The following is a 461,373-nucleotide window of genomic DNA, read 5'->3' as shown; positions in this document are numbered from 1 at the left end:
GCGGCACGGGCCGGGCGGGCACCCCGCCGGGAAGGACCACCCGCTCACCGGGCCGGTCGTAGAAGTACTTCTCGGTCCGTTCCCGGGGCGGCTGCTGCGCCGAGCGCCCGTCGAGCCGCCACGGGACCCGCACGTGCACCTCGTCGGCGATGGTGGGCAGCAGGTCCACGTGCTCCCAGTTGCGGTCGTCGACCCGGCCGGCGCGCTGGCCGGGCTGCTTGACGAACAGCGGCACCCAGGCCACCTCGCCGGGCGCGTGCGTGATCGCGTCCATCCCCCGGCCCTGCCAGTCCCGGGTGAAGCTCACCCCGTGGTCGGCGGTGAGCACGACCAGCGACCTGTCGTACAGGCCGGTGGCGCGCAGCGTACGCAGCGTCTCGCCGACCAGCCGGTCGGTGTACCGCAGTTGGGCCAGGTGCCGGGCCCGGGCCAGCTCCACCCAGCCGGCACCGTCGTTGGGCAGGTCGTCCGGCGCGTCGTAGCGCGCACCCGACGGCAGGTACGCCCACGGAGGGTGCGGCATCAGCAGGTGCAGGAAGTGCAGGGTCGGCCGGTCGGACGGGCGCAGCCCGGCCAGGAAACCGGTGAACCGCGCCGGCTGGTTGTCGTTGAGGCTGTCCCACCGGAACGTCGGGTCGGCCGGGACCGGCTCGGCGGCGTCCAGGCCCACCTCGGCGGCGGTCTGCTCCCGGTACGACTCCTGCGGGTCGATGCGGCTGTCCACCGGGGCGGCGATCCGGCCCAGCAGCGCGCCGCTCTCCCGTACCAGCACGCCGAGCCCCTGCTCGGGGGCGACCGGCTGGTCGCACCGGCTGGGCGGGCAGAGCCGGGTGATGCTCTCCTGGGCGCGGATGTCGTACAGGCCGCCGAGGGCGGTGAAGAGGTTGTCCGGGTACTGCGAGTAGTGCGGGGCGGACGGGTTCGACGGGTACCGTCCGGTCAGCATCGCCGGCAGCGCGTACGGCGTCCACCCGCTGACCCCGGTGGCGTTGCGGTACCAGGTCGATCCGCCGGCCAGCTCGGCGAAGTTCGGGTAGCGGGTCGCGTCGATCCGCCCGTCCGGGCCGAGCAGCGAGACCAGCGGCAACTCGTCCAGGACGATCATGACGACCGGCGGGTGGGAACCCGGCCCGGCCACCCCGGCGACGCCCTCGTGCGCACGGGGCAGCACCACCGCCGAGGCCGGCGAGGCGAACAGGAACAACCCGACGAAGACCAGCGGCCCGAGGGCCGCCACCCGCAACACCCGGCCGAGCACCGACCAGCGCCGGTACGCCGCCGCCCCACCCGCCCCGACCAGCGCCGCCACCACCAGCAGCGGTACGCCCCGCAGCGGCGTCGCCTGCCGGCCCACCTGCACCGCCAACGCGGCCAGCAGCAGCCCGAGGACCACCGTGTGGACACCCGCCCGGACCCGGACGCCGGCCAGCCGGGTCGCCGCCCCGAGCAGCACCACCGCCGCACCGGGTACCAACGCGACCACCGCCACCAGCGTGAGGACGTCCCCGCTGGTGGCCCGGTGGAACAGGAAGAAATCGGGGCTGCGCCCGAGCACGTCGAGCAGGGGCTGGGTGACCACCAGGCCGACCAGGGCCACCACCTCGTACGCCCGGCGCAGCTCCACCCGCCAGCCGGCCGGGCCGGGCGTGCGGTCCGGCACCGGCGGCGTGGTGGGCGTCGGCCGCCGCAGCGCGGTGCCCGTCGGGACAGGCTCAGCCACCCACCACCGCCTGGTAGAGCGTCCGGGTGCCGCAGGGCAGTTCCTGCTGGCGCTCCACGCGGCAGCGGGCGGCGAGCAGCCGGGCGAACTCGTCGCGGTGGTAGTCGGGGAAGAGCCCGGCCGGCTTGTTCGCCAACAGCCGCCGCGCCATCGGGTCCTGCGGGTGGACGAACTCCACCACCAGCCGTCCGCCGGGTCGGACGTAGCCGGCCAGTTGCCCGATCACCTCGGCCAGCGGCACGTTGCGGCCGATCGCCAGGTGGTGCACCACGGCGAGGGCGAGCACCACGTCGGCGTGGGCGCGGTCGGCGAACCCGGCCCGTTCCACCCCCCGCCAGCCGCCGCCGGGCGACGGGTCGGCGAGGTCCATCACCAGCGGCAGGATGCGCTGGTCGCCCTCGGCCCGCAGCGCCCGGTAGAGGGCGTCCACCACGGCCGGGTCCTGCTCGACGGCGACCACCTGGGCGGCGTGCCGGGCGGCTGTCCGCGCGTACCGGCCGTCGTTGGCGCCGAGGTCGAGCACCAGGCCGGCGGCGACGTCGGCCACCGCCGCCTCGACGAAGCTCTCCTTGACCGCCCGGTCCGCCGTGGTGTACCCGCAGGTGCGCTGGTAGTCGACCCAGTGGCCGCCGTCGACCCGACGGTCCAGCCGGCGCACCAACCGCGCCAACCGGCGTACGGTGGCCAGCGCCAGGTCCCGCGAGTAGCCGGCGTCGCGCAGCTGGGCGGCGACGGCGCTGCTGCTGGCCCCGGCGTGCCGGGCCTGCATCGCGCCGTGCAGGTGAACGTGCGTCGGCACCCCGGGCAGCAGCCGGCGGACGCCCCGGAACAGTGGGCGCAGCTGGTCTGCCTCGATGCCGTCGACCCGGGCCCGCAGCCAGGGCTGGAAGTTCACGCCGAGGTGGGCCTGGAGCAGCAGCGGGTAGAGCATCGTCTGGCAGAACTGCCGGTAGCCGGCCCACGGTTCGCCCCCGGTCAGCGGCGCGAACGAGCCGACGTCGATGAAGACCGGGGTGGCACCGCGCCACTGGAGGTTGTAGGCCGACCCGTCCTTGGTGGTGAACCCCGCCTCGAGGGCCCGGCCCAGGATCTCCAGGTGCAGCAGGGCGGCGTCGCGCAGCATGCCGAACGACCACTCGTAGGGGTGCGAGACGAACGGGATGCGCTCGTGCCGCAGCACCGTCGTCCATCCGGTGTCCGGCAGCGTCGCCGGGTCGACCGGGGCGGTGCCGCAGACCTTGCCCTCGGCGAGCAGCGCGGCGAAGAAATCGCTGCCGGCGAGGGCCCGCCAGTCGGCGGCACCCTGCGGGCCGAGGCCACGCAGCACCTGGTCGCCCAGGTGGAAGACCCGGTTGGCGGGGTCGCGGAAGGAGCCGGGTTCCGGCCGGATGCGCAGGTCGGCGGCGGTCATCGGTACGCCCCCGGTCAGTTGCCGGCCGGCTGGCGCGGCTGCCGGTCGGCCCGGGCCGCCTCGGCCGGTGTCGTGGCGGGCCGGTCGGTCACGGTGGCGGACTGGTCGGTCACGGTGGTGCCGGGCTGGCCGGACGCGGGGGCTGCGGCCTGGCCGCCGGGCTGGCCGGACGCGGGGGCTGCGGCCTGGCCGCCGGGCTGGCCGGACGCGGGGGCCTCGGTGGGCTCGGCGGACCCGCGCCGGAACCGGGCCGCCACCCGCCGCCAGTAAAGCTTCGCGGCGACCGCCGCGCCCGCTGTTCCGCCGACCACCGCCTGCACGATCAGGCTGCCGGACCCCGCGTCCAGGTAGGCCAGGTGCATCATCGGCCCGCTCCCTTCCTTCGCCGTCATGGACCGCCGCCAGGTACGCCGGATGAGGCATTTACACCTTAAAGACGGTTTGCTCCCCTGACACCGTACGTCGTCCGGTCCTGCCGCGAGGGGGACATGGTTTCCTCGGCCCGGTCCGTTCCGTTCAAGACCCCGCGGCGACGTCCGCCCTACCCTGGCCATATGACGCCCCGCTTCGACCTCATCGGCACCGCGGTCAACGACATGGCCCGCACCCTGGACTTCTACCGCCGGCTCGGGCTGGACATCCCCGCCGGGGCCGACCACGAGGACCACGTCGAGGTCACCCTGCCCGGTGGGCTGCGGCTGGCCTGGGACACCGTGACGATGCTGCGCGGCTTCCACCCCGACTGGACGCCACCCAGCGGCAGCCCACGCGCCAGCCTCGCCTTCCTGTGTGCCGACCCGGCCGAGGTGGACCGGTACTGGACCGCGCTCACCGAGGCGGGTTTCCACGGCGAGGTCGCCCCGTGGGACGCGGTCTGGGGCCAGCGGTACGCGATCCTGCACGACCCGGACGGCAACGGCGTGGACCTCTTCGCGCCCCTCGACACCGCACCCCTCGATGCTCCGCGCCCCGCCGGCACGCCCGACTCCGCATCCCCCGGACCGAGCTGACCCACCTGGCCGCCCCTTCCCGGTACGGACCCGGCCGACCCTTCCCGGTACGGACCCGGCCGACCCACCCGGGCGCGGCGTCAGCTCCCCGCCCCGCTGGAAGCGGCCCCGTCCGGTGGCGCCCGCCGCTACCCGCAGGCGCGGCGCGCCGCCCCGGGCGGGCCGCAGTGGACCCGCCAGGTGCGGACGGGTGACGGCTGATCGGGCCCGGGACAGGGGTGTCAGGATCAGGAGCCAGTGGTGGGTGCGGACCCTTTCGAGCTGATGACGCCAACGGTTCACGGCGACGTCGACGCGGACCGGTCCGGGCTCCCGTGGCACGGGACACCAAGGAGCGGAGGACGGCCGCCGCCGGACCGGACGCGAGGCGACCGACGTCAAGGTGGCCGGCATCGAAACAACCGGCACGAAGCAACCGGCACGAAACAACCAGCACGAAGCAACCGGCATCGGGACGGCCAGCATCGGAACAACAGGCAGAAGCAATCGGTGTCCAGACAGTCAGCGTCGAACGGCCAGCGTCGAAGTGACCTCGGAGGAGCCGCATCGATCCGGGTAGCGCACCCACCCTGCGGTGAGGACCGGCGGACTCCCGGCCGGCCACGTGCGGGCGCGATTCGTTGACGTCATCAGCTCGAAAGGGCCCACGGTGCACAACCGCACCCCCTCGCCACGCCCATCGTGACGGGCAACGGGTGGGGTGGACCGAGGTGGCCGGGGTCGGCCCGACGGTCACGTCGACACGCGGTCGGCGGCGGATCTCAGGACCACCGCCGTGAGCCCCAGGACCACCGCCGTGAGCCCCAGGACCACCGCCGTGAACCTCAGGACCACCGCCGCGACCCGGGACCAGCCGGGACGGTCCGGAAGAGCACCACGGGCGCCCCTCGGGGCCGTTACCGCGGCGCGGTCCGCACCCGCCACCGAACCGCCGGCACCACCGGGCCGCCGACCACGACCTGTCCGCCGTGCTCGGGTTGACCACCATCGCCCAACCCGCCGCCGAGCAGGGCCGGCACCACCGAGCCGCCGGCACCACCGCCCGCCGGCACCACCGGACCGCCGGACGCCGGACGCCGGCACCGCTGAAACGCCGGCCCCGCGCCCGGCGGGCCCGGTCGCGGAGGCTCGGGAACCCGGGCGCCCGGGGTGATGCAGGTGGTCAGCGGCCGAGCAGGGTGGTCGGTGGAACGCCGGCCAGGTCCCGGACGTCGCGGGTGAGGTGGGCCTGGTCGGCGTAACCGGCACGGGCGGCCACCTCGGCCAGTCCGACGCCGAGACGGGCCAGCGCCAGGGCGCGGTGCAGCCGCAGGATCCGGGCGAGGGTCTTGGGGCCGTACCCGAAGAGGGCCCGGCTGCGCCGGTGCAGGGCGCGCGGGCCGAGGCCGACCTCGGCGGCGGTCGCGGTGATCGTGGCGCCGGCGGCGAGCAGCGCGGCCACCCGGGGGCCGAGTGGGTCGACGCCGCCTCCCCGGGCGAGCCGGTCGACGGCGATCGCGGCCAGCGCGGCGGCGGTGGGCGACGCGCCGAGCTGCTCGGTGAGCCGGACGGCGTCGCGCCCCCAGAGGGCGTCGAGAGGCACCCGGCGGTCCCGCAGTTCGTCGGCGGGGACGCCGAAGACGGCCGGGCCCACCCCGGGTGGCAGCCGGACCCCGCGCCACCGTTCCCCGGGTGCCGACACGCTGAGCTGCGCGATGCGGTCCGGGCCGGCGACCAGCAGCCCCGAGCGGCTGGACCAGAGCAGATCGAGACAGCCGTCGGGCAGCACCCGGGTCGGCGGGGCGTCCGGGCGGCTCTCGCTGGCCCAGAGCACCGCTGCGTCGATCACCCCGGCGGGTCGTTCCCGGTACACGGTCCCAGCCTGCCACGCCGCCGGCCGCCCGCCGCGACGCGACACCGTGGCGACCCGGGAACCGGACGGCGACGGACACCGCAACAGGCCCGACATCCGTACGTCATCGGCCAGGCAACCAATCCATAACTTCCACGGGTTCGCGTTCTCGCAGCTCTTGTGCAGGGCGAACGTTTGTGCAACTGTCATCATCTCGATTGAGCAATCGTTTGCGCAAAGGGGGTGTGGCCGGTGCGGATCGCGGTTCTGGCAACCGGTGGGACGATCGCGTCGCGGTGGGACCCCGACGAGGGCCTGGCCGTGACCGACTCCGTCACGGACCTGCTGAAGAACGTCCCCGGCACGACCGACGCGGAGATCCACGGCTTCGACCTGTCCTGCCGGCCGAGCTTCACGCTCTCCCTGGACGACATGCTGACCACCGTCCGGGCGGTACGGGCCAAGCTCGACGACGGGTTCTCCGGCGTGGTCGTCACCCACGGCACCGACACGCTGGAGGAGGCCGCCTACCTGACCGGGCAGTTCACCGGCCCCGACGCCCGGGTCGTGCTGACCGGGGCCCAGCGCGGCGCCGACGAGCCCGACTCCGACGCCGGGCGCAACCTCGCCGACGCGATCCGGGTGGTCACCGCGCCCCGGCCGCTCGGCGCGGCGACGGTCATGGGCGGCGTCGCGTACGCCGCGGTGGAGAGCCGCAAGGTGCACACCTCGGCGGTGTCGGCGTTCTCCGGCGGCACCGCCGGCGTGCTGGCCCTGGTCGACCCGGACGGCGTGCTGCGGGTCTCCACCGCCGCCCGGGGCGGGCACTACGCGCACCTGCCGATCCCCGCCCGGCTGCCCCGGGTGGACCTGGTCAAACTCGTCGCGGGCGCGGACGGCACCCACCTGCGCGCGTCGCTGCACGCCGGTGCCGCCGGCATCGTGGTCGAGGCGTTCGGCGCGGGCAACGCCCCGCCCGCGGTCGCCGAGGCCATCGCGGAGGCCGGCCGACGCGGCGTACCCGTGGTCATCACCAGCCGGACCGGGGCGGGCCGGGTCCGCCCGGTCTACGCCGGCGGCGGGGCGACCCTCGCCCGCGCCGGCGCGCTCTTCGCCGGTGACCTCACCGGCACCCAGGCCCGGGTCGCGTTGGCCCTCGCCCTGGCCGTCGAAGAACCCGGCGCCGTGCCGGAAGCCCTGCGCACCATGGTGGAAGGACGTCGCGCGTGAAGACCGAAGCAGTGACCATGAACGGGTACGGCGGCCCCGAGACGCTCACCCTCACCGAGGTCGACCTGCCGGACCCCGGCCCCGACGAGGTCCTGCTGCGGGTGCTCGCGGTCGCCGTCAACCACCTCGACGCCGACCTGCGCAGCGGGGTGTCCCGGATGCCGCTGCGGCTGCCGCACGTGCTCGGCCGCGAGGTCGTCGGCGTGGTGGAACGGCTCGGCTCCCGGGTCACCGGCCGGGCCCCGGGCGACCGCGTGCTGGTGCTGCCCAACACCCCCTGCGGGAGCTGCCCCCGCTGCCTGACCGGGCGGGCCAACCTCTGCCCGAACGCCGACATGCCCGGCATCACCAGGTGGGGCGGGTACGCCCGGCACGCGGTGGCCCCGGCGCGCGGCCTGCTGGACATCGGCGACCTCGACCCGGTGGTCGCCGCCGCCACCCCGATCTCCTTCGGCACCGCCTGGCGCACCCTGTACTCCATCGGCCGGCTCGCCCCCGGCGAGTGGGTCCTCGCCCCGGGCGCCGCCGGTGGGCTCGGACACGCGGTGGTGCAGCTCGCCAAGCTCGGCGGCGCCCGGGTGGTCGGCCTCATCGGCGACCCGGCGAAGGCCGACTTCGTCTCCTCGCTCGGTGCGGACGCGGTGCTGAGCACCCGCGACCCGGACTGGGCCGCCGAGGCCCGGAAGATCACCGGGGGCGCGGGTTTCGACGTGATCGTCGAACACATCGGCGGCGACGTCTTCGAGGCCGCGCTGGGCACCCTCGCCCCCACCGGCCGGCTGATCGTCGGCGGCGGCCACGCCGGGGAGCATCCGCACCTCGACCTCATCGAGACCTTCCGCAACGAGTACGAGCTGCGCGGCTCACGCAGCCAGCGTCCCGACGAGATCGCCCGGGTGCTGGGCCTGGTCGCGGCGGGACAGCTCACCCCCCGGGTCGACGCGGTCCTGTCGTTGGCCGACGCCGGCCGGGCCCACCAGGCGCTCGCCGACCGGCGGGTGCTCGGCAAGCAGGTGATCACGCCGTGACCGGTCACCGGCGGTCCGACGCCCACGACGACGTGCTGGCCACGCTCGTCGCCGGTGCCGTAGAGGCCGCCGACACGCTGCTGGCCACCGGCGGCGGGCAGGTGCTGGTGCGGCAGGTGGCGGCCCGGCTGACCGCCAACGCCGTCGCGGCCCACGGGCACCTGCCCGCCGGGCTGGACACCGCCGGCGACCCGGACGGCCCGTGCAGCCTGCTGGCCGCGCCGGGCGGGACGGACCAGCCGGCGCGGGCCGCCGCGGTGACGGCGGCGGCGATCACCGTCAGCCAGTGCGACGAGGGGCTGCGCGAATCCCGGGGGCACCCGGGACTGCACGCGTACGCCGCCGCCCTGGCCGCCGCCGAGGCCGAGGACCGCAGCCTGCGGGTGTTCCTGCGGGCGCTGGCGGTCGGCTGGGAGGTGGGTGCCCGGCTCGGGCTGCTGCTGGGCGCGCCCCGCCCCGGGGTGCACCCGCACGGTGGGTGGGGCGTCGGCGCGGCGGCGGCCGCCGCCGGGACCGTCGCCGGGCAGGACGCCGCCGGACTGGCCGCGACGGTGAACCTGGCACTGACCGTGGCGCTGGCCGGGCCGGAGGCCGACACCCGGCGGGGGCACGCCGCCCACTACCTGCTGCCCGCCCTGGGCACCGCCAACGGGCTGACCGTCGCCCGGCTCGCCGACGCCGGGTTCCCGGCCACCGGCCCGGTGCTGCCCCACCTCGGCCGGACCGTCCACCAGGGCAGCACCGACCGGCCGGTGGACGCCGCGCTGCTGCCCCGACCGCTGCTGCCCGACATCTACTTCAAGCCGGTCGGGGTGTGCGCGCACACCCTGACCGCCTGGACGGTGGCCCGCGCGATGACCCAGGACCTCACCGCCGACGAGGTCGCGGCGGTGACCGTGCACACCTACGCGGGGGCGGCCCTGCTCGCCGAACGGCGTCCGGCCGGTCGGCTGGCCCGCCAGTTCAGCATCCCGTGGGTGGTGGCCTGCGGGCTGCTCGGCACCGACCCGGGCGCCCCGGACGGGCCGGACGACCGGCGGGCCCCCGCCGCCCGGCTCGCCGAGCGGGTGACCGTACGCCACGACCCCGGGCTGGACCAGGGGTATCCGGCGGGCCGGCCGGCGGTGGTGGAGGTGACGACCCACGGCGGCGCCCGGCTGACCGGGCGGGCCCGGTTCCACCACGGCGACCGGGAGGACCCGATGACGGCCGACGACCTGGCCGCCGTCGACGCCGCGCTGCTGCGCACCCCGGGGGTGCCGGCGGGGGCGGCCGAGCTGCTGTACGGGCTGGCCCGCGCGCCCGGGGCGACCCGACTGCGAGACCTCACCGCGCTGGTGCGCGGTGGGGCACCGAATCCGAACGGCGGTCCGCCGCCGGTTCCCGCTGGGGCCGGCCCATCCGGCAGAAAGGACACGACGACATGGTGATCAGAGTCGAACCCGGCACCGAGCGGGACTTCATCGGCTACGGCGGGGACCTGCCCCGCGTCGAGTGGCCAGGTGGCGCCCGGGTGGCGGTGAGCCTGTGCCTCAACTACGAGGAGGGTGCCGAACACAGCCTCCTCGACGGCGACAGCGTCAACGAGTGGGTCGGCGAGATCTCGTACACGCCGACCAGCGCCGAGCACCGGGACCTGTCCCAGGAGTCGGTCTACGAGTACGGCAGCCGGGCCGGGGCGTGGCGGCTGCTGCGGTTGTTCGACCGGACGCAGACCCCGGTGACCGTGTACGGCTGCGCCGAGGCGCTGGCCCGTAACCGGCCGCTGACCAGTGCGTTCGTCGACGCCGGGCACGAGATCTGCTCGCACGGCCTGCGCTGGCGGGAGCCGTCGGGGATGACCGAGGACGAGGAACGCGCCGAGATCCGGCAGGCGGTGGCGACGATCACCGAGCTGTGCGGGGAACGCCCGGTCGGCTGGTACTCCCGGTACGCCCCGTCGGACCGCACGCGGCGGCTGCTGGTCGAGGAGGGCGGCTTCCGGTACGACTCCAACGCCTACAACGACGACCTGCCGTACTGGGTGCAGGTGGCGGGACAGCGGCATCTGGTGGTGCCGTACACGCACACGTACAACGACGGCCGGTTCGCCTTCAGCCCCGGCTACGGCAACCCGACCGACTTCTTCGAGAACTGCCGGCGGGGCATCGAGTACCTGTGGGAGGAGGGCGAGACCTCCCCCAAGATGATCTCGATCGGGCTGCACGCCCGGCTGATCGGCCAGGCCGGGCGGGCCTCCGCGCTGCGCGACCTCATCGCCTGGGCGCAGGACCTGCCCGGCGTCTGGTTCGCCAGGCGGCGCGACATCGCCGACTGGTGGCACCACCACTACTCCGACCTGCCGGCCCACGGAGGGCAGTGACCATGCGCATCGAGATCGACAACGTGGCCAAGGGGTATCCCCGGGCCGACGGGAGCCGACTGTCGGTGGTCGGCAGCCTCAGCACCACGATCGAGGCGCAGGAGTTCATCTGCGTCATCGGGCCGAGCGGATGCGGCAAGTCGACGCTGCTCGGCCTGCTGGGCGGGCTGCGCCGGCCGGACGACGGGGAGATCCGGTTCGTCGGCGAACGCACCGCCGCCGGTCCGCTCACCTCGATCGTCTGGCAGGACTACGCGCTGATCCCGTGGCGCTCCATCGCCGAGAACGTCGCGTTCGGGCTGGAACTGCGCGGGGTGCCCGCCGCCCGGCGGCGGGAGGTGGCCCGGGAGCACCTGACGATGATGGGCATCGAGGCGTTCGCCGACAACAAGCCGCACGAGCTGTCCGGCGGGATGCGCCAGCGGGCCGGGATCGCCCGCGCGCTGGCCAGCGACCCCGAGGTCCTGCTGATGGACGAGCCGTTCGCGGCGGTGGACGCCCAGACCCGCACGCTGCTGCAGGACGAGCTGCTCCAGGTCTGGTCTAAGCACCGCAAGACGGTCCTGTTCATCACGCACAGCATCGAGGAGGCGCTGCTGCTGGCGGACCGGATCATCGTGCTCGGACCCCGGCCGACCCGGGTGGTCGAGGAGATCCGGGTGCCGTTCCCCCGGCCGCGTACCCGCGACGTCGAGTTGGACCCGCGGTTCACCGAGTTGAAGCGCCACCTGTGGGCGCAGTTGCGGGACGCCACCCTGGCGGCCGAGTGGGCGGAAGCGAAGGGGGACCGATGAGCGAGCAGAGCGTGCCGACCCGGGAGCGGGCGACCGACGAACCCGTGGTCCGCTACGCGGTGGACCCCCGCGCGGAACGCCCGCCGGGTCGCGGCTTCAAGCTGCTCAGCAGCGGGCTGGGCAGCATGGTGCCGGTGGTCGTGGTGCTGGCGCTGTGGCAGGTCGGCAGCATGGCCGGGCTGATCGACAAGACCTTCTTCCCGGCCCCGTCGGAGTGCGTGCAGGCGCTGGTCGACCTGTTCTCCTCCGGGGAGCTGCTGCCGAACATCGGGATCACCGCCCAGCGCATCCTGCTCGGTTTCCTGCTCGGCGTGATCCCGGCGACGCTGCTGGGCATCGCGATGGGGCGGTCGCGGTGGGTGCGGGTGCTGATCGATCCGCTGATCGCTATCACGTACCCGATCCCGGTGGTGGCGATCCTGCCGCTGCTGCTGGTCATCTTCGGCACCGGCGGACGGCCGATCGTGGTGCTCGCCGGCATCATCTCGTTCTTCCCGGCCGTGGTGAACGCGATGTCCGGGGTGCTCCAGGTCGACGAGCGGCTGATCCTGATGGCCCGCAACCTGGGCGCCGGCCGGCAGCAGATCCTGTGGAAGATCGTCCTGCCGGGTGCCCTGCCGTCCATCTTCGCCGGTATCCGGCTGGCCGCGGGGCTCGCCCTGCTGGGCACGATCGCCGGTGAGTTCCTCGCCGCCAGTGACGGCGTCGGGTCGATGACCTGGCGGTACTGGCAGATCTATCAGATCGACAACATGTACGCCACGCTCGCGGTGATCGCGGCGATGGGCTTTTTCCTCACCACGGTGACGCTGCGCGTGCAGCGGCGCTTCTTCAGCTGGACGGAGGGCCAATCATGACAATCAAGAACAAGGGTGTCATCGCCGCGCTGTTGGGGGCGAGCCTGCTGCTCGGCACCGCGGCCTGCGGGAACGACGCGGAGTCGACGGGGGCCGGCGGCACCGACAAGGTGACGGTCAACTCGCTGGAGATCCTCTCGCTGGCACCGATGATGGTGGCGGACGCGAAGGGTTTCTTCGGCAAGCACCAGGTCGAGGTGGAGTTCAGCAACGCCGACATCTACTCCCGGCTCGCGGTGCAGGGTCAGGGCAAGCTGGACGTGAACATCCCGGGCACCGGTGGCGCGCTGTTCAACGCGGTCAACCAGGGGCTGCGGGTGCGGGCGGTGGCCGACCGGCAGCAGTACCGGTGCGCCTCGGACAACCTCCTGCTGGCCCGGACCCAGGCCTTCGACGGCGGCCTGAAGAGCGTGGCCGACCTCAAGGGCAAGAAGGTCGCCATCCTGGCCAAGGGTTCGACCACCGAGTACTGGCTGGACCGGGCACTGGGTGAGGTCGGGCTCAAGCAGTCCGACCTGGGGCAGATCGTCACCCTGAGCTACCCGGACACGGCCAACGCGCTCAAGAGCGGTGCGGTGGACGCCGGCTTCGTGGTGCAGCCGCTGGCGTACCAGCTCATCACCGACGGGCAGGCCAAGCGGGTGCTGGCGATGAACGAGGTGGCCCCGAACCAGGAGCAGGGCCTGATCACCATGTCGCAGGACTTCATCAGCAAGCGGCCCGAGGTCGCGGCCCGGTGGATGGCCGGCTGGCTGGAGGGCGTGCGCTACTACCAGGACCCGGCCAACAAGGACGACGTCATCAAGATCGTGGCCGAGCGGACCAAGGTGCCGGCGGCGACGATCACCAAGCTGTACGGCACCGACCAGTGGCCGTACATGGACCCGAACGGTCGGGTGGACACCGCCACGGTGACCGCCGAGGACGGCAAGTGGCTGCTCGACAACAAGATCATCGAGAAGCTGCCCGAGGTCGGCGAGTGGCACGACGGCTCCGTCGTCGACGCCGCCCTGAAGATCGTCGGCGAGGTGCCGGCCAACCGCGACTGCGGCGGCGTGCAGAAGCTGGAGTCCTGATGTTTCCCCGTCCGAGCCGGCTGGCCGAGGTGCTGCGCGACGGCGGCGTCGCCCTCGGCAGCCTGACCCTGCTCCAGGAACCGGCGATCGGCGAGATCCTCGGCGCCCTCGGCTACGACTTCCTGGTCGTCGACACCGAGCACGCCGCCGCCGACGAGCAGAGCGTGCTGGCGATGGTCCGGGCGGCCGGCTCGGCGGGGACCACCCCGCTGGTCCGGCTGCGCCGGATCGAGGAGAAGGACCTGCTCTGGTCCCTGGACAGCGGCGCCGGCGGGGTGGTGCTGCCGCTGGTGGAGACCGGCGCGCAGGCCGTCGAGGCGGCCCGGCTGACCCACTACCCGCCGGTCGGTGACCGGACGCTGTGCTCGGCGGCGCGGGCCGCCGGGCACGGCACCGCCCGGGGCGACTTCGACCGCTACCTGACCTGGGCCGGGCAGAACACCACGGTCGTCGCCCTCGTCGAGACCCCGGCCGGGCTGGCCAACCTGGACGACATCCTCGCCGCCGACCTCGACGTGCTGATGCTCGGCCGGGCCGACCTGTCGGTCAAGCTGGGTCTGGGCTACCAGCCCACCCACCCGGAGGTGGAGAAGCACGCGGTCGACTTCGTCGAGCGGGTGGTCGCCGCCGGCCGGGTCGCCGGCATGCTGGCCTACTCCGCCGAGGAGGCCCGCCGCTGGATCGACCTGGGCGTCCGCTTCGTCGTCTACTCCCAGCCGGAGATGCTGCTCTCCGACGCCTACCGGCGGGCCCGCGACGAGATCCTCGGCGGTACGTCGTGAGCCTGCTGGTGACCGGCGGGGCCAGCGGCATCGGCGCGGCGGTGGTCGCCACCGCCCGCGCCCGGGGCGAGACGGTGCACGTGCTGGACGTCACCACCGGCGTGGACGCCGCCGACCCGGTCGCGGTGGGCGAGTTCGTCGACGCGATCGGCACCCCACGCCGGGTGGCCCACCTGGCCGGGGTGGTCAGCGCCGGTGGCATCGAGCAGACCAGCCTCACCGAGTGGGAACGCACCCTGCGGAACAACCTCACCGCCGCGTTCGTCGTCTCCCAGGCCGTGGTGCCCCGGATGGCGGCGGCCGGCGGGGGGTCGCTGGTGCTGATGAGCAGCCTCAACGCCCGCGACGGCGGCACCCGGCTGTCGGGCACGGCGTACGCGGCGGCGAAGGCGGGGGTGCTGGGCCTGATGCGGCACCTGGCCGTCGACTTCGGACCGCGGGCGGTACGGGTCAACGCCGTCGCGCCCGGCCCGGTGGCCACCCCGATGCACGACCGGCTCACCGCCGAACAGAAGGCGGGGCTGCGGGCCCGGATGCCCCTGGGCCGGGTCTCCTCGGCGCAGGAGATCGCCGACATCGTGCTGTTCCTACTCTCCGATTCCTGCGCCACGGTCACCGGCATGACCTTCGATGTGAACGGGGGCAGTCATCTCAGCTAGGTTGCCGGGTACGGGTACCGGTCCGGCACGGGAGGCACAGTGAACAAGCGGGTGACCCTGCGCGACGTCGCCGGCCACACCGGGGTGCACGTCTCCACGGTCTCCCGGGTGCTGCGCGGCGACGACGTCCGGGTCGCCCCGGCGACCGCGGCCCGGATCGTGGCCGCCGCCCGGGAGCTGGGTTTCCACCGGGACCGTTGGGCGGCGAGCCTGCGCAGCGGCAAGACCGGGGTGATCGGCGTGCTGGTCCCCCGGATCACCGACATCGTGCTGGCCACCGTCTTCGAGGGCATCGACGCCGCCGCTGCCGCCGCCGGCTACCAGGCGGTGGTCAGCAGCAGCTGGGACGACGACGAGGCACGGGCGCTGCGCATCCAGCGGTTGATCGGGGAACGGGTGGACGGGCTGATCATCGGTGACGCCCGCCGCAACGATCCGATGCTGGCCCGGCTGGCCGCCGACGGGGTGCCGTTCGTGCTGGTCAGTCGGGCCTCGCGGGGTTTCCCGTCGGTGACCGGCCGGGACCGCCTCGGTGGTCGGCTCGCCGCCGAGCACCTGATCGACGTGGGCTGCCGGCGGCTGGCGGTGATCGCCGGTCCCGGGCACGCCAGCACCGCCGCCGACCGGGTCGCGGGCTTCCTCGCCGCGGCGAAGGCCCGGGGCGTGCCGGTCGACCCCCGGTGGGTCGCACCGTCCACCTTCGACGTCGCCGGTGGGGCCTCGGCGATGGCCGGGCTGCTGGACACCGGCCGTCCCGACGGGGTCTTCGCGGTGAACGACTTCGCCGCGATCGGGGCGATGGGCACCCTGCGTGACCACGGCCTGCGGGTCGGTCGGGAGGTGGCGGTGGTCGGGTACAACGACATCGACGTGGACGCCCAGCTCCTGGTGCCGCTCACCTCGATCCGTACCCCGCTGCGGGACATGGGCTCGCAGGCGCTGCACGCCCTGCTCACCCTGCTCGGCTCGGGCAGCACCACGTCGGTACGGCTGGACCCGGAACTGATCGTCCGGGCGACCACCGCCGACTTCTCCCCCGGGGTCACGGAGGCGGTGGCGCGGACCGTCGCGCTGCCGGAGGTGCCCCACGGGGAACACCTACGAGGGCATTCCGCAGGCGCGGCGGTCACCCCGGTGAACTGACGCCCGCTCGGCCGACCCGGTCCTCCGGGCCCCACGCCGTACGGCCCACGCCGGCTGCCCGGCGGTGCGCGGGGCCCGGAGGTGGCCACGCGCCACCGCCCGGCCGGTCAGGCCCGGCGGTGGTGCATCGCCAGGCGCAGCAGCAGGAACCGCAGCGCCGTCGCGGCCAGGTTCGCGACCACCAGCACGGCCAGTTCGACCGGCCGGGCCGGGGTGCCGACCGCGTGCAGGGCGGCGAGCGCTCCGCTGGTCAACGCCAGACCGAGGGCGAAGGCGAGCAACCCCTGCAGGTGGTGCCGGCCGGCGGCCCGCCGGCCGGTGATGCCGAAGGTGAGCCGACGGTTCGCCGCCGTGTTGCCCACCGCCGTCACCAGCAGCGCCAGCAGGTTCGCCGGTTGCGCGCCGAGCATCCCCCGGGTTGCCACGAACAGCACCAGGTACGCCACCGTGCTGACCACGCCGACCAGGGCGAACCGGGCCAACTGACCGGGCAGCCCGGCCGGCACCCGCGCCGGTGCGGCGGCCAGCGGCGCCCGGCCCCACTGGGCGCGCAGCGCGGCCAGCGGCAACGCCCCGGTGACCAGGGCCCGCCCCAGCCGGCCGATGCCGCGCAGGTCGGCCAGGGCGGTGGCCACGATGTCGACCCGGCTGTCCGGATCGTCGACCCAGTCCACCGGCACCTCGTGGATACGCAGTCCGGCGCGCTGGGCGAGCACCAGCAGCTCGGTGTCGAAGAACCAACCGGTGTCCTGCACCAGCGGCAGCAGCTCCCGGGCCACGTCGGCGCGGATCGCCTTGAAGCCGCACTGCGCGTCGGAGAACCGGGCGGCGAGAGCGCCGCGTAGCAGCAGGTTGTAGGCCCGGGAGATCACCTCCCGTTTGGCGCCCCGCACCACCCGGGAGGTCCGGGCCAGCCGGGTGCCGATGGCGAGGTCCGAGTGGCCGGAGATGAGCGGGGCGACCAGCGGCAGCAACGCGGCCAGGTCGGTCGACAGGTCCACGTCCATGTACGCCAGCACCGGGGCGTCCGACGCCGACCAGGCGACCCGCAGCGCCCGGCCGCGTCCCTTGGCGCTCAGGTGCCGTACCTCGACGTGCGGGAGTTCGGCGGCGAGCGCCTCGGCCACGGCGAGGGTGCCGTCGACGCTGGCGTTGTCCGCCACGGTGATCCGGAACGGGTACGGGAAGTGCGCACTGAGGTGCTGGTGCAGCCGACGTACGCAGGGACCGAGGTCGGCCTCCTCGTTGTAGACCGGCACCACCACGTCGAGCACGGCGGTCGGGGTGCCGGTCCGGGTCTGTACGGCGGGCCGGGGGCTGCCGGTCGTGGTCATCCCTGTGCCTCCTGTCCGGCGCTGGTCAGGTCGTAGACGGTGACCCCGTCGACGGTCTGCGCGGTGAAGTTCTCGGTGACCCAGGTGGCGATCTCCTGGGAGGCGGAGCTGCCGCCGTTGGCCCGGAAACCGCCCCCGCCGACGAAGTAGTGGATCTTCCCGGCGGCCACGTACTCCTGGAACCGGGCCAGCGTGGGTGACGGATCGCTGCCGTTGAAGCCGCCGACCGCCATCACCGGCCGGCCGGTGGCGAGCTGGTAGCCGGAGGCGTTGTTGGAGCCGACGGTCGCCGCCACCCAGGTGTAGTCGTCGGCGTCGGCCGTCAGCAGCGCCTTCAGCGCGGCGCTCGGCTCCCGGGAGTCGAGCAGGCCGCCCATCCCGCCGGCCATGCGCCCCTGGCCACCCCCGGTGCGCCCACCGTCCTGACCGGTGCCACCGTCCTGACCGGTGCCACCGTCCTGACCGGTGCCACCGTCCTGACCGGTGCCACCGTTCTGACCGGTGCCGTCGGGGAAGCCGGGGAACTGGCCGGTGCCACCGTTGGCGGTACCGCCGGGGAAGCCGGGGAACTGGCCGTTCTGGCCGGTGCCGCCGTCCCGGTTGCCGCCCGGGAAGCCGCCACCACCGGGGAAACCGCCGCCACCGGGGAACTCCATGCCGCCGCCCATCCGGCCGCCGGGCCCGCCACGACCCGGCCCGAAGCCGCCCTGCACGGCCGGGCCGGCGCTCGGGATGGACCCGGTGTGCGGGGTGCCGGCGGTCTGCGCCGCGTACGCCGCCGGGCCGGCCAGCGCGGCCGACGCGCCGAGCGCCAGCACCACCGGCACCAGTCGCCGGGGCAGCCGCCGGGCGAGCAGGATCAGCACCGCCACGGCGAGCCCGGCGACCAGCACCACCGACCGTAGCCAGGGCTGGAAGTCGACGCTGCGGCCGAGCAGCCGCCAGGACCACCAGGCGGTCACCGCCAGGGTGACGGCCAGGGCGACGGTGGCGAACCACCCCCGCCACCGCAGGGACCGGCCGCCACCGGTCGCCGACGCGGGCGCGGGGTCGACACCGGAAGCCGGCCCGGTGGTGGCCGTGGGGTCGGCAGCGGGGCCCGTCCCGGCGTCGATACCCGGGGCGGCGATCGGCCCGGCGGGCACCGCGGAACCGGTGACCCGGGCGACGGGTGCCGCTGCGGCCCGGCGTTCCCGCCAGAGCAGGACGGTGCCGATGCCGACCAACGCGCCGACCGCCGGCGCCAGGGCCACCGTGTAGTAGGCGTGGAAGATGCCGGACATGAAGCTGAAGATCAGCCCGGTGACCAGCAGCCAGCCGCCCCACAGCAGCAGCCCGGCGCGACGGTGGTCGGTGCGCGCCGCCCGGCCGGCCAGCACCAGGCCGGCGACGAGCAGGATCAGCGCGGCCGGCAGCAGCCAGGAGATCTGGCCGCCGACCTCGGTGTCGAACATCCGCAGCCAGCCGGTCTGCCCGGAGAACGGCCCACCGCCGCCGCCCATCCGGGCACCACCGCCGACGCTGCCCTCCTCGTCACCGGTGATCCGGCCGAGGCCGTTGTAGCCGAGGGTCAGCTCCAGGATGCTGTTGGTCTGCGACCCGCCGACGTACGGCCGGGCGCTGGCCGGGACCAGTTCCACGGTGGCCACCCACCAGCCGGCGGCGACGACCAGCCCCAGGCCGGCCAGCAGCAACTGCCGGATCCGTCGCCAGAAGCCGGTCGGCGCGGCCAGCAGGTAGACCCCGGCGAAGACCGGGACCACCAGGAACGCCTGGAGCATCTTGGTGAGGAAGCCGAAGCCGACCAGCACCCCGACCAGCACGATCCACCGGGTGCCGGCCGTCTCCACCGCCCGCACGGTGGCGTAGGCCCCGAGCACCAGCAGCAGCACCAGCAGCGCGTCCGGGTTGTTGAACCGGAACATCAGGGTGGCGACCGGGGTGAGCGCCAGGACCGTCCCGGCGATCAGCCCGGCGGCCGGGCCGTACCAGCGGCGGACGGTGGCGTACAGGACGCCGACCGAGGCGACGCCGAGCAACGCCTGCGGCACCAGGATCGCCCAGCTGTTCAGCCCGAAGATGCGTACCGACAGGGCCATCAGCCACAGCGCGGCCGGCGTCTTGTCGACGGTGATCGAGTTGGCCGCGTCGGAGGAGCCGTAGAAGAACGCCTTCCAGCTCTCGGAGCCGGCCTGCACCGCCGCCGAGTAGAACGAGTTCGCCCAGCCGGACTCCCCCAGACCCCACAGGTAGAGCAGACCGGTGCCGAGCAGCAGCACGGCCAGCGCGGGCCTGACCCAGCGCGGGTCGCGGCGGGACGCGTCGCCGCCGTCCGGGTGGGCCGCCGCCGAGCGGTCCGGCGGTGCGGTCGCGGCGGCGGGCGGACCCGACGGGGGTGCGGTCGCGGTGTCGTCCGGTGGGGTGGCCGGCGTCCTCAGCAGGCTCTCGGTTCTGTCCATGCGGCAAGCCTCGAACAGCGGGTTGGGGCCGCCCCGTGACCGAGCTATGCGTGAGCTGTGGAATCCGGCGGCGGCGACGCGACCGGTTGCGGGGGCGCGGGCGCGGCGCTGTCCGGGGGCGTCGGGGTGGCCGGCAGCCGGACGGTGAAGACCGTGCGGCCCGGTCGGCTCTCCAGCTCGACGCCGCCGTGGTGGGCCTCCACCACGGCGGCCACGATGGCCAGGCCGAGGCCGGTGCTGCCGTGCTGCCGGGACCGGGAGCTGTCGCCCCGGGCGAACCGTTCGAAGACCTCGTCGCGCAGCTCCGGGGGCACCCCGGGGCCGTCGTCGGTGACGCTGAGTTCCACCGCACCGGGCACCTGGGTGATGCGGGTGGTGACGGTGGTTCCGGGCGGGGTGTGCACCCGCGCGTTGGCGAGCAGGTTCGCCACCACCTGGTGCAGCCGGACGGCGTCGCCGGGCACCTCCACCGCCTCGTCGGGCAGGTCGAGCTGCCAGCGGTGTCCGTCGCCGGCCACGTGCGCGTCGCTGACCGCGTCGACCACCAGGGCGGTCAGGTCGACCGGCCCGGTGGCCAGCGGCCGTCCGGAGTCCAGCCGGGCCAGCAGCAGCAGGTCGTCGACGAGGCTGGTCATCCGGGTGCTGGCGGATTCGACCCGGCGCAGCGCGTGGGCCACGTCCGGGGGCACCCGGTCGCGGCCCCGCCGGGCCACCTCGGCGTAGCCCCGGATCGCGGCCAGCGGGGTACGCAGCTCGTGCGAGGCGTCGGCGACGAACTGGCGTACCCGGGTCTCGCTGGCCTGCCGGGCGGCGAGCGCGGCGGCGACGTGGCCCAGCATCCGGTTCAGCGCCGCGCCCACCTGCCCCACCTCGGTGCGCGGGTCGGTGTCGACGGCGGGCACCCGCACCGACAGCGCCACCTCGCCCCGGTCCAGGGGCAGTTCGGCGACCCGCCCGGCGGTGGCCGCGACCCGGTGCAGCGGGCGCAGCGTGGCCCGGACGATCAGCGCGCCCAGGCTGCCCGCGACGAGCAGGCCGGCGGTGGCGACGCCGGCCTGGGCGACGACCATCCACCAGACGGTCTCCTGCACGGAACGCAGCGGGATGGCGAAGACCAGGGTGTCGCCGCCGGGAACCCGGCGGGCCACCGCCCGGTAGTCGCCGCGCTCGCCGAGGTCGACGGTGTGCGGCCTGCTGTCGGCGGGTAACGCGGCCAGCGGGGCGACGTCGGCGGCGGTGAGCGCCTCGGTCGCGCCGGAGGCGCTGCGGATGCGGGCCGACGACTGCTCCTGCGGGATGATCCGCATCCCGATCGAGCCGACCGGGTACGTCGGTGGCGGGTCGGGTTGCCCCTGCCGGCCGGCGGTCTGGTCGAGGGGGCGGGGCTGGCCCGGGGTCCGGTCCCAGGGCAGCCGGGTGTCGAAGCGGCGGTTGTCCCCGACGAGTTGGGTGTCGACCTGGGTGATCAGGAAGTGCCGCAGCGCGACGGTGGTCAGCCCGCCGATGCCGATGCTGACCACCGCCAGCAGCGCGACCACGGTGAGCACCAGCCGGCGACGCAGCGACCAGCCCGCCAACCGGTGACGCCGCTGGCCGCCGGCCAGCCGGCGGCGGAGGCGACCGACCGGGTCACGGCGCGGGCTTGAGGACATAGCCGGCGCCGCGCAGGGTGTGGATCATCGGCGCGCGTCCCACGTCGATCTTCTTGCGCAGGTACGAGATGTACAGCTCGACCACGTTGGCCTGCCCGCCGAAGTCGTAGTTCCACACCCGGTCGAGGATCTGCGCCTTGCTGAGCACCCGGCGCGGGTTGCGCATCAGGTAGCGCAGCAGTTCGAACTCGGTGGCGGTCAGGGTGATCAGGTCGTCGCCCCGGCGTACCTCGTGGCTGTCCTCGTCGAGGGTGAGGTCGCCGACGGTGAGCACGGCCTCCTCCCGGGCGGTCACCGCGAAGCCGGTACGCCGCAGCAGGGCGCGCAGCCGGGCGATGACCTCCTCCAGGCTGAACGGCTTGGTGACGTAGTCGTCGCCGCCGACGGTGAGCCCGGCGATCCGTTCCTCGACCGCGTCGCGGGCGGTCAGGAAGAGCACCGGCACGGTCGGGGTCTGCTCGCGCAGCCGGCGCAGCACCTGGAAGCCGTCCAGGTCGGGGAGCATCACGTCGAGCACCACGGCGTCGGGCTGGAACTGGCGGGCCGCGCTCAGCGCCGCCATTCCGTTGCCCGCGCTGCGCACCTGCCACCCCTCGTAGCGCAGCGCCATCGACAGCAGGTCGGTCAGGGTGGGTTCGTCGTCGACCACGAGTACCCGGACGGGTTCGCCGTCGGGGCGGCGCAACTCGATCCGGTGCGGTGCGGTCTGCCCCTCGGTCACCATGCCCCCATCGTGGGACCGGTTACTGGCGCTGCCCTGTGCCCATCCTGTGCGCCCGCTGTGCGCGCGGCCCCGCTCGACCGTACCGGGCCGGGCGGCGTCGGGGGGCGGTTCCCCGGATCGCGCCCGACCACCGACGGGCCGGTTCGGCGTGCGGCTACTGGCTCATGCCGGTCGGGTAGGTGTGCACGAAGGACATCGTCCAGTGGTCGTCGCCGGCCGGCTGGTCCCGCTGGTAGAGGTGGTCGGGGCCGCCCCCGCCGGGAGCCGGTGGGGCGTCCGGGTGGCGCAGCACCCAGCGGACGGGCGGCGCCCCCGCCGGGTCGGCCGGCAGGACACGGACCAGGTCGTGGGCCGGCCCACCGACGAAGCGTACGGTCACCTCGCCCATCGGGGCCTCCCTCCGGCGGCCGGCGGTCGCGGGCCACTGACGGCAAGCTACCGCACCCGGGGCCGGGTCGGGGTGGCTCGACCGGGTCCACCGGAGTGGGACCGGGCCCGCTGGGCGGGGCGGGCACGGTTTGCCCAGCGCAGCGGCCGGGTACCGGCTCGACAGCGCCATCGCCACCCCGGCGACGCGGTCGGCGTGGACAGGAGCGGGTCGATGAGGACGCTGGCCGGGCGTTACCAGCTCGAACAGCGCATCGGCATGGGTGGGATGTCGGAGGTCTGGCGGGCCCACGACATCGTCCTGGACCGGCCGGTCGCGGTGAAGCTGATGTCCCCCGCCCACCGGGGGGAGCAGACCTCGGTCGAGCGGATCAGGGCCGAGGCCCGCTCCGCCGCCCGGCTGGTGCACCCCAACGTCGCCGGCGTCCACGACTTCGGCACCTCGACGACCCTGCCCGGCCGGGAGATGCCGTACATCGTGATGGAGCTGGTGGAGGGCGAGACCCTCGCCGCGCACCTGCGGGCCGGGCCGTTGGACTGGCGGATCGCGGTCCGGGTCTGCGCCGAGGTGGCCGCCGCACTCGCCGCGGCGCACGCCCACGGGATCGTGCACCGCGACGTCAAACCGGCCAACGTGATGCTCACCCCGTCGGGGGCGAAGGTGCTCGACTTCGGTATCGCGACCCCGGCCGGCGCACCCGACCACAGCCCGGAGGGCATGCTGGTGGGGACTCCGGCGTACCTGGCCCCGGAGCAGTTCGACAGGCAGCCGGCCACCCCCGCCGCCGACATGTACGCCGTCGGTGTCCTGCTCTACTACTGCCTCACCGCACGGCTGCCGTACGCGGCGGGGACCACCGCCACCCAGCTGGTCGGGTCCCGCCGGAAGATCACGCCGGAGCCGTTGCCGCCGGTCGCGGGACTCCCGCCCGAGGTGGCCGACCTGTGCCGACGCTGTCTCGCCGACGACCCGCGCGAGCGGCCCAGCAGTCTGGTGGCGGCGCTGGAGCTGGCGGAGGTGGTCGACGCCCGGGTCTACGTGCCGATGCTGGCCTCGGTGCCCCGGCCCCGCACCGCACCGGTGTCGCCGTGGACCGAACGGGCGGCCGCCGAGGAGACCGAGGCGGTGGCGTTGCACGACTGGTCCCGGACCGGACCGGTCTGATCCCGGGCGTCGGCGCGCCGGGCCGGGCGTTTCACCCGTTCGTGGCCGGGAACCCGGCCGACGGATGAGGGGGGAACGCGATGCCGGATCCGAGTTCCTGGCTGCACGAGGCCAGCGCGACCGCCACGGGCGGGCACGTACGCACCGACGACGGTGGGCTCTCCACCGCGCTGGCGTCACCGCTCGCGCCGCACTGCACCGGGTTGACCCCGGAGCAACTGCTCGCCGCCGCCTTCGCCTCCTGCCTGCACCACGCGGCGGTCGAGGCGGCCGGGGAGATCACCGACGAGGCGCACACGGTGCAGGTGACCGCCGAGGCGAAGCTCGGGCGCGACGACGACGGCCGGTACCGGGCCGACGTGCACGCCAGCATCTCGTCGGCCGGGTTGAGCCGGGAGCAGTTGGCCGAACTGGTCGCGTACGCCGACCGGCTGTGGCCGTTCTCCAGTGACGACAGCAGCCGGCACCGGCTGACGGTGAGCGCGGCCGAGAACGGCCGACACTGAGCCGTCGACGGCCCGCCGCGTCCGGGGGAGGCGACCCGAGCCGTCCCGGCGGGGTCGCCTCCGCCGTTCGGTCGAGCCTCGACCGACGTCCCGCGACTCCCGCTGCCCGTCCTATTCATCATGGCAAGAGGGGTATAGCCGACAAAAGCGCCGTGTACGGTTCACGGCTTTGAGAGACCGATACGGGGAATATCCGGGCGGATTCGGGCCGATTGTGGCGTAGGCCACCCATACCGCCGCCAGTTTCCCGCCGAAACCTCTCTAACCTCGTCGGGTGCACCCCGACGAGACCGCCGCGCAGCAGCCGGCCCGGAACCGCCCGGCCACCCGTTCGACCCCGGTGGCCTCGGACGAACGGAGGATCGGCCGGCACCGCGCGCCGGAACCACCCAGGCGGGGCATCGGTGCCGCGCTCGCCTCGACCCCCGCCCGGATCGCCCTCGCCGGTGGCGTGACCTGCTGCCTGGGGCTCGTCGCGCTGGCCGGGACCCACCGGGTCGACAGGCAACCCCGGCCGGTGCAGGAGGTGCTGGCCGACCGGGCCGCCGACGAGCAGCGGGCCTCCCGGGCCCGGGAGCGGACCGTCCTGCCGGCCAGCCCCCTGCCGGCCAGCCCCCGCCCGTCGGCCACCCCCGGCGCCGCCGGGCCGAAGCCGACGACGAAACCGGTCCGGCCCCGCCCGGTCGCCGGGCTCACCCGGGTGCAGATGGACAACGCCCAGGTGATCGTCGCGGTCGGCGTCGACCTGGGAGTGCCGCGCCGGGGGCTGGTGGTCGCCGTCGCCACCGCCATGCAGGAGAGCGACCTGCACAACCTCGCCAGCGACGTGCTGCCCGAGTCGTACGACCACCCGCACCAGGGCAGCGGCTCGGACCACGACTCGGTGGGCCTGTTCCAGCAGCGCCCGAGCAGCGGTTGGGGCACGGTGGCCCAGCTGATGCGCCCCGCCTACGCGGCGCGGGCGTTCTACTCCGCGCTGGCCGAGGTCCCCGGCTGGCGGCAGCTCAGCATCACCGCCGCCGCGCAGGCCGTGCAGATCTCCGCCTACCCCGGCGCGTACGCGCGGCACGAGGACCGGGCCGCCGCCGTGGTCGACGCGCTGCTCTGAACCGGCCCTGCCGCCACCGCGCGACGGGCGGCGGCGGACCGGCAGGGTCCCCGGGTCAGGCGACCCGGGTGCCCGGCTCGGGCTGGTCGACGGTCACCTCGTCGGTGCCGGTGGCGACCCGGGTGGCCGGGACACCCCCGGCGGCGGCGGTCGGGGTGTCGACCGGCACGGTCTCGACGGTCAGCCCGGTCAGGAGCTGGTCGACCCGGGCCGCCCGGTGCCGCCGTTCGTGCAGTGACGCCTCGAACTCGCGGCGGGCCTGCACCGCCTCGGCGTACACCCGCTCGCGCAACTGCCGGGCCTCCTCCCGGGCGGCGTCCAGCTCGGCGCGGGCCCGGGCCAGCAGCTCGTCGGCCGTACGCGGGGCCGCCGGCCGGGCCGCGCCCCGGTCGGCGTCGGCCCGCCGCCGGTCGACCATCGCCAGGAGCAGGGTGGTCTCCTGGCGGATCTGGTCCCACTCCCGCCCCGCGCCGGCGATCACCTCCGCCCGCGCGGCGAGCCGGGTCAACCGGACTCCGAGCTCGTCCAGGCAGGAATCGACCTGTCGCCGGTCGTAGCCGGACTCAACGACGGAGAACCTCATACGTGTCGCCCCCCCAGGAAGCTGGTACGTCTGTCCCAGCTCGATCCTCGCGGCAGCCGACGGCCCCCGGGGCGGTTCGAGAAAAATGTTCAGCAATTGCGGGGTGGGTCCCGGAGCCGACGACCGGGGCGGACCCGACGCGTCGGGGCGCGCCGGGACGCCCCGGGCGGTCAGGAACGCTTGGGCAGCACCACGACCCGGCCGAAGAACTCGTCGATGCGGCGCACCACGTCGTTGAAGTCGTCCAGGTCGATCGGCTTGGTGACGTAGGCGTTGGCCTGGAGGCTGTAGCTGCCCACGATGTCGGTGTCCGCGTTGGACGTGGTCAGCACCACGATCGGGATGGTGCGCAGGTCGTCGTCCTGCTTGACCTCGCCGAGCACCTGCCGGCCGTCCATCCGCGGCATGTTCAGGTCGAGCAGGATCACGTCGGGTCGGCGGGCGTCGACGTGCCGGCCCTCCTGCCGCAGGAACTCCATCGCCTCCTGACCGTCACCGACCACGTCGATGACCTTGGCGATGCCGGAGTCCGCCAGGGCTTCCTCGATCATCAGCACGTCACCCGGGTCGTCGTCGACCACCAGGATGCGGACGGGGTTCGTGGCGCCTCGGTCCATGGGTCCAACCTGTCTGTGTCGGCGAGCGGGGACGACGGTCTCGGTACCCCGTTGGCGGTATGACCGAACACGGTCACCCGCGGAGCGGGAAACCGCGCGGTCACCCGCTGGCGGGGAAATTTAGCCCATCACCGGGCCGACGGCGACCGCGGGTCGGCGGTGTCGGGCTGATAGCGCAGCACGTCGGCCAGGCCGGTGATCTGCAGGACCCGGTCCACCCGGCCGGTCGCCCCGTACAGCCGCAGCCAGCCACCCTGCGCGGCGGCGAGGTTGTCCCCACGGACGAACGCCGCGATGCCGGTGGAGTCGCAGAAGGTCAGCCCGGTGAGGTCGAGCAGCAGGTGCCGCTCGCCACCCGCGGCGAGCCGGTCGATCTCGGTGTTGAGTGCCCCGGCCGAGCTGAGGTCCAACTCGCCCGTGAGTCGCAGACACACGCCGCCACCGTCCCGCCCGGCATGCGTCACGCTGAAGGTCAACGTCGTCCCTCTCGCTCCCACCACAGGCAGACCCTTGCAGTGCAGCAAGTATACGCAGCGCTCCCCCGGTGGCCCGCGCGGCGCGTCAGTGCCGCACCCCGCCGGACGCGACGGTCGCCGCCGCCCCGAGCGCCAGGAACCGCCCCGCCCGGGGGAAGTCCCGCAGGACGCGCCCGTAGTGGCCCAGGGTGGCGGCGACCGCCCCGGCCGGCACCCCCCGGCTGGTCAGGATCGCCACCAGCCACGTCACGAAATCGGTGAACAGCTCCGCGTCGTCGACGTAGACGGCGGCGGCCAGGAAGTCCACCGTGTACCCCAGGTCCGCGGTGGTGGCGTCCCACTGCGCCGAGGTGTAATCCGCCACCGACGGCACCCGGGCCCGCAGGTCCGCCACCGCCGAGTCGATCAGCTCGCCGCGTCGCTTCACCAGGCTGGCGTACTCGTCGTCGGCGAGGTGGGACAGGTCCGCCGGGGGCACCCGGCGCAGCGCCCGCTCGTCGGCGACCAGGTCGGCCGCGCCCGGGGCGTCCGGGGCCCAGGCGACCCCGAGCCGCCGCGCCCACCGGCCGTCCACGCCGAACCCACGCCCGCCGACGACCACTGGCACGTCCGAACGCCGGCACGCCTCGACCATCCGGTGCGCCTGCGGCAACCGCATCGGCAGCGCGCAGGCCAACGCGACCGCGTGCGCGTCGTGCCGGTGCAGGTACGACACGAGGTGGGCGGCCGGCACGCTGGCGCCCAGGAACGTCACCTGCCAGCCGCGCAGCCGCAGCACCTCGGCGACCAGTCGGGGTGGCAGGGCGTGCCACTCACCGTCCATGCAGGCCACCACGATCCGCCCCCGGGTCGGCCGGGGGTCGGCGTACCCGGCGACCGCCGCCACCGCCCGTTCGCTGATGTGCGTCGCGGCGTGCTCCTGCGCCACGCTCCACTCGTTGCGGGCCCACCGCTCGCCGACCTCGGACTGGGCCGGGGCGACCAGGTCGAGCAGCACCCGTTCCGCCGGGACGCCGGCGTCGAGCAGCCCGGTGACCACCTCGATCGCGCCGTACTCGTCGGCCTCCTCCAGGCAGGCGAGGAAGTCACCGAAGGCCCGGTACGTGTCGGCCGGGGCGGTCATGATCGGGACGTCCTCTCCTCGGCCGGGTCCGGCACGGCCGGCACTGAGTGCAGGTGCCGCCGGGGGCGGCCACCGGGTCCGGTGGCCCGCAGGGCGAGCACCGCGATGTCGTCGTGGTCGCCGTGCGCCAGCCAGTCGCAGGTGACCTGCTCGACCCGCTCGGCGAGCGCCGGGGCGGGCATCCGGTGGCAGCCGGTGACGGCGTGGACCAGCCGGTCCTGCCCGAACTGCTCGTCGCCGCGCCGGCCGCCCCGGGCCTCGGTCACCCCGTCGCTGTAGAGCAGGCAGGTCTCCCCGACGGCCAGCCGGACGGTGACCTCGCCGATGCGCGGGTCGGGCACCACACCGATCAGCATCCCGCTCAGCGGCACCGTCTCCACCTCGCCGCCGTCGCGCAGCACCAGCGGCGGCAGGTGCCCGCCACCGGCCAGGGCCAGCGACAGGCCACCGTCGCGGTGCGGGCGCACCACCCCGAGCACCATGGTGGCGAAACGGCCCTGCCCGTGCGCCTGGGTGGTCTCCAGCAGGGCGTCGTTGAGCAGCTTCAGCAGCCGGCCGGGCCGGGACTCGACCCGGTAGAGCGCCTGGAGGCACTGGCGGAGCTGGCCGGTGAAGACCGCCGCCTCCACCCCCTTGCCGGAGACGTCGCCGAGGAAGAACACCGCACCGCCGTCGGCCAGCCGGTGCGCGCCGTAGAAGTCGCCACCGATGCGCAGGCTCGCCTGGGAGGGCCGGTACGCCGTGCCCCACTGCACCCCCGCCACACCTGCCGGTTCCCCCGGCACCAGGCTGGCCTGGAGGGTGTCGGCCACCTCGACCTGGTTGCGGTAGAGGACCGCGGTGGTGAGCGCCGCGCCGGCCCGGGCGGCGAAGGCCCGGACGAGGTCCACGTCGGCGTCGTCGTACCAGCGGGTCCGCCGGGCGACCAGGAGCACACCCGCCGGGGCGTCCCGGCCGGGCAGCGGGACCACCCGGGCGGTCACCTCGCGGGCGTTCAACCCCGGCAGCCAGCCGGCCTCGACCGCCTGGTCGACCAGCCAGTCCACCGCGTGCGGCTCCACCCCGGACAGCCCCTCGACGATGGCCGGAGGCAGCGCGGCGGCGGGCAGCACGCCGCTGTCCACCGTGGGTGACTCGTCGTCGACCCGGGTCGCCCGCCACCACCGGGCCCGCCCGGAGCGGGGGGCGAGCACCAGCACCGCCACCTCGGCCAGGGTGGGCACGGTGAGCCGGACCACTGCGGCGGCGGCCCGGTCCGGGTGCAGCGGGTTGCCCAGCTTCTCGCCGACCACGGCGAGGAAGGCCGACCGGGCCCGCTCGGCGAGCAGGGCGTCGGCCCGGGAGACGCTGTCGGTGACGTCCTCGACGTACAGACAGCTGCGGGAGCCGGACAGCGGCACCCGGCGGATGCGCAGTCGCCGGCCGTGGTGACCGAACCCGTCGGGCTCGACGGCGGCCCCGGTCAGCACGGCGAGACCGGCGGCGGCCAGGGGACGGCCGGGCGACACCTCGGGCAGCAGTCGCTCGGCCACCGGGCTGACGTGCCGGACCACCCCGTCGGCGTCGCAGACGACCAGGCCCTCCCGGAAGTGTTCGAGGACCTCGGACCAGGCCGGGTCGACCCGGTCCGGGTCGGGTCGGGCGGGATCGGGGCCGGCCCGGTCGGGGGCCAACGGCGGCAGGCCGGGGGGCGCGCCGACGGACCGCGCCGCAGCCCGACCGGCACTCGGCGTGGAGATCCGTCCGTCGCCCGGGTCGAAGCCCCTGACGTCGGCAGCACCCACCAGCTGAGCCCCACTCCCTTGTCGCCATCCGGCACATCCCGGATGTAGGCCGTATGTTCCAATCTGTTCCGCTCAGCCTACGCCGGAACGCGGGCACCGCCACCGCACGGCGTCCTGCGTGCGGTTGCGCACCCCTGCGGGCCCACCGGCGGGTTGTTACGATCCGGCGTAGTCCGGCCCGACCGTCGGCCCTGCGGAAAGGCGTGCTGTGGTGCCCCCTGGAAGGAAGACCGAGACCGCCCCGTTGACCCTGTCGGTGGACCACTCCGACCCTTCGGCGCCGATCCTGTCGGTCGGCGGTGAGCTGGCCTACGCCACCTCCCGCCCGGTGCGGGTGGAGGTCGACCGGCTGCTGGCGGAGCGCCCTGCCGTGGTCGTCTTCGACTTCTCCGGGCTGACCTTCATCGACAGCACCGGCCTGTCGGTCATCGTGCACGCCTGGCGGGAGGGGCAACGGGTCGGGACGCTGGTCCGGCTGCGGGCCGTACCCCGCTTCCTGACCACCATCCTCGACATGACCGGGGTCACCGGCCTGCTGGCCCGTCAGTTGCCGCAGCGGTCCACCCCCGCGCCGCAGCGCCCAGCCAGGTCCGCCTGAACCCGGCCGCCTGAACCCGGTCACCGGGTCGGCCGAACCCCGACGTTTCCCGATCATCTGTTGCTGGGAACATGGGGGCATGCGCCCGCAGCTGTTGACCATCGAGGTGACCCGGCTCGACGCCGGCACCGCCCGGCTGCGGCTCACCGGCGACCTCGACTTCGACACCGCCCCGGAGCTGATCGAGGCGGCGGCCGGGGTCCGCGCGGACGGCCACCGCACGCTGATCGTCGACCTGGGCGGGGTCGGTCTGTGCGACTCGTCGGGGCTGAGCGCGTTCGTGGTGCTCAGCCAGGGCGGGGCCGGTCCGGTCCGGTTGACCGGGGTCAGCACCCGGCTCCAGCAGTTGCTCGACCGCACCGGCCTGGCCGAGTTGCTGGCGGTGGAGGAACAGCCGGCGGCCGGGGCCGACGACGACGTCCGCGAGGTGGGCTGAGGCATCCGATCGGGGTGACCCCCGACCCTGGGACCAGGGGCCGGGGGCCGGGAGGAGGGCCCGGGCGGGGGTTCGCGCCGTCAGACGCTGACGACGGTCCCCTGCGTCTCGACGGCGGGCTGCCGGCGTGGCCCGGTCGACCGGGGCGCGGCGGACGACGGGGGTTCGGCGTCCGCCGGAGGACCCGAATCCGGCAGTTGGAACAGGTACCGGACGAATCCCCCGCCCGACTCGTTGTCCTCCGCGCCGGGCCACTGCCCGGCGCAGTCCATGCCCACCACCTCACGGCCCGATCCGTCGGCCTCCTCCACCAGGGCCCAGAGGCTCACCGGGTAGCACCTGGTCACCTCGGGGCCGACCTGCCAGCGGGAGTACCAGCCGGGACGGGCCGGGACGATCTCCACGATCCTCTTCATGACGACCTACCCTTCCGCGTTCCTCGGAAGACCTCCGGTCGTCCCGATGGTCCGTCCCGCGCGGGTGAGCACCCCTCACCCCGCGGGAGTGAAGCCGGGGGCAGGTCCGGGTGAAGCCGGGACGCAGGTCGTCACCGGCGCCCGCCCGTGTCCCCTGCCACCGGTTCAGCGGGTGTGCACCGGCACCTCGGGTGACGAACTCTCCAACGGCACGGCGTGGGCCGGAACCAGACCGAGCTGCGTCGCCGGGCGGGGCAGCGCGGCGTCGAGCACCCAGTCGGCGCTCACCCGCGCCCGGTTGCCGGGCATCGCCAGCAGGTGGTAGCCCCGGGTGACCGCCTTGGCGGCCAGCCCCGACAGCGACAGCTTCAGCGGGTTCGCCGCCGCGTCCCTTCCCCCCAGGTCGACCACCCAGCCCAGGTCGTGGTGCCGGTACGGGCGACGCCTGCCGTGCCCGTAGGAGGCGGCGATGTTGTGCGCCGCGAGCTTGCCCTGCCGTTGCGCGTGCTGGGCGGTCATCGTGCAGAGCTGCCCGGGGCGGGTCAGGTCCGGCACGGCGGCGGCGTCGCCGCAGGCGTACACCTCGGGGAAGCCGGGGACGTTGAGGTACTCGTCTACCACCAGCCGGCCCTTCTCGGTACGCAGGCCCAACTCGGCCACGAACGGGTCGGGGCGTACCCCGACGCACCAGGCCAGCGTGCAGGTCGGGACGTACTCGCCGTCGGTGAGGTGCACCCCGTCGGCGGTGGCCTCGGCGACCGAGGTGCCCATCCGCACGTCGACCCCCCGGCGGCGCAGCACCCGGTCGGCGGTGGCCGACATCCGCTCGTCCAGCTCCGGCAGCACCCGGGCGGCGACGTCCAGGAGCATCCACCGGGGCCGGACGGTCAACCGGGGGCGTTGGGCGTGCAGCGCGTCGGTGAACAGTTGCCCGTGCGCGGCGACCTCGGTGCCGGTGTAGCCCGCGCCCACCACGACGAAGGTGGCCCGGGCCTGCTGCTCGGCCGGGTCCTGCGCCTGCTCGGCCAGCTCGATCTGGCGGACCACGTGGTCGTGCAGGTAGACCGCCTCGGGCAGGCCCCGGAAACCGTGGGCGTACTCGGTCACGCCGGGGATGGGCAGCAGTTTGTTGACGCTGCCGACGCAGAGCACCAGCCGGTCGTATGCGAGCTGGCCCCGCTCCCCCTCCGGGTTGGTGAAACCGACCCAGCGGTGGCGCAGGTCGACCCGGTCGGCCTCGCCGACGACCACCCGGACGCCGGGCAGCGTGCCGGTCAGCGGGACCGAGATGCGGGTGGGTTCGACCACCCCGGCGGCCACCTCGGGCAACAGCGGCAGGTAGAGGAAGTAGTCGGTCGAGTTCAGCAGCACGATCTCGGCCCGTCCGCCGGCCAGCCGACGCAACGTCTTCGCCGCGTGGTAACCGGCGAAACCGGCGCCCACGATCACCACACGAGGTTTCGTCATGTCCGCTCCCTTCCCGGCGGTCAGCACGACAAACGTGTCGGGTCGCCCCGGCACCGCCGGGCCGGAGCGGGGCGGCGGACGAGGGCGCAGCGGGCCGTTTGATACATCAGTGACGGGCTCCCGACTGTAGTCACACCGGGTAGACGACACCGTTGCTTTAGGCGCGCCCTCCGCTCACGCTGAGTTTCTGTTCGACCACCACCAATCGGAGGGACAGATGAGAGTTCGCCGTGTCGTCGCCGTCGCGCTGGCCGCCCTGCTGGCGGCCGTGGGGCTCGCGCCGACCGCACCCGCCGCGGCGGCCACCGCGGACCGTTGGGGCTTCGCCTACGTCGACAACCCCAGCGTCACCAGCTGGACCGTGCTGGACACCACCCGGCAGTGGGGGACCTGGAAGACCGCCTTCCCGGCCGCCTGGGCCACCGGCGTCAAAGTGGCCCCGGGCCGGTTCCAGGTGCGCTTCCCGCAGATCGGGGCCGGTGCGCGCGGGGTGCCGCACGTGACCCCGGTCGACCGGGCCGGGCACTACTGCACCGTGGTGCGCTGGTTCCAGTCGGGCACCGACGAGATCGTCGACGTGCAGTGCTTCGCCCCCGGCGGCACCCGCGACGACAGCCGGTTCACCGTGCTGTGGACCGCCAGCTCCGGGGTGCCGCCGGCCGGCACCGCACACGCCTACGTCCAGGGCGGGGTCAGCGGTCTGGTCCAGTCGTACGTGTCCACCGGGGCCCCCGCCGCGCTGGCCCCGCTGGGGGTCGGGCAGTGGTCGGTGAAGCTGCCCGGGGTCGGGCTGGCCGGGGTGCTGGCCGGCAACGTGCAGGCCACCGCGATCCAGCCGAACGCCGGTCAGCGCCGGTGCACCGTCGCCCGCTGGGGCGCCTCCGGCACCGACGTGCTGGTCTACGTGTTCTGCTTCGACCAGGCCGGTGCGCCGGTGAACACCGACTTCACCCTCTCCTACCACCGGGGACGCTCGGTGGTCGGGTCGCTGGCCCCGCCGAAGTTCTTCGGTCACCTGGCCAGCGCGGCGGGCGGTCCCACCAACGACAACTCCCAGCTCGGGGTGGGCGTCAACACCATCGCGCCGCTCGCGCCGGTCGGCCGCTACCTGGTCACCTTCAAGCAGCTCGGGCAGAAGGAGACGCACGCCCAGGTCACCGCGCAGGGCACCGGGCCGAACTACTGCAACCTGACCCAGCCGTGGTCGTACGCGGTGGACGCCCCGGTGGACGTGATCTGCTTCGACAACACCGGCACTCCCGCGCCGAACCAGGTGCTGGTCGCCTTCACCTCCCGGATCTGAGCCGGGCGGCACCGCCCGCCGGGCCGACCGGCGGGCGGTGCCTGGTGGGTGATCCGGACCGCCGTCCGGCGACCCGTCGGCACCGCCGGGCGACCATCCCGTGCGCGGGACCCTTCGTGATCTCCAGCGGTGGATACGGTCGGCTAGCGTTGTCGGACCGTCGTGCCCGACGGCCGAGACACGAGCGACACGAAGGTGAACCGATGGGTCCGAAGGCAAGCATCCGGGACGTCGCCGCCGCCGCGGGTGTCTCGGTGACCACCGTGTCCCACGTGTTGAACAACAAGTCCGGCACCCGGGTCAGCGCCCAGACCCGGGAACGGGTCGAGACGGTGGCCCGTCAGCTCGGCTACGCGGCGAACGGGCTGGCCCGCGGGCTGCGGCTGCAACGGTCGTACGCCCTGGGGTTGCTCGGTGACGTCGTCGCCGCCACCGGCCAGGCCGGGCGGCTCGTCCTGGGCGCGCAGGAGACCGCGTCGGCGCGCGGATGGGTGCTCCTGCTCACCACCGGCCGTGACCCCGAGGCGGAACGGCGGGAGATCCGGGCCCTGGCGCGGCACCGGGTCGACGGCGTGCTCTACGCGACCACCGACCACCGGGTGGTGCACGTCCCCGACGAGCTGCGCCCGATGCCGGTGGTGCTGCTCAACGCCCGCAGTGCCGACGCCACGCTCCCCTCCGTGGTGCCGGACGAGCGTGGCGGTGCCGCCACAGCGGTACGGGAGCTGCTCGCCCACGGGCACCGGCGGATCGGTTTCGTCACCACCGCCGACGACGTCCCCGCCGCCCGGGGTCGGCTGCTCGGCTACCGGGAGGCGCTGTGGGCGGCCGGGGTGCCGTACCGGCCGGAGCTGGTGCGTGCCGACGCCGGCGATCCCGCCGGTGGGCACCGCGCGGCGCGCGCCCTGCTCGGCTCGGCCGACCGGCCGACGGCGCTGTTCTGTTTCACCGACGCGATGGCGATGGGCGTCTACCGGGCGGCGACCGAACTCGGCCTGCGGGTCCCGCAGGACCTCTCGGTGGTCGGCTGCGCCAACCAGGAGGTCATCGCCGACGGGCTGTTCCCCGCCCTGACCAGCGTGGCGTTGCCGCACCACGGGATGGGCACGTGGGCGGTCGAGACCATGGTGGAGCTGCTCGACCGGCCCAAGGGCGCCCGCCGTCGGGTGGCCCGTCACGTCGCCCTGCCGTGCCCGCTGGTGCGCCGGGCGTCGGTCGCCGCCGCACCGCACTGATCAGATCAGCGCAGGGACGGCGGCCCGGCCGGCGGCATCGGCACCTGGAGGTAGGTGGCGCCGCGCAGGTCCAGCCACGCCCGGTCGGGGGCCCGGACCAGCCGGAGCATCACCTCGGCGCAGGCCGGGCAGCAACCCACCAGCCCGGGGGCGTGGGCGTAGACGCGCAGGCCGGCCATCGGGCCGACCATGCCGCAGGACGCGCACCGCCCGGTCGCCGCGCTCAGGTCCACGGCCAGCAGCTCGCGCAGCGGCCCGTCGAGCATGTTGCCGTCCAGGTAGGACATCTCGGTCATCGGTTCTCCTCGCCGGTCAGCCGGTGGGCCCGAACCGTTCGGTGCGGACCCGCCGGGTCGGGTGGCCCAGCCCCACCAGCAGGTCCGCGACGGTCTCCACGAAGCCGGTCGGGCCGCAGACGTAACAGAGCGGTTCGAGGTCGGCCGGCCAGCCGTGGGTGTTCACGTCGGCCAGGCCGATCCGGTGCGGCTCGCCCCGCCAGCCGTCGGGGGCCTCGCGGGTGTAGACGTGGGTGACGTCCAGGCCGAGGTCGTCGCGGGCGCGGGTGCGCAGCTCGTCGGCGTAGATCACGTCCGCCGGGGTGCGGACCGAGTAGATCAGCCGGAACGGCGCGCGGTTGCCGGCGGCCCGGCGGGCCCGCACCATCGCCATCAGCGGCACCACCCCGGAGCCGCCGGCGACCAGCAGCACCGGCGCGGTCTGCTCGGGTCGCCAGACGAACCAGCCGCCGACCGGGCCGCGCACCTCCACCGGGTCGCCCTCGGCCCAGGTGTCGGTGAGGTACGGCGACACCTCGCCGTCGGGCACCCGCTGTACGGTCAGCGCGATCCGGTCGCCGTCGGCCGGGGCGGCGAGCGAGTACGAGCGGGCCGCCTGGTAGCCGTCGGGGGCGGTGAGCCGGACGTCGACGTGCTGCCCCGGCAGGTGCCCCGGCCAGCCGGGCACCGACAGCACGAGGGTCTGTGCGGTGGGCGTCTCGACACGGCGCTGCGCCAGGCGGGCCACCCGCCAGTCCAGCGGCCGCGCCAGCCGACCACCGGCCGCGGTCACCTCAGTCGCCCTGGTAGCGCTGCTCGCGCCACGGGTCACCGTAGTCGTGGTAGCCGGCGGTCTCCCAGAAACCGGGTTCGTCCTCGACGGTCAGCCGCAGCCCGCGTACCCACTTGGCGGACTTCCAGAAATAGAGGTGCGGCACCAGCAGCCGGGCCGGGCCGCCGTGCTCGGCGGGCAGCGGTTCGCCGTCGTATCCGTGCACCACCCAGGCCTGCCCGTCGCGCAGGTCGTCCAGCGGCAGGTTGGTGGTGTAGCCGCCGTACGAGTGGGCCTGGGCGTAGTCGGCAGCGGTGTCCACGCCGTCGAGCAGCACGTCCAGCGAGACGCCCTGCCAGCTGGTGCCGAACTTCGACCACCGGGTGACGCAGTGGATGTCGACCGTAGGGGTTTCCTGGGGCAGGTCCATCAGCTCCGCCCAGGACCAGCGGACCTCGTCGCCGGTCTCGGTGCTGAGCACGAACTCCCACCGGTCCAGCGGGACCCGGGGGGTCGGCCCGGCGGACAGCACCGGGAAGTCCTCGGTCAGGTACTGCCCCGGCGGCAGGGCCGGGTCGGTCGTTCGACGGCGGCCCTGGAAGCCCGGTGACACGATTCCCACCCGTCAGTCCTACCACCGCGGCGGGCGTGGGCGGGAGGGTTCCGGCGGACCGGGCCGCGACCGGCGGCGGCCCCGTCGCGGGCCGCCGCCGGTCGCGCACGGTCAGTGCTTGTCGACGACCACCTCGGCGTCGCCGGGTTCCCGGTCGCGGGTCGCCCGCAGGCTGGTGAGGGTGACCACGACCAGGACGCCGATGATGACCCCGAGCGAGGCCAGCGTGGGGATCTCCGGCACGCCCGACCAGATGCCGTGCGCCCAGTGCAGGCCGAGCTTGACGCCGATGAAGGCCAGGATGATCGCCAGGCCGTAGCTGAGGTGCACCAGGCGGCTCAGCGCGGCGTGCAGCACGAAGTAGAGCGCCCGCAGCCCGAGCAGGGCGAAGGCGTTGGTGGCGAAGACGAGGTAGGGGTCCTCGGTGATGCCGTAGACGGCGGGCACCGAGTCGACCGCGAAGACGATGTCGGTGGCGAGCACCGCGACCACCACCAGGGCGAACGGGGTGAGTGCCCGTCGGCCGTGCTGCCGGATCGTCATCCGGGTGCCGTGGTACTCCTCGACCACCGGCATGAACCGGCGCAGCAGCCGCACCGACCGCATCTTGTTGATGTCCACCTCCTGCTCGTGCCCGGAGAGGGCGTCGCGCAGCAGCTTGACGGCGGTGGCGATGAGGATGACGGCGAAGATCAGGAAAGCGAAGTCGAGGGTCTGCAACGCCGCCGCGCCGAGGGCGATGAAGACCGCCCGCAGCACCAGCGCGCCGGCGATGCCGTAGAGCAGCACCCGCTGGGCGAGCACGGCGGGCACCGCGAAGGCGGCCAGCAGCAGCATGAACACGAAGAGGTTGTCGACCGACAGCGACTTCTCGACCAGGTAGCCGGTCAGGTACTCGACGCCCTGCTGGGAGCCGAAGCGGTACCAGACCCAGCCGCCGAAGGCCAACGGCAGCGCGATGTAGAACGCCGACCAGCCCAGCGCCTCCCGGATCGACACCTCGTGCGGGCGTCGGGTGACCAGGAAGTCGAGCACCAGCAGGGCGAGCACGCCGACGATGGTCACCGCCCACAGGGTGGGGGTGCCGACCGACGACAACCCACCGGCAGCAAAGTACGACAGATCGGTCATGGAGCCTCCTCGAACACCGTGCCATGTTCGAGGTCTCCTTCACCCACGTTCGTCGTGGGCAACCACCCGAGGCGAGCCCGGAGCCCGCCGTACTGACCGGAATGGTTCGTGGGAAGTACTCCCCTCGTGCGGACCAGGTTAGGCCAGGTCCGGACGACTCGCCAAGTCAGGGCGACTCTCGTTCCGGGCATGGTTGCCCTGGTCAACGGCTGGGTGCCCCGACCCGCCGTGCCCCGTGCCGGCCGGTGGGTCAGGCCCGGCGCCCGGCGGCCGTGCCGGGGGCGAGCGCGGGCTCCACCAGGTCGCGGTAGTCGCGCGGCAGCCGGGTCACCAGACCGTCGAACTCGCCACCGCTGACCGCCTCGTGGACGGTGCCGAAGACCACCCGCACCACGTCCCGGGCAGCCGGCTCGTCCAGCTCGGCCCGCCGCGCCACCCGGGCGACGAACTCGGCCGCGCCGAACTGCTCGGCCGCCTCCGTTCCGGGGCCGGGCCGCAGCGCCAGCCGCAACGGCGCGGGCAGCTGCGTCGCCAGGTCGAGCACCTCACCGCCGGTCAACCGTTCGGCGAGGGTCGCCAGCGTCGCGTGGACCAGCACCACCGCCCGCTCGGGGTCGGTACGGACCCGCCGGGCCACCTGGTCGACGAAGGTGTCGTAGTTCATGCGGGGCTCCCTTCGACATGAGGCGGCCCGGTTACCCGCCGGGCCGCGCCGGAAACGACGCCACCCGCCCCGCTTTCCCCCGCCGGCTGCGCGTGACCGGCCGCCGGACGGGTAACCGCCGCCGATCGTGACCGGATCGAGGCGGCGAGGAGGCCCACCGATGGCCAGTCGGACCGAAGTCCTGCGGTACCTGTCCAGCCTGGACTACCCGGCGGCGAAGGACGCCGTGGTGCGCCAGGCCGAACGGGAGGGCGCACCGCCGGACGTGCTGCGGGCGTTGCGGGCGCTGCCGCCGGTGGACTACGCCAACGACGCGGAGGTGGCCCGCTCGGCCCGGATCGACCCCGCCCCGGAGATCGACCCCGCCCGGCGGGCACAGCAGGCGAGGGAGAAGCAGCACCAGCGGGTCGCCCAGCACCTGCGGAGCATCTGACCCCGGACAGGCGGGCGCCCCGGGTCACGAACCGCGACCTGGGGCGCACGCGTGCCTGTTCACCGGCGAACCGCCGGGTGGCCACCCGAACCGGGTGGGCATCGCTGCCACGATCAGCATAGGTCACGCCATCACCCGTACGGCTGATTTTGGCGAGACTGTGGGCGAGCACACCACGAGCCGGGTCACCCGTGCAGGTCACCCCGGCGGTCGCGGGCCTTCAACCGGACGGTCGGCAGTTCCGGGGCGGGCAGCGGCGGGGCCGGGTCGTCGGTGACCCGCCCGAACCGGTCCCGGCCGGCCATCCAGTCCGCCCGGGCGGCGGCCACCTCCTCGTGCGAGCGGCCGACGAAGTTCCACCACATGACCAGGGGCTCGTCGAACGGCTCGCCGCCGAGCAGCATCAGCCGGCTGCCCGGCTCGGCGGTCAGCTCCAATCCGTCCCGCCCGGTGCCGAGGTAGAGCAGCGCGCCGGGCTCCAGCGACACACCGTCCACCCGGGCCCGACCGGACATCGCCAGTAGGGCGTACTCGAAGCGGGGTCGCAGTCGCGCCGTCGCCGGGGCGGGGCCGTGCGCCGCCAGTTGCACGCCGAGCAGGGGGGTGTGCACCACCGCCGGGGACGCCTCGCCCGCCAGCTCCCCGACGAGCAGGGTGTGCTCCCAGTCGCCGGAGCGCCAGCGGGGCAGGTCGGCGTGGTGGGCGAAGCCGGCGGCACCGGCGCGCGCCGGGTCGGGCAGCGCCACCCACAGCTGCACACCGTGCATCAGCGGTGGATGGTTGGCCGGGGACCGCTCGGAGTGGGCGATGCCGTGCCCGGAGGTCATCACGTTGAGCTGGCCGGGGCGGATCGGCTGGACGTTGCCGAGGCTGTCCCGGTGCACGATCTCGCCGTCGAGCAGCCAGGTCACCGTCTGCAGGCCGGTGTGCGGGTGAGGGGGCACCTCCATGCCGGGACGCCGCGCCACGTCGTCCGGGCCGAAGTGGTCGACGAAGCACCACGCCCCGACCATCCGGCGGGCCCGCTGCGGCAGCAGCCGGCGCACGGTGGTGTACCGGCCCAGTGGCACGTCGTGGCCGGGCAGCAGCACACTGCCCGGGTCCTCGGCGGCGACGCCGGGTGGTCGGGTCTGCGCCGGCAACGATTCGGTACGGTCCACCACCCGACTCTATGCCGGCCGGCCCGCCACCGGTCCGGCCCCGGACGGTTCAGTCCTCGACGACGGTGACGGTGTTCGCCCCGGCGACCAGGTCGAGGTAGAGCCGGTCGGGTGACCGGTCCCAGTTCGGCGAGCCGACCGTCGCCCCCCGGGCCAACCCGTCGCGCCGGTCGCCGTACCAGACGACGCTGCCCGCGCCGGAGGTGGCGCGGACCCGGACCGGGGGTCCGCCGGGCGCGTGGACGACGAACTGGTTGACCCCGCCGGTCATCCGGACCGTGCGGGTGCCGGTGGTCGGCGGCAGCCGCAGGTCGATCCGGGCCGCGCCGCCGATCAGCTCCACCCCGGACACCCGCGCGCCGGTGAGGTCGAGAACGTGGTCGCTGACCCCGCCGACCAGCCGCAGCCGCCAGGTCAGCCGCGCGTTGAGCGTCACGTCGACGACGCCCCGGCCGGGCCGGTCCCGGCGGGTCACCCGCAGCTGAACCCGGTCGCCTGCGACCTGGGGCCGGGGGGTGAGTCCGGCGTCGGCCGGGCTGCTGATCCGGTACAGGTCGGCGCCGAGGTCGGCGGTGCGCAGTCGGAACGAGGTCACCCCGTCCAGCAGCTCGAAGGTGGCCCGGCGCAGCCCGTCGACAGGCGCGGTCAGGGTCCGCTCGGCGGCCTCGGCGGCACCCGCGCCGCCGGGATCGGCGGTCGCCCGCGCCGGGGGCGCGGCGCGGTCGCCGGAGGAGACGATCCCCAGCCGCTCGGGGTTCGCCATGGTCACCACCACCGCGACCGCACCGAGCGCGACCACCAGCACCGCGGCGGCGGCCAGCAGCCGCGCGCCGCGGGGCCAGGGTGAGCGGTACGCCGGTTCCCCCGCCGCCTCGACCGGTTCCCCGGTCACCTCGATCACCGGCTCGAAGACCGGTCGCCGTTCCTCCGTCGTCGGACGGTGCTCCTGCCCCGGCTCCGCCATCGTGCCTCCCCTGTCCCGGTCCCCGCACAGCAGTACGGTCCGGCCGCCGCAACGGATCATTCCGGCCGGCCCGGGACCGCGCGCCGGCCCCGGGGCACCGTCGGGCGGGGACGGCCGGCCGGTCCCGGGTGTTCGGCGCAGGGCCGTTCGCCAGGTCGGTGTGCCCGGCCCGCCACCCGGCCGCCGCGACGGGTCAGTCGGTGTCGCGTCCCCAGAGTCCGCCCCGGTAGACGGTCCCCCGGTAGGGCGTGCCGTCGGCGACGTCCGGCTGCCGCGCGACGTCACCTGCGGGTGCGGCGTCGGCGGCCGGGCGGGCGTCGGCGGACCAGGCGTCGGTGGCCGGGGCGGCGGCGCGGGCGGCACGCGCCCGGCGGACCCGGCTCAGCACGAACCAGCCGGCGGCGGCGACGCAGACCACGATGACGACCTTCTGGAACGACCCGACGTACTCCTCGACGACGTGCCAGTTGTCGCCGAGCAGGAACCCCGCCATCACGAAGGTGGTGTTCCAGATCAGGCTGCCCAGCGTGGTGTAGAGCAGGAACGTCATGATCGGCATCCGCTCCACCCCCGCCGGGATGGAGATCAGGCTGCGGAAGATGGGGATCATCCGGCCGAAGAACACCGCCTTGACGCCGTGCTTGAGGAACCACGCCTCGGTACGGTCCACGTCGCTCAGCTTCACCAGCGGCAGACGGGCCGCGATCGCCCGCATCCGGTCCCGCCCCAGCGCCGCGCCGATGCCGTAGAGCACCCACGCGCCGACCACGGACCCGAGGGTCGTCCAGAGGATCGCCGAGACCAGGCTGATCCGCCCCTGGGCGGCGGCGAAGCCGGCCAGCGGCAGGATCACCTCGCTGGGGATCGGCGGGAAGAGGTTCTCCAGCGCCACCGCCAGCCCCGCGCCGGGCCCGCCGAGCCGCTCCACCAGACCGGTGACGAACCCCACCGGCCCGTCCGAGGGAGGCTCGGCGGAGACGACCGTACGGGGGCTGAACACCAGGGAGCGTGGGATCATCCGACAAAGTTACGAGCCGGACGACGAATCGACCACGCGCAGCGGCGACAGCCACCGGTACGCTGGGCCGGTGCCCGGACGACTGACCGAACTGTGGCGGTATCCGGTCAAGTCGATGCTGGGCGAGGCGCTGCAGCACGCCACGGTGGACGGTCGGGGCGTGGCCGGGGACCGCCGGCTCGCCGTGCTCGACCACGACACCGGTCGGGTGGGCAGCGCGAAGCGGCCCCGACGGTGGGCGGCCCTGCTCGGCGTCCGCGCCACCGGCGACGCCCCCGACCGGGTACGCCTCACCCTCCCCGACGGCACCGTCCTCGACCATCCCGACGCCGGCCTGGACGCCGCACTGTCCCGGCTGCTCGGCCGGGACGTCACGCTGACCGACGCGGTGCCCGCCGACGCCCTGCTGGACCGGGCCGACCCGGACGCGGTGCTGGCCGACGGGATCGACGCGGACGTGCCGGTGACCGGCAACCCGCTCGGTGGCGTCGCCCCGCCGGGCAGCCTGGTCGACTTCGCGCCGGTGCACCTGGTCACCACGGCCAGCCTGGACGCGCTCGACCTGCCCCGGGACGCGGTGCCGCGCTACCGGCCCAATCTGGTCGTCGCGACCGACGCCCGGGGTTTCGTGGAGAACGACTGGGTGGGTCGGGAACTGCGGATCGGCGCGGAGGTGCTGCTGCGGGTGCTCGCGCCGACCCCCCGCTGTGCGGTGCCCACCCTGGCCCACGGCCCGCTCCCCCGTGCCCCGCAGGCGTTGCGCCGGCCGGCGCGACGCAACCGGGTGGTCCCGCTGCCGGGCCTGGGGCCGCAGCCCTGCGTCGGGGCGTACGCGGTGGTGGTGCGGGGCGGCCGGGTGGCCGTCGGGGACCGGGTCGAGCCGGCCTGAGCGCACGCACGGGTGCCCGGCCGCGCACGGACGGCCGGGCTCCGCCTCAGGGCTTGCGGCCGACCGCGCCGTACACGCTGACCTCGTCGACCGTGGGCCGGGGCTGCGGTTCGGCCTCGGCCCGCCACTGCGCCACCGAGACGACGCCGGGGTCGACGAGGTCGAGGCCGTCGAAGAAGCGGGCGAACTCGTCCCGGCTGCGCAGGTTGATCATCCCCGGTGGGGTGCCGTTGCGGTTGCCCGCCCGGGCCTCCTCGGCCACGGCGGGCGGCAGGTAGTCGTAGGTGGCGTGTGACGCGGCCAGGTAGCTACCCGGCGGCAGCGCCGCGAGCAACCGGCCGACCACCCCGTACGGGTCCTCGGTCTCCGTCACGAAGTGCAGGATGGCCACCAGCATCAGGGCGACCGGCTGGTCCAGGTCGAGGGTGCGGCGCAGTTCCGGGTGGTACAGGATCTTCTCGGGTTCACGCAGGTCGGCGTCGATGTAGGCGGTGGCGCCCTGGGCCGAGCTGGTCAGCAGCGCCCGGGCGTGGGCCAGCACGATCGGGTCGTTGTCGACGTAGACCACCCGGGCCTGCGGGGTGATCGCCTGGGCCACGTCGTGGGTGTTGTCGGCCGTGGGGATGCCGGTGCCGATGTCCAGGAACTGCCGTACGCCGGCCTCGCCGGCCAGGTAGGCGACCGCGCGTCGCAGGAACCGGCGGTTCTCCAGGGCGGCGGTACGCACGGTCGGGAAGGCCGCCGCCATCGCGTCGCCGGAGTCCCGGTCGGCCTGGAAGTTGTCCTTGCCACCCAGCCAGTAGTTGTAGCGGCGGGCCGGGTGGGCGACCGAGGTGTCGATCCGGTCGCTGGGGTGCGGGGCGGCGCCCGTCGGGGCATCGGCGGTCACAGGGTCCTCCATGACTCCGCGCCATCCGGTCGTCGATGGCGTCCGTCCACTGTCTCCGGTCGATCATCGTAGTGGCCGCCCTGGTGGAGCCGACGACCCGGTGCGGCCGTCACTGCGGGTACAGCTCGTCACGCAGTCGGGTGAGCACCTCGGGGGTCTGCTCCGGCGGGGTGGCCTCGACGCAGAGCCGCTCCATCGCGGCGGCGTAGTAGTCCAGGTCCTCCCGCTTGTCGAGAGAGGGCGCTGGTCAACTGCTCGATGTAGACGATGTCGGGCAGGTCGTCGTCGCCGAAGCGCAGGATGGTGAAGGCCCCGCCGGCGGCGGCGTGGCCACCGGCGTCGAACGGGATGATCTGCAGTCGGACGTGCGACGAGCGGGTCGCCTCGATCAGCGCGGTCAACTGCCCGTGCATCACCTGCGGGCCGCCGATCGGCCGGCGCAGGGCGGCCTCGTCGATCACCGCCCACAACTGCGGCGGGTCGGCCCGGTCCAGCACCTGCTGGCGCTGGATGCGCAGCTCCACCCGCCGGTCGACCTCCTCGACGGCGGCGCCCCGGTGTCCGAGCAGGACCACCGACCGGGCGTACTCCGGGGTCTGGAGCAGGCCGGGCACGAACTGCACCTCGTAGCTGCGGATCAGCGCGGCGGCGGCCTCCAGGCCCAGGTAGGACTGGAACCAGCCGGGCAGCACGTCGCCGTAGCGGTGCCACCAGCCGGGGCTGTTGGCGTCGCGGGCCAGCTTGAGCAGCGCCTCGCGTTCCTGCACGTCGGTCACCCCGTAGAGGGTGAGCAGGTCGGCGACGTCGCGCTCCTTGAAGCCGACCCGGCCCAGCTCCATCCGGCTGATCTTCGACTCCGAGGAGCGGATCTCCCAGCCTGCGCCCTCCCGCGTGACACCCTTGGCCTCCCGCAGCCGACGCAACTGCGCGCCGAGCAGCATCCGCAACACCGTGGGGCCGGTGGCCGGTCCCCCCTCGGCGGCAACCATCGTCACGTGCCCCGCCCCTCCACGCATGCCCCTGTACCCGATCACGGTCCCTGGCCCCCGCCCGACCGACGAGTAAGCATGCCATGAACCGACGGTGAGGTGAACATCCTCCGGACGGATACGGTCCCGTGGGCGGGACCGTCGGGCGTCAGCCGATCAGATGGTCGAAGTCGCCGTCGCGGGCACCGAGGACGAAGGCCGTTATCTCGTCCACCGTGTAGATCAGGGCGGGCCCCTCGGGATGGCGCGAGTTGCGCACGGCGATGCCGGCCCCACCGGGCAGTTCGGCCAACTCGACGCAGTTGCCGCTGGGGTTGCTGCGGCGGCTCTTCTCCCACCTCAGCGGGGGCAACTGGGTGGTGGGGACGCCGTTCTCAGGCTGCTGCATGGATGTCTTTCTGTCGGGGTGCGGAACCACTGTCGCGAGAGGACGTTGCGGTGTCGAAGGAGCGGTGCGACATCGAATCCGGCCGTGCTGCACGTGCATCTGCTATTGCATCTGCTTCGGACAGCGAGCATGATAACGCACGTGGCCGGTACTTATCCGTTCACTTTGGGTTACCAGGCTCAGGGCTTCACCTGGGCAAACGACGACCCGGCGGGGCACGACGGCGCCGCCGCACGGGCCGTGCGCCGACACTGCGAGGGAGGACCCGTGCCGGATCCGTTGACCGTCGCGTCCGGCGTTTCCGCGGCCGGAGCCCTGGTCTCGGTGTGGCAGCTACGCCGCCGGGCCCTGCAGGCCGAGGCGGAACTGGAGCAGCTGCAGGCCGAACTGGCCGCGGAACGGCACGCCGCCAGCCACGACCCGCTCACCGGGCTGCCCAACCGACGGGCCTTCTACCGGCTGGCCGCCACGCTGCTCACCGACGCCGGCGGGCAGCCCCTCATCGCGGTGGTCCTCGACCTCAACGACTTCAAGCAGGTCAACGACCGCTACGGGCACGCGGCCGGCGACCAGGTGCTGATCAGCGTCGCCCAGCGGCTGGCCGCCTTCGCCGGCGACAACCTGGTCGCCCGGCTCGGCGGCGACGAGTTCGCCGGCCTGCTGGCCAGCCCCTCGGTCGACCGACGCTGGATCGACCACGCCACCCGGCGGCTCTGCGAGGCGATGGCCGCCCCCATCCCGCTGGGCGCGTGCAGCGTCCGGGTCACCGCCTCGGTCGGGCTCGCCCCGGTCACCGGCCCCACCCAGCTCGCCGATGCGCTCTGCCGGGCCGACGCCGCGATGTACCGGGCGAAGGGCGTCACCAGCCGGCAGTCACCCCGGCAACTGCTCGACGCCGCCCGCCTCGCCGAGTGCTGAGCCGCCGCCCCGGCCGGGGCGACCCCACGCGGCGACGACGGTGGCGGTGGGTCAGCGCCAGCCGTACCCGGAACGCAGCGCCTGCCCGACCCGGTCGAAGCGCCCCCGGTCCAGCACCGCGCCCTCCCGGCGGATGCCGTCCTCACGCATGGTGAGCACCCGGTCCAGCCGTACCCAGCTCGGGCGGGCCTCGCGGTCCCACTCACCCGGGCCCAGCGCCAGCCAGTGCCGCTGGCCGTCCCGCTCGCTCTGGCTGGACAGCATCAACCCGAACAGGGTGCGGCTGGCCCGGCCGACCACCAGCACCGGACGGTCCTTGCCCTGCTTCGGGTCGTCCTCGTAGGGCACCCAGGTCCAGACGATCTCGCCCGGGTCGGCCTGACCGTCCGGCTCCGGGGCGTACGACAGCTCCCGCCGTTGCAGGGCGCTGACCTGACGCCGCCGGGCCACCTGCGCCGGGATCGGACCGGGGGTGGCGCGCTGCGCGCCGGTCACCCGGCCGAGCCGGGACGCCACGTTCCTCAACAGACCTGCCACGGCGGGCAGCCTACCGCCAGCCGGGCCGGCTCACCCGTCGAGGTCGCCGGCCCGGCGCAGCAGCACCGCCCGTTCCCGCACGTTGCGGCACAGCCTGGCGGCGAACTCCAACTCGGCGCGCGCCTCGACGGTCCGGCCGAGCCGGGCGAGCAGCTCACCCCGGACGCTCGGCAGCAGGTGCGACCCGGCGAGGCGGCCGGTGGCGGCGACCTCGTCCACCACGGCCAGCGCCGGCTGCGGCCCGTCGGCCATCGCCACGGCCACGGCCCGGTTCAGCTCGACGACCGGCGACGGCGCCACCCGGCCGAGCGCCTCGTAGAGCAGCACCACCCGGGACCAGTCGGTCTGGGCCACCGACGGGGCACCGGCGTGGCAGGCGGCGATCGCCGCCTGCAACCCGTACGGCCCGAGGCCGCGCCCCGCCGCCACGGCCCGGCGCAGCGCCGCCATCCCCCGGCGGATCGCCGACCGGTCCCACCGCCGCCGGTCCTGGTCCGCCAGCAGTACCGCCTCGCCGTCGGCGTCGACCCGGGCCGGGAAGCGCGCGGCGGTCAGCTCACACAGGGCGAGCAGGCCGTGCACCTCCGGCTCGGCGGGCAGCAGCGCGGCCAGCGTCCGGGCCAACCGGATCGCCTCGTACGCCAGGTCGGGGCGGAGCAGGTCGGTGCCGGCCGTCGCCGTCGACCCCTCGGTGAAGATCACATAGAGCACGCCCAGCACCGCACCGAGACGTTCCCGCCGCTGCGGTGGCTCCGGCAGGGCGAACGGCACCCCCGCGGCGGCGATCGTCTTCTTGGCCCGGGTGATCCGTGCCTGCACGGCGGGCACCGGCACCAGCAGCGCCCGCGCGATCTCCTCGCTGGACAGGCCGCCGACCACCCGCAGCGTCAACGCCAGCCGGGCCGGCGGCGGGAGCACCGGATGACAGGCCACGAACATCAACGCCAGCACGTCGTCGTCGACCCGGTCCGGGTCCCAGGGCAGGTCCGCGTCTCCGGACCCGCCGGCCGGCTCGGCGAGCCGGCCGGCGAGCACCGCGTAGCGGTCGTCGAGCGCGGCCCGGCGGCGGAACGCGTCGACCGCCCGCCGCCGGGCGGTGGTGAGCAGCCAGCCCACCGGGTTCGCCGGCACCCCGTCGCGCGCCCAGCCGACCAGGGCCTGCGCCACCGCCTCCTGGGCGACGTCCTCGGCGAGCGCGAAGTCGCCGGTGTACCGGGCCAGCGCGCCGACGATCCGGGCCGACTCGATGCGCCAGAGCGCCTCGACGGCCCGCCGGGCCGACTCGGCGTCCGGCGGGTCGTCGGTGGGCACCGTGCTCAGAGCTGGCCGGTCCGCTCGCGCCACTCCCGCTCCCTGACGATGAACTCGTTGTCCTGCGGGAACTCGTCGATGCCGGGGACCCGGCGCACCTCGCACCTGCTGCCGGGCAGCGCCGGCATCCGCCGGGCCCACTCGACGGCCTCCTCCTTCGACGCCACGTCGAGCAGGTAGAAGCCGCCGAACAGCTCCTTCGTCTCGCCGTACGGGCCGTCGGTGACGACCGGGGTCTCCCCGCTGTAGTCGACCACCACGCCCTGCGCCGGGTCCTCCAGGCCCTCGGCGGCCACCAGCACGCCCGCGCGGATCAACTCGTCGTTGAACCGCCCCATCGTCTCCAGCATCTCCTCAAGCGGGATCTTCATCATCGTCGCCAGGGACTCGTCCGTGTTCCGCATGATCAGCATGTACTTGGCCATCGTCGCTCCTCGTCGTCGGGTCGCCGTTCGACCCGCTCACCCTCTGGTCGAACGGGGACCGGGCCGGATCGACACGACCGTCCGGTGAATTTTCGTCAGGCCGGCCGTCGGGCCAGCACCAGGGTGGTCCGCAGGTCGAGGGTGACGGTGCCGCCGAAGCCGTCGACGGCGGCCCCGATCGCCGCGAGGACCCGCTCCCGCTGCTGCGGTGGGCGGCGCAACTGCGGCGAGAAGGTGCCGACGAGTCGCTGGTACCGCGCCGTGGTCAGCGGCACCGGCCGGCGGAACGCCGACGACCGGACGTCGGTGAACAGCCCGCTGCCGGTGACGTCGGTGTGGAACCAGTCCTCCGGCTGGTCGTGGTGCGGCACCGGGTCGACCGACTCGAACGCCGCCCGGATCGCCGCCGACTGGGCCGGGTCGACGTAGTCGTACCGGTGGGCGAAGACGGCCAGGGTGCCGCCGGGGGTCAGCGCGTCGTGGGCCCGCCGGTTGCGGGTGGCCGGGTCGAGCCAGTGCCAGGCCAACGCGCAGGCCAGCAGGGGCACCCCGGCCGGCGGTGGCGACCACTGCTCGAACCGGGCGAGGACCACCTCGACGTCGGGGAACCGGGCGGCCAGCACCGCCGCCATCCGCGCGTCCGGCTCGACGCAGGTCACCCGCGCCGGGGCGGCCCCGACCGCCGCCGGGCGCGGGTGGGCCGGCCCGTCGGGGTGGGCGAGGTCACGCAGCAGCGCGGTGGCCAGGCCGGTGCCCGCGCCGACCTCGACCAGCCGGGCGGGGGGTCCACCGTGATAGGCGAGGATGGTGTCGGCGAGGGCGACCGGATAGCCCGGCCGGATCTCGTCGTAGTCGTCCGCCACCTCGCCGAAGAGCTCCACCATGATCGCCATCGTCGCACCGTCACCGCCCCGGCGGTGCCCCGTCGAGGGAGGCCCATGACCGAACTGCCCCGGGACCTGCCGGTGATCGAACGCACCGCCGTGCGGCTGGTGGTCCGCGACACCGACGGCCTGATCCTGCTGTTCCACACCCGCGACCCGGAACACCCCCGGCTGGGCACCTGGTGGGAGCTGCCCGGCGGGGGCGTCGACCCCGGTGAGACGTACCCGCAGACCGCCCTGCGGGAACTGCGCGAGGAGACCGGCTTCGTGGTCACCGCCGCGCAGCTCGGCCCGCCGACCTGGCGACGGCGGGCCAGTTTCATCCACCGCCGGTTGCGCCACGTCCAGGACGAGGTGGTGCTGACCGTACGCCTCGACGCCGCCGCGCCGGACGTCGACGGGGCGGACCGCCTCGACTACGAGGTGGAGGACTACTTCGGGTTCCGCTGGTGGCCGGTCGAGGAGATCGTGACCAGCACCGCCCGGTTCTACCCGGGTCGGCTGCCCGCGCTGCTCCCCGCGTTCCTGGCCGGCGAGCGGATCGACGAACCGTTCGAACTCTGGTCCTGACCGGGGTGCCGGCGGCCCGTGCGGTGGGCACAGTGGAGGGCATGACGACGATCCCGTACGACCCGCTGGCCCGGTACGCCGCCCGGCTGCACGCCGACCTCGGCGCCCGGCACCACGTCGCCTCCCCGCTCGGGGCCTGGCTGCTGCTGGCGCTCGCCGCACCGGCCGCCACCGGCGCGGTCCGGGACGAACTGGCCGACGTGCTCGGCGTCGACGGGGAGACCGCGGCGGCGGCGGCCACCGCGCTGCTGGACCGGCCGCACCCGCTCGTGCCGTCGGCCACCGCCGTCTGGCACCGGCCCGGCACCGCCCCCGACCGGCTGGCCGGCTGGTGGGACGGGCTGCCCCGGAGCACCGCCACCGGCCCGCTGCCCGACCGGGCGGGCCTGGATGCCTGGGCCCGTGAGCACACCCTCGGCCTGGTCGACCGGTTCCCGCTGACCGTCTCCCCCCGGGTGCTGCTGGCGCTGGCGAGTGCGCTGGCCACCCGGATCTCCTGGGCCACCCCGTTCGACCTGGTGCCCGGCGCGGCGCTCGGCCCCGACGACCCGCGCGACGCGACCCGGCCGGACGACGGACCCGCCCACCCGACGGGCGCGGGGCACGGACCGGACCGGGGGCACGGGCACGGACCCGACGGGGAGCACGGGCACGGACCCGACCGGGGGCACGGGACGGCCGGGCCGGGCGGCGGCTGGGCGGGGCGGCTGTCCCGGGTGTTGCGCAGCCCGGAACACGGGCACCGCGCCTGGATCGCGGCGACGGGCCCGGCCGGCGACGTCGCCGTGCACGCCGCCGCGGCGGTGGAGCGCGACGGGGCCGGGCTGGTGGTGCTCTCGGTGCTCGCCGACCCGGCGGTCCCCGCGGCCGACGTCCTCGCCGCCGGCTACGCGCTGGCCGGTGCGGCGGTGGACGGCGAACCGGCCCGCCGGTCGCTGTTCGACCTGCCGCTGGGCCCGGGTCCCCTCGGCACGCTGCGCGAGGAGCCGGTGCGCACCGCCGCCCGCGACGGCCGGGAGGAACGCCACCGGGCGGTGCTGCCCTGCTGGTCGGCCCACGACGAGCACGACCTGACCGCCCCCGGGCTGGGGTTCGCGGCGGTGGGGCGGGCGCTGGGTGGGCTGCTCGGCGTCGACGTGGGCGTCGAGGCCCGGCAGGCGACGGTGGCGCACTACGGCCGGTACGGCTTCGAGGCCGCCGCCGTGACCGGGGCGTTCGCCCTGACCAGCCTCCCGCCGGAGGGCGTACGCCGCAGCGCCGAGTTGCGGTTCGGGCACCCGTACGCGGTGCTGGCGGTGGCCACCGACCACCGGGACGGCGAACCCGGGCCGTGGCACGGGCTGCCGGTCTTCTCCGCCTGGGTGGCCGAGCCCCGGGAACCGGTGGACACCGACCTCGTCGACCCGGTCGAGTCCTGGTGACCGGGGTCCACCGGCGCTGACCGGCGTCGGCGCTGACCGGCGTCGGCGCTGCCGAGGTCCGGGCGGCGACGACCAGGCCCGACCGCGACGTTCGCCCCCGAGGCGGCACCGTCCCCGGGGGACCCGCCGCGGTCGGGGGTCCCGCGCCCGCGCGGGCACGACGGGTGTCGCCATGCCCGCGCGAGCGCTCAGCCGGCCACCGACGCCGGCTCCGGGCGGGCCTTCGCCCGCTCGGCGAGCCGCCGCTGCCGCTCCTGCGCCCCGATCAGGTCGTCGGGGAGCGAGTCGGGCACCTCGATGTCGAACCGGCGCAGCATCCGGATCGCGAACCCGCCGAGCGTGATCAGCACCAGGGCCAGCCCGAAGCAGACGTACGCGAAGCCGATGCCCCGACCCGGACCGGTGCCGATCACCGCGCCCACCGAACCGGCCAGTGCCCCGCCGTCGGCGAGCATCGGCTCGAACAGCGCGGTCGCGCCCGGGGCGAGCAGCGCGAAGCCGATCGGCAGGGTCGACCAGGAGATCGTCTGGTTCAGGCTGAACACCCGGCCGTGGAACCGCTGCGGGACCTTCACCTGGACGATCGTGGCGTAGATCGACTGGGCGGTGGTCATCGCCATGGCCAGCCAGAACGCCCCGAAGGCGATCATGACCACGGAGGCGTCCAGACCGATCAGCACACAGCCGACGGCGGTGCCCAGGTTGCCGATCAGCACCCCGATCATCCGCCGCTGCCGGGGCCCGCCCCACAGCGACATCAGCACCCCTCCGGCCACCGCGCCGATCGCCTCGGCCAGCGCCACCTGCGCCACCTGGGTGGCGGTGCCGAACGACAGCACCAGCGGGGTGGTGAGCACCAGCGCCGGGGCGAGGAAGACGTTGCCCAGCGCGAAGTAGCCGAGCATCAGCCGGAAGCCCTTGTGCCGCCACGAGTAGCGCAGACCGTTGGCGATCGCCACCAGCAGCCGTTCCCGGGGCCGCCAGCCGAGCAGGTCGGGGAAGCGGACCACGGCCAGCGTCAGCACCGCCACCAGGTAGCTCGCCACGTCGATCAACAGGATGCCCTTGAGGCCGATCGCGGCGAGCAGACCGGCCGCGAAGACCGGCATCAGGAGCATCGCGAAACCGCTGGAGAGCTGGGTGATACCCATCGCGTGCCCCAGGTAGCGCTTCGGCACCAGCTGCGGCACCGCCGACTGGAAGGCGATCCGCTGGAACGACCCGGCCACCTGACTCAGCGCCACCAGCCCGTAGATGTGCCACAGGGCGAGGTTGTCGGTCCAGAGCAGGGCGGCGAGGACGAGCTGGATGGAACCGGACACGCAGCTCGCGATCATCATGATCCGTCGCCGGCTGACCCGGTCGGTGAGCGCGCCGGCCACCGGGAGCATCAGCACCCCGCAGATCAGCGCCAACGCCCACAGCAGGCCCAGGTCGGCCACCGACCCGGTCCGGGTGAACAGCCAGATCGGCAGGGCGAACGCGGTCAACGCCGAGCCGGTGGTGGAGACGAGCTGCCCGGCGGTGACCGCGACGAAGCGGGCCATGCTCGGTTTCACCACCGCCGGGGCCGGCCGGTCGGCGTCGCCGACGCGCAGGTGGTCGGCGACCACCCAGCCGGCGTCCTCGCCCCGGGCCGCCGGGCCGAGCGCCGAGACGTCCCCGGCCCGCACGGCCGGGTGCACCTGGGTGACGATCTCGGCCAGCTCGTCGGCCCGGTACTTGAGGAAGAAGTGGCCGGCCTGGTCAAGCACCACCAGGCCGAGGGTGTCGCTGAGGAACTGCCACTCCGCGTACCGCTCGGTGTGGTAGTCGGTCACCGGGTCCTCGGAGCCGACCACCGAGACGATCGGCGCCCGCAGCTTCGCCGCGCCCCGGTCGAGCAGCCCGGTGAAGTACTCCTCCGACGCGCGGGAGTCGGCCCGCATGTTGCTGATGATCCGGTCGGCCTGCTCCGGCTCCAGCTCGTCGGTGTCCACCCCCATGCTCTTGAGCCAGCTCGCGTAGTGCCGGTTGCTGCTCAACTGCTCCAGCCGGTTACGCAACGCCGCGAAGGCGCCCTTCGGCCGGGCGAACGGGAACATCGCCCCGATGTAGACGACCTCCAGCTCCCGCCCGGCGGCCTCCACCTTGCGCGCGACCTCGGCGATGATCGCGCTGCCCACCCCGCAGTGACCGTAGAGGGCCAGCGGGCCCTCGATCCGCTCCACGATCTCGGCGGCCACCCGGCTGGTCAGCTCGTCGAACGGCAGGGCGTCCTCGGTCAGCCCGACGTCGTGGCCGGGGATGGCCAGCGACCACAGCGCGTGCCCGGCGGGCAGCGCGTCGGCCAGCGGCTGGTAGACGATGGCGCTGCCGCCGCCGTACGGGACGCAGACGTAGCTGAGCACCCGCCTGCCGGCCGGGATCGGCTTGGTCAGCTCGTAGAGCAGTCGACGCGGACCGGCCGCCTCGGCGTCGCCGGTCATGAACGCGGCCAGCTCGCGGATGGTGCGCTGCTGGAACAGGTCCATCACGCCGACCGCCCGGCCGCCGTGCTCGGCCCGGCGGATCTTCGCCACCACCTGGGTGGCGAGCATCGAGTGCCCGCCCAGGTCGAAGAAGTCGTCGTCGATGCCGAGCGTCGGCACGCCCAGCACCTCCGACCAGATCCCGGCGAGCAGCCGCTCGGTGTCGTCGCGCGGCTCCACCAGGGCCACCGACGCCTCGCGGGTGACCACCGGCGCGGGCAGCGCCCGACGGTCGAGCTTGCCGTTCGGGGTCAGCGGCAACGCGTCCAGGGTGACGAACGCGGCCGGCACCATGTACTCCGGCAGGGTCTCCTTCAGCGCCGTCTTCAGCGCGGCGTGCTCGGCCCCGCCCACCAGGTACGCGGTGAGCCGCTTGTCGCCGGGGCTGTCCTCGCGGACGATCACCGCCGCCTCGGCCACCCCGGGCTGCTCGCGCAGGGCGCTCTCGATCTCGCCCAGCTCGATGCGCAGGCCGCGCAGCTTGACCTGGTGGTCGATCCGGCCCAGGAACTCGATCACCCCGGCCGGGTCGGCCCCGGTCGTCGTCCCCGCCGGGTCGGGCACCCAACGGGCCAGGTCACCGGTGCGGTACAACCGGGCGCCCGGCTCGCCGGAGAACGGGTCCGGCACGAACCGTTCGGCGGTCAGCGCCGGCCGCAGATGGTAGCCACGGGCCAGGCCCACCCCACCGATGTGCAGCTCACCGGCCACCCCTACCGGGCACTCCCGACCGGCCGGGTCGAGCACGTGCAGCCGCAGGTTGGCGATCGGCCCACCGATCGGCACGCCGGTCAGCCCGGCCAGCAGCGCCGGGTCGCAGTGCCAGGCGCTGACGTCGATCGCCGCCTCGGTCGGGCCGTACAGGTTGTGCAGTGCGCAGTGCGGCAGCCGGGCGGTGAAGTCCACCGCCGAGGCCAGCGGCAGCTCCTCGCCGGAGCAGATCACCCGCCGCAGCGCGGTGGCCGCCTCCACCCCCTCCTCGGCCAGGAACACCGTCAGCATCGACGGCACGAAGTGGGCGGTGGTGACCCGCTCGGCCACCAGCACGTCGCGCAGGTAGCCGGCGTCCTTGTGGCCGCCGGGCCTGGCCAGCACCAACCGGGCACCGGTACGCAGCGGCCAGAAGAACTCCCACACCGACACGTCGAAGCTGGCCGGGGTCTTCTGCAACACCGCGTCGTCGGCGTCGAGCCGGTAGGTCTTCTGCATCCAGTCGAGCCGGTTGACGATGCCCCGGTGGGTGTTCGGCACCCCCTTCGGGCGACCCGTCGACCCCGACGTGTAGATCACGTACGCCAGGTGTTGCGGGCCGGCCAGCGGGGTCGGGTCGGTAGGCGGCTGGTCGGCCCAGACCGCCGGGTCGTCCAGGGCCAGCACCGTCGCGTCGACGGTGGGCAGCACGTCACGCAGCTGCTCCTGCACCAGCACCACCGGCGCGGCGGCGTCGGTCAGCATGAAGGCCAACCGGTCGGCCGGGTACTCCGGGTCCAGCGGCAGGTACGCCCCGCCGGCCTTGAGCACGCCGAGCAGGCCGGCGACCAGCTCCACGGAGCGTTCCGCGCAGACCCCGACCAGGGTCTCCGGGCCGACGCCGGCCGCCCGCAGCCGGTGCGCCACCCGGTTCGCCGCCGCGTTGAGCTGCGCGTACGTCGTCGACACGCCCTCGATGGTGACCGCCACCGCGTCCGGGGTGGCCGCCGCCGCCGCCTCGATCGGGCCGTGCAGCGTCTCGGCCGTCGGGAAGTCGGCGGTGGTGTCGTTCCAGGACGCCAGCAGCGCCCGTTCCCCGGCGGGGAGCAGGTCCAGCGCCGACACCGCCACGTCCGGGGTGGCCACGACCGCGCGCAGCAGGGCGCACCAGCGGTCGGCCATCCGGGTCACCGTGTCCCGGTCGAACAGGTCGGTGTTGAAGACCAGCTTGCCCCAGAGCCCGTCGACGGTCTCCACGGCGTGCAGCTCGAAGTCGAACCGGGTGGCCCGCAGCTCCATCGGGGTCCAGTCGAACGTCACGTCGGTGGCGTCGGAGACCTCGGTGAACCGGCCCATCTCGTAGTTCTGCAGCACGAACATCGCCTGGAACACCGGCGAGCGGCTGACGTCGCGGGGCAGGCCCAGTTCGTGGACCACCTTCGCGAACGGCACCTCGGCGTGCTCGAAGCCGTCCAGCACGCTGCGCCGGGTGCGTTCCAGCAGCTCGGTGAAGGTCGGGTCACCGGCCAGCTCGGCACGCAACGGCAGCATGTTGATGAACATGCCGACGATGTTCTCCAGCTCCGGGGCGGACCGGCCGGCCACCGACGCGCCGACCGCGAAGTCCTCCTGACCGGCGTGCCGGGCCAGGAAGACCTGGTAGGCGGCGAGCAGCGTCATGAACAGGGTGCCGCCGGACTCCCGGGTCAGCGCCGTCAGGCGTCCCGTCTCGGCCGGGTCGAGCCGGAACTCGACGAAGTCGCCCCGGTAGGTCTGGGTGGCCGGGCGGGGCCGGTCCAGCGGCAGCTCCAGCGGGGTGATCCCGGCCAGCCGGGACTTCCACCAGTCCAGGTGCGACCGGGCCGCCGGGCCGCCAAGCTCCCGGGCCTCCCAGACGGCGAAGTCGCCGTACTGCACCGGCAGGGTGGGCAGCTCGCCGCCCCGGTAGGCGGTGATCAGGTCACGCAGCAGCACGTCGACCGACCAGCCGTCACCGACGATGTGGTGCTTGCTGAGGAACAGCACGTGGTCGTCGGCGGCCAGCCGGATCAGCAACGCCCGCAGCAGCGGCCCGGCCGCCAAGTCGAACGGCGCGAGCGAGGCCGCCTCCACCAGCTCCTGCGCGGCCCGCTCGTCCGGGGCGTCGACCACGGTCAGCGGCACCTCGACCGCGTCGGCGATCACCACGGTCGGCTTGCCGTCGGCGTCGGCGGGGAACCGGCTGCGCAGCGACTCGTGCCGGGCGGTCAGCGCGGCGAGGGCGGCGCGCAGCGCCGTGACGTCGAGCGGGCCACGCACCCGCAGCGGCACCGCGATGTGGTACGCCGCCTCGCCCGGGGCGAGCTGGTCCATGAACCAGACCCGCTCCTGGGCGTACGACAGCGGCACCTCGACGTCGTCGGGCCGTGGCGTGATGCGGGCGGCGGGGGTGGCCTGCCGTCGGCGCAACCGTTGGGCGATCAACGCCGCCCGGGCGGCCTCCCGGGAATCCTTCAGGTCCGTCATGCGGGGGTGTCCTTCTCCGCCGCCAGCAACGCGGCGACCTCGGTCTCGGAAAGGTCGTCCAGCTCGGCGGCGATCTGCGCCTCGATCTGGGCGGCCAGGTCGGCCACCACGGGGCTGCCGAACAGCGCCCGCATCGGCAGGTCGACGTCCACCTCGGCCCGGATCCGGGCCATCGCCCGCATGCCGCGCAGCGAGTTGCCGCCGAGGGCGAAGAAGTCGTCGAGCGCGCCGACCTTCTCCACCTGCAGGATGTCGGCGTACACCTCGGCGACCAGGGTCTCGGCGTCGGTGCGGGGCGGGACGTAACCGTCGCCGGCCACCGACTCCGGCGGTGCGGGCAGCGCGGCCCGGTCCAGCTTGCCGTTCGGGGTCAACGGCAACGCGTCGAGCCGGACGAACGCGGCCGGCACCAGGTGCGCCGGCAGCTCCCGGGCCAGCTCGGCGGCGAGGTGCGCCTCCTCGGCGGTGCCGACGTGGTAACCGACCAGGGTCGGCTCCCCCGAGTCGGTGCGTACGGCCACCGCCGCCTGGTGCACCTCGGGGTGCTCCCGCATCGCCGCCTCGATCTCGCCCAGCTCGATCCGCATCCCCCGCACCTTCACCTGGTCGTCGCGGCGACCCAGGTAGTCGAGGGTGCCGTCGGTCCGCCACCGGGCCAGGTCACCGGTGCGGTACATCCGCTGCCCCGGCGGGCCGTACGGGCAGGGCAGGAACCGCTCGGCGGTCAGGCCGGGCCGACCCAGGTAGCCCCGGGCGAGCTGGTCACCGGCGACGTACAGCTCACCGACCACCCCCGGCGGGACCGGCTGGAACGCGGCGTCGAGCAGGTACACCCGGCTGGTGGCGGTGGGCCGGCCGATCGACACCGGGCCGGCGGGCACCTGCTGCCCGGGGGCGAGCCGGGCGGCGACACAGCCGACGGTGGCCTCGGTGGGGCCGTACTCGTTGACCACCGCCACGTCCGGGTGCGCGGACCGCCAGTCGGCGAGCTGCTCCCCGGTGAGCGCCTCGCCGCCGATCACCAGGTCGGTGGTGGGCGACAGCGCCTCCTCCAGCAGCGGCAGGTGGCTCGGGGTGACCTTGAGGAACGTCGGCCGTCCACCCACCCGGGCCGCCGGGGAGTCGATCCCGGCCAGCCGGACGGTGCCCCCGGCGGTGAGCGGGCCGAGCAGCCCGGTCACCGTCAGGTCGAACGAGACAGGCGAGTGCAGCAGGGCGGTGCCGGACAGCCCCGGGTAGGTGTCCCGGGCCCAGGCCAGGTACGCGACGATCGCCCGGTGCTCCACCACCACGCCCTTGGGGCGGCCGGTCGAGCCGGAGGTGTAGAGCACGTAGCCGGGGTGCTCCGGGCGCAACGGGGCGATCCGGTCGGCGTCGGTGAGGTCCGCACCGTCGGCGTCATCGGCGGGACCGGCGGCACCGTCGACCAGCAGCGCGTCGCCCGGCACCAGGATGGCGGTCTCCGCCACGGCCAGCACCAGCGCCGGCGCGGCGTCGGTGAGCAGGTAGCCGATCCGGCCCGCCGGATAGCCGGTGTCCACCGGCACGTACGCGGCCCCCGCCTTGAGTACGGCGAGGATCGCCACCAGCAGCTCCGGGCCGCGCGGCAGAGCCAGCGCCACCCGGGTCTCCGGGCCGACGCCCCGGCCCACCAGCACCCGGGCCAGCCGGTTCGCGGCGGCGTTGAGCTGCGCGTACGTCAGCGTGACGTCCTCGCAGACCAGGGCGGTGGCGTCCGGGGTGGCCGCCACCTGCCGCTGCACCTCGTCGACGACGGTGGCCGACGGTCCGGCCACGGCCACCCCGGCCCACCCGCCGAGGACCAGGTCCCGTTCGGCGTCGGCGAGCAGCGGCAGCGCGGAGACCGGCTGCCGCGGGTCGGCCACGGCCGCGTCGAGCAGCCGGACGTAGCGGGCCACGACCGCCTCGGCGGTGGACCTGTCGAACAGGTCGGTCCGGTAGACCAGCCGGCTCTCGCCGGTGGTGATGTCGAAGGCCAGGTCGTCCTTGGTGGTGCCCAGCTCCACCGGGTCCAGCCCCGAGTCGGGGATGAAGTTCAGCGCGGTCTGGAAGATCGGCTGCACCGACGGGTCCCGCTCCGGGGCGACCGCCTCGACGATCGCCTGGAACGGGGTCTGCCCGTGCTCCAGGGCGTCGACCAGCCCGTCGCGGACCCGGCCGAGCAGGTCGGTGAAGCGCGGGTCGCCGCCGACGTCGCAGCGCAGCGCCACCGGGTTGACGAACATGCCGATCAGCGGGGTCAGCTCGGCGGTCTCCCGGCCGGCGGTGGAGACCCCGACCACCACGTCGGTGTCGCCGGAGATCCGCGACAACAGCGCCGCGAAACCGGCCAGCAGCACCATGTACGGGGTGACCGCCGACCCGGCGGCCAGCCGGGTGACCCGGTCGAGCAGCCCGTCGGGCAGGTCGAAACGCACCTCGTCACCGGCGAAGCCGAGCTGCGCGGGGCGGGGCCGGTCCAGCGGCAGGCCGGTGGCCTTCGGGGCGCCGGCCAGGTGACCGGTCCAGAAGGCGAGCTGCCGGTCCCGTTCCGCGCCGGTGAGCTGGTCGCGTTGCCACACCGCGAAGTCGGCGTACTGGATGGGCAGCTCCGGCACGGCGGCCGGCACGCCGGTCGACGCGGTCCGCGCGAACGCGGCGATCTCGGCGCCGAACAGCACCGCCGAGTGGCTGTCGAAGACGGCGTGGTGCACCACCAGCAGCAGCGTCCACCCGTCGTCGAAGCGGATCAGCCGGGCCCGCCACAGCGGCGGCGCGTCCAACGGGATCGGGGTCCGGGCCAGCTCGACGCGCAGCGCGTCGGACCGCCGCAGGCGCTCCGGATCGGGCAGCCCACGCAGGTCGTCGACGGGCAGCCGGGGCGGCTCGTACTCCCGGACCACCTGCACCAGGGTGCCGTCGTCGACCCGCAGGTGGGTGCGCAGCGCCTCGTGCCGGGCGACGACCTGACCGAACACCTCGGTCGCCGTCTCGGCGTCCAGGTCGGCGGGCAGCCGGCACGGCACCGACACGTTGTAGACCGGGGAGGACGGGTCGAGCTGGTTGGCGATCCAGACCCTTTCCTGTGCGAACGAGGCGGGGAAGGTCCACTCGCGGGTCATGCCGTCTGCTCCCGTACCGAACGCGGGCGCATGTCGGTCCAGACCTCGTCGACGTGGGCCAGGCACTCCTCGCGGCTGCCGGTGAAGCCCGCGTCGTGCCAGCCGGCGGGCAGGTCGCGGTCGGCCGCCCAGATCGAGTACTGCTCCTCGTCGTTGCGCACGACCAGGAATCGGGTGTCGGCCATCAGTTCGCTCCAGCGGTGTCGGGGGTGTGCGGTTCGGCCATCGCGACGGCGATCTTGCGGGGTCCGGTGAACGGCTCCCGTCCGTGCGCGGCGGTCATGTTGTCGACCACCAGCACGTCGTCGCGCCGGTAGTCGAAGCGGACGCTGGCCGCCCGGTACGCGGCCCGCAGGTGGTCCATCACGTCGGCGGGGATCTCGCCGCCGTCGCCGTAGTAGGTGTTCGCCGGCAGCCCCTCGGGGCCGAACATCGCCAGCAGCCCCTCCTGGTAGTCCTTCGGCAGGGTGCTCAGGTGGAAGAAGGTGGCGTGGTTGAACCAGCGCGGGGTGTCCGAACCGGGCCGGTGGTGCACCACGTCGCGCACCGCCCGGGTGCGCAGCCCGTCCTTGCCCACCCACTCCAGTTCGATCCGGTTCGCCGCCGCGTACGCCTGCACCTGCGCCCGGTCGTCGGTACCGAAGACGTCCTGCCAGCGGGTGCCGAAGTCGGCGTGGAAGTTGCGCACCAGCAGCCAGCGCCGCCTGACGAACTCCTCGCGGACCGCCGGGTCGATCTCGGCGTACACCCGGCGCACGTCGGCCAGCGGGGTCGCGCCGAGGGTCTGCGGCGCGGTCAGGCAGTAGAAGAACAGCGTCAGCGGCCAGCGCGCCTGGTAGGAGTTCTCGTTGTGCAGGAAGATCTCCTCGTCCGGCGGGTAGTCGGTCGAGGTGTAGACCTTCCCCTTGATGGCGTGCCGGGGCGAGGACCGCTCGGTGTAGGTCAGCGGTTCGCCGGAGAACGCCCGCACCACCGCGTCGAAGCCGTCCACCCCGCCCACGTCGAAGCCGCGGAACAGCAGCCCGCCGTGCGCGACGAGGGTGGCGCGCAGCTCGGCCCGGCGTCGGTCGATCAGCTCGGTCAGGGCGGTGCCGTCGTTCTCGACGACGACCGGCAGCGTGGCGATCGTGTCGCTCATTGCGTGGTCTCCTGTTTTCTCGACGTCAGGCGCGGGGTAGCCGCGGGATGGCGGGGATGGTGGCCGGCGCGGCCGGTTCGTCGGCGGCGGCGGCCCGCAGCTGGGCGATGCGTTCGGCCAGGCCGGCCACGGTCGGGGTCTCGAAGAGGCTGCGCATCGGCAGCCGGACCCCGGTCGCCTTGCGCATCGCGGCGATCAGCTGCACCGCGACCAGCGAGTTGCCGCCGAGGGCGAAGAAGTCGTCGTCCACCCCGACCTCGGCCACCCCCAGCCCGTCCCGCCACACCCCGGCGATGGTGATCTCCAGCTCGGTACGCGGGGCCGCCGAGCCGCCGCCGGTCGCCGTCGCGGCGGCCGTCGACGGCTCCGGGTCCTGCGCCAGGGCGTCGGTGGTGACCCGGGAGGCCCGCCGCCTGATGTCCGCCACCGTCCGGGTGGCGATCACCACCTGCGGGCCGAGGCCGGCGGTGAGGCTGCGCCGGAACGCCTCCGCGCCGTCGACCGGGCGGATGTCCTCGGTGGCCGCCCCGACCGCCGGATCGGCCGGGGCCGCGTCGACGGCACCGGTCAACCCGCCGGTGACCGCGCCCTGGTCGACCCGGCGCAGCACGAAGTCGCCGATCGCGACGAGTTCCCGGCCCTCGGTGTCGGTCAGCGACAGGTCGGCGGCGACCACCTCGTCGGTGGCGCTGGCCCGGTGCCGCAGGTGGCTGTGGAACACCGCCGGCAGCGGCCCGCGCACCACGATCCGCCCGTACGACAGCGGCAGGTAGGTGCCGTCGCCCTGACCCCGACCGAACGCGGTGGCCACGTCCAGCAGCGCCGGGTGCAGCCCCCACGCCGGCAGGTCGGCCCGGACCGGCTCCGGGGCCTCGACCCGGGCGAGTTCCTCGCCGTCGCCGAGCCGGTGCTCGGCCAGCGACGCCCAGCGCGGGCCGAAGGTCAGCATGCTGGTACGGCCCCGACCGAACGAGGCGTCGTCGTCGACCCGCCGGCCGTCGACCACCGGCACCCGGGCCGGCGGGGCGGCCTCCACGGTCCAGCCGGCCGACCCGCGCACGTGGGTGCGGAGCTGGCCGGCGGCCAGGCTGCGGACGGCGAAGTCGACGCCGTCCTCGGCAGCGGTCAGCTCCACCCGGTACTGGGCGACGGTGCCCTGCGGCACCGCGAACGGCTCCAGGAACACCACGTCGCGCAGCTCCACCGCGGCCTGCGGCGCGGGGCACGGCACGGCGGCGACCACCGCGGCCCGCACCGACTCCAGGTGGGCGGTGCCGGGCACCACCGGCACCCCGCCGATGCGGTGCTCGTCGAGCAGCCAGTGGGTGTCGGCGGAGACCAGCCCGTGCAGCACCGTCGCATCCGGGCCGACCACCTTCGTGGTGAGCACCGGGTGGTCCACCGGGGTGGTGACGGTGTCCCGGCCGGCGGCCCGGAACGCGGCCGGCGCGGCGGTCTCCACCGCCATGCCGACCTCCGCCCAGCCACCCCAGTTCTGCGACAGCACCGGGGCCCGGAAACCCGCGCCGGAGCGGGCGAACGCGTCGAGGAAGGCGTTCGCCGCGCAGTAGTCGACCTGACCGAAGCCGCCGATCACCGACGTGATCGAGGAGCACAGCACCACGAAGTCCAACGGCAGGTCACCGAAGACCTCGGCCAGGGCGAGGGTGCCGGTGAGCTTCGGGGCGAGCACCCGTTCGGCCTCGGCCCGCTCCTTGACCTCGGCCATCCCGCCGCCGGGCAGGCCGGCGGCGTGCACGATGCCGTCCAGCCCGCCGAACTCGGCCTCCACGGTGGCCCGGACCCGGCGCAGGTCGGCCGGGTCGGTGACGTCGGCGGCGAGCACCAGCACCGTCGCGCCGGCCGCCTCCATCCGGCGGATCGCCGCGATGGCCCGGCCGGCCCGGTCCGCGCCACCGTGCACCGCCAGGTGGTCGTCCCACCGCTCGCGCGGCGGCAGACCGGAGCGGGCCAGCAGCGCCAGCTTCGCCCCCGCCCGCCTGGCGAAGTCCTCGGCGAGGGTGACGCCGATGCCGCCCAGGCCACCGGTGACCAGGTACCGGCCGCCGTCGCGCAGCGCCCCCGACCCGGTCTCGGCGGCGACGGTGACCTGCTCGTAGCCGGTCACCCAGCGGCGGGTGCCGCGCAGCGTCACCTCCGCCCGCTGCGGGTCGACCGGGCGCCGCAGTTCGGCGGCGAGCGCGTCGACCCCGTCGCCGGCCGGGTCGGCGTCGATCAGCCGGACGGTCAGGCCGGGCAGTTCGGCCGGCAGCACCCGGGCCAGGCCGGCGAGGGTGGCGTGCTCGGGGCGGACCAGGTCGGTGCCGGTGACGTCGCCGACGCCCGCGGTGACCAGGTCGAGGGTGAGCGGCCGCTCCTCGGCGGTCGCCCCCGCCCCGGCGAGCGCCTGCACCAGGTGCAGGGCGTCGAAGAAGCCGCGCTGCTGGGCGTCCCAGGTGGCGGTCGGGTCGAGGCCTGCCGGCGTGCCGTCCAGGGCGAAGGCGTGTACCAGCCGGGTCGGCACGCCACCTGCGGTCAACGCCGCGACCAGCGCGTCGTGGTCCTCCCGGTGGCCGGGGCGCAGCCGGTACCCGTCGTCGGTGGCGGCGAACGCCGTGCCGGGGCGTACCACGAGCGGGTCGTCGCCGGCGGCCCGCAGCGCGTCGACCAGCGCCTCGGCGCGCGGGCCGGCGGCGAGCACCAGGCAGCGGCCGTCGGGCACCGTCGCCGGGTCGGCGGCGGCCTGCCGCCACACCGGCACCGCGAACCACCGTTCCAGCGGCTGCGGGCCGGCGTCGGCCGGGGCGTCGGGCACCGCCGCCACCGGGTCCGGGTCAACCCAGTAGCGCAGCCGCTCGAACGGGTACGTGGGCAGCGGCACCCGTCGGGCGGCCGGGTCGGCGTCGAGCCGCACCCCGATCCCGACGCACCACAGGGCGGCGGCGCTGGTGAGCAGGGTGGCCAGGTCGCCGGTGGGCTCGCCGGGGCCGGGCAGGCTGCCCAGCGGGGTCAACGCCCGCTGCGCCGGGGAGCCCTTGGCGACCTGCATCCGGGCCAGGTTGGCCAGTTGCCGGCCCGGACCGCACTCCAGCAGCGCCCAGGTGCCCGCGCCGAGCAGGGTCGCCACGCAGTCACCGAACCGCACCGGCTGGCGCAGGTGCGCCGCCCAGTACGCCGGGTCGGTGGCCTGTTCGGCGGTGATCCAGGTGCCTGTCACGTTGGACAGGAACGGGACGGCCGGCGCGTGCAGCGGCACCGTCGCCATCAGCGCGGTGAACTCGGCCAGGATCGGGTCCATCATCGGCGAGTGGAACGCGTGCGAGGTGCGCAGCGGCTTGCTCCTGCTCTTACCGCCGAGGCTGTCGGCGAACGCGGCGACGGCGGCGCTCTCCCCGGCCACCACGCAGGTGCCGGGCCCGTTGACGGTGGCGATGGACAGCCCCTCGGGTAGCCGGGCGGCGACCTGCGACTCGTCGAGCGACACGGCCAGCATCGCCCCCGCCGGCAGCGACTGCATCAGCCGGCCCCGGGCGGCGACCACCCGCAGCGCGTCGGGCAGGGTCAGCACCCCGGCGACGGTGGCGGCGACGTACTCGCCGATCGAGTGGCCGATCATCGCCGCCGGGCGTACCCCGGCCCGCTGCCAGTGCAGCGCCAGGGCGTACTCGACGACGAACAGGGCCGGCTGGGTGTAGCGGGTCTCGGTGAGCTTCTCCGCCGCCTGCGGGTCCCGGCCGAGGATCAGGTCCCGCAGGTCCAGGCCCAGCTCGGGGCGGAGCAGCGCGGCGCACTCGTCGACGGTGGCGGCGAAGGCCGGCTCCTCGGCGTAGAGCTGCGCGCCCATCCCGGCGTACTGGGCGCCCTGACCGGAGAAGAGGAACGCGGTGCGCGGCGCGGCACCGTCGACCACCCCGGACTGGCGGCGGCGCGGGGTGCGCAGCGCGGTCACCGCCTCGGCCAGGTCGGTGGCGACCACGGCCACCCGGTGCGGGTACTCCTGCCGGCCCACCCGCAGCGTGTGCGCCACGTCGGCGAGCAGCTCCGGCCCGCCGTCGCTGGTCGCCGCCAGGTGGTCGGCGAGCCGGGTGACGGCGCTGTCCAGCGCCGACGCGGTCTTCGCCGACACCGTCAGCAGGTGCGCCGGGCGGACCCGTCGGTCCGCCCGGTGCGCGGCCGGGGCCTCCTCGAGCACCACGTGGGCGTTGGTGCCGCCGATACCGAACGAGCTGACCCCGGCCCGGCGCGGCCCGCCGTCGGTGTCCCACTTGGTCAGGGTGTTCGCCACGTAGAACGGGGTGTCGGCGAAGTCGATGGCCGGGTTCGGCGTCTCGTAGTTGATCGTCGGGGGGATCAGCCCGTGCTCCATCGCCAGCACCGTCTTGATCACGCTGACGATGCCGGACGGCTGGCTCAGGTGCCCGATGTTGGACTTCACCGAGCCGATGCCGCACCAGCCCCGCTCGTCGGTGTCCCGGGTGAACACCGCCGACAGGGCGGCCACCTCGATCGGGTCGCCCAGCGCGGTGCCGGTGCCATGCGCCTCGACGTAGCTGATGCTGCGCGGGTCGATCCCGGCCATCCCGACCGCCTGGGCGATCGCCTCGACCTGCCCGTCGACGCTGGGGGCGGTGAAGCCGACCTTCCCCGCGCCGTCGTTGTTGATCGCGTTGCCCAGCACCACCGCGCGGATCGAGTCGCCGTCGGCGATCGCGTCGGAGAGCCGCTTGAGCAGGGTCACCCCGACGCCGCTGCCCCAGACCGTGCCGTTGGCCCCGGCGTCGAACGGGCGGCACCGGCCGTCGGGCGAGGTGAAGCCGTCCATGCCCAGGTAGCCGACGTGCGGCAGCTCCACGTTGACCCCGCCGGCCAGCGCCATGTCGCACTCGTGGTTGCGCAGCGCCTCGCAGGCCAGGTGGAAGGCGACGAGCGAGGTCGAGCAGGCGGTGTGCACGGTCAGGCTCGGCCCGCGCAGGTCCAGCCGGTAGGACACGTTGGTCGCCACGTAGTTGGGCGAGTTGCCGGTGGCCAGCGAGACCGCGCCGTGCGGGTTGCCGCCGACCCGCTTGTTACGCAGCACGTACCGGTGCAGGTAGGTGTTGCCGCCGGTGCCGGCGTACACGCCGACCGCCCCGGGGTAGCGGGCCGGGTCGTAGCCGGCGTCCTGCAACGCGGTGTAGCAGCTCTCCAGGAACAGCCGGTGCTGCGGGTCGGTCATCTCCGCCTCGCGGCTGGTCATCCCGAACAGCCCGGCGTCGAAGGTGTCGTACCCGTCGATCAGCGGGGCCCGGCTCACCCAGCCCGGGTCGTCGACCTCGTCGGCGGTCGCACCCCGGGCGAGCTGCTCGTCGCGGCTCAGCTCGGTGACCGACTCGACGCCGTCGACCAGGTTGCGCCAGAACTCGCCGACGTCGGCGGCACCCGGCAGCCGGGCGGCGAGCCCGACGATGGCGATGGGTTCGATGCCGTCATCGGTGGGCGGCGCGGTGTCGATCTCGTTCTGCATCGGGGTCGTCCTTTGTCGCAAGGTGCCGCCCGCAGGCGGTGGGGAGGGAGGCGGCGTCACGGTTGGTGCGGTCGGCGGGGTGGCGGGGTACGACGGGTCCGGCCGCGCCGGGCGGCGGCGCGCAACGCGGCGCGGGCCAGCTCGGGTCGGTCGGCGGCCCCGTCGAGGCTGGCGGCGAGCGCCCGGACGGTGGGGTGCCGGAACAGGTCGAGCATGGTGATCGACCGGCCGGTCGCGGCGGTGAGCCGGGCGTGCACCGCCGCCAGGGCCAGCGAGTGCCCGCCGATGTCGAAGAAGTTGTCGACGACCCCGACCCGGTCACGTTCCAGCACCTGCCGCCAGATGCCGGCGATCAGCTCCTCGGTCTCGGTCAGCTCGTCCGGCCCCGTCGGCACCGGCGCGACCGGGGCCGGTGCGGTGGCGGCCACGGTCATCGCGCCCAGCGCCGCCACCCGGACGGTCGGCCGGGGCAGCGCCTCGGCGACCGCGTCGGTCGGGGTGTGCGGGTCGGCGGCGAGCGCGCCGACCAGGTCGGCGAGGTCGGCCAGGAGCGCGTCGATCCGGTCGGCGTCGAACAGGTCCGGGTTGTAGACCACGTCCACCCCGCACCGGCCGTCGCGCTGCACCACGTAGACGGTGATGTCGAACGGGGAGCCGGGCTTGGGCACCGGCAGCGCCTCGGCGGTCAGCCCGGTCAGCGTCAGCCGGGGTGCGGTGAAGTTGAGCACGTTGAACAGCACCTGCACCAGGGGCGCCCGGGAGGTGTCCCGGCCGACGCCCAGGGTCTCGACGAGTTTCTCCAGCGGCGCGCCCGGGTGGGCGGTCGCCTCGTGCAGCTCGGCGGCGCACCTGTCGACCAGTTCGGCGAACCCGACCCCGCCGGTGCCGCCGGCCGTGTCGTCGCCGCCGGTGCGCAGCCGCACCGGCACGGTGTCGATGAAGAAGCCGACCACGTCGTCGAAGGCGGCCAGCCGGCGGTCGGCGACGATCGCCCCGACCACGTGGTCGTCACCGCCGGTGAGCCGGCGCAGCAGCTCGGCGAACCCGGCCAGCAGCACCGCCGCGACGGTGCTGCCGCGCCGCTCGGCCAGGTCCCGCACCGCCCGGTCGGCGGTGGCGGTCAGGGTCACCGCCGCCTGTGCGCCCGCGTACGTCTGCACGGCCGGGCGGGGACGGTCGCGGGGCAGGTCCAGCACGGTCGGTACGCCCCGCAGGTGCTCCGCCCACCAGGTGAGGTCGGCGGGGCCCTGCCGGCGGTCCCGCTCGTCGCGCCACACCGCGTAGTCGGCGTACGAGGCGGTGAGCGGCGGCAGGGTCGGCGACGTGCCGGCGACGGCGTGCGCGTACCCGGTGGCCAGGTCGGCGTAGAGGACCGCCTCGGACCAGCCGTCGAAGACCGCGTGGTGCATGGTCATCGCCAGCACGTGCTCGTCGGGGCCGAGCCGGTAGACGGTCACCTGCCAGGGCGGGCCGGTGGCCAGGTCGAAGGCGTGCGCGGCACCGGCGGCGAGCATCCCGGCCAGTTCGGCCTCGGCGTCGGCGCGGCCGGTCAGGTCGACCACCGGCACCGCCACGTCGGTCGGCTCCTCGCACACCGCGTAGGGCACCCCGGCGGTCTGCGGGATGCGCCAGCGCAGCACGTCGTGCCGGGTGGCCACGGCCCGCAGCGCCGCGCCGAGCGCCCCGGTGTGAAGTGGGCCGCGCAGCCGGTGCGCGACCGCGATGTTGTAGGGGGCGCTGGAGGGGGCGAGCTGGTCGACGAACCACAGCCGGCGCTGCGGCGGGGACAGCGTCGGCGGGTTGCCGGTGGTCAGCCCGTCGGCGTCGGCGGGCGCGGCGGCCCGCAGCCGGGCGGCCAGCGCGGCCGGGGTACGCCCGGCCAGCACGTCCCGGGTGTCGACGTGCCGGCCCAGCTCGGCGCGCAGCGCCGCGACCAGCCGCATCGCGGCGATGGAGTTGCCACCGGCGGCGAGGAAGTCGGTGTCCGGGGCGGGTGCCGCGCCGAGCAGCCGGGTCCAGACCCGCCGCACGACCCGCTCGACCGGGTCGGTCGGCTCGTCGGTCGGCGCGTCGGCGGGGGCGGCGGTCAGGGCGGCGTCGGCCAGCGCGCGCAGCGCCGGGCGGTCCAGCTTGCCGGTGATGGCGCTGACCGGCAGGTCGTCGCGGCGCAGCAGCCGCGCCGGCAGCATCGCGGCGGTCAACCGCCCCCCGGCGTACGCCCGGACGGCGTCGTCGTCGGGCGCGGTGGCCGGGGTGAGGAAGGCGACCAGTTCGGTCCCGGCCGGGCCGGGCACCGCCTCCACGGCCACCCGGTCGACGCCGGGCACGTCGGCCAGCACGGCCTCCACCTCGCCCAGCTCGATCCGCTGGCCCCGGATCTTGACCTGCCGGTCGGCCCGGCCGAGGTAGACGATCCGCCCGTCCCCGGCCTGCCGGACGAGGTCGCCGGTGCGGTAGAGCCGCTCGCCGGGCAGCCCGGAGAACGGGTCGGGGACGAACCGGTCGGCGGTCAGGCCGGGCCGGTTGAGGTAGCCGTCGGCCAGTCCCGGCCCGCCGATCAGCAGCTCACCGGTCTGCCCCGGCGGCACCGCCCGCAGCGCGTCGTCCACCACGTACGCCCGGTGGTTGGGCAGGGGCAGCCCGATCGGCACCGGGTCGGTGTCGGTGGCGGTCAGGTCGCCGCTGACCGCCAGCACGGTGGTCTCGGTGGGGCCGTAGCCGTTGAGCAGCCGTCGTCCCGGCGCCCAGCGGGCGACCAGCTCGGCGGGGACGGCCTCGCCGCCGCAGAGCACCGTCCGCCAGCCGGGCACCCGGGCCGGGTCCAGCATGGACAGCACGGTCGGGGTGATGAAACCCCAGTTCACGTCGTGGGCGACGATGAACCGGGCCAGCCGGTCCGGGTCGGACCGGTCGTCGCCGCCGAGCAGTTGCACGCTGCCACCGAGCAGCAGCGGGACGAACAGGTCGATGCTGGCCGCGTCGAAGCCGAGCGAGGCGATGCCGAGGCTGCGGACCCCGGCGTCGGCGGCGCTGAGCGCGGCGCAGCCGGTGACGAACTCCACCACGTTGCGGTGGGTGGTCAGCACCCCCTTGGGCCGGCCGGTGGAACCCGAGGTGAACAGCACGTACGCCGGGTCGCCGGCCCGCGCCGGGCAGGGCGCCAGCGGGGCCGGGCCGGTGGCGGTGACCACCTCGACACCGGGGGTGTCGGCGAACTCGACCGCCGCCGCGTCCCCCACCACCAGCGTCACCCCGGCGTCGGCGGCGATCTCCCGCAGCCGCTGCCGGGGGCCACCGGGCTCCAGTGGCACGTAGCAGCCCCCGGCGAGCAGCACGCCGAGGACGTCGACGACGAGGTCGGGGCGGCGGTGGGCGCAGATCCCCACCCGGGTCTGCCGGCCGACGCCCCGGGTCCGCAGCGCCGCGGCCAGGCCCGCCGCCCGGCCGACCAGCTCCCGGTAGGTGAGCCGGTCGTCCCACTGGCGCACCGCCACCGCGTCCGGGCAGTGGGCCGCCCGCTCGACGATCAGGTCGGCCAGCGTGGCGTCCGGCCAGGGCAGCTCTTCCCCGGTGACGGCACTGATGGACAGGATGTCGGTCACGTCGCTCCCCGTACGGTTGCTGGTGCGGTACGCCCCACCGGGCGGACGGTGTGCCGGTTCACCGGTCGTCCCGGGCGGTGTCGTCGACCACGTGCAGGCGCAGTTCGCTGAGGTACCGGCGGCCGGCGGCGTCGGGCACCCAGGCGTCGTCCGGGCCGGGCAGCATCTCACTGACCGTCAGGGAGACCTCGGGGCCGTCGCCCATCCGGGCCGCCCGCACCATGGCGCAGAACATGTTCGCGAAGGCCGGGCTGCTCAGGTCGGCGTAGCAGGGTTTGGTCTCGCTGCCGAGCTTGACGTAGACCTGCTCGGGCAGGTCGAGGCGGCGTCGCCAGGCCCGCACCGCGAGGAACCGGTCACGTTCCCCGGCGGCGTCGGCCAGACCGCTCTCCCCCACCGTGGTGCGCCAGGTCCGTCGGGCCACCACCAGCCGGTCGATGGTGACCCGGGGGGTGTAGGGGGCGGCGGCGACCAGCTTGAACCCGTCCACCGCGTGGGCGCTGAGCAGTTCGCCGAAGACCTCGGTCAACGGCCAGCTCTCGCCGTCGGCGGCGGTGGCGACCAGCTGGCCGTCCCGCTCGGCCACGGTGAGCGCCACCGTGGGCAGCACCCGTGCCGGGTCGGCCCCGGGCGCCGCCGCGAAGGCCAACTGCCGGTCGCTGGGCCCGGCCAGGGCTTCGGCGGTCCGGCTGGTCCGCCGTGGCCAGTCGGTGGGGTACAGCAGCCGCAGCCGACGCCCGCCCAGGTCCGTGGTGAGGGCGTCCCGCAGCCGTTGCGGGTCGGGGTGGGCCGGGATGAACACCTCGCAGTCGAAGGACGCCCACGCGGCGTGCAGTTCGCCGAGCACGACGGTGTACTCCCCGCGCGCCAACGCCGCCGCGTCCCGCGCGCAGAGTTGCAGGTCGGGGCTGTGCAGGACGGCCTTGGACCAGCGCGCCGGGGCTGCCGGGAAGACCTCGTCGACGCGGTCGGCGAGATCGGCGGCGGCGAGGCGCACCTCCCGGGTGCCCGGTGGCAGCCCGGCGAAGCCGAACAGTCCCGCCCAGCGGGCGGCGAAGTCGGCGGCGACCGCGTCGACCGGCCGGTCGCCGGCACCCCAGAACAGTCCCTGGGCGAGGTACCACAGGTCGGCCAGGGCGACGGGGGCGTCCCCGGCCTCGCCGCGCAGTTCGTCGTACAGCTCACGGAAGACCCGGTCGTACGCCTGGGCCAGGGCGGCCACCATCCACCGGGCGGCCCGCAGCAGCACGTCGAGCGGTGCGGCCAGGTCGGCCAGGAACGGGGCGCCGAGGGTGACGTCGAGATCCCGGGCGGTGTCCTCGTGGCAGAGGGTGCGGCCGGCGTACATCCGACCCTCCCGACGCCGGGGCGACCGCCCGGTCAGCTCGGTGAAGGTGGCGTCGAGGGCGTCGAGGGCGTCGCCCAGGCGGTGCGGGTCACCGGCCGCCGCGGCGACGGCGTCCCGGGCGGCGGTCAGCCGGTCCAGCCCGGACCGGGCGGCCAGTCGGGCCGCCGGATCGCCGATGGCGTCGATCCGGGCGCGCAGCACCTCCTCCGCGGCCGGGCTGACCGGCAGGGCCGCATCCCAGGTGAGCAGTTCCCGTTCGACGAGCCGGTCGAGCAGCGTGTAGCCGTCCTCGGCGCGACGCAGCCCGATGGCCGGGTCGGCGACCAGGTCGTGGGCGGGCCGGCGGCCGTCGACGGCGGCCAGCAACGCGGCCTCCACCGGGGACAGCGTCACCGGCGGTTGCCCGGGACGCAGCACGCTGCGCCCGCGCACCGCGACCTGCGGGGCCAGCACCGGCGGCCACCAGCGCCGGACGGCGAGTTCGGCACCGATGCACCCGGCGTACTCGTCGAGCGCCCACGACTCGAACCGGACCCACCGTCGCCGGGTCAGTTCCGGGCCGACCCGCAGCCGGGCGGTCTCCGGCTGCGCCGGGTCGACGGTCACCCAGCAGCTGGGGCCGAAGAAGCCGACCGTCTCGTTCTTGCCGCAGTACCGCTGCCAGTACTTGAGCAGGGCCCGCTCCCGGTCGCGGCGGCGCACGTTGCGCGGCGCGTCGGGTCCGCCCCGGACCAGACCGTCGAAGGCGACCAGCGCACCCCGGTTCTGCCAGGTCACCGCCTCGCGCACCAGCGGGTCGGCGGCGAGTTCGGTGAACCGCTGCCCGGCGGCGCGGACGGCCTCGTCGAACTCCTTGTCGAAGCGTTCGACGCCGCTGCCGGTGGCCAGCAGCTCGTCGGCGAGCGCGGCGGCGGCCGGGGCGGCGAACAGGGCGAGCCCGTCGGCCGGGAAGCCGGTGCTGCGCAGGATCGCGTCGCGCCACACCGACCAGCCGGTGTCACCCAGCGGCACCCGGTGCTCGGGCGCACCGGCCGGGCCGGCCGCCGGCACCGGCGCGGCGGAGCCCGGGTCGCGGCCGACACCGGCCGCGACCGCGTCGGACCGCTCGGCGTGGGGCCCGGCGGCGGTGCCCGCTTCACCGCCGGAGACCGGGCCGCCGGCCGGTGCGGGAGCCGGGGGGTCGAGGGCGGCGGTCAGGTCGGCGCGGATCAGGCCCAGCAGCTCGGGCAGCCGGTCGTGCAGGAAGAAGTGCCCACCGTCGAGTTCGTGCAGGGTGAAGCCGGCGGCGGTGTGCTCGGCCCAGGCGGCGCTCTGTTCCCGGCTGACCGCCCGGTCGTGCCGCCCGGCGAACACCACCACCGGCACCGGCAGCGGCGCCCCGGGGGCGTACCGGTAGCTGTCGACCCGGCCGAAGTCGGCGCGCAGCAACGGCAGCAGCAGCTCCACCAGCTCCGGGTGGTCCAGCAGGCCGTCGGGCAGGCCGCCGCCGGCGGCGAGCCGGCGCAGCAGTTCGTCGTCGTCCACCCGGGACAGACCGTCGAAGAAGCTCGCGTCGGTGACGTGCGGGGCACGGGCGCCGCCGACGTACAGCCGCACCGGCAGTTCCCGGCCGTCCCGGCGCAGCTCCCGCACCACCTCGAAGCCGAGCCGCCCGCCCATCGAGTGTCCGTAGATCGCGTACGGGCGGTCGGCCCGGTCGGCGATGGCGGCGGCCAGCTCCGCGACGGTGAAGTCCGGGTCGTCGCCGATCCGGTTCTCCCGGCCGGGCAGCTGCACCGGCAGCACCTCCACGTCCGGGCCGGCCTCCGGCTGCCAGCGGCGGAACGCGCTGGCTCCGCCCCCGGCGTACGGCAGGCAGAACAGCTGCACCGGTGCCTGGGGTCGGCTTCCGGGCGAGACGAACCAGTTCACCGTGCGCCTCTCTGCGGTGGGTCGATCCAGTGCCGCCGGCGCTGGAAGGGGTAGCCGGGCAGCCCGGTGCGCCGGACGGTGCCCTCGGGGTGCAGCGCGGCCCAGTCGACGTCGCGGCCGGCCACCCAGCCGGCGGCCAGGTCACGCAACGCTCCCGGCGCGCCGGCCACGGTGGCGTCGGTGGCGAGCAGTTCGTCCAGTCCGGAGACCGCCTCGGCCAGGTCGGCGGCGACGACGGCGGCCCGCCGGGCGAAGGGCCGCCGGCCCAGCGCCAGGGTGGCGGCCACCTCGGGCAGCGCCGGTCCGACGCCGGCCAGGTGGTGCCGCAGCCGGGTCAGCGCCGCCCGCAACGCCTGCGGGGTACGCGCCGACACCGGCAGCAGCCAGGCCCGTGGGGGCGACGGCTCGGCCGGTACGGCAGGGGGCGGTTGCTCGACGACCACGTGCGCGTTGGTGCCGCCGAGCCCGAACGCGCTGACCCCGGCCACCCGGCGCGGCGCGTCCGGCCAGTCCCGCGCCTTGGTGGGCACGTAGAACGGGCCGCCGGCCAGGTCGATCTCCGGGTGCGGGCGGGTGAAGTGCAGGTTCGGCGGGATCACCCCGTGCTGGACGGCCAGCACCGTCTTGATCAGCCCGGCGATGCCGGCTCCGGCGTCGAGGTGACCGATGTTGGTCTTGACCGCGCCGAGCGCGCAGGACTCGGCGGGGGCGGCCCCGCCGTACACCTCGTGCAGGGCGGCGACCTCGATGGCGTCGCCCAGCGGCGTACCGCTGCCGTGGGCCTCGATGAAGCGGACCTCACCGGGGGCGACCTCGGCGGCGGCCAGGGCGTTCGCGACGGCGGCGGCCTGGCCGGCGGGGCCGGGCACCGCGAAGCCCGCCCGGTCGGGGCCGTCGTTGGTGACCGCCCAGCCGGGCAGGACGGCGTAGATCCGGTCCCCGTCGGCCTGGGCGTCGGCGAGCCGGCGCAGCGCGACCACGCCCACCCCGGAGCCGAAGCCGGAGCCCTCGGCGGCCTCGTCGAAGGCGCGGCAGCGGCCGTCCGGGGAGGCCAGCCCGCCGGGGGTGGCCCGGTAGCGGGGCCAGGTGACGTTGACCCCGCCGGCGAGGGCGATGTCGCACTGGTAGTCGGCGAGGCTCTGGGCGGCGGTACAGACCGCGACCAGGGAGCTGGAGCAGGCGGTCTGCACGGCCACCGCCGGCCCGGTCAACCCGAGCCGGTACGCCACCTGGCCGGGCAGGTGGTCGGTGGACTGCCGGCCGATCAGCCGGGCCTCCCAGTCGTCCGGGTCGACGTCGCCGACCACGGCCGGATTGTCCATCAGGTGGAACAGGAAGTAGCGGTTGGCGGAGGTGGCCGCGTAGACGCCGACCAGGCCGGGGAAGCGGGTCGGGTCGTGCCCGGCGTCCTCCAGGGCCTCCCACGCCGTCTCCAGGAAGAGCCGGTGCTGGGGGTCGGTCCGGGCGGCCTCCTCGTCGCCCATGGCGAAGAACTCGGCGTCGAAGTCGGTGACCCCGTCGAGCCGGCCGGTGGCCCGCACGTGCCGGGGGTCGGCGCGCAGCCGGGGCCCGATACCGAGGGCGGTCAACTCGACGTCGGAGTGGTCGTGCACCGAGTCGACGCCGGCGCAGACGTTCCACCAGAAGGTGGCGGCGTCGGGTGCGCCGGGGAACCGGCCGGCGAGGCCCACCACCACGATCTCGTCGCCGGTGTACTCGCGGGCGGCGACCGGTGGCGCGGTCGGGGTGGGCAGGATCGGCGCGGGGAGCGGGCGGGTGCGCGCCGCCGTGGCCGGCGCGGCGTCGACGCCCGGGTCGAGCAGCCGGGCCTGGGCGGCGATCGTCGGGTGGGCGAACAGCCGCACCATGGGCAGCGTCGTGCCGAACCGGTCGGCGATGCGCTGCTGCACCTGGCCGAGCAGCAGGGACTGTCCACCGGCGTCGAAGAAGCTCTCCTGCCGGCCGACGGCGTCGCGGCCGAGCACCGCGCACCAGATGTCGTGCACGGCCCGCTCGGTGTCGGTGGCCGGTTCCTGTCCGGCGGGGACCGTCCGGGGCGGGTCGGGCAGTGCCCGCTCGTCGATCTTGCCGGTGACGGTGAGCGGGAACGCGTCGAGGACCAGCACGGCGCGGGGCAGCGCGTAGTCGGGCAGCCGTCGGGCGAGGGCGGCGCGCAGCTCCGCCGGGTCGAGGTCGCCGCCGGCCGGCACGGCGTACGCGAGCAGCGCCCCGTCGCGGGCGATGGCGCGGACGCCGGCGACACCTGGCTGCGCGGCGAGGACGGCCTCGACCTCGGTCAGCTCGACCCGGAACCCACGGACCTTGACCTGGCGGTCGAGTCGGCCGAGACAGACCAGCTCCCCGCCGGGCAGCCACGCGCCCAGGTCGCCGGTGGCGTAGGTGGGCGTCCCGTCGGGGTCGACACCGAACCGGTCGCTGTGCTGGCCGAGGTAGCCGGGGGCGAGGTGCGGGCTGCGCACCACGATCTCGCCGGAGTCGGCCAACCGCAGCGTGTAGCCGGGCAGTGCCGTGCCGACCGGCAGCGGGCCGGTGCCGGTCGGGTCGGCGTCGGCCAGCGGCAGCGCGTACCGGGCGGCGAAGGTCATCTCGGTGGCGCCGTAGCCGTTGACCAGCACGCACCCCGGGGCGAACCGGTCCCGGCCCCGGGCGGCGTCGGCGTGGGTGGCCTGTTCGCCGCCGAGCAGCACCACCCGGATGCTGTCCAGCCGCCGCTCGCCGAGGGTGTCGAGCAGGAACCGGTAGACCGTCGGGGTGGAGTGGTAGACGGTGACCCGGTGCCGGGCGAGCTGTCCGACGGCGTACGCCAGGCCGTGTCGCCGCAGGTCGACCGGGACGACGGCGGCCCCGGTGAGCAGCGCCGGGTAGAGGTCGGGGATGGCCGCGTCGAAGCTGAACGAGGCGAGCAGGCTGAGCCGGTCGGCCGGGCCGATCGCCAGGGTGCGGATCTGGTTGTCGACGACGTGCCGCAGGTTGCGGTGGGTCTGCGCGACGGCCTTGGGGGTGCCGGTGGAGCCGGAGGTGAACAGCACGTACGCCGGGCTGTCGGGGTCGACCGGGAGGGGGTTCAGCGTGGCGGTGGCGGCCGGGTCGAGGACCAGCACGCGGGTGCCGGGTCGGGTGGCGCACAGGGCGTCGGCGAGGTCGCGGTGGTCGGGGGCGCAGGCGACGACGCGCACGTCGGCGGCGGCGAGCATGTGCCGGAGCCGGTCGACCGGGAACCCGGGGTCCAGCGGCACGTACACGCCACCGGCGGCGAGGGTGCCGAGGACGGCGGCGATGGTGCCGGTGCCGTGCCCGGTGAGCAGGGCGACCCGGTCGCCGGGGCGGACGCCGGCCGCGGCGAGCGCGACGGCGTGCCCGCCGACGGTGGCGGCCAGGGCGGCGTAGCTGACCTCGTGGGTCTCGCCGAGGATCGCCGGGTGGTCGGTACGGGTGGCCGAGACCTCGGCGAACTGTTGGATGATCGTCGGTTGCGCCATGTCAGCGGATCGGCTCGACTCCACTGTGGGCAGGCGTGCGGGAACAGCCAATTGTGATCATGATCCCCCCCAGGACTTCACAATGGAAGCAGAATAGGACGACATCCGGCCAAGGAAAGATCATCGATCGGAGTCGGACCGAAGGGCCCACCGCCCCCTGAAGATCGGACGGCGAAAATCGGCCGATCATCCCCCTAGCGCGAAAAGGAGTTTCAGCATAAGTGTCTACCGACAAGTAATTTTGCGGTGAAAGGGCTTGCAAACCGGCTATTTTCCACCATGGACGGCACCTTAACGCCTGGTCAGGTGGGGTGCCGCAGCTGCGGGCCCCCGCCATCCTAGGGTCGCCCGACCAGCCGGGACCTCCGGCCCGTCCCGATCCGGTCCTGCGACCCTGCCCCACGCCCCACCCGGCGTCTAACGTCGGAGGCGGGACCGAGGAGGACGCCGTGCGGACGTGGCAGGTACAGGACGTGATGACGGTCGACGTGCTCACGGTGGACGAGGACACCGGGTACCGGACGATGGTGGACCTGCTCACCGCACGGCACGTCACGGCGGTGCCGGTGGTCGACGACACCCGGCGGGTGCTCGGCGTGGTCTCCCAGGCCGACCTGCTGCACAAGGTGGAACGGCTCGGGCAGCCGCACCGGCGGCGGGTCCTCCCCGGTCGCCGCACCCGCACCGGGTGGGCCAAGGCCGCCGCGACCCTCGCCGGGGACCTGATGACCGCACCGGCGGTCACCGTCTCCCCCGGCGCACCCCTGGCACAGGCCGCCCGGACGATGGACCGGCGGGGCGTCAAGCGGCTGCCCGTCGTCGACGACCTGGGCCGCCTGATCGGCATCGTCACGCGGGGCGACCTGCTGCGGGTCCACCTCCGGCCGGACGCCGACATCCGCCGCGACGTCGTCACCGACGTGCTGCGCCGGGTGCTCGGGGTGCCCGACGGCACCGTCGACGTGACCGTGCACGGCGGGGTGGTCACCCTCACCGGCCAACTCGACCGGTGGTCCACCGTGCACCTGGCGCTGCGCCTCAGCGCGCAGGTCAGCGGCGTGGTCGAGGTGGTCGACGCGCTCGGCTACGCCGTCGACGACGCCCCGCTGGCCGCGCTGCGGGCCGGCGCCGTCACCCCGGCCGGCGTCGCCTGACTCCCGGCAACGGCGTCACCCGGGCCGGCGTCGCCCGACCCGCAGGGCCGCGCCGAACGGGCCACCCCGACCCGGCGGGCACCCAGGGTCGACACCCGCACCACCCTGTGTCACCAGGGCCGACCCGCCGCCCGTGGGGGCTGACGATGGCCGCCCGGGTCCGTAGCATCTGTCGGGTGTCCGCGTCGGCGCGGACACCCGACGGCCGGCGGCGTGTCCCCGCACGCGCGCCGGGTGGCGACGTTTCCGCGACGGGCAGAGAGGCCGGCGATGAGTCGAGCAGAGCAGGACACCGCGGCGGGCACCGAGGGCGAGGACTACACCCAGCGGTTGCAACGCCTCGGTGGCGCGCGCTGGAAGCAGGTGCTCGACGTGCAGGCGCCCTACCGGTGGAACCTCCAGCGGCTCGACCTGGGACGCACCCTCGACGTCGGTTGCGGCCTCGGCCGCAACCTGGCCAACCTGGGCGAGGGCGCGGTCGGGGTGGACCACAACCCCACCTCGGTGGCCCACGCGCGGGCCGCCGGGCTGGAGGCGTACACGATCGAGGAGTTCCACCAGTCCCCGCACGCCCGGCCCGGCGCCTTCGACGCGCTGCTCGCCGCCCACCTGCTGGAGCACCTGCCCGCCGACGCGGCCCTGGAGGTCATCTCCAGCTACCTGCCGTTCCTGCGATCCGGCGGCACTGCGGTCTTCATCACCCCGCAGGAGCGGGGATACGCCAGCGACGCGACCCATGTCCGGTTCGTCGGGTTCGACGAGGCCGCGCAGGCCGCCCGGGATCTCGGCATGACGGTGGTCAAGCAGTACTCCTTCCCGTTCCCCCGGTCGATGGGCAAGGTCTTCACCTACAACGAGTTCGTCACGGTGGCCCAGCTGCCCTGAGCCCCGCCGCCCACCGGGCCCGGGTCCCGCTCCGGGTCCCCGGGCCCGGTGGGCGCTGCCGTGGACGCCACGGCAGGCCGGGCCGGCCGGTTACCGTGGCGGCATGACCAACCCGACCCGGTGGGCGACCGAGACCGGCCCCGAACACTCCCAGTGGTACATCGACCGGTTCCGGCGGCTCGCCGCCGAGGGGGCCGACCTGGCCGGTGAGGCCCGCCTGGTCGACGCGGTCGTGGCCCCCGGCTCGCGCATCCTGGACGCCGGCTGCGGCACCGGTCGGGTCGGCGCCGCGCTCGCCGCGCGGGGGCACCGGGTGGTCGGGGTCGACGCCGACCCCGCCCTGGTCGAGGCGGCCCGCACCGACCACCCCGGGCCCCGCTGGCTGGTCGCCGACCTCGCCACGCTGGACCTCGCCACCGACGGCGAGGCGGAGCCGTTCGACGCCGCCGTGGTCGCCGGCAACGTGATGGCCTTCGTCGCCGCCGGCACCGAACCCGCCGTGCTGACCCGGATCGCCGCCCACCTGCGCCCGGACGGGGTGGTGCTCGTCGGTTTCGGCCTCGACCGGGGCTACCGGCTCGACCACTTCGACAGCGACCTGGCCGCCGCCGGCCTGCGGCTCGAACAGCGCTTCGCCACCTGGGACCTGCGTCCCTGGCGCGACGATGCGGACTTCGCCGTCAGCCTGCTGCGCCGCCCCACCGACTGACCGTGGTGCCCGCGTGGGCACCCGGACGGTGCTGCGGGCAAGGTTCGACCCCGGTGCACCGGCCCGGCAGCGGGCCGGTCAGGACGGGGCGGCGACCGCCCGGGCGGCGACCGGATCGAGGGTGCTGCCGGCCGGGACGAGGCTGACCAGGCCGGCGGGCAGCCGGACCGGGGTGACCTCCCGGTAGCCGAGCATGCCGAGCACCCCCTCGTCGGCGAGCACGTAGCGCCGGCCCAGGTCGGTGACCACCGACACGGCCCCACCGTCGGCGCCCGGCGCGGCCACCGACTCGACCACCGCACCGCGCCCCGGCTCGACCAGCACCTGGTCGGCGCGCACCCCACCCGCGGCGTCGGTGCTGCGGGCGGCGGTGAGATCCGGCACGACCGGGTCGACCCGAACCTCGCCGACCGTGCCGTCGTCGCCGATCCGGGCGCAGAGCGTGCCGCCGTCGACGCCGGCCAGGCGGGGCGGGACCGGTGGCGGCGCGGTCGGCCCGGTCGGCACCAGGTCGGGCAGCTTGGGCGACGCGGCGAACCGACCCAGGCTGATCGGGGTCGGCTCGTCCTGACCGGTGCGGGCCATCAGCAGGGCCGCCTGGAGTTCGGTGATGCCGGCCAGGCCGTCGCGCCCGGCGACCGCGTACTGCCTGCCACCGCCGGAGTTACGGACCAGGTAGACGTCCCCGACCGTGGCGTCGGTGACCCCGGACGACGGCTCGCCCAGCCCGGCCAGCGCCGGCGGGGCCAGGTCGACGCCCGCCGGCAGGGCGTTGAGCAGGGCCGGGGCGGCGGGGACCGCGCGTTCCCGGGTGGTCGCCAGCGCGGCGAGCACCCGGGCGGTGTCACGCAGCAGGTGCCGGCGCTGGTGCCAGATCAGGTGCAGCCCGCCGTCGGGATGCCGGACCAGCACCGCCTCCCCGGTGAGCCGCCGCCCGCCGGTCGCCTCCCGGCCGATCAGCAACGCCGAACGGGGTACGGCCCGGGTCGCGTCGGCCGGCTGCCGCGAACAGACCGTCCACGGCGCGGTGGACAGCCGCCCGGCGGCCGGCAACGAGTCCGGGGCGTCGGCGATGCCCAGCGGCAGCCCGCGCGGCACCCCCTCGATGGAGCGGCGGGACACCAGCACCGTGCGGGACCGGTCCGCGCCGACGATCAGCAACGCGGAGGCGTAGTTGAGCACCGGGTGCAGCCGACCGTCGCGGTAGACGAACCGGGCACCGGACTCCTTCTCGACGATCACCGCGCCGGTGTCGCGCCACGTCGACCCGCCCCCGACGAACAGGCCGTAGAGGGCGAATCCCCCCAGCCCGATCGCCGCCACCAGGACGCTGGCCAGCCCGGCGCCGGCCAGCCGGCGAAACGGCGACCGCGCCGGGTCGGTCTCCCGCATCACCAGGGCGGCGACGGCCCGCTGCACGGTGAACTGGTAGGAGTGGAGCTGGTCCTGCCGCGACGGCATGGCGTCCCTTCCGCGAGTCCTCGGCGGACAGGATATGCGCTGCGTCGATGTCCCGTGGACCCTGCGTGGTGGTGCGACGGGACCGCCACCGCCCGGCGACGCCCGCCCGCCGCGCGCCGCTACCATCGGCGAACCGGTCGTCCCGGTAGCATCCCGGCACGACGACGGTGGAGGGACGGCCCGGTGGGCGTGCGATTCGAGGAACTGGCCTGGCGGGAGACCCCGATCGGCGCGATCAGCCTGCGCCGGCGGCGGGAACCCACGCTCGACGTCGACGTCTACGAGGTGAAGCTCGACGACGAGTACCTGATGTCCAGTCTCTTCCCGGTCGCCGAGATCGAACTCGCCCGGCTGGGGCTGGCCCCGCTGGACGACGGGCCGCTCGACGTGGTGGTCGGTGGTCTCGGCCTCGGCTACACGGCCCGTACCGCGCTGGAGGACGCGCGGGTGCGCTCGGTGCTGGTGGTGGAGACGATCGAGGACGTCATCGACTGGCACCGCCGGCAACTGCTCCCCTTCGCCGCCGGTCTCGCCCCCGACCCCCGGACCCGGTTCGTCCGGGCGGACTTCTTCGCCACGGTCGCCGACGGCACCGGTTTCGACCCGGACCAGCCGGGCCGCCGGTTCCACGCGGTGCTGCTCGACGTCGACCACTCCCCGCGTAACGTGCTGCACCCCAGCCACGCCGCCTTCTACACCGCCGAGGGACTGCGCCGGCTGGCCGACCTGCTGCTGCCCGACGGGGTGTTCGCGCTCTGGTCGGACGATCCGCCGGACGACGCGTTCGGCCTGGTGCTGGCCGAGGTGTTCACCACCTGGCAGGCCCACGTCGTCCCGTTCGCCAACCCGCTGACCGGCGGGGAGTCCGCCAACACCGTCTACGTCGCCCACCGACGGCCCGATCCGCACTGACCCCGCTCCCGGTGACGTGTGGGGCATACGGCGGCCCGGAACGGGAAGGCTGCCCGGTCAGTGAGTCACGGGAGGTGGACATGCGGGCCATGCTCTGGGTCGTCGGTGTCGTCGGCGGCGCGCTCATCCTGCTCGGGCTGCTGTTGGAGGCGGTCCGTTGGCTGGCCATCATCGGCCTCGTCGCGCTGCTGGCGGTGATCGTGCTGGCGTTCGTGCGGGGACGGCAGGTGATGCACCGGCATTCCGCCGGCCGCCGCTAGCGGTCACGCCGCAGCCGGCCACCCCCACCGGGGCGGCCGGCTCAGTGTGCCCCGCCCAGGTTGAGCACGACCACTCCCCCGATGATCAGGCCCACCCCGACCACCTTCGTCAGGCTCAGCGGCTCGCCGAGGAAGACCGCGCCGACGGCGACGATCGCGGCGGTGCCGAGCCCGGACCACATGGCGTACGCCACCCCGACCGGGATGTCCCGGACCGCCAGCGCGAGCATCCCGAAGGCCAGCAGGTAGGCCACGGCCAGACCGAGCGTGGGCCAGAGCCGGGTGAACCCCTGCGTCGCCTTGAGCAGGCTGGTGCCGGCCACCTCGGCGCTGATCGCGATCAGCAGGAACAGGTAGGCCATCGCTCTCCCTCCACCGGTCCCCCGATGATCCCGCACGGGCGGGCCTCCCGCCGCCGTCCCACCCACGGAGCGCCAGGCGCGCCGCGCGACGACGGCGGGATGCCGCGTGGCGTACGGGAAGCCGCGTGGCGTACGGGAAGCCGTGGCGCGGGCCGCCCGGCGAGCGGGCGGTCGCGTTTCGGACAGCGCGTAACCCGGCACCCGGCTCGCCCGTCATACAGGCGTCACCGATACCCGGTCCGCCGGGTCGGCCGCACCGCACGACCCGCCCGCGCCCCGCCCCACCGGCGGGCCGGGGCGCGGCCCCCCACCACGTCCGATCGGAGCCACCATGATCCGTCACCGTTTGCTCGCCGGGGCCGTCGTCGGCCTGCTGACCGCCGTGCCGGGCCTGCCCGGCACCGCCGCCGCCGGACCACCGCGCGGCGACGGCCTGCGCCCGTGCGCGCTGCGTCCGCTGCCCCTGCCCGCCGGGGTGGCCCACGGCCGGGCCACGGCCGTCGATCCGACCGGGCGGTACGTCGCCGGCATCGGCACCCGGATCACCGACGGGGTGTGGGAGCCTGCGCTGCTGCTCTGGCAGGGCTCCCGGGTCACCGCCGTGGACACCGCGCTGGCCGAGGAGGTGGTGGGCGTCAACAGCGCCGGGGTGGTGATCGGCAACGCCTACGTCACCGCGACGCAGCGGCCGTGGCGCTACCAGGGCGGCCGGCTGACCGACCTGCCCGTGCCGGGGAGCGTCTCGGGCGCCTGGGTCACCGGGATCAACGGGCGCGGGGACATCGTGGGGTACGGCGCGGTGGAGGAGACCGAAAGCACGATCCCGCTGCGCTGGCCGGCGGACCGACCGGGCACGGTCGCGACGATCGGCACCCCGCCCGATGGGGCCGCCCTCGCGGTGCTGGACGACGGCACCGTCGTCGGCTCCGCCCGCGCGTCGGCGGGATCGTCGTCCTACGCCGGCTGGGTGCTCCACCCCGACGGGCGGCTCGACCGGCTCACCGTGCCCGGCAGGTCGAACGCCTGGGTGCTCGCGGCCCGGGGCGGATGGGCGGCCGGCGTCACCGCCGACGACCCCGACGGACAGCGGCACCCGGTGCGGTGGGAGCTGGCCACCGGGCGGGCCACCGTCGTCGACCCGGCGGTGCAGCCGGTGCAGGACGTCACCGCCGGTGGGGTGGTGCTCGGCCTGTGGGCGGTGTGGCACCCCGACGGGGTGACGCCGCTGCCGGGGGCGCTCGACGGGTTCCCCGGGGTGCAGGCGCAGGCGATCGCCGACACCGGCACGACTGTCGGCTGGACCACCACCGACCGGCTCACCCCGGTGCGCTGGACCGGCTGCTGACGGGCCACCGGCCCGCCCGGTCGGGTCCTGTGGCCCTGTCCGCGACCCGCGAGGCGGCGCAGGGTGGGGGCAGAGCGACCAGGAGGTGTCTGCGATGACCTCGCCGTCCACCCGGCCGGGCCCGGTGCCGACCGTACGCGAACTGACCGCCGCCGCCGAGCTGTCCCGGTACGCGCCGTCGGTGTTCAACACCCAACCGTGGCGCTGGCGGGTCGCCCGGGGACGGTTGACGTTGCACGCCGACCCGACGCGGCAACTGGCCAGCACCGACCCGGACGGGCGGTTGCTCACCCTGAGCTGCGGGGCGGTGTTGCACCACGCCCGGGTGGCGCTGGCCGCCGCGGGCTGGCGGGTCGAGGTCGACCGGCTGCCCGACCCGGCCGACCCGGGACTGCTGGCCCGGTTGCGGGCCACCGGGCCGGGTGGGCTGGACGTGGCCGCCGCCCGGTTGACCGAGGCGATCCCCCGACGCCGCACCGACCGGCGGGCCTTCGGTGACCGGCCGGTGCCCGACGAGGTGCTGACCGGGTTGCGGGCGGCGGTCGAGGCCGAGGGCGCGCACCTGCACGTGGTCCGGACCGACCAGATGCCGATGCTGGCCGTGTCGACGGGCCGGGCGGCCGACGCCGAGCTGGCCGATCCCGGCTACCGGGGGGAGTTGCACCGGTGGACCCACCGGTCGGTCGGCAGCGGTGACGGGGTACCGACGAGCACGGCGGTACGGCCGGCGCCGCGCCGGGTGCCGCTGCGCGACTACGCGCCGGGCGACGCCGCCGGGTTGGCCGCCGGCGCCGACTTCGACCGGGGCGCGGCGTACGTGATCCTGTTCGGTGACCGGGACGACCCGGCGGGGTGGTTGCGCGGCGGCGAGGCACTGTCTGCGCTGCTGCTCACCGCGACCGCGGCGGGGCTGTCCACCGCCCCGATCAGCGACACCATCGAGCTGGCCTGGCCGCGCCGGATGATGCGGGAACTGCTCGCCGACGTGGGCGAGCCGTACCTGGTGGTCCGGGTGGGGTGGGGGCCACCGGCGGCGGAGCTGCCGGTGGCGCCGCGCCGCCCGGCGGCCGAGGTGATCGAGGTCGACGGGGACGGGGACGGGGGCGGCTGACCGTCCGACGCTGGCCGGGCGGCGTACCGGCCGGCGTCGGGACCGGGTGGGTACCGGGGACCGGGTGGGCTCAGACGCCGGAGGTGGCGAGCACCCGGGCCGGGGGTTCGTCGGTGGCCGGCGGGGCGGTCTCCCGGTTGGGCAGCGAGAGCCGGATGACCTTCCACCAGGCGGAGGCGACCTGCTTGGGCAGCGGGCCCGTGGTGTAGGCCAGCCCGTACCTGTCGAACAGCGCCCGCACCTGCGGGGCGATCTCCTGGTAGCGCTTGCTGGGCAGATCGGGGAAGAGGTGGTGCTCGATCTGGAAGGACAGGTTGCCGGTCATGATGTGCAGCAGCCGGCTGCCGCTGATGTTGGCCGAGCCGAGCATCTGCCGCAGGTACCACTCACCCCGGGTCTCCCCCTCGATCGAGGTCTTGGAGAACGTCTCCACCCCGCTGGGGAAGTGGCCGCACATGATCACCGAGTGGCTCCACAGGTTGCGGAGCAGGTTCGCGGTGAAGGTGGCGGCCAGGGTGGTGAAGAAGGACGGGCCGGACAGCAGCGGGTGGATGACGTAGTCCTTGAGCACCTGACGGCGGATCTTGCGACCCACGGCGCGCAGCCGGGCCCTGAACTCGGGGGTCTTGTGCCGCCCCTTGCGCAGGTTACGGCCCAGCTCCAGGTCGTACGCGGCGATGCCGTACTCGAAGAAGCAGGCGTTGACGAAGTTCCACAGCGGCTGGCCGAGGTGCATCGGGTGCCACTTCTGGTCCTCGTCGACGCGCATGATGCCGTAGCCGAGGTCGTTGTCCTTGCCCAGCACGTTGGTGTACGTGTGGTGCAGCTGGTTGTGCGAGTGCTTCCACTGGTCGGCCGGGGAGACGTGGTCCCACTCCCAGGTGGTGGAGTGGATCTTCGGGTCGCGCATGAAGTCGTACTGGCCGTGCAGGATGTTGTGGCCGATCTCCATGTTCTCCAGGATCTTGGCCACCGTCAGGCCGGCGGTGCCGACCACCCAGGCCGGCGGGAAGAGCGAGAAGAGCAGCACCGCGCGGCTGCCCATCTCCAGGGTCCGCTGCGTCTTGATCACCTTGCGGATGTAGGCCGCGTCGCTCGCGCCGCGCTCGGCGAGCACCCGGTCCCGGATGGCGTCGAGTTCCTTGCCGAGCGTCTCGATGTCCTCGGCGCTCAGGTGGGCGATCGGGTTGACGGGCTTGTGCTGGATGACGGTCACGTCCGGCCTCCGGTCAGAGATCGATGTCGCAGGAGCCGGCCGCCGCCGACACGCAGGTCTGGATGAGCACGCCGTCACCGGGGACGGCGGTGGTGAGTTCCCCGGTGCGCAGGTCCCGCACCGCGCCCTGGCGCAGCGGCAGGACGCAGCCGTAGCAGATGCCCATCCGGCAGCCGGAGGGCATCAGCGCGCCGGCGGCCTCACCGGCGTCGAGGATCGGGGTGCCGCCGTCGGCGGCGAGGGTCAGGCCGGTCCGGGTGAAGGTGACGGTGCCGCCCTCGCCGGGTGCGATCACCGTCGGCCGGAACCGTTCGGTGTGCAGCCGGTCGGCCACGCCGGCCGCCGTCCAGTGCTGCTGGACGGCGTCGAGCAGGCCGACCGGGCCGCACGCCCAGGTCTCCCGGTCGAGGTGGTCGGGAACCAGGGTGGCCAGCTCGTCGACGCCGAGCAGGCCGTCGCGGTCGGTGTGCCGCTCGACCAGGCGGATGCCGCCCTGCGCGGCCAGTGCACGCAGGTGCGCGCCGAACACGACGTCGTCGGGGGTCGGCGCGGAGTGCACCACGACCACGTCGGCGCGGGTGTGCACGCCGGCGCGGAGCATGCCCATCACCGGGGTGATACCGCTGCCGGCGGTGAGGAACAGCACCCGGGCGGGGACCGGGTCGGGCAGGACGAAGTCACCGATGGCCTGGTCGAGCTGGACGACGGTGCCGACCCGGGTCCGCCGGACCAGGTGGTTGCTGACCCTGCCGTCGGGGATGGCCTTGACGGTGACGCTGATCAGGCGGTCGGGGCGGTCGGGCGCGGAGGTCAGCGAGTAGGCCCGCCACTGGCGTACCCCGTCGACGTCGACGCCGAGGCGGACGTACTGGCCGGGGGTGTGGCCGCGCCAGTCGCGGCCGGGCCGGATGGTGAGGGTCGCCGCGTCCCGGGTCTCGGGTTCGACGGCGACGATCCGCCCGCGTAGGGCGGCCCCGGCGCGCAGCGGCGCGACCAGGTCGAGGTAGTCCTCCGGCAGCAGCGGGGTGGTGACCGTCTCGGCCAGCCGCAGGAGCCGGTCCCGGACGGTGGTCTTCGCCGCAGGGTGCGGGACGGTGGTGGTCATAAACCCAGGGTCCTCGCACTTTCGCATAACATCTTGACCGAGGAAGGTGAATCGGACGCGATAACTTGTTCGAAGGGAACAACATGTCGGAATCGGAGGCGACCGCCCACCTGGGTGGCCGGCTGGAACTCGACGCAGCGGTGGCCGCCCGGTTACGCAGCCGGCTGCCGATGGTCGCCGCGCACACCGTCAGCACCATCACCGCCGAGGTCCCCGCCTACTCCGGCACGCTCACCGGCCAGATGCGCGAGAAGATCGAGAACGCGGTACGGATCGCGTTGGGCACCTTCCTGCAGCTCATCGAGCGGGCCGGCGCGGCGACCGACCCGAGCACCCCGCTGACCCGGGCGTTGGAGGCCGCGTACGCGCTGGGCGCCGGGGAGGCGCGGGTGGGGCGGAGCATGGACGCGCTGCTGGCCGCGTACCGGGTGGGGGCCCGGGTGGCCTGGCGGGAGGTCTCCACCACCACCGTACGCAGCGGGCTGTCCGCCGAGACGGTCGCCGAGTTCGCCGAACTGATGTTCGCCTACATCGACGAGCTCTCCGCCGCCAGCGTCGCCGGCCACTCCGACGAGTTGGCCAACGTCGGTCGGGCCCGGCGGCGCGACCTGGACCGGCTCACCCACCAACTGCTCGCCGGAGAACCGGAGGAGGTGCTGCGGCGCAGCGCCGAACGGGCCGAGTGGCCCCCGCCGCAGACCCTGACCGTGGTGGTGCTGCCCCGCAGCAGCCTGCGCGGGGTGCTCGCCGTGCTCCCGGCGCACACCCTGGAGAGCGGCGAGGAGCCGCCCGGGGCGCAGTGGGCCGAGGAGGGGGCGCTGCTGCTCGTACCGGACATGCACGGTGGGCGGCGGCGGCAGCTCGCCACGGCGCTGCACGGGCAGCACGCGGTGCTCGGCCCGGCCCGGCCCTGGGTCGCGGTGGCCCGGTCGTACGAGCGGGTGCTGAAGGCGCTCGCCCTCGGCGTGGCGTCACCGGCGGACGCCGCCGCGTGGGACACCGAGCAGCACCTGGCCCGGCTGGTGCTGCACACCGACCCGGAGGCGCTGGCCGACCTGCGCGCCCAGGTGCTCGCGCCGCTGGCCACGCTTCCGGCGGCGACCGCCGCGCGACTGGCCGAGACGATGCGTTCCTGGCTGCTGCACCAGGGCCGCCGCGACGACGTCGCCGCCGACCTGTTCGTGCACCCGCAGACGGTCCGGTACCGGATGGGCCGGCTGCGGGAGCTGTACGGCGACCGGCTGAACGAGCCCGGCACCGTGCTCGACCTGACCGTGGCGCTGGCGTTCCCGCCCGCCGGGGACACCGGGTCCGCCGATTCCTGAGCCGGCGCTCCGGCACCGCTGCCCCTCCCCCACATCGGACGGTCCACCGGCCGTGCAATTCCCACCGGACTCGGTCGGGGCGGTGGTCCGACATGGACGGTCGGCGGGACTGTGTCGACAGGACGACAGGAGAGCGTCCGGCGGCTGACACCGCGTGACGGCATGGGCCATGATGACGGCATGCGTCTGATCTTCTCGGTCTCGGACTCCGACGAGTCGCCGGTGCACGACCTTCGCGACGAGCTCGTGGCCGACCCGGAGCTGCGTGACGCCCGGGTCCGGCTGATCCACCGCGCACCCGAGCCGGGCACCCTCGGGGCCGCCGAGGTGCTGGAGTTCGTCGGCCAGGACGTGCTGCTGCCCGTGGTGATCCAGGCGGTGTACGACTGGTTCCAGGCCCGGCGCGGCGCCCGCCGGGGTGGCGACACCACCGTCACGGTCACCCTCACCGACAGCCCGGACGGCACCCGGGAGGTGAAGATCGAGGCCAGCGGCTCGGCCGAGGACGTCATCGCGGTGCTCCAACAGGGTCTGCGGTGACCGCTGCGCACCAACCACGGTTCGACCCGGCCCAGTCCCGTGCCGTCCTGTTGGGGGTCAGCTCCTACGCCCACCTGGGGCTGACCGTCCCCGCCGCCGAGGACAACCTCACCGCCCTGGCCGAGGCGTTCGCCGACCCCGACGTCTGGGGGCTGCCGAAGCGGCGGATCGCCGTGGTGTCCGACCCCACGGCCGACGACCTGGCCGGCTACGTCGAGGACGCGGCCCGACTCGTCGGCCGCGACGGCGTGCTGGTGGTCTACTTCGCCGGGCACGCCGTCCTGGTGGGTCGGTCGCTACGGCTCCTTCCCCACGAGGCTGCGGACACCTCCGGCAAGGAGTTCCCGGTGGAGAGGTTCGTGGAGGCGGCCAGGGGCACCGACGCCCAGCGGTGCCTGTTGATCCTCGACTGCTGCCACGCGGGGAACGCCAGCCTGGTCCTGCCGTCGGAGGCGCTGCACCTCGACGAGGACCGTGGCTGGCAGCTGATGGCGGCCGTCCGCAGCGGACCGGCGCTCGACGCCGGCCCGGACGATCTGCACACCCCGTTCACCTGGGCCCTGCTGGGGGCCCTCAAGCACGGCCGCAGGGACGCGCCCGAGTGGCTGAGCCCGGCGGAGGTGCTGCGGGAGGCCGGGGAACTCCTGGTCGGCGCGGGCTATCCCGCGCCGGCCCGCAGCCCGGTCGAGTTCGACCGGGGCTGGGTGCGTAACCCGGCGTGGAGTCCGCCGCAGCGGCGGGCGGTGCCGTTCCCCCGCCGACCGGGGGGCTCCCCCGGCGACCAGGGCGAACGGGCCGGCTTCGACAGCGCCTGGCCGGCCCGGCAGGTGCCGTTCGCCGGCCGGGTCCCGGAGCTGGCCCGGGGCGCGGCCAGCCTGCGCGTGCCGCAGGGGGCGGTGCTGCCGGTCGTCGGGCCCCGGCACGCCGGCAAGCGGTACTTCGTCGACGAGGTGCTGGCCCGCTTCGCCGAGGAGGCCGGGCGGCTCGACGAGGTGGCGCTGCTGCGGCTGGACATCCCCAACAGCAGCGCGCCCGAGCCGGTGCTCGGGGTGCTCGCCCGGGAACTCGACGTCACCATCGACGACGTCACCGACTACGGCATGGACTACGCCGAGGCGGTCCGGACGACCCTGGCCGAGGAGCTGCAACGGCAGCTGCACCGCCGCCGGCTGATCCTGTTCGTCGAGGGGTCCCGGTTGGGCACCCGCCCGGAGGCGGTCCGGGCACAGCTGGACCGGCTGCTGAAGCTGTCGGCGTTCGACCGGGCGCTGGTCATCGTCGCCACCCGGGCGGAGATCCAGCTCAGTGGCGACGGCCAGTTCCGGTACCTGCCGGTGATCCAGCTACGCGAACTCGACGAGGACGAGGCCACCGCGCTGGTCGACCAGGTGCTCTCCGACCCGCTGTACGGCGGCGGCCTGACCATCACCGGGCTCGCCGAGGGCCGGCTCTGGACGGAGCTGGACGACAAGCTGGTCCGGCTGCCCGGGGTGCTGCACAACGGGGTCGACGAACTCGCCAACGACGTGCTCAACAAGCGGATCGAGCAGCCGGGCGTCGAACACCTCGTCGACGCGCTGCTGCGCCGCTCCGCCGCCACGGTCGGCGCCGGGCTGCGGGACGTGGACTGCTTCGCGCTGTGGACCGGCGTCGACGGCAAGCGGGGCCGGCCCGGCGCGCTGGCCGTGCTGACCGCCTGGGCCATCACCGACGGGCTGTGGCTCTCCACCGAGCTGCTCGAATCGATGGGCTGCGGGCTCACCCCGCAGGCCACCCACCACCTGGTCGAGGCGCGCATCCTCACCCAGCAGGAGCACGACGGCACCCTCTGGCACGACCTGGGCCGGTCGACGCGGCACGCGCTGAGCAACGCGTTGACCGCCACCCTGCGCGGCAGCGGCGGCGACAACGTCTACGGGCGGGCGCTCGTCGACGGTGCCGAACTCACCCCCGACCAGCTCGACGAGCCGGTGGCCGAGGCGATGTTCGCCCTGATCATGGCGATGCTGCGGCAGCGGCAGCGACATCCGGCCAACTCCGACCGGCACGTCATGAAGGGCGTCGACCGGGCGATCGGCTGCCTCGACGAGGCGGTGGTGGCCGGCTACCCCCGGCTGCGGGAGACGTTGACCAAGCTCGCCGCCGCGCACTCCGGCGACGCGGCGTTCAGCCCGGTGCTGCTGGAAGCCCCGGCCGTCGTGGCCATCGACGAGCCGGTCACCGCCTCGACCGACGCCGTCGCGCCGCCGGTCGAGGCGGACGCTCCCGCCGACCGACCGGTCCGGGCCACCGGTTATCCGGTGGTCGCGGGCGCCGCCCGGCTCAACCAGGCGATGCGGGCCACCGGGCAGAGCCAGCGGGTGCGCGAGGCGTTCGTGGCCGCCGCCGACGCCGTGGCGGAGGCGATCGGGCTGGCCGAGCGCGACGCGCTGTCGCACCGGCTGCTGAAGTCGATCGACACCGCGCTGTTCATCGGTGGCCGCCGGCTGCGGGCGGGGACGAGCCTGCTGCCGGCCCGGGAGCGGGCCGCGCCGGTGCTGGCCGACTGCGCCCGGGTGGCCGGCGGCAGCCGCCCGGATCTGATCACCGTGGCGATCTCCTGGCTGCTGAACACCGTCGACCTCCAGCTCACCTCGGGCCGGGTTCCGGCCGCGCGGGACGCGCTCGGCACCGCGTTCGAGCTGTTCGAGCTGATGCCCGAGCCGGTCACCCTGCGGGACCGGTTCGCGGTGTTGCAGATGCGCCACCGGCTGCTGTGCGGCCGCGCCCGGGAGCAACGCACCCTGGCGGAGCGGGTGGCGACGCTGACCGAGGCGACGGCGGCGGTCAGCGAGGGGTTGGCCCTGTCCGGGTCGGACAGCGACCGGGGACTGTGGAGCATGCGGCTGTGCGGGGTGGCGACGCTGCTCGTCGCCGAGCAGCCCACCTTCGCCGACCAGACGGCGACGGGCCGGCGGGTGGTCGAGGAGCTGACGGCGGCCTGGGGTTCGCCGGCCCGCTGGCCGGGCGACACCCGGATGTACGTGTGGCGGCTGCTGCACGCGGTGCACCGGAACGACCCGGACGTGGTCAGCCAACTGGAGGCCGCCCGACGGACGATGGCCCTGGTGCTGACCGACGGCGAGTTCCCACTGTTCCCCGGGATCGAGGCGGAGGTGCACCTGTTCGTCGCGCACTGCCTGCGCCGCGACAACAGGTTCGCCGAGGCGACCACCGAGGCCGAGGTCGCGCTGGAGTGCGCTAAACGGGCCCACGAGGACCGACCGGGCGCCCGGTCGCTGCTGCGGGAGCTGCGCATCCAGCGGGAGCTGGGCGGCTGGCGGGCCGAGATCGACGCGTCCCCGCGGGCCGGCGACGGCCCCCGGACCCGGCCCCGGGACCAGCAACTGCTGCGCCGGATCAGGGAGGTGCAGAACTGGCTGGCCGAACAGGAGCACACCACCTGGCACCACGCGGTGCTCGACCTGTGGTGCCACCGGGCCCGGTGGAGCAGCGAGGGTAACCTGCTGGCCGCGGCCACCCCGGAGGGCGTGGAGCGCCTGGAGCGCAGAAAGCGGCTGCGGCCGGAGGATCTCGTCGACATCCGCCGGGTGTACCGGGTCCGCCGGGACAAGCTCGACGGGCACCTGCGCCGGTTCAGCCACTCGATCGAGCTGCTCCAGATGGAGGTGGGGCTGGAGCGGCAGTACCGGCGCTGGCTGGGGGTGGGTGAGAAGCAGCCGGACGAGCAGGGGGTGCACCGGCGTCACGACGTCGACAACAGCGCCGTCTGGGAGCTGATCCGGGCCGCCGAGCAGCGCTGGCCGGACCATCCGGGGGTGCTGGAGGTCCGGGCGGAGTTCCACCGCTACATCTGGGAGTACCGGCAGGCGATCGAGACGTACCGGCGGCTGATCGTGACCGCGTCGGACGGTCGGGGACGGTTGCGGTACGGGCTGGCCATGGTCGAGGCCATCGTCGGGTACGCCCACTTCGGCTGGCCGCGCAACGATCCCGACCCACGCCCGCTGCTGCTGGAGGCGGGCGAACTGCTCGCCGCCGAGGAGCGGGAGGGTCCGCTGCTGGAGCAGTTGGTGATCCTGCGGACCCGGGTGGACCTGGAGCTGAACCGGGAGATCGCCTGGAGCGACGTCGAGAACGTCGCCACCGAGATCATGAGCAACGGTGGCTACACCGAGGGTGTCGCGCGGATGCTCAACCGGCGGCGCAGCGGCGATGCCGTGGTCACCAGCCTGGCCGACCGGGGGGTGTGGCGGATCGCCGAGGGCAGCGAGTTCGCCGACCAGCTCAACCGGGTCTTCCACCCCACACCCCGGGTGCGTCCGCCGGCCGACCGGGAGGTCACCGACGAGTCCCACTCGACGATCGCCGACCTCCTCCGGGAGAACTTCACCGAGGTGCAGCTCCTGCGCGGCCTCGGCGCGGTCTACCTGCGGATGGCGGAGCTGCGCCGGGACCCCGAGAAGGCGGTGAAGGCGTTCCACTTCTTCGACGGGTGCCGGGTGTTCCAGCAGGTCCACCTGGCCGGCCGGGTCACTCCGGTCACCATGTTCCTGATGGCCCGGGCGATCCTGATGGCCGCCGAGCTGACCTCCTCGGCCGATCCGATCGCCGAGCCGTGCCCGCGGGAGGGCCACAGCTGGCTGGAGTACGCCGAACGGCTGCTCCAGTCGAGCAAGGACCAGTCGGTCGGCGAGTTCGGCAAGCAGTGCAGCCACTTCCACAAGGAGGCCGGCAAACTGCTGCGTACCATCCAGGCACGGCAGGGCATGGAGAAGATGGCGAACCTGCGCCGCCGCCCCCGGTGACCGCGCCGGAGGCCCGGCCGGGCGGTCAGTCGGCGGGGCGGGTCGCTGTCCGACCGACGCCGGCCGGGGAACGTCGGGCGCAGGTCAGCGCGGCGAGCGCCGCGCCGGCCGCGAGGCCGGCCAGGCCGGTCCACAGCGCCGGGTCGGCCCGAACCCCGCCGGGGAGTTGCTGGACCAGCACGAAAGCACCCATGACCAGGACGAACCAGCCGAACGACAGGCGCAGGGCCTCGGCCGGCACCCGGCTGGTGAGCCGCCCGCCGAGCAGGCTGCCGAGCACGGCGGCGGCGGTGACGGCGAGCGCCAGCGGCCAGTGGATGTCGACGGTCCAGAGATAGCCGGCGAGACCCGCGAACGACTTCATCGCGATCACCACCAGCGAGGTGCCGATGGCGACCGGCACCGGCAGGCCGCCCAGCAGCGCCAGCGCGGGCACCACCAGGAACCCGCCGCCGGCCCCGACGAGGCCGGTGACCAGCCCGACCACCGCCCCGTCGGCGAGCACCCGGGCCAGGGGCAGTTCGGGCGGCCCGCCGCCCCCGGCGACCCGTCGACCCCGGATCATGGCGGCGGCGGTGGCCAGCATCATCACCGCGAATCCGGTCAGCAGGAGCGTCGGCGGAAGGTGGCCGGCCAGCCGCCCGCCGACGTACGCCCCGGCCATGCCGGCGAGCCCGAAGACCAGCCCGGTACGCCAGCGGACCCGGTGCGCCCGGGCGTGCGGCAGTACCCCGACGAGGCTGGTGACGCCGACGACGAGCAGCGAGGTGGCGATGGCCTCCCGGGCCGGCAGGTCGGCGACGTAGACCAGCAGCGGCACGGCCAGGAGGGAACCGCCGCCGCCGAGCAGGCCGAGGCTGACGCCGATCAGCACGGCCAGCCCGACCGTCAACGGCAGGGTGGCGCTCACCCCTGCCGTCCGGTGCCACCGCGCAGTTGGGCGACGACACCGTCCAGGTCGCATCCGGCACCCCGGTTGTAGGGCAGCCGGCCCAGCAGCATGCCCATGGCACAGGTGTCGGTGAGGGCGGCGACGGTGAGCCCGCCCCCGATCAGCGCGGCGACCCACTTCAGCCCCGGTACCAGCACCGAGCCGAGGATGCTGGCCAGCACGATCGACCCGGCGACCAGGCGTACCTGGCGTTCCAGGTCCCAGCGGGGGGTGCCCCGCCGTACGGGTGCCGACGTCTTTTCCCAGGCGAGCATGCCGCCGTCGAGGACCCGCAGGTGGGGCAGGCCGGCGGCGGCGAGCGCCCGACCGGCCTGGCCGGCCCGCGCGCCGGAGCGGCAGATCAGCACCACCTCCTCGTCGAGGTGCCGCCGCAGTTCGTCGCGGTGTTCGCGGAGCAGGTCGAGCGGGACGTTGTAGGCGCCGGGGATGTGCGCGGTCGCGAACTCGGCCGGGGTGCGGACGTCCAGCAGGCGGGGTGCCCGGCCGGAGTCGACCAGGGCACGTAGGGTGCCGGCGTCGACGGTGGCCTCGCGGGTGGGGTCGGTACGGTCCATCTCTCCTCGTTTCGGGGTCCGCCGCAGCGGGGGTGTGGGGTCAGGCGGATGTGGTGAGGGTGAGGCCGGCGGGCGCGGCCCGGTCGAACCGGTCGTCGACGACGACCACCGTCCGGCCGGCGTTGGCCAGCAGGGACGCGGCGGCGCTGGCCCGGTAGCCGGAGCCGCAGTGCACCCAGATCGTCCCGGCGGGGACGTCGGCGAGCCGGGCCGGCAGGTCGGGCAGGGGAACGTGGACGGCGTCGGTGAGGTGCCCGGCCGTCCACTCGTTGGTCATCCGCACGTCGAGGACGACCTGCGGGGCGGGCAGTCCGGCGGGCGGGTTCCCGGCACGGGCGGCGGCCAGGGCCGCGAAGTCGGCGGTGGGCTGCTCGCGGAGCTGGCCGGGGTCGGCGGCCCACCGTTCGGGGCCGCCGGTGGCCTGGGCGGCGGGCCGGTCGATGCCGATGCGGGCCAGTTCCCGCTGGGCGTCGGCGATCTGTTCCGGGGTCTCGGCGAGCAGGGTGAGCGGGGTGCCCCAGTCGATCAGCCAGCCGAGCCAGGTGGACATCGGCCCGTCGAGGCCGAGGCTGACCGTGCCGGCGAGGTGCGCGGCGGCGTACGCCTTACGGTGGCGCAGGTCGACCACCCACTGCCCGGCGGCGATCCGGTCACGCAGTTGCCCGGCGTCGGCGCGGGTGGCCGGGGTGAGGTCGATCGGCGGCGGGCCGGCGGCGTTGGCGGCTCCCATGTGCGCGTAGTACGCGGGGTGGGCGTCCAGGCCGGCGAGGATGTCGGTGACGAAGTCGTCGGCGGCGAGCCGGAGCACCGGGTTGACCTGCCGCTCCCGGCCGATGGTGGAGTCGGGGGCGTCGGCCTGGGTGGCGGAGCAGAAGCTGCCGAAGCCGTGGGTGGGCCAGATCTGGGTGCCGTCGGGCAGCAGGTCGGCCAGCCTCCGGGCGGAGGCGTGCTGGTGGTGGGCGAGTTCGTGGGCGTGCTGCTGGCCGAGCAGGTCGGTGCGGCCGGTGGTGCCGAAGAGCAGGGAGCCGCCGGTGAACACACCGACCGGCTGCCAGCCGCCGTCGGTTGCGGTGTCCAGGACGTAGGACAGGTGGTGGAAGGTGTGGCCGGGGGTGGCGACCACCCGCAGCCGCAGCGTGTCCGACACGGGCACCTCGTCGCCGTCGTCGACCGGGGTGCGGGGGAAACCGACCTGGTCGGCGGCGGCCACCAGGTATTCGGCCCCGGTGAGCCGGGCGAGTTCCCGGCCGCCGGAGACGTAGTCGTTGTGCAGGTGGGTCTCCACCACGTGGGTGATCCGGACGTCGCGCCGGCCGGCCAGGCGCAGGATGCGGTCGACGTCGCGCTGCGGGTCGACCACGACCGCCACCCGGCCGTCGGAGGCCAGGTAGCTGCGGTCGCCGAGGGAGGACGTGCTGAGCACCGTCACCTCAACATTCATGACAAACCTCTCTTTGCGCTGATACCCCGGGGGGTATGTAACGGACAGACCGGTGTTCGTGTCCCGGGGTACGGAGTACCCGCCCGGAGCGCGCTCAGGCGGGCCGGGCGGGGTGCCGTTCGCGGGTCAGGCCAGCGCCAGGAAGAGCTTCTCCAGCTCGGCCTCGGTCATCTCGGGAGCCTCACCGCGCCCACGCGCCGCGTCGCAGTGCCGCATCCCGGAGGCGATGATCTTGAAACCGGCCCGGTCGATAGCCTTGGAGACCGCGGCGAGCTGGGTCAACGCCTCCCGGCAGTCCTCGCCGTTCTCCATCATCTCGATCACGGCGTTGAGCTGACCCCGGGCCCGCTTGAGCCGGGTCAGCGCGTCGCCGGTCATCTCCGGTCGCAGCTTCACGGTGCACCTCCTGCCACCAACATACCCCCGGGGGTACCTGACCCGCCACCCGCCCCCGTAAACGGCCGCGTCGGCCCGCCCCGGGGAGAGGGCGGGCCGACGCGAGGGGTGCGGGTCAGTGCCGACGTCGGCCGTACGTGCCGGCGAGGAGGGCGACGCCGACGGCCGCGAACCCCACCTGGAGGAACAGCTCGATCCAGTCGATACCCCGGGTGTCGTCCACCCCGAGCGCGCCGGCGAGCAGGGTGCCGAGGACCGCGGCCACCACGCCGATGGCCAGGGTGAGCAGGATCGAGATCTTCTGCTTCCCGGGCACCACGAGGCGACCCAGGGCACCGATGATCAGACCGATGATGATGGCGGTGAAGAAGCCCTGTACTTCCACGTGTGTCGTCCCTCCACGAGTCGCTGTCGATCTGGACTCTGCCCCGGGTGGGCGGGCGGTGAAACCACGGCGGAACGCTGCGGGCCAAATGTCACGCGACTGTCATGCGCTCGCGTGGGGACCGTCATCCGCCCCGCCGCGTCCGGCTCGGCGCAGGGTCCGCTCCAACAGGTCGAACAGCGCCGCCCAGTGCCGCTCGGTGGCCCCCTCGTCGTACATGGCGGTGTCGGCCATCGTGAAGCCGTGCGGGGCCCCGGCGTACACCTCGGAGCGGTAGGTGACCCCGGCGGCGTCGAGTGCCCCCTCCAACGTCGCGATGTGGTCGGCGGTCATCGAGTCGTCCCGGTCGGCGTGGGCGAAGTACAGCTCACCGGTGACCGCGCCGACGCCCCGGTGCGGGCTGTCCGGCTCGTCGGTGACGACCCGGCCGGCGTGGAAGCTGGCCAGCGCCGCGATCCGGTCCGGGTGTGCCTCGATCGCGCGCAGCGCGTTGGTGCCGCCCATGCAGTACCCCACGATCGCCACCGGCCCGGCCGCGACGTCGTCGCGGCCGGCGAGGAAGTCCAGGTAGGCCCCGGCGTCCCGGGCCACCAGCTCCGGGGTGAGCGCGGTGATCAGCGGCACGATCCGGCCGAACAGCTCGCCGCGCCGCTGCGGGTCGGCCAGGTCGGCGAGGTCGACGCGCGGCATCGGGCCGGTGCGGTGGAACAGGTTCGGCACCAGCACCAGGTAACCCTGCGCGGCGATCCGCTCGGCCATCTCGGCGAGCCGGGGACGCAGCCCGAAGGCGTCCATGAAGAACAGCACCGCCGGGAACGGCCCGTCCCCGTCCGGCCGGGCCAGGTACGCATCCGCCGCGCCGTCGCTGGTCGGAACCTCCACCGTCGTCGTGCCCGCCATGGTGTCTCCTCACCCGGGTGCCGGCGCACCCACCGCGGGAACGCTACCCGCTGCCGCAGCCGCCGGCGGACCGTGGCCGGCCGCCCCCGGCCGCCGACGGGCCGGGACGACGCCTGTCACGGATCGCGGGTCCCGTCGGTCGTTGGGAGTGCAGGGCGGTGTGCACCGCCAGGGACGGACAGGGAGTGGATCGACCATGAAGATCGTCGTCATCGGGGGCAGCGGACTGATCGGCAGCAGGCTGGTGACCGTGCTCGGGCGACAGGGCCACGACGCGGTGGCCGCCTCGCCGCGGACCGGGGTCGACACGCTCACCGGCACCGGGGTGGCCGAGGCGCTCGACGGCGCCGACGTGGTGGTGGACGTGTCGAACTCGCCGTCGTTCGAGGCGGACGCGGTGCTGGCGTTCTTCGAGACGTCCACCCGTACCCTGCTGGCGGCGGAGGCGAAGGCCGGCGTACGGCACCACGTGGCACTGTCGATCGTCGGCGCCGACCGCATCCCCGACAGCGGGTACATGCGCGCCAAGGTGGCGCAGGAGGCGTTGATCGCCGCGGCGGACGTGCCGTGGACGGTGCTGCGGGCCACCCAGTTCTTCGAGTTCGTGCCGGCCATCGTCGAGTCGTCCGTGGTGGGCGACGAGGTGCGGCTGCCGTCGGCACTGATCCAACCGGTCGCCGCCGACGACGTGGTGACGGTGTTGGCCGAGATCGCCGTCGGCACGCCGGCCGACGGGATCGTGGACCTGGCCGGGCCCGAGCGGTTCCGGCTGGACGAGTTGGGTCGCGCGACGCTGGCCGCCGCCGGTGACCCCCGGCCCGTGGTCAGCGACCCGCAGGGACGCTACTTCGGGGCGCTGCTGGCCGAGCAGGCGCTGGTCCCGCTCGGCGACGCCCGCACCGGCGGCACCCGGCTGGCGCAGTGGCGCGGACGCTGACCCGACGCGCGGGCCCGGCGGGTGACGTCGGGCCCGCGCGGCGCACCGCCTACGGTAGGCGCATGACGACCGGGTCCGGGGCCACCGCCGACGCGCCGCCGGCCGTCGCACCCGCCGACCTGGCCGCGTTCCTCGACGTGCGGCCACGGCTGTTCGGGCTCGCCTACCGGATGCTGGGCAGCGTCGTCGAGGCCGAGGACGTGGTGCAGGAGGCGTGGCTGCGCTGGCAGCGCACCGACCGCAGCGGGGTGCGCAACCCGGCGGCCTTCCTCACCACCACGACCACCCGGCTGGCGGTGAACGCGGCCACCTCGGCGCGGGCCACCCGGGAGACGTACGTGGGGCCGTGGCTGCCCGAGCCGGTCGACACCCGCGCCGATCCGACCCTCGGCGCGGAACGGGCGGCGGCGCTGGACGTCGCGGTCCTGCTGCTGCTGGAGCGGCTGACCCCCGCCGAGCGGGCCGCGTACGTGCTGCGGGAGGCGTTCGACTACCCGTACCGGGAGATCGCCGGGGTGCTCGGCACGTCGGAGCCGAACGCGCGGCAGTTGGCCGGCCGGGCCCGGCGGCACCTCGCCGTCGAGGGTGCCACACCGGTCGCGCCGCAGCAGCGTCGGCGGCTGGCGCAGGCGTTCCTCGACGCGGCCCGCGACGGCGACCTGGCGACGCTTGAGCGGCTGCTCACCGCCGACGTGGTGGCCCGCTCCGACGGCGGCGGCCGGGTGCACGCGGCCCGCCGGGACGTGTGCGGGCCGGCCCGGGTGACGAACTTCCTGGACAACGTGCGGCGCAAGTACTGGCGGGCGACGACCGTCGAGCTGGTCGAGGTCAACGGCGGTCCGGGGGTGCTGGTCGCCGCCGACCGGCCGGTCACGCTGATCACGCTGGACACCTCGGCCCGGGGCATCGAACGGCTGCTGCTGGTGGTCAACCCGGACAAGCTCGGTCGGTTGCCGGTCCGGCGCTGACCGGCGAGCTACCCCACCGTCACCGGCACCTCCGGGTCGGCGACCCCACCCGGCCGGTCGAGGATCGACCCGGCGTCCCGGACCGGTGCTGTCCCGGGTGCGCGCGACGGGCCGCCGGAGGGCGTTCTCCCGGCTGTCGGGGAGCGTCCGGTCACGACGGCGGGGGCGGGCCGACGGACACCTGGTCCGTCGGCCCGCCCCCGGTGGTGTCGGGACGAACGCGGGTCAGGACGCCGACCGCGCCGGTACGGTGTCGTCCACCGGGGCGTCGTGCGGCGCGGCCGGCCGGACGCGGACCATGGTCAGCACCGCCACGGCGAGCAGGACGGTGATCACGGTGCTGATCGCGCCGATCACGTTCAGCCCGCCGGTGAACGCCTCCCGGGCGGAGGCCAGCAGCGTCGCGCCGACCTCCCCGGGCAGCCGCTCGGCGGCGGCGACGGCGGTGGCCAGCGTGTCCCCCGCGGCGGTGCCCTCGGGGACGGTGACCTGGCTGCGGTAGACGATCGCGCCGATGCTGCCCAGGATGGCGACGCCGAGCGCCATGCCCAGTTCGGTGCTGGTCTCCGAGACGGCCGAGGCGGAGCCGGCCTGCTCGGGCGGCGCCGACCCGACGACGATGTCGGTGCCGAGGGCGATCAGTGGCCCGCCCCCGGCGTAGACGAGGAGGAAGCCGACCACCAGCTGGGTCAGCCCGCCCTCGCTGCCGACCAGGGCCAGGCTCAGGTGCCCGACCGCCGAGACGGCCAGGCCGGCGGCCACCACGTGCGCCGGGGCGAAGCGCCCGGCCAGCACCGGGGAGAGCATCGAGGTGACGATCAGCGCGATCGCCGCCGGCAGCAGCCAGAGCCCGGCCCGCAGCGGGGAGAGCCCCACCACGAGCTGGAGGTACTGCGTGACGAACAGGTACGTCCCGCCGGCGATCAGCATGCTGAACAGCATCGCCACCAGGGCGGTGGTCAGCGCGCGGTTGCGGAACAGCCGCAGGTCGACCAGCGGGCTGGTGAGGCCCCGTTGCCGGCGGACGAAGAACACGCCGACGGCCAGGCCGGCGACGATCGCGAGCACCGGCAGCAGGCCCGGGTCGTCCTTGGCCAGCTCCTTGAGGCCGTAGATGACCGGCAGGATGGTGGCCAGGGACAGCGCCACGCTGGTCAGGTCGAGCCGGCCGGCGTCGGCGTCCCGGTACTCGGGCAGCAGGCGCGGGCCGGCCAGCAGCAGCACCGCCATGATCGGCACGTTCAGCAGGAAGACCGAGCCCCACCAGAAGTACTCCAGCAACGCGCCGCCGACCACCGGGCCGAGCGCGATGCCGACGGAGAACATGGTGACCCAGACGGCGATCGCGATCCCCCGCTGCTTCGCGTCCTGGAACATGTTGCTGATCAGCGCCAGGGTGGACGGCATCAGGGTGGCGCCGGCGATGCCGAGCGCGGCGCGTGCGGCGATCAGCATGGCGGCGCTGTCGGCGTACGCGGCGATCACCGAGGCGACCCCGAACGCGGCGGCGCCGATCAGCAGCAGCCGCCGCCGGCCGATGCGGTCGCCCAGCGTGCCCATGGTCACCAGCAGGCCGGCGATCATGAAGCCGTAGATGTCGATGATCCACAGCATCTGTGGCGCGCTGGGCAACAGGCTCTCGCTGATGTGCGGCACCGCGAGGTGCAGGACGCTCATGTCGATGGAGAGCAGCAGCGTCGGTAGTGCCAGCACTGCCAGGCCCAGCCACTCCCGGGTGCTCGCCCGGTGCTGCGGTTCGCTCGTGGTGCCCAAGGTGGTTCCTCTCTGGATGGTGCGGAGTGGTCAGTGCGAGAGCATCGCACTGGGGTGCGACATTTCCTGATGTTGCGCCATATGGGGGAAACAGAGACGTAAGAGATGTTCCGCGATGGTCGCCGCGGTGTCCGGGTCGTACAGGTAGAAGTGGCCGCCGGTGAACATCAGGCGGGAGAAGGCCCCCGTCGTCTCCAGCGACCACAGGTGCAGCCGGTCGGCGACGACGACCGGGTCGTCCACCGCGCCCAGCGACAGGATCGGCACCGCCACCCCCGTCGGCGGCCGGCGGTAGGTCTCCATGGCTTCGAGATCGGCCCGGATCGCGGCCAGCGCGGGGCGCACCAGGTCCCCCCGGTGCAGCAGCTCGGGGCCGATCCCGCCGATCTCCACCAGGTGTTCCAGCAGTTCGTCGTCCGTCCGGCGGTGCGCGAACGGCGGCTCGCTGGGAAAGCACGGTGGTTGGCGGGCCGACACCGTGAGCAGCCGGGGCGGCCGACCGAGCCGTTCCATCGCCCGGGTCAGTTCGTAGCCCAGCACACTGCCGAAGCTGTGCCCGACGACCGCGTACGGCAGCGGTGGCAGCTCCGCGACGGCGCGGCTGAGGCCGTCGACGAGCGGTGCCACCCGGCGCAGCGGCGGCTCCCCGGCCCGCAGCCCCCGGCCGGGCAACTGGGCGACCAGCAGCTCGACCCCCGCCGGCAGCACCGGCCGCCAGGTGCGGAACGCCGACGGCCAGCCGCCGGCGTGCGGCAACGCGATCAGTCGCGCCCACGGCCCGCCGCGGGCCGGGCGGGCGGAGTGGGACCCGCCCTCGACCGGGTGCCGCAGGCCCGCGCCCACCCGCATCAACCAGCCGTTCATCGGCTCCGCCCTCCTCATGCCAGCATCGGGTGGTGGGCCTCGAGGTGCTCGACCACGCGGCTCTGCTGCGGTCGCAGCCGTTGCCCGGGCAGGTGCTCCAACGAGTGCAGGAAGGGATCGGGCGGGGGTGGCAGGCCGGCGATCGCCGACGCGATGGCCAACACCAGCGTCGGCTGGTACCAGGCCGAGTAGCCGCCCTCGTGGACGAAGACGATCCGCCCGCCGGTGAGTTCGTCGGCCAGCGCGCACATCGTCAGGGTCATCGCGTGGAAGGTCCGGCTGGTGCACATCATCCGACCCATCGGGTCGTGGCCGCTCGCGTCGACACCGGCCGCGACCAGGACCAGCTCCGGACGGAAGGCGCGCGCCGCCGGCACGACCAGCCGGGACAGCGCCGCCAGGTACGCCTCGTGCCCCGAACCGGCGGGCAACGGCACGTTGAGGGTGCGGCCCGCACCGGCACCCGTGCCCGTCTCGGTGACCAGCCCCGACGCGGGTGGGAACAGCCCCTCCTGGTGGATCGAGACGTAGAGCACGTCCGGGTCGGCGTAGAAGGTGCGCTGGATGCCGTTGCCGTGGTGCACGTCCCAGTCGAGCACCAGCACCCGGCGTGCCCCGTGCCGCTGCGCCGCCCGTGCGGCGACCGCCACGTTGTTGTAGAGGCACAGCGCCATCGCCCGGTCCGGCTCGGCGTGGTGCCCGGGCGGCCGGACCAGGCAGTACGCCCGGTCGAAGCGCCCGTCGAGCACGGCGGTGGCCGCCTGCGCGCCGGCCCCCGCCGCCACCCGGGCGGCCTGGGCGCTGTGGTGGTTGACGTACGCGTACACCCCGGCGTCGCCCGCGCCGAGCGCGGAGGCCGCCTCGACCCGGGCGAGGTGTTCCGGCACGTGCACCAGCAGCAGGTCGTCGTCGGTGGCCGGCTCGGGGGTGACCGGGGTGTAGTGGTCCAGCACCCCGGCCAGCCGGACCAGTCCCTCGGCCCGGCGCAGGTCCGGGTCGACGGCGTGCTGGCGCAGGGGTTCGATGCCCGGACCGACGGGCAGGTAGCCCGATCCCGGTCCGGGGTCGTGCCAGAAGCAGATCTCGTGGCTGTACCAGGCGAGCTTCGACATGGGCGACGTCCTCGGCGCTCGACATCGGGCAGGGACGGGTGGCCGGGGTGCGCCACCGACGGGACCGGGTCGGTGGCGCACCCCGGACCGGACGCCGCCGGTCAGGCGGCGACGGTGGCCGGCACCCGGGTCACCCCGGACACCTCGGCGATGTACCGGTGGTAGTGCTCCCGCTCCTCGGCGGGGGTGAGCTTGGCCCGGAACGTGGCGTCCAGCCAGCCCAGCACCTGCTCGGCCTCGGCCCGGGTGAGGGTCCGGTCGCCGAGTTCCTTCTCGAACTCCCTGATCCGGGCGGTCGGCGTCAGCACCCCCTCGGCGTAGCCGGTCTCGTCGGTGCTGTGGTTGCGGGTGCAGGCGACGGCCTTCAGAACGGCACCGAAGAAGGCCCTGCTGTCGATGTCACTCACTGCGTTCTCCTCTCGACGGGGTTCCTTCGCCGGCCGCCCGGTCGGGCGGTCGGCAACACGGTTGGTCTCGGTCGGGGCGCGCCGGTCGCACTCAGGCGATGAGCCCGACCTTCCGGCCGGCCCGGGCGAAGACGGCGACGGCATGGTCGAGGTCGTCGGCGCCGTGGCTGAGGTTGACGATGGTGCGCAGCCGGGGCAGCGCCTTGGGCACGGTGGGATAGACGATGGGCTGGACGAAGATGCCCTCGGCCTGGCAGAGCCGGGCCATCTCCTGGGCCTGCCCGGCGCTGGCGCAGATGATCGGCACCACCGGCGTCTCGCTGGCGAGGGTGTCGAAGCCGAGACCGCGCAACGTCGCCCGGTACCGGTCGGTGAGGGCCCGCAGTTCCCCGGTGAGCTGCGGGGCCGCCTCCATCACCTCCACCGCGGCCCGCGCGGCGGCCACCTGCATGGGGGTGCCGGCGGCGGAGAACATCCAGCCCCGGGCGTTGTTCTTCAGGGCGAAGACCAGGTCGCTGGAGCCGGCCACGTAGCCGCCGGTGCTGGGCACCGTCTTGGACAGCGTGCCCATCTTGACCGCGACCCGGGCCGGATCGATGCCGAAGTGCTCGGTGATGCCCCGGCCGGTGGCGCCCAGCACACCGAGACTGTGTGCCTCGTCGACCATCAGCGGCGCGTCGTAGCGCTCACACAGCGCCAGGATGCCGGGCAGGTCGGCGATGTCACCGTCCATGCTGAAGACCGCGTCGGTGACCACCAGCTTCCCGGCGTCACCCGCCCGGCGCAGGGCGCGTTCCAGGTCGGTCAGGTCGTTGTGCGCGTAGGTGATCACGGTCGCGCCGGACAGCCGGTAGCCGTCCAGGATGCTCGCGTGGTTGTAGACGTCGCCGATCACCACGTCGCCCGGCCCGACCAGCGCGCCGATCGTCGCCACGTTGGCCATGTAGCCGCTGGTGTAGACGATGGCGTCCTCGGCCCCGAGGAACCGGGCGATGCCCAACTCCAGCTCCCGGTGCAGGTGCAGGGTGCCGGCGAGCAGCCGCACGCCGTGCGCGCCGGTGCCGTGCCGCTCCAGGGCCCGCTGCGCCTGGTGGTTGATGTAGTCGTGGCCGATCAGCCCGAGATAGCTGTACGACGCGAAGTTCAGGAACCACCGGCCGTCGAACTTGATCCAGGCACCCTTGGACTCCTCGATGACCGGCTCGTAGAAGTAGTCGTCCTGGGCGATGACCACCCGGTCGTCCACCGACAGCGCGTCGATGCGCCGGTCGAGGAAGGAGCCACCGGGGTGGTCGCCGAGCCGGCCGGGCAGGGTGCGACGGGGAACCGACGCGCCGACCGGGACGGTGACGCCGGGTGGCCCGGCAGGCCGCTCCCGGGTGGCCGGCGGACCCGCCGCCGGCCGGTGCCCGTTCGTCCCCGGGTTCCCCGTCGCCGGACCGGTCCCCGCCCGGTGGCCGGGCCGGGGCGGGTGCCGGTCGGCGGCGTCGACGTCGCGGTAGCGGTCCCAGTCCGGAACGAAGCGTGCCGTCCCCGACGCGGTCGTCGAGGCCGGCGACGCGCCACCCGACCCGGCGGGCGGGGCCGGGGCGGGCGGGACGGGGGCGGGCGGGACGGGGGTGGGCGGGACGGGGGTGGCGGGGGCCGGACCCGCCGGGTGGCGGGGCAGTCCTTCCAGGTGCCGGGCCAGCGCCCCGACGTCGGGGTGGTCGAACATGGCCACCGGATCGACGTCCAGCCCCTCACCGGCCAGCGCGGCGGAGACCTCGACCGCCATCATCGAGTCCAGCCCCAGCTCCAGCAGGTTGTCGTCGGGCGACACCTGGTCGACGTGCAGGGTCCGCTTCAGGATCGCCGACAACGCCGGCCACAGCCGGGTCTCGACGGGGGTCGCGGTGGTCATCTGGTCGTCCTCCGGTTCGTCGACTGCGGACACGACGTAGTTCGCGGGAGTCAGTTCGAGGGTGTGCCGCAGCAGCGCGATGCCGTCCGCGGCGGTCAGTGCCGGAATGCCGCGTGCCGCCGCGGCGTCGGCGATCCCCGCACCCATGCCGACCCGCCACAGACCCCAGCCGAGGCTGTACCACGCCTCCCCGGCGGCCCGACGGCGCGCGGCGTAGCCGTCGAGGTAGGCGTTGGCGGTCGCGTAGGAACTCTGGCCGAGGTTGCCGTGGGTCGCTGAGATGGACGAGAACAGGACGACGAACCCGGGTCGCGCGTCGGCGGGGAACGCCTCGTCGAGCGCGTGCACCCCACCGATCTTCGGCCCGAACACCTCGTCGATCCGCTCCGCCGACAGGCTGCGCGCCAACCCGTCGCGCAGCACACCCGCGGCGTGGAAGACCCCGTCGAAGGGTTCCGCGCCGCGCAGCACCTCCGGCAGCGTACGGACGTCGGCGGCGACGATCCGCAGGTCACAGGTGGTGGCGAGCCGGTCCAGCCGGGCCCTGGTCGGCCCCTCGGTGGGTACCGTGCGACCGACCAGGGTGAGGTGGGCAGCGCCCGCACCGGCCAGGAACTCCGCCACGTGCAGGCCGATGCCGCCCAGACCACCGGTGACCAGGAACCGGCCACCGGCCACCGGCCGGGCCGACCGCCCGGGTACGACCGGCACCGCCGGATGGGTGGGCGCGTACCAGGAGCCGTCCCGCCAGGCGAGTTCCGCCTCGCCGTGCCGTACCTCGTCGAGGGTCGGCGGCTCGGTGCCGCCGGCCAGGCCGATGTCGACGAGGCGGACCCGGACCTGCGGGTGCTCGATCCGCAGGGTCCGCGCGAGGCCCCACAGCGCGGCCTGTCCGGGTTCGATCGACTCACCGTCGGTGACCTGCTGGGCGGCGTTGGTGACGATGGTGAGGGCGGGCATGGGCGGCTGCGCCGCGAGCCGCCGCACCAGGGTGAAGACGCCGTGCAACAGGGCGACGGCCGCCGCCCGGTCCCGCCCGCCGCGCGGCGCCACGTAGACCACCTCGGCGGGCGGCGTCCCGGCAAGCGCCCGGTCGAGGTGGACGTCGTCCAGGTCGGCCGGGGTGAGCAGGAGGGGCCCACCCTCGTACGACTCGATGCCGGCCTCCCCCGACACCACCCAGGTGCGACCGGGGTCGGTGGCCGGTTGCGGGGTGGGAACGACCGGCCGCCAGGCCACGGCGGTGACCGACCCGGCGGGCACCCGGTGGACGGGCGTCGGACCAGCGGGAGGCGGATCGGCCTGAGGCGGATCGGTGGGTGCCGGGGTGGAGCGGGTCGACGAGGGCTGCCGGTGGGGGGCCGCCGGGACGGTGGTCGGGCCGGCCGCCTTGAGGACGATCCGGTCCAGTTCCAACAACACCTCGCCCTGCTGGTTGCAGACCGTGGCCCGCCCGCGCACCGCGCCGCCGGCCCCACCCGCCGGTTCGGTCCGCTCGACCAGGGCCAGGACCGTGCCGGTGACCGGCCGGCGGGCGGTGATCCGCCCGACGTACCAGGGCAGGCAGGCCCCCGCCGAGCCGTCGTCGAGCATGCCGAGGCACTGGAAGACGCTGTCCAGCAGCGGCGGCGGGACGAAGTGCCGGTCGGTCAGCCCGCCGGAGGTGCGGAGCACGGCCAGCATCCGGTCGGGCCCCCGGTGCGCGGCGCGGATCGCCCGGAACGTCGAGCCGTACGCGATGCCGCTGCCCCGCCGCCACTCCTCGACGGCGGCGAGCGGCACCTCGTCGGCGCAGCCGACACGCAGCCCCGCGACGTCCCGGTAGCTCGGCGGGGCCAACGCGCTGGGGGTGGCCCGGGCCCGGCTGTGCAGGACCGGACCGGAGCCGTCCGGCTGCCAGGAGGTGAGCGTGCACTCCCCGGCCGGGGTGAGCACGGTCTCGATCTCGACCGACCCGCCGGGCGCGACCGGCAGCGGCGCGAGGAACGCCACCCGGTCGAGCTGCCAACTCCCGCCCTCCCGGATCGCCGCGCAGGCGCTGAGCATCGCGTCGAGTTGCGCCGCCGCGGGCAGGACCGGCGTGTCGCCGATCCGGTGGTCGCGCAGCACCGGGTGGTCGGCGGCGAGCGGCGCACGGTGGCCGTTCACAGCCGGAGGTCGAATCTGTCAGTGGCCAGCACCTGACCGTTGACCTGGATGTCGACGAGGTGCTCACCGGCGTAGTAGCGCCGGGTGGAGACCTCCCGGACCGGGTGCGACTTCTCCACCGTCCGGCGTTCGCCGGGGGCGAGGTCCAGCGTGGTCAGCTTGAAGACCTTGGGGATGCGTTGGCCGTTCTTGCGGACGTGGTGCACGACGTAGTCCACGGTGACGGTGTGCCGGCGACTGTCGGTGTTCTCGACGTCGAGGCGGATCATCGTCGACTCACCGAGCGTCAGGGTGCGCGGGTGGAGCCCCATCGAGGGCACCCGGATGTGCTCACCCCCGGTGACGCCCACGATCGCCAGCGCCTCCTGGTTGCCCTTCTTGACCAGCGTGCGCAGTGCGTGCCGGACGATCCAGGTGGTCTCCGGGGTCGGGCTCTCCTGCGACCAGCGCAACGCGGTGGCCAGCGCGACGTCGGGCGAATCCTTGGAGATGTCGTTGAGGTTGTTAGCCACCGACTTGCGCACGTACTCGGAGGGGTCGCTGCGCAGCGGTTCGAGGATCTCCAGTACGGGCTGCGGGTCCCGGACGAAGGCGGTGAGCGTACGCGCCCAGGGAAGCCGGGGACGCACGCCCTCGCTCGCCATCCTCCGGACATTGTGGCTGGGGTCGCGGGCCCAGTCGGCCATCCGCTTCATCGTCAGCTCGTGGTGCTGTTCGATGAAGGGGCGGATGGCGTACTCGGCGGTGTGCCGTTTGGTGATCTCGACGAGTGCGTCGAGGGACACCTCGGGGTGGTCCAGGCCGTACTCCTCGACGAACCGGGCCACCGGCATGAGGTACCAGCTCACGTTGAACATCCCCTCGCCCTCGGCGAGTTCGTCGCCGAGAATGGCCAGGAGGATCTTCACGCTCTCGGGATAGTCCTCGGGGAGCCGGCTGCGCAGTCCCTCCGCCAGGACGAAGACGCGGTCCTTCAGCTCCTTTCCGGGAATGCGACGCTCCACCTCGACGGCGTATTCCTCGACGTCGAAGTCCGGGTGAACCTCGCGGATCTTGCCGCCGATGAGGCGGGCGGCGTCACCGTTGAAGTGACGCTTGAGTCCGTATTCCGTAGTCATGACATCCGGTCCTTGTCGACGTGGTTTTCCCGGGCGGGCGGATAAAGGTGGATCTTATGTCTGGACAGGTGCTGTCTCCCGGAAGCCGGCCGGGCGGGGGCGCCGTTCGCCGCCCCGTCCACTCCACCGTGGACCCAGAATCTCTGCCGTTGGAAGGGGTAGGTGGGGATGGTGGTGGTGCGGTGTCCCTTCCCGTGATGGATTCCGGCCCAGTCGAGGTCGCCGTGGCCCTGGTTGTAGAACGACGTGACAGCCGTGTGGAGCTGCGCCTGGTCGTCGTGGTCGCGGCGTAGCGTCGGCAACCAGGTCAGGTCGGTGTCGGTGAGGGTCGCCCGCGCCAGACCGGTCAACACCGGATGCGCGCCGATCTCCCAGAACACCCGACCGCCGGCCGCATAGACCGCCTCGACCGCCTGGGTGAACCGCACCGGTCGGCGAATCCCCGAACCCCACAACCCGCCGTCGGCCACCGACCGGGCGTCATGCCAACCACCCGTCACCGTCGACGCGAAACCGACCTGCGGCGCCGACACCACCGCCCGCCCGAACGCCTCAGCGAACGGGTCCACCGCCCCCGCCATCGCCGCCGAGTGGAACGCGTGGCTGACCGTCAACCGCTGCGTCCGCAATCCCGACCCGACACCGAACGCCTCCACCGCCTCGGCCGGGCCGGAGATCGTCACACTGCGCGGAGCGTTGAACGCCGCGATCTCCACCCCCGGAAACGACGGCAACACCGCCTCCACCGACCCCGCATCGGCGAACACCACCGCCATCGCCCCATCCGCAGGTTGCGCCTGCATCAACCCACCCCGCACCACCGCCAACCGCAACACCTCAGGCAACCCGAAAACCCCCGCCGCCCACGCGGCCGTCAACTCCCCCACACTGTGACCCACCACCAACCCCGGCCGAACACCCCACGACTCCAACAACCGCACCAACCCCACCTGCACCGACACGATCCCCACCTGCGCGAACCGCGTCTGCACCAACTCACCACCGCGCTCCCCGAACACCACCTCCCGCAACGGCACATCCGAACACGACGCCACCACCTCGACGCACTCGTCGAACGCATCCCGAAACACCGGCTCCGCCGCATACAAACCCGCACCCATCCCCGGATACTGCGAACCCTGACCCGAAAACAGGAACACCGACACCGGAGGCTCATTCGACAACCGGGCCACCGGCCGGTCCCCACCCGCCACCGCACCCAACCCAGCGGCCAACTCCGACCCGTCAACACCCTGCACCGCCACCCGGAACCGATGCGACGCACGACCCACATTCGCCGTGAAACCCACATCACCCAACACCGACGAATCCACACCCGACAACAACCGCGCATACCCGTCCGCCAACCGACGCACCCCCTCCTCACTCGCCGCAGAAACCTTCACCACAAACGACCCCTGCGGCAGGGCTTCCCGAACGGCCGGAAGCGGCGCCTCCTCCACGATCACATGGGCGTTCACCCCACCCATCCCGAACGCCGACACCGCCGCCCGACGCGGCACACCCGCCACCCGAGGCCACGACACCGGCTTGTCCGCCACGAAGAACGGCGTCTCCTCGAACCGGATATGGTCATTCGGCCGCACCACATGCAACGTCGCCGGCACCACCCCGTGCTCCAACGACAACAACACCTTCACCAACCCCGCCAAACCCGCCGCCGGCTCCAAATGACCAATATTCGACTTCAACGAACCAATCGCACAGAACTGCGTCCGCGACGTAAACCCCCGCCACGCCCGCGTCAAACCCTCCACCTCGATCGGATCACCCAACGACGTCCCCGTCCCATGCGCCTCCACCATCCCGATCCCATCGGGACCAACACCCGCATCCCGCAACGCCGCCACAATCACCTCCCGCTGGCCGACGGGGCTCGGAGCGGAGTACCTGGTGGTCCGGCCACCGTGGTTCACCGCCACTCCCTTGATCAGACCCCGGATACGGTCGGCGTCACGTTCCGCGTCCGCGCGGCGGCGGAGCACGATCGCCACCGCCCCCTCACCAGGCACGAACCCGTCGGCCTGGACGTCGAAGGCCCGGCAGCGGAAGGTGGGCGAGAGCGCCCGCAGGTCCCGCATGGAGTCGAAGTACTCGGGGCTGATCGCGGCGTGCACGCCACCGATGACGGCGGTGTCGATGTCGCCGGCCCGCAGGTGTTGCACGGCGGTGTGCAAGGCCACCAGCGACGACGAGCAGAGCGTGTTCACCACGACGCTCGGGCCGTGCCAGTCCATCAGGTACGACAGCCGGTTCGGGATCATCGCCTCCAGACCCAGCCCGCGCCCATCGGTCACCCCGTGCCGGGACCGCTCCTCGTGGTAGTGGTCGTGGCTGTAGGCGATCCACAGGCCGATCCGGTTGTCCGGGCTCCCCTGCCCCGTCCGACCGGCGTCCTCCAGGGCCTGCCAGATGGTCTCGTAGACGATGCGGGCCTGAGGGTCGATCAGCGGTGCCTCCCGGGCGGAGATCCGGAACGGCACGGGGTCGAACTCGTCGACCCGCTCCAGGAAGGACGCCTGCGGCACCGGACCCTCCGGCGGCTGCCACCGGCCATCGGGCAGGGTGCCGACGGTGTCGCGCCCGTCGGTGAGCAGCGTCCAGAACGCGTCGAGGTCGTCGGCGGTGGGCACCCGGATCGCGGCACCCACGACGGCGATGTCACGCCCCGGGTCCGTCCCGTCGACCCCGGCGGCCGACGGCACGGCGGCAACCGACGGCACGGCGGCCGTCGGCACGGCGGGCACGTCACCGGCCGGCGGCGGAGGAGGAACGCTGCCGGCCGGCAGCGGGGTGGGCACGGACCGGTCCGGCGGCGTGGCGGCGGCGGTGCCGGCGGTCGGCACCGCCCCCGGGTCGGCGGGCGGCGAGACAGGGGCAGCCGGCGACGAGACGGGGATGGAGCCGGCCGACGGTGGGGCGGCGACAGCCGGCGGGACCGGGGGCGGCGGCGCGGCCAGCGCGGCGACGAAGTCGGGCGCCTCGTCGACGAGGTGCTGGGCGAAGCTGCGGGGGGTCGGGTACTCGAAGAAGACGGTCGGGTACAGCGACAGGCCGTGCTCCCGGGACAGTCGTTCGCTGAGCCCGACCAGGCCGACGGAGTCGAAGCCGGCGGAGAGGAACTCGGCGTCGACGTGCTCGGCGTCCGTACCGGACAGGGCCAGGAACCAGGCGAGCGCCCGGGCGAACGGCGTCGCCGCCACGGGGCCGGCGGCCGGCGGCGACGCGGACCGGTCGACAGCCGGCGGCGGCGCGGACCGGTCGACAGCCGGCGGCACCCCCGGGGCAGCCCCGGCCGGCTCCGCACCGGGCCGGTGCGCCGCTGCGGGTGCGGACGCTTCCCCCCGCGCCGCAGCCGCGCTCACCACGGCGGGGTCCACCGGGACGGCGACGGCGGCGGAGGCCGGCGCGACCGCCGACCCGGGTGCCGCTCGACGTGCGGTGTCGGCCGGCGGCTCGCTGAACGCGAGGACGGGCACCCGCTTGGAGGAGATGTCCCCGAAGGTCAGCAGCGGTACGCCCCCGGCGTCGAGGACGACCTGGGTGACCCGGCACGCCTCCTCGTTCCAGAAGGACACCTCGGTGCGCACGTAGGCGGCGTCGGCCAGGGCACCGTGCACGCTCACCCGGTCGACGGAGAGCGGGATGAAGGCGGTGGCGTGGTCGGTGCCGAACACCGGGTTGTCCGGGTCGATCGCCGCGATGGTGACGCTGTCCAGCAACCCCGGGAAGAGCTGGACCTCCGGGGGGTTCAGGGCGCGTTGCCGGCCCCCCTCGATCCGGGCGAGGGTGCCGCCGCCGGGCAGGCTGGCGACCCAGGAGATGTTGCGGTAGTACCGGCCGTGCTGGTAGCCGATGCGGCGCAGCCAGCGGTACACGGTGGACCCGGCGTGCACCCGGGAGCAGGTGTCGAGCAGCGCCGCGAGCGGCTGCGGCGCGGGCACCGGATCGGGGTGCGGGGCGTACCGGCCGGTGACGAAGGGGGTGCCGTCGACGTCGGCGACGGTGAACCGCCCCTCGGCGTCGACCCGGCACACCACCCGGTGCGCCCCGGTCGGGATGAGCGGGCGGTGGAAGAGCACGTCGCGTACCCCGTGGAACGGCTCGCCGCGCAGCTCGGCACCCTGGCGCAGGAAGTCGAACCAGGCGACGCCGGGGAGCATGATCCGGCGGTACACCGAGTGCTGGGCGATCGGCACCTCGCCCGGCCCGAAGACGCGGGAGAAGGCGTACCCGGCCGGGCCGGTGTCGTCGAGGGTCAGCGGGCCGCCGGGCTCGGCGGAGCGGAGCGGCTCCCGCAGGTCCAGCGCGGGGCCGCGGGCCTGGCCGACCGGCAGGAGGCGCTTGTGCCAGGCGACCGGCCCCTGGAACGTGGCCCAGTCGATGTCCGCCCCGGCCTCGTAGAGTTCCGCCGTGACGGCGGCGAGCACCCCGGCTGCCTGCCGCCCGTCGGTGGCGGCGGCGAGGCGCGCGCAGAGGTCCAGTCGGGCGTCGACGTCGTCCGGGTCGGGAGTGTCCGTGGTCGCGGCTCCGGCGGCCAGCACCGTGCTGAGCGCCTCCTCCAGGGAGGTACGTCCGTGCACGAAGTCGGCGATCGGCGCCCAGCCGGGCGGCAGGTCGACCGCCTGCTCGGGTACCCCGGTGCCGCGCAGCGCCACGGCCAGCACGACCCCCGTGCAGATCCGCAGCAGCGGACCGGAGAACGTCGTCACCGGGCTACCGACAGCGGTCTCGAACCGGCCGACGATCTCCCGTACCGCCGGCAGGTCGTGGTGGAGCGCGAGCAGCCACCGCGGCGGGGCGGACCCGGCCACCGGGCGGACGGCCACCACGGGCGGTCGTCCGGTGGGCTCCCCCAGCGGAACGTCGGCGCGCAGCAGCCGGGCGCGCAGGGCGGCGGCGAGGCCGTCGGCGTCCGGTCCGGTGACCGCGCAGCGTACGGCGCGGGCCGGGCGGCCGAGCCGGGCGGTGGCGAGCACGTCGGCGATCTCGTCGGCCGCCGAGGGGAGGAACTCCACCCACTGCGCGGCCAGCTCGCGCAGCACGTCGGGGCTGTCGGCGGAGAGGGCGAGCACCTCCGTGGGCCGCCCGGCCCCGGTGGCGGTCGGCGCGGGCCCGGTCGCCGCCTCGGCCACCACGTGTGCGTTGGTGCCGCCGAAGCCGAAGCCGCTCACGCCGGCCCGGCGGATCGGGGCCGCCGGCCAGGGTCGGGGACGCGGCGGCAGGTAGAGGGGGCCGGTGTCCAACCGGAGCCGCGGGTTGACGGTGGGCACCGGCACCCCGGGGACGACCCCGTCCCGCAGGCAGAGGACGATCTTGGCCAGGCCGGCCAGGCCGGATGCCGAGTGCAGGTGCCCGATCCGCCGTTTCAGCGAGCCGAGCGCGACGCTGCCGGGGGCGACGCCGCGCCGGCCGAACACGTCGGTGAGGGCCCGCACCTCGATCGGGTCGCCGATGGCGGTGCCGGTGCCGTGGGTCTCGACGTACTGCACGGTGGTGGGGTCGATGCGCCCGTACACCCGGTCGAGCAACGCGATCTGGGCCTCCAGGTTGGGGGTGGTCACCCCCATGGTCCGGCCGTCGTTGTTGACGCCGGTGCCGGCGATCGCGCCGAGGATCAGGTCACCGTCGGCCACCGCCGCGGCCATCGGCTTGAGCACCAGGGCGACGGCCCCCTCGCCGGGGACGTACCCGTTGGCCTTCTCGTCGAAGGTCTGGCACAGCCCGTCCGGGGAGAGCGCGCCGGTGCGGGACAGCAACACGAAGGTCAGCGGGTCGAGCAGCAGGTCCACGCCGCCGACCAGGGCGATCTCGCAGCTGCCGGCGGCGAGGCTCTGGCAGGCCAACCAGACCGCCGTCAGCGAGGACGAGCAGGCGGTGTCGACCACCAGGCTGGGGCCGGTGAGGTCGAGGCGGTCGGAGAGCCAGGCCGCGACGAAGTTCTGCGACCGGCCCCACAGTGCCGCCGGGACCGGTCGGCCGGTGCCGTCCGGCCCGGTCGGGGCCAGCCCACGGCCGTGGTCGAAGCCGTAGGAGTTCATCCGGGCACCGACGAAGACGCCCGAGTCGAGACGGCGGCGCACGGAGCGGTAGCCGGCGTCCTCCAGCGCCCGCGCGCCGACCTCCAGCATCACCCGCTGCTGCGGGTCGAGCAGGACGGCGTCACCGGCGGTCAGGCCGAACGCCTCGTGGTCGAAGGAGAACGGGTCCTGGAGGAAGGCGCCCCGGTGGTGGGTGCCCTGGTGGTCGCCGTCACCCAGGTAGTGGTCGCGGGCCCACCGGCTGGGCGGGACCTCGTCCACCTCGACCGAGTCGTGGGTCAGCAGCCAGCGCAGGTCCGCCACGTCCTCGGCACCGGGAAGCCGTACGGCCATGCCGATCACCGCGATTCGACTGTCCGTCATGTTCGCGTCGCTCCTTCCGTCACACTCGGTGGGCAGGTCAGTGGCGCGGCTGCCGGCCAGTGGCGAGCAGTGGCCGCAGCAGGGCGCTGAGGCTCGCCGTGGGCACCGGGCCGTCCGGGTCGGGCGCGGACGACACCGCACCGGCGACCGGGTCGGTCCCGGATGCCGGGGTGGATGGTGTGGCCCGGTCGGTGAGCCGGGCCGCGAGGTCGGCCATCGTGCGGGACCGCATCACCAGCGAGGGGTCGACGGTCGTCCCGCTGAGCCGCTCGATGGCGCTGGTCAGATCGGCGATGACCAACGAGTCCAGCCCCAGGTCGGGCAGGGGGCAGTCGCCCGGGTCCTCACCGAGGACGTCGACGAAGGCGTCCCGCACCAGCCGGTAGGCCACCCCCGGGTCGCCGGCCGACGGCGGCCCGGCCGGTGCGGCGTCACCACCGGCGGCATCAGCCGGGAGGGGGTCGGCCGGGGTGGGCTCGGGGTGCGCGGTCGACGTATCCCGGTGGGCGGCCTGCGGCGACGCGGAGACGGTGGTCGGCTGCGGTACGGCGCTGCCGGGGAACACCACGGCACCCCCGGTGAGCAGGTACGCGTCGAAGCCGGCCAGCGCCTGGTCGAGGGTGATCGAGTGCCCGGCGGAGAACGACTCGTCCGCCGCCATGCCGATGCCGGACCAGTTCGGCCAGGCGTGCGCGGTCACCGTCGGCCCGTCGTCGCCGGCCTGCTCGGCCAGGGCCAGCTGGTACGCGTTGGCCAGGGCGTAGTCCACCAGACCCCGGCCGGCGTCGGGCAGGGCACCGGCGATCGAGGAGACCAGGGCGACGTGGTCGGCGCCCTCGGTGCGGGCGAGCCGGATCACGTTGTGGGAGCCGGCGACCTTCGGGGCGGTCACCCGGGCCGCCTCCGACCACTGTCGACGACGCAGCGACCCGAACTGGTTGACCCCGCCGGAGCAGTGCACGATCCCGCGCAGTCGGCCCCACCGGTGGGTGAAGGACGCGGCCGCGGTGGTCAACGCGGCCGGGTCGGCGACGTCGCACCGCTGGTAGTCCACCTCGGCTTGCGGGCGCAGCCCGCGCAGGAAGTCTTCGGCGGCCCCGTCGACAGGCGACCGGCCGAGGATGCCGATGCGTCGGGCACCGCGCGTCACCAGGTGCGTGACCAGTCGCCGGCCGACCGCGCCGAGGCCGCCGGTGACCAGGTGGTACCCGTCCCCGGCCAGGTCGGCGGGGGGTCCGGGCCGGGCCGGGGACGGGGTCGGGGTGTACCGGCTGCCACGGCGGTAGGCCACCACGGTGTCGGGGCCGGTGCGCATCGCGGCGAACTCGGCGGCGACCTGCCGGGCACGGATCTCGACCGGATCGGCCGGGTCGAGGTCGAGCACGGCGACGGTGAACCGGTTCTCGGCGGCGGCGGCGCGGACCGCGAACACCCGTGCGGCGGCCTCGGGGTCGAGTAGCGTCCGGTCCGTCTCGTCGACGGTGACCGACCGGTGTGCGACCCAGACCATCCTGCCCCGGGGCGGGACGGTGGCGGCGTAGGAGCGGAGCTGCTCCCAGAACCCGCGCAGGTCCGGTGCGGTGTCGGCGGACCCGGGGACGGCGTCGACCACCACCAGGGCGCGGGGGGTCACCCCGTCGGGGGCCAGGTCGGCGCCCTTGGCGGCGAGCGCGGCGGAGACCGCACCGCCGAGGTCCGGGTCCGCCACGACCACCCGTACGGTGGCCCCGTAGGCCGATGCGCCGGGCGGTGGGTCGGCGGGTCGCCATCGGGTGACCAGGGCTTCCGGTGCCGGCGTCGGGTTGCCGTGGTGGCCGCCGTCGGCGGGCCCGGGGTCCACCGGTGGGGTGTGCTCCGGGGGCAGGTCGACAGTGGTGACCGGGGCGGGCCCGGTCACCGTCGCGGTGGGGCGGGTGTGCCAGTAGCGGCCCCGGTCGAACGGGTAGGTGGGGAGCGCGACGCTCCGTGAGCCCGGCACGGACAGGGCGGCCCAGTCGATGTCGGCCCGGCCCTGCCGGACCTGGTCCACCACCACCGCGTGCCGCTGCGCCGGGTCGGCGGGGAGCGGGTCGGCGGGGCGGTGGCAGTCGACGCGGGCGACCGGGACCCGGCCGTCGGCGACCGCCCGGAGCTGCTCGGCGATCACCTGCCCGGTGGTGCCGCTCACCGCGGTCTGGTAGTCGAGCGAGGAGCGGCCCACGTTGGCGGTGTGGCAGAGGTCGGCGGTAGCCCGGTCGTCGGGGGCGGCCGCGAAGGAGTCGGCGTAGGCGGCGGCGAGGCGGCGTACCGCGTCCTCGGTGGCGGCGGACACCTTCACCACGAACGACCCTTGCGGCAGGGGTTCCCGGTCGGCCGGGAGCGGCGCTTCCTCCACGATCACGTGGGCGTTCACCCCGCCCATGCCGAACGCCGACACCGCCGCCCGACGGGGCGCGCCCGCGACGCGGGGCCACGGCACCGGCTTGTCCGCGACGAAGAACGGCGTGTCCTCGAACCGGATATGGTCATTCGGCCGCACCACATGCAACGTCGCCGGCACCACCCCGTGCTCCAACGACAACAACACCTTCACCAACCCCGCCAAACCCGCCGCCGGCTCCAAATGACCAATATTCGACTTCAACGAACCAATCGCACAGAACTGCGTCCGCGACGTAAACCCCCGCCACGCCCGCGTCAAACCCTCCACCTCGATCGGATCACCCAACGACGTCCCCGTCCCATGCGCCTCCACCATCCCAATCCCATCGGGACCAACACCCGCATCCCGCAACGCCGCCACAATCACCTCCCGCTGCGCGGCACTACTCGGCACCGTCAACCCACTCGTCCGACCACCGTGATTCACCGCCGAACCCCGAATCACCCCCCGCACCCGATCCCCGTCCCGCACCGCATCGGCCAACGGCTTCACCACCACCGTCACCACGCCCTCACCCGGCACGAACCCGTCCGCCCCTGCATCGAACGCCCGCGACGCACCCGTCGCGGAGAGGGCCCGCAGGTTCCGCATCGCGGTGTAGTGCAGGGGGGACATGGCCAGCCGCACCCCGGCGACGATGGCCTGGTCGCACTCGCCGCTGCGGATGCTGCGTACCGCGGTGTGCAGAGCCACCAACGACGACGAACACAACGTGTCGATCGTCATGCTCGGCCCCGACAGATCCAGGAAATAACTCACCCGGTTCGCCAGGAACGCGTTGTGGTTGCCCAAACCGCTCGGCGCGTCCAGCTCCGGGGCGAGGTTGTAGTCCTTGTAGTGCTGGTAGCTGGCACCGACGAACACGCCGGTCGAGGCGGGCGTGGACAGCGGGGCGATCCCGGCGGACTCCAGTGCCTCCCACGCGGTGCGCAGCAGCCAGCGGACCTGCGGGTCGAGCACCTCGGCCTGCTTGGCGAAGAAGTCGAAGAAGCGGGCGTCGAACTCGTCGATCGGGCCCAGGAAACCGCCGATCGCGGCCCCGTCGCCACCCTCCGCCCAGCGGAAGGCGGGCGCGGGACCGATGCCGCTGCCCCCACGCGCCAGCAGGGACCAGAAGCCCTCCGGGTCGGTGGCGCCGGGCAACGCGCAGGCGATCCCGATGACGGCCAGGTCGCCCCGGTCGCCGCCGTCCGACCCGGCGGGCGGCTGGTCCCGCGCGGCGGAGGCAGCCGGGGCCTGCTGGTCGGTGCCGGCACGGATGGCGGCGTCGGCGGGCTCGGCCGTCGCCGGGGTCTCCCCCGGCGCGGAAACGGCCGGGACACCTGCCGTCGGCGGGGCCTGCTCGGGCAGCACGGACGCCACCACGGCGGCCAGCGCGCGGCAGTCGGGCGCCTGCAACACCTCCACCGGGCTCAGCGTCACCCCGAGGCGTTCCTGAAGATCGGCGGCGACCATGGTGGCGAGCATCGAGTCGATGCCGGTCGCGGCGAGCGAACCGGTCGCGGTGACGTCCGGGTCCCGCAGTACCGTGCGGACCACCTCGACGACGGTCTCCTCGACGGCGAAGGCGGTCACCGGCCGCCGCCCGGCTGGGGCCGCCGCACCCACCGTCGGGGAAGCGTCCGCCGGCTGGTCGGGGTCGCCGGTCGGTGCGGCGACCGGCCGGTAGACCACGTCGGTGAGGGAGACCAGGACCCGGCCGGCGGTGTCCAGCAGCACGACGTCGGCCCGACGGCTGCCGTCGGGATCCTGACCGGTGAGCCGCAGCCGCACGTGCCGGGTGTCGACCGGGTCCGCCCAGCGCACCGCCCGGCCGATCGACACCGGCAGGTAGGTCAGTGCGGAGGCGGCCGGATCGGCCAGGGTCAGGACCGCCATGCTCTGCAGCGCCGCGTCGAGCGCGGCCACCGCGCGCACCGCCGGGTCCGCGTCGGCGTGGTCGACCCGGACGAGCACCCCGGTCGTGCCGTACGCGATGTGGCCGACGACCCGCAGCGCCGCGCCGAAGTCGACCCGCTGCGCCGCGAACCACGCGTACAGGCCGGCCGGGTCGAGCGTGCGGGGGTGGGCGGCGTACTCCCGGTCCACCGGCAGCGGTGCGGGAGGTGGTCCCTGCGGCCGGACCGCGCCGGCGGTGAGATGGCCGATGACCTGGCCGCCGTAGCGGAACGTCACGGTGTCGCCGGCGGTCGTGTCCACGGTGAGCCGGTGGTGCCCGGTGCCCCGGGCGGTGAAGGCGAGCCGCTCCAGGACGGCGGCGGTGGCGAACCCCCTGGTGACGAGGAGCGCCGCCGGCACCGTCTGCCGGCCGAAGACCCGGTGGGCGTCCAGCAGCCGGTCGAGCCCGGGTTCCCGGTCACCGTCCGCCGGGTCCGGGGCGACCGCCGGAAGCGGCGTCGACGGACCGGGGACCGGCCGGGCGGGTGCCTGGTCGGCGCGGTCCCGGAACGGGTAGGGCGGCAGGGCGAGCCGGCGCGGGCGGGTGCCGTCGTACAACGGTCGCCAGTCGACGTCCCGGCCGGCGACGTACCAGCCGGCCAGCGCGGTGAGCAGCCCGCCGTCGGGGGTACGCAGCTCGGCGGCGATCCGCTCGGCGGGCCACGGCAGGTGGCGCGCCAACCGTTCGGCGAGGTCCGGCCCGACCGGCACCGGGTCACCGGCGAGCACCGTGTCGCCGCGCAGCACCGTGCCCGGCAGCTCGGACCCGAGGCGCAGCGCCCGGCGCAGGCCCGCGCCGAGGGCCGCCCCGCTCGCCCCGAGCACGGCGACCCGGTACGGCAGGTGGACCCGCCCCACCGAGGCCGAGAAGCACAGCGCCCCGACGTCGACCGTGTCGTCCGCCTCGATCATCCGCCGTACGTCCGCGACCCGCCGGGTCAGCAGCTCGGGAGTGTGCGCCGACAGCACCAGCAGGTGCTCGCGCACCGGCCCGTCGGCGGGCCGGGCGGCCGGGGCGGGGGTGTACTCCTCGACGACGACGTGGGCGTTCGTTCCGCCCATGCCGAAGGCGCTGATGCCGGCCCGGCGTGGCCCGGTGGCCCGCCACGGCTGCGGTGCGGTCGGGATGGCCAGCCGGCCCGGGGGCAGGGTGATGTGCGCGCCGAGCGTCGCGAACCCGGCCAGCGGCGGGATCTCACCGTGTTCGAGGCAGAGCAGCACCTTGGCGAGGCCGGCCAGGCCGCTCGCCGGTTCCAGGTGACCGATGTTCGCCTTGACCGAGCCGAGCTGGCACGGTTCGGGCCGGTCGCCGTCGAAGACCTCGGCCAGGGCGGCGATCTCGATCGGGTCACCGAGCCGGGTGGCCGTGCCGTGCGTCTCGACCAGGGAGACGTCGGCCGGGGTGAGCGCGGCGTCGGCCAGCGCGGCCCGGATCACCGCGACCTGCGACTCGCTGCGCGGCACGGGCAGGGCGCTGCCGCGTCCACCGTGGTTGACCGCCGCGCCCCGGATCACGGCGTGGATGCGGTCACCGTCGCGTTCGGCGTCGTCGAGTCGTTTCAGCATGACGGCCACCGCGCCCTCGCCGGGCACGAACCCGTCGGCCCGGTCGTCGAACGGCCGGGGTCGGGTCGGCGACAGTGCGCCGAGCTGGCTGAGGCTGCGGTAGTACCAGGGCGTCAGCCCGACGTGGCAGGCGGCGACGATGGCCGCGCCGCACTGCCCGGTACGCAGGCTGACCACCGCCTGCTGGAGGGCGACCAGGGACGACGAGCAGAGCGTGTCGACGGTCTGCGAGGGGCCGGTGAGGTCCAGGGCGTAGGAGATCCGGTTGGCCAGTACGGCGTTCATCGAGCCCAGCGCGGTGTGCGGGCCGACGGCCGCCAGCCCCTGCGCGTCGCGGTGGTGGGTGTAGGTGGCCCCCACGAACACGCCGATGTCCCGCCGGCCGGCGAGCCCGCTGCCGTCCACCACCGACCAGGCGTGCTCCAGCAGCAGCTTCTGCTGCGGGTCCATCTCCTCGGCCTCCCGCACGGCGATGCCGAAGAACTTCGGGTCGAAGCGGTCGATCCCGGCGACGAACGCGCCGCTGCGGCAGTAGGTGCCCGTCATGTCGGGGCCGCGCTGCTGGTAGTGGTCGTCGATGTTCCAGCGGTCCGGCGGGATCTCGGTGAAGGCGTCCGCGCCGGCGCGCAGCATCGGCCACAGGTCGGCCAGGTCGCGTCCGCCGGGCAGGTCGCCGGAGACGGCCACCACGGCGATGTCGCCGGCCCGCCGTTGCGCCGGCCCGGCGGCATCGGCCGGGGAGGCGACACCGACCGGGGAGGGCCCGGCGGTGGCCGGCGGGGACGCCGCGGTGGCCGGTGCCGGTTGCGGGGCGGGTGGCCGGGCGCCGTACCGGGTGGCGAGCGCCCCGGCCAGCTCGGCGAAGTCGCCGTACTCCAGGAAGAGGGTGGCCGGGAGGGCGACCGCCCACCGCCGGGACAGCTCCTCGGCCAGCTCGACGCTCAGGATCGAGTTGATGCCGTAGTCGGTCAGCGGGGCGGTCCGGTCGAGGTCGTCGAGGCCCAGCCGCTCCGCGAGGAAGTCGGCGAGCCCGTCCTCGGTGCGCCCGGCGTCGGTGTCGGCGCTGCCGGACGAACCGCCCGGGGACGCACCCGGCCCGGCGGCGGTCGGTGCCGGTCGGGCGGGGGCCGGCGGTGCGGGGGGCGTGCCGGCACCCGGGGTCTCCCCGCTGCCGGCGGACCCGCCGGCCGGTGCGGCGTCGGGGTGGGCGATGACGACCTGCCGGACGTCGTCGCGCAGGACGGTCATCAACGCGTCGAGCGCCTCGACGGTGCCCAGCGGCCGGACGCCACGACGCCTGAGCTGTTCGGCGACGGCCGTGCCCATGCCCACCTCGCCCCACAGCCCCCAGTCCACACTGGTCCACGGGTTGCCCCGGGCGTGGGCGAACGCGTCGAGGTAGGCGTTGGCGGCGGCGTACCCGCCCTGGCCGAGGTTGCCGAAGGTGCCGGAGACCGAGGCGAACAGCACGGCGAAGTCCAGCGCGGTGCCGGCGACGGCGGCGGCCAGCTCGTGCGCGCCGTCGACCTTCGGGCGCAGCACCTCGGCCACGTCCCCGGCGGTGGTGCCGCGCAGCAGGCCGTCCTTCAGCGCACCGGCGGCGTGCACGACGCCGTGCAGGTCACCGAAGCGGTGGCGGATCTCCCGCACCACCTCGGCCAGGGCGCCGGGCGCGCCGACGTCGGCGGCGAACGAGACCACCTGACAGCCGTACGACTCGATGCCGGCCAGGACTGTCCCGTCGGTGCCGGTGCCGCCGGACCGGCTGACCAGGGCGATCAGGCCGGCGCCGTCGGTGGCGAAGCGGCGGGCCACCGCCAGGCCCAGTCCGCCGTGACCGCCGAGGATCAGGTACCGGCCGCCCGGCCGGACCGGCGGCCGACCACCGTCGGACGCGCCCACGGGTACGCGGACCGGCACGTGCCGTACCCCGGTGCGGTAGCCGGTCTCCACCGGCCCCCCGTCGCCCAACTCGGCCGGCAGGGCGGCGGCCGAGGCGGGGTCGAGGTCGACGAGGCGGGGCCGCAGCCCCGGGTACTCGATGGCGGCGGTGCGGACGAGGCCCCACAGCGCGGCGCGGGCCGGCACCGGGGTGTCGCCGTCGGCCACCGGTTGGCCGCGTTCCGTGCCGACCAGGAAGTGCCCGGAGCGTTGCCGCTGGCCGAGGGTCTTCAGGGCGGCGAGGCAGGAGTAGAGGCCCAGGCGCAGTTCGGTGGCTTCTCCTCGGGTCGGGCCGGTGTTCCACAGGTGCACCACCCCGGCGACCGGGTCCGCCAGCTCCGCCCAGAGCTGCTCGAACGCCGGCTCGTCGGGCTCCGGGACGACCCGCTGGTCGGCTCCGGGGCCCGACGCCGGTGGCTCGGGCAGCACCTCGACGACCCGGGCCCCGCCGGCACGCAGGGCCCGTACGGTGGCCGCTCCCGGGCCGTCCTGCTCGCCGTGGTGCATGACCACCCAGGTGCCGGCCGCCGGCCCTGCGGGGGCGGGGGCGTCGGCGGGGGCCCAGTCGATCCGGGTGAGCAGCTGCCCGGTCGCCGGACGCGGGGCCGGCAACCGGCGCATCCGCACCCCGGTGAGTTCGGCGACGACCCGGCCTGCGGCGTCGAGCAGGATGGCGTCCGCGGCGGACCAGGCGTCCCGCACGGCGGTACGGCGGGCCCGGACGGTCACCCCGGCGCTGAGCGGGGACAGCTCGGTGTGCAGGGCGAGGCGGGCCACCCCGATCGGGAGCATCGGCCCCGGCGGGTCGCCACCGGTGAGGTCCTGGAGGGCGCAGCTGACCACCTGGAAGACGCCGTCGACCAGCAGCGGGTGGGAGTACCACGGCAGTGGCTGGGCCACCGTCTCCAGGGTCGCCTCGGCGGTGCCCGTGCCGACGGCGAGCCGGCGTACGGTGCGGAAGTCCGGACCGTAGACCAGTCCGGCGGCCGACCAGCCGGCGTAGACGCGTTCCGGCGGGACCGGCACGGGGCAACTCACCGCCCAGGCGGCCGGCGGGTGGGTGTCGGACGGGATCGGCCCGCCCGACCCGGTGGAGACCGTCCGGTGCCCCTCGGGGGTCACCGCACCCAGCTCGAACCGGGCCCGCTCCTCGAGGGTCACGTCGAGGCGGCCGGTGACCTGCTCGCCGTCGGCGACCGTGAACGGCCTGATGAAGGCGACGTCGACGAGTTCGAGCGGGCGGAACGCCCGACGCTGGGCGACCCCCAGCAGGGCCATCTCCAGTTGCACGGCGGCGGGCAGGATGCCGAGACCGCCGGAGCGGTGCTGGGCGATGAACGGCTCGTGGGCGGCGAAGGTCTTCTCGTAGGTTTCGACCCGGTACGTCACGGTCCCTCGCTCAGTGCTCGTAGTGACGGTCGAACAACGGGTGGCCGACTGCCCCACCACCTGCTGCGGGTACGGAAGCCTCCGGCTCCGGTCGACGTCGCGCGGCGGAACCGGGGAACCGGGGCGCGCTCAACTCCCGGCGCTCGAAGGGGTAGGTGGGGATGGTGGTGGTGCGGTGTCCCTTCCCCTGGTGGATTCCGGCCCAGTCGAGGTCGCCGTGGCCCTGGTTGTAGAACGACGTGACAGCCGTGTGGAGCTGCGCCTGGTCGTCGTGGTCGCGGCGTAGCGTCGGCAACCAGGTCAGGTCGGTGTCGGTGAGGGTCGCCCGCGCCAGACCGGTCAACACCGGATGCGCGCCGATCTCCCAGAACACCCGACCGCCGGCCGCATAGACCGCCTCGACCGCCTGGGTGAACCGCACCGGTCGGCGAATCCCCGAACCCCACAACCCGCCGTCGGCCACCGACCGGGCGTCATGCCAACCACCCGTCACCGTCGACGCGAAACCGACCTGCGGCGCCGACACCACCGCCCGCCCGAACGCCTCAGCGAACGGGTCCACCGCCCCCGCCATCGCCGCCGAGTGGAACGCGTGGCTGACCGTCAACCGCTGCGTCCGCAATCCCGACCCGACACCGAACGCCTCCACCGCCTCGGCCGGGCCGGAGATCGTCACACTGCGCGGAGCGTTGAACGCCGCGATCTCCACCCCCGGAAACGACGGCAACACCGCCTCCACCGACCCCGCATCGGCGAACACCACCGCCATCGCCCCATCCGCAGGTTGCGCCTGCATCAACCCACCCCGCACCACCGCCAACCGCAACACCTCAGGCAACCCGAAAACCCCCGCCGCCCACGCGGCCGTCAACTCCCCCACACTGTGACCCACCACCAACCCCGGCCGAACACCCCACGACTCCAACAACCGCACCAACCCCACCTGCACCGACACGATCCCCACCTGCGCGAACCGCGTCTGCACCAACTCACCACCGCGCTCCCCGAACACCACCTCCCGCAACGGCACATCCGAACACGACGCCACCACCTCGACGCACTCGTCGAACGCATCCCGAAACACCGGCTCCGCCGCATACAAACCCGCACCCATCCCCGGATACTGCGAACCCTGACCCGAAAACAGGAACACCGACACCGGAGGCTCATTCGACAACCGGGCCACCGGCCGGTCCCCACCCGCCACCGCACCCAACCCAGCGGCCAACTCCGACCCGTCAACACCCTGCACCGCCACCCGGAACCGATGCGACGCACGACCCACATTCGCCGTGAAACCCACATCACCCAACACCGACGAATCCACACCCGACAACAACCGCGCATACCCGTCCGCCAACCGACGCACCCCCTCCTCACTCGCCGCAGAAACCTTCACCACAAACGACCCCTGCGGCAGGGCTTCCCGAACGGCCGGAAGCGGCGCCTCCTCCACGATCACATGGGCGTTCACCCCACCCATCCCGAACGCCGACACCGCCGCCCGACGCGGCACACCCGCCACCCGAGGCCACGACACCGGCTTGTCCGCCACGAAGAACGGCGTCTCCTCGAACCGGATATGGTCATTCGGCCGCACCACATGCAACGTCGCCGGCACCACCCCGTGCTCCAACGACAACAACACCTTCACCAACCCCGCCAAACCCGCCGCCGGCTCCAAATGACCAATATTCGACTTCAACGAACCAATCGCACAGAACTGCGTCCGCGACGTAAACCCCCGCCACGCCCGCGTCAAACCCTCCACCTCGATCGGATCACCCAACGACGTCCCCGTCCCATGCGCCTCCACCATCCCAATCCCATCGGGACCAACACCCGCATCCCGCAACGCCGCCACAATCACCTCCCGCTGCGCGGCACTACTCGGCACCGTCAACCCACTCGTCCGACCACCGTGATTCACCGCCGAACCCCGAATCACCCCCCGCACCCGATCCCCGTCCCGCACCGCATCGGCCAACGGCTTCACCACCACCGTCACCACACCCTCACCCGGCACGAACCCATCCGCCCCCGCATCGAACGCCCGCGACGCACCCGTCGCGGAGAACGAGCGCAGGCGGGAGCCGAGCTGGAAGTACTGCGGGGACATGGCCAGGTGGACTCCGGCGACGATGGCCTGGTCGCACTCGCCGTTACGGATGCTGCGTACCGCGGTGTGCAGAGCCACCAACGACGACGAACACAACGTGTCGATCGTCATGCTCGGCCCCGACAGATCCAGGAAATAACTCACCCGGTTCGCCAGGATCGCGTTGTGGTTGCCCAGCCCGGCGGCGGTCTGCACCACGTCCCCGACGACCATGTCCCGGTAGTGCTGGTAGCTCGCGCCGACGAACACGCCTGTCGACCGGCCGGCCGTACGACCCGACAGGCCGGCGTCCTCCAGCGCGCGCCAGGCCGACTGGATGAGGTGGCGCTGCTGCGGGTCGATCCACTGGGCCTCGGCCGGTGAGATCCGGAAGAACGGCGCGTCGAAGTCGGTCAGGTCGTCGACGAAGCCTGCCCGGCGCAGGTAGACGGTGCCGGGCTCCGCCGCGTCGGAGTAGTAGTCGTCGATGTCCCAGCGGGACTTCGGGACCTCGCGGAGGCAGTCCTCGCCCCTGGTGAGCACCTCCCACAGCTCGTCGAGGTTGCTGGCGTTGGGGAAGACGCCGTCGATGCCGACGATGGCGATGTCGTGCCGGTCCGGAGCCGTCGAGGTCGCCACCGCGACCGGTGTCACCGCAGCCGGACCCACCGGGTCCTGAGCCGGGGCGAGCTGAGCCGGGGCGGGAGCCGGAGCCGCCGGAGCCGCCGTCGTGGGCAGGTCGACCGGGGGTAGGTCGGCCGTCGGCGCGACCGGCACCTCGGCGGGGGAACCGTCGCCCGGGACGGGTGGCACCGCGCCGGGCGTCGACGCGGCACCGGGTACGGCGGTGACGCCGTACGAGTCGCGCAGTTCCCGGGCGAGGTTCTCCACCGTCCCCACCTCGAGCAGCAGGGTGACCGGGATGTCCACGCCGAGCCGGGTGCGGATGTCCTGGGCGAGCGAGACGGCCAGCATCGAGTCGAGTCCCTGGGCCTCCAACGGGCGGTCCAGTTCGAGGGTCTCGACGTCGGTCTCCAGGCCCTCGGCGATCCACCGGGCCAGCGTCCGGCCGAGGTCGCCGGCACCGCCGGCAGCGTTGACGGGCAGGGGGGCCGCGGTGCCGTTGACGGGCAGGGGGGCCGCTGTGGCGGTGCCGGGTCCGGACGCGGCCGGGACCCGACCGTTGCCGTCGGCACCGTGGACCGGGGCGGACCCGGGCGGGGTGCCACGGTGCCCGGGGACGCCGGTCGGGGCGGTGCCGTCGAACCGGGCCCGGTCGTGCGCACCCGCCCCGGCGGGCGGGGTGGGCGGCGGGGCCGGGGAGATCCGACGCCAGGTGACGCCCCGGGCGGTGAGCACCGGCCGGTCGCCGTCGAGTATCACCAGACTGGCGGTGAGCAGCCCGGCGTCGGGCGCACTGCCCCGGTCCCGGCGGGCGTGCACGCGTACCTCGCCGGTGAGCGGGCCCCACACGGTCAGCCGGGAGACGGTGAACGGCACGTAGAGGCCCTGTGCCCCGCAGGCGGCGAGGGCCACCTGGAAGGCGCCGTCGAGCAGCCGGGCGTCCACCGGGCCGGCGTCGGTTCCGGCGTCGACCCGCAGGGTGCCGGTCGCCACACCGTCCGCCGTGGACAGTTGGCGTACGCAGCGGAAGCTCGGACCGTACCGCAGGCCGTTGCGGTCGAAGTCGCGGTACATGCCGTCGGGGTCGACCGGGGTGAGCCCGACGGTGGCAGCCGGTGGGGTGGGCGTCGGATCGACCGGTTCGGGGTCGGCCACCTCCAGGTCGCAGACGACGGCGGTGGTGCCGTCGCGGAAGGTGACCCGGGTGCCGTGCCGCTCGGCGGTCAGCGTCGCCGGCGGCCGTACGGTGGCCCGGAAGGTGAGGTCCCGCAGGGTGAAGGCGTCCCGGCCGAGCAGCTCGGCGACCTTGCCGGGGTAGCCGGCGCCGGGCAGCGTCGGGTCGCCCAGCACCACGTGTTCCCGGGCCTCCGGGTGTTCGGTCCACGTCCCGGGTGGCGTGGTCGCCGGGGCACCGGCCACCGGGAGCCGCGCCGCCGTCGGGGCGGGCGCCAACCACAGGTGCTTCTCCTCGTGCGGGGCGGTGGGGAAGCGCACCGGGGCGCGTTCCTCGGCCACCAGGCCGTCGCCGGCCACGAAGCGGCGGGCCGCCGTGTCGAGGGCGTCCCGTCCGGGCGCGTCGCCCAGCGGGGGCAGGGTCCGCCCCGACGGGGTGGGGACGACCCCGGTGTAGAGGTTCCGGGTGCCCTCGGCGCGGGCGAGGAACAGCATCAGCTTGTCGTCGAGCTGTTCGACGGTGTCCACCACGCAGGCGAGCCGGTACGTCGCCGCCGGCCGCTGCCGGCTGGCCACGCAGATCCAGGCCAGCGGCGGGCAGTACGGCGACCGGAGCAGGTGCACGAGCCGCTCGGCGAGGGTACGCAGCCCTTCCTCGGAGCCCGCCGAGAGGGTGAGCAGGCCGGTGCCGGTCCGGGCGGGCACCCGGGTCGGCGACGGGGCCGCCGCGAGGACGGCGTGCGCGTTGACCCCGCCGAAGCCGAAGCTGCTGACCCCGGCGACCCGGGGCCCGACCCACGGGACGAGCCGGTCCGGGACGAACAGCGGCGAGTTCTCGAAGCGGAACGCCCGGTTCGGGAAGGTGAGGTGGGCCGAGGGCGGAATCCGGTCCGCCTGGAGCGCGAGGATCGTCTTGATCAGGCCGGCGATCCCGGCGGCCGGTTCGAGGTGACCGATGTTCGTCTTCACCGAGCCGACCGCCACCGTGCCGGGTCGCGCCGCGCCCAGGGCCGCCTGCAACGCCTCCAACTCGATCAGGTCACCGAGCTGCGTGCCGGTGCCGTGCGCCTCGATGTAGCCGACCCCGTCCGCCTCGACGCCGGCCCGCCGCATGGCGCTGCGGATCACCGCCTGCTGGGCGGTGCTACTCGGCGCGGTCAGGAATCCGGCGGCACCGGTGTGGTTCACCGCGGACCCACGGACCACCGCGAGGACCGGGTCGCCGTCGCGTTCGGCGTCGGCGAGCCGCTTGAGGACGACGACCCCGCAGCCCTCGCCGCGGACGTACCCGTCGGCGTCGTCGTCGAAGGCGCGGCACACGCCGGTCGGGGAGAGCATGCCGTTGCGGAGGAAGGACCGGGTCTTGGTGGGGGTCAGCACCAGGTTGGCCGCGCCGACGACGGCCGCGTCCACCTCCCCGGCGCGCAGGTGCATGGCCGCCTGGTGCAGGGCGACCAGCGAGGACGAGCAGGCCGTGTCGACGGCGAAGCTCGGCCCCGACCAGTTGAAGGCGTGCGAGAGCCGGTTGGCGACCATCGACACCGCCGTGCCGGTGGCCACGTGCGGGTCGCCGGCCCCGATGCTGCCCGCCACCAGTTCGGGGAAGTCGCTGGCGATGGTGCCGACGAAGACACCGGTGGCGGTGCCGAGGGAGGCGGCGGTGTGGCCGCAGCTCTCCAGGGCCTCGTCGGTGACGCTGAGCAGCAGCCGCTGCAACGGATCCAGCCGTCGGGCCTCGCGGTCGGTGAGCTGGAACCGGGCGGCGTCGAAGTGTTCGACCCGGTCGATCCAGCCGGTCGGCACCTCGTCGGTGGCGGACCAGAGGTGACCCCAGCCCCGGTGTCCGGTCGGCGCGTCGCCGACACTGGACATCCCCTCGGCGAGGTTGGCCCAGAACTCGTCGGGGGTGGCCGCGCCGGGGAACCGGCAGGCCAACCCGATGACGGCGAGCGGCTCCTCGACGGTGTCGGGTGCCGGGGTCCCGGAGGCGTTCGCCGGGGCGTGCCGGCGGGACGGGTCCTTTCGTACGGTGCCGGGTGCGGCCGGGTCGCCGGTGGTGGCCCGCGGTCCGCGGGTCGTACCGGCCGGGGCGGGGTGCGCCGGGTCCGGTGCGGCGTCGCCGGTACGGTCGGCGGCCGTGTCGGTGGTGGCTGCACGGGCGGCGACGACCGCCTCGGCGGCAGCGACGACGGCCTGCTCGGGGGTCGCCCCGGTGGGGTCGGGCCGGGAGCGTGCGGGCGTGCCGGGCGCGGGCTGGAGCAGTTCGGCGAGCCGTTCGGGGGTGCCGGTGGCGAAGATGGCCGGTGGGCTCACCGCGACGCCGAACTCCTCGGTGAGGGCCAGCGCCGCGCGGGTGACGTTGGCCGAGTCCCCACCGAGGTCGAAGAAGTTGTCGGTGACCAGGAACTCGTCGTGACCGAGCACGGCGGCGAACACCCGCGCGATGCGCTGCTCCGGCGCGACGGTCGGCTCCGGGACGACGGCGGGCTCGGACGCGACGGTCCGCTCCGGCGCGGTCGGCTCCGGCCCGACGGCCGGTTCGGGGGTGGCTGCGGTGACGGCCGGGGGCGCGGCGGGCGCGACGGAGGGGACGCCGGTGCGGATGATGGTGTGCCGGTCCGGCTGGGGCAGCCGGTTGCGGGCGATCTTGCCGTTGTCGGTCAACGGCATCGCGTCGAGCCGCACGTAGGCGTCCGGCACCATGTACTCGGGCAGCCGCCCGCCGACGAAGGCGTCCAGCTCCGCCTTGACCAGGGTCCGCTCGCCGACGAGGTACGCGGTCAGCCGCGGTTCGCCCCGGCCCTCGAAGGCGACGGCGATGACGGCGGCGGCGGTGACGCCGGGGTACTCCGCCAGGACGCGTTCGATCTCGGCCGGTTCGATCCGGTTGCCCCGCACCTTGACCTGCGAGTCGGCCCGGCCCAGCCACTCGATCGCGCCGTCGGCGTGCCGCCGGACGGTGTCCCCGGTGCGGTAGAGCCGCTGACCGGTGACCGGGTGGGTGAGGAACACCTCGGCGGTCCGGTCCGGACGGTTGACGTAGCCCCGGGCCAGGCCGACACCGGACAGGTACAGCTCGCCGGTGTCGGCGGGCTCCAGGTCGGTGTCGAGCACGTGCAGGGCGAGGTTGGGCAGCGGTTCGCCCAGCGGCAGGAACGCGCCGACCGACTCGACCCGGTGGGCCGACGCCCAGATCGTCGCCTCGGTGGGGCCGTAGAGGTTCCACAGGGCGCGGGCGGTGCCGTGCAGTTGCTGGGCGGTCGCCGGCACCAGGGCCTCGCCGCCGGACAGGACGGTGAGCCGGGACGTCGGCGTCCAGCCGGTCTCCAGCAGCAGCCGCCACATGCTCGGGGTGGCCTGGGCGACGGTGACCTCGCCGATCAGGTCGGCGAGCCGGTGCGGGTCGCGGGCCACCGCCCGGGACGCCAGGGTCACGGTCGCGCCGACGGTCAGCGGCAGCAGCAGTTCCAGCAGGGAGATGTCGAAGGCGACGGTGGTGTGCGCGAGCACGGTGTCGGTCCCGGTGACGTCGAGCCGTTCCCCGATGCCGGTCAGGAAGTTCGCCAGGGCCGCGTGCCCGATCTCCACCCCCTTCGGCTCCCCGGTCGACCCACTGGTGAACAGCACGTAGGCGAGGTCCGCGCCGGTGACGGTGGGCGGCACGGCCAGCGCGGAGCCGTCCGGGCCGGGGATCGGCAGCACCGGCCCGACCGCCTCGCCGCACGCGAGGCTGTGTTCGTCGGCGAGGATCAGGTCGCACTCGGCGACCTGCGCGTAGCGGCGCAGCCGTTCCACCGGGTAGTTCGGGTCGAGCGGCAGGAACGCCGCCCCGACCCGGAGGATGCCGAGCATGGCCGGGACCAGGTCGGGGCCGCGCTCGGTCAGCAGGCCGACGACGGACCCGGCGCCGAGCCCCTGGTCGTACAGGTGGGCGGCGATGGCGTCGGCCCAGGCGTCCAGGGTGGCGTAGTCGATCCGACGGGACCCGCTGCGGATCGCGACGGCGTCCGGCCGGGCGGCCACTGTCGCCGCGACCAGGTCCAGCACGGTGGGTACGGGGACGACGGGCTCCGGCGCGTGCTCCGGGTACGTCGCGACGTCGGGCGGGGCGGCGGCGAGCGGATCGGCGGTCGGGGCGGGCGCGGACCCGTCGGTCGGCGCGGGTCCGGCCGTCGTCGGCGCGTCGTCGTCCGGGACCGGTGCCGGGGCGGGGGCGGGCATCGGCGCGGCGGTGCCGAGGAGCATGGCCCCGAGGGCGAGGTCCTCGACCCGCTCGGCGAACTCCAGCGCCTCGTCGGCGGACATGGCGGTCTCCCGGACGAAGACCGTGGGCGGGCCGTCGTGCAGGCAGAGCAGGGCGATCTCGGTGTCCGGCTCGGTGGCCGCCTCGTCGTCGGGGTGCCGCTGGAGGACGGCGATCCGGGTGAAGGTCGGCCCGTCGGCGCCGACCGGGCGGAACGCCAGGCCGAGGCGTACCTCCAGGTCGGTGGCGTACCCGTGGCGGGCGGTCGCCTCGTCGAGCCGGGCGGCCAGCTCGTCGGCGGCGGCGGCGTCGAAACGGACCGGGACGCGGGCGACGGCGAGCCCGTGGGTCGCCTCGGCCAGTGCCGGTGCGGCCGAGGCCGACCAGGCGAAGTCGAAGCTCGGCGCCTCCATCCGTTCGGCGAGGACGGCGAGGAAGGCGCGGATGACGGTGACCGTCTCGGCCCACGACCGGGGCAGGTACGCCAGCTCGTACCGGCCGTAGTGCGCGGACGCGGCGGAGAAGTCCTGGGCGGGCAGCGGAGCGGGCCGCAGGTCGGTCAGCCGGGCCTTCCACCAGGACTCGTGCCGGCGCAGTGGTCCCTGTGCCTCGGCGATCGCCGCCAACCGCCCGGGGGGCGCGGCCGGCAGCGGCCGGCCCGGTGCGATGCCCAGCCGTTGGGCCACGGCCCGGCCGCTGAGCGCGCTGCCGTCGGTGGCCGTGAAGTCACTCAGCAGCAGGTCGCCGTCGGGGGTGGAGAGGGTGATCGCGGAGTCGGTCACGGCCGTCGCGACGGTCACCGACGGCGGGTCCTCGCGGGGGATGCGCCGGATCTGCCTGGTGAACACCGCGCCCTGGGCGGTGACCAGGGCCGGCACCCCGAGCGGGTTGGGGAACGTGCCGTAGTCGAGGGCCTTGGCGATGCGTTCGGCCTCGACGGCGGAGGTGCCGGCGTGGATGAGCCCGCCGCCGGCGATCCGGTCGCGCTGGTGGTAGAAGCGGCGCTCACGGTCGGCGGTGTCGACCGGTTCGGGCAGTGCGCGCCGCAGCAGGTGCGGGACGAGGTCGGCGAAGAGCGCGATGCCCACCTCGGCGGTCTCGTAGGTCAGGGACAGCGCGGTGGAGTGGGTGCGCACCGGGAACCACCGCTCCAGCAGCACGGGGCCGGCGTCGACCGCCTCGGTCATCCGGTGCCAGGTCGCGGCGTGCCGGGCCGCCCCCTCGTAGAGCGCCCAGGCGGCGACGTTGCTGCCGGAGTAGCGGGGCAGTGGACCGTCATGGAAGTTGATCGCGGCGACCCGCGGCAGCGCCAGCACCGGGCCGGGCAGGATCCGGAAGTTGACGATGCTGAACAGGTAGTCGACCCCGGTGGCGGTGAGCGCGGCGGCGAGGTCGGCGTGCGGGTCGAGCACCGGGACGTCGTGCGCGTCCGCCCAGGCGGTGGCGACCGGTTCGTCGGTGAAGACGCCCTCGATCCGTACCCCGGCCGCGACGAGCTGGTCGGCACAGCGGGCCAGGACCCGGGTGCCGCCGATGAGGAAGCAGTTGACCACGGCCGTCATCCCTCGGTGTCGACGGAGTCGGCCGTCTCACGCGCCACCCAGGCGTCGATCTGGGAGACGACCTCCTCGTCCAGGGAGAGCTGGCCGGGTGACCAGAGCGGGTTGGACAGGCCGCGGTGGGTCCGCTCGCACATCTCCCAGTCCTCGTAGTTGGCCTTGTCCCAGAGCGCGAAGACGGCCTCGTGCGAGAAGTCGCTGCGGGCCGTCTCGGAGGGGTGGAACAGCCAGAAGTGCCGTACGTAGCAGGTGCTCGGGCTCTCCGGCCAGACCCACTGCATCATCACGTAGTCGGCGGTGAAGCCGAAGAGCAGGTTCGGCAGGATGGTGATCCAGTTGATCTTCTTGAGGTCGGCGTCCGGGACCAGCGGCATGGGTGCCCGGTCGCTACGTCCGGTCATCGACACCGAGTTGTACTTGTCCCGGATGACCTGCCACGCCCCGACGATGTCGCCCTTGAGCTCGTAGGTGCCCGCGTCGTCGAAGTCGGTGATCCGGTGCAGGTCCTTGTGCGCCGTCGGGAAGTGCAGGCTCTCGTTGACGTTGTGCGCCACCAGCTTCCAGTTGGACGCGACCGGGTAGTCCTTGGCCTGCACGCACTTGAGGTCGGCCAGCTCGTAGACCCGGGCGAACTCGCCGAACTCGCCGAGGGAGGCGTCGAGGTCGGGGGCGTCGTCGGAGAAGGTGATGAAGACGACCCCGAACCGGATCTCGGTACGCACCGGCAGCAGGCCGTTCTTCTCCTTGTCGAAGAAGTGGTCGAAGTACGTGCCGTTGAAGCTCTTGAGCTTGCCGTTGCGGTCGTAGACCCAGCAGTGGTAGATGCAGACGATGCTCTGCCGCTTGCCGGCGGCCTCCTCCACCAGCCGGTACCCCCGGTGGCGGCAGTAGTTGTGGTACGCCTGGATGCCGTCGTCGCCGTTGATGATCAGGATGGAGCCGGTGCCGATGGTCAGGGTCGCGTAGGAGCCCTTCTCGGTGAACCGGGAGACGTGGTCCACCGGCAGCCAGCGGCGGCGGTAGATCCGTTCCAGCTCCCGCTGGTGCTGCTCCTCGCCGGTGTAGAACGCGTGGGACCGGCCACGGCCGCCGGTGTCGTAGTACGGCCGTTGGTCGTCCTGTTGGCCGATGAGATCGAACATGCTGGACGCGCGCGTCATCTGCCTGCCTCCTCCGGGGGGGGTCAAGTGCCACGAACGGACGGCGGAGGACGGGGGGACGTCCTCCACCGTCGTGCCGCGCTGTCCCGCGCGGCCTCACGCCGATCAGGACGGTTCGTAGATCCGCTTGTGCTGGGGTACGCCGGCGTCGTCGTAGATCCGGTCCAGGTTGTCGGGGGCGAACAGCTCGTGCCCCTCGACCCCGCCGGCGATCATGCCGAGCATCTTGGTGGTCCACTCCCGGCTGGTGCTGATCGCGCCGAGCACCGCCTCCAGGTACGGGTCGAGGGTCAGCTCGGCCATCGCCGTGGTGTAGTCGTAGACCGGCGCGCTCTCCTCGTCGCGCACCTTGACGTAGTCGGCGAGGGCGTCGTCCATGGTCCGCTCGCCGGAGAGCGCCTCGTGGATGCGGTCGGCGAGCAGTTCGCCGTGCAGGAAGGCGTCGGTCATGCCCCACCCGGTGATGGGGTCCTTGTGGTAGCCGGCGTCGCCCACCAGCGCCCAGCCGGGGCCGTGCGAGCGGCGGTAGTAGTTGTCCGGGTAGCGCATCGGCCGCAGCGGTTCCTCGCGCCGGCCCTGCTCGCGCAGCTGCGCGCCCATCTCCGGCTCGACGTCGTCGAAGACGGCCAGGAAACGCGCCTCGGGGTCCTGCCGGAACTCCTTGAGCTGCCGGCGGGTGCAGATGACGGCGACCATGTTGACGTCGCCGTTGGTCGGCCAGGTGCCGAACCACTGCTCGTGGAAGCCGGTCTTGTGGTGCAGGCCCCAGTCCAGGCCGCTGTAGTAGGAGTAGTAGGTGAACCCGGCGGCGGGCCGCACGTTGTACAGCTCCGCGCCGACCTTCCGGGCCACCGTCGAGTGGAAGCCGTCGGCGCCGACCACCACCGTGGACCGGAACTCCTGCTCCGGCCCGTCGCCCTCGCGGCCCCGGATGCCGACCACCCGACCGTCGGAGAAGACCAGGTCGGAGACGGTGAACTGCTCCAGGACCTCGACGCCGGCCCGGCGGGCCGCGTTGACCAGGATCTCGTCGAGCACGACCCGACGCGGGCAGTAGACGGCGTCGATCCCGTCGATCGGGTCGGCGAACCCGATCAGCGGGATGCCGTGGTTGGCGTAGTTCATCGTCCGGATGGCCGGCGTCTTCGCGTCGATCACCTCGTCGAGCAGTCCCCACGCCTGGAGGCGGGACAGCCCGGCCTGGTGGATGTAGTGGGTCGACACCGCGTCGCTCGGAAAGGAGGAGCGGTCGACCATCAGAACCCGGTGGCCCTGCCGGGCCAATAGCATTGCCACGGGCGAACCCGCGCAGCGTGCACCGACAACGATTACATCGAACATGGGCCTGCTCCGATCAGTCGTCAGCCCTGGAAAGCAACCGTCCAATGCGGATGTGGGATTGCCAAGAGAGTACGTTTCCGCGTTCCTCATGGTCAATACGCAGGTTCGCCGGGGGTGGTGAATGAGAACGCTAACAAGAAGGAGTCCCTGCTTGTGGACCATGCTCGAATCGGCAAGATGTGACGTGGGTCACATGCATAAAGCAGCCTGAATGAAAGCTGAGAATTGCACTGAGCTGGGATGATCACTTTCGGTTTACCAAATCACCCCGACCAATCACAGAATCGAGTCGGGGTGAACGGCCCCGCAACCACCCCCCGAAGCGGCACCATTCGGTGAAGCACCCCTGGGCGAATCGGCGGTGAGGCACCCCAGGGCGGGCCAAACCCCCAAGAGGGGCAACGATCTCCCGTTAACACGTACCGCAACATTTCGGTCACGATCGCCCTGAACAGGAGATACGTCGACAAGAATCGAGTTCTGTCGATTAATGTCCGGTCAACACCGCGATGGTGAAGAATCCTGACGATTGCCTCCGGCAATCTCTGGCCCACCATTTGGTTGCCTCGACGAATCGTTGCCCCGGGCGCTTTTCTGTGCGGCGGGCGGCGGAGGGCGGCCACCCGGGACGGCACCACCCGCCGCCATCCGGAAACGCCGACCTTTCCGTCGCGGGTAGTCGAGAGTTTCGGTACCCATAGAGACGGTGGCTACGGGCCGCCGAATAACCATTCCGGCGGATCCGCAGGACGGTTTCGGGCACCGGAATCATGGAAACATCTGTCGGGCCAGAAATGACGACGCGTCGGGCACAATTCGGCACGGTCCGTGACTGCGATGCGCGGGAAAACGGTCACCCGGGCATGGCACCGGCCGACGCGGCCGGGTGACGACGTCTTTCCCGGCGTCGACGGATCACCGCTTTCGCGCGGACGTCACGTCGCGGTCGTCCACTCACCGGACCACCCCGGTGGTCGGCCACACCGGCCCCCCGGGCCGCCCGGCGGACCGGGTCGGTCGACGTTCCCGACCCGGCCGGCGTGCCGGCGTGCTCCGGGCCGCCGGGCCGTGCGGCCCGATCAGCGGGGTGCCATCCGCAGGGCACCGTCGAGGCGGATGACCTCGCCGTTGAGGTAGTCGTTACCGATCAGGGAGAGCACGAGGGCGGCGTACTCCCCCGGATCGCCGAGTCGGCCCGGGAACGGCACCCCGGCGGCGAGGCCGTCCCGGTACTCCGCCGACACGGTCTGCATCATCGGCGTCAGCATGATGCCGGGCGCGATCGTCATCACCCGGATACCGTGCGGGGCGAGGTCGCGGGCGGCCGGCAGGGTGAGCCCGACGACGCCGCCCTTGGACGACGCGTACGCCACCTGGCCGACCTGGCCCTCGTAGGCGGCGACCGACGCGGTGTTGACGATCACGCCCCGCTGGCCGTGCCCGTCCGGGGCGGTCTGTGCGATCCGTTCCGCGGCGAGCGTCAGCACGGTGAAGGTGCCGATCAGGTTGACCCGGACGACACGGGCGTACAGGTCGAGGTCGTGGACGCCGCGACGGCCGAGAATCCGCTGCGACGGGGCGATGCCGGCGCAGTTCACCACCGTCCGCAGGGGATGGTCCCCCACGGCGGCCCGGTCGACCGCCGTGCGGACCGCCGCCGGGTCGCACACGTCGACGTCGACGAGCCGCACCCCGGACGGGGGTTCGCCGGCCGCCGCGACGGCCGGCCCGAGGTCGAAGCCGTGCACGGTGGCACCCGCCGCGGCCAGTGCGGCGGCGGTCGCCGCACCCAACCCGGACGCGGCGCCGGTGACGACGGCGGTGGTGTCGGCGAGATCCATGCGGGTGCTCCTCGTGCCGGGGGTGGGGTCACGCGTCTTCTGCCGGGGGGCGGGGTCAGACGTCCGCTGCCGGGGGCGTGGTCAGACGTCGGTGACGCGCAGGCCGGCGTGCGCCCGGTAGCGCCGGTTCACCGAGATCAGGTTGGCGGTGAACGCCTCGACCTGGTGGGCGTTGCGCAGCCGGCCGCCGTAGACGCCCCGTACGCCGGGGATGGCGGCGGCGAGTTCCCGGACCAGGTCGGTGGCCTCGCGGTCGTCGCCGAGCACCAGCACGTCGGTGTCCACCCGGTCGAGATCCGGATCCTCCAGGTGTACGGCCGAGACGTGATGGAACGCGGCGACGACCCGCGACCCGATGAGGATCGCGGCGGCCTGCTGGGCGGCGGAGCCCTCCGCGACGGGCAGGGCGTAGGCACCCTGCTTGTCGAAGCCCAGCGGGTTCACGCAGTCCACCACGATCTTCCCGGCCAATGCCGGGGCGAGCGTGGTGAGCAGCTCGGCGTGCCCGTCCCAGGGCACCGCGACCACCACGATGTCGGCCTGCCCGGCGGCGTCGGCGTTCGACCCGCCCCGCACCCGGCCGGGCAGCGCGGCGGCCGTCTGCGCGGCCCGCCCGGCGTCCCGCGACCCGAGTACGACGTCCAGCCCGGCCGCCGCGAACCGTCGGGCCAATCCCCGCCCCTGCGGCCCCGTCCCGCCGAGCACGCCGACGGTACGGCCCCGCAGCTCGTCACTCACACTCACGTAGGTCTCCTTCTCGTGCCCCACCGCCCGCCCCGTGCCGTCCCGATCTCCGTCCCGCCGGCCCTCCCGTCCCCTGCCCTCCCGCGCCCCTCCGCCCCGCCGTTGCGGTGATCAAGAGGTTTGCGTCAGTCGATCAAGAGGTTCGCGTCATCGTGGAGATCATTCCTGACGCTTTTCTCTTGATCACCGGAGTGGAGCGGGCGGAGCGGGGCGGGGCGGGGCGGGCGGGAGGGGTGAGGGGGTGGGAGGGGAAGGTGGCGGGTGGGGCGGGGTGGGTCAGGGGTGGGGTTGGTAGAGGGTCAGGGGGTTGCCGGTGGGGTCGGTGACCAGGGCCCGGCGTTCGTGCGGGCCGGTGATCGGGGTGGAGACGGTGACGCCCGCGGCGGCCAGGCGGGCGAGGCAGTCGTCGAGGTCGTCGACCTGGATGCTGAGCACGGTGCGGCCGGCGACGGGTTGCTGGCCGGCGTCGGCCAGGCCGAGGGTCACCGTGCCGTCGGTGACGGCGGCGTACCGGTCGCCGTCGCGGAAGCGCACCGTCAACCCGAGCGCGGTGTAGAAGGCGAGTTGGGCGTCCAGGTCGTCGGCGGGGACGATCACGTGACCGATCCTCATGGCCGGAACCTCGGCATCACCTCGCGGGCGAACCGCTCCACGATCTCCATCGACCGTTCGATCGGCAGGCCGAGCCACTGGGCCCGGAAGACGAAGTGGTTGTAGCCGGCGTCGGCGAAATCCTGGATCTTGGCGGTGATGTCGTCGGGCGAGCCGAAGAACAGCGCCTTCTCCTTGATCGCGTCCCACTGCGACTCGAAGAAGTCCATGCCGTACTGGACGTACTCGCCGTAGGAGCGTTTCACCTGCTCACCGGCGACGGCGAAGGCGGCCTCGGCGGAGTCGGCCACGCACAGGTCCCGGTGGATCGGGAAGACGGCGTCGGACTCGTCGAACCCGGCGGCCCGCCGCTGCTCGCGGTAGTCGGCCAGGTTGCCCACGGCCCAGTTGCGGCGCACGTTGGACGGGGCCAGCCAGGGCAGCCCCTGCCGGGCGATCCGGGCGATGCCGGTCGGGCCGTTGGCGCCCACCCAGACCGGCGGGTGCGGGCGCTGGACCGGCAGCACGCTGCACCGCACCCCGTCCAGGGTGAAGTGTTTGCCCTCGTGGTGCACCGGCTCCCCGGTCCACAGCTGCTGCATCACCGAAAGCGCCTCGTTCATCCGGGAAACCCGGGTACGCCGTTCGATGCCGAACGACGTGAACTCGACGTCGCGGTAGCCCGAGCCGATGCCCAGGACGAACCGGCCGCCGGACATCTGGTCGATGGTGGCGATCTCCTCCGCCCAGTGCACCGGGTGGCCCAGCGGCAGGATGAGGATGCCGGTGCCGAGCTGCATCGTCCCGGAGTGGTCGACGAGCCGGCTCAGCAGCGGCAGCGGCTGCGGGGTGCGCAGCGACGACAGGTAGTGGTGGATGCCGAAGACCGAGTCGTAGCCCAGGTCCCGGACGTGCTGGACGTACTCGACGGTCTCCCCGATGCGCCGGCCCAGGTCGTCGCCGGGGGCGTACTGGTGGTCGAGCAGGATGCCGAACCTCACGCCGTCGCCTACTCTTCCCGCGACCGGCTGTCGCTGAGCCGGAAGTACGGGGCGACCAGCCGGTCCCGGTCGGCGAGCGCCTGCGCGATGCCCTTCTCCCGGCGTTCCTTGAGGAAGTTCCAGTCGCCGTCGGCGAAGCTGACGTTGGTGGCCCAGCCGTGCCCGACCCAGCCGGTCATCGCCCCGAGGCCCTTGCCGCGCGCCTCCATCACCACCTGCATCATCGACTTGCCCATCATCAGCGAGTCCAGCGGCATCACCGCGATCGCGTCGGCGTAGTCGTCGACCCACTTCTGGAGTTCGTCGCGCGGGACGACCTTGGTGACCAGGCCCTTGCGTTCGCCCTCCTCCGCGCCGATCGCCCGCATGGTGAGCATGACGTCCTTCATCGTGGTCAGGCCGACCTTCTCGATCCAGTGGTACATGTCCTGCGGCGCGGGCCCCAGGTAGCGGAACGCCGGGTGGGTGAACCGGGCGTCCGGGGAGGCGATGACGATGTCGGCCGACAGCGCGATCTGGAAGTGCCCGCCGTAGCAGTAGCCCTGCACCTGGCAGATGGTCGCCTTGAGCGACTCGATGATCGGCCGGGTGAAGCCGGAGCTGAGCACGTTGCGGTCGGGCAGGATGCGCTGCCGCTGCGCCGGGCGACGCCGGGACGCCTTGTCGGTGCCGGTCTTGTAGCCGATGTAGTGACCGAGTTCGGCGGCGTCGGCACCGGTGCCGAAGTGCTCCCCCTCCCCCGTGAACACGATGACCTTGACCCGGTCGTCGGTCTCCGCCTCCTTCACCAGGTCACCGACCCGTTCGAAGGCGGCCACCGGGATGGCGTTGAGTCGCTCGGGACGGTCGAAGGTGATGGTGGCGACGGCCCGCTCCTCGTCCACGTGGTAGCGGACGTACTTCGCGAGGACCTCGGGGTCGACCTCCATGTTCTCGACGTCCCACTGGTTCTCCAGCAGTTCGGCTTCGGTCTTCTTCACGGCGGATTCCTTAGGTCAGGTGGTGGTACGGAAGGCAGGGATCACTTCGGTGGCGAACAGCCGCAGCGAGGCGCGCAACTTCTCGGTCGGCATGCCCAGCCAGCCGGGCCGGAAGATGAGATGGTCGAACCCCAGGTCCCGCAGGGCGGAGATCCGCTCGACGAGGAACTCGGGCGAGCCCAGCAGCAGCGTGTTGCGGACCAGCTCGTCGAACCGGTCCCGCTGCCAGCGCAGCGCCGGGTACTCGGCGTACGTCGAGTACTCGACCCGGGCGTGCGGCAGCGCCTCCGCGACGGCCTGTTCGGAGCTCGGCGCGCAGTACAGCTCCACGCCGACGGGCCGCTGCACCGTCGCCGGGTCGCGCCCGTACTCGGCCAGCGCCTCGTTGTAGACCGCCAGGTGTTCGGGCAGGAACCGGCGGCTCGGGGAGTTGCCCGGCGCGTACCAGGCGTCGCCGAGCCGGGCGGCCCGACGGACGGCCTTCTTGCCGCCCGCGCCGATCCAGATCGGTGGCCCGCCCGGGGTCAGCGGCGGGATGCCGATGGTGGCGTCGACCTGCGGGTAGAACTCCCCGTCGTGGGTGACCGGCGCGCCGCTCCACAGCGCCCGGATCAGCCGCAGGCTCTCGTCGAAGCGGCGGAACCGGGTCTCCGGGTCGACGCCGAAGGCGGCGAACTCGTTCTCCCGGTAGCCCGCCCCGACGCCGAGGACCACCCGCCCGCCGGAGAGGTGGTCCAGGGTGGCGAACTCCTCGGCGACGTGCACCGGGTGGAACATCGGCAGCAGCAGGATGCCGGTGCCGAGCAGCATGTCCCCGGAGCGCGGGATGAGGCTCGCCAGCATCGAGATGGGCTGCGGGGTGGCCAGGTTGGACTGGAAGTGGTTGATCGTCCAGACCGAGTCGTAGCCCAGTTCGGCGGCGAGTTCGACGGTGCCGAACAGGTCGTCGAGGTGCCTGCGGAGGTCGTCACCGGGTGGGTACTGGTGCGACGCCATGATGCCGAACCTCATCGGCTTTCGCCTCCCTGCGACGGTGCCGCCGCGCGGCTGGTCTTGCCGGCCTCCGGCAGGGGAGCCGCTGCGCGGCTGGTCTTGCCGGCCTCCGGCAGGGGAGCCGCTGCGCGGCTGGTCTTGCCGGCCTCCGGCAGGGGAGCCGCTGCGCGGCTGGTCTTGCCGGTGGCGCTGCGTTCCAGCGCGGGCACGAACTCGATCCGCCGGGGGGCCTTGAAGTGGGCCAGCCGCTCCCGGGCGTACGCGACGAGCCGCGCGGCCAGGTCGGTGTCGTCGACCGTGTCGTCGGCGGCCCGGACCACCAGCGCCACCGGGATCTCGCCCAGCCGGTCGTCCGGTCGGCCGAGCACCCGGACGTCGCGCACGAGCGGGTGCCCGCGCAGTTCGTCCTCGATCTCCTCGGGCCAGACCTGGAAACCGCCGCACTTGATCATGTCCCGCTTGCGGCCGACCAGGAAGAGCACCCCGTCGGGGTCGACGTAGCCCATGTCGCCGGTGTGCACCCAGCCGTCGCGGACCAGCTCGGCCGAGGCGGCGGCGTCGTCGACGTACCCCCGGGTCAGCGCGGAGCGGACCACCACCTCGCCCTGGGCGCCGGTCGGCAGCGCGGCCCCGGCGTCGTCGCGGATCTCCAGCTCGACGCCCGGGTAGACCCGGCCGGCAGAGCCGGGCTTCCACCGGCCGGCCTTCATGTCCCGGCCGGTCCAGCCGGCGATGTGCCCGGCCTCGGTCGAGCCGTAGTTGACCAGGATGGGCACCCGGTAGCGCTCCTCGAAGGCGCGCCGCACCGGCCAGGAGATCGCCTGCCCGGCCACCAGCACCGACCTGACCCCGTCGAACGGCAGGTCCCGTTCGGCGTGCACGATGTCGAAGACCATGGTGGGCAGCAGGAACAGGTTGTCGAACCCGAACCGGGGCATCAGGTCGGCGAGCCGGTCGACGCCGAAGCGTTCCCAGACCACCGCCGGGCGGCCCACGAAGTACGCGAACAGCAGCGCGTGCTGGCCGCCGCTGTGGAACAGCGGCAGCGCGATCAGGTTGGGGCGGGCGTCGCGGGCGGCGCTGCCCTCGGCCTCGGTGCCGGTGGTGACCCGGGCGAGGCGCATCAGCGACTCCCGCGTCCCGCCGTGGGTGACGCTGACCGCTTTGGGTCGTCCGGTGGTGCCGCCGGTGAACAGGATGCACGCCTCGGCCTGCGGCCCCACCTCGACGCCGGTGACCCGGGTCTCCCGCCGCCACGGCAGCTCGGGCACGCCGGTCAGCGGCGTCGTGATGGACCGGACCGGGACGGCGGCACCGTTCCCGTCGGGGTCAGACCGGGCGGCGAGGAAGGCGGCGACCACGTCGGGCCGGCGGTCGTCGACCAGCAGCAGCCGGGGCGCGGTCTTCGCCACCGACTCGGCCAGCTCGGCGGCGTTGTAGAGGCTGCTGACGGTGACCGGCACCGCGCCGATCTTCCAGGCCCCGAAGAGCAGGAAGACGATCTCGGGGCCGTTGGTCAGGTAGCAGGCGACCCGGTCGCCGGGGCCGACGCCCTCGGCGCGCAGCGCGGCGGCGACGCCCCCGGCGAGCAGGTCGATCTGGTCGAAGGTCCAGGACCTGCCGTCCTCGCCGTGCAGGCCGGGCAGGTCGCCCCGGTCGGCGCACCGGCGCTCCAGGACGCCGACCAGGTTGCCGCCGTTCACCGGGTCACCCCGGGCACGGTCGCGGCGATCCTCGGGGCGACGGTCGTGGCGACCCTGGGGATGACCTCCGCGCCGAAGCGGGCGAGCTGTTCCATCGCCTCGTCCTGGCTCGCGCCGACGAACTGGTGGCGCAGCGAGACCTCGGTGATACCCAGCTGGGTCTCCCAGCGGCGCAGCTTGGCCACGATCTCGTCGGCCGAGCCGACCAGGCAGTCCTCGGCCAGGTACCGGTCGAGGTCGAGGGACTGCGCGTCGTCCCAGGACTTGTAGCCGGCGTACTGGCGCTGCAGGTGCGGGCGGACGGCCGCGACCGCCGCCGGGTAGCTGTCGCCGAGGTACGCCTCACGGCTCATCGGGTACTCCCGGTCGAGGGGGAAGCCGCGCTCGGCCAGGTCGGCCCGGTAGATCCCGAGCAGCCGGGCCAGTTCGGCGTCGTTGCCCTTGGGGCCGATCAGCCAGGGGGCGTCGAGGCGGGCGGCACGGCGGACGGCGGGTTCGGCGAACGCGCCGATCCACAGCGGCGGGCCGCCGGGCTGGGCCGGGCGCAGCGCCAGCGACGCGCCGGGGACCTCACCCCAGCTGCCGGCGGCGTCGATCGTCTCGCCGTTCCACAGGGCGCGCAGGATCGGCACGTACTCCCGCAGCCGGCGCAGCCGGTCCTCCCAGGCGACGCCGAAGGCGGTGGTCTCGCGTTTGCGGTAGCCCGCGCCGATGCCGACGGTCAGCCGGCCGCCGCACAGCACGTCGAGGGAGGCCAGGTCCTCGGCGAGGGCGACCGGGTTCAGCAGCGGGGCGAGCAGCACGCCGAACCCGATCCGGACCCGGGAGGTGGCGTGGGCGAGGTAGCCGGCCAGCGGGACGGGTTGGACGAACGCCGACCGGGCCAGGTAGTGGTGGCCGAGGTAGACGGCGTGGAAGCCGGCCGCCTCGGCGGCGGCCGCCTGGGCCAGCACGCCGTCGATGCCCTCGGCGGCGGACGCCGACGGGTCGAACTGGGCACTCAGGAAGCAGCTGATCTTCACCCGAGGACCGCCTCGGCGGTGGGCACCCGCTCGGCGGCGCGGTCCTGGGCCCGGAAGTGCGGGATGACCTTGTCGGCGAACTCCTCCATGGAGCGCAGCGCGGCGGCGCGGTCCAGCGACGGGATCCGCAGCCAGCCGATGTAGTGGTTGATGCCGAGCTGGTCGCGCAGCATCTCGATGGTCTCGATGACGCGCTCGGCCGAGCCGAAGTTCCCGCCGTGGGTCAGCGTCTGCTCCAGGGTGAGCAGCTCGATGTTCTTGGCGACCGCCGCGTAGTAGGCGCGCTCCTGGGCGATGGCGTCCTCCGAGCCGGGGATGACCTTGCCGACGGACTTGTAGTAGTTCATCGCCGCCGTCGCCGCCGTCCGCAGGCCCTCGTCGCCGTCGCCGCACCAGACCTGCTGCATGAACGGCAGGTCGTAGGTGGACAGGTCGAAGCCGTTGTCCCGCATGCTCTGCCGGTAGAGGTCGAAGTTCTTCTGCATGATGCCCAACGGCGTGAAGTTCGGTGAGGTGATGATCGACTCGCCGACCGCGCCGCGGTCCCGGAAGCTCTCCGGGGAGACCGTGCCCTGCAGGATGGGCGGCCCGCCGGGGGTGTACGGCCTCGGGTAGGTGGTGACGTTGTCGTAGTGGAAGATCTCGCCGTGGTAGGAGAAGTTCTCCTGCGACAGCGCGAGCCGCAGGATCTCCAGGGTCTCCTGGTAGCGCTGCTTGGACTCCGCCAGCGGTACGCCGAAGCCGGCGAACTCGGCGGGCTGGTAGCCCCGGCCGACGCCGATGGAGACCCGGCCGCCGCTGAGCACGTCGAGGGCGGCGATGTCCTCGGCCAGGCGCAGCGGGTGGTGCAGCGGGAGGACCAGGACGGCGGTGCCGATGGTGATCCGGCGGGTCCGCTCGGCGACGGCCATGCCGAAGTTCAGTGGGCTGCCGAGGATGCCGTACTTCGAGAAGTGGTGCTCGGCGAGCCAGACCGAGTCGAAGCCCAGCTCGTCGGCCAGCTGGATCTCCTCGAGGGTTTCCCGGAGCACCTGATGGTCCGATGCGCCGTCGGCCACCGGGAACAGGTTCATGATTCCGAACTTCACGGCCTTCTCCTCATTTATTCCGACCAGCCGGTATGTTAGTGCCCCGGGCTAGTGCCCGGCAAGACTTCCGCAGGTCAGCCGCGTGCGGCCCGACGTGCCCGGATGCGCAACTCCCCGGCCCGCCGCCGGTGCCACGACCCCCGCCCGCAGCGGGCGTCGAGCACGAACGCGCGACGCAGGAACAGGTGCGGGTCCGCCTCCATGGTGATGCCCATCCCGCCGTGCACCTGGATGCACCGCTCGGCGGCGAACACCGCCGCCTGCCCGGCCGCCGCCTTCGCCGCGTGCACCTGGACCGCGGCGTCCGGGCGTCCGGTGTCGACCGCCCACGCCGCGTACAGGGTCAGGTCCCAGGCCGCCTTGCGCGCCGTGGCCGCCTCGGCCAGCGGGAACGCGACCCCCTGGAACGACCCGATCACCCGGCCGAACTGGCGACGGGTGCGGGCCTGCTCGGCGGCCAGGTCGATCGCCCCCTGCGCCACCCCGCACAACTCGGCCGCCACCACCAGCGCCGCCCGCAGCGGCCCGGTGCCGGCCGGGCCGGGCCGCTCGGGCGCGGCCACCGTCACGTCCGCCAGCGGCACCGACGGGTCCAGCGACTGCCGCGCGGTGATCCGGACCGGGTCGGCGAACCAGACCCCCGCCGGGCCGAGCGCGACCACGCCGTCGGCCTGCTCCGCGTACGGCACCAGGGTGCGCACCAGCGGGTCCACCGGCACCCGGTCGGCCCAGCCGGAGCCGCCCGGCACGTCGACCGCCGCGGTGAGCACCCGCCGACCGTCGAGCACCTCCTCGGGCAGCGGCCCGCGCTGCCCGTCGCCGCAGAGCAGCTGCACGGCCGCCGCGTGCGCCGGGAACCGGCTGGGCAGCAACCGCCCGCCGAGCGCCTCGACGGCGACCAGCAGGTCGATCAGGCCCGACCCGATGCCACCGGCCGACTCGGGCACCCCGAGCAGCCCGAAGTCGCGCAGCAGCGGCCCGTCCCCCGCCGGGGCCCGCCACCCGCCCGACCACGCCGCGCGGGCCGCGCCCCGGTCGGCGTCCGCGAGCGCGCCCACGGTACGGCCGATGTCCTGCTGTTCCTGGGTGAATGTCGCGCGCACCGGACCACCTCGCTCAGCGGGAGCGGGGCAGGCGCAGGACCCGCTCCGCGAGAATCGACTTCTGGACTTCCTCCGTGCCGCCCTCGATGGTGTGGGCGCGGGCCCGCAGGTAGCGGCGCATCCGGGCGGCGGCGCCGTCGCCGTCGACCAGCACCCCGCCGGCCTCGTCGAGCTGCACGGCGAGCCGGTTGGCGTTCTGCACGACCCGGGCCCACAGGCTCTTGAGCGCCGAGGTCTCCGGCCCCGGCACCCCGCCGGCCCGGCTCTCGCCGAGCATCCGCATCGACCCGATCCGGACCGCCTCGGCGTCGCACTGCAACGCGCCCACCGCGTCGACGAACGCGCTGTCGTCGGCGACGCCCCGCTCGACGGCGACGTCGATCAGCCGGTCGACCGCCTGCCGGGCCCAGACCCACAGGTTGAGCGCCATGCTGCCGCGCTCGAACGCGAGCGTGGTGAGCGCGACGGTCCAGCCGTTGCCGACCCCGCCGAGCACGTCGTCGTCGGCGACGAACACGTCGTCGAGGAACATCTCGTTGAACTCGGTGTCCCCGTTGATCATCACCAGCGACCGGACGGTGAACCCGTCCATCGGGGCGAGGAAGTAGGTGATCCCCTCGTGCTTCGGCGCGGCGGCGTCGGTACGGGCAAGCAGCAGGCAGCGCGAGGCGTTGTGCGCGTTGGACGTCCAGATCTTGGCCCCGTTGATCCGCCAGCCCCCGTCGACCCGGGTCGCCGCCGTGGTCAGGCTCGCCAGGTCCGACCCGGAGCCGGGCTCGCTGAACCCCTGGCACCAGTACTCGTCGCCGCGCAGGATGCCGGGCAGGTGCCGGGCCTGCTGGGCGTCGGTGCCGTGCGCGATGATCGTCGGCCCGGCCAGCATCATGCCCACCCCGTTGAGCGGGTACGGCGCGCCGCGTACCGCGGCCTCCTCGTTGAAGACGGCCTGTGCCAGCGCGTCCATCCCCCGGCCGCCGTGCGCCGCCGGCCAGGACAGCCCGGCCCAGTTGCCGGCGCAGAGCCGGTCCTGCCACACCCGGGACCAGTGCTCCCGCTCGTCCTGGGTCAACTCCTCCTGGTCGGGCACGTCGGCCAGCGCCCCGTCGAGCCACCTGCCGACCTCGTGCCGGAACGCCAGGTCGGTGTCGCTGTCAGCGAAGTCCATGCCCACCCCCCTGTGGGTCGTCGGTGTCGCCGGTCATGCGCTGGCCTCCTCGGCGGGCACGAGCCGGGCCTTGTAGAGCTTGCCGTTCGGGTCGCGGGGCAGCGCGTCGCGCACGACGTAGGACTGCGGGCGCTTCGGCTTGGCCAGCCGCTCGGCGAGGTACCGGCGTAGCTGCGCGACTGCCGTGTCCGGGTCGGGCGCGGTGTCGGTGAGCACGACGTGTGCCTGGGGCACCTCGCCGAACTCCGGGTCGGGCACCCCGACGACGCCGACGTCGGCGACCCAGTCGTGGCCGATCAGCGCCGCCTCGATCTCGGCCGGGTAGACGTTGACCCCGCCGACGAGGATCAGCTCGGCCGCGCGGCCGGTGATGTAGAGGAAGCCGTCGGCGTCGACGTGGCCGACGTCCCAGACGGTCATCAGGCCGTCGCGCCGCGCGCCGTCGGTCTTGCCGGGGTCGTTGTGGTACTCGACCCGGTCGTCGCCCTGGCGCATGTAGACGATGCCGGTCTGCCCGACGGGCACCTCGTTGCCCAGCTCGTCGAGGATGCGCAGGGTGGAGATGGAGGCCGGCCGGCCGACCGTGCCCGGGTGGGCCAGCCACTCGTGGGGACGGGCGACGGTGGTGCCGACCTCGGTCGAGCCGTAGTACTCGTAGACCACCGGACCGAACCAGTCGAGGATGCGCTGCTTGACCTCGCGCGGGCAGGGTGCCGCGCCGTGCAGCACGTAGCGCAGCGAGGACAGGTCGTAGCGGTCGCGGACCGCCTCGGGCAGTTGCAGCAGCCGGTAGAAGTGGGTCGGCACCATGCTGGTGCCGGTGACCCGGCACTCCTGGACCCGGCGCAGGAAGCCCTCCGGCGTCCAGCCGTCCATCAGCACCATCGTGCCGCCGGCGTGCAGCGCGCCCATCGCGGGGGTGATGTTGGCCGAGTGGTACATCGGGGCCGACACCAGCCAGGACCTGAACGCCTCCCGTTCCATCCCGAACTCGCGGAACAGCCAGACGTAGGTCAGCGCGCCGGTGTCGGCGTCGACGCCGCTGAGCGGGCGCTTGACCCCTTTGGGCCGGCCGGTGGTGCCGGAGGTGTACATCATCAGGGAGCCGGCCGGGGTGTCCGCCGGGCTGGTGGCGGGCATGTCGGCGGTGAGCGCCGTGAGCGGTCGGGCCCGGTCGGTGCGGGGCGTGCCGTCGACGAAGACCTGGATGCCGGGCGCCGCCGCGGCGGCGTCCAGCACGACGTCCTCGACCCGGGCGGAGCCGACCACCACCCGGGCCCCGCTGTCGGCGAGGATGTAGCCGACCTCGGGGGCGGTCAGGTGGTAGTTGAGGGTGACCAGGTAGAGCCCGGACTGCATGGTCGCGAGATAGAGCGCGACCAGGCCGGGGCTGTTGGTCATCACCGCCGCGACGGTGTCGCCGGGCCGCAGGCCCGCGTGCGTACGCAGCCCGTGCGAGATCCGGTTCACCTCGGCGAACAGGTCACCGTAGGAGATCCGCCGGTCGTCGGCGGTCACGATCGCGCACAGCTCCGGTTCCGCGGCTGCCCACAGCCGGAACCCGGTCCGCTCCTGGCTCATCGGACTCCTTGAGCTAGATTCCGACCATCCGGTATGTTGGTGTCCCACAGTAAGGGAGCCTCCCGACGATGTCCATACCCGTGAGCGACGCCCACGCCGCCAGTTGGCGGGCCCGCCAGGTGCCGGTCCCCACGCAGGTCGTCGACGGTGTCTGGGCGATCCCGGTCCCCCTGCACGGCAGCGCCCTGCGGTCCATCACCGTCTTCCTGATCATCACCGGCGACGGCCCGGTCCTCGTCGACGCCGGCTACGACCACCCGAGCTGCTGGACGTCGTTCCAACGGTCGGTGGCGTCCATCGGGCAGCGGGTCGACACCATCGCGGCGGTCCTGCTCACCCACAACCACCCCGACCACGTCGGCTTCGCCGACCGGGTACGCGCCGCCTCCGGCGCGCGGGTGGTGATGGGCGCGCCCGACGACTTCACCACCATGCACCGCCGGCGCGGCACGTTCCTCCAGCAGGTACGCACCGCACTCGACCTGACCGGCGCCCCGCCCGACGTCGTCACCGCCATGTACGCCGACGCGGTCGCCGTCGCCGTGCACCAGGAGGACCTGCGGCTCGACGTGGCCGTGGAGCACGACACCGAGTTCCGCTTCGGCGACGTGACCGTCCGCGCCCTGCCCGCCCCCGGGCACACCTACGGCCACACCGTCTACGTCGACAGCCGGGGCCTGGTCTTCACCGGTGACACGATGATGGCCGAGGGGCCCACCCAGCTCGCCATCGTCAGCCGCCCCGACGACGACCCGGCCGCCGACCTGTTCGGCACGCTGGCCCGCATCGGCGACCTCGGGGCCGCCATCGCCTGCCCCGCCCACCAGTTCCCCTACCGGGACGTCGCCGCCCGCGCGCAGGCGCTCGCCGCGTTCCACCGCAACGAGGTCGGGACGGTCCGGGGCCTGGCCCGCGACGGCGACACCGCGTGGGACGTCGCCCGGCGGATGACCTGGAAGAAGCCGTGGGACGAGCTGGGCCGGGGCACCCGACGGTTCGCCCTGGTGCACACCCTCGCCCTGCTCCGCCACGCCGCCGCCGACAGGTGACGCCGGGGCGGCCCGCCCGGCCCGGCGGCCGGCTCAGTCCCGCCGGGCGTCGTCGTACGTCCAGTCCGGGCGCAGGGTCGGGCGCAGCTCCCGCAGGGTCCGCTTGAGCACCTTGCCCGACGGGTTGGTGGGGAACTCCGGCACCAGGTAGACCTCCCGGGGCACCTTGAACCGGCCCAGCCGCTGCCGGGCGTGCGCGATCAGCGCCTCGGGCGTCAACCCCGGCCGGGCCACCACGAACGCGGCCGGCACCTCCTGCCACGTCGGGTGCGGGGCGGCCACCACCGACGCGGCCAGCACCAGCGGATGGTCGGCCAGCACGTTCTCGATCTCGGCGCTGGACATGTTCTCCCCGCCGCTGCGGATCATGTCCTTGAGCCGGTCGCGGATGTAGAGGTAGCCGTCGGCGTCGAAGCAGCCGATGTCGCCGGTGTGGAACCAGCCGTCCCGGAACGCGGCGGCGGTCGCCACCGGATCGTCGAGGTAGCCGGGGCTCACCTTCGGCCCGCGCGCGACCACCTCGCCGTGCGCGCCGACCGGCACGTCCGCACCGTCCGGGTCGACCACCCGGACCTGGACCCACGGCACCGGCAGCCCCACCGACCCCTGCTTGGACTCCTGGTGGGCGGCGTCGAGGTAGGTCAGCCCGCTGCACGTCTCGGTGAGGCCGTACCCCTCGATCAGCCGGGCGTTCGGGAACAGCCCCCGGGCCACCCCGAACAGCGCCGAGGTGACCTGCGAGAAGATCAGCCAGCGGACCGACGACAGGTCGGTGGTCGCGGCGGTGGGCTCGCGGCGGACCATGTCCAGCATGGTCGCCGCCACCACCATGCCGGTGATCCGTTCCGTCTCGATCGCCCGCAGCACGGCCGCCGGCACGAACCTGCGGTGCAGCACCATCGCGCCCCCGACGTGCCAGATACCGAAGCCCGGCAGGTCGGTGCCGCCGACGTGGTAGAGCGGCGCGGCGTTGAGGATCCGGTCGGTCGGCCGCAGCCCCAGCTCGACGATCTGGGCGTGCATGTTCATGTTCACGTTGCCGTGGGTGAGCAGCACCCCCTTGGGCAGGCTGGTGGTGCCGGAGGTGTAGACGATCCGTTGCAGGGCCGCGTCGTCGAGGTCGGCGTCGGCGACCCGCGCGCCCCGGTGCGCCGCGACGAGCGCCCGCACGTCGGTCCAGCCGTCGCCGACCGGCTCCAGCGCGAACCGGCGTACGGCCGGCAGGTCGGCCAGGGCGGCGGCGGTGAGCGGGGCGAACTCCGGCACGGTGGCGACCGCCCCGACCCGCGCGTGCGCCAGCAACCGGGCCAGCTCCCCCGCCGTCAACCGGTAGTTCAGCGGGACGACGACCGCGCCGAGTTTCGCCAGCGCCAGGCAGAGCAGCAGGAACTCGGGGACGTTGTCCGCGACGACCGCCACCCGGATGTCCCGGCGTACCCCCTCGGCGACCAGGCCGGCGGCCAGGGCGTTGACGTCGTCGTCGAGCTGCCGGTGGGTCCACCGGCGCGCCTCGAACACGAGCGCGTCGGCGTCGGCGAACCGGCGGGCGTTGCCGGCCAGCATCGCGGCGAGGTTCGCGGTGCTCACCCCGCCGCCTCGCGCAGCGCCTTCTTCAGCACCTTGCCGGAGTCGTTGCGCGGCAACGACGTCACCAGCTGCACGTACCGGGGGACCTTGTAGCGGGCCAGTTCGGCCCGGCAGTGCGCACGCAGCTGCTCGGCGGTGCCGGTCGCGCCGTCGCGGAGGATGACGAACGCCTTCGGCACCTCGTCCCACCGCGGGTCCGGCACCCCGATCACGGCGACCTCGGCGACGTCGGGGTGCTGGGCGAGGACCCGTTCGATCTCGGCGCTGGCGATGTTCTCCCCACCGGACTTGATCAGGTCGGCCCGGCGGTCGACGAACCACAGGTAGCCGTCGGCGTCGATCCGGCCCACGTCGCCGGTGCGGAACCAGCCGTCGCGCCGGCTGCGCCGGTTGGCCTCGTCGTCGTTCCAGTAGCCGGGCGACACCTTCTCCCCCCGCACGACGATCTCCCCCTCGACGTCCGGGCCGACCGGCCGGAAGTGCTCGTCGACGATCCGGATCTGCACCCCGGGGAACGGTGCGCCGAGCGCGCCGAGCTTGCTCTGTTCGTGGGCGGCGTCGAGGTAGCAGACGCCGTTGCACAGCTCGGTCATGCCGAACGTGTCGATCAGGCGGACGTGCGGCAGCCGGCGCTTCACCTCCTGCCGCACGCTCGGCGCGACCCCGGCGAACAGCAGGTAGCGCAGTGCCCCGAGATCCGGCGGGTCGTCCAGGTCGAGCAGGCCGAACAGGATCTGGGCGGCCAGCACCATGCCGGTGATCCGCTCCTGCGCGGCGATCCGGGCGATGTCGGTCGGCTTGAACGTCGGGGTGAGCACCATCGTCGCGCCGGCCACGAACGTCGCCAGGCCCGGCGCCTCCAGCCCGCTGACGTGGAACAGCGGCGCGGAGACGAGGATCCGGTCGGCGGCGGTCAGCTCCAGTTCGAGGACCTGCGCGAAGTGGTTCGCGGTGAGGTTCCCGCAGGTGTGCACCACCCCCTTGGGGCGGGCCGTGGTGCCCGAGGTGTAGAGCAGCCGGTGCACGTCGGCCGGGCCCTTGTCGGCGTCGGCGACCCGCACGCCCGGCGGCTGCCCGGCGAGCAGGTCGGCCAGCCGGCGGGCGTCGCCGACGACCGTGTCGCCGTTGGCGACCAGCGTACGCAGCCCGGTGGTGGCCGCCAGGCGGGCGGCGTCGGCGGCGAAGTCGTCGTCGTAGAGCAGGCCGGTGGCGCCGGCCTGGTCGATGACGTACGCCTGCTCGTTGGCGTGCAGCCGCCAGTTCAGCGGCACCGAGACCGCGCCGAGCCGGCTCAGCGCCAGCAGCTCGATGACGTAGGTGGCGGTGTTGCGCCCGAGCACCCCGACCAGGTCGCCGTCGGCGATGCCGGCGTCGCGCAGGGCGGCGGCGTGCCGGTCCACGTCGGCGTCCAACTCCGCGTACGTCCAGCGGGCGGCCCCGTCGACCAGAGCCTCGGCGTCGGCGCGGCGCAACGCCTGCCGGCGCAGCGTCTCGGTGAAGTTGCTGCCGCCCATCAGTCGCCGCTCCCCCGCCGCCGGGCCAGGATCTCCTCCCGGGACGGCAGCGACACGAACTCCAGCAGGTTGCCGTCGAGGTCCCGGGCGGCGAACGCGGTGATGTACCCGTAGTTGTCCAGCAGCACCCGGTTGGGCGCGGACAGGCACTGCGCGCCCAGCTCGGTCAGCCGCCGGTGCAGGTCGTCCAGCTCGTCCAGGGGCACCTCGAAGCTGAGCAGGAAGGTGCCCAGCTCCAGATGACCGGCGGTGGCGGTGCGGGTCTTCACGCCGTTCCACTCGATGAGTTCGAGCTGGCCGACCCGGCTGGGACCCTGGAGGTACTGGACCCGGCCGGTGGTGCCGGCGGGCAGCCCCAGCGACACCTCGATCCCCGGCCCGCCGACGTCGGTACGCAGCGTCCGGCGGTAACCCAGGGCGCGCTCGTAGAAGTCCGCGGCACGGTCGACGTCCGAGACGGTCATCGCCACGTGGTGCACTTCACTGACCGGCATGATGCCTGCCTTCCGATGGGGTTCGCGGTTCAGGCGGACGGGCCGGACGACCCGCCGAGGACCCGTTGGATCAGGGTGACCTCGTCGGCACCGCTGTCGGGCACGATGAAGTCGTCGAGTCGGCAGATCTCGTCCACCGCGCCGAGCACGTCGTCGGGCGAGGCCGGGGTGGGCCCGCCGTACCAGCCGGGGGTGACGCCCAGGAAGATCCGCCCGACCCGGCCGCCGCCCACGGTGAGGATGTGCCGGTTGAGCTGGCACTGCTCCGAGGCGAGGAAGGTCGCCACGGCGGCCACGTGCTGCGGGTCGAACCGGTCGGTCAGCTCGCCGAGCAGGTTCTCGGTCATCCGGGTCGCCGCCGTCGGCGCGATCGCGTTGACCAGGATGCCCCGGCGGGCCCCCTCCAGCGCGAGCACGTTCATCAGCCCGATCAGGCCGGCCTTGGCCGCGCCGTAGTTGGCCTGGCCGAAGTTGCCGAACAGGCCGGACGACGAACTGGTCAGCACGATCCGGCCGTAGCCCTGGGCGACCAGGTGCGGCCAGGCTGGCCGCAGCACGTGGAACGCCCCGGCGAGGTGCACGTCGAGCACCGCGCTGACGTCCTCGTCGGACATCTTGGCCAGCGTCCGGTCCCGCAGGATGCCGGCGTTGTGGATGACCGCGTCGAGCCGCCCGTACGTGTCGATCGCCCGGCCGACCAGGTCGGCACCCCCGGCGGCGGTGGCCACCGAGTCGGTGGAGGCGACGGCGGTGCCGCCGGCCGCGCGGATCTCGGCGACGACCTGTTGCGCCGCGCCTGAGGAACCGGAGCCGTCGACCGTCCCGCCGAGGTCGTTGACGACCACCGACGCGCCGCGGGCGGCGAGGGTCAGCGCGTGCGCCCGGCCGATGCCGTTGCCCGCGCCGGTGACGACGACGACCCGGCCGTCGAGGGTGACCCGGGCGCTCATCGCTCGTTCCCCAGGACCGCCACGAACGCGACGCAGGAACCGGGCTGCCCGCCGAGGTTCTGGGCCACCGCCAGCCGGGCGTCGGGCACCTGTCGGGGCCCGGCCTCCCCGCGCAGCTGGGTGAAGCACTCGAACATCATCCGCAGCCCGGTCGCGCCGATCGGGTGGCCGAACGACTTGAGCCCGCCGTCGGTGTTGACCGGCAACGCCCCGTCGGCGTCGTACCGGCCGTCGAGGATGTCCCGCCAGGCCTTGCCGCGGGCGGAGAAACCGAGGTCCTCCATCAGCACCACCTCCGTCGGGGTGAAACAGTCGTGCACCTCGGCCAGCGAGATCTGCGCCGCCGGGTCGGTCACCCCGGCCTGCTCGTACGCCTCGCGGGCGGCGGTGACCACCTCGGGGAAGGTGGTGAAGTCGTAGCCGTCGGCGGCCAGCCCGGCCCCGGAGCCGGCGACGAAGCTCATCCCGCGCAGGTAGACCGGTCTGTCGGTGTACCGGTGGGCGTCCTCGGCCCGGACCAGGATCGCCGCCGCCGCGCCGTCGGAGACGCCCGAACAGTCCATGACACCGAGCTGCCCGGCGATCCGCGGGGACCGCTCCACCGTCTCGGCGGTCACCGCCCGACGGAACTGGGCGCGGTCGTTGCGGGCCCCGTTGGCGTGGTTCTTCACCGCGACCCGGGTCATCGCGGCGCGCATCTGTCGCTCGTCGATCCCGTACGCCGCCTGGTAGGCGGGGGCGAGCAGGGAGAACCCGGCCGGCGCGGTCCAGTCGACGTCGGTGCCGTCGGCGGGTGGGAACACCGCCGACAGCCCGGAGTAGGAGGAGTCCTTGAGCTTCTCCACCCCGGTCGCCATGACCATGTCGTACGCGCCGGAGGCGACGGCGAAGGCGGCGTTGCGGAACGCCTCCGAGCCGGTGGCACAGTAGTTCTCCACCCGGGTCACCGGCTTGCCGGTCAGCCGCAGCGGGCGGGCGAGGGTCTGCCCGGACAGCCCTGAGCCCTGGGTGCCGACCCAGAACGCGTCGACGTCGTCGAGGGTGACGTCGGGCAGCGACCCGACGCACTCCTGCACGGCGTCGACGAGCAGGTCGTCGGCGGAGGAGTTCCAGTGGTCCCGGAACGGGGTGCAGCCCATCGCGACGATCGCGACGTCGTGGGTGGTGCGCCTACTGGCCATCGGCGGTGTCCTTCCCTGGCGCGGCGTCGGCGGGTGCCGGGCGGAGCTTCCAGAAGTAGTTGTGGATCGAGTCGGTGGTCCAGAGCCGCCGGAACACGGGGGTCATCGCCATCCCCACCGCCACGTCGGCGGGTGCCACGTCGGTGGCGTACGCGCTGAGCCGGCCACCACCGTCCACGTCGGCGACGACGATCGCGACCTCGGGTTCCGGCATGGTGGTCAGGTGGTCGCGGGTCACCGAGACCACCCGGGCGGTGCGGTCGCGCAGCGACACCGGGGCGGTGCCGGAGCCGGCGGTGCCGCAGGCGGCGCAGACCCGCCCGGGGGGTGTGGTGACCCGGCCGCAGGCGGCGCACCGGCTGCCCTCCAGCCGGTACTTCCAGCCGGCCCGGCGGTGCATGGGCGGGGCGGCCGGGGCCGGCGACGCCGGTCGGGCCGGGCCCTGCACGTCGAGCAGTCCCCGCCAACGTAGGTAGCGGCCGTAGCCGAGGCGCTGCCGCGCGGCGAGCTGGGCGCGGACGGTCGGCCCGCCCCGGGCGGCGCGGACGCCGTCGCCGACCCGCAGCACGAACGCGTCGGCACCCTCGGTGGCTGACACCAGCAGGATGCTCTGCCCGGGTTCGGCCTCGTCGAGAGCGGCGGCGAGCAGCAGGCCGGGGTGGGCGACGCCGGTGAAGCCGGTGGCCCGTTCGACGCTCGCGTCCCCTCCGGTGCCGCCGAGCGCCTTGCGCAGCGCCGCCGCCGCACGGGGGTTCGACGACGACACGACGACCTCGTCGACGGTGTCGAGGGACGCCTGCGCCAGGGCCCGGCGGGCGGCGTCGAGGCCGGCGGCGACGAGGATCTCGGCGGTGAACCGTTCGTCCCAGACCCGGTCGTGCCGTTCCCCGGGCAGCCGCCAGCGGTCCAGCAGTTCGGTGGTGTGGCCGGCGCGGGCGAGGAGCACGGCGGCCCGGCCGCCGCCGGCGAACGCCGTGGCGGCGTCGCCCTGGGCCAGCTCGTCGGGGGCCCCGGGGCGGGTGGTGCGCACGTCGGCCAGGGCCGCGGTGGCGACGCCCCGCAGGACCAGGTCCAGGGCGGACGCGCCGGCCCGGTGGCCGCGCAGGTCGAGGGCGGTGACGCCGGGGTCGAGGCCCAGCGCCTCGTGGACCACCCCGGCGGAGGTCTTCGTCTCGTACGGGGCGCTGGTGGTGGCCAGCAGCAGGTGCCGTCCGGCCGGGGTGTCGGCCGCGATGTGCCGCAGCGCCTCGACGGCCATGGTGACGGGGTCCTCGTCGTAGCCGGCGACGCTACGGGTGGGGCCGCCGGCACGGGCCGGCGCGGTCGGGTCGAGCCTGGTGTCGTCGAGCGCGTACGCCGGGAGGTAGGCCGCGTAGGCGTCGATGCCTGGTTGCTCGGGCATGGGTCGCGGGTTCTCCTTCAGCTCCACGAGGGGATGGCGGCGAGCAGGCGTCGGGTGTACTCCTGCTGCGGTCGGTCCAGCACGGTCAGGGCGTCGCCCTGTTCGACGACCCGCCCGCCGCTCATCACCGCGATCCGGTCGCACAGGTCGCTGGCGAGCATCAGGTCGTGGGTGACGAAGAGCAGGCCGATGCCGAGTTCGTCGACGAGGGTGCGGAACAGGTCGACGACCTTGGTCTGGGTGGTGACGTCCAGGGCGGTGGTGCACTCGTCGGCGATCACCAGCGCGGGGCGGGTGACGACGGCGAGCCCGATGGCGACCCGCTGGCGCAGGCCGCCGGAGAGCTGGTGCGGGTAGCTGGCCAGCACCCGGCCGGGGTCGTCGATGCGCATCTGGGCCAGCACCTCCACCGAGCGGCGTTCCACCTCGGCGCGGGTGATGTCCCGGACGTGGCGGCGCAGCACCTCGGCGAGCTGGGTGCGGACCTTCAGCAGCGGGTTCAGCGACCGGGACGCGTCCTGGAAGACCATGCCGACGGCGCTGCCCCGGACCCGCGCGGTGCGGTCGACGCCGGGGGCCACCACCTGCTCGTCGCCGACGGTGACGGTGCCCCGGTCGACCCGGACGTTGCGGTCGAGCAGCCCGACGACGGCGCGGGCGAGGGTGGTCTTGCCGCTGCCGGACTCGCCGACGACGCCGACGATCTGGCCCCGGCGGATCTCCAGGTCGACGTCGTCGAGCAGGCGCAGGTCGCCGTCGGCGAGCCGGGCGGTGATGGACAGCCCGGAGAGTGTCAGCAGTGCGCTCATCGCCGCCTCTTCCGTGGGTCGTGGTGGGTGAGCAGCGCGTCGCCGAGCAGGTTCACCAGCAGCACCAGCACGGTGATGGCGAGGCCGGGGAAGAAGGCGATCCACCAGGCCTGGCTCAGTTCGTCCTGGCCGGAGGCGAGCATCGAGCCCCAGCTGTTCATCGGCGGCACCACGCCCAGGCCGAGGAAGCTCAGCGCGCTCTCGACCAGGATCGCGGTGCCGACCTGGAGGGTGCCGAGCGCGACGATGGTGCCGGCGAGGTTGGGCAGGATGTGCTGGAAGACGATCCGGGGTTCGGACGCGCCGGCGGCGCGCAGGCCGACGACGAACTGGCGTTCCCGGATGGCCAGCGTCGCCGCGCGGGTGACCCGGGCGCACACCGCCCAGCCGGTGAGCGCCAGCACCAGGAACAGCACCGGCAGGGAGCTGCCCCGGTTGGCGATGATGGCGAGGGCGACCAGGATGAACGGCAGGGCGAGCTGGGCGTCGATGAGGATCGAGATGACCCGGTCGACCCAGCCCCGGAAGTAGCCGGCCAGCAGGCCGAGCAGCGTGCCGGGGCCGATCGCGACGAGCGCGCCGACCAGGCCGATCACGATGGTGAGCCGGCCGGCGGAGACGAACTGGGTGAGCAGGTCCTGGCCGAGCTTGTCGGTGCCGAGGGGGTGTGCCCAGCTGCCGCCGGCCAGGAACGCGGGCGGCTGGCGGGTCGCGTCGAGGTTCTGGCCGCCGTCGGGCAGCAGCCCGGTCAGCGGCAGCACGAACACCGCGACGGCGGCCACCGCCAGCGGCAGGGCCAGCCAGAACACCGAGGTACGCGCCCGGCGGCCGGCCCGGCGCGGTGGCGACACCGGGGCGGTGACCGGGTCGAGTTCGAGTTGGCTCATGCTCACCGCACCCTCGGGTCGACGATCGAGTGCAGGACGTCGACGAGCAGGTTCAGTACGACGAACACCAGCGCGCCGAACACCACGATCGCCTGCACCAGCGGGAAGTCGCGGAACTGGATGGCCTGCAACGCGAGCTGGCCGAGACCGGGCCAGGAGTAGACGTACTCGACGGCGACCGCGCCGGAGAGCAGGATGCCGGTCTGCAGCACGACGATGGTGAGGATCGGCATCATCGCGTTGGTGAAGGCGTGCCGCCACACCACCCGGCGGGTGCTGATGCCCCGGGCTCGGGCGGAGTCGATGTAGGGCTCGGCCAGCGCGTCGCTCATCGAGGCGCGGGTGAGCCGGGCGATGTGCGCCATCGGGTAGACCGACATGGTCAGCGCCGGCAGGATCAGGTGTCTCGGGCTGCCGGACTGGCCGGCGGGCAGCCAGCCGAGTTTGACGGCGAACAGCACCACCAGCATCATGCCGAACCAGAAGACCGGCACGGACTGGCCGAGCAGGGCGAGGGTGGAGGCCCCCCGGTCCCACCAGGTGCCCTCCCGGGTGGCCGCGAGCACCCCGAGCGGCACGCCGACCAGCAGGGCGAGGGCCATGCCCGCGCCGACCAGTTGCAGGGTGTACGGCAGCCGGTCGGCGATCATCGAGGTGTTCGACTGGTAGAACTGCAACGACTGGCCGAGGTCGCCGGTGAACACGCCCTTGAGGTAGTCGAGGTACTGCACGACGACGGGCAGGTCCAGGCCGAGCTGGTGGCGCAGCGCCTCGCGTTGCTCGGGCGGGGCCATCGGGCCGAGGATGGTGGCGGTCGGGTCGCCGGAGAGCCGGCCGAGCAGGAACGCCAGGCTGAGCGCGATGAGCAGCGAGGCGAACAGCGACGCGAGCCGGCCGCCGACGCGGCGTACGGTGCTGGCCTTCATCGGCGGGACCTCCAGCGCGCGCCGGGCATCGCGGCGAGCAGTTCGCGGGTGTAGTCGTTCTCGGGGGTGCCGAAGACCCGGTCGCAGGGTCCCGCCTCGACGACCCGGCCCCGGTACATCACGTGCACGACGTCGCAGAGCGAACGGACCACGGCCAGGTCGTGACTGATCATCAGCAGCGCCGCGCCGGTGGTGGCCCGGATCTGGCGCAGCAGGGCCAGCACGTCGGCCTGGACGGAGACGTCGAGGCCGGAGGTCGGTTCGTCGGCGACGATGAGGCGGGGACGCATCAGCAGCGCGCGGGCGATGCAGACCCGCTGCGCCTGGCCCCCGGAGAGCTGGTGGGGGTAGCGGTCGAGCAGGTCCGGGGCGAGCCGGACCCGGCCGAGCAGGTCGGCGTCGTCGATCCAGGAGGTCCGTTCGGGTTGCAGCGCCCGCAGTTCCCGCAACCCGGAGCGGACCGACTGGCGGGGGTCGAGCGAGCCGTGCGGGTCCTGGAAGACCACCTGCACCTCGGGGCGCAGCCGGCGCAGCTGGGTGCGGCTGACCGCCGCGAGCGAGTGGCCGAGCAGCCGGATGTCGCCCCGGCCGCGCGGGCCGAGCCCGGTGGCGGCCATCGCGAGGGTGGTCTTGCCGGAGCCGGACTCGCCGACGACGGCGACGCTCTCACCGGCCGCGATGCGCAGTGACACCTGGTCGACCGCGCGGAAGAGCGTGCCGGTGCCGCCGTCGCGGTGCTCGACGACGAGGTCGTCGACCTCCAGCACGGGGGTGTCCGACTCCGGGGTGCGGGGGTGCCGGGCGAGGTCGCCCGGCACCCCCGTCTCCGCTACCTCGGACATCGTCAGCGGGTCGTCTTCGTGAAGTCCACGGTGTTCAGCGGGCCGAACACCACGCCGGAGACGCCGGGGCCGGTCGCGTAGTTGAACACCTGCCGGTACAGCGGCACGTAGCAGTGCTTCTGGACCACGCCGATCGTGTTGAGCTGCTCGTAGAGCGGGGCGGCCTGTTGGGCATCGTTCTGTTCCAGCGCCTGTTGGGCCAGGGTGTCGATCTGCGGGTCGGGGCAGTTGCCGGTGATCGACTTCGTCTTCATGAAGCCGCTGACGAAGTAGTCGGGCACGGCGACGTTCGGCACCCCGGCGAAGATCGACAGGCCGGGCACCTGGCGGCCGACGATCCGCTTGACCAGCGTGCCGTAGTCCAGCGGCACGTAGCTGACCTTGAAGCCGGCCTTCTCCAGGCTGCCACCGACGGCCTGGGACACCTCTTCGATGTTGGTGTACTGGGCGGCCGGGTAGGTGATCTGCACGGTCGGGGTCGCCCCGCCGAGGAGTTCCTTGGCCTTGGCGGCGTCGGCGGTCACGCTCTGCGTCGGCTGCTGACCGGGCTTGACGTTGAGCAGGCCGGCGTCGGCGACCGCCTGGCCGTCGAAGATGCCCTTGACGATGGCGTCGCGGTCGATGGCCAGGGCCGCCGCCTCGCGCAGCTTGGGGTCGTCGAACGGCGCCTTCGTGGAGTCGAGGAAGGCGATGATCTTCATGGCGGTCTCGGTGCTGACCACCTCGACCCCGGCGGACTTGGCGGCGCTGGCCTGGGCCGGCGGCAGGTCGAAGGAGACGTCCACGCTCTTGCTCTGGATCAGCGCGAGCCGCTGGGCGGCCTCGTTGGCCCAGGTGAAGGTGACGCCCTCGTTGGTCGCCTTGGTGCCCCAGTAGTCGGGGTTGCGCTTGACCGAGATGTCGCGGCCGGCGTTCGCGCCCGACCAGACGTACGGGCCGGTGCCGACGGGTGCGGCGGCGAAACCCTCCGAGCCCTTCTCCTGGTAGTACTTCGGCGGCACCAGGTAGACGGTGGTGAGCAGGTCGGGGATGTCGTACTGCGGGGTCTTGGTCTTGACCACGACCGTGGTGGCGTCGGGCGCCTCGATCGCGGTGACGTTGCCGAAGTACGACTTGAGCTGCGAGGCCGCGCTGTCGCGGGTGAGCGTGATGGTGTTGGCGACCGCCGCCGCGTCGGCCTTCTCGCCGTTGCTGAAGCTGATGTCGGGCCGGACCTTGAACGTCCAGGTCGTGGCGTCGGTACGGGTCCAGCTCGTGACCAGGCCGGTGTCGGTCGGCGCGAGGTCGCTACCGGTGTTGATCAGGGGTTCGAGCATCGTCGCCCAGACGATCTGGGCGGAGCGCGCGCCGACGATCGGGTCGAGGGTCGCCGGCTGGGCGGCGAGCAGCGCCCGGATCGGGCCCGTGCCCGACGCGCCGGATTTGTCGGAATCGGAGCCGCCGCACCCGGTGAGGCCGGCGCCCACGACGGCCAGGGCCGCGGCCAGTGTCAGGGAGCGCCGGGAGCGCAGGGATTTCATGATCATCATGGGTGTCCTTCACTGCGATGGACCCGTTCTGTCTCCGCGTGAGGCGGCGGTGACGTTCGCCACAAAGTACCGACCAGCCGGTATCAAGTCAACGGGTCGACCGGGTATCTCGCTCGTGACATTCGCGTGACAAAGGCCCGCCGGCCAGCACCGTTGTGTTCATACCGACCGGTTTGTATGATGCCGCGGTGACCATCACCCTCACCCATGGGCACGACGGCCGCCTCGCCCGGGTCCGCTACGACAACGCGGCGCGCGGCAACTGTTTCGACACCCCGACGCTGCACCGGCTCGTCGACACCCTGGAGACCGCCGCCGCCGACGCGACCTGCGCGGTCATCCGCCTCGACATGGCCGGGCGGCACTTCTGCGCCGGCTGGGACACCTCCTCCTTCACCGCGCTGGCCGGGGCCACCCGCGAGGAGGTGGCCGCCGACCTGCGCGCCAGCGACACCGCGGTGCAGCGCATCCGCCGGCTCCCGGTGCCCGTCGTCGCCGCCGTCCGGGGACGGATCATCGGGTTCGGCGTCGGCCTGCTCGCCGCCGTACACCTGCCGGTCGCCGCCGCCGACGCCCGGCTGTCCCTGCCGGAGGCGCGCTACGGCTTCGCCCCCGCCGGGGTCGGCCACACCATCGCCCGGTCGGTGCCCCGGCCACACGCCTACCACCTGCTCACCGGGGTGGCGGAGGCGACCGCCGGGCAACTGCTCGACTGGGGCCTGGTGGCCCGGGTGGTCCCCGACGACGAGCTGGACGGGGCGGTCGACGAGCTCGTCGACGCCCTGCTGGCCGTGCCGGGGGCGACCCTGCGGGCGGTGGTCGGCGTCGTCGAGTCGAGCCTGACCACCGGGACCGCCGACCAGGCGTACGACATCTCGGCCCGCACGATCGTCGCGGGCCCGGCCACCAGGGGGGCAACCGGATGAGACCACGATTCCAGCCCGGCGAGGCGGTCTGGGTGGAGCTGTGCACGCCCGACCCGGCGCAGGCCGAGACCTTCTACGCCGCGCTGCTCGGCTGGACGGTCCGCGCCGAACGCCTCGGCGGCACCACCTACCGGATGTGCAGCATCGACGGGCGGGACGTCGCCGGGATCTCCGACGCCGCCGCCCTGCACGGCGACCGCCCCCGGGGCTGGCTCACCTACTTCGCCGTCGACGACATCACCGCGTCCGCCCGGCAGGCGGTGGCGCTCGGCGGCGAACTGGTCGCGCCGCCACGGTACCTGCCGGCGGCGGGCACCGGCGCGGCGGTGATCGACCCGTTCGGCGCGGCCTTCGGCCTCTACCAGGGTGAGTCGCGCGTCGGCGTCCAGGCGGTCAACTCGGTCGGGGCGCTGTGCTGGAACGAGTTGGACACCGGTGAGCCGGCCGAGGCGGTGGCCTACTACCGCGCGCTGTTCGGCTACACCACCCAGCAGCGCGACGACTCGCCGACGGCCCGGCCCTACACCGTGCTGATGCTCGCCGACGTGCCGGTCGCCGGGGTCCACGAACTCGACAACGCCTGGCCGAACCCCATCCCGTCGACGTGGGTCACCTACTTCGCCGTCGCCTCGCTCGAGGACGCGCTGGTCCGGGTGACCGCCCTGGGCGGCAAGCCGACCGTCGGGCCGGTCGACACCCCGCACGGACGGCTGCACCTGGTGAAGGACCCGGGTGGGCACACCCTGTGCCTGATCCAGCTCGACACCGGGCTGCGTCCCGACCACGACTCCTGCGACCCGGCGGTGACCCGATGATGGCCGAGCCCCTGTTCGACTCCGCCGAGTTCCGCCAGGTGTGCGGGCACTTCCCCACCGGCGTGACGGCGGTGACCGCGGTGACCGCCGGGGGCGCTGTCGCCGCGCTGACCGTGAACTCGTTCACCTCGGTCTCGTTGCACCCGGCGAAGGTGCTGTTCTGCGTCACCAGTTTCTCGTCGAGCTTCCCGGTGCTGATGGACGCCGACCGGATCGCCGTGCACATCCTCAGCCAGGACCAGGAGGACGTGGCCCGGCGGTTCGCCACCTCCGGGTTGTCCGGGGAGCAACGGCTCGACGGGGTGTCCTGGGTGCCCGGCCCCGACGGCGTCCCGCTGCTGCCCGACACCCCGGCGATCCTGGCCGGACGACGCGACGAGGTGATCACCAGCGGCGACCACGTGATCGTCCTGATCGACGTCGACCGGGTCCACCTGAAGCCCACCGACGTGCCGGCGCTGTCGTTCTACCGGGGCCGGTTCGTCGCCCCGTCGCGCACGATGACCGAGTGATCGCGGGCCGCCGGGCCGGGTGACCGCCGGCCCGGCGTCGGCCCTGGTCCGGCCGCCGCCGGGCGGGTCGGGCGACGTTCTGCTAGCTCAGGCGTAGTAGCGGAACACGATCTCCGCCACGCAGCAGGGCTGCGACGTGTCGGCGAACTCCACCGCCACCGACGCCGTGGCCTGCACCCCCGGGGTGGCCTGCGGGCCGGGCGCGGTGATCGCGGTGGCCGCGACGAGGGTCGCGGTGCCCTGGATCTCGACCCCCGGCGGCAGCGGACGGACGAACCGGACCCGGTCGAGGCCGTAGTTGACCCCCATCGAGAAGGTCCGCACCTCCAGGATGTCGGCGAGCAGCCGGGGGACGAGGGCCAGGGTGAGGAACCCGTGCACGACGGTGCCGCCGAACGGCCCGGACCGGGCCCGTTCGACGTCGACGTGGATCCACTGGTGGTCCCCGGTGACGTCGGCGAACTGGTCGACCTGCCGTTGGGTCACCACCTGCGGCGCGCTGACGCCCAGTTCCGTGCCGACCAGCCCCAGCAGGTCGGAAGGGGTGTCGACGGTGGTCCGTCTCATGGTGCGCATCGGGCGTGCTCCGTTCCGGGTGGTGGGTCCAGGGGGTCGGGTCGGGTGGGTGCCCCGGGGGCGTGTCGGTCGGGCGGGGACGTGGCTGCGGCACGGGCCGCCGCCTGGGCCGTGACGTGTGCGGTCAGCGTCTCCCACTCCCGGTCCCAGTCCGCCTCGGCCACCGGCGGGCGGGCGACGGTGAGCATCCGGCGGACCGCCACCGGGTCGCGGGCCGCGACCGCTGCGGCCAGCGCGTCGACGTGCCCGACGAGCCGGTCGTCGGCGACGGCGGCGCTGACCAGTCCCCGGCGTACGGACTCCTCGGCCGACCAGGTCTCCCCCGTGATCAGCAGGCGTCGGGCGAGCGCCGGGCCGACGGCTGCGGGCAGCAGCACGCTGGACCCCCAGCCGGGGACCTGACCGGCGGCGAGGTGCCGGTCGCCGATCCGGGCACTGTCGGCGGCGACCGCGACGTCGCAGCCGAGCAGCAGTTCGAGGCCGCCGCCGAAGGCCGCCCCGTTGACCGCGGCGACGGTGGGCACCGGGGCCGCCCGGAGGGCGCGGACCAGGCGGCGGCCCCGGTCGAGGTGGGCCAGCAGCGCGGGCAGGTCGCCGAGCAGGGCGGTGGCCTCGGCGAGGTCGGCCCCGGCGCAGAAGCTGCGGCCGGTGCCGGTGAGCACGAGCACCCGTACGCCCGGGTCGGTCGCGGCGGCGAGCCACCGTTCGAGACCGGTCAGCACGGTGCTGTCGCAGGCGTTGCCGGACCCGGGCCGGTCGATGCGCGCCCAGAGTGCGGTCCCGCGCCGGGTCAGCACCACGGAGGTCACGTCAGGCTCACGCAGAGCTTGCCGAACGCGATGCCGGCCAGCATCCGGCCCGCCTGGGTGCGGATGTCGGCGAGGTCGACGACGCTGTCGACGACGGGTCGGAGCCGGTGGGTGTCGACGAACCCGACCAGCGCCACGAACTCGTCGAGGGTGCCCATGGTCGCGCCGTGCACGCTGATCTCCCGGGCGAACAGGCGTGGCAGGTCCAGCTCGGCGGTGAAGCCGCTGGTGCCGCCGCAGACCACGATGGTGCCGCCGGCCCGGGTGCAGCGGGTCGAGTGGGCGAAGGTGGCCGCGCCGACGGTCTCCACGACGATGTCGGCGAGTTCCGGGGTCCGTGCGTCGCTGTCCAGGGCGACGGCTGCGCCGAGGGCGAGGGCCCGTTCCCGTTTGGCCGCCGACCGGGAGGTGACCATGACGGTTGCGCCGGCGGCCACGGCGAGGCTGATCGCGGCGGTCGCCACCCCGCCACCCGCGCCCTGCACCAGCACGGTCCGTCCGGGGCCGACCGCCGCCCGGGTGAACAGCATCCGGTACGCGGTGAGCCAGGCGGTCGGGAGGCTGGCGGCCTCGGCCCAGCTCAGTCCGGCGGGTTTGGCGACGAGGTGGGCCGCCGGGACGACGATCCGTTCGGCGAGCACGCCGTGGCCGGCGTCGGGCAGCAGGGTGGCGTGCGGGACGGTCCGGCCGTCGGGCGCGGTGGGCAGCACCGGGTAGACGATCACCTCCCGGCCGGCGGCGACGCCTGCCGCGTCGCTGCCGATGACCCGGGGCCCGTCGTGCCGGGTGGTGCTGACGCCGCGCAGCGTCCACAGGTCGTGCATGTTCAGCGCGCCGGCCCGGACGTCGACGTCGACCCAGCCGGGGGGTGCCGTGGGGGCGGCGAGGTCGCCGACGTGCAGCGCGCCGACCGGGTCGGCGGCGCTGGGGGTACGGACGTGGGCGGCTCTCACCGGTCCGCCGATCCGGCCGGTTCGGTGGGTCCGTTCCAGAACGCCACGTCGGCGAGGTCGGCGCGGGCGGCGGGGCGGAAGTCCAGGCCCCGGGTGTAGGCGACCGGGACGAGGGTGACCGGCCGCCAGTCGTCGGGCAGGCCGAGCACCTCACGTACCCGGGTGGCCCGGTGGGCCAGGGCGGTGGCCAGCACCGAGCCGAGGCCCCGGGAGCGCAGGGCGAGCTGGAACGACCAGGCGAACGGGAAGATCGACCCGTAGTAGCCGGAGGCGGTGCCGCCGACGGGTCGCTGCGGGACCGGTTTGGTGCTGCACAGCACGACCAGGACGGGCACCTGCGCCAGGTGGTCGACGAGGTGCTTCACGGCGGCGAGGACCCGCTGCTGCCGGGCCTGGGCGCGGGGGTCGGCCCGGACGCCGGGCGACAACCGGGTGGTGGTGGCCGCCTCGCCGTCGGCCAGCGGGCGGGCGACCGTGTCGTGCCAGATCTCGGTGTACAGGGTGGACAGTTCCCGCTTGAGTGCCGGGTCGTCGACCGCGACGATCCGCCAGTCCTCCAGGTTGGAGCCCATCGGCGCCTGCTGCGCGAGGCGCAGGCACTCCTCGACGACGGCGCGGCCGACGGGCCGGTCGAAGTCCAGCCGGTGGCGCACCGCGCGGGTGGTGGTCAGCACCTCGTCGATGTCGGTGATCACTGCTCCGGTCATCGGTGGTCCTCTCCGGTGGGGCGGTCGACGGGGGCGACGCCCATCAGGTCGGTGACGTGCAGGGTGTCGCAGTACTCGCGGACCTCGGCGATGCCGCCGGGTCGGACGTCGACGATCCAGAGGTAGCGGTTCTGGTAGCGGGCGTCGCCGCCGAGGACGGCGTGTCCGTGGGCCTCGACGGCGACCAGGGTGTCGTCGACGATCCACCGGTCGGCGGTGACCGCGATCCCGGGGGACGCGTAGGTCCCGCCGGCCAGCAGGGCCCGCATCGCGGCGAGTTTCCCGCTCATCGCGACCCGGCCGTGCAACGGCCCGTTGGCGTCGAGGTCGCCCCGGCCGTGGTGCCGGCCGAGGTCGCGGCGGCGGCCGGAGTCGGTCCACCAGGTGGCGTCGGCGGTGAACAGCGCGCCGAAGGCGTCGAGGTCGCCCCGGGCGAGGGCCGGCCACATCGCCAGCGCGGTCGCCAGCACCGGGGGCGCGTCGAGCGGGGCGGGCGGGACGTGGTGCGGGGGGTCGTCGAGGCTGCTGCGGGGTACGGGCGCGTCGTCGCCCACGACGTGTTGCGCGTGGGCGGTGTCGAGGTACTCCCGCACGGCGACGATCGCGCCGGTCGGGTCCACGTCGACGACGAAACCGTAGCGGTTGGCGTACTCGCGTCCGTTGGCGTGGACGCCGTACCCCTCGACCTCGATGACGCAGGTGTCGTCCCCGGCGACGATCCGGCGGGGGATCTGCCGGCAGCCGGTGGGGAACGCGTGCGGGCCGAGGGACCGCATCAGCGCCAGCTTGTCGTCCATCCGCATCAGGCCGTGCAGGGGGAAGCGTCCGCTGCCGTACGGCGCGAGATCCGGATCGCCGCCGCGACGGTCCGGGCCGGTGTCCACCCACCAGGTCGCGTCGGGGGCGCACAACCGGGCGAGGCCGCCGAGGCTGCCCCGGTCGAGCGCGGAGACGAAGTCCATGCCTGCCCGGACCGCGCGGGTCATCCGGCCTCCCACATTCCGACTGGTGGGTATCTAACACCTCCGGTCCGGAGAACTCAAGGGGTGCTCAACATACCGACCGGATGGTATTTTACTGTCCGGCGGTTCTGACGAGGGGGTCTGTGGTGTTCGAGGCGTACCGGTTGCCCGAGGAGCACGACGCGGTCCGCGAGGCGGTCCGCGAGGTCTGTGCCGCCAAGGTGGCCCCGCACGCGGCCGAGGCCGACGAGAGCGGCGAGTTCCCCCGCTCCGGCTACGACGCGCTGCGGGCCGCCGACTTCCACGCCCCGCACATCCCCGTCGAGTACGGCGGAGCCGGCGCGGACGCCCTGGCCACCGCGATCGTCATCGAGGAGGTCGCCCGCGCGTGCGCCTCGTCGGCCCTCGTCCCCGCCGGCAACAAGCTCGGCACGATGCCCCTGCTGCTGGCCGGGTCCGAGGAACTCCGACGGCGTTATCTGACGCCGGTGGCGGCGGGTGAGGCGATGTTCTCGTACTGCCTGTCCGAACCCGAGGCCGGCAGCGACGCGGCGTCGATGACCACCCGCGCCGTCCGCGACGGGGACCACTGGATCCTCAACGGCGTGAAACGGTGGATCACCAACGCCGGGGTGTCGGAGTTCTACACCGTCTTCGCCGTCACCGACCCCACCGCCCGCTCCCGGGGCATCTCCGCCTTCGTCGTCGAGAAATCCGACCCCGGAGTCAGCTTCGGCGCACCCGAGAAGAAACTCGGCATCAAGGGCTCCCCCACCCGCGAGGTCTACCTCGACAACGTCCGCATCCCCGCCGACCGCATCATCGGCGCACCCGGCACCGGCTTCGCCACCGCCATGCAAACCCTCGACCACACCCGCGTCACCATCGCCGCCCAGGCCGTCGGTATCGCCCAGGGCGCCCTCGACTACGCCAAGGGCTACGTCCGCGAACGCCAGCAGTTCGGCAAACCCGTCGCCGAGTTCCAGGGCATCCAGTTCATGCTCGCCGACATGGGCATGAAACTCGAAGCCGCCCGCCAGTTGACGTACGCGGCGGCCGGGAAGTCCGAACGCGGCGACGCCGACCTCACCTACTTCGGCGCCGCCGCCAAGTGCTTCGCCTCCGACGCCGCCATGGAGATCACCACCGACGCCGTCCAACTCCTCGGCGGCTACGGCTACACCCGCGACTACCCCGTCGAACGCATGATGCGCGACGCCAAGATCACCCAAATCTACGAAGGCACCAACCAGGTCCAACGCATCGTCATGGCCCGCCAACTCCTCAAGGACTGACGGGCGGGGCGAGGGCCCCGGCGGGGCTCAGGCGGTCAGGCCCTCCAGCACCATCGCACTGAACTGGCGGGCCACCTCGTCGACGCTGAGCGGTCCGCCGACGTTGAGCCACTGGTAGGCCCAGGCGCACATGCCGACCAGCCCGAAGGTGGCGATGCGCGGGTCGACGTCCGCGCGGAACGCCCCCCGGGCGACCCCGTCGGCGATCATCCCGGCGAACGCCGCCTCCACCAGGCCCCGCTTGCGGGTCACCTCGGCGAACAGGTCACCGGAGAGGTAGCGCCGCTCCTGGTAGAAGATCGTCACGTGGGCCCGGTACTCGGCCACGCTGGTGAGGCTGAACCGGATCAGCTCGCGTACCCGTACGGTCGGGTCGTCACTGTCGGCCTCGATCTTCTGGATCGCGGCGAGCTGCGCCTCCAGGTACTCCTCCTGGATGTGCCGCAGCAGGTCGTCCTTGCTGGCGAAGTGGTGGTAGAAGGCACCCTTGGTGAGCTGCGCCTGGTCGGCGATCTCCTGCACCGAGGTGCGGTCGAAGCCCCGTTGCTCGATCAGCCCCAACGCACTGGTGATCAGCGAGTTGCGGGTGTTCTCCGGGTCGTACCCGTCGGGCCAGCGTTGCCGGCGTCGGGTCGACTCCGGGCGGGACGTCGCACGCGCCATCAATGGCCTCCCTGTCCGCGATACAGCCAGACAATGCTACCGTCCGGTCGGAAGGAAATGAAGGGAGCCACCCCGATCGATCCGCCCGAGAAGTGTCGCGCACCCTCGACGCGAGGGGAAACCCCAACCGCGACACCCGTCGTACGCGGGACGGGCTCAGCGCCGGGTGTCGCCCGAGCGCCCCGGCCCGGCGGTGCGGTGGCCGACGCGCGGCGCGCGTACCACCGGGGAGGTCGCCGCACCGGGGCGGAACTGCCGGGCCGCGTCCGCGACCAGCTCGTCCGGGTCGTCGGTGAGCGCCTGCCGCAGGTGCGCCGGGACGAGTTCCGACGTCGCCACCGCCATCCGCACCTGTGCCGACCGGTCCTCGACCAACGCACGCAGGTCGGCCTCGTCGAGCGCGACGGCGGACACCAGGGCGGCGCGGACATCCGGCACCGGGTCCTGGGCGAGCGCGCGACGGTGCTCGGCGGTGGTCCGCGGATTGCGCGCCAGCCCCTTGCGAACCCGTGCCGTGCGGTCGGCCAGCAGCGTGGTCATCACGTCGGGGTCGTGGGTGTGGGCGGCGAGGCGCTCCCGCACCTCGGGTGAGACGTCGTCGACCAGCCGCACGGCCAACTCCGGCTCCAGGTCGCGCGACTCGGCGAGCAGGCCCCGCAGTTCCTTGTCGGCGGTCTGCGCCATCGCCCGGCGTACCGACGCGTCGCAGGCCGGGTTGCCGGCCACCGCCCAGCGGACCCACCGGTCGGCGTCCCTGACCAGGCGCAGCAGGTTGGCGATCGAGGTGGCGGGGTTACGCGCCACGGCCTCCCGCACGTCGCGGTCACGGTCACGGGTGAGCGGGCGCAACGCCTGGGCGGGCGCGTCGGCCCGGATGGCGACCGCCCGCCGGACCACCGGCGACGGATCGGCGGCCAGGTCGATCAGGGTCAGGTGGGTGGTGCCCGGGTCCTGCGCGAGGCGGAGCCGGGCGTCGACGTCGCCGTCCAGCGTCGCGGGCGGGCGGGCACCCTCGCCACCGTGACGGTCGGGCCGGTCGACGTCCTGCTGCTTCCCCATGGGCGTCATCATGTCACGGGCCGCCGCGGGGCCGACCGGGGCCGACCGGGGCCGACGGACCGTGCCGGCCCGGTCAGGCCCGCGCGGGTCGGCGGCGCGCTCATCCGCCGCCGGGGGTGACCAGGCCGGACTCGTAGGCGGCGATCACGAGTTGGGCGCGGTCGCGGGCATGGAGCTTGACCATCGCCCGGTTGATGTGGGTCTTCGCGGTCAGCGGGCTGATCACCAGCCGGTCGGCGATCTCCCCGGTGGACAGGCCCTGCGCGACCAGGGCGACGGCCTCGCGCTCCCGACCGGTCAGCCCCGCCAGTGCGACGTCGGCGGCGACCCGGGGGCGGGCGGAGACGTACCTGTCGATGAGCCGGCGGGTGATCGACGGCGCGAGCAGGGCGTCACCACGGGCGGCGACCCGGACGGCGTGCAGGAGGTCCTCCGGCACGATGTCCTTGACCAGGAACCCGGCCGCCCCGGCACGCAGCGCGTCGACGACGTACTCGTCCAGGCCGTAGTTGGTCAGGATGACGACGCGCACCCCGGCCAGGGTCGGGTCCGCGGCGATGCGTCGGGTGGTCTCGATGCCGTCCATGACCGGCATCTGGATGTCGAGCAGCGCGATGTCCGGCCGGTGCCGCCGGGCCAGCGTCAGCGCCGCGACGCCGTCGGCGGCCTCCCCCACCACCTCGATGTCGTCCTCGATGTCGAGCAACGCGCGGAAGCCGCTGCGCAGCAGCGGCTGGTCGTCGACGAGCAGCACCCGGATCACGGAATGCCGCCCGTGGGGAGTTCGGCGTGGACGGTGAAGCCGCCGCCACGGCGCGGGCCGGCGCGCAGCCGACCACCGAGGGCGGCCACCCGTTCGCGCATGCCGAGCAGCCCGACGCCGGGGGTGGACGCGCCGGACGGGAGTGCGCTGCCGTCGTCGTCGACCCGGATGGCGAGCGCGTCGCGCCGGTAGTCGATCCGGATCGACGCGGTGGTGGCGGCGGCGTGCCGGGTGACGTTGGTGAGCGACTCCTGGACGATCCGGTACGCCGTCGCACCGACCGCCGCCGGAACGTCGTGCCGGTCACCGGCGATGGTCAGGGTCGTGTCCAGACCCGCCGCACGGGCCCGACGCACCAGCTCCGGAACGTGGTCGAGGCCGGGCGGGCTGCCCTGCCCGTCGTCCCGGAGCGCCTCCAGGGTCGCCCGCAGCTCCCGGGTCGCCTCCCGGCCGGCCGCCCGGATCGCCAGCAGCGCCTCCGGCACCTCCTCACCACGCCGCTGGGCCAGATGCACGGCCACCTCGGCCTGCACGGTGATGACCGAGATCTGGTGGGTGAGCGAGTCGTGCAGCTCGCGGGCGATGTGCAGCCGTTCCTCGTCGGCGCGCCGCCGCGCGGTCTCCTCCCGGCTCCGCTCGGCCTCGTCCGCCCGCCGCTCGGCCTGCCGCAGCGCCTCACCCGCCGCGCCGGCGGCGACCAGCCAGGCCAGTTCGAGCACGCCCCGGGCCCGGGTGAACGCCGCGCCCAGAGCCAGTTCCTGGGGCGGGCCGAGAGCCACCAGGGGCAGTGCCACCAGCACCGTCACCGCCGCCACCACCGTGGCCGTGCGGTGTCCCGCCCGCACGGCGGAGTACACCGCGAACAGGAAGGCGACGGCGGGCACGTCGAGGCCGACCGCCTGGCAGCCCACCGCGCACCCGCCGGTGCCGACCAGCACGGCGACCGGGGCCTGCCGGCGGGCGGCGAGCGCCAGACCGCCGGCCGCCAGCAGGGCGTAACCGACCGGACCGGGCCCCGGATCCCCGGCCACCCCGGCGAGCAGCAGCACCACCGCCACCCCGCCGGCGATCGCCCCGTCGCGGACACCGCAGCGTGCTGTGCTCATGGGCGCACCCTAACCGGCTGCCACCGGGGGGCGACTCCTGCCGACGGACGACCGGCGGATACCACGGACGCGGTAGGCGTACCGCGTCGGCGGCGGCCGGGTACGCCACGGCGGCAGTGCGCACTGTCCACGTTCGCCGGACGACGGCCGTCGCGCCCGCCGCCATGATCGGGGAGACCGGCGCGTGGGGGCACGCGTCGCGGACAGGAGGAGCATCATGCGTCCAGCAGGCATTTCCCGGTCGTCCCGACTGGTGTCGACGGTGCTCGCCGCCGTCGTTCTCGGCGCGACGGGGTTCGCCGCCCCGGCCTCGGCGCACCTGTCGGCGCGGCGGGACGCGGTCGGTGTCACCACCATGAGCGTCGGACGGTTCGGGGCGACGGTCGCCGTGCTGCTGGGGCTCGCCGGGGTGGTCGTCGCAGGGTTGGCGCTGCGCCGGCCGACCGCCGCCGGGCGGCGCGGCGGCGTGCTGGCCGTGACGGCGGGGGTGGTCGGGGTGGCCCTGGGTGGGCTGGTGGTGGCCTCCGCGGACGGTGGCGTCGGAACCGGCAACGGACGCGGCGGCGGCTACGTCGCCCTGGTGGTGGGGCTGCTCGCCGCCGGGCTGGGTGCGCTGGCGCTGGCCCGTCGACGCCGCGTCGGGTGAGCCGGCCGGGCCGGCGGGCGCGGGGACGCCCGCGCGGGTCCGGCCCGCCCGCCACGGCCGGCCGCCGGATGCCCCGGCCGCCGTGGCGGGCGGTGGGGTCACCGGGCCAGCGCGACCGCGCGGGGCACGATGCCCCCGGCGTCGAAGGCCGGCGGCAGGCCGAGGTCACGGTCGATGACCAGCCACAGCCGGATCAGGTCCCGCTTGCGTTCCGGCTCCGGGTAATCCTGGTAGTCGGTGCGCGCGTGCATGATGGTGTAGTTGTTGAGGAACTGGATGTCGCCGGGGGCGAAGTTCATGTTGAGCACGAACTCGTCGGAGTTGTCGAGTTCGTCGAGCAGGTCCATCGCCTCGATCTGGGCGGGGGTCAGGTCGGGCACGCCCTCGCCCCGGGGGGCCGACTCGATGTACGCGCGGCCGTAGTGCGCGAACAGCTTGCCGTCGTCGTTGCGGCCGAAGATCGGGCACTGGAAGAAGCTCTCCGGGCCGTTGCCCGAGCGGCGGTCGTGCCACCAGTCGGCGTACAGCACCTCGGCCAGGTCGGGGCGGCGGCGGACGATCTCGTCGTGTACCGCGACCGCGCTGACGATCGTGCTGACCCCGCCGGACATGGCGGGGCGGATGCACAGCAGCCCGACCACGTCGGAGGAGTCGGCGTGGTAGTCGAGCCGGGCGCTGGTCTGGAAGCCGCGCACCAGCGGGTCGTCGCGGTCGACGCCCTGGTCCCGGATGTGGATGAGCAGGTCGTCCTCGGTCTTCTGGTGGATCGGGATGCCCACGTGCAGCCCGATGCCCCAGTACATCAGCTCGGCCTGCCGTTCGGTCAGCCGCTCGACCGGCACCCCGCGCACCAGCACGAAGCCGCGACCGTCGACCAGTTCGTCGACCACGCCCGCGAGCACCGGGGCGAGCGTGGGCAGCACGAAGTTCTCCTTCGTGACGTCCCGCAGGCCGACGTCGGGTCGGTCGACCGCCGCCAGGGCGGCCATGAGTTCGGCGACGTGCGCGTCGGTCAGTTCGATCTTCCATTCGGTGCTGTCCACGATGTCCGGTCCCCGCCATGCCGCGGGGCCACCCACGATCTCGACCACATCAGATCCTTTCCTCGATGACTGTTCAGGACATCCGTGCGTAGGCGGGCAGGGTGAGGAACTCGACGAACTCGTCGGCCAGGCTCACCTCGACCAGGAGCTCCCGGGCGGCGGCGTAGCCGGCGGCGTCGAACGCCGGTCCCCGGGCGGCGGCGATCGTGGCGGTCTCCTCGTCGATCACCTGCTCGACCAGGTCCCGGGTGACCGGCCGCCCGTCGGCCAGGACGACGTCGTTGTGCACCCACTGCCACACCTGGGAGCGGGCGATCTCGGCGGTGGCGGCGTCCTCCATCAGGTTGAAGATCGCGACCGCGCCCAGGCCGCCGAGCCAGGCCGCGAGGTACTGCAGGGCGGCGCTGACGTTGTTGCGCAGGCCGGCCTCGGTGACCTGCCCGCCGGCCGACCGGACGTCGAGCAGCGCGGCGGCGTCGACCGTGACGTCGTCGCGGGTGCGGTCGAGCTGGTGCGGCGCGTCGGCCAGGAAGCCGTCGAAGACCTCCCGGCACAGCGGGACGAGGTCCGGGTGCGCCACCCACGACCCGTCGAACCCGATCGTCGCCTCGCGGGTCTTGTCCTCACGGACCTTGGCCAGGGCGGTGGCGTTCACCTGGTCGTCGCGGCGGCTGGGGATGAAGGCCGCCATGCCGCCGATGGCGTGGGCGCCGCGCCGGTGGCAGGTCCGCACCAGCAGTTCGCAGTACGCCTGCATGAACGGCGCGGTCATGGTGACCGAGTTGCGGTCGGGCAGGACGAAGTCGGTGCCCCGGTTGCGGTGCTTCTTGATGATGCTGAACAGGTAGTCCCACCGGCCGGCGTTCAGCCCGGCCGAGTGCTCCCGCAGCTCGTGGAGGATCTCGTCCATCTCGAACGCGGCCGGGATCGTCTCGATCAGCACGGTGGCCCGGATGGTGCCCTGCGGGATGCCGTGCTCCCGCTGGGCCCAGACGAAGATGTCGTTCCACAGTCGGGCTTCCCGGTGGCTCTCCAGTTTGGGCAGGTAGAAGTAGGGCCCCCGGCCGGCGTCGAGCTGCCGCCGGGCGCAGTGGAAGAAGTAGAGCCCGAAGTCGACGAGCGCGCCGGCCACCGGTTGCCCGTCGACGTGCAGGTGCTTCTCGTCCAGGTGCCACCCTCTGGGCCGCACGACGATGGTCGCGAGGTCGTCGCCGAGGGTGTAGGACCTGCCGTCGGGGGTGCCGAAGTCGATGGTGCGGTCCAGCGCGTCAACGAGGTTGAGTTGACCCGAGATGACGTTCTCCCAGGTGGGGGTGATGGCGTCCTCGAAGTCGGCGAGCCAGACCTTGGCGCCGGAGTTCAGCGCGTTGATCGTCATCTTGCGGTCGGTGGGGCCGGTGATCTCGACGCGACGGTCCACCAGGCCGGGGGCCGGGGGCGCGACCCGCCAGTCCGCGTCGCGCACGTGCGCGGTCTCGGGGAGGAAGTCGAGCACGGCCCCGGCGTCCAGTTCGGCCTGTCGGGCGACGCGCAGCGCGATGAGTTCGTCGCGTCGGGCCCCGAAGCGGCGGTGCAGTCCGGCGAGGAAGGCCACCGCCTCCGGGGTCAGAATCCGCTCGGATCCCGGCACGGCCCGACCGGTGATCGTCACGTCCACGTCCTGCTGGTTGGTCACGGCTGAACCTCGCTGTTCGATCGCCAGTTTCCTGCGCCCGGGTCGCGGTGCTGCTCATGCGGGTCGTCGGCCGGGGCAGTCTGTATCAAAAAGAGAGACGCCATCTCGGATAGCGATAGATTTACCCATCATGCAGGTGCTGTCAACCCCACGCCACGGTGGCCGCGACGGCACCACACCGGCCGTGAGGTGCGCGAACGCGGGCCAGGGGCCGCATGGATCGCTTGACAAGATGCCGTCTCGCATAGAGTATTTCGGCACCCGTCAACGCAGCTCCACCGTCGGCACGGCCGCCACCCTTCCTCGTGCCCGTGACCGAGGCGCCGGTCATCCCGCCGCCTGCCGTGAAGTCCTGGCGACACCGGCCCGCGTCATCCACCACGTCCGATCGGCGACACCGGTCGGGTACCGCCGCACCCTCCTCATCCCCCACCAGGCCCCGTCGACGATCGCGGATCACCGCCGGCCCCACCTGCGGCGTCCGCGGCGTCGGTGTCCGCGCCGGCCGAGGCGCACACCCCCTCGGGATGCCTGTCAACTCACTGGAGGACATCCCCATGGCTTTCTTCTCTGTGGACTCGAAGGCACGTACCCCGGGAGACCGGGCCGCCGACGGACCCCGTCACGGACACGACCGCGCCCCGCACCGCCGCCGGCACGGTGGACCGCTGCGGCGCGGACGGCTGGGCGTCGCGTTGGTCGCCGTCAGCGCGCTCGCCCTGTCCGGCTGCTTCTCCGACGGTGGATCGAGCGCCCCCGCCGACGCCTCGCTCGGCGAGCCGCTGAAGGTCACCCAGATCGGCTTCCCCAACGAGATCACCCTGGTCTGGGCGCTGAAGAAGGGCCTCTTCGCCAAGCACGGCATCGCGGTGGAGCCGGTCACCCTCGCGTCCGCCTCGTCCGCCGTCGCCGCCGCCGACTCCGGCCAGGTCGACCTGGCCTTCTCCGGCGGCTGGGGGGCCATCGTGGCCGCCTCGCAGGGGGTCAAGGTCAAGATCGTCATGGGTGCGTACTTCAACCCCACCCCGCCCGACCCGACCCGCAGCCGGGGCGTCTTCGCCAGTACGAAGAGCAGCGCGAAGACCTACTGCGACCTGGTGGGCAAGACCGTCGGGGTCACCGAACTCAACGGTCCCGGCCAGGTCTACACCAGCGCCGCCGTCCGCAGGGCCGGCTGCGACGACAAGAAGATCAAGTACGTGAACATCCCGAGCGCGCAGATGGCCACCTCGTTGAAGGGCGGCGCGGTCGACGCGATCAACGCCAGCGGGGCGATCGGTCAGACCCTGGTCCGCGAGGGCGGCGCGGTCTGGCTCGGCGAGCCGTACGCCGACGTGCAGGGCCGGATCAACTACGCCGACTACGTCGCCTCGGAGAAGTTCGTCGCCGGCAACGCCGACCGGATCGCGAAGTTCCGGGCCGCCATGGACGAGTCGCTGCGCCAGATCAAGGACCCGGCCAACGAGGCGGAGTGGCAGCAGATGGCGGCCGACTTCGGCAAGACGACAGTCGAGGCGATCCGGGCCAGCCAGTTCGAGGAGCTGTCCAGCGAGGTGGACCGCGCGGCGCTGCAGAAGATGGCCGACCTCGCCCACGAGTTCGGCGCGATCAGCACCAGGGTCGACACCTCCGGCCTCGTCCACGAGTCGGCTTGATGGACGCCGTCCGCATCGCGCTGCGGCGCGGCGAGCCGATGCTCTGGGGGGTGGCGGGCCTCGGCCTGCTGGTCGCCGGCTGGGCCGCCGTCGCCGCCGCCGGGGTGGTGCCCGCCTCCGGGCTGCCCGGCCCGGTCGCCGTCGGGCGGGCGTTCGCCAGCCTGCTCGGCGACGCCGACTTCGTCCGGGAGTACCTCGACACGCTCGCCACCTGGGCGGTCAGCCTCGGCCTCGCGGTGGTCATCAGCATCCCGCTGGGCCTGCTGATCGGCTACCTCGGACCACTGGCCCGGGCCAGCTCCCTGGTGATCGACATCGGGCGGGCGATGCCGGTGGTGACGCTGATCCCGGCGGCGATCGTCCTGATCGGGCTGGGCCCGCAGATGAAGATCTCGGTGGTGACCTTCTCGGTCTTCTGGATCCTCCTGGTCAACACCATCTACGGGGTACGCAGCGTCGAACCGCTGGCGCTGCGGGTGGCCCAGGCGCTGAAGTTCGGCCGGGTGGAGACGATGCGCCGGGTGCTGCTGCCGACCACCCTGCCGTACGTGGTGACCGGCATCCGGATCGCCACCGGCATCGCGTTCGTGGTGACCCTCAGCGCCGAGCTGCTCGGGGCCACCACCGGCGTCGGCACGGTGCTCGTCAGCTACCAGGAGGCGCAGCGGGCCGACGCGGTCTACGCCGGGGTGCTGGCGGTCAGCATCACCGGCATGGTGCTCAACATCGCCGCCCAGCTCACCGAGCGACGCGTCATCCGCTGGCGTCCGTCCGGGCAGGAGTAGACAGTGCGCAGGTTCCTCATCCGAGTGGTGTCCTACACGTGGCTCGTGCTCGCCCTGGTGCTCGTGGCCGAGGTGCTGCTGCGCTGGCGGGACTCGTCGTTCACCCCGCCGCCGAGCCGGGTCGCCGGTGCGTTCGTCGACCTGTGGTGGAGCGGGCCGGCGCACCGGCTGTTCGCCTCCGACGCGTTCGTCGCGGACGTCGGCGCGAGCATGTTCCGGTTGCTCGTCGGCTACGCCCTGGCGGTGTCGGTGGGCACCGTGGCCGGCGTGGCGCTGGGCCGCAGCCGACGCCTGGAGTGGCTGTGCGCGCCGGTGGTGCGCCTCGGCGTCGCCACCCCGGCGGTCGTGCTCATCCCGATCGCGATCGTGCTGCTCGGGATCAACGACCGGATGCCCATCTTCGTCATCGCGTTCGGCTCGATCTGGCCGGTCGTGTTCAACACGATGGACGGGGTGGCCAACGTCGACCGGCTGGCCCTCAACAGCGCCCGCGCGATCGGGCTGCGGCGGGTGGACCGCTTCCGGTTCGTCGTGCTCCCGGCGGCGCTGCCGCGCATCCTGGCCGGCGCGCGGGTCAGCCTGGGCATCGCGGTGGTCCTGATGGTCAGCTCCGAGCTGTACGCCTCCACCTCGGGGGTCGGCTACCAGATCCTGCTCCAGCAGCAGAAGTTCGACACCCCCCGGATGTTCGCCGGGGTGGTGATGGCCTGCGCGATAGGCATCCTGTTCAACGCACTCTTCGGCCTGTACGAGCGGTGGGCGCTCCGCGGGCGACCGACGGTAGGGAGATCGGCATGAGCGACCCGCAGCACACCCCGGCCGCGCTGGTCGTGGCGGGACTGTCCAAGACGTACACCACGAACGGGGTCGACCACCTGGCGATCGAACAGGTCGACCTGGAGGTGCACGCCGGCGAGTTCGTCTCCATCGTCGGGCCCTCGGGCAGCGGCAAGACCACGTTGCTCAACTGCATCTCGGGGCTGATGCGACCGAGCACCGGCGAGGTCCGGTCGTTCGGTGAGACCATCGGCGACGGCCCGTCCGAGGACATGGCGATCGTGTTCCAGGACTACAGCCGCTCGCTGTTCCCCTGGCTCACCGTCGAGCGCAACATCGGGCTGCCGCTGCGCCGTACCGGGGCGAGCCGGGCCACCGTGAGCAGCGCGGTGGACAGCCTGCTCGCGGCCGTCGGGCTGCCCCGATCGGTGATCGGCAAGTACCCGTGGCAGCTCTCCGGCGGCATGCAGCAGCGGGTCGCCATCGCCCGCGCACTGATCAACAAGCCGAAGATCCTGCTGATGGACGAGCCGTTCGCCTCGGTCGACGCGCAGACCCGGATCAGCCTGGAGGACCTCACCCTGCGGGTGTGGCGGGAGTGGAACAAGTCGGTCCTGTTCATCACCCACGACATCGACGAGGCGGTCTACCTCTCCGACCGGGTGGTGGTGCTCAGCAAGGGCCCGTCGACGGTGAAGGCGACCGTGGACGTGCCACTGCCCCGCGACCGCGACCAGATCCTCACCAAGCAGGAGCCGCTCTTCGGCAAGCTGCGCAGTGAGGTGATGGACCTCGTCATGGGCCACTGACCGGGCCGCCGCGGGCCACCGGGACCGTCCCGCCGACGGGCGGCCCGGCGGCCCCCGCGGGCGGGTCGGCCGTCGGCACCGGCCGGACGGGGGTGCGACAATCTGACGGGGTGACCGCCGAACAGCCCGTCCCCGACGTCCGCACCCCCCGGGCCCAGCACGGGTCGAGCCCGCAGCACCTGCTGGCCACCCTGCTCGGCGAGTACCTCGACTCCGCGGACGCCGACCTGCCGTCGGCGGCGGTCATCGCGATGCTGCGGGAGTTCGGGGTCACCGAGCCCAGCGCCCGTGCCGCGCTGTCCCGGCTGGTCAAGCGGGGTCTCATCGCCGCCCGGGGCGACACCCGGCCGCCGGTCTACCACCTCACGCCCGCGGCGATCGCCAGGCACCGCTCCCGGATGCGGCACTTCCTGACCTTCGGCGCGCAGCCGCCGCCCTGGACCGGCGACTGGGTGCTGGTCTCCTTCTCGATCCCCGGCTCCGGGCGGGCGGCCCGGCACGCGGTGCGCCGGGCGTTGACCGCCCACGGCTTCGTGGGCCTCTACGACAGCGTGTGGATCAGGCCGGGGGTCGACGCCGCGCCGGTCCGGGCGGAACTCTCGGCGCTGCTGGACCCCGTCGAAGGGGCCCGCTGGTCGGTGCTGCACGTCCGGTTCGACGAGGAGGCCGGGCCGCACGGCCCGGCCGCCGCATACGACCTGACCGGGCTGGCAGCCGGCTACGCGGCCTTCGTCGCGCGGTTCGCGCCGGTGCGGGCGGCGGCCCGTCGCGGCACCGTCGATCCGGCCACCGCGCTGGTGGCGCGGACCTCCGCGATGGACGCCTGGCGGCGGTTCGCCGACACCGACCCGGATCTGCCCGCGCACCTGCTGCCGCAGCCCTGGCCCCGTGGTCAGGCCCGGGAGACCCTCCTCGACGTCCACTGCCGGCTCGGCGCGCTCGCCCGGACCCGGCTGGTCGAGGTGACCGCCCCGCACTGGCCGGACGCCGCCCGGTGGATCACCCACTTCGACGCCCCGGGCGACCCCGCTCGACCGGAGCCGGTGGGCGTCCCGCGCCGCACCGGCTGACCGTTTCCGCACGGGCGTCGCACCCGGCCCGCCAGGCGGGCAACACATTGACACTTTTCGTTACCCCGGTGATAGTAACTGCATACCGCGACCGCCTGTGGGGACTGCGGCCGGGCGGTCGACGCGTCCACGTCGGCCCGCCCCGTCGCCGGTGCTGACCACCCTGGTCGGGCCCGGCGGCAGACCCGCCACCGCAGGGGTGCCACCGCCGACACCCGCAGGAGGGTGCATGCCAAGGAGATCGAAGCTCTACGCGGGCCTGACCGCCGCGCTCGTGCCGGCAGCCGCCGTGCTGATGGCCCTCGGCGCGACGCCGGCCGACGCCGCAGTGGGCGGCTCGGGGCCCTACCCCGCCGACTACGAGACCTCGACCAGCCTGCCCAACCACACCATCTTCCGGCCCCAGACGCTGCCGGCCGAGCGCCTGCCCATCCTCGTGTGGGGCAACGGCGGCTGCTCGGCCAACGGCCTCTCGCAGGGCAACTTCCTGCGCGAGATCGCCTCGCACGGCTTCCTGGCCATCGCCAACGGCGGCCCGAACGCCTCCGGCTCCACCAACTCGCAGATGCTCACCCAGTCCATCGACTGGGCGGTGGCGGAGAACTCCCGCCAGGGCAGCAAGTACTACAACCGGATCGACACCGGCAAGGTCGCCGTCGCCGGCTTCTCCTGCGGTGGCCTGGAGGCGTACGCCGTCTCCAACGACCCGCGCGTCACCACCACCGGCATCTTCAGCAGCGGCCTGCTCAACGACGCCGACGACTACCAGCTCCGGCGGCTCACCAAGCCGATCGCCTACTTCGTCGGCGGGCCCAGCGACATCGCCTACCCCAACGCCATGGACGACTGGGGCAAGCTGCCCGCCGGGCTGCCCGCCTTCATGGGCAACCTGAACGTCGGGCACGGTGGCACCTACGACCAGCCCAACGGCGGCGAGTTCGGCCGGGTCGCGGTGCTCTACCTCAAGTGGCGGCTCAAGGGCGACACCACCGCCGGCAGCAACTTCGTCGGCGCGAACTGCGGGCTGTGCCGCACCCAGTGGACCGTCCAGCAGAAGAACCTGACGCTCGACGGCCCGCCCCCCACCACCCCGCCCCCCACCACCCCACCACCGACCACTCCCCCGCCCACCACCCCACCACCGACCACTCCGCCGCCGACGACGCCCCCGCCCACCACTCCCCCGCCCGGCGGCGCCGGCTGCACCGCCGTCTACGCCGTGCAGGACCAGTGGAACGGCGGGTTCGTCGCCAACGTCAGCGTCACCGCCGGGTCCACCGCGCTCACCGGCTGGCGGGTCACCCTGACCCTGCCGGGCGGCGCAGCGGTCAGCTCGGTGTGGAACGGCGTCGCCACCGGCACCAGCGGCACCATCACCGTCACCAACCAGAGCTACAACGGCCGGCTCGGTGCCGGGCAGAGCACCAGCTTCGGGTTCCAGGGCACCGGAAACGGCACCGGAACCACCGCCACCTGCACCGGAAGCTGACCGGCGCGCCCGCCGCGCGGGCGGGTCGCACGGTGCGGCGGGCCGGTACCGGGTACCGGCCCGCCGCACCGTGCTCTAGGGTGCCGGCATGACCAGCGCACCCCGGGAGGCGGAGACCCGCATCGGGCCGGTCGGCGCGCTGCTCTGCCGGCTGCTCTTCGTGGCCATCTGCCTGCCCGGCCCGGTCCTGCTCGCCGCCGACGTGACAGGCGACCTGCCGGTGTCACCCGGGGAACGTTGGGGGCTCGTCGCCGGCGGGGTGTTCACCACCATCGTCGGGGTCGGCTTCGGCATCTTCGGCTGGCGGGTGGTCGACCGGTCCCGCAGCGACGCCCACCGGCTCGACGCCACCGGGGTCGCCGCCACCGCCGAGATCCTCACCGTGGCGCACCACCTCGGCGGGGAGGGCCCGGAACTCGACCTGCACCTGCGGATCAGCGGGCCCGGCTTCGCCCCCTTCGAGGCGGACACGGTCCGGCCCGACGACCCGGGACTCGTGCCCGGCCGGCTGCTGACCGCCGTCGTGGACCCGGCGAGCCGGCTCTACCGGGTCCGGTGAGGACGCCGGGCCCTCACGCCCCGCGCAGGTCCTCCTCGATCCGCCTGGCGGTGGCCAGCAGCGGCGGGAGCAACTCGCGCCGGATCAGCTCGAACGACCCCCGCGAGGCGTGCGCGGACAGGTTCACCGCCGCCACCACCGACCCGTGCGGGCCGTGGATCGGCGCGGCCAGCGACCGCAACCCCTCCTCCAGTTCCTGGTCCACGATCGCGTACCCCTGGGCGGCGATCTTCGTCAGGACGGCCCGCAACCGCACCGGGTCGGTGACGGTGCGCCGGGTCAACTGGTGCAACCGCGCGGTGGCCAGGTAGTCGTCCAACCGGTCCGCCGGCTGCGCGGCGAGCAGCACCCGACCCATCGACGTGGCGTAGGCGGGGAACCGGGTGCCGACGCTGATCCCCACCGTCATGATCCGTCGGGTGGGTACCCGGGCGACGTAGACCACCTCGTCGCCGTCGAGCACCGACACCGAGCAGGACTCGTGCACCTGCGCGACCAGCGCCTCCATGTGCGGTTGGGCGATCTCGGGCAGGCCCAGGCCGGACAGGTAGGCGTAGCCGAGGGCGAGGATCCGCGCCCGCAGCGAGAACAGCCGGCCGTCGGTGTGCACGTACCCCAGCTCGACCAGGGTGAGCAGGAACCGGCGGGCCGCGGCCCGGGTCAGCCCGGTACGGCGGGCCACGTCGCTCAGGGTGAGCTGCGGATGCTCGGCGTCGAACGCCCGGATCACCGCGAGCCCACGCTCCAACGACTGCACGAACTCCGGTGACCGTGCCGCCTGACCGCCCACCTCACCCAGCCTCCCGCCGCAGGGCCTCCCGGGCCACCGTGAACGCCCGGTTCGCCGCCGGTACGCCAGCGTAGACGCCGACCTGGAGCAGGACCTCCGCCACCTCCTGTTCGGTCAGCCCGTTGCCCAGCGCGGCCCGCACGTGCATCGCCAACTCCTCCTCGTGGCGCAGGGCGGCGAGCACCGCGAGGGTGATGCAGCTACGGGTACGCCGGTCGAGGCCGGGTCGGGTCCACACCTCGCCCCAGGCGTAGCGGGTGATGAAGTCCTGGAAGTCGGCGGTGAACGCGTCGGTGCCGGCGACCGCGCGGTCGACGTGCGCGTCACCGAGCACCTGCCGACGTACGGTCATGCCGGCCTCGTGCCGTTCGCGGTCGTCCATCAGTCACCCGCCTGGTCGAAGTGTTCCCGCAGGAGTCGGCCCACCCGCCCGGGTCGCTCGACGTTGGCCAGGTGGGCCGCCGCGTCGAGGACGACCAGCCGCGCCCCGGGGACCCGCTCGACGATCTCCCGGGCGTGCCCGACGGGGATCGCCGGGTCGTCCGCACCGGCGACGACAAGCGTCGGCACGCCGATCCGGCCCAGGTCGGGGCGCAGGTCCAGGGCGGCGATCGCCTCGCAGCAGGCCGCGTAGCCGGCCGGGGAGGTCGCGGTCAGCATGGCGCGGTAGCCGGCCACCAGAGCCGGGTGGGCGGCGGCGAACGGCGGGGTGAACCAGCGGGCCAGCACCGCGTCGGCGATCGCCGCCAGGCCGGCCGCGCGGACCGTGGCCGCCCGTTGCCGCCACGGGTCGGGCGGGCCGAGCCGGGCCGAGGTGCACAGCAGGGCGAGCCGGCGCACCCGGTCGGGCGCGTGGGCGGCGAGCCACATGCCGACCATGCCACCCAGGGACAGCCCCGCGTAGTGGACCCACGGCACGTCGAGGTGGTCCAGCGTCCGCAGCACCTCCCGGCCCAACAGCTCCACCGTGTACGGCCCGGCGGGCGTCGCCGAGCGGCCGTGGCCCAGGTGGTCGTACCGGATCACCCGGAACCGTCCGGCCAACGCCGCGACCTGGGGTTCCCACATCGCGCCGGTGGTACCGAGGGAACCGCCGAGCAGCAGCACCGGCGCGGTGGGCGGGCCGTCGACGGTTAGGTGCAGGCGGGAGGTCACGATCCGGCGTCCCGGGCGACGGCCAGCGCGGCGTCGACGAACCGGCCGGCCGACCCGAGCCACCGGTCCGGGTCGAGCGCCTCGTCGATCTCCGCCCCGGACAGGTGGGCGCGGATCTGCGGGTCGGCGAGCAGCGCGGCGCGGAACGCGGGTGCGGCGGCAGCGCGGGTGACCAGGTCGTGCGCGACGTCGCGGCCGACGGCGGGGGCCAGCCGGGCGGCGACGGCCTCGGCGAGCACCCGCCCGCCGGTGGCGTCGAGGTTCGCCCGCATCCGGGCGGCGTCGACCCGCAGCCCGCCCAGCAGCCGGGCGGACCGGGCGGTGGCACCCCCGGTCAGGTGCAGCAGGTCCCGCAGCGGCTCCCACTCGGCGTGCCAGCCGCCGGCGGCCCGTTCGTGCTCCTGCACCGCCGCGGCGAACAGGGTGGCGACGAGGCCGGGGCCACGGCGGGCGGCGGCCCCGACCAGGATCGCGTCGACCGGGTTGCGTTTGTGCGGCATGGCGGAGGAGCCGCCGCGTCCGTCGCCGCCCTCGGTGACCTCGCCGACCTCGGTCTGGGCGAGCAGTCCGACGTCGAGGGCGACCTTGCCGGTGGCCGCGAGCAGGCCACCGAGCGCGGCGGCCAGATCGAGTCGGGGCTGCCGTCGGGTGTGCCAGGGCAACGCGCTCGCGGGCAGCCCCAGGTGGGCGGCGAACCGGGCGGCGACGTCGGGGCCGGCCGGGCCGAGCGCGGCGAGGGTGCCGACCGCGCCGCCGAGTTGCGCGGGCTGCCCGCCGCCGGCCTGCCGGAGCCGGTCGCGGGCCTGGGCCAGGCCGGTCAGCCAGCCGGCGGCCTTGAGTCCGAACGTGGTGGGTGCCGCCTGCTGGCCGAGGGTCCGGGCGACCTGCACGGTGTGGCGGTGGGTGTCGGCGAGCCGGGCGGCGGCGTCGACGGCGGCGTCGAGGTACGGGCGCAACGCGTCGAGCGCCCGGACGGCCAGCAGGCTCAGCGCGGTGTCCAGGATGTCCTGGCTGGTCGCCCCGAGGTGCACCCAGGGTCGGGCCGGGGCGGGCACGGCGGCGGTCACCTCCCGCACGAGGGGGACGACGGGGTTCCCGGCGGCGTCGGCGGCCCTGCCCAGCGCCGCCGGGTCGTACCGCCCGGTGTGGCACGCGGTGACGATCGCGTCGGCCGCCGGGGCGGGCACGAGGCCGGCGTCGGCGCCGGCCCGGGCGAGCGCGGCCTCCGCGTCGAGCAACGCCCGCAGCAGGGCGCGATCGTCGAGTTCCGCGTCCACCGCCGGGCTGCCGGACAGGCCGGAGAGCAGGCCGTCAGACGGCGAAGAAGACGGTCTCACGGTCGCCCTGCAGATGGATGTCGAAGCGGAACCCGTCCGGTGCGGCGCTGGCCAGCAGCGTGTCCCGACGGTCGGCCTCCACCCCGGAGAGCACCGGGTCGACGGCGTTGGCCGCCTGCTCGTCGGGGAAGTAGAGCCGCGTCACCAGGCGGTGCAGCAGCCCCCGGCCGAGCACCGACAGGGTCAGGTGCGGGGCCTCGGTGCCGCCGTCCGGGTCGGGCAGCGGCCCCGGCCGGACCGTCAGTAGCCGGTAGCACCCCTGCTCGTCGGTCTCGCTGCGGCCGAACCCCCGGAATCCCGCGAGCCGCGGCGGCCGGGCCCCGCGCGGGTCGTCGGGGTGGTCGAACCGGCCGTCCGGGTCGGCCTGCCAGCTCTCCACCAGCGCGTCGACCACGGGTTCCCCGGTGCCGTCGACGATCCGGCCCCGGATCCAGAACGCGCCGGGGGTGCCCTCGGGGACGACGTACGGGCCGTCGGGCCAGTGCAGGCCGATGCTCAGGTACGGCCCGACGGTCTGCGCCGGGGTGACGCCCAGCCGGTCACTCATGGTCGCCGTCCTCGAAGGGGGTGCCCTCCCGGCCCCGCAGCACGATGTCGAAGGCGTAGGCCAGCGCCCACTCGGGCTGCGTGGCGGCGTGGTCGTAGCGGGCGACCAGCCGTTGCCGGGCCATCGGGTCACGCACCGAGTGCAGCACCGGGTCCTGGAAGAACAGCGGGTCGCCGGGGAAGTACATCTGGGTCACCAGCCGCTGGGTGAACGCCCGGCCGAACAGGGAGAAGTGGATGTGCGCCGGCCGCCAGGCGTTGTCGTGGTTGCGCCAGGGGTAGGCCCCCGGTTGCACGGTGACGAACCGGTAGCGCCCCTGGTCGTCGGTGAGCGTCCGGCCCACCCCGTCGAAGTGCGGGTCGATCGGGGCCGGCCAGGTGTCGCGGGCGTGGCGGTAGCGTCCGGCGGCGTTGGCCTGCCAGATCTCGACCAACGTACGCGGCACCGGCCGGCCGTCGCCGTCGCGGACCCGGCCGTGCACGATGATCCGCTGCCCCTGTGGTGACCCGTCGTGCTGGCGGGTCAGGTCGTGGTCGAGGTCGCCGAGGCGTCCCTCGCCCAGCAGCGGCCCGGTGATCTCGGTCAGCCGCTGCGGCAGGTGGGCCAGCGGCTGCCGGGGCGCCCGCGTCACGGTCGACCGGTAGCCGGGGCTGAACAGCGGCGGGTGGGCGTCGACGTCGTCGCGCCGGTACACCGGCAGCGGCAGCCGGCGGCCGGTGGTGTCCTCGGTCATGGTCGGCTCCCCTCGGCCGTCGCCCGCAACGCGCGCAGCACCGCCAGCTCGTGTGCCGTGGGCGGTTCGTTCGTGGTCAGCGGCTCGGCGACGGCGAGGTCCCAGCCGGTGGCGGCCCGCGCCTGCTCCCGGCTCACCCCGGGGTGCAACCGGGTCAGGGTCAGCTCGCAGCTGACCGGGTCGGGTTCCAGGACGCCGAGGTCGGTGATCACCAGTCGGGGGCCGCCGCCGCGCAGGCCGAGCCGTTCCCGGTCCCCCGGGCCCGTGCCGTAGCCGACCGAGGTGACGAAGTCGACCCGCCCGGTGAAGGTGCGCGGGTTCTGCCGGACGATCACCACGACCTCGCGGCAGGAGGCGGCGATCTCGGGTGCCCCGCCCGCGCCGGGCAGCCGGACGGCCGGGGTGGCGTAGTCGTCGCCGACGACCGTGGTGTTGAGGTTGCCGTACCTGTCGAGTTGGGCCGCGCCGAGGAAGCCGACATCGATCCGGCCGGGCTGGAGCCAGTAGTTGAACACCTCGGGCACCGACACGACCGCGTCGGCGGTGTCGGCGAGGACACCGTCGCCGATGGACAGCGGCAGCCGGTCCGGTTTCGCGCCGAGGCAGCCGGACTCGTAGACGAGCACCAGGTTCGGGGCGTGGGTGGCGCGGGCGAGGTTCGCCGCGGTGCTGGGCAGTCCGATCCCGACGAAGCAGGCGACGCCGTCGCGGAGCTGCCGGGCGGCGGCGACGGTCATCATCTCGTCGGCGGTCCACCCGGCCGGCGGGGGCGGGCCGGTCACGTCGGCCTCCCGGGGTGGGGGGCGGGCCGCGCGGTCACGCCGCCGCCCCGGCCCGGTGCACGTGCCGGTCGAGCCAGGCGCGGAAGGTGTCGCGGTCCCGGCTGACGGCGTCCCAGGCCCGGTAGTAGTCGTTGTCCCGGACCGAGTAGCCCTGGGCGTAGGAGGGGTGGGCGCCGCCGGGCACCTCGGCCACGGCGGTGACCGCCCAGCCGGGCAGTACGACCTGCCCGGGGACGGGGGTCAGCTCGGGCACGACCTCCTCGACGGTGACCAGCGACCGGCGGGCGGCGAGCACCGCCTCCTTCTGCACGCCGGTGATGCCCCACAGCTGCACGTTGCCGGCCCGGTCGGCGCGTTGGGCGTGCACCACGGTCACGTCGGGGCGCAGGGCCGCCACGGCGGTGAGGGTCTCGCCGGTGAACGGGCAGTCGACCGAGCTGACGTTGGCGGTGTGCCGGGGCAGGTCGGTGCCGGTGTAGCCACGCAACACGGCGAACGGCAGGCCGGACGCGCCGGCCACGTAACGGTTGGCCATCCCGGCGTGGCTGTGTTCCTCCAGCTCCAGCGGGCGCGGCCAGGAGTGCTGCACGGCGTCGCGGAACCGGTGCAGCGATCCCACGCCGGGGTTGCCGCCCCAGGAGAAGACCAGCCGGCGGGCGCACCCGGCGCCGATGAGCTGGTCGTAGACGACGTCGGGGGTCATCCGGACCAGGGTCAGCTCCTGCCGTCGCTGGCGGATGATCTCGTGACCGGCGGCGAACGGGATGAGGTGGGTGAAGCCCTCCAGGGCCACTACGTCACCGTCGCGGACCAGTTCCGCCACGGCCTGCGCCAGCGGGACGAGCGTCGCCATGGGCCTCCCGCCTCACCTCGGACCGGTGTTCGCCATGCGGACCGTCGTGCTCATGTCGAACGTACGACCGACGGCGACATCCGTCAATGTCCACCCCGGACCCCGGCATCGGGACGACCATCGTCCGGGCAGGGCGTTGACGGGAGCCGGGTCGCGTGCCAACGTTCAATGAGAGAACACCCGTTCGCCAAGCGAACGCTTTCGGTGGCCCGCCGCCGGGCCCCGGTGTCGGGCCGGCGTCCAGGAAGGACGGACCGGGATGCGTACCCAGGTCGGCATCGTCGGCGCCGGGCCGGCGGGGCTCATGCTGTCGCACCTGCTGCACCGGCAGGGCATCTCCTCGGTGGTGCTGGAGAGCCGCAGCCGCGAGCACGTCGAGCACCGGCTGCGCGCCGGGGTGCTCGAACAGGGGTCGGTCGACCTGCTGTGCCGCACCGGCGTCGGCGAGCGACTGCTCCGCGAGGGGCTGCGGCACGAGGGCATCGAACTGCGCTTCGCCGGGGAGTCGCACCGGGTGCCGATGACCGAGCTGACCGGGCGGGCGATCACCGTCTACGGGCAGCAGGAGGTGGTCAAGGACCTGATCGCCGCGCGCCTCGCGGCCGGCGGCACGATCCTGTTCGACGCCGGGGTGACCCGGCTGGACGGGCTCGACTCCCCCGACCCGGTGGTCCACTACCGACGCGACGGCCGCGACGAGGAACTGCGCTGCGACTTCGTGGCCGGCTGCGACGGGTTCCACGGGGTGAGCCGGGGCGCGGTGCCCGACGGGGTGCTGACCAGCTACGAGCGGGCGTACCCGTTCGCCTGGCTGGGGGTGCTCGCCGCCGCCGCGCCGGCCGTGGAGGAACTCGTCTACGCCCACCACGACCGGGGTTTCGCCCTCTACAGCATGCGCTCACCGCAGGTCTCCCGGCTCTACCTCCAGGTCGCCCCGGACGAGGACATCGCCGCGTGGCCGGACGAACGGATCTGGGCGGAGCTGCGGGTCCGGCTGGAGACGGTGCCGGGCTGGTCGCTCACCGAGGGGCCGGTGCTGGAGAAGTCGATCACCCCGATGCGCAGTTTCGTGGTGGAGCCGATGCAGTGGGAGCGGCTGTACCTGGCCGGGGACGCCGTGCACATCGTCCCGCCCACCGGGGCCAAGGGCATGAACCTGGCGCTGGCCGACGTGGCGCTGCTCGGCGAGGCGTTCGCCGCGTGGTACTCCCACGGCCGCACCGACCTGCTGGCGGGCTACTCGACCACCGCGCTGCGCCGGGTCTGGCGGGCCCAGCACTTCTCCTGGTGGATGACCTCGATGCTGCACCGGCTGGCGCACGACGACCCGTACGAGGCGAAGTTGCAGACCGCGACGCTGCGGTACGCCGCCACCTCGCGGGCGTACGCGACGAGCCTGGCCGAGAACTACGTGGGCCTGCCCGAGGTCTGAGCGACGCCACCACGACGCAACGTCGTTCAACTGATTCATGACGGGCGTCAGAAATTCTTGACTTTCGATGTCGGGGTGGCTGACCATGGCCACCACAGCGGCGTGCGCCCCCACGCAGCGGTTGGTTCCCCCCGCAGGTCCGAGGCATCCCGCCGACTTCCGACGCACCCCACCACCCCCGCCCAGGAAGGGCCTCGTCAATGAAGAAGGTCATGGCTCTCGGGTTGATCGCCGCCGCGGTCGCCCTCACCGGATGTACCGACTCCGACGCCTCCACCCCGTCCGCGCCGACCTCCGGCGACCTGCGCAAGGTCCGGGTCGCGGCGCTGCCGATCACCGAGACCGCCGCGCTGTGGGGCGGCATCAAGGCGGGCCTGTTCGCCGAGCGCGGGCTCCAGGTCGAGGTGCTGCCCGCCCAGGGCGGCGCGCAGGCCATCCCGGCGCTGATGAACGGCGACATCGACTTCGCCATCGGCCAGCCGTTCGGCCCGTTCCGCGCCGACCTGCAGAACCTCGGCGTCGTCATCATCGGCAACTACGCCTCCTCGTACGCCCAGGGCGACGACATCAACGCCGTGGTGGCCTCGGCGAAGTCGGGTGTCACCCGGCCGGCCGACCTCGCCGGCAAACGGGTCGCGGTCAACAGCCTGGGCGCGGCCGGCGACGTCACGATCATGGCGGCGGTGGAGAAGGACGGCGGCGACCCCAGGAAGGTCAAGTTCGTCGAGGTGGCCTTCCCGGACGCCCCGGCCCAGCTCGCGGCGGGCAACATCGACGCCGCCTGGGTGCCGGAACCCTTCGTCACCCAGCTGAAGGGCCGGGGCGACAGGTTCGTCGTGGCGCCCTACCAGGCGGTGGTGCCGGGCCTTGCCACCCTGACCACCATCACCACCACCGCCCGCCTCGACAAGGACGCCGAGCTGGTCGAGGACTTCTCCGCGGCGATGAAGAAGACCCTCCAGTGGGCGCAGGACCCGGCCAACGCGCCGGCCCTGCGGCAGGCCATCAAGGACAACCTCCAACTACCGCCGCCGGTGGCGGAGTCGGTCAGGCTGCCGGCGTTCGGCTGGGACGTCGACCGGTCCAGCCTGCAGACGCTCGCCGAACTCGCCGGCAGGTACCGGGTGCTCGACCGGCAACCCGACCTCGACCGGCTCATCCGCCAGCAGTAGCCGACCCGGCGTCGCCCGGCGGCCCGGCCGCCGGGCGACGCCACCCTCGGAGGTGACCCGCCCGTGCCCACCCCCCGACGGCCACCCGCGTTGCGCAGGACGCTGCTCGGCGTCACCGGCCTGGCCGCCTTCCTCGTCGGTTGGCAGGCGATCCCGACGCTGGGCCTGATCGACCCGCAGTACCTGCCGTACGTGACCGACGTGCTGGCCCGGCTCGCCGAACAGCTCGTCGACCTGGCGTTCTGGCGGCGGCTCGGCAGCACCATGACCTCCTGGGCGATCGGGCTGACCGTGGCGACCCTCGCCGCCGTCGCCCTCGGCACCCTCGTCGGCCTGGTGCCGTTCCTACGCCGGAGCACCCACACGATGGTCGAGTTCCTGCGCCCGATCCCGTCGGTCGCGCTCATCCCGCTCGCCGTGCTGATGTTCGGCATCCAGCGGCAGGCCGCCCTGGTCATCATCGTCTACGCGTCGTTCTGGCAGGTGTTCGTGCAGGTGATCTACGGGGTCGCCGACGTCGACGCGGTCGCCCGGGACACCGCGCGCAGCTTCGGCCTGCGCCGCCGCGAGCAGTGGACGCACCTCGTCCTGCCGACCACCCTGCCGTACCTGATGACGGGTCTGCGGCTGGCGGCGGCGGTGGCGCTCATCCTGGCCATCACCGCCGAGATGGTGATCGGCAACCCCGGCCTCGGCCGCATGATCGAGCTGTCCCGCTCCGGCGGCGACGCGGTCGGCCTGTACGCCCTCGTCGTGGTCACCGGCCTGCTCGGGCTGGCGGTGAACCTCGTCTTCCGGTTCGTCGAACGGCGGACGCTGTCCTGGCACGAGTCCGTCCGTGGGGAGCGGGCGCTGTGACCGCGTACCCGGGCCGGATCGTCGCCGCGCCACGCCGCCGGGCCGGCACCCGGGCCGTGGCGGGCCTGCTGCACGCGCTCGGGCTGCCGATGCTGCTGCTGGTGCTCTGGGGCCTGGTGGCGACCAGGGCGACGAACCGGTTCTTCCCCGACCCGGTGACGATCGCCGACGCCTTCGTCGACACCTGGATCGGGCCCGCGTTCGCCCAGGACGTGCTGCCCAGCCTCTACCGCCTCGGTCTCGGGGTCGCCGCGTCGATCGTGCTCGGCGTCGCCGCCGGCACCGTCATCGGCCTGACCCCGTGGTTGCGCGAACTGCTCGAACCGCTGCTGGAGTTCCTCCGGGCCGTCCCGCCACCGGTGCTGATCCCGGTGGCGATGCTCCTGCTCGGCATCACCGACACCATGAAGGTCGTGGTGATCGTCTCCGGCGCGGTCTGGCCGATCCTGCTCAACACCGTCGAGGGGGTACGGGGCATCGACAGCGTGCTGACGCAGACCGCACGGTCGTTCCGGGTCACCCGGTGGGAGCGGCTGTGGTTCCTGGTGCTCCCCGCCGCCAGCCCCCGGATCATGGCCGGGGCCCGGCAGGCCCTCTCGGTCGCGCTCATCCTGATGGTGATCTCCGAGATGTTCGCCTCGTCGGCCGGGCTGGGTTACCGGATCGCCTACTTCCAACGCAACTACCTCGTCGCCGAGATGTGGAGCGGCATCCTGCTGCTCGGCGGGGTCGGCGTGCTGCTCGCCGTCGTCTTCGGGGTCGTCGAGCGGCGCGTGCTGCGCTGGTACCACGGAATCAGGGAGGTCAACCGTGTCTGACCGGGGCACCCTGCTGCGGGTGACGCAGCTCAACAAGGTCTACCGGGCCCGTACCGGCGACGTCGAGGCGATCGGGGACCTCAGCTTCACGATGGACGCCGGCGAACTCGTCTGCATCGTCGGGCCGTCCGGGTGCGGCAAGACCACCCTGCTGAAGTGCCTCGCCGGGCTGCTGCGCCCGACCGGCGGCACCGTCGAGATGCACGGCGCGCCGGTCACCGGCCCCAGCCCCGCCATGGCCGTGGTGTTCCAGGAGTACGGCCGCAGCCTCTACCCGTGGCTGACCGTACGCGGCAACGTCGAGCTGCCGCTGCGGCACAAGCGGCTGTCCCGCGCGCAGCGGCACACCCTGGTCGCCGACGCGCTCGACGCGGTGGGCCTGGCGCACGCCGCCCGCAGCCACCCGTGGCAGCTCTCCGGCGGGATGCAGCAGCGGGTGGCGATCGCGCGGGCCGTCGCGTACCAGCCGGAGGTCCTGATCATGGACGAGCCGTTCGCGGCGGTGGACGCGCAGACCCGGGCCGACCTGGAGGACCTGGTGCGGGAGCTGCACGCCCGACGCGGGATCTCGGTGCTGTTCGTCACCCACGACATCGACGAGTCGGTCTACCTCGGGCAGCGGGTGCTGGTGCTCTCCCACGCGCCGACCCGGGTACGCGAGGACCTGGTGATCGACCTGCCCGCCGACCGCGACCAGATCACCACCCGCGCCCTGCCCCGGTTCACCGAACTGCGCACGCACGTCTACGGCGAGATCCAGCGGGCCAGACGCGGGCAGAATGTGGCCCCGCGACCCGCGCCGTGAGCGCGCCGGGCGTCAGAGGCGGCGGAGGGGATGACTGTGGCTAGGCGACAGCCCAAGCAGCTGGTGCTCGCCTTCTTCGGCGAACACGTCGTCGACGGCGACACCGGGCCGATCCGGGCCAGTGTCCTGATCACCGTGCTGGAGGGGGCGGGGGTCGCCGCGCCGGCGACCCGGGCCACCCTCGACCGGCTGGTGCGCAGCGGCGTCCTCGCCCGGGGGCGCAGTGGTCGGGAGACGCTGTTCTCGCTGACCGAGCACGGGGCGGCGGTGCTGCGGGAGGCGACGTACCGGGTGCGCGGGCCGCGGCCGTTCGACCCGCAGGGCAGCGGTTGGACCCTCGTCACCTTCTCGATCCCGGAGGAGCAGCGGACGCTGCGGCACCGGCTGCGCTCCACGCTCACCTGGGAGGGTTTCGCCCCGATCCGCGACGGGCTGTGGCTGGCCCCCGGCGAGGTCGACCTCGCCGGGTCGTTGGAGCCGCTGCGCCGGGATCTCGCCCCGCACCCCGTGGTCGCCTTCCACGCCCGCGAACTCGCCGGCTTCCCGATCGGCGACAGCGTCCGCGCCGCCTGGGACATCGAGGCGATCCGGCGCGAGCACCTGGCGTTCATCGACAGGTGGGCCGACCCGGCCGCGACCACGGCGACGGCGGGCGCGCTGACCCTGCGCACGATGCTGGTGGCGGACTGGCTGGCGCTGCTGCGGGCCGACCCGAGACTGCCTGCCGAGTTCATGGACGCGCAGTGGCCGGCCGCCCGGTCGGCGCAGACCTACCGCCTGGCGCACCGGGCGCTGGCCGAGGCGTCCGCGGCGGAGTTCGCCGCCCTGGTCACCCACCGGCCCACGGTCAGCCGGCGAACCGCGCCCGCAGCTCGGCCTTCCTGACCTTCCCCGACGCGGTGCGCGGCAGCTCGTCCACGACGACCACGTTCTTCGGCAGCTTGTAGCGGGCGACCCGGCCGTCGAGGTGGGCCCGGACGGTGCCGGTGTCCACCGAGGCCCCCGCCCGGACGGTCAGCACCGCCCACGGCACCTCCCCCCAGCGGTCGTCAGGCACCCCGATCACGGCCGCCGACACCACCCCGTCGATCTCGCCGAGCAGCAGTTCGAGTTCGGCCGGGTAGATGTTCTCGCCACCCGAGATGATCATGTCCTTGAGCCGACCGGAGACGTAGAGGTAGCCGTCGTCGTCCAGGCGGCCCAGGTCGCCGGAGCGGAACCAGCCGTCGGCGGTGAACGCCTCGGCCGTCGCCTCCGGCAGGCCGTGGTAGCCGGGGAAGACGTTGGGCCCGGCCACCTCGATCTGACCCACCGCTCCGGGGGGCAGCACCGCACCTGTCGGGTCGGTGACCCGGACGTCGGTGAAGAAGTGCGGCAGGCCGACGCTGCCCTGCTTGGCCCGGGTCATCGCCGGCGGCAGCGCGGTCGCGCCCGGCGACGCCTCGGTCATCCCGTACCCCTGGGAGAACGACAGGCCGCGCGCCTCGTACGCGTCGAGGATGCGGGTCGGCACGGCGGACCCGCCGCAGGTGAGCTTCGTCAGCGTGGACAGGTCGGTCGAGGCCCAGTCGGGGTGGTCGGCCAGCAGTTGGTAGGTGGTCGGCACGCCGCTGAGCATGGTCACCCGGTGCCTGGCGATCTGCGCGAGCGCCCGGCCCGGCTCGAAACCGCGCTCGATGACCATCGTGGCCCCCTTGAGGATGACGGGCAGCGCGCCCATCCCCAGCGAGGCGACGTGGAACAGCGGCGAGATCATCAGCGCCACGTCGGTGGAGACCACGTCGTAGTCGACCACGCAGTTGAGCGCCACCCAGGTCAGGTTGCCGTGGGTGAGCACCGCGCCCTTGGCCCGGCCGGTGGTGCCCGAGGTGTAGACGATCGCCGCCGGGTCGGCGGGGCCGGGGTCGGCGTGCCCGGCCCGTGCCGGGTCGGCGTCGCGGGTCAGCGTCGCCAGGCCCGGCCGGTCCGGGGTGCCCTCGCCGGTGACCAGCACCCGTGGGGGCCGGGTGGTCGGCAGCGCGGCGGCCACCGGCACCGCGAAGTCCGGGTCGTGGATCAGCACCCGGGCCGCGCAGTCGGTCAGCACGTGGCCGATCTCGGGAGGTGCGAGCCGGGTGTTGACCGGCACGAACACGGCACCGAGCCGCACCGTCCCGAACATCACCTGGAGGAACTCGGGGCTGTTCTCGCCGAGGTAGGCGACGGTGTCGCCGGTGCCGACGCCGTACTCCCGCAGCACCGCCGCGGCCCGGTCCACGGCGTCGGCGAACTGCGCGTAGGTGACGGTCGCGCCCGCGCCGTGCACGAGGGCGACCCGGTCCGGGGACCTGAGCCGACGCCGGGCCACCCAGGCGCCGATTCCGTGCTGGTGCATCAGCAGTCTCCTGGTGGTGGAGGTGGGATGATCAGCTGGCCGGACGCGGGGCCTCAGGCGTGGAAGCGGTACAACCCCCGGGCGACCACCGCCGGCTTGGTGCCGCCCTCGATCTCGATGGTCTGGTCGACGGTGAGCTGGTAGCCGTCCCGCACCTCGGTCACCTCGACGACGGTGGCCCGCATCCGCACCCGCGCGCCGACCACGACCGGTGCGGGGAAGCGCACCCGGTCCAGGCCGTAGTTCACCTTGGTGGACACGCCCTTGACCTCCAGCAGCTCGGTCCAGAACGGCACCGCCAGCGACAGGGTGAGGAAGCCGTGGGCGATCGGCGCGCCGAACGGGCCGGCCGCCGCCCGCTGCGGGTCCACGTGGATCCACTGGTGGTCGTCGGTGGCGTCGGCGAACAGGTTCACCTGGTCCTGGGTGACCGTCCGGTAGCCGGTGTGCCCGAGGTCGGTGCCGGCGAGGTCGGCGAGCTGGTCGTAGGTGATGGTCGTCGTCATGGCGACTCCTCTCGTCGGTGCGGGGCGAGACCCAGCAGCCGGGCCGCGTTGTCCTTGAGGATGCCCGGGAGCACCTCCGGCCTCAGGTCGGTGGCCGCCACGTCACGCAACCACCGGTCGGGGGTCAGCAGCGGATAGTCGGTGCCGAACAGCACCCGGTGCCTCAGCACCGAGTTGGCGTGGCGCACCAGCGCGGCCGGGAAGTACTTCGGGCTCCAGCCGGACAGGTCGATCCAGGTGTTGGGCTTGTGGGTGGCCACCGACAGCGCCTCGTCCTGCCAGGGCACCGACGGGTGGGCCATGACGATCTGCAGGTCGGGGAAGTCGGCGGCGACCGGGTCGAGCAGCATCGGGTTGGACAGCCCGAGCCGCAGGCCGTAGCCGCCGGGCAGGCCCGCGCCGATGCCGGTCTGTCCGGTGTGGAAGATCGCCGGGAGGCCGGCGCGTTCGATCAGGGCCCACAGCGGGGCGTACGCCTCGTGGCCGGGGTCGAAGCCCTGCACCGTGGGGTGGAACTTGAACCCGCGTACCCCCTCCTGCTCGATCAGCCGGGTGGCGAGGTCGACGGCCGCCGGGCCGGTGCGCGGGTCGACCGACCCGAAGGGGATGAGCACGTCGGCGTGCTCGGCGGCGGCGCGGGCGATCTCGGCGCTGGACAGCGGCGGGTGCCGCAGTTGGGTGCCCGCGTCGACGGTGAAGACGACGGCCGCCATCTGCCGCTCGCGGTAGTACCGGGCCACCGCGTCGACGGCGGGTCGGGGCCCGTCGGTGCGGAAGTACTTCGACACGGCGGCCACCAGCGGTTCGGGCAGCGAGGCGTGGCCGTGGTCGTCGACCTCGATGTGCACGTGCATGTCGATCGCGGTGACGGCGTCGAGGTCGATTGCGGACTGGTACACGGGCGGCGGCCTCCGTCGGGCGGGTCCGGGCCGGCGGGGCGGGCGGACGGTCTCGTCGGTCAGGTGACGGTCGACCGGGTCAGGGGGTCGCCGGCTGGAACTGGGCGGGCAGTTCGGGGAAGCGTTCGCCGACGCTCTGCGCGGCCCCGTCGAACGTCGTCGGCCAGGCCTCCACCAGCGCGTCGTAGGTCCAGCCGCCCTCGCGGTAGGCGGTCAGCGCCGCCTCCGGGTGGGTCCAGATCTGCAGGCGGTCGCCGCCGACCCCGATCACCTGCCCGGTGATCTTGGCCGCCGCGTCGGAGGCGAGGAAGGCGACCAGCCCGGCCACGTCGTCGACGGTGCCGAAGCCGAGGTCGTGCCGGAAGAACGCGGGCATCGGCTCACCGTCGGCCTCGGCGCGGACGGCGGCGGCGAAGTAGGGGACGGTGGCGGTCATCGCGGTCGCGGCGACCGGGACGACGGTGTTGGCGGTGATGCCGGCCCGCTTCAGCTCCAGCGCCCAGGTGCGCACCATGCCGACGATGCCCGCCTTGGCCGCCGCGTAGTTGGTCTGGCCGAAGGTGCCCCGCTGGCCGGTGGGCGAGCCGATGCAGATGATCCGGCCGCCCTCGCCGGCCTGCCGCATGTGCCGCACCGCCGCGCGCACGGTGGTGAAGGTGCCGCGCAGGTGCACGGTGACGACGGTGTCGAAGTCGTCGTCGCTCATCTTCCACAGCACGGTGTCGCGCAGGACCCCGGCGTTGGTGACCAGGGCGTCGAGCCGGCCGAACGCGGCCAGGGCGGTGTCGACCAGTTCCTGGGCCGTCTCGGTCGGGCCCACCGGCGCGGTCACCCCGACGGCCCGCCCTCCGGACGCCTCGATCGTGGCCACCGCCTCGGCCGTGACGTCGGCGTCGACGTCGTTGACCACGACGTGGGCGCCCCGCCGCGCCAGCTCCCGGGCGTAGGCCAGGCCGAGGCCCCGCCCGGAGCCGGTGACGATGGCGACTCTGCCGTCCAGTGACATGGGCACTCCCTTCCGTCGATGCGATCTGAGCACGAACCATTGAGAATGTCAATTATTCAGGAAGCTTGCTACCATCGTCGCCATGCCCGCCGAACGGACCCGGTCGACCGGCAGCGACCGGCTGCGGGACAGCGCGCTCGCCGGTGACCTGAGCTTCCTGCTGGCCCGCGCCAACGCGCTCGCCCTCGCCGCGGCGAACGCCGCCCTGGCCACCTACGGCCTGAAGGCCCGCTCCTACTCGGTGCTCGCGCTGGCCGCCGACGACGCCCGCCCGACCCAGCGGGAGCTCGCCGAGTTCCTGCGGCTCGACCCGAGCCAGGTCGTCGCCCTCGTCGACGGGCTGGAACAGCGGCACCTCGTCGAGCGGCACGCCGACCCCGCCGACCGGCGGGCCAACGTCCTCGTCGCCACCGACGCCGGCCGGGACCTGTTCGCCCGCGCCCGCGACGCCGTCCGCGCCGTGGGGATCGACTCGATGTCCGTCGTGCCGGCGCAGGACCAGGCCCGGCTGGCCCGGCTGCTGCGGCTGCTGGCCTTCCCCGACTGATCCGCCTCACCCGGGCGTGCTGCCCAGGGCCCGGGACAGCACCCGGCCCGCCGCCTGGACCAGCGGGGCCAGCGCCACCGGGTCCGCCCGGTCGTGGGCGACCACCAGCGACAGCGCCGCCACCACCCCCTCCGGGGCCCGGATCGGCGCGGCCACCGACAGGGCGTCCATGGTGACCTGCCGGTCGCTGACCGCGTACCCGACCCGGCGCACCTCGGCCAGGCAGCGACGCAACCGCCCCGGATCGGTGACGGTCAACGCGGTGTAGCGTTCCAGCGGCGCGGCCAGCACCCGTTCCTGCACCTCGGCCGGTGCGTGGGCGAGCAGCACCAGCCCGACCCCGGTGGCGTGCAGGGCGAACCGGCCGCCCACCCGGGTGCGCACCGGCACCGCCTGCCGGCCGGCGATCCGTTCGATGAAGACCAGTTCGAGCCCCTGCCGCACGGCGAGCTGCACGTTCTCGTGTGTCACCTCGTACAGGTCCTCCATCACCGGCAAAGCCACCTCGCGCAGCCCCAGGCCCCGGGGCGCGAGCGAACCCACCTCCCACAGCCGCAGGCCGATCCGGTACCGCCCGTCCCCGCCGCGCTCCAACGCACCCCAGGCCAGCAGTTCCGCCACCCGGCGGTGCACGGTGGACAGCGGCAGCCCGGCCCGGCGGGCCAGCTCACTGAGCGTCAGGGCCGGGCTGGCCGGGCTGAACGCGTCGAGCAGCGCCAGCACCCGGCTGGTCACCGTCCGACCCGGCTGCCCGCGCATCCCACCATCCTCCCCGCCCGCGCCGGCTGGTCACAGCTCCAGGACGAGCCGTGGGGTACGGGCCCGCGAGACACAGATCAGCATGGTGTCCCCGGCGGCGCGGTCCTGGTCGGACAGCAGGCTGTCGCGGTGCTCCGGCACCCCGGCCAGCACCGGGGTCTCGCAGGTACCGCAGGTGCCCTCCCGGCAGGACGACAGGACCGGCACCCCGGCCTCCTCCACCGCCCGCAGGATCGGCACCCCCGGCGGCACGGTCACCGTCCGCCCGGACAGCGCCAGTTCCACCTCGATCGCCGTGTCCGGCCCGGCGGTGTCGTCCCGGGGGGCGAACCGCTCGACGTGCAGCCCGCCGGGCGGCCAGTCCCGGCAGTGTTCCTCCACCGCCCGCACCAGCGACTCCGGGCCGCAGCAGTAGACGGGGCCGTCGCCGGGGCCGGCCAGCAGCCCGGCCAGGTCGAGCAGCCCGGTCTCGTCCTGCGGGTACAGGCCGACCCGGTCGCCGTACCGGTCACGCAGCGCGGTGGCGTACGCCATCGCGGCGCGGGTGCGTCCGCCGTACGCCAGGTGCCAGTCCGCGCCTGCGGCGTCGGCGGCGGCGACCATCGCCACGATCGGGGTGATCCCGATGCCACCGGCGACGAAGCGGTACCGGCGGGCCGCGACCAGCGGAAACGTGTTGCGCGGGCCGTGCACCCGGACGGTGCCGCCGACGGTGAGCCGCTCGTGCGCCGCCCGGGAGCCGCCGCGTCCCGCCGCCTCCCGCTGCACCGCGATCCGCAGGACGGACCGGTCGGCGGGGTCACCGCACAGGGAGTACTGCCGCAGCAGTCCCGGGCCCAGTTCCAGGTCGACGTGCGCGCCCGGTTCCCAGCCGGGCAGGGCCGCGCCGTCGGCGCGGGCCAGGCCGAACTCGACGACCCCGGCGGCCACCTGCCGGCGGGCGACCACGACGAGGTCCGTTCCGGTCACGCCGGCACCGCCTGCCGGCCGGTCGGGTCGGCCGCCGGCACGCTCGGGACGTGGTGGCCGCGCGGATGGTCGAGCAGCCACTGCCACAACGCGACAGGCTCCTCGGCGAGCCGCTGCGCGCCGCAGTGGCAGATGCCGCGCAGGGTGTCGGTGCCCGGCACCCAGTGGACCCGGTAGACCCGGCCCCCGTCGACCGCGGGGGTCACCGGGGCGCTCCCACCGTCCCCGACCCGACGAGCCGGGCCAGCAGCCGCCGGGCGGCCAGCCCACCGGTGTCGATGTTGATGCTCAGCTCCTGGTACCGCTCCGGTTCCGCGGCGATCACCCGCTCCAGGACGTTCAGCGCCGCCACGTCCTGCATCACCACCGTGTGGTTGCTCTGGTGCAGGTACGCGCTGACCGACTCGTCGTCGACCGCGAAGTCCCGGGCCACCGCCCAGAAGTCGTACGTGCTGTGCGCGGTCGACGGGGTGATGGCGTAGACGATCTCGGCGTGGAAGGCGGCGCTGTCCTCGCCCTCGGCGGGTGGATGGACACCCTGCGGGGCGATCCGGCTGTGCAGCAGGTAGAGGCAGGGCGGGTGGTACTCGATGTCCTGCCAGCGGGTGATCCGACCCTGGATGCCTGTCGAGCGGGCGTAGAACGGCGGGCACTCGGCGTCGTCCATGTGCCGGCTGACGTGCACCACGCCCCGGTCCTCGTCCACCTCGGTGGTGATCGGGGTGTCCGCCACCTCGGGGGTGCCGATGTAGCCGCCGTGCAGGTAGGTCTCGTGGGACAGGTCCATCAGGTTGTCCACCAGCAGGCCGTAGCGGGCGTCCAGCGGGGCCATGCCACGGACCACCGCGTACCGGGGGTCGACCAGCCACGGCGCGCGGGGGATCGTCGCCGGGTCGGCCCGGTCCCGGTCGCCGATCCACACCCAGACGAAGGAGTCCTGCTCCACCACCGGGTACGCCGCGACCCGCGCGGTACGCGGAATCCGCTGCTGCCCGGGGACGAAGACGCAGGTGCCGGTGGGGTCGTAGGTGAAGCCGTGGTAGCCGCAGACGACGGTGTCGCCGTCGAGGCGGCTCTGCGACAGCGGATAACGCCGGTGCACGCACCGGTCGGCGAGCGCCACCGCCTCCCCCGCGCCGGTGCGGTACAGCACCAGCGGCTCACCGAGCACGGTGCGGGCGAGCAGGTCCCGGCCGACCTCGACGCCGTGGGCCGCCACGTACCACTGGTCCCGGGCGAACTCCATCCGCACGACCTCCTCGCGGGCTGACCATCGACGGAGACGAATCATCGCGTCCGGGGCCGGCGCCCGGGACCACGCCTTCCGTTGAGTGGAAGACGGGGTGACGGCACCGCGGGCCGCCGAACGCGCCGGACGCCGCCCGAGCGGGTCACCACGGCTGCGGCCCGTGCGGCACGATGGTCGGGTGGACACGCAGGGCTACTCCTTCGACAACGCCAGCGAGCAGGCCACCGCCCACCACGACGCGCTGGCGGACCTGTTGGACGAACCGACCCGGGCCGCCCTCACCGAACTCGGCGAGCTGACCGGCCGGCGCTGCCTGGAGGTGGCCGCCGGGGCCGGCAGCATCGCGCTGTGGCTGGCCGACCGGGCCGCCGAGGTGGTCGCCACGGACATCGCCCCGCAGCACATCCCGGCCCGGCCCGGCCTCGTCGTGCGCCGCGAGGACATCGTCACCGACCAACCACCTGGCACCTTCGACCTGGTGCACGCCCGGCTGGTCCTGTGCCACCTGCCCCGCCGGGAGGAGGCGCTGCGGCGGATGGTCGCCGCGCTACGGCCCGGCGGCGCGCTGCTCATCGGCGAGTTCGCCCACCCGCCCGCCGACTTCGTCGCCGACGCGCCCGACGCGGCAACCGCCGACCTGCTGATCCGTTACCTCGCCGCCCACGTGGCGGCGCTGACCGCCCGCGGCCTCGACACGGGGTGGGCGCTGCGGGCCCCCGCCGCCTTCGCCGACGCGGGGCTGACCGACGTGCGGTCGGGCACCACGGCACACCGGTGGCGGGGCGGCGGCCCGGGCTGCCGGTTGCTGCGGGCCGGCATTCCGCAGCTACGGGCCGCCCTGCTGGCCCACGGGGCGACCGACGCCGACCTCACCGCGACGATGGCCGCCCTCGACGACCCCCGGCTGGTTCTCAACGGCTTCCCCTTCGTGCAGGTCAGCGGGCGTGCCCCACACCGCCCGGCCTGACCTCGCCGGTCCGCCGCCGCCGACCCGACCCGGCCCGGTCAGGCCCGGACCCGGCGGGCCGAGCGGGGTGCGGGGCTGGTGGGCCGGCCCACCCGGGTGACGTGCAGCAGGCGCTGCGGCGCGACGTCGAGCAGCGCACCGAGCGCCGCCCGGGTGGCGGGGACGTCGATGAGCTGGCTCAGCGGGTGGGCGGCCAGGCCCGCCGTGTGCAGGGTCAGCCAGGCCCGCTGCAGCACCCGTCCGAACTCGACCTGGCCGGGCGGGTCGAGGTGGTCGGGGGCGAGCAGGACCAGCACGGTGCCGCCCTGGGCGAGGGGGTCGCCAGCGGCGGCGGCGAGCAGTCGCGGCAGGCCCAGCGGGCGCAGCACCGGGTACCCGGCCAGCGCCGCGCGCAGGCCGACGGCAGCGGGGCGCGACAGGGCGAGGCACCTGTCGGTCAGCCCGTCGGCGTGGTAGCCCGGGTGCGCCGGGTCGAGCCGTAGCCAGTGCCGGAGTTCCGCGACGATCGCCGGGTCGGCGTACTGCCGGCGGTCGGCGGTGCGCAGCAGGGTGCCGAGCCGGCCGGCGTCCGGCACGGCCCGTACCCTGCCGCCGGCCGGGCGGGCGACCGCGTCCAGCGCGGTGCGGGTGTCGGCGTCCACCGTCCCGGCGAGGATGCCCCGGTGGGTCCGGCGTTCCCACACGTCGGTGGTGCGGAACGGCGTCGGGTAGCGGTCCGGGGCGGGCCGCAGCGACCCCACCCACCGGTGCTGTTCGTCGTGGTCGGCGACGTACTCCAGCCGCAGGCCGGCGTCGGCCGCGACGATCAGGCACGTTTCGACGAACGCGCCGAGGGACAGCCGCAGGTCCCGGCCGGTGGGGTCACCGACGGGCAGGGTGTGGGCGGGGTCCCAGCCGATCCGGATCGCGTCGGGCTCGTAGCGCAGCCGCCACGGTTGGGTGTTGTGCGCGCTCGGGGCCCGCCAGCACCACGGTTCGAGGGCACGGAACGCGTCGTGGTCCACTAGCGCTCCTTCGCGTAGAAGGTGTACCCGTGCAGCGGGCGACCGCCGAGGTGGCGGTACTGGGCGGCCGAGGCGACGTTGTGCCGCTCGACGTAGGTGCTGCGCAGTGTGGTGTAGCCGCCGGCGTACAGGTTGCGGTGCAGGTGGGTGGAGAGCAGCCGCTGGTAGCCGCGCCCCTGGTACTGCGGGAGCACCCCCTTGACGATCAGCACGGCCTCCCGGCGGTAGCGGCGGCGGGCGGCGAGCAACCGGGCCTGGTTGAGCAGGTGCAGGTCGCCCCGGACGGCGATCAGGAACTCGCTGATGTCGGGTACGCAGAGCACGAACGCGACCGGCTCACCGTCGCGGGTCAGGTAGAGCAGCAGCGACTCGTCCAGCAGGTACGCCAGCCCGTCGGTCTGCCGCCGTAGCTGCGCGGCGGAGATCGGCGTGTAGTAGCCGAGTTGGGCGAAGGAGGCGTTGAGCATTCCGCGCAGCAGGTCGAGCTGGTCGTCGAGGTGGCGTACGTCGCCCCGGTGCAGCGCGATCCGGGCGCCGTCCGGGTCGACGTGCACCGGCGGGAGGGGCTCCGGTGGGGCGGGCACGGGGCAGATCCAGGTGTCGGCCTCGAACCGGCGGACGAACCCGTACGCCTCGTAGGCGGTCGGGTACCACGGCGGGTTCCAGGCGCTGTCGACGAAGCCCCGCTCGGCGTGCCCTGAGGTGATCACGCCACCGGCCTGGTTGGGCAGCAGCGCCACCGGGCCGAACAGCAGGTCCCGGTCGGTGCCGGCGTGCGCGGTGATCGCGTCGAACAGCGGCTGCGCCGCCGGCTCGGTGAACTCGGTGAGCCCGAAGAGCTGGCACCGGCGGCCGAGCTTCGCGTCGAGGTCCGCGTCGGTGTGCAGGGTGGTCCGGCCGACGACCGTGCCGGCGGCGTCGCGCAGCAGGTACAGCGGCACGCCGTCGCGCCACCAGCGGCGGATCTGCTGGCGGGGGGTGGGCACGTGGCGGGGTTCGCCGGCGTAGAGCCGGTCGCCGAAGGCGAGGAACTGCCGCAGGCCGCGCCGGTCGGTGACCCGGGTGAACCGGTGCCGGGCGGGGCTCACCGGCGGACCGCCGGCCCGGTCGTCTCCGCACCCAGCGGGGTGAAGGTGTCGATGTGCCCCATCTCCGGACCCTCGGCCCGCCAGGTGCCGTTGGAGTAGCCGTCGGGGCTGGCGGTGTAGAGCCGGATGAAGCCGGCGGTGGCGTTGCGGGTGCCGTCGGTCAGCCAGACCATCAGCCGGCGGTGGTGCCGGGTGCGGGCGAAGCGCAGCATCGCGTCGCGGTCGGTGAAGAACGCGATGGTGCCCAGGGTCAGCGGGAACTGCCAGTAGACGGTGTGCCAGCAGTAGCCGTTCATCCGACGCATGTCGCGCAGCATCCGGAACCAGGACGGGGCGAGCCGCAGCAGCACCAGCGGGTTGGTGTAGCGGGTGCCGCCGATGAACATGGCGCCGGCGCGGGCCTGCGCGGGGGCACGGGAGAAGTCACGGGTACGCATGGTCACCTCACCAGGTAGCTGTTCTTGATCTTCTGTTGCCCGGCGAACGGGCCGGTGCCGGCGTCGTGCAGTTCGACCCGCAGGTCACCGGCGGTGGCGTCCTCCACCAGGGACTGCGCGAAGTCGCGGGAGACCGACGTCAGGTGGCGGCGGACGCCGAGGCGGCACGCGTCGGCGAGCGCGGCGCGTTGCGGGGCGGCCAGCGGGCGGCGCAGTTCGAGGTGGATCACCGGCCGGCTCTCCAGCGTCGCGTCCTCGACCAGGGCCAGGCAGAACCGGCTGATCTCGGCGGCGTACGGGTTGCCGACGTAGAGGCCGTACTCGACGTCCTGCGGGTAGAGGTTCGCACCGAGGTAGGAGATGGTGGAGTCACTGCGGCCGAAGAGCAGCAGCAGTGGCAGCGTCATCCGCTCGGCGGCGAGCGCGGGGCGCAGTTCGGCCCGGCGTACCGGGTCGGCGCAGACCAGCTCGACGGCCCGCTGGTACGACACGAGCAGCGCCTCGTCCCCGACGTTGTACCGCAGCCGGGGCTGGAGCACGTCCCCGGTGACCGTGCAGAGCAGTTCCCGTCGCTCGTTGGTCTCCAGGTAGGTGGCGAACGGGTTGTACTGGAACACCATCGGCAGCCGTTGCTCGCCCGCGCCGAGCAGGGCGTCGCGCAGCCCCCGGTCGGTCTGCAGGCGGCGGCGCAGCCACACCGTGAACCGGGTCTCCGCGCCGATGCCGATGCTCAGGTCCGACGCCCCGTACGCCGACCGGACGCGGGTGAAGCGTTGCTCCAGGTAGTCGCGCAGCGCCTCGGTCATCGCCTCCCCGCCGCAGCTGGCCGCGACGCGGTACCGCGACCAGGGGAAGCCCTCGGCGTCGAGCCGGTCGCGCAGGTGCTTGAGGAACGGCGGGTAGGCGGTCACCAGGTAGTCGAAGTCGGGGCCGAACTCCCGCAGGGTGTCGATGATCTTCCCGAGGTCGGGGCCGGTGTTCTTCACCACCGCGATCCGGGCCATCGCCGCGCCGGTGGTCGTCCCGGTCGCCCAGGCCCCCATCGAGTAGGCGTTGATGACGAACGGTCGACGCATCGGGAAGACCAGTCCGGTGTAGCCGGCGATGTCCCGGTGCACGGCGTGCAGTTCGCGTTCGCCGCGCGGCCAGTTGAACGGCTGCCCGGCCGAGCCGGCGGACTCGTCGACGACCACCCCCCGGGTGGGCAGCCGGCCGTGCCGGCACCGGGCGGTGGCATCGTGGGCCAGCACGTAGCTGCGCTTGTCGGTCTCGGGAAAGTCGGTGAGCCGGCGGCGCACGCCCGCCGGGCGGGCCTGCAGGAAGGCCCGGTAGGCGGGGACCTGCCGGGCGGCCCGCGCGCACACCGCGCGGGCGTGCGCGGCGGCCAGCGCGTCCAGTGCCGGATGGTGCCGCCGGGCCGTCCAGCGCCAGCCGGCGGGGTGCCGGGCGGCGAGCCGGCCCAGCGCGGCCACCGCGCGGCCGAGGGCCCCCAGGCCGACCTGCCGGCCGTGCGCCACCACGGCCGGCAACGGCGATTCGACGGTACGCAGGGCGACGGGTCGGTGCGGTAGCTCGGCCATGCCGACCACTCTGTCCGGGTCGGCGCGCCGGGTCCTGAGGCCGGATGCGGTGGGTACCTGAGTATCCCTACTCGGTCGGCCGCCCCGGGGTGGGCGTGCCGAGATGTTCCGGGCACGCCCACCCGGCCGGGGTCAGCCGGTGGGCCGGCCGAACCAGCGGGCCAGCTGGCCGTCCAGGTCGCTCTGGTCGTCGCCGAGCCAGGCGACGTGACCGTCGGGGCGCAGCAGGACCCCCGGGGTGTCCAGGGCCACCGTGGGGTCGGTGAGGTGGTCGACCCGGTCGGTCCAGCCGGCGACGCCGAGCCGGCCGGTGCGGTCCAGCAGCAGGCCCCGACCGTGGCGCAGCCGGTCGTAGAGGCGACCCTGACGCAGGTCGAGGTCACGCAGCCGCCGGCCGAGCAGGTCCGGTCCCGGGCCGAGGTCGTAGCGGACGCCGATCGCGGTGATCTTCTCGGTGAGGTGGCGGTTCACCGCGTCGAAGGCCACCAGTTCGGTGAGCAGCCGGCGTACGGCCTGCGCGCCCGGCCCGTCGGACAGCAGTTCCGTCTGGGCGCGGGTGTTGTCCAGCACGTCCGCGGCGACCGGACGGCGTTCGTCCTGGTAGGTGTCCAGCAGGGTGGCCGGCGCCCAGCCCCGGACCTGCCCGGCCAGCTTCCAGCCGAGGTTGACCGCGTCCTGCACGCCGAGGTTGAGGCCCTGCCCACCGATGGGCGGATGGATGTGCGCCGCGTCGCCGGCCAGCAGCACCCGCCCCACCCGGTAGGCGTCGGCGAGCCGGGTGGCGTCGCCGAAGCGGGACAGCCAGCGTGGGGAGTGCACCCCGAAGTCGGTGCCGGCGACGGCGCGTAACCGCTCCCGGACCTCGTCGATGGTGGGCGGTACGGCCCGGTCGGTGACCCCGGCGGCGGGGACGACGACGCGGCAGACACCGTCGCCGAAGGGGGTCAGGCTGAAGCGTCTGTCGACCTCCCCGAGCCCGGCCAGCGTGGCCGCGATCTCCTCGGGCGACATGCCGACCGCCAGCTCCCCCATCAGCGTCTCGGTCCGCGCGGGTTCGCCGGGGAAGGCGACGCCGAGCAGCTTGCGCACGGTGCTCCGGCCGCCGTCGCAGCCGACGAGGTGGCGGGCCCGCAGCCGGTGCCCGTCGGCCAGCGTGACGCCCACCCCCGCGTCGTCCTGGTCGAGGCCCACCACCGGCGTGCCGTGGCGGACCTGCGCCCCGAGGCCTGTCGCGTGCTCTTCGAGCAGCCGCACGACGACCGGCTGCGGGATGCCCAGCAGGTAGGGGTGGGCGGTGTCCAGGCCGGGGGGCGGGGGCGCGGCGATGGCCGCGAAGAAGCCGGCGGCGGGTCGCCGCCGGCCGTGCTCGTGCAGGCGGTCGAGCAGTCCGCGCATCGCCATCAGTTCGATGGTGCGCACGTGCAGGCCGACGATCCGCACCATCGAGGTGGGTTCGGTCTCCCGTTCCAGGACGAGGACCCGCACGTCGTGCAGGCGTAGTTCGGCGGCGAGCATCGCGCCGGTCGGACCACAGCCGACGATGATCACGTCGGCGTCGTGGGGTGGCCGGCCGGCAGGGGCCGGGACACCCGGTGCGGGCCCGACCGCTGCGGTGGACAAGGTGGGGGCGAGCGGCGACTGGTGCACGGGAAGCGCCTTCCGGGAGAGCCTGGTGGGTGGGGCGCTCCCGGGCGACGGTTACGTCGGTCGCCCGACCGCGACGGGCAGGGGGAGCACCCACGTGGGTACGGCGTTCATGGGTCTCACCTCCTCGGGTGGCGTCACGGGCAGCGGCAACCTATCCACCGGCCGGCGGCCTGTCCAGCGCTTTTTTCGGCCGCCCGGCCCCGAATTTCGAATGTTTCGGCGTCCGCCCGCCGACCGGCGACGGCAACCGGGTGTCATCCGTCCGGCCACTCCGGGTCCCGGCGCGTCCACCTGCGCGAATCCGACTCCCGCCAGCTCAGCCCACCCGGCGAGGTTTCCGGAACATTTCCGAAAGTTGTTGACAGTGCGGTAGACCGGTATCGATACTGACCCTTCGATGGGCATACACATGCATCAATTATTGACGTCATGTAGCGAGGAGGGTCCGTGGGCAGCAGCCTGAGGCGACGCAGGATAGTGAGCAGAACGGCCTTACCGGCGGCGGTGTTGTTGCTGGTCGGCGGCGCGGTGGCGGTCCAGTCCGGCACCCCGGCCGTCGCCGCCGAGACCACGCTGCGGGCCGCGGCGGCCAAGGCCGGGCTGTTCTTCGGCACCGCGTCCTCACCGAACCGGCTCTACCCGATCCTCGGTCAGGAATTCGGCCAGCTGACCCCCGAGAACGACATGAAGCCCGACCGGATCGCCACGTCGAGCGGTGGGCTGCAGAACACCAGCGGCGCGGACCAGCTGGTCAACCACGCGCAGAGCAACGGCATGCTGGTCCGGGGGCACACCCTGGTGTGGCACTCGCAGGCGGGCGCGCTGCAGGGGGCCAGCCAGGGCACGCTGAACACCTTCATCGGCAACGCCATCAACCGCTGGGGCAGCAAGATCGCCTACTGGGACGTGGTCAACGAGGCGCTGGAGGACAACAACACCGGCCGCCGCCGCAACCAGTGGCCGCACACCATGAACCGGGACGCCAACGGCGACGGCGACTTCTTCGACGCCGGGGACACCGACGTCATCCGGGACTCGTTCATCCGGGCCAAGCAGGTCGTGCAGGCCGGGGGCTACACCACCAAGCTCTGCATCAACGACTACGACGTCGAGGGGCTGACCGTCAAGGGCGGTGGCCCGAACCGCAAGGCCAACGCGCTGTACGACATCGTGCGGACCTACCGCCAGTACATCGACTGCGTCGGGTTCCAGTCGCACTTCAACGACAACCCGAACAGCATCATCAGCAACGACCTGCAGGCCAACATCCAGCGCTTCGCCGACCTCGGCGTCGAGGTGCACCTGTCCGAGGTCGACATCGACGACGACCTGAGCAACAACGACATCGGCGCCGGCCAGGCGGACAACTACCGCAAGGTCGTCCGGGCCTGCCTGAACGTCGCGAAGTGCACCGGCATCACCGTCTGGGGCATCTCCGACAGCGAGTCGTGGCGCTCCTCCGAGCGGGGCCTGCTGTTCACCGGCGGCAACGGCAACTACCAGAAGAAGGCCGCGTACTACGCCGTCCTCGACGAGCTGAACAAGGGCCGGACCACCACCCCGCCGACCACCACGCCGCCGCCGACCACCCCGCCGCCCACGACTCCCCCGCCCACCACCCCGCCGCCGACAACGCCGCCGCCCACCACCCCGCCGCCGACGACTCCCCCGCCGACCACGCCGCCGCCGGCGGGCGGCTGCACGGCCACGGTGTCGTTGAACTCCTGGACCGGCGGCTTCGTCGCCACCGTCCGGGTGACCGCCGGCAGCGCGCCGATCCAGGGCTGGAACGTCCAGCTCACCCTGCCGTCGGGTGCCGCGATCACCAACGTGTGGAGCGCCGAGCGCACCGGCACCAGCGGCAGCGTCCAGTTCAGCAACGTCAACTACAACGGCTCGGTCGCCGCCGGCCAGTCCACCGAGTTCGGCTTCCAGGGCACCGGGTCCGCCACCGGCCTGACCCCGGTCTGCACCGCCTCCTGAGCACCGCCCGTCCCGGGTGGGCGCGGACCGCCCGCCCGGGACGGGCACAGGGGACCGGCACGGGCCGGGAGAAACTCCTGACGGCGCGAGGACGACCCGGCGGGTGACCGCCGGGTCGTCCTCCGGTCATCCGGGCGGCAGGCTAGGTTGCCCGGATGAGTCTCCTCGATGACGTCGCGCAGCGGGACGGTTGGCGATGCTGGGTGTGCGACGAACCGGTCGACGCCGACATGTCGGTGAACCACGCGCGTGGTCCCAGTGTCGACAGCCGCACCGCCGACCGGAAGGCCAAGGTCGTGGAGCGGCTCGCGCACCGCGCCTGCAACAGCCGCAAGGGGGCGGTCAAGGTCGTCATCGCCTGGCCGGAACACCTGCACGTGGTGGAGCCCGCGCCGCTGATCACCGTCGCCGAGCGGCTCTCCCGCAAGGCAGGCCGTGAGCTGGTCGCCCGCTGTCCGCGCCGCAGGGACGCCCAGGAGGCGGCGGACTGGCTGGTGGACCGGTTCTCCCGGCTGGTGCCCGGACTGCCGGTGACCGCGAGCGTCGAGGAGGGCGGTGGGCAGTACCTCGTCGCCCTGACCAGCGGTCGTCGCTGACGGCGGGGGCTCGCCGCTCCCCCGGACGTCGGGTCAGCTCGGCAGGGCGTCGCCGCCCACCGCTCCCCGCGCCGCCAGGGTCGTCGGCCAACGCAGGCCGTCGAACGCCGCCGCGACCCGGGTACGGGTACGGTATCGCCCCCACACCTGCACCGAGGGCCGCGCAAGACGCGGATTCACTTCCGCATCCGGCCTCCGACCTGCGGGATCGACGATCGCCGGTGGCCGCCCGCGTGCCGGCGACGCAGCACCGCCAGGGCCGCCGACAGCAGCACCACCCCCGCGCCGGCACCGACCGACAGCCACCGGACCGGCACCGGGGACGGGTCGACGGTGGCGGCGATCCACTCCCCGAGGACGTCGGTGCGGGCACTGAAGTCGGGGCCCGGATGGGGACATCCCGGCCCGGTGCTGACCAGGGCCACCAGGACGGCCGTACCGTCGGCGCGCTCCCGGAAGTAGGGGCCGCCGGAGTCGTGCGGACACGGGCTGGTGTCCGCCCGGGGTCGCCGGCCGGAGGTCTCGACGAGGTCCGCACCGACCCGGTCGACGGTGAACTCGCCGGTCTGGAGCCGGTCCGTCGGCGCGGCGGCGTCGGCGGCGGTCAGGCCGTACCCGGTCAACCGCAGCACCTCGCCGGCCACCGGCGGCCCGTCGGCGATCTCCAGCGGCGGCACACCGGTGACCGCGGTGTCGAGTTCGACCAGGGCCACGTCCGCGCCGTCCGCCTGACGGACCGCGACGACGCCGGCCTCGTAGCCGTCCCGGCCGCCAAGGTCCGTCCGCCCCACCGTGACGGTGGTCCGCTCCGCCACCGTCCGGCTGACCCGCCGGCCGTCCGGGGTACGGAAGCAGTGGCCGGCGGTGATCACCCAGCGCGGGGCGACCAGCGCGCCGGAACACCAACTGTCCCGGGTGCCGCCGCCGCCCGCCGGCAGACCCGTCATGGTCAGCCGGGCGGTGAACCGGTACGCGCCGTCGGCCGCGTCCTCGCCGTGGGCGATCGCCGACGCCGGCCGGGGCGCGACGGGAGCGACGGCAACCGCCGTGGCCGCCACGGCGACCATGACACACTGTGTGGCGAGTCGGAGCACGGGTTCACCAGCCTGTACGTACGGGAGCAGGAACGCTGCGATGCTGCGCCCCCGGCCGTGCGGGCGGCGTCAGCGGCACCCTTATCGGTTCTTTATGCGCCGGGTGCCAGCCTTGCGGGCGGTCCCGGGCACGGGGGAGGCGACGGGAGGGGGACGGCGTGCGGGTGCTGATGGCCGACGACGAGCGGGTGCTGGCCGACATGGTCGCCGAGGGGCTGCGCCGGTTGTCCATGGCCGTCGACGTGGTCTACGACGGCGACAGCGCCCTGGAACGGCTCGCCGTCAACCGCTACGACGTGGCAGTGCTCGACCGGGACATGCCCGGCCAGACCGGCGACGAGGTGTGCCGGTGGATCGCCGGCTCCGCCACCGGCACCCGGGTGCTGCTGCTGACCGCCGCCGCCGGCATCCGGCACCGCGTCGAGGGCCTCGGCCTGGGCGCGGACGACTACCTGACCAAGCCGTTCGCCTTCGCCGAACTCGTCGCCCGGTTGCAGGCGCTGTCCCGGCGCTCGACCCCGGCGCTGCCCCCGGTGCTGGAACAGGACGGCCTCGTGCTGGACGTCACCCGGCACACGGCCACCCGGGACGGGATGCCGCTGGCGCTGTCGCCCAAGGAGTACGCCGTCCTGCACGTGCTGATGCGCGCCGGCGGCCGGGTGGTCAGCGCCGAGGACCTGCTGGAACAGGCGTGGGACGAGAACGCCGACCCGTTCACCAACACGGTACGGACCACCGTGATGACCCTGCGCCGCAAGCTCGGGGACCCGCCGGTGATCCACACCGTGCCCCGGGTCGGCTACCGGCTCGGGGCATGAACCTGCCCTCACCGGCCCGGCGGATGCTCCTGGTCGTCGGGGCGCTCCTGCTCGTCGCCCCGTTCGTGACGACGGCCGCCGACCTGCTGCTCGCGCTGTGGCGGGAGTTCGGCCCGTCGTGGTGCACCATCCCCGAGTTGCGGGCGCCGGGCGACGACGCCCCGTTCGTCTGCGTCCAGGTGTTCCGGCGGCCGAGCATCCCCCTGGCGATCGCCGTGACGATCGTGCTGCTGACCCTGCTGGCCGCCGCCTACCCGGCCGTGCGCTGGTGCCTGCGTCCGCTGCGGGACCTCGTCCCGGTGATCGCCGACGTCGGGCCGCAGAACCTGGGCCACCGGCTCAGGCCCGGTCCCGGCCGCGATGAGCTGGCCGTCCTCGGCCGCACCATCGACGAGATGATGGACCGGATCGCGGTGGGCTACGAGGCGCAGCGCCGGTTCGCCGCCGACGCGTCCCACGAGCTGCGCACCCCGTTGGCCGTCCAGCGCACCCTGATCGAGGTCGGCCTGACCCGCACCCTCACCGACGACCAGCTCGCACTGCTCGCCGCGCAACTGCTGGAGACCAACGAACGCAACGAACGCCTCATCGAGGGGCTGCTGGTGCTCAGCGAGAGCGACCGTGGCCTGCTGACCCGCGTCCCGCTGCGGCTCGACCGGATCGTCGCGACGGTGCTCGACGCCCACCGCAGCCGCGCCGAGCAGGCCGGGGTCACGATCGTCAGCCGGCTGAGCCCCCGGCTGGTCGTCGGTGAGCAGGTGCTGCTGGAACGGCTGGTCGTCAACCTGGTGCAGAACGGCCTGAAGTACAACCGGCCCGACGGCACCCTTACGGTTCAGGTGGGCACCGATCCGGCGCTGGTGGTCGAGAACACCGGCGACGACGTCCCCCCGGACGAGGTCGCCGCCCTGTTCGAGCCGTTCCGACGCCGGTTCGGCAAGCGTATCGACCACAGCGGCGGCGCGGGCCTCGGCCTGGCGATCGCCCGTTCGATCACCCGGGCGCACGAGGGCATCATCACCGCCTCCTCCACCGGCCGCGACGGGCTGCGGGTGCAGGTCACCTTCCCGACCGTGGACACCGGCACGGACGACGGCTGAGTCGGCGGGCCGACCCGACGCTCAGTCGTTGTCGCCCGGACGGGCGACCGGTTCGCCGCCGATGCAGCCCACGTTCACCTCGAACTCCCCCGCCGGGCCGGCGAAGGTCACCTCGGCGTCGTCGTCCGGGCCCCGGTCCACGTCCTTCACCCGGTAGTCCTGCGCCGGTGCCCAGGAGACCAGCCGCACCTCGGACCCGACGCACTCGGCGACCGCCGTACCGCCGGGGGTGGAGAAGCTGCGACGCTGGCCGGGCGTCGCGGCGGGGCCGACGGTCGGGGACGACGACGCGGACGCCGCCGGGGCCGACGGTGCCGCCGGGGTCGGCTCGGGGGCCGCCAGGGCCCGCTCCACCTCGGCCTGGCTGCGCACCCCGCCGGGGGTGCCGGTGATGCTCTCCCCGACCAGCCGGATCGCGGCCACCCCGATCAGGGTGGCGAGCACGGCGGCGGCCAGCCAGCCGGCGGTGGCGAGGAGCGTACGGCGACCCATGCCCCGACTATGCCCGACCCGTCGCCAAGCCGGGCCCGGCGGCAGGATAAGCGGAGGTTAAGAGCCGGCCCGTCAGCCGGTGGCACCGGCTAGCCTGCCTAGCGGTGGCAACCCTGCTCCTGATCGGGGACGACGGATGAGACGGCGGCTGGCGCTGCTGGTCGCGGCGACCAGTTGCCTGATCCTGGTGGCCTTCCTGGTGCCGCTGGCCCTGCTGGTGCGCACGGTCGCCGAGGACCGGGCCACCGTCCGGGCGACCGCCGACGTGCAGGGGCTGGTGCCGGTCGTCGGCACCGCCGACACCGCGACGATCCGGTTGACCGTGGAACAGCTCACCGCCGAGTCGGGGCGGCCGGTCAGCGTCTACCTGCCCGACGGCACGGTGCTCGGCGCGCAGGAGCCGCGTACCCCCGCGGTGGCGCTCGCCGCCCGGGGCCAGAGCCTCACCGCGGAGCTGGACGGCGGTCGGGAGATCGTGATCGCGGTGCAGGGCCGGCCCGACGGCACCGGCGTGATCCGCACCGTGGTGCCCCGCGCCGACGTCACCGCCGGGGTGGCCCGCGCCTGGCTGGTGCTGGCCGCCCTCGGCATCGTGCTCGTGCTGCTCGGCCTCGCCGTGGCCGACCGGCTGGCCCGCACCCTGGTCCGACCGATCACCGAGCTGTCCTCGGTCTCGCACCGGCTGGCCAACGCCGAGCTGACCGCCCGCGCCGAACCGGCCGGCCCGCCGGAGCTGCGGGAGGTCGCCGGTGCGCTCAACCACCTGGCCGCCCGGATCCAGGTGCTGCTGCGGGAGGAACGCGAGCAGGTGGCGGACCTGTCGCACCGGCTGCGGACACCGTTGACGGCGTTGCGGCTGGAGGCGGAGTCGCTGCGTGACCCGGACGACGCGGCCCGGGTGGCGGCGGCCGTGGACGGGTTGGAGCGGGCGGTGACCGGCCTGATCCGGCAGGCGCGCTGGCGCAGCGACCCGGCCGACGGTGCTCCCGGCGCGGTCGCCGCCGACGCCGCCGCGATCGTGGGGGAACGGGTCGCCTTCTGGTCGGTGCTGGCCGAGGACACCGGCCGCACCGTCGACCTCGACCTCGCGGCCGGGCCGCTGCCGGTCGGGGTGCCCGCCGACGAGTTGGCCGCGGCCGTGGACGCGCTGCTGGGCAACGTCTTCGCGCACACCCCGGAGGGCACCGGCTTCACCGTCCGGTTGACCCGGGAAGGGGCCGGGGCCGCGCTGACCGTCCGCGACGCGGGACCGGGGATACCGGCCGTGCTGGTGGAACGGGGGGCCAGCCAGGCCGGCTCGACCGGGCTGGGCCTGGACATCGCCCGGCGGGCCGCGCAGGCCAGCGGCGGCCGGCTCGACCTGGGGTCGGGCGCGCAGGGTGGCGCGGTGGTGACGCTGCGGCTCGGGCCGCCCCGGTCGGCCTTAACCGGAGCTTAGGGTCGGCGCAGCGCGCCGCTATCCACCGCCGGGGCACGCTGGGCGCACCAACCGAGAAACTCCGGAGGTACGCATCATGAAGCGCACATCCCTGCTCCTGGCCGCTGCCGGCGGCGCCGCCGTCCTCGCCGTCACCGGCACGGCGATCGGCGTGTCCGCCGCGGAACGGGCCCCCGGCCCCACCGCCACCGCGACCACCGCCCCGGCCCCGGTGGACCCCACCGTCGCGCCGACGGCCGCCACCCCCGGCGGTACGCCGACGGCGGGGACGCCGGGTGGCGGCCCGACGACGGGGACGCCGGGTGGCAGCACCGCCCCGGCCACCGACGACGCGGTGAGCCAGCAGCGGGCCGGTGAGATCGCGCTGGCCAAGGTGGGTGGTGGTCGGATCACCGAGGTCGAGCGGGAGCAGGAGGGGGACCGCCCGGTCTGGAGCGTGGAGATCATCGACGGCGACACCGAGCACGAGATCGACGTCGACCGGGACAGCGGCGGCATCGTCAAGTCCGAGCAGGAGAAGGCGGACGCCGACGACCTGTCCGGTCGCGACGACGACTCCGACGACCAGGACGACGACTCCGACGACCAGGACGACGACGGCGACGACGACTGACCGTCCGGGTGGCGGTCAGAAGGTGTACAGGTCGACCGTGAGGCCACCGGCACCGGAGCGGCTGACCGCCACCCAGTCCGTGCCGGCTCCGACGAGCCACCCCGGATAGCGGCCGAGCTGCCGGCCGGTGTCCACCTCGTACACGAGCACCATCGGGCGCTCGTCCTCGGCTGCGCTGACCGCCACCAGCCCGGCCGTCACCGCCGACCGCCAGCTCGCCGACGTGCCGGGCAGCATCGGGTCCGGCGCGGTCCAGCGGGAGACGCCGGTGGCCAGGTCGAGCAACGCCAGCGCACCCGTGTCGGCGGTGTCGCGTACCAGGACCGACCGGTCGTCGCCGTCGATCGGCACGCCCGCGTTGGCACCCTGCCAGACCGTCCGACCGGTGCGCAGGTCGACCAGTTGCGGTCGCTCGTCGGCGGTGACCGCGACGAGCCGGGTCCCGGCCCCGATCAGCTCCCTGCCGCTGCGGGGGTGCGCCAGCCGCTTGGCGCACCCGCCGTCCTCCCGACGCCCGCTGTAGACCGCGCCGGACCAGCCCTTCGCCCCGGTGCGCGCGTCGACGCTGGCGATGCTGACCGTGCAGCGCCCGTCCCCCTCGGGCGGGTCGTGGTCGGTGCTGACCAGCAGGTCGTCGGCGGCGAAGCCGAACCAGGCCCGGTTCGGCAGCCGCCCGGCGCCGGCCCGCCCGGTGGTGGGGGCGACGGGGGTGTAGGTGGCCGCCCGGGCGGAGGCGCTCAGCCGCACCACGACGTACCGGCCGGCGGCCGGCGCGTACGGCAGGCGCGCGCCGAGGGTCACGTCGCTGACCCGGGCGAACCGGTCGGAGGGCAGTTTCCACAGTTGGCGGCCGCTCTCCAGCTCCCGGCCGATGATCACGCAGGTCGCCTTCGTGCCGGCACCGACGCATTCCCGGGCGTGGACGACCGTGCCCTGCACGACGACGTCCTGACTGCCGTCGGCCCGCCACCGGGTGGCCCCCGTGAGCGCGTCGAGCACCTCCACGCCGCCGCCGTCGTTGTCGCCGGCCACGATGGACCCGTCGGCGATCACGTACCGGTAGCCGCCGTCGAGCGGGTGCCGCCACCGCTCCTGCCCTGTGCCCCGGTCCACCGCCCGCAACTCCCGCTCGTCGGGGACGACGATGAGCTGACCGGTCTCCCCCACCTCCTGGTCGATCCGTCGCAGCGACACCGACCAGGCCAACGCCGGGCCCGGCGGGGGCGACGGGTCGGGCCCGTCGCGCAGCCGCTCGGGGGTCTGCTCGACCGGGGCCGGTGGTCGCTGCGGGCGGTGCTGCGCGCAGGCGGGAAGCCCCACGACCAGGGTCAGGGCGGCAGCGGCGGTACGCCAACGGGCTGGTCGGTGCGACGGCACGGGTTCCCCCTCGGTGGACGGTCGAGCCGTCACCCTAGGACCCGCGCACCTCCCCTGCCACCTGACGGTCGATGCGCCGGTCCCGACGGCGCGGGACATCCACCCCTGGCCGGCGGGACAGGACGCGGACCAGGCTGCGCTGCGCGTCCGATCCGGCGGCGCGCGGTGATCCGGAGGAAGCCCGTGGGTGTGCTGGTGCGGTCCCCGATGCCGACGGCGGCCGGTGCCGCTGTCCGTGGCGGTGGTGGTGGTCATGCTGGGACAGTGGACCGGCCATGCCGAACGTATCTGTGACCGCGCGGTCGACCGGGTGGGCGGTGCTCACCGGCACCGTCCTGCTCAGCCTCGGCGCGGTCGTCGCCTGGGCGGTGGCGACGCCGTCGTGGTCCGCCGCCCAGCTCTACTCGCTGGTCGACCTGCTGGACGGCATCGTCTACGGCACCCTGGCGTGGCTGATCCTGAGCCGGCAGCGGACCGGCAGCCGGATGCCCGCCGTGATCGCCTGCGCGGCGGCGCTGGGCAGCGCGGTCGCCGCCTGTGCCGGCCAGTGGCAGCTCGTCGTGGGCGGGCCACCGGTGCTGACCGCGCTGCACCGGTGGGCCTGGGTGCCCGGCCTGTACGCGCTGGTCGTGGTGATGCCCTGGCTGCTGCCGGACCGGCCGTTGGAGCGGTTCGGCCGGGGCGCGGTCGCCGCCGGGGTCGGCTACGTGGTGGTGACGATGGCCGCCGCCGTCACCGCGCCACCGCCGCTGGGGGTGCTGCCGCTGCCGGACGGGCTGCGGGGCGTGCGGGCCGCGCTGCTGCCCGTCCTGCCGTACCCGCTGGTCGGGCTCGGCCTGCTGGCCTGCGCCGGGTTGGGGTGGCGGTGGCGACGTGGTCCCGCCGCGCAACGCCACGGCCTCGGTTGGGCGACGGCCGGCAGCGGGCTGCTCACCCTGGCCTTCCTCGCCACCCTGCTGCCCCCGGCCGTCCCGGCGGCCCTGCCGGCGCTGCTGATGCTCGCCTCGCAGGCGTTCTTTCCCGCCGCGGTGGCGGTGGTGGTGCTGCGCCAGCAGCTGTGGGGGCTGCGGCTGGCCGTGCGCCGCACCCTCGTGTGGTACCTGATGACCGCGGTGGTGATCGCCGCCTACTGCGCGACGGTGGCGCTGCTCGACCGGTTGCTGCCGCAGCGGCTGCCGCTGCCGCAACTCGTCGTGACCGGGGTGCTCGCGGCGGCCTTCCAGCCGATGCGCGAGGTGGTGCAGCGGCGGGTGGACCGGCTCGTGCACGGTGAGGCCCCGGAGCCGCTGCTGCACCGGGTGGTGCACAGCGTCGGCAGCACCACCGAGATCAGCGCGACGATCGCCGCCGCGCTCCGGCTCGCCGAGGTGCGCATCACCGAGGGTGGGCCGCAGCCACCGCCGGACCCGTACGGCTGTCCGTTGACCGTGCCGTTGACCAGCGGCGACCGGCTCGTCGGCCAGTTGCACGCCTGGCCCCTGCCCGGTGAGCTGCTCGACGGGCGGGCCCGCGAGTCGCTCGCCGTCCTCGCTCCGGTGGTCGCCGCGGTCGTGGACCTGGCCGGCACCAACCGGGACCTGGCCCGCTCGCGCCAACGGCTGGCCGAGGTGCGCGACGAGGAACGCCGCTCCCTGCGCCGCGACCTGCACGACGGTCTCGGCCCCGCGCTCAGCGGCATCGGGTTGGGACTGGCCGCCACCCGCAACCTGCTGCGCCGGGACCCGGATCGGGCCGAGGACCTGCTGGACCGGTTGACCGGCGAGCTGACGGCACGGGCGGCGGAGGTGCGGGACATGGCGCACGGCCTGCTGCCCCCGGTGCTCGCCGACGGCGGCCTGAGCCCCGCCCTGCACCTGCTGCGGGACCAGTACGCCCGCAGCGGCCTGCGGATCGTGCTGCACGGGCCGGCCACCCTGACGCCGCTGCCGGAACCGGTCGCGACCGCCGCCTACGGGGTCACCGCCGAGGCGATCCGCAACGTGCAGCGGCACGCCGGGGTGGACCGGTGCACCGTGTCGCTGGACCAGCGGCCCGACCGGCTGCGGGTCACCGTCACCGATCAGGGTCGGGGCCTTCCGTCCGGCCCCACCGGCCACGGCGTCGGCCTGCACGCGATGCGGGAGCGGGCCGAGGCGGTGGGCGCGACCCTCACCGTGGGGCCGGCCGGCTCCCGGGGCACCACCGTCTGCCTGACCGTCCCCCTGGAGCAGCCGTGACCGACACCCCGATCCGCGTCGCCGTGGTGGACGACCACCCGGTCTTCCGGCTGGGCATGGGCGCGCTGCTCGACACTCTGGGTGGCATCGAGTGCGTGGGCGAGGCCGCCGACGCGTCGACCGCCGTGGCGCTCGTGGCCCGGGTACGCCCGGACGTGGTGCTGATGGACCTGCACCTCGGCCAGGGGTCGGGGATCGAGGTGACCCGGCTGCTGCGCCGCGACCATCCGTCGGTGCGGGTGCTGGTGGTGAGCATGCTCAACGACGACGCGTCCCTGGTCGCCGCGCTGCGCGCCGGAGCCCGCGGCTACCTGCTCAAGGGCGCCTCCGCCGCCGACGTGGAGCGGGGCATCCGGGGGGTGGCCGGCGGTGACCTGGTCCTCGGGGGCCCGCTCGCCGACCGGGCCGGCGCGCTGCTGGGTGCCCGCGCCGACGTTCCGTTCCCGCAGCTCACCGACCGGGAACGGGAGATCCTCGAACTGCTCGCCCGGGGGCTGTCGAATCCGCTGATCGCGCACCGGCTCGGGTTGAGCGCCAAGACCGTCCGCAACAACGTCTCGGTCATCCTGGTCAAGCTGCACCTGGGCAGCCGCGCCGAGGCGATCGCCCTGGCCCGCGACCACGGGCTGGGCGCGCCCAGCCCGGCCGAGGCCCCGGCGGCCCCGGTCCCGGGCCTGTCGTGACCGGGGGCGACCGCGACCCCGGTCACGGGCCGGCCGGCGGCCCGACCGCCGGTCGGGCCGGAATCGGGCGGTCACCCGGCCGGCGGGACGCCACCGTCGGCGGGTCGGCGCGGTCGGGCGTCGGGCAGGGTGACGCCGGTGAGCTGCGCACAGTAGGCCAGCAGGTCCTCCCCGAGCCCGGCGAGCCGCGACGGCGACGGCCGCCAGTCGCGGGTGCTGACGTACCGCCCGCTGGCCAGGACGTCGGGGTCGGTGCCCACGGCGAGGCGCACCTGGGCGCGGGCGGCGTCGTCGGGGCTGGTCGGGGCGGTGGCACCACCCATCCGGGTGCGCACCCAGCCGGGATCGAGGGCGTTGCTCAGGGTGGCGGGCCAGCGGCGGGCGACGGCGACGGCGAGCGCCAGGTCCAGCAGCTTCGAGGTGCAGTACGCCTCGATGCCGTCGAAGGGGCGGGTGTCGTAGCGCAGGTCGGTCAGGTCAGCCACCCCGTCGGCGGCCATCGCCGACGACACGAACACCAGCCGGCCGGGCGGCGGCAGCAGCGCCGTCAGCAGGTACGGCGCGAGCACGTTGACCTGGAACGTCGACTCCAGCCCGTCGCCGGTCAGCTCCCGCTCGACGGCGTCGAGGCGGGCGATCCCGGCGTTGTGGACGATCGCGTCGTACCTGCCGAACGCGGCCAGCGACCGGGCCAGCGCCGTGGTCTCCTCGAGGGAACCCAGGTCGCCGACGACGATTCCGGCCGCGTCGGGGACCGCCGCCTTGGCGACCGCCGCCCGTTGCTCGTCGCGGGCGTGCAGTACGACGCGGTGCCCGGCGGCGACGAGCTGCGCCGCGGTACGCCGACCGATGCCGTCCACCGACCCGGTGACCACCATGGTGCCCATACCGTTCCCTCCGTCCTGGTGCGACCGCACCCCGGGCAGGTCGTTGCCCCGACCGATGGGACCGCGCGTCACTTGGTGACGGCTGAACGGGGCCGCCACCGGGCACGCCAGGTGCACGCCAAGTGGTGCTTGCTGTGCTGGACGGATGAAGAGAATCCTCGCCATCGGCCTGGCGCTCACCCTCAGTGCCGGGCTGACCGTGACCGCGGCCGGAACCGCCCTCGCCCGCCCCTACTGCGACGTACCCAACCCGCCACCGGCCTGCGACGACGGCCCGGCCGAGCCGACTCCCCCGCCGGTGGGCAGCGACAGGTACCCGATGGGCTGGCTGGAGTCGTGGGAGTACGTCGGCGGGGCGGTCCGGGTCAGTGGCTGGGCCAGCGACCCCAACGGCGGCCCGGTGCAGGTGACGGTGCAGACCGACGTGCCGCCGGCGGTGACCCGCCCGGCGAACCTGTGGCACGTCGAGCGGGGCGGTTTCGTCGGCTTCTCGTTCACCGTGCCGAGTTCGGCGCTGGCCGGGGTGCACACGTTCTGTATCACCGCGAACAACGTGCCCGACGGCAGCCAGCCGGTGCCGGAGGTCGTGCCGCTGTCGTGTCCGCAGTACCGGATCAGCCCGGCGACGCCGAGCGGGCTGACGCTGTCCGCCGGCTACCAGGAGGGCAAGCGGACGTTGGACGTCACCTTCACCGACAACTCGGTGCGGGAGGACAACTACCGGATCGACCTGAGCTGGCTGCAGACCACACCGGACGACACCCCGACCGATCCGGGGCTGCCCACCACCCCGCCGGGCGGGCCGTCGCTGCCGACCCCGCAGCCCACCTGGGGTGCGCCGATCCCCACCACCGAGGTCGGCGTCGCGCGGGCGGTCATCTACGGCACCCCGGACACCGGGCGGCGTACCTGGCACTTCACCCACATGCCGCAGGCCTTCGTGCACGTGGTGGTGGTCGCGAACGAGGCCGGTCTGACCTCCGCCGCGCTCAGCGGGGGCATCTCCACCCGCTGAGCGGGGGCCGGGCGTGACGGCGGTCGGCGTGCTCGGGCCGGTGCGGGCGGTCCGCGACGGCATGCCTGTCGACCTCGGCGCGCCCCGGCAACGTGCGGTGCTGGCCCGGCTCGTCGCCGGCGGCGGGCACGTCGTGTCGGTGGACCGGCTCGTCGACGATCTGTGGGCGGGCGACCCGCCGCCCCGGGCCCGGGCCGCCCTGCAGGTGTACGTGTCGAACCTGCGCCGTGTCCTGGAACCGGACCGTCGCGCCCGGACCCCCGCCCGGGTCCTGGTCACCGTCGCCCCCGGGTACGCCCTGCGGCTACCGACCACGCAGGTGGACGCCTGGCGGTTCGAGGCGGCGCTGCGGTCGGCGACGCCGGACACCGCGCCCGGTCCTGTCGCGGCGCTCGCCGTCCTCGACGCGGCGCTCGCCTGCTGGGGTGCCGACGCCCCGTACGCCGAGTTCGGTGGCCAGCCGTGGGCGGACCGGGAGGGGGAGCGGCTGACCCAGCTCCGGGCGGGCGCCGTCGAGCAGCGCGCCGGGCTCCTGCTCGAACTCGACCGACCGCACGAGGTGGTGCGCGACCTCGACCCGCACGTCCGCGAGCATCCGCTGCGGGAACGGGCCGCGATGCTGCTCGCGGTCGCCCTGTACCGCCTCGGTCGGCAGGCCGACGCGTTGGACGTGCTGCGTACGATCCGTGCGACGCTGGCGGAGCAGTTGGGCATCGACCCCAGCCGGGCCCTGCGGGCCCTGGAGACGGACCTGCTACGGCAGAGCCCCCGGCTGGAGCCGGCCGTCCCCGGGCCGCCGGTGCGCGCCGATCCCGGCCCGCCGTCGGCGGCGAGCGGGCCGCCCGCCGCGCCGGACCCGCACCAGGTGTGGGGACGTACGGCGGAACTGACCCGGCTGCGGGCGGCGGCCGACCGGGCCGCCCGGTCGGGGCTCGGCATCTGCTGGCTCGGCGCGGAGGCCGGGGCGGGGAAGTCGACGCTGGTGCGGCAGCTCGCCGGGGCCCTCGCCGACGCCGGGTGGCGCACGGCGGTCGGCACCTGCCCGCCGGTGGCGGGTGCTCCGCCGGCGTGGGCGTGGCGTGAGGTGGTCGCCGCCACCAGGCGGTTCCTGCCGCCCGGGGAGACCGGGGACCGGGACCTGCGCCCGCTGACGGACCCCGCCGGGCCGGACGACACGCGGGGCGGGTACGACGAGTTCCACCTCTGTCGGGCGCTGTCCGCCCACCTGTCCCGGCTGACCGGGCACGGTCCGCTGCTGCTGGTCGTCGAGGACGTCCACCACGGCGACGGGGCTACCCTGCGGGTGCTGCGGCAGCTCGCCGCCGCGCTCACCGGCGCCCCGGTGCTGGTGGTGGTGACCTACCGGCCGGACGAGATGACCGACGACGTGGTGGCGGCGCGGGCGGCACTGGCCGGCGTACCGGCGGTCGAGGTTCCGCTCGGTGGTCTCGACGCGCAGGCCGTCACCGCGTTGCTGCGCCGGCACGGCGTGCACGACGCCGCGCTGCTGCGCACGGTCCGGGAACGCGCGGCGGGCAATCCGCTGTTCGCCATCGAGCTGGCCGGGCTGGTGGCGGCGGAGGGGCCGGCGGCGGCCCGCGACGGGGTGCCCGCCGGCCTCGGGCACCTGCTGGCCCACCGGTTGGCACGGTTGCCCTCGGACGCGCGGACGGTGCTGCGGCACGCCGCGGTCTGTGGCGTGGAGGTCGACGTCGATCTCCTGCTCGCGGTCGACGGCGGACCGGAGGAACCGGTCCTCGCCGGCCTGGAGGCCGGCGTGGCGGCCGGCCTGCTCGTCGAGCCCGCACCGGGGCGGGTGCGGTTCGCCCATGCCCTGATGCGCGACGTGCTCTACCACGGCCTTCCGTTGCTGCGCCGGACCCGGCTGCACGCCCGCGTCCTCGCGGTGCTCCGCGAGCAGCGACGCGACGACGTGGCCACGTCGGGACGGCAGGCGCTGGCGGCGCTCACCCCGTCCGCCGGCGGTGTGCGCCGGCCGGCGAGGGCGGAGGTGACGGTCGGCCATCCGGCCGCGCCCGGATGAACAGCCGCCGGGAGGGACAGGACGTTGCCGGACGGGGACGGCTACCGGGTCCGGGGCCGCTGGAGGGCGAGGTGGTCGAGCAGTTGGGTCAGTCCGTCGTCCCGGGGCGCCACCTCCAGCGCCGGATCGTCGGCGAGGACCGCCTGTTGGAGCAGGTGCAGCCGCTTCGACGGCTCCAGCCCCAGTTCCTCCACCATGGAGGTGCGCAGCCGGTGGAAGACCGCCAGGGCCTCGCGCCGCTGGCCGCTGCGGTGCAACGCCACCATCAGCTGCGCGCAGAGGTTCTCGTTGAGCCCGTGCTCGGCGATGAGCAGGGTGAGTTCGGCCAGTACGTCCTGGTGGTGGCCGAGGCGCATGCGCGCCTCGATGCACTGTTCGACGGTGGTGAGCCGGGTCTGTTCCAGCGCCTTGAGGCGGGGCTCGGCCACGGTTCCGGCACGTACGTCGGCGAGCGCCGGGCCGCGCCAGAGCGCGCAGGCGCGCACCAGCAGCGCCGCCGCGTCGACGTTCTCACCGGCCGCCAGGGCGCGTCGACCGGCCGAGGCGAGCTGTTCGAACAGGCGCAGGTCGAACTCGTCGGGGCCGACCCGGAACACGTAGCCGCCGGGGACGGTGACCAGCACCCGCTTGGCCACCTCGGCGACCGGGACGTCGAGCAGGCCGGCGAAGCACTTGCGGATCTGGAGCACGTACGTCTGGAGCGTGGTCAGTGCACTGACCGGTGGGGACGCGCCCCACAGGTCCTGGATCAGCGCGGAGACCGGCACGGTCTGGTCCGCGTTGAGCAGCAGCAGGCCCAGCACGCTGCGGGGTTTCGGGGCGGTCGGTGTGGCGGTGTGACCGGCGTGGGCGAGCACGAGCGGTCCCAGGATCTGGATCTCCATTGCCTCTCCCCCAGAGCACGAACTGCCCGCGTCGACGTGCCGCCGCGGGGGCCGAACGACAGCGGAAACCACACCTATCCATAGACAGGCGTCAGCTACAGGCGACATTCGGGCCTTTTCGCGTCGCAGTGGTGCGACGTTCGACTGAGAGGCTAGCCGGTTTCTGAGCGATCGTCGTCAATTGTTCGAGCAATTTTCGAGGATCGGGGGGAAAACCGAGGCCAGACCCCTCGGCGAGGCGGAAGAGCAGGGCCCTGCGGTGACCCGGGACGGGCGGCAGTCACCCACACATCGACATCATTGATGGCCTTCATTAAAAAACGGGATGGGTCGCCCCGAAGCGTCCCGAGCGCCACGCTTCGGACGGGCCGGTTCACCGCCGGCGCAGCGCCGCCGCCCCGACCCGCCAGAGGATCTCCGGACGGCGCAGCCGGGCGGGGCCGGCCGTCAGGTTGACGACCTCCAGGAAAGCCCGGTGGACCACCTCGTCGGTCACGGTGGCGTGCTGGACCGCCTCGGCCAGGCCCCGGCGCAGCCGCCAGCCGAACGGTCGGGCGACGGTCACGTGCGGCAGGTAGCAGTCCTGCGCGGCGGAGAAGTCCCAGGCGTCGTCCACCACCGCCCGCACCCGCCGGAAGTACCCGTACGCCGGCCGGTCCACCGCGCCCGGCTCGGCGAGCCACTCGCCGAGCGCGACCGCCTGCAGGGCCGCCACCGAGATGCCCTGTCCGTAGGTCGGGTTGAACGAGGCGACCGCGTCACCGATCGCCACCAGCCCGGCGGGGAACCGGTCCAGCCGGTCGAAGTCCCGGCGGACGCTGTCGGGAAAGCGGTGCACGTACACCTCGCTGGCCGGCTCGCACGCGTCCGGCAGCAGCCGCAGCGGGGTGGCCGGGTCCGACCGGCAACGCTGCAGGAACCCGCCCAGGTCACGGCCCGGCCGCCGGTCGCCGTAGCCGCTGACCAGCGTCAGCCAGCGGTTCCCCTCGACGGGCGTCATCGAGCTGGGTCCGGTGCGCGCCCGGCTCGGCGTGTGGACCGAGTACACCGCCACGTGCCCGGCCAGCCGCTGGCCGGGTTCCCGGTGGAACAGGCAGGTGGCGTAGCCGAGGTCCAGGGCCATCCGGCGTTTGTCGGGGGCGGGGTAGCCGAGCCGGCCGAGCCAGTCGGCCAGCCGGCTGGACCGCCCGGTGGCGTCCACCACGAGGTCCGCGCCGTGCCGCTGGGCGTCGGTGTGGCCCGGGGCGCGCACCAGCGCCCCGTCGACCCGGCCGGCGGTGGCGGTGAGCCCGACCGCGGTCCCGCCGACCAGGGCCACGTTGGGCAGCGCGAGGACCCGCCGGCGGAGGTGCCACTCCAGGAACGGCCGGGACACGCTGACCACGCTGCCGCCACGTACCGGGACCTTGGCCCGGCCGTTGAGGAACCACTGCGCGCCACCGGGACCGCTGGTGACCAGTTGGCCGCCCTCGCGCACCATCTGCCGTACGACGCCGGGCAGCAGCCGGTCGATGACCGTCCGGCCCCGGCCGAGCAGGGTGTGCGCCTGGCTGCCGTGCGGCGCGCCACGGCGGATCACCGGGGCGTCCGCCAACCGGTCGGGCTCGACGATCCACACGTGGTCGGCGTGGTCGGCCAGGACCCGGGCGGCCACCAGGCCGGCGATGCTGCCGCCGAGGACGAGCGCGGTCCGCATCAGCGACCGACGGCCGGCCGGGGGCGGCCGGGCCACGCCGACGCGCGGGCGACCGCCAGGACGTGACCTGGCAGCTCCCGGTGGGTCACCAGGACGCCGGGGGCGTCGACGGCGGCCCGCCACGCCGGTGGCGCCGGCGGCGCGGTGCGCCAGCGCAGCAGCCGGCCGCCGCACAGCCCGGTGCCGTGCAGCTTGGCCACCGCCTCCTTGCCGGTCCACAGCGCCAGGAAGTCGACGCCGAGCCGTTGCGCCGGCCGACCGCGTAGCCAGTCGGTGTCCTCCGGGGCGAACCACCGCCGGCTCAGCGCCACCGCGGGCAACGGGCGCAGCGCCTCCACGTCGACGCCGACCGGTCCGTGTCGGGACACCGCCACCGCGACCAGGCCACGGGTGTGGCTGACGCTGGTGTGCCAGCCGGTGGCGACACCGCGCAGCACCGGCGCACCCGTCGCCGTGTGCTCCACGGTCACCGCGGCCGGCGGGACGCCGGCCAGCGCCGCGGCCGTCTCGACGAGTAGCGCGCGGGCCGTCGCCCGCCCGTCGTCCACCGTGCGGCGCAGCCGCACCACCAGGTCAGCCGGCACGACGGTACGCCCCGACGGAGCACCCGACCGCAGCGACCGCACCCATTCGATCCCCCACGGCTCCCCATTGACGACAATTGTCAGCGCACCCTGGTTAATGCGAGGATGACCGGGCCGAATCGACCATACCGAGGCGCCTGCGGGCCCGGCCCGCACTTCTCTGGACATTCACTAGAGTCTCAGTGGAGGGCCATCCGTGGCGCGTGACGACGATTACTTCCGCAAGCGGCTGCTCACGGTGCTCTGTGCCACCTGGACGGCGCAGGCGTGTTCGGTGTTCGCCCTGCTCGGCCTGGCCGACCGGATCGCCGCGGGCACCACCGGCGGCGGCGAGCTGGCGACCGCCGCCGGACTGGACCCGGTGGCGCTGCGCCGGTTGCTCGCCGCGCTCGCCGACGCCGGTGTCCTGCGCCAGACCGGTCCCGACGACTTCGTCCTGTCCGGCATGGGGGAATACCTGCGCACCGACGTCCCCGGTTCGGTCCGCGACACGGCGGTCCTGTACGGCCAGGAGGTCTTCGCCTCGTTCGCCGGCCTGCTCGACACCGTCCGCACCGGCCGGCCGGCCTTCACCGACCGCTTCGGCGAGTCCTTCTACGAGTACCTGGGCGGGCATCCCGAGCTGGCCGCGACGTTCAACGGGGCGATGTCCACCGCCCCGGAACCGCCGCCGCCCCCCGCCCGGCTGTTCGACGACGCCCGTACGGTGGTGGACCTCGGTGGCGGCGACGGCGGCCTGCTCGCCGACCTCCTGCGGGCCCGCCCCGGGCTGCGCGGGGTCCTCGTCGAGCTGCCCGAGGCCGCCGCCCGGGGACGTGCCCGGCTCGCCGCCGCCGGGGTCCTGGACCGGGTCGACGTCGTCGTCGGCAGCTTCTTCGACCGGGTGCCCACCGGCGGGGACCGGTACGTGCTGCGGCGGGTCCTGCACAACTGGGACGACGGGAACGTCGCCCGGGTGCTGGCCCGGGTACGGGCGGCGATGCCGGCCGGGGCGCGGCTGCTGGTGCTGGAGGAGCTGCTGCCGGCACAGCCGCAGCGGGCCGGCGCCGGCGCGGGCACCTGGGGGGCACCCCGCAACCGGATCGTGGATCTGCTGATGCTGGTCCTGATGGAGGGCCGGGACCGCACCGCGGCGGAGTACGGCCGGCTCCTCGCCGACGCCGGCTTCGCCGTCACGGGCGTCACCGACGGCGCGATCGAGGCAGTCCCGGTCTGAGCCGGCGGATCGGCCCCGACCCGCCGGGGCCGACTCGTCGTTTCCCGGCTCAGCGGGCGGACCGGGTCAGCAGCAGCCCCTCCTGGGCCACCGTGGCCACCAGGTCGCCGTCGCGCGTGTACAGCCGACCGGTCGCCAGGCCACGACCGGCCGCCGCCCACGGGCTGTCGCAGTCGTACAGCAGCCACTCGTCGGCCCGGCAGGGTCGGTGGAACCACACCGTGTGGTCGATGCTGACGCCGAGGTCACCCGGACCCCACTCGGTCGTGTGCCCGGCCACCATCGCGCTGAGCAGCAGGGGCAGATCCGAGACGAGCACCAGCGCGCCGGCGTGCAGCGACGCGGCGTCGGGCAGCCTCCCGGCCACCCGTACCCAGGCCCGACGGTGTGCCTCGCCCGCCCGCTCCCCGTCGGTCCGCCCGCCGGGCGGCGGGCCGAGGTACCTGACGTCGAACGCGAAGAGCATGTCCTGCACGGCGGCCAGCCGATCGGGCGCGTCGGCGAGCAGCCGGGCCAGGGTCGGCACCTCGTGCGGCGGCGTGACCTCGGGCGCGGGCCGCCCGTGCGCCGGGCCGCTGCCGGGGTCGTGGAACGAGGCGGTCAGGAAGAAGATCGGGGTGTCGCGCTGGAGGGCGACCACCCGCCGGGCGGACATGGACGGGCCGTCGCGCAGGGTCTCGACCAGGTAGGTGACGGGCCTGCGGCTGTCGCCCGGCCGGGTGAAGTAGGCGTGCAGCGAGTGCACCGGTCGACCGGAGCGCACGGTGTGCGCGGCGGCGGTCAGCGCCTGGGCGGCGATGAGCCCCCCGTACCGGCGGGTGGTGCCCCGCGTCGTGCCGCGTCCGGAGAACACCCCCGCGACGGGCACCAGCCGGTCCGTGCTGACCGACGCGGGGTCGACGGGCAGCAGGTCGAGCAGCCCGACCACCTCCTCCACGACCGCCCGGCCACGGTCGGCGGCGGTCGGTGCACCGCTCATCGGGCGAGGTACCTGTCGACCTCGTCGGCGGCGACGAGCGTGCCGTGGGGTTCCGCGCGCATCTGCTCGCCGAGCTGTGCCGCGCGCCGCCGCAGCGCGGCGGTGGTCAGGCGGGACATGCCGGAGCGCAGCACGTCCTCGGACAGGTCGGTGAACCGCACGTGCACACCGACGCCGAGCCGTTGCAGCTGGTGGCCCCAGAACGGCTGGTCGGCGTAGGAGGAGCAGACCATCGTGGGGATGCCCGCGCGCACACCGGCGGCGGTGATGCTGGCGCTGCCGTGGTGCACCACCATGGCACAGTGCGGCAGCACCAGGTCGTAGTCCACGTAGGGCACCACCCGCAGCTCCGGTGACGTGGACGGCGCGACCCCGGCCAGGCCCCAGCCGGTGGCCACCAGGGCACGTACCCCCAGCGACCGGCAGACCCGCCCGATGCCCGCCATCATCGCCGCCGGGTCCGCCACGTGCGTGCTGCCGAACGTCAGCAGGGCCGGCGGCTCGCCCGCCGAGAGCCATCCCGCGAGCTCCGGATCGAGGGTGGACATCCCGGCGCGGTCCAGGTCGTCCGGGGTCAACCGGAGGTCACCGACGATCGGCCGGTAGGCGTCCCAGGTCAGGCCCGGCACCAGGGTGGGACTGTAGCCCTGCAGCTCCAGCGGTCGCCGCAGCTGCTTCGGGGGCGGCGGCATCGCGGGGAGGCCGAGCTGGCGACGGAACGCGAACATCAGGTCCCGCCGGTACCGCCAGGCCCGTCGGGTGTAGTGCAGGTAGGTGGCCCGGTTCGCCGCGGCGGTCGGCAGCGGGTCGAGGGCCACCAGCGGATGCGGCACCACGTCGTTCGGCCGCGACGGCGTGAGGTCGTACGCGATCAGCGGGACGTCGTACGCCTCGGCCAGGGTCGCGGCCCACTGCTCACTGACCACGGCGCAGACGATGGCCTCGGTGCCGGCGGTGATCTCGATCGCCTCGTCGCCGAACCGGCGGCCGTAGTCCCGGTACGCCTCGATCGTGATCTGGAGGAAGGAGTCGAGGGTGCTCTTGGTGACCCACTCCCGGCCCCGCTCGGTCTGCATCATCGACTGCTGGTTCCAGCCGACCGGCACCACGTCGAGGCCGAGCTGCCGGGGCAGGTCGACCAGGTTCATCGACGCCCCGACGCGTACCTCGTGGCCGTGGCGGGCCAGCTCGGCGGCGAGTGCCGTCAGCGGATGGACGTCACCGCGGCTGCCGAGCGCCAGGACGGTGATGCGCATCGTCGTTCCCCTCTGGTCCTCGGTGCGGCGTCGACCCGTCGCCTGCGTTCAGGTCGGTGGAGAACGCGAGTTCCCGCTGGTCCTCCAGGTCCGCCAGGCGCGCGGTCAGGCCGCGCCGGATCGCGGCGTACGCGTCGCTGCCGAGCGCGAGTCGCAGCGGGGCGGTCGGCCCGGTGGCGACGTCGACCACGGCGGCGGCCATCTTCGCCAGGTCGCCACGGCACGGCAGGCGGCCGTCCTGCGCCCGGCGACGCAGGATCGCCGCCGGGGTGCCCGCGTAGCCGGGCGACGCGGTGGTCAGTTCCTTGCTCCGTCCGAAGAATCCGGTGCTCACGGTGCCGGGCTCGACGATCGTCACGCCTATCCCGAAGCCCTTCACCTCGGCGGCCAGCGACTCGAAGAAGCCCTCCACGCCCCACTTGGTGGCGCAGTAGACGGCCGTGCCGGGTGACCCCCGTTGCCCGGCCATGCTCGACACCTGGATGATCCGCCCGCCGCCCTGCGCGCGCAGGTACGGCAGCACCGCCCGGGCCAGGTGGATGGGGCCGGTCAGGTTGGTGCGGATCTGCCTGTCGACCTGCTCGCCGCTGGCCTCCTCGGCCGCGCCGACCAGCGCGTAACCGGCGTTGCTGACCACCACGTCGAGGCGGCCGAGCGCGCGGGCGGCGTCCTCGACGACCTGCCGGATCTGCTCCGGATCGGTGACGTCCAGTCGGGCCGTCCACAGTGTTCCCGCGCCGGAAGGTCGCAGGTCGGCCAGGGCGCGCGGATCGCGGGCGGTGGCCGCCACCGTCTCGCCCCGGGCGAGCAGTTCGGCCACCAGCGCCCGGCCGATCCCGGTCGAGCTGCCGGTGACGAACCAGACACGCGGGGACGCGGTCATGCCCCGGCCCACTCCGGGACGTCCAGGATCTCCAGGACCGCGCAGGACAGGGTGGCCGGTGCGCCCCCGTACAGCAGCAGGTGGTCGCCGGCGGCGAGCTGACCGGTGACCAGCAGGTGGTTGAGCGACAGCAGCTGGTCGCTCGCGCCGGTGTGGCCGACACCGCGACCGAACTGCCAGGTGGTGCGCTCCATCGTGATGCCCAGCGGCTCCACCAGGTCGTGCTGCACCATGTACGCCGCCGCGTTCCCGCAGATGACCCGGGTCATGTCGGTCAGCTTGCGGTCCGCCTCGTCGAGCGTGCGGTCGATCAGGTCGAGCCGGGCCCGGTTCCTCAGCTCGGCGGCGTCGGTCAGCGACATCACGTTGTCGCGGAAGTACTCGGCCCGTTCGCGCATGTCGATCGTGCGGCCCTGGCCCGCCGCCGGTGGGTACAGCGGCTCGCCGCCCCGGTACAGCGGCTCCACCTCGGGCACGGCGACGCTGCCCACGGCGCGTACCCGGGCGAAGCCGTGGTCGCGGTCCAGCAGCAGCGCGCTGCCGGCGTCGCCCAGGATGAACCCGGGTGCCGAGTTCCACCTGTCGATCAGCGGCGAGCCGAGGTTCTCCGCCGTGGTCACCAGCACCGTCGCGCCGGCCGCCGCGCCGGCCAGGTGCCCGGCGGCGATCTCCAGCGCCGCGAACACGCCGTTGCAGCCCAACCGGACCTCGAACGCGGGGGCCGCCGTTCCGACGACCTCCCGCTGGATGTACGGGCCGGGCAGCCACATCTCCGGGCCCTGGTGGTGGATGGAGGCGTGCAGCACCAGGCCGATCCCGGTCGGGTCGGCGGCGGCGCGGGTCAGCGCCTGACGGGCCGCGTGCACGGCCATCTCCGGCGGTGAGACGTCCCCGGCGACGCAGGTGCCGGTCAGCCGGTTCTCCAGGTAGGCGGCCGGGCTGTAGTCGCCGCGCCGGGCGGCCTGGCCGGCGTCGACCACGGGGGGTTGGAAGACACCCAGCCCGGACAGGTGAACGTTGGTGATCTTCAAGCGCGTCTCCCGGGTCGGCCGGCCATGGCGCCACGTCCGCCTATCGCAAGGACTGTAGTTGCCCCGCGCGCCGGGGCGGTGCACGTGACCTCGACGCCTGACTGAGAACTGCTCGAGTTCCGCCGCCGCTCCGCCTTGCGCACCCGTGGAGGCCATTTCCGGCGCATTGACCGCCGCGAGTGCCCGTTGATAGCTTCGGCCCACTCATTTCGGCAGTACGTCGTCGACCGACGTGATGACGCCGCAGGTCGTCGGTGACGGAGGACGACGTCGTCGACCGACGCCGGCCCCGCCGCTCCCGCGCCATCCGACAGGAAGGTAGCCCCACCATGTCAGCCGACGAGGTCCTGGCGTTCACCCTGCAGTCGCTGCGCGAGATGAACTTCTACACCGACGACACCGGCCCCGACTCGATGCTCGGCCCGTCCGGTGTGGACCTCGACTCGCTCGCCGTGTCCGAGCTCGCGCTGCGGGTCGAGGACCAGTTCGGTGTGACGTTCGACGACGACGACATCGAGACCCTCGCCATCATGACGCTCGGCGAGTTCGCCGCGGAGGTGGCCCGGCGGGCGGAGCTGATCCCGCAGGCCGACGCAGCCCGCGGCTGACGGCGCGACGGGCGACACCCGACGTACGACATGGTGGCGGTGACCGGCGCGTCCGGTCACCGCCACCGTTCGTGCCGGGCCCCGGCCGCGCCGGTGAGCGGGGCCGGGCGGACCGGGGCCGGCGGACGGCTACGCGGGGCGACCCGCACCGCCCACCGGCCCGGCCCCGTCAGCGGCGGCCGGCCTCGCCCAGCTGGCTGAACACCTCGCCAGCCAGCTCGGCGACGCTGTGGCCGCCGAGCATCTTCGCGATCGGCAGCAGCATCCCCAGGTCGCGCTGGACCCGGGTGCGGACCTCCACGGCCATCAGCGAGTCCAGGCCCTGCCGCTTGAGCGGTCGCCGGGTGTGCACCTGCGCCGACGGCATGCCCAGCACCTCCGCGAGGACCTGGGCCAGGTAACGCTCCACGGCGTCCCGGTCGGTCAGCGTGCCGGCCACCCCGGCCCCCGCCTCCCCTGGCCCCACCGGTGCGGGAGGGGTCGGCACGGGGGCGGGTGGGGCGGCGGTGACCGGGGCCGTGGTGACCGGGGCGGTGGCCTCGGGTCGCGCCGGGGGTGGGGCGGTGGACGGCGGCGACCAGGGCACGACGGACGCCGGGGCGGCGGGCGCGGCGACGGCGGTGGGGTCGGCGAGCAGGTCACGCAGTAGTGGCGAGGTCGCCGCGTCCGGGTGCGCGGTCGCCCACCGCCGCCAGTCCGCCGGCAGCACCACGCCGTGGGTGGCGTCGCGGGCCAGCAGCAGGCGCAGCGCCTCGATGCCCTCCCGGGGGCTGAACGTGTCCATGCCGGCCGGGTTGATCGCCCGGCCGTGCTCCCGGCCGACCCGCGCGGGCATGCCGACCGACCAGAAGCCCCAGTTCACGCTGAGCGCGGTCTGACCGGCGAGCCGACGCTGGTCGGCCAGCGAGTCCAGGGCGGCGTTCGCGGCCGCGTACGCGCCGAGCATCGGGGAGCTGAGCACCGCCGAGCCGGAGGAGAACAGCACGAAGAAGTCCAGCGGCTGCCCGGCGAACAGCCGGTGCAGCACGGCCGCGCCGGTGACCTTCGGGCGCAGGACCGCCGACAGGGTCCGGTCGTCCAGCTCGGACAGGGCGCGGTACTCGATCACCCCGGCGGCGTGCACCACGCCCCGGATCGTCACGCCGTCGGCCTCGTGCCGCCCCACGACCGCCCGCATCGCCTCCTCGTCGGCCACGTCGACCGCCTCGTACGCCACCCGCACCCCGTGCCGCCGCAGCTCCGCCAGCCGGTCCGCGCCGCCGGTCCCCGACAGCGGGGTACGCCCGGTGAGCACGATGTGCCGGGCCCCCTCGCGGACCAGCCAGTCGGTGACCACCCGGCCGAGGTCGCCGAGCCCACCGGTCACCAGGTAACCGGCGGTCGGATCGATCCGCACCGGCCGGTGCGGGGCCGGGGCGGGCTGCGGCGCGGTCAGCTCCCCGACGGACACCAGCACCTTGCCCACGTGCCGGGCCTGGGCCATGTGCCGGAACGCGCCGACCAGGTCGGTCGCGGAGAAGACGCGGTACGGCAACGGTTCGAGCAGACCGGCCTGCACCAGGGTCAGCGTCTCCTGAAGGATCGCGCCGAGCCGGCGTGGTTCGTTGAGCCCGAGGTCCACCACGTCGACCACGAAGAACGACGCCCCGCGCGCCAGCAGCCGCAGGTCGAGCCGGGTGCCCTCGACCAGGTCACGCCGGCTCAGCTCGACGTAGCGCCCCCGGTCGGCCAGCAGCTCCACGCTGCGGAGCAGGCCCTCCCCCGCCTGCGTGTTGAGCACCACGTCGACGCCCTCGCCCCGGGTGGCGTCCCGGATCTCGTCGGCGAACCCGGTGCCCCGCGAGTCGGACACGTGCGTGACGCCCATCATCCGCAGCAGCGCGCGTTTGTCCGGGCTGCCGGCGGTGGCGTACACCTCGGCACCGCGCCACCGGGCCACCTGGACCGCGGCCAGCCCCACCCCGCCGGTGGCGTGGTGGATCAGGACCCGTTCGCCGGGCCGCACCTGCGCCAGCTGGACCAGCGAGTGGTACGCGGTGACCATGGCCACCGGCACGGTGGCGGCCTCCTGCGCGGTGAGCCGGGCCGGCCGTCGGCGTACCAGGTGCGCGTCGACGCAGAGGTGGCTGGCGGCGGGTACGCGCAGCGAGATCGCCACCACCTCGTCGCCGGGCCGCAGTCCGGCCACGCCCGGTCCGACCCGGGTGACCGTGCCGGCGCACTCGCCGATCATGCTCGCGGGCTGGTCGGACAGGCGCGGATACAGGTCCATGGCGATCAGCACGTCGCGGTAGTTCAGGGCGAGGTGGTCGGCGCGGACCTCCACCTCGCCCGGCCCCGGCGGCCGGCGCGGCACCGGCACCAGGCGCACCCCGTCGAGCAGGCCGGGCGAGGTGACCTGGAGCTGGTGGGCGACGTCGGCGTCGGCCGGCCGGCCGGCGGGCGTGGGCAGCAGGCGGGCGGCGTACCGCTGGCCGTCGCGCAGCGCCACCTGGTCCTCCGGCCCGACACCTGCCAGTTCCCGGTCCAGCGCGGCGGCGAGTTCGGCGGACGGGCCCGCCGGGTCCAGGTCGACGAGCGCGCAGCGCAGTTCCCGGTGCTCGTGGGCGACGACCCGGCCCAGGCCCCACAGCGCGCCCTGCCACATCGACACGGTCCGGTCGGCGTCGCGCACCCGGTGTGCGCCCCGGCTCACCAGCGACAGCCGGGGCGGCTCGGGTAGGCCGGCGTCGGCCAGCGCCCGCAGCAGCCGCAGGACGCTGCCGCAGCCGAGGCGTTCGGCCTCCCCGGCCGCCTGCTGCGCCGACTGGGAGCTGTCAGGCTCGTCAAGCGTCCAGAGGTGCACCACCTCGGTCGGCGCGAGGCCGTCGAACCCGGCCCGGACGTCGGCGAGCAACCGCCGGTACTGTGCCGGTGCCGTCGGGTCGATCTCGTACCGGTCGGCCGCCAGCCGTTGGTATCCGCCGCCCGCGAACACCCGGACGTCGGCGGGCAGTGCGTCGCCGACGCCGGACCGGTCGGCGAAGACCAGCCGGCGCTCGGCCGGCCGGGGCGCGTCGGGCAGCGCCGGCAGCGGCTGCCACCGCAGCTCGTGGAACCATCCGTCGGGGTCGCGTACCGAGTCCGGGGGTTGCAGGTACTGCAGGCGCAGTCCCTCGATCTCGACGATCACCCGGCCGTCGGCGTCGGCCACCACGAGGTCGCCACAGACCGAGTCGGACCGCCAGGCGGTGACCGCGACGGCGTGCGCCCAGCCGGGGACGCCCGAGTCGGGGTGGATCGTCACCGCGTCGATGCCGCCTAGGACGAACGCCGACGACCGGTCCTCGGCCGGGATCAGCGACGCGAGGACCTGCCCGCACGCGTCCAGCAGCGCCGGGTGGCAGGTGTACCCGGCCGGGTCGACCCCGGCGGGCACCTGGATGCGGCCGAGTGCCTGACCGTCGCCCGTCCAGAGTTCCGCGACGCCCTGGAACGCGCCCTGCCACTCGTTGCCCCGCGCGGCGAAACGGCGGTAGAAGTCGACCCCGGTGAGCTGGTCGGGGCAGGCGGCACGGGTCGCCTCCACCGGCAGCCGGCGTCGTTCGGGCGGCGGGGTGCGGGTGACCGTCGCGGTGACGTGGGTCGTCTCCGCCCCGGTCACCGCCACGTCCCAGGTGTCGGGCCCGCGCGGGGTGAACGTGGTGGACAGCGCGGGCGGCGGCTGGTCCGGGCGCAGGAACAGCGCGTCGAGATAGCGGATGTCGCGCAGCACGGGTGTCTGCCCGGCGCAGATCCCGGCGGCGGCGGTGTGCAGCAGCTCGACGTACGCGGTGCCCGGCACGACCACGGTGCCCTGCACCCGGTGATCGAGCAGGTACGGCTCCCGGGCCGGGTCGACGACCCGGTCCACGCGGTGCGGGGCCGGCTGTCCGGCCGGGGTCGGGGCGAGCCAGTACCGCTGGCGCTGCCACGGGTAGGAAGGGAGCCGCACGTAGCGGGGCGGGGGCCCGCCGACCACCCGGCGCCAGTCGACCGGGCAGCCGGCGCGGTGCAGGGCGGCGACGGTGTCGAGCAGGCTGGCCCGTTCCGGCTCGTCGCGGCGCAGGCAGCCGACGGCGGCACCGTCGGTCCCGGCCGCCGCCAGGGTCTCCTGGATGGCCGGCAGCAGGATGGGGTGCGGGCTGATCTCGACGAACACCGTGTCGCCCGATCCGGCGAGGTGTGCCACCGCGGCCCCGAACCGCACCGGTTCGCGCAGGTTGCGGATCCAGTAGGCGGCGTCCCAGCCGGAACCGTCGCAGGGGGCGTCGTCCACGGTGGAGTACAACCGGACGTGACCCGCGCGGGGGGTGACGTCGCCGAGGTCGGCCAGCAGGTCGTCGCGGAGCTGGTCCATCTGCGGGCTGTGCGAGGCGACGTCGACCCGGACCTGCCGGCAGAACACGCCGCGTTCGTCGAGGCCCGCGACGATGGTGGCCAGCGCCTGCGGGTCGCCGGAGAGGACCGTCGAGGTGGGGCTGTTGCTGACCGCCACGGACACGAGGTGCTCGTGGCCGGCCAGCGCGGCCCGGGCGTCGTCGGCGGACAGCTCCACCGAGTACATGACGCCCTGCCCGGCGACGGTGCGCAGCAGCCGGCTGCGCCGGCAGATGACCGCACCGGCGTCGGCGAGGCTGAGCGCGCCCGCCGCGCCGGCCGCCGCCACCTCGCCCATGCTGTGCCCGACCACGTGGTCGGGCTCGACGCCCCAGTCGCGCAGCACGGCGCAGAGCGCGGTCTGCATCGCCCACAGGGTCGGCTGGACGGTGTCGATGGACGCCGGGGCATCCGTCTCCCCCGTCAGCCGGGCCAGCAGCGACCAGCCGACCTCGGCGCGGATCACCTCGTCGCAGCGGGTGAGCGTGTCGCGGAAGACCGGTGAGCGGGCCAGCAGTTCGCGGCCCATGCCGTCCCACTGCGAGCCCTGCCCGGGGAAGACGAAGACGACCGTGGGCCGGTCGCCGTCCACCGGCGCGGACGCGGTGCCGCCCAGCCGGGGGCGGGACTCACCGGCGGCGTACGCCCGAAGCCGCTCGACCAGGTCGTCCGGTGACGCGCCGACGGCGGTCAGCCGGTTCTCGTGGTGGTCCCGGCGGGTGGCCGCGCTGAAGCACACGTCGCGCAACGGCAGGTCCCGCCCGTCGCCACCCGGCCCGAGGAACCGCGCGTAGTCGGTGGCGAGGGCGGTGAGCGCCTCCCGGTCGGGTGCGGAGAGCACCAGGAGCTGCGCGGCGTCCCCGTCGGGCGTGTCACCGTCGGCGGGCGCGGGCGCGGGCGCCGGTGGGGTGTACTCGCCGAGCACCACGTGCGCGTTGGTTCCGGAGATGCCGAACGAGCTGACCCCGACCAGGCCCGGCCGGTCGGTCTGCGGCCAGGGGGTGCGTTCCCGCACCAGCCGTAGCCGCAACCCCGCCCAGTCGACCGCGTCGGTCAGCTCGGTGGCGTGCAGGCTCGGCGGGATCTCCCGGTGCTGGAGCGCGAGCACCGCCTTGATGACCCCGGCCAGCCCGGCGGCCGCCTCGGTGTGGCCGATGTTCGTCTTGACCGAGCCGACCAGGCAGTGCCCGTCCCGGCCCGCGCCGGCCACCGCGCCGAGGGCGCCCAGCTCCACCGGGTCACCGGCCGGGGTCCCGGTGCCGTGCGCCTCGACGTAGTCCACCAGCGTGGCGGACACGCCCGCGTCGGCGTACGCCGCGCGCAGCGTCTCCTCCTGGCCGGGCTGGGAGGGTGTGAGCAGGTAGCCGCCGGACTGGCCGTCGTTGCCGACCGCGGAACCCCAGATCACCGCGTGGACGGCGTCGCCGTCGGCCTCGGCCCGGTCCAGCGGTTTGAGCACCAGCACGGCGACCCCCTCGCTGCGGACGAAGCCGTCGCCGTGGGCGCTGCCGAACCTGCACCGGCCGTCGGCGGAGAGCATCCGGGCCGCCGAGAACGGGATGGTCTCCTCGGGGGCGATCACCAGGTTCACCCCGCCGGCCAGCGCCAGTTGGGTCTCCCCGTTGCGCACGCTCTGGTAGGCCAGGTGCAGCGCCGCGAGGCTGGAGGAGCAGGCGCAGTCCACCGCCATGCTGGGGCCGCGCAGGTCGAAGGCGAAGGACACCCGGCCGGCCAGGAAGCTTCGTGCGCCGCCGGTCGCCGCGTGCAGGTCCAGCACCGACGCGTCGCTGAGCAGCTGCCCGTACGCCGAGGACATGCCGCCGACGTAGACGCCGGTGCGGGTGGTGGACAGCCGGTCGCGGGTCAGGCCGGCGTCGGCCAGCGCCTCGGCCGCGGTCTCCAGCAGCAGCCGCTGCTGGGGGTCCATCCGTTCCGCCTCCCGGGGGGCCACCCCGAAGTAGCCGGCGTCGAACTGGTCGATCTGGTCGAGGAAGCCGCCCCGGCGGCTGACGATCCGGTTCGGCGTGCCCGGCCGCGGGTCGTGGTAGGCGTCGATGTCGTACCGGCTGGCCGGCACGTCGGTGATCGCGTCGCCGCCGTCGCTGAGCAGACGCCAGAACTGCGCCAACCCGTTGGCACCGGGAAACCGGCAGCCGATGCCCACCACGGCGACCGGTGTCCCGCCCGGTGTGTGCGCCGACTCGTCCCGTCCGGTCATCCGCCCCGCCTCTCTCGGCGTCGTGTGCTGGCTGCGCCCCGAGTCTTCCGGCCACCGCTTGGGAACGGCTTGAGAAACCACGGACGCCGGTGGGCAGACCCGCTCGCCTTCCGGTCGGGACCGTCGGCGCGGGGTCCCGGCCGGCAGTGCCCGGCGGTGGCCGTCCTTGAGAACGGCTCGACGACAGCTCTCGGACAGGGCCGGGGACGATGCCACGGGTCGACAACGACCATCGTGGATCGATAGTTTGGCAGCCGGTCCGACCCCGGCCCACCGGTCGGGCACCAGGGCGCAGCCGGTGTGGTCCAACGGCACGAACCGTCAGCACGATTGGACGCCGACCATGAGGGTCATCACCATCGCCACCGACCTCGAACACCCCTTCCTGCAGCGGCTGCTGGCGCCGTCCTGCGCGGCGGTGGGGCTCGATCTGGTCGTCCTGGAGGGCCGGCAGCGGGGGTTCCGGCCCCGGGACAAGCGGGCGCTGCTCACCGACCACCTGGCCCGGCACGTCCCACGGGACGAGCTGGTGCTGTTCACCGACGCGTACGACACGCTCCTGCTGCGCGGGGAGGAGTACATCCGCACGGCGTACGCGGGCTTCGCGCAGCGGATCGTGTTCAGCGCCGAGCCGAACAGCTGGCCGATGGGCCCCGTCGGTCTCGCGTTGCACGAGGACCCGCCCGTCGGCCCGTACCCGTATCTCAACAGTGGCGGTTTCCTCGGGCCCGCCGGTGACCTCCTCGCCCTGTGCGCGGCGTATCCGGACCCCCCGAGCGGGCGTTTCCCGCTGCTGAACCGGCTGCGGGCGCACCAGGTCGACACGGACCGGCTGCACGGCACGAGCGACCAGTACTACTGGACCCTCGTGCAGCTTCTCGAACCGGACACCGTCGGGCTCGACCACGGGGCCGTCCTGTTCGAGAACTTCGCGCCGAGGGTCACCAACTTCTGCGAGCTGAACCGCTGGACTGACGACTTCCGCACCCACGGCAGGCAGTCGGCGAGCTACCGGCGGGAACGTTCCCGGCTCCTGTCGCGGCTGCGCACGCCCAGCGGGGCGGCCCAGGTGCACTTCGCCTCCGCCCTGGCCAAGACGGTGGTGCTGGACCTGCTCGACGAGGGTCTGCTGCCCTCCTGGCTGGTGGGGATGGTGCCACGGTGACCGCGCGACCGGAGTACGAGCAGCGCCACCGTCCGTCGCTGCAACGCAACGAGCTCCAACGCAACGACCTGCTGGCCATGCAGGCGCTGGCCCCGCTGTCGCTGACGTACCTGCCGTGGAGCGCGAGCGCCATGCGACCGAGCGGGGTGGTCGCGGTGCTCAACGAGATCATGGTCAACCGGCGGCGGTGCGTCGTCGAGCTGGGCGGTGGCGTCTCCACCTTCTACATCGGCCGGCTGCTGCGGCAGCGGGGCGGGCACCTGTGGACCGTGGAGCACGACGAGCGCTGGGCGGAACTGCTCGGTCAGGAGCTGGCGGGCGAGGGTCTCGGCGACGTGGTGACCGTGGTGCACGCCCCCCTGACACCTGTCGAGTCCCGCTGGCCGGACGAGGAGTCGACCTGGTACGAGCAGCGCCGCCTCGCGGAGATGACCGCGGGCCGGGCCGTCGACCTGCTCCTTGTCGACGGCCCTCCCGCCTACCGGGCGGCGAACGCGCACGCCCGCCATCCCGCCGGGCCCTTCTTCGCCGCGCGGTTCGCCGCGGACTTCGCCGTGGTGCTCGACGACATCGACCGGGAGGGTGAGCAGGACATCATGCGGTGCTGGGAGGAGGAGCTGGGGGTGACGTTCGAGCACCGCCCGACCAACGGCCGGATCGGCATCGGCCGGCCCGGACCGGCGTTCACGGTGTGAGCAGGGCCGGTGCCCCGCGGCGGGCCGGGTGCCGGCTGGCTAGCATCGCCCCATGATCGAGGAGCTGGTCCGGCAGGTGTCCGTCGGTGACGACGAGGCGGTCGAGGAGCTGTCCCTGGTCGCGGACGCCGAGCCGGGCAGGCTGACGCCGCACCTGGGTTCGCTGCTCGACCACGATGTGCTGTGGCCGGGAAAGCTGTACCGGGCGGCGGACGCCGACGTGGTCCGTCGGATCGTCGCGCGCGTCGACGGGGGGCGGACGCCGGAGCAGCTCAACCACCTGCTGGTCGCCCTGGCGCACACCGCCCACCCGCTGGCCGAGGACGCCCTGCGTCGCTGGTCGGCACAGCCCCCGCCCGGCGCGGACGCGCTGCACGTCGACATCCTGGACTACGCGCCCGAGGGCGGCTGGACGGTCGACCCGCAGGGCCACCGGCGCGACCTGTGCGGTGACACCGCGTACCGGTGGATCATGCGCGAGGCACCACGGCGGCCGGACGGGGCGAACTGCCCGTGGTGCGCGTCGCCGCTGTGGACGGCTGCGGACCTCGACCCGGCGGACCCCGCCGTCGGTGTCGCGTTGGCGCACACCGGCTGGTCCGGCCGCCTGGTGATCGGGACGTGCCATTTCTGCGCCTGTTACACGACGCTGTACAGCCGGGTCACACCGGACGGCGGCACCGAGTGGTGGACCGGAAACACCCGCCCCGACCATCTCGGCCCCGCCGGGGTGGAGGATCCGCCCGCGCTGCTGCCCGTCCCCGGGGAGGTCCGGCAGAGCCCCTACCAGGCCAGCGCGTGGGACCGGGGCGGCTCGACGCTGGGCGGCCGGCCCGACTGGATCCAGGACGCCGACCACCCCGACTGCCCCGGGTGCCGGCAGCCGATGGACTACGTCGGTCTGGTCGGCGGCGCGGACCTGGACGAGTACGGCGAGGGCGCCTACTACCTGCACCTGCACCGGCCGTGCGGGTTCGCCGCCGTCAACTACCAGCAGAGCTGACCCGGGCGGTGCCCCGGGGCGGCCACCCGCACCGGGGTGACCGCCCGTTCGGCGTACCGGAGGCGGTGGCCTGCGGCAGGCGGTGGTCGGGGGTGGACGGACCGTTCGTCGGGGCTCAGCCCGCGATCGCGGCCCGGAAGTACCAGCCGTTGTACTGGCTGTCGGGCAGGGTGCGGTAGACGCAACTGCTGCCCGCCTCACCCCAGTAGCTGGCGTCGATGCGCCACTGCTCGCACTCCTCGTACGTGGCGAAGGCCCCGTTCCATTCGAACGGCACGGCGGCGGCCGGGGCCGGCTGGACGGTGAAACTGACGGCGGCCGCCGCGGTGGCGACCACCGCGAGTCGGGTGAACCGGCGGCGCATCGGCTGGGGCATGGGGGTCCTTCCGCAGGGGTGACGGGACTGTGACCGATCGTAGATCCACAGTGGCCGATCGCTGATCCACCGTTCGGGCAGGCCCCCGGGAGGCCGGCGCGGGGCGGCCGGGCCGCCCCGCGCCCGCACGCGAGATCTCAGTCGTGGACGCCGACGTGGAAGTTGAAGACCGCACCGTTGCGCTTGAGGGTGAGGTTCCACTTCCCGCCGTTCTTCAGCACCTCCGGGCTGGAGTTCGGATACCGCTGGAGGAACCACTCCTCCAACCGCTGCGCCTCCGCGGCGGCGAGTACCCCGACCTCACCGATCGCCGCCGCGTGGTGCGGTTCCTGGTTGCAGCCGGCGTTGAACCGGTAGCTGGTGTCGCGGTTCCACCGGCCGCTGCCGAGCATCGTGACCGTGACCGGGCCGGATTGCTGGAACGCCAACTGCGGGACCGCGGGGTCGGCGACGACCACGCCGGGTGGTGTCTCCAGGGACGGGAACGGCACGGCCACCGTCTCGATGACGGCCTGCGATGCCCAGTTGAAGTCGACCTCGAACGGCATGCCCATCCTCCTGACCGGGGTGTCCCGTGCGCCGGCCTGTCGCGACGGCACGTCGACGTGACCCATCATGGGCGGGACCCGGCGTCACCTGACGGCCACTGTCCGTGCCCGGACACTGCCGACCAACCGACAGCGTCCGGCACGGCCCGGCCCCGGCGGGCGGTGGCGACGTCGACCGTCGGTGACGGACCGGTCGTCGCGCCGCCGGCCGTCGTCAGCAGACGGCGCGCTGACCGGAGTAGTGGACGCCGATCCGGCCGACCACGGTCAGGTCGGTCAGGGCGGTGTCGGCGGCGCGGTTGACGTAGCAGGAGTACCGGTGCTGGTTGATCACCTCGAGGTGGATGTGCGCGCCACTGTCCCCGTTGACCTGGTAGCAGCTGGAGTACCGGAACCGGCCGGTCTCACCGAGCTTGGTCCACGGGCCGACCGAGGCGCCGACGACCACACCGCCGGGCTTGTTGTTCACGTGCATCACGTCCGCCCGGCCGACGACCCCGCCGGTCGTGGTGTCCCGGGCCTCCAGCCCGATCCGGTAGCCGCCGTCGGCGAGGTTGCCGGTCGCGCAGCCCGGACGGACGGTGACCACGGTGACCGCGACCGGGTGCCCGGCCGCCGTCTTGGTGCCGAACGGGGAGACGACGGTGGCCCCCGGGTTGCGGTAGATGTCGACCGCCCAGTCGTTGGTGTAGCCCCAGTTACCGAACACGATGTGGTGGTTGGCCGGCCCGGACCCGCCGAACCTGTTCCAGGTGGACGAGCCCTGGATCGGCGGGTACACCGCGATCGCGTCGGCGGTGTCGTGCGCGGCGGCCGGGGTCGCCGGTACGGCGACGGCTCCCAGTACGAGTGTGAGTGCGCCGAGCGTACGGGCGGTGCGGAACCTCATCGTGCCTCCGAAGGGTGTGCGGAGCGGAACGAAACCACCTCGCCGATCGACGAGAGTGGATGAGGATACCGCCTGTGGCGGGACGTCGACAGCCGCCGACGGCGCGGCCGTGACGGGCCGCGCGGGTCGCCCGGCTCAGGGCGTGAGCGTCTCCCACAGGTGCGGGTGCCGGGTCAGGTGCAGCAGCCGTTCCAACAGTCGCCGGTGGGCCGGGGTGTGCGTCGGGGCCCCCCACAGGGGCGCGCTTCCCATGCCGTCCGCCGCCGCGACCACGAGCGCCAGCACGTCGGCGGGCAGCCCGTCGGCGGCGAGGGCCGCCGCCAGCCGTTCCGCGTCGGCGCGGGCGAGTTCGGCGACCGCGGGCAGCGTCATGAGCTGGGTGACCAGCGCCATCGAGGCGCGTACGGCGGCGTCGTCGTCGGCGGGGGCGACCGACGCGCGCAGGTAGGCCCGGGTCAGACGTCCCGGTGCGGTGTCGCTGGGGTCCAACGCGGCGTCGATGCCGGCCTGGAAGGAGGCGAGCTGGTCGCGGGCCAGTTCCAGGATCAGGTCGTCCTTGCTGGCGAAGTGGTAGATCAGGCCGCCCTTGGACACGCCGGCGAAGCGGGCGATGTCGTCCAGCGAGGCGTGGATCCCCCGGGCGCGGACGACGTCCGCGGCGGCGTCCAGCAGGGCACGTCGGGTGTCCTGCGGCGACCGGCCGGCTGTGCGTCCCACGGCGACACCGTACCTACGGCCGCGTGGGGCGCGGTGAGGGGATGAGCACCCAGGCCAGCACCGCCGCGCCGAGGGTCAGCGCCGCGGCGAGCGACGAGGTGACCTGCACGCCGGTGATGAACGCGTCCCGCGCCCCGGCGGCGGCCTGCGGCGGCAGCACCTGCAACGCCGAGCCCAGCGAGTCACGGACCCGGGCCGCGTCGGCGGCCGGCAGCCCGGACGGAACGCTCACCGCGTGCCGGTAGACCAGCGACAGCAGGGAGCCCAGCACCGCGATGCCCAGCACCACGCCGAGTTCGTTGGCGGTCTCGGTGATCGCCGAGACGGAACCGGCCTTGCGCGGGGGCGCGGCCGAGATGATGGCGTCGCCGGTCAGGGTCATCGCCAGCCCGATACCGAGGCCGATGGGCACGAGCGCCAACGCCAGCCACGGGTACGGCGCGTGCGCGGCGACCGCCACCCCGGCCAGCCCCGCGGCGGCCAGGCCCAGGCCGAGCGCGATGGCCCGGCCCCGGCCGAACCGGGCCACGACCGCAGCGATGATCACGACGACGACGATCGAGGCCAGGGTCGCGGGCAACTCGGCCAGGCCCGCCTGCAACGGGCCGAACCCCCTGGCGAACTGGAGGTACTGCGAGAAGAAGAACAGCATGCCGACCAGCGCGAAGATGGCGATGACGTTGGCGACGACCGCCCCGAGGAACGCCGGGTTGCCGAACAGCTCGACGTCGAGCATGGGCTGTTCCAGCCGCCGCTGCCGCCGCACGAACAGCACCCCGGCGGTCACGCCGACCAGCAGGCAGGACACCGTCACGCCGTCGACGCCGGCCCCGACCACGTGCTTGACCGCGTACACCAGCGGCACGACCGCCGCCATGGACAGCACCGCGGAGAGCACGTCGAAGCGGCCCGGTCGCGGGTCGCGGGACTCCGGAAGCAGCAGCAGGCCGGAGACCACCACCAGGACCATCACCGGCACGTTGATGAGGAACACCGAGCCCCACCAGAAGTGCTCCAGCAGGAACCCGCCCACCAGCGGCCCGACCGCCGACCCGGCGCCGAAGGCGGTGGACCAGATGGCGATGGCCCGGGTCCGTTCCCCGCTGTCGGTGAAGATGTTGCGGATCAGCGACAGGGTGGACGGCATCAGCGTCGCACCGGCCACACCGAGCAGCAGCCGGGCCCCGATCAGCGCCGGTGCGCTGGGGGCGAACGCGGCCAGCAGCGACGCCGCGCCGAACGCCACCGAACCGACCAGCAGGACCCGCTTTCGCCCGAACCGGTCGGCCAGGTTGCCCATCAGCACCAGCAGCCCCGCCAGGGTCAGCGAGTAGACGTCGCCGATCCAGAGGACCTGTTCCGCGGTCGGTGCCAGGCTCGCGGTCAGCGCCGGAACCGCCAGCGAGAGCACCGTCCCGTCGACGGCGAGCAGCAGCACCGCCGCGGCCAACACGGCCAGCGCCGCCCACCGGCGGCGGGTGGACAGCACCGGAGCGGGAACCGGGGTCGAGGACGTGATCACGCCGGAACTGTACCGACCAGCCGGTACAGTTCGTCAGGGTGACCTGCCCCACCTCGGCTGCCGGCCCACCGGAGCGCGGGCAACCCGGGTACGGGGGCCGGTCGGATGGCAGGGTGGGGCACATGGACAGGAAGCAGGTCGACGACTGGCTCGTCGGCTACGAGCGGGCCTGGCGCACGCCGGGCACGGACACCCTGGTCACGCTCTTCACCGAGGACGCGAGCTACCAGCAGGGGCCCTATCTGACCCCCGTGGTGGGCCTGCCGGCCATCGCCCGGATGTGGGAGGAACAGCGCGACGGCCCCGACGAGGTCTTCCGGATGACCAGCACGGTCGTCGCGGTCGACGGCGACACCGCCGTGTCCCGCCACGAGGTCCACTACGGCGACCCGGTCACGCAGGAGTACCGCGACCTGTGGGTGATGCGCTTCGCCGACGACGGGCGGTGCCGGTCGTTCGAGGAATGGCCGTTCTGGCCGGACCGGCAGCCGCCCGGGGTGCCGCAGTCGTGACCGGCGACACCCGGCCCCGGGCCGGTCAGGCCCGCGACCGGAACGGGGCCAGGGTGGCCCGGATCGTGTCGGCGGCACCCCAGTCGTCGTCGAACTGGGCCAGCACCGCCAGGTGCTGCCGCAGCTGGATGATCGGCATGCGGTCCCGCCAGTCGGCGTCGAGGCCGGTCAGCTCGGCGTAGACGGCGAAGAACCGACCCGACTCCGGTGGGGCCGCCGTGGTCCACAGGTGCGCCAGGTCCACCTCGGCCCACAGGTACGACACCGCCGGGTCGATCAACGCCGCCCGTCCGTCCCCGGTGGACAACACGTTCTGCGACCACAGGTCGCCGTGCGTCAGGCAGGCCGGCCGGTCCGGCAGCAGCTCGGGCAGCCGGGCACACAGCCGTTGCACCGCGGCCCGGTCGGTGGCGTCGAGCGCCGCCCGCACCCTCGGCTCACCCAGCCAGCGCAGCAGGCGGTGCTCGGCGAAGAAGGCGAAGCCGTCGTCGGCCCAGGTGTTGACCTGCCGGCGACGCCCCAACCAGTTGTCCCGGTGCCAGCCGAAGCGGGGGTGGACGGTGCTGGTGTGCAGGTGGGCCAGCGCGTGCGCGAACCGCTCCCAGAACGCCCCGTCCTGCGGCCTCGGCGACAGCAGCGACAACACCAGCAGTTCGTGGTTCGCCACGAGCACGTCGGGGGTGGCCAGCCCACCCTGCTGCCGCAGGGCCGTCAGCCCCTCGGCCTCCGCGACGAAGGCGTCGCCGTCGGGCGCCTCGGCGAAGGTCTTGACGAAGACCGGCGGCGCGTCCCTGCGGTGGGCGATCCCGGCGAGCGCGGCGAGACCACCGCTCACCGGCTCGACGGTGACGACGTCACCGATCCCGGCCCGCAGCAACCGTTCGGCGAGCAGTTCCGTCGCTCCGGTCACCCGCCGGTGCCCTCTTCGGCGCCGTCGTGCTGGTCGCCGTCCAGATAGACGTGCTGGTGGCCGTGGCCGGCGTCGACGTTGACCTGGTCGAGTTGGGTGGCGGCGACGGACCAGGCGGCGGCGGCCTGCTCCGCCTGCCGTTTCGCCAGTGCCGTCAGCGCCGCCCGCTGCGCGGGTGGCCCGGTGACCGCGAGGAGGTACGACTCGACGGCCAGGGACGTCTGTTCCACCGCGCCGCGCAGGCCGCCGCGCGCCACGTTGGTCGCCGTGCTGCCCGACGGCGGGTTGGCGAACGGCTCCGCCGCCCGCAGCAGGGTCTGCTGCCACTGACGTGCCTGCTGCTGGTCGGCGGTCGGCTCGGCCCGCAGGGCGTCGAGCACGGGGGTGATCTCGTCGCGGAGGCGTCGGGCGGTGGCCGTCAGCTCGGTGATCTGCTGGGCGTCCCGCCTCGCCTCGGCCCGGCGCAGGTCGGCGATGGTCGACTCGGTGGCGTCCGGTCGACCGACCGCATAGCCGATGCCGCCGCCGACGAGGGCGACGACGAGCCCGATCGCGGCGACGACGGCGAGCCGGGACAGCCGGCGGCGTGGTGACGCCGACGCGGCCAGCAGATACGAGGGCCTACCGGTACGACGCGACACGTCATCTCCCTGCTCGACGGGGACTGGTCGCAGCATAGTGCCGTCCGGCGGGCGGCGGGTCGCCCGTTTGTCGACCCGCCGGGGTCACCGCAGCGCCACCACGGCCTCGGTGCCCCCGTGGTGGCGCAGCACGGTCTCCGGTGCCGGATCGTGGCGCAGCAGCGTGTGCCGGACGAGGTCGGTGCCGGCGGCGAGATCGTCGAAGACCGCGATGTCCACGCTGACGGCGTGGGTGACGTAGCCGCCGGAGGCGTCCCGGCGCATGCTGCTGCCGCCCTGCCCGGCGTGGCCCAGTCCGCGCTCGCGCAGCGCCCGGTCGAGGTCGCGGGTCACCGTGGTGGCGTACCCGCGCGGGTCGGACCGTCCGCCGACCTCCAGGTGCAGGCTCAGCCGGTGGCGACGGGCCGAGCGCAGCGCGCTCGGGCCGAACCACCTGGCGACGAGGGAGCCCTGCGGCGCGCCGGTGACCGTTTCGAGGATCCAGCAGACCTCGGCGGGGTGCGCGGGTTCGGCGAGTCCGCGCAGGAGCACCGGATGCCCGACGCCGGCGGCGGCGAGCGTCCGGCCGGTCTGCGCGGCCAGGCTCAGGTCACGGTCGGCGACGGCCCGGGCCGGCAGGTCACCGAGGGCGTCGCGCGCCGGCACGGGCACGGCGGCGGCGACGGTACGCCCGGCGGCGGCCAGCAGGTCACGCCAGGCGTCGAACGGGAACTCCGACCCCGGGCCGCGCAGGCTGTAGAGCGTGAAGTCGCCGCCCTGGTCCTCGTCCTGCTCGACGGTCCAGTTGCCGGCGTCGTCGCGCTGCCAGGTGACGCCTCTGCCGCGCCCGTCGCACCGGTACAGCCAGGAGCGGACCGTCGGCCAGTAGGCGGCGTCGTCGGGACCGGTCCCGAAGGCGGCGGCCAGCAGCGGGGTGACCGCGTCGAGGTCGTCGTGCTCGCCGAGCAGCACGAACCTGCTGACCAGCGCCAGCAGCGGGCCGGGATGCGGCAGGTCCGGGTCCCGCAACGCGACGGCCCGGGCGACCAGGTCCAGTTCGTCCCAGCGCAGGGCGTGCGGGAAGGGATGCGCGTCGTCGTCCCAGCCGAGCTGCAGCGGCTCGGTCACGCCGGGCGGGCACACCCCGAGGTTGAGCATGCCGAGATCGATGTCGATCTCCAGGACGAGGGTGTGACCGTCGCCGACGTCGGCCGTCAGCGTCCACCCGGGATGGTCCTCCCAGCGCTCGTCGTCGTCATCACCGTCGTCGCCCTCAGCGCGCTCGTAGGCCGACCAGAACGACGGGTCCTTCAGCAGGTCACGCAGGTCTGCGGGGAGAGGCACGCCGGGCATCGTACCCAGCCACCCCGACGTTCCCCCGGGGTCGGTCGGCGGCGCGGTCTCCCCCGGCGTCGGCGAAATGGGCGGCGGCGGTGATCTTCGCCGGTCATACTGGCGGGCATGAAGCTCGCCGAGGCCCTGGCGTTGCGCGCGGATGCGGCGCGCCGCGCCGAGCAACTCCGTGCCCGCATCGTGGCCAGCGCCCGGTTCCAGGAGGGCGAGACACCGGCGGAGGACGCGGCGGCGCTGCTGACCGAGGCCGGCGGGGTGCTCGGTGAGCTGGAGACGCTGATCCGGCGGATCAACCGCACCAACGCCGCCACCGTGGTCGACGGCGGCACGCTCACCGACGCCCTGGCCCGCCGCGACGTGCTCCGGCTGCGGCACGGCGTGGTCACCTCCGCGGCCAACGCCGCCGCCGGTGAGGGTCAGCGGGGGTTCCGGCAGCTACGCTCGGAGCTGAGGATGATCCCGGCGCTGCCGGTGGCGCAACTACGTGGCCAGGCCGACGACCTCGCCCGGCAGATCCGCGAGGTCGACACGCTGATCCAGCGGGCCAACTGGGAGGTCGACCTGCTGGACTGACGGGTTGCGGAGCAGGTAGCCGACGTGGAGGCGTGCACCGACCCGAGAGCCGGCGGGTATCCCGGCTCACTCCTGGCGCGCCGGAGGCAGGCGCGGGGGTTCGATTCCCCGGCCATACACCGCATGCCCAGCACAGCACACAGGTGACGGCGCACAGGGCACGGCACACCACCGGGTGCAGATCCACGACGGCGAGGGTGGGACAGGGGACCTCCGCAACCCGCTCACCGGTCGTCGGCGGCCGGGTCGACCACCCGTACGCCGGGCCAGCGTGCCGCCGGGCGCTGGCGGGCGAGTCGGCGTCGGGACACCTCGCGGCCGGCCCGGGTCGGGTTGTGCCGCCACACCCCGTCGAGCAGGTCGTCCAGGCCGTACGGCGCGCAGACCGCGATCCGGTCGTCGGCGAGCAGGCGTACCGCGACGGCGGTGGCGTACTCGGGCCAGGTGGCGACCGCCTCGGCGATGGTCCGCAGCGGGGCCACCGGGTCGCCGCCGAACGTCGCCGGGTACCAGGTGTGCACGGCGGCCTGGTTCTTCGCCTCCCACGGCGGCTGCGGCCAGGCCGTCGCCAGTCGCGCGGTGGCCCGGTCGTCGTTGGCGCGGGTCAGGTCGGTCGGGTCGAGGAAGACGACGTCGACGTCCCGTACCGCCGACGGGTCGAAGCCGTGGCCGTACCGTCGGCCCCAGACCAGGTCCCGCACGACCCCCGCCCCGATCCACGCGTCCGGCAGGCCGGTGTCCCGGACCACCCGCAGGGCGCGCATCAACCACCCGTCGCCCCGGACCAGGTCCCGTAGTTCGTCCTCGCGCACCCGACCAGCCTAGGAGCAGCCAGCGTCCATGGTCGCCGCGTGGACGGGGACGGTGGGTGCTCAGGGCCGCACCGGGAGGAAGTCGGCGTCACCCCCGGTCAGGGGCAGGCCGGCGGTGGCGGCGATCCGCCGGACCGCCTCCTGAAGCGGGGTCGTCTCGGGCAGGACGGCCTCGTCGTCGTACCCGAGCAGGTCACGCGGGGCGTACCAGCCCCGCATGTCGTCCGCGGTGAACTCCGTGGCCTGCGGACGTGTCGCGTGTCGTCGCAGGGTCTCGGGCAACGAGACGTCGAGATAGACGAACACCGTCCTGCCCCGGTGACCGTCGCGCAGCGCGGTGAGCATCCGCCGGTACCGGGCGGTGTGCAGGATGCCTTCGAGGATCACGTGGTAGCCGTGGTCGAGGGCCAGCCGGACCGTCTGCCCGATGAGGGTGGGCGCGAGCCCACCGGGCCGGTCCCGCTCCCGCAACACGACCCGACGCAGGTAGTCCTGCTCGACCAGGGCGCAGCCACGACCGTGCCGCAGCCGCAACTGCCGGGCGATGCTGCTCTTGCCCGCCCCCGAGTTCCCCCGGACGACGATCAGGATCGTCCGGTCGCTGCCGGTCGGGATCGCCTCGTCCATCGCGGTGACCCTCCCCGGGTGTCGGCCGGTCCGGCCGCCGGTGCCGCGTCGACCGACGGGCCCGGCGGGACTCTGCGACGATGCCCTGGCCGCGCGGACGGGTGCGGCGGAAGGGGGGCGGCGCGGATGGTCGCGGACATCCTGGTCGGTGGCGCGGTCGCGGTGGCGGTCTCGTGGGTGGCTTTGCTGGTCGGTCTGCTGATCGTACGACCGCAGGGCTCGTTGCTGGCCGAGGCGCTGCGTATCCTGCCCGACCTGGTGCGGTTGCTGCGGCGGCTGGCCGGTGACACCACCCTGCCGCGCGGCGTCCGGGTGCGTCTGGGCCTGCTGCTGGCGTACCTGGTCGTCCCGATCGACCTGATCCCCGACTTCGTCCCGGTCCTCGGGTACGCCGACGACGCGATCCTCGTCGTCGCGGTGTTGCGCTCGGTGGTCCGCCGGGCGGGTGTCGGTGCGCTGCGCCGGCACTGGCCGGGCACACCGGACGGTTTCGCCGCGCTGTGCCGGCTGACGGGCGTCCGCTGCGCCGGCAGCGACCACGGCCGGGGCGACGCCGGCCCCGGATGACGGGCGCGGTCGTGCACCGGACGCCGGGGCGTGGAGAATCGATTCCGGCGTCCTCACCTGCGGAGACGATCGGGCCGAACCGCCACTGACACCCGTCAATGTTGCCAGAGCGGCTCCAGACGTGTTGGAATGGCTCATATCGCCGCAGCACGGGGGCAACCGTGCTGAGCACGGCCAGCACGGGAGCACCGCGGTACGGGTGGCACGCCACCCTGGCGGACGTCCGCACGTCACCGCGCCGGGCCATCGTCCTGACGACGGGCGTCCCGCCACGACAGGCACCTGAGCCTGCCGTGCGCACCCCGGCACGTGTCCCCGACGACCGGCGCGTCCGACGCCCCGGCAGCGGTCGGTCCGCCAGCACCAGAACCGGCGACGAGGTGAGAAGCGATGAGTTCCCCAGAGAGTTCCGCGTGGTACCGGCACCGCCTGGTGTGGGTGGCGGTGGTCCTGCTGGTGGTGTCGGTCGGCACGGTCGTGCTGGCCAACCGGAGCAGCACGAGGGCGGAGCCGGCGGATCTGCCGGCGCAGATCGTGGCCCGGATGCGTACCACGCTCGAACGGGCGGACCCGGCCCAGCACCAGCACGCCGGGCACGACGCCCAGCAGGGTGCCGGCGCGGAGAAGCCGCCGGTGATCTGCGGGGTCCGCGTCTACGGCTTCGAGCCGGCCGGGGCCACCACGTTCGCCGACGTCCGGACGGTCTACGGCTTCCACCTGTGCGGGATCGCCGAGCAGAAGCGCCCCTGGGACGTGGCGGTCAAGCTGGCCGGCCCGCTGATCATGGACATGTCCACCGATCCTCCGGGAATCAGGGTCGTCGAGGCGACGGCGGAGGTCAGGTTCGTCGACCGGCTCCGGGAGATGTTCCCGCCCGCGTACGCGACGATGGCGCAGCAGGAGTCGCTCGGCGCGACCGAGATGGCCGACCTGCGTCGCCGCTACGACGCCGCCGCCAAGCTGTGACGCGTCGGGCGTCGTAGCGGCCGTTTTCGGCCACCGGACCCGGCACCCGATCCGCGGTGATGCCGTGTCCCCGGTCCGCCGTGCCCGTCGTCGATCCGGTGATCTCGGACAGGTCGACCACATCCGACAGCTCGATCCAATACCACTAAACATCGATCAACGTTGATATTTTGCGTCATTGGTGCCACAGTGGATTCGGGAGCATTCGCCTTCCGATGTCTCGTACCGACGAATGGAGGATGAACAGTGCGTTCACACCAGTCCGACCAATCCGGTGGACGTCCCCGGTCAACCGTCCGCCGGTCCCTCCAGGCGCTCGTCCTGATGTTCGCCATGGTGGTCGGTACGCTGCCCATGACCAGCCCCGCCCAGGCGCACGGGACGATCATCAACCCGGCGACCCGGGCGTACCAGTGCTGGAAGACGTGGGGCAGCCAGCACACCAACCCCGCGATGCAGCAGCAGGACCCGATGTGCTGGCAGGCGTGGCAGGCCAACCCGGACACCATGTGGAACTGGATGAGCGCGTTGCGCGACGGCCTGGCCGGCCAGTACCAGCCGAGCACCCCGGACGGGCAGCTGTGCAGCAACGCCCTGTCCCGGAACAACTCGCTGAACACGCCCGGGGCGTGGAAGGCGACCACCGTCAGCCGTAACCTCACCGTCCAGATGTACGACCAGGCCAGCCACGGTGCGGACTTCTTCCGGGTCTACGTCACCAAGCAGGGGTTCAACCCGGCCACCCAGAAGGTCGGGTGGGGCAACCTGGACCTGATCACCACGACCGGGCGGTACGCGCCGGCACAGAACATCTCGTTCAACGTCTCGATCCCGTCGTCACGTTCCGGAAGCCACGTCCTGTTCTTCATCTGGAAGGCGTCGCACGCGGACCAGACCTACATGTGGTGCAGCGACATCAAGATCGCCTGATCGACGACGCGGCACTCATCCGGCCCAGGGCTGCCCCGCCCTGGGCCGGACCGTTCCCGGGCCAGCTCCACCGCCCGTCTGTCATTCAGCCGGCCCGGGGCGCGTCCCGCCGGCGTTCGTAGTCGGCGACCGTCGGGACGACGGGGAGCACGAGCAGCCCGACGAGGTACGCCACGGCGAGCAGCCCACCGGTGACCATGGTCAGCAGCAGCACGACGGTGCGCGGGTGCGCGGCGGGGCCGTCCCACCCCGGGAGATTCGACCGGGCTGACGCCGGAGCTGTTGTTACGGTCTGCGCATGCTGCCGCAGGGTTTCCCCGTGACCGCGCCGCCGGTGCTGTCCGTGACGGACGCGGCCGTCGTCCGCGACGGCAGGCCGATCCTGTCCGAGGTCTCGCTGACGGTACGGGCCGGCGAGCACTGGGCGCTGCTCGGTGCCAACGGGGCGGGCAAGAGCACCCTGCTCAGCCTCCTCGGGGCGGTCTCCCATCCCACCCGGGGCACCGTCGAGGTGCTCGGGCACCGGCTGGGCCGGGTCGACCTGCGGGAGCTGCGTTCCTACGTCGGCCACGTCAATCCACGGCACGACCCGGGTTCCCCGCTCACCGTGCACGACGTCGTGCTGACCGGGTTGACCAACACCAACGACCGGGTTCCCCGGTGGGAGCCGACGCCTGCGCAGGTCGCCGAGGCCGACCGGCTGACCGGCCTGCTCGGCCTCGGTGAGCGGCGCGGGGCGCGGTGGCCCACCCTGTCGCAGGGGGAACGGGGCCGCACGCTCATCGCCCGCGCGTTGATGCCCAGGCCCCGGCTGCTGCTGCTCGACGAGCCCGCGACCGGCCTCGACGTGGCCGGCCGGGAACAGCTCATCGAGCGGCTCGACGCACTGCAGCAGACCTGTCCGCAGCTCGCGTCCGTCCTGGTCACCCACCACCTGGAGGAACTTCCTCCCGGGACGACCCACGTCATGCTGCTGCGCGACGGACGCCCCCTGGCGTCGGGCCCCGCCGACGAGGTCCTCACCAGCGACCAGGTCAGCAAGTGTTTCGACCATCCGATCCGCCTCATCCGCACGGACGGGCGGTGGAGTGTGCGGGCGAACCGCCCGACCGCGCGCCCGGACGGTCCACCGCCGGGCGGTGAAGGCTAGGCGCGCGCGGCGCGGACGTGGTGGCGGCCGATCGGCAGCATCAGCGGCCGGCCGGAGACCGGGTCGACGATGACCCGGCTGTCCAGGCCGAAGACGGCCCGTACGCACTCCTCGGTCAGCACCTCGGCCGGCGGTCCGGCCGCGTGCAGGCCGCCGTCGGCGAGCGCGATGAGGTGGCCCGCGTAGCGGGCCGCCATGTTCAGGTCGTGCAGCACCATCACGATGGTGGTGCCGCGCGTGGCGTTCAGGTCGGTGAGCAGGTCGAGCACCTCGACCTGGTGGCTGACGTCGAGGAAGGTGGTGGGCTCGTCGAGCAGCAGCAGCTCGGTCTGCTGGGCCAGCGCCATCGCGATCCACACCCGTTGGCGCTGGCCGCCGGAGAGTTCGTCGACCGACCGGTCGGCCAGGTCGGCGGTGTGGGTGGCGTCGAGGGCGGCGGCGACCGCGCGGTCGTCGTCCCGGCTCCAGCGGGACAGCAGCCGCTGGTGCGGGTTGCGGCCCCGGCCCACCAGGTCGGCCACGGTGATGCCCTCCGGCGCGACAGGTGACTGGGGCAGCAGGCCGAGGGTACGGGCCAGTTCCTTGGCCGGTGTCCGGTGCACCTGGCGGCCGTCGAGCATGACGTGACCGGTGCGCGGGGCGAGCAGCCGCGACATCGACCGCAGCAGCGTCGACTTCCCGCAGGCGTTGGCCCCGACGATCGCGGTGATCCGGCCGGGCGGCACGAGCAGGTCGAGCGATTCGATGACGACCCGGTCGCCGTAGCCGACTGTCAGTTTCTCGGTCGTCAGGGCGTGGTCGGTGGTCACAGCGAGCCTCCGGCGCGGTTCGTGCGGACGAGCAGGTAGATGAGGTACGGGGCACCGAGCACCCCGGTGACCACCCCCACCGGGAAGCGGATGTCGAAGGCGAACTGGCCGATGAAGTCGGCGACCAGCACCAGCAGCGCGCCGACGAGGGCGGACGGCACCAACGGTGAGCCGCCGGCCCCGACGAGCCGGGCGGCGATCGGCCCGGCCAGGAAGGCCACGAACGCGATCGGCCCGGTGGCCGCCGTGGCGAACGCGATCAGACCGACGGCCGCGACGATCGAGACCAGCCGGGTACGTTCCAGCCGGGTGCCGAGCGCCGCGGCGGTGTCGTCGCCGAGTTGCAGCATGGTCAGGCTGCGCGCCCGACTCAGCAGCACCGGGCCGAACAGGGCCAGGGCGGCCAGCACCGGCACCGTCTCGTCCCAGGTGGAGCCGTTGAGGCTGCCGTTGAGCCAGCGGGTCGCCGCCTGCAGGTCCCACTGGCCGGCCTGGTTGAGGATGTACGCGGTGGCGCTGTTGAGCATGGCGGCGATGCCGATGCCGATCAGCACCAGCCGGGTGCCGGCCACGCCATCTTTGAACGACAGCAGGTAGATGAGCACGGCGACGCCGAGTGCGGCGACGATGGCGAAGACCGCGACGCCGGTCTCGTCCAGCCCGAGCACGATGATCGCGAAGGCCGCGGCGGCGCTCGCCGCCGAGCTGATGCCGATGATGTCGGGGCTGGCGAGCGGGTTGCGCATCATGGTCTGGAAGGTGACCCCGCCCATGCCGAAGCAGAGACCGGTCGCCAGGGCCAGGACCGTGCGGGGCAGCCGGAGTTCACCCACGGTGAACGACGCGCCGGGCACGGTCTCGCCGAGGATCACCCGCAGCACGTCGCCGGCCGGGTAGAAGGTCCGCCCGACCATCAGCGAGACGACGACCATGACGGCCACCGCCAGGGTGAGTGCGGCGAGCACGGCGCGTCGTCGGCGGCTACGCCGGACCCGGCCGCGGGTGACGGCCTGAAGGGTCGTGGTGCTCACAGTTCGCGTACCTTCTGCCGGCGGACGATGTAGATGAAGAACGGGGCGCCGATCAGGGCGGTGATGATGCCGGCCTCGATCTCGTCGGGGCGGTTCACCACCCGTCCGGCGACGTCCGCGACGGTCAGCAGCGCGGCGCCGACCAGGGTCACGAACGGCAACAGCCAGCGGTGGTCGAGTCCGACGAGCAGCCGGCACAGGTGCGGGACGATCAGGCCGACGAAGGCGATCGGCCCGGCGACCGCGGTGGCCGCGCCGCAGAGCACCACCGCGCCGGCGGCGGCGATCCCCCGCACCAGGGCGACGCGTTCGCCGAGGCCGGCGGCGAGGTCGTCTCCGAGCGCGAGGGAGTTCAGGGCCCGGGCGCACAGCAGGCAGACGGCCAGCCCGGCGGCCAGGAACGGCAGGACCTGGCCGATGCTGTCCCAGCTGGCCCCGCCGACGCCGCCGACCTGCCAGGACTGGAAGTTCTCGGCGATGTCGCCGCGCGGCAGCACGACCGCGGCCACCAGCGACGCGAGGGCGGCGGAGGTGGCCGCCCCGGCCAGGGCGATCTTGAGCGGGGTGGCGCCGCCGCGACCGAGTGAGCCGACGGCGTAGACGAACAGCGAGGACAGCGCCGCCCCGGCGATGGCGACCCAGATGTACGCGGTGGCGGTGTACAGGCCGACGGTGGCCAGGCCGACCGCGATGGCCAGCATCGCGCCCATGTTCACCCCGAGGATGCCCGGGTCGGCGAGCGGATTGCGGGTGACGCCCTGCATCACCGCGCCGGACAGGGCCAGGGCCGCGCCGACGAGGGCGGCGAGCACCGTACGGGGCAGGCGTTTGACCACGGCCGCCTGGTCGAGGGTGTCCTGGGTGCCGCCGAGCGCGGCGGTGATGTCGGCCCACCCGACGACCCGGGAGCCGAAGGCCACCGACGCGACCAGGGTCAGGGCCAGCGCGCCGAGGACGACCAGGAGCCAGGTCAGGCGGGTCCGGGCCGGGCGTCGCCGCAGGGCGACGTCCGGCCCGGAGGTGGTTGCACCGGTCATCAGAGCTTGTCGGCGGCTTTGCCGAGCAGGTCGACGTAGTCCTTGAGGACGTACGACACGCCGAGCGGCGTCGGGTTGGCGGCGGTGGCGACGGGGGTGCTGCCGGGCAGGGAGACGAAGGAGCCGCGCTTGATCGCAGGGATCTTGGACAGCAGCGGGTCCTTCTGGAGGGTGGCCAGGGTGGTGCCGGCGGCGTCACCGTAGGTCACGATGATGTCCACGTCGCTGAGGTTCTGCACCTGCTCGGCGCTCTGGGTGAGGCTGAACTCCTTGGTGGTCGCGGAGGCCTTCGCGATGCTCTCCGGGTGCTTCATGCCGAGGTCGGTGAAGAACTGGGCCCGGGTGTCGTTCGTGGTGTAGAAGCTGATCTTGCTGAGGTCGGTCGGGTCGAGGTGGGTCAGGAACATCGCCGACCGGCCGGCCAGCTTCGGGTAGCGGGCGGCCTCGTCCTTCATCTGCTTCTCGATCTTGGCGATCAGTGCGTCACCCTCGGCGGCCAGGCCGAGGGCCTTGCTCTCCAGCGTGATGCTGTCGCGCCAGGACGTCGCCCAGGGTGCCTGCGGGTACGCGACGACCGGCGCGATCTTGCTCAGGGTGTCGTAGTCCTGCTTGGTCAGGCCGGAGTAGGCGGCCAGGATGATGTCCGGCCTGGTGTTCGCCACCGCCTCGAAGTCGATGCCGTCGGTCTCGTCGAACAGCACCGGGGTCGACGCGCCGAGTTCCTTGAGCCGAGCGGCGTCCCAGGGCAGCAGCCCGTCGCCGTCCTCGTCGCCGAAGTTGGCCTTGGCGTAGCCGACCGGGACGACGCCCAGGGCGAGGGGGACCTCGTGGTTGGCCCAGTTGACGGTGGCGACCCGTTCGGGCTTCTTCGCGATCGTGGTGGTGCCCAGCGCGTGGGTGACGGTCAGCGGGAAGGTCGCCGTCGCGGACCCGGACCCGGACGCGGCGGGCTTCTCGTCGGCGTCGGAGGACCCGCCGCAGGCGGCGAGGGCGAGCGTGGTGGCGACCGCGACGATTCCGGTGAGCAGCCGGGTGGGGCGCATACGGAGTACTCCAACTCACATAGTAAGGACAGGCTTACCTAAAACTTGATCGGTAAAGTACTCCACGTTCCTGAGCCGTTGACCAGGGGGTTCTCCGTAGTGAGCAAGGTCAGTACCGGCGCTGCGGTCCTGCGCCGGGCGGTCGCCCGCAACGGGCGACGCCTCTGGACCGGCACGGCGCTGGCCGGCGTCTACCAGCTCTGCGCGGCCCTGGTGCCGATCCTCGTCGGCGTCATCGTCGACCGGGCCGTGGCCACCGGTGCGATGACCGCGCTGCTCGCCTGGACCGCGACCCTGGCGCTGGTCTATCTCGTCCTGGTGGTGACGTACCGCTTCGGCGCGCGGAACCTGCAACGGGCCATCGCCGAGGAGGGCCACCAGCTACGGGTCGAACTGGCGGCGAAGATCCTCCACCCGCGGGTGCTGCGCACCGGGCGGCACACCGGCGACCTGCTCGCGGTCACCACCACCGACGCCGAGTACACCTCCTACCTGCTCGACCACATCCCGCGGGTCACCAGCGCCCTGGTGGCGGTCACGGTCAGTGCGGTCGCGCTGCTGCTGATCTCGACGCCGCTCGGGCTGACCGTGCTGATCGCCATCCCGGTCGTGCTGGCGGTCCTCACCCGCACCGCCCCGCTGATCGCCAGGCGCGTCAAGGAACAGCAGGACCAGGCCGGTCGGGCCAGCGCGCTCGCCACCGACCTGGTCACCGGGCTGCGCCCGCTGCGCGGCATCGGCGCGCAGGACGCCGGGACCGGGCGGTACCGCCGGGTGAGCCGGCACAGCCTGGCCGCCACCCTGCGCGCCTCCCGGACCCAGAACGCGTACCTGGGCGCGTCCACCATGCTCAGCAACCTGCTGGCCGGGGGCATCGCGCTGATGGCGGGCTGGTTCGCGCTCACCGGCCGCATCACCGTCGGCCAGTTCATCACGGTGATCGGCTCCGCGCAGTTCCTCGTCGAACCGTTCGGCGTGCTCGCGGTCGTACCGGGCTGGACGGCTGCCGCCCGCGCGGCGGCGGACCGGGTCGCCGCCGTCCTGCGGGCCGACGTGGTCCTGCCGCCGGGCACCGCCGTGCCCGACGGGTGCGAGCTGCGCCTGACCGACGTGACGTACGGCCCGCTGACCGGCCTGCACCTGCACGTCCGCGCCGGGGAGTTCGTCGGCGTGGTGGCCCCCCGGCCGGCGGACGCCGAGGCGCTGGCGCGGCTGCTGGCGGTGCCCGACGGCCATACCGGTGACGTCCTGCTCGGCGGCGAACGGCTGGAGACCGTGGACCGGGACCGGGCGCGCCACCTGCTGCACAGCGAACCGCACCGCACCGACCTGTTCACCGGCACCCTCGCCTCGAACGTCACCCTGCACGACGGCGACAACGACGGCGACGGACGGCTCGACGCAGCCCTGCGCGCCGCTGCCGCCGACGAGGTGGCGCACCTGCATCCGGCGGGCCTGCGGATGCCGGTCACCGAACGCGGCGCGAACCTCTCCGGCGGCCAGCGGCAACGCGTCGCGCTCGCCCGCGCGCTGCTCGCCGGGCCGCCGCTGCTGGTCCTGCACGACCCGACCACCGCCGTCGACGCGGTCACCGAACAGGCCGTCGCCGACGGCATCCGGACGCTGCGGCACGGGTCGGACGGCGGTTACGGCACCGTCGTCATCACCGGCAGTCCGACGTTGCTCGCCGCCACCGACCGGGTCGTGTTCGTCGCCGACGGGGTCGTCGCCGCCGAGGGGACACACGCCGAGCTCGTCGCCGACGACGACAGCTACCGCCGGGCGGTGCTGCGGTGACGCCCCCCACCCTGCCCGTGGCCGGCCCCCGCGAGAGCAGGGCGTGGCTCGGCGCGCAACTGCGGACCCGCCGGGGCGCCGCCTGCGGCACACTGGTCGTGGGACTGCTCGCCGCCGCCACCGCGATCGTCCCCGCCTACGCCTTCGGCCTGCTGGTCGACCGGGTCCGTGCCGGTGGCGGCACCGGGGTGCTCGTTCCGGTCGCCGTGCTCATCGCGACCGCCGCCGTCGTCGGTGGCCTGGCCACCGGCATCAGCGCCCACCTGATCCGCCGGTTGGGCGCGGGCATCCTCGCCGACCTGCGCGAACGCACCCTGGACGTCGCGTTGCGGCTGCCCGTGGCGGTGCTCGACCGGGCAGGGCGGGGCGACCTGGTCTCGCGGGTCGGCGCAGACGTCAGCGCCATCGACCGGGCCGTCACCGAGGTGCTGCCCACCCTGGTCTCGGCCCTGTTGCTGGCGGCGATCAGCCTCGGCACGATCGTCGGCATCGACTGGCGGCTCGGGCTGGCCGGCGCGGTCGCCGTCCCGCTCTACGTACTCGCGTCGCGGTGGTACCTCCCCCGGGCCGCACCGGCCTACGCGGCCGAGCGGGTCGCCATCGCCCAGCGGTCCCAACGGTTCGTCGAGAGCGTGCAGGGCATCAGCACGGTGCACGCCTACCGGCTGGAGGACCGCCACCTCGGCGGCATCGCGGACGCCTCCGCCCGCGCCCGGGACCTCTCGACGAGCGTGTTCGCCCTCTACACCCGGTTCGTGGGACGGATCAACGGAGCGGAGCTGGCCGGGCTCGGGTCGGTGCTGGTGGTGGGGTTCCTGCTCGTACGCCGGGAAGCCGTCACCCTCGGCGAGGTGTCGGCGGCCGCGTTGCTGCTGCACCGGCTGTTCGGCCCGGTCCTGCAACTGATGGTCACCTTCGACAAGGCCCAGGACGCGGGGGCCAGCCTGGCCCGCCTCGTCGGGGTGCTGCGCTCGGACCCGGACCGTCGCGCGGGCGGCACCGCGCCCGCGACGCACGACCTCGTGCTGGACGGCGTCAGTTTCAGCTACGACGGGGCGACGCCGGTGCTGCGCGACGTCTCGCTGCGGGTCGGGGCGGGCCGGGTGGTAGCGCTGGTCGGCTCCACCGGTGCCGGGAAGACCACCGTCGCGTCGATCGCCGCCGGGGTCCTGCGCCCCGGCGACGGCGTGGCCACCCTGGGCGGCGTTCCCGTCGCCGAGCTGCCCGCCCGGACGATCGCCCTGGTCAGCCAGGAGACCCACGTGTTCGCCGGTCCGCTCGCCGAGGACCTGCGGCTGGCCCGCCCCGGCGCCTCACCGGAGGAACTCACCGTCGCCCTGGCCCGGGTTGGCGCCCTGTCCTGGGCGCTCGCCCTCCCTGACGGGCTGGACACCGTGGTCGGCGAGGGCGGCCACCCGCTGACCGCCGCGCAGGCGCAGCAGTTGGCGCTCGCCCGGGTGGTGCTGCTCGACCCGGCGGTCGTGGTGCTGGACGAGGCGACCGCGGAAGCCGGCAGCGCGGGGGCGCGTGACCTCGAACAGGCCGCCGCCGCGGCGTTGGCGGGACGCACCGCCCTGGTCGTCGCCCACCGCCTCACCCAGGCCGTGACCGCGGACCACATCGTCGTCATGGACCGTGGCGAGATCGTCGAGAGTGGCCGGCACGCCGAGCTGATCGGGGCGGACGGCAGCTACGCCCGGCTGTGGGCGGCGTGGAACGCCCGCGCCGACGACACGCCGACCCGGCCCGGCGACGCGCCGGGGTCCGCGGTGGTCGGCGGCGACCCGCCCGTACCGCGACCACGGCACGGGCGGTGGACCGGGCCGCCGCTGACCGCTCAGCGGGAGTAGAACTCCACCACGAGCTGCTCGTCGCAGATCACCGGCACCTCGTGCCGGGCGGGCTCGCGCAGCAGCGTGGCGCGCAGCGCGGTCAGCTCCACCGACAGGTACGGCCGGGGACGGTCGTCGGCGTGCGCGCCGGCGGCGGCGAGCTGGAACGGCGGCAGGGTGCGGCTGCGCTCGCGGACCGCGACCACCTGGCCGGGCCGCAGCCGGTACGAGGGCCGGTCGACCTTGCGTCCGTCCACCGTGAAGTGGCCGTGCCCGACGAGCTGGCGTGCCTGGTAGATGCTGCGGGCCAGCCCGGCCCGGAGCACCAGCGCGTCGAGTCGCCGTTCCAGGAGGGCGACCAGCGACTCGCCGGTCTTCCCGACACCCCGGGCGGCCTCGTCGAACGTGCGGCGCAACTGTGCCTCGCTGACGTTGTACTGGTGGCGCAACCGCTGCTTCTCCAGCAGCCGTACCTGGTAGTCGGAGGTCTTGCGCCGGTTGCGGCCGTGTACGCCCGGCGGGTAGGGACGCCGCTCGAAGTAGCGAACGCACTTGCGGGTCAGCGGGATGCCGAGGGCACGGGAGAGCCGGGCCTTGGGACGGGGGTGGTTCACGTTCGACGTCTCCGATCGGATGGTCTAGCCTGCGAGTTAGGTAAGGCTAACCTACGTTGAGGAGATCGGGATCATGCGACCCAGCCCGGCGGAGATCGTGCGCACCCTCGTCGCGGGCCACCTGCCCGCCCTCGCCCACCTGCCCGGCAGCACCGGCCCGCACCAGGTCAGGCACGCCACCGACCCGGCCGGCCGGGTGCTGCTGCTGGTGCCGGCGTCCAGCAACCTCGCCACGGCACTCGCGCCGCCGGCCGGGGACACCGACGTCGCCACCGTCCTCGACGTGCTCGACCTGCCACCCACCGCCGACGCCCCCTCGCTCGGCCGGGCCTGGGTCTCCGGCTGGGCCGAACGCCTCCACGGCGACGCGGCGCGGCAGGCCGCGATGGACTTCGCCGCCACCCGGCCCACCGGCGACCTGCTCGACGTGGGCAGCAGGTTCCGGCTGCACCGGTTCGCGGTGACCGAGGCCCGCTGGGAACGCACCGACGGCATGCGCCCGATCGACCCGCAGGCGTACGCGCAGGCCGAGCCCGACCCGTTGCACGCCGCCGAGGCGGACCTGCTGGCCGACCTCGCCGACCACCACGCCGAACAGGTCGCGGCCCACCTGCGCCGGCAGTTGAAGCTCTCCGGTGCCGAGTCGCCCCGGGTGGTCCGGATCGACAGGTACGGCCTGACGGTCGCGTACGGCCGGCCCGGTGCGGTCCGACGGGCGAGGGTGAGCTTCGGACGACCCGTCACCGACGTCGACGAGCTGTCCCGGCTGCTGCACCCGATCCTCTGCCCCCGGCAGGCGGCCGCCTGACCCGGGCGCGGACCACTTCCCCTGCCCCGGAAGTGGAGCCCCACCCCTGATGCCGTCGCGGCCGCCCGTGCCAACCGGTTCCGGGGCGGCGGCCGACGCGGTGGATCGACGGGTCGGGGTTTCGCCGGTTGCCGGTCGCGGGTAGCGGAGGGCCGTGAACCGCGATCTCGTGACGGCCCTACAGGCGGCCTGGGGCCTACCGGAGTTCCGCGACGGGGTGCGCCACGTCATCGACCTCGACGAGGTGGCGCTGCTGCTGGCCACGCTCTCCGTCCCGGACCACGACCGCGAGGTGGAACGCAGCCTGCTGCGGCTGCTGCGGTCCAGCCTGGACACCACCGAGATCCGGGAGGCGGTGTTGCTGCTGCTGGAACGCGACGCGGTACGCCGTCCTCTCCTCGCGGCGGTGGTGCGTCCGCGTGCCGACCGGCCGGGTCTGGCTGCCGCCGTAACCTCGGCGGCCGAGGACCCCCGGGTGCGGCGTGAGGTACGCGCGGTGCTGGACGACGCCCGGGTGCGCGAGCTGGTCTGGCAGGTGGTCGAGAACCAGGTGGACGCCGACCGGGTCGGCCTGGTCCGCCGCGCCGCCGTGCTGTTCGTCCGGCACCCGAGCGTTCCCCGCCTCGCCTGGGCCCTGCGCCGCCACGGCGTCCTGCGCGAGCTGCGCCGCACCGCCGCGTCGGATGACGGCGGCGCGGCCTGAGCGGCCGGCTCCCACCCTCCGAACCGCGAGCGGCGGTCGCGGCGATGAGCGATGATGGGGCGCGTCCGACCGGAGGGTGACGATGGGGCGACCGACACTGTTCCTGACCGTGGGACTCCCCTGCACCGGGAAGACCACGGCGGCGCGGCGTATCGAGGTCGAGCACGACGCCCTGCGCCTGACGAAGGACGAGTGGGTGAAGGCGCTCTACGGGCCCGGGAACCCTCCCCTGGCGGGGGCCGTCATCGAGGGGCGGCTCATCGGGATCGGACTGCGCGCCCTCGAACTCGGCACCAACGTGGTGATCGACTACGGCCTGTGGAGCCGCGACGAGCGTTCCGCCCTGCGCCACGCCGCAGCGGACCTCGGCGCGAGGGTGGAGCTGCACTACTTCACCCTCACCCCGGCCGAACAGCGCAGACGGCGTGACCGACGCCAGGCCGATGCGCCGCACACGACCTGGCCCATGGCCGATGAGGAACTCGCCGGGTGGGCCACCCGCCTCGACGTCCCCACACCGGGGGAACTCGACGGCAGCGAACCCATCGATGCTCCCCCGGCGGGATTTCCGACCTGGCACGCATGGCGCACCTACCGCTGGCCGCCGTCGGCCCACTGAGACCTGCGGACCGGCCCCGCCCGCCTGACCGCTGGATCAGCCGAGCGCGCAGGGCGTCCCGTTGAGGGTGAACGAGGACGGGCTGCCGGTGTCACCGGTGTGGTCGGCCACGAACCCGATGGCGATCGCCCCGCCCGGCCCGATGGTGACGTTGTCGTCGTGGCCACGGGCCGTGACGGTGCCACTCGACGGCGAGTACACCGCGTTCCAGCCGGTGGTGATGCGTTGCCCGGGGGGCAGCGGGAACGTCAGCCGCCAGGCGGTGATCGTGGTGGCACCGGTGTTGACGATGGTGATGCTGCTCGTCAGGTAGGTGTCCCAGGTGTAGGCCGAGTACCGGACGGTGCAGGCGGCCCCGCTCGGTGCCGGGCTGCTCGGCACGGAACTGCTCGGTGCCGGGCTGCTCGGTGCCGGGTCACTCGGCACGGGGCTGCTCGGTGCCGGACTGCTCGGCACGGGGCTACCGGGCGGCGGGCTGCCCGGCGATGCGGTGCTTGAGGGCGGGGTCGTGCCGGCCGAGGCGACGCCGGGTGCGCTGACCCCGGCCAGGGCGGCGGCCAGTGTCACACCTGCGGCGGCGACGCCGAGAAGGCTGCTCGTAGGTCTCATGGCGGTGGTGGCTCCTCCGGGGAACGCGCACGGCTGCGCGGCGGAGCGAGGACGCCGGTCGGCACCGGGTCTCGGTGCACCTCGCAGGATCTGACAGTAATCGATCAGCCTCGATCGTGCCGCGGATCGGACCGACGCCCTCGACGTGCCCCGGTTCGGTCCGGCCGGCACCGCGCGGGCGGACGCGGGCCGGCGGGCCGGGCCAGGGGACGGTTCAGATCGGAAGCCGTGGGCCGAGCACGGTTCCCGGGTCGTGGCGGCGCTTCACCTCCCGCCACCTGTCGACGGTCGGCCCACCGAACTGGGCCCGGTAGAAGTCCCGCTCCACCCGGTGGTAGCCGTGCAGGTAGACCCGGCCGCCGAGGTCGTGACAGAGCGCCCCCGCCGCGTCGAAGTGCTCCCGGTAGGCGTCCACCCGATCCGGCGGCACGATGCAGTAGAAGCCGAACGTGCGTACCCGGTCGGCGTCGGGCAACGGGCTCAGCGGTGGTCGGGGCCGGCCCCCGGGGCGCAGGAACGTGCCGTTGACCACCGGGATCACCGCCGGGTCGGCGAACCTGTCGCGGACGGCGGCGAAGAAGGCGTCCGCCTTCTCCATCGGCAGGAAGAAGTCGCTCCACAACCGCCGGGCCTCGGCGACGTCGGCCAGCAGACCTCCGGCGACCTGGGCGCGGGCGATACCGACGGAGAAACCTGCCTCCGCCTCGAACAGCCGCTGGTGGTAGTCGGCGACCAGGGTCTCGTCCGACCCGGCCGCCGCGTCACCCGCCGCCCGCCCGACCTCGGTCTTCCACCGGCCGGCGGCGGTGGAGAACACCGTGCGACAGATCCGCAGCCGCTCGTCGCCCCACACCTGCTCCGCCACCGTGGCGAGGTCGTCGCCGCCGAGCTGGCGGACCAGGACTGCCGGCTCCGCCGGGACCACCCGCAGATCGGCCCGGACGATCACCGCCACCTGGCCGAGACCGCAGAGCGCGTACCGGAACAACTCCCGGTGCGGACCGTCGGCGGTCGCGTGCACGAGCGCGCCGTCACCCGTGACGACGTCCAGCGCCGTCACCTGGTCGACGACCGAGCCGACGAAGGGCGACGTCGGCCCGAACCCGCCGACCGACAGCGTCCCGCCGACCGTGGCGTGCTCGTTGCTGGTCACCACCGGCAGGGCGAGGCCGTGCTCGTGCAGCCAGCGGTGCAGGGTTCCCCAGCGCACCCCCGACTCGACCCGCACGGTCGCCGCCCCGAGAAGTTCGATCCGGTCCAACGCGGCGGTGTCCAGTTGCAGGCTGTCGGTGAGGCTCTGCCCGTTGCTGCTGCACCCGTTGCCCCGTGCGACGACCGCCAGCCCGCCGGCGAGGGCGTACCGCACCGTCTCCTGCACGTCGGCGACACCTGCGGGGAAGACGACCGCCTGTGGCTGCCGGCAGTGCAGCCGGCCGAAGTCCCGCTGACAGCCCTCGGGTGCCGGACCCACCAGTTTCCCGGCCAGCAGCCGGGCGAGCGGTTGGTGCGGCGTCATCAGACGACCGCCGCCGGCCGGCTGAGCAGGCCCTTCAGCTTCACCGCGAAGTGGTCGAAGAACGGCACCAGGTCGCACACCGGGTCGCCCTGCCGCACCGCCGCGACGGCCCGGTCGCGCCACTCGTCGATCGCGGCGGCGACGTCGGTGACGTCGACCGCGCCCGCGGCGACCAGGTGGGCGAGGTTCCCGTCGCGCTCCTGGATCTCGGCGAAGTCGACCGCGTCGTCGCCGATCATGTAGAGCACGCCCAGTGCCTCACCGAACTCCCGGGCCGGCCCCACCAGCTCGGGAACCCCGCCCGCGAGGCAGTTGACCGCGGCGTAGTTGGCGAGCATCACCCCGGCCTTGATCCGGGCCGCCGCGATCCACGACTCGACGGTGGTCGGCCGGGGCGCGGCGACCTCGACGATCTCCTGCCGCCAGATGTCCCGGTAGTCGTCCTCGAGGGTCTTCAGCACCTCGACCGGGCGCTGGTGGCTGGCCAGCAGCGTCGTGCCGACCGAGAGCAACTGGACGCCGAAGATCTGGTCGCGCGGCGAGAGCGGCTGGTCGTCGTCGATGAGGTCGTCGATCAGCTTCACGCCGACCGCGTGGATCGACACCCCCGCGCCGAGGTCGGCGCGCACCTGCGGGTCGTGCACCCACAGCGTCGTGTAGTACGGCGTACGCGGGTAGCCGGGGAGGTCACGCACGAAATCCAGCCCCTGTGGGGACATGCCCAGGCTGGTGAGTTCGGTGAGACACCGCTGGACCACCCGCGCCTGGCTGGCGTCCATCTCGGCCTTGAACTCAGGAAACGTCAACACGGTCGTCCTCCAGAAGAAAGGTGATCAGACGGTCGGCGAAGTCGGCCATGAAGCCGGCGATCGGGAACTCGGGTGGGAACTCCGCCAGGGCGCGCAGCGCCTCCGCGCGCCACCAGCGGGTTGCCGCGACGGCGGCATCGCGGCTCACCCGCCCGCTACGGATCAGGTGGCACAGGTTGCCACCTGCCTCTCCGAGGTCGCGGTGGTCGCGGATGTCGTCACCGATCATGAACAGGACGCCGAACGCCTCGCAGAAGGCGCGGGCGGCGGGCAGCCGGTCCACGACGTCGGCGGCGAGGCAGGCGGCGGAGGCGTAGCACATCATCATCCGACCCGACTTGATGCTGGCGTAGTGGATCCAGCTGTCCAGGTCGTGTGCCGGGCGTTCCGCCTCGTTGATCTGCTCCCGCCAGATCACCCCGTAGTCCTCGTCGAAGACCCGCAGCACCTCGGCCGGCCGGTGGTGGGCGCCGAAGGTCGCCGTGCTGCTCTGGGTGAGGAACATGCCGAGGATCTGGTCCCAGGGCCGGATCGGCTGGTCGCCGTCCATCAGGTCGTCGACGAGCTTGATCCCCATCGCGTGGGTGCAGATCGCGATCCCCAACTCCTGCCGCAGTTGCGCATCCGGCACCCAGAGCGCGGCGAAGTAGGGGATCCGGGGATAGCCCTTCATCTGCCGGACGTACTCCAGCCCCTGCGGCGTCATGCCGGTCCCGGCGAGCCGGTCGGTGACCCGCTCCAGCAGGACGCGCTGCGCGACCGCCCACTCGTCGTCCAGGCCGCTCACTCCGGAGAGCACGGGGCCTCCTCGTCGATCCGCACCGGCCGGCCGTCGAGCACCGCGGCGACGGCGGCCACGGTGCGCCGCCGGGCCCGGTCCGGGTCGAGCAGCGTACGGGCCAGGGTGGTGGCCAGGTGGCGGCGTCGGGGCAGCTCGTCGGGGTCGCCCAGCCAGCGCACGGCGACGTCGACCAGATCCTCCATCCGGTCGAAGCCCTGGCCGACGCCGTGCTCGGCGAGGAACGGGCCGACCCACTCCTCCATCGGCAGGCCGGAGCGCACCAGCAGTTGCGGGATGCCGAAGTAGAGCCCCTCCAGCATCGAGTTCGGTCCGGTCTTGGAGATGAACAACGGCGCGTCGGCGGCGTGCAGCCAGGACAGGTACCGCAGGTAGTCGCCCTGCGCCAGCCGGTCGAAGGTCTGCCAGGCCGGCACCTTCAACTCGGTCAGCAGCGCGGCGGCCTCGGCGGCGAGCGCCGGATTGTTGTACGCGATGAAGACCAGCGCCGCGTCGGGATGGGTGGTGGCGATCCGCTCCACGGCGGCGAGGTACTCCCGACCGCCCCGGTTGGACAGGATCAGGACCCGGGTACGCGCCTCGGCCAGCGCCGGCTCCATGGCGTCGGCGTCGGTGTCACCGATGCGGCCGCCCTGCGCGGCACCCTCGAAGACCTGGGCGGCCTGGGCCTGCGCGAGCAACCGGCCGACCGGCACGACCTGCTCGGGGCGGTAGCCGTGCTCGCGGATCAGGTAGTCCCGGGCCCGGTCGAACTGCACCAGGTGCACCGGCAGGTGCGGGGCCCGGTGCACCGGCAGCCGGAGCAGCCCCTCGTTGGTCACGTAGTTGACCACCGGGATCGGCAGGTCCGCGACCCGTAGCGCGGCATGGCTCAGCCGGGAGATCACCCCCTTGGTGCCGATCACCAGATCCGGTTTCGTCCGGGCGAAGTGCTCGACGACGGCGGTCAGCCGGTCGGCGGTCGCCGCCGGCACCGGGTCGTCGTCCAAGCCGCCCGGCAGCCGGCTGGTGAAGTCGGCCATCAGGCGCAGGTAGCCGGCCCGGACCTCGTCGGCGGGCAACCGGGCCGCCACCAGCTCACGGATGGCGGCACCGGCCTCGGCGAACTGCGGGAAGATCGTCTCGGCCTCGACGACGGTGACGTCGACGTCGTCGAGGCCGGCGGCCAGGGTCGCGGCGAGTGTCCGGCCGGCCAGGAGGTTCCCCAGCTCTCCCCAGGTGCGCATCGAGATGACCTGCACGCTGCGGGTCATGCCCACTCCCTCCGTCGCGCTCGCGGTGTCATGCCAGCAGTCCCGGGTTGAACAGCCCCTGCGGGTCCAGCTCCCGGCGGAGCCGGCGCAGGGTGGTGAGGTCGTCGCCGTACATCGACTGCAGGTCCGCCTCGGTCAGGTCGTACCAGCCGGCGAGGTAGGGCCGCCCGCCGAGCGCGAGGCACTCGGCCAGCACCCGACGGTGCAGGCCCTGCACCAGGTCGACGGCGGGCCGGTCCCCGCGCGGGACGCTGAAGTACAGTCCGAAGCCGAGCGCCAGGCCCCGCAGGCCGGCCGCCGGGGTGAACGGCACGCCCGGACGCTGCTCCGGCCGGTGCACGCCGAGCATGAGCAGCCGGCCACCGCCCTCCCGGTAGCCGGTGCCCGCCAGGATCTCGACGTCGAGGAAGCGGGCGAACTCGGCCGCGGCCGGCAACGACAGGCAGTAGTCGGCCCAGATGAAGTGCACCGACGGGTCGGCCGGGTTGCGCCGGGACTCCCGCATGGACCGCAGCGGCCAGTCGGCCTCGACCCGGGTCTCGGCCCGCCCCGCCAGCCGCTGCGGCAGCGGGCCACCACCGCGCATCCCGTACGTGGCGACGAAACCCCCCTCGTAGTGCTGGGCGGAGAAGAGGTCGACCGGCGAGCGCTGCTCCTGTGCCAGCCAACCGACCTCCGCCACCAGGGCGGTCAGGGACGGATGTCGCTGCGTGGCGATGGTGGTGTGCCGCTGGTGCTCGACCGTGCGCAGCACCACCCGGTCCAGCACGCCCAGGGTGCCCAGCGCGCCGATGCCGTAGCGGAACAGCTCCGGCGACTCGGTGGGCGAGCACCACCGCGGCTGCCCGTCGGGCAGGACCAGCCGGAACCGTTCGACCAGGTCGACCTGGCCGCCGTGGGTGATCGTGCCCTCGCCGTAGCCGCCGACCGACAGGGTGCCGCCGATCGAGACCGTCAGGTGGTTGGTCAGCACCGGGATGCTGCGGCCCTGGACGTTCAGGGCCAGCTCGGCGGCGTACCAGGGAGCCCGGGCGGACACCTCGGCGGTGCCGTCGGCGAGCACCCGCACGGCGGGGTCCCCCGGCTCGCCGACGATCAGCACCCCGCCGTCGGACAGGCCCTGCCGGCCGAACGAGTGTCCGCTGCCCCGCACCGCGACGGGTGTGCCGGCCGCCCGGGTCGTCCGCAGGACGTGCGCCACCTCCTCCGCCGAGGTCACCGGGGTCACCACGGCCGGTAGCAGGTGGTGCAGCCGGCCGACGTTCGTGGCGTACGCCGCCCGACCGGCCGGATCGGACCGTACGGGCCGGCGTAGCCCGCGCTGCAACGCGGCGGCGAGCGCCGGGGGGACGGCGGGGTCGCCCGCGCCGCCGGGCCGTCCGCCCGGACGGCCGGACAAGCCGTGCAGGGTGTCCCGCCAGTCGGCGGTCTCCAGGCCGTTGCCGACGACGACCCAGTCGACGCCGCAGTCGTGGTACTCGCGGACCTGACGGTACGAGGTGACCCCGCCGCCGACGAAGAGCAACTGTTGGGGTGCCAGGCCACGCCGGTAGGCACGCAGCACCCGGTCGGGGACCCGGCCGTGCCGGTAGAGCAGATAGGCGAGGTCGAAGTCGGCGGCGGCGACCTCGGCCACGAGCCGGGGCAGTTCCCGGCCGTCCTCGGCCGCCGGCCGGGCACCGACCGCCTCGTGGGTCTTGCCGTCGGTGCCGAAGGCGAACGACGCCGAACGCAGCAGTTCGGGCCCGTCCTGCCCGAGCGCGGTCGCGGTGCGGGCGGTGGCGGCCAGACCACCGGTGACGAAGAAGGAGCGCACCGAGTTCAACACGGCGTGCACCAGCACCGCGTCGGCACCCGGACACAGCGGGGCGCCCCGCCCGGGTATCGACGGGAAGTGCAGGACGAGCGGCAGGTCGGTCCGCTCGCGCAGCTCGGCGACGTAGGGGGCGACCCGCTGGTCGAACGCGGGGTTGTCGGTGCTGCCGACCAGCAGCGCGGGGTGACCGAGATCGGCCATCGCCCGTGCCTTCTCGACCGCCTCGGCCAGCGGCACCTTGTACGGGTCCACGACGTGCAGGAGGCCGGGGGCCTGCGCCCGCAGCGCCGTCAGCACCGGGGCGGCAGCCGGGACCGTGCTCAGATTCCCGGAAAGTCGCACTTCGCGCATAGGTCGGTCCGCTCCTTTCGCAGCAGGCTCGCGCGGCGGGCGGTGTACTTCTCGTTGTTCCAGATCTCCTCGATGGTGTTGTCGTTGACGTTGCCCATGACCTCCTGCACGCTCCAGTCCTGGCAGCACAGGACGACGCGGCCGTCATGGGTGATGTAGAACTCGTTGAACGGGCGTACGCAGAACTGGTTAAGCAGCACGGTCGGCCGCCCCAGCACGTTGCCGGCCCGGTTGGTGAGGGTGGCGTCCGGGTCGCGGTCGACCAGCACCAGCTCGGGTCGGGCCGGATACCGGCGGACCTTCTCCAGCACCGACAGGTCGGTGGTGTAGTCGTTGACGACGACGGTGGCGTACTTCGTCAGCTCGTCGGCCAGTTCCTCGGTGAGCTTGGAGCCGTTGGTCTGGATGGAGATCGACGCCCTGGTGCGCTCCTTGGCCATCCGCACCATCTCGGGTAGCCGTCGGTCCAGCAGCGGCTCGTTGAACAGGTACGGGTGGATGACGCCGGTGAAGTCGGCGAGCTGGTCGAGCAGCGACTCGTAGAGTTCCATCGACATCCGACCGGACGGCATCTTGATGGTGCCGATGGGGCAGAACGAGCAGCGGTAGTTGCAGCCGCTCATCGTCTCGATCGCGATCATGCTGAACTGCGGGGGCGTGCGGCTGGACTTCTGCTTGAGCCAGGCGGCGTCGCTGAGCGTCTTGGTTCCGGTGCCGTTGAGGTAGGTGCGGGACACCCCGCTGAGCACGTTCAGGACGCCCTTGCCCTGTGCACGCTGTTTGATGTATTTCGCGATGTCTGTCATGCGCGTTCCCCTCCGGGGATCGTGGGAGACAACGGGACCGACGAGGCCGTCGGCTTGGCGTGCTTCGTGTATGCCGACCAGGGGATCTCGCGTCGGGGCCGACCGGCGACGCCGCGTACGGCCAGCCCCAGCGCGACCGTCGAGAACCAGCCGAAGTGGACCGACTTGAGCAGCCACTTCTTCGCCGCGAAGCGGATGCCCTGACCCCGGGCGGCGGGCGCCAGCGGCCACAGCCCGTAGAAGTACATGCGCCAGTACCGCCCGGCGACGTCGGCGGGAAAGTCGGCCATCAGCACCGCCGCGGTCAGCAGCGAGCGGTTGACGCGCTGTCTGATCTCGCCCGCCGGGCCGCCGGTCAGGTGGTAGCTCACGGCGTCCGCGACGATGTGCGTACGGTGCAGCGGGTTCTCGTCGCGTGGGTCGAGCAGCGCGAAGCAGAAGTAGTCGTCCTCGCAGGTGTAGCGGTCGGGGATGCCCCGGGCCGCCAGGTCGGCGTCGACCACCATGCAGCACCCGTGTGGGTAGCTGAACTTCGGCGTCTTGGTGATCCCCTTGCCCCGGTGCAGCAACCGGGCCGCCGCGTACGGGTTGGGTTGGGGAACCTTGCTCGCCCCGACCGAGCCCCGGGCGCCACGGTCGAGGAAGTCCTCGAACAGCCGGCCGATGCAGCCGGTGCTGAACGTGACGTCGTCGTCGACCCACGCCACGCCGGCCAGGCCGAGGCCGGTGGCCATGGCGAAGGCGGCGTTGAGCATGCGGCTCTTCCCGGCCTGGGGCATCGCGATGCCGACGAAGGTCGGCCCGCCCGGGGAGGCCGCGACCTCGCTGAGCCGGCGCAGTCGTTCGACCGCCTCGTCGTGCTGGCCGTCGCGGTACTGCATGCCGACGACCAGCACCAACGGGCGGGCGGCGACCGTCGGGGGGAGGTCGGTGAGCTGGCTGACGAGTTCCTCGACGCTCTCGCGGTGGCTCGACAGCGGTGCGCGACCCACGTAGGTCGGCAGGACCAGGGCCAGCCCACCGGCGAAGCCGTCGCCGAGCGTCGCGGCGACATCGCGGACCGGGATTCCGGACCGCACGACTGTCGGTCCGGGGCGGACCACGAGGCACCCGGTGGGCGGTGGATCACCCTCGGCGGGCTGGTAGCCGCGCCGGATCGCCCACCGGACGGGCCGGGTCACTAGCTCGATCATCGGTGCCTCCGCATGGGGTCAGTCGTGGGCCACGGCGGACCAGAGCCGGCGTATCTCGTCGGAGCTGTCGAGCAGGTCCGCCGGGGCCCCGACCGCCGTCAGCCGACCGTCGTGCAGGACGACGACGAGGGCGGCCCGGCGGAGCACCTCGGGCCGGTGGGACACCGCGAGGACCGTGCTCCCGCCGTCGCGGAGGATCCCCTCCCACAGGGCGTCGCTCGTCTCGGGATCGAGTGCGCTGGAGACGTCGTCGCACAGCACCAACGGGGTACGGCGCACGAGCATCCGCGCCACGGCCACCCGCTGTGCCTGGCCGCCGGACAGGCGTAGGCCGCGCGGCCCGATCACCGTGTCGAGCCCGTCGGGCATCGTCGTCAGGTCGGCGTCGAGCGCCGACCGGGACACCGCCTCGGCCAGCCGGTCCGCCCGCAGCCCGAGCAGGATGTTCTCCCGGATCGTGCCGGTGAACAGTCGCGGCACCTGCGGCGTGTACGCGCACCGGGGCGGCACGAGCACCGCGCGGCGGTCGGCGGGCAGCGGGACGTCGTCCCAGCGCACCTCACCGGTCGCCCCCGGAACCTGACCGAGCAGGGCACGCAGCAGCGTGGTCTTGCCCGAGCCGACCTGGCCCATCACCACCGTCAGTTGCCCGGCCGGCATCGTGAAGCCGATACCGGCCAGCCCGTGGGCCGCGCCGTCGTGCCGGGCGGTGAGGTCCGTGACGGTGATCGTGGGCGGGCCCGGGGCGGGCGGCGGGGGCGGCTGCCGCGGTGGGACACCTGTCATCGCACCGGGTCGGCCGTGGTCGAGGTCCATCCCGTGCCGGGGTTGCAGCCGACCGCCCGTGATCGCCGTCATCCGGCGCAGCGCGACGAGCACGCGTTGCAACTGGACGGTGAGCACGCCGAGGGAGGCGAGCGTGTCGACGAGCAGTTGCAGGTAGAACGTGAACAGCACCATGTCGCCGATGGACAGCTCGTTGCTGCTGATGGCCGGCGCGGCGATCAGCAGCACGATCCCGGTGCCGAGCGGAGCGGCGTTCAGCAGGGTGCTGCGCTGCACGGCGACGGCGAGTTCCTCGGCGATGGCGATCCTGGCCCGGTCGGCGTTGAGCCGGTCGAGGTGCCGGGTGACCGCCTCCTCGGCCCGCGCGGCCTGCACGCCCAGCGCCGCGCCCGTCACCTCGCGCAGCGCCTCGGTGACCCGTGCGGTCTGGGCGCGACTCTGCTCGCGGTAGGCCACCATCCGCCCGTGCACCAGGCGCATCAGCGCCACGATCAGCACGAAGAGCCCGAGGATGCTCAGGGTGATGAGCACGTCGATGCGCATCATGATGGTGATCGCGGCGACCGCGAAGAGCCAGCGGGCGATGTTGATCGGTGACCACACCACGAAGAAGCCGGCGTCGGCGGCGTCGGTGCCGACGGTCGCGACCGCCTCGCCCACGCTGCCGCCTCCGGCCTGCGGTGGCGGTTCGAGCAGCGACTCGAACAGCGACATCCGCAACGCGCCGACGGTGTGGTACTGCATGCGCGGTTCGAGCCAGGGCACGACCGTGCTGAACTGCAGCGAGATGCGCGCGGCCTCGATGCCGGCGACGAGGGCGACGACACTCCACAGGTTGAGGCCGGCGGCCGACTGGCCGCTGAGGGAGTCGAACGCCGTCTGCATCAACAGTCCCAGGGCGAGCATGCCCAGGCGCAGCACCGCCCACACGGCGGCGAGCACGGCGTACCGGCGTCCGCGACCGGCCAACAGCAGGCGGGCCCGGCCGCCGCTCGTCGTGGTCATCAGGACCGCCCTACGAAGAACCGCTGGTCGACCGGTCCGCCGGTGCCGTCGGTCGGGTCGGGGCGGGGCGTCAGGCTCACGACCCGGCCCTCCTCGACCACCATCACGTCGTCGACGATGGTGAGCGTCTCGGGCCGGTGCGCGATGACCAGCGCCGTACGGCCCTCGATGAACCGCTCCATCGTGCGGCGCAGCCGCCGCTCCGCATGCGGGTCCAGGCGGGCCGACGGCTCGTCGAGGAGCACGATGTCGGGGTCGGTCAGCAGTGCGCGGGCCAGCGCGAGCAGTTGCTCCTCACCGGCCGACAGCCCGGCTGCACCCGGCCCGAGCCGGGTGTCGAGGCCGTCGGGCAGGGCGGCGTACCAGGTGCCCAGCCCGACCTCCTCCACCGAGCGGAGCAGTTGCTCGTCGGGCCACCTGTCGTCGTAGAAGGTCAGGTTGTCGCGCAGCGTGCCGGCGATGACGTGCACGTCCTGGGTGACGAGCGTGATGCGGGAGCGCAGCGCGACGACGTCCAGCCGCCGGACGTCCACCCCGCCGACCGACACCGTCCCGGCCTGCGGGTCGTACTGGCGGAACAGCATCCGCAGGATGGTCGACTTCCCGCCGCCACTGCGTCCGACCAGCGCGACCCGACGGCCGGCCGGGATCGTGAACGAGACGTCCGACAGCACCGGACGGTCGTCGTAGGCGAAGGTGACGCCGGTGAAGCTCACCGCGCCGCGTCCGGGTGCGAGGGTGCCACCGCCGTCGGGGACGATGTGGGCCTCGCCGAACAGTTCCTCGACGCGGCGGACGCTACCCAGGACGTTCTGCACGTCCTGGAACCGCGAGGTGATACTGACCAGTGGCATCCGCAGCAGGATCGCGTACGACAGCCCGGCGAAGACGGTGCCGACGCTGACTCCCCGGTTCTGGCTGAGCCACACACCGGTGGCCAGTGCCGCGCAGAGGTTGACGGCGGTGAGCACCTGGACTGCCGCCGGCCAGGTGACCGTGGCGCGGGCGGCCCGCCGGGCGAGCCGGTAGTGGTGCGTGATCCGTTCCCAGGCCGTCTGAAGGGCATGGGTCGTCCCGCCGTTGGCGTTCAGGTCCTCCCGCCCGGTCAGGTTCTCCTCGAGGTAACCGAGCAGGCCCGCCTCCGCCCGTTGCCGGTCGGCGATGAGCGGCACCGCGCGGCCGAGCAGCCGCCGCAGGAGCAGCAGCATCACCAGGGCGAGCGGGGTGAAGAGCGCGCCGTACCGCCAGTCGAGCAGGAACAGCGCCACGACGATCCCGATGATCATCAGCAGTTGGACGGCGATGTCGAGTACCAGTTCGGACAGCAGCTTGGCCAACCGGGTGACGTCGCCGTCCATCCGGTCGACCAGTTCCCCGGGCGGGTGCCGGAGGAAGAACGCCGGCCCCTGCCGCAGGACGTGCGCGAGCAGGTCACGACGCACCTCGTTGGTCGTCCGCCAGGCGACCCGGCCGGAGACCCAGCCGGTGCCTGTCGACAGCACCTGCCGGACGACCGCGAGCGCCACGAAGACCACGGCGTACCCGGCCAACTCTGCCTGCGACCGGCCGCCCACCGCCGCGTCGATGAACCGGCGTACGACCTGCGGCGCCACCAACTGGGTGCCGACGTCGAGCGGGATGAGCGCGGCCAGGAGCAGGAACCAGCGGCGGTGGCCGCCGACGTAGGCCACATAGCGTGCCCAGTTCGTGGCGGCCGTCCGCGGCTCGTGGGACGTCATCTGGTCAGCCGTGCCCGGCGACCGCGACCCTGGCTGCGGGGGGCAGCTCGGCGGCGTCGCCGGTGGGCCATTCGGCCGGTACGGGGCCGAGCCCCGCCAGTTCGTCGACCTGCAACCGGCACCACGGGGACAGGGCCGGGTCGGTTCGGACCCGCTCCCGGAACGAGTCCCAGTCGACCCAGTCGACCCGGTCGACCTCGTCCGGGTTCGGCACCGGGTCGCCCACCGCCTGGGCCACGTACACCGGGCACATCTCGTTCTCGACCACACCGTCGAGTTCGGCGCGGTAGCGGAAACGGGGCAGCACCAGACGAAGGTTGCTCAGCGTGATGCCCAGCTCAGCGGACGCCCGCCGGTGAACGGCGTCGGTCATCGCCTCACCTGGGGCGGGATGGCCACAGAAGCTGTTGGTCCATATACCTGGCCACGTCTTTTTCCGCAACGATCGGCGCGACATCAAGAAATGCCCACTATTGCTGAACACGTAACAGGAGAATGCTAGGTGAAGCGGGGTGCCTCCATCATGGACGGTGTATTTGTCCTGCTCACCAACGACTTGGCCATCCTGGTCGAGTAGCACGACCTGCTCCATACCGCTCCCCCACCATCCGGATCGGTCAATTTCGCTCGCACAACAATCCACGGTAAATCGACTCCAGTCAACCCCCTACAAAGAACAAAACGCCCACACGGGAAATTGCGGATAAGCAAAGTAGGGGGTCCCAGATGCTCATCGATCGGCTACAGTGGATACCCAGCCAGCCACGAGGGGTCACGTAAGCGCAGGCCACCCCACTCAGGCCGTCACTGATCGTGATCACTTCACATCGAGGGTCGGCCCCGCTCTGCCGCATTCAGCCTGCGCGATCGTTCACCCCGGCGGGACCGGACACCGGTTACCTGCCGTCGACATCGCCTGCGACCGGACGGGGGACAGATGACCGCCACCAGCGAGACCACCCGAGGCGCGCCCGGCCTCCCCGGGCCCGCGCTCAGGGTCGAGGTGGAACGCACCATCGACAGTTTCCTGACCGCCCGGCGGGACATGAACGCCAACCCCGAGTGGCGCGACGGAGTCGACGCGCTGCGCGCCCTGGCACTCGCCGGAGGCAAACGCACCCGACCGACGTTCTGCTGCCTGGGCTGGCGCGCGTTCGGCGGTGACGACGATCCCGGCATCGTCGTGGCCGCCACGGCGCTGGAACTGTTCCACCTCTTCGCCCTGGTGCACGACGACATCATGGACGACAGCGACGTCCGGCGGGGCAATCCGACCCTGCACGTCACCATGGCCCAGGCGCACCGCCGGCTCGGTTGGCGCGGCGACCCCGAACACTACGGCCGCAACGCGGCGATCCTCTGGGGCGACCTCTGTCTGACCTGGTCAGACGAGGCGTTCCACGGTTGCGGCCTGCCGGCGGAGCGGGTGGCGGCGGCGGCCGGGCTGCTCCAGAGCATGCGCGTCGAAGTGCTGCTCGGGCAGTATCTCGACGTCCGTGGCGAGGCCGTCCGGGCCGACCTGGCCGACTGCCTGACGATCCTGCTCTACAAGTCGGCGAAGTACACCGTGGAGCGTCCGCTGCAGATCGGCGCGATGCTGGCCGGCGCGCCCCGAGCGGAGGTGGACCGGCTCTCCCGGTTCGGTGTTCCGATCGGTGAGGCGTTCCAGCTGCGCGACGACATCCTCGGCGTGTTCGGCGACGACGCGGTCACCGGCAAGTCGACCCTGAGCGATCTGCGCAGCGGGAAGTCCACCGTACTCATGGCGCTGACCAGGCAACGGGCGGATGCCACCCAGGCCGACGAGATATCCCGGTGGCACGGCAACCCGGGCCTCGGCGAGCGGGAGGCACTACGGCTGCGGCAGATCGTGCGGGACACCGGCGCGTTGCGGACGGTCGAAGAGATGATCCACGCCCGCACCGAGCAGGCGGTGGCGGCGCTCGACTCCCTGCCCATCGCCGCGCAGGTGCGCACGGCGCTGACCGACCTGGCCCACACGCTGTCGGTCCGACGCAGCTGAGAGTCCACCGCCAGGCACGTCCCAGACCAGGGAGGGCACGGAAATGACGGTTCACGACCCACGGCGTACGGTGCTGGTGACCGGTGCCGCCGGGTTCATCGGGCGACACCTGGTGGAGCACCTGGCCGACCGTGGCCAGCCGGTGATCGGTGTCGACCTGCGGCCCCGACCGGCCGGTGCGGCCGGCGGGCACGTCGTCGCCGACCTGCGCACCACGGACATCCGTCCGTTGCTCGACGGGGTCTCCGCGGTGGTCCATCTCGCCGCGCTGCCCGGGGTCCGGCCCTCGTGGGACCGCTTCGACGACTACGTCGAGTCGAACGTGATCGTCACCCGGCGGCTCCTGGAGGCAGGGGTGCAGACCGGACTACGACGACTGGTGATCGCCTCGTCGTCGAGCGTCTACGGCAACCAGCGCGACGGGGTGATGACCGAGGACCAACCGCCCGCACCGATCTCCCCGTACGCCGTGACCAAACTGGCGGCCGAGCACCTCGCACTGGCCTACGCGGCGCGTCCCGCCTCCGTGCTGACCAGTATGGCCCTGCGGTTCTTCACGGTGTACGGCCCACGGCAACGACCCGACATGCTGATCTCCCGGATCATCTCCGCGGTCCGCGACGGCCGGGAGATCCGGGTCTTCGGCGACGGCTCGCAGCGTCGCGACTTCGTCTTCGTCAAGGACGCGGTACGCGCCGTGGCGGCGGCCGTCGACGCGCCGGGCCCGAGCCGGGTGTGCAACGTCGGCACCGGTGAGCAGATCTCGGTCACCGGGATCATCGACCTGATCAGTGAGCTGATGGGACGCCCGGCGAACGTCCGTGTCGAGCCCCACCGGGCGGGCGACGTGGTGTCCACCCGCGCCGACGTCACCCGTACGGCCGAGGTGCTGGGCTTCCGCGCGTCGGTCTCCCTGCGGGAGGGGCTGCGGGCGCACATCGACGCGGTACGCAGCGAGTCGATGCCGGTCGGCGCCTGATGGGTGGGCAACCCCTGCTGACCGTCATCGTGCCGCACTTCCGCTGCGCCACCTACCTGCCCGAGTCGGTCGCCTCCATACTCGGGCAGACCCATTCCGACCTGCGGCTCGTGGTCGCGGACGACCACTCGCCGGACGACGACTGGATCACCGCGCTCGCGCCCTGGCGGGACGATCCACGGCTCACGCTGCTGCGCGCGTCGCGCAACGTCGGGCCGCTGCGGCTGAAGAACGCGGTGGTCGAATCGGTGTCCACGAGGTACATCGGCTTCCAGGACGCCGACGACGTCAGCGAACCCGACCGCTTCGCCCGCCAACTGGCCGTGCTCGAACGGGGCCGGGCCGACCTCGTCGGCTGCGGGTACCGCGTCATCGACGCGTCGGGAAACCCGCAGGGGGTACGGCACATGCCGCGCAACGGGAACCTGGTGCACCGCTTCGGCCGTAAGACGGTCGCGCTGCACCCGGCGACGGTCGTCCGGCGGGAGGTCTTCACCCGGCTCAACGGCTTCGACGGCACCGCGGCCTTCGGCTCCGACACGGACTTCCAACTGCGGGTCGCCTGGCTGTACCGCATCCGCAACCTGCGCCGGCCGCTCTACCGCTACCGGGCCTGGGCGGCCTCGCTGACCGCGGCGCCGGAGACCGGCTTCGGGTCACCCGCCCGTGCCGCGTGCATGCGGCGCATGGCCGAGCTGGAGCAACGCCGCCGGCAGGCCCGCACCCCCGCGGAGCGGCTGCCGTTGCTGGTGGCACCACCGAACGACGTGTCGTTCGCCCTGCAGGAGGTGAGGTGAGCGGCGGGCGGGCGCGGCGCACCACGCCCGCCCCGCTGCTCCTACCGGACGGCCGCCCGGATCCGCAGGTGCCTGCGCTGCCGTAGCCGCACGCTGGCCAGCACCGCCGTGACCAGGACGAGGCCGGTGCAGTACAGGGCGCCGTGCAGCAGGCCCTTGCGGAGGTACTCCGGGTCGCCGCCGTCGAGACCGAAGGTCCCGACCTGTTGGGTCGACCAGAACGGCAGGGCCTTGCCGAGTTTCTGGTCCGGCTCGACGAGGAACTGCAATCCGGTGATCGAGATCAGGACGAGGGTGCCCTCCAGATCGTGGGGGGCGACGGCGCTGATCAGCAGGCCCAGCGGGGCGGCGACCACCACCGTGAGCCCGAACTCGATGGCTACCGCGCCGGGCCGGGCCAGGTTGTCCTGGTCGAGATAGATGAGCACCCAGTAGACCGTGGCGAGTACGGCACCCAGGGCCAGCAGCGCGGTGAGCGTGCCGAGGTAGAGGTGCGCCGGCCGGTAGCCGATCTGGCGCAGCCGCCGCTCCACGGCCTTGGTGGTGTTGCTCAGGAAGAGGCCGGCCGTACTCACCGCCCAGGCCAGGCCGAGACCGGCGAAGCGGATCGCCTTCTCGGGATTACCGTCGTGCCGGGCCAGGTAGAACAGCAGGGGGACGAATGCGAGCAGCGCGAGGGCCACCCGCCGCCGGGCGAGATCCCGACCCATCATCTCCGCGACGGTGAGCAGCTTGGTCATGACTCGGCGGCCTTCGCTCCGAGGTCGAGAACGGCGTCGACCCGGTCGAGTGAATTCAACATGTGGGTGATGACGAGCGTCGACTTTCCGGCGTCGCGGCGCTGCAGAACCCAGTCCCAGAAATCGATGTAGCTGCCCCGGTCGAAACCCTGGTAGGGCTCGTCGAGCAGCAGGATTTCGGGATCGGTCAGCGCGGCGAGAATAAGGTTGAGTTTCTGCTGGGTGCCGCCGGAGAGATGCCTGGCCTGCGTTGTCATGCCGCCGTCCCAGGCCAGGCTTTTCGCGAGCTGCCGGCCGGTGGCCTGAGCCTCGCTCCGACCCATTCCGTGCCCGGCACCGAACAACGCGAAGTGCTCGTCGGCGGTCAGGTAACCCATGAGTCCTGCCTGCTGAGGGCAGTAGGCCATGCTCTCGTCCACCTCCACCACACCACTGGACGGGCTGACCAGACCGGCGCAGATCCTCATGAGCGTCGACTTTCCGCAGCCATTGGCGCCGATAATGGCGACCACCTCGCCGGCACGGACCGTCAGATCGACGCCCTTCAGGACATGATTCTTGCCGTACCGCTGGTGAATGTTCGCCGCACGGAGCCGGATCGGTGTCGACGAGTCGCCCTCCGTTGGACCGTGCCGGGTGGCTGTCACCGGTGAGGCGCTGTCACTCAGATCCATGGGAGCACCCTAGTACACCTTACGTCCGGCAGTGGTCGCGATCACGCCCGGATGACCGTGTCGTTCCGGTGGCACCCCGCCGGGGCGCATACGCGCCAGACATCGATGAGTGTCTTATTTGCCGGTCCTGGCGTCATCTGACGGCCGACCCCGCGACGGTATTTCCCGGCACGTTCACGGCTCTTCAACGACGTCATCGCGTCGACACGGCATCGCAACACGCCGGACTCGACGTCCCCCGCCGATGGGAGAAAACCTGTCATGGGCAAGGTAGGAAAGCGCGTCCGCCGCTCGACGCTGGCCGTCCTCACGGGCGCGGCGCTGGCCGGGCTGCTGGCGGTCACCGCCGCCGCCGCGGCACCCGGCGAGGCACCGCAGGGCAAGGCCGCCGCGGCGGCCCGCACCGACGTCTACATGAAGGACGTCACCGCCGACACCGGCATCCAGCCGCACTCGTACAGCCCGCTGTGGGCCAGCCCCGACATCAAGGTCTGCCCGACGGCCGTGGAGTGCTCCACCAGCCAGAACCCGAGGGTCGGGGTCACCAACTACCTCTTCATCAAGCTGCGCAACAACGGACCGTACGGCTCGGGCATCGACAACGGGGTGCTGCGCGTCTACCGGACGACCCCGGGCGGCGGCGCCACCTGGCCGACCCACTGGACCCAGATCGGCGCGGTCAGCGTGCCCGTCTACCCGGGCGTCACCACCGTGACGATCCCGTGGACCGGGGTGCCCGGACCGGGGCACTTCTGCCTGCTGGCGCGCTGGGTCTCGCCCACCGACCCGATGACCTTCGAGGGGCCGAGCACCAGCGTCAACACCCAGTACAACAACAACGTCGCCTGGCGCAACGTCGACTCGGTCCGACTCGTCTCGGGCGGGCCCCGGGTCGTCCGGCCGTTCGCCATCGGCAACGTGACCGCCGCGGAGACCAAGAACGACCTGGTCTTCACCCAGCCGGCCGAGCAGGCCCAGGGCGCCCGGGTCTTCGTCGACCTCGGCCCGACCCTGTTCGAGCGCTGGCAGTCCACCGGCAAGGTCGCCACGGGAGTCCGCCAGGTCGGCAAGACCGAGCTGGAGATCGTCGATCCGGGGCGGGCCACCATCAGCGGGCTGCTGTTGAAGCCCGGTGAGCGCCTCGAGTTCTCCCTGGGCTTCTCGGCCGACACGACTCTGACCAAGGAGACCGCGCTCAACGTGACCCAGTTCGGGCCCGACGCCGACGGCACCGAACGGGCCGACCTCGGCGGGGTGCAGTACCTGCTGGCGGGCGAGCAGCGGGGGTAATACCGTCACCACCGCAGGACGGTGGGGCGCGGGCCGTGCGGCCCGCGCCCCACCGTCGTGGGTCGCGGCCACGACCGGGCACGGGACGCCGACTGTACTGTCGGACGCCGTCGAGAGGGCGGCGCACCGCGCGTGCGGCACCGGATCACGGCGCAGCAGCGCGGCCAGCACGACCACGGTCGGACCGAGGTCAGCGCAGACAGACCCAGGCGGTGGACACCGCGTACCCGACGGTGCGCGCGCACAGCTGGACGGGGCCCGGCGGCGGGACACCCAGCGAGAAGAAGCCCACGGCGTCCACCGACGCCTCGTCGTAGGTGCCGGCGGCCGTCCGGGCACTGACCCGCCCGCCACCGGACGGGGAGAGCTGGCCGACGATCCCGGCGTCGGTCACCTCGATCTCCACCAGCACCGACCCGGCCCGGAACGACAGCGTCCGCGCGGACGCCGCGGAACGGGTCATGCCGGCCAACTCGGCGTCGACCGCCGAGTCGAACGTCAGCTCCGCGACGGCCAGTTCCGCGTCGGCGGTCCGCCAGGTGAACGCGGCCAGGGCCGCGCTCAGGTACGCCTCCGAGACCGGCCCGGTGTCCCACAGGGCCGCACCCAGCTCCGTCGTCAGCGCCTCGTCATCCGCAGGCGGCCACGGCTCCATCCGGTTCACCCCCGATTCGTACCGATGGTGGAAGCTCCGAGAAACTCGACGATCGCCGGACACTCCCGCAGCCTACGCAGGCATCGTGCCTGGGTCGGGCCGATGCTGCCGATCGGCACGCCCAGCCGTTCGGCGACCTCCCGGTAGCTCACCGGCGGGTCGGCCGTCAGCAGCGCCAGCAACGCCTGGCAGCGCGACGGGAGCTGCACGAAACCCGCCCGCAACGCCTGCCGGCGCTCCGCGCGCAGCAACTCGTCGTCCGGTGCGGGTGCCATCGCCGCCCGCTCCCGGGAGAGCCCGTACTGGCCCTCCAGTGCCTGGTCGTACGGGTCGACGGGGTGGGACCGGCGGCTCACCCGGGACAGCCGGTAGCACTCCCGGCGGGTGGTGGTGGCCAGCCAGCCCGGTAGCGCCTCGGGTTCGCGTACCCGACCCAGCTGCTCCACCAGACGCAGCCAGACGGTCTGGTTGACGTCGGCCGCGTCGTACCGGCTGAGGTCGTAGGCGCGGATGACCGCGTACACGATCGGGGTGTACCGGCGGACCAGCTCGGCCCAGGCCGACTCGTCGCCGCGGGCGGCGGCGGACAGCAGGCTGGTCGCGCTGGCACCGGTCGCCGGGTCACCGCCCGGGGCGTCGACCCGGCTCATCCGACGAGCACCCCGTAGTCGGGATGCCAACGGGGGGCGGCGAGCAGGCTCGCACGCGCCGCGTCCGCGCTGAGGCCCCCGGCGGTCATCATCGCGGCGAGCCGCCCGGAGACGTGCCCGGTGGCGAACGAGGTGCCGGCCCAGACGGCGAACCCGTGGAACTGCCGTGCCGGCCTGCCGGGCAGGGGGAGCTGCCCCTCGACGTAGGTGCTGTGCCGCTCGCCGACGGCGCAGGCGTCCACCCAGGGTCCGTAGCAGCTGTCGGCCGCCGGCACCGGGCCGCCGGTCGTCTGGCTGACCGCCGCGACCGCCACCACCCGGTCCAGGGCGGCCGGCCAGAGTGGTCGGCTGGTGCCGGCGTTGCCGGCCGCCGCGACCACGGCGCTCGTCGCCGGCAACGCCGCCACCGCGTTGGCCAGTGGCAGCGACGGCTGGTCGTCCAGGGTGTAGCCGCCCAGCGAGAGGTTGAACACGGCGACCTGCGGCGCGAGCCGGCTCAGGGCGGCCACCACCGTCGACTCGTCGCCCACCCCGGTCGGGTCCAGGGCCAGTTCCGGGTCGACGCGTACGCCCGGGGCCGCCTGCCGGACCACCCCTGCGACGAAGGTGCCGTGCCCGCCCTGCGGGGCGAGCACGTCGGTGTGGACGTAGAGCGGGTCCTCGTCGTCGAGTTGCGGCAGGTACGCCCCGCCGAGCCACTGCGGGTGGCACGCGCCGGCCTGCTGCCAGATCCCGGTGTCGCAGATGCCGACGGTGACGCCGGCGCCCTCACCGAGCCGGGTCGGGTCGGGGGGCGGCAGCGCCGGGGCGGAGCGGGGCGGGGTGCCCGGGTTCCCCATGATGTTGCCCAGCCCGAGCAGCACGTGGTGGGGTTGCACCGCCGGCACCGGTTGGCCGGGCCACTGCTGGGGATCGCGCAGTTTTCGCACGACGCCGGGGATGTCGGTCTCCCGGTCGAACAGCAGCCGGGTGACACCGGCGAATCCGGTGCCGACGGTCACCGGATAATCGTGGGCGCGCAGCCAGGTGGCGACCCGTTTGGCGTCGGCGGCGGCGGCGAGCAGTTGCCGGGGGCGGTAGAGGATCTCCCGGCCGGGGGCGGTGTAGCGGCGGACGTTCTGGTCGGCGGCCAGGGCGGCCTCGAACGCCTTCTGGTAGGCGTCGGCATCCGCATCGCCGGCGGCGGCCGGGGCCGGACGCGGCAATACACCGAACGGCGCCGCCACGGCCAGCGCGGACAGCGTCAGGATCCGCCGTCGGGACAGTGGGCCGCCCGGATCCGGCACGGTGGGGTGGTCAGACGGCGGCACGGATCCTCCATGCTCGTGAAAGAAGCGTGCCCACCGAGGGCGGGCGCGGTGAATTCCCCGACCGCCAATTATTCCGCACCATCGCCGCTTGTCAATTAGGGCAACCGAGCAGGACACCCATTGACGACATTCCCGCGATGGATTCTCGACGTTGACTCGCGGCTGTTCGTCGTGGACTCTCTAGGGCATGCCCGACAGCACCGGTTGCGGTGCCGCGGCGGCCCAGGCGGCGCTCGACGCCGTCCAGCGATACCCACCCGAGGCGATCAGCATCGCCCAGCGGGTGCTCGCCAGCCAGACCGCCGACGACGACGAGCGCTCCACCGCCGAGCGGGCCATCGGGCTGGCCCTGCGCGAACTCAACGACCTGCCCGGCGCGCTGCGCCACCTGCGCCGGGCGGTACGGGTGTCCGGCACCCCCCGTACCCGGGCGCTGGCCCGGATGAGCCTCGGGTACGTGCTGGCCAACGCCGGTCGTACCGCTGCCGCGCTGCGGGCGGTGACCGCCGCGCTGCCCCAGCTCACCGGTGCCGACGCCGGCCGGGCCCGGATGCAGCGGGGGGTGGTGCTGCACTACCGCGGGCGCTACGCCGAGGCGGTGCGCGACTACGGCATCGCCATCGACATCGCCCAACGCGAGAACGATCCGCTGCTGGAGGCCCGCGCCCGCAACAACCGGGGACTGCTCAACGCGCACCGGGGTGCCTCAGGTGGCCCCGGCGACGACCTCTCCCGGGCGGCGGCGGTCTTCCACCGGCTCGGGCTCGACCTCGCCGCGGCCGACGCCAGGTGGAACAGCGGCATCGCCGCCGGGCAACGCGGCGAGATCGCCGTCGCGCTGCGCTGCTTCGCCGACGTCGACGAGGAGTACCGCCGGCTCGCCGTCCCGCGTCCGGCGCTGCTGCTGGACCGGTTCGAGCTGCTGCTGTCGGTGCCGTTGCTCGACGAGGCGGTCGGGGTGGCCGCCGCCGCGGTACGGGAGCTGCACCGCCGGGGCATGGCCTCGGACCTCGCCGAGGCGCTGCTGGCCCAGGCCCGCGCCGCGCTGCTCGCCGACGACCTGGACACCGCGACCGCGGCCGCAGCCCAGGCCCGGGTCAGGTTCCGGCGTCAGGGCCGCCGCACCTGGGCCGCCTTCGCCCGGCACGTCGAGCTGCGCGCGGAGTTCCGCCGGGGCACCCGGACGGCGGCGCTGCTCACCGCGATGGTGCGGACGGCCGACGAACTCGACGCCACCGGGTGGCCGGGGCCGGCGCTGACCACCCGCCTCGAAGCCGGCCTGCTGGCCGCCGCCTCGGGTCGCGTCGACCGGGCCGTGAGCCTGCTCGACGTGGCCGCGCAGGCCCGCCGTCGGGGCACCGCCTCCCGCCGCGCCCAGGGCTGGTACGCCCTGGCCCGGTCGCGTCGACTCACCGGTGACGACGCCGGGGCGGCCCGGGCGCTGCGGCGGGGGCTGGCCGTGCTGGACCGGCACCGCACGTCGCTCGGCGCCACGGAGCTGCGCGCCCACAGCGGCACGTACGGTCGGGAACTGGCCGCCGAGGGTCTCGACATCGCGGTGCGGGCCGGCTCCCCGGCCCGGACCCTGGCCTGGGCCGAACGCTGGCGGGCCAACACCCTGCGGATGCGTCCGGCGCTGCCCCCGGACGACCCGGACCTGTTCGCGGCGCTCACCGAACTGCGGCTCGTCAGCAGCCTGCTGGAGGACGAGGTGCTGGCGGGCCGGCCGGCGCACGCCCTGCGTGGCCGGCAGGCGCGGCTGGAGCAGCGCATCCGGGACCTGGCCCGCCGGGTGCCAGGTGGGACCGGTGTGGTGAAACCGCCGGGCGTGGGCGTGCTCGCCGGACGGCTCGGCGCCCGGGTGCTGGTCGAGCTGGTCGCCCACGGCGACCGGCTGCGGGCGGTGCTGGTCCGCGACGGTCGGGCCAGCCTGCACGACCTCGGTCCGCTGGCCGAGGCGGTGCACCTGACCCGGTGGCACCGGTTCGCGCTGCGCCGGCTGGTCACCACCGGCGACACGGCGACCGCACGGGACGGGGCCGGGCACGCCGCCGCCGCACTGGACCGGCAGCTCTTCGATCCGCTGCGCCGGCACCTCGGCGACCGTCCCCTGGTGATCGTGCCGGTCGGGGCCCTGCACGCGGTGGCCTGGGCGGGTCTGCCGACCTGCGCCGGGCGTGCCGTGACGGTCGCCCCGTCGGCCACGGCCTGGCTGCGGGCGGACGACGGCGAACCCTCGGCCGGGCCGTCGGTGCTGGCCTGCGGGCCGCGCCTGCCGGCGGGTCAGGCCGAGGTGGGCCGGCTCGCGCAGGTGCTGCCGGGGGCGACCCTGCTCACCGGCGCGGACGCCACCGCCGACGCGTTGACCGCGGCGCTCGACGGGGCCGGTCTGGTCCACATCGCCGCGCACGGCACCTTCCGCGCCGACAATCCGCAGTTCTCCACCCTGGAGCTGGCCGACGGACCGCTGTTCGCCTACGAGTGGGAGCGGGTCACCCGTCCGCCCGGCTGTGTGGTGCTGTCCGCGTGCGACTCGGGACTGACCGGGGTCCGCCCCGGCGACGAGGTCATGGGTTTCACCGCCGTGCTGCTCGGACTGGGTGCCCGGTGCCTGGTCGCCACCGTGCTGCCGGTGCCGGCCGACCCCACCACCGCGCTGATGCTCGACCTGCACCGACGGATGCGGGCCGGGCTACGCCCGGCGCAGGCGCTCGCCGACGCCCAACGGGCCTTCGTCGCCTGCGGCGACGGCACCGCCGCGGCCACGGCGGCGGCGTTCGTCTGTCTCGGTGCCGGGTGACGCCCCGACCGTCAGCGCGGCCGGTGCGGGTCACCCCAGCGCCGCGACCCGGGGACGCAGGCCGTCGATCAGCTCCGGTGGCGCGGCGAGCACCCGGCTGCCGCTGACCTCGACCGCGACGCCGGCCTCGACGGCGATCACCTGACCGGCCGCCCAGTCCCAGCGGAACGTGCGGTCCTCGACGTAGGCGTCGCAGCGGCCCGCCGCGATCCAGGCCAACGCCAGCGCCGTCGAGCCCAGCATCCGCACCCCGCGTACGTCACCGGCCAGGTCGGTGACCACGGCCGCCTGCACCCGGCGGTGGGCGACGTCGTAGGCGTAGCCGGCGGCGAGGACGACCTCGCCGAGGGTGACACCGGCGCGCCGGGTCAGCGGGGTGCCGTTCAGGGCCGCGCCGCCGCCCCGGACGCCGCAGAAGGTCTCGTCGTGGACCGGGTCGTGGACCACCCCGACGACGGGCCGCCAGCCGTCCGGGGTCTGCTGCTCGCAGGCGACGCTGACGCACCAGAACGGTATCCCCGAGACGTAGTTGACGGTGCCGTCGAGGGGGTCGAGGACCCAGCGCAGCCCGGAGTCGCCGACGTGGTCGCTGCCCTCCTCGGCGAGGATGCCGTCGCCGGGGCGGCGGGCACGCAGCAGCTCGACGATGCGCGTCTCGCTGGCCCGGTCCGCCTCGCTGACCAGATCGGTGGGGGCGGTCTTGTAGTCGACGCGGCCGTGGTCGCCGAAGCGCCGCAGCAGTTCCCGGCCACCGAGGCGGGCCGCCTCCTCGGCGACCCGCCGGCAGTCGTCCAGCTCGGCAGCGGTCGCCATCGCGTCCTCCTCGGGTCGTCGGCAGGGCCGGTGGAGATCGTCGCACCCGCACGGGCGCCGGCACCAGGTGGACCCGGGCGGCAGGTGCCGCAGCGGGCCGGACGCCGGTGGTGACACCGGGCCGCCCCGGACCGGGTGGCGGCGTCGGACCCCGGACACCGGGCGGCGAGCGGCAGGACCGGCCGGTCGGGCACACTGTGGACAGCGGTCGGGGAACCGACGCTCGCCGACATCCCGTCGACCCGCCCCGTCGCCATCGCCGTGGGGAGGCAGCGCGACATGGGTACGGTCGACACAGAGCGGCTGCTGGCGCGGATCCGCGACGGGGTCGTCGGCGAGGGCGAGGTGCTGGACGGCCCGTACGGGCCACGCCGGATCACCTACGCCGACTACACCGCCTCCGGTCGGGCGCTGGACTTCGTGGAGGACACCGTCCGGGACTGGGTCCTCCCCCGCTACGCCAACACCCACACCGAGAGTTCCGCCACCGGCCGGGCGACGGGACGGTTGCGGGAGGACGCCCGGCGGACGATCCTCGACGCCGTCGGCGGCACCGACGACCATGCGGTGATCTTCTGCGGTGCGGGGGCGACGGCGGCGGTCGACAAGCTGGTGGGCGTGCTCGAACTGCGGCTGCCCGACGGGCCGACGCGCCGCCACGGCCTGCTGGACGCCATCGCCCCGCAGCAGCGCCCGGTGGTCTTCGTGGGCCCCTACGAGCACCACTCCAACGAGCTGCCGTGGCGGGAGACGTACGCCGACGTGGTCGTCATCGGTGCGGACGCCGACGGGCACATCGACCGGGCCGAGCTGGCCGAGCGGCTGGTCCGGTACGCGGACCGCCCGCTGCGGGTCGGCAGTTTCTCCGCCGCCTCGAACGTCACCGGCATCCTGTCCGACACCGACGCGGTCGCGGCGTTGCTGCACGCCCACGGGGCGCTGTCGTGCTGGGACTACGCGGCCGCCGGCCCGTACGTGCCGATCCGGATGGGCGAGTCGACGCCGGGTGCCGCAGACGGCAAGGACGCGGTGTTCCTGTCCCCGCACAAGTTCGTCGGCGGCCCGCAGACCCCCGGCGTGCTGGTGGTGCGGCGGGATCTGATGCGCAACCGGGTTCCGGTGGTCCCCGGTGGCGGCACCGTGGCGTTCGTCGACCCGGTGGGGCACCGGTATCTCGACGATCCGGTGGCCCGTGAGGAGGGTGGCACGCCGGCGATCGTCGAGTCGATCCGGGCGGGCCTGGTGTTCGCCCTCAAGCAGTCCGTCGGCACCGACGTCATCGCCGACCGTGAGGAGCGGCTGTGGTCGCGGGCGCTACGCCGCTGGTCGACGAACCCGGGGATCGTGGTGCTGGGCAACCCCCGGGCGCGGCGGCTGCCCATCGTGTCGGTGCAGATCCGCCACGGTGCCCGCCACCTGCACCACAACTTCGTCGTGGCGCTGCTCAACGACCTGTTCGGCATCCAGGCCCGGGGTGGGTGCTCCTGCGCGGGCCCGTACGGGCACCGCCTGCTCGGCATCGACGAGGAACGGTCCCGGGCGTTCCGGGTGGAGATCGCCCGGGGGTGCGAGGGGATCAAGCCGGGGTGGACCCGGATCACCTTCGGCTACTTCCTGTCCGACCAGGTCGCCGACTACCTGATCGACGCCGTCGACCTGGTCGCCCGACAGGGGCACCGGCTGCTGGCCGACTACCACTTCGACGCCCGTACCGGCCTGTGGCAGCACCACCGGGGGCCGGGCCGGTCGGTGGGCCTGGCCGACCTGGCCCGGCTGGTGACCGGCGGGGAGCAGCCGGCGGCGCGCCGGCGTCGGGCCGGGGAGGATGCCCTGGCCGGCTACCTGCACGAGGCGCGGGAGATCCTGGCCGGCCGCCGGGACCAGGTCGACGAGGGGCCCACCGGTCTGCCGGCCGGCGTGGAGGCGTTGCGCTGGTTCCACCTCCCGCCGGCCTGCACCGCCGCCGCGTCGCCGCGCTGACCGGGCGTCGCGCCCCGCCCGGCCGCCCGGTCGTCCCCCGCCGCGTCCGGCGGCGGTTCCTGCCCGCCGCCGGACGCCCGAGCCGCTACTCCGCCGGGTCGGTGCGGGCGGGGCCGGCGACCGCGTAGACGACCAGCCCGGCGAGGGCGAACGCCACCGCGATCACCGTGGCGGCCCGACTGTCGGTCGGCTGGCCCTGCCAGGTGGCGACCGCTCCCCAGGTGCCTTGCTGCGGGTACATGGCCGCGATGGTGGTCCAGCCCACCGGCAGGAACCAGGACCGGGCGGCGCCGACCACGCTCGTGCACAGCGCGGTCAGGCCGAGCAGCCCGGCGGTGTCACGGACCACCAGTGCGGCCGGCCCGAACCGGGCTCCGGTGTGCAACGTGGCGAGCAGTACCGCGAGGACGATCACCCCGCCGGCGAGCAGGTGCGCGCCGCGTCGCCAGGACCACCGCAGTGACGCCGTCCGGTCCAGGTTCGCGTCCGGGCCGACGAGGGTGGGGGCGAGCGTCGCGACCATCATCAGGACGGTCAGCACGACCAGCAGCGGGGTGGCGTCGCGGTCCTTGGCCAGGGCCCGGTAGAGCACCCAGGCCACCGCGGCGCCGCCGACCGCCGCGGCCAGGGCCACGGGTACCCGGCGTGAGCGCAGGTAGAGCAGCGTCCCGGTCACCTGGCGCTCCGGGACAGCAGGCCCTCGGAGTCCCGGCAGGCCCGCACGGCGTCGCGGACGGCCGTGACCCGGGCCACCGCCTCCGCCTCGGGCAGCGCCCGCAGGCCCTGCCACAGGGTCTTCGCCCCGGTGGTGATCGCCGGGTCCTCCTCGATCATGCCGGGAACCAGCCCGACGTCCGAGCGCGGCTCACGGCCCATGAGCCAGTACGCCGCCGCCCGTTCGACCGTCTCGTTGCGGTTCTGGCAGTCGTAGTCGTACGGGACGCCCAGGCTTCTGACGACGTCGAGGACCACGAGGTCGGGGTGGGCGAGCCGGCCCCGCTTGTCGATCCGGACCTCGATCGTGACGACCCCGTCCCGGGCGGCCGGCTGCTCCTGGCGGTACCCGATCGTGCGGGTGTCCTCGTGCACGACGGTCGGCGAGTCCGGTAGTTTCGCCAGCGCCGCGAGGCCCTCCCGGGCCCGCGGGGTGATCGTGTCGAGCACGTTGGCGTGGACCCGGCTGACGCACACCGTCGGGGTGTCGTCGGTGCAGACCAGTTCCCGCGCGACCGGGTCGACCGGCCAGGTGAGCATGTCCCGGTCGGTGGGGAGGATCGTCGTCGCCACCCCGACCCCGAGCAGCACCGGCAGCACCGCCATCACCCGCAGCCGCCAGCCGTCGGCGACGAACAGCAGCAGGCCGGTGACGGCGAGCGTGATCATCGAGATCGCCAGCGCGCCGCTGACCCGGTTGTCGATGGTCTGGTACTCGTGGAAGCCGCCGGAGCCGTGCGCCGGGGAGATCGCCGCGGCCAGCCGCTCCGGGGTCGAGACGGTGCTGAAGAAGACCAGCAGCACACCGCCCACCGCCAGCGCCGGGGCGGTCACCAGGGCGGGCAGCAACCGCCCGATGCCCAGTCCGAGCCACGCCGCGGCGACCAGGGACAGCGCGCCGACCGCGGTGACGACGACGAAGTTCGGCAGCGGCACGTACGAGGCGGTGTTGACGATCCAGGCGATGCCCGCCGCGGTCACCACGAGGTAGGCGACCACGAGGGTGAGGGCCATCGTGCCGAGCACCGGCAGCATCCGGGCGGTGCGGGGGCGGGCGGTGGTGGCGAACAGCTCGCCGACCTTCGCCCGGTGTTCCCGGCGGCCCTGCCAGGCCCCGGCCGCGAGGGCGAGCGGCCACATCAGGAGCAGGTACTCCCGGATGGCCAGGGCCAGGGCCATCCAGCCGGTCGACCAGCGGCCGGTCGCCACGTACAGCGACCCGACCCCGATCACCACCGTGATCGCCGCGGCTCCGAGTGCGGCGGAGCGGCGCAGTTCGATCCCCATGACGCCCACCCGGGCACCCCGCTTCCCCTCGGGCCGCCGGGCGGCGGCAGTCTGCGTGTCGGCGGTCCGCCCGCTCATCGGGTGGCCTCCGCACGGTGCTGACGCAGCAGCGCCGAGTAGCCCCGCTCGGCCGGGCTGTCACCGGCGTGACCCGCGTCGCCCTGCGCGGCCAGCACCTCGGGCGTGCCCCGCCACACCAGGCGGCCCTCGTTGACCAGGACGACGTCGGTGCAGGCCGCCACCACGTCCTCGACCAGGTGGGTGGAGACCAGCACGCAGGTGTCGCCGCCGAGGTCGCGCAGCAGCTCCCGGAAGTCGAGCCGTTGTTCCGGGTCGAGGCCGACGGTCGGCTCGTCGAGCAGCAGGAGCCGTGGGTCGTTGACGATGGCCTGGGCGATGCCGGCCCGACGCAGCATGCCGCCGGAGAGGGTCTTCATCCGGGCGTCGGCCTTGGCGGTGAGCCCGACCCGGTCGATGGCCCGCTGCACCGCCGCGGCGACGCCCGCCTTGGGCATCTCCTTGAGCCAGGCCATGTAGCCGACGAACTCCCGCACGGTGAACCGGGGGTAGTAGCCGAAGTGCTGCGGCAGGTAGCCCAGGTCACGACGGACCGCCCGCAGCTCGGAACGGCCGTCGACGGGGTGTCCGAGCAGGGTCAGCCGGCCGCCGGCCGGGGACACGACGGTCGCCAGGGCGCGCATCAGGGTGGTCTTGCCCGCGCCGTTGGGGCCGAGCAGTCCGTGTACGCCGGTGGGCAGGGCCAGGTCGAGGCCGTTGACGGCGAGGTACCGGCCGGCCCGGACCTGGAGGCCCTCGGCGTGGATCGCCCAGGGATGGGTGGTGGTGGTCGTTTCGACCGCGCTCACCGCACGCATCGTCGCTGTCTCCTTCGATAATTGCCAGGGCAGGGTGGCGGTCCGGCCCGGTGGCCGTACCGCTGCGTCAGGTCAGGGGTGGGGGTCAGTCAGGTCAGGGGGGATCAGTCGCGGTGGGACAGCCGCCGGAAACCGTCGACCCGGAGCAGGGCGACGACGGTCAGGGCGGCCGTGACGAGCGCCCACGTGCGGGCGCTGTCCGCGGACAGCACCACCGGCATCCGGGCGGCGAGCAGGCTGGGGGCGATCACCGCGAGCGTCCAGGCCGTCATGAGGCCGAGCGCGGCGCGGCGTACGCCGACAAGGGTACCCAACAGCAGGGTGGCGGCGGTGAACGCCAGGCAGGGCAGCAGCAGCAGCGCCATCGACGCCCCGGTCCCGGCACCGACCACGGCGAGCGCGGGGATGACGAACGCCAGCACCGCGGCCGTGCGTCGCAGCAGCATCGTCAGGCCGGCGGCGGGCGTCGCGGCGATCAACTCCCAGGCCGGGTCGGCCCGACGGTGCCAGGCGACCGCCACGCCGGGCAGCGGTGCCAGGGGCGCGATCAGCAGCACCACGGAGGGGAGGCCGACCCACAGCGCGCCGAGCAGCGCGGCGCAGCCGAGCACCGTCACCGTCATGACCAGCCAGGGCAGCAGGGTGCCGACGAACCAGCGGTGCCGGGCCACCGACCAGGGCCGGCTGCGGCGGGCCGGGGCCGGGGTGGCCGCCAACTCCCGGTCCAGGGCCGTGGCGACCATGTCGATCACGGCCCGGCTCTCCGCCGTGGTGCTGCCGGCCAGGCGGGCGCGGCAGTCGGCGCAGTCTTCGAGGTGGACCTCGATCGCCCAGACGCTGGCCTCGTCGAGACCGGGGTCGCCGGTGGCATAGCGGTCGATCTGGGTCAGGTTGGGGTGGGTGGTCATGACAATGCCTCCCGTAGCGCGACCCGGGCCCGGCGGACGCGGGACTTCACCGTGTTTTCCGGTACGCCGAGCAGCACCGACGCCTCGCGCGCCGAGAGCCCGTCGAGGACCGTGGCCCGCAGGGCGGCCCGGACCCCGGGTGGCAGGGTGAGCAGGGCCTGCTCCAGTTCCTGGCCGATCCGGGCGGACATCACCTCGTCCTCGGCGGCGGGGGCGGTGGCCGGCATCAGCTCCACCTGCGGCACCTGGCTGCGGCGGGCGCGGCGGCGGAACGCGTCGACCAGCCGGTGGGCGGCGATGGTCCACAGCCAGCCCACGGCGCTGCCCTGCGCCTCACCGCCGGTGCGTGCCCGGGTGCCGGCGAAGCTGCCCGCTGCCCGCCAGACCGCCAGGTAGGTGTCCTGGAGCACCTCGGCCACCACGTCCGGGTCGGCGCAGCGGCGCCGCAGGCGCACCTCCAACCACGGGGCAGTACGCCGGTAGAGCTCGTCGAACGCCTGGCGGTCGCCACGGGCGACGCGGCGTACGAGTTCACCCTCGTCGTCTGCTTCCATGTCTGTCCTCACACCTGGTAAGACGACGGCCGCACCGGATCGGGTCCCCAATCGGAGTGACCGGCGTCACATTGCTGCCGGGTCGGGCTCCCCCCATCCTGACGCACCCGCCCGGGTGGGTCGGCGGGCCGCCTGCCACGCCGCCGCAGGTCAGCGCTGCGGGGCCGGGAACGCCGGCAGGGCGGTGTCCCGGGACACCGTGTCGAGGTCGCGCTGCGCGAGAATGCTGGCGGTGATCTCCTCGGGCGGCACCGGACGGCCGAAGTGCCAGCCCTGCCCATTGTCACAGCCGGTCGCGGCCAGCCGGTGGGCCTGCTGGGCGGTCTCGATGCCCTCGGCGGTCACCACCAGGCCGAGCCGGTGCCCGAGGGACACGACGGTACGCAGGAAGTCGTCGTCCGTGGCGGGACGGCGGGCCCCCGGCCGCCGGACCGGCTGCGCCGACGGGCGGGTCAGGCTGGCGTCGAGCTTGAGTCCGTGCAGCGGGAGGGAACGGAGGTTGGCCAGGTTCGCGTAGCCGATGCCGAAGTCGTCGATGACGACCCGGACACCGAGGGCCATCAGCGCCTCCAGGGACTCCGTCACCACGCCGGTCAGGTCGATCACGGTCTGTTCGGTGACCTCCAGCTGGAGCAGGTGGGGTGCCAGGCCCGTCCGGTCGAGGATCTGCGCCACCTCCCCGGCCAGGCCGTTGCGGCGGAGCTGGCGTACCGACACGTTCACGCTGACGTACAGCCCGGGTTGGATCCGCTGCCACCGGCTGGCCTGCCGGCACGCCTGCTCCAGCAGGTGGCGGCCGAGCGCCACCACGAGGCCGGTGTGCTCGGCGAGGTCGATGAACCGGGCGGCGGTCAGCAGGCCGAGCTGGGGGTGCCGCCAGCGGGCCAGGGCCTCCACGCCGGCCAGCCGCCCGGAGTGCAGCGCGGCGATGGGTTGGTAGGCGGCGATGAACTCACCACGGTGCAGCGCCGCGGGCATGGCCGCCGACAGTCGGTAGCGGGCCGCGTCGGCGGCGCTGCGGTCCTGGTCGAAGCGGCGCAGGGTGGCCTTCCCGTCGGCCTTGGCCCAGTGCAGCGCGATCTCGCTGTCCCGCAGCAGGCTTGCGCCGTCGTCGGCGACGCTGCCCTCGGCGACACCCGCGCTCGCCGTCAGGGGCACTTCGGTGTCGTTGACGTGGAACGGGGCGGCGAGCGTAGCCAGGGCCCGGTCGGCGATCTTGATGGCGTCCTCGGCGCAGGTGGTGTCGCGGACCAGGATCGCGAACCGGTCGCTGTCCAGCCGGGCCACCAGGTCGATCCGCGGGTCGGTGAGGGCGGCGAGGCGGTGGGCGATCTCGCGGAGCAGGAGGTCACCCACCTGGTGCCCGAGGACGTCGTTGACCGCGGCGAAGTCGTCGACGTCGAGGCAGCAGACCCCGACCCGGTCGACCGGCACGGCGGCGGAACAGAGGCGTCCCAGTTCCTCGGTGAACCGGGTCAGATTGGGCAGGCCGGTCAGCTGGTCGTGGGTGGCGAAGCGGCGGAACCGGGCCTCGCTGACCCGCAACGCCTCCTCGGCATGGGTGCGGGCGGCCAGCGCGGCCAGCCGGACGGTGTCCTGCTCCCGCAGGCTGCGGTCGTGCGCGGCGGACGCGAAGCCCGCCGCGAGCTCGGCCAGCAGGCCGTTGAGCCGGGCGACGCGGCTGGGGTCGGCGGCGACGCCCAGCGCGGCGGGCAGCCGCGCGCCGATGACCGCGATCGTCCCGCCGAGCGCCTCCGGCGAGCCGAAGCCGGCCGCCACCAGATCGGCGCCGATCCGCTGGCCGTCGCCGGGCCGGGCCGGGTCGGCGAGGACGGCGGTGACCAGCCGGGCGGCCAGCGCGCTGACGATCCGGTGCCGTTGCCCGGCGGTGATCGGCACGTAGTGGGCCCGGTGCAGGGCGGTGGCCCACGCCGTGACGAACCCCTCGACGCCGGGCCGGTGCCGGTCGTCGATTCCGTCGGCGTCGGGCCGATCGCTCACCTGCGGCGTCCGACTCCGACGTAGAAGCTCATCCGCTCCGGGTGCTCGCCGACCTCGGCCGGCGACTCGGGACGCCACAGCGGTGACCACACCACGCCGGGCTCCACCAGCTCCAGGCCGGCGAAGAAGTCCTCCACCTGGGCACGGGTGCGAGCGGTGACGGGCGTGTTGGTCCGGCCGCTGAGCCGGGTGCCCTCGCCCATCTCGTCCGGTCGGCTGTCGGTGGTGACGTGGCTGATCGCCACGCAACTGCCGGGGGCCAGGGCCGTCCACAGTCGCTTGATCAGACCGTACGGGTCGTCGTGGTCGGGGACCGCGTGCACCACCGAGACGAGCAGCAGGCCGACGGGCCGGTCGAGATCGAGCAGCCGGCGGGTCTCCGGATGGTCGAGGATGGCCTCCGGGTGGCGCAGGTCTTCGAGCAGGGCGACCGCGTTGGGCTGGCCGGCGAGGATGTGCGTGCTGTGCGTCACCGCCACCGGGTCGATGTCCACGTAGACCACCCGGGCGTCCGGGTCGACCTGCTGGGCGATCTCGTGCACGTTGCCGACGGTGGGGATGCCGGACCCGATGTCGAGGAACTGCCGGACGCCCTGGTCGAGCATGAACCGCACCGCGCGGTGCAGGAACTCCCGGTTCGCCCGCGCGACCAGGCGGAGATCGGGCACCGCGGCCAGTGCCTGGCGGGCGAACTCCCGGTCGACCTCGAAGTTGTGCGAGCCGCCGAGCCAGTAGTCGTAGGCTCGCGCCACGCTCGGCCGGCTGAGATCGACATCCGCTGGCGCCCACTCCGGCCGTTCCATCGCCACCCTTCCCACCGCCACCGTGACGTGACCGCCGCCACTATAGTCGGATATTTTCCACTCCCGCACCGCACCGCGATCACGATCCGGGGTCATGGCGCTGAGCCGCCACCCGTGTGTCCACACGGTACAGACATCGGCCGCAGCGCGCCCGGATCGGGTCGGGAGCGGACGGCGGCCCCATGCGGAGGCGACGGCCCCACGCGGGGCGACGGACCGTGGCGGCCACGGGCCCGGTCCACTCAGCCACCGTCCAGGTTGCGTTGGTAGCTTGCCGGCCCGTCGGCTTCCACAGTGGATTCCGGTGGAGTCGTTGTTGGACAACGGTTTCGTGCACATCGCGTCGGGTCCGTGGGCACCGCGCGCCCGACGGCCGTCGAGGGAGAGGTTCGTGGTGTTCAAGAAGATGCTGGGTGCGTTCGGGGTGGGCGGCCCCAGCGTCGATACGGTCCTGTCCAATCCGAGCACCCGGCCGGGGCTGACGCTCGCCGGCCAGGTGAACCTGACCGGTGGCAGCCACGACGTGGAGATCGACCAGATCACCGTCGGTCTGGTCACCCGGGTCGAGATGGAGGGCGCGGAGGAGGAGTACGACGCGCTCGTGGAGTTCCACCGGGTGCCGGTCGCCGGTGGTCTGTTCCTGCGCGAGGGGCAGCAGCTCAGCCTGCCGTTTCAGGTGGCGGTGCCGTGGGAGACGCCGGTGACCGAGCTGAACGGGCAGCACCTGCCCGGCCTGACGATGGGTCTGCGTACCGAGGTTGCCGTCCAGGGTGCGGTCGACAAGGGCGACCTCGACCCGGTGTACGTGCACCCGCTGCCCGCCCAGGAGCGCGTCCTGGAGGCGTTCGGCCGACTCGGCTTCACGGTGAAGGCGGCCGACCTCGAACGGGGCCACCTCTCGGGGCTGCACCAGACGCTGCCGTTCTACCAGGAGATCGAGTACTACGCGGCACCGCAGTACGCCCATGCCGTCAACGAGGTCGAGCTGACCTTCGTCGCCAACGAGCACGGCGTGGACGTCGTACTGGAGTTGGACAAGCACGGTGGCCTGTTCACCGGCGGACACGACTCGTACGGCAGGCACCACGTCGCCCACGGCGACGCGCACGGCGACTGGACCGCGCAGGTCGACGGCTGGCTCCGGCAGGCGGTCGACGGCCGGCAGGCCCCCCACGCCGGCTCCGGCTACGCCCCGGCCCACGGGACGCCCGGCTACCCGCCGCCACCCCCGCCGCCGCCGGGCTACGGCGCACCCGCCTACGGGCAGCCTGCTTACGGACAGCCCGGAAACGGGCACGCGGGGTACGGGCATCCCGGCGGCCACCACCAGGAGGGGCACCACGATCACGACGGTCCCGGCATGGGTGCGGTCGCCGCCGGTGTGGTCGGTGGCGCGGCTCTCGGCTTCGCCGGCGGCATGATCGCCGACGAGATCTTCGACGACGAGGACGAGGGTGGCGACGAGGACGCCTGACCCCCTGCCCGGTGGCCCGGGACCACCCCGGGCCGCCGGGCACCCGCCCGCGCCGACCCGTCGCCGGGCGGACCGCGACGACGCCGGCACGGCCCCGCCGACAGGCGCGACCGACAGTCGTGCCGGATAATTGCCCGATGACAAATCCTGACCTCGACCCGGACGTGTACCCACCCCTCGACCCCCGCGAGCCGGTGCCGGACGACGTCGGCGAGCTTCTCCCCGACACGCCCGGCGAGCTGCCGGAGGCCCCGGTCGAGCCGATGCCCGACGACGGCGATCCGGGAGGCGTGCCCGAGCCGGCCTGACGGCAGACCCTCACGCCGGCCGGCCGGCCGGCCGAACGACCGGCCGCCGTCCCCGTCGGCGCGGGTGACGGTCGGGACACCCCGGCGGTGAGATCGCCCCCGTGCCGACCCCGGGGGCACCGCTCAGCGGCCGCGACCTGTGGGAACGTGTCGCCACCGGGCGAGCTTGCCGGGGTTGCGGACCACCCACAGGTGCCCGATCCGGCCACTGCCGGTCGCGGCGAACGCGAGCACGGCGAGGGTACGGCCGTGCCGGTCGGTGGCGACCAGGCCCGGTTCGCCGTTGACGGACGCCTCGTCGACGAGCAGGTCGGGTTGCCGGTCCCGCACGCCCAGCAGGAAACCGGCGATGGCCTGCGGCCCGTGCAGCGGTACGACGGAAGCCGAGACGAGGCCGCCACCGTCGGTGATCGCGGTGGCGTCCGGATCGAGCACGTCGACCAGGGCGGCGAGGTCGCCCGTCTGCCAGGCGGACCGGAACGCCCGTACGGTCGCCGCGTGCTCGGCCGGACGCACCGGCGTACGGCGCTGCTCACGGACCCGACGCCGGGCCGACGAGGCGAGCTGCCGGCACGCGGCCGGAGTACGGCCGACGATCCCGGCGATCTCGGGGTAGGTGAACCGGAACACGTCGTGCAGCACGAAGGCGACCCGCTCGGCCGGGGTCATCGCCTCCAGCACCACCAGCAGGGCCATCGACACTGAGTCGTCCAGGCTCACCCGGTCGGCGGGGTCGACCACCGTCGAGGTTTCCCGGCTGCTCCAGCCGGTCGCCGGGAGGGGTTCGGGGAGCCACTCGCCGACGTACCGCTCCCGGCGGGCCCGCGCCGTCGTGAGCATGTCGAGCCCGATGCGGCTGGCGGTCCTGATCAGCCAGGCGCGGGGGTTGACGACGGCGTCGCGTTCCCCGTCGCTGAGCCGGTGCCAGCGCAGGTAGGTCTCCTGCACGGCGTCCTCGGCGTCGGCGAGCGAACCGAGCAGGCGGTAGCTGAGCCCCAGGAGCACACCACGCTCGCGGGTCACCGGGTCCGGCGTCCCCGGGTGGCCCGGCACGGCGTGAGGCGGCACCTCTGCTCCCTCCCCCGGGCCGACGCGTCGACCGTCGCGCGCCGCCCACCGCTATCGGATCACGCCCGGCACGACGGGGACCGCCTGACAGTTCGCCGTCCCGCGTCGTCTACCTCACAGAGCGGGCGGGTCCCGTCCGCTCACCGGCAGCTCCACGCGGCGTCGGGTGCGGCCCGCCGTGGCGGCACCACCCGCACGGAGCCCGAACGAAGGAGAAGACGATGTCCGACCCCGTCACGTTCGTCAACGTCATCGACGTCGACCCGTCCCGGCAGCAGGAGCTGATCGACCTGCTGGTCGAGGGCACCGAGAAGGTGGTGGCCCGGCGGCCCGGTCTCGTCTCGGTCACCCTGCTCGCCAGCCTCGACCGGACCCGCGTCGTCAACGTCGCCCGGTGGCGCAGCGCCGACGACGTCAGGGCCACCCAGGCCGACCCCGAGGCTGCCGGGTACGCCCGGCGGACGGCCGCGCTCGCCCAGGCCGACCCCGGTCTCTACACCGTCGTCGGCGAGTTCACCCCGTGACCCCGACGGGGGCGGGCCCCGGCCGCCCCCGGAGCCGGAGTGGGACTGCGCCGGCGGCCAGGCCGTTCCCGGCCGGCGCCGACGTCCGCCCGGTCGGATAGTCGCCACCGGTGGTGCCCGGCCCAGCCCGGCCGGGCACCACCGGTGGCGACCGCGCTCGTGCGAGCCGGAAGGCGTGTCGGGTCGGGCCGCCCGAGGATCTGACCGCCACCTCAACGCATCGGTGTCCGTCCTCGGCGGAACCGGCGTCCTCCTCGCCGCCGTCGCCCTCGTCGTCGTGGTCACCGGCCCGACGCCGGTCCTGGGCACCCGGTGGTACTGGTTCTGGTTGATCTTCCTCGGCCCGTACGGCCTCGGGCTGCTGCTCTGGACGGCCCCCTAGCAGCGCGGTCCGTCCGGGTGCCGGCCGACGCGGGTCCGATCGGCCCTCGGAAACGACCGGAGTGCGGCACAATGCGCCCATGACCTCCACCGGATCGTCGCGGCTGTCGTTGTGGTCCACCGACTCGGTGTTGTCGATCGGGTCGCGGGGCTCGGTGCTGTCCATCGGCAGCGTCGGCTCGATCGCCTCCGTCGGCAGCGTCGGCTCCGCCGGATCGGTGCTGTCCATCGGGTCGGCGCTCTCGGTCGGGTCTGCTCTGGCGTGGCGGTCCCGCTGGTCGTTGCTGGCCGACCGTTCCTCGGGGGTCGCGATGGGTTCCCGCGCGAGCGCCCGCGCGCTGGTCGGTCCGTCGGCGATGGTGGCGGCCGTGGCGTTGGCCGCCTACGCCGGCTACCTCCTGACGCGCAGCCGCCGACCGGACGACGGCCGTCGGGGACGGTGACGCCACCCGGGCCGGCGGGGCTGCCTCACCGTTGTGCACTCCCGGGCCGGGTCAGCAGTTGCCGATCTCGTCGGTGCGCGTCACCGCCGCCGAGGTGAGCGGCTCGCCCGGCACCTCGGCGACGGAGTGGGGCGCTCCGTCGTACTTCGCGAGATCCTTGGCGAACGCGTCGCTGACGAGGAAGACGTGCAGTTCGAAGCGCCGTCCCGGCGACGTCTGGTCGCCGACGACGACCCGCCTGGCCTGCCAGCTGTGCGGGGTGGGGAAGTGCAGCGGTTTCTCGTAGAAGTAGCTCGCACCGGCCGGGCGGACGAACAGCACGGCGGTTCGGCCGGCCGGCGGCTCGTCCCCCGTGCCGAAGACGTCCAGGCAGTTCGGCACCACCGTCGCGACGGTGATCGCGAACCGCACCGTCGGCGTCCTGGTCACGGTCGGAACGACCGTGGGCGGCGGTGTCCGGGTGGGAGGTGGGCTGCCCGGTGTCGTCGATGCCGTCGGGGTGGCCGGTGGGCTCGGCGGGTCGGTCGGCTCCGGCGTCCCGGGTGGACCTGCCGTCGGTTCCGGCGGTGTGGTGACGCCTGCCGCAGATTCGGACGCCGCCGGTGTCTCCTTGGTGACGGTGAGGTACGCCGGCACCGCCGCGATGACACCCGTGACCAGTGTGACAACCAGGCCGAGCCATCCCACCTGCTCAGCGGGCTTCAGCGCCCGCCACCACTGCCGCATACCCGCCCGCCTGGCTCGCCACCATCGCCGCATGCCCACCCTCCTACGTCGACAGACACCTGCCTGCAGTGAACACCGCGCGGGCAACACGGGCCCTCGTCCACACGGGGTCGACGGGCGCGGAATCCGGTGGACCGGTCGGGTCCTGGTCGTCGAGGATCGGCGGGTGTCCGTTCCCGTACGCCAGATCCGTGCCCGCCACACGGCCACGACCGTCACCGTGTACCAGGCGTACCCACCCGACATCGCGGTGCCGGCGGTGGCCGCCGGCCGTTTCGTGCCCCCCTTCAAGCGGGAGCGGATGACGTGGATCAAGCCGTCGTTCCTGTGGATGATGTACCGCTGCGGCTGGGCCACGAAGCCCGGCCAGGAACGCGTGCTGTCCATCGAGATCACGCGGGCGGGGTTCGAGTGGGCGCTGGCCCGGGCCTGCCTGAGTCACTACGACCGTGACCTGCACGGTGACCGGGAGAACTGGTCACGGCAGTTGCGGACCAGTCCGGTCCGGGTGCAGTGGGACCCGGAGCGTTCGCTGCGGCTGGCCGCGTTGCCGTACCGCTCCCTGCAGGTCGGACTGTCCGGCGAGGCTGTCGACCGGTACGTCGACGACTGGACCGTCGCGGTCGAGGACGTCACCGCCACCGTCGAGCAGATCCGGGACCTGCTGCGCCGGGGTGACGAGCAGGCCGCGACGGCGCGGCTGCCCGTCGAACACGTCTATCCAATGCCGGACCGGATCGCGGCCGGCCTCGGGGCCGGCCCCGCCGATGAGCCCGACCGGCGGCACCGGCGGTGACAGCCGACCTGCTGCGACCCTGACCGCAACAGGTCAACCCACCCCACCCGCGCTCCGGCGTCCTCGGCCACCGCCGCACCGTGTGCCCTGGGGGCCGGGGCACACGGTGGACGCCGGGGGGGCGCGCCCGGCTCAGGGCGGGAAGCCCGGTGGCCGGGGCCACTGTTCGGCCTCCGGGTCGGGTCGGTAGCCGGGTGGGGGTTGCCCGGTGGGCGGGCGTACCGGGGCCGGTGGCGCGGCGGACGGACCCGGAGGGTGTGCCCCGGCGGTGGGTGCAACCGGGGTGCCGGCCACCGACTGGCCGCCGCCCGGCGGGGGCGCAGCCGCCACGCCGACCACGGGCCGGGCCGCACCGGGCCGGCCCGGAACACCGGGCGCGGACGCCGACGGGGTCGCGGGCCGTGGTGCCGGTGGCAGGGGGCCGTCGGGCTGCGGGCCCGGGAGCGCCACGGCTGCCCGGGGCCGCCAGACCGGTTCCGCGCCGATCAGGCTACGGAAGTCGAACTGGCACTTCGGGCAGGTGCGCAGCGCCGTCTCGGCACGGCGGTCCCCGCACTTCTGGCAGTAGGTCACCACTGTCTCGTCGGCGTCCATCCCCTGGCAGCGGGGGCAGGCGAACGCGGGGCCCTTGTTGTTGAGCTGCACCAGCCGGCCGGCGAGCACGTAGGGCGTGACGAGGCCGCTGATGCTGCTGGCCAGGTCCCGGGTCCGCCGGGTGCGCTCCTGCATGCGTTCCATCTCCGGGTTGGCGACCTTCTCCAGCCGGCAGGTGGTGCAGGTACGCAGGGTCCGTACCGGCAGCAGGCCGCGCAGCCGCGCCTGCTGGTGCAGGAAGGTCACCGCCGGCACGTCCGCCGGATCGACGGTGATCCGGTCCGTCCCGCCCGCCGCGAGGCGTTCCTCGACCCGGAACACCAGCGACTGCACCTGCCCGACCAGCTTCGGCGGCATGCCACCCGGCCGGCTGACGATCAGCGTGCCGACCATCAACATGCCGTCGGCCAGCTCGGCGGGGACCTCGGCGACGGTGTCGGCCGTCTCGAAGGTGAAGGTCGCGCCGCCGGTACGGGTGACCACCGCCTGCCGTTGCGCCGGCCCGTCGCCGTCGAGCAGCCGTCCCGCGTGCCGGGAGAGCGCCGCCTGCGCCCGGTTGGCCAGGCCGGCGGCGTGCTGCATCACCGCCACGTCACCCGGGCCTGTCTGCCGCCACCACGGGCCGAACGCGGCTGCGGCGGTCGGGTCGAGCCGGCCGAGCACGGCGTCGAAGGTGCTCAGCACCGACTCGAAGAGGCCGACGTACACCGAGGTCACACCCCAGTTCCGCCCCAGCCTGCCCGGCCAGCGGTCGACCAGCAGCACGCCGACCCGCACCCCGGGGCCGTCGGCCTCCAGGGTGACCCGCAGCAGCACCGGCACCTGCGTCGGCGAGAGGGTGACCCCGCCGAGGCGGGAGCCGCGTACCGCCTCCAGGAGGCTGAGCTGCTCGACCTTCAGGTCGAAGGCGAGATCGCGGATGCTGCGCAGCAGGTGCTGGCGGGCCACGCTCGGCGGTGCGCCGAGCCGACGGTGGACGCCGGCCGCCAGCCGGCCGGGCTCCAGCCCGGCCGCGACGGCCGGCGGCACGGCACCGGGTCCGCCGGGGTCAGCCCAGCTCATTCCGCTGCGTCGTAGGAGATGCTGGTGTCGAAGCTGGACGCCGCGTCGTACCCCCCGGCGTCGTACGAGGTGTCGTACGAGGTGCTGGCGTCGTAGGACGTGCTCGCGTCGTAGGACGTGCTCGCGTCGTAGGACGTGCTCGCGTCGTAGGAGGTCGGGTCGTACGAGGTGCTGGTGTCGGTGCCGCTGGCGGCCCAGTCGACCTCGGCGGCGGCGGTCTCCACGTGGTCGGCGACGGCGTCGGAGTACTCGTCGGAGACCGTGTAGTTGTTCTCCGCGATGCTCGCGTGGTCGGCCGCCCGCGCCATGGCACTCTCGGCGACCTCGACGTTGCCGGCCGCCGCGTTCTCCACGGCGTAGTCGGCCCAGTCCTGCGCGGATTCGGCCCAGTCGTCACCGCTGTCCGCGTGCCAGTTCGACCAGTCCTGGTCACTGACCGCGCCGCTGATCTCGCTCTCCACGATGGACGCCGACGGTTCCGGCAGCGCCGCCACCGCCTCGGTCAGGGTGGTGTCCCCGATCGGCGTGTCGGTGGTCAGGAAGTCGCTCCAGTCCGAGTCGGCACTCATGCTCTGATTCCCCAGATTCTGATGAACGGTGCGGTCAGCGGTCGTCGCCGGGTGGCCCGGCCGAACGACCAGAACTGTCCCACGCCCACGCCAGGGGCCGCGCGGTCGCGACGGCGGGGCCGCAGGGCGTCGGCCGAGGTCACGACGGGTGCCGGCCGCCGGGATGGCGATGGTGTCAACATGCCGACAGACTCGCCGATCGCCGTGCCGGCCCACCGGGTGGTCGGCGGTGGCGGGGTCAGCCCTTGACCGCTCCGGCGGTGAGCCCTTCGGTGAGGAACCGCTGCCCGAAGGCGTACATGATCACCACGGGGATGCTGACCAGCAGTGACGCGGCGGCGAGTTGTCCCTGGGGTACGACGTCCCCGGTGATCATCGACTGCATGCCCACGGGGAGGGTCTTGTACTCGTCCTTGGTGATGAACACGAAGGCGAAGAGGAACTCGTTCCAGGCGTTGGTCAGGGTGAACAGGGCGACCGCCAGCAGTCCCGGCTTGGCCAGGGGCAGCACCACCCGACCGAACGCCTGCAGCCGGGTGCAGCCGTCGACCAGCGCGGCCTCCTCCAACTCGATGGGGATCGACGCGAAGTATCCCGCCAGCAGCCAGGTGGCGAACGGCAGCGTGAAGGTCGGGTACGTCACGACCAGCGACCACAACGAGTCGGTGAGCCGGACCCCGATGAGCAGTTGGTACAGCGGGATGAACAGCAGCGCGCCGGGCATCACGTAGGTGACCAGGACCGTGACGGTGAAGCCCTGTGCACCGCGGAACCGCAGCCGGGCCAGCGCGTAGCCGGCCAGCGCGGCGCAGACCAGCGCCACCACGGTGGACGCCGTGGACACCAGCACCGTGTTGAGGTACCAGCGGCCGAACGGTTTGGTGGTGAACAGGTCGGTGAACTGTTGCAGCGTCCATGGTGTGGGCCACAGGTCGCGCTCGTGCAGGACGATCTGGCCGTCGGACTTGAAGGCCGTGACGACGATCCAGTACAGCGGGGCCAGGACGAAGACGAGCAGCGCGGCCAGCGCGACGCCGGAGGCCAGGCCCGACACCAGGGCGGACGTCCTGCGCCGTCCCCACGACTGCAACGCCGACAGGATCCGGCCGACCGCCGCCGCGACCAGCAGGATCACCCCGAGGACCAGCGCCGCCTTCCAGAGGATCTGCGGTGACGCCCAGGCCAGCGCGCCGGTGACCAGCACGGCGGCGGCCCACGGCAGGGCCCGGCGCACCGGCCCGGCGGGTCGGGTCGGCGTGGTGTCGGCGTCCCGCCGCAGCAGCCGGACCAGCACGTACACCAGCACGCCGATGACCGGCAGCATGACGAGCGTGACGGCCGCTCCCGCGCCGTACTGGAGTTGGAGGATCGCCTTGGAGTACGCGACCAGCACGTACGGTGCGGTCGCGTCGCCGGGGCCGCCCTGGGTCAGCAACCAGATGAGGTCGAAGTTGTTGAACGTCCAGATCGACGACAGGGTGACCGTGACGGTGATGACGTGGCGCAGTCCGGGCAGCGTCACGTGGACGAACCGCCGCCACGCCGACGCCCCGTCGACGGTCGCCGCCTCGTACAGGTCGGTGGGGATGGCCTTCAGCCCGGCGAGGAAGGCGACGGTGAAGAACGGCACCCCCTTCCACACGTTGACCATGATCACCGACGGCATGGCCAGGGACGCCTCGGACAGCCAGCCCGCCGGCCAACTGTCGACCAGGTGCGCGTCGACCAGCAGCGGCCCGATCCCCGACTCGGTGAGCAGCAGGTTGACGCTGCCGAAGATCGGGTCGAGCAGCGAGCGCCAACTGAACGCGGTGACGACCGTCGGCACCACCCACGGCAGCAGGAGCAGGCCGGCCAGCACCGCCCGTCCCCGGCGTCGGTGGTGCAGCAGCAGGGCCGCGGACAGGCCCAGCACCGCCTTGAACACCTCGGCGTACGCGGTGAAGACGAACGAGTTCACCACGCCGGTGTGGAACTGCTCGTCGTCGGTCAGGGCGAGGTAGTTGGCCAGACCGACGAACACGCTGTGCTGGCCGTGCCGCTCGGTGGTGCTGGTGACGACCGCCCAGCCGATCGGGACGAGCACGAGGGCGCCGACGAGCACGGCCGTGGGGGCCAGGAACAGGGCTGCCAGCCGCCAGTCGCGTCCCAGCCGTCGTCGGGTCGCGGGACGCGCGCCGGGCTTGCGCCGTGGGGATCCTCCTGACGCCGGGGCCGGCGCCGGGCGGACCGACGTCACTGCGGCAGACCCTGCTGGGTGAAGATCTGCACCATCTTGGCGTGGGCGGCCTGCACGGCCCGCGCGGGCGACGTGCCCTGGATGACCTGCTGCATCATGTCGGTCAGCACGTAGGCGCCGACGGCGGCCTGCTGCCCGGCGCTGGCCTTCTGCGGGAAGTCCAGGCCGTTCTTCGTCGACAGCGGCAGTTTCTGTTGGGTGATCCTGCGCATGATGGGGAACGCCGGGTCGCCGCTGGTGAAGAACGGGTCGGCGTCCCAGACCCGGTCCCAGGCCGGCAGGGCCAGCCCCGGAGCCTCCTTGGCCACGCCGACGAGGGCGGGCGCGCTGACCAGGTACTGCGTCAGGAGCTTGGCGAGTTCGGCGTTCTTGGCGCCCTTGAAGATGACGAAGCACTGGGACTGGCCCAGCAGCAGGGAGGTGTCGGTGGCCGGGCCGGTGCAGTCGGGGAAGACGTGGGTGCGTTCGTAGACCGGGTTCTTCTTGGTCTTGGAGTCCGCGTAGACGCTGAACTGGTTGCGGGTGTAGCCGAGGATGCCGGCGAGCCAGTTCTCGTTGTTGCTGGAGTCGGTCCAGGCCGCGACCCCCGGCGGCAGCATCGGCTTGTACGTCGGGTTGGTGTAGATGTCGCCGAGGAAGGTCACCGCCTGGACGGTCTCGGGAGAGTCGAAGGTGACCTTCCGGCCGTCGTTGGAGGCGATCGCCCCGCCGTAGGAATTGATCAGGGCCTCGATCATGCCGTTGGCGTCACCGGACCGGTTCACGGTCATGCCCCAGCCGAACCGCCGTTTGCCGGGGTCGGAGATCGCCAGGCAGAGGTCCCGCAGCTCCTCCCAGGTGTAGCTGTCCTTGGGGGTGATGCCCTTGTCCTGCATCCAGTCCTTGCGCAGGAACGACCCGATCCCGATGAAGTGGTACGGGATGGCGAACCACCTGCCGTCGAAGACGCAGAAGTTCTTGGATTCGGCGGTGGGTTCGCCGTACTTCGCCGTCAACGCCTGGACGACGTCCGTCACGTCCTCCAGGTCGCCGAGCGCCTGGAACTGGGCGACGAACCGCGAGTCGGTCATGAACGCGAGGTCACGCGCGACACCGCCCTTGACCTCGGCATCAATCTTGGCGACGACGTCGCCGGCGTCGGCCTGGACCAGGCTGTTTCCGATCTTCGTGCCGGTGGTGTCGGCGAACTTCCTGATCGAGCTGTCGAGGGCCGCGTTCGCCGCCTCCGAGTACAGCTTCTGCGACAGCATCCCCATCGAGGAGCCCTTCAACGCCGCCGCGGCGTCGATGAGTTCCTGCGGGACCTCGGCCTGCACCCTGGGCGTCGACGGTCCACTTCCTCCGCAGGCGGCGAGGCCGGCCGCGCCGAGCAGCCCCACCCCCATTCCCAGGAAGCCGCGCCGGGTCCGTAACGAGCCGTCCTCCGTGGACATCTGTCTCCTCCGTTCCGCCTCACCGCAACTCACCGAAGGTCGGGAAGGGTTACCCTCCCTTGTGGACGTCGGTACCGTTCGCCATCGAGGACGATCATTCGTCCTGGTGCAATGACCGCAGCCTGCTTCCGGCGCGTGGTCATCGGGGTCCGCCCCGCCGACGGTGGGGCCTCCCCGGCCTGTCCGAGATGCTCGCGCCCCGAGCGGCGGGATGTCGATCAGGGCGGCGCTGCGCTCACTCTACACATTTCGGAAAGTCGCGACCAGACCTTCCTTCCCACCGGAAGATACTTTCAACAATTCACTATGATCAATAGCGTTAACGGGGACCCTCGACGGCGGGCACCCACCCCCGACGCCTCCCTGCCGGTCGGGGCCGGCGGGGCCACGCCCGACGCGAGCGCCCCTGCGGCACGGTGGGTCACCCCCACGACGGGCACCGGTCGCGGTCGGGCCGTGCGACGTCGACGCGACCACCGCCCGCCACCCCGACGGCACGCGGCGCACGCGCCCGGCGCGCACGGATCCGGCGTCTCCACGGTCCACGCCACCGCTTCGGCGAGCCAGGTCGGCGTGGCGCGACACGGGTGGCCGTCCCACCCGGCCACCCGGCAGCCCGACGCCAGCCGGCCCGCAGCGACCCGCACCCGCCCGCGACAGCACTCCCGTTGCCGATCGATGCACGTGCATCTATTCTTTGGCGGCCCATCGATTGCCGGAACAGGCAGTCGAAATACTGTCGAAACGCTTCGACAACCATCGCACGATGGTTGACCCGAAGACGGGAGATGCTGATGAAATCCACACTGAGGAGGGTTCAGTTCGCCGTGCTTTCCGGCGTACTGGCGCTGGCCGGATCGACGGCCGTGATGACGAGTTCCGCGTCGGCCGACAGCATGACCCAAGTGAACGCCACCCAACTCGTCGCCAACATGGGGGCGGGCTGGAACCTGGGTAACGCCCTGGAGGCCAACGCCAACGGAATCCCCAGCGAGACGGCCTGGGGCAACCCGGTCGTCACGCAGGCGTTCATCGACCGGGTGCGGGCGGCGGGGTTCAAGACGATCCGCATTCCGGTCTCCTATCTGGGAAACATCGGGGCCGCCCCGAACTACACGATCAGTTCCGCCTGGCTGAACCGCATCCAGGAAATCGTCGACTACGCCTATGGCCGCGGCCTGTACGTGCTGATCAACATGCACGGCGACGGCTACAAGACCATCAACGGTTCGTGGCTGATCTGCGACTCGTCCAACCAGACGACGATCAGAGACAAGTACCAGAAGGTCTGGCAGCAGATATCGACCAGGTTCCAGAGTTACGGCGAACGCCTCGTCCTCGAATCAATGAACGAGGAGTTCGACGGGCAGTACGGCAATCCCACCCAGCCGTGCTACTCCAACATCAACGCCTACAACCAGATCTTCGTGGACACGGTCCGGCGGACCGGCGGAAACAACGCCTCGCGCTGGCTGCTCATCCCCGGCTGGAACACCAACATCGACTACACCGTCGGCAACTACGGCTTCGTGCTGCCGACCGACCAGTACCGCTCGTCGTCCGTGCCGGCCAACGAGCAGCGACTCATGATCTCCGTGCACTACTACGACCCCTGGGACTTCGCCGGTGAGGAGAACGGCACCATCACCCAGTGGGGGCCGGCCGCCACCAACCCGGCACGCAAGTCCACCTGGGGACAGCAGGACTTCATGGACGGGCAACTGAAGAAGGTGCGGGACACCTTCGTCGCGCGTGGATACCCCGTGTTCGTCGGTGAGTACGGCTCGGTCGACAAGACCTCGGCCGACTCGACGAACAACCGGTACCGGGCGGACTACGCACGCACCCTGGTCGCCACCGCCAGGAAGTACGGCGCGGCCACCGCCTACTGGGACAACGGCTACAACGGCGCGTACGGGTTCGGGCTGTTCAACCGCAGCAGCGGCGCGGTCACCCAGCAGGGCATCATCGACGCCATCATGAGCGCCGTCGGCGGCACCACCCCGACCACGCCGCCGACCACCACGCCGCCGCCGACCACCACTCCCCCGACCACCACGCCGCCGCCGACCACCGCCCCGCCGACGACCCCGCCGCCGGGCGGGCGCTCCTGCTCGGCGACGTACACGGTCACCGGCCAGTGGCAGGGCGGCTTCCAGGCCGAGGGGCGGGTCACCGCCGGCGGCTCCGCGATCAGCGGCTGGACGGTGACCTGGACGTTCGGCAACGGGCAGCAGGTGTCGCAGGCGTGGAGCGCGACGCTGACCACCAGCGGCGCGACGGTGACCGCCCGCAACGTCAGCTACAACGGCGCGCTCGCGGCCGGCGGCAGCACGACCTTCGGTTTCCTGGGCTCGTCGGGCGGCACCAACGCCGTACCGGCGGTCTCCTGCGCGGCGAACTGAACCGGCGGTGACCGACGCGGGCCGGGGGTCACGGACCCCCGGCCCGCGCGGATCCCGGCCGGCCGGAGCCGGGCCGGCCCAGCGCACCCATCAGCAGGTCGTAGGTGGCCTGCACCGCCCCCGCCGCGCTCGGCACCAGCACCGCCCCGGGGTGTAGGCGGACCACCCGCATCAGGTCGTCGTACATGGTGCCGAGCACGGCCGATCCGCCGGCGCGCGCGATGAGCTGACGGTGGTGGTGGACCCACTCGTCGTCGGAGTCACGGGCGCGACGGTGGAACCGCTCGATCGCGGTCTCCCGCTCGTCGACCAGGACGACCTCGTGGAAATCCGCCCCCTGCCCGCGCGCGAGCGCCGCAAGACCGTCGATCTCGTCGACCGTCGCGAGATACTGCGGCAGGACGACGTCACCTCCGCCGGCCAACCGGACCGTCACCATCGCCCGCACCAGGGACCACACGACGGGCCAGGTGTCGAACTCCTCGTCGCGCCATCCGCCGACGAGACGGTGCAGCGCGTCGACGTCGAGATTCAGGGTGCCGGGGTGGCGGTCGGCGTAGCGCGCCGAGAGGGTGGACTTCCCGATGCCCGGCGGGCCGTTCAGATGGATCAGTCGCGCCACCGCGCATCCTCGGTGTGGCGGTCACCCGCGCCGTCCAGGCCGTCGACCAGCAGTTCCGCCTCGTCCGGCGACATGGCCATGGTGGTGCCGAGCAGCTCGACGGCCTGCTCACGCTGGCCGGCTTCCACGAGCGCCGCGATCCGGAGCCAGGCGAACGCGTCAGCCATCGCGTCGCTGTCACCTCCGGCCGTCGACGGCCACCCGGCCGGCGGGGCGGTCGGGTCCTGGACCGGCCGGGCCGCCGACGCACCACCCGGGGTTTCCGCGCCGGGTGACGTGGCGTCCGCAGCGGGCGTGCCGGCGACCGGCGGGTCGACAGGGCCGGGGGCGCGGTCAGGAGAGGTGGCTTCGTGACTGCGGGCGGCGGCGATCCGGGTGGCCGCGTCCCACGCTCGGGTGTCCGCGTCGGGGGACGCGGCGGCGGCGACCCGCGCCTCCAGCTCGCGGACCTGGGTGCCCGGCAGGTCCCGGCGGTCACCACGACGGCGCAGGACCACCGTGATCACCGCGATGAGCGAGACCGCGACGACGAGGCCCACCGCCAGTGCCAGCAGGCTCGCGTCGGTGCCGCCCGGGCTCACCGGGTCGGCCGGCCCCGGCCGGGCCGGTGCCGGCCGGCGACGGCGCGGAGCGGTACCAGGGCCAGGCAGGATGCGGTCGGGACCCGGCAAGTGGCGACCGGCGACACCGTCGCCGTGCTCGTCGCGGTCCCCCACCCCATGCCCGGCATCGTACCGGCGGGAGGGTCGCCCGCCGGGCTGCGCCCGGTCCGTATGCGGTCCCTTTGTCCCCCAGGGTCCGATACCGTGGGGCGGCCAGCAGGCACCTCATGACGACCGCCACCGATCGCCCCGGAGATCCCCCGACGTCCGCGCCCGACCGGTCGGGCCGGATGTGACCTGACCGGTCGCCCCACACCCCCACTGCCAGCCGCCGGCGGCGCAGCCCGGCCCCGGCGGCCCGTCCGATGGAGACGGCATGACACGTCCCGATCCCGTCCGCCTCGCCGCACCCCTCCTGCTCGTCTTCACCCTGGTCGCCGGACTGCTCACCGCGCCGGCCGGCCCGGCGCACGCCGCACCGGCCAAGAACCCGCCGCTGACCACCCCCTGGACCGCCCAGGCGCTCGACGGCACGCCCCTGCCGGAGTACCCGCGACCCCAGATGACCCGGCCGGACTGGCTCACCCTCAACGGCGAGTGGCAGTTGCGCCAGTCCGCCACCGACGACGCCCCGGCGTTCGGCACCGACCTGCCCGAGCGGATCAACGTGCCGTTCCCGGTGGAGAGCGCCCTGTCCGGGATACAGCGCGCCGCCGGCGACACCCGCAACTACCTGTTTTACCGCCGGACGGTGACGGTGCCCGGGAGCTGGAACGGACGCCGGGTGCTGCTGCACTTCGGCGCCGTCGACTGGCAGACCACCGTCTGGGTCAACGGCGTGGCGGTCGGTGGGCACACCGGCGGCTACGACGCCTTCAGCTTCGACGTCACCGCCCAGTTGCGGGGCGGCGCGAACGAGATCGTGGTGAAGGTGTGGGACCCGACGGACAGCCGGCAGAACGGCAGCCTGCCGCCGATCGGCAAGCAGACCAAGCAGCCCGGCGGGATCTTCTACACCCCCAGCTCGGGCATCTGGCAGACGGTGTGGCTGGAACCGGTGCCGACCGCCTCGATCAGCAGGGCCGACCTCTCGCCGCGCCTGGCCGACAACACCCTGCGCGTCCGGGTTCTCACCCGGGGCGACGTCAGCGGGCACAGCGTCCTGGCCGAAGCGCTCGACGGCACCACCGTGGTCGGCTCCGCCACCGGCGGTTTCACCGAGTTCACGGTGCCCGTGCCGAACGCCCGCCGCTGGTCGCCCGACAGCCCGTTCCTCTACCAGCTGCGTATCACCCTGCGTAATGCAGCGGGCGTCCAGGTGGACCGCACCACCCACTACTTCGGCATGCGGGAGATCAGCACCGGCGTCGTCAACGGCGTCCTGCGGCCCAGGCTCAACGGCCAGTTCGTCTTCCAGGCCGGCACGCTCGACCAGGGGTTCTGGCCGGACGGGCTCTACACCGCGCCCACCGACGCCGCGCTCGCGTTCGACCTGCAGAAGCACAAGGACCTGGGCTTCAACATGGTGCGCAAGCACATCAAGGTCGAACCGCAGCGCTGGTTCTACCACGCCGACCGGCTCGGGCTGCTGGTGTGGCAGGACGTCCCGTCGCTGACCGCGCAGGACGTCGACGCCACCGACGCGCAGCAGGCGCAGCTCGAAGCCGAGGCCCGCGAGATCGTCGACGAGCACCGCAGCTCGCCGGCCGTCGTCACCTGGACCGTCTACAACGAGGGGTGGGGGGAACGGGCGCTGGCCGACACCCGCCGGGTCGCCCAGGCCGTCAAGGCCCAGGACCCGACCCGGCTGGTCAACGCGCACAGCGGCCACAACTGCTGCCAGTCGTCGGGCGACCCCGGCGTCGGCGACATCGACGACTGGCACGTCTACCTGGGACCGGACTCGCCGGTGCCGTCGAGCAGCCGGATCGCCGTGCTCGGCGAGTTCGGTGGCCTCGGCCTGCACGCGCCCGGGCACGAATGGAGCCCGAACGGCAGCTTCTTCGCCTACGAGTGGCAACCGAACTCCACCGCGCTGACCGACCGCTACGTCGGCCTGGTGCAGGGCACCCAGAACCTCATGCTCGGCAAGGGGCTGAGCGCCTCGGTCTACACCGAGATCACCGACCAGGAGGGCGAGCTGAACGGGTTCCTCACCTACGACCGGCAGGTGGTCAAGCTGGACCAGGCCCGGGTGCGGGCCGCCAACCTGGCCCTGATCGCCGCGTCGCGGTCCGTCGGCAGCTCGGCGCCGGTGGCGTTGCCGCTGAACACCCGCCGGTCGTTGCAGGTGACGACTCCCGGGTACACCGACCGGTTCCTGCGGCACCGGGACGGCCTCGCCTACACCGAGGTGGTGAACGCGGACAGCTCGGCGCTGCTCAGGAACGACGCGACGTACACGGTCCGGGCCGGGCTGGCCGATCCGGCGTGCTACTCGTTCGAGTCGGTCAACTTCCCCGGGCAGTTCCTGCGCCACCAGGAGTCGCGGGTACGCAACTCCCCGAACGACGGTTCGGCGCTGCTCAGGAACGACGCCACCTGGTGTGCCCGGGTCGGGGTGAGCGGGAGCGGGGTGTCGTTGGAGTCGTACAACTTCCGTGGCAGGTACCTGCGGCACTACGCCTCGCAGGTGTGGCTGAGCAACGGCACGGGCGGCGAGGCGTGGAACTCACCCGTCCTGTGGGCCGCGGACAGCACCTGGAACGTCACGACCCCCTGGGCGCCCTGAGCGGGGCCGCCGGGGCAGCGTGGCTGCCCCGGCGGTGGGGGGTCAGCCGATGCGGAACTGGTCGCCGTAGACGGCGAACACCAGTGGCGTGTTCAGGTCGAAGTTGCCGTTGTCGAGGAACACCCGCTGGGCGGTGTCGACCCGGGAGGTGTCCGAGTGGGCCTCCTCCTTCTTCATCTCGACGACCCGCTCGTCGAGGAACGCGCTGAGCCAGGTCCGCTCGTTGCCACCCTGCGCCGGGGGCTTCGCCCGGAGCAGGGCGCGGCTGCGGATCTGGCGCATGCCCTCGTACCCGTGCATGACCGCCGCGTCGTAGTAGGCGAACTGGCCGAGTGCCCGGACCCCGTCGTTCTTCCCGTCCCGCACCGACGGGGTGAAGTAGACCCGGTCCCGCTCGGACTCCTGCGCGGCCCGGAACACCTGGTCGTTGGCGGCGGTGCGCCAGTCGCGGGGATAGTTGGGGTCGAGGCCGGCGTGCGAGGCGGTGCCGTTGACGGCGCGCAGCGCGGGCAGGTATCCGGCCAGCACGTTGCCGGGCTTGGTGTTCGTGTACGCCTGGACCAGTTCGAGCATGTCGCCGGTGCCGGAGCAGAAACCGATGATGCCGGCGGTGTAGCCCCGGCCGTCGCCGATGTCCTCGATGTAGGAGAACTGGGCGCGCCAGTCGAGCGAGGAGTTCTCGGCCGCCGAGACGAGTTGCATGGCGACGTCCTTCTTCGCCGGGTCGTCGAGGTTGGTGCCGGTCGGGGCGGTGACGGTCGGGGTGGGGGTGCCGCCGGGCAGGGTCCACTGCTGGTTGGTGGTGCCGCCGCAGGTCCAGATCTGGAGTCGGGCGCCGTTGGCGGTGCTCCGGTCGGTCACGTCGAGGCACTTGCCCGAGGCGGGGTTGACCAGGGCGCCACCGCTTGCGGTGGTCCACTTCTGGGCGCCGGTGCCGTTGCAGTCGTACAGCTGGATCTTGGCGCCGTTGGTGGTCGACGCGGCGGTCACGTCGAGGCACTTGCCGAGCGCGCGGATCGAGTTGTCGCTGTTGCCCACCGTCCAGGTCTGGGCGGCGGTGCCGTTGCAGTCGTAGAGCTGCACGGCGGTGCCGTTGGCCGGGTTGGCGCCGGCCACGTCGACGCACTTGCCGGCCAAACCGGTGATCGGGCCGGCGGTGGCGGCGCTGGCCGACGGCAGGCCGTAACCGACCGCCGCGATGCCGGCCAGCAGGGTGCCCACGGCGTAGGCGACTGTTCTTCTGCGCACCATGGCGTTCCTCGGGGACGGGGCGGCGGACCGCCGGCCGGTCGGTGCCCGGACGCGACGTGCGCCCGGGCGGGCACCGCAGCAATCAGTAAGGTCTATTTACTGATAGCAGTACGTCGATCAACTGTCAATCGCGCACCCGGCGATCATGGCAGGTCAGGGCGGAGCCGGGTGCACCGGCCGCGCCGTAACCGGGTACGGCGCGGCCGCGATGCCGGCCGGGCCGGGCCCCCATGGTCATGCCCAATGCTCCGGGCGCAGGAAACCCGCCAGCAGGTGCCGGAACTCGCGCGGATGTTCGATCGCCGGCACGTGCCCGCACCTGCCGAACACGTGCAGCCGGACGTCGGCCAGGTGCTCGAGCAGCGGCCGGGTCGCCGGGTCGAGCGGGGTCACCCGGTCGTCGGCGCCGTGCACCAGCAGCACGGGCGCGCGGATCGCGGCCAGCGTCCGCTCCGGGAGGGTCAGGTCGTCGACCCATCGTCGCCGGGGCGGCGGGAACAACGACGCGTACGCGGCGGCCCCGGCCAGCATCGCGTCCGCGCGGGCGGCGACCGCCGCATCGGTCACCAGCGCCTGGTCGAGAAGGAGCCGGCTCAGCATGTCCCGGGCCCCGGTCGGGCCGGCGGGGGCGGCCCAGAGCGCGTCGAGGTCGGCCGACAGCGGCGCCCCCGGGGCACCCATCGTCGAGACCGCCACCACCCGGGTGACCCGGCCGGGGTGCTCGGCCGCCAGGGCCAGCGCCACGGCCCCGCCCATGGAGTGGCCCACCACGGCGTAGTCCCCGACGCCGAGCGCGTCCATCAGGCGCGCCGCCTGCCGGGTCCACAGGCGCAGGCCACCCCGGGAGCCCACCGGGACGGGGGTACGACCGAACCCCGCGTGGTCGGGGGCCAGCACGCGCCAGGACGGGCCCAGCGCCTGCGCCGTCGCCGCCCAGGCTCCGGACCCGGTGGTGCCGGGTCCGGAGCCGTGCAGCATCAGCACCGCCGGCCCGGTGCCGCTGTCGAGTACGTGGACGGGAGAACCGTCGACGGTGACCGTCCGCGTGGTCGTCATCGGCACGGGCCGGGCGCGCTCAGGCCGAAGGGGCGTCGACGGACTTCGCGAAGAGTTCCATCATGGCCCGGCCGAACTGCGGCATGTCGGGCCAGCCCCGGCAGGAGACGAGGTTGCCGTCGACGACGTCGGGCGCGTCGATGACCGTCGCGCCGGCGTTCTCCATGTCGCCGGTGATGGGCGGGAAACACGCCGTCTTGCGGCCCTTGAGCAGGCCGTAGACCGCCGGGACCTGCGCACCGTGGCAGACCAGGGCGACGGGGAGGTTACGCGCGAAGAAGTGCTCGGTGATGCGCCTGACGTCGGCGTCGACCCGGATCCACTCGGGGGCGCGCCCGCCGGGAATGATCAGGGCGTCGTAGCGTTCGACGTCGACCTCGGCCCAGGGCACGTCGACCGGCAGCTTGCGGCCGTTCTTCTCCACGTAGGCGTCGGAGTTCGGGTCGAACTCGTGGATGACCAGTTGCACGTCACGTCGCGTGCGGGACGCGACGTCGACCTCCCAGCCGCCCTCCTGAACGCGGTAGTAGGGGTACATCGTGTCGAGTTCCTCGGCGGCGTCGCCGGTCAGGAGCAGCGCTCGGGGCATCTGCTTCTCCTCGCAATGGTGGTGGCGGTGAGGTGGACGCGATCCAATCCGATCCGATTGAGCTAGCATTCCTTCGCCCCGCCCGCCCGTCAAGACCGCACGGTCAACGCGTGGCCGTCCCTGATCTCGTCGAACAGCCGACGGAAGCGCTCGCCGGAGCGCAGGATGTGCCGGCGCATCGCGTAGGCGGCGGCGTCGGGGTCCCGCGCGGCGATCGCGGCCACCACGTCCTCGTGCTCGGCCATCGCCAGGTGGGTGACCTGGGCGTCGTGGTGCAGCCGGAACAGGTGCACGTGGCTGTGCAGGCGGGCGAGCGCCTCCCGGATGACCTGGTTCTCCGCGCTGTGGGCGACCAGGTCGTGGAAGGCGGCGTCGCGCAGCCCGAAGGTGCCGTAGGCGGTGGGCCCGACACCCCCCTCCAGCTCCGCCATCTCCTCCAGCATCCGGCGCAGGCCGGCCACCTGCTCCAGGGAGGCGCGTTCGGCCGACCTGCGCGCCGCCGCCGGTTCCAGGAGCAGGCGGACCTCCAGCATGTCCTCGAACCGCTGGCGGGTGATCTGGGGTGGGATGCGGTACCCGGCGTGGGGCACCCGGACGACCAGACCCTCGGCCTCCATCCGGTTGAGCGCGTCCCGGATCGGCGTCTGGGAGACCCCCAGCTCGCGCGCCAGCACGTCGATCGTGACGCGGGAGCCGGGCTCGATCCGTAGCGACATCAGCTGTCCGAGCAGCGTGTCGTACACCTCGTCGGCGAGCCGGCCGCGCGACCGCGCGGGTGACGTCGCACCCGGCGCGGCCGTGCGGCCCCGCGCGCTGATCGCTTCGTCGTCCATCGTGACGTGAGGTCCTTTCGTGCACCTGCGGGAACCTGTTGACATCAGTTACGACGCTGCGACATGCTGACGCCCCCCACCCGATCGTATAGGAAACGTGACGGGCGACCGTCATTCTGCACCGTCGCCGTAACGCCTGCCATCGCTCCACTCGATCAACCGGAGCTCCCATGAGCATGCTCGACGTCCCGCCCGGCCCAACACCGGGTCACCGCCGGGTCGGCGTGCCCGCCGACGGCACGACGACGAACCGGCACGACGACGAACCGGCAGGTCGCGGCGCGTCCGTGACACCGGTCCACGGGGCGGCCCCCGCGCCGGCCCGGCACCACGCCTGAAACAACCAAGCACCTGCTCGGCGAGGCACATAGCGAGGCTCTAGAAGTCCCCACCACCCCAGAAAGCAGGTACCACCATGCGGCACCCGGAGCGAATCGGTCGAACATCGGTCTCCCGGCGGAAGGTACGGCTGGCGACGGCCGCCATGCTGCTGGTCGCCACGACCCTGGCGGCGTGCGGCGACGGCGGGGACGACGGCACGAAGGCCGGCGCCCCGAAGGCGCCGGCGACGGTCCCCGAACTCACCAAGGACCCGCTCAACCTCAGCTTCATCTGGTTCGAGTGGCCCCCGGCCAAGGCGCTGGAGGACTTCGCGAACGCGGAGTACAAGAAGGAACGGCCGAACGTGACCATCAAGGTCAACACCGTGCCGAACGCGAACTGGCACGACGCGATGTTCACCCAGTTCGCCGCGCGCAAGACCGACTTCGACATCGCGATCCTGGACTCGCAGCACATCGGCGAGGCCGTGACCAACGGCAACATCCTCGACCTGACCGACTTCGTCAAGAAGAACATCGAGGTCGACGCCTACAACCCGTACCTGCTGGCGGCGTACGGCCAGTTCCCGCAGGCCGAGACCGGCAAGCGCGACGAGAACGCCAGCCTGTACGGGCTGCCGCTGCTCGGCGACACCTGGACGATGATCTACCGCAAGGACCTGATCGGCGACAAGCCCCCACAGACCTGGGACGAGATGATCTCGGTCGCCGCGAAGTGCCAGGCGGACAACCCCGGCGTCAGCGGGCTCGCCTTCCACCAGGCCAACGGCTCCGACGCGGCGGCCGTCACCTACAACACGGTCAACGGCATCTACGGCGGCAACCTCTGGGACGCCAAGAGCCGCAAGATCGACGGCGTCCTCAACGACACCGCGGGTCACGAGGCGATGGACGTCCTGGTCAACAAGATGAAGCCGCTGACCGCCAAGGGCTCCGGCAACTGGTTCATCGACGAGGTGAACGCCGCGGTCGCCCAGGGCAAGGCGTGTATCGCGTTCAACTGGATCGCCGCGAGCGGCGGCCTGCTCGACCCGAAGCAGTCCACGCTCGGCACCACCCGGGAGCAGATCCTCGGCAAGCTGGGGTTCGCCACCCTGCCGACCCAGAAGACGAACCTGGTCCCGCTCGGCGGGATGGGGATGCACGTGTCGGCCTACTCCCCGTCGGCGCAGCAGGCCGAGGCGCTGAACTTCATGCGGTGGTTCGAGCAGGCCGACGTGCAGAAGAAGTGGGCCGCGGCCGGTGGCGTGCCGTCGCGTACCGACGCCCTGCAGTCGCCCGAGTTCCTCAACGCCGGACCGTTCAACCAGGTGTACGCCGACTCGGTGCCCCGGATGCGGGACATGTGGAACGTGCCCGAGTACGCACGGCTCGTCGACATCGAGAACACGAACGTCAACGCGGCGCTCAACGGCGCGAAGAGCCCGAAGGCCGCGCTCGACGACATCGCCCGGGAGCAGCAGGGCGTACTCGACTCCAGCAACCGCAAGGGCGGCGGCGGGCTGTGAAAGATCCCGTCCCGCTGACGACCGACCGCCCCGGGCAGGTGGCGTCCGCGATGCCACCTGCACCGGGCCGGCCCCGCCGCCGGCTGGGCGACCGCAGCCTCGCCGTGGCCTTCATCTCCCCCGCGCTGCTGCTGTTGCTCGGCATGTCGGTGTTCCCACTGCTGTGGGCGTTGTACCTGTCGTTCACCGACTACTCGGCCACCCGAGGAGGGCCCGCCCGGTTCGTCGGGTTCGGCAACTACACCGCCATCCTGACGTCGGCGCAGGTCCACCAGCGGGCGCTGACCACGCTGATCTACGTGGTCGGCGCGGTCACCCTGCAGACCGTGCTCGGCTTCTCCATCGCCTACCTGATCTCCCGGCGCACCCACGGCAGGGGCGTGCTGACCACCATGTTCCTGGTGCCGATGATGCTGTCCCCGGTCGTGGTGGGGCTGTTCTGGCGGTTCATGCTCGACGCGCAGTTCGGCGTGGTCAACAGCATGCTCGGCTCACTCGGCCTGGGGCAGGTGGAGTGGCTCACCCGGCAGCGGACCGCGCTGGTGTCCCTGATCGTCGTCGACACCTGGCAGTGGACGCCGTTCATCATGCTCATCGCCCTCGCCGGCCTCACCGCCGTCCCGAAGTACCTGTACGAGGCCGCCTCGATCGACCGGGCGTCCGAGTGGTTCCGGTTCCGCACCATCACCCTTCCGCTGGTGTGGCCGCTGCTGCTCATCGCCGTGCTGTTCCGGGCCATCGAGGCGTTCCGGCTGTTCGACCTCGTCTACATCCTCACCAACGGAGGTCCCGGGGTCTCCACCGAGACGTTGTCGTTCCACGTCTACAAGGTGGCGTTCCTGGGCTTCAACACCGGCACCGCCTCGGCGTACGGGATCCTCATGGTCCTCGTCGTCATCGTCCTCACGCAGCTCTACCTGCGCTACCTGAACAAACTCAAGGAGGGCTGATGGCCGTCTCCGTCGACGAGGCCGTGTCCGCAGGCCCGACCCCGGACCGCCCGTCCCCCGCACGCCGCGTGCGCCGCCGGGGCCGCGGCCGGTCGGTGCTGGAGGTCGTGCTGCTGACCGCACTGGCCGTCGTGATGCTCTTCCCGGTGCTGTGGATGATCGAGACGTCCATCAAGGAGAACCGGGACGTCTACGCCGTGCCGGCCGAGTTCTTCGGCTTCACGGTCACCCTCGACCACTTCAGGGACGTCTTCGTCGGCGCGGACGGCGGCCGCTCGGCACTGTCCGTGGCGTTCCTCAACTCCGTGGTCGTCGCCGGCGTGTCCACGCTGCTGGCCACCGTGCTGGGGGTGCCGGCGGCCTGGGCGTACTCCCGCTTCACCCTGAAGGCCAAGAAGGACCAGCTGTTCTTCATCCTGTCCACCCGCTTCATGCCGCCCGTGGTGGTCGTGGTGCCGATCTTCCTCATGTACCGCCAGGTCGGACTCATCGACACCAAGCTCGGTCTGATCCTGATCTACGCGGCGTTCAACGTCCCGTTCACGATCTGGATGATGAAGGGGTTCGTCGACGAGGTGCCCGCCGAGTACGAGGACGCCGCCATGCTCGACGGCTACAGCCGCCTGCAGGCGTTCTGGAAGTTCACCCTCCCCCTGCTCGTGCCCGGCATCGCCGCGACGGCGGTGTTCGCGCTCATCTTCTCGTGGAACGAGTTCGTGTTCGCCATCTTCCTCACCTCCAGCGACGAGGTGCGTACGGCCCCACCGGCCATCGCCGGCCTGATCGGCGGCACCACCGTCGACTGGGGCCTGGTGGCCGCCGCCTCGGTGGTCTTCGCCCTGCCGGTGCTCGTCTTCGCCTACCTGGTACGCCGGCACCTCGTCGCCGGTGTGACCCTCGGGGCGGTGCGACGCTGATGGCGGGCATCGAGGTGAGCGCCCTGCACAAGCGCTACCCGGACGGCACGGTCGCCGTCGAGCACGTCGACCTGTCCATCGGCGACGGCGAACTGTTCGTGATGCTCGGCCCGTCGGGATGCGGCAAGACGACCACGCTGCGGGCGATCGCCGGCCTGGAGCGGCAGACCAGCGGCGACATCCACATCGGCGACACGCTGGTCAACGACCTGCCGCCGGCCGAACGCGACATCGCCATGGTGTTCCAGTTCTACGCGCTGTACCCGCACCTGAAGACCCGCGACAACCTGGCGTTCCCGCTGCGGGCCGAGGGGCTGCCCAAGCACGAGGTGCAGGCGCGGGTCGAGGAGGCGGCCCGGCTGATGCGGCTGGGTCCGCTGCTGGACCGGCGGCCCCGTCAGCTCTCCGGCGGGGAGCAGCAGCGGGTCGCACTCGCCCGCGCCCTGGTACGCCGGCCACGCGCCTTCCTGATGGACGAACCGCTCACCAACCTGGACGCGGAACTGCGGGCGGACATGCGCACCGAGATCAAGCACCTGCAGGGGGAACTGGGGGCGACGATGGTCTACGTCACCCACGACCAGGTCGAGGCGATGTCGCTGGGTCACCGCATCGCCATCCTCAACAAGGGCCGCGTCGAGCAGATCGGGACCCCGCTTGAGGTGTACGACCGTCCGGCGAGCCTGTTCTGCGCGGCGTTCATCGGCTCCCCGCCGATGAACCTCATCGAGGTGGAGGTGGCCGACGGGAAGCTGCGCGGTCAGGGCGGACTGGTCCTCACGCCACCGCCGGGGCTGCCCCGCGACCGTCCCCTGGTGGCGGGCGTGCGGCCGGAGGCGCTGGAGGTCACCGCACCCGGCGCGGACCGGTCGGTGCCGGCCCGCGTGGTGTCGGCCGAGTGGCTCGGCGACGAGATCATCTACGTGGTCGACCACGACGGCGGACGCGACGTGCGGGTCCGGATGCCACCGACCGTACGGTTCGCCGCCGACGCGAAGGTCGGGCTGCGCCACACCGGCGGGACCCCGGCGGTCTACGACGTGCGCACGGAAGAGCTGGTGGCCTGATGGGAACCGTTGCGGTCAAGGGGCTGTGCAAGTCCTTCGGTAAGGTCCGCGCCCTGGACGGGGTGACGCTGGACGTGCCGGACGGCGCGTTCTTCGTCGTGCTCGGGCCGTCCGGTGCGGGCAAGACGACGACCCTGCGGGCGATCGCCGGCCTGGACAAGCCCGACGCCGGGTCGGTGCACCTGGACGGCCGGGACGCGACCGCCGACGCACCGGCCGTCCGCGACCTGGCCATGGTGTTCCAGAACTACGCCCTCTACCCCCGGCACACCGCGTACGAGAACATCGCCTCGCCGCTGCGGGCACGTCGCCGACCGGCGGGTGAGATCGCCGCGGCCGTCGAGCGGATGTCGGGCCTGCTGCACATCGAACGGCTGCTGCACCGTCGTCCGGCGCAGTTGTCGGGCGGTGAGATGCAGCGGGTCGCCCTGGCCCGGGCGCTGGTCCGCAGCCCCCGTGCGTTCCTCATGGACGAGCCGTTGACGAACCTCGACCTCAAGCTCCGCGTCGAGATGCGCACCGAGCTGACCCGCATCCACCGCAGCCTCGGGGCGACGTTCGTCTACGTGACCAACGACCAGGTCGAGGCGCTGTCCATGGCCGACCAGGTCGCGGTCCTCAGGGAGGGCACGGTGCAACAGGTCGGCACCCCGACCGAGGTGTACGAGCGGCCGGCCAACCAGTGGGTCGCCGGCTTCGTCGGCAGCCCGCCGATCAGCCTGCTCGCCTGCCACGCCGAGGGGGACCAACTGGTCGGTGCGGCCGGCTGGACGCTGCCCCGGCCCCGCTGGGCCACCGCCAGGGACGGTCAGGCGCTGATGCTGGGCCTGCGTGCGGAGGACCTGTCCGTGGAGCGGCGCGGGGACGCGTCGTTGCCCGGTGAGCTCTACGGGCTCGAACCCCTCGGTGACCGGACGGTGGTCGACGTGCGGGTGGGCACGGAGATCCTGAAGGTCAAGGCCCGACCCACCGTCACCGGTACGCCCGGCGAGCGGCTGCGGGTGACGGTCGACCTGGACCGGGCGCACCTGTTCGACGCGGGCACCGGACTGTCGCTGTCGGCGGCCGGGCGGTAGCCGGGGCGGCGACGGTACGCCGGCCTGCGGGGTGCGGGCCGGTGAACCGTCCGTCGCCGCACGCCGGACATCACCACGAAGAGCACTGGAGGCGACGCAATGAGTGACCCGATGGACGTCCTGGCCCCCGAGCACCGGCGGCTGCGGATCGGCGACACCTGGCGGGACGCCGCGAGCGGCGCCACCTTCGCCGTCGAGGACCCCGCCACCGGCACGACCGTCGCCGAGGTGGCGGACGCCGACGTCGACGACGGGCTGGCCGCGTTGGACGCGGCGAGCAGGGCGGCGGCGCAGTGGGCGGCGACCCCGCCACGGAAACGGTCGGAGCTGTTGACCGCGACGTACCGGGCCCTGACCGACCGGTCCGAGGAGGTCGCCCGGCTGATCACCCTCGAAATGGGCAAGCCGCTGGCCGAGGCGCGGGCCGAGGTGGCCTACGGCGCCGAGTTCTTCAGGTGGTTCGCCGAGGAGGCGGTACGGGTCGAGGGGCGCTACAGCACCGCTCCCGCCGGCGGGTACCGCATCCTCACCGTGCCGAAGCCGGTCGGCCCGTGCGTGTTCGTGACGCCCTGGAACTTCCCGTTGGCCATGGGGGCCCGCAAGATCGCCCCGGCGTTGGCCGCGGGCTGCACGACGGTCACCAAACCGGCGGCCCAGACGCCGCTGACCATGCTGCTGCTGGCCCGCATCATGGAGGAGGTGGGCGTCCCCGCGGGGGTGGTCAACGTGGTGACCACCAGACGTTCCGGTGCGGTGGTCTCGGCGCTGCTGGCCGACGCCCGGACCCGCAAGGTGTCCTTCACCGGGTCGACCGAGGTCGGGCGGGTGCTGCTGCGCCAGGCTGCGGACAACGTGCTGCGTACCTCGATGGAGCTGGGCGGCAACGCGGCCCTGATCGTGTGCGCCGACGCCGACCTGGACGTCGCGCTGCACGGTGCGCTGGTGGCCAAGATGCGCAACATCGGGGAGTCCTGCATCGCGGCCAACCGGATCTACGTCGAGGAGCCGGTACGCGAGGAGTTCACGAAGCGGTTCACCGAGCGGATGGGCGCGCTGGTGGTGGGCCGCGGCCTCGACGACGGCGTGGACGTCGGGGCGTTGATCGACGAGCCCTCGGTCGCCAAGCTCGACGACCTCGTCGCCGACGCGGTCGGTCGGGGCGCCCGGGTCCTGGTGGGCGGGGTGCGCCCGGACGGGCCGGGTCACTTCTACCCGCCGACGGTCCTGGTCGACGTGCCCGACGACGCGCGGATGCTGCGGGAGGAGATCTTCGGCCCGGTGGCGCCGATCATCGGGTTCACGTCCGACGACGAGGTGATGGCGAAGGCCAACGACACCGAACACGGCCTGGTCGGCTACGTCTTCACCCGTGACCTGCAGCGGGCGCTGCGGTTCGCCGAGGGTCTGCAGACCGGGATGATCGGCGTCAACCGGGGGCTGATCTCGGACCCGTCGGCCCCGTTCGGGGGCGTGAAGCAGTCCGGCATCGGCAAGGAGGGGTCGCACGAGGGCATCCTCGAATATCTCGACGTCACCTACGCGGCGATCGACCTGCCGTGACAGTCCCGCCGCTGACGTCCGACCAGCACGTCGCCGCCGTTCCGGAGAGGCACCGCCATGCTTGAGACAGTCCGTGGACCACGCCAGCTGATCGTCGGCGAAGGGGTCGCGCAGAACATCCCCCGGGTGGTGGCCGAGAACGGCTCACGGGTCCTCGTCGTGACCGACCGGACCCTGCTGGGGCAGCCGGGGGTGGCCGCGATCGTGGCCGCCGTGCGGGACAGGGTCGAGGTCGTCGAGGTGTTCTCCGACGCGAATCCCGACGTGCCCCTCGCCGACGTCGACCGGGCCGTGGCGGCCGCCGCCGCGGTGGACGCCGACGTGATCCTCGCCGTCGGCGGCGGCACGGTGATCGACCTCGCCAAGATCGTCGGCGTCATCCGGTGCCACGGGGGCACACCGCGCGACTTCTACGGCGAGGCGCGGGTGCCGGGGCCGACGATTCCGCTCGTCGCGGTCCCGACGACGTCGGGCACCGGCTCCGAACTGACCCCCGTCTCGGTGCTGACCGACCCGGACCGGGCGCTGAAGGTGGGGGTGTCCAGCGTCCACATCGTGCCGGACTTCGCGATCGTCGACCCCGAACTGACCTACACCTGCCCGGCGACCGTCACCGCCCACTCCGGCATCGACGCGTTCTGTCACGCGGTGGAGAGCTACACCGCGCGACCCCGGCCCCACGGGCCGCGCGACCCGGTGGAGCAGGTGTTCCTCGGCCGCAACCAGGTCACCGACCACTATGCGCTGCTGGCCGCGGAGCGGATCGCCCGGAGCCTGCGGCGGGCCGTGCGGGACGGCGGAGACACCGACGCGCGGGCGGACATGTCCTACGGGTCGGTGCTCGCCGGGCTCGCCTTCTCCCACGCGGGCAACGCGGCCCCGCACGCTCTCCAGTACCCCATCGGCGCGGCCACGCACACGCCGCACGGCCTGGGCGTCGGGCTGCTGCTGCCGTACGCGTTGGACGCGGCCCGCGACGCCGTCGGTGACCGGTTGGCGACCCTCGCCGGGGTGTGCGGGCTCGACGTGACCGACGCCGCGCCGGACGAGGCCGCCGAGGTGTTCCTCACCTGGCTCCACGGGCTCCTCTCCGACATCGGTATCCCGCCCACCCTGGCGGACATCGGGGTGGCCCGCGCCGACCTGCCCCGCTTCGCGGAGCTGGCCTCCGGCGTCACCCGCCTGATCCAGAACCATCCGGGGCCCACCGACACCGCCAGCCTGACCGCGATCCTCGAAGCGGCCTGGACCGGCGACCGGAGCTGACGGGCCCGGCCGCCGGGCACCGGGGTCGGTGCCCGGCGGCCGGGCCCTACTCCTGCGGCGCGGGCGACCGGGGCACGCCCCCTGAAGCGTCCTGGGAGGTATCGTGTCGGCGACCGGGCCGTGGGCCGCCTGTCAGGGCAGGGCGGGCGGGGTCGGTTCAGCGCTTCACCGCCAGGGTGAGACCGTCGGCGAAGGACAGCATCGCCAGGTCGACCCGGTCGTCGGCGAGCAGCGAGACGTTCAACTCCCGGATGGTGGCGGTGTCCCGGTCCTGGTGGTCCCCGTCGAGCACCCGGCCGAAGAACACCGTGTTGTCGAGGACGACCAGCCCACCCCGGCGGACCAGTCGCAGCGCGGCCTCGTAGTAGTCCGGATAGCCCGCCTTGTCGGCGTCGATGAACACCAGGTCCACCGCGCCCGGTCCGAGTTCGCGCTCCAGGTCGGCCAGGACCTCCCGGGCGGCACCGATGCGTACGTCGATGCGGTCGGCCACCCCGGCGCGTTCCCAGTACGGTGCGGCGATCATCGGCCACCGCTCGGAGATGTCCACCGTGACCAGCCGGCCGCCGGGTGGGAGGGCCCTGGCCATGCACAGCGTGCTGTAGCCGGTGAAGGTCCCGACCTCGACCACCGAGAGCGATACCGCGGTCAGTCTGACGAGCAGGGCCAGCAGTTGGCCCTCTTCCGGCATGATCTGCATCGCCCGGCCCATCGGCAGGGCGGCGGTCTCCCGCCGCAGGTCGGCGAGGATCTCGTCGTCGCGCAGCGAGACCTGCCGGACGTAGTCGAGCAGTGCCTCGGTGAACTCAGTCTGCTGTGCCATCCGTATCCCCTCCGGCTCGTATCTCCAGTGCGTCACGTAGCCCGGTCCGTGAGGTGACCCCGAGCTTGGGGTAGACCTTGTAGAGGTGTCCGCTGACGGTGCGGTCCGACAGGCGCAGCCGGACGGCGATCTGTTTGTTCGTCAGGCCCTGGGCTGCGAGCCTGGCGACGGACTCCTCCTGCGCGGTGAGCCCGGCCGGCCCTTCGGCGGGCCGGGCGACCGCCAGCCCGGCGGCCCGTAGCTCGTTGCGGGCCCGCACCGCCCACGGCCTGGCACCGAGCCGCTCCAGGACCTCCAGTGCCGCGCCCAGTTCCACCCGGGCCGGGCCGATCTCCTTGGCGCGGCGCAGCCACTCACCGTAGGCGAGGCGGATCCGGGCGTGCTCCAGCGGCCAGCGTTCGTGTCCCGGCGCGGTCAGCGCCTGCCGGAAGGCCTCGTCGGTGTGGCTGTCCCGGGCGAGCAGGGCCGCGGCCCCGTGGGTCAGCATGGTCATCCGCGGGGAGAGGCGGTCGAATCCCCCGTCGCGCAACGCCTGCAGATAGGCGGCCGCCTGCGGTCCGTGCCCGGTGTGCACGGCGGCGTCGGCCAGGTCGAACACGATGCGCCGGGCGCTGACCGGCAGGCGGGTCACCGCCCCGGCGGGGGCGATGGTGGACAGGGTCGTGTAGGCGTGTTCGTGGTCACCGGTGCCCAGGGCCACCAGCGCCCGGGCCTGGTGGGCCAGGATGACCGCCAGCCCGATCCCACGCGGGGTGGCCCAGCGCAGCACCTCGTCGGTCAACTCCAGGGCCTGTTCGGTCTCGCCGCGTACGGCGGCCAGCAGCGCCCGCTGGCAGCGGGCGATGCCCTCCAGGGTCCGCAGGCCGCTGACGCCCGCGACGGTGGCGCTCTCCCGCAGGAGGGTCTCCGCCTCGTCCCAGCGTCCCGACTGGTAGCGGTCCAGGATCTCCATGTGCAGGCCGAACCTCGCCGTCGGTGCTCCCCGGCTGTCGGCCGAGGCGTCCGGCAGGCCACGCAGCACCGGCAGCAACTCGGTGACCGCGTCGAGTGCGGCGGCGGTGGCGGAGAGGGACGCCGTGGACAGGGCGGTGAGTTCCGCCGGTGTCGTCGGCCAGCGGTCGAGCAGTTCCAGGAACCGTTCACGCATCGTGTCGGCGTCGCCGTCCCGGCCGGAGAGGATCGCGCGGCAGCGCAGGACGATGTCCGCCGACTCGCAGTCGGGACGGGCGAGGACGGTGTCCAGGGCAGCCCAGTGGTCCGGCCGGTCGGCGAGGACGCACACGTGGAACAGCATCTCCAGTGCCATCCGACGCATCGGCGTGCTGGTGGTGGGGTCGTCGAAGACCCGCAGGAGGCGACGGTGCGCCATGTCCACGTCGCCCTCGTCGAGGGAGAGCAGGTACGCGCTGACGGCGGCGGTGTGGGTGGTGACGCCGAACTCCCCCGGGGGCGGGTTGAGGTGTCCCGCCCACCGGAGCCAGCCGGCGCGGCAGGCCAGTTGGGCCGCGATGCCCAGCCGTTCGGCGCGGTCGGCCGCAGCGGTGCTCAGTTCGGCGGCACGGGCGAACATCTCGGTGGCCGTGGTGAGGACGCCCCGGTCGGCGGCCCGGTCCCCGGCCGTCGCCAGGGCCTCGGCCAGCGAGTCGTCCGGGCCCAGTGCCGCGGCCGCCAGGTGCGTGGCCCGGACGTCGGGGTCGGCGGTGGTCACCCGGGCCAGGTGGCGGTGGGCGGTGCGCAGCTCGGCCCGGGTGGCCAGGTCGATGGTGGTCAGCCGGACCAGAGGGTGGGTGAAGAGCAACCGGTCGGTGCCCACCGTGACGAGGTGGTGCCGTTCGGCGGGGCCGAGCTGGGCGGTCACGTCGGCCTCGTCGGTCGCTTCGGTGAGCGTCGCCAGCCGGGCCGTCCCGTCGAGGGCGGCGACCAGCAGGAGCTGCCGGGCCGGCTCGGGCAGGTCGCGGATGGGTGCCCCGAACTGCCCGCTGATCCTCGGGGTCACCGGCAGGTGGACCGGCAGCGGCATGCTCGCGCACCGCTGTTCCTGGCTGAGCGCCCTGGGTAGCTCGGTCAGTGCCAGCGGGTTGCCCTGGGCGTGGTCGAGGATGACGCGTCGGACGCGGCTGTGCAGGGTGGGGTGCCGGGCGTCGATCAGCAGGCCGGCGTCGTGGTCCGACAGCGGGGCGAGCTGTCGGACGTGCGGTCCGGCGGCGAGCGGTGGTCCGGGTTGGTGGGCGGCGGCGACCAGCACCAGGCCGGCCAGGTCACAGGTCCGGCGGGCGACGAAGGCGAGCAGTTCGGTGCTCTCCCGGTCGATCCACTGGGCGTCGTCGATGAGCACCACCAGGCCACCGTCGTCGGCCAGCTCGGTGACCAGGGACAGGGTGGCCGCGCAGGTCGCCAGGCGGTCGGGGAGGGGGCCGTCGGCGTGCCCGAGGATGCGCGACAGGGTGACCCGCTGGTGGACGGGCAGGCGGCCGAGGTCCGTACGCAGGGCGTAGAGCAGCTGGTGCAGGCCCGAGTAGGGAAGGTCGGCCTCGACGGGTGCGCCGGTGACCCACACGACGCGACGGCCGGCCCGGCGGGCCTGTTCGTCGGCGGCGCGCAGCAGTGCCGTCTTGCCGACGCCGATCCCGCCGCTGAACAGCAGTGCCGGGAGGCGTGCGCGGCCACGCAGCAGGGAGTCGAGCAGTTCCCTCTCGGCTGATCTGCCGATCAGTTCGGGCCGGCCGTGGGGCGGTGCCCGGTGCCGCCCGTCGTCGGGTGCCGGGTCGGCGAGCAGGGCGAGCTGGTACCGGGAAAGCACCTGGTGACTCCCCACCGATCGATGGGATGGACCCTTTCCCCGCACGGTCATCGGCGCTGGGCCACCGCCAAAACGTAGCCGGCCGCGGTGACGGCGCTGAAGCGTCGGAACAGTTCGACCAGCTGGTCGAAGTGCGCGGGCGCGATCCTGCCGACGAAGTCGGCCCGGACCTCACGCATCCGGTCGGACAGCACCGCGAACGCCCGCATCACGTGGGTGCTGACGTCGTCGAACTCCAGCACCTCGAAGCCCGCCCGGTCCAGTCTGTCGGGCAGCGCGGCGATGGTGCGGCACTGTGTCACGGCACAGAAATTGTCGATGATCTCCTTTTCGGCGCCGTTGGCCGGGTGTCTGTCGATGATGTCGGCGATGACCAGTCGTGCGCCCGGGCGCAACACGGTGCCGATCTCCTGGAGCGCGCGGTCCTGGTCCGGCATGTGGATGAGGGATTCGATGGCGAAGGCCCCGTCGAACATACCGGGTCCAAACGGCATGTTCATGGCGTCAGCGTAACGGAAGTGGACGCGGTGGGCTACGCCGAGTTCCCGCGCGCGGGCCCTGGCGGTGTCGATCTGGCCGTGGCTGACGGAGATTCCCGTCACCACCGTCTCGTCCCGTGTCGTGGCGAGGCGCAGCGAGGCGGTGCCGGCTCCGCAGCCGACGTCCAGCACCTGGCTGCCGGGTCCGGCGCAGACGCGTTCGATCACCATGTCGGTGAGGCGGGTGGCGGCCCCGGCGACGGAGGTCCGGTCCCCGTCGTCGTGCCAGTAGCCGACGTGGATGTTGCCGTCGAGCAGCGTGGTGAACAGTTCGGTCATGACGTCGTACATGTGACCGACGTCGGTCGATACCGGTGCTGACTTCGCCATGTGGTGTGCCTGGCCTTCCTGCAGGGTCTGCTGGACGCGGAGAGGGCTGCTAGACGCCGAACCTGCTGTCGATCAGGTTGAGGACCTCCCGCCGCGACGCGCCGGTCAGGTCGATCCCGGACGGCGTCGACCGGTCGTCGAGGTCGGACAGCAGGCGACCGAGCCGGTCCGTGACCTGTGGTCGGATGCCGTCGTCCGGGTCCAGGGACGCGAGCTGCGCCTCCAGTCGGGTCAGCGTCGCCAGGACGGGCACCGGCGCGGCCTCCTGCGCCGGCCCGGCCGCCGCGCGCAGATGGGCCGCCAACTCCTCGGGGTTCGGGTGGTCGAAGACCAGGGTGGGCGACAGTCGCAGGCCGGTCGCGGACTGCAGCCGGTTACGCAGTTCCACGGCCATCAGCGAGTCGAACCCGAGGTCGGTGAAGGCCCGTCCGGCACCGACGGCGTCCGGGCCCGGATGACCCAGGACGGCCGCCGCGTGGCCGCGTACCACGTCCACCAGCACCCGGTGCTGCTCACCGGGGGACAACCCGACCAGCCGGTGCAGCACGTTGCGCTGTTCGGTGCTGCGGCGTGCCCGCACGGGGCGCAGGTCACGCATCATGGTCGACGGATCGTCGTTCGCGGCCGTGTCGAGACGCGCGGGCACGAGCAGGGGCATGTCGGTCCGCAGCGCGGCGTCGAACAGGGCGAGTCCCTCGGCGGCGGACAGTGGCGCGACGCCGGCCCGCACCGCCCGGGCGCGGCCGGTCGCGTCCATCGCGGACGCCATCCCGTCGCTCTGCGCCCACAGCCCCCAGGCCAGTGACTGGGCGGGAAGCCCCAGCGACCGGCGGTGCGCGGCGAGGCCGTCGAGGGTGGCGTTCGCCGCCGCGTACGCGCTCTGGCCGGGGCTGCCGAGGACCCCGGCGGCGGAGGAGAACATCGTGAAGAACGCCGGTGGTCGGTCCCTGGTCAGGTCGTGCAGGGCGACGGCGGCGTCGACCTTCGCCCGGAGCACGCCGGCGACCCGCTCCGGCGTCATCGACTCGACCACACCGTCGTCGAGCACGCCTGCCGCATGGACGACCCCGCCGATCCGGACCCCGGCGAGCACCCGCGCCAGCGCGTCGCGGTCGGCGGCGTCGACCGCGACGACGCGTGCCCCGAGGTGCTCGACGAGTTCCGTGGCGGCGGGCGACCCCGGGCCGCTGCGGCTGAGCACCAGCAGGTTCCGCACGCCACGGTCGACGACGAGGTGGCGGGCTATCAGCCGGCCGAGCGCGCCGGTGCCGCCGGTGATGACGACCGTTTCGTCCGGTGGCACCAGCGGTTCGTCGTCCGTCGCGGCGGGCACCGGGGTCCGCGCCAGCCGGGGCACCAGCGTCCGGCCGTCGCGGACCGCGATCTGGCTCTCCCCTGCGGCGACCAGGGCGCTCAGGGTCCGCTCGTCGTGGGTGCCGTCGGTGTCGACGAGGACGAGGCGGTCGGGGTGTTCCGCCTGGGCGGAGCGCACCAGACCCCACACTCCTGCGCCGCCCAGGTCGGACACGGTGTCGTCGGCAGTCACCGCGACCGCACCGGCCGTCCGGATCATGAGCCGTTCGTGGTCGTCGTGGTGTCCGGCGAGCCATTCCTGTATCTGTCGCAGGGCCCCGGTGACCGCGTCGCGCGGGTTCACGCCGCCGCCCGGCCGGACGTCGAAGGTGATCCCGGCGGGCTCCGGTCCGGCCGGCGTCGGCTGCCACCGTACGTGGAACATCGCCCGCCGCAGCACGGTGTCGGCCGCCACCTGTTGCGTGGTCACCGGCCGCAGCGTCAGGGAGTCCACCGCGTACACGGGGCTGCCGGCCTGGTCGAACGCGGCGACCGCGACGGTGTCCGTGCCGGTGCGACGCAGCCGCACCCGGGCCGCCGTGGCGCCGGGGGCGAACACCGCGACGCCGGTCCAGGCGAAGGGCAGGCCGGCGGCGACGAGCAGCGTGGCCGCGTGCAGGGACGCGTCCAGCAGGGCCGGGTGCACCAGGTGGCGGCCGGCCTCCTCCACCGTCACCTCGGCGTCGACGACGTCGTCGCGCCGCCACGCGGCACGCAGGCCCTGGAACGCCGGGCCGTATGCGAAGCCCTGGTCGGCGAGCCTGTCGTAGGTGCCGTCGGTGTCCACGGGCGTGGCCTGCGCCGGGGGCCAGGTCGGTTCGGCCAGGGGCAGGGGCGGCTGCCGGTCCGACAGGGTCCCGGTGGCGTGGCAGGTCCAGCCGGGTTGGTCGGGTGGTCGGGAGTACACCTGCACGGTCCGCCGACCGGTGGCGTCGCCCGGTTCCAGCACGACCTGCACCGGGATCTCACCCTGGTCGGGCACCGCCATCGGCGTGGCGACGGTCAGGTCGTCGACGACGGGGCAGCCGACCAGGTGGCCGACGGTGAGGGCGAGGTCGACGAACGCCGCGCCGGGCAGGAGCACCGTCGCCCCGTACGCGTGGTCGGCCAGCCACGGCTGGGCGTGCCGGGACACCCGGCCGGTCACCACCAGCCGGTCGGTGTCGGGGGATTCCACCACCTCCCGGAGGATGTCGTGGTCGAGGGCGGACGGGCCGGGTCCGGTGTCGCGCCCCAGGCTGATGCCGCCGGCCCAGTACCGTTTGTGCTGGAAGGCGTAGGTCGGCAGGTCGATCCGCCGCCCGACGTCGCCGAGCCACGCGGTCCAGTCGACGGTCCGGCCGTCGGCGTGCGACCGGGCCAGCGCGGCCAGGAGCGCGGCCGGTTCGGCCAGCCGGCGGCGCTGCGTCGGCACCCACGGCACCGGCGCGGTGGCCAGCCCGGCCAGTACGGCGTCCGGGCCGATCTCCACGCAGGAGGTGACCTCGTGCCCGGCGAGGGCGTCGACGCAGTCGGCGAACCGGACGGTGTCCCGGACGTTGGCCATCCAGTGTTCCGGAGTGCACAGTTGCGCCGCCGTGGCGGGTTTCCCGGTCACGCCGGACAGCAGCGGCAGGACGGGTGGCCGTAGCTCCACCGTCGCCAGGACCGCACGGAAGTCGTCGAGCATGCCCTCGATCAGCGGGGAGTGGAAGGCGTGGCTGACGGCGAGCCGCGTGGTCCGCACGCCCCGGGCGGACAGGTCGGCGGCGGCCGCGAGGACCGGCTGCTCGGCTCCGGAGAGCACGACGGCGGTGGGCCCGTTCACCGCGGCGAGGGCCACCTGCGCGGACAGGTACGGTGCCACGGCCGCCTCGTCGGCGCGTACCGACACCATCGCGCCGCCGGGTGGGAGTGCCTGCATCAGCCGGGCGCGGGCGGCGACCAGGCGGGCCGCGTCGGGAAGGGACAGCACCCCGGCCACGTGTGCGGCGACGAGTTCGCCGACCGAGTGGCCGAGCACCAGGTCCGGTCGGATGCCGAAGGTCCGCATCAGTTCGGTGAGCGCCACTTCGACGGCGAACAGTCCGGTCTGGGCGTACTGGGTCTGCTCGACCGGTTCCGGGGTGTCGCCCCAGACGACCTCGCGCAGCGGTCGCGGCAGGTGCCGGTCCAGCTCGGCGGTGACCGCGGCGAACGCCGCAGCGAACGCCGGGAACGCCCGGGCGAGTTCGCGGCCCATGCCCGGTCGCTGGGCGCCCTGCCCGGTGAACGCGAACGCCGTCAGTCCGGCCGGTCGCGCCCCGCCGGTGAACACGGCCGGGTCGTCGGCTCCGGCGGCCACCGCGGTGAGGCCCCGTCGCAGGTCGGTCAGGTCCGATCCGGTGACCACCGCGCGGTGCGGGAACGCCGGGCGGGTGGTCAACGTGCGGGCCACGTCGGCGGGGTCCGGTTCCGGCTGGCGGTCCAGGTGGGCCAGCAGACGCCGGGCCTGCGTCCGCAGGGCTTCGGGCGTGTGTCCGGACACCGGCCAGACCAGGCCGGGGGGTGTCGTCACGGCGGTGTGCGGCCCGGCTGCCGGCTGGGCGGGCTCGGCCGGTGGTTCCTCGATGATGACGTGCGCGTTGGTTCCGCTGACGCCGAACCCGGAGATCCCGGCCCGCCGTGGTCGTTGTCCGCGGGGCCAGTCGCGGGGTTCGAGGAGCAGGCGTACGCCGCCGCCGGACCAGTCCACCTGGCGGCTCGGCTCGTCGACGTGCAGGGTGCGGGGCAGTCGACCGTGCCGCATCGCGAAGATCATTTTGATGATGCCGGCGACCCCGGCGGCGGCCTGGGTGTGGCCGATGTTCGACTTGACCGAGCCCAGCCACAGCGGGCGTTCCGGGGGCCGGTCACGTCCGTAGGTGGCGAGCAGGGCCTGCGCCTCGATCGGGTCGCCGAGGGTGGTGCCGGTGCCGTGCCCCTCGACCACGTCGACGTCGTCCGCGGCCAGGCCGGCGGCCGCGAGTGCCCGGCGGATCACCCGCTGCTGGGCCTTGACGCTGGGGGCGGTGAAGCCGTTTGACGCGCCGTCCTGGTTGACCGCGCTACCGCGCACGACCGCCAGCACGGTGTGCCCGTTGCGTCGGGCGTCGGACAGTCGTTCCACCACCAGCACGCCGACGCCCTCGGCGAACCCGGTGCCGTCGGCGGCCTCGGCGAAGGACCGGCACCGGCCGTCCTCCGACAGTCCCCGGCGACGGCCGAACTCGATGACCGCCTCCGGGGTCGCCATGACGGCGACCCCACCCACCAGCGCCAGCCCGCACTCCCGGGCCCGCAGCGCCCCGGTGGCCACGTGCAACGCCACCAGGGACGCCGAGCAGGCGGTGTCCAGGGTCATCGCGGGACCTTCCAGACCCAGCGTGTACGAGATCCGGCCGGAGATCATCGCGCCGGTCCCGGTGCTGCCGAGGTAGTCGTGGTACATGGCGCCGACGAACACGCCGGTGTCGCTGCCCCGTAGCGTGGTCGGGTCGATCCCGGCCTGTTCGATCGCCGACCACGACACCTCCAGCAGCAGCCGCTGCTGGGGGTCCATGTCCAGGGCCTCGCGCGGTGAGATGCCGAAGAAGTCGGCGTCGAAGACCCCGGCGTCGTGCAGGAACCCGCTGCCGCGGGTGTAGGTGTGCCCGGGCGTTCCCGGCTCGGGGTGGTAGAGGTCCTCGGCCCAGCCCCGGTCGGTGGGCAGCGGTGTGATGCCGTCGCCGTCCTCGACGACGAACTGCCACAGTTCCTCCGGCGACCCCACCCCGCCCGGGTAGCGGCACGCCATGCCCACGATGGCGATCGGTTCCCGCAGCGAGTCGGCCAGTCCGGAGTTGCGCAGGCGCAGCCGTTCGTTCTCCTTGACAGCGGCGCGGAGCGCCTGGACCAGCTTCTCGTCGCTCATCGGGACGGGACCTCCTCGTCTGGGTCGCCCGGGTGGGCACCGCCGAGCGCCATCGCGATGAGGCTGTCGGTGTCCAGGTCGTCGATCGCCTCCAGCGCACCCGCCCGGGCCGGATCACCGGAGGCCAACGCGAGCAGCCGGTCCAACAGGCCCGATCCGCGCAGCTCGCTCATCGGGATGGTGTGCAGCAACTGCCGGATCTGCTCGTCGTCGGCGGTGCCGGCGGTCGGTTCGGCCGCGGGGAACAGCACCGTGTCCAGGTGCCCGGCCAACTCGTCCACGTTGGCGTGTTCGAAGACCATGGTGGCGGGCAGGCGCAGGCCGGTGGCGTCGTCGAGGCGGTTGCGGAACTCGACCGCCATGAGCGAGTCGAACCCGAGGTCGGTGAAGGCCCGGTGGGGGCCGATCGTCGCGGTCGTGGCGTGTCCCAGCACCGCGGCCGCGTGGCCCCCCACGAGGTCCACGAGCATCCGCCTGCGGTCCTGCGGCGCGCGTCCCGCGAGCCGGTCGCGGATGTCGTCGCGGCGGGGCTCCTGCCGTGCCAGCCGTGGCAGCAGGCTCCGCAGCGCCGGTGCGGTCGCCTCCCCGGGTGTGGGGTGCAGCCGGGCCGCCACCACGACGGGCCGGGCGCAGCGCAGCGCGGCGTCGAACAGCAGCAGGCCGTCCCCGGTCGGCAGGGGGGTGACCCCGGCGCGGGTCGCGCGGGCGCGGTCGGCCGCCGACATGCCGCCGGTCAGGGTCGAGGGTGTGTCCCACAGGCCCCAGACGATCGACCGGGCCGGCAGCCCTCGGGCCCACCGGCGGGCCACCAGCGCGTCCAGTGCCGCGTTGGCCGCCGCGTAGGCGGCCTGTCCGGCGTTGCCCAGGGTCCCCGCGAGCGAGGAGAACACCACGAAGAACGACAGGTCCTGGTCGCGGGTCAACTCGTCCAGCCACCCGGCGGAGGTGACCTTGGTGGACATGACGCGTCGGACGCGGTCGGGGGTCAGCGACGTCACCGGGGCGTCGTCGAGCAGCGTCGCGCAGTGCACCACCCCGCCGATCCGGACACCGTCCAGGGCCCGGCCCAGCGCCGCACGATCGGACACGTCGACGGCGAGCACCCGCGCGCCCAGGTCGGCGACGAGCCCGGCGGCTTCGGGTGCGGCCGGCCCGCTGCGGCTGAGCAGCAGCAGGTCGCGGACGCCGTGCTCGGCCACGAGGTGCCGGGCGATCAGCGCGCCGAGGCCGCTGGTGCCCCCGGTGATCACGACGGTGGCCTGCGGATCGACGGCGGGGAGGTCGAGGTCGGCCGTGGCGGGCAGCAGCCGGGGCACCAGTGCGCCCGCGGGGCGCACCGCGATCTGGGGCTCGTCCCACCCGCAGAGGTCGGCCGGCAGCTCCCCGGTGCCGTCGGCGGGGAGGTCGGCCAGGATGAACCTGCCGGGGTGTTCGACCTGGGCGCAGCGCACCAGGCCCCAGACGGCTGCCGCCTCGGGCAGCGCCGGGTCGTCCTGCGGGGTCGTCTGGACCGCGCCGTGGGTCACGAGCACCAGCGGCCGGTCGGCGGTGCCGGCCAAGCGGTGCTGGAGGATCTCCAGGACGTCTCCGGCGTCCCGACCGGTGACGTCGATCCGGTCGTGGCCGCCGGTGACGGCAGGGTCGCGGTGGTGCGGAGGTTGCCACTCGACCGCGAACAACGCGTCGCGCACCCGGCTGTCGGCCGGGTGGCCCCGCAGGGTGAGCGCCTCCACGGTCAGCACGGGGGTGCCGGTCTCGTCGGTGGCGTCGACGGACAGGGTGTCCGGGCCGGTGGGGCGCACCCTCGCCCGCAGGACCGCACCGCTCGGCGCGTGGAAGCGCAGCCCGTTCCAGAGGAACGGCACCCGGGGCCGGTGGCCGTCCGGGAGGAAGACCGAGGCGTGCAGGACGGCGTCCAGCAGGGCCGGGTGGGTTGCGTAGCCCTGCGGGTCGGTGGTGGTCCGGGCCTCGACGAGGATCTCGTCGCCGACGCGCCAGGCCGACCGTAGGCCCCGGAACGTCTCGCCGTAGGCGAAGCCCCGGCCGGCGAGCCCGGGGTAGAGCCCGTCGAGGTCGATCGGCACCGCCCCGGGTGGGGGCCATTCGCCCGCCGGGCCGGCGGTCTGCGGCCCCGCCGGGGAGAGCAGGCCCGCCGCGTGCTGCGTCCACGGGCCGTCGTCGTCACCGGTGCGGGCGTAGACGGCGACCGGACGCCGGTCGGCGGCGTCCGGGCCGTCGACGGTCACCTGGACCTGCACGGTGCCGGCGGCGGGCAGGACCAGGGGTGTCCGCAGCGTCAGTTCGTCGAGGGCGAGATCGTCGACGGCCCGGGCGGCGCGACGCACCAGTTCCACGAAGCCGGTGGCCGGGAAGAGGTTCACGCCGTGGATGACATGGTCGGCCAGCCAGGGTTGGGCGGCGACGGACAGCCGGCCGGTGAAGACCCGTCCGCCCCGGTCGGGCAGGTCCACTCCCGCGCCGAGCAGGGCATGGTCGACGGCGTCGAGGCCGGCGCGGGTGACGTCGCCGGTCGTGATGCTGACGGCGGGCCAGAACCGGGTGGACCGGAAGGGGTACGTCGGCAGGTCGACCCGCCGGGCGCCCGGGAACAGCGCCGGCCAGTGCACCGCGACGCCGTGCACGTGGGCACGTGCGGTCGCGGTGACCACGGTGACGTCCTCGGGCTGGTTGCGGCGGCACAGCGGGATGTTGGCCGCGGTGCGGGGGCCCAGCGCCGACAGGACGGAGTCCGGCCCGATCTCCAGGGACACCGTGACGCCGAGGTCGGTCAGGCGTGCGACGCGGTCGGCGTAGCGCACCGTGTCGCGGACGTGGCGGACCCAGTAGCCGGGCTCGGTGACGTCGCCACCGGCGACGACGTCGATCTGGGGTCGGTTGAACGTCAACTGGTCGACGACGGCCTGGAAGTCGGCGAGGACCGGCTGCATGAGGTGGGAGTGGAAGGCGTGGGAGACCCGCAGCCGGGTCGACCGGTCGAATCCGGCGGCCACCCGCAGGACCGCCTCCTCCGTGCCGGCGATCACCACCGCGCGGGGGCCGTTGACCGCGGCGATGGACACCTCGTCGGACAGCAGCGGCAGGACCTCCTCCTCGCCCGCCCGTAGCGCCACCATCGCCCCGTCGCCGGGCAGCGCCTGCATCAGGCGGGCGCGCTCGGCGACCAGCGTGCACGCGTCGTCGAGGGAGAGGACGCCGGCGACGTGGGCGGCGGCGATCTCGCCGATCGAGTGCCCGGCCACGTGGTCGGGCACGATTGCCCAGGACTCGGCCAGCCGGAAGAGTGCCACCTGGAACGCGAACAGGGCGGGTTGGGCGTTGCCGGTCTCGGCGAGTCGGTCCCGGTCCTGGCCGAACAGCACGTCGCGGATCGGTAGCCGCTCCAGCACCTCGTCCATGGCCTGCGCGAAGGCCGGGTACCGGCGGTACAGTTCGGCGCCCATGCCGGGCCGTTGGGAGCCCTGCCCGGAGAAGACCATCGCCAGCCGGGGCGCGGGCGCGGCGGTTGCCCGGAAGAGTCCGGTGCCCTCACCGCCGTTCGCCAGGGTCTGCAGGGCCGTGCGGAACCCGGCACGGTCACCAGCGACGACGGCCGCACGATGTTCGAACACCGTCCGGGTCGTCGCCAACGAATACCCGACATCAACCAGATCCAGATCCACACACGACACCAACTGCTCCGCCCGCGCCCGCAGACCACCCGGACTCTTCGCCGAGATCACCCACGGCACGACCGGCAGGGCGGGCGACGCCGACGCGACAGGCGACGCCGACCCGGCCGGTGGCCCCGACTCGGCTGGCCGCTCCGGCTCCCGCGCCTCCTCCAGGATCACATGCGCGTTCGTCCCACTGATCCCAAACGACGACACCCCCGCACGACGAACCCGACCCACCTCCGGCCACACCCGCGCCTCACCCAACACCGCAACCCCACCACCCGACCAATCCACCTGCGACGACGGCACCCCCACATGCAACGACGCCGGCAACACCCCAAACCGCAACGCCTGCACCATCTTGATCACACCCGCCACACCAGCAGCCGCCTGCGTATGACCAACATTCGACTTCACCGACCCCAACCACAACGGCCGCCCCACCACCCGACCCCGCCCATACGTCCCCACCAACGCCCCCACCTCAATCGGATCACCCAACCGCGTCCCCGTCCCATGCCCCTCCACCACATCCACATCACCCACACCCAAACCCGCCACACCCAACGCCCGACGAATCACCCGCTGCTGAGCCAACCCACTCGGCGCCGTCAACCCATTCGACGCACCATCCTGATTAACCGCACTCCCCCGCACCACCGCCAACACCCGATGACCCCGACGACGCGCCTCCGACAACCGCTCCACCACCACCACACCCACACCCTCCGACCAGGCGGTGCCGGCGGCCGAGTCGGAGTACGAGTGGCAACGGCCGTCGGGGGACAGGCCGCCCTGCCGGGAGAACTCGATGAAGGTCGTCGGCGTGGCCATGACGGTGACGCCGCCGGCGAGGGCCAGCGAGCACTCCCCGGCCTGCAGCGCCTGCCCGGCCAGGTGCAGAGCGACCAGCGACGACGAACACGCGGTGTCCACGGTGATGGCGGGCCCCTGCAGGCCCAGCGCGTAGGAGACCCGTCCGGACACCACGCTGGAGGCGCGTCCGGCGAGGGTGTAGCCCTCGACGCCGGCGGTGGTCTGTTGCAGCATTCCGTAGTCCTGGCCGTTGGTGCCGGCGAAGACCCCGGTGTCGCTGTCGCGCAGGGTGGCCGGGTCGATGCCGGCGTGTTCCAGGGCCTCCCAGGAGACCTCCAGCAGGAGCCGCTGCTGCGGGTCCATCGCGAGGGCCTCGCGGGGCGAGATGCCGAAGAACTCGGCATCGAAGTCACCGGCGTCGGGGAGGAAACCGCCGCCCCGGGCGTGGGTGTGGCCGGGGGCGCCCTGCCGGGGGTCGTAGAGGTCCACCGGCCAGCCGCGGTCGGTCGGGAAGCCGGTGATCGCGTCGCGTTCCTCGATCACGAACCGCCACAGGTCGTCGGCCGACCGGATGCCACCGGGGTAGCGGCAGGCCATCCCCACGATCACCACCGGGTCGTCGGCGACGGCCACGACGGTCGGGGTGGGCTCCGTGCGGTGGCCGCCGGTCAGCATTTCCCGGAGGTGTTCGACGAGGCGTACGGGGGTCGGGTGGTCGAAGGCGACGGTGCTCGGCAACCGCAGGCCGGTCGCCTGGTTGAGCCGGTTGCGCAGCTGCACCGACATCAGGGAGTCGAAGCCGAGGTCGCGGAACGCGTGGTCCGCCGGGACCCGGGACGCGTCGCCGTGGCCGAGGACGAACGCCGCTTCCGCGCCGACCAGGTCCCGCAGGTAGCCGGTCTGTTCGGGGACGGACATGCCGTCGAGCCGGGCGGTGGGCGCGGTGGGTTCCGCCGGCTGCTGCGGGGCCCGCCGGTGCTCCTCGATGTCGGCGATGACCAGGAAGGTCTCGTCCCGGTCGAGGGTTTCCTGGAGGGCGTCGAGGGCGGTTTCGGCCCGCATCGCGACGAGGCCCTGGCTGGCCAGCCTGCGGTTGCGTCGGTCGGCGTCCGGGGTGTCCCAGGCGCCCCAGGCGATGGAGGTGGCCGTGCGGCCCTGTCGGCGTCTGCGGTAGGCGAGGCTGTCGAGGAACGTGTTCGCCGCGGCGTAGGCGCCCTGCCCGGCGTTGCCGAGGACACCGGCGACGGAGGAGAACAGGACGAACGCCGAAAGGTCGAGGTCCCGGGTCAGCTCGTGCAGGTTGGTCGCCGCGTCGATCTTCGGCCGCAGGACGGCGTCGAGGCCGGCCGGGGTGATGTCGGCCAGCACGGCGTCGTCGAGCACCATGGCGCAGTGGAACACCGCGGTGAGCGGGAACTGCCCGGGTACCTCGGCGAGCACCCGGGTCAGGGCCGCGCGGTCGGCGGCGTCGCAGGACACGATGGTGACGCGGGTGCCCAGTCCGGTCAGTTCCGCGGTGAGTTCGGCGGCGTTCTCGGCGTCGGGGCCGCGCCGGCTCAGGAGCAGCAGGTGTTCGACGCCGTTGCGGGCCAGCCACCGCGCGACGTGTCGGCCGACGGCTCCGGTTCCCCCGGTCACCAGCGCCGTTCCGGAGGCTCTCCACCGTCGGCGGGCCGGGGCGGTGGTGTGCCGGGCCGCCGGGCTGATCCGCCGGGCGTACGTTCCGCCGGCCCGGACGGCATACCGGTCGGCACGGCCGTGGCGGGTCAGGATCCGGCACAGGCGGGCGGTGACCTGGTCGTCGCCGGGTGATCCGGGTAGGTCGACGAGGCCGCCCCAGCGGTCCGGCAGTTCGAGGGCGGCCACGGCACCCAGGCCCCAGACCAGGGCGTCGGTGGTGCCCGTCACGGGGTCGGTGGGTTCTGCCGGTACCGCCCCGTCGGTCAGCAGCCACAGGGGCGCTGCGCTCCCGGTGTCCTCGATCGCTTGGACGAGGGCCACCGTGGCGGCCAGCCCGGCGGGCACGCCGGGGTGGCCGGGCAGCGGTTCGTCGGCGGCGGCAAGAAAGGACAGCACGCCGCGCAGATCGCTCCCGGTGGAGGTGATCACATCGGCCAGCTCGGTCCGGCCGGTGGTGCCGGCCGGCACGTCGGCGTGGACGACGTCGATGCCGTGGGCGGTGAGCGCCTCGGCCCAGGCGGTCCCCCACGGGTCTCCGGCCGTCAGCACCAGCCATGTTCCGGGCAGTGCGGTGCCGTCGCCGGGGGACGGTGGTGCGGTGTCGACGTCCGTGGGTTGCCAGACGACGTGGTGACGCCAGGCGGCGGAGGTCGGCCGCGCACGGTCCACCGTGGTCAGCCAGAAGTGTTCGTGTTGGAAGGGATACGTCGGCAACACCACCCGACCACCACCCACCAACGCCGCACCCCAATCAACCCCCACACCCCCCACGAACACCTCACCCAACGACAACAAAAACCGCCCCCAACCACCCTCACCACGACGCAACGTCCCCACCACCACACCACCCCCACCCCCCGCCTCCACCACCTCCTCCACCGCACCCGTCAACACCGGATGCGGACTCACCTCAACAAAAACCCGAAACCCCTCACCCACCAACCCCTCCACCGCACCCCCAAAACCCACCACCTCCCGCAAATTACGACACCAATACCCCGCCCCCAACTCACCCCCATCAACCACCCCACCCACCACCGTCGAACAAAACGGAACCCCACCCGACACCGGCACCACCGACCCCAACTCCACACCCAACCGACCCACCACCCCATCCACCTGCGACGAATGCGCCGCATAATCCACATCAACCACCCGCACCCACACCCCCAACTCCCCACACCGCACCACCAACTCCCCCAACGCCCCCACCTCACCCGACACCACCACCGACGACGGACCATTCACCGCCGCCACCACCACCCGACCCCCCAACCCCACCAACAAACCCTCCACCACACCCACCGAAACCCCCAACACCGCCATACCACCCCCACCCGACAACCCCCGCAACAACCGACTCCGCACCGCCACCACCCGCGCCGCATCCCCCAAACTCAACACCCCCGCCACACACGCCGCCGCAATCTCACCCTGCGAATGCCCCACCACCACATCCGGCACCACCCCAAACACCCGCCACACCTCAGCCAACGACACCATCACCGCAAACAACACCGGCTGCACCACATCAACCCGATCCAAACCCACCCCACCCGACACCACCTCCAACAAATCCCACTCCACAAAAGGAGCCAACGCCACCGCACACTCACCCATACGCGCCGCAAAAACCGGCGACGACACCAACAACTCCGCCGCCATACCCACCCACTGCGCACCCTGACCCGGAAACACAAAAACCACACCCCGCCCACCACCACCCACAACACCAGCCACCACATTCGCCGACGCACCGCCGTTCGCCAGGGTCTGCAGGGCCGTGCGGAACCCGGCGCGGTCACCAGCGACGACGGCCGCACGATGTTCGAACACCGTCCGGGTCGTCGCCAACGAATACCCGACATCAACCAGATCCAGATCCACACACGACACCAACTGCTCCGCCCGCGCCCGCAGACCATCCGGACTCTTCGCCGAGATCACCCACGGCACGACCGGCAGGGCGGGCGACGCCGACGCGACAGGCGACGCCGACCCGGCCGGTGGCCCCGACTCCCCCGCCTCCTCCAGGATCACATGCGCGTTCGTCCCACTGATCCCAAACGACGACACCCCCGCACGACGAACCCGACCCACCTCCGGCCACACCCGCGCCTCACCCAACACCGCAACCCCACCACCCGACCAATCCACCTGCGACGACGGCACCCCCACATGCAACGACGCCGGCAACACCCCAAACCGCAACGCCTGCACCATCTTGATCACACCCGCCACACCAGCAGCCGCCTGCGTATGACCAACATTCGACTTCACCGACCCCAACCACAACGGCCGCCCCACCACCCGACCCCGCCCATACGTCCCCACCAACGCCCCCACCTCAATCGGATCCCCCAACCGCGTCCCCGTCCCATGCCCCTCCACCACATCCACATCACCCACACCCAAACCCGCCACACCCAACGCCCGACGAATCACCCGCTGCTGAGCCAACCCACTCGGCGCCGTCAACCCATTCGACGCACCATCCTGATTAACCGCACTCCCCCGCACCACCGCCAACACCCGATGACCCCGACGACGCGCCTCCGACAACCGCTCCACCACCACCACACCCACACCCTCGGAGAAGCCCGTGCCGTCCGCCGCGTCCGAATAGGGCCGGCACCGCCCGTCGGGGGACAACGCACGTTGGTGACCGAAGTCCACGTAGAGACCGGGGGTGGACATGATGGTGGCGCCACCGGCCAGGGCCAGCGAGCACTCCCCGGCCTGCAGCGCCTGCCCGGCCAGGTGCAGAGCGACCAGCGACGACGAACACGCGGTGTCCACGGTGACCGCCGGGCCTTCCAGACCCATGACGTAGGAGACCCGTCCGGAGGCGACGCCGCCGGTGGTGCCCGAGCTGAGGTAGCCGGCCACGGCGTCGGGCGGCACGTCCACGCGGACGCCGTAGTCGTGATACATCAGGCCGGTGAACACCGCGGTGTCGCTGCCGCGCAGGGTGACCGGGTCGATGCCGGCGTGTTCCAGGGCCTCCCAGGAGACCTCCAGCAGGTGCCGTTGCTGCGGATCCATCGCGAGGGCCTCGCGGTGGGAGATGCCGAAGAAGTCGGCGTCGAACTCGGCCGCGTCGTGCAGGAAGCCGCCGCCCCTGGCGTAGGTGTGTCCGGAGCTGCCCGGCTCCGGGTCGTACAGGTCGTCGGGCCAGCCGCGGTCGGTCGGGAAGCCGGTGATCGCGTCGCCCCCCTCGACGACGAACCGCCACAGGTCGTCGGCCGACCGGATGCCACCGGGGTAGCGGCAGGCCATCCCCACGATCACCACCGGGTCGTCGGCGGTGGCCCGGTTACCGGTGACGGCCTGGCGGCCGGGTGTTGAGGGGGTGTGTCGTCCGCCGGTCAGCTGCTGGCGCAGGTACTCCGCGAGGGTGCCCGGATCGGGATGGTCGAAGACCAGGGTGGCGGGCAGCCGCAGGCCGGTGGCCCTGCCGAGCCGGTTACGGAACTCGACCGCGAGCAGCGAGTCGAAGCCGATCTCCTTGAACGCCCGGTCGGGCCGGATCAGGTCGGGGCTGTCGTGGCCGAGGACGGTGGCGGCGTGCGTGCGGACCAGGTCGAGCACCAGCCGTTGTTGCTCCTCGGCCGGTCTGCGGGCGAGCCGGCCGTCGAGCCGGTGCGGTGGGGAGGCGGGTGTGGTGGTGCGGCCGCGCAGCAGCGGGGAGGTCTCGTCGCCCGGTGTGCGGGTGAGCCGGGCCGCGACGAGTTCGGGCACGGGGGTCCGCAGGGCCGCGTCGAACAGCCGCAGGCCGTCCCCGACGGAGAGGGGGTGTACGCCGGCGCGGGCCAGTCGGGCCCGGTCGGCGTCGGTCATCGCCCCGGTCAGGCCGGTGTTCACCTCCCACAGGCCCCAGGCGATCGACTGTGCCGGCGCCCCGTGGGCGTGCCGACGCCGGGCGAGGCTGCCGAGTGCGGCGTTGGCGGCGGCGTACGCGGCCTGCCCCGCGTTGCCGAGGACGCCGACGACCGAGGAGAACAGCACGAAGAACGCCAGGTCCTGGTCGCGGGTCAGCTCGTCGAGCAGGACGGCCGAGGTGACCTTGGCGGCCATCACGCGGGCCAGTCGCTCCGGGGTGAGTGACGTGAGGGGGGCGTCGTCGAGGATGCCCGCCGCGTGCACGATGCCACCCACGCGTACGCCGCGCAGCGCTTCGCGCAGTGCGGCCCGGTCCGCCACGTCGACGGCCACGATGTCGGCGTCCAACTCCGCTGCCAGGTCGGCTGCCCCGGGGGCGGCCGGTCCGCTGCGGCTGAGCAGCAGCAGGCGGCGTACCCCGTGGTCGGTCTTCAGCCGGCGGGCGATCAGGGCGCCCAGGGTGCCCGTGCCGCCGGTGACGACGACGGTGGCCTGCGGGTCGACGGTGAGCGGGGTGTCGCCGGGGTGCGCGGGGACGAGCCGTGGCACGTGGGCGACGCCGTCGCGGAAGGCGAGTTGTGGTTCGTCCCAGCCGGCGACGTCGGGCGGCAGGGGGCCGCCGTCGGAGTCCACCAGCACGAAGCGGCCCGGGTGTTCGGCCTGCGCCGACCGGACGAGGCCCCACACGGCGGCACCGTCGAGGCCGGGTGGTTCGTCGTCCGCCGTGACGGCGCACGCCTGTCGGGTGGTGAGCACCAGTGGTTCGGGTGGGCCGGTCAGCCGCCGCTGCAGGATGTCCAGTACGGCTGCGGCGTCCTGGCCGGTGACGTCGACGACGTCGCCGGTGCCGGTGCCGGTGTCGGTGTCGGTGTCGGTGGCGGTCGGCGGGTCGAACCGCTGCCACGCGACGGCGAACAGGGCCCCGCCGGGCACACCGTCGCCGGCCGGGGCGCGCAGGGTCAACGCGTCGACGGTCAGCACGGGTGCGCCGGTCTGGTCGACGGCGTCGATCGCCACGGCGTCGGGTGCGACGCGGCGTAGTCGGGCGCGCAGCGCCGATCCGGCTGGTGCGTGCACGCTGACGCCGGTCCAGACGAACGGCAGGCCGTCTGCGGTCCCCCCGTCGAGCAGCGTCGCGGCGTGCAGCACGGCGTCGAGCAGCGCCGGGTGGACGGTGTGCCCGCCGGTGGCCAGGTCGGTGCTCGTCTCGACGGTCACGTCGCCGTCGTGCGACCAGGCCGCGTCCAGGCCCCGGAACGCCGGCCCGTACTGGAATCCGCGTTCGTCGAGTTCCTCGTAGAGGCCGGTCAGGGGGATCTCGGTGCCCTCGGTGGCGGGGCGGTCGTCCGGTGGCCGCCGTGGTTCGCGGCTCAGGGTGCCGGTGGCGTGGCAGGTCCACGCGGGTGAGCCGGTGGCGTCCGTCCGGGCGTTGATCCGCACCGAGCGTTGGTCCGGTTGGTCGGCGGGGTCGATGACGACCTGCACCTCGACGGTTCCCGACGGGGGGAGCACCAGTGGGGTGGACAGGGTCAGCTCGGCGATGCGGGGGTATCCGGCGAGTTCACCGGCGGTCGCCGCGAGGTCGAGGAAACCGGTGCCGGGAAAGAGGACGTCTCCCCGTACCCTGTGGTCGGCCAGCCAGGGGTGGGTCCGGTGCGACATCGCGCCGAGCAGCACCAGACGTTCCGGGTCGGGGGTGCTCACCAGGGCCCGGAGGATGTCGTGCTCGATCCGGTCCAGACCGGTGCCGGTGCCGATGGCCGGCGGGCCGGCGGTGTCGGTGTGCCAGAAGTGTTCGTGTTGGAAGGGATACGTCGGCAACACCACCCGACCACCACCCACCAACGCCGCACCCCAATCAACCCCCACACCCCCCACGAACACCTCACCCAACGACAACAAAAACCGCCCCCAACCACCCTCACCACGACGCAACGTCCCCACCACCACACCACCCCCACCCCCCGCCTCCACCACCTCCTCCACCGCACCCGTCAACACCGGATGCGGACTCACCTCAACAAAAACCCGAAACCCCTCACCCACCAACCCCTCCACCGCACCCCCAAAACCCACCACCTCCCGCAAATTACGACACCAATACCCCGCCCCCAACTCACCCCCATCAACCACCCCACCCACCACCGTCGAACAAAACGGAACCCCACCCGACACCGGCACCACCGACCCCAACTCCACACCCAACCGACCCACCACCCCATCCACCTGCGACGAATGCGCCGCATAATCCACATCAACCACCCGCACCCACACCCCCAACTCCCCACACCGCACCACCAACTCCCCCAACGCCCCCACCTCACCCGACACCACCACCGACGACGGACCATTCACCGCCGCCACCACCACCCGACCCCCCAACCCCACCAACAAACCCTCCACCACACCCACCGAAACCCCCAACACCGCCATACCACCCCCACCCGACAACCCCCGCAACAACCGACTCCGCACCGCCACCACCCGCGCCGCATCCCCCAAACTCAACACCCCCGCCACACACGCCGCCGCAATCTCACCCTGCGAATGCCCCACCACCACATCCGGCACCACCCCAAACACCCGCCACACCTCAGCCAACGACACCATCACCGCAAACAACACCGGCTGCACCACATCAACCCGATCCAAACCCACCCCACCCGACACCACCTCCAACAAATCCCACTCCACAAAAGGAGCCAACGCCACCGCACACTCACCCATACGCGCCGCAAAAACCGGCGACGACACCAACAACTCCGCCGCCATACCCACCCACTGCGCACCCTGACCCGGAAACACAAAAACCACACCCCGCCCACCACCACCCACAACACCAGCCACCACATTCGCGCGGTTCACGTCCACCCCGTTGCCGGCCACCTCGACCAGACCCGAACGCAGCTCGTCGCCCGTGCCCACCACGACCGCCCGGACATCGAACACCGACCGCAACCCCAGCGAGAAGGCGACGTCCACGTCGGTCGAACCGCCGACCGCGTCCGCCAGCCCGCCCGCCACCGCGCGCAGCCCCGCCTCCGATCGGGCGGACAACACCCACGGAACCACCGCGGCGGTGGACACCACCGCGACGTCGGACGGCGTCGGCTCCGCCGGTTCCTCCGCCGGTGCCTCCAGGATCACGTGCGCGTTGGTCCCGCTGATCCCGAACGAGGAGACGGCGAACCGCCGTGGGCGGCCGGTGTCCGGCCAGGGGGTCGGTTCGCGCAGCAGCGCCACACCACCCGTCGTCCAGTCGATCCGGGGTGAGGGCACGTCGGCGTGCAGGGTCCGGGGCAGTGTGCCCCGTCCCATCGCGCCGATCATCTTGATGACGCCGCCGATGCCGGCGGCGGCCTGGGTGTGGCCGATGTTGGACTTCAGCGAGCCGAGCCACAGCGGCCGGTCGGGCGGCCGGTGCCGACCGTAGGTGGCCAGGAGGGCCTCGGCCTCGATCGGGTCGCCGAGCCGGGTGCCGGTGCCGTGGGCCTCCACGGCGTCGACGTCCTGCGCCGTGAGGCCGGCGACGTTGAGCGTCCGCCGGATGAGGGCTTCCTGGGCGGCACCGTTGGGGGCGGTCAAACCGTTGCTGGCGCCGTCGGAGTTGATCGCCGAACCGCGGAGCACGGCGAGCGGCCGGTGTCCGTTGCGACGGGCGTCGGAGAGTCGCTCCAGCACCAGCATGCCGGCCCCCTCGGCCCAGGCGGTGCCGTCGGCGTCGGCGCCGAACGCCTTGCACCGGCCGTCGGGGGCGAGGCCGCGCTGCCGGCTGAACTCGACGAACATGCCCGGGCCGGCCATCACGGTCACGCCGGCGGCCAGCGCGAGGCTGCATTCCCCCTGCCGCAGGGACTGCGCGGCGAGGTGCATGGCGACCAACGACGACGAGCAGGCCGTGTCGACGGTGACGGCGGGTCCGGCGAGGCCCAGGGCGTAGGCGATCCGGCCGGAGACGACGCTCACCGTGCCGCCGGTCAGCCGGTAGCCGTCCGAGCCCTCACCGGTGGCGTCGAGGCGGGGTCCGTACTCCTGGTCGGTGGCGCCGACGAAGACACCCACGCGGCTGTCGGTGAGGCTGAGGGGGTCGATGCCGGCGCGTTCGATGCCTTCCCAGGACACCTCCAGCAGGAGGCGCTGCTGGGGGTCCATCGCCGCGGCTTCGCGGGGGCTGATGCCGAAGAACTCGGCGTCGAAGGCCGCCGCGTCGTGCAGGAAGCCGCCGTGGCGGGCGTAGGAGGTGCCGGGCCGGTCCGGGTCGGGGTCGAAGAGGCGTTCCAGGTCCCATCCCCGGTCGGTCGGCAGCGGGGTGATGGCGTCGGTGCCCTCGTCGACCAGCCGCCACAGGTCCTCCGGGGACCGGACGCCGCCGGGGTAACGGCAGGCCATGCCGACCACCACGACCGGGTCGTCCGTGGTCGGTGCCGTGACCGGTGGCGGTGGTGGCGCAGCGGATTCGCCGGTGGGTTCCGCGCGCAGGAACTCCGCGAGGTCGGCCGGGGTGGGGTACCGGAACGTCAGGCCGGTGGCGAGTTGCCGGCCGGTGGCGGTGCTCAGCCGGGCGGTGAGGCTGGTGACGCCCATCGAGTCGAGCCCGAGGTCCTCGAAGGTGCGGTGCGGGTCGACCGCGTCACCTGTCGCGTGTCCGAGTTCCGCCGCCACGGCGGCACGGACCAGGTCGAGGGTGTCCGGGGCCGGGCCGCCCGGCGCGGTCGGCGCGGCGACCTCCCCCACCCAGTACCGCTCGCGGGTGAACGCGTAGGTGGGCAGGTCGACGTATCCGGCCGGGTCGGGTTGCAGGTCGGACAGCCAGGCGGTGTCGGTGTCGGTGTCGGCGCGACCGGCGGCGATCGCGGCCAGCACGTCCCGGCGTCCGGCGGCCTCCGGTGCGTCGACGACGGCGTGGTGGGCGAACCGTGTCCTGGTCAGGGCGAGGGACCGGCCGACCGCGTCGGGGTCGGCGTCGGGATGTTCCTGGAGCCAGGTGATCAGGGCTGCGGCCTGGGCCCGGAGGGCCTGCGGCGTCGGGGCCGAGATCAGCCAGGGCACGGGCGGGCCGGGCCGGGCCGGCGGCCGGCGGGAGGTCGACGGGGGCGCGTCGGTGAGGACGAGGTGGCAGTTCACCCCGCCCATGCCGAAGGAACTCACACCGGCGAGCAGCCGTCCGTCGGCCGGCCACGGTTGCAGCGTGGTCGGTACCCGCAGTCGCAGGTCGTCGAGCGGGATCTCGGGGTTCGGCCGGGTGAAGTTGAGGCTCGGCGGTAGTTGGCGGTGCCGCAGGCTCAGCACGAGCTTGAGCAGCCCGACCACGCCGGCGGCGCCTTCGAGGTGTCCGACGTTGGTCTTGGCCGAACCGACCAGCAGCGGCCGGTCGGCCGGGTGGTGGCGGCCGACGGCCGCGCCGAGCGCCCGGGCCTCGACCGGGTCACCGACCCTGGTGCCGGTGCCGTGCAGTTCGACGTACTGCACGTCGGCGGGGTCGACGCCGGCCTGTCGGTGGGCCTGTTCGATGACCTCCCGTTGGGCGTCCGGGCTGGGCACGGTGAACTGGTGGTCGCCGCCGTCGTGGTTGACCGCGCCGCCGAGGATGACGGCGTGGATCCGGTCGCCGTCCGCGGCCGCCCGGGACAGCAGTTTGAGCACCACGACGACGCCGCCTTCGCCACGGACGTAGCCGTTGGCCCGTTCGTCGAAGGTGTAGCAGCGCCCGTCGGGCGACAGGCCGCCGAAGCGGGCCGCGCCGAGGGTGGTCTCGGCTCGGATGGCGATGTTGACGCCGCCGGCGATGGCCGTGGTGGACTCGCCCCGGCGCAGGCCCTCGCACGCCTGGTACACGGCGACGAGGGAGGACGACTGGGCGCTGTCGACCGTCGTGCTGGGGCCACGCAGGCCGAGGAAGTGCGACACGCGGTTGGCGATGATGCCGCGGCCGGTGCCGGCGAGGGCGTGCTGGTCGACGGCCTCCGGGTCGGCCTGCAGCACCAGCGTCGCGTAGTCGTCCCACATCGCTCCGACGTGGACGCTGGTGGCGGTGTCGCGGAGCCGGGCGGGCGGGATCCTGGCGTCCTCCAGGGCCTCCCAGCTCAGTTCGAGCAGCAGCCGCTGCTGCGGGTCCATGGCCGCGGCGGCGCGGGGCGGGATGCCGAAGAAGTCGGCGTCGAAGGTGTCGATCGTGTCGAGGAACGCCCCGAAGCGGTGCGGCAGCGTGGGGCCGGGCCAACGTCCGGGTGGTGCCTCGCCGACCGCGTCGAGCCCGTCGGTCAGCAGACGCCAGAAGTCCCGGGGGGTCGGGGCCTTCGGCAGGCGGCAGGCCACCCCGACGACGGCGACGGGTTCACTCGTCGTACTGCCCGTACCGGCCGTCATCACGGTGCCTGCCGGGTCGCGTCGGCGGTCGCCGGTCGCGCCGGGCGCAGCGGTGGGGGCGCCGACATGTGCACCGTCCGGTGGGCGATGCGCCAGCGTGTCCCCTCGCGGCGGAGCCGATCCACGTAGTTGCCCAGCCGGCGCAGTCCGAACTGCCCGTCGGTGTAGAGGCCGGTCACCGTGACGATCGAGTACACCTCGGCGGTGGTCGGTCCGAGTGCGGTGATCAGGAGGTTGGACGTCACGTGCCGGAACATCACGCCGACCTCGTCGCGGGCGTGGTTCCACTGGTAGCTGAAGCCCATCATGATCTGCTCCGGGGTGGTGAGCACGCTGGGGTAGCCCTCCGGGGGCGGGTCCATCTGGAAGATGGCGTCGGCGGTGTAGAGGGTCCGGAGCGTGTCGAAGTCGCCGGCGTCCAGCAGCAGTCCGGCGGCGACCACCACGTCCTGGATGGCGGCCCGGTCCCGCAGCGCCCGGCCGTCGAGGAGTTCGGTCTCGCCCGGGTCCAGCCAGTCTGATCTGCTCATGACGTCCCTCCCGTGGCGCTGACGCGCCGGATTCCGTCCAGCCATGTCCACATGGCGGCAGCGGTGCTGTCGGCGTGTTCGCCGACCATCGTGCAGTGGTCTCCCGGCACCTCACCGGCCTCGTGGTCGCCCGGCCACCGGGAGCGCCAGTCGCCGGTGACGGGCGGCTCGTCCGGCGATCCGGGTACCGGCTGGAGGGGGCGCAGGAACAGGGTGGGGGTCCGCACCGGTTCGGGTCGCCAGCCGCGGAACATGCGGCGGTAGCTGCCGAACGTGGTGAGGGAGGTGAAGTCCGGGGTGGCGAAGGTCGCCCGGCGGACGACCAGTTCGTAGTTCATGGCGCGCCGCAGGGCCGGGGACATGCCGTCGGGTGGATAGGTGTCCAGCAGGACCAGGGCCAGCGGTGGTGTCCCCGCCTGCTCCAGGGCGTGCGTCACCGCGTGGGCGAGCCATCCTCCCGAGGAGTAGCCGAGCAGGACGGGCGCCTGGTCACCGGGACGTCCGAGGACGTAGCGGGTGAGCACCCCGACCAGGGCCTCGACGGTCGTGGCCAGGGGGTCACCGGTGCGGAACCCGGGTACCGGCAGCACCGATAGGTTCGTGCGGCCCTGGAGGTAGTCGGCCAGCCGGGCGAACTGGATGGCCGCTTCGACGGGCGCGAACGGCGGTACGGCGAACACCGGCGGCCCCTGTCCGCCACGGGCCAGGTCGACGAGGGCCGCGTCGGGGCCGAAGTCGGCGGCGGAGTCGAACGTCTCGCGCAGCGCGGCCGCGCCGACGCACAGCGATTCGATCGCGTTCATGTCGCCCCGCAGGGCGAGCCGCCGGTAGATGTCGTGCAGACCGCCGTCGGCGGGTGCGGTGGCGTTCGCGGCGTCACCGCGCAGCAGTGCCAGCAGGTGGTCGGCCAGGGCCAGCGGGGTTTCGTGGTCGTAGATCAGGCCGGGGGGCAGCGGCAGGTCGGTCACCTTGGTCAGCCGGTCGCGTAGCGCGACGGCGCGTAGCGAGTCGAAGCCGAGTTCCCGCAGCGGGCGGTGCGGCTCGACGGAGTCCGGTGAGGGGTGGCCCAGTTCGGTGGCGATCTCCGCGCGGACGGTCCGCAGCAGCAGGTCGGTCTGCTGTTGACCGGACCGGGCGGCCAGGCGGGTGCGCAGGTCCGTCCGGGCGGGCCGGTCGGTGGTTCCCGACGGTGGTGACGCCAGTTCGCAGATCAGGGGGCGGGGGCGGGCGGCGGTGTAGGTGGCGGCGAAGCGGGGCCAGTCGATGTCGGCGATGACCGGGACCGGGTTCGTGGTCGCGACCGCGCGGGACATCGCGTGGAGGGCGGTGTCGGGCCGCATCGACCGTACGCCCCGGACGGCGTAGTGGTCGCCGGCCCGTTCGGCCATGCCCGGGCCGGCCCATGCTCCCCAGGCGATCGAGGTGGCGGCCTGTCCCCGTGCCCGTCGGCGCTGGGCGATGGCGTCGAGGGCGGCGTTGGCGGCGCTGTACCCGGCCTGGGAGCCGCTGCCCCAGATCCCCGCCGCGGAGGAGAACAGGACGAACGCGTCGAGGTCGTCGTCGCTGGTCAGCGCGTCCAGCACGGCGGCGCCGGCCACTTTGGCGTCGAGTGCCCCGGCGAGGTCGGTCACCGCGGTCTCGGTGACCGTCGCGGGCGGCTGGGGGGTCGCGGCGGTGTGGATGACGGCCCGCGGCGGTCGTCCGGTGGCCCGTAGTCGCGCCAGCAGGGCGGCCATCGCGGCCCGGTCCCGCACGTCGGCCGCCACCACGGTGGTCTCGACGCCGGTCGCGGCGAGGTCGTCGAGCAGGGTCGCCACGCCGGGTGCCCGGGGTCCCCGCCGGGACAGGAGGACCAGGTGTTCGGCGCCGGCGGTGGCGAGCCAGCGGGCGACCTGGCTGCCGAGGCCGCCGGTGCCGCCGGTGACCAGCACCGTTCCGTTCGGCCGCCACGGTGTCGCGGCGGCCGGGGCGGTCGCCCGGATGAGCCGGCGGACGTGACGTCCGCCGGCCCGCAGGGCGATCTGGTCCTCACCCGGGTCGAGCGCCAGCAGGCCGGGCAGCGCGGCGAGGTCGGCGTCCGACGGTGCGGCGGGCAGGTCGATCAGGCCACCCCAGCGATCCGGCTGTTCGAGGCCGATCACCCGGCCCAGGGCGGCGACCGCCGCGCCGGTGACGGTGGTGACGGGTTCACCGGCGACGGACGTCGCGCCTGCCGTCACGTACCACACGGGTGCGGGGATGCCGGCGTCGGTGAGGGCCTGGGCGAGGGTCACCGACCTGGTCAGTGCGGCCAGTTCGGTGTCCGCGCCGTCCGGGAGCCACAGGATGCCCGCCGGCTCGGTGGGCAGGGCTGCCAGCCGGGCCGCCAGGGCCTGGCGTGTCGCGCCGTCGTCGGTCAGCCAGGTGACGGTCATCCCGGCCGTGCCGCAGGCGGTCGACACTCGGTCGGCCAGTTCCGGGTCGGCGGCGACGAGCAGCCAGGTGCCGGCGGGACCATGGGTCGGCTGCGGGGCGGTCAGGGGTTCCCAGCTGATCCCGTAGTGCCAGTCGTGCCCGTCGGCGGTGGGGCGCGGAGTCGGTTCGGGCCAGTAGCGGCGTCGTTGGAAGGCGTAGGTGGGCAGTTCGGCCGGGATGCCGGCCGGGTGCGGGGGGACGACGGCCGTCACCGGCCCGCCGTGGACGAACAGCTCCGCCATGGCCCGGTCGACGCTGGCGGCCTGGTCGGTGTCGCGGCGCTGGAGGGGCACGACCGCCCGGCGCGGGGACGGCAGCAGGCACTCGCGGACCAGTGTGGACAGCACCGCGTCCGGGCCGGCCTCGACGTAGGTGGTGACGCCGGCGGCGTCCAGTGATCGCAGGGCGTCGGCGAAGCGGACGGTGCGGCGTACGTTGTCCAGCCAGTACCGGGGGGTGGCGAGTTCCGTGCCGGAGGTGATCCGGCCGGTGGTAGCGGAGACGAAGGCGATGGCGGGCTGGCCGAACGTGACGCCGGACAGCACGTCGGCGTACCGGTCGAGCATGGGGTCGATCGCGGCCGAGTGGAACGCGTGGGTGACCGTCAGCCGGGTGGTCCGCCAGCCGCGGGCGGTGAACACCTGCTCGGCGGCGCTCACGTCGGCGTCGGTGCCGGACACCACCACCGACGACGGGGCGTTGACGGCGGCGACGTCGACGGGTCGGTCGAGGGTGCCCAGTGCGGCGAGCACGTCGACCTCGCCGGCGCGGACCGCGCTCATGACACCGCCGGGTGGTAGCTGCTGCATGAGGGAGCCGCGGGCGGCCACCAGGGTGGCCGCGTCCGGCAGGGAGAGCACTCCGGCGACGTGGGCGGCGGTGATCTCGCCGAGAGAGTGGCCGAGCACGTAGTCGGCGGTGTGGCCGAACGACTCGTACAGCCGGAACAGCGCGACCTCGACGGCGAACAGCGCGGGTTGGGCGTAGCTGCTCGTGTCCAGCTCAGCGGCGTGGGGGGTGGCCGGGGCCGCGAACACGACGTCACGCAGGGGGATCGGCAGCGTGGCGTCGAAGTGCCGGCACACCGCGTCGAACGCCCGGGCGAAGGCGGGGAACCGCTCGTACAGGTCGCGGCCCATGCCGGGTCGTTGCGCGCCCTGCCCGGTGAACAGCACGGCGGCGCGGACGGTGCCGCAACGTCCGACGTGGACGGCGGGTGTGGGTTCCCCTGCGGCCAGGGACCGGAGCGCGGCGAGCCGGTGCTCGCGGTCCTGGCCGGTGACGACGGCCCGGTGGTCGAACAGTGTCCGGTGGGCCGCCAGCGTGTGGGCCACGGCGGGGTCTTCCAGGTGCGGATGGGTGGTGAGGTGGGCGTGCAGCGCCGCGGCCTGGGCGCGCAGTGCGGCGGTGCTCCTGGCGGACAGGATCCACGGGTGGTGGCCTGCCGGTTCGTCGGTGTCGGCGGGCTGGTCGGTCGTCTGTTCGAGGACGACGTGGGCGTTGGTGCCGCCGATGCCGAAGGAGGACACGGCGGCGCGGCGGGGCCGGCCGGTGTCGGGCCAGTCCCGGTGGTCGTGCAGGAGTTCGACCGCGCCCTGCGTCCAGTCGACGTGTGACGACGGTGGTGTCGCGTGCAGCGTCGCCGGAAGCTGGCCGTGCCGCATGGCCTGGACCATCTTGATGACGCCGGCCACGCCGGCGGCGGCCTGGGTGTGGCCGATGTTCGACTTCACCGAGCCCAGGTAGAGCGGCCGGTCGGGGGGTCGGTGCCGGCCGTAGGTGGACAGCAGCGCCCGGACCTCGATCGGGTCGCCGAGGCCGGTTCCGGTGCCGTGCGCCTCGACGACGTCCACGTCGGCCGGGGAGATCCCGGCGTTGGCCAGTGCCTGGACGATGACCGCCCGTTGGGCGGCGCCGTTGGGTGCGGTGATGCCGTTCGACGCACCGTCCTGGTTGGTCGCGCTGCCGCGTACCAGGGCCAGCACGGGGTGACCGAGCCGGCGCGCGTCGGACAGGCGTTCCACCAGCAGCAGGCCGGCGCCTTCCCCCCAGCCGATGCCGTCGGCGTCGTCGGCGAACGCCTTGCAGCGTCCGTCGGCGGCGAGGCCGCCCTGGCGGGCGAACTCCCGCAGCGGGGCGGTGCTGCCCATCACGGTGACGCCGCCGACGAGGGCCAGGTCGCACTCGTGGGCGCGCAGCGCGCGGACGCCGAGGTGCAGTGCCACCAGGGAGGAGGAGCAGGCCGTGTCCACGGTGACCGCCGCTCCGGTCAGGCCGAGGGTGTAGGCGATCCGACCGGACAGCACGGACAACGAACTGCCGGTGACGGCGTCTCCTTCGCGGACGCCGTCGGCGCCGGTGGCGCTGGGGGCGTAGCCGGTGAAGGCGGCTCCGACGATGACGTCGGTGCGGCTGCCGCGCAGCGTGGTCGGGTCGATGCCGGCCCGTTCGACGGCCTCCCACGCCGATTCGAGCAGCAGGCGCTGCTGCGGGTCCATGGCGAGCGCCTCGTTCGGTGAGATGCCGAAGAACTCGGCGTCGAATCCGCTCGCGTCGTGCAGGAATCCGCCCAGGTTGGGTCCGACGTCCGGCGGGGCCCACCCCCGGTCGGTGGGCAGGGTGGTGACGGCGTCCGTGCCGGCGGCGACCAGGTTCCACAGCGCGTCCGGGGAGTCGACGCCGCCGGGGTAGCGGCAGGCCATGCCGACGATCGCCACCGGCTCCAGGGACCGGGCCTCGACCTCGGCGAGCCGCTGGCGGGTGTGCTGGAGCTGGGTGGCGGTCTCGCGGAGGAAGTGGCGGAGTCGCTCGGAGTTGGTCACGGACCCTCCTCGGCTGGTGACGGTCGGCCGGCTCACGAGATCCCGAAGTTCTCCTGGAGGTAGGAGAACATCTCGTCGTCGCTGGCGGTGTCGGACAGCGATCCGCCCGCCGCCGCGCCGGCCGTCCAGTTCGCTGTCAGTTCGGACAGCCGGGCGGTCACCCGGGCCCGGGCCTCGGCGGTGAAGGCGGTGGTGTGCAGGTCGGTCTCCAGCCGGTCGAGGTCGGCGAAGATCGCGTGCGACGGTGGAGGTTCGTTCTCGGGCAGCAGGGTGTGGAGTATCTGTCGTGCCAGCAGCTGCGGGGTCGGGTGGTCGAACACCACGGTGGTCGCCAGTCGCAGGCCGGTGGCGGCGTTGAGCCGGTTGCGCAGTTCGACGGCCAGCAGGGAGTCGAAGCCCAGTTCCCGGAACGGCCTGTCGATGTCGATCGCCTGCGGCCGGGTGTGGCGCAGCACCCCGGCGGCGCGTTCCCGCACCAGCTCGGCCAGCAGGTGTTCCTGGTGCGCCGGTTCGTGGGCCGCGAGCCGTTCCCGTAGTCGGGCCGCGTGGTCCACGCCGCCGTCGCGGTCGTCGTCGGCTTCGACGAAGTTCTCCACGAACGTGCTCGGGCGCAGTGAGGTGTAGGCGGAGATGAACAGCGACCAGTCCAGGTCGGCCACGACCACGGTGGTGTCGCCGCCGGCGACGGCCCGGCCCATCGCGGTGATCGCCGGCTGCGGGGCCATGGCGCGGACCCCGACGAGGTCGAACAGGTCGCGTAGCTCGTCGGGGGTCGCGGTCAGTCCGGTCTCGGTCCAGCCGCCCCAGGCGATGGCCGTCGCGGTCCGGCCGCCGGCACGACGGCGGCAGGCCAGGGCGTCGAGGTGGGCGTTGGCGGCGCTGTAGGCGGCGTGTCCGGCGCCGCCGAGCACGCCGGACAGCGACGTCATCAGCACGAACGCGTCCAGGTCCGCGTCGGCGAGCAGGGAGTCGAGGTGTTCGGCGCCGCGTACCTTGCCGGCGACCACCTCGGCGAACTGGGCCGTGGTGAGGTCGGTGGTGAGGGTGTGGCCGCCGCTGACGCCGGCCGCGTGGACGACGGCGCGCAGCGGGAGGTCGTCCGGGACGCGGCTGAGGGCAGCGGCGAGGGCCGTCCGGTCGGCGGTGTCGCACGCCTCGAAGGCCACGGTGACGCCGCAGGCGCGCAGGTCCCCGGCGAGGCTGTCGGCTCCCGGCGCGGTGGCACCCCGGCGGCTGAGCAGGACGAGGTGCCGGGCACCGTTGCGGGCGGCCCATCGGGCGATCCGGGAGCCCAGGGCGCCGGTGCCGCCGGTCACCAGGACGGTGTCCCTCGGTTGCCACCGGAGACCGTCGGGGCCGGGTGCCGGTGCCCGTACCAGACGGCGGGCCAGCACCCGGGAGTCGTCCACCGCGACCTGGTCCTCGCCGGTGCGACCGGACAGCACGGTGGGGAGGTGGGCCAGGGCGGCTGCCTGCGGCAGTGGGGGCAGGTCGGCCAGGCCGGCCAGCAGGCGCGGGTGTTCCTGGGCCACGGCGAGGCCGAGACCCCACAGTTGGGCCTGTGCGGGGTCGGGTGTGCCGGTGGTCGCCGTGGTCGCACCCCAGGTGAGGCACCACAGTTTCGCCGCCAGCGTCACCTGGGTGAGCGCCTGGACCAGGGCCAGGGTCAGGGCGACGCCGCCGGGGACGTCGGGCTGGTCCGGGTCGGTGTGCCGGGTCAGGGCCAGCAGCGACACCACGCCGACCACGGCCGGGGCGTCGCGCACCCCGTCGCGCAGCCGTTCGGCCACCCGCCCGCCGCTCGCGTCCTGCGGCGACAGCGTGACCGTGCGCAGGTACGCGCCGCTGTCCCGGAGCCGGGCGAGGACCCCCCGCAGGCGGTCGTCCCGGTCGTGGTCCGCCGGCTGGACCACCACCCAGGTCCCGAGCAGGCCGGCCGGCGGCTGTGGTGGCAGCGGTGTCCACGAGACGTGGTAGCGCCAGGAGTCGGCGAGCGTGGTCTCGGTCGACTGCTGACGCCAGCGGGCGATCGCCGGCAGCGCCGCCCGCAGGGTGGTGTCGTCCGGTACGCCGATGAGGTGGGAGAGCCCGGCCGGGTCGGTGCGTTCCACGGCGTCCCAGAACCGTTGGTCCGCGACGCTGGTGCGGGTGGCCGGGGTGCCGGGTCGGCGGTCGTCGGCGCCGTCGGCCTCGGGGAGCCAGTAGCGGTCGCGCTGGAAGGCGTAGGTCGGCAGGTCGACGACGGTCGCGCCGGTGAACGCCGCCCGCCAGTCGACGTCGACGCCGCGGGTGTACGCGTCGGCGACGGTGGCCAGGAACTGGCGTCGGTCGCCGCGGCCGCGCCGCAGGGTGCCGATGACCGTGGCGTCGGTGCCTGACTCGTCGATCAGGTCCTGGACGCCCATGGTGAGCACGGGTTGGGGGCTGACCTCCACGAAGAGGCTGTGCCCGGCGTCGAGCAGGGCCCGTACCGTGGCGTCGAGGGCCACCGGCTCGCGCAGGTTGCGGTACCAGTAGGTGGCGTCGAGGCCGCGGGTGTCGAGGTGGGTGCCGGTGACGGTGGAGTAGAAGGGGACGTCCGACGGTCGCGGGGTGAGGCCCGTCAGTTCCGACTCGATCTCGTCGCGGATCTGCTCCACCTGGCCGGAGTGTGCCGCGAAGTCGACGCCTTCGATGCGCCAGCGCAGCATGCCACGGGCCGACAGTTCGCGTTCCAGGGCGGTGAGGGCGGCGTCGTCACCGGAGACGGTGACGGCGGCCGGTCCGTTGACGGCGGCGATCCACAGCCGGTCCTGCCAGGGTGTCAGGAGTTCCCTGACGTCGGCGACCGGGGCGAGCGTCGAGAGCATCGCGCCGGCGCCGCGTAGCCGTCGCAGGGCCCTGCTGCGCAGGGCGACGATCTTCGCGGCGTCGGCGAGGGAGAGTGCGCCGGCGACGTACGCGGCGGCGATCTCGCCCTGGGAGTGTCCGGCCACCGCGGCGGGGCGGACGCCGTAGGACGCCCACAGTTCGGCCAGCGCCACCATCGTGGCGAACAGGACCGGCTGGACGACGTCGACCCGGTCCAGGGTCGGCGCGCCGGGCACTCCCCGGACGACGTCGAGCACCGGCCAGTCGAGCCAGGTGGCGAGGGCCTGCGCGCACTCGGTCATGGTGCGGGCGAAGACGGGTTCGGTGTCCAGCAGGTCGCGTGCCATGCCGTCCCAGTGGGTGCCCTGGCCGGAGAAGAGCAGCACCGGTTGCCGGGCGGTGTCGGTGCGGCGTCCGGTGACGGTGGCCGGGTCGGGCCGGTCCGCGGCGAGTGCTTCGAGGTTGTCGAGGAGGGTGGTGCGGTCGGTTCCGGTCACGACGGCGGTGTGTTCCAGGGTGCTGCGGGTCGTGGCCAGCGAGTAGCCGACGTCGGCGGCGTCGAGGTCGTGTTCGTCGACATGGGCGCGCAGGCGTCGGGCCTGGGCGCGCAGCGCCTCCGGGGTGCGGGCGGACAGCACCCACGGCAGCAGCACGGCCGGTGCGGGTCGGGGGTCGGTGGTGGTGGCGGGTGCCTGTTCGAGGACGACGTGGGCGTTGGTGCCGCTCATGCCGAAGGACGACACGGCGGCGCGGCGGGGGCGGTCGACGGTCGGCCAGGGTCGCTGTCGGGTGGTCAGGCGTACGGTGCCGGTGGACCAGTCGACCCGGGTGCTGGGCTGTCGGGCGTGCAGGGTGGCCGGGAGGACGCCGTGCCGCAGCGCCAGTACCATTTTGATCACTCCGGCGATGCCGGCCGCGGCCTGGGCGTGGCCCAGGTTGGACTTGACGGAGCCGAGCCACAGCGGTTGTCCGGCCGGGCGGTTGCGGCCGTAGGTGGCCAGCAGCGCCTGCGCCTCGATCGTGTCACCGAGCCGGGTGCCGGAGCCGTGTCCCTCGACCGCGTCCACGTCGCCGCCGGTCAGCCCGGCGGCGGTCAGCGCGGCCTCGATCACCTGCTGCTGTGCGGTGCCGTTGGGCGCGGTCAGGCCGTTGGAGGCACCGTCGGAGTTGACGGATGAGCCGCGCAGCACGGCCAGGACGGGGTGGCCGTGCCGGTGCGCGTCGGACAGCCGTTCCACCAGCAGCACACCGATCCCCTCGCCCCAGCCGGTGCCGTCGGCGGCGTCGGCGTACGACTTGCACCGGCCGTCCGGGGCGAGTCCGCCGTGTTGGGCGAAGGCGACGAAGCTGGCCGGGGTGGCCATGACGGCCGCGCCCGCGACCAAGGCGAGGTCGCACTCGCCGCTGCGCAGGCAGTGGGCGGCCAGGTGCAGGGCGACCAGTGAGGACGAGCAGGCGGTGTCGACCGTCAGGGAGGGCCCGCGCAGGCCGTAGGTGTAGGAGAGCCGGCCGGAGCCGACGCTGCCGGACACTCCGGTGAGCAGGTGCCCTTCGAGCCCGGCCGGGGGTGGGACGGCGGTGAAGGCGTAGTCGGTGTTGCCCATGCCGACGACGACGCCGGTGCGGCTGCCGCGCAGGGACCGGGGGTCGAGGCCGGCCCGTTCGAAGGCTTCCCAGCTGGTTTCCAGCAGCAGCCGGTGCTGCGGGTCCATCGCCAGGGCTTCGCGTGGGGCGATGCCGAAGAAGCCGGCGTCGAAGTCGGCGGCGTCGGTGAGGAAGCCGCCGTTGCGTACGGGCGGGGGGCCGGCGGCTTCGGTGCCGTCGTGGGCGACGGTGGACGGTGGTGGCCAGCCACGGTCGTCGGGGAAGCCGGTGATGGCGTCCGTGCCGGCGGTCAGCAGCTCCCAGAGGTCCTCGGGTGAGCGCACGCCTCCGGGGAAGCGGCAACTCATCCCGATGATGGCGATCGGCTCCCGCTGGCGTTCCTCCTCCGCGCGGAGCCGATGGGTGGTCCTGTCCAGCTCAGCGGTAACTCGTTTGAGGTAATCCAGCAGTTCGTCGTCGCTCACCAAGATCGAGGCTCCTCAATTGTCAGAACGCCTGATCTATGTACCCGAGTCGGACCACGTGGATCTTCCGTAATCTGACTCGCGTGACGCAGGCCACAGGACACGACGCCGGCCTCCGTTCGACCACTCCCTGTTCAACCCACCTTCGCGCGGGACACGGGTCGTACAGGAGGTCGAGCGGATTCCATTTCCGGGATTTCCCGGCAATCGCGCGAGACACGATTTCCGCCACCCACTAAATGGACGGATGAGTCATCTGACCTATGTCCGGAGATTTGTCGGATGCTAGCCTCGCTCGCGGTGGAGCCGGACGACGGAAACCGGTAGGCCGGGTCCCGGAGTCCGCCACGTCGGCAGCGGACCCGCATCGGGGCTGCGCGCCGCCGGACGTCCGCTCGGGGCGAGGATCGTCGAGGGTCGGGGGCACACGCATGGGAGTCGGGTCCGACAGCCGGCCGGTCGCCGTGGTGGGCGCCGGGGTGATGGGAACGGGCATCGCCACGACCGTGCTCGGCAGTGGACGACCGGTGGTGCTGGTCGACAACGACCCGGCGGCGCTCGACCGGGCCACCCACACGATTCCCCTCCAGCTGCGCCACGCCCGGCTGATGAACGCGGCACCGGCCGACGGGCGACCCGGCCGGCTGGTGACGGCCACCTCCGTACGGGAGCTGGGTGGGGTCTCGGCCGTGATCGAGGCGGTCAGCGAACACCTCACCGTCAAGACCGCGATCCTCGTCGAGGTGGCCGGGGCCGTCGGCACGGACGTCCCGCTCGTCACCAACACCTCGGGCATCCCGATCGACGAGTTGGCCGGGGCCCTGCCCCGACCGCACCAACTGGTCGGCACGCACTTCATGAACCCCGCGTACCTGATCGACCTGGTCGAGGTGATCCGAGGGCCGCGTACCGGCGAGGCGACCGTGGCCGCGCTCATGGCCCTGCTGGCGGGCCTGCGCCGACGCGCCGTGCAGGTGCGCGACTCGCCGGGTTTCGTCACCAGCCGGCTGCTGCACCCGATGCTCAACGACGCGGCCCGCCTCGTGGGGGACGGCATCGCCACGGCCGACGAGGTCGACGCCCTCATGCAGGGCTGCCTCGGGCACCGGACCGGCCCGCTGCGCACCGCCGACCTCATCGGTCTGGACAACCTGGTGGACTCGCTGGCGGCGCTGTACGAACGCACGGGCGAGCAGCGGTACCGGCCCTGCGAACAGTTGACGGCGAAGGTGCGCGACGGCCATCTCGGCCGCAAGTCGGGCCGCGGTTTCTACGACTACACGGAGGTACTGTCGTGACGGTGGAGCAGAGCGCGGAGATCCTCGACCCCGAGGAGACGTTGCGGTCGTACCTCACCGACCGGCTCAAGACCTCCGTCGAGGTCGGCCAGGACCTGTTCGACAGCGGGCTGGTCAACTCGCTGTTCGCGATGGAGCTGGTGGTCCACCTCGAACAGACCTTCCAGATCGCCGTGCTGGGTGCGGACCTGCGGTTGGACAACTTCCGCTCGGTGCGGTCGATGGCGGCCCTGGTGCGGCGGCTGCGTGACGACCATGGCCGGTGAACGCCGTACCACCGCCACCGCCCGCGACCTGACCAGCACGCTCATCGGCGACCGGGCCGGCGGCTGGGACCTCGCCGGTGAACTGCCCGTCGCGGTGTTACGGGAGCTGGGCCGGCAGGGTGTGCTGTGCGCCCAGGTGCCGGCGGAGTTCGGCGGGCTCGGTCTGAGCAGCGCGGACAACGGTGAGCTGACCGCACACACCGGCGGCCTGTGCAGCTCGGTGCGTAGCGTGCAGACCTCCCAGGGCATGGCGGCCTGGAGCATCGGCCGGTTCGGGGACGCCGACCAGCGGCGGCACTACCTGCCCCGGCTCACCGGCGGGCAGCTCGCTGCGGTGGCGTTCAGCGAAGCCGACGCCGGCAGCGATCTGGGCGCGATGACCACCCGCATCGAGGTCGTCGACGGTGAGGCAGTGGTCACCGGGGAGAAGGTGTGGACCACGGCGGCCACCTACGCCGACCTCATCCTCGTCGTCGGCCGGTTCGGGTCGGGGGCGGCCGTCGCGGTCGTCCCCCGCGACCGTCCGGGGGTCCGGCTGACCCGGGTCCCGCATCCGTCGGGGTGCCGCGCGGCGGGTCACGCCGACGTCCGTCTCGACGCCGTCCGCCTTCCCGCCTCCGCGATCCTCGGCGGCGGTGGGCACGACCTGTCCATGCTGGTGACCGCGATGCTGCTCTACGGGCGGATGTCCGTCGCCTGGGGGTGCGTGGGCATCCTGCGCGAGTGTCTGCGGGTGTCGGCCACCCACGTGCGTGCCCGCGCCCAGTTCGGCACCGAGCTGGCCCGCCACCAGCTCGTGTCCCGGCACCTCGCCGAACTCCTCGTCGCCGAGCAGGTGGCCAGCCGTGCCTGCGAGCACGCCAGCAGGTGCTGGGACGACGGTGATCCGGGGCTGGTCGCCGCCGTGGTGCTGGCCAAGCAGGTCAGTTCGCGCAACGCGGCGCGGGGCGCGGCGACGGCCGTGCAGTTGCTGGCCTCCCGGGCCGCCCACGACGGGAGCCCGGTGGCCCGGGCCTACCGGGACGCCAAGCTGATGGAGATCATCGAGGGCACCACCGAGATCTGTCAGCTCATCCTCGCCGACCACGCGCTGGCCACGGCGGGGAGGGCCGATGCCTGACCAGCCGGTGAAGTGTCTCGTCTGGGACCTGGACAACACGCTCTGGCGGGGCACCCTGCTGGAGGGCGACGACCTCCGGCTGCCCGACGAGGTACGTGAGGTGATCACCATCCTGGACGCGCGGGGCATCCTGCAGTCGGTCGCCAGCAAGAACGACCACGCCCTCGCGTGGCGGCAACTGGAACGGTGGGACGTCGCGGAGTACTTCCTCCTGCCGGAGATCGGGTGGGGTCCCAAGTCCGAGTCGGTGCGCCGGATCGCCGACGGTCTGCGGTTCGCGTACTCCGCTGTGGCCTTCGTCGACGACCAGCCCACCGAACGCGCCGAGGTCGCGTTCCACCTGCCCGACGTGCGCTGCTACACCCACGAGGAGGTGCCCGGACTGCCGCGCCGGCCGGAGTTCACCCCGGCGGTGGTCACCGAGGACGCCCGGCAGCGACGCCGCATGTACCAGGCGAACGTCCGACGTACCGCCGTGCAACGCGACTTCGCGGGGCCGGACCAGGAGTTCCTCCGCTCGCTGGACCTCCAGATGTGGATCGACCGGGCGACCGACCGGGATCTCGCCCGGGTCGAGGAGCTGACCCGGCGGACCAGCCAGATGAACGCGACGGGCGTGCACTACTCCGATGCGGCGCTGCGGCGGCTGCTCGACGATGCCGGCCACGAGGTCCTGGTGACCACCATGGCCGACCGGTTCGGTCCGCACGGGGCCGTCGGGGTCGTGCTGCTGGCGCGTCAGGAGGGTGTCTGGCAGGTGAAGCTGCTGGCCACGTCGTGTCGGGTGGTGCAGTTCGGGGCGGGGGCGGTGATCCTGAACTGGCTCGTGGACCGGGCCTTCGCGGCCGGCGTCCACCTGGTGGCCGACTTCCGCCCGACGGAGCGCAACCGGATGATGGAGATCGCCTACCGGTTCGCCGGTTTCACCTCCGATCCCTGTGCCTGCACGGCCGGGTGTGACCGTCCGGACGAGCCCGACACCCAGCATCTGCATCTCGTGCCGACCCCCCGGGACGCCCCCGGCACGATTCGGGTCACCGCCACCGACCTGTTCCCGGCGCGCTGAACCCGCCGGGGTGTGGACCGCCGCCCGGGGCCGGGCCGACAGATCCGATCGACTGTGAACACTGGAGGCCGTAGGTGACACCGACAGCAGACGACAACGCCACCCGGGTCGCGGAGATGTACGACGGTTTCGTCGGGGCGCAGATGCCGGCGAACCTGCACTTCGGCTACTGGTCGGACGACGAGGACCAGGTCGACCTGATCGCCGCGTCCGAACGGCTCACCGCCCGGCTGATCGAGCGGCTGACGCCCGCCTCGGGTCAGCGCATCCTCGATCTGGGGTGCGGGGTGGGTGGTCCGGCGCTCGACCTGGCCCGCTCGTACGACGTGGAGGTCGTCGGCATCACGGTCAGCGACGGTCAGGTGGCGGAGGCCACGGCGCGGGCGCAGCGGGGTGGGTTGGCCGACCGGGTGCGTTTCGAGCTCGCCGATGCGATGGAGCTGCCGTTTGACGACGCGTCGTTCGACGGTGCGTGGTTCTTCGAGTCGCTGTTGCACATGCCGGACAAGCAGCGGGCGTTGTCCGAGGCGGCCCGGGTGCTCAGGCCGGGCTCGCGGCTGGCCCTGGCCGACTGCTTCCGCCGGCCCGGTTACGACGAGCCGTCGGAGGTCGTCAACCTCATCGACATCGACGACTACGCACCGCTGCTGCGGGAGGCGGGGTTCACGGTGCTCGACCTCCGGGACGTCACGGAGCACGCGGTCTTCCCTCCCCCGGCGCAGGAGCAGCTTCGGGAGTACATCCGTCTGCATCCTGACATCGCGCGGCTGTACGGCACGAGCATCACCAACTGGCTGTTCCGGGACGAGGAGGGTGCGCACGAGCGTGGCCCGGGTGGCTTTCCGGGGTACGTCCTGATCACGGCACAGCGTCGGTGACGTTCCGCAGTAGCGGTGACCGTAGATAATGTAACGATGACCCGTCGTAACAGGAGGATCGCCGGGTGGACGGCCGGGGTGGTCTGCTCGCTGGGCCTGGTCGGCCTCGGCGTGGCGTTCGCCCGCATGGGCGTGACGGAGGCCGACAAGTGGGCCAGCACGCTCGGGATCTTCGCCACCGTGCTGGGGCTGGCGCTGACCGCCTACACCGCGGCAGCGACCCGCAGGTCCGCGTCGCACGGCGGGCCGGTCGACCGGCTCGACAACACGATCCGGGGCGGCCAGTTCGCCCAGTCGGTCGTCCAGGCCCGTGACCTGACCGTCGGCGGCCCGTCCTCCCCCGCACCCCCGGAGGCCGTCGCCGGTGCGGTGACCAACACGATCACGACCGGCACGTTCCACGGTCCGGTCGTCCAGGCCCGTGACATCGTCCGGCAGCCGCACGATCCGCCGGTCCGCGACGACGGGACCGACCCGTCCCGGGGCTTGTGACGTGAAGGGCGACGGCTTCGGGCGACGGCTCTTCGGCCGGCGGACGGAGGGGACGACCTCGAACACGATCACCGGCGGAGTGTTCCTCAACGCGGTGATCCAGGGGCACGCCATCACCGTGACCCTGCCTCCGCAGGTCACTCCCGCCGGGTTACCCCGGGCCTCGACGTCCTTCACCGGCCGGGAGACCGAGGTCGAGTCGCTGCTCAAGGAGTTGGCACCCGGTGGGGGCACCGGGGCGGGACCGGTGTCGGCGGTGGCCGGACTGGCCGGGGTCGGCAAGACCGAACTGGTCGTGCAGGCCGCCACCCGGGCACGACGACGGCCGGGCTGGTTCCCCGGTGGAGTGCTGTTCGTGGACATGTTCGGCTACGACCCGCTGCGGCGGCTGTCGCCCGACGCGGCACTGCTCGGCCTGTTGCAGGCGCTGGGCCTGCCCGGTGAGTACATCCCCGCAGGCGAGCAGGACCGCAGCGCGCTGTTCCGTAGCGTGCTGGCCGCCTACGCCGCACAGGACCGGCGGCTGCTTCTGGTGATCGACAATGCGGCCAGCGCCGCCCAGGTGACGCCGCTGCTGCCGAGCGACGACAGCACCGCCACATTGATCACCTCCCGCCACACCCTGGCGGTCGGGGCCCGGCTGCACGACTTGGGGGTGCTGGACGTCGAGACGTCCGTGCGGCTCCTGGCCGACCAGTTGGAACAGCTGCGCGGCCCGGCCGACAGCAGAGGGCACGACGAGCCGCAGGCCGCCGCCGAGATCGCCGGACTGTGCGCGGGCCTGCCGCTTGCGCTGCACATCGCCGCCGGTCTGCTGGCCGACCCCGGCACCCGTACGCTGGCCTCCCTCTCGGAGGCGTTGCGTGCCGCGCACACCCGGCTGGACCGGCTGAGCCGGGAGGACCGTGCGGTGCGTGCCGCGTTCGACCTGTCCTACCGGCAGCTGAGCCCCCTCCAGGCCCGCCTGTTCCGGCTGCTGCCGGTCAATCCCGGCCCGGAGGTCGGCACGGAGGCCGCCGCCTGTCTGGTCGACACCGATGCGCACCGGGCCGAAACGCTCCTGACGGATCTGGCCCGCGCCCACCTCGTCGAGGCCGGCCCCCGTTGGGGACGATGGCGGATGCACGACCTGGTCCGGCTCTACGCGCAGGAGCAGGCGGCCGACGTCGATGCTCCGGACGCCGCCCGTGCCAGGCTGTTCACCTACTACGTTGCGGCCACCGCCGCCGCCAGTGCCCATCTGCAGCCTCCGTCGATCGCCGCCGCGCTCACCGCGAGTTCCGTCCCACGGGAGGCGCTGGCCCGGATCGAGACCACCTACGGGGCGGCCGGGCAGATGCAACCGCCCCCGGTCGTGGCCACCTTCTCCACCCGGGAGCAGGCGCTGGCCTGGTTGGAGACCGAACGGCCCAACCTGGTCGCCGTCTGTACGACCGCGGGCGTGCACGGGCACCGCACGGCCAGCATCGGGCTGGCCTCCCTCCTGCACATATTCCTGTCGTTCCGTCGGTACCTGTCCGAGCTGATCACCGTCACCGACAGCTTCCGGGCCATCTGCCGGCAGGCCGGGGACCGGCACGGCGAGGGCATGGCACTGAACAACCTCGGCATGGCCCTCAACGAGGCGGGCCGGTCCGACGAGGCCGTCACCGCCCACACCCGGGCGGTCGAGCTCATCATCGGGCAGACCGGTGAACGGCACGACGAAGGCATGGTGCTGAACAACCTCGGCCTGGCCCTGCGGGCGGTGGGGCGGTTCGACGAGGCGATAGACGCCCACACCCGGGCGTTGGACATCTACCGTGAGATCGACGCCCGGCACAGCGAGGGCCTGGCGCTGAACAACCTCGGCCAGGTGCTGCGGGCGGTGGGGCGCTTCGACGAGGCGATAAGCGCCCACACCCGGGCCGCCGAGATCTGCCGCGAGACCGGGGACCGGCAGGGTGCGGGCATCACCTGGAACAACCTCGCCGCGGACCTGCAGGAGGTGGGCCAGCACGAGCGGGCCGTCACCGTGCACACCTGGGCCATCGACGTCTTCAGCGAGCTCGACGACCGGTACCACGAGGCCGAGGCCCAGCACTATCTGGGCTCGGCGCTGCAGATGGTCCAGCGGTTCGACGAGGCCGTGGCCGCCCACACCCGGGCCGTCGAACTCTTCGGGGAGACCGGTGACCGGCGCAACGAGGGCTTGGCGTTGACCGGCCTCGGCCTGACCCTGCGCCGTGCTGGACGGTGTGCCGAGGCGGCAACCGCCCACACGCGGGCGGCGCAGGCATACCGCGACACCGGCGACCGCGGCGGTGAGGGCGCGGCGCTGAGCAACCTCGGTGTGACCCTGCAGGACGCGGAACGGTTCGCCGACGCCACCGCCGCCTACGAACAGGCGGTGCAGGCGTACCGGGAGGCCGGTGACCGGCAGGGCGAGGGCGTCGCCACGAACAACCTCGGCAACAACCTGCGGGCAGCGCAGCGGTCGGCGGACGCCGTCGTCGCCCATCGACGGGCCGCCGACATCTTCCGGGCGGTCGACGACCGGCACCGCGAGGGCAAGGCTCTGCTCGCCCTCTGCCTGGCCCTGCTCGACACGGGGCAGGTCGAGGAGGTGCGACGCCACTACGAACGGGCGATCGAAGCGTTCGCCGGTGTCGACGAACACGAGAGCGCCGCGTTGGTGCAGCGGTGGCTCGTCAGTCTTCACCCGGGGGCGATCCCGCCCGGGAGCATTCCGCCGGAGTTCCACCAGGCGGCGTTCGTCGTGCTGATGAGGCTCGCGTTCGCCGAGGCCAGATCCGGTAGGCAGTCGTTGTGGGGCGGTTCCGGAGCTGTCCGGGACCCGTCGGACGGCAGCTCGGCGCCGTAGCTCCGCCGGGTCGGTGATGCCCTACCGGGACCGATCGACCACTCGCCGCCACCTGATCCGCGCCGCGCGACGACCGGAAGGGCTCGTCGTTCACCGTCCGAGGGGGCGGTAGCGCAGGTGTACGACGCCGTTTCCGAATCGGCGCTCCTCGAGAAGCTCAAGCTCGGCACGCATGCCGGGCGGCAGCCCTGGTTTACCCCCGCCGACGACGATGGGCAGGATGAACAGCTCGCACTCGTCGAGCAGTCCGGCCTTGAACGCCTGTGCCGCGAGGTTGGCACCTCCGACCATCAGGTCGCTGCTGGCGGTGGCCTTCAGTTCGCGGACGGCAGCGGGCTCGAAACGGCGTTCGATCCGGGTGTCGGCAGTGGAGACTCCGGTGAGGGTGGTGGAGTAGACGATCTTGCTCGCTCCCTGCCAGACGCTGGCGAAGTCGGCCATGAGGTCCGACTTCTCCGCCAGAGCGGGGTCGGTCTCCCAGACGGCCATCGCCTCGTACAGGCACCGCCCGTAGAGGAACGTGCCCACAGGCCGCAGGCATTCGGTGTGGAACGCGAACACCTCGTCGTCGATGGGCAACCAGGCGAAGGTGCCGCGTTCGTCCTCGATGTAACCGTCGAGCGAAACGTTGTTCATGTAGATCAGCTTTGCCATACCCCTACCTCTCGGTGGTCAGCTGCACATGCACCAGGTTGGCGTCCAGCTTGGTGAACGCCTGACGCCAGCCCTCCCCGCTCGGCCGCGCCAGCTGTTCGGGGAGCCACTGGCGGATCTCCAGTCGCGTCCGTCCGTCCGGGTCGTCGTGGAACTCGATGCGCAGTCTCGTCTCGAACGGCTCGATGCCCTCCCGCAGCCGCCCACTGACGCGCATGACACCGTCGATCAACTCGCCGTCGACGACGTCGGTGAGGTCGATGTGGACGTGCACGCGAATGCCGGGGTCAGCGGCGTTGACCTCGGTCCACCGTTGGAATCCGCCGGGGCGCACGTCGAACTCGATCTCGTCGCGCGGCAGCGAGTTCCCGAGCGGGCCCCACCATGCCGCCAGGTGTTCGGGATCGGTGAAGGCCCGGTAGACGAGTTTCCGCGGCGCGTCGAACAGACGCGAGATCGCCAGCTGCGGCGTCGTCGGTCTCATTCCCTCTCCTGATGGTCGTCCGCCGCCGGCTCAGCGGCCTGCATCGCGGCGAGATGGACGTCGAGGCGGGTGAGGGACGAGTCCCACGAACGCCGGTAGCGCTCGATCCAGTCGGCCGCCTCGCGCAGCGGGCCAGCCTCAAGGTGGCTCGCGCGCCACTTGCCCGACCGCGACCGCGAGATGAGCGCGGCGCGCTCAAGCACCTTCAGGTGCCGGGACACCGCCGGCATCGAGATCGACAGCGGAGCGGTGAGCTCGGTGACCGTCGCGTCGCGTGCGGCCAACGTGGCGATGATCGCCCGTCGGGTGGGATCGGCGAGCGCCGAGAACACCACGCTGAGCTGATCGGCGGCTACCATCGAGAACCCTCTCACTTAACCAACTTGTTAAACGTATAGTGCTGCAATCGGCACTGTCAACGAAGGGGTCGACCACCGCCATGCGCCGACTGTCCGATGTCGCCCAGCAGACCGGGGGCAGCGAGGCCACGGTGCGCGGGTGCTCGACGACCGTCCCGACGTGGTGACGAAGACCCGCCAGGCCGCTCTCACCGCTCTCGAATCGCCGGTGTCGCACACAGCCCGGATGGCACCAGGTGCCATCCGGGCTGTTCAGCGCCAGAGGGGGTCGACGTGCGGGGGCGGTGCCGCATCGGGGACGTCGAGGAGAGCGCGGGGGCTGAATACCAGATCCTCCGCCTGCGCGGAGGTTCCCGAATCGAACGGAATAGCAGGAAGCACCCGCATGGCCTCGACGGTCACAGCTTACCCGGGGATCAACTCGTTGAGTCGGCCCAGGGTGAACGCCTCCGATCCGTCCGGCAGGTTCTCCGGTGCCTCGATGCCGACGAAGGTGACCGGCTCGTCCGGCAGCCGACCGTCCCACGTCGTCACCTCGGCCCGCGTGCGCCACCGGTCGACGAGGTAGGACACGGTGAGGTACCGCCGCTCCATCAGTGCCCGTACCCGGTCGGCCGTGGTGAAGGTGTTCTCCTCCACCCGGTTGAACGACGGCCGTCCCGGCAGGTACAGGTGCAGCCACACCGCCTGCCAGCCGCCCTCGTTCCTGGCGAACACCAACGGCAGCGCCACCCGGCCCTGACCACGCAGCTCCGACCGGGCCCGCACCGTCCGGGCGTCGAACGGCGCGCCACCCTGGTCCCGCGCCCGGGTCTGGTACCCGAACATCGACTCGGCGACCTCGTCGAACGACTCGCCCGCATAGATGTTGACCTGCGGAACGACGTACCGTCCGCCGACGGTCAGCGGGACGTCGATGAACTCGGTCGCGCCGTTGCGCGCGTCGGTGAGGTCGCCGGAGTGCACCACGCCGTCGTGCCGGTAGTTCGTCCAGGACACCTGACCGGAACTGTGGAAGTCGTCGTCGAGCAGCAGCAGCGACAGGTCGTAGTCGGTGCGACGGCTGGTCTGCCGCCAGTACGTGAACAAGCGCAGCAGCTCACCGGAGACCGACGCCCGTGAGCCCCTGGGCAGGACCGCGAAGCCGCCCTCGGCCGCCTTGCCGGACAGCGGCAGGGCGACGTCGAGCACCTGCGGATCCACCAGCAGCGGCCGGTGCCACTGCGGCAGCCGGGCGGTGATCTCGGCGTCGAGCAGCGCGGACAGCTCGGCCACCAGCCCGGCCGGCAGCGGCGGCCGCTCGTCGGGGCCGACCCAGGCGGTGCGGGAGCGGCTCGCATACATCCGGGCCGAGGCGGGGGTCAGCCGGTTGTCGACGTGCTCCCGCAGCGAGAGCAGCACCCGGCCCGATGCCGAACCGAGCGCGCCGGTGACCGCGTCGACGACCGTGCCCCGCTCCGATGCCGAAGCCAGCCGCAGCAGCCGGTCGGCAGAGCGCAGGAGCAGGCCCGGCGCAGCCGACAGCACCGATGCGGCCGGACCGACGGCACCGGCGCGGATCGCCGTCTCGGCCCGGCCGGCGAGGTTGGGCACCCGCCGCTCGCCACGCGCGACAGTGAACACCGCCTGCGCGTGCGGCCACTGGTCGTACTCGTGCGGGTGCAGCCGTTCCCCGAGCCGCTTCCAGCGCTCCGCGTAGCGTGCGACGTCACCCAGCTTGTCCGGGTGTGCGGCGACGACCTCGTTCAGCGCGGCCAGCAGCATCCGCCGCTCCGGGCGGCGGAAGGCACGGAACCGCGTGGGTGCCGCCAGCGAGACGTCCCCGCCGGAGACCTGGCAGGCCAGACGCAGCACGTCGGTCGTCGTGTCCACGCCGACCAGCGGCCGACCGAGGACGAGCCGGATCCCGTTGAGGACGGCCCGGTTCTCCCGTACCGGGATCTCGGCCGGCTGCGCGCCGTCGGCGCAGGCCACCGCCAGCTCGCCGAGGATCGCGAGGTCGGCCTCACCGTGCGGCGTCGGGCTGCCGGCCAGGGCCAGGTAGAGCCGTGCCGTCTCCACCTCGACGGTGTCACCGAGATGCAGCAGGGTCACCCGGTCACCGGCCGTGGTGACCAGCGTGTCGTGCGCGGCCAGCAGCTCCGCGTAGGTGTGCTGGTAGGTGCCGTAGGCCGGCAGGTCGAGCAGGTTCACCGCGCCCGAGAGGGCGGCGTCCCGCAGCTGCGCGTCGGTCGCCGTGCCGCCGCCGGTGAGCACGGCCGCCCGCAGCCGGTCGACCCAGAACTCGATGGTGTCCGGCACGTCGTGCGGGAAACCGATGAAGTAGGCGTTGTGCTGGACGTGGTCGCCGGCCAGCTCGCGTACCGCCGAGACGACCGTGGCGGCGAGATCCATCGCCGGCCCGGGGGCCAGGCCGCCGAGGTGCTCCAGCAGGGCCCGCGAGGCCGAGAACCCGACGCCGAGCAGCGCCGCGTCCAGCTGCCGGGCCACCGACGTGCCGTCACCGGGCCCGGCCGTGCTCGCCGGTACGCGCAGGGTCTTCTGGATGATCAGCTTCTCGATCACGTGCTCCTCCGTTCCGGTCGGCTCTGGCGGGTGGTGACGCCCGGTGGCGCAGTGGGTCGCCGGGGACTCGAACCCCGAACCTTCCGATCCAACAAGGAGAAGGAAGCGCACCCATCGCCGCACGAGCGGAGGGCGGACGCGCTACTCAGTCGGATGCTCTAGCCAGTTGAGCTAACGACCCAGATGTCGATCATGCATGAGTCGGGTCGACACGGCCACCGGGATTCGGGTGACCGCCCCGGGGCCGGCCGGCACGTGCCGCGTCCACCCCGGCTACAGACCGGCGCGACGCAGGGTGGGGCGGGACAGGAACGCGGCGGTGGCGGTGACCGCGATCGCCGCGTGGACCAGCAGGGCCGTGGCGAGGCCGAGATGCGCGAACAGGACGCCGATCAGCAGGTTACCCAGGGGAATCGCGGCGAACGCCACCAGCGCCAGCACCGCCAGCACCCTGCCCCGGTACTCCGGTTCACACCAGGTCTGCAGCAGCGACGTCCCCAGGCTCGCGGTCACGCCGAGCAGGGCGCCGAGCGCGACGAAGATCGCCACCACCGGGCCGAGGGAGGCCGCCGCCGCCAGTGCCGCGAGCAGCGCGGCCTGGGCCACGAGCGCCACCCCGAACACCGTGCCGGCGCTGCGGCGGGCGGGTACCGCGATCAGGGTGAGGGCTCCGGCCGCGGAGCCGACGGCGAATCCGGTGAGGAGCAGTCCGGCGCCGCCCTCGTCGAGGCCGCGCGCACGGGCGAACAGGGCCAGTCCGACGTTGAGCACTCCGGCGCAGCTCAGCTCGTTGAGAAAGAGCACCAGCAGCAGCCAGCGCAGCTGGGCGTGGCGCCAGGCGTACCGTAGGCCCGCCCGGACGCCGGCCGTGCCCGGACCGCGCGGGCGGTCGCCGGTGGCGGGCTGCTCCCGAGGCGTCGCGTACGGGCGGGTGACGGCGACGGCGACCATCGAGCAGACGTACGACACGGCGTTGAGGAGCGCGACCAGCAGTCCTCCGCCGAGCGCGAGTGCGTACGCGCCGACCGGTCCTCCCGCGGCCTGCCCGCCCCGCAGCGCCAGGGAGTAGAGGGCGTTGCCGCGGACGAGGTCGTCCCTGGCCAGGAGTTGGGGTCTCAGTGCGGCCGAGGCGGGGACGAAGAACGCGCCGGTGACCGACATCGCCCCGGCCGCCAGCAGCAGCACCCACCAGGGGCCCCCGACGAGCAGGGTGACGGCGGCGGCGATCATGACCACGGCGGAGGCACCGTCACTGAGAATGATCACCTTCCGGCGGCTGTGTCGGTCGGCGACCGCGCCTCCGTAGAGCAGCACCGCCAGCCGGGGCAGGGTGGCCAGTGCCAACAGCAGCCCGGCCAGCCCCGGACTGACGGTGGTGGCCAACGTCCAGGACAGTGCGATGTACCAGGCGGCGTTGCCCAGCGAGGACAGGCCGGTCCCGGTGACGAAGGCGAGATAGTTGCCACCGAAGACACGGCCGGAATGTGGTGGTACCGGACCGTCAGGTCCAGCGGACACCGCGCTTGTCGATTCCATCGGCTCCCCCGTCGGCACGCTGTGCGAGCCACCTCCGTGTGTCGTCCTGATGCCCTGGTTCCCGGACGGCGAACCGTGTTCCCGCCCGGCTTTCCGGGTCCCCCTGCGACAGCGCGGCGCGGGCGCTGCTAGCAGGCCGTGTCGCGCTCCGGCAGGTGCCCGTGCACCAGGTATGCGGTGACCGGGCCCGTCAGGCAGGTGTCGGCCGGGCCGTTGAGCAGCGGCGCGTGGGTCCGCCTGTCCACGGTGACCAGCCGGGAGCCGGTGATGGCCCGGGCGGTCGCGATCGAGTTGGCGGGTGGCACCGAGGCGTCGCGGAGTGCGGCGACGACGAGCGCCGCCGGTGCCCGGTTGCCGGCGAGCGGCGGCGTGTTGTCCCGGCTGACCGGCCAGAAGGCGCAGGGGTTGAGGTTGGCGATCGACGGGCCGAAGACGGGATAGCGGGTGCCGAGGCGGGCCAGGTCGTGGCGGTAGGTCGCCGGGTCGCGCGGCCACGCGTCGTCGCCGCAGCGGAACGCCGTGTTGACCGCGGTGTGGTTGTCCGCCGGCACACCCGGGGTGCCGGGCAGCGGAGCCGGTCGCGGGTCGAGCGGGATCGGCGGTGGGCGGTGGGCGAGGATGGCGGCGAGGTCGGTCGCGACCACCGGCCACAGGTGCTCGAAGTACGTCGCGATGACGGTCAGGGAGCCCAGTTCGCCGGCGGTCCAGGCGTGGTCTCCGGCCACGATCGGCTCGGTCGCCGCCCCGGCGAAGGCCCGGCTGAGGGTTGCCGCGACCTCGGTCGGCGTCGCGCCGAGTCCGAACGTCGCGCTGTTGTCGGCGAGGTATCCGGTGAAGGCGGCGTAGTTGTCCTCGAAGGCCGGGATCCGTGCCAGCTCGTAGGGACGCCAGGCGAGGTCGTAGTTGACCGGGCTGTCCAGCACGAACCGGTCCGCCCGGTGCGGGAACAGGGTGCCGTACGCGACGCCGAGCAGCGCCGCGTACGAACCCCCGAGGAAGGACAGTTTCCGCTCGCCGAGGGCGGTACGGATGGTGTCCATGTCGCGGGCGGCCTGTGCGGTCGTGGCGAACGGCAGCGCCCATCCGGCGTGCCGGGCACAGGCGCGGGCGTACGCGCGGGCCTGCGCGGCGGTGTCCGCCAGGGACTGGTACGTCGCGGTGCGCACCCAGTAGCCGCCCGGTTCCTCCTCCGGCTGGCCGCAGGTGATCGGGGTGCTGCGTTCGACGAAGCGCATGTCGAACCCGACGATGTCGTAGCGGGCGAGCACCGCGGGATCGACGACGGCGGCGAGGTTCAGCGGCTCGGGGACGCCGGCACCGCCCGGCCCGCCACCGGTGGTGACCAGTACGCCGCGGCGCAGCGCCGGGTCGGTCGCGGGGAGCCGGGAGATCGTGATGTCGATCGTCGGGCCGGCCGGCCGCGCGTGGTCGAGCGGCACCTGGACGGTGGCGCAGCGCAGGCGGCTGTCGTCGACACCGGGGCAGGAACGCCAGGCGAGGGTCGCCCCGCTGGCCGGTGCGGCCGGGGCGACGGCCACGGTGAGGAAGGCGACCACGACAGCGGCCATCGCGCGCATACACGTCCCCCGACAGTAGATCTGCACATGTCTATGTCGGACACGTTAGGGCGGGTGGTCCCCGCGTCGCAACGTGGCTTTCCGACACCGCGCAGATCCTCGGCACGGCCGCCCTCCCCTGCACCGGGTCGGCCGGTCCTGCGGCAGGTGTTCAGGAGGAGCAGGTGTCGAGCATGCTCTGCAGGGCGGATTTCTCCGACGACTGCAGTCGCAGGCCCCAGGTGTACTTCACGGTGATCCACATCTTGCCGTAGGTGCACCGGTAGGCCGACAGGGGCGGCTGCCACGTCGACGGGTCCTGGTCGCTCTTGGCCTGGTTGACGTTGTCGGTCACCGCGATCAGTTGCGGGCCGGACAGGTCGTTGGCGAAGCTCTGCCGGCGGCTGGTCGTCCAGGAACTCGCCCCGGAGCGCCACGCCTCGGCCAGGGGGACCACGTGGTCGATGTCGACGTCCGACGCGGCGGTCCAGGTCGCCCCGTCGTACGGGCTGTACCAGCGCCCCGACGTGGCCTGGCAGGAGGAGTTCACGACGACCGAGGTGCCGTCACGCTTGAGGACCTGCTCACGGGTGTCGCAGCTGCCGCTGACGGTGATCCAGTGCGGGAACAGGTCCCGGGAATAGCCACTGGTGGAACCCTCGGCGGCGACGGTGAGGGCGTTGAGCTGCGACTGCGCCGTCGCCTTCGACGGGATGCCCGGCGGCGTCGCCGCCGCCGTCCCCGCGATGCCGGCCGAGAGGGCCGCGCCGACGAACGTGGCGAGCGTCAGCGTCACGGCGCGCACCCGGGGCCGCGCGAGTCCGGGCGTCTTCGTGGTCGGTCGTGCCATGCCGTGCCTCCTGGTCGCCATCGAGAGCAGATGCAGTCACCATCTTCGATGAAAGTGACGGCTGGATGGCATCATCGTGAAGAGCCGCAGAGATCGGGAGCAACGCCTACTCACCGCTGCGCCGATCTGATTACGGAGCCGGCTGGCCCACGATCGGAAGCCCGTTCCCTGCCGCGTTCACCACCGGCGGAAGCTCCTGGACCGCCGGTTGCTCCGAGCGCGCCGCCGGGCTCGGTGGCCGACGGCAGCCGTGACCATCGGCCTGCTGCCGGCCACCGAACCCGGCGCGTTGCCGCCACGGACCAGATCGCGTCCGTCGCGATGAGCGGTGTCGGATGGCGTGGGCCGGGTTCGCGGGCGGGGCGTTGGCCCGTCGCCCGTCGATCGCCGTCGACCGGGTGATCGCCGCGCGGCTCGCGGTCACCCTCAGCGTCCCGATGACGGTCGGCATGGTGACGGTCGCCGTCATGCGTGCCGGGCCCGTAGGCGTCCGCACCGTCGGCGGTCTCGGCGTGGCCCTGACGTCGTGGCGGCCATGCTGCTCGTCCGGGCCCACCGCAGAGCACTCTCGCCCGCCGGCACGAGCCCCGACGCCAGGATGGTTGAGCGGTCCGCCCCACGGCTCGACGATCCATCGGCCGCGACGGCGCGTACGGGCCGAGGCCGGGTGCGGGCGGTCAGCCCGCGCCGACGGACGCCGGGCCGGCCAGGTCGGGTGCGGTCAGGTGGAACGTCGAGGGAGCGGGTTGTCGGCGGGCCAGCAGGTGTAGTCGCTGGACGGCGCGGTCGGCGTCGACGGCGATGCGGTCCCGGCACGCGCAGCGCTCCTCGTCGAAGCCGGCGAACCGGTAGGCGACCTCCATCATCCGGTTGCGGTCGTTGGGCCGGAAGTCGGCGATCAGGTGCACCCCGGCGCGGGCGGCCTGGTCCACCAGCCAGGTCAGCAGGACCGTGCCGGCGCCGAAGGACACCACCCGGCAGGAGGTGGCGAGCAGCCGCAGGTGCCACACCCCGGGGTGCTTCTCCAAAACCAGCACGCCGACCGCGCCATGCGGCCCGAACCGGTCGGTCAGCGTCGTGACCAGCACCTCGTAGCGAGGATCGGCCATCAGGGTCCGCAGCGTCCGGTCCGGGTAGTGCACGCCTGTCGCGTTCATCTGGCTGGTTCGCAGCGTCAGCTCCTCGACCCGGGACAGGGTCGCGGCGTCGGCCCGCCGGATGTGCATCGCCAGGTCAAGTGAGCGGAGGAAGTCCTCCGCGGGGCCGGTGAACCGGGCCTGCTCGTCCGCCCGCCGCTGACCGGCCTGGTACATCTGCCGGCGACGGCGGGCGTCCACGGTCACCGACGTCGGGGTGAACTCGGGGCGGTCGAGCAGGGTGGTGGCCATGCCGGCGTCGTAGCAACGCACCTGCGGAAGGTGGTAGGCGACCTCGGCGCGTTCGGCGGGCTGGTCGTCGATGAAGGCGATGGTGCCGAGTGCGAAGCCGAGCTGGTCGGCGATGCGTCGGACGGCGTCGGACTTGCGTCCCCAGCCGATCTGCGGTGCCACGAAGTACTCGGCGACGCCGAGCGCGCGCAGCCGGGCCCAGGCCGGCTCGTGGTCGTTGCGGCTGCACACCGACTGGAGGATGCCCCGGGCGTCGAGGCCGGTGATCACCGCCCGGATCGGGTCGGGGAGCACGACCTGCTCGTCTTCGAGCAGGACGCCCTGCCAGAGGGTGTCGTCGAGGTCCCAGACCAGGCACTTCACGGTCACGGGTGGCGCGGGCCGGGCCTCACTGGTCACGGCGGCTCCTTCGCGGGTTGCCGCTCGTGGGCCGTCCGGGCGGGTGACGGGCGTGGCGGCCCGGGCGGGCACGTCGGTGGTGGGGTCAGGCACCGTGGTCTCCGGATTCGCCGGTGCGGAGCCGGTCGACCAGGGCGGCCATCCGGCGTACGGTCCGGAAGTTGTCCAGCCGCAGGTCGGCGCCGCGCACGGAGACCCCGTACGTCTGCTCCAGGTGCACCACCAGCTCCATCGCGAACAGGGACGACAGCCCGCCGGTGGCGAACAGGTCCGTGTCCGGTGGCCAGGACCGCCCGGTACGCGCCGTCAGGAAGCGCGCCAACTCCGGTGCGAGGGTGTCGGCACGATCGCCGGTGTCCGACACGTCCTGGTCGGATGGCACAGTCATCACAGGTCTCCCTCGTAGTGGTAGAACCCCTGCCCGCTCTTGCGGCCGAGGTGTCCGGCCCGGACCTTGGTCAGCAGCAGCTCGCAGGGGCGGCAACTCTCGTCGCCGGTACGCTCGTGCAGCACCCACAGGGAGTCGACCAGGTTGTCCAGGCCGATGAGGTCGGCGGTGCGCAGTGGACCGGTCGGATGTCCCAGACATCCCTGCAGGAGGGTGTCGACGGATTCGACGCTGGCCGTGCCGGCGGCCACCACCCGGACCGCCGTGTTGATCATGGGGTGCAGGATGCGGCTGGTGACGAAGCCGGGGGCGTCCTCGACCACCACCGGCTCACGGCCCAGGGCGGCGAGCAGCCGGCGTACCGCGTCCAGGGTGTGTGGGCCGGTGCGGGGGCCCCGGATCACTTCGACGGTCCGGATCAGGTAGGGCGGGTTCATGAAGTGGCTGCCGATCAGGTCCTCCGGCCGCGCCACCGACCGGGCCAGTTCGTCGATGGGGATGGAGGAGGTGTTGGACACCACCGGGGTGCCGGGTGCCACCAGGGCGGAGACGTCCGTCAGCACCTTGGCCTTGGCGTAGGGGTCCTCGGTGACCGCCTCGACCACGGCGGTCAGGGTGCCGGTCCGCCCCTTCGGGACGTCCGTGAGGGACGGCCCGACGTCCAGTGGGCCGGGCCGGACGTCAGGTGGCAGGCATCCCATCAGCCGGGCGGTGCGGACCTGCCGGTCGACCCGGACGGTGGCCTCGGCCAGCCGTCCGCGGTCCACGTCGATCATCGACACGGCGATGCCGTGTCCGATCGCCAGCGCGGCGATGCCCGTTCCCATCACCCCCGCGCCGAGCACCACCAGCCGTCGCGCCGCATCCGGTGTCGCGTTCTGCCCCGTCACCAGGGTCTCCCTTCGTTGCCCGGCCCGGTTCGCGGGCCACGCCGGTCACGGTCACACCTCGGAGTGGTCCGCCTTCCGCCCCTCGACGGACGATCCGTTGACCGACCGGGCTCCGTTGCCGGCCGGTGATCCGTTGCCGGACCGGGCTCCGTTGTCGGCCGGTGATCCGTCGGCGACTGGTGATGCGTTGGCGGTGGACGCGTCGGTGGCGGTGCCGTCGGTGGGGACGCCGGGGTCGGTGTAGAACTGCCGGGCCCACTGCCGGTACCGACCGATGGGGCCGTCTCCCCGGGCGAGCTTCGGCTGTTCGACGTGCTCCTGGTGGTGCCACATCAGCAGGTCCGCGCCGGTGTCGACCGAGGCCACCCGTTGGGCGATGACGCTGAGCAGCCGGGCGACGGGCATCGCCGTGGCCCGGGCGGCCCGCTCGGGCAGGAACGGCAGGCCGGCCAGTTCCAGTTTGGTGCCCATCCGCAGGTGGATCCGACCCGGGGTGGTGGGGGTGGCGTGCAGCATGACGTGCAGGTCGCCGGCACCGTTGGGCAGCCGGGTGCGGGCCGCGATGGTGGCCAGTCCGATCACGGTGAGGGTGTAGGACTGGCGGATCCGGCGCATGACGGTGCCCCGGGCGGTGGCGGTGACGGTGCTGACCGGCTCCCCCATCACCGGTGTCCCCTCGATGACCAGGTCCCGCAGTCCGTGCAGCGCCGGGAGGTGACCCCAGTCGAAGGCGTTCTCGATGACGTCCTGCGGGTGCCCGGCGATGTCGAAGGTGTTGTGGCTGAACGGTTGCCGATCGTCCATGCCGAAGGTCGGCACCTGCCACTGCGGGGCGAGGCCGAGGGCGTGCCACCACACGTAGATCGATCCGTTGGCCTCGCAGACCGGGAACTGGCTCAGGGTCGCCTTGGGTGGCGGCAGGTCGTAGCCGGTGCGGACGCAGGCCCCGGAGGGGTCGAAGGCGAACCGGTGGAACGGGCAGACGATCTCCTCGCCCTCGAGGGTGCTGCCGACGCCCAGATGTGCCCCGAGGTGGGGGCAGCGGGGGCGGACCGCACGCAGCAGTCCACGGGGGGTCCGGTAGAGGACCACCTCGCCACCCATGATCGGGCGGGTGGTGATGGTCCCGGGGCGGACCTCGTCGGAGAAGGCCACACAGAACCACCCGTTCGGGTCGGGGCGGGTGGGCCGGTGGAGCCGGTCGGCCGGCGCGGCGGTGTGCCGACGGATCTCGTGGTCGCGGAGCAGTTGTTTGACCAGTGGTTTCATGGTTGTTCTCCTAGTGGGCGACCGGGCAGGTGCCGGGGCCCGATCCGACGGTCGGCGGCACGGGCTGCGACGTGGTGACCGGTGGCGCGTGGGTTGCGGTGGTCTCCGTCCGGCGCTGCCGCAGCCGCAGGCGCAGCCCGCGCGAGCTGAGGCTGGTTTCCACCTTGGGCCGGAAGGGTTCGTCGCTGACCGGGGTCAGCTCCCAGCGGGCCGTCACGGCGGTGAGGGCGAGGATCGCCTCGGTCAGGGCGAACTGGTCTCCGATGCACTTGCGTGCGCCGGCGCCGAACGGAACGTAGCTGGCCCGGTCGGGTGAGGTGTCGAGCCAGCGGTCCGGGTCGAAGCGGGTCGGTTCGGCGTACAGGTCGGGTCGGCGGTGGATCAGGTAGGGGCTGAGCACGAGGGTGTCGCCACGGCGTAGCCGCACCCCGTCGAGTTCGGCTTCGCCGGTGACGGTCCGGGTCATCATCCAGGCGGGCGGGTAGAGCCGGAGGGTTTCGGTGACCACCCGGGCCGCCAGGTCGAGTCGGGGCAGGTGTTCGGGGCCGGGTAGCGCGCCGGCCAGGACGGTGTCGGTCTCGGCGTGGAGTCGGCGTTGGAGGTCCGGGTGGGTGGCTATCAGGTACAGGGCCCAGGCCAGGGTGATGGCGGTGGTTTCCATGCCGCCGAGGAAGAAGGTGAGGGCCTGGTCGGCCAGTTCGGAGTCGCTGAGTTGCTGCTCGTGGTCGCTGCTTTCCACGTCGACCGCGGCGACGAGTGCGGAGAGCAGGTCGGCGTGGTCGGTGGGGTCGGCGCGGCGGGCGGCGACGATGTCGGTGATGGTGGCGAACAGCCGGGCGCGGGCCTGGTCGTAGCGTCGTTTGGCGGGGGTCGGCAACCGGCGGAGCAGGGCCGGGGTCATCATGCGGCGGAAGAAGGCGCTCACCACGGTGTTGGTGTCGGCCAGGGCCCGGCGGAGGATCTCTGCGGGGAGGGACCCGCTGAACATCGTCTCCATGGTGGCCTGGGTGGTGAGGGTCATCATCTCCCGGGTGACGTCGAGTACCTGGCCGTCGTGCCAGGAACCAGCGGTGGCGTCGGAGGCCCGGCCGAACACGGCCGCGTAGCCGTGCAGGCGTCGGGGGTGGAACGACGGTTGACACAGCCGCCGTTGCCGCCGGTGCAGCGGGTACGGGCAGGTGGACAAGCCGTCGCCGATGACCTCCCGGATCCGGTCGTAGATCGGGCCGCCCTTGTCGAAGGTGCGGTCGTTGACGAAGACGTGCCGGGTCAGGGCCGGGTCGCAGATGAGCAGTGCGGTGGTCGGGCCCAGTCGGACCCGCACCATCGTCGGGTATCCGGCCAGGGAGCGGATGAACGCCAGCGGGTCCCGCAGCAGGGGCAACGCGTGCCCGAGCAGGGGTAGCGCGCCGGGTGCCAGGGGTACCGACGCGGTGGTCGTCGTGTGCGTCGCGGTCATGGGTCACCTCGTTTTCCGGTCTGCCGTCGTCGCGCCGGGCGGCGGGCGGGTGATCTCGAGCAGGGCGGTGGTCCAGCGGAAGCCGAGGCCGAAGCTGACGACGAGGACGCGTTCCCCGACCCGTAGCGCGCCGGTGCGGAACATCCGGTCGAGGGCGAGCAGGACGTCGCACGGGCCGGCGTGGCCCAGGTGGCGGCCGAAGGTCCAGTTGGTGTCGGTGGCGCGGCGGTGCAGCGGGGGTCCGGAGAGCAGCAGGTCGAGCACGGCCGAGCCGATGGCGATGGCTACCACGTGGGAGATGTCGGCGGCGGTCAGGCCGGTCTCGTCCAGGACGGTGTCGACGCAGTGGCGGGTGCGGCGTTGCAGGGTGTCGATGTGGGGCAGGAGCCCGGTCTGTTCGGCGAGGAAGCGTCGTCCGGGGCCGGCGTCGTCGTCGTGTTCACCGGCGCGGGTCAGCACCTCCAGTTGCGGTTCGGTGGCCTGCGCGGTGGCCAGCAGCCGGGCGAAGCCGGTGCCGCGGGTGAGCACGGCGGCCGCTCCGGCGTCGCCGGCGACGTAGCCGATGTCGCGGACGTGGGCCCACCGCTGGTGGGGGAAGCGGGCGGCGGCGGTGACCAGGGCCGCCCGGGCGGTGGGTTGGGCGGTCAGGTGTTCGGCGGCGGTCACCAGGGCGGCCGCGCCGCCGTCGCTGGCCGCGCCGACCTCGATACCGGTGCTGCGGGTGGCTCCGAGGACCCGCAGCAGGTAGGGCGCGGGAGTGTAGTGGTCCTCGTCCTGGAAGGTGGCGTGGGCCAGCAGGCTCACGTCGGTGCTGGGGACGTTCGCGTGGCGCAGTGCCAGCAGGGCGGCCCGGGCGGCCATCTGGGTCGCGGTCTGCCCGGTCGAGACCGCTGCGGAGGTGAATCCGTTGGCGGCGGCCATGGACGGTCGGCCGGTCGGGGTGCCGTCCCACGGGTCGTGTTCGGGTCGGATCGGGGGGATCCAGGAGCCGGTTCCGGCGATCGTGATGTCGTGCCACAGCACCGTTGTCTCCTCGGCGGTCAGGGAAGGGCCGGTTGCGGGGTGTCGGCGTGCGGCCGGATCAGCCTTCCGCTGTGGTCGGTGGCGTGCGCGCTGACCCCGGTGACGCGGGCCAGGACGTGGCCGTCGGGGGTGGATGCGGTCAGCGTGCCGTCGGCGAAGCGGCAGTGCAGCCGGATCGTCGGGTGGGCGGCGCTGAGCTGGCAGTCGTTGCCGGGCCCGCCGAGGTCCACCGTCTCGATGCCGGCCATCGGGCCGACGAGGGGTGGCCGGTCGCCGTGGGGTGGCAGGAGCAGCAGGTGCACCATGGCGTCCAGCAGGATCGCCGGTACGGTCATCCCGGCCAGGGCCGGGCTCCATGCCTGGTGGTCGAGGCGGAAGGTGGCGCTCGTGCCGTGGGGTCCGCGGGCGTACTCGCCGGTTCCGGCGAACGGGCCGCTGAGGGTGATCGGCAGGTCGGCGGAGTAGACCGGCATCGTGAAGTCCGGTTCGGGGCGGTGCGCCGTCTGGTCGGTCGGCGCGGGCAGTGCGGGGTGCCGGTCGGCGAGCACGACGGTCGTCTCGCAGAGCAGGTCGTTGAAGCGCAGGACCTTGCCGTTGCGGCCGATCCGGTTGGTGGTGATCCGGACCGCCACCACGGCCCGGTCCGGGGACCGGTCGGTGAGTCGGGCCTCCACCGTGATGGTGCGGGGTGGGCCGGCGGACCTGACGGTCACCGACGTGTGGCAGGCCAGGTCACGGAATCCGGTGACGGTGAGGTCGGGGCAGAGGTGGGCGGCGGCCCCGGCGGCGGCTTCGAGGGCGAAGGTGCCGGGTAGGACGTACTCCCCGTTGACGCGGTGGTGGCGCATCCACCGGCCGTCCTGCTCGGCGAGGGTGTGTGGTTCCCAGGTCTTGGTGAACACCGCCCAGCGGTGGCCGCGCAGCAGGACACCGTCGAGCAGCGGCGTGGCCAGGGTCGGGTCGGGCGGGATGGGTGGCGGCGCGTCCGGTACGGGCAGCGGCAGCGGGCCGCCGGTGGTGTCGGTGTTGATCCCCCGCTGTCCCAGCAGGACGCGTTCCTCGTCGCGGATGAAGAAGACCGCCGCCCCGGTGCCGGGTCGGGTCACCGCGTCGAGGAACTGGGCGGCGCCCTGTCTGCTGCTGATGTAGGCGTCCATCCGGTTGCGGCGCAGGGTCTCCTGCATGGCGGTGCTGCTGGCGACGCCGACCTCCCGCCAGCCGCTCCAGAGGATGGCGAGTTCGCGGTGTCCGTCGGGTGCGGTGCGGTCCGCCCAGGCGCTCGCGTACGCCAGGTATTCGTTGACGGCGCAGTAGTCGACGTCTCCGGGGGCGGGGGCGAGGGTGGCCAGGGTGCTGAAGTTGCACCAGATGCGGGGTGGCCGGCCGGTCAGGGCCCGTTTGAGGTTGCGGTAGCCGGTGGCCTTGGTGGCCCGTACCGCCCGGAAGTCGGTCAGGGTCTTCGCGTGCAGGGCCCGGGAGCGTAGGTCGAGGACGGTGTTGACGAGCAGGTCGATGCGTCCGTGCCGGTCCATGATCTCGTCGAGGACGGCGGTGGTCCGGTCCGCGTCGAGGACGTCGCCGACGCGGTGGTGGACCCGGTCGGGTCCGCACAGTTCGGTGAGCCGGTGCACGGTCCGGCGTACCTCCAGGCGGGCCTGGGCTCGTTCGTAGGCGTTCCTGAGGTCCCGCAGCGACGCGTCGGGGTGTTCGCGGCGTCCGGCGGCGATGTACGCGGCCTGGGGCGGCAGTTCGTCGTCGGTGTCCGGTAGCGGGGTGCGGCCGATGACGTACAGGTGGGGTCGGTCGGTGGTGCGGGCCACGGCGTCGAGGAGTTCGGGGGTGATGCCCCGGGCCCCGCCGAAGGCGACCACGACCGCGCCGGGGGGCAGGGCGGGTTGCGGCGTCCGGTGCGGGGGCTCGTCGTCGGCGACGGTGAGTTCGTACCAGTTCTGTCCGCGGCAGGCGAGGGTGTGCGTCGGTACGCGGGCGGTCGCGGCCCGGGCCAGTTGGGCCAGTGCGGTCGGGGCGTGCGACGTGTCGGTGATCAGGGAGTTTCCGCTGCACTGCGGGACTTCGGCCCGTACGGAGCGGACGAGTCCGGTGAACAGCCCGGCGAGGGGGTGGGTCGTTTCCTGCGGTAGTGCGGTGAGCAGCACGGCGGCCAGTGATCCGCCGGCCCGCAGGGCGGGCAGCGCGGCCCGGATGGTGGTGAACGCCAGGTCCTGGAGGTCCTCCAGGCGGGTGGCTTCGGTGTCGTCGGTGTCGTCGGCGGGGGTTTCGAGTCGGGTGAGGATCCGGATGTGGCGTGGCACGAACGGTAGGCCGGCCAGGGCGTCGGCGGTGGCGTCGGGCGGTACGTGGCTGGTGGCGTCGACTCCCGGCCTCGGTGACCAGATGGCGATGTCGGGGCCGGTGACGGCGGCGGCGAGGTTCGGGATGTCGGTGACCACGATGCTCCCGGCCGGGATCGCGGGCCCGTCGGGGTCCGGTGGGGTCAGCGGCCGCAGGTGGAGGGTCTGTCGGCGGCCGACGGGCTGCTCGGCGGGTTCCGGGACGGCCCCGTCGGGGTAGGGGCCGGTCGGTCCGGTGAACCGGATCGTGGGTGATCCGGGGGCGGCCGGTGGCACGACGGTGCCGGTGCCGGTGACGACGGCCCGGAGCACCGCCAGCAGGGCGTCGAGGGCCAGGTAGGTGCGGTCGGTGCCGGCGGCGGCGGGCAGGGTGTGGGGCGGGTCGTCGGTGGTGCGCCCGGGTGTCGTGGTGAGGGTGCCCAGGATGGGCAGGCCGTGTTCCCGGGCGGTGTGGCGGCGGGCGACGGCGACGACGGCGGCGCCTTCGGCGACGGTGCGCCCCGCCGGTACGAGGGTGTCCAGGTGCGCGTCCCATCCGCTGATCGGTCGCAGGCTCACCGCGCCGACGAGGGCCAGGTCGCAGGCCCGGTGGCGGAGCTGGCGCAGGGCCAGGTCGAGTGCGCAGTGGGTGGAGTCGCGGTGGGCGTAGACGCTGGTGCCGAAGCCCCGGAAGTCGTAGTAGTTGGCGGCCCGGCCGGACAGGATGCAGGAGACGGCGCCGGTGAAGTCGTCCTCGTTGAGTTCGTCGGGAACGACGTCGCCGGCGTCGGCGAGGGCCTTGGCGAGGTACTCCCGCAGTGTCTGGGCCTGCCCGGCGTCGGGGAGCAGGTCGAAGGTCGCGGCGCACTCCTGCGCGTGGACCCGCAGTGCGGCGCGGGCGTTGTGCGTCGTCGGCAGGCTCGCCCCGACCAGGATCGCGGTGCTGGGCCGCAGCGTGGTTCCCGGTTCACCGAGCTCGGTCAGGAGCGGTCCGAGGGCTTGGAGCATCATCAGGTGGGCGGGGTCCATGTGCCGCATCGTGCGGGGTGGGATCCGCACGTCGAGGGGGGACGGCAGCGGGTAGGGGCTGCCGAAGCTGGGCTGCGGGGTGGGGCCGTCGCCGACGAGCCAGGCGGGCACCCGGTCGCGGTCCAGGCCGGGCAGGTGGGTGTTCCAGCCGACGACGACGAGGTCTTCGGCGTCGGCGGTGCGGTCGATCACCGACGGTCGGTGGGCGGGTCGGGCTGTCGGTATCCGGTCGGCGAGCACCACGTGGGCGTCGGCTCCGCCGAGCCCGAACGAGGACACCCCGACCATCCGTGGGCGGGCCTCGTCGACCGGCCAGGGTGCGTCGGTGACCGGCACCGTGAGTCGGGTGCCGTCGCCCAGCAGCGGGTGGGGGTCGGTGACGACGGTGTGGCCGGGGATCGTGCGGTGGGCGAGGGCGACCAGCGCGTGCGCCACCGACACGAGTCCGGCCAGGACACCGGTGTGGCCGAAGACCTGTTTGTTCGACGTCAGCAGGCACGGTCGGTCCCGTTCGCCGAGTCGTGCCAGCAGGGAGCGTAGTTCGACCTCGTCGCCGACGGGGGTCCCGGTGCCGTGGGCCACCACCCAGTCGACGTCTGCGGCGTCGACGCCGGCGTCGGCCCAGGCCCGGCTGATCGCCAGTTCCTGCCCCCGGGTGGCGGGCGCGTGGATGCCCTTGCCCCGGCCGTCGGCGGCGAGTCCGGTGCCGAGGACGACGCCGTGGACGTGGTCGCCGTCGGCTACCGCGCGGGCGTACGGTTTCAGGGCGAGCATGACGGCGCCCTCACCGATCAGTGTCCCGTCGGCCGCCTGGTCGAAGGGGCGGATCCGGCCGCTGGCGGTGATGCCCTGGGCCCGGCAGAAGAGGGTGAAGCCGATCGGTTCGATCACCGAGGTGCCGCCGACGAGCGCGACGTCGCAGCTTCCCTCGCGGAGGGCTTTGACGGCGGCGTCGAGGCAGAACAGTCCGGTGGCGCAGGCCGCGTCGAGGGTCAGGTGTTGGGCGTCGGGCGGGATCAGGCCGCGCAGCGCGTTACGGGACACCGAGGCGGGTAGGTAGGCCAGGGGGTTGCCGCCGTCGCCGCCGTAGTGGGCGCTGATGGCGTGGTCGGCGAGTTCGGCCAGCCAGTCGTCGTCGCCGCTGCGCTGGATGGCGTCGCGGATGAGGCGTCGGTACTCGTCGCCGAGGACGATGCCCTGCGTGCCGAGTCCGGTCTGGTCGTGGATGCCGGTGGTCGCGGCGAGCCACCGGTCGCCGGGCCGGCGGTGTACTCCGGTCAGGGCCTGGACGGTGCAGTGGCGCAGCCACCGGGTGGTGCGTGGCCAGCCGGGGTGTCCCAGGAACCCGTCGGGTTCGGCGACGGAGGCGGGGTCGGGGACGAACCCCTGCACGTAGCCGGCTTCCCGGATGTAGAAGCTGTCGGTGTCCGTCGCGCTGGCCGACCAGAAGTGCCGTAGGTCGAAGGCGGACGGTTCGCTGGCCAGCAGGGCGCCTTCGCGGAGCCGGTCGTAGAGGTCGGCGGGGTTGTTGGTGCCGGGCAGGACCACCCCGAGGCCGACCACCGCGATGGCGTCCGGGTCGTGTTCGGGGCCGGTCTGTGGGCTGTACGGCTGCGGGTGGTGGACCGGGCGTGGTGTCGCGGCGGCGAGGGCCGGTGGCGGTGCGGCGACGGCTTCGGCGGTCGCCGGGTCCGGTTGCGGTCCGGTGCGGGCCGCGGTGGTGGACGGTTGCGGTTCGGTGACGGTCGCCGGGGCCGGTTCGGGGGCGGCCCCGATGACGGCCGGGGCCGGTTCGACAGCGCTGGTTGCCGTCGTGGGCGGCGGCAGGGTCCGGGGAGGTACGCCGACCTGCGCGGCGAGTTTGCTGTGCAGTCGTAGGCCCTGCATGCCGCCGATGCTGATGCCGCCGTCGGCCACGAGCGTCTGCCCGGTGATGAATCCGGTGTCCGGGTGCAGGAGGTGGACGAGCAGCCGGGCCGCTTCGGGAGTGGAGATGGTGCGGCGGGTCAGGTCGCTGGCGCGTGGCGAGTCGCCGAGGGCGGCGGCCGGGTCGTCGAGGTTGACGACGATCTCGCTGGCCACGGAGCCCAGCAGGACGGTGTTGACCCGGATGCCCTGGTCGGCCAGTTCCAGCGCCAGGTACCGCACGAGGGACTCCAGGGCGGCTTTGGTGACGCCGCCGGGGCCGTAGCCGGGGACCGGCTGGTGGGCGCCGACGCTGGACAGGCAGAGAATGGCTGCTCCCGGGCGGCCGGCCATCAGCTCGGCGGCCCGCCGGGAGCAGTGGTAGGCGCCCATGACGTTGGTGGACCAGGCCCGCTGCCAGTAGGTGTCGTCGACGTCGAACAGGGGCAGGAACGCGCCGCCGGCCGCGTTGTTGACGAGGAAATCGAGGCCGCCGTGCCGCTGCCGGATCAGGTCGAACATCCGGTCGATCTCGCCGCGTTTGGCCACCGAGGCCCGGATGAACTCCGCGCTGAGGCCGGCTTCGGCCAGTTCGGTGCGCAGCAGCTCGGCCTGGTCGACGGAGTGGAAGTAGTTGACGACGACGTGTGCGCCGCAGGCGGCCAGCCGACGGACGATGTCCGCGCCGAGGCTCTTGGCCGCGCCGGTCACCAACGCGATCCGGCCGTGCAGGTCTGACGTGTCGGTCATCGGGCGGTCGCCTCCGCCTGGACGACGGCCTGCGCGATCCGCCGCAGGGTGCCGACGGTCAGCAGGGAGGTGTTGGCGCGCAGGTCCGGCAGGCCGTACCGGTCGGCGACCCGGCCGAGCAGGGCGACCTGCTTGAGTGACTCCACGCCCAGGTCGGATTCCAGGGCGTCGTCGTCGCCGAGCAGCTCAGGCGGGTAGCCCAGGTAGTCGCCGTACAGGGCGCGGATCTCGGCCAGGACCGTCACGTACCGCCGGTCGGCGTCCGGTGCGGGCTGGGGTGGATCGACCATGACCGGGGAGGCCGGTGTCACCGGCGTCGGCGGCGTCAGGACTGACGGCGCAGCCGGAACGACCGCCGCCGGGGGTGGCGGCGTCGGGACGGCGGGCGTCGGGACGGGTGGTGGTGGAGGGGCCGCGACGGGTGGCGCAGGCGCCACGGGTGGCGGGGCCGCCGGGACACGCAGGGGTGCCGGCGTCCGCACCGGGGGTGGGGCGGTGTCGGTACGGCTGGCGACCAGCGCCCGGACGGCCGCCACCGGGTCGTGCTCGCTCAGCGGTACGACCGTCTGGACGCCCGGGACCGACGCCTCGACGAACCGGGTGACGACCGGCCACTCCCCGCATTCGATGAACGTGTCCGCGCCGGCGGCGTGCAGGGCGCGGACCGTGTGCAGCATCCGGACCTGGGCGGTGAGTGCGCCGGCCACCAGGTCGACCGGGTCCTCGTCGCCGATGTCCCGGCCGAGCCACGGTGAGGTCACCCGCCACCGTCCGCCGCCGTAGGAGACGCGGGGTGCGGTGGCCCGCAGGTCCCGGGCGGCCTGCGCGACCGCCGGGGTGTGGGTGGGGTGCGGGACGTCGAGGCGGACACTGGGCCAGCCGAGCGCCTCGGCCACCCGTTCGGCCTCGTCGATCTGCCGCCTCGGTCCGCTGAGGACACTCTGTCGGGGGGTGTTCTCGCAGGCCAACACCAGGTGCGGGTGGCCGATCAGCCCGGCGAGTGACTCCGCCCGGCGGCCGTCGACCCCGACGGCGAGCATCGTGCCCGGCCATGCCTGCCGGGTCAGTGCCTCAGACCGGGCCACCGCCAGGCGGGCGGCGTCGCCCACCGAGACGTGTCCGGCGACGGCCAGGGCCCACAGTTCACCGATGCTCTGCCCCACGATCGCCACCGGTTCGACGCCCTCGGCGACGAGCAGGTGGTACGTGGCGAGGCTGACCGCGAAGATCTCCAGGTAGTGCACCTCGGGGCTGTAGGGGCGTTCGCCGGCGGCGTCCTCGATCAGGCGGGTGCTGATGTCGGGCAACCCCAACTCGCGGGCCGCCTTGTCGATCAGGGTCAGCGCCTCACGGACCGTTTCGTAGCGGTTGTGCAGGTCGCGCAGGGTGCCCGTACGGGGGGCAGCCACCGTGCCGGGCATGACGAAGACAGAATCCACCATGTGCGTCACCCTCGTTTCCATCCCGGTGGTCGGGCTGTGGTGCGCCGTGCCGGCGCGGGACAATCGACGACGTGCGATGCGGGTCCGGGGACGGTCTCCCCCGGGCCGGGCCGTCCGGCCGGGGCAGGTTCCCCGCCGGCTACTCGGCGATGCGGGACCGGTACGCCCAGCGGAAGACGAGCGGCTCGGTGTCGCTGTCGTCGGGGCGTTCGAAGTGCTCGTAGCCACCGTTGTGCGGGATCTTCACCTTCGGCGCGTCCGGTGGGACCCACTGGCTGCGCAGCTCGGGCGGCAGGCTCGCCGGACCGCCTTCGAGTGCGATCTGGATGGTGGCGTGGGGGGCTGTGGTGTCGTCCGGCTGGGCGGGGACGGTCATGCGGATAGCTTCCCCGGGCCGGACGAATGAGACATGCGTCAGCTGACGCAGAAAACCGCCGCACGGTCGGCGAGTCATCCGTCATCGGGCGCCGGCGTTGCGCAGCACCTCCCGGGCGATCTGGTTGCGGCTCTGCAGCCCGAGCTTGTGCAGGGCGCGGGAGATGTGCGTCTGGACCGTGCGGCGGGTCAGGAGCATCGTGGCGGCGATCTCCGGCGTGGAGCGGCCCTCGGCGACGAGCACGGCGACGCGCCGTTCGGTGGCGGTGAGTGCCGCCCAGCCCGACACCGGCCGGGACGCGCGGGGGCCGCTGACTCCTCGACGTACTCCCCTGCCCCGTAGCCGCGCCTCGGTGCGACGGACGTCCCAGGTCGCGCCCATGCGGCTGTACAGGCCGATCGCCTCGGTGGCGGCCGCCCGGCACTCGTCGGTCGCGCCGTGGCCGGCCAGCACCACCGCGAGGTCCTCGAGGGTCGCCGCCAACTCGGTCCTGGGGCCGGCCGACCGGTAGTGCTGCACGGCTGTGCGCAGCGGCCCGGGGTCCTCGGTGGCCAGGCCCATGCAGCGTTGCCGCATGGTCGCGGCCCGCCCCGGTGTCTTCTCGGCCTCGGTCCACAGGCGCGTCAGGTCGAGGGTGGCCGTCACGGTCGAGGTGTCCGTGCAGGCCGACGCCATCCGGATGAGGTCCGCGAACCACGGATGGTGGGGGCCCGTTCCGGTGTCGGGGCGGTGCTGCAGCATGGTGGCGAGCAGCGCGGCACCCCGTTCCGGTTCGCCCTGCTGTTCGGCGTGTACGGCCCGGGCGGCGAGGAGGAACCCCTCGCTGTCCTCGTCGGTGCTGCGGTCGGCGGGCACGTCCGGGTGGGAGTGCAGGTGGGTTTCGGCGAGCGCGCGGTCGTCGCGCCGGACGGCGATCAACGCGGTGACGCCCCGCCGTAGCAGTGCGGGTCCGCCCCGGTGCAGGCCCGGATAGAACGGGCCGCAGGGGTCGTCCGCGACCGGGGTCAGCGCCGTCAGTGCCTCGTCCCAGCGGCCGACCCAGTAGTGCAGCATCGCCTCGGTGACGCCGATGGACCCGGCCGCGACGTCGTGGGCCCGGCGGCGGATTTCCCGGGACAGTCGCAGCACCCTGTCGGCTTCGCGCCACCGGGCCATGTTCTGCAGGCTCACGACGCGGCAGTGCAGGGCGAACATCTCCAGTTCCGGGTGGCCGGGGTGACCGACGAGGGCGGTGAGCGCCTGTTCGGCGTACCGGAGTGCCGCCGGGTGGTCACGCCGGTCGGAACGGGTGAGGGAGAGCACGACGCTGGCGCCGGCGATCGCGCAGTCGTCGCCGCAGCGGCGGCCGGCGTCGAGGGCCTCGCCGGCGAGGGTCTCGGCTTCCCCCGGCCCGCCGGTGCCGGCCCGGCTGATCAGGGCCAGGGTGCCCAGGAGGCGTCCGCGCCACGGTTCGGGTATCGCCGTCCGTCGGGTGAGCGCCTGTCGCAGGATCAGTTCGGCCTCGTCGGTCTTCCCGCTGTTGTTGAGCGCGCGGATCAGCAGCCAGTGCAGCTCGCCGTGCGCGTCCAGTCCGGTGGACGACGCGAGGGCCTCGCGGGCCCGGTCGGCGGCCTCCTCCCACCGGCCGAGCAGCTGCAGCGCTCGGGCCAGTGCGACGCTCAGCGCGGCCCGGTGCGGGTCGTCTGCGGGGAGTTGTCCGAGCTGGGTGCGCAGCAGCCGGACCGTGAGTGCCGGGTCGGCGTCCGCCAAAGCGGGAGCGGAGCTCTGGAGCCAGTCGGGCACCCACCGGTTCTCGACGCCGCCCGCCGCTTCCAGTTGGCGCGCCACGGTGAGCGGTTCGGCGGCTGCGGCGGCCAACTCCCGGGCCAGGTCGAGGTGCAGCGCCCGGCGTAGCGGCAGCGCGACGGCGTCGTGCAGGGCTTGGCGGATCAACGGGTGGCAGAACGTCATTCGCTGTCCGGAGCCGGCGAGGATGCGGGCGGCGACGGCTCTCTGCACCACGTCGGCGAGGGCCCGCACCGGGCGGCCCAGCACGACGCTGAGATCGGTGACGGTGAACTCGGTGCCGAGCAGCGCGGCGGTCCGCAACACGTCCCCCGCGTCCGGCACCAGACCGAGTCGGCTGGTCAAAGCGGCGGTGAGGGCCGGGGGTATCCGGTCGTCGTCGTCACGCAGGTCCGCGTGCCCCGCCACGACCTGCACCAGGTCCTCCCGGGCCAGGGCGGCGGCCAGCTCGTGCAGATAGCGCGGGTTGCCGACCGCCGCGCCCGACCACCGGCTGAGGGTCGGGCCGGGTGGCGCTCCGAGCAGCCCGGTCAGGAGCTGGGAGACCTCCGTGTCGTCCAGCGGCGTGAGGCTCAGCAGGTGTTCGTGGCCCCGGCCGCCGCCGGCCGGCGTGTGGGTCGGACGGGACGGGTCCTGCCGGTGGGCGGCGACCAGCAGCAGGGGCAGGTGTTCGGCGTTGGCCGCCAGGCGTCGCCAGACCACGGTCGACGGCTCGTCCATCCAGTGTGCGTCGTCGACGATCAGGACGGTGGGGCCCGCCGCGCACAGATCGTCGACGAGGGAGACCAGCATGTCGGCCACGGCGGCCAGGGTCGACCCGGTGACGGGGAAGGTCGGCGCCCGGCCGAGCAGGGTCTGGGTGATCTCCGCCCGGGACGGATCGTCCGGCCGTTGGCGGACGCCGAGACAGGCGAGCAGGACGCTCAGTGGCGACTGGTGGGAGAGTTGGTCGGCGACGGCGTGGAACACCTGGTAGCCACGATCGGCCGCAGCCTGGGCGATGACGGTGAGCAGCGAGGTCTTGCCGATGCCCGGCTCACCGACCAGCCGGAGCACCGAGCCGCTCCCCCGTGCCAGCCGGGTCAACGCTGTCTGTGTGAGGCTCAGCTCACGCTCTCGCCCGACCCGTACCTCGGACCCGGACTCCGGGCCTATTCTCAGCATTCCCATCGAAGGTGAATTGCCGCCGAAGGTCTCTCCGGCGACGGACATCCTTTTCCCGGCCGAGCCCGAACCCATCACGTCGTATCGGCCGGAAATCAGCTCTGTGGTAGCCGCTGGACCGCGCCACAATGCACCGGCAGGCGAGCTGGACCGCCCTCCGCCAGATCAAATAAATGCCTGATATTGCGACTGCAAAACCGTATGATGAGCCATCCTCATGGGAAATGGTGGAAAAATCAAGGGAGGTTCGCCGGCTTCGCCGCAGGCCACTGCACAGGGGCACCACCAGGAAGAGCACCGGATCGCACAATACGTTTCGGTCAGGTTAATTTATGTTGGTCGGTGGGCACCTCGACGGCGGACAGACACGGCCGCGCCGCCGGGGCAGGCCGCCACCGCGCCCGAAGGACGCGAGGCCGACAGGGTGAATTCACATCGTCATCGCGAGGGAATTGCCGAATTCCTGCCCGCCTTCGCATCGAGTCCGGCGAGGTCGCCGAGTCAGCACGCCGATCACCACCTCGAAAGAGACGTGATCTCCCAAGGTCGAGTTCGATGCTACAACGCCGCCCGCCGAATCCGATAGCCCTGAGTGAATCATCACGTACCTTCGGTAACGGAGCTGGTGGTCGATGTGCCGCCCTCACCGCGCGGCGGGGAACGTGGCCGGACGCTTCACCTCGACTGCCGTCCAGGTGGTCGCCATGGTGCTGGCTGTCGTGATCGCCGTGCCCGCCCTACCGCTCGCCGTACGCGTCGGTGACGATCTCACGCCGATGCCGGGAACGACGCCCGTCGCGCCGGAGCACCGGGTGGAATGCAGCGGGGTGACAACCGCTGTCCGGGCGGCTGACGGGAGCGGTTACGTCGGACCGTCATGCCATGATGCCGCTCACCTCAACGGCAAGGAACACGGCGGGATGGTCACGGTGACGGTTCGGGACGACACAGCGACGGGCGGGGCTGCCGGCCAGTGGCCCCCGGTCAGCCCGCCTGGGCCCACCGTGCGGCGGTCCACCCCATGACCGGCTGGGCGCGACTGCACGTCAGCTACTGCCAGTACGAGGTGGTCACCGCGCCCGGCGGGGCCGGCATGCCCATCTACACCGTCGGCGACGACCTCCTGCACGTGGGCGGGCCGAATCACGTCACCGGTTTCTGCGGTATCCACACGGGTGAGATCGAGGCACGCCTGCGGGTGCTGGCCGGCCCGCCGACGGAGGTCGACGCGGGTTGGGACGCGATCAGTGAGGCGGCCCTCTGGAGTCCCAGTGGCCGGTTGTCGGTGGTCGGCCTGATGAGCGGTCCCGCGGAGAACCTCGACGACGTCGCCGTGCCGCGCGGGCTGATCCGCGTACGGGTGCACGCCCGCCGCCGCCTGCACGAGGGGGTACGCACCGACGACGACCCGCCCGAGCAACACGAGCTGCACGTGTGGGCGGTGAGCGAGCAGACGCCGTACCGCACGGTACTGGCCGACCCGACGGCACGCCGTTGGGAGCAGAAGCCGGCGAGGGCGGCCGAGTGGGCGATGCTGTCCCTGGTGCCGCGCCCGTCCACGCGGCCGGCGGGGATGCCGCCACGTCCACCCGACCCGGACGAGGACGACACCGGACTCGCCCGGGTGACGGTGGTCCGTCACCGGCCCGCACCGGTGACCCTGCCGGTGGGCGTGCTGCCCGTCGGTGACCTGGAGGTGCGCCTGGACCGGGTCGACGCGGAAACCCTCCGCTGGTCGTGGGCGACCGCCGAGTCACCGATCTTCCCCGACCCGCTGACCACCCTGCCGGACGACGAGCCCAGCACGGTACGGCTGACCACCGGGCCCGACGGCGTCACGCTGCGCCATGAGGGGGTACGGGGGCGGCACGCCGTCGCCCTCGGCCTGATCTGGGACCACCTGCTCGACGGCACCGCGACCCTCCCGTGGACGGAGACCCTGCGCGGACAGGCCGCCGAGGCGACCGCGCAGGCCGAGAAGCTCCGGCGGCTCCGGGCCGAGCGGGAGGCCGAACGCTGGGGAGGCACTCCCCCGTCGGATCGTGTCCGCAGGCTCCTCGGACACGCGCAGTCCCTGGCCCGGATCGACCGCCGGTTGCTCGACCGGATCGAGGCGCTGCCCGCCGATCGCCAGCGGGAGGTCGCCTGCTGGGCGGCCCGCCGCGCGATGCGGGTGGCCGGGCTGGAGCAGATCGGCTGGATCGCCGATGCTCTCGCTGCCGCCGAGGCCGGTCGTCCGCTGCCCCGCGCCTTCACCGAGCAGCACGGTGCCGCCGCGTCCCGCCGCCTGTTGTCGGACCCCGAGGTGCCCCGTACCGTCATTCCCCTTGCGCCGAACCCGGCGGCGTACGGCACACTGCGCGTCACCGGGATGCTCCAACAGGCTGTCGCATTCCCCGCCCTGGTCGCGTTGGCCGAGCACGATCCGCTGGCCGCCGCGATCGACGCCGTCCGCGACGCGGCGCTCGCCCACGGCGGCGACCTCGACCGCTTCCTCACCGAGGCCCACGCCGCGCTGTCCTGAAGCGGAGCGACGTGACGAACGATCGGGAATCCACCGCGCCCACCAGGTTGGGCGGATGCTGACGGCGGGAATCGATCTTGCAGCGGAGGACACCGACACCGCCGTGGCCCGGGCGCCGCACCCGGAGTCGACCCGGGCCGAACGGGTCGTTGCGAGCGACCTGCGCGGCCGAGGCGCAGCCCGGCCCTGTTCCGTCACTGGCGGGCGAGCACCTGCGGCGTCGGCGCCGCTGCGCCACTCCCCCTAAAGCATCCTAGGATATTGCGTTACGGCAGCGCTTCCGACCTCGGCCGGGTTGAGGGTTCCGCCCCTACCGGTGGGCTGCATGCGAGCGGTGACCGCTGGGCGATGACGGCAGCGGGGTGCTCTCGGTGCGGCCGTCGCGGGGCGAGGAGTTGCGTCGTGGATGACCAGGTGGGGTGAGGGCCGGCCCGGTCAGGTCCGATACCGGGCGCACATGGTGTTGACCGCTTCCCGCACCGCATGCTCGATCGCGGTCCGCTGCGGCGCCCAGTCGGTGAGCAGGAGCGTGGGCCAGAAGACGAAGTTGGAGATCATCCCCAGGAACTGGGTCGCGGCGAGATCAGGGTCGTCGACCTTCGCGGAGCCGGCGCTGTCGGCGGCGGCGAGGTAGCGGCTGACCGACTCGAAGTAGGGCATCTTTCCGCGACTGAACTGCGCCTCGCCGAGTTCGGGGAAGCGCGGCAGCTCCGCGATGACGATGCGGAACAGCGCGGTCATCCCCGGGCGGGTGAGCAGTTCGACGTACCGGCGACCGATCGTGGTCAGGCCGACCGTCAGGTCCTCGGCCGACGGCTCCGGTGCGTCGGCGTCCTCGACCTGCCAGGACTCGGCCACGATCGCATCGAAAAGCGTCGCTTTCGTGGGGAACTGCTTGAAGAGCGTGGCCTTGGAGACCCCGGCCACCTCCGCGATCTTGGCGAGGGAGGTTCCGTCATAGCCGGAGGCCAGAAACAGGCAGGTGGCGGCCGTGAGGATGGCCGCACGCTTCTCCTCGGCGACGCGCCTGTGGTACGCCGACGGCTCGGTGCTCATGGAGCCCATTATGCCCGACGGCGAGGTGAGTCACTTGACTCACCTGTTCGGCGGGCCGTAGTGTCGGGTGGCGAGGTGAGCCGGTCAGCTCACCAACATCACCCCTCGAAGGACACGCCATGTCACGTTTCACCAACCAGACCGCACTGATCACCGGCGGCACCGGAGGGCTCGGCGAGAGCCACGTCCGGACCTACCACGCCGAGGGCGCGAACGTCGTCATCGGCAGCACGGCGGAAAGCCTGGGCAGGGCCACGAGACTCGCTGCGGAACTGGGCGAACGGGCCCTCGCGGTCCACCTGGACGTCGCCCGTGAAGACGACTGGACAACCGCCGTCGCCGCAGCCGAGCACACCTTCGGCACGCTGACGATCCTGGTGAACAACGCGGGCATCCAGAACGCCGCCACCACGATCGAGTCCACCGACCGCGCCCGCTGGGACCGCACCTTCGCGATCAACGTGACCGGGCAGTACCTCGGCATCAAGGCCGTCACCCCGGCGATGCGACGAGCCGGCGGCGGCGTGATCGTGAACATCGGCTCGACGATGGCGTACGGCGGCACCGCCCGCTACGCCTCCTACGTCGCGAGCAAGTGGGCGGTCCGGGGCCTGACCATGAGCGCCGCACTCGAACTGGGTCGGGACAACATCCGGGTGAACGTCATCCACCCCGGAGTCGTCTCGACCAACCTCATCCACGAACCAGCCGCGCCCGGCGAACGGCCGATCTCCGACTTCTACGACCCGGGGCCCTTCGCGATCCCCCGCCTCGGCGACCCCGCCGACGTCAGCGCAGCGCTGCTCTACCTCACCGGACGCGTCGTTCGCGACCGGGACCGAACTGGTACTCGACGGCGGCCTGCTGCTGGGTCCCGCCCTCCCGATCGACGTGGCCTGACCACGAACATCACCCAGTGGCCGCGGAGCGCCTGGTTCATCTCCTGGTGAGCGGCGTGGCCTGCCGGCCCGCGACAGGTACGCTGATCGTTCGTCATCGGACGGGGAGGCCGGCATGGGCTACGGCGACAAGCTCTTCTGGCTCTCGGTGGTGATTCAACGCAAGTACGCGCAGATCTGCGCCGAGTTCGACCTGACCCCCTCGCAGGCCACGCTGCTCTGCGCAGTCAGGAACGAGCCGCGCCAGATGGCCGACCTCGCCGCGTCGTTGGGGATGACCAAGAACGCGTTGAGTCAGCTGGTCGATCGCACCGCGCGGCGCGAGCTGGTCGGCCGGGCAGGCTCGGCGCAGGACCGACGGGTCGTCATGCTCAGTGCGACGCCCACGGGGAAGGTGCTCGCCGAGGCCTTCTACGCCGAGGTCACCAAGCGCCTGCCCGAGATCGCGAAGAACCTCGACGCCGCCGACCAGCACGACTTCGAGCGGGTGGCCACCGCCATCGTGGACACCTCGGACCTCTCGTCGCCCACCCCGCCCGCCACACCGTGAGGTCCCGCCACACCCACCCCTTGACGACGTTCATGCCGTGAACTAGTTTCGTTCACGACATGAACTAGTGAGGGGCGGCAGCGATGAGCACACCGACGACCGGCACCATCGCCATTTTCGGCGCGACGGGACAACAGGGCGGGGCGGTGGTCGACGCGCTGCTGGACCACCGGGCGCGGGTGCGGGCGCTGGTCCGCAACCCGGAGTCCGACCGGGCCCGGGCGCTGGCCGCCCGCGGTGTCGAACTGGCGGCCGTCCGGGCCGACGACCCGGCGTCGCTGGTCGCCGCGCTGGCGAGGGTCGAGGGGTTCTCCTTCATGACCCCGGAGTCGAACAGCCTCGAAGAGGTCGAGGCGGAGGTCCGCATCGGTGAGGTGCTCGTTGACGCGGCGGTCGAGGCGGGCGTCCCGCACGTCGTGTTCAACTCGGTCTTCGGAGCGGACCGGGAGTCGGGCGTGCCGCACCACGACTCGAAGCACCGGATCGAGGAGCACCTGAGGACGTCCGGACTGCGGGCCTCGATGGTTCGCCCGACGGCCTTCATGGAGAACTTCGCGAGCGTGATGGCACCGACCCTGGAACATGGGGAGATCGTGCTGAGACTGCCACTGCCGGCGGACGTCGCCCTGAAGATGATCGCTATCAGGGACATCGGCCGGGTCGCCGCCGCGCTCCTGCTCGACAGGGCGCAGGCGTCCGGCGGCACCGTCGAGCTCGTCGGCGACGAGCTGACGGGCCCCCAGATCGCCGCGGCGTTCGGCGCGTCTGCCGGGCTCCCGGCACGGTACGAGGCCCTCCCGTTGAGGGTGCTCCCCAACGAACTCGACCGGGCGATGTTCCGCCAGTTCGCGGAGGCGGCGGAACACCCCTCGGATCTCGCGGTGGTGCGCGCGATCGAGCCGGCCACCCTGGACCTGGTCGGGTGGATCCGGGCCACCGGCTGGACCGTACCCACGAACGTGGCGGGTTCCTGAGTCTCCGGCCGCGACGAGCGTCCCGCGATCGCGCCCACGGTCCCGGCGCTGGGGGCACGGCAGCACGGGTCGGGCTCCTGCTGCCGTCTCTGGTGGCCGCGCAGTGCCTTCGGTAGCGTCGGGTGCACCCGTTCGCCGTTCTCGATTGGGGATGCCGCTTCGATGTCAGCCGTTGAGAAGATCACTGGTGAGCTGCGGGCCCTGATGGCCGGCGTCGAGCGGGCTCAGGGACTGACCGCCGCCGCCGACCGGCAGGCGCAGGAGGTGGCGCTGCGTGCCGCAGGTGCCGGCTTCCTCGCCGTCGCCGCAGGAGTGGCCCGGGTACGAAGCGCCCTCACCGATGTCCAGGGCGGTCTGGGGAGGATCGGGGATTCGATCGGTGAGGCGACGAAGGCCGTCGCCGCCGTACCCGAGCAGGCCACCCCGCAGGAGACGATCGCCGCGCTGACGCCCGTGCAGAGCGCCGTCGGCACCGCCCGCGACGCAGCCGGCGGTGCCCTCACCCGGACCGGTGAGACCCAGCAGCTCGTCACCATAGTCCTGCAGGGCGGCCAACCCGGACCGCTGCTGCAGGCCCTGGACGGCATCAGGCAGGTCCTGATGCAGGTCGTCGCCCGCACCAGCGGCGCACGGCAGGCCGTCGAGGAGGCGATCGCCGAGGCGCAACGGGTGGGATCAGCGGGTAACTGATCGCCCCGGCACCGGCCGGCATGGTCGAACCACTACGGCGTGGTCGACCTCTTCGGGCTGCTGAAGGCACCCGCGCGGGCGGCGGTGGCCGCGCTGCGGGCGACGCGGTCGGGAAGGTCCGCGTCCGTCGTCGCCCGCAGGAGCAGAAGCTCGTGGTACAGCGGGGCGGTGGTGGCGATGAGCAGCTGGCGTGCATCGGTGTCCGGCGGAATCTCACCCCGTTCGACGGCGCGGCGGGTGATGTCGGCGCAGCGGTCGTACCGGCCGGCCCAGAAGGCGCTCAGGGCCCGGGCGGCCCGCTCGGACCGGAACGACGCGGCGATCAACGCGACGGTCACCGGGTCGGTGGTCAGTGCGGTGTGGACCTCGTGGTTGACCGCGACCAGGTCACCGTCGAGTGATCCCGTGTCGGGCGGACGCCAGGCGTCGGCACCCGCCTCGTCCAGGACGTCGGCCAGCAGGCCACCGACGTCCCGCCAGCGCCGGTAGACCGTCGTGCGGTGGACACCGGAGCGTTCGGCGACCACCTCGATGCTCAGGGAGTCGTAGCCGTGCTGCACCAACTGGGCGAGCGCGGCGTCGAGGACGCGGCGACGGACCGCCGCGCTGCGCCCGCCGGGTCGACGCGTGGGGGCGGTCACCGTCTCGTCGGGATGATCGCTTGTCGGTGGGGGCGACGCCATGCCACGATGCTATCGCTACGTCCGTAGCCTTAACGAGCGAGGTTCCCCGTGACGCCTGACCCGACGGCCCTGCACCCCGTGGCGGCACATCCCCGTGTGGTGTTCCCCAAGCCGCTGGTCACCTCCCCCGGGATCGCCGTCGGGGACTACACCCACTACGACGATCCCGACGATCCGACCGGCTTCGAGCAGCGCAACGTGCTCTACCACCACGGGCCGGAACAGCTGGTCATCGGCAGGTTCTGCGCGATCGCGGCGGGGACCCGGTTCCTGATGGCCGGCGGCGACCACCCGGTCGTCGGCGGGAATCCGGCACGACCGATCCGGCGACGCTTCAGCGACGACGACGTCCACCGGCTGCGGCCCGCCGACCTGATCACCCGGCACTGCCGCACCCTGATGACCGGCACGCCCGCCGAGATCGAACGCACCGCCATCGGGTACGGACTGGAGCGGACCCCGTGACCTCCGTCGTCATCGAGGAACATCCCGTGACCGACGCCGGCAGCGGCCTGTACGGCGTCACCACCGGACCCGACGGCGCCCTGTGGTTCACCCTCGCCCACAGCGGCCGGATCGGACGGATGGTCCCGGGCGAGCCGGCAACCACCTACCTCGTCGATCCCGCCGGGCAGCCCACGATCATCGTCACCGGGCCCGACGGCGCGCTGTGGTTCACCGAGTCGCGGGCCCACCGGATCAGCCGGATCACCACCGACGGCGAGACCACCAGGTTCCCCACGCCCAGCCGTGACGGCGGACCGTACGGGATCGCCCCCGGGCCCGACGGTGCCCTGTGGTTCACCGAGATGAACGCCGACCGCATCGGCCGGATCACCACCGACGGCGCGGCCAGCGAGTTCCCGCTCCCGGTCACCGGCGCCTACCCGTCGGCCATCACGGCCGGCGCCGACGGCGGCATGTGGTTCACGATGAACCGGGCGAACGCGATCGGCCGGATCGACACGGCCGGCACCGTCACCGTGCATCCACTGCCCACCGACGCCGCCGCCCCGGTGGGGATCACCGCCGGCCCGGACGGAGCCGTCTGGTTCGTCGAGATCGCTGCCGGCCAGATCGGCCGGATCACCCCCGACGGCACGATCGTCGAGTTCCCGCTACCGGACCGCACCGCCCGCCCCCACGCCATCACCACCGGCGGCAGCGGCGACCTGTGGTTCACCGAGTGGGCGGGCAACCGGGTCGGCTCCATCACCACCGGCGGGACGATCGAAGTCCACGATCTGCCCACCCCGCGCTCCGAACCGCACGGCATCGCCCTCGGGCCCGACGGGGCCCTGTGGACGGCCCTGGAGAACGGCACCCTGGCCCGGATCGGCCCCGCAGGTCGTTCCCGCGCGGGGTGACGTCATCGACGGTTACTGCTCATCGACCCGGTGGCTGGTCGCGCACATGCAGGCTGAAACCGCTGCGGCCAGCCGCCTCCAGGCCCTCCTTCAACCGCAGTGACGGGACCTCGTAGTCACCGGAGTTCTGCCGCCGGAACGCGATGGGTGCGGTGGTCTCCAGCGTCAGCAGTCGTTCCCTCCACCGTGTCGCGGCGTCCGCGAACGTGTCGTCGGACATCCTGTCGGCGCGGTACAGCACGAACGGCGGCAGCACCTCCAGGCCGGGGTAGTAGAGGATCCCGTGGTGGATCGGGAACAACAGGTCCTCGATCGGGCCGTTGATCCCGCGATCGGTGTAGTGCGACTCCGGGCCGCCGATGGTCACCGAGAGGATTGCCCGCCGGCCGGCCAGCGTCCCCTCACCGTAACGTTCGCCGTAGCGGGTCTCGTCGTGCACGCCCACGCCGTAGGCGAAGTGGAAGGAGAACACCCGGTCCACCCAGCCCTTGAGGATGGCCGGCATCGTGTACCACCACAGCGGGAACTGGAAGATCACCGTGTCGGCCCAGAGCAGTTTCTCCTGCTCGGCCAGCACGTCGGGGGTGAGCGCGCCGGCGTCGTACGCCCCACCCGAACTCGGCACCACCCGCAGCGGGCTGGTGGCGTACCCGCCGAAGTCGGCCGCGTCCACGACGGCCTTCCAGTTCATCGCGTACAGGTCACTCACCCGCACCTCGTGACCGGCGGCCGCGAGGGTGGACACCGCGACATCCTTCAGCGCACCGTTCAGCGAACGCGGCTCCGGATGGGCGTACACGACGAGGGTCTTCACAGCTGGTCCTTTCGACGACCGGGTGTCGCCACCCATGCTCGACGGCCGGACCCGCGCCGTTCAGGCACGCGTGTTCCGTCGGACCGGACTTCCTGGTACTGGCAGGACCACCCGCACGCCCGTCGCCGCAGCGATACTGGAGGTCATGGACGATCTCGCGGGCTTCCTGCGTACCCGGCGCTCCCGGGTCGACCCGTCGGTCGCCGGCATCCCGGCCGACGGCCGACGCCGCGTCGAGGGGTTGCGTCGCGAAGAGGTCGCCCACCTGTCCGGGGTGAGCGTCGACTACTACGTACGCCTGGAGCAGGGCCGCGCCACCCAACCGTCGGAACAGGTCCTCGACGCGCTCGCCCGGGTCCTCGGACTCGACGGGACCGAACGCGACCACCTGCACCGGCTGGCCCGGCAACGCCGCCGCCGCGACAGGTCACCCGGCGGTCGCCCCCGGGCGGAGCTGCTGCGGGTACTCGACCTGATCATCGACGCGCCGGCCCTGATCATGGATCACCGGATGGACGTGGTGGCCGGTAACCGCCTCGCCGGACTTCTCTACGGCCGCACCCCGACGGGCCTGAACACCGCCCGGCACATCTTCCTCGAGGAAGCCGAGCGCGGCCTCTACGCGGACTGGGAGACGTGCACCCTCGACGTGGTCGGGCACCTTCGGCTGGCCGCCGGCAAGCACCCCGACGATCCGCGCCTGGCCTCGCTCATCGGCGAACTGTCCATGGGCAGCGAACGCTTCCGCCGGCTCTGGGCCCGTGCGGACGTGCGCGCCCGCAGCCATGGACGCAAGGCCTTCCGGCACCCGCTGGTCGGACTGCTGGAGCTGCACCAGGAGAACTTCGCCCTGCCGGACGGATCGGGCACGGAACTGATAGTCCTGTCGGCGCCGCCGGAAAGCCCTGCCGAGGACGGGCTGCGCCTGCTGGCCGCACTCAACGACGGCGGAGACCCCCGGGGGAAGGGACTGCGGGTCACCAACCCGACGTGAACCGCGCGCCCCTCTGCCGCCGCGGACCGCTCGTCGGGCAGATGTCGCCCGAGCCTCGACAACCAGAGTCGCACCCGTTGCACTGCGGGCTCAGCCCAGACGGTGTCGGCGGTACCGCGGGGAGGGATCGCCCTCCTGAATGCCGTTCTCGTCCAGCGCGGTGTAGACCGTCAACCAGCCGCTCCCGAATCGCAGGCCCAACGCCACGGCACCGTCCGCCAGGTCACCCCCGGCCCACCGGCCCGGCTCGCACTCGGGTATCCGGCTCTGCCGCATGTCGCACGCCGCCGAAGGTCCCCGCCTTCTCCGCTGCACCCAGCGGCCGACGTCGTCTGCGCTTGAAGACCAGGACCGCGGTGCATCCCCGACAGGGGCGTCAGTCGTCGGCGACGTGCCCGGTGCCGGGGTCGACCATGCCCAGGAAGCCACGGATGTTCCTGACGTGTTCGTCGGGCGACAGGTCAGCCGTCGGGCTCACACCGAAGCCGTAGCCGGGATCCGGCCCGCTGAGCCAGGTGTAGTCGGTGCCGCCGAACCCGTTGGCGCGGAGGGCGAAGGTCTCCCCGTCGACCTCGACCGTGCGGGACGTGCCGTCGGCGGAACCTTCGGTTCCGGGGTGCAGACCGGGCACGGCCGCAGGGTCCGCCGCTCGACCGCCGTCATCGTCAGGGTAGATCGCCTTCACACCGTCATCATGGCGGGTCCACTGCCCCGACGTACGCATTCACGCCGCAAAGCCGCGCCCCGACCGGGCTGCGGGACCGCCCGCCCGGGGATGCTCGGCAGGTCCGGCCGCCGGCACACGGTCGGGGGTGACTCACCACGGTTTGCGGGTTTCTGCGCAGGTTGACCTATCCGAGCACGGCCGCCGCCGCTGCCAGGGTGACCAGCGACAGGGTCGTGGTCAGCAGCACCGCCCGGCTGGTCACCGCCTCGCCGACGCCGTACTCCTGGCCGAAGATGAACGTGTTCTGCGCCGTGGGCAGGCCCGCGCACACCACCACGGCGAGCAGCTGCGGCGCGGGCAGGTGCAGGGCCAGTCCCGCGACGTACGCGACGACCGGCTGCCCGACGAGCTTCAGCGCGGCGATCACGGCCAGCTCGGCCGGCGCGGCCCGCTCGTCCCGCGACGGCGTACGGCGGTGTAACGACGCGCCGAGCGCGACCAGAGCGGCCGGAGCTGCGGCGCCCGACAGCAGGGTGAGCGTCGCGTCGGCCGTCGCCGGCAGCCGCAGGCCGGCAGCCGAGCAGGCGACACCGAGCAGGGACGCCAGGATCACCGGGTTACGTACCGGCAGGGAGGCGATCCGGTGCATCCGTACCCGCCCGGCGGGGTCGCGGTGCCGGTCCAGGGCGACCAGGATCACGGGTGCCACCACCAGCACCTGCAGCAGCACCACCTGCGCCAGGAACGCCACGTCACCGAGCACCTGGGTGGCGATGGGGATGCCGAGGTTCGCCGAGTTGACGTACCCGGCGGCCATGCCCCAGACGGGTCGTTCCCCGGGCGCGCGACCGAACAGCCGGCTCGCACCGAACCACCCGCACCCGACCACGGCAGCCGTGCTGACCGCGAAGGCGAGCAGGGGGCGGCCGGCGAACCCGGACAGCGGCATCCGGGACAGTGCCAGAAACAGGGCGGCCGGCATCGCCAGCTGGAACACGAACCGGCCGAGTACCGCCGCCCCGGCCTCGCCCAACAGGCCCCACCGACAGGCCGCGTAGCCGACCACGGTGAGGATCCAGATCGGCACGAACGCCGACACCAGACTCATCCGGGTGTCACCGACGGCCGGACGAGGGGGCGCCGCGCCCGGTGGCCGGCGTCCCCGGGTACCCCGTCATCAGTATCGCCTCGATCCGCGTCACCCCGGGACGATCACCCCGGCGGCCCTGCCACCGGCCGGCTTGCGTCTCGTCTCCCGCTACCGTACGGACGTGGCGCGGGTACCGGTGACCGGCATGTCGGGCGCGGGAAAGACGACGGTCCTCGACGAGCCTCACCGGCGGGGTTTGCGCACTGTCGACACGGACCACGGCGGCTGGGAACTGACGTGGAGCCACCGTCGGACTCGACCGACCTGGCGGACACCATCGAAGTGCTGCTCGGGGAGGAGCGCTGATCGTCGACCGCATGTCGTGCTCGGGCCGTGGCCCCACCGGTACTAGACTCGCCGGCCATGGGCCTGCTCACCTTCAGCCTCAACGTCACCCTGGACGGTTGCGTCGACCACCAGGAGGGGATCGTCGACGACGACACGCACGCTTTCTTCACCCGGCTCATGGACGAGAGCGGGGCGATGCTGTGGGGTCGCGTCACCTACGAGATGATGGAGAGTGCCTGGCCGGCCGTCGCTTGCGGCGACCAGGAGGCACCGCCTGCCATGCGGGAATGGGCGGCCAAGCTGGAAGCCAAGCCCAAGTACGTGGTGTCGACGACGCGCACGGACTTCCCGTGGACCAACAGCCACCACATCGCCGGTGACCTGCGCGAGGGTGTACAGAAGCTCAAGGACGCGACCCCGGCCGGGGTCCTGCTCGGCAGCGGCAACCTCGCGACCGAGCTGGACCGGCTGGACCTGATCGACGAGTACCGGATGCTCCTGCACCCCCGGATCGCCGGTCACGGCCCGACCCTGCACCAGGGTGGGCTGCCCAGCACCCGCCGACTCGAGCTGGTCTCGGCGAAGCCGTTCCGCAACGGCGCGCTGGCCCTGCACTACCGCCGCGCCGACTGATCACCGGAGTCCGACGTGGAGCTCCCGGAGTCCGGCCGCCGCGCGCGGATCACGGACCGGTGCAGGCGTTGGTGATGGTCGAGGTCCACACCTCGGGGTGGGTGAACCAGAAGTCGTGCGGTACGTCCGCAACGGTGGAGAACCGTCCGTGTGGCACGAGTGCGGCGAGCTGCGCCAGGGGCCAGGACGGGCGGATGTCGTCGCCGGCGGCGATGAAGTGCATCGGTACGCCGCAGGTGGCGAGCCCGCGCCACAGGTCGGCCCGGTGGGTCCATTCGGTGAACGAGTCGCCGAGTGCCGCGTGGACCTCGGGTACGTGGTCGATGTCTACCACCGGCTGGGTCGCCCTGCCGGCCTTGTACGCCTCGGTCCAGGTCTGGTCGCGTTGCGGTCCCCTACCGGCGATGCTGACCACCGCGGCCACCGCCTCCGGATGGTCGACGGCGTAGCGCACCGCGAGATCGCCACCCCAGGAGTGACCGGCGACGATCCAGGTGACGACACCGACTGCGGCCCGGATGGCTTCGAGGTCGGCGACGGCTTGTTCCATGGTGTGCGGGCCACCGGTCGAGCGGCCGACGCCGCGCGGCTCGGGGTACCAGGCACGGTGGCCCCGTGGCGCGAGTTCGTCGTGTTCCAGGTACTGCACGCATCCCGGGCCGCCACTCAGGACGACGACGTCGGGCCCTTGACCGGTGACTCCCACGTGCAGGGTGGCGGTTCCCACCTGAACCGTCCGGGATTCCATGTCCGGGGAAGCTATCAGCCGAGTTCGTAGCGACCAGCGGGATGCCGCCGGCCGGCCGTGGTCACCCTGTTCTCACAGCTCGACCAGGGCCAGCGTCCACTGGCCGTGAGCGTCCTCCCAGAGGGTGACGATCTCGCCGACCGGGACCGAGTTGTACTCGTGCCGCTCGTCTTCCTCGTAGTAGTCGCCGTCCTCCTCGGCCGCCGCGACGATACGCAGGGCGTCCTCGCGGGTGCCGTCGGTGGCTGCGCGGATGCGGGAGACCCGCCACGGCACACCGCTGAGGTCGCGGCCGACGAGCGCACTGCCGGGCACGAGGTTCTTGTCGTCGTCATCGATCGCGAAGAGGGTGCCGGGTCCGTCGACCAGCAGCGTGTCGGTGTCGCCGATCATCAGGCCGTCGTCGACGACCTGTCGTTCGCCGCGGAGCACCGCCGGGTCGAGCCAGGCCGGCCGCCGGTCGAGTCCGACCTCCCTGATGAAGTTTCCCCAGGCGTAGAGCGCATACATGCGCGCATGCTATCGAGCGGCAGGATCCTCGCCTGTTCGGGAGGAGCAGCACCCCGGTGGGCCTCATGCCTGCCGGTGCGCAGCTCGACAGGTCGACCAGACGGCGACGGCGAGAGCCACCAGCACGGCGCTGACGATGACCGGGCCGTGCACGCCGAGGGCCTCGATGGCGAGACCGCCGACGACGGGTCCGGTGACGGCACCGATGTTCAACGCGACGGTCGCGAAGGAGCCACCCATCGTGGGTGCGTCGCGCACGGTGGCGATGATCCGGGCGATGAGCGTGCTGCCCAAGGCGAAGGACAACCCGCCCTGGGTCAGGGCGAGGATCCACAGCGCCACGGGGCTGGCGACGGTGAACGCCAGCAGCACCCAGCCCGCCGTGAGCAGCGGCCCGGTGACAGTGATCAGCGGTCGCCAGTGCCGGTCACCGAACCGTCCGGCCACGGTGACACCGAGGAACGCGCCGGTGCCGAAGACGGCGAGCAGCAACGGCACGGTGCGTTCGGTGATCCCGGCCGGCCCGGTGGCGATCGCCGAAAGGTAGGTGAAGGTGGCGAACGTCGCGGCGTTGACCAGCACGGCCAGCACGATGTTCCCCTGTGCCGGACGCCGACGCAGACTCGCCAACTCACGGCCGATGGCGCTCCCGGCGTCCGCTGCGGCGCTCTGCCGGGGGTGGGTCGGCGTGGCCGCCAGAACCGCGACCAGCGCGGGCAGGCAGAGCAACGCGATCGCCCACAGGGTGGCGCGCCAGCCCAGCACGTCGCCGACGAGGGCACCGGCGGGCACTCCGACGATCAGCGCCAGCGTGGTGCCGCCGAGGATGACTGCCAGCGCGCGGGTGTGCCGCTCGGCCGGCACGATGCGCGTCACGGTCGACAGTGCGACGGCGAGGAACCCGGCGTTCGCCAACGCGGCCCCGATCCGCGAGGCCAGCAGGATGGCGAAGCTGTCGGTGACCGCGCCGATGACGTGCGCGGCGATGAACAGGGTCAGGAAGCCGGCCAGGGTCCAGCGGGGTGGGAGCCGGCGGGCAGCGGCGGCCATCGCCGGCGCGCCGATGACCATTCCCAGGGCGAAGCCGGCGGTGAGTAGCCCGGCCCGGCCGAGCGGAACCGCCAGGTCGGTGGCGATGCCGGGAAGGATGCCGGCGAGGACGAACTCCGAGGTTCCCTGGGCGAACACCGCGACGGCGAGCAGATAGAGGAGGACGGGCATGCGTGAGCCTTCCGAAGCAGGGACGTGATGGGTGGCAGGCGGGTGGCACTGCCGGTGCTCCGGACGCGCAGGAACTCACGCGACGTCGCCGCCGACCGGGTCGGCGCGGCTCGTCAGCGCAGGGGCGGGGGCATCTGGGGCTACCGGGAGGCCGGCAGCCCTGACCGGTCCGCTTGGGGAGAACTCACCTCGCGAGGCTACCAAACGGGCCCGTTGTCGCTGGTGGGCGCGCGACGACGACGCCCGCGGGTCATCTCGACCCGGTGCGCGTGGTGGCGGGGCTGACCCGGGCGACAGGTCAGAGCTTCGGCCGACAGCAGCCGGGTGGGTTGGTGGCGAGGCCACCAACCCACCGCGCCGGGGACACGACCAGCAGCGAGCACCGGCGATCCCCCGGATCGGGAAACGCCTGTCCGGCGGAGGTGCTAGGCGGTCCCGCGCCGGCCCAGCCACGTCAGGATCGCCCCGGTCGTCTCCTGCGGCTTCTCCTGCTGGATCCAGTGACCGCAGTCCAGACTGACCACCTCCACGTTCGGCACGAATGCCGTCAGCCGTTCCGCCTTCGCGACCGGGTCGCGGTCGCCGTAGATCATGAGGGCGGGCTGTCGGATGATCGGGTCCACGTCGGCCAGCAGACGCCAGTTGCGGTCCAGGTTCCGGTACCAGTTGATGCCGCCCGTGAACCCTGCCGACTCGAAGGCGGAGACGAAGACGGCCAGGTCGCTGTCACTCATGACGGGCTCCCCGGGCGGGGTTTGCGCCCTGGCGAGGTTGATCAGCGCATTGCCCGGCTGGGGCGCTGCGGGGGGTACGTTCCTGCGGTACAGGTTCCGCAGGAACCGGGACGTGTCCTGCTCGAACACGGCGTCCGCGACGCCCGGCTGCCGGTTGAAGTGCACGAAGTAGAAGTCGTCGCCGAGGGCGGCCGCCATGGCCTCGATCCAGGGCGTCTCGCCGCGCTCCTGGTAGGGCACGCTCAGCGCCACCACGCCGTTGACCCGGTCCGGGTGCAGCAGGGTCAGGCCCCAGACGACGAACGCGCCCCAGTCGTGGCCGACGAAGGTGGCGTCGGCGTAGCCGTAGTGGTCGAGGAGGGCGACGAGGTCGCCCGACAGGTGTGCGATGTCGTACTCCGTCACGTCGGTGGGCCGGGACGAGGTGCCGTAACCCCGCTGGTTCGGGACGATGACGTGGTAGCCCGCCGCAGCGAGGGCCGGCACCTGGTAGCGCCAGGAGTACGCGTGCTCCGGCCAGCCGTGGCAGAGCACGACGGGGTTGCCCACGTTCTGCCGGCCGGCTTCGAAGACTTCGAGGTGCACGCCGTTGACCGGAATGTGGGTGGGCTCGGGAAAGTCGATGGTCATGCCGGCATCCTGCGGACCGATACCGGTCACCTCCTGACCGGTTTTCGTGGCAGTGTCGTCCGGGTGCGAGCCGACCGGTTGATGGCCCTGCTCCTGCTGCTGCAACAGCGCGGCCAGGTGACCGCGGCGGAGGTCGCCCGGGAGTTGGAGGTCTCCGAGCGCACCGCCCGCCGCGACCTCGACGCCCTGGGCATGGCCGGCGTGCCGGTGTACTCCGTGCAGGGCCGGGGCGGCGGCTGGCGCCTCGTGGGCGGTGCCCGTACCGACCTGTCCGGGTTGACCGCGGGTGAGGCCCGCGCCCTGTTCCTGGTCGCCGGCCCGGCCTCGTCCGTCACGCCCGTCGCGAAAGCGGCGCTGCGCAAGCTCGTCCGTGCGCTACCGGAGCCGTTCCGGGAGCAGGCCGAATCGGCGGCGACGGCGCTCGTCACGGACCCGCGAGGCTGGGGGGCGAGCCAGGTCGAACGCCGACCGCCGCGGTTCGTCGACGAACTCCAGGACGCGGTGATCCGCGGCGTCCAGGTCCGGCTCGGGTACGTCGACCGCGACGGCACCGCTACCGGGCGGAGGGTCCACCCGCTGGGCATCGTCGCCAAAGGCCCGGCGTGGTATCTCGTCGCGGGCACCGAGACCGGCCGGCGGACCTTCCGGATCGACCGGGTGTCCTCCGTCGATCCGACCGCCGATCCCGTGCACCGGCCGGAGGACTTCGACCTGGCCGGGAGCTGGCGCGAGATCGCCGACGAGGTCGAACGCAGGCGAACGCCCGTCGAGGCGCACGCGATGTGCGCGCCCCACGGGATCGGCGTGCTCCGGATGGGGTTCGGTGCCCGCCTCGACGTGGGAGGTGCCACGGTTGACGGCCGTGTCGAGGTCGTGATCCGGGGCAACGACGAACGCAAGCTCGCCGGTGAGCTTGCCGGACTGGTCGACTACCTGGAGGTGACCGGCCCCACGGGGGTGCTGGACCATCTGGCCGCGATCGGCACCGTGCTCGTCGATCGATACGGCCCACAGCGGCAGGGAGCCCTTACGGCAGAACGGTGATCGAGGTCGGCGCTGGCGCTGCACGGTCGGGGCCGCTACCGCGACGGCAATTTTGTCAAGCCATTGAACTAATCCGGTTGCTGGACGTAGGGTCGGGTACCGCCGAGCTACGGAGGAACCGCCATGGGTGGCGCGAGGACTCTCGTCGCCGGGGTCGACTCGTCGACCCAGTCGACCAAGGTCGTGATCTGCGACGCCGAGACCGGCGAGGTGCTCCGCGCGGGCCGCGCCCCGCACCCCGACGGCACCGAGGTCGACCCGCGGGCCTGGTGGGCCGCGTACGAGCAGGCCAGCGCCGGCCTGCTGGACGGTGTGGCCGCGATCGGCGTGGCCGGACAGCAGCAGGGCATGATCTGCCTCGACGAGGCCGGCGAGGTGCTGCGTCCCGCCATCCTCTGGAACGACACCCGCTCGGCGCGCGCCGCCGCCGACCTGACCGCCGAGTTCGGCGGCCCGACGGCGTGGGCCGACGCCGTCGGGCTGGTGCCGGTGGCCAGCTTCACCGTCACCAAGCTGCGCTGGTTCTCCCGCGCCGAGCCCGAACTCGCGGACCGCACCAGCACGGTGCTACTGCCGCACGACTGGCTCACCCACCGGCTGCGCGCGGACGGCGGCGAGCCGACGACCGACCGGGGCGAGGCGTCCGGCACCGGCTACTGGTCACCGGTGGCCGGCGCGTACCGGCAGGATCTGGTGCGGCTCGCCTTCGGCCGGGACGTGGCACTCCCCCGGGTCGCCGGGCCGGCCGAGGTGGTCGGGGAGACCGCCTCCGGCGCGCTGCTGTCGGCCGGCACCGGTGACACGATGGGCGGGGCGCTCGGCGTCGGCCTGCGACCGGGTGACGTGGTGGTCTCGCTGGGTACCTCGGGGTGCGTCTACGGGCTCAGTGACGGGCCGACCGCCGACGCGAGCGGCCTGGTGGCCGGGTACGCCGACGCGACCGGCCGGTTCCTGCCGCTGGTGTGCACGCTCAACGCGGCCCGGGTGCTCGTCGCGGTCGCCGACCTGCTCGGCCGGTCACTGGCCGAGTTGGACGACCTGGCGCTCGCGGCACGACCCGGCGCGGGCGGGTTGACGCTGCTGCCGTACCTGGACGGGGAACGCACCCCCGATCTGCCCGACGCGCGCGGTCTGCTCGCCGGCCTGACCCGGGCGAACGCGTCGGCGGCGAACCTGGCGCGGGCCGCGGTGGAGGGCATGCTCGGCGGCATCGCCGACGCCCTGCACGCGCTGCGCGCCCAGCACGTCCCGGTCGACCGGGTGTTGCTGATCGGCGGTGCGGCCCGGTCCCGCGCGGTGCGGGCGGTCGCGCCGGCGTTGTTCGGCGCGCCGGTGAGTGTGCCGCGCCCGGTGGAGTACGTGGCGCTCGGCGCGGCACGGCAGGCGGCCTGGGCGCTGTCCGGAAACCCCGGGCCACCGCCGTGGCCGGTGGAGACCGAGGAGGTCACCGCCGCCGGCACCCCCGAGGTGTACGAGCGCTACGTCGACGTCCGCCAGCGGGCGTTACCGCTGCTGACGTGACACCGGCAGCGTCCGGGGTCCTCCTGTTCGGTCCTGCTGGTGGCGTCGGAGGGGTTGCGTCCCGCCCGGTGCGGCGCAGCGGGGCACCCGCCCGGTGGCGGGTGCCCCACTCGTCCGGGGGTGGGCTACCGGAAGGTGACGTCGCTCCTGTTGACCTTGCAGTTGGCGTCGTTCCAGCCCTCACCGAGGTAGCTGGGTTCGCTGCCCTTGGGCACACCCTTGTACTTGCCGCAGATGGTGGCCGAGCCGATCACGACCACGCGGGTGATCGTCGCGGTGTCGTTCCAGTTGCTGTTGATGCCGGCGAGCATGTCGATGTCGTCGACCAGGACGTTGTCGATGCGCACGTGCCGGGTGTACGAGGTGGTGCAGTTGCCGCAGCCGCGGTACAGCTTGCCGGACCCCTTCAGGTAGAAGCCGGAGATGTTGACCGTGCCGTTGCCGTTGTGCTGGAAGGTCTTGTCGCTGCCGCTGCGCGCGCCGCCACCGATGACGTACGAGGTGCCGCCGTTGGTCTGCTTGAAGGTGGCGGCGTCCTCACCGATGTCGTTCCACCACACGTTGCGCAGGGTGCAGGTGCCTTCGCAGTGCACGCCGTCGCCGGCGGGCGAACCGAGGATGACGTTCTGCAGGGTGCCCCCGTTGGCGATCTTGAACATCGGGTCCTGCGACTCGCTCTGCCCGCCGTCACCGATGCAGCAGTAGGTCTTCATGCCGCCGTCGAAGGTGCCGGAGACGTTGACCGTGCCGGAGATGCCGACCGAGCCGGCCGACGACGGCCACGCTCCGGTCGGCGTACCCGGGTTGCCGGTCGGGCCGGACGTCGGACCGCCGGTGGGGCCGGCGGTCGGGGTCGACCCGCCGCTTGCGTACGTCTCGAACTCGGCGATCCGTGGGGTGCCCGACGCGCTGGTGATGACGAAGGAGATCTTCTTCAGCGAGGTCGAGGAGAAGGTGATGGTGCTCGGGGCGCTGCTGCCGCTGGCCAGGACAGCGCTCGTGTCGTTGTTCCTGAGCTGCCAGCCGCTGATCGATCCGCCACCCGGGGCCTGCACGATGACGGCCGAGGACACCGTGGTGGCACTGCCCCACTTGACCGAGATCGTGCCGGTCGAGCCGCTCGGCGACCAGTAGGTGCCGGTGTTGCCGTCGATGACGTTGCCGTAGCTGGTGCCGCTGGCCTTGCTGGAGCCGTCGGCACCGGCGCCGAGGCTCAGGTTCGTGGCGGCGGAGGCGCTGGGAATCTGCAGTGCCAGCGCGACGACGGCACCTGCGACCACAGTGACACCGCCGGCCAGCCATCGCGAGGTGACTTTGCGTCTCATCTGGATCCAACCTTTCGAGCATGAGCGCCGGGACGGGAAAGCGCTTTCCATCCAACGATAGGGATCGGTCGATGATGAGGCAAGGGTCACACCGTGTTCATCTGCCGAGACGCCGGCGCTGCTGCGCGCAGGAGCGGTGAGCACACCTGTCGGTCTGCTCGGACCACCTCCGGTCGACCTGCCGGGCGCCCCGGGGATCGCCGGTCGGGCGGACCCGCTCGACAGGCTGATCGGGCTGCGGTCGCACTGCCGGGGGTCCTTCGACGACCAGCTCCACAGCGTTCCGGGCGGGAAGGGCCCGGCTCGTTCTGCATTCCCTGCGGATCGCCGCCGACCAGATCAGAGCGCTTCATCTCACCCCGGCACACTTCCGCCCGACATCGAGGTGGGTGACGTCTATCGATGCAGTGCGCGAGCGCCGTACGCCTGGATCATGGCCGCACCGCGGCCCTCTACCTCCGGCCCGTCCGACGCCCGGCGTTCACCGGCCGGGGCGACCGCCCGGCTCGCGCCGGCCGGGGCCGGTCGTCCCGGCTCAGGACCGGCGGGCCCGCAGCGCTGCCGTCCCCGCAGGCGAGTCCCCGGGTGGCGCACCGCCTTCCGACGGTCGTTCCACCACCGACGGCGGAACCAGGGAGAAGACCGGTGGCGAAAGGGGGCGCGGCCACCGCCCGACAACGGTGGTTGCCGAGCGATGACCGCGGGGACGGGTGCGGGATCAGGCCGCGATGGTCTGCAGGTAGACGGTCCCTCCACAGGAGAGCGTGCTGAGGTTCTTGAACCACATCGCGAGCTGACGCTGCGATGATCCGTCACTGTTGATGCGCTGGACGTAGACCACGCGGGTGACCTCGAACTGGCAGTAGGTGGGGAAACTGCCCTGGGGTGACGGGCCGATCACGTAGGCCGAGGTGACGGGATTCGCGTTGTTCCAGGTCGTGGACCAGGTGCTGCCGGGGCCGACGGTTGCCATGGAGAACTGCGATCCGATGGTGGTGGAGCCGAGCCGGATGTCGGTCTGGCAGGTGATGGTCCCCACGTTCTTGACCTCGACCCAGATCTGCCGGAGGGAGCTGCCCGGCTGCACGGTCCAGATGCGGGTCACCTGGAACTGGCAGGCCGCCGAGCTCGTGGCCCCGTTCGGGTTGAGACCGGCCACCCAGATGGTGTTCCAGGGGACGTTCCACAGGTGCGTCTGGGTGCCACCGGGGCTGACGCCGCCGGTCGACACCAGGGACGTGCTGGTCACCGCCGTGAGTTGCACCGTCGCACCACAGGCGATCGAGCCGACGTTCTTGACGGTGAACTGGTACTGCCGCTCCCCACTGGGCAGTTGGACGTACCGGCTGTTGATCGTCTCGAACTGGCAGGTGGCCGAGGTGGTGGCACCGGCCGGGTTGTAGCCGACCACGTAGGCGGCGTCGGCCGGGGCATTGGTCCAGGTCCAGCCCTGGGTGCCGCCGGCCGAGACGGTGCCGGTGAACCACGCCGCGGCGGTGCCGATCCCGCCCTTCGCGGCCGGGCCCAGTCCGTTCGACGCCGCTGCGGCGGCCCGCGCGTCGCGCAGCGACGACGGCGATGGCTGCGGCGGCTGCGGAGACGCGCCGGCCTGCGCGACCCCGGACGATGCGACGACCATGCTGAGCGCCGTCACCGCGAGGAGAACCGCGCGGATTCTTCGTCCCATTGAAGCTCCTTTATCTCGTATTCCGGGCCGTCCGCCCGGCTCCATCAGGCTGCGCGGTGCCGCTTGCCATCGGCTAGCCATCCGATAGCCGCCCTGGCAGCTACGCATAGAATCGTCATCGATACATCGATGTGGGGGCTGGATGACATGGCGCTTGCTCGGCCCGGTCGAGGCCGTGGTGCGGGGCGAGCGAGTGCCGCTGGGGCGACCCCAACAACGCGCGGTGCTGGCGTATCTGTTGCTCAATCCCAACGTGGTGGTGTCGGCGGAACAGTTGGCCGAGGCGCTGTGGGGCGGTGCTCTCCCCACCCGTGCACGGGCACAGGTCCAGGTCTGCGTCTCCCGCTTGCGGCAACTGACCCGGGCGGCCGGTATGCCCGAGACGATCCATTCGGATTCCGGCGGATACCGCCTCGAGTTGGCCGGCGACGACCTGGATGTGGCGGTCTTTTCCGGGCTGACCGAAACCGCACGCCGGCACGCCGACTCCGGCCGGCACGAGCGGGCCGCGACCCTGTTGCGGCAGGCGTTGGCGTTGTGGCGGGGACCGGCACTCGCCGGCGCGTCCGCCGCGTTCGTACCGGCGGCCGCCGCCGGCCTGCACGACAAGCGGCTCGCCGCGTCCGAGGACCTGTCCGACGCCGAGTTCGCGCTCGGCCGACACGCCGCCGCGGTGGCGCCGTTGCGCGAGCTGGTCACCGCCAACCCGTGGCACGAGGGACTCGCCGCGCGGCTGATGACGGCGTTGGCCGGATCGGGGCACCAGGCCGAGGCGCTGCGGGTGTTCGAGCGGATCCGCCGCCTCCTGGCCGACGAGCTGGGCATCGAGCCGGGCCCGCGCCTCGCGGAGGCCCACGTGCGGGTGCTGCGGCAACAGTTCCCGCCGGGCGGGCCCGCGCCGTCGGTCCCACAGACCGGTCTGCGTCCCGCCCAACTGCCCGCCGGGCTGGCCACCTTCACCGGCCGCGGTGACGCACTCGCCGCGTTGGACACGATGCTGAGCCGGGCGCGGGAGAACGGCGCGCTGGCGGTCGTCGCGATCGTCGGGACGGCCGGGGTGGGCAAGACGGCGCTGGCGATCCGTTGGGCCCACCGGGTACGGCCACTGTTCGACGACGGGCAGCTGTTCCTGGACCTGCGCGGTTACTCCCCCGGCGCGGCGACAGCGCCACTGGACGCGTTGTCGCGCTGCCTGCGCGCGCTCGGTGTGCCGCCCACCCGGGTGCCGGACGACGTCGACGAGGCGACGGACCTCTACCGCAGCGTGCTCGCCGACCGGCGGGTGCTGATCCTGCTCGACAACGCCCGCGACACCGCGCACGTACGGCCGCTGTTGCCCGGCGGCGCCGGCTGCCTGGTGATCGTGACCAGCCGGGACGGCCTCGGTGGGCTGGCCGCCGGGCACGACGCGCAGCGGCTGTCGTTGGACGTGCTCGCGTCGCAGGAGGCCACCGAGCTGTTGACCCGCGTCATCGGCGCGCAACGGGTCGCCGGGCAGCGGGAGGTTCTCGCGGAACTGGCCCGTGACTGCGCGCACCTGCCGCTGGCCCTGCGGATCGCCGCGGCGGACCTGCACGGCCGGCCGCGCGAGACGGTCGGTGCGTATCTGGCGCGGCTTCGGGCGGGCGACCCGCTGACCATGCTGACCGTCCGTGACGACGAACAGGTCGCGGTGCGTACGGCGTTCGCCGCTTCGTACCAGACCCTGCCACCGCGACTCCAGCGGCTCTTCCGGCTGTTCGGCCTGGTGCCCGGCTGCGACGTGACGGCGGAGTCGGCCGCCGCGATGCTCCGCTGCGACGCCGGCGAGGCGGCGGACATGCTCGCCCGGATCGCCGACGCGCACCTGGCCCAGGAGCGGACGCCTGGTCATTTCGGCACCCACGACCTGCTCGGCCGGTACGTGACCGAACTGGCGGCGGTGGAGGACAACCGGGAGACACTCGTCGATCTGCTGTCGTGGTACCTCCACAGCGTGTACGCCGCAGCCGACCGGCTGTATCCACAGGTGCTGCGCGTGCCCACGCGGCCACCCGCGCCCACCGGGCCACCGATGCGGTTCGCCGCCCACGTCGACGCCCTCGCCTGGCTCGACGCGAACCGGCACAACCTCGTCGCCGTGACCCGCCACGCGGCGCACCAGGAACTGCACGCCTTCGCCTGGTCGCTGGCGGATGCGCTACGCGGATACCTGTGGCTGGGAATGCACACCACGCAGTGGTCCGAGGTCGCGGGGATCGGTCTCGCCGCGGCCCGGGCCGACCGGCACGGGCAGGCCGAGGCGGCGGCCCGGCTGAGTCTCGCCGCACTGCACTGGCGGCTGGAACGGTTCCCGGAGGCGATCGAGGACTATCAGCTGGCGTTGCGCTGCGCGAACCGCTCGGGATGGCACGACGGTGAGGCGGCCGCGCTGGGCAACCTGGGTCCGGTGTTCCGGATGACCGGCCAGCCGGGTGAGGCCCTGCGGGTCATGGAGCAGGCGCTGGAGTTCAACACGCGCAACGGCCGTACCGCGGGCGTCGCGGTCAACCACAACAATCTCGGACTGGTCTGCGCCGACCTCGGGCGGCTCCGGGACGCCGCGGACCATCACCACGCGGCGCTGACCCTGGCGCACCAGGGCGGGGCGACCTCCAGCCGGGCGCTGATCCTGAGCAACCTGGGGGTCGTCCACCACCTTCTCGGCCGGTCCGACGATGCGTTACGGACGCTGAGCGAGGCGCTGGAACTGCATGAACAGACGGGCAGCCGGGGTCGTGCCACGACGCTGTGTGCGCTGGCCCGGGTCCACGGCGACCGGGGCGACCACCAGCAGGCGGCCCGCCTGGCCCGGCAGGCGCTCGACATGGCGCGCGCGCCGGTCGAACCCCGGGTCGAAGCACTCGCTCTGCACGTCCTGGGCGTCGTCGAGGGCAGGACCGGCACCCTGTTGGACGCCCTGCGGACCGCGCGCTCGACCGCCGACCGGTACCTCGAGGCCGATGTCACCGTCAGCCTCGCCGAGATCGACGAGCCTGCGGCACCGTCCTGGTGTCATGCGGCGCTGTCCATCACCCGGCAGTGCGGCTACCTGCTGCTCGAAGGCCGGGCGCTCACCGCCCGCGCCGCGGCCGAGTACCGGGCCGGTGACGTGGCCGCCGCCCGGCGCAGCGCGCGACTGGCGGCCCGGTCGCACGCCCTGACCGGCCACCAGCCGGGCACGGAACGGATCGAGAAGCTACTCGCCCTCCTCGCCGCGGAGTCCTCGCCGGACACCGCCTGCGGGCTCGGTCAGCAGTGAGACGAGTCCGTCGGCGACGAGGGTCGGCCCGCGTCGGGCACGTCGAGGACGAACGCGGCCTCGGGCGGCCGGGGTCCGGGCCCGCACGGCTAACCTGCCTGGGTGCGAACCACAGCTGCGCCTCGCGGCCCGCTGGTCGGCAGGGAGAACGAACTCGGGCTCCTCGACGAGCTGACCGACGCCGCACGGTCGGGCCGGGGCGGGGCGCTGGTGCTGCGCGGCGAACCGGGCATCGGCAAGAGCGCGCTACTGGATCACGCCCGGGGGGCGGCGTCGGAGTGGCGGGTGCTCCTGGCGTCCGGGGCGGAGTTCGAGCGGGAGTTGCCCTTCGCCGCCCTGCACCAGCTGTGCGTGCCGGTGCTGGGCCATCTCGCCGACCTGCCCGTCCGGCACGCCGACGCCCTGCGGACCGCCTTCGGGCTGACCGCGGGCACACCGGACCTGTTCCGCATCGGTCTGGCGACCCTGGAGATGCTGGCTTCCGCGGCCCGGGACCGCCCATTGCTGTGTGTGGTCGACGATGCCCACTGGCTGGATGCGGCGTCGGCGTCGGCGCTGAGCTTCGTGGGCCGGCGGGTGTCCGCCGAGCCCGTCGCCATGCTGTTCGCGCTCCGGACGCCGACCCCGGGCGGACTCGACGAACTGCCGGTCCTCGATGTCGGCGGGCTGAGTGACGTCGACGCGCGGGCGCTGCTCGCGGCGCAGAGCCACCTGCTGATCGACGAGCAGGTGCTCGGCCGGCTCGTCGCCGAGGCGCGGGGGAACCCGTTGGCGTTGCTCGAACTGCCGAGGTCGGGTGGCTACGGCCCACCGGACACGTCGTCGGTGCCCGCCCGGATCGAGCGCGGGTTCCAGGCCCGGCTGGCGCACCTGTCCGACGAGGTCCGTCTCCTGCTGACTGTCGCGAGCGCCGATCCGACGGGCGACCCCGGCCTGTTGTGGCCCGCCGCAGGGAGGCTGGGCGTCGACGTGCCCACGGCCAGCGTGGCCGCGGCCGCCACGGGACTGATCGAGTTCTCCACCCGCATCCGCTTCTGCCATCCGCTGGCCCGGTCGGCGGTCTACCGGGCCGCGCGGGCCGGCGAGCGGTACACGGCCCACCGCGTGCTGGCCGAGGTCACCAGCGCGATCTCGGACCCGGACCGGCGCGCGTGGCACCGCGCCCAGGCCACCGCCGGTCCCGACGACGACGTGGCCGCCGAACTCGCCCGCTCGGCCCAGCGTGCCCGGGCGCGGGGCGGCGTGGTCGCCGCAGCGGCCTTCCTCGAACGTGCGGGAGAGCTGTCGCAGGACGCCACCGGACGGGTCCAGCGGACGCTCGAGGCGGCACAGGCCAGGCTCGGCGCGGGTGACCCCCGGCGGGCCGCCGCGCTGCTCGGCGCCGTCGAGAACGCGGTGCTCGACGAGTCGCAGCACGCGTACGCCGATCTGCTGCGGGGGCAGGTGGCCTTCCAGAGCCACCACGACCACAACGGACCGGCGTTCATGATCCGTGCCGCGCGCCGTCTCGCGGACCTGGACCCGGACCGGTCCCGCAGGTGCCTCCTCGACGCACTCGAGATGAGCCTGCTCGTCGGCCGGGCCAGCGGCGTGATGGAGACGGTCCTGGCCGCGGCCCGGTCCTCGGTGTCGACGCCGCGCCCACCCGATGCCCTGGATCTGCTGATCCTGCTGAAGGAGGAGGGGCACCGGGTCGCCGTTCCGCTGATCCGGCAGGTCCTCGACGGACCCGACAATCCGCTGTGGATCGAACGACCCGCGCTCGCCCTCATGCTCGCGGGTGAGATGTGGGACCCGCACCTGCACGCGACGATCACCGGGTGGCTGACGAGGACCGGCCGCGAGTCCGGCTCGCCGCTGCTTCTGCGACTCGGTCTCGCCCACACCGGCTCGCACGGCGTGTTCGCCGGCGACCTCGGCTCGGCGATGGTGGCGATCGCCGAGGAGGAGGCGATCGCCGAGGTGATCGGCGGCCCACCGCTGCCGTTCCACCGGATTCAGATGGCCGCGATGCGCGGCCGCCGGAAGGAGGCCCTGCAACTCTTCGAGAGTTCCATGATCGCGGCGACGGCGAAGGGCAGCGGCCTCCTGGTCGCCAACATCCACTGGGCGGCGGCGGTACTGCACAACGGCCTCGCCGACCACCCGGCCGCCCTGGACGCCGCCCGGCAGGCCGTCGCCGCAGGCGACCTCTTCCTGGCCAGCTTCGCACTGCCCGAACTGGTGGAGGCCGCGGTCCGTTGCGGCGAGACCGACGTCGCCGCAACCGCCCTGCAATCGCTGACCGAACGCGCCGAAGCCAGCGGCACCGCCACGGGCCTGGGCGTCGCGGCGCTGGCCCGGGGGCTGGTGACCGGGTCCGAGGAGCAGTACCGCAACGCCGTCGAACATCTCCAGCGGAGCCCGCTGCTGCCCTACCGGGCCAGAGCCCATCTGCTGTACGGACAGTGGCTGCGGCGCGAGGGCCGCAGGCGGGAGTGCCGCCCGTACCTGCGCACCGCGCACGGCCTGCTGTCCGGGGCGGGGCTCGAAGCCTTCGCCCAGCGGGCCGCCGACGAGTTGCGGGCCACCGGCGAGCGGCCGCGCAGCCGGTCCGGTCACACGTACGACCAGCTCACCATGCAGGAGGTGCACATCGCGCGGCTGGTCGCCGCCGGTGCCACGTCGAACGAGGTCGCCGCCCGGCTGTTCATCAGCCCCCGCACCGTCGACGCCCACCTACGCAGTGTCTTCCGTAAGCTCGGCGTCACCTCCCGCCGGCAGCTCAGGGATCAGCCCGGCCTGGGGGCGTGACCCGTCCGCCGAGCGGTTCCACCGCCTCAGGCCCGGCCGTGTCGCTTCCCGCCCTGACGCTGTCGGGGAGCGGCGGGTCGGGAGCCCGGCACGGTGGACGGACCGGTGTTGTCCTAAACCCGTTGTTCGCGGCGACCTGGGGTCCGGCAGAACCGCACTCCGGTTCCGCGAACTGTGGACGGGCCCGACGCCCGCGGCACACTGCGCCTGTTGGCCTCCATCGGTGTCATGGACCGGACGTAGGGTCCACGGTGAACGCCGCGGCGTGGTCGGTGACCCACTGTCGGAACGTTCGTGGGGGCGTTCCGAGGATGTCGGCCACTGCGGAGGTGCGGTACGCCGGCTGTCCCAGCGCGGCGTTCCACGCGTTCAGGAGCATGTCCACCGCCGGTCGTGCGGCCTGCGGGGTCCCGCGCCGGAACTCGTCGGGTGACAGTTCCTCGAACGCGACCGGGCGGCCGAGGACGTCACCGATGATGCCCACCTGCTCGGCCTGGCTGAGGGACTCGGGGCCGGTCAGGACGTGGTCGCCACCGACGTGTCCCTCCTCGATGAGCATTCGCGCGACGACCGCCGCCACGTCGCGGTCGTCGACGGGTGCCGTCTCGGCCGCCCCGTACGGCCACCGGACCGGGCTGCCCGCGCGGATCGCGGTGGCCCACCAGAGCAGGGCGTTCGACGCGAACATTCCCGGTCGGACGACCGTCAGGCCGAGTCCGGTGCCGGTGATGAGCCGCTCGATCTCGGCGTGCAGCGCCGCCATCGGGTTCGGTTGCTGGAAGAACGGGTGCGGGGTGCGGTGCGGCGCGGACAGGTGGACGATCCGCTGTGCGCTGGCGGCCAGCCGGTCGACGACGGCCGCCGCGCTCTGCGGTGGGGCGGTCCAGACCAGGAAGACCGTGCTGACGGCGTGCAGCGCGGTGTCGAGGGATGCGGGCGCGGTGAGGTCGCCGGTGACGACCTCGACGGTGGCGGGCAGCGTCGCCGCCGACTCGGAGCGGCGCACGAGGGCACGGACCGGCACGCCCGCGTCGGTCAGCAGGTCGATCACGCATCGTCCGACCCGGCCGGTCGCCCCGGTGACGAGCACCGGCGGCCTGTCGCCGGGTGCATTGGCGACCACGCCGTCGGCGATGGGGGTGCGGGGGTTGTCTGCCTGCCTCATGACCCCATCGAAACGTTACCGAGTTAAAAATGCAACCCGGTAACGAATGTTACCCTGACCGCATGATCGAACGGACCGGGCTGCGGGCACGCAAGAAGGCACGGACCCGGGACGCGATCGCCGACGTGGCGATCTCGCTGTTCCTGACGCACGGTTTCGACCGGGTGTCGGTGTCCGACATCGCCGCGACGGCCGAGGTGTCGAAGCCGACCCTGTTCCGCTACTTCGCGACGAAGGAAGACCTGATCCTGCACCGGTTCGCCGACCACCAGGGCGAGGCCGCACGGGTGGTCCGCGACCGGCGGCCCGACGTGACGCCGATGGCGGCGTTGCACCGGCACTTCCGGGCCGGCCTCGACCGCTTCGAGCCGGTCACCGGCCTCAACGACCAACCCGAGGTGGTGGCGTTCCACCGGCTGGTGTTCAGCACACCGAGCCTGGCGGGACGACTCGTGCAGTACACGCTCGACGACGAGGACGCGCTGGCCGACGTCCTCGACCGGGGCATCGAGGGCCGACTCCAGGCCGCCCAGGTGATCGCGGTCCACCGCGTACTGGCCCGGACCAACTGGCGCAAGATCGCCGATGGGCGGACCGCACGCGACGTCCAACCCGAGGCGGTGGCCGACGCGGACCGGGCCTTCAGTCAACTGCGCCACGGAACGGACGACCCATAGCCCCCGCTCGGGGCCGTCACGCCGTCGTCCGCCCGGCCGCCGCAGGACTGTCCCCGGCGGGGACCGCCTGACCTGCGTGGCGCAGGCACCAGAGCCGACGGGCGAGCGCGACCGCCCCCAGCACACAGCTGACGAGGGACAGCAGTGGCAGCAGTGGCAGCAGCCAGGCGAAGACGATCCAGTACCCGAGGTCGAAGGTCGCGCCGAAGAGCAGGATCGGCAGCACCGCGGGCAGCGTCGCACCCAGCACCGTCGCCAGGGTCAGGGGCACGAGCCGCAGGATCGACAGCGGTCGTCGCGTCGTACGGCGTCGGACGGCCCAGCGGCGCGCCCGGACGGCCGCGGTGACCAGCAGCGCCGCCAGCACCACCGTGAGCCCGAGCAGGACCGCGTTCACGGTGTCGAGCGGATTGCTCATCGGCCGTGTCGGGGTCCCGAGCCGTTCCGCGAGCAGGTTGGCCGACAGCTCGCCGGGCGCGCCGACACTGTTGGTCAGGACGACGGCGGCCCTGCCCGTCGTGGGCGAGAAGACCATGTCCCCGGTCCACGTCGCCAGGGTCCCGCCGTGGCCGATCATCGGCGGGGCACCGGCGGCGGCCGGGCGGGCCTGCCAGCCCAGGGCGTAGTCGCCGGCCTTGGGCTGCACGGTGTGCAGCTCGGTCCGGGCGGCGGCGCTGAGCAGGCCGGCGCCGGGGCCGCCCTGGTTGAACCGCAGCCACCGCACCATGTCGTCCAGGGTCGAGATCACCCCGCCGTTGCCGGCGCACGTCCCCGGCATCTCCGGCACCGCGACGGCGAACCCGAGCACGACCCCGTACCCGGACGGCAGACCTTCGGCGCGATCGGAACACCCCGGCGTCGAGCGGGTGTGGGTCATCCCCAGCGGGGTGAACAGCTCGGCACGCAGGAACTCGTCGAAGGGCTGACCCGACACCACCTCGACGATCCTCGCGGCGATCGTGAAGTTGGTGTTGTGGTAGACCGGTCGGCTGCCCGGTTCGGCGGCCAGGGTCTCGTCGGCCAGCCGGGCCACGGCCTGCCGCGCGTCGCGCGGAGGCGGAAACACGTACTCGTCGTTCGTGCTGGCCGACAGGCCCGAGGTGTGGCTGAGGAGGTGCCGCACGGTGATCGCGGTGAAGCGCGGATCGGCCATCCGGAAGTCGGGAAGGACCGTGACGACCGGGTCGTCCAGCGCGACACGGCCCCGGTCGACCAGCAGCATGACCGCTGTCGCCGTCATCGACTTGCTCATCGAGGCGATCCGGAACGGCGTCCCCGCCGTCACCGCGTCGCCGTCCCCGTCCCGGCCGCGGACGGTCGTCTCGACCGACGAGCCGTCGATCACGGCCGCCGCGACCCCCGGCGTCGCGTAGGCGGAACGGTAGTCGTCGACCAGCCCCCTGCCGGTGGCGTGGGCCGGCGTCGCCGAGGCGAGCGGTACGGCGACGAGCACAGCGGCGACGGCGGACAGGGAGGTCATCCGGGGAGAACGCAGACGGTGGAGAGGCACGACGTCGAACCTAGGCAGGCCGTCACCGACGGTCATCACACCACGGGGTGAGCCGGCACCACCCGGCAGAGTGAAATCTCAGCCGGGCAGATCGTGCCGACCGACCAGCCCGTTCTCGTACGCGTGGATCACCACGTGTACGCGGTCGCGCAGGTCCAGCTTCTGCAGCACGGCCCGGACATGCGACTTCACCGTGTTCTCGCTCAGCACCAGGTCCGCGCAGATCTCGCCGTTGGACCTGCCCCGGGCGAGCAGCCCGTAGATCTCGACCTCGCGCGGGGTGAGCCCGTCCAGCGCCCCCGTCCGGCGCGTCGGCACCTGCCGGACGAGATCGAGGACCGTCGCCGCCACCCCCGGGGCCAGCGCCGACGTCCCGCAGGCCACGTCACACACGGCCTGCGCCAGGACGGCGGGCCGGACGTCCTTGGTCAGGTAGCCGCTCGCGCCGGCCCGGATGGCGGCCACGACCAGGTCGTCGTCATCGAACGTCGTCAGCATGAGCACCCGGGTCGCCGGTGCGATCCGGACGATCTCCGCCGTGGCGGCCACCCCGTCCATGCGCGGCATGCGGATGTCCATCAGCACCACGTCGAGACGGTGCCGCCGGACGACCTCGACCGCGTCCCGGCCGTTCGCGACGTCGTGGGTGACCTCGATGCGTTCGTCGGCCGACAGGACCGTACGCAACGAGGTCCGCAACAGTTCCTGATCGTCGACGAGCATCACCCGGATCCTGGTCATGCCCCCTCCTTCGTGGGCAGCAGCGCTCGCAGCACCCATCCGTCGTCCCCCTCCGTCACCGACAGGGTGCCCCCGGCGGCGCGCACACGTTCCCCGACGCCCAACAGGCCGGTGCCACGGCCGCCGACGGCACGGCGCGCCGAGCTGCCGGGGGCGCGGAGCGCCGAGCTGCCGGGGGCGCGGAGCGCCGAGCCTCCGTCGTCGCGTACCTCCACCTCCAGCTCGGCCGGACCCCACCGGAGCTGAACGGTCACCTCGACCGGCGGTTCGAGGTGACGCAGCGCGTTGGTGACGCCCTCCTGCACGGTACGGAACGCCGCCACCTCGGCGCTCAGGCTCAGCGGCCGCCGCGGGCCCACCTCCGCGAACGTCACCGCGTGCAGCGGGCTGGCCGCCGAGGCCACCATGTCGGCGATGGCGTCCAGCGAGATCGGCACCTGGTCGCGCCGGGCACCGGCGCGCGGTGCCGTGGTGGTCGGCCCCAGGGTGGCCAGCATCGCCCGCAGACCCTGGTGGGCGTCCCGGCCCGCCTCGGCGATGTCGCCGAGTTCGCGGCGGGTCGCCGGATCCGTCGTCGTCACCGCGGCGGCCTCGATCCGCGCGACCATGACGGTGACCGTGTGGGCGATCACGTCGTGCAGGTCACGACGGATGCTGGCCCGCTCGTCCGCGACGGCCGCAGCCAGCCGTCCGCTCTCGGCCCGCCGGCCCGCCTCGCGCCGCCGACGCACCAGCAGGGCGGCAGCCCACACCCCGCCGACCACGAGCGTCAGCAGCCCACCCTCGACCAGGAGGGTCCATCCGGGGATCCCGGGGGGCAGCCGGTCCCAGGCCACCAGCTCGGCGAGGACGATCCCGAGCACGGCAACCGCCAGCGCGACCACCGAGGACCTGACCGGGACGAGGCCCGTCAGCCACCACAACGTGACGGGGAACCACAGGGCCGACGGCAGCAGGATCGCCGACCAGCTCGGAAAGGAGATCGTCGCCAGGACGAGCATGCCCAGCGCGGCGGTCGCGTACCCCGGCCACGGCCGGCGGCGGGACACCACGGCGGCCCCGTGGAGCAGGACGGCGGCACCTGCCGCGGCGGCGACCTGCCACCCGTCCGCGCCGTAGTACCGGTTGCCCACCAGGGTGAGCACCGTCAGCACCGCCAGGACCCCGTGCGCCGTCACCGTCGCCGGCCGGGCGTCCTGGCGTGGGGTGGCTGTCACGGTGGTCGCCTTCTGGTGGGTTCCTGGTACGAGCCGAGCCCGTCACGACGTGCCACAGGATAGCCAGGCAGGTGGTGCCCCGCGCCGGTTCCCGCACACTCGTGGCACCCGACGAGCCGACCTCGGCGGCGGAGCATCGACCCCCGGGGATGCCGCCCGACAGCTCGCCCGGGGCCACCGGACGCCGGTGACAGCGGGAAGGAGGCTCACCGGTCGTCGAGTGATCCGGGCGACACCATTGCGCCGCACCCGCAGCGGACCGTCCTAACAGGAATCTGAAGAGTGCTGCGGATCCTTCTCGTACGTCCTGATGGTCTGATCTGGAGGTTCGATGAGGAGACTCACACGGATCGGTGCGGCCGCACTGGCCGCCGCCGTGGTGCTGGGGTGGGGACAACCCGTCTGGCCCGCGCCGAACGCCGCGCCCGACGGTGGCGCAACCGGCCGGGGTGGCGGGGTGCCGCCGGTGGGGGTCGGCGCCCAGCCGGCGACGGTCACGCTGATCACGGGCGACCGGATCACCGTCGACCGCGGCGGTCGGGTGACGATCCGCCCGGCGAAGGACCGGGCGGGCATCCGCTTCCGGTCCCACCAGATCGACGGTGAGCTGCACGTGGTACCCGCCGACGCGGTGCCGCTGATCGCGTCCGGTGTGCTGGACCGTCGCCTGTTCAACGTCACCAGGCTGATCGGGTACGGCTACCACGACGCGGCCCGCGACCGGCTGCCGATGATCGTGGCGTACGCGGACCGGGCGACCGCCCGACGGGCTGGCTCGCCGCTGCCCGGTGGCGAACTACGGGTCGACCGGCCGCTACCGGCGATCGAGGGGGCCGCGGTCAGCGCGGACAAGGCCGACCTGGTCGACGTCTGGACGACGCTGACCGGGGCCGCGCCGAGGGCCGCCGGCCGCGTCGCCGGCATCGAACGGATCTGGCTCGACGGGAAACGTCGACTGGCGGTGGACCGGGGGGTACGGCAGATCGGGGCGCCCGCGGCGTACCAGGCCGGCTTCACCGGCGCCGGGGTGACCGTGGCGGTCATCGACAGCGGCGTCGACCTGACCCATCCCGACCTGGCCGGCGCGGTGACCGAGGCGGTCACCTTCCTGCCGGACACCGACCCGGTCGACCGGTTCGGGCACGGCACCCACGTGGCCTCGATCATCGCCGGCCGGGGCACCGCCTCGGACGGGAAGTACCGGGGGGTGGCCCCGGGTGCCTCCCTGGTCTCCGCGAAGGTCTGCGAGCGGTGGTGCGACGACTCGGCGATCCTCGCCGCGATGCACTGGGCGGCGGTGGACAAGAAGGCAGCGGTCATCAACATGAGCCTCGGTGACCGCGACGGGCCCGAGGTCGACCCGTTCGAGGAGGCGGTGAACACGCTGACCGCGCAGACCGGGGCCCTCTTCGTGGTCTCCGCCGGCAACGAGGGCCCGGCCGGGCGGACGGTCGGCTCGCCCGGTAGCGCGGACGCCGCGCTGACCGTCGGCGCGGTCGACCGCGACGGGTCCCTCGCGCCCTTCTCCAGTCGGGGCGCGCGGGTCGGCGACGACGCCGTGAAACCGGACATCACCGCGCCGGGCGTCGGCATCGTCGCCGCCCGGGCCGCCGAGGGCGAGATGGGCGTACCGGTCGACAAGTACCACGTCGCCGAGTCCGGGACCTCGATGGCCGCACCGCACGTGGCGGGCGCGGCGGCGCTGCTCGCCCAGCAGCACCCCGGCTGGCAGGCGACCCGCCTCAAGGCCACCCTGATGGGTTCGGCCAACCCGCACCCGGGTGACACCGCGTACCAGCAGGGCGCGGGCCTGGTCGACGTGGCGCGGGCCATCGGGCAGTCGGTGACCGCCGAACCGCAGAGCGTGTCGTACGGTCGCACGCGGTGGCCCCACCGCGACGACGACCCGATCACCCGGACGGTCACCTTCCGCAACGACGGTACGGAGGCGCTCACCCTCGACCTGGCCTGGCAGATCACCGGGCCCGACGGCAAACCGGCCCCGGCCGGCATGTTCCGCACCGCGTCGCCGCAGGTCACCGTGCCGGCGGGCGGCACCGCCCAGGTGGCGGCCACCGTGGACACCAGCGTCGACGGCGCGGACGGCTACTACAGCGGGCACCTGGTCGCCAGCACCGGGAAACTCCGCACCGTCGTTCCGGTCGGCGTGCACCGCGAGGTGGAGAGCTACGACCTGACGGTCCAGCACCTCGACTCGACGGGCGTGGCGGCGGACACCTACTGGAGTCTGGTCAGCGGGATCGACGTACCGGCGATCGAACCGCTCGACAGGATCTCCGGGGGCCCCGTCACCGTCCGGATGCCCACCGGCCGCTACGCGGTGACCGGCGTCGTCGAGGAGTCCGGTGCGCGGGAGCGCAGCAGCCTGCTGATCCGACCCGAGATCACGCTGACCCGGGACACGACTGTCACCCTGGACGCGCGGCAGGCGAAGCCGATCACGGCGAGCGTGCCGGAGCGCACCGCCCGCCCGGTGCTGGTGCAGACCGGGGTGCTGGTGGACCTGTTCGGCAGCTCCCCGGCGATCATCGACATCGGGGCCACCGGGTTCGCCGGCCTCTACTCGGCCCAACTCGGTGACCGGGCCAGCCACGGGCACGTCGCCGGCTACGTCGCGCACCAGTGGGCCCGGCCGGACGGCGACGGCGGTTTCGCCGGGAGCCCGTACATCTACCACCTGGGTGAGGGCTTCCCCGGCCGGCTGCCCACCGGGTACCGCAGGGACGTGCGGCGCTCGGAGCTGGCCACCATGCGCCACGAACTGCGCGGCGAGCGGCTCGGCGACCAGGTCGAACGGAACATGTCGGCGGAGTTCGACGGCGTGTACGGCTGGACCCTGAGCGCGGGGGTGCCGGTCGGCGACACCTGGACCGAGTACTACAGCACGAAGGCCGTCGCCTGGTCGGGCGGCATCACCATCGGGCAGAGCGTCGACGGGGACACGGAGTTCCGCACGTCGCTCTACAGCCCGCTGCGGCGCTACCGGGCCGGTCGCAGCTACCAGGAGGTGTGGAACACCTCACCTGTCGGACCGACCCTGATCGCGACCGGGAGCCCGTTCAGCAGCGCCGGGCGGATCGAGGACGTGATCCGGGTCGACATCCCGCTGCACGGGGACGCGGCCGGGCACGGCGGTTGGTCCGCCGGTGACACCGGTCGCACGGCGCTCTAACGGGGCGACGAGCTGGTCGCGGAGTACACCGAACCCGCCGACGCCGGTTTCGGCTTCTTCGAGGTGCCGGCGGAGGCGGCCGCGTACCGGCTGGAGGCCTCCTCCCGGCGCAGCTTCACCGAGCTGTCCACCGAGGTCGCCCTGACCTGGCGTTTCCGTTCCGCCCGGCCGGCCTCCGCGGACTGGGCCCGGCTGCCGGTCATGGTGGTGCGGTACGACCCGCCGCTCGACCGCAACGCGTCGGCACCGGCCGGAAAGCGTTTCGAGGTCCCGCTGCGGATCCTCGGCAACGAGGGGGTCACGGTGGCCCCGAAGCAGGTCACCGTGCAGGTCTCCTACGACGACGGCAGGACCTGGCAGCCGGCCACGGTCCGGGCCGCCGGCGCGAACTGGACCGCGACCCTCCAGCACCCCCGCACCGGCGGGTACGTGTCGCTGCGCACCTCGGTCACCGACCGGCAGGGCGACAGCGTCGACCAGACGGTCATCCGGGCGTACCGGCTGCGCAACCGGTGACCCTCGGCTGACCTCGCACAACCGGGAACAGGCCCGAGCCGCGTCTCCGCGGCTCGGGCCTGTTCCGGTGCCGTCCACGCCGTCGACCCGGACCGCCGGGAGGCACGCCGACCTCGTGCCGCTCCGGGGCCGGGCCGCACACCTGGTCAGGGCAGCGCGGCGACGGCCGCGTACAGCCAGGTGGACGCCGGGGCCCGCACGACGGGCTGCGGTGTGCCGTTGATGGTGGCGGTCAGCGCGTGGTACCTGCCGAGCAGCGCGACATGCCGGGCCACCTGCGGCCCGGGGTCGGCGGCGACGATCTGCCGCCGCACCTCGGTCAGATCCCGCTCACCGCAGCGGCTGGCGGTCAGCGCCACCCACCGCGTCGCCAACTGCCGGGCCGCGCGGGAGTCGACAGGTACGCCGGCCTCGGACGCGGCCCTGGCCTGCGCGAGGATCTCGACCTGTTCCGCGGTCTCCGCCCCCGCCGACGGGTCGTCCCGCCCGTGGTCCGCCGCGGCGGCGAAGGTTTCACCGAAGTACTCGCGGACCGCCCGCCGGAACCCGGCGTCACGCACCATGTCGGCCAACTCGATCCACGCGTCGAGCTGCTCGCCGGTGGGGTCCTCCGGCAGCCGGGGCCGCCACGGGCGCAGGTGGTCGACGAACTCCCCCACGTCGAGGCCCTCGGTGACCTCTCTCCAGAACTCCTGCACGAGTTGCTCACGGTCGTCGTCGGACATCGACGCCAGCCGGTGCACGAGACTCACCTGCCCGGCCTCGCTGTCCTGCCGCACCACCGCCCGCAGCACGGCACGCCGGGTACGCAACTGCCCCATCTGCCGCTCGACGAGCGCCAGATGAGCGGTCGCGAGGTCCCGCACTGTGATCTCCTCGGTCAGCAACCGGCGGATCTCGTCCAGCCCCGCGCCCAGGTCCCGCAGCGTACGCACCAGTTCGAGAGCCGCCACGCCCCGCGCGTCGTAGCACCGGTACCCGGCCCCGGTGTACCCGGCCGGCGCGACGACGCCCTCGTCGGCGTAGAACCGGATGGCGCTGACACTCAGACCCGTACGCCGGGCCACCTCCCCGATCGACAACCAGTCGTCAACAGCGGATCCGACCAACCAACGGCCTCGACGACGGCCTGCCGCGTCGACCATGGCGTCTCACTGCCCCTGTCGGCCAGCCGCCGCAGGTCGTCGACGTTCTCGCGGTCCCATGATCGCTCGAACGTCGGCGTGCACTGTGCCGGACCGACCGCGATAGGGACCGTCACCTCCGGTCCCCGCGCGATCGACCACCCGGAAGGACCGAGGTCACGCGTAGGCACGAGCTTGGAGGTGGTACAGCTCCGCGTAGAGGCCACCACTCGCGATGAGGTCCGCATGGGTGCCGACCTCCGAGACGCTGCCCTGTTCCAGGACCACGATCAGGTCGGCCATCCGCACGGTGGAGAAGCGGTGCGAAACCAGTACGGTGATCGCGCCGGTGTCCGCACGGGTTTCCGTGACGAGGTCGGCGAAGCGCTCGAAGAGCGCTTGCTCGGCGGTCGCGTCCAGGGCGGAGGCGGGTTCGTCCAGGGCGACGAGAAGCGGACCTCGGCGCAGCAGCGTGCGGGCCAGCCCGAGCTTCTGCCACTGGCCGCCTGAGAGTTCGGTGCCGTCGCCGTACCCCCGGCCGAGCAGGCCGTCCAGACCGTCGGGGACGAGCGCCCGGACGGGGCCCGCCTCGGCCCTGTCGATCGCCCGCTGCAGGGCCTGGTCGTCGTCGATTCGGTCGAGGTCGCCGATGCCGGTGTTGTCCCGCAGCCGCAGCTCCAGCCGGGCGAAGTCCTGGAAGAGGGTCGACACCCGGCGCTGCCACCCGGCGGGGGCGGCGGACGCGAGGTCGACGTCATCCACCAGAATTCTTCCCGAGGTCGGCCGGTACAGCCCGCACAGCAGTTTGACCAGGGTGCTCTTACCCGCCCCGTTCTCGCCCACCACGGCAAGCGCCGTGCCTGCCGGGATGTCGAGGGTGACGTCGTCGAGGACCTTCCGGTCGCTGTTCGGGTAGTGGAAGCTGACGTGGTCGAGACGGATGCCGCGAGTGAGGACTGCGGGCAGTTTCCCCGACCCGGGTACGGCAGATTCGGGCGACGCGGCGGCGACACTGCGTAGTGTCCGGATCCGCTCCATCGTGCACCCCGCCGCCTGGACAATCGTCAGCAGGCCGAGTCCATTGGACACCTGGAAGGAAATCTGAGCGGCCAGAGCGATCACCAGAATCACGTCGCCCAGCCCCGAGCCGCCCTGCAACGCCTGCCGAACCACCAGATAGATCGCACCGCCGTAGGCGGCGGCGAAGGTGAGCTGCCCCGCTGCACGCAGCAGGGCAGCTCGAGTCTGGGCCCTGCGTAGCGCGGTAGAGGTGGTAGCCCAGTCGCGCTGGTGGCGTTCGATCAGCATGGCCTCGGCACCCGACAGGCGGATCTCCTTGACCGACGCGAGCATGGTGGTGGTCTCCAGCAGGTGCCGGCCGAGACGCGTCAGCGCAGCGGTGTCCTCCTTCGCACGATCCACCAGACGCTGAGCCCGATTGCCTGCCAGTACGGGGATTGCTCCGGCGACGGGAAGAAGGAGCAGCCACGCGTTGAGCGAGCCGAGCAGGACCGCCGTCAGGCCCATCTGCAGGACCAGGCCCCCGAGCTGTAGAACGGCCTCCAGGGAGGCGCGGGTGCGTGGAAGTTCCTCGCGGACCAACGCCAGGGTGTCAGCGTAGGCCGGAGTGTCCAGTTGTTCGAGGTTGCCGACGCCGTGGGCGAGCGTGATCAGCTCGTTCTGGAGTTCGACCTCGCTGAGGTCGCCCAGTTCGAAGTAGGAAAGGTGGGCGAAGTGGTTCATCATGAGCTCAAAGACCAGCAGTGCTGCCGTTATCAGCGCCAGCCGAGCGGCGGTGCCCGAGTCATGATTGACCGCCGCGGTGGTGAGCGACTTGAGGCATAGCGCGATCAACGGGGTGGACAGGAATCCGGCGGCCAGCATCGCTGAGGCACGCGCGAGACGCCCTGGATCACAGCGGAAGGCGAGCCACAGAAGGTGTCGGACCGCAAGGACCGTGGTCATCGGGCCGCTCCGTCGATCCTCGGCAGGAAGCGTTCAGTCGTCGACGGGTCGGCGGCTTCGTCCGCGGTGAAGCGTTCCGCCTGAATCCTGAAGAGCTCGGCGTAACTTCCGTTGAGTTCCATCAACTGTTCGTGCGTGCCGGATTCGGCCACCCTGCCGTCGGCGAGCACGACGATGCGGTCGGCCTGGCGCACGCTGGAGAAGCGATGCGAGACGATAACACTGGTCACACCCTTGGTCATGTCCAGAAAGCGCTCGAAGAACGCGGCTTCCGCACGGACGTCGAGTTGGGCGGTGGGCTCGTCGAGCACCAGGAGGGACGCCCCGCACTCCAGTGCCAGCAAGGCTCTGGCCAGAGCGATCCGCTGCCACTGGCCGCCTGACAGGTCGGTGCCACCTTCGTACTCGGCGCTGAGGACCGTGTCCACGCCGTGCGGGAGGCCGTCGATGATCTCCTGTGCGCCCGCGCGCCGGGCCGCGGTGAGGAGCGCGTTGCGGTCACCGAGGAGGTCCGGTCGGCCCAGCCAGATGTTCTCGGCCGCGGTGAGATGTAACCGGGTGAAGTCCTGGAAGATCACGGCGATGCGCCGGTGCCAGGCCGACGGCGAGATACCGGCGATGTCGGTCCCGCCAGCGGTGATCCGGCCACTGGTGGGTTCGTGCAATTTGGTCAGGAGCTTCACCAGCGTCGTCTTCCCCGCGCCGTTGAGGCCGACGATCGCCGTCGACGTCCCCGGTGCGAGTTCGAGGTCGAGCCCGTCGAGCACGGCGGGAGCACCGTCGTGGTAGCGGAAACCGACGCCCTCGAAGCGAACGGCCCCGGCCTGATCAAGGACGTGACCGGGGTCGTACTGCCGACCGTGGCCGCCCCCATCCGCCGCGACCTGCTCCAGGCGGGTCAGTGCGTCGTGGGCGGCCAACCCGTAGAGCGTCTGCATGTCACTCTCGGGGAAGAAGACGCCGAAGCGCATGGGAATCAGCACGGCCTGAAGGGCAACAGACAGTTGGAGCAGCGTCAGCGAACCGTTCGTGCCGTCCTCGGCCAGGGCCGACAGCGCCGCGCCGCCACCGAGCAGGCCGAACCCTGCCAGCGCGACGAAAGGCCAGAACAGCAGCCTGCGGCGGGTCGCCCACAACGGCTCCAGGTAGCCGCGTGCCTCCGTGCCATGGCGTTGCCGGAGCCAGGGGACCAGGCCGAGCACCCGTGCCTCCTTGGCCAGCCCGGTTCCGGTCGCCGTGCGCCGCAGGTAGGACAGTCTCCGCCGCGGACCGGCCAGGGTCGCCCGTACCGCGCCGAAGCGGCTCAGCGAGCCGCGTTGGCCGAACCTGATCACGATCGCCGTTGCGGCCACAAGCACACCGATGCCAGGTCCCAGTACCACGGACACCATGACCGCAGCCCCGACAAGTTGGGTGTAGCGGGCGATCAGAGCCAGGGTTCCGGCAGCGGCATCGCCCGGGGTGGGGACCACCCGCTCGAAGCCGTTACGGGCGTCCGAGAGCACATCGAGCACCTCCTGCCGTTCCAGGTCCGCGACCGGGAGATCACGCAACGCACACGCCATCAGTCGGACGGTGCACGCGCCGTCGACCTGACGGATCACCAGTTCAGCCAGCACCGACTGGAACGGGACGAGAATCTGTTGCAGCACGAAAGCGGCGACGGCCAGCATCAGCGCGAGACCGATCCGACCTATGCCACCATGGCCACCAAAATCTGACATGGCATCAGGGATTCTCGATATCAGGGTACTCGTCGCGAGGATGAAGGCGATCGGGAGCAGGCCGACCGCAACGTGGAGCGCACCCGCGCCGGCGATCAGTCCCGGGTGTGCGTAGCGCAGCAGCCGTACAGTGGCGAGCCATCGAACGGCGCGTCGTCGAAGCGGTCCGGCGCCCGGGTCGGGCGTCGTGGAAGGCATCAGGAACTCCCCCGAGTACGTCAGGGCACGCAGGACGAGCAAACGGCACAGGTGAAGGGCATCTCGCCGGGATCCGATTGCGATCGGAGGAGGGAGACAGCGGACTCCCGCGAGCCCGGGAACGCCACTGTCGCCGGGGAAGCTCGCGGTCCAGAGTCTGGCTCAGACCTCGTGTGACGTCAAGAATTTCATTGATGGTCATCTAGTTCGTCTGCACAACGGAACGGATCCCTGATCCGCCACAGGGATCGGTCTAGACAGACCTGCATCGATGTGGTTACCGTTGCACTCCGTGTTCGTCCGGCTCCGCGTGTCCAGTCCGGGCCGCTTCGCACCCTTCGCGTTATCGGAGGCGATGCGCCGCGATACCGGGCTTGTTCGCTGACGTTTCCGCCCTACCCGGAGACAGTTCGTGCGCGAGCCCAGGGCCGCTCCGAACCGGGCCTCAGTGTCGAGGCGCCCCTCCCCCCTTACCAGCGCTTTCCCGTCAGCGCCTGACCGGTATGCCAGATTCTCCGCGTTCCGTGCGGCGCTGACCACCCGGCCGTCGTCGCGGCATCGTTCTTCCATCGTCCTGGCACCTCCACCCGCGTCGCCCTGGGCGATGCCTGACCTGAGGAACCTGGCAATGCAGTACCCCGGCGCCCATTCGTTGACGTTCCAAGGAAAACGATCCGAAACCGCCCCTATGACGTGGGGTCAACGCGCCATCTGGAAGGCCATTCGCTGGCTCGGTGACGATGCTCACTACTTCAACATCCGCCGTATCGCGAAGATCCCGGCCGGTATCTCCACCGAACAGGTCGAGACTGTGCTCAGCGCATTCGTCTCACGTCACGAAGTGCTGCGTACCCGATTTCACGACGAGGGCGACGGGCCCGTCCAGGAGGTCTGGGCCGAGGGCGCGCTGTCCCTGAAGGTGACGGACGCAGCATCCGGCTCCGCCGATGACGTTGCGGTCGAGCTGGCACGGGAGTTGGTGGGCCTGACCTTTCGCCACGCCGAGGAATGGCCCTTCCGATGCGCGCTCGTCCTACAGGACGGACGTCCAGCCGTCGCCGTCCTGGTGTTCTCGCACCTGGCTGTCGATTTCTGGGGCGTACGCGAGCTGGAGCGCGATCTGCAGCAGCTGCTCGACGGCAGCGGGCCGCCGGAACCGCAGTGGCAGCCGCTCGACCAGGCACGCTTTGAGGCGGAGGGTCCTGGTGCCGCCCGCGGTGCGGCCGCAGCGGAGTACTGGCGTCGAACGCTGCACACCGTGCCACCGACGCTGTTTCGTACGGCCACCGGCGAGAGTGGACCCGAGCGCTTCGTCCGGCTGGCGATGGACTCCCCCGCCGTCGCGGTCGCCACGACCGTGCTTGCCGAACGATGCCAGGTCAGCACCGGCACCGTGCTGTTGGCCGCCACGGCGGCCGTACTCGGTGCCTACACCGGGCACGACACCGTGGCGCTGCAGCTCATCGCGGTCAACCGGCATGACGAGCGCAGCCGTCGGCTCGTGGCACCCATGGTGGAGAACGCGCTGTTCGCAATGAACGTCGACGACGACACCTTTGAACAGACGGTACGCCGGACCTTCCTGACCGGAATGAACGCCTACCGTCATGCCCAGTACGACCCGTCGGCCGTCGACGAGATTCTCGACGAGGCGCGCGAACGCAGCCACGGCGCACTCAACCTTGGTTGCTTTTTCAACGACAAACGTATGCACGACCGTTGGGAAAACCTACCGCACACCGATGAGGGCCCGGACGGACTGCGTGCGCTCCTCTGCCGCACCACGGTCACCTTCGTGGGTTCGTGGGAGCGCCAGGACGCCACCTTCTTCCTGCACACCGGATACGCGCCCGACACCTGCCTGCTCTATCTGATGGCCGACACCGAACTGATCCCGCGCCACGACATCGACCTCCTGCTGCGCGCCTTCGAGATTCTCCTGGTCGACAGCGCCACCGGCACTCTCGACCTGGCGGGCTTCCGCTCGACGCGTGCGACGACCAGTACCGAGAAGAAGCTTGGAGAGATCGCCCGATGACCACTAACGCCACCATCTGGGACGACGAGGTCGCCCTCGCCGTCACGCGGCTCACCGCAGCGGCCGAGGACGAGTACTACAACCCCTACCAGACTTTCGAGTGGCCCGAGAGCATCCCCGAGAGCGCGCTGTGGATGAGCGAGGATCTGGTGACGGTGTACGGCACCGCAGCCGCCGCGGAGTTGGACCGCGAGCAGTATCTCGCCCTGTCGAAGTGGGAGAGCATCAACTTCTACAGCCTCAACGTGCATGGGATCCGCGAGCTGATGCAAGAGGTGGTACAGCGGATCCACACCCCCGGTTTCGAAATTCCCACCCCGTTCTTCCATCACTTCCTGGGCGAAGAAAACGAGCACATGTGGTTCTTCGCCGAGTTCTGCCTCCGCTACGGCGGAAAGCTGTTCACCAACCGGTCCATGGCTTTCCCCCAGGAGCAGCACTCCGCTCTGCTGGACAACTTCATCGTGTTCAGCCGGATCCTGATCTTCGAACAGATCGTCGATCACTTCAACAGCAGGATGGCTGCCGACGCCGCCCTCCCGGAGACCATTCGCGCCATCAACCGGGTGCACCACCAGGACGAGTCCCGGCACATCGCCTTCGGTGCTCAACTGGTACGTGCCTTGTGGGTGCGACTGCGTGCGGACGGCGACAACAAGGAGATCGCCGTGGCCCGTCAGTACGTGGGGAAGTACATCGCGAGTTCGCTGCAACAGCTCTACAGCGTGGACGCCTACCGCAACGCGGGAATCCCCGATCCGTTCGCCTTCCGCAGCCGTGTCCTCGCCGACCCTTCCCGCAGCGCCGCCCACGACGCAGTCACGGCCCGTACCGACGCGTTTTACCGTCGGATCGGCCTGTTCGACCAGGCCGCAGCCTGAGCGACTCCGCCGCTCCCTGTCCCGCCCACCTCAACAGGAGCAGGTCACCCATGGCACCGCGCACACCACCCGCCGCCCCGGCCGGAGAACTCACCCTCCTGAACCCCGGCCCCGGCCTGGTCGTCCTCGAACCACAGCGAGCCGCACTCCTGCTCGAACTCGACGCCCTGTTCACCGACATGGCCGACGAACTCGGCGCCTCCCCAGTGGTCGGGCCGCCACTTCTGCCCGCGGAGGGCCTGGCCCGGCTCGACTACTTCCGCAACTTCCCGCACCTCGGCGTGACCGCCGCCCGCTTTCCGGACGGTGCGGTCGAGGCACTGGCGTCCGGGGGCCCGGTGGCGGAGCAGCCGGTTCGACCCACCGGCTACCTGCTGCCGTCGGCCACCTGCTACGGCCTGCTGCTCTCGTTGCAAAGCCAGGACGTCGGCCCGGGACTGAGGCTGACCTCGATCGGCCGCTGCTTCCGCAACGAGGACCACTACGACGGTCTGCGCCGCCTCTGGGGCTTCCATATGCGCGAGATCGTCTACTTCGGCACCGCCGAGGGAGCCCGCGAACACCTGGCCCGCTCGAAGGAACTGCTGGAGACTCTGGCCGGCCGACTCGGCATCGAACTGTCGTACCAGCCCGCGAGCGACCCGTTCTACGACAGGAGCGGCTCGCGGGCCAAACTGATGGCCCTCGACCCCGTCAAGTATGAGTTCGTCGCCTCCGACGGCACCGCCATCGCGTCGGTGAACAGGCACCGCAACTTCTTCGGCGAACGGCTCGGTATCACCAGCGCCGGCGCTGTCGCACACAGCAGCTGCACTGCTTTCGGTGTCGAACGCTGGATGCACGCGATGTTGCAGGCGCACGGCACGCCACAGAAGGCGCTACGGCAGGTCCATGATGTTCGTGGCTGACCTTCCCGATGTTCCGGCTGCGAGGGTGACGGCGGCGGCGGAGCGGGGGGCGCGAGCCCTCGGAGTCGAATTTCCACTCATCCAGGCAGGCATGGGCGGCATCGCCGGACCGGCGCTCGCGGCAGCGGTCAGCGACAGCGGCGCGCTCGGCACCGTCGCCCTCTACAAGAGCAACCCGGAGCAGAGCGCCGCGCTCGTGGTCGACACTGCCGCGCGCACGAGACACACCTTCGCGGTGAACGTGATCCCCGAGGTCGCCGGACGGCTGCTCACCGATCAGGTGGGCGCGCTGCTCGCCAATGCGGACCGGCCACTTCTTCTGAACAGCTACGGCCTGCTCCCCGAGCCGGAGGCGGCACGGGTGCTGGCCGCCGGACACCGCCTGCTGATCCAGGTGGGCACCGCCGCCGACGCCTCGGTCGCGGCCGGACTGGGCGCACACGGCGTGGTGCTCCAGGGCATCGAGGCCGGCGGCCACCACCTCGGGACACTGGGCACACGCGAACTGCTCGCCCAGTACGACCAGGAGCCCGCGGCGTTCGTCGCCGGCGCGATAACCACCGGCACCGACCTGCTCGGTGCCCTCCGGGCCGGTGCGTCCGGCGCGCTGTGCGGCACCGCGTTCGTGGTCACTGCCGAGTCGGCCGCGCACCCCTCCTACAAGGCGGCACTCCTGCAGGCCGGCCCCGAGGACACCGTCGTTACCGACCGCTTCTCGATCGGCTGGCCGGGACGTGCGCACCGGGTGCTGCGCAGCCCCGTCACCGACGCGCCGCAGCCGCTGCCCGCGACGCTGATCGCCTGGACCAGCGTGATGGGTGAACGCCGACCAGTCCCGCGAGGTTCCGCCGCCGCACCCACGGAGGAGGCCGAGGGCCACGTCGAGCAGCTGGCCCGGTACGCGGGCCTCGGGTGCGCCGCACTCCGGACGGTACAGCCGGCCGCAGCCTACGTCGCCGGTTTCCGCGCGGAGTTCACCGCGGCCCTCGCCGCCCTACGCGGAGACGGGACGGCCGCGGCTGTCCCGGTCCCGACCGGGAGGTCGCGATGACCGGATCGCCGCTGCACGCGGCGCTGGAGCAGCCCACCGGCGCACGCCGCGAGTCCTTTCCCGGCCGTGCCGGGACGTCGACCGGGTCCCCATCCCGTGCGTGCGACAACCCGCCGCACCGCACGGCCCACGCGGGCTGGCCAACCATCGCAGCGAACCGGAACAGAGCGCACTGACCACCGTCCGCGGCGGCGCTGCGCCCCGAAGCGGCGTGCCGACGGCCAGCCCTGCGGAGAAGGTCCAGCGGCGTCGACCAGTGGCCACTGACCATCACCCCGGCCGGGGAAGTGAGCCGCCGCCGCTGGTGACCGAACTCCGGCTCCTCGGATCCGTCATCCCACCGTTCGACAAACAACATGGAGCAGTCGTGAAGCGGATCGCCGAATGGATCCAGACCAAGAACCCCGAACTCGACCGCGAGCCCAGCCCGACGGAGGACCTGATCGAGGCCCGGCTCATCGACTCCCTGGACTTCCTGGAGTTCATCTACCTGCTCGAAGACCTCTCCGGAAGGCCCATCGACCTGCAAGAGGTGAGCGTCGACGATTTCCGCACCCTGGAACGTATCGAGCACCGCTTCCTGCGTCCCGATGCCGGACCCACGTCGTGACTGTCGCCCCGGCGGACCCGGTCGTCAGGTTCGGCAGTTGCGACGCGGAGCACCGGTGGCGGCCGACCGGGTTGGCGCGGCTGCCAGCCCTCCGCGATCCACACGCCGAGCGATTGCTGCGGGGCATGGATGAGCTACAGGCCGTCCTCTGCCGCCCCGATGACGTGCTACTCACTCACTACCAGCCGCCCGCGGCCTTCGGCGAGGTGATGCGCGCCGCAGGTTTCGGTGCACGGCACCTGCCGGTTCCCGGCGATCTGGCGCTCCCCGTCGAGGAGCGCCTGGCTGTCGTCGGCCTGCCGGGATTCACCGGCGCGAGACCCGAACCGTATGCGGTGCTGCCGGGGACGGCCGCTGCGGTCAGAAGCCTCGGACTGGACGCGGCGCTGCCCGACCTGGACGCCGTCCGGCGGGTCAACTCCAAGACCTGGTCGACGCGGCTGGGGTTACCAGGCTCCGGACGGGTTGTCACCTCGCTACAGGAACTGCGCGAGGCGGCGGTCTTGCCGTGCGTGGTCAAAGACCCCTACGGAGTGTCCGGGCAGGGCAATGTCATCCTCGACTCACCCGCGAGACTCGCGTTGGTCGAACGCAGCCTGCGTCGGCGACCTGCGGACATGATCGAGTTGGTGGTCCAGCCGCTGTACGAACGGTCCGACGACTTCGCCGCGCATCTGACGATCGACCCGGAAGGGGAACTGGTGTGGCACGGCGTCCGCCAGATCCTCAACGTCGGTCACTCCTACCGGGGTTCGTCGTCTCCGACGCCGCAGTTGATGCAGCGGCTCGACCGTGCGGAGTACCGCGCATGCGTGGAGGCGGTGGCCCGGGCCGCAGCGGCGGAGGGCTACCGCGGGCCGTTGTCCGTCGACTCGATGACCACCGCGTCGGGGGAGTTGGTCCCGGTGCTGGAGGTCAACGCCCGCCTCTCGCCCGGGATGATCGCCCAGCAGTTGGGCGTGCGGTTGCGTCTGGCGTTCGTCCGGATCGGCGGCGACGACTACTTCGAGCGACTGGTCCACCTGCTGGACGATGCGGGACGGCTCGCGACCAGTGGCCGTGACGGCATCCTTCCGCTGGCGGCCAGCACACTGGTTCCTCCTCGCGGTTGGCTCTTCTACGCTGTCTTCGGCGAGGCAGACGCGGAACTCGGGAAGATCACCGAGAGACTGTCCGGGCATTGAACGACACCTGTAGGCAGCACCTCGTTGTGGAGCGCAGAGAGCAGACGGGCATGGCTGAAACACGCTACGACAGCCAGGCAGCCGCCGACTATCAGGCGGCTCGGGAGGTCCCACGGGAGGGCCTGGAGGCATGGCGTTCCGCAGTGTCCGCAGCGGCGGGTCTCGCACCTGGCATGACGGTGCTCGACGTGGGTGCGGGGACCGGAGCGTTCGCGAGCACATTCCACGCCTGGTTTGGAGTCCGGGTGCTGGCCGTCGAGCCGGCCGCAGCGATGCGGGCGCTGATTCCTGCGTCTGAGGAGATCCGGGCGCTCGACGGAAGGGCGGAGTCGCTGCCGGTCCCGGACGGCTGCGCGGACGCGGCATGGCTCGGCTCCGTGATCCACCATCTGGACGATCTGGAGGCATCGGCCCGCGAACTACGCCGGGCACTCAAACCAGGCGCTCCGGTGCTCATTCGCAACTCCTTCCCCGGCCGCTGCGACCGGGACCTGCGGGTGCGGTTCTTCCCCGAGACAGCGGAGCTGGTCGACACCTACCCCACCGTCGACCGGGTCTGCGCGGCCTTCGCCACGGCAGGCTTCGCCCAGGTCTCGCTCCGCCCGCTGCCGCAACGCAGCGCACCCACCCTGACCGCCTACGCCGACGGGCTCCGCCGCGCTGCGGACTCCAAGCTCCGCGCCCTCCCCGACGACGTCTACGCCCGCGGCCTCGCCCGACTCCGTGCCGCCGCCGAGGCTGACCCCACCGAACCTGCCACCAGTTGGATGGACCTCCTCGTCCTGGCCTGACCTCGTCGCCGGCCGGGAGACCCACGCCGCCGGCTCGGTACTGCTGCAGGACGCGGCGACCTACGGCTGTGACGGGGTGCCTCCCGCGCCGTTCCTGTCGTGGACCCCCGACCGGCGACATCGGGCGGTGGGCGGAGAGTTCTGTGCGGGTCCAGAGACGTACGACGATCCTGTTCGACGGGACCACGGCCGGGTCGGCAGCGCGCCGGTCAGGATGCGCAATCGATGGCGGTGGGGGTCGCCCCGCAGCCCGGGTGGCCTGACCGACACCATGGACGGTCATCGACTCGCCGTGTCCCGGCTCCTGCCGCCAACCGGGCTGCCCCGCGCGATCGCGTACCAGATCGTCATGGTGGCCGTCGGCAGTGGCACGTTCCTCAGCGGCGGCGTCGTGTTCTTCACCGAGGTGCCCCGGCCTCACCTGGTGCAGATCGGGACCGGCCCCTCGATCGCCGGGGTGGTCACCTCGCTGCCGCTGGACATGGTGGCCGACCGGCCCGGCGGGCAGTGGTCCTGGGCGGTCGGCTCGCTGTGCGCCACGGTGACGCCTGCCGCCAACACCCGCCTGTGACGCCCTTCGCCCCAACGCCCTGGTCGGCGCTCACACCGGTCAGCTCTGCGGGGGCGGTCCCGGGAACCAGCCGGCCCGACCAAGCGCACCCGGCAGGCTGGTCTTGCCGAGCTGAGCACCGATCCATGCCGCCGTCTCGGTGACACCGCGGGGGTCGAGACCGGTCGAGTGCCCGGAGCGGTCCAGCGCGTAGAGCAGGTCCTCGGTCGCGACGTTGCCGGTCGCAGCGGGGGCGAACGGGCAGCCGCCGATGCCTCCGACGCTCGCGTCGAGCACGGTGACACCGGCCTCGACCGCCGCGAGGGCGTTGGCGATGCCGGTGTTGCGGGTGTCGTGGAAGTGGGCGCGCAGCGGCACGCCCGGAGCCGCCGTGATCGCCGCCGCGACCAGTTCCCGAACCTGCACGGGTACCCCCACCCCGATCGTGTCGGCCAACGCGATCTCGTCGGGTCCGCTGGCGGCGAGCCGGCGGACGAGGTCACCGATGGCTGCCGGGGCGACATCTCCCTCGAAGGGGCAGCCGAACGCGGCGGCCACCGTCACGCTGGCCCGTAGGCCGGCCGTGTGGGCGGCCTCGGCGATGTCGGACCAGGCCCGGACCATCGCGTCGACGGAGGTGCCCTGGTTGCGTCGGCTGAAGGTCTCCGTCGCCACGACGACGCAGTTGACCTCGTCGACCCCGGTTGCCAGCGCCCGGTCCAGCCCACGCCGGTTGAGCACCAGGCCGATGTACGACACGTCGCTGCGCCGGGGCACCCCGGCCATGACGGCTTCCGCGTCGGCCATCTGGGGTACCCGGTCCGGCCGGACGAACGACACCGCCTCGACACGTCGGGCGCCGGCGTCGACGCACCGCCGGATCAACTCGATCTTGCTCGACGTCGGCAGGATCTCGGACTCGTTCTGCAGGCCGTCCCGAGGGGACACCTCCACCACGTTCACCATCATGTGTATACAATCTCAGGCCGTCGGGGTAGGCGGCAAGGAGAACTGCCGCACACCGCTCACATCACGGAGGCACGAGTGACGAATGCCGCAGAGGATGCCTACGAGGCATTGCGGGGGGCGATTCTCAGTGGCGCGATCCGCCCTCGGGAACGGCTCGGCGAGGTGGAGTTGTCCCGGCAGTTCGGGGTGAGCAGGACCCCGATCCGTGAGGCCCTGCGCCGGCTCACCGCAGAGGGTCTCGTCGTCTTCCAGCCCAATCGGGGGGCCCGGGTCGCCGAGTGGTCGCTCAGCGACCTCCAGGAGACCTACGAGATCCGGGCCCGGCTGGAGAGCTACGGCGCCGCCCTCGCCGCCCAGCGCATCGACCCCGAGCACCTGCCACGGCTGAGCCTGCTCTGTGACCAGATGGAACAGCGGGCGCAACGGATGAGCCCGCAGGACCTGGACGAGATCGCCACCCTCAACTCCGAACTGCACGCCATCGTCATCGGCGCCGCCGCCAGCCAGCGGCTCACCTCGTTGCTGTCAGCGGTCGTGGAGGTGCCGCTGATCGTCCGGGCCTTCCGCCTCTACACCCCGGACGCGCTGGCCCGCAGCATGGCGCACCACCGCGACCTCGTCGCGGCGTTGAAGGCCCGCGACGCCGAGTGGGCGTCGAGCACGATGCGGGCCCACGTCCTGGCTGCGCGCCGGGTCCTGCTGGACGCCATGGTGAACAGTCCCGATCTCTGAGCGGGGCGACCGGCCCGCGCCGGGGAGCAACCGTCAGCTCCCCGGCGCGCCCGGCTTGATGCAGGCCACCTCGCGGCCGACGTCGATCGGGGTCAGCCTGACCTCAGTCTGTACACAACGGTCCTCACCTACCGGACACCGTCCGTACAGCACGCAGCCCTGCACGAGCTGGGTCGGGCTCAGCGGGTCACCGACCAGTCGGGCCGGCGGCAGCTCCTGGTCGGGGTCGACGGGCAGCGCCGCGGCCAGCAGCGCCCGGGTGTACGGGTGCTGGGGGTCGGCGAACACCCGCTCGGAGGGGCCGGTCTCCACGACCCGTCCCCGGTACATCACGGCGATCCGGTCGCTGACGTACCGGACCGTGTGGATGTCGTGGGAGATGAACAGGTAACCCATGCCCAGCTCCGCCTGCAGGTCGGCGAGGAGTTGCAGGATCTGGGCGCGCACCGAGAGGTCGAGCGAGGAGGTGGGCTCGTCCAGCACGATCAGGGACGGTTCGGTCACGATGGCCCGCGCGATGCCCACCCGCTGCTGCTGTCCACCGCTGAGTTCGCCGGGGTACCGCCGGGCCATGTCCGGCGAGAGGCCGACCTGTTCGATCACCCGGGCGACCCGGTCACGACGCTCCTGCACCGGGGTCCTGGGCCGGTGGATGGCGAGGGGCTCACCGACGATGTCGCCCACCCGCATGCGGGGGTTCAGCGACTCGAACGGCTCCTGGAAGATGATCTGGAGCCTCGCGCGCATCTTCCGCAGTTCGGCGGCGGGCAGCGCCAGCACGTCGGTGCCCTCGAAGTGGACCTGCCCCCGGGTCGGTTCGATCAGCCGCAGTGCCAGCCGGCCCAGCGTCGACTTGCCGGATCCGCTCTCCCCGATGATCGCGAGGGTCTCCCCGGCGTCCACCGTCAACGACACCTCGTCGAGCGCGTAGACCGTGGTGGCGCCGCCCAGATGGAACTCCTTGCTGACCTTCGCCAACTCCAGCAGGCTCACCGTACGGCCTCCTTCTCCTGCGGCAGGTGGCAGCGGTACGTGTGACCGGACGCCGTCGTGACCGGCTCGGGGACCACCCGGGTGCACGGCTCGAAGGCGTGCGGGCAGCGTGCCTGGAAGGGGCACCCGGCCGGGTAGTCGACCAGGTCCGGCAGCCGCCCGGTGAGGTGCACCAAGGGCTGGCCCGGTCGGGGAATGGCCCGGATCAGCGCCCGGGTGTACGGGTGGCCGGGCGTGCCCAGCACCTCCCGGACGGTGCCGTGCTCGATCACCTGGCCGGCGTACATCACCACCACCCGGTCGCAGTACTGGGCGACCACGCCGAGATCGTGGGTGACCAACAGCATGGAACGCTCGTGTTCCTTCACCATCGCGCGGATCAGGTCCAGGATCTGCCGCTGCACGGTCAGGTCGAGGCCGGTGGTCGGCTCGTCGGCGATGACGAAGGTCGGGTTGAGCAACATGGCCATGGCGATGACGACCCGCTGGGCCATGCCGCCGCTGAGCTGGTGGGCGTATCCGTCGAGCACCCGGTCCGGGCCGGCGATGCCGACGTCGGCCAGCGCGGCGCGGGCCCGGTCGTGGGCCTCGCCCTCGGACCTGACGCCGTGCGCCGCCATGATCTTGGCGAACTGCCGCCGGATCCGCATCACCGGGTTGAGGGCGCTGAACGGGTTCTGCGCGATGAAGCCGATCTCCTTGCCCCGCAGCCGGCGTAACTCGGCGCCGCTGAGTGCGAGCAGGTCGACGCCGTTGAAGCGGGCGGTGCCGTCGACCACCCGCCCCGGCGGGCGCACCAGTCCGAGGATCGACCGGATGGTCACCGACTTGCCGCACCCGCTCTCGCCCACCACACCGACGATCTCCGCCCGG

General features: G+C 73.4%; 357 protein-coding genes, 1 tRNA gene and 4 pseudogenes (2 of these 362 cut by a window edge). 135 read left to right on the top strand and 227 right to left on the bottom strand.

Annotated features, from left to right (window positions below; genetic code table 11):
- The 3 genes in view from ACN261_RS22890 to ACN261_RS22880 are tightly spaced (at most 52 nt apart) and all read right to left on the bottom strand, a layout consistent with a single transcriptional unit that may run on beyond the window.
- A protein-coding gene (locus ACN261_RS22890; RefSeq protein WP_425853638.1) for a sulfatase-like hydrolase/transferase crosses the window boundary here: on the bottom strand, positions 1-1,660 show its 5' portion. It extends 344 nt beyond the left edge of the window; 1,660 of the gene's 2,004 nt are visible here — the first part of the coding sequence; the start codon lies at positions 1,658-1,660; the stop codon falls past the left edge of the window.
- A gap of 52 nt (positions 1,661-1,712) precedes the next feature.
- Positions 1,713-3,131 carry a class I SAM-dependent methyltransferase gene (locus ACN261_RS22885; RefSeq protein WP_421481707.1) on the bottom strand — a complete coding sequence of 473 codons (1,419 nt, stop codon included), beginning with the start codon at positions 3,129-3,131 and terminating at the stop codon, positions 1,713-1,715.
- A gap of 14 nt (positions 3,132-3,145) precedes the next feature.
- The gene (locus ACN261_RS22880) at positions 3,146-3,496 is read right to left on the bottom strand and encodes a hypothetical protein (protein ID WP_425853677.1); all 351 of its coding nucleotides are present in this window, start codon (positions 3,494-3,496) and stop codon (positions 3,146-3,148) included.
- A 189-nt stretch (positions 3,497-3,685) separates the two neighbouring features.
- On the opposite strand from ACN261_RS22880, the gene ACN261_RS22875 reads away from it, so the two are divergent.
- Positions 3,686-4,141 (top strand): VOC family protein, encoded by a 456-nt coding sequence (locus tag ACN261_RS22875; RefSeq protein WP_425852061.1) that lies wholly within the window; start codon positions 3,686-3,688, stop codon positions 4,139-4,141.
- Between the two features lie 1,162 nt (positions 4,142-5,303).
- Here ACN261_RS22875 and ACN261_RS22870 read toward each other — a convergent pair.
- Positions 5,304-5,993 carry a helix-turn-helix domain-containing protein gene (locus ACN261_RS22870; RefSeq protein WP_425852059.1) on the bottom strand — a complete coding sequence of 230 codons (690 nt, stop codon included), beginning with the start codon at positions 5,991-5,993 and terminating at the stop codon, positions 5,304-5,306.
- 231 nt (positions 5,994-6,224) lie between these two features.
- On the opposite strand from ACN261_RS22870, the gene ACN261_RS22865 reads away from it, so the two are divergent.
- From ACN261_RS22865 to ACN261_RS22820, 10 genes are read left to right on the top strand one after another with little or no spacing between them, the layout of a single operon-like run.
- Positions 6,225-7,202 carry an asparaginase gene (locus ACN261_RS22865; protein ID WP_425852058.1) on the top strand — a complete coding sequence of 326 codons (978 nt, stop codon included), beginning with the start codon at positions 6,225-6,227 and terminating at the stop codon, positions 7,200-7,202.
- Complete coding sequence (locus ACN261_RS22860; RefSeq protein ID WP_425852056.1) at positions 7,199-8,230, top strand: quinone oxidoreductase family protein; 1,032 nt, start codon at positions 7,199-7,201, stop codon at positions 8,228-8,230. The genes ACN261_RS22865 and ACN261_RS22860 overlap by 4 nt, the downstream gene beginning before the upstream one ends.
- Positions 8,227-9,660, top strand: coding sequence for an MmgE/PrpD family protein (locus ACN261_RS22855; protein WP_425852054.1), 1,434 nt, complete (start codon positions 8,227-8,229; stop codon positions 9,658-9,660). Before ACN261_RS22860 ends, ACN261_RS22855 begins: the two co-directional genes overlap by 4 nt.
- Positions 9,654-10,592, top strand: a complete 939-nt coding sequence (locus ACN261_RS22850) for a polysaccharide deacetylase family protein (RefSeq protein ID WP_425852052.1) — start codon at positions 9,654-9,656, stop codon at positions 10,590-10,592. Before ACN261_RS22855 ends, ACN261_RS22850 begins: the two co-directional genes overlap by 7 nt.
- Positions 10,593-10,594: 2 nt before the next feature.
- The gene (locus ACN261_RS22845; protein WP_425852050.1) at positions 10,595-11,386 is read left to right on the top strand and encodes an ABC transporter ATP-binding protein; all 792 of its coding nucleotides are present in this window, start codon (positions 10,595-10,597) and stop codon (positions 11,384-11,386) included.
- Positions 11,383-12,243 carry an ABC transporter permease gene (locus tag ACN261_RS22840; RefSeq protein ID WP_421481699.1) on the top strand — a complete coding sequence of 287 codons (861 nt, stop codon included), beginning with the start codon at positions 11,383-11,385 and terminating at the stop codon, positions 12,241-12,243. Before ACN261_RS22845 ends, ACN261_RS22840 begins: the two co-directional genes overlap by 4 nt.
- Positions 12,240-13,319: an ABC transporter substrate-binding protein gene (locus tag ACN261_RS22835; RefSeq protein WP_421481698.1), complete on the top strand. Its 1,080-nt coding sequence runs from the start codon at positions 12,240-12,242 to the stop codon at positions 13,317-13,319. The genes ACN261_RS22840 and ACN261_RS22835 overlap by 4 nt, the downstream gene beginning before the upstream one ends.
- Positions 13,319-14,101 (top strand): HpcH/HpaI aldolase family protein, encoded by a 783-nt coding sequence (locus tag ACN261_RS22830; protein WP_425852048.1) that lies wholly within the window; start codon positions 13,319-13,321, stop codon positions 14,099-14,101. Before ACN261_RS22835 ends, ACN261_RS22830 begins: the two co-directional genes overlap by 1 nt.
- Positions 14,098-14,760 (top strand): SDR family NAD(P)-dependent oxidoreductase, encoded by a 663-nt coding sequence (locus tag ACN261_RS22825; protein WP_421481696.1) that lies wholly within the window; start codon positions 14,098-14,100, stop codon positions 14,758-14,760. Before ACN261_RS22830 ends, ACN261_RS22825 begins: the two co-directional genes overlap by 4 nt.
- A 39-nt stretch (positions 14,761-14,799) precedes the next feature.
- Positions 14,800-15,903 carry a LacI family DNA-binding transcriptional regulator gene (locus ACN261_RS22820; RefSeq protein WP_421481695.1) on the top strand — a complete coding sequence of 368 codons (1,104 nt, stop codon included), beginning with the start codon at positions 14,800-14,802 and terminating at the stop codon, positions 15,901-15,903.
- Positions 15,904-16,010: 107 nt separating this feature from the next.
- Here the strand turns inward: ACN261_RS22820 and ACN261_RS22815 are convergent, their stop codons facing one another.
- The 5 genes and pseudogenes from ACN261_RS22815 to ACN261_RS22795 all read right to left on the bottom strand — a co-directional run bounded on the left by ACN261_RS22815 (position 16,011) and on the right by ACN261_RS22795 (position 22,460).
- On the bottom strand, positions 16,011-17,237 hold the full coding sequence (locus ACN261_RS22815) for a glycosyltransferase (RefSeq protein ID WP_421481694.1): 1,227 nt from the start codon (positions 17,235-17,237) through the stop codon (positions 16,011-16,013).
- Positions 17,234-19,696, bottom strand: coding sequence for a glycosyltransferase family 39 protein (locus ACN261_RS22810; RefSeq protein ID WP_425852045.1), 2,463 nt, complete (start codon positions 19,694-19,696; stop codon positions 17,234-17,236). The genes ACN261_RS22815 and ACN261_RS22810 overlap by 4 nt, the downstream gene beginning before the upstream one ends.
- 131 nt (positions 19,697-19,827) lie before the next feature.
- Positions 19,828-21,273 (bottom strand): annotated as a pseudogene (locus ACN261_RS22805) (HAMP domain-containing sensor histidine kinase); the annotation flags it as partial.
- A 52-nt stretch (positions 21,274-21,325) separates the two neighbouring features.
- The gene (locus tag ACN261_RS22800; protein WP_204924579.1) at positions 21,326-22,072 is read right to left on the bottom strand and encodes a response regulator transcription factor; all 747 of its coding nucleotides are present in this window, start codon (positions 22,070-22,072) and stop codon (positions 21,326-21,328) included.
- Positions 22,073-22,226: 154 nt separating this feature from the next.
- Complete coding sequence (locus ACN261_RS22795; RefSeq protein ID WP_421481692.1) at positions 22,227-22,460, bottom strand: hypothetical protein; 234 nt, start codon at positions 22,458-22,460, stop codon at positions 22,227-22,229.
- A 213-nt stretch (positions 22,461-22,673) separates the two neighbouring features.
- Between ACN261_RS22795 and ACN261_RS22790 the strand changes: the two genes are divergently transcribed.
- From ACN261_RS22790 to ACN261_RS22780, 3 genes are all read left to right on the top strand, one after another.
- A complete protein-coding gene (locus ACN261_RS22790; RefSeq protein ID WP_421481691.1) occupies positions 22,674-23,624 on the top strand; it encodes a serine/threonine-protein kinase in 951 nt (316 codons plus the stop codon).
- 80 nt (positions 23,625-23,704) lie between these two features.
- Positions 23,705-24,130, top strand: coding sequence for an OsmC family protein (locus ACN261_RS22785; protein WP_204924582.1), 426 nt, complete (start codon positions 23,705-23,707; stop codon positions 24,128-24,130).
- 274 nt (positions 24,131-24,404) lie between these two features.
- Entirely contained in the window at positions 24,405-25,238 is an 834-nt protein-coding gene (locus ACN261_RS22780; protein ID WP_425852042.1) for a hypothetical protein, read from the top strand.
- Between the two features lie 55 nt (positions 25,239-25,293).
- Here ACN261_RS22780 and ACN261_RS22775 read toward each other — a convergent pair whose 3' ends face one another.
- The 5 genes from ACN261_RS22775 to ACN261_RS22755 form a co-directional block, all read right to left on the bottom strand.
- Entirely contained in the window at positions 25,294-25,821 is a 528-nt protein-coding gene (locus ACN261_RS22775) for an ATPase (protein WP_425852040.1), read from the bottom strand.
- A gap of 170 nt (positions 25,822-25,991) precedes the next feature.
- Positions 25,992-26,438, bottom strand: a complete 447-nt coding sequence (locus ACN261_RS22770) for a response regulator (RefSeq protein WP_088645276.1) — start codon at positions 26,436-26,438, stop codon at positions 25,992-25,994.
- 128 nt (positions 26,439-26,566) lie between these two features.
- Positions 26,567-26,872, bottom strand: coding sequence for an STAS domain-containing protein (locus ACN261_RS22765; RefSeq protein WP_421481688.1), 306 nt, complete (start codon positions 26,870-26,872; stop codon positions 26,567-26,569).
- Between the two features lie 127 nt (positions 26,873-26,999).
- Complete coding sequence (locus ACN261_RS22760) at positions 27,000-28,037, bottom strand: cobalamin B12-binding domain-containing protein (protein ID WP_421481687.1); 1,038 nt, start codon at positions 28,035-28,037, stop codon at positions 27,000-27,002.
- Complete coding sequence (locus tag ACN261_RS22755; protein WP_425852037.1) at positions 28,034-29,821, bottom strand: SpoIIE family protein phosphatase; 1,788 nt, start codon at positions 29,819-29,821, stop codon at positions 28,034-28,036. The genes ACN261_RS22760 and ACN261_RS22755 overlap by 4 nt, the downstream gene beginning before the upstream one ends.
- A 211-nt stretch (positions 29,822-30,032) precedes the next feature.
- Here ACN261_RS22755 and ACN261_RS22750 point away from each other — a divergent pair, with 211 nt between their 5' ends.
- Both ACN261_RS22750 and ACN261_RS22745 read left to right on the top strand, forming a co-directional pair.
- Positions 30,033-30,419, top strand: a complete 387-nt coding sequence (locus ACN261_RS22750; protein WP_421481685.1) for an STAS domain-containing protein — start codon at positions 30,033-30,035, stop codon at positions 30,417-30,419.
- A 79-nt stretch (positions 30,420-30,498) separates the two neighbouring features.
- A complete protein-coding gene (locus ACN261_RS22745; RefSeq protein WP_421481684.1) occupies positions 30,499-30,855 on the top strand; it encodes an STAS domain-containing protein in 357 nt (118 codons plus the stop codon).
- Between the two features lie 80 nt (positions 30,856-30,935).
- Here the strand turns inward: ACN261_RS22745 and ACN261_RS22740 are convergent, their stop codons facing one another.
- The gene (locus ACN261_RS22740) at positions 30,936-31,271 is read right to left on the bottom strand and encodes a hypothetical protein (RefSeq protein ID WP_421481683.1); all 336 of its coding nucleotides are present in this window, start codon (positions 31,269-31,271) and stop codon (positions 30,936-30,938) included.
- Between the two features lie 165 nt (positions 31,272-31,436).
- Complete coding sequence (locus ACN261_RS22735; protein ID WP_421481682.1) at positions 31,437-32,738, bottom strand: NAD(P)/FAD-dependent oxidoreductase; 1,302 nt, start codon at positions 32,736-32,738, stop codon at positions 31,437-31,439.
- A gap of 217 nt (positions 32,739-32,955) precedes the next feature.
- Between ACN261_RS22735 and ACN261_RS22730 the strand changes: the two genes are divergently transcribed.
- Positions 32,956-34,041, top strand: coding sequence for a hypothetical protein (locus tag ACN261_RS22730; RefSeq protein ID WP_425852035.1), 1,086 nt, complete (start codon positions 32,956-32,958; stop codon positions 34,039-34,041).
- A gap of 203 nt (positions 34,042-34,244) precedes the next feature.
- Positions 34,245-35,276: a LacI family DNA-binding transcriptional regulator gene (locus tag ACN261_RS22725; protein WP_425852033.1), complete on the top strand. Its 1,032-nt coding sequence runs from the start codon at positions 34,245-34,247 to the stop codon at positions 35,274-35,276.
- A 5-nt stretch (positions 35,277-35,281) separates the two neighbouring features.
- Here the strand turns inward: ACN261_RS22725 and ACN261_RS22720 are convergent, their stop codons facing one another.
- The 5 genes from ACN261_RS22720 to ACN261_RS22700 all read right to left on the bottom strand — a co-directional run bounded on the left by ACN261_RS22720 (position 35,282) and on the right by ACN261_RS22700 (position 38,731).
- Positions 35,282-35,572, bottom strand: a complete 291-nt coding sequence (locus ACN261_RS22720) for a DUF6510 family protein (protein WP_425852031.1) — start codon at positions 35,570-35,572, stop codon at positions 35,282-35,284.
- A gap of 16 nt (positions 35,573-35,588) precedes the next feature.
- Positions 35,589-36,344: a ferredoxin reductase gene (locus ACN261_RS22715; protein ID WP_421481678.1), complete on the bottom strand. Its 756-nt coding sequence runs from the start codon at positions 36,342-36,344 to the stop codon at positions 35,589-35,591.
- A gap of 1 nt (position 36,345) precedes the next feature.
- On the bottom strand, positions 36,346-36,936 hold the full coding sequence (locus ACN261_RS22710; RefSeq protein ID WP_425853637.1) for a sulfite oxidase-like oxidoreductase: 591 nt from the start codon (positions 36,934-36,936) through the stop codon (positions 36,346-36,348).
- Between the two features lie 111 nt (positions 36,937-37,047).
- Positions 37,048-38,067 carry a TerC/Alx family metal homeostasis membrane protein gene (locus ACN261_RS22705; protein WP_421481676.1) on the bottom strand — a complete coding sequence of 340 codons (1,020 nt, stop codon included), beginning with the start codon at positions 38,065-38,067 and terminating at the stop codon, positions 37,048-37,050.
- A 250-nt stretch (positions 38,068-38,317) separates the two neighbouring features.
- The gene (locus ACN261_RS22700) at positions 38,318-38,731 is read right to left on the bottom strand and encodes a DUF2267 domain-containing protein (protein WP_425852028.1); all 414 of its coding nucleotides are present in this window, start codon (positions 38,729-38,731) and stop codon (positions 38,318-38,320) included.
- A 160-nt stretch (positions 38,732-38,891) separates the two neighbouring features.
- Between ACN261_RS22700 and ACN261_RS22695 the strand changes: the two genes are divergently transcribed.
- The gene (locus ACN261_RS22695) at positions 38,892-39,164 is read left to right on the top strand and encodes a DUF2795 domain-containing protein (protein WP_421481674.1); all 273 of its coding nucleotides are present in this window, start codon (positions 38,892-38,894) and stop codon (positions 39,162-39,164) included.
- Between the two features lie 185 nt (positions 39,165-39,349).
- Here ACN261_RS22695 and ACN261_RS22690 read toward each other — a convergent pair whose 3' ends face one another.
- The 3 genes from ACN261_RS22690 to ACN261_RS22680 form a co-directional block, all read right to left on the bottom strand.
- Positions 39,350-40,324 carry a pirin family protein gene (locus ACN261_RS22690; protein WP_421481673.1) on the bottom strand — a complete coding sequence of 325 codons (975 nt, stop codon included), beginning with the start codon at positions 40,322-40,324 and terminating at the stop codon, positions 39,350-39,352.
- A gap of 49 nt (positions 40,325-40,373) precedes the next feature.
- A complete protein-coding gene (locus tag ACN261_RS22685) occupies positions 40,374-41,288 on the bottom strand; it encodes a hypothetical protein (protein WP_421481672.1) in 915 nt (304 codons plus the stop codon).
- 193 nt (positions 41,289-41,481) lie between these two features.
- Positions 41,482-42,306, bottom strand: a complete 825-nt coding sequence (locus ACN261_RS22680) for a DedA family protein (protein ID WP_425852025.1) — start codon at positions 42,304-42,306, stop codon at positions 41,482-41,484.
- Positions 42,307-42,376: 70 nt separating this feature from the next.
- Here ACN261_RS22680 and ACN261_RS22675 point away from each other — a divergent pair, with 70 nt between their 5' ends.
- Positions 42,377-43,195, top strand: coding sequence for an MOSC domain-containing protein (locus tag ACN261_RS22675; RefSeq protein WP_421481670.1), 819 nt, complete (start codon positions 42,377-42,379; stop codon positions 43,193-43,195).
- A 46-nt stretch (positions 43,196-43,241) separates the two neighbouring features.
- Here ACN261_RS22675 and ACN261_RS22670 read toward each other — a convergent pair whose 3' ends face one another.
- From ACN261_RS22670 to ACN261_RS22660, 3 genes and pseudogenes are all read right to left on the bottom strand, one after another.
- Positions 43,242-44,096 carry an SAM-dependent methyltransferase gene (locus tag ACN261_RS22670; RefSeq protein WP_421481669.1) on the bottom strand — a complete coding sequence of 285 codons (855 nt, stop codon included), beginning with the start codon at positions 44,094-44,096 and terminating at the stop codon, positions 43,242-43,244.
- A 97-nt stretch (positions 44,097-44,193) separates the two neighbouring features.
- Positions 44,194-45,073 (bottom strand): annotated as a pseudogene (locus tag ACN261_RS22665) (helix-turn-helix domain-containing protein).
- 148 nt (positions 45,074-45,221) lie between these two features.
- Positions 45,222-45,461, bottom strand: coding sequence for a DUF397 domain-containing protein (locus tag ACN261_RS22660; RefSeq protein WP_088645293.1), 240 nt, complete (start codon positions 45,459-45,461; stop codon positions 45,222-45,224).
- Positions 45,462-45,728: 267 nt separating this feature from the next.
- Here ACN261_RS22660 and ACN261_RS22655 point away from each other — a divergent pair, with 267 nt between their 5' ends.
- Positions 45,729-46,379, top strand: a complete 651-nt coding sequence (locus ACN261_RS22655; RefSeq protein ID WP_204924602.1) for a GGDEF domain-containing protein — start codon at positions 45,729-45,731, stop codon at positions 46,377-46,379.
- A gap of 51 nt (positions 46,380-46,430) precedes the next feature.
- Here the strand turns inward: ACN261_RS22655 and ACN261_RS22650 are convergent, their stop codons facing one another.
- The 4 genes from ACN261_RS22650 to ACN261_RS22635 form a co-directional block, all read right to left on the bottom strand.
- Positions 46,431-46,916, bottom strand: coding sequence for a type II toxin-antitoxin system PemK/MazF family toxin (locus ACN261_RS22650; protein ID WP_421481668.1), 486 nt, complete (start codon positions 46,914-46,916; stop codon positions 46,431-46,433).
- A 30-nt stretch (positions 46,917-46,946) separates the two neighbouring features.
- Positions 46,947-48,260, bottom strand: coding sequence for an RNA polymerase sigma factor (locus ACN261_RS22645; protein WP_425852022.1), 1,314 nt, complete (start codon positions 48,258-48,260; stop codon positions 46,947-46,949).
- Positions 48,233-48,652, bottom strand: coding sequence for a YciI family protein (locus ACN261_RS22640; protein ID WP_204924603.1), 420 nt, complete (start codon positions 48,650-48,652; stop codon positions 48,233-48,235). Before ACN261_RS22640 ends, ACN261_RS22645 begins: the two co-directional genes overlap by 28 nt.
- A 95-nt stretch (positions 48,653-48,747) precedes the next feature.
- A complete protein-coding gene (locus ACN261_RS22635) occupies positions 48,748-49,545 on the bottom strand; it encodes a class I SAM-dependent methyltransferase (RefSeq protein ID WP_425852020.1) in 798 nt (265 codons plus the stop codon).
- Positions 49,546-49,590: 45 nt separating this feature from the next.
- On the opposite strand from ACN261_RS22635, the gene ACN261_RS22630 reads away from it, so the two are divergent.
- Both ACN261_RS22630 and ACN261_RS22625 read left to right on the top strand, forming a co-directional pair.
- Positions 49,591-50,106, top strand: a complete 516-nt coding sequence (locus ACN261_RS22630; RefSeq protein WP_421481666.1) for an NUDIX hydrolase — start codon at positions 49,591-49,593, stop codon at positions 50,104-50,106.
- Between the two features lie 41 nt (positions 50,107-50,147).
- On the top strand, positions 50,148-51,527 hold the full coding sequence (locus tag ACN261_RS22625) for a hypothetical protein (protein ID WP_425852018.1): 1,380 nt from the start codon (positions 50,148-50,150) through the stop codon (positions 51,525-51,527).
- A 188-nt stretch (positions 51,528-51,715) separates the two neighbouring features.
- Here ACN261_RS22625 and ACN261_RS22620 read toward each other — a convergent pair whose 3' ends face one another.
- The 8 genes from ACN261_RS22620 to ACN261_RS22585 are packed head-to-tail and all read right to left on the bottom strand — an operon-like array spanning position 51,716 to position 77,356.
- Entirely contained in the window at positions 51,716-57,232 is a 5,517-nt protein-coding gene (locus tag ACN261_RS22620) for an amino acid adenylation domain-containing protein (protein ID WP_425852016.1), read from the bottom strand.
- Complete coding sequence (locus ACN261_RS22615) at positions 57,229-60,354, bottom strand: non-ribosomal peptide synthetase (protein WP_425852014.1); 3,126 nt, start codon at positions 60,352-60,354, stop codon at positions 57,229-57,231. The genes ACN261_RS22620 and ACN261_RS22615 overlap by 4 nt, the downstream gene beginning before the upstream one ends.
- Positions 60,351-60,539, bottom strand: coding sequence for an MbtH family protein (locus ACN261_RS22610; RefSeq protein ID WP_088646413.1), 189 nt, complete (start codon positions 60,537-60,539; stop codon positions 60,351-60,353). Before ACN261_RS22610 ends, ACN261_RS22615 begins: the two co-directional genes overlap by 4 nt.
- Complete coding sequence (locus tag ACN261_RS22605; RefSeq protein WP_420118879.1) at positions 60,539-61,492, bottom strand: TauD/TfdA family dioxygenase; 954 nt, start codon at positions 61,490-61,492, stop codon at positions 60,539-60,541. The genes ACN261_RS22610 and ACN261_RS22605 overlap by 1 nt, the downstream gene beginning before the upstream one ends.
- Positions 61,493-61,517: 25 nt before the next feature.
- A complete protein-coding gene (locus ACN261_RS22600; RefSeq protein ID WP_425852012.1) occupies positions 61,518-66,995 on the bottom strand; it encodes an SDR family NAD(P)-dependent oxidoreductase in 5,478 nt (1,825 codons plus the stop codon).
- A 56-nt stretch (positions 66,996-67,051) separates the two neighbouring features.
- The gene (locus ACN261_RS22595) at positions 67,052-70,597 is read right to left on the bottom strand and encodes an amino acid adenylation domain-containing protein (RefSeq protein ID WP_425852010.1); all 3,546 of its coding nucleotides are present in this window, start codon (positions 70,595-70,597) and stop codon (positions 67,052-67,054) included.
- A 58-nt stretch (positions 70,598-70,655) separates the two neighbouring features.
- Positions 70,656-73,856 carry a thioesterase domain-containing protein gene (locus ACN261_RS22590; protein WP_425852008.1) on the bottom strand — a complete coding sequence of 1,067 codons (3,201 nt, stop codon included), beginning with the start codon at positions 73,854-73,856 and terminating at the stop codon, positions 70,656-70,658.
- Positions 73,853-77,356, bottom strand: coding sequence for an AMP-binding protein (locus ACN261_RS22585; RefSeq protein ID WP_425852006.1), 3,504 nt, complete (start codon positions 77,354-77,356; stop codon positions 73,853-73,855). The genes ACN261_RS22590 and ACN261_RS22585 overlap by 4 nt, the downstream gene beginning before the upstream one ends.
- A gap of 449 nt (positions 77,357-77,805) precedes the next feature.
- Here ACN261_RS22585 and ACN261_RS22580 point away from each other — a divergent pair, with 449 nt between their 5' ends.
- The 3 genes from ACN261_RS22580 to ACN261_RS22570 all read left to right on the top strand — a co-directional run bounded on the left by ACN261_RS22580 (position 77,806) and on the right by ACN261_RS22570 (position 80,104).
- Positions 77,806-78,510 carry a CBS domain-containing protein gene (locus tag ACN261_RS22580; protein WP_425852004.1) on the top strand — a complete coding sequence of 235 codons (705 nt, stop codon included), beginning with the start codon at positions 77,806-77,808 and terminating at the stop codon, positions 78,508-78,510.
- 270 nt (positions 78,511-78,780) lie between these two features.
- Positions 78,781-79,395, top strand: a complete 615-nt coding sequence (locus ACN261_RS22575; RefSeq protein WP_204961079.1) for a methyltransferase domain-containing protein — start codon at positions 78,781-78,783, stop codon at positions 79,393-79,395.
- Positions 79,396-79,498: 103 nt separating this feature from the next.
- Complete coding sequence (locus ACN261_RS22570) at positions 79,499-80,104, top strand: class I SAM-dependent methyltransferase (RefSeq protein ID WP_204924616.1); 606 nt, start codon at positions 79,499-79,501, stop codon at positions 80,102-80,104.
- A 78-nt stretch (positions 80,105-80,182) separates the two neighbouring features.
- Here the strand turns inward: ACN261_RS22570 and eccB are convergent, their stop codons facing one another.
- On the bottom strand, positions 80,183-81,565 hold the full coding sequence (gene eccB, locus ACN261_RS22565; protein WP_425852002.1) for a type VII secretion protein EccB: 1,383 nt from the start codon (positions 81,563-81,565) through the stop codon (positions 80,183-80,185).
- 183 nt (positions 81,566-81,748) lie between these two features.
- Here eccB and ACN261_RS22560 point away from each other — a divergent pair, with 183 nt between their 5' ends.
- On the top strand, positions 81,749-82,477 hold the full coding sequence (locus ACN261_RS22560) for a spermidine synthase (RefSeq protein ID WP_421481656.1): 729 nt from the start codon (positions 81,749-81,751) through the stop codon (positions 82,475-82,477).
- Positions 82,478-82,557: 80 nt separating this feature from the next.
- Entirely contained in the window at positions 82,558-82,737 is a 180-nt protein-coding gene (locus tag ACN261_RS22555) for a hypothetical protein (RefSeq protein ID WP_088646401.1), read from the top strand.
- A gap of 41 nt (positions 82,738-82,778) precedes the next feature.
- On the opposite strand, the gene ACN261_RS22550 is transcribed toward ACN261_RS22555, so the two are convergent.
- Positions 82,779-83,099 carry a DMT family transporter gene (locus ACN261_RS22550; protein WP_421481655.1) on the bottom strand — a complete coding sequence of 107 codons (321 nt, stop codon included), beginning with the start codon at positions 83,097-83,099 and terminating at the stop codon, positions 82,779-82,781.
- A gap of 331 nt (positions 83,100-83,430) precedes the next feature.
- Between ACN261_RS22550 and ACN261_RS22545 the strand changes: the two genes are divergently transcribed.
- Positions 83,431-84,444 (top strand): hypothetical protein, encoded by a 1,014-nt coding sequence (locus tag ACN261_RS22545; protein WP_425851999.1) that lies wholly within the window; start codon positions 83,431-83,433, stop codon positions 84,442-84,444.
- Between the two features lie 94 nt (positions 84,445-84,538).
- The gene (locus ACN261_RS22540) at positions 84,539-85,555 is read left to right on the top strand and encodes an Acg family FMN-binding oxidoreductase (protein WP_425851998.1); all 1,017 of its coding nucleotides are present in this window, start codon (positions 84,539-84,541) and stop codon (positions 85,553-85,555) included.
- A 70-nt stretch (positions 85,556-85,625) separates the two neighbouring features.
- On the opposite strand, the gene ACN261_RS22535 is transcribed toward ACN261_RS22540, so the two are convergent.
- Positions 85,626-86,771, bottom strand: coding sequence for a fatty acid desaturase family protein (locus tag ACN261_RS22535; protein ID WP_421481652.1), 1,146 nt, complete (start codon positions 86,769-86,771; stop codon positions 85,626-85,628).
- A gap of 13 nt (positions 86,772-86,784) precedes the next feature.
- The gene (locus tag ACN261_RS22530; protein ID WP_421481651.1) at positions 86,785-87,876 is read right to left on the bottom strand and encodes a ferredoxin reductase; all 1,092 of its coding nucleotides are present in this window, start codon (positions 87,874-87,876) and stop codon (positions 86,785-86,787) included.
- Positions 87,877-87,959: 83 nt separating this feature from the next.
- On the opposite strand from ACN261_RS22530, the gene ACN261_RS22525 reads away from it, so the two are divergent.
- The 3 genes from ACN261_RS22525 (at position 87,960) to ACN261_RS22515 (ending at position 94,549) form a co-directional block, all read left to right on the top strand.
- Positions 87,960-89,201 (top strand): PucR family transcriptional regulator, encoded by a 1,242-nt coding sequence (locus tag ACN261_RS22525; RefSeq protein ID WP_425851995.1) that lies wholly within the window; start codon positions 87,960-87,962, stop codon positions 89,199-89,201.
- A gap of 180 nt (positions 89,202-89,381) precedes the next feature.
- Complete coding sequence (locus ACN261_RS22520) at positions 89,382-89,741, top strand: effector-associated constant component EACC1 (protein ID WP_357927004.1); 360 nt, start codon at positions 89,382-89,384, stop codon at positions 89,739-89,741.
- Complete coding sequence (locus tag ACN261_RS22515; RefSeq protein WP_421481649.1) at positions 89,738-94,549, top strand: hypothetical protein; 4,812 nt, start codon at positions 89,738-89,740, stop codon at positions 94,547-94,549. The genes ACN261_RS22520 and ACN261_RS22515 overlap by 4 nt, the downstream gene beginning before the upstream one ends.
- A 25-nt stretch (positions 94,550-94,574) precedes the next feature.
- On the opposite strand, the gene ACN261_RS22510 is transcribed toward ACN261_RS22515, so the two are convergent.
- From ACN261_RS22510 to ACN261_RS22485, 6 genes are all read right to left on the bottom strand, one after another.
- Positions 94,575-95,459 carry a sulfite exporter TauE/SafE family protein gene (locus tag ACN261_RS22510; RefSeq protein WP_421481648.1) on the bottom strand — a complete coding sequence of 295 codons (885 nt, stop codon included), beginning with the start codon at positions 95,457-95,459 and terminating at the stop codon, positions 94,575-94,577.
- Positions 95,456-96,055, bottom strand: coding sequence for a rhodanese-like domain-containing protein (locus ACN261_RS22505; protein WP_421481647.1), 600 nt, complete (start codon positions 96,053-96,055; stop codon positions 95,456-95,458). Before ACN261_RS22505 ends, ACN261_RS22510 begins: the two co-directional genes overlap by 4 nt.
- 40 nt (positions 96,056-96,095) lie before the next feature.
- Positions 96,096-97,496: a rhodanese-like domain-containing protein gene (locus ACN261_RS22500; RefSeq protein ID WP_425851993.1), complete on the bottom strand. Its 1,401-nt coding sequence runs from the start codon at positions 97,494-97,496 to the stop codon at positions 96,096-96,098.
- 126 nt (positions 97,497-97,622) lie between these two features.
- Positions 97,623-97,892 carry a metal-sensitive transcriptional regulator gene (locus tag ACN261_RS22495; protein WP_425851992.1) on the bottom strand — a complete coding sequence of 90 codons (270 nt, stop codon included), beginning with the start codon at positions 97,890-97,892 and terminating at the stop codon, positions 97,623-97,625.
- 115 nt (positions 97,893-98,007) lie between these two features.
- Positions 98,008-98,277, bottom strand: coding sequence for a GlsB/YeaQ/YmgE family stress response membrane protein (locus ACN261_RS22490; RefSeq protein WP_421481645.1), 270 nt, complete (start codon positions 98,275-98,277; stop codon positions 98,008-98,010).
- Positions 98,278-98,379: 102 nt separating this feature from the next.
- Positions 98,380-99,177: a dienelactone hydrolase family protein gene (locus ACN261_RS22485; protein WP_425851990.1), complete on the bottom strand. Its 798-nt coding sequence runs from the start codon at positions 99,175-99,177 to the stop codon at positions 98,380-98,382.
- A 196-nt stretch (positions 99,178-99,373) separates the two neighbouring features.
- On the opposite strand from ACN261_RS22485, the gene ACN261_RS22480 reads away from it, so the two are divergent.
- Entirely contained in the window at positions 99,374-100,114 is a 741-nt protein-coding gene (locus tag ACN261_RS22480; protein ID WP_421481643.1) for an SDR family oxidoreductase, read from the top strand.
- 62 nt (positions 100,115-100,176) lie between these two features.
- Positions 100,177-101,082 (top strand): RNA polymerase sigma-70 factor, encoded by a 906-nt coding sequence (locus ACN261_RS22475; RefSeq protein ID WP_421481642.1) that lies wholly within the window; start codon positions 100,177-100,179, stop codon positions 101,080-101,082.
- Positions 101,083-101,307: 225 nt separating this feature from the next.
- On the opposite strand, the gene ACN261_RS22470 is transcribed toward ACN261_RS22475, so the two are convergent.
- The 23 genes from ACN261_RS22470 to ACN261_RS22360 form a co-directional block, all read right to left on the bottom strand.
- Complete coding sequence (locus ACN261_RS22470; protein WP_421486795.1) at positions 101,308-102,873, bottom strand: MFS transporter; 1,566 nt, start codon at positions 102,871-102,873, stop codon at positions 101,308-101,310.
- 12 nt (positions 102,874-102,885) lie between these two features.
- Positions 102,886-103,719: a thioesterase II family protein gene (locus ACN261_RS22465; RefSeq protein ID WP_421481641.1), complete on the bottom strand. Its 834-nt coding sequence runs from the start codon at positions 103,717-103,719 to the stop codon at positions 102,886-102,888.
- Positions 103,720-103,733: 14 nt separating this feature from the next.
- Positions 103,734-104,831 (bottom strand): class II histone deacetylase, encoded by a 1,098-nt coding sequence (locus ACN261_RS22460; protein ID WP_421481640.1) that lies wholly within the window; start codon positions 104,829-104,831, stop codon positions 103,734-103,736.
- 101 nt (positions 104,832-104,932) lie between these two features.
- Complete coding sequence (locus ACN261_RS22455) at positions 104,933-105,238, bottom strand: hypothetical protein (protein WP_425851988.1); 306 nt, start codon at positions 105,236-105,238, stop codon at positions 104,933-104,935.
- Positions 105,239-105,329: 91 nt separating this feature from the next.
- Complete coding sequence (locus tag ACN261_RS22450) at positions 105,330-109,289, bottom strand: aminotransferase class I/II-fold pyridoxal phosphate-dependent enzyme (RefSeq protein ID WP_425851987.1); 3,960 nt, start codon at positions 109,287-109,289, stop codon at positions 105,330-105,332.
- Positions 109,286-110,407 carry a DNA alkylation repair protein gene (locus tag ACN261_RS22445; protein ID WP_425851986.1) on the bottom strand — a complete coding sequence of 374 codons (1,122 nt, stop codon included), beginning with the start codon at positions 110,405-110,407 and terminating at the stop codon, positions 109,286-109,288. The genes ACN261_RS22450 and ACN261_RS22445 overlap by 4 nt, the downstream gene beginning before the upstream one ends.
- Positions 110,404-116,832 (bottom strand): beta-ketoacyl synthase N-terminal-like domain-containing protein, encoded by a 6,429-nt coding sequence (locus ACN261_RS22440; protein WP_425851985.1) that lies wholly within the window; start codon positions 116,830-116,832, stop codon positions 110,404-110,406. The genes ACN261_RS22445 and ACN261_RS22440 overlap by 4 nt, the downstream gene beginning before the upstream one ends.
- Before the next feature lie 37 nt (positions 116,833-116,869).
- Entirely contained in the window at positions 116,870-126,088 is a 9,219-nt protein-coding gene (locus tag ACN261_RS22435) for an SDR family NAD(P)-dependent oxidoreductase (protein WP_425851983.1), read from the bottom strand.
- 10 nt (positions 126,089-126,098) lie between these two features.
- Positions 126,099-135,788 (bottom strand): amino acid adenylation domain-containing protein, encoded by a 9,690-nt coding sequence (locus ACN261_RS22430; protein ID WP_425851981.1) that lies wholly within the window; start codon positions 135,786-135,788, stop codon positions 126,099-126,101.
- Positions 135,785-136,945 carry an aromatic ring-hydroxylating oxygenase subunit alpha gene (locus tag ACN261_RS22425; protein ID WP_421481633.1) on the bottom strand — a complete coding sequence of 387 codons (1,161 nt, stop codon included), beginning with the start codon at positions 136,943-136,945 and terminating at the stop codon, positions 135,785-135,787. Before ACN261_RS22425 ends, ACN261_RS22430 begins: the two co-directional genes overlap by 4 nt.
- A gap of 105 nt (positions 136,946-137,050) precedes the next feature.
- The gene (locus tag ACN261_RS22420; RefSeq protein WP_088647641.1) at positions 137,051-138,286 is read right to left on the bottom strand and encodes an NAD(P)/FAD-dependent oxidoreductase; all 1,236 of its coding nucleotides are present in this window, start codon (positions 138,284-138,286) and stop codon (positions 137,051-137,053) included.
- A gap of 1,079 nt (positions 138,287-139,365) precedes the next feature.
- Entirely contained in the window at positions 139,366-140,127 is a 762-nt protein-coding gene (locus tag ACN261_RS22415) for an SDR family NAD(P)-dependent oxidoreductase (protein ID WP_421481632.1), read from the bottom strand.
- Positions 140,128-140,208: 81 nt separating this feature from the next.
- Positions 140,209-140,871: an NADPH-dependent F420 reductase gene (gene npdG, locus ACN261_RS22410; RefSeq protein WP_425851978.1), complete on the bottom strand. Its 663-nt coding sequence runs from the start codon at positions 140,869-140,871 to the stop codon at positions 140,209-140,211.
- A 276-nt stretch (positions 140,872-141,147) separates the two neighbouring features.
- Positions 141,148-141,483, bottom strand: coding sequence for a VOC family protein (locus ACN261_RS22405; RefSeq protein WP_421481630.1), 336 nt, complete (start codon positions 141,481-141,483; stop codon positions 141,148-141,150).
- Positions 141,480-142,463, bottom strand: coding sequence for an LLM class flavin-dependent oxidoreductase (locus tag ACN261_RS22400; RefSeq protein ID WP_421481629.1), 984 nt, complete (start codon positions 142,461-142,463; stop codon positions 141,480-141,482). The genes ACN261_RS22405 and ACN261_RS22400 overlap by 4 nt, the downstream gene beginning before the upstream one ends.
- Positions 142,464-142,471: 8 nt before the next feature.
- On the bottom strand, positions 142,472-143,443 hold the full coding sequence (locus tag ACN261_RS22395) for an enoyl-CoA hydratase/isomerase family protein (protein WP_425851975.1): 972 nt from the start codon (positions 143,441-143,443) through the stop codon (positions 142,472-142,474).
- 15 nt (positions 143,444-143,458) lie between these two features.
- Positions 143,459-144,454 carry an LLM class flavin-dependent oxidoreductase gene (locus ACN261_RS22390; RefSeq protein WP_425851973.1) on the bottom strand — a complete coding sequence of 332 codons (996 nt, stop codon included), beginning with the start codon at positions 144,452-144,454 and terminating at the stop codon, positions 143,459-143,461.
- Positions 144,451-146,139: a class I adenylate-forming enzyme family protein gene (locus ACN261_RS22385; protein WP_425851971.1), complete on the bottom strand. Its 1,689-nt coding sequence runs from the start codon at positions 146,137-146,139 to the stop codon at positions 144,451-144,453. The genes ACN261_RS22390 and ACN261_RS22385 overlap by 4 nt, the downstream gene beginning before the upstream one ends.
- Positions 146,136-147,161, bottom strand: a complete 1,026-nt coding sequence (locus ACN261_RS22380; RefSeq protein WP_425851969.1) for an LLM class flavin-dependent oxidoreductase — start codon at positions 147,159-147,161, stop codon at positions 146,136-146,138. Before ACN261_RS22380 ends, ACN261_RS22385 begins: the two co-directional genes overlap by 4 nt.
- Positions 147,158-148,249, bottom strand: coding sequence for an LLM class flavin-dependent oxidoreductase (locus ACN261_RS22375; protein ID WP_425851967.1), 1,092 nt, complete (start codon positions 148,247-148,249; stop codon positions 147,158-147,160). Before ACN261_RS22375 ends, ACN261_RS22380 begins: the two co-directional genes overlap by 4 nt.
- A gap of 74 nt (positions 148,250-148,323) precedes the next feature.
- The gene (locus ACN261_RS22370; protein ID WP_421481624.1) at positions 148,324-149,352 is read right to left on the bottom strand and encodes an acyl-CoA dehydrogenase family protein; all 1,029 of its coding nucleotides are present in this window, start codon (positions 149,350-149,352) and stop codon (positions 148,324-148,326) included.
- Positions 149,353-149,365: 13 nt separating this feature from the next.
- Positions 149,366-150,517, bottom strand: coding sequence for an acyl-CoA dehydrogenase family protein (locus tag ACN261_RS22365; RefSeq protein ID WP_421481623.1), 1,152 nt, complete (start codon positions 150,515-150,517; stop codon positions 149,366-149,368).
- Between the two features lie 33 nt (positions 150,518-150,550).
- On the bottom strand, positions 150,551-152,098 hold the full coding sequence (locus tag ACN261_RS22360; RefSeq protein WP_421481622.1) for an AMP-binding protein: 1,548 nt from the start codon (positions 152,096-152,098) through the stop codon (positions 150,551-150,553).
- A 68-nt stretch (positions 152,099-152,166) separates the two neighbouring features.
- On the opposite strand from ACN261_RS22360, the gene ACN261_RS22355 reads away from it, so the two are divergent.
- The gene (locus tag ACN261_RS22355; RefSeq protein WP_425851964.1) at positions 152,167-153,147 is read left to right on the top strand and encodes an MBL fold metallo-hydrolase; all 981 of its coding nucleotides are present in this window, start codon (positions 152,167-152,169) and stop codon (positions 153,145-153,147) included.
- Between the two features lie 33 nt (positions 153,148-153,180).
- Here the strand turns inward: ACN261_RS22355 and ACN261_RS22350 are convergent, their stop codons facing one another.
- From ACN261_RS22350 to ACN261_RS22300, 11 genes are read right to left on the bottom strand one after another with little or no spacing between them, the layout of a single operon-like run.
- A complete protein-coding gene (locus tag ACN261_RS22350; RefSeq protein WP_425851962.1) occupies positions 153,181-154,734 on the bottom strand; it encodes a class I adenylate-forming enzyme family protein in 1,554 nt (517 codons plus the stop codon).
- On the bottom strand, positions 154,731-156,248 hold the full coding sequence (locus ACN261_RS22345; protein WP_421481619.1) for a class I adenylate-forming enzyme family protein: 1,518 nt from the start codon (positions 156,246-156,248) through the stop codon (positions 154,731-154,733). Before ACN261_RS22345 ends, ACN261_RS22350 begins: the two co-directional genes overlap by 4 nt.
- Positions 156,248-156,742 carry a VOC family protein gene (locus ACN261_RS22340; RefSeq protein WP_067309619.1) on the bottom strand — a complete coding sequence of 165 codons (495 nt, stop codon included), beginning with the start codon at positions 156,740-156,742 and terminating at the stop codon, positions 156,248-156,250. The genes ACN261_RS22345 and ACN261_RS22340 overlap by 1 nt, the downstream gene beginning before the upstream one ends.
- Positions 156,743-156,771: 29 nt before the next feature.
- Positions 156,772-157,692: an SDR family NAD(P)-dependent oxidoreductase gene (locus ACN261_RS22335; protein WP_421481618.1), complete on the bottom strand. Its 921-nt coding sequence runs from the start codon at positions 157,690-157,692 to the stop codon at positions 156,772-156,774.
- Positions 157,689-158,873, bottom strand: a complete 1,185-nt coding sequence (locus tag ACN261_RS22330) for an acetyl-CoA acetyltransferase (protein ID WP_425851959.1) — start codon at positions 158,871-158,873, stop codon at positions 157,689-157,691. Before ACN261_RS22330 ends, ACN261_RS22335 begins: the two co-directional genes overlap by 4 nt.
- Positions 158,863-160,275, bottom strand: coding sequence for a zinc ribbon domain-containing protein (locus ACN261_RS22325; RefSeq protein WP_425851957.1), 1,413 nt, complete (start codon positions 160,273-160,275; stop codon positions 158,863-158,865). The genes ACN261_RS22330 and ACN261_RS22325 overlap by 11 nt, the downstream gene beginning before the upstream one ends.
- Before the next feature lie 17 nt (positions 160,276-160,292).
- Positions 160,293-161,084: an ABC transporter ATP-binding protein gene (locus ACN261_RS22320; RefSeq protein WP_421481615.1), complete on the bottom strand. Its 792-nt coding sequence runs from the start codon at positions 161,082-161,084 to the stop codon at positions 160,293-160,295.
- Positions 161,081-161,971, bottom strand: a complete 891-nt coding sequence (locus ACN261_RS22315; protein WP_425851955.1) for an ABC transporter permease — start codon at positions 161,969-161,971, stop codon at positions 161,081-161,083. The genes ACN261_RS22320 and ACN261_RS22315 overlap by 4 nt, the downstream gene beginning before the upstream one ends.
- A 2-nt stretch (positions 161,972-161,973) precedes the next feature.
- On the bottom strand, positions 161,974-162,897 hold the full coding sequence (locus ACN261_RS22310) for an ABC transporter permease (protein ID WP_421481613.1): 924 nt from the start codon (positions 162,895-162,897) through the stop codon (positions 161,974-161,976).
- Positions 162,894-163,739, bottom strand: coding sequence for an ABC transporter ATP-binding protein (locus ACN261_RS22305; protein WP_421481612.1), 846 nt, complete (start codon positions 163,737-163,739; stop codon positions 162,894-162,896). Before ACN261_RS22305 ends, ACN261_RS22310 begins: the two co-directional genes overlap by 4 nt.
- A gap of 2 nt (positions 163,740-163,741) precedes the next feature.
- Positions 163,742-165,265: an ABC transporter substrate-binding protein gene (locus ACN261_RS22300; RefSeq protein ID WP_425851953.1), complete on the bottom strand. Its 1,524-nt coding sequence runs from the start codon at positions 165,263-165,265 to the stop codon at positions 163,742-163,744.
- A 191-nt stretch (positions 165,266-165,456) separates the two neighbouring features.
- Here ACN261_RS22300 and ACN261_RS22295 point away from each other — a divergent pair, with 191 nt between their 5' ends.
- From ACN261_RS22295 to ACN261_RS22285, 3 genes are read left to right on the top strand one after another with little or no spacing between them, the layout of a single operon-like run.
- Positions 165,457-166,194, top strand: a complete 738-nt coding sequence (locus ACN261_RS22295; RefSeq protein WP_421481610.1) for an enoyl-CoA hydratase/isomerase family protein — start codon at positions 165,457-165,459, stop codon at positions 166,192-166,194.
- A complete protein-coding gene (locus ACN261_RS22290; protein WP_425851951.1) occupies positions 166,191-167,009 on the top strand; it encodes a VOC family protein in 819 nt (272 codons plus the stop codon). Before ACN261_RS22295 ends, ACN261_RS22290 begins: the two co-directional genes overlap by 4 nt.
- The gene (locus tag ACN261_RS22285; protein WP_421408478.1) at positions 167,006-167,521 is read left to right on the top strand and encodes a flavin reductase family protein; all 516 of its coding nucleotides are present in this window, start codon (positions 167,006-167,008) and stop codon (positions 167,519-167,521) included. Before ACN261_RS22290 ends, ACN261_RS22285 begins: the two co-directional genes overlap by 4 nt.
- 87 nt (positions 167,522-167,608) lie before the next feature.
- Here ACN261_RS22285 and ACN261_RS22280 read toward each other — a convergent pair whose 3' ends face one another.
- The 5 genes from ACN261_RS22280 to ACN261_RS22260 are packed head-to-tail and all read right to left on the bottom strand — an operon-like array spanning position 167,609 to position 171,552.
- Positions 167,609-168,097: a MaoC family dehydratase gene (locus ACN261_RS22280; protein ID WP_421481607.1), complete on the bottom strand. Its 489-nt coding sequence runs from the start codon at positions 168,095-168,097 to the stop codon at positions 167,609-167,611.
- Positions 168,085-168,906 (bottom strand): enoyl-CoA hydratase/isomerase family protein, encoded by an 822-nt coding sequence (locus ACN261_RS22275; RefSeq protein WP_425851949.1) that lies wholly within the window; start codon positions 168,904-168,906, stop codon positions 168,085-168,087. Before ACN261_RS22275 ends, ACN261_RS22280 begins: the two co-directional genes overlap by 13 nt.
- Entirely contained in the window at positions 168,903-169,859 is a 957-nt protein-coding gene (locus ACN261_RS22270; protein WP_425851947.1) for a zinc-binding dehydrogenase, read from the bottom strand. Before ACN261_RS22270 ends, ACN261_RS22275 begins: the two co-directional genes overlap by 4 nt.
- A complete protein-coding gene (locus ACN261_RS22265) occupies positions 169,856-170,566 on the bottom strand; it encodes a nitroreductase family protein (RefSeq protein WP_425851946.1) in 711 nt (236 codons plus the stop codon). The genes ACN261_RS22270 and ACN261_RS22265 overlap by 4 nt, the downstream gene beginning before the upstream one ends.
- Entirely contained in the window at positions 170,563-171,552 is a 990-nt protein-coding gene (locus ACN261_RS22260) for a nuclear transport factor 2 family protein (RefSeq protein ID WP_425851944.1), read from the bottom strand. The genes ACN261_RS22265 and ACN261_RS22260 overlap by 4 nt, the downstream gene beginning before the upstream one ends.
- An 80-nt stretch (positions 171,553-171,632) precedes the next feature.
- Here ACN261_RS22260 and ACN261_RS22255 point away from each other — a divergent pair, with 80 nt between their 5' ends.
- Positions 171,633-172,823 (top strand): acyl-CoA dehydrogenase family protein, encoded by a 1,191-nt coding sequence (locus ACN261_RS22255; protein WP_425851942.1) that lies wholly within the window; start codon positions 171,633-171,635, stop codon positions 172,821-172,823.
- 27 nt (positions 172,824-172,850) lie between these two features.
- On the opposite strand, the gene ACN261_RS22250 is transcribed toward ACN261_RS22255, so the two are convergent.
- The 4 genes from ACN261_RS22250 to ACN261_RS22235 all read right to left on the bottom strand — a co-directional run bounded on the left by ACN261_RS22250 (position 172,851) and on the right by ACN261_RS22235 (position 176,414).
- Positions 172,851-173,486: a TetR/AcrR family transcriptional regulator gene (locus ACN261_RS22250; protein ID WP_204926564.1), complete on the bottom strand. Its 636-nt coding sequence runs from the start codon at positions 173,484-173,486 to the stop codon at positions 172,851-172,853.
- 156 nt (positions 173,487-173,642) lie between these two features.
- Positions 173,643-174,545 (bottom strand): hypothetical protein, encoded by a 903-nt coding sequence (locus ACN261_RS22245; RefSeq protein ID WP_421481602.1) that lies wholly within the window; start codon positions 174,543-174,545, stop codon positions 173,643-173,645.
- A 100-nt stretch (positions 174,546-174,645) separates the two neighbouring features.
- Positions 174,646-175,308, bottom strand: coding sequence for a response regulator (locus tag ACN261_RS22240; RefSeq protein WP_421481601.1), 663 nt, complete (start codon positions 175,306-175,308; stop codon positions 174,646-174,648).
- The gene (locus ACN261_RS22235; RefSeq protein WP_421481600.1) at positions 175,305-176,414 is read right to left on the bottom strand and encodes a sensor histidine kinase; all 1,110 of its coding nucleotides are present in this window, start codon (positions 176,412-176,414) and stop codon (positions 175,305-175,307) included. Before ACN261_RS22235 ends, ACN261_RS22240 begins: the two co-directional genes overlap by 4 nt.
- Positions 176,415-176,631: 217 nt before the next feature.
- On the opposite strand from ACN261_RS22235, the gene ACN261_RS22230 reads away from it, so the two are divergent.
- Positions 176,632-177,060, top strand: coding sequence for a DUF6223 family protein (locus ACN261_RS22230; RefSeq protein ID WP_425851939.1), 429 nt, complete (start codon positions 176,632-176,634; stop codon positions 177,058-177,060).
- 98 nt (positions 177,061-177,158) lie between these two features.
- Here the strand turns inward: ACN261_RS22230 and ACN261_RS22225 are convergent, their stop codons facing one another.
- Complete coding sequence (locus ACN261_RS22225) at positions 177,159-178,103, bottom strand: TauD/TfdA family dioxygenase (protein ID WP_421481598.1); 945 nt, start codon at positions 178,101-178,103, stop codon at positions 177,159-177,161.
- Positions 178,104-178,176: 73 nt separating this feature from the next.
- Positions 178,177-179,760, bottom strand: a complete 1,584-nt coding sequence (gene aceB / locus ACN261_RS22220; RefSeq protein WP_425853636.1) for a malate synthase A — start codon at positions 179,758-179,760, stop codon at positions 178,177-178,179.
- A gap of 575 nt (positions 179,761-180,335) precedes the next feature.
- On the opposite strand from aceB, the gene ACN261_RS22215 reads away from it, so the two are divergent.
- The 7 genes from ACN261_RS22215 (at position 180,336) to ACN261_RS22185 (ending at position 186,922) form a co-directional block, all read left to right on the top strand.
- On the top strand, positions 180,336-181,433 hold the full coding sequence (locus tag ACN261_RS22215) for an ABC transporter substrate-binding protein (protein WP_425851936.1): 1,098 nt from the start codon (positions 180,336-180,338) through the stop codon (positions 181,431-181,433).
- Complete coding sequence (locus tag ACN261_RS22210) at positions 181,433-182,218, top strand: ABC transporter permease (protein ID WP_421481595.1); 786 nt, start codon at positions 181,433-181,435, stop codon at positions 182,216-182,218. The genes ACN261_RS22215 and ACN261_RS22210 overlap by 1 nt, the downstream gene beginning before the upstream one ends.
- A 27-nt stretch (positions 182,219-182,245) precedes the next feature.
- Entirely contained in the window at positions 182,246-183,016 is a 771-nt protein-coding gene (locus tag ACN261_RS22205) for an ABC transporter permease (protein ID WP_421481594.1), read from the top strand.
- Entirely contained in the window at positions 183,013-183,804 is a 792-nt protein-coding gene (locus ACN261_RS22200) for an ABC transporter ATP-binding protein (protein WP_421481593.1), read from the top strand. The genes ACN261_RS22205 and ACN261_RS22200 overlap by 4 nt, the downstream gene beginning before the upstream one ends.
- Positions 183,805-183,914: 110 nt before the next feature.
- Positions 183,915-184,874: a PaaX family transcriptional regulator C-terminal domain-containing protein gene (locus tag ACN261_RS22195; RefSeq protein ID WP_425851934.1), complete on the top strand. Its 960-nt coding sequence runs from the start codon at positions 183,915-183,917 to the stop codon at positions 184,872-184,874.
- Positions 184,875-185,103: 229 nt separating this feature from the next.
- Positions 185,104-186,363 (top strand): cellulose binding domain-containing protein, encoded by a 1,260-nt coding sequence (locus ACN261_RS22190; RefSeq protein ID WP_421481591.1) that lies wholly within the window; start codon positions 185,104-185,106, stop codon positions 186,361-186,363.
- 88 nt (positions 186,364-186,451) lie between these two features.
- Positions 186,452-186,922, top strand: a complete 471-nt coding sequence (locus ACN261_RS22185) for a hypothetical protein (protein ID WP_421481590.1) — start codon at positions 186,452-186,454, stop codon at positions 186,920-186,922.
- 13 nt (positions 186,923-186,935) lie between these two features.
- Here ACN261_RS22185 and ACN261_RS22180 read toward each other — a convergent pair whose 3' ends face one another.
- The 8 genes from ACN261_RS22180 to ACN261_RS22145 are packed head-to-tail and all read right to left on the bottom strand — an operon-like array spanning position 186,936 to position 193,119.
- Positions 186,936-187,712: an IclR family transcriptional regulator gene (locus ACN261_RS22180; RefSeq protein WP_421481589.1), complete on the bottom strand. Its 777-nt coding sequence runs from the start codon at positions 187,710-187,712 to the stop codon at positions 186,936-186,938.
- A gap of 1 nt (position 187,713) precedes the next feature.
- Positions 187,714-188,094 (bottom strand): 4-carboxymuconolactone decarboxylase, encoded by a 381-nt coding sequence (gene pcaC, locus ACN261_RS22175; RefSeq protein WP_088642633.1) that lies wholly within the window; start codon positions 188,092-188,094, stop codon positions 187,714-187,716.
- On the bottom strand, positions 188,094-188,867 hold the full coding sequence (gene pcaD, locus ACN261_RS22170) for a 3-oxoadipate enol-lactonase (protein ID WP_425851931.1): 774 nt from the start codon (positions 188,865-188,867) through the stop codon (positions 188,094-188,096). The genes pcaC and pcaD overlap by 1 nt, the downstream gene beginning before the upstream one ends.
- Positions 188,864-190,204 (bottom strand): 3-carboxy-cis,cis-muconate cycloisomerase, encoded by a 1,341-nt coding sequence (gene pcaB / locus ACN261_RS22165; protein WP_425851929.1) that lies wholly within the window; start codon positions 190,202-190,204, stop codon positions 188,864-188,866. Before pcaB ends, pcaD begins: the two co-directional genes overlap by 4 nt.
- The gene (gene pcaG / locus ACN261_RS22160; RefSeq protein WP_421481586.1) at positions 190,179-190,751 is read right to left on the bottom strand and encodes a protocatechuate 3,4-dioxygenase subunit alpha; all 573 of its coding nucleotides are present in this window, start codon (positions 190,749-190,751) and stop codon (positions 190,179-190,181) included. The genes pcaB and pcaG overlap by 26 nt, the downstream gene beginning before the upstream one ends.
- Positions 190,744-191,484: a protocatechuate 3,4-dioxygenase subunit beta gene (gene pcaH, locus ACN261_RS22155; RefSeq protein WP_421481585.1), complete on the bottom strand. Its 741-nt coding sequence runs from the start codon at positions 191,482-191,484 to the stop codon at positions 190,744-190,746. Before pcaH ends, pcaG begins: the two co-directional genes overlap by 8 nt.
- On the bottom strand, positions 191,481-192,266 hold the full coding sequence (locus ACN261_RS22150) for a CoA-transferase subunit beta (protein WP_425851927.1): 786 nt from the start codon (positions 192,264-192,266) through the stop codon (positions 191,481-191,483). Before ACN261_RS22150 ends, pcaH begins: the two co-directional genes overlap by 4 nt.
- Before the next feature lie 34 nt (positions 192,267-192,300).
- Positions 192,301-193,119 carry a CoA transferase subunit A gene (locus tag ACN261_RS22145; protein WP_425851925.1) on the bottom strand — a complete coding sequence of 273 codons (819 nt, stop codon included), beginning with the start codon at positions 193,117-193,119 and terminating at the stop codon, positions 192,301-192,303.
- Between the two features lie 259 nt (positions 193,120-193,378).
- On the opposite strand from ACN261_RS22145, the gene ACN261_RS22140 reads away from it, so the two are divergent.
- The 6 genes from ACN261_RS22140 (at position 193,379) to ACN261_RS22115 (ending at position 199,089) form a co-directional block, all read left to right on the top strand.
- On the top strand, positions 193,379-194,551 hold the full coding sequence (locus ACN261_RS22140; RefSeq protein WP_421481583.1) for a 4-hydroxybenzoate 3-monooxygenase: 1,173 nt from the start codon (positions 193,379-193,381) through the stop codon (positions 194,549-194,551).
- A 212-nt stretch (positions 194,552-194,763) separates the two neighbouring features.
- Positions 194,764-195,723 (top strand): ABC transporter substrate-binding protein, encoded by a 960-nt coding sequence (locus tag ACN261_RS22135; protein WP_425851923.1) that lies wholly within the window; start codon positions 194,764-194,766, stop codon positions 195,721-195,723.
- A gap of 63 nt (positions 195,724-195,786) precedes the next feature.
- Complete coding sequence (locus ACN261_RS22130) at positions 195,787-196,581, top strand: ABC transporter permease (RefSeq protein WP_425851921.1); 795 nt, start codon at positions 195,787-195,789, stop codon at positions 196,579-196,581.
- Entirely contained in the window at positions 196,578-197,399 is an 822-nt protein-coding gene (locus tag ACN261_RS22125) for an ABC transporter permease (protein WP_425851920.1), read from the top strand. The genes ACN261_RS22130 and ACN261_RS22125 overlap by 4 nt, the downstream gene beginning before the upstream one ends.
- Complete coding sequence (locus tag ACN261_RS22120; protein WP_204926584.1) at positions 197,392-198,204, top strand: ABC transporter ATP-binding protein; 813 nt, start codon at positions 197,392-197,394, stop codon at positions 198,202-198,204. The genes ACN261_RS22125 and ACN261_RS22120 overlap by 8 nt, the downstream gene beginning before the upstream one ends.
- Before the next feature lie 30 nt (positions 198,205-198,234).
- Positions 198,235-199,089: a PaaX family transcriptional regulator gene (locus tag ACN261_RS22115; protein WP_357935270.1), complete on the top strand. Its 855-nt coding sequence runs from the start codon at positions 198,235-198,237 to the stop codon at positions 199,087-199,089.
- Here the strand turns inward: ACN261_RS22115 and ACN261_RS22110 are convergent.
- The 4 genes from ACN261_RS22110 to ACN261_RS22095 all read right to left on the bottom strand — a co-directional run bounded on the left by ACN261_RS22110 (position 199,052) and on the right by ACN261_RS22095 (position 202,989).
- Entirely contained in the window at positions 199,052-200,578 is a 1,527-nt protein-coding gene (locus ACN261_RS22110; RefSeq protein ID WP_425851917.1) for an acyl-CoA synthetase, read from the bottom strand. The genes ACN261_RS22115 and ACN261_RS22110 overlap by 38 nt on opposite strands.
- 53 nt (positions 200,579-200,631) lie before the next feature.
- A complete protein-coding gene (locus ACN261_RS22105) occupies positions 200,632-201,084 on the bottom strand; it encodes a MaoC family dehydratase (protein ID WP_421481579.1) in 453 nt (150 codons plus the stop codon).
- A complete protein-coding gene (locus tag ACN261_RS22100) occupies positions 201,081-201,983 on the bottom strand; it encodes an amidohydrolase family protein (RefSeq protein WP_421481578.1) in 903 nt (300 codons plus the stop codon). The genes ACN261_RS22105 and ACN261_RS22100 overlap by 4 nt, the downstream gene beginning before the upstream one ends.
- Before the next feature lie 79 nt (positions 201,984-202,062).
- Positions 202,063-202,989, bottom strand: a complete 927-nt coding sequence (locus ACN261_RS22095) for an SDR family oxidoreductase (RefSeq protein WP_425851914.1) — start codon at positions 202,987-202,989, stop codon at positions 202,063-202,065.
- 82 nt (positions 202,990-203,071) lie between these two features.
- Between ACN261_RS22095 and ACN261_RS22090 the strand changes: the two genes are divergently transcribed.
- Positions 203,072-203,536, top strand: a complete 465-nt coding sequence (locus ACN261_RS22090) for a MarR family winged helix-turn-helix transcriptional regulator (protein ID WP_421481576.1) — start codon at positions 203,072-203,074, stop codon at positions 203,534-203,536.
- 6 nt (positions 203,537-203,542) lie between these two features.
- Here ACN261_RS22090 and ACN261_RS22085 read toward each other — a convergent pair whose 3' ends face one another.
- From ACN261_RS22085 to ACN261_RS22070, 4 genes are read right to left on the bottom strand one after another with little or no spacing between them, the layout of a single operon-like run.
- Positions 203,543-204,295 (bottom strand): IclR family transcriptional regulator, encoded by a 753-nt coding sequence (locus tag ACN261_RS22085; protein ID WP_421481575.1) that lies wholly within the window; start codon positions 204,293-204,295, stop codon positions 203,543-203,545.
- Positions 204,296-204,325: 30 nt separating this feature from the next.
- Complete coding sequence (locus ACN261_RS22080; RefSeq protein WP_363654593.1) at positions 204,326-205,264, bottom strand: PDR/VanB family oxidoreductase; 939 nt, start codon at positions 205,262-205,264, stop codon at positions 204,326-204,328.
- Positions 205,261-205,470 (bottom strand): hypothetical protein, encoded by a 210-nt coding sequence (locus tag ACN261_RS22075; protein ID WP_204926591.1) that lies wholly within the window; start codon positions 205,468-205,470, stop codon positions 205,261-205,263. Before ACN261_RS22075 ends, ACN261_RS22080 begins: the two co-directional genes overlap by 4 nt.
- Positions 205,467-206,510, bottom strand: a complete 1,044-nt coding sequence (locus tag ACN261_RS22070) for a Rieske 2Fe-2S domain-containing protein (protein ID WP_425851911.1) — start codon at positions 206,508-206,510, stop codon at positions 205,467-205,469. Before ACN261_RS22070 ends, ACN261_RS22075 begins: the two co-directional genes overlap by 4 nt.
- 181 nt (positions 206,511-206,691) lie before the next feature.
- Between ACN261_RS22070 and ACN261_RS22065 the strand changes: the two genes are divergently transcribed.
- Entirely contained in the window at positions 206,692-207,480 is a 789-nt protein-coding gene (locus tag ACN261_RS22065) for a class I SAM-dependent methyltransferase (RefSeq protein WP_425851909.1), read from the top strand.
- A 38-nt stretch (positions 207,481-207,518) separates the two neighbouring features.
- Here the strand turns inward: ACN261_RS22065 and ACN261_RS22060 are convergent, their stop codons facing one another.
- From ACN261_RS22060 to ACN261_RS22040, 5 genes are all read right to left on the bottom strand, one after another.
- A complete protein-coding gene (locus ACN261_RS22060) occupies positions 207,519-208,484 on the bottom strand; it encodes a nitroreductase (RefSeq protein WP_421481570.1) in 966 nt (321 codons plus the stop codon).
- The gene (locus ACN261_RS22055) at positions 208,484-209,572 is read right to left on the bottom strand and encodes a hypothetical protein (protein WP_425851907.1); all 1,089 of its coding nucleotides are present in this window, start codon (positions 209,570-209,572) and stop codon (positions 208,484-208,486) included. Before ACN261_RS22055 ends, ACN261_RS22060 begins: the two co-directional genes overlap by 1 nt.
- Positions 209,569-210,009, bottom strand: a complete 441-nt coding sequence (locus ACN261_RS22050) for a DUF4188 domain-containing protein (protein ID WP_088642613.1) — start codon at positions 210,007-210,009, stop codon at positions 209,569-209,571. The genes ACN261_RS22055 and ACN261_RS22050 overlap by 4 nt, the downstream gene beginning before the upstream one ends.
- 2 nt (positions 210,010-210,011) lie before the next feature.
- Positions 210,012-211,589 carry a phenylacetate--CoA ligase family protein gene (locus ACN261_RS22045; RefSeq protein ID WP_421481568.1) on the bottom strand — a complete coding sequence of 526 codons (1,578 nt, stop codon included), beginning with the start codon at positions 211,587-211,589 and terminating at the stop codon, positions 210,012-210,014.
- 132 nt (positions 211,590-211,721) lie between these two features.
- Complete coding sequence (locus ACN261_RS22040; protein WP_421486792.1) at positions 211,722-213,104, bottom strand: FAD-dependent monooxygenase; 1,383 nt, start codon at positions 213,102-213,104, stop codon at positions 211,722-211,724.
- Positions 213,105-213,713: 609 nt separating this feature from the next.
- Here ACN261_RS22040 and ACN261_RS22035 point away from each other — a divergent pair.
- Together ACN261_RS22035 and ACN261_RS22030 are read left to right on the top strand one after the other, a co-directional pair.
- Positions 213,714-215,219 (top strand): endo-1,4-beta-xylanase, encoded by a 1,506-nt coding sequence (locus tag ACN261_RS22035; RefSeq protein WP_421481567.1) that lies wholly within the window; start codon positions 213,714-213,716, stop codon positions 215,217-215,219.
- A 155-nt stretch (positions 215,220-215,374) separates the two neighbouring features.
- Positions 215,375-215,815 carry a hypothetical protein gene (locus tag ACN261_RS22030; RefSeq protein ID WP_421481566.1) on the top strand — a complete coding sequence of 147 codons (441 nt, stop codon included), beginning with the start codon at positions 215,375-215,377 and terminating at the stop codon, positions 215,813-215,815.
- 33 nt (positions 215,816-215,848) lie between these two features.
- On the opposite strand, the gene ACN261_RS22025 is transcribed toward ACN261_RS22030, so the two are convergent.
- A complete protein-coding gene (locus ACN261_RS22025) occupies positions 215,849-215,995 on the bottom strand; it encodes a hypothetical protein (RefSeq protein WP_425851904.1) in 147 nt (48 codons plus the stop codon).
- Positions 215,992-216,882, bottom strand: a complete 891-nt coding sequence (locus ACN261_RS22020; protein WP_421481556.1) for a S1 family peptidase — start codon at positions 216,880-216,882, stop codon at positions 215,992-215,994. The genes ACN261_RS22025 and ACN261_RS22020 overlap by 4 nt, the downstream gene beginning before the upstream one ends.
- 185 nt (positions 216,883-217,067) lie before the next feature.
- Between ACN261_RS22020 and ACN261_RS22015 the strand changes: the two genes are divergently transcribed.
- Positions 217,068-217,727, top strand: a complete 660-nt coding sequence (locus ACN261_RS22015; protein ID WP_421481555.1) for a response regulator transcription factor — start codon at positions 217,068-217,070, stop codon at positions 217,725-217,727.
- A complete protein-coding gene (locus ACN261_RS22010) occupies positions 217,724-218,827 on the top strand; it encodes a sensor histidine kinase (RefSeq protein ID WP_421481554.1) in 1,104 nt (367 codons plus the stop codon). Before ACN261_RS22015 ends, ACN261_RS22010 begins: the two co-directional genes overlap by 4 nt.
- A gap of 21 nt (positions 218,828-218,848) precedes the next feature.
- Here ACN261_RS22010 and ACN261_RS22005 read toward each other — a convergent pair whose 3' ends face one another.
- Positions 218,849-219,319, bottom strand: a complete 471-nt coding sequence (locus ACN261_RS22005) for a septum formation initiator (RefSeq protein ID WP_421481553.1) — start codon at positions 219,317-219,319, stop codon at positions 218,849-218,851.
- A 136-nt stretch (positions 219,320-219,455) separates the two neighbouring features.
- On the opposite strand from ACN261_RS22005, the gene ACN261_RS22000 reads away from it, so the two are divergent.
- Both ACN261_RS22000 and ACN261_RS21995 read left to right on the top strand, forming a co-directional pair.
- A complete protein-coding gene (locus tag ACN261_RS22000) occupies positions 219,456-220,757 on the top strand; it encodes an ATP-binding protein (RefSeq protein WP_425851900.1) in 1,302 nt (433 codons plus the stop codon).
- 76 nt (positions 220,758-220,833) lie between these two features.
- Positions 220,834-221,370, top strand: a complete 537-nt coding sequence (locus tag ACN261_RS21995; protein ID WP_421481551.1) for a PepSY domain-containing protein — start codon at positions 220,834-220,836, stop codon at positions 221,368-221,370.
- Positions 221,371-221,385: 15 nt separating this feature from the next.
- On the opposite strand, the gene ACN261_RS21990 is transcribed toward ACN261_RS21995, so the two are convergent.
- A complete protein-coding gene (locus ACN261_RS21990) occupies positions 221,386-222,780 on the bottom strand; it encodes a PQQ-binding-like beta-propeller repeat protein (RefSeq protein WP_425851898.1) in 1,395 nt (464 codons plus the stop codon).
- Positions 222,781-223,022: 242 nt separating this feature from the next.
- Here ACN261_RS21990 and ACN261_RS21985 point away from each other — a divergent pair, with 242 nt between their 5' ends.
- Positions 223,023-224,963 carry a sensor histidine kinase gene (locus ACN261_RS21985; RefSeq protein ID WP_425851896.1) on the top strand — a complete coding sequence of 647 codons (1,941 nt, stop codon included), beginning with the start codon at positions 223,023-223,025 and terminating at the stop codon, positions 224,961-224,963.
- The gene (locus ACN261_RS21980; RefSeq protein ID WP_421481548.1) at positions 224,960-225,646 is read left to right on the top strand and encodes a response regulator; all 687 of its coding nucleotides are present in this window, start codon (positions 224,960-224,962) and stop codon (positions 225,644-225,646) included. The genes ACN261_RS21985 and ACN261_RS21980 overlap by 4 nt, the downstream gene beginning before the upstream one ends.
- 71 nt (positions 225,647-225,717) lie before the next feature.
- Here the strand turns inward: ACN261_RS21980 and ACN261_RS21975 are convergent, their stop codons facing one another.
- Entirely contained in the window at positions 225,718-226,533 is an 816-nt protein-coding gene (locus ACN261_RS21975) for an SDR family NAD(P)-dependent oxidoreductase (RefSeq protein ID WP_421481547.1), read from the bottom strand.
- 145 nt (positions 226,534-226,678) lie between these two features.
- On the opposite strand from ACN261_RS21975, the gene ACN261_RS21970 reads away from it, so the two are divergent.
- Positions 226,679-227,548: a hypothetical protein gene (locus ACN261_RS21970; RefSeq protein WP_425851894.1), complete on the top strand. Its 870-nt coding sequence runs from the start codon at positions 226,679-226,681 to the stop codon at positions 227,546-227,548.
- Positions 227,549-227,561: 13 nt separating this feature from the next.
- A complete protein-coding gene (locus ACN261_RS21965; protein WP_421481545.1) occupies positions 227,562-229,592 on the top strand; it encodes a BTAD domain-containing putative transcriptional regulator in 2,031 nt (676 codons plus the stop codon).
- Positions 229,593-229,633: 41 nt separating this feature from the next.
- Here the strand turns inward: ACN261_RS21965 and ACN261_RS21960 are convergent, their stop codons facing one another.
- The 3 genes from ACN261_RS21960 to ACN261_RS21950 form a co-directional block, all read right to left on the bottom strand.
- Positions 229,634-230,476 (bottom strand): AfsR/SARP family transcriptional regulator, encoded by an 843-nt coding sequence (locus ACN261_RS21960; RefSeq protein ID WP_421481544.1) that lies wholly within the window; start codon positions 230,474-230,476, stop codon positions 229,634-229,636.
- A gap of 373 nt (positions 230,477-230,849) precedes the next feature.
- Complete coding sequence (locus ACN261_RS21955) at positions 230,850-232,172, bottom strand: FAD-dependent oxidoreductase (protein ID WP_421481543.1); 1,323 nt, start codon at positions 232,170-232,172, stop codon at positions 230,850-230,852.
- On the bottom strand, positions 232,172-232,756 hold the full coding sequence (locus ACN261_RS21950) for a 4'-phosphopantetheinyl transferase family protein (RefSeq protein WP_421481542.1): 585 nt from the start codon (positions 232,754-232,756) through the stop codon (positions 232,172-232,174). The genes ACN261_RS21955 and ACN261_RS21950 overlap by 1 nt, the downstream gene beginning before the upstream one ends.
- A gap of 196 nt (positions 232,757-232,952) precedes the next feature.
- On the opposite strand from ACN261_RS21950, the gene ACN261_RS21945 reads away from it, so the two are divergent.
- Positions 232,953-233,972, top strand: coding sequence for a methyltransferase (locus tag ACN261_RS21945; protein WP_425851890.1), 1,020 nt, complete (start codon positions 232,953-232,955; stop codon positions 233,970-233,972).
- A 49-nt stretch (positions 233,973-234,021) separates the two neighbouring features.
- On the opposite strand, the gene ACN261_RS21940 is transcribed toward ACN261_RS21945, so the two are convergent.
- Genes ACN261_RS21940 through ACN261_RS21925 form a run of 4 tightly spaced genes read right to left on the bottom strand, consistent with a single transcriptional unit; the run spans position 234,022 to position 238,121 of the window.
- A complete protein-coding gene (locus tag ACN261_RS21940; RefSeq protein ID WP_421481540.1) occupies positions 234,022-234,951 on the bottom strand; it encodes an acyl-CoA thioesterase domain-containing protein in 930 nt (309 codons plus the stop codon).
- A complete protein-coding gene (locus tag ACN261_RS21935) occupies positions 234,948-236,207 on the bottom strand; it encodes a glycosyltransferase (RefSeq protein ID WP_425851888.1) in 1,260 nt (419 codons plus the stop codon). Before ACN261_RS21935 ends, ACN261_RS21940 begins: the two co-directional genes overlap by 4 nt.
- The gene (locus tag ACN261_RS21930; RefSeq protein ID WP_425851886.1) at positions 236,170-237,090 is read right to left on the bottom strand and encodes an SDR family oxidoreductase; all 921 of its coding nucleotides are present in this window, start codon (positions 237,088-237,090) and stop codon (positions 236,170-236,172) included. The genes ACN261_RS21935 and ACN261_RS21930 overlap by 38 nt, the downstream gene beginning before the upstream one ends.
- On the bottom strand, positions 237,087-238,121 hold the full coding sequence (locus tag ACN261_RS21925) for a ketoacyl-ACP synthase III family protein (protein ID WP_425851884.1): 1,035 nt from the start codon (positions 238,119-238,121) through the stop codon (positions 237,087-237,089). Before ACN261_RS21925 ends, ACN261_RS21930 begins: the two co-directional genes overlap by 4 nt.
- Before the next feature lie 329 nt (positions 238,122-238,450).
- On the opposite strand from ACN261_RS21925, the gene ACN261_RS21920 reads away from it, so the two are divergent.
- The gene (locus tag ACN261_RS21920; protein ID WP_363654658.1) at positions 238,451-238,729 is read left to right on the top strand and encodes a phosphopantetheine-binding protein; all 279 of its coding nucleotides are present in this window, start codon (positions 238,451-238,453) and stop codon (positions 238,727-238,729) included.
- A 169-nt stretch (positions 238,730-238,898) separates the two neighbouring features.
- Here the strand turns inward: ACN261_RS21920 and ACN261_RS21915 are convergent, their stop codons facing one another.
- Entirely contained in the window at positions 238,899-245,345 is a 6,447-nt protein-coding gene (locus tag ACN261_RS21915) for a type I polyketide synthase (protein WP_425851882.1), read from the bottom strand.
- 343 nt (positions 245,346-245,688) lie between these two features.
- Between ACN261_RS21915 and ACN261_RS21910 the strand changes: the two genes are divergently transcribed.
- Genes ACN261_RS21910 through ACN261_RS21900 form a run of 3 tightly spaced genes read left to right on the top strand, consistent with a single transcriptional unit; the run spans position 245,689 to position 248,208 of the window.
- The gene (locus ACN261_RS21910) at positions 245,689-246,510 is read left to right on the top strand and encodes a glycosyltransferase domain-containing protein (protein WP_421481535.1); all 822 of its coding nucleotides are present in this window, start codon (positions 245,689-245,691) and stop codon (positions 246,508-246,510) included.
- Positions 246,507-247,205: a class I SAM-dependent methyltransferase gene (locus tag ACN261_RS21905; protein ID WP_421481534.1), complete on the top strand. Its 699-nt coding sequence runs from the start codon at positions 246,507-246,509 to the stop codon at positions 247,203-247,205. The genes ACN261_RS21910 and ACN261_RS21905 overlap by 4 nt, the downstream gene beginning before the upstream one ends.
- A gap of 52 nt (positions 247,206-247,257) precedes the next feature.
- Entirely contained in the window at positions 247,258-248,208 is a 951-nt protein-coding gene (locus ACN261_RS21900; protein ID WP_425851880.1) for a hypothetical protein, read from the top strand.
- Positions 248,209-248,323: 115 nt separating this feature from the next.
- Here ACN261_RS21900 and ACN261_RS21895 read toward each other — a convergent pair whose 3' ends face one another.
- From ACN261_RS21895 to ACN261_RS21875, 5 genes are all read right to left on the bottom strand, one after another.
- Positions 248,324-248,584 (bottom strand): hypothetical protein, encoded by a 261-nt coding sequence (locus ACN261_RS21895; RefSeq protein ID WP_421481532.1) that lies wholly within the window; start codon positions 248,582-248,584, stop codon positions 248,324-248,326.
- Between the two features lie 137 nt (positions 248,585-248,721).
- Positions 248,722-249,132, bottom strand: a complete 411-nt coding sequence (locus tag ACN261_RS21890; RefSeq protein WP_421481531.1) for a hypothetical protein — start codon at positions 249,130-249,132, stop codon at positions 248,722-248,724.
- 214 nt (positions 249,133-249,346) lie between these two features.
- Positions 249,347-250,021, bottom strand: coding sequence for a hypothetical protein (locus ACN261_RS21885; RefSeq protein ID WP_421481530.1), 675 nt, complete (start codon positions 250,019-250,021; stop codon positions 249,347-249,349).
- A 135-nt stretch (positions 250,022-250,156) separates the two neighbouring features.
- Complete coding sequence (locus ACN261_RS21880; protein ID WP_421481529.1) at positions 250,157-250,738, bottom strand: TetR/AcrR family transcriptional regulator; 582 nt, start codon at positions 250,736-250,738, stop codon at positions 250,157-250,159.
- Between the two features lie 13 nt (positions 250,739-250,751).
- Positions 250,752-252,260 carry an MFS transporter gene (locus tag ACN261_RS21875; RefSeq protein ID WP_421481528.1) on the bottom strand — a complete coding sequence of 503 codons (1,509 nt, stop codon included), beginning with the start codon at positions 252,258-252,260 and terminating at the stop codon, positions 250,752-250,754.
- Between the two features lie 122 nt (positions 252,261-252,382).
- On the opposite strand from ACN261_RS21875, the gene ACN261_RS21870 reads away from it, so the two are divergent.
- Positions 252,383-252,772, top strand: coding sequence for a YybH family protein (locus tag ACN261_RS21870; protein WP_421481527.1), 390 nt, complete (start codon positions 252,383-252,385; stop codon positions 252,770-252,772).
- 25 nt (positions 252,773-252,797) lie between these two features.
- On the opposite strand, the gene ACN261_RS21865 is transcribed toward ACN261_RS21870, so the two are convergent.
- From ACN261_RS21865 to ACN261_RS21855, 3 genes are all read right to left on the bottom strand, one after another.
- The gene (locus ACN261_RS21865; protein ID WP_425851877.1) at positions 252,798-253,682 is read right to left on the bottom strand and encodes a fructosamine kinase family protein; all 885 of its coding nucleotides are present in this window, start codon (positions 253,680-253,682) and stop codon (positions 252,798-252,800) included.
- Entirely contained in the window at positions 253,679-254,323 is a 645-nt protein-coding gene (locus tag ACN261_RS21860; RefSeq protein ID WP_421481525.1) for a hypothetical protein, read from the bottom strand. The genes ACN261_RS21865 and ACN261_RS21860 overlap by 4 nt, the downstream gene beginning before the upstream one ends.
- Positions 254,324-254,407: 84 nt before the next feature.
- Positions 254,408-255,646: a hypothetical protein gene (locus ACN261_RS21855; RefSeq protein ID WP_421481524.1), complete on the bottom strand. Its 1,239-nt coding sequence runs from the start codon at positions 255,644-255,646 to the stop codon at positions 254,408-254,410.
- 117 nt (positions 255,647-255,763) lie between these two features.
- Here ACN261_RS21855 and ACN261_RS21850 point away from each other — a divergent pair, with 117 nt between their 5' ends.
- Positions 255,764-256,228 carry a DIP1984 family protein gene (locus ACN261_RS21850; RefSeq protein WP_421481523.1) on the top strand — a complete coding sequence of 155 codons (465 nt, stop codon included), beginning with the start codon at positions 255,764-255,766 and terminating at the stop codon, positions 256,226-256,228.
- A 224-nt stretch (positions 256,229-256,452) separates the two neighbouring features.
- Here the strand turns inward: ACN261_RS21850 and ACN261_RS21845 are convergent, their stop codons facing one another.
- Complete coding sequence (locus ACN261_RS21845; RefSeq protein WP_421481522.1) at positions 256,453-257,040, bottom strand: nucleotidyltransferase family protein; 588 nt, start codon at positions 257,038-257,040, stop codon at positions 256,453-256,455.
- 60 nt (positions 257,041-257,100) lie between these two features.
- A complete protein-coding gene (locus tag ACN261_RS21840) occupies positions 257,101-257,667 on the bottom strand; it encodes a kinase (RefSeq protein ID WP_421481521.1) in 567 nt (188 codons plus the stop codon).
- A gap of 126 nt (positions 257,668-257,793) precedes the next feature.
- Between ACN261_RS21840 and ACN261_RS21835 the strand changes: the two genes are divergently transcribed.
- From ACN261_RS21835 to ACN261_RS21825, 3 genes are all read left to right on the top strand, one after another.
- Positions 257,794-258,234, top strand: coding sequence for a YkvA family protein (locus tag ACN261_RS21835; RefSeq protein ID WP_425851873.1), 441 nt, complete (start codon positions 257,794-257,796; stop codon positions 258,232-258,234).
- A 390-nt stretch (positions 258,235-258,624) separates the two neighbouring features.
- A complete protein-coding gene (locus ACN261_RS21830) occupies positions 258,625-259,200 on the top strand; it encodes a hypothetical protein (protein WP_421481519.1) in 576 nt (191 codons plus the stop codon).
- A 354-nt stretch (positions 259,201-259,554) separates the two neighbouring features.
- Positions 259,555-260,130 carry a lytic polysaccharide monooxygenase gene (locus ACN261_RS21825; RefSeq protein WP_421481518.1) on the top strand — a complete coding sequence of 192 codons (576 nt, stop codon included), beginning with the start codon at positions 259,555-259,557 and terminating at the stop codon, positions 260,128-260,130.
- An 85-nt stretch (positions 260,131-260,215) separates the two neighbouring features.
- On the opposite strand, the gene ACN261_RS21820 is transcribed toward ACN261_RS21825, so the two are convergent.
- Entirely contained in the window at positions 260,216-260,344 is a 129-nt protein-coding gene (locus ACN261_RS21820) for a hypothetical protein (protein WP_421481517.1), read from the bottom strand.
- 84 nt (positions 260,345-260,428) lie between these two features.
- Between ACN261_RS21820 and ACN261_RS21815 the strand changes: the two genes are divergently transcribed.
- Positions 260,429-261,280 carry an ABC transporter ATP-binding protein gene (locus ACN261_RS21815; RefSeq protein ID WP_421481516.1) on the top strand — a complete coding sequence of 284 codons (852 nt, stop codon included), beginning with the start codon at positions 260,429-260,431 and terminating at the stop codon, positions 261,278-261,280.
- Here ACN261_RS21815 and ACN261_RS21810 read toward each other — a convergent pair.
- Genes ACN261_RS21810 through ACN261_RS21795 form a run of 4 tightly spaced genes read right to left on the bottom strand, consistent with a single transcriptional unit; the run spans position 261,277 to position 265,200 of the window.
- A complete protein-coding gene (locus ACN261_RS21810) occupies positions 261,277-262,089 on the bottom strand; it encodes an ABC transporter ATP-binding protein (protein WP_421481515.1) in 813 nt (270 codons plus the stop codon). The genes ACN261_RS21815 and ACN261_RS21810 overlap by 4 nt on opposite strands.
- Positions 262,086-263,120, bottom strand: coding sequence for a FecCD family ABC transporter permease (locus ACN261_RS21805; protein WP_421481514.1), 1,035 nt, complete (start codon positions 263,118-263,120; stop codon positions 262,086-262,088). Before ACN261_RS21805 ends, ACN261_RS21810 begins: the two co-directional genes overlap by 4 nt.
- On the bottom strand, positions 263,117-264,157 hold the full coding sequence (locus ACN261_RS21800) for a FecCD family ABC transporter permease (protein ID WP_421481513.1): 1,041 nt from the start codon (positions 264,155-264,157) through the stop codon (positions 263,117-263,119). Before ACN261_RS21800 ends, ACN261_RS21805 begins: the two co-directional genes overlap by 4 nt.
- The gene (locus tag ACN261_RS21795; RefSeq protein ID WP_421481512.1) at positions 264,157-265,200 is read right to left on the bottom strand and encodes an iron-siderophore ABC transporter substrate-binding protein; all 1,044 of its coding nucleotides are present in this window, start codon (positions 265,198-265,200) and stop codon (positions 264,157-264,159) included. Before ACN261_RS21795 ends, ACN261_RS21800 begins: the two co-directional genes overlap by 1 nt.
- Positions 265,201-265,299: 99 nt before the next feature.
- Here ACN261_RS21795 and ACN261_RS21790 point away from each other — a divergent pair, with 99 nt between their 5' ends.
- Together ACN261_RS21790 and ACN261_RS21785 are read left to right on the top strand one after the other, a co-directional pair.
- On the top strand, positions 265,300-266,997 hold the full coding sequence (locus ACN261_RS21790) for an ABC transporter ATP-binding protein (protein WP_425851869.1): 1,698 nt from the start codon (positions 265,300-265,302) through the stop codon (positions 266,995-266,997).
- Complete coding sequence (locus ACN261_RS21785; protein WP_425851867.1) at positions 266,994-268,847, top strand: ABC transporter ATP-binding protein; 1,854 nt, start codon at positions 266,994-266,996, stop codon at positions 268,845-268,847. Before ACN261_RS21790 ends, ACN261_RS21785 begins: the two co-directional genes overlap by 4 nt.
- On the opposite strand, the gene rpsD is transcribed toward ACN261_RS21785, so the two are convergent.
- Complete coding sequence (rpsD, locus tag ACN261_RS21780) at positions 268,835-269,443, bottom strand: 30S ribosomal protein S4 (RefSeq protein WP_421481509.1); 609 nt, start codon at positions 269,441-269,443, stop codon at positions 268,835-268,837. The two genes, ACN261_RS21785 and rpsD, sit on opposite strands and share 13 nt — an antisense overlap.
- 73 nt (positions 269,444-269,516) lie before the next feature.
- Between rpsD and ACN261_RS21775 the strand changes: the two genes are divergently transcribed.
- The 3 genes from ACN261_RS21775 to ACN261_RS21765 all read left to right on the top strand — a co-directional run bounded on the left by ACN261_RS21775 (position 269,517) and on the right by ACN261_RS21765 (position 271,573).
- The gene (locus tag ACN261_RS21775; protein WP_425851864.1) at positions 269,517-270,251 is read left to right on the top strand and encodes a DUF2470 domain-containing protein; all 735 of its coding nucleotides are present in this window, start codon (positions 269,517-269,519) and stop codon (positions 270,249-270,251) included.
- A 154-nt stretch (positions 270,252-270,405) separates the two neighbouring features.
- On the top strand, positions 270,406-270,954 hold the full coding sequence (locus ACN261_RS21770) for a hypothetical protein (RefSeq protein WP_421481507.1): 549 nt from the start codon (positions 270,406-270,408) through the stop codon (positions 270,952-270,954).
- A gap of 82 nt (positions 270,955-271,036) precedes the next feature.
- Entirely contained in the window at positions 271,037-271,573 is a 537-nt protein-coding gene (locus ACN261_RS21765) for an AAA family ATPase (RefSeq protein ID WP_425851862.1), read from the top strand.
- A 36-nt stretch (positions 271,574-271,609) separates the two neighbouring features.
- Here ACN261_RS21765 and ACN261_RS21760 read toward each other — a convergent pair whose 3' ends face one another.
- The 11 genes from ACN261_RS21760 to idi all read right to left on the bottom strand — a co-directional run bounded on the left by ACN261_RS21760 (position 271,610) and on the right by idi (position 284,847).
- The gene (locus ACN261_RS21760; RefSeq protein ID WP_421481505.1) at positions 271,610-272,182 is read right to left on the bottom strand and encodes a cellulose binding domain-containing protein; all 573 of its coding nucleotides are present in this window, start codon (positions 272,180-272,182) and stop codon (positions 271,610-271,612) included.
- Positions 272,183-272,396: 214 nt separating this feature from the next.
- Positions 272,397-273,698: an FAD-binding oxidoreductase gene (locus ACN261_RS21755; protein ID WP_425851859.1), complete on the bottom strand. Its 1,302-nt coding sequence runs from the start codon at positions 273,696-273,698 to the stop codon at positions 272,397-272,399.
- Positions 273,698-274,504 carry a polyprenyl synthetase family protein gene (locus tag ACN261_RS21750; protein ID WP_425851857.1) on the bottom strand — a complete coding sequence of 269 codons (807 nt, stop codon included), beginning with the start codon at positions 274,502-274,504 and terminating at the stop codon, positions 273,698-273,700. Before ACN261_RS21750 ends, ACN261_RS21755 begins: the two co-directional genes overlap by 1 nt.
- Positions 274,491-275,306, bottom strand: a complete 816-nt coding sequence (locus ACN261_RS21745) for a hypothetical protein (protein WP_421481502.1) — start codon at positions 275,304-275,306, stop codon at positions 274,491-274,493. Before ACN261_RS21745 ends, ACN261_RS21750 begins: the two co-directional genes overlap by 14 nt.
- Positions 275,291-276,559: a hypothetical protein gene (locus tag ACN261_RS21740; protein ID WP_421481501.1), complete on the bottom strand. Its 1,269-nt coding sequence runs from the start codon at positions 276,557-276,559 to the stop codon at positions 275,291-275,293. The genes ACN261_RS21745 and ACN261_RS21740 overlap by 16 nt, the downstream gene beginning before the upstream one ends.
- Positions 276,560-276,587: 28 nt before the next feature.
- Complete coding sequence (locus tag ACN261_RS21735; protein ID WP_425851855.1) at positions 276,588-278,726, bottom strand: geranylgeranylglyceryl/heptaprenylglyceryl phosphate synthase; 2,139 nt, start codon at positions 278,724-278,726, stop codon at positions 276,588-276,590.
- Positions 278,696-279,532 carry a radical SAM/SPASM domain-containing protein gene (locus tag ACN261_RS21730; protein WP_204926682.1) on the bottom strand — a complete coding sequence of 279 codons (837 nt, stop codon included), beginning with the start codon at positions 279,530-279,532 and terminating at the stop codon, positions 278,696-278,698. Before ACN261_RS21730 ends, ACN261_RS21735 begins: the two co-directional genes overlap by 31 nt.
- A complete protein-coding gene (locus ACN261_RS21725; protein ID WP_421481499.1) occupies positions 279,529-280,725 on the bottom strand; it encodes a glycosyltransferase in 1,197 nt (398 codons plus the stop codon). The genes ACN261_RS21730 and ACN261_RS21725 overlap by 4 nt, the downstream gene beginning before the upstream one ends.
- An 18-nt stretch (positions 280,726-280,743) precedes the next feature.
- The gene (locus tag ACN261_RS21720) at positions 280,744-282,516 is read right to left on the bottom strand and encodes an ATP-binding cassette domain-containing protein (RefSeq protein ID WP_425851852.1); all 1,773 of its coding nucleotides are present in this window, start codon (positions 282,514-282,516) and stop codon (positions 280,744-280,746) included.
- Positions 282,516-284,255: an ABC transporter ATP-binding protein gene (locus ACN261_RS21715; protein WP_425851850.1), complete on the bottom strand. Its 1,740-nt coding sequence runs from the start codon at positions 284,253-284,255 to the stop codon at positions 282,516-282,518. The genes ACN261_RS21720 and ACN261_RS21715 overlap by 1 nt, the downstream gene beginning before the upstream one ends.
- 4 nt (positions 284,256-284,259) lie before the next feature.
- Complete coding sequence (idi, locus tag ACN261_RS21710) at positions 284,260-284,847, bottom strand: isopentenyl-diphosphate Delta-isomerase (RefSeq protein WP_421481496.1); 588 nt, start codon at positions 284,845-284,847, stop codon at positions 284,260-284,262.
- Between the two features lie 345 nt (positions 284,848-285,192).
- Between idi and ACN261_RS21705 the strand changes: the two genes are divergently transcribed.
- The 3 genes from ACN261_RS21705 to ACN261_RS21695 are packed head-to-tail and all read left to right on the top strand — an operon-like array spanning position 285,193 to position 288,054.
- Positions 285,193-286,278, top strand: coding sequence for a polyprenyl synthetase family protein (locus tag ACN261_RS21705; RefSeq protein WP_425851847.1), 1,086 nt, complete (start codon positions 285,193-285,195; stop codon positions 286,276-286,278).
- Positions 286,279-286,321: 43 nt separating this feature from the next.
- A complete protein-coding gene (locus ACN261_RS21700) occupies positions 286,322-287,257 on the top strand; it encodes an NAD-dependent epimerase/dehydratase family protein (RefSeq protein ID WP_425851845.1) in 936 nt (311 codons plus the stop codon).
- Positions 287,257-288,054: a glycosyltransferase family 2 protein gene (locus ACN261_RS21695; protein ID WP_425851843.1), complete on the top strand. Its 798-nt coding sequence runs from the start codon at positions 287,257-287,259 to the stop codon at positions 288,052-288,054. The genes ACN261_RS21700 and ACN261_RS21695 overlap by 1 nt, the downstream gene beginning before the upstream one ends.
- A 41-nt stretch (positions 288,055-288,095) precedes the next feature.
- Here the strand turns inward: ACN261_RS21695 and ACN261_RS21690 are convergent, their stop codons facing one another.
- Both ACN261_RS21690 and ACN261_RS21685 read right to left on the bottom strand, forming a co-directional pair.
- Positions 288,096-288,794, bottom strand: a complete 699-nt coding sequence (locus ACN261_RS21690) for a hypothetical protein (RefSeq protein ID WP_421481492.1) — start codon at positions 288,792-288,794, stop codon at positions 288,096-288,098.
- On the bottom strand, positions 288,791-289,468 hold the full coding sequence (locus ACN261_RS21685) for an ATP-binding cassette domain-containing protein (protein ID WP_425851841.1): 678 nt from the start codon (positions 289,466-289,468) through the stop codon (positions 288,791-288,793). Before ACN261_RS21685 ends, ACN261_RS21690 begins: the two co-directional genes overlap by 4 nt.
- Before the next feature lie 261 nt (positions 289,469-289,729).
- Here ACN261_RS21685 and ACN261_RS21680 point away from each other — a divergent pair, with 261 nt between their 5' ends.
- The gene (locus ACN261_RS21680) at positions 289,730-290,758 is read left to right on the top strand and encodes a hypothetical protein (RefSeq protein WP_421481490.1); all 1,029 of its coding nucleotides are present in this window, start codon (positions 289,730-289,732) and stop codon (positions 290,756-290,758) included.
- 190 nt (positions 290,759-290,948) lie between these two features.
- Here the strand turns inward: ACN261_RS21680 and ACN261_RS21675 are convergent, their stop codons facing one another.
- From ACN261_RS21675 to ACN261_RS21665, 3 genes are read right to left on the bottom strand one after another with little or no spacing between them, the layout of a single operon-like run.
- Positions 290,949-291,413: a hypothetical protein gene (locus ACN261_RS21675; RefSeq protein ID WP_363654835.1), complete on the bottom strand. Its 465-nt coding sequence runs from the start codon at positions 291,411-291,413 to the stop codon at positions 290,949-290,951.
- Positions 291,414-291,418: 5 nt separating this feature from the next.
- A complete protein-coding gene (locus ACN261_RS21670; protein WP_421481489.1) occupies positions 291,419-292,063 on the bottom strand; it encodes an RNA polymerase sigma factor in 645 nt (214 codons plus the stop codon).
- Entirely contained in the window at positions 292,060-293,373 is a 1,314-nt protein-coding gene (locus tag ACN261_RS21665) for a S8 family peptidase (RefSeq protein ID WP_425851838.1), read from the bottom strand. Before ACN261_RS21665 ends, ACN261_RS21670 begins: the two co-directional genes overlap by 4 nt.
- Positions 293,374-293,560: 187 nt before the next feature.
- Between ACN261_RS21665 and ACN261_RS21660 the strand changes: the two genes are divergently transcribed.
- Positions 293,561-296,173: a CHAT domain-containing protein gene (locus tag ACN261_RS21660; RefSeq protein WP_421481487.1), complete on the top strand. Its 2,613-nt coding sequence runs from the start codon at positions 293,561-293,563 to the stop codon at positions 296,171-296,173.
- Positions 296,174-296,203: 30 nt separating this feature from the next.
- On the opposite strand, the gene ACN261_RS21655 is transcribed toward ACN261_RS21660, so the two are convergent.
- Entirely contained in the window at positions 296,204-296,986 is a 783-nt protein-coding gene (locus ACN261_RS21655) for an inositol monophosphatase family protein (protein ID WP_421481486.1), read from the bottom strand.
- Between the two features lie 279 nt (positions 296,987-297,265).
- On the opposite strand from ACN261_RS21655, the gene ACN261_RS21650 reads away from it, so the two are divergent.
- A complete protein-coding gene (locus ACN261_RS21650) occupies positions 297,266-298,966 on the top strand; it encodes an aminotransferase class V-fold PLP-dependent enzyme (RefSeq protein ID WP_421481485.1) in 1,701 nt (566 codons plus the stop codon).
- A gap of 85 nt (positions 298,967-299,051) precedes the next feature.
- Here the strand turns inward: ACN261_RS21650 and ACN261_RS21645 are convergent, their stop codons facing one another.
- The 7 genes from ACN261_RS21645 to ACN261_RS21615 form a co-directional block, all read right to left on the bottom strand.
- On the bottom strand, positions 299,052-299,642 hold the full coding sequence (locus ACN261_RS21645; protein ID WP_421481484.1) for a hypothetical protein: 591 nt from the start codon (positions 299,640-299,642) through the stop codon (positions 299,052-299,054).
- On the bottom strand, positions 299,639-301,045 hold the full coding sequence (locus ACN261_RS21640) for a hypothetical protein (RefSeq protein WP_425851835.1): 1,407 nt from the start codon (positions 301,043-301,045) through the stop codon (positions 299,639-299,641). Before ACN261_RS21640 ends, ACN261_RS21645 begins: the two co-directional genes overlap by 4 nt.
- Entirely contained in the window at positions 301,042-301,842 is an 801-nt protein-coding gene (locus ACN261_RS21635) for an ABC transporter ATP-binding protein (protein ID WP_421481482.1), read from the bottom strand. The genes ACN261_RS21640 and ACN261_RS21635 overlap by 4 nt, the downstream gene beginning before the upstream one ends.
- A 104-nt stretch (positions 301,843-301,946) precedes the next feature.
- Entirely contained in the window at positions 301,947-302,750 is an 804-nt protein-coding gene (locus tag ACN261_RS21630; RefSeq protein ID WP_421481481.1) for a hypothetical protein, read from the bottom strand.
- Positions 302,747-303,304 carry an RNA polymerase sigma factor gene (locus ACN261_RS21625; RefSeq protein WP_421481480.1) on the bottom strand — a complete coding sequence of 186 codons (558 nt, stop codon included), beginning with the start codon at positions 303,302-303,304 and terminating at the stop codon, positions 302,747-302,749. The genes ACN261_RS21630 and ACN261_RS21625 overlap by 4 nt, the downstream gene beginning before the upstream one ends.
- 150 nt (positions 303,305-303,454) lie before the next feature.
- Positions 303,455-305,305: a putative bifunctional diguanylate cyclase/phosphodiesterase gene (locus tag ACN261_RS21620; RefSeq protein WP_425851832.1), complete on the bottom strand. Its 1,851-nt coding sequence runs from the start codon at positions 305,303-305,305 to the stop codon at positions 303,455-303,457.
- Positions 305,302-306,108, bottom strand: coding sequence for an SAM-dependent methyltransferase (locus ACN261_RS21615; protein WP_421486791.1), 807 nt, complete (start codon positions 306,106-306,108; stop codon positions 305,302-305,304). Before ACN261_RS21615 ends, ACN261_RS21620 begins: the two co-directional genes overlap by 4 nt.
- Positions 306,109-306,499: 391 nt before the next feature.
- Here ACN261_RS21615 and ACN261_RS21610 point away from each other — a divergent pair, with 391 nt between their 5' ends.
- Together ACN261_RS21610 and ACN261_RS21605 are read left to right on the top strand one after the other, a co-directional pair.
- Positions 306,500-307,582: a sporulation protein gene (locus tag ACN261_RS21610; RefSeq protein WP_425851830.1), complete on the top strand. Its 1,083-nt coding sequence runs from the start codon at positions 306,500-306,502 to the stop codon at positions 307,580-307,582.
- A 137-nt stretch (positions 307,583-307,719) separates the two neighbouring features.
- Positions 307,720-307,890 carry a hypothetical protein gene (locus tag ACN261_RS21605; protein WP_168222526.1) on the top strand — a complete coding sequence of 57 codons (171 nt, stop codon included), beginning with the start codon at positions 307,720-307,722 and terminating at the stop codon, positions 307,888-307,890.
- 123 nt (positions 307,891-308,013) lie between these two features.
- On the opposite strand, the gene sigJ is transcribed toward ACN261_RS21605, so the two are convergent.
- Positions 308,014-308,958 (bottom strand): RNA polymerase sigma factor SigJ, encoded by a 945-nt coding sequence (gene sigJ / locus ACN261_RS21600; protein WP_425851828.1) that lies wholly within the window; start codon positions 308,956-308,958, stop codon positions 308,014-308,016.
- Between the two features lie 221 nt (positions 308,959-309,179).
- Here sigJ and ACN261_RS21595 point away from each other — a divergent pair, with 221 nt between their 5' ends.
- The 3 genes from ACN261_RS21595 (at position 309,180) to ACN261_RS21585 (ending at position 310,306) form a co-directional block, all read left to right on the top strand.
- The gene (locus tag ACN261_RS21595) at positions 309,180-309,482 is read left to right on the top strand and encodes an antibiotic biosynthesis monooxygenase (protein ID WP_421481477.1); all 303 of its coding nucleotides are present in this window, start codon (positions 309,180-309,182) and stop codon (positions 309,480-309,482) included.
- Between the two features lie 223 nt (positions 309,483-309,705).
- On the top strand, positions 309,706-309,864 hold the full coding sequence (locus ACN261_RS21590) for a hypothetical protein (RefSeq protein WP_421481476.1): 159 nt from the start codon (positions 309,706-309,708) through the stop codon (positions 309,862-309,864).
- A gap of 79 nt (positions 309,865-309,943) precedes the next feature.
- Positions 309,944-310,306: a hypothetical protein gene (locus ACN261_RS21585; protein WP_421481475.1), complete on the top strand. Its 363-nt coding sequence runs from the start codon at positions 309,944-309,946 to the stop codon at positions 310,304-310,306.
- Between the two features lie 51 nt (positions 310,307-310,357).
- Here ACN261_RS21585 and ACN261_RS21580 read toward each other — a convergent pair whose 3' ends face one another.
- The gene (locus ACN261_RS21580; RefSeq protein ID WP_421481474.1) at positions 310,358-310,735 is read right to left on the bottom strand and encodes a hypothetical protein; all 378 of its coding nucleotides are present in this window, start codon (positions 310,733-310,735) and stop codon (positions 310,358-310,360) included.
- Between the two features lie 463 nt (positions 310,736-311,198).
- On the opposite strand from ACN261_RS21580, the gene ACN261_RS21575 reads away from it, so the two are divergent.
- The gene (locus ACN261_RS21575; protein ID WP_425851824.1) at positions 311,199-311,828 is read left to right on the top strand and encodes a DUF4291 domain-containing protein; all 630 of its coding nucleotides are present in this window, start codon (positions 311,199-311,201) and stop codon (positions 311,826-311,828) included.
- 132 nt (positions 311,829-311,960) lie between these two features.
- On the opposite strand, the gene ACN261_RS21570 is transcribed toward ACN261_RS21575, so the two are convergent.
- From ACN261_RS21570 to ACN261_RS21555, 4 genes are all read right to left on the bottom strand, one after another.
- Positions 311,961-313,484, bottom strand: coding sequence for a hypothetical protein (locus ACN261_RS21570; protein WP_425851822.1), 1,524 nt, complete (start codon positions 313,482-313,484; stop codon positions 311,961-311,963).
- Positions 313,481-314,053, bottom strand: coding sequence for a hypothetical protein (locus ACN261_RS21565; RefSeq protein ID WP_425851820.1), 573 nt, complete (start codon positions 314,051-314,053; stop codon positions 313,481-313,483). Before ACN261_RS21565 ends, ACN261_RS21570 begins: the two co-directional genes overlap by 4 nt.
- Before the next feature lie 238 nt (positions 314,054-314,291).
- Positions 314,292-316,292 carry an ABC transporter permease subunit gene (locus ACN261_RS21560; protein WP_425851818.1) on the bottom strand — a complete coding sequence of 667 codons (2,001 nt, stop codon included), beginning with the start codon at positions 316,290-316,292 and terminating at the stop codon, positions 314,292-314,294.
- Entirely contained in the window at positions 316,289-317,725 is a 1,437-nt protein-coding gene (locus ACN261_RS21555; RefSeq protein WP_425851816.1) for an extracellular solute-binding protein, read from the bottom strand. The genes ACN261_RS21560 and ACN261_RS21555 overlap by 4 nt, the downstream gene beginning before the upstream one ends.
- 794 nt (positions 317,726-318,519) lie before the next feature.
- On the opposite strand from ACN261_RS21555, the gene ACN261_RS21550 reads away from it, so the two are divergent.
- Positions 318,520-320,130, top strand: coding sequence for a cellulase family glycosylhydrolase (locus tag ACN261_RS21550; protein WP_425851814.1), 1,611 nt, complete (start codon positions 318,520-318,522; stop codon positions 320,128-320,130).
- Positions 320,131-320,158: 28 nt separating this feature from the next.
- On the opposite strand, the gene ACN261_RS21545 is transcribed toward ACN261_RS21550, so the two are convergent.
- Together ACN261_RS21545 and ACN261_RS21540 are read right to left on the bottom strand one after the other, a co-directional pair.
- A complete protein-coding gene (locus tag ACN261_RS21545) occupies positions 320,159-320,752 on the bottom strand; it encodes an AAA family ATPase (RefSeq protein ID WP_425851812.1) in 594 nt (197 codons plus the stop codon).
- Entirely contained in the window at positions 320,740-321,333 is a 594-nt protein-coding gene (locus ACN261_RS21540; RefSeq protein WP_425851810.1) for a hypothetical protein, read from the bottom strand. The genes ACN261_RS21545 and ACN261_RS21540 overlap by 13 nt, the downstream gene beginning before the upstream one ends.
- 397 nt (positions 321,334-321,730) lie before the next feature.
- Between ACN261_RS21540 and ACN261_RS21535 the strand changes: the two genes are divergently transcribed.
- The gene (locus ACN261_RS21535; protein WP_425851808.1) at positions 321,731-324,085 is read left to right on the top strand and encodes an AbfB domain-containing protein; all 2,355 of its coding nucleotides are present in this window, start codon (positions 321,731-321,733) and stop codon (positions 324,083-324,085) included.
- Positions 324,086-324,127: 42 nt separating this feature from the next.
- On the opposite strand, the gene ACN261_RS21530 is transcribed toward ACN261_RS21535, so the two are convergent.
- The 4 genes from ACN261_RS21530 to ACN261_RS21515 all read right to left on the bottom strand — a co-directional run bounded on the left by ACN261_RS21530 (position 324,128) and on the right by ACN261_RS21515 (position 327,814).
- On the bottom strand, positions 324,128-325,336 hold the full coding sequence (locus ACN261_RS21530) for a chitosanase (RefSeq protein ID WP_425851806.1): 1,209 nt from the start codon (positions 325,334-325,336) through the stop codon (positions 324,128-324,130).
- A gap of 234 nt (positions 325,337-325,570) precedes the next feature.
- Positions 325,571-326,392, bottom strand: a complete 822-nt coding sequence (locus ACN261_RS21525; RefSeq protein ID WP_421481463.1) for an alpha/beta fold hydrolase — start codon at positions 326,390-326,392, stop codon at positions 325,571-325,573.
- 19 nt (positions 326,393-326,411) lie between these two features.
- Positions 326,412-326,981 (bottom strand): DJ-1/PfpI family protein, encoded by a 570-nt coding sequence (locus ACN261_RS21520; RefSeq protein ID WP_421481462.1) that lies wholly within the window; start codon positions 326,979-326,981, stop codon positions 326,412-326,414.
- 89 nt (positions 326,982-327,070) lie between these two features.
- The gene (locus ACN261_RS21515) at positions 327,071-327,814 is read right to left on the bottom strand and encodes a GntR family transcriptional regulator (RefSeq protein ID WP_421481461.1); all 744 of its coding nucleotides are present in this window, start codon (positions 327,812-327,814) and stop codon (positions 327,071-327,073) included.
- 415 nt (positions 327,815-328,229) lie between these two features.
- Here ACN261_RS21515 and ACN261_RS21510 point away from each other — a divergent pair, with 415 nt between their 5' ends.
- The 7 genes from ACN261_RS21510 to ACN261_RS21480 all read left to right on the top strand — a co-directional run bounded on the left by ACN261_RS21510 (position 328,230) and on the right by ACN261_RS21480 (position 336,499).
- A complete protein-coding gene (locus ACN261_RS21510; RefSeq protein ID WP_425851803.1) occupies positions 328,230-329,663 on the top strand; it encodes a sugar ABC transporter substrate-binding protein in 1,434 nt (477 codons plus the stop codon).
- Between the two features lie 50 nt (positions 329,664-329,713).
- Positions 329,714-330,613: a carbohydrate ABC transporter permease gene (locus ACN261_RS21505; protein WP_421481459.1), complete on the top strand. Its 900-nt coding sequence runs from the start codon at positions 329,714-329,716 to the stop codon at positions 330,611-330,613.
- Positions 330,613-331,530, top strand: coding sequence for a carbohydrate ABC transporter permease (locus ACN261_RS21500; protein WP_425851801.1), 918 nt, complete (start codon positions 330,613-330,615; stop codon positions 331,528-331,530). The genes ACN261_RS21505 and ACN261_RS21500 overlap by 1 nt, the downstream gene beginning before the upstream one ends.
- Positions 331,530-332,597 (top strand): ABC transporter ATP-binding protein, encoded by a 1,068-nt coding sequence (locus ACN261_RS21495; protein WP_421481457.1) that lies wholly within the window; start codon positions 331,530-331,532, stop codon positions 332,595-332,597. Before ACN261_RS21500 ends, ACN261_RS21495 begins: the two co-directional genes overlap by 1 nt.
- A complete protein-coding gene (locus ACN261_RS21490) occupies positions 332,597-333,673 on the top strand; it encodes an ABC transporter ATP-binding protein (RefSeq protein ID WP_204926725.1) in 1,077 nt (358 codons plus the stop codon). Before ACN261_RS21495 ends, ACN261_RS21490 begins: the two co-directional genes overlap by 1 nt.
- Before the next feature lie 99 nt (positions 333,674-333,772).
- Positions 333,773-335,233 carry an NAD-dependent succinate-semialdehyde dehydrogenase gene (locus ACN261_RS21485; RefSeq protein ID WP_425851799.1) on the top strand — a complete coding sequence of 487 codons (1,461 nt, stop codon included), beginning with the start codon at positions 333,773-333,775 and terminating at the stop codon, positions 335,231-335,233.
- A 57-nt stretch (positions 335,234-335,290) separates the two neighbouring features.
- Positions 335,291-336,499 carry an iron-containing alcohol dehydrogenase gene (locus ACN261_RS21480; RefSeq protein ID WP_421481454.1) on the top strand — a complete coding sequence of 403 codons (1,209 nt, stop codon included), beginning with the start codon at positions 335,291-335,293 and terminating at the stop codon, positions 336,497-336,499.
- 157 nt (positions 336,500-336,656) lie between these two features.
- Here the strand turns inward: ACN261_RS21480 and ACN261_RS21475 are convergent, their stop codons facing one another.
- The 8 genes and pseudogenes from ACN261_RS21475 to ACN261_RS21440 all read right to left on the bottom strand — a co-directional run.
- A complete protein-coding gene (locus ACN261_RS21475; RefSeq protein ID WP_421481453.1) occupies positions 336,657-337,322 on the bottom strand; it encodes an O-methyltransferase in 666 nt (221 codons plus the stop codon).
- On the bottom strand, positions 337,306-340,122 hold the full coding sequence (locus ACN261_RS21470; RefSeq protein WP_425851797.1) for an ATP-binding protein: 2,817 nt from the start codon (positions 340,120-340,122) through the stop codon (positions 337,306-337,308). The genes ACN261_RS21475 and ACN261_RS21470 overlap by 17 nt, the downstream gene beginning before the upstream one ends.
- A 47-nt stretch (positions 340,123-340,169) precedes the next feature.
- Positions 340,170-340,991, bottom strand: coding sequence for an SAM-dependent methyltransferase (locus ACN261_RS21465; RefSeq protein WP_421481451.1), 822 nt, complete (start codon positions 340,989-340,991; stop codon positions 340,170-340,172).
- Positions 340,992-341,040: 49 nt separating this feature from the next.
- Complete coding sequence (locus tag ACN261_RS21460; RefSeq protein ID WP_425851795.1) at positions 341,041-346,254, bottom strand: type I polyketide synthase; 5,214 nt, start codon at positions 346,252-346,254, stop codon at positions 341,041-341,043.
- The gene (locus tag ACN261_RS21455) at positions 346,251-362,672 is read right to left on the bottom strand and encodes an SDR family NAD(P)-dependent oxidoreductase (protein ID WP_425851793.1); all 16,422 of its coding nucleotides are present in this window, start codon (positions 362,670-362,672) and stop codon (positions 346,251-346,253) included. The genes ACN261_RS21460 and ACN261_RS21455 overlap by 4 nt, the downstream gene beginning before the upstream one ends.
- Positions 362,672-363,202, bottom strand: coding sequence for a nuclear transport factor 2 family protein (locus ACN261_RS21450; protein ID WP_421481448.1), 531 nt, complete (start codon positions 363,200-363,202; stop codon positions 362,672-362,674). The genes ACN261_RS21455 and ACN261_RS21450 overlap by 1 nt, the downstream gene beginning before the upstream one ends.
- Positions 363,199-368,379: pseudogene (locus ACN261_RS21445) on the bottom strand (SDR family NAD(P)-dependent oxidoreductase); the annotation flags it as partial. The gene ACN261_RS21450 and the pseudogene ACN261_RS21445, both read right to left, overlap by 4 nt.
- 131 nt (positions 368,380-368,510) lie before the next feature.
- Positions 368,511-373,385: pseudogene (locus tag ACN261_RS21440) on the bottom strand (type I polyketide synthase); the annotation flags it as partial.
- Between the two features lie 443 nt (positions 373,386-373,828).
- Between ACN261_RS21440 and ACN261_RS21435 the strand changes: the two are divergent.
- From ACN261_RS21435 to ACN261_RS21405, 7 genes are all read left to right on the top strand, one after another.
- Positions 373,829-374,695, top strand: coding sequence for a 3-hydroxyacyl-CoA dehydrogenase family protein (locus tag ACN261_RS21435; protein WP_421481447.1), 867 nt, complete (start codon positions 373,829-373,831; stop codon positions 374,693-374,695).
- Positions 374,692-374,961 (top strand): acyl carrier protein, encoded by a 270-nt coding sequence (locus tag ACN261_RS21430; RefSeq protein WP_421481446.1) that lies wholly within the window; start codon positions 374,692-374,694, stop codon positions 374,959-374,961. Before ACN261_RS21435 ends, ACN261_RS21430 begins: the two co-directional genes overlap by 4 nt.
- A complete protein-coding gene (locus ACN261_RS21425; protein ID WP_421481445.1) occupies positions 374,951-376,081 on the top strand; it encodes an acyl-CoA dehydrogenase family protein in 1,131 nt (376 codons plus the stop codon). The genes ACN261_RS21430 and ACN261_RS21425 overlap by 11 nt, the downstream gene beginning before the upstream one ends.
- Positions 376,074-377,147, top strand: coding sequence for an HAD-IIIC family phosphatase (locus ACN261_RS21420; RefSeq protein WP_421481444.1), 1,074 nt, complete (start codon positions 376,074-376,076; stop codon positions 377,145-377,147). The genes ACN261_RS21425 and ACN261_RS21420 overlap by 8 nt, the downstream gene beginning before the upstream one ends.
- Positions 377,148-377,221: 74 nt before the next feature.
- Complete coding sequence (locus ACN261_RS21415; protein WP_421481443.1) at positions 377,222-378,025, top strand: SAM-dependent methyltransferase; 804 nt, start codon at positions 377,222-377,224, stop codon at positions 378,023-378,025.
- Between the two features lie 36 nt (positions 378,026-378,061).
- Positions 378,062-378,517, top strand: coding sequence for a hypothetical protein (locus ACN261_RS21410; RefSeq protein ID WP_425851789.1), 456 nt, complete (start codon positions 378,062-378,064; stop codon positions 378,515-378,517).
- 1 nt (position 378,518) lies between these two features.
- Positions 378,519-381,380 carry a tetratricopeptide repeat protein gene (locus ACN261_RS21405; RefSeq protein WP_425851787.1) on the top strand — a complete coding sequence of 954 codons (2,862 nt, stop codon included), beginning with the start codon at positions 378,519-378,521 and terminating at the stop codon, positions 381,378-381,380.
- Positions 381,381-381,470: 90 nt separating this feature from the next.
- Here the strand turns inward: ACN261_RS21405 and ACN261_RS21400 are convergent, their stop codons facing one another.
- From ACN261_RS21400 to ACN261_RS21315, 18 genes are all read right to left on the bottom strand, one after another.
- Entirely contained in the window at positions 381,471-382,034 is a 564-nt protein-coding gene (locus ACN261_RS21400; RefSeq protein WP_421481440.1) for a dihydrofolate reductase family protein, read from the bottom strand.
- Between the two features lie 4 nt (positions 382,035-382,038).
- Positions 382,039-382,518, bottom strand: a complete 480-nt coding sequence (locus tag ACN261_RS21395; protein ID WP_421481439.1) for an SRPBCC family protein — start codon at positions 382,516-382,518, stop codon at positions 382,039-382,041.
- Positions 382,515-382,877, bottom strand: a complete 363-nt coding sequence (locus tag ACN261_RS21390) for an ArsR/SmtB family transcription factor (protein WP_421481438.1) — start codon at positions 382,875-382,877, stop codon at positions 382,515-382,517. Before ACN261_RS21390 ends, ACN261_RS21395 begins: the two co-directional genes overlap by 4 nt.
- A gap of 405 nt (positions 382,878-383,282) precedes the next feature.
- Positions 383,283-385,442, bottom strand: a complete 2,160-nt coding sequence (locus ACN261_RS21385) for a hypothetical protein (RefSeq protein WP_421481437.1) — start codon at positions 385,440-385,442, stop codon at positions 383,283-383,285.
- A gap of 52 nt (positions 385,443-385,494) precedes the next feature.
- A tRNA-OTHER gene (locus tag ACN261_RS21380) sits at positions 385,495-385,623 on the bottom strand.
- Positions 385,624-385,715: 92 nt separating this feature from the next.
- The gene (locus ACN261_RS21375; RefSeq protein ID WP_421481436.1) at positions 385,716-386,960 is read right to left on the bottom strand and encodes an MFS transporter; all 1,245 of its coding nucleotides are present in this window, start codon (positions 386,958-386,960) and stop codon (positions 385,716-385,718) included.
- A gap of 146 nt (positions 386,961-387,106) precedes the next feature.
- Entirely contained in the window at positions 387,107-388,546 is a 1,440-nt protein-coding gene (locus ACN261_RS21370; RefSeq protein ID WP_421481435.1) for an alpha/beta fold hydrolase, read from the bottom strand.
- Between the two features lie 160 nt (positions 388,547-388,706).
- Positions 388,707-389,384, bottom strand: a complete 678-nt coding sequence (locus ACN261_RS21365; RefSeq protein ID WP_425851783.1) for an HNH endonuclease family protein — start codon at positions 389,382-389,384, stop codon at positions 388,707-388,709.
- 677 nt (positions 389,385-390,061) lie between these two features.
- Positions 390,062-391,171: an HAD-IIIC family phosphatase gene (locus ACN261_RS21360; RefSeq protein WP_425851781.1), complete on the bottom strand. Its 1,110-nt coding sequence runs from the start codon at positions 391,169-391,171 to the stop codon at positions 390,062-390,064.
- Between the two features lie 85 nt (positions 391,172-391,256).
- On the bottom strand, positions 391,257-391,559 hold the full coding sequence (locus ACN261_RS21355) for an acyl carrier protein (protein ID WP_363657236.1): 303 nt from the start codon (positions 391,557-391,559) through the stop codon (positions 391,257-391,259).
- Complete coding sequence (locus tag ACN261_RS21350; RefSeq protein WP_425851778.1) at positions 391,559-392,449, bottom strand: 3-hydroxyacyl-CoA dehydrogenase family protein; 891 nt, start codon at positions 392,447-392,449, stop codon at positions 391,559-391,561. Before ACN261_RS21350 ends, ACN261_RS21355 begins: the two co-directional genes overlap by 1 nt.
- Before the next feature lie 51 nt (positions 392,450-392,500).
- Positions 392,501-393,718, bottom strand: a complete 1,218-nt coding sequence (locus ACN261_RS21345; RefSeq protein ID WP_421481430.1) for a Rieske 2Fe-2S domain-containing protein — start codon at positions 393,716-393,718, stop codon at positions 392,501-392,503.
- Between the two features lie 10 nt (positions 393,719-393,728).
- Positions 393,729-395,177 (bottom strand): cytochrome P450, encoded by a 1,449-nt coding sequence (locus ACN261_RS21340; RefSeq protein WP_421481429.1) that lies wholly within the window; start codon positions 395,175-395,177, stop codon positions 393,729-393,731.
- A 3-nt stretch (positions 395,178-395,180) separates the two neighbouring features.
- A complete protein-coding gene (locus ACN261_RS21335; RefSeq protein ID WP_425851776.1) occupies positions 395,181-396,200 on the bottom strand; it encodes a 3-oxoacyl-[acyl-carrier-protein] synthase III C-terminal domain-containing protein in 1,020 nt (339 codons plus the stop codon).
- Positions 396,201-396,217: 17 nt separating this feature from the next.
- Positions 396,218-402,214, bottom strand: coding sequence for an SDR family oxidoreductase (locus tag ACN261_RS21330; RefSeq protein ID WP_425851774.1), 5,997 nt, complete (start codon positions 402,212-402,214; stop codon positions 396,218-396,220).
- Positions 402,211-403,656, bottom strand: coding sequence for an acyltransferase domain-containing protein (locus ACN261_RS21325; protein ID WP_425851772.1), 1,446 nt, complete (start codon positions 403,654-403,656; stop codon positions 402,211-402,213). The genes ACN261_RS21330 and ACN261_RS21325 overlap by 4 nt, the downstream gene beginning before the upstream one ends.
- 139 nt (positions 403,657-403,795) lie before the next feature.
- Positions 403,796-404,032 (bottom strand): DUF5988 family protein, encoded by a 237-nt coding sequence (locus ACN261_RS21320; protein WP_421481425.1) that lies wholly within the window; start codon positions 404,030-404,032, stop codon positions 403,796-403,798.
- An 81-nt stretch (positions 404,033-404,113) separates the two neighbouring features.
- On the bottom strand, positions 404,114-406,981 hold the full coding sequence (locus ACN261_RS21315) for a helix-turn-helix transcriptional regulator (RefSeq protein ID WP_425851770.1): 2,868 nt from the start codon (positions 406,979-406,981) through the stop codon (positions 404,114-404,116).
- A gap of 1,021 nt (positions 406,982-408,002) precedes the next feature.
- Here ACN261_RS21315 and ACN261_RS21310 point away from each other — a divergent pair.
- Entirely contained in the window at positions 408,003-409,505 is a 1,503-nt protein-coding gene (locus ACN261_RS21310; protein ID WP_425851769.1) for a hypothetical protein, read from the top strand.
- A gap of 435 nt (positions 409,506-409,940) precedes the next feature.
- On the opposite strand, the gene ACN261_RS21305 is transcribed toward ACN261_RS21310, so the two are convergent.
- Positions 409,941-410,561 (bottom strand): TetR/AcrR family transcriptional regulator, encoded by a 621-nt coding sequence (locus tag ACN261_RS21305; RefSeq protein ID WP_425851767.1) that lies wholly within the window; start codon positions 410,559-410,561, stop codon positions 409,941-409,943.
- 119 nt (positions 410,562-410,680) lie between these two features.
- On the opposite strand from ACN261_RS21305, the gene ACN261_RS21300 reads away from it, so the two are divergent.
- From ACN261_RS21300 to ACN261_RS21285, 4 genes are all read left to right on the top strand, one after another.
- Entirely contained in the window at positions 410,681-411,511 is an 831-nt protein-coding gene (locus tag ACN261_RS21300; RefSeq protein WP_425851765.1) for an SDR family NAD(P)-dependent oxidoreductase, read from the top strand.
- Between the two features lie 64 nt (positions 411,512-411,575).
- Positions 411,576-412,010 (top strand): MarR family winged helix-turn-helix transcriptional regulator, encoded by a 435-nt coding sequence (locus tag ACN261_RS21295; RefSeq protein ID WP_421481420.1) that lies wholly within the window; start codon positions 411,576-411,578, stop codon positions 412,008-412,010.
- Positions 412,011-412,093: 83 nt separating this feature from the next.
- Positions 412,094-412,984 (top strand): NmrA/HSCARG family protein, encoded by an 891-nt coding sequence (locus ACN261_RS21290; RefSeq protein ID WP_425851762.1) that lies wholly within the window; start codon positions 412,094-412,096, stop codon positions 412,982-412,984.
- Between the two features lie 162 nt (positions 412,985-413,146).
- On the top strand, positions 413,147-413,674 hold the full coding sequence (locus tag ACN261_RS21285; RefSeq protein WP_425851761.1) for a DUF6244 family protein: 528 nt from the start codon (positions 413,147-413,149) through the stop codon (positions 413,672-413,674).
- Positions 413,675-413,706: 32 nt separating this feature from the next.
- Here the strand turns inward: ACN261_RS21285 and ACN261_RS21280 are convergent, their stop codons facing one another.
- On the bottom strand, positions 413,707-414,357 hold the full coding sequence (locus ACN261_RS21280) for a TetR/AcrR family transcriptional regulator (protein WP_425851759.1): 651 nt from the start codon (positions 414,355-414,357) through the stop codon (positions 413,707-413,709).
- A 99-nt stretch (positions 414,358-414,456) separates the two neighbouring features.
- Here ACN261_RS21280 and ACN261_RS21275 point away from each other — a divergent pair, with 99 nt between their 5' ends.
- Together ACN261_RS21275 and ACN261_RS21270 are read left to right on the top strand one after the other, a co-directional pair.
- Positions 414,457-414,822 (top strand): hypothetical protein, encoded by a 366-nt coding sequence (locus tag ACN261_RS21275; protein WP_425851757.1) that lies wholly within the window; start codon positions 414,457-414,459, stop codon positions 414,820-414,822.
- Positions 414,819-415,724, top strand: coding sequence for a virginiamycin B lyase family protein (locus ACN261_RS21270; protein ID WP_425851755.1), 906 nt, complete (start codon positions 414,819-414,821; stop codon positions 415,722-415,724). The genes ACN261_RS21275 and ACN261_RS21270 overlap by 4 nt, the downstream gene beginning before the upstream one ends.
- A gap of 19 nt (positions 415,725-415,743) precedes the next feature.
- On the opposite strand, the gene ACN261_RS21265 is transcribed toward ACN261_RS21270, so the two are convergent.
- Complete coding sequence (locus ACN261_RS21265) at positions 415,744-416,538, bottom strand: NAD(P)H-dependent oxidoreductase (RefSeq protein ID WP_425851754.1); 795 nt, start codon at positions 416,536-416,538, stop codon at positions 415,744-415,746.
- Between the two features lie 145 nt (positions 416,539-416,683).
- Here ACN261_RS21265 and ACN261_RS21260 point away from each other — a divergent pair, with 145 nt between their 5' ends.
- Positions 416,684-417,532: a helix-turn-helix transcriptional regulator gene (locus ACN261_RS21260; protein ID WP_425851752.1), complete on the top strand. Its 849-nt coding sequence runs from the start codon at positions 416,684-416,686 to the stop codon at positions 417,530-417,532.
- Between the two features lie 376 nt (positions 417,533-417,908).
- On the opposite strand, the gene ACN261_RS21255 is transcribed toward ACN261_RS21260, so the two are convergent.
- Positions 417,909-418,163, bottom strand: coding sequence for a hypothetical protein (locus tag ACN261_RS21255; protein ID WP_421481412.1), 255 nt, complete (start codon positions 418,161-418,163; stop codon positions 417,909-417,911).
- A 220-nt stretch (positions 418,164-418,383) separates the two neighbouring features.
- The gene (locus ACN261_RS21250; RefSeq protein ID WP_425851750.1) at positions 418,384-419,307 is read right to left on the bottom strand and encodes an AEC family transporter; all 924 of its coding nucleotides are present in this window, start codon (positions 419,305-419,307) and stop codon (positions 418,384-418,386) included.
- A gap of 405 nt (positions 419,308-419,712) precedes the next feature.
- Here ACN261_RS21250 and ACN261_RS21245 point away from each other — a divergent pair, with 405 nt between their 5' ends.
- Positions 419,713-420,270, top strand: coding sequence for a dihydrofolate reductase family protein (locus ACN261_RS21245; RefSeq protein ID WP_421481410.1), 558 nt, complete (start codon positions 419,713-419,715; stop codon positions 420,268-420,270).
- Between the two features lie 49 nt (positions 420,271-420,319).
- On the opposite strand, the gene ACN261_RS21240 is transcribed toward ACN261_RS21245, so the two are convergent.
- From ACN261_RS21240 to ACN261_RS21225, 4 genes are all read right to left on the bottom strand, one after another.
- Complete coding sequence (locus ACN261_RS21240; protein WP_421481409.1) at positions 420,320-421,018, bottom strand: alpha/beta fold hydrolase; 699 nt, start codon at positions 421,016-421,018, stop codon at positions 420,320-420,322.
- A gap of 72 nt (positions 421,019-421,090) precedes the next feature.
- Positions 421,091-421,528: a hypothetical protein gene (locus ACN261_RS21235; protein ID WP_421481408.1), complete on the bottom strand. Its 438-nt coding sequence runs from the start codon at positions 421,526-421,528 to the stop codon at positions 421,091-421,093.
- A 63-nt stretch (positions 421,529-421,591) separates the two neighbouring features.
- The gene (locus ACN261_RS21230) at positions 421,592-422,749 is read right to left on the bottom strand and encodes a Cmx/CmrA family chloramphenicol efflux MFS transporter (protein WP_425851747.1); all 1,158 of its coding nucleotides are present in this window, start codon (positions 422,747-422,749) and stop codon (positions 421,592-421,594) included.
- Between the two features lie 425 nt (positions 422,750-423,174).
- Positions 423,175-424,113 carry an alpha/beta fold hydrolase gene (locus ACN261_RS21225; RefSeq protein ID WP_421481406.1) on the bottom strand — a complete coding sequence of 313 codons (939 nt, stop codon included), beginning with the start codon at positions 424,111-424,113 and terminating at the stop codon, positions 423,175-423,177.
- Between the two features lie 63 nt (positions 424,114-424,176).
- Here ACN261_RS21225 and ACN261_RS21220 point away from each other — a divergent pair, with 63 nt between their 5' ends.
- A complete protein-coding gene (locus ACN261_RS21220; protein ID WP_425851745.1) occupies positions 424,177-425,157 on the top strand; it encodes a helix-turn-helix transcriptional regulator in 981 nt (326 codons plus the stop codon).
- Between the two features lie 123 nt (positions 425,158-425,280).
- A complete protein-coding gene (xylB, locus tag ACN261_RS21215) occupies positions 425,281-426,678 on the top strand; it encodes a xylulokinase (RefSeq protein ID WP_425851744.1) in 1,398 nt (465 codons plus the stop codon).
- 125 nt (positions 426,679-426,803) lie between these two features.
- Here xylB and ACN261_RS21210 read toward each other — a convergent pair whose 3' ends face one another.
- Positions 426,804-428,003, bottom strand: coding sequence for a pectate lyase (locus ACN261_RS21210; protein WP_425851742.1), 1,200 nt, complete (start codon positions 428,001-428,003; stop codon positions 426,804-426,806).
- Positions 428,004-428,721: 718 nt separating this feature from the next.
- On the bottom strand, positions 428,722-429,690 hold the full coding sequence (locus tag ACN261_RS21205; RefSeq protein ID WP_421481402.1) for a hypothetical protein: 969 nt from the start codon (positions 429,688-429,690) through the stop codon (positions 428,722-428,724).
- Between the two features lie 142 nt (positions 429,691-429,832).
- On the opposite strand from ACN261_RS21205, the gene ACN261_RS21200 reads away from it, so the two are divergent.
- Both ACN261_RS21200 and ACN261_RS21195 read left to right on the top strand, forming a co-directional pair.
- Positions 429,833-432,970, top strand: coding sequence for a BTAD domain-containing putative transcriptional regulator (locus tag ACN261_RS21200; RefSeq protein WP_425851740.1), 3,138 nt, complete (start codon positions 429,833-429,835; stop codon positions 432,968-432,970).
- A gap of 102 nt (positions 432,971-433,072) precedes the next feature.
- On the top strand, positions 433,073-435,763 hold the full coding sequence (locus ACN261_RS21195; protein ID WP_425851738.1) for an ATP-binding protein: 2,691 nt from the start codon (positions 433,073-433,075) through the stop codon (positions 435,761-435,763).
- A gap of 226 nt (positions 435,764-435,989) precedes the next feature.
- Here ACN261_RS21195 and ACN261_RS21190 read toward each other — a convergent pair whose 3' ends face one another.
- Positions 435,990-436,928: an NmrA family NAD(P)-binding protein gene (locus tag ACN261_RS21190; RefSeq protein ID WP_425851736.1), complete on the bottom strand. Its 939-nt coding sequence runs from the start codon at positions 436,926-436,928 to the stop codon at positions 435,990-435,992.
- Between the two features lie 62 nt (positions 436,929-436,990).
- On the opposite strand from ACN261_RS21190, the gene ACN261_RS21185 reads away from it, so the two are divergent.
- Positions 436,991-437,605, top strand: coding sequence for a TetR/AcrR family transcriptional regulator (locus ACN261_RS21185; RefSeq protein ID WP_421481398.1), 615 nt, complete (start codon positions 436,991-436,993; stop codon positions 437,603-437,605).
- Positions 437,606-437,621: 16 nt separating this feature from the next.
- Here the strand turns inward: ACN261_RS21185 and ACN261_RS21180 are convergent, their stop codons facing one another.
- The 3 genes from ACN261_RS21180 to ACN261_RS21170 all read right to left on the bottom strand — a co-directional run bounded on the left by ACN261_RS21180 (position 437,622) and on the right by ACN261_RS21170 (position 441,073).
- Positions 437,622-439,115: a serine hydrolase domain-containing protein gene (locus tag ACN261_RS21180; RefSeq protein ID WP_425851735.1), complete on the bottom strand. Its 1,494-nt coding sequence runs from the start codon at positions 439,113-439,115 to the stop codon at positions 437,622-437,624.
- 78 nt (positions 439,116-439,193) lie between these two features.
- Positions 439,194-439,856 (bottom strand): response regulator, encoded by a 663-nt coding sequence (locus ACN261_RS21175; protein WP_421481396.1) that lies wholly within the window; start codon positions 439,854-439,856, stop codon positions 439,194-439,196.
- On the bottom strand, positions 439,853-441,073 hold the full coding sequence (locus ACN261_RS21170) for a sensor histidine kinase (protein WP_425851733.1): 1,221 nt from the start codon (positions 441,071-441,073) through the stop codon (positions 439,853-439,855). Before ACN261_RS21170 ends, ACN261_RS21175 begins: the two co-directional genes overlap by 4 nt.
- 331 nt (positions 441,074-441,404) lie before the next feature.
- Here ACN261_RS21170 and ACN261_RS21165 point away from each other — a divergent pair, with 331 nt between their 5' ends.
- Together ACN261_RS21165 and ACN261_RS21160 are read left to right on the top strand one after the other, a co-directional pair.
- Positions 441,405-444,266: a S8 family serine peptidase gene (locus ACN261_RS21165; RefSeq protein WP_425851731.1), complete on the top strand. Its 2,862-nt coding sequence runs from the start codon at positions 441,405-441,407 to the stop codon at positions 444,264-444,266.
- A 63-nt stretch (positions 444,267-444,329) separates the two neighbouring features.
- Positions 444,330-444,782 (top strand): hypothetical protein, encoded by a 453-nt coding sequence (locus ACN261_RS21160; RefSeq protein ID WP_421481393.1) that lies wholly within the window; start codon positions 444,330-444,332, stop codon positions 444,780-444,782.
- 146 nt (positions 444,783-444,928) lie between these two features.
- Here the strand turns inward: ACN261_RS21160 and ACN261_RS21155 are convergent, their stop codons facing one another.
- The 3 genes from ACN261_RS21155 to ACN261_RS21145 all read right to left on the bottom strand — a co-directional run bounded on the left by ACN261_RS21155 (position 444,929) and on the right by ACN261_RS21145 (position 449,793).
- Complete coding sequence (locus ACN261_RS21155) at positions 444,929-445,849, bottom strand: MerR family transcriptional regulator (RefSeq protein ID WP_421481392.1); 921 nt, start codon at positions 445,847-445,849, stop codon at positions 444,929-444,931.
- A 234-nt stretch (positions 445,850-446,083) separates the two neighbouring features.
- Positions 446,084-447,871 (bottom strand): ABC transporter ATP-binding protein, encoded by a 1,788-nt coding sequence (locus ACN261_RS21150; RefSeq protein ID WP_302742559.1) that lies wholly within the window; start codon positions 447,869-447,871, stop codon positions 446,084-446,086.
- Positions 447,868-449,793, bottom strand: coding sequence for an ABC transporter ATP-binding protein (locus ACN261_RS21145; protein WP_421481391.1), 1,926 nt, complete (start codon positions 449,791-449,793; stop codon positions 447,868-447,870). The genes ACN261_RS21150 and ACN261_RS21145 overlap by 4 nt, the downstream gene beginning before the upstream one ends.
- A 628-nt stretch (positions 449,794-450,421) precedes the next feature.
- Between ACN261_RS21145 and ACN261_RS21140 the strand changes: the two genes are divergently transcribed.
- The 8 genes from ACN261_RS21140 to ACN261_RS21105 all read left to right on the top strand — a co-directional run bounded on the left by ACN261_RS21140 (position 450,422) and on the right by ACN261_RS21105 (position 457,827).
- The gene (locus tag ACN261_RS21140; RefSeq protein ID WP_302742557.1) at positions 450,422-451,831 is read left to right on the top strand and encodes a condensation domain-containing protein; all 1,410 of its coding nucleotides are present in this window, start codon (positions 450,422-450,424) and stop codon (positions 451,829-451,831) included.
- Positions 451,828-452,712, top strand: a complete 885-nt coding sequence (locus tag ACN261_RS21135; protein WP_302742555.1) for a diiron oxygenase — start codon at positions 451,828-451,830, stop codon at positions 452,710-452,712. Before ACN261_RS21140 ends, ACN261_RS21135 begins: the two co-directional genes overlap by 4 nt.
- Before the next feature lie 50 nt (positions 452,713-452,762).
- Positions 452,763-453,620: an aminoacyl--tRNA ligase-related protein gene (locus tag ACN261_RS21130; protein ID WP_421481390.1), complete on the top strand. Its 858-nt coding sequence runs from the start codon at positions 452,763-452,765 to the stop codon at positions 453,618-453,620.
- Positions 453,604-454,671 (top strand): NAD(P)H-dependent flavin oxidoreductase, encoded by a 1,068-nt coding sequence (locus tag ACN261_RS21125; protein WP_368052532.1) that lies wholly within the window; start codon positions 453,604-453,606, stop codon positions 454,669-454,671. Before ACN261_RS21130 ends, ACN261_RS21125 begins: the two co-directional genes overlap by 17 nt.
- A gap of 100 nt (positions 454,672-454,771) precedes the next feature.
- Entirely contained in the window at positions 454,772-455,281 is a 510-nt protein-coding gene (locus tag ACN261_RS21120) for an acyl carrier protein (protein WP_302742552.1), read from the top strand.
- A gap of 125 nt (positions 455,282-455,406) precedes the next feature.
- Positions 455,407-456,465, top strand: coding sequence for a hypothetical protein (locus tag ACN261_RS21115; protein ID WP_302742550.1), 1,059 nt, complete (start codon positions 455,407-455,409; stop codon positions 456,463-456,465).
- 50 nt (positions 456,466-456,515) lie between these two features.
- A complete protein-coding gene (locus ACN261_RS21110; protein ID WP_302742548.1) occupies positions 456,516-457,256 on the top strand; it encodes a class I SAM-dependent methyltransferase in 741 nt (246 codons plus the stop codon).
- Positions 457,257-457,527: 271 nt separating this feature from the next.
- Positions 457,528-457,827 (top strand): hypothetical protein, encoded by a 300-nt coding sequence (locus ACN261_RS21105; RefSeq protein WP_302742547.1) that lies wholly within the window; start codon positions 457,528-457,530, stop codon positions 457,825-457,827.
- A 39-nt stretch (positions 457,828-457,866) separates the two neighbouring features.
- Here ACN261_RS21105 and ACN261_RS21100 read toward each other — a convergent pair whose 3' ends face one another.
- Complete coding sequence (locus ACN261_RS21100; protein ID WP_302742545.1) at positions 457,867-458,775, bottom strand: hydroxymethylglutaryl-CoA lyase; 909 nt, start codon at positions 458,773-458,775, stop codon at positions 457,867-457,869.
- A 75-nt stretch (positions 458,776-458,850) separates the two neighbouring features.
- On the opposite strand from ACN261_RS21100, the gene ACN261_RS21095 reads away from it, so the two are divergent.
- Positions 458,851-459,507, top strand: a complete 657-nt coding sequence (locus ACN261_RS21095) for a GntR family transcriptional regulator (RefSeq protein ID WP_145919069.1) — start codon at positions 458,851-458,853, stop codon at positions 459,505-459,507.
- Between the two features lie 33 nt (positions 459,508-459,540).
- Here the strand turns inward: ACN261_RS21095 and ACN261_RS21090 are convergent, their stop codons facing one another.
- A complete protein-coding gene (locus ACN261_RS21090; protein ID WP_302742544.1) occupies positions 459,541-460,500 on the bottom strand; it encodes an ABC transporter ATP-binding protein in 960 nt (319 codons plus the stop codon).
- Positions 460,497-461,373, bottom strand: partial view of an ABC transporter ATP-binding protein gene (locus ACN261_RS21085; RefSeq protein ID WP_302742543.1) — the 3' portion only. It continues 164 nt past the right edge of the window; the window shows 877 of its 1,041 coding nt (coding positions 165-1,041); the start codon falls outside the window, past its right edge; its stop codon occupies positions 460,497-460,499. Before ACN261_RS21085 ends, ACN261_RS21090 begins: the two co-directional genes overlap by 4 nt.

It is taken from the genome of Micromonospora sp. WMMD723 (assembly GCF_049863385.1).
In the GTDB taxonomy this organism is placed as follows: domain Bacteria; phylum Actinomycetota; class Actinomycetes; order Mycobacteriales; family Micromonosporaceae; genus Micromonospora; species Micromonospora wenchangensis.
The sequence above is the reverse complement of the archived record's forward strand: the minus strand, read 5'-3'. Positions and strand labels throughout refer to the sequence as shown.

Excerpts from the sequence above, each read along its gene's own strand:
- ACN261_RS22885 (WP_421481707.1), bottom strand. The coding sequence starts at position 3,131 with ATGACCGCCGCCGACCTGCGCATCCGGCCGGAACCCGGCTCCTTCCGC.
- ACN261_RS22880 (WP_425853677.1), bottom strand. The coding sequence starts at position 3,496 with ATGATGCACCTGGCCTACCTGGACGCGGGGTCCGGCAGCCTGATCGTG.
- ACN261_RS22875 (WP_425852061.1), top strand. The coding sequence starts at position 3,686 with ATGACGCCCCGCTTCGACCTCATCGGCACCGCGGTCAACGACATGGCC.
- ACN261_RS22850 (WP_425852052.1), top strand. The coding sequence starts at position 9,654 with ATGGTGATCAGAGTCGAACCCGGCACCGAGCGGGACTTCATCGGCTAC.
- ACN261_RS22845 (WP_425852050.1), top strand. The coding sequence starts at position 10,595 with ATGCGCATCGAGATCGACAACGTGGCCAAGGGGTATCCCCGGGCCGAC.
- ACN261_RS22840 (WP_421481699.1), top strand. The coding sequence starts at position 11,383 with ATGAGCGAGCAGAGCGTGCCGACCCGGGAGCGGGCGACCGACGAACCC.
- ACN261_RS22835 (WP_421481698.1), top strand. The coding sequence starts at position 12,240 with ATGACAATCAAGAACAAGGGTGTCATCGCCGCGCTGTTGGGGGCGAGC.
- ACN261_RS22830 (WP_425852048.1), top strand. The coding sequence starts at position 13,319 with ATGTTTCCCCGTCCGAGCCGGCTGGCCGAGGTGCTGCGCGACGGCGGC.
- ACN261_RS22815 (WP_421481694.1), bottom strand. The coding sequence starts at position 17,237 with ATGACCACGACCGGCAGCCCCCGGCCCGCCGTACAGACCCGGACCGGC.
- ACN261_RS22810 (WP_425852045.1), bottom strand. The coding sequence starts at position 19,696 with ATGGACAGAACCGAGAGCCTGCTGAGGACGCCGGCCACCCCACCGGAC.
- ACN261_RS22800 (WP_204924579.1), bottom strand. The coding sequence starts at position 22,072 with ATGGTGACCGAGGGGCAGACCGCACCGCACCGGATCGAGTTGCGCCGC.
- ACN261_RS22795 (WP_421481692.1), bottom strand. The coding sequence starts at position 22,460 with ATGGGCGAGGTGACCGTACGCTTCGTCGGTGGGCCGGCCCACGACCTG.
- ACN261_RS22790 (WP_421481691.1), top strand. The coding sequence starts at position 22,674 with ATGAGGACGCTGGCCGGGCGTTACCAGCTCGAACAGCGCATCGGCATG.
- ACN261_RS22785 (WP_204924582.1), top strand. The coding sequence starts at position 23,705 with ATGCCGGATCCGAGTTCCTGGCTGCACGAGGCCAGCGCGACCGCCACG.
- ACN261_RS22775 (WP_425852040.1), bottom strand. The coding sequence starts at position 25,821 with ATGAGGTTCTCCGTCGTTGAGTCCGGCTACGACCGGCGACAGGTCGAT.
- ACN261_RS22770 (WP_088645276.1), bottom strand. The coding sequence starts at position 26,438 with ATGGACCGAGGCGCCACGAACCCCGTCCGCATCCTGGTGGTCGACGAC.
- ACN261_RS22760 (WP_421481687.1), bottom strand. The coding sequence starts at position 28,037 with ATGACCGCCCCGGCCGACACGTACCGGGCCTTCGGTGACTTCCTCGCC.
- ACN261_RS22745 (WP_421481684.1), top strand. The coding sequence starts at position 30,499 with ATGCGCCCGCAGCTGTTGACCATCGAGGTGACCCGGCTCGACGCCGGC.
- ACN261_RS22740 (WP_421481683.1), bottom strand. The coding sequence starts at position 31,271 with ATGAAGAGGATCGTGGAGATCGTCCCGGCCCGTCCCGGCTGGTACTCC.
- ACN261_RS22735 (WP_421481682.1), bottom strand. The coding sequence starts at position 32,738 with ATGACGAAACCTCGTGTGGTGATCGTGGGCGCCGGTTTCGCCGGTTAC.
- ACN261_RS22730 (WP_425852035.1), top strand. The coding sequence starts at position 32,956 with ATGAGAGTTCGCCGTGTCGTCGCCGTCGCGCTGGCCGCCCTGCTGGCG.
- ACN261_RS22725 (WP_425852033.1), top strand. The coding sequence starts at position 34,245 with ATGGGTCCGAAGGCAAGCATCCGGGACGTCGCCGCCGCCGCGGGTGTC.
- ACN261_RS22720 (WP_425852031.1), bottom strand. The coding sequence starts at position 35,572 with ATGACCGAGATGTCCTACCTGGACGGCAACATGCTCGACGGGCCGCTG.
- ACN261_RS22705 (WP_421481676.1), bottom strand. The coding sequence starts at position 38,067 with ATGACCGATCTGTCGTACTTTGCTGCCGGTGGGTTGTCGTCGGTCGGC.
- ACN261_RS22700 (WP_425852028.1), bottom strand. The coding sequence starts at position 38,731 with ATGAACTACGACACCTTCGTCGACCAGGTGGCCCGGCGGGTCCGTACC.
- ACN261_RS22695 (WP_421481674.1), top strand. The coding sequence starts at position 38,892 with ATGGCCAGTCGGACCGAAGTCCTGCGGTACCTGTCCAGCCTGGACTAC.
- ACN261_RS22685 (WP_421481672.1), bottom strand. The coding sequence starts at position 41,288 with ATGGCGGAGCCGGGGCAGGAGCACCGTCCGACGACGGAGGAACGGCGA.
- ACN261_RS22680 (WP_425852025.1), bottom strand. The coding sequence starts at position 42,306 with ATGATCCCACGCTCCCTGGTGTTCAGCCCCCGTACGGTCGTCTCCGCC.
- ACN261_RS22670 (WP_421481669.1), bottom strand. The coding sequence starts at position 44,096 with ATGGAGGACCCTGTGACCGCCGATGCCCCGACGGGCGCCGCCCCGCAC.
- ACN261_RS22660 (WP_088645293.1), bottom strand. The coding sequence starts at position 45,461 with ATGCAGCAGCCTGAGAACGGCGTCCCCACCACCCAGTTGCCCCCGCTG.
- ACN261_RS22640 (WP_204924603.1), bottom strand. The coding sequence starts at position 48,652 with ATGGCCAAGTACATGCTGATCATGCGGAACACGGACGAGTCCCTGGCG.
- ACN261_RS22635 (WP_425852020.1), bottom strand. The coding sequence starts at position 49,545 with ATGGCGATCATGGTGGAGCTCTTCGGCGAGGTGGCGGACGACTACGAC.
- ACN261_RS22630 (WP_421481666.1), top strand. The coding sequence starts at position 49,591 with ATGACCGAACTGCCCCGGGACCTGCCGGTGATCGAACGCACCGCCGTG.
- ACN261_RS22625 (WP_425852018.1), top strand. The coding sequence starts at position 50,148 with ATGACGACGATCCCGTACGACCCGCTGGCCCGGTACGCCGCCCGGCTG.
- ACN261_RS22620 (WP_425852016.1), bottom strand. The coding sequence starts at position 57,232 with ATGACGGACCTGAAGGATTCCCGGGAGGCCGCCCGGGCGGCGTTGATC.
- ACN261_RS22615 (WP_425852014.1), bottom strand. The coding sequence starts at position 60,354 with ATGACCCGCGAGTGGACCTTCCCCGCCTCGTTCGCACAGGAAAGGGTC.
- ACN261_RS22610 (WP_088646413.1), bottom strand. The coding sequence starts at position 60,539 with ATGGCCGACACCCGATTCCTGGTCGTGCGCAACGACGAGGAGCAGTAC.
- ACN261_RS22605 (WP_420118879.1), bottom strand. The coding sequence starts at position 61,492 with ATGAGCGACACGATCGCCACGCTGCCGGTCGTCGTCGAGAACGACGGC.
- ACN261_RS22600 (WP_425852012.1), bottom strand. The coding sequence starts at position 66,995 with ATGCAGAACGAGATCGACACCGCGCCGCCCACCGATGACGGCATCGAA.
- ACN261_RS22585 (WP_425852006.1), bottom strand. The coding sequence starts at position 77,356 with ATGGCGCAACCGACGATCATCCAACAGTTCGCCGAGGTCTCGGCCACC.
- ACN261_RS22575 (WP_204961079.1), top strand. The coding sequence starts at position 78,781 with ATGAGTCGAGCAGAGCAGGACACCGCGGCGGGCACCGAGGGCGAGGAC.
- ACN261_RS22570 (WP_204924616.1), top strand. The coding sequence starts at position 79,499 with ATGACCAACCCGACCCGGTGGGCGACCGAGACCGGCCCCGAACACTCC.
- eccB (WP_425852002.1), bottom strand. The coding sequence starts at position 81,565 with ATGCCGTCGCGGCAGGACCAGCTCCACTCCTACCAGTTCACCGTGCAG.
- ACN261_RS22555 (WP_088646401.1), top strand. The coding sequence starts at position 82,558 with ATGCGGGCCATGCTCTGGGTCGTCGGTGTCGTCGGCGGCGCGCTCATC.
- ACN261_RS22550 (WP_421481655.1), bottom strand. The coding sequence starts at position 83,099 with ATGGCCTACCTGTTCCTGCTGATCGCGATCAGCGCCGAGGTGGCCGGC.
- ACN261_RS22545 (WP_425851999.1), top strand. The coding sequence starts at position 83,431 with ATGATCCGTCACCGTTTGCTCGCCGGGGCCGTCGTCGGCCTGCTGACC.
- ACN261_RS22540 (WP_425851998.1), top strand. The coding sequence starts at position 84,539 with ATGACCTCGCCGTCCACCCGGCCGGGCCCGGTGCCGACCGTACGCGAA.
- ACN261_RS22530 (WP_421481651.1), bottom strand. The coding sequence starts at position 87,876 with ATGACCACCACCGTCCCGCACCCTGCGGCGAAGACCACCGTCCGGGAC.
- ACN261_RS22525 (WP_425851995.1), top strand. The coding sequence starts at position 87,960 with ATGTCGGAATCGGAGGCGACCGCCCACCTGGGTGGCCGGCTGGAACTC.
- ACN261_RS22520 (WP_357927004.1), top strand. The coding sequence starts at position 89,382 with ATGCGTCTGATCTTCTCGGTCTCGGACTCCGACGAGTCGCCGGTGCAC.
- ACN261_RS22505 (WP_421481647.1), bottom strand. The coding sequence starts at position 96,055 with ATGGACCGTACCGACCCCACCCGCGAGGCCACCGTCGACGCCGGCACC.
- ACN261_RS22500 (WP_425851993.1), bottom strand. The coding sequence starts at position 97,496 with ATGAATGTTGAGGTGACGGTGCTCAGCACGTCCTCCCTCGGCGACCGC.
- ACN261_RS22485 (WP_425851990.1), bottom strand. The coding sequence starts at position 99,177 with ATGGCGGGCACGACGACGGTGGAGGTTCCGACCAGCGACGGCGCGGCG.
- ACN261_RS22480 (WP_421481643.1), top strand. The coding sequence starts at position 99,374 with ATGAAGATCGTCGTCATCGGGGGCAGCGGACTGATCGGCAGCAGGCTG.
- ACN261_RS22475 (WP_421481642.1), top strand. The coding sequence starts at position 100,177 with ATGACGACCGGGTCCGGGGCCACCGCCGACGCGCCGCCGGCCGTCGCA.
- ACN261_RS22465 (WP_421481641.1), bottom strand. The coding sequence starts at position 103,719 with ATGAACGGCTGGTTGATGCGGGTGGGCGCGGGCCTGCGGCACCCGGTC.
- ACN261_RS22460 (WP_421481640.1), bottom strand. The coding sequence starts at position 104,831 with ATGTCGAAGCTCGCCTGGTACAGCCACGAGATCTGCTTCTGGCACGAC.
- ACN261_RS22445 (WP_425851986.1), bottom strand. The coding sequence starts at position 110,407 with ATGACTACGGAATACGGACTCAAGCGTCACTTCAACGGTGACGCCGCC.
- ACN261_RS22440 (WP_425851985.1), bottom strand. The coding sequence starts at position 116,832 with ATGACGGACAGTCGAATCGCGGTGATCGGCATGGCCGTACGGCTTCCC.
- ACN261_RS22430 (WP_425851981.1), bottom strand. The coding sequence starts at position 135,788 with ATGACGGCCGTGGTCAACTGCTTCCTCATCGGCGGCACCCGGGTCCTG.
- ACN261_RS22425 (WP_421481633.1), bottom strand. The coding sequence starts at position 136,945 with ATGACGCGCGCGTCCAGCATGTTCGATCTCATCGGCCAACAGGACGAC.
- ACN261_RS22420 (WP_088647641.1), bottom strand. The coding sequence starts at position 138,286 with ATGTTCGATGTAATCGTTGTCGGTGCACGCTGCGCGGGTTCGCCCGTG.
- ACN261_RS22415 (WP_421481632.1), bottom strand. The coding sequence starts at position 140,127 with ATGGATCTCGCCGACACCACCGCCGTCGTCACCGGCGCCGCGTCCGGG.
- ACN261_RS22405 (WP_421481630.1), bottom strand. The coding sequence starts at position 141,483 with ATGAGGATCGGTCACGTGATCGTCCCCGCCGACGACCTGGACGCCCAA.
- ACN261_RS22390 (WP_425851973.1), bottom strand. The coding sequence starts at position 144,454 with ATGAGGTTCGGCATCATGGCGTCGCACCAGTACCCACCCGGTGACGAC.
- ACN261_RS22365 (WP_421481623.1), bottom strand. The coding sequence starts at position 150,517 with ATGGACTTCGCTGACAGCGACACCGACCTGGCGTTCCGGCACGAGGTC.
- ACN261_RS22360 (WP_421481622.1), bottom strand. The coding sequence starts at position 152,098 with ATGAGCCAGGAGCGGACCGGGTTCCGGCTGTGGGCAGCCGCGGAACCG.
- ACN261_RS22355 (WP_425851964.1), top strand. The coding sequence starts at position 152,167 with ATGTCCATACCCGTGAGCGACGCCCACGCCGCCAGTTGGCGGGCCCGC.
- ACN261_RS22345 (WP_421481619.1), bottom strand. The coding sequence starts at position 156,248 with ATGGGCGGCAGCAACTTCACCGAGACGCTGCGCCGGCAGGCGTTGCGC.
- ACN261_RS22340 (WP_067309619.1), bottom strand. The coding sequence starts at position 156,742 with ATGCCGGTCAGTGAAGTGCACCACGTGGCGATGACCGTCTCGGACGTC.
- ACN261_RS22335 (WP_421481618.1), bottom strand. The coding sequence starts at position 157,692 with ATGAGCGCCCGGGTCACCCTCGACGGCCGGGTCGTCGTCGTCACCGGC.
- ACN261_RS22330 (WP_425851959.1), bottom strand. The coding sequence starts at position 158,873 with ATGGCCAGTAGGCGCACCACCCACGACGTCGCGATCGTCGCGATGGGC.
- ACN261_RS22325 (WP_425851957.1), bottom strand. The coding sequence starts at position 160,275 with ATGCCCGAGCAACCAGGCATCGACGCCTACGCGGCCTACCTCCCGGCG.
- ACN261_RS22320 (WP_421481615.1), bottom strand. The coding sequence starts at position 161,084 with ATGAGCGCACTGCTGACACTCTCCGGGCTGTCCATCACCGCCCGGCTC.
- ACN261_RS22315 (WP_425851955.1), bottom strand. The coding sequence starts at position 161,971 with ATGAGCCAACTCGAACTCGACCCGGTCACCGCCCCGGTGTCGCCACCG.
- ACN261_RS22310 (WP_421481613.1), bottom strand. The coding sequence starts at position 162,897 with ATGAAGGCCAGCACCGTACGCCGCGTCGGCGGCCGGCTCGCGTCGCTG.
- ACN261_RS22305 (WP_421481612.1), bottom strand. The coding sequence starts at position 163,739 with ATGTCCGAGGTAGCGGAGACGGGGGTGCCGGGCGACCTCGCCCGGCAC.
- ACN261_RS22300 (WP_425851953.1), bottom strand. The coding sequence starts at position 165,265 with ATGATCATGAAATCCCTGCGCTCCCGGCGCTCCCTGACACTGGCCGCG.
- ACN261_RS22290 (WP_425851951.1), top strand. The coding sequence starts at position 166,191 with ATGAGACCACGATTCCAGCCCGGCGAGGCGGTCTGGGTGGAGCTGTGC.
- ACN261_RS22285 (WP_421408478.1), top strand. The coding sequence starts at position 167,006 with ATGATGGCCGAGCCCCTGTTCGACTCCGCCGAGTTCCGCCAGGTGTGC.
- ACN261_RS22280 (WP_421481607.1), bottom strand. The coding sequence starts at position 168,097 with ATGCGCACCATGAGACGGACCACCGTCGACACCCCTTCCGACCTGCTG.
- ACN261_RS22265 (WP_425851946.1), bottom strand. The coding sequence starts at position 170,566 with ATGACCGGAGCAGTGATCACCGACATCGACGAGGTGCTGACCACCACC.
- ACN261_RS22260 (WP_425851944.1), bottom strand. The coding sequence starts at position 171,552 with ATGACCCGCGCGGTCCGGGCAGGCATGGACTTCGTCTCCGCGCTCGAC.
- ACN261_RS22255 (WP_425851942.1), top strand. The coding sequence starts at position 171,633 with ATGGTATTTTACTGTCCGGCGGTTCTGACGAGGGGGTCTGTGGTGTTC.
- ACN261_RS22250 (WP_204926564.1), bottom strand. The coding sequence starts at position 173,486 with ATGGCGCGTGCGACGTCCCGCCCGGAGTCGACCCGACGCCGGCAACGC.
- ACN261_RS22245 (WP_421481602.1), bottom strand. The coding sequence starts at position 174,545 with ATGGGGAAGCAGCAGGACGTCGACCGGCCCGACCGTCACGGTGGCGAG.
- ACN261_RS22235 (WP_421481600.1), bottom strand. The coding sequence starts at position 176,414 with ATGAGCACAGCACGCTGCGGTGTCCGCGACGGGGCGATCGCCGGCGGG.
- ACN261_RS22230 (WP_425851939.1), top strand. The coding sequence starts at position 176,632 with ATGCGTCCAGCAGGCATTTCCCGGTCGTCCCGACTGGTGTCGACGGTG.
- ACN261_RS22215 (WP_425851936.1), top strand. The coding sequence starts at position 180,336 with ATGGCTTTCTTCTCTGTGGACTCGAAGGCACGTACCCCGGGAGACCGG.
- ACN261_RS22210 (WP_421481595.1), top strand. The coding sequence starts at position 181,433 with ATGGACGCCGTCCGCATCGCGCTGCGGCGCGGCGAGCCGATGCTCTGG.
- ACN261_RS22200 (WP_421481593.1), top strand. The coding sequence starts at position 183,013 with ATGAGCGACCCGCAGCACACCCCGGCCGCGCTGGTCGTGGCGGGACTG.
- ACN261_RS22190 (WP_421481591.1), top strand. The coding sequence starts at position 185,104 with ATGCCAAGGAGATCGAAGCTCTACGCGGGCCTGACCGCCGCGCTCGTG.
- ACN261_RS22185 (WP_421481590.1), top strand. The coding sequence starts at position 186,452 with ATGACCAGCGCACCCCGGGAGGCGGAGACCCGCATCGGGCCGGTCGGC.
- pcaC (WP_088642633.1), bottom strand. The coding sequence starts at position 188,094 with ATGGACGACCGCGAACGGCACGAGGCCGGCATGACCGTACGTCGGCAG.
- pcaG (WP_421481586.1), bottom strand. The coding sequence starts at position 190,751 with ATGAGTGACCGGCTGGGCGTCACCCCGGCGCAGACCGTCGGGCCGTAC.
- pcaH (WP_421481585.1), bottom strand. The coding sequence starts at position 191,484 with ATGACCGAGGACACCACCGGCCGCCGGCTGCCGCTGCCGGTGTACCGG.
- ACN261_RS22145 (WP_425851925.1), bottom strand. The coding sequence starts at position 193,119 with ATGGCGACGCTCGTCCCGCTGGCGCAGGCCGTGGCGGAACTGGTCCGC.
- ACN261_RS22140 (WP_421481583.1), top strand. The coding sequence starts at position 193,379 with ATGCGTACCCAGGTCGGCATCGTCGGCGCCGGGCCGGCGGGGCTCATG.
- ACN261_RS22135 (WP_425851923.1), top strand. The coding sequence starts at position 194,764 with ATGGCTCTCGGGTTGATCGCCGCCGCGGTCGCCCTCACCGGATGTACC.
- ACN261_RS22115 (WP_357935270.1), top strand. The coding sequence starts at position 198,235 with ATGACTGTGGCTAGGCGACAGCCCAAGCAGCTGGTGCTCGCCTTCTTC.
- ACN261_RS22110 (WP_425851917.1), bottom strand. The coding sequence starts at position 200,578 with ATGCACCAGCACGGAATCGGCGCCTGGGTGGCCCGGCGTCGGCTCAGG.
- ACN261_RS22105 (WP_421481579.1), bottom strand. The coding sequence starts at position 201,084 with ATGACGACGACCATCACCTACGACCAGCTCGCCGACCTCGCCGGCACC.
- ACN261_RS22095 (WP_425851914.1), bottom strand. The coding sequence starts at position 202,989 with ATGTCACTGGACGGCAGAGTCGCCATCGTCACCGGCTCCGGGCGGGGC.
- ACN261_RS22090 (WP_421481576.1), top strand. The coding sequence starts at position 203,072 with ATGCCCGCCGAACGGACCCGGTCGACCGGCAGCGACCGGCTGCGGGAC.
- ACN261_RS22085 (WP_421481575.1), bottom strand. The coding sequence starts at position 204,295 with ATGCGCGGGCAGCCGGGTCGGACGGTGACCAGCCGGGTGCTGGCGCTG.
- ACN261_RS22070 (WP_425851911.1), bottom strand. The coding sequence starts at position 206,510 with ATGGAGTTCGCCCGGGACCAGTGGTACGTGGCGGCCCACGGCGTCGAG.
- ACN261_RS22050 (WP_088642613.1), bottom strand. The coding sequence starts at position 210,009 with ATGCGTACCCGTGACTTCTCCCGTGCCCCCGCGCAGGCCCGCGCCGGC.
- ACN261_RS22045 (WP_421481568.1), bottom strand. The coding sequence starts at position 211,589 with ATGGCCGAGCTACCGCACCGACCCGTCGCCCTGCGTACCGTCGAATCG.
- ACN261_RS22040 (WP_421486792.1), bottom strand. The coding sequence starts at position 213,104 with ATGCTCGCCGCCGAACTACGCCTGCACGACGTGCGGGTCCTCGTCCTG.
- ACN261_RS22030 (WP_421481566.1), top strand. The coding sequence starts at position 215,375 with ATGAGTCTCCTCGATGACGTCGCGCAGCGGGACGGTTGGCGATGCTGG.
- ACN261_RS22020 (WP_421481556.1), bottom strand. The coding sequence starts at position 216,882 with ATGGTCGCCGTGGCGGCCACGGCGGTTGCCGTCGCTCCCGTCGCGCCC.
- ACN261_RS22010 (WP_421481554.1), top strand. The coding sequence starts at position 217,724 with ATGAACCTGCCCTCACCGGCCCGGCGGATGCTCCTGGTCGTCGGGGCG.
- ACN261_RS22005 (WP_421481553.1), bottom strand. The coding sequence starts at position 219,319 with ATGGGTCGCCGTACGCTCCTCGCCACCGCCGGCTGGCTGGCCGCCGCC.
- ACN261_RS22000 (WP_425851900.1), top strand. The coding sequence starts at position 219,456 with ATGAGACGGCGGCTGGCGCTGCTGGTCGCGGCGACCAGTTGCCTGATC.
- ACN261_RS21995 (WP_421481551.1), top strand. The coding sequence starts at position 220,834 with ATGAAGCGCACATCCCTGCTCCTGGCCGCTGCCGGCGGCGCCGCCGTC.
- ACN261_RS21985 (WP_425851896.1), top strand. The coding sequence starts at position 223,023 with ATGCCGAACGTATCTGTGACCGCGCGGTCGACCGGGTGGGCGGTGCTC.
- ACN261_RS21975 (WP_421481547.1), bottom strand. The coding sequence starts at position 226,533 with ATGGGCACCATGGTGGTCACCGGGTCGGTGGACGGCATCGGTCGGCGT.
- ACN261_RS21970 (WP_425851894.1), top strand. The coding sequence starts at position 226,679 with ATGAAGAGAATCCTCGCCATCGGCCTGGCGCTCACCCTCAGTGCCGGG.
- ACN261_RS21960 (WP_421481544.1), bottom strand. The coding sequence starts at position 230,476 with ATGGAGATCCAGATCCTGGGACCGCTCGTGCTCGCCCACGCCGGTCAC.
- ACN261_RS21955 (WP_421481543.1), bottom strand. The coding sequence starts at position 232,172 with ATGCGGACCGCGCTCGTCCTCGGCGGCAGCATCGCCGGCCTGGTGGCC.
- ACN261_RS21940 (WP_421481540.1), bottom strand. The coding sequence starts at position 234,951 with ATGAGCGGTGCACCGACCGCCGCCGACCGTGGCCGGGCGGTCGTGGAG.
- ACN261_RS21935 (WP_425851888.1), bottom strand. The coding sequence starts at position 236,207 with ATGCGCATCACCGTCCTGGCGCTCGGCAGCCGCGGTGACGTCCATCCG.
- ACN261_RS21930 (WP_425851886.1), bottom strand. The coding sequence starts at position 237,090 with ATGACCGCGTCCCCGCGTGTCTGGTTCGTCACCGGCAGCTCGACCGGG.
- ACN261_RS21920 (WP_363654658.1), top strand. The coding sequence starts at position 238,451 with ATGTCAGCCGACGAGGTCCTGGCGTTCACCCTGCAGTCGCTGCGCGAG.
- ACN261_RS21915 (WP_425851882.1), bottom strand. The coding sequence starts at position 245,345 with ATGACCGGACGGGACGAGTCGGCGCACACACCGGGCGGGACACCGGTC.
- ACN261_RS21910 (WP_421481535.1), top strand. The coding sequence starts at position 245,689 with ATGAGGGTCATCACCATCGCCACCGACCTCGAACACCCCTTCCTGCAG.
- ACN261_RS21900 (WP_425851880.1), top strand. The coding sequence starts at position 247,258 with ATGATCGAGGAGCTGGTCCGGCAGGTGTCCGTCGGTGACGACGAGGCG.
- ACN261_RS21895 (WP_421481532.1), bottom strand. The coding sequence starts at position 248,584 with ATGCCCCAGCCGATGCGCCGCCGGTTCACCCGACTCGCGGTGGTCGCC.
- ACN261_RS21890 (WP_421481531.1), bottom strand. The coding sequence starts at position 249,132 with ATGCCGTTCGAGGTCGACTTCAACTGGGCATCGCAGGCCGTCATCGAG.
- ACN261_RS21885 (WP_421481530.1), bottom strand. The coding sequence starts at position 250,021 with ATGAGGTTCCGCACCGCCCGTACGCTCGGCGCACTCACACTCGTACTG.
- ACN261_RS21870 (WP_421481527.1), top strand. The coding sequence starts at position 252,383 with ATGGACAGGAAGCAGGTCGACGACTGGCTCGTCGGCTACGAGCGGGCC.
- ACN261_RS21850 (WP_421481523.1), top strand. The coding sequence starts at position 255,764 with ATGAAGCTCGCCGAGGCCCTGGCGTTGCGCGCGGATGCGGCGCGCCGC.
- ACN261_RS21840 (WP_421481521.1), bottom strand. The coding sequence starts at position 257,667 with ATGGACGAGGCGATCCCGACCGGCAGCGACCGGACGATCCTGATCGTC.
- ACN261_RS21835 (WP_425851873.1), top strand. The coding sequence starts at position 257,794 with ATGGTCGCGGACATCCTGGTCGGTGGCGCGGTCGCGGTGGCGGTCTCG.
- ACN261_RS21830 (WP_421481519.1), top strand. The coding sequence starts at position 258,625 with ATGAGTTCCCCAGAGAGTTCCGCGTGGTACCGGCACCGCCTGGTGTGG.
- ACN261_RS21825 (WP_421481518.1), top strand. The coding sequence starts at position 259,555 with ATGACCAGCCCCGCCCAGGCGCACGGGACGATCATCAACCCGGCGACC.
- ACN261_RS21815 (WP_421481516.1), top strand. The coding sequence starts at position 260,429 with ATGCTGCCGCAGGGTTTCCCCGTGACCGCGCCGCCGGTGCTGTCCGTG.
- ACN261_RS21800 (WP_421481513.1), bottom strand. The coding sequence starts at position 264,157 with ATGACCGGTGCAACCACCTCCGGGCCGGACGTCGCCCTGCGGCGACGC.
- ACN261_RS21795 (WP_421481512.1), bottom strand. The coding sequence starts at position 265,200 with ATGCGCCCCACCCGGCTGCTCACCGGAATCGTCGCGGTCGCCACCACG.
- ACN261_RS21775 (WP_425851864.1), top strand. The coding sequence starts at position 269,517 with ATGCGACCCAGCCCGGCGGAGATCGTGCGCACCCTCGTCGCGGGCCAC.
- ACN261_RS21765 (WP_425851862.1), top strand. The coding sequence starts at position 271,037 with ATGGGGCGACCGACACTGTTCCTGACCGTGGGACTCCCCTGCACCGGG.
- ACN261_RS21760 (WP_421481505.1), bottom strand. The coding sequence starts at position 272,182 with ATGAGACCTACGAGCAGCCTTCTCGGCGTCGCCGCCGCAGGTGTGACA.
- ACN261_RS21755 (WP_425851859.1), bottom strand. The coding sequence starts at position 273,698 with ATGACGCCGCACCAACCGCTCGCCCGGCTGCTGGCCGGGAAACTGGTG.
- ACN261_RS21740 (WP_421481501.1), bottom strand. The coding sequence starts at position 276,559 with ATGACCCGCAGCGTGCAGGTCATCTCGATGCGCACCTGGGGAGAGCTG.
- ACN261_RS21735 (WP_425851855.1), bottom strand. The coding sequence starts at position 278,726 with ATGCGCGAAGTGCGACTTTCCGGGAATCTGAGCACGGTCCCGGCTGCC.
- ACN261_RS21730 (WP_204926682.1), bottom strand. The coding sequence starts at position 279,532 with ATGACAGACATCGCGAAATACATCAAACAGCGTGCACAGGGCAAGGGC.
- ACN261_RS21725 (WP_421481499.1), bottom strand. The coding sequence starts at position 280,725 with ATGATCGAGCTAGTGACCCGGCCCGTCCGGTGGGCGATCCGGCGCGGC.
- ACN261_RS21720 (WP_425851852.1), bottom strand. The coding sequence starts at position 282,516 with ATGACCACGACGAGCGGCGGCCGGGCCCGCCTGCTGTTGGCCGGTCGC.
- ACN261_RS21715 (WP_425851850.1), bottom strand. The coding sequence starts at position 284,255 with ATGACGTCCCACGAGCCGCGGACGGCCGCCACGAACTGGGCACGCTAT.
- idi (WP_421481496.1), bottom strand. The coding sequence starts at position 284,847 with ATGGAGCAGGTCGTGCTACTCGACCAGGATGGCCAAGTCGTTGGTGAG.
- ACN261_RS21705 (WP_425851847.1), top strand. The coding sequence starts at position 285,193 with ATGACCGCCACCAGCGAGACCACCCGAGGCGCGCCCGGCCTCCCCGGG.
- ACN261_RS21700 (WP_425851845.1), top strand. The coding sequence starts at position 286,322 with ATGACGGTTCACGACCCACGGCGTACGGTGCTGGTGACCGGTGCCGCC.
- ACN261_RS21695 (WP_425851843.1), top strand. The coding sequence starts at position 287,257 with ATGGGTGGGCAACCCCTGCTGACCGTCATCGTGCCGCACTTCCGCTGC.
- ACN261_RS21690 (WP_421481492.1), bottom strand. The coding sequence starts at position 288,794 with ATGACCAAGCTGCTCACCGTCGCGGAGATGATGGGTCGGGATCTCGCC.
- ACN261_RS21685 (WP_425851841.1), bottom strand. The coding sequence starts at position 289,468 with ATGGATCTGAGTGACAGCGCCTCACCGGTGACAGCCACCCGGCACGGT.
- ACN261_RS21680 (WP_421481490.1), top strand. The coding sequence starts at position 289,730 with ATGGGCAAGGTAGGAAAGCGCGTCCGCCGCTCGACGCTGGCCGTCCTC.
- ACN261_RS21675 (WP_363654835.1), bottom strand. The coding sequence starts at position 291,413 with ATGGAGCCGTGGCCGCCTGCGGATGACGAGGCGCTGACGACGGAGCTG.
- ACN261_RS21670 (WP_421481489.1), bottom strand. The coding sequence starts at position 292,063 with ATGAGCCGGGTCGACGCCCCGGGCGGTGACCCGGCGACCGGTGCCAGC.
- ACN261_RS21660 (WP_421481487.1), top strand. The coding sequence starts at position 293,561 with ATGCCCGACAGCACCGGTTGCGGTGCCGCGGCGGCCCAGGCGGCGCTC.
- ACN261_RS21655 (WP_421481486.1), bottom strand. The coding sequence starts at position 296,986 with ATGGCGACCGCTGCCGAGCTGGACGACTGCCGGCGGGTCGCCGAGGAG.
- ACN261_RS21650 (WP_421481485.1), top strand. The coding sequence starts at position 297,266 with ATGGGTACGGTCGACACAGAGCGGCTGCTGGCGCGGATCCGCGACGGG.
- ACN261_RS21640 (WP_425851835.1), bottom strand. The coding sequence starts at position 301,045 with ATGAGCGGGCGGACCGCCGACACGCAGACTGCCGCCGCCCGGCGGCCC.
- ACN261_RS21635 (WP_421481482.1), bottom strand. The coding sequence starts at position 301,842 with ATGCGTGCGGTGAGCGCGGTCGAAACGACCACCACCACCCATCCCTGG.
- ACN261_RS21630 (WP_421481481.1), bottom strand. The coding sequence starts at position 302,750 with ATGACCACCCACCCCAACCTGACCCAGATCGACCGCTATGCCACCGGC.
- ACN261_RS21625 (WP_421481480.1), bottom strand. The coding sequence starts at position 303,304 with ATGGAAGCAGACGACGAGGGTGAACTCGTACGCCGCGTCGCCCGTGGC.
- ACN261_RS21615 (WP_421486791.1), bottom strand. The coding sequence starts at position 306,108 with ATGGAACGGCCGGAGTGGGCGCCAGCGGATGTCGATCTCAGCCGGCCG.
- ACN261_RS21605 (WP_168222526.1), top strand. The coding sequence starts at position 307,720 with ATGACAAATCCTGACCTCGACCCGGACGTGTACCCACCCCTCGACCCC.
- ACN261_RS21595 (WP_421481477.1), top strand. The coding sequence starts at position 309,180 with ATGTCCGACCCCGTCACGTTCGTCAACGTCATCGACGTCGACCCGTCC.
- ACN261_RS21585 (WP_421481475.1), top strand. The coding sequence starts at position 309,944 with ATGACCTCCACCGGATCGTCGCGGCTGTCGTTGTGGTCCACCGACTCG.
- ACN261_RS21570 (WP_425851822.1), bottom strand. The coding sequence starts at position 313,484 with ATGAGCTGGGCTGACCCCGGCGGACCCGGTGCCGTGCCGCCGGCCGTC.
- ACN261_RS21565 (WP_425851820.1), bottom strand. The coding sequence starts at position 314,053 with ATGAGTGCCGACTCGGACTGGAGCGACTTCCTGACCACCGACACGCCG.
- ACN261_RS21555 (WP_425851816.1), bottom strand. The coding sequence starts at position 317,725 with ATGTCCACGGAGGACGGCTCGTTACGGACCCGGCGCGGCTTCCTGGGA.
- ACN261_RS21550 (WP_425851814.1), top strand. The coding sequence starts at position 318,520 with ATGAAATCCACACTGAGGAGGGTTCAGTTCGCCGTGCTTTCCGGCGTA.
- ACN261_RS21535 (WP_425851808.1), top strand. The coding sequence starts at position 321,731 with ATGACACGTCCCGATCCCGTCCGCCTCGCCGCACCCCTCCTGCTCGTC.
- ACN261_RS21530 (WP_425851806.1), bottom strand. The coding sequence starts at position 325,336 with ATGGTGCGCAGAAGAACAGTCGCCTACGCCGTGGGCACCCTGCTGGCC.
- ACN261_RS21525 (WP_421481463.1), bottom strand. The coding sequence starts at position 326,392 with ATGACGACCACGCGGACGGTCACCGTCGACGGTTCTCCCGTCCACGTA.
- ACN261_RS21520 (WP_421481462.1), bottom strand. The coding sequence starts at position 326,981 with ATGCCCCGAGCGCTGCTCCTGACCGGCGACGCCGCCGAGGAACTCGAC.
- ACN261_RS21515 (WP_421481461.1), bottom strand. The coding sequence starts at position 327,814 with ATGGACGACGAAGCGATCAGCGCGCGGGGCCGCACGGCCGCGCCGGGT.
- ACN261_RS21510 (WP_425851803.1), top strand. The coding sequence starts at position 328,230 with ATGCGGCACCCGGAGCGAATCGGTCGAACATCGGTCTCCCGGCGGAAG.
- ACN261_RS21505 (WP_421481459.1), top strand. The coding sequence starts at position 329,714 with ATGCCACCTGCACCGGGCCGGCCCCGCCGCCGGCTGGGCGACCGCAGC.
- ACN261_RS21500 (WP_425851801.1), top strand. The coding sequence starts at position 330,613 with ATGGCCGTCTCCGTCGACGAGGCCGTGTCCGCAGGCCCGACCCCGGAC.
- ACN261_RS21495 (WP_421481457.1), top strand. The coding sequence starts at position 331,530 with ATGGCGGGCATCGAGGTGAGCGCCCTGCACAAGCGCTACCCGGACGGC.
- ACN261_RS21490 (WP_204926725.1), top strand. The coding sequence starts at position 332,597 with ATGGGAACCGTTGCGGTCAAGGGGCTGTGCAAGTCCTTCGGTAAGGTC.
- ACN261_RS21485 (WP_425851799.1), top strand. The coding sequence starts at position 333,773 with ATGAGTGACCCGATGGACGTCCTGGCCCCCGAGCACCGGCGGCTGCGG.
- ACN261_RS21480 (WP_421481454.1), top strand. The coding sequence starts at position 335,291 with ATGCTTGAGACAGTCCGTGGACCACGCCAGCTGATCGTCGGCGAAGGG.
- ACN261_RS21475 (WP_421481453.1), bottom strand. The coding sequence starts at position 337,322 with ATGGCACAGCAGACTGAGTTCACCGAGGCACTGCTCGACTACGTCCGG.
- ACN261_RS21465 (WP_421481451.1), bottom strand. The coding sequence starts at position 340,991 with ATGGCGAAGTCAGCACCGGTATCGACCGACGTCGGTCACATGTACGAC.
- ACN261_RS21460 (WP_425851795.1), bottom strand. The coding sequence starts at position 346,254 with ATGAGCGACGAGAAGCTGGTCCAGGCGCTCCGCGCCGCTGTCAAGGAG.
- ACN261_RS21455 (WP_425851793.1), bottom strand. The coding sequence starts at position 362,672 with ATGACGGCCGGTACGGGCAGTACGACGAGTGAACCCGTCGCCGTCGTC.
- ACN261_RS21450 (WP_421481448.1), bottom strand. The coding sequence starts at position 363,202 with ATGAGCAGATCAGACTGGCTGGACCCGGGCGAGACCGAACTCCTCGAC.
- ACN261_RS21435 (WP_421481447.1), top strand. The coding sequence starts at position 373,829 with ATGGGAGTCGGGTCCGACAGCCGGCCGGTCGCCGTGGTGGGCGCCGGG.
- ACN261_RS21425 (WP_421481445.1), top strand. The coding sequence starts at position 374,951 with ATGGCCGGTGAACGCCGTACCACCGCCACCGCCCGCGACCTGACCAGC.
- ACN261_RS21420 (WP_421481444.1), top strand. The coding sequence starts at position 376,074 with ATGCCTGACCAGCCGGTGAAGTGTCTCGTCTGGGACCTGGACAACACG.
- ACN261_RS21410 (WP_425851789.1), top strand. The coding sequence starts at position 378,062 with ATGACCCGTCGTAACAGGAGGATCGCCGGGTGGACGGCCGGGGTGGTC.
- ACN261_RS21400 (WP_421481440.1), bottom strand. The coding sequence starts at position 382,034 with ATGGCAAAGCTGATCTACATGAACAACGTTTCGCTCGACGGTTACATC.
- ACN261_RS21395 (WP_421481439.1), bottom strand. The coding sequence starts at position 382,518 with ATGAGACCGACGACGCCGCAGCTGGCGATCTCGCGTCTGTTCGACGCG.
- ACN261_RS21390 (WP_421481438.1), bottom strand. The coding sequence starts at position 382,877 with ATGGTAGCCGCCGATCAGCTCAGCGTGGTGTTCTCGGCGCTCGCCGAT.
- ACN261_RS21370 (WP_421481435.1), bottom strand. The coding sequence starts at position 388,546 with ATGGCCGCTGTCGTGGTCGCCTTCCTCACCGTGGCCGTCGCCCCGGCC.
- ACN261_RS21365 (WP_425851783.1), bottom strand. The coding sequence starts at position 389,384 with ATGGCACGACCGACCACGAAGACGCCCGGACTCGCGCGGCCCCGGGTG.
- ACN261_RS21355 (WP_363657236.1), bottom strand. The coding sequence starts at position 391,559 with ATGACTGTGCCATCCGACCAGGACGTGTCGGACACCGGCGATCGTGCC.
- ACN261_RS21345 (WP_421481430.1), bottom strand. The coding sequence starts at position 393,718 with ATGAAACCACTGGTCAAACAACTGCTCCGCGACCACGAGATCCGTCGG.
- ACN261_RS21340 (WP_421481429.1), bottom strand. The coding sequence starts at position 395,177 with ATGACCGCGACGCACACGACGACCACCGCGTCGGTACCCCTGGCACCC.
- ACN261_RS21330 (WP_425851774.1), bottom strand. The coding sequence starts at position 402,214 with ATGACCGACACGTCAGACCTGCACGGCCGGATCGCGTTGGTGACCGGC.
- ACN261_RS21325 (WP_425851772.1), bottom strand. The coding sequence starts at position 403,656 with ATGGTGGATTCTGTCTTCGTCATGCCCGGCACGGTGGCTGCCCCCCGT.
- ACN261_RS21320 (WP_421481425.1), bottom strand. The coding sequence starts at position 404,032 with ATGACCGTCCCCGCCCAGCCGGACGACACCACAGCCCCCCACGCCACC.
- ACN261_RS21315 (WP_425851770.1), bottom strand. The coding sequence starts at position 406,981 with ATGCTGAGAATAGGCCCGGAGTCCGGGTCCGAGGTACGGGTCGGGCGA.
- ACN261_RS21310 (WP_425851769.1), top strand. The coding sequence starts at position 408,003 with ATGACCGGCTGGGCGCGACTGCACGTCAGCTACTGCCAGTACGAGGTG.
- ACN261_RS21305 (WP_425851767.1), bottom strand. The coding sequence starts at position 410,561 with ATGAGCACCGAGCCGTCGGCGTACCACAGGCGCGTCGCCGAGGAGAAG.
- ACN261_RS21300 (WP_425851765.1), top strand. The coding sequence starts at position 410,681 with ATGTCACGTTTCACCAACCAGACCGCACTGATCACCGGCGGCACCGGA.
- ACN261_RS21295 (WP_421481420.1), top strand. The coding sequence starts at position 411,576 with ATGGGCTACGGCGACAAGCTCTTCTGGCTCTCGGTGGTGATTCAACGC.
- ACN261_RS21290 (WP_425851762.1), top strand. The coding sequence starts at position 412,094 with ATGAGCACACCGACGACCGGCACCATCGCCATTTTCGGCGCGACGGGA.
- ACN261_RS21285 (WP_425851761.1), top strand. The coding sequence starts at position 413,147 with ATGTCAGCCGTTGAGAAGATCACTGGTGAGCTGCGGGCCCTGATGGCC.
- ACN261_RS21280 (WP_425851759.1), bottom strand. The coding sequence starts at position 414,357 with ATGGCGTCGCCCCCACCGACAAGCGATCATCCCGACGAGACGGTGACC.
- ACN261_RS21260 (WP_425851752.1), top strand. The coding sequence starts at position 416,684 with ATGGACGATCTCGCGGGCTTCCTGCGTACCCGGCGCTCCCGGGTCGAC.
- ACN261_RS21250 (WP_425851750.1), bottom strand. The coding sequence starts at position 419,307 with ATGAGTCTGGTGTCGGCGTTCGTGCCGATCTGGATCCTCACCGTGGTC.
- ACN261_RS21245 (WP_421481410.1), top strand. The coding sequence starts at position 419,713 with ATGGGCCTGCTCACCTTCAGCCTCAACGTCACCCTGGACGGTTGCGTC.
- ACN261_RS21240 (WP_421481409.1), bottom strand. The coding sequence starts at position 421,018 with ATGGAATCCCGGACGGTTCAGGTGGGAACCGCCACCCTGCACGTGGGA.
- ACN261_RS21235 (WP_421481408.1), bottom strand. The coding sequence starts at position 421,528 with ATGTATGCGCTCTACGCCTGGGGAAACTTCATCAGGGAGGTCGGACTC.
- ACN261_RS21230 (WP_425851747.1), bottom strand. The coding sequence starts at position 422,749 with ATGCCCGTCCTCCTCTATCTGCTCGCCGTCGCGGTGTTCGCCCAGGGA.
- ACN261_RS21225 (WP_421481406.1), bottom strand. The coding sequence starts at position 424,113 with ATGACCATCGACTTTCCCGAGCCCACCCACATTCCGGTCAACGGCGTG.
- xylB (WP_425851744.1), top strand. The coding sequence starts at position 425,281 with ATGGGTGGCGCGAGGACTCTCGTCGCCGGGGTCGACTCGTCGACCCAG.
- ACN261_RS21210 (WP_425851742.1), bottom strand. The coding sequence starts at position 428,003 with ATGAGACGCAAAGTCACCTCGCGATGGCTGGCCGGCGGTGTCACTGTG.
- ACN261_RS21205 (WP_421481402.1), bottom strand. The coding sequence starts at position 429,690 with ATGGGACGAAGAATCCGCGCGGTTCTCCTCGCGGTGACGGCGCTCAGC.
- ACN261_RS21200 (WP_425851740.1), top strand. The coding sequence starts at position 429,833 with ATGACATGGCGCTTGCTCGGCCCGGTCGAGGCCGTGGTGCGGGGCGAG.
- ACN261_RS21190 (WP_425851736.1), bottom strand. The coding sequence starts at position 436,928 with ATGAGGCAGGCAGACAACCCCCGCACCCCCATCGCCGACGGCGTGGTC.
- ACN261_RS21185 (WP_421481398.1), top strand. The coding sequence starts at position 436,991 with ATGATCGAACGGACCGGGCTGCGGGCACGCAAGAAGGCACGGACCCGG.
- ACN261_RS21175 (WP_421481396.1), bottom strand. The coding sequence starts at position 439,856 with ATGACCAGGATCCGGGTGATGCTCGTCGACGATCAGGAACTGTTGCGG.
- ACN261_RS21165 (WP_425851731.1), top strand. The coding sequence starts at position 441,405 with ATGAGGAGACTCACACGGATCGGTGCGGCCGCACTGGCCGCCGCCGTG.
- ACN261_RS21150 (WP_302742559.1), bottom strand. The coding sequence starts at position 447,871 with ATGACCACGGTCCTTGCGGTCCGACACCTTCTGTGGCTCGCCTTCCGC.
- ACN261_RS21145 (WP_421481391.1), bottom strand. The coding sequence starts at position 449,793 with ATGCCTTCCACGACGCCCGACCCGGGCGCCGGACCGCTTCGACGACGC.
- ACN261_RS21140 (WP_302742557.1), top strand. The coding sequence starts at position 450,422 with ATGCAGTACCCCGGCGCCCATTCGTTGACGTTCCAAGGAAAACGATCC.
- ACN261_RS21135 (WP_302742555.1), top strand. The coding sequence starts at position 451,828 with ATGACCACTAACGCCACCATCTGGGACGACGAGGTCGCCCTCGCCGTC.
- ACN261_RS21130 (WP_421481390.1), top strand. The coding sequence starts at position 452,763 with ATGGCACCGCGCACACCACCCGCCGCCCCGGCCGGAGAACTCACCCTC.
- ACN261_RS21125 (WP_368052532.1), top strand. The coding sequence starts at position 453,604 with ATGATGTTCGTGGCTGACCTTCCCGATGTTCCGGCTGCGAGGGTGACG.
- ACN261_RS21115 (WP_302742550.1), top strand. The coding sequence starts at position 455,407 with ATGGATGAGCTACAGGCCGTCCTCTGCCGCCCCGATGACGTGCTACTC.
- ACN261_RS21110 (WP_302742548.1), top strand. The coding sequence starts at position 456,516 with ATGGCTGAAACACGCTACGACAGCCAGGCAGCCGCCGACTATCAGGCG.
- ACN261_RS21105 (WP_302742547.1), top strand. The coding sequence starts at position 457,528 with ATGGACGGTCATCGACTCGCCGTGTCCCGGCTCCTGCCGCCAACCGGG.
- ACN261_RS21100 (WP_302742545.1), bottom strand. The coding sequence starts at position 458,775 with ATGATGGTGAACGTGGTGGAGGTGTCCCCTCGGGACGGCCTGCAGAAC.